General features: G+C 69.3%; 425 protein-coding genes, 7 tRNA genes, 2 other RNA genes, 1 pseudogene and 5 riboswitches (1 of these 440 only partly in view). Of the genes and pseudogenes, 195 read left to right on the top strand and 240 right to left on the bottom strand.

Going from position 1 to position 448907, the window contains the following annotated elements; all coding sequences use genetic code 11:
* The 4 genes in view from WD026_RS03270 to WD026_RS03255 are tightly spaced (at most 20 nt apart) and all read right to left on the bottom strand, a layout consistent with a single transcriptional unit that may run on beyond the window.
* On the bottom strand, window positions 1–27 hold the beginning of the coding sequence (locus WD026_RS03270; protein WP_425722218.1) for a pilus assembly PilX family protein. The gene continues 462 nt to the left of window position 1, outside the view; 27 of the gene's 489 nt are visible here — the first part of the coding sequence; its start codon is at window positions 25–27; the stop codon falls past the left edge of the window.
* 17 nt (window positions 28–44) lie between these two features.
* A complete protein-coding gene (locus tag WD026_RS03265) occupies window positions 45–1034 on the bottom strand; it encodes a PilW family protein (RefSeq protein ID WP_425722217.1) in 990 nt (329 codons plus the stop codon).
* 20 nt (window positions 1035–1054) lie between these two features.
* Window positions 1055–1678, bottom strand: a complete 624-nt coding sequence (gene pilV / locus WD026_RS03260) for a type IV pilus modification protein PilV (protein WP_425722216.1) — start codon at window positions 1676–1678, stop codon at window positions 1055–1057.
* A 13-nt stretch (window positions 1679–1691) separates the two neighbouring features.
* On the bottom strand, window positions 1692–2261 hold the full coding sequence (locus WD026_RS03255) for a GspH/FimT family pseudopilin (RefSeq protein WP_425722215.1): 570 nt from the start codon (window positions 2259–2261) through the stop codon (window positions 1692–1694).
* Window positions 2262–2457: 196 nt separating this feature from the next.
* On the opposite strand from WD026_RS03255, the gene WD026_RS03250 reads away from it, so the two are divergent.
* The 4 genes from WD026_RS03250 to WD026_RS03235 all read left to right on the top strand — a co-directional run bounded on the left by WD026_RS03250 (window position 2458) and on the right by WD026_RS03235 (window position 5214).
* Complete coding sequence (locus WD026_RS03250; protein ID WP_425722214.1) at window positions 2458–2835, top strand: VanZ family protein; 378 nt, start codon at window positions 2458–2460, stop codon at window positions 2833–2835.
* Between the two features lie 13 nt (window positions 2836–2848).
* Window positions 2849–3619, top strand: coding sequence for a leucyl/phenylalanyl-tRNA--protein transferase (gene aat / locus WD026_RS03245; protein WP_425722213.1), 771 nt, complete (start codon window positions 2849–2851; stop codon window positions 3617–3619).
* A complete protein-coding gene (locus WD026_RS03240) occupies window positions 3616–4353 on the top strand; it encodes an arginyltransferase (RefSeq protein WP_425722212.1) in 738 nt (245 codons plus the stop codon). The genes aat and WD026_RS03240 overlap by 4 nt, the downstream gene beginning before the upstream one ends.
* Window positions 4354–4416: 63 nt before the next feature.
* Window positions 4417–5214 (top strand): IclR family transcriptional regulator, encoded by a 798-nt coding sequence (locus WD026_RS03235; protein ID WP_425722211.1) that lies wholly within the window; start codon window positions 4417–4419, stop codon window positions 5212–5214.
* Here WD026_RS03235 and WD026_RS03230 read toward each other — a convergent pair whose 3' ends face one another.
* From WD026_RS03230 to WD026_RS03205, 6 genes are all read right to left on the bottom strand, one after another.
* Window positions 5215–6408, bottom strand: coding sequence for a serine hydrolase (locus WD026_RS03230; RefSeq protein ID WP_425722210.1), 1194 nt, complete (start codon window positions 6406–6408; stop codon window positions 5215–5217). It abuts the gene before it with no gap.
* Between the two features lie 178 nt (window positions 6409–6586).
* On the bottom strand, window positions 6587–8128 hold the full coding sequence (locus WD026_RS03225) for a 2-isopropylmalate synthase (RefSeq protein ID WP_425722209.1): 1542 nt from the start codon (window positions 8126–8128) through the stop codon (window positions 6587–6589).
* 229 nt (window positions 8129–8357) lie between these two features.
* Window positions 8358–9167: a CDP-diacylglycerol--serine O-phosphatidyltransferase gene (pssA, locus tag WD026_RS03220; protein WP_425722208.1), complete on the bottom strand. Its 810-nt coding sequence runs from the start codon at window positions 9165–9167 to the stop codon at window positions 8358–8360.
* Window positions 9168–9282: 115 nt separating this feature from the next.
* The gene (ilvC, locus tag WD026_RS03215) at window positions 9283–10299 is read right to left on the bottom strand and encodes a ketol-acid reductoisomerase (protein WP_425722207.1); all 1017 of its coding nucleotides are present in this window, start codon (window positions 10297–10299) and stop codon (window positions 9283–9285) included.
* 21 nt (window positions 10300–10320) lie between these two features.
* Entirely contained in the window at window positions 10321–10812 is a 492-nt protein-coding gene (ilvN, locus tag WD026_RS03210; RefSeq protein ID WP_086120809.1) for an acetolactate synthase small subunit, read from the bottom strand.
* 113 nt (window positions 10813–10925) lie between these two features.
* Window positions 10926–12701, bottom strand: a complete 1776-nt coding sequence (locus WD026_RS03205) for an acetolactate synthase 3 catalytic subunit (RefSeq protein ID WP_425722206.1) — start codon at window positions 12699–12701, stop codon at window positions 10926–10928.
* Between the two features lie 267 nt (window positions 12702–12968).
* Between WD026_RS03205 and WD026_RS03200 the strand changes: the two genes are divergently transcribed.
* From WD026_RS03200 to WD026_RS03190, 3 genes are read left to right on the top strand one after another with little or no spacing between them, the layout of a single operon-like run.
* Window positions 12969–13550, top strand: a complete 582-nt coding sequence (locus WD026_RS03200) for an RDD family protein (protein WP_425722205.1) — start codon at window positions 12969–12971, stop codon at window positions 13548–13550.
* 4 nt (window positions 13551–13554) lie between these two features.
* Window positions 13555–13959, top strand: coding sequence for a diacylglycerol kinase (locus WD026_RS03195; protein ID WP_425722204.1), 405 nt, complete (start codon window positions 13555–13557; stop codon window positions 13957–13959).
* Entirely contained in the window at window positions 13956–14543 is a 588-nt protein-coding gene (locus WD026_RS03190) for a TIGR00730 family Rossman fold protein (RefSeq protein WP_425722203.1), read from the top strand. Before WD026_RS03195 ends, WD026_RS03190 begins: the two co-directional genes overlap by 4 nt.
* 6 nt (window positions 14544–14549) lie before the next feature.
* Here WD026_RS03190 and WD026_RS03185 read toward each other — a convergent pair whose 3' ends face one another.
* The gene (locus tag WD026_RS03185; protein WP_425722202.1) at window positions 14550–14888 is read right to left on the bottom strand and encodes a P-II family nitrogen regulator; all 339 of its coding nucleotides are present in this window, start codon (window positions 14886–14888) and stop codon (window positions 14550–14552) included.
* A gap of 93 nt (window positions 14889–14981) precedes the next feature.
* Window positions 14982–16670, bottom strand: coding sequence for an NAD+ synthase (locus WD026_RS03180; RefSeq protein WP_425722201.1), 1689 nt, complete (start codon window positions 16668–16670; stop codon window positions 14982–14984).
* A gap of 40 nt (window positions 16671–16710) precedes the next feature.
* Here WD026_RS03180 and WD026_RS03175 point away from each other — a divergent pair, with 40 nt between their 5' ends.
* The gene (locus WD026_RS03175; RefSeq protein ID WP_425722200.1) at window positions 16711–17883 is read left to right on the top strand and encodes a GNAT family N-acetyltransferase; all 1173 of its coding nucleotides are present in this window, start codon (window positions 16711–16713) and stop codon (window positions 17881–17883) included.
* A gap of 40 nt (window positions 17884–17923) precedes the next feature.
* On the opposite strand, the gene ppa is transcribed toward WD026_RS03175, so the two are convergent.
* A complete protein-coding gene (gene ppa, locus WD026_RS03170) occupies window positions 17924–18463 on the bottom strand; it encodes an inorganic diphosphatase (protein WP_425722199.1) in 540 nt (179 codons plus the stop codon).
* 232 nt (window positions 18464–18695) lie between these two features.
* Here ppa and WD026_RS03165 point away from each other — a divergent pair, with 232 nt between their 5' ends.
* From WD026_RS03165 to glp, 5 genes are all read left to right on the top strand, one after another.
* Window positions 18696–20756: a sodium-translocating pyrophosphatase gene (locus WD026_RS03165; protein ID WP_425722198.1), complete on the top strand. Its 2061-nt coding sequence runs from the start codon at window positions 18696–18698 to the stop codon at window positions 20754–20756.
* Between the two features lie 17 nt (window positions 20757–20773).
* The gene (locus WD026_RS03160; protein ID WP_425722197.1) at window positions 20774–21613 is read left to right on the top strand and encodes a metal-dependent hydrolase; all 840 of its coding nucleotides are present in this window, start codon (window positions 20774–20776) and stop codon (window positions 21611–21613) included.
* A gap of 75 nt (window positions 21614–21688) precedes the next feature.
* A complete protein-coding gene (moaA, locus tag WD026_RS03155; protein WP_425722196.1) occupies window positions 21689–22804 on the top strand; it encodes a GTP 3',8-cyclase MoaA in 1116 nt (371 codons plus the stop codon).
* Between the two features lie 11 nt (window positions 22805–22815).
* Entirely contained in the window at window positions 22816–23436 is a 621-nt protein-coding gene (gene mobA, locus WD026_RS03150; protein ID WP_425722195.1) for a molybdenum cofactor guanylyltransferase MobA, read from the top strand.
* A gap of 3 nt (window positions 23437–23439) precedes the next feature.
* Entirely contained in the window at window positions 23440–24711 is a 1272-nt protein-coding gene (gene glp / locus WD026_RS03145) for a gephyrin-like molybdotransferase Glp (RefSeq protein WP_425722194.1), read from the top strand.
* A gap of 18 nt (window positions 24712–24729) precedes the next feature.
* Here glp and WD026_RS03140 read toward each other — a convergent pair whose 3' ends face one another.
* The 4 genes from WD026_RS03140 to WD026_RS03125 all read right to left on the bottom strand — a co-directional run bounded on the left by WD026_RS03140 (window position 24730) and on the right by WD026_RS03125 (window position 30399).
* The gene (locus tag WD026_RS03140) at window positions 24730–27804 is read right to left on the bottom strand and encodes an efflux RND transporter permease subunit (protein ID WP_425722193.1); all 3075 of its coding nucleotides are present in this window, start codon (window positions 27802–27804) and stop codon (window positions 24730–24732) included.
* Between the two features lie 21 nt (window positions 27805–27825).
* Window positions 27826–29007: an efflux RND transporter periplasmic adaptor subunit gene (locus tag WD026_RS03135; protein WP_425722192.1), complete on the bottom strand. Its 1182-nt coding sequence runs from the start codon at window positions 29005–29007 to the stop codon at window positions 27826–27828.
* Between the two features lie 145 nt (window positions 29008–29152).
* A complete protein-coding gene (gene rnhA / locus WD026_RS03130) occupies window positions 29153–29587 on the bottom strand; it encodes a ribonuclease HI (protein ID WP_425722191.1) in 435 nt (144 codons plus the stop codon).
* Between the two features lie 41 nt (window positions 29588–29628).
* Window positions 29629–30399: a class I SAM-dependent methyltransferase gene (locus WD026_RS03125; RefSeq protein WP_425722190.1), complete on the bottom strand. Its 771-nt coding sequence runs from the start codon at window positions 30397–30399 to the stop codon at window positions 29629–29631.
* Window positions 30400–30500: 101 nt separating this feature from the next.
* On the opposite strand from WD026_RS03125, the gene gloB reads away from it, so the two are divergent.
* Window positions 30501–31271, top strand: a complete 771-nt coding sequence (gene gloB, locus WD026_RS03120) for a hydroxyacylglutathione hydrolase (protein WP_425722189.1) — start codon at window positions 30501–30503, stop codon at window positions 31269–31271.
* Between the two features lie 50 nt (window positions 31272–31321).
* Window positions 31322–32848, top strand: a complete 1527-nt coding sequence (locus WD026_RS03115; RefSeq protein WP_425723194.1) for a transglycosylase SLT domain-containing protein — start codon at window positions 31322–31324, stop codon at window positions 32846–32848.
* Between the two features lie 24 nt (window positions 32849–32872).
* Here WD026_RS03115 and WD026_RS03110 read toward each other — a convergent pair whose 3' ends face one another.
* The 5 genes from WD026_RS03110 to dnaX form a co-directional block, all read right to left on the bottom strand.
* Window positions 32873–33844, bottom strand: a complete 972-nt coding sequence (locus tag WD026_RS03110; RefSeq protein ID WP_425722188.1) for an ABC transporter substrate-binding protein — start codon at window positions 33842–33844, stop codon at window positions 32873–32875.
* Window positions 33845–34034: 190 nt separating this feature from the next.
* Window positions 34035–34436, bottom strand: a complete 402-nt coding sequence (locus WD026_RS03105; protein WP_425722187.1) for an MAPEG family protein — start codon at window positions 34434–34436, stop codon at window positions 34035–34037.
* Between the two features lie 27 nt (window positions 34437–34463).
* On the bottom strand, window positions 34464–35063 hold the full coding sequence (recR, locus tag WD026_RS03100) for a recombination mediator RecR (RefSeq protein WP_425722186.1): 600 nt from the start codon (window positions 35061–35063) through the stop codon (window positions 34464–34466).
* A gap of 13 nt (window positions 35064–35076) precedes the next feature.
* Window positions 35077–35409 carry a YbaB/EbfC family nucleoid-associated protein gene (locus WD026_RS03095; RefSeq protein ID WP_425722185.1) on the bottom strand — a complete coding sequence of 111 codons (333 nt, stop codon included), beginning with the start codon at window positions 35407–35409 and terminating at the stop codon, window positions 35077–35079.
* A gap of 40 nt (window positions 35410–35449) precedes the next feature.
* Complete coding sequence (gene dnaX, locus WD026_RS03090; protein ID WP_425722184.1) at window positions 35450–37324, bottom strand: DNA polymerase III subunit gamma/tau; 1875 nt, start codon at window positions 37322–37324, stop codon at window positions 35450–35452.
* Between the two features lie 65 nt (window positions 37325–37389).
* On the opposite strand from dnaX, the gene ffs reads away from it, so the two are divergent.
* An RNA gene (ffs, locus tag WD026_RS03085) (signal recognition particle sRNA small type) lies at window positions 37390–37486 on the top strand.
* A gap of 4 nt (window positions 37487–37490) precedes the next feature.
* Here ffs and WD026_RS03080 read toward each other — a convergent pair.
* From WD026_RS03080 to WD026_RS03070, 3 genes are read right to left on the bottom strand one after another with little or no spacing between them, the layout of a single operon-like run.
* Window positions 37491–38810, bottom strand: coding sequence for a TIGR03862 family flavoprotein (locus tag WD026_RS03080; protein ID WP_425722183.1), 1320 nt, complete (start codon window positions 38808–38810; stop codon window positions 37491–37493).
* Window positions 38803–42168 (bottom strand): UvrD-helicase domain-containing protein, encoded by a 3366-nt coding sequence (locus WD026_RS03075; protein WP_425722182.1) that lies wholly within the window; start codon window positions 42166–42168, stop codon window positions 38803–38805. Before WD026_RS03075 ends, WD026_RS03080 begins: the two co-directional genes overlap by 8 nt.
* Entirely contained in the window at window positions 42165–44825 is a 2661-nt protein-coding gene (locus WD026_RS03070; RefSeq protein WP_425722181.1) for a PD-(D/E)XK nuclease family protein, read from the bottom strand. The genes WD026_RS03075 and WD026_RS03070 overlap by 4 nt, the downstream gene beginning before the upstream one ends.
* 122 nt (window positions 44826–44947) lie before the next feature.
* Between WD026_RS03070 and trxA the strand changes: the two genes are divergently transcribed.
* The 4 genes from trxA (at window position 44948) to WD026_RS03050 (ending at window position 48826) form a co-directional block, all read left to right on the top strand.
* Window positions 44948–45280 carry a thioredoxin TrxA gene (trxA, locus tag WD026_RS03065; protein WP_425722180.1) on the top strand — a complete coding sequence of 111 codons (333 nt, stop codon included), beginning with the start codon at window positions 44948–44950 and terminating at the stop codon, window positions 45278–45280.
* A 184-nt stretch (window positions 45281–45464) separates the two neighbouring features.
* On the top strand, window positions 45465–46727 hold the full coding sequence (rho, locus tag WD026_RS03060; RefSeq protein WP_425722179.1) for a transcription termination factor Rho: 1263 nt from the start codon (window positions 45465–45467) through the stop codon (window positions 46725–46727).
* A 101-nt stretch (window positions 46728–46828) separates the two neighbouring features.
* Window positions 46829–47083 (top strand): type B 50S ribosomal protein L31, encoded by a 255-nt coding sequence (locus tag WD026_RS03055; protein WP_425722178.1) that lies wholly within the window; start codon window positions 46829–46831, stop codon window positions 47081–47083.
* Between the two features lie 72 nt (window positions 47084–47155).
* Complete coding sequence (locus WD026_RS03050) at window positions 47156–48826, top strand: hypothetical protein (RefSeq protein WP_425722177.1); 1671 nt, start codon at window positions 47156–47158, stop codon at window positions 48824–48826.
* A gap of 12 nt (window positions 48827–48838) precedes the next feature.
* On the opposite strand, the gene phoR is transcribed toward WD026_RS03050, so the two are convergent.
* From phoR to pstS (WD026_RS03015), 7 genes are all read right to left on the bottom strand, one after another.
* Window positions 48839–50158: a phosphate regulon sensor histidine kinase PhoR gene (phoR, locus tag WD026_RS03045; protein WP_425722176.1), complete on the bottom strand. Its 1320-nt coding sequence runs from the start codon at window positions 50156–50158 to the stop codon at window positions 48839–48841.
* The gene (gene phoB / locus WD026_RS03040) at window positions 50155–50886 is read right to left on the bottom strand and encodes a phosphate regulon transcriptional regulator PhoB (RefSeq protein WP_425722175.1); all 732 of its coding nucleotides are present in this window, start codon (window positions 50884–50886) and stop codon (window positions 50155–50157) included. The genes phoR and phoB overlap by 4 nt, the downstream gene beginning before the upstream one ends.
* A complete protein-coding gene (gene phoU, locus WD026_RS03035; RefSeq protein WP_425722174.1) occupies window positions 50883–51584 on the bottom strand; it encodes a phosphate signaling complex protein PhoU in 702 nt (233 codons plus the stop codon). The genes phoB and phoU overlap by 4 nt, the downstream gene beginning before the upstream one ends.
* Window positions 51585–51609: 25 nt before the next feature.
* Complete coding sequence (gene pstB / locus WD026_RS03030; protein WP_425723193.1) at window positions 51610–52419, bottom strand: phosphate ABC transporter ATP-binding protein PstB; 810 nt, start codon at window positions 52417–52419, stop codon at window positions 51610–51612.
* A 66-nt stretch (window positions 52420–52485) separates the two neighbouring features.
* Window positions 52486–53340 carry a phosphate ABC transporter permease PstA gene (pstA, locus tag WD026_RS03025; RefSeq protein ID WP_425722173.1) on the bottom strand — a complete coding sequence of 285 codons (855 nt, stop codon included), beginning with the start codon at window positions 53338–53340 and terminating at the stop codon, window positions 52486–52488.
* Window positions 53341–53359: 19 nt separating this feature from the next.
* Window positions 53360–54355 carry a phosphate ABC transporter permease subunit PstC gene (gene pstC / locus WD026_RS03020; protein WP_425723192.1) on the bottom strand — a complete coding sequence of 332 codons (996 nt, stop codon included), beginning with the start codon at window positions 54353–54355 and terminating at the stop codon, window positions 53360–53362.
* A gap of 129 nt (window positions 54356–54484) precedes the next feature.
* Window positions 54485–55516 (bottom strand): phosphate ABC transporter substrate-binding protein PstS, encoded by a 1032-nt coding sequence (pstS, locus tag WD026_RS03015; RefSeq protein ID WP_425722172.1) that lies wholly within the window; start codon window positions 55514–55516, stop codon window positions 54485–54487.
* Between the two features lie 199 nt (window positions 55517–55715).
* Here pstS (WD026_RS03015) and ppx point away from each other — a divergent pair, with 199 nt between their 5' ends.
* Both ppx and WD026_RS03005 read left to right on the top strand, forming a co-directional pair.
* Complete coding sequence (gene ppx, locus WD026_RS03010) at window positions 55716–57200, top strand: exopolyphosphatase (protein WP_425722171.1); 1485 nt, start codon at window positions 55716–55718, stop codon at window positions 57198–57200.
* A 96-nt stretch (window positions 57201–57296) separates the two neighbouring features.
* Window positions 57297–57740, top strand: a complete 444-nt coding sequence (locus tag WD026_RS03005; protein WP_425722170.1) for a hypothetical protein — start codon at window positions 57297–57299, stop codon at window positions 57738–57740.
* On the opposite strand, the gene WD026_RS03000 is transcribed toward WD026_RS03005, so the two are convergent.
* From WD026_RS03000 to WD026_RS02985, 4 genes are all read right to left on the bottom strand, one after another.
* Entirely contained in the window at window positions 57646–58128 is a 483-nt protein-coding gene (locus WD026_RS03000; RefSeq protein ID WP_425722169.1) for a SixA phosphatase family protein, read from the bottom strand. The genes WD026_RS03005 and WD026_RS03000 overlap by 95 nt on opposite strands.
* A gap of 14 nt (window positions 58129–58142) precedes the next feature.
* Window positions 58143–60224, bottom strand: coding sequence for a polyphosphate kinase 1 (gene ppk1 / locus WD026_RS02995; protein ID WP_425722168.1), 2082 nt, complete (start codon window positions 60222–60224; stop codon window positions 58143–58145).
* Window positions 60225–60285: 61 nt separating this feature from the next.
* Window positions 60286–61347, bottom strand: a complete 1062-nt coding sequence (locus WD026_RS02990) for a glycosyltransferase (RefSeq protein ID WP_425722167.1) — start codon at window positions 61345–61347, stop codon at window positions 60286–60288.
* 4 nt (window positions 61348–61351) lie between these two features.
* Window positions 61352–62188: a GNAT family N-acetyltransferase gene (locus WD026_RS02985; RefSeq protein ID WP_425723191.1), complete on the bottom strand. Its 837-nt coding sequence runs from the start codon at window positions 62186–62188 to the stop codon at window positions 61352–61354.
* A 152-nt stretch (window positions 62189–62340) separates the two neighbouring features.
* Between WD026_RS02985 and WD026_RS02980 the strand changes: the two genes are divergently transcribed.
* Window positions 62341–62892 (top strand): DOMON-like domain-containing protein, encoded by a 552-nt coding sequence (locus tag WD026_RS02980; RefSeq protein ID WP_425722166.1) that lies wholly within the window; start codon window positions 62341–62343, stop codon window positions 62890–62892.
* Between the two features lie 11 nt (window positions 62893–62903).
* The gene (locus WD026_RS02975; RefSeq protein WP_425722165.1) at window positions 62904–64124 is read left to right on the top strand and encodes an exo-beta-N-acetylmuramidase NamZ family protein; all 1221 of its coding nucleotides are present in this window, start codon (window positions 62904–62906) and stop codon (window positions 64122–64124) included.
* Here the strand turns inward: WD026_RS02975 and WD026_RS02970 are convergent.
* From WD026_RS02970 to WD026_RS02950, 5 genes are all read right to left on the bottom strand, one after another.
* Window positions 64118–64615: a GNAT family N-acetyltransferase gene (locus WD026_RS02970; RefSeq protein ID WP_425722164.1), complete on the bottom strand. Its 498-nt coding sequence runs from the start codon at window positions 64613–64615 to the stop codon at window positions 64118–64120. The genes WD026_RS02975 and WD026_RS02970 overlap by 7 nt on opposite strands.
* A 3-nt stretch (window positions 64616–64618) precedes the next feature.
* Complete coding sequence (gene glmM, locus WD026_RS02965; RefSeq protein ID WP_425722163.1) at window positions 64619–65956, bottom strand: phosphoglucosamine mutase; 1338 nt, start codon at window positions 65954–65956, stop codon at window positions 64619–64621.
* 26 nt (window positions 65957–65982) lie between these two features.
* Window positions 65983–66819 carry a dihydropteroate synthase gene (gene folP, locus WD026_RS02960; RefSeq protein ID WP_425722162.1) on the bottom strand — a complete coding sequence of 279 codons (837 nt, stop codon included), beginning with the start codon at window positions 66817–66819 and terminating at the stop codon, window positions 65983–65985.
* Window positions 66820–66882: 63 nt separating this feature from the next.
* Window positions 66883–68796 (bottom strand): ATP-dependent zinc metalloprotease FtsH, encoded by a 1914-nt coding sequence (gene ftsH / locus WD026_RS02955; protein ID WP_425722161.1) that lies wholly within the window; start codon window positions 68794–68796, stop codon window positions 66883–66885.
* A gap of 134 nt (window positions 68797–68930) precedes the next feature.
* Window positions 68931–69599: an RlmE family RNA methyltransferase gene (locus tag WD026_RS02950; protein ID WP_425723190.1), complete on the bottom strand. Its 669-nt coding sequence runs from the start codon at window positions 69597–69599 to the stop codon at window positions 68931–68933.
* 44 nt (window positions 69600–69643) lie between these two features.
* Here WD026_RS02950 and WD026_RS02945 point away from each other — a divergent pair, with 44 nt between their 5' ends.
* The 3 genes from WD026_RS02945 to WD026_RS02935 are packed head-to-tail and all read left to right on the top strand — an operon-like array spanning window position 69644 to window position 72962.
* A complete protein-coding gene (locus WD026_RS02945; RefSeq protein WP_425722160.1) occupies window positions 69644–70114 on the top strand; it encodes a YhbY family RNA-binding protein in 471 nt (156 codons plus the stop codon).
* A 52-nt stretch (window positions 70115–70166) separates the two neighbouring features.
* The gene (locus WD026_RS02940) at window positions 70167–72242 is read left to right on the top strand and encodes a M3 family metallopeptidase (RefSeq protein WP_425722159.1); all 2076 of its coding nucleotides are present in this window, start codon (window positions 70167–70169) and stop codon (window positions 72240–72242) included.
* Window positions 72243–72278: 36 nt separating this feature from the next.
* Entirely contained in the window at window positions 72279–72962 is a 684-nt protein-coding gene (locus WD026_RS02935) for a glutaredoxin domain-containing protein (protein ID WP_425722158.1), read from the top strand.
* A 28-nt stretch (window positions 72963–72990) separates the two neighbouring features.
* Here the strand turns inward: WD026_RS02935 and rpiA are convergent, their stop codons facing one another.
* Window positions 72991–73662: a ribose-5-phosphate isomerase RpiA gene (gene rpiA, locus WD026_RS02930; RefSeq protein WP_425722157.1), complete on the bottom strand. Its 672-nt coding sequence runs from the start codon at window positions 73660–73662 to the stop codon at window positions 72991–72993.
* A 41-nt stretch (window positions 73663–73703) separates the two neighbouring features.
* On the opposite strand from rpiA, the gene WD026_RS02925 reads away from it, so the two are divergent.
* A complete protein-coding gene (locus WD026_RS02925; protein ID WP_425722156.1) occupies window positions 73704–74789 on the top strand; it encodes a quinone-dependent dihydroorotate dehydrogenase in 1086 nt (361 codons plus the stop codon).
* A 10-nt stretch (window positions 74790–74799) separates the two neighbouring features.
* On the opposite strand, the gene WD026_RS02920 is transcribed toward WD026_RS02925, so the two are convergent.
* Entirely contained in the window at window positions 74800–75933 is a 1134-nt protein-coding gene (locus WD026_RS02920) for an NAD(P)/FAD-dependent oxidoreductase (protein WP_425722155.1), read from the bottom strand.
* Window positions 75934–76027: 94 nt separating this feature from the next.
* On the opposite strand from WD026_RS02920, the gene WD026_RS02915 reads away from it, so the two are divergent.
* The 3 genes from WD026_RS02915 to rsxB all read left to right on the top strand — a co-directional run bounded on the left by WD026_RS02915 (window position 76028) and on the right by rsxB (window position 79385).
* Window positions 76028–77224: an amino acid aminotransferase gene (locus tag WD026_RS02915; RefSeq protein ID WP_425722154.1), complete on the top strand. Its 1197-nt coding sequence runs from the start codon at window positions 76028–76030 to the stop codon at window positions 77222–77224.
* A gap of 139 nt (window positions 77225–77363) precedes the next feature.
* Window positions 77364–78725: a polyhydroxyalkanoate depolymerase gene (locus WD026_RS02910; RefSeq protein ID WP_425722153.1), complete on the top strand. Its 1362-nt coding sequence runs from the start codon at window positions 77364–77366 to the stop codon at window positions 78723–78725.
* A gap of 3 nt (window positions 78726–78728) precedes the next feature.
* Window positions 78729–79385, top strand: coding sequence for an electron transport complex subunit RsxB (gene rsxB / locus WD026_RS02905; protein ID WP_425722152.1), 657 nt, complete (start codon window positions 78729–78731; stop codon window positions 79383–79385).
* 9 nt (window positions 79386–79394) lie between these two features.
* On the opposite strand, the gene WD026_RS02900 is transcribed toward rsxB, so the two are convergent.
* Complete coding sequence (locus WD026_RS02900; protein WP_425722151.1) at window positions 79395–80897, bottom strand: methyl-accepting chemotaxis protein; 1503 nt, start codon at window positions 80895–80897, stop codon at window positions 79395–79397.
* Window positions 80898–80914: 17 nt separating this feature from the next.
* Window positions 80915–81199 (bottom strand): hypothetical protein, encoded by a 285-nt coding sequence (locus WD026_RS02895; protein ID WP_425722150.1) that lies wholly within the window; start codon window positions 81197–81199, stop codon window positions 80915–80917.
* A 196-nt stretch (window positions 81200–81395) separates the two neighbouring features.
* Between WD026_RS02895 and WD026_RS02890 the strand changes: the two genes are divergently transcribed.
* A complete protein-coding gene (locus WD026_RS02890) occupies window positions 81396–81767 on the top strand; it encodes a cupin domain-containing protein (protein WP_425722149.1) in 372 nt (123 codons plus the stop codon).
* Here WD026_RS02890 and WD026_RS02885 read toward each other — a convergent pair.
* From WD026_RS02885 to scpA, 5 genes are all read right to left on the bottom strand, one after another.
* Window positions 81749–82303, bottom strand: coding sequence for a VOC family protein (locus tag WD026_RS02885; RefSeq protein WP_425722148.1), 555 nt, complete (start codon window positions 82301–82303; stop codon window positions 81749–81751). The two genes, WD026_RS02890 and WD026_RS02885, sit on opposite strands and share 19 nt — an antisense overlap.
* Window positions 82300–84354 carry an acetyl-CoA carboxylase biotin carboxylase subunit gene (locus WD026_RS02880; protein ID WP_425722147.1) on the bottom strand — a complete coding sequence of 685 codons (2055 nt, stop codon included), beginning with the start codon at window positions 84352–84354 and terminating at the stop codon, window positions 82300–82302. The genes WD026_RS02885 and WD026_RS02880 overlap by 4 nt, the downstream gene beginning before the upstream one ends.
* 316 nt (window positions 84355–84670) lie before the next feature.
* Window positions 84671–86203, bottom strand: coding sequence for an acyl-CoA carboxylase subunit beta (locus WD026_RS02875; protein ID WP_425722146.1), 1533 nt, complete (start codon window positions 86201–86203; stop codon window positions 84671–84673).
* 18 nt (window positions 86204–86221) lie between these two features.
* Window positions 86222–87181: a methylmalonyl Co-A mutase-associated GTPase MeaB gene (meaB, locus tag WD026_RS02870; protein ID WP_425723189.1), complete on the bottom strand. Its 960-nt coding sequence runs from the start codon at window positions 87179–87181 to the stop codon at window positions 86222–86224.
* Window positions 87182–87235: 54 nt separating this feature from the next.
* Window positions 87236–89392, bottom strand: a complete 2157-nt coding sequence (scpA, locus tag WD026_RS02865) for a methylmalonyl-CoA mutase (protein WP_425722145.1) — start codon at window positions 89390–89392, stop codon at window positions 87236–87238.
* 144 nt (window positions 89393–89536) lie between these two features.
* On the opposite strand from scpA, the gene WD026_RS02860 reads away from it, so the two are divergent.
* A complete protein-coding gene (locus WD026_RS02860; RefSeq protein WP_425722144.1) occupies window positions 89537–90172 on the top strand; it encodes a GntR family transcriptional regulator in 636 nt (211 codons plus the stop codon).
* Window positions 90173–90185: 13 nt separating this feature from the next.
* Here WD026_RS02860 and WD026_RS02855 read toward each other — a convergent pair whose 3' ends face one another.
* From WD026_RS02855 to phaC, 10 genes are all read right to left on the bottom strand, one after another.
* Window positions 90186–91079, bottom strand: a complete 894-nt coding sequence (locus WD026_RS02855; protein ID WP_425722143.1) for an alpha/beta fold hydrolase — start codon at window positions 91077–91079, stop codon at window positions 90186–90188.
* Window positions 91076–92125 (bottom strand): tRNA dihydrouridine(20/20a) synthase DusA, encoded by a 1050-nt coding sequence (gene dusA, locus WD026_RS02850; protein ID WP_425722142.1) that lies wholly within the window; start codon window positions 92123–92125, stop codon window positions 91076–91078. Before dusA ends, WD026_RS02855 begins: the two co-directional genes overlap by 4 nt.
* A gap of 51 nt (window positions 92126–92176) precedes the next feature.
* Window positions 92177–93103, bottom strand: coding sequence for a nucleotidyl transferase AbiEii/AbiGii toxin family protein (locus WD026_RS02845; RefSeq protein WP_425722141.1), 927 nt, complete (start codon window positions 93101–93103; stop codon window positions 92177–92179).
* Entirely contained in the window at window positions 93096–93854 is a 759-nt protein-coding gene (locus tag WD026_RS02840; protein WP_425722140.1) for a type IV toxin-antitoxin system AbiEi family antitoxin domain-containing protein, read from the bottom strand. The genes WD026_RS02845 and WD026_RS02840 overlap by 8 nt, the downstream gene beginning before the upstream one ends.
* Window positions 93855–93956: 102 nt before the next feature.
* Window positions 93957–94268 carry a hypothetical protein gene (locus tag WD026_RS02835; protein WP_425722139.1) on the bottom strand — a complete coding sequence of 104 codons (312 nt, stop codon included), beginning with the start codon at window positions 94266–94268 and terminating at the stop codon, window positions 93957–93959.
* Window positions 94269–94559: 291 nt separating this feature from the next.
* Window positions 94560–95798: a DUF1501 domain-containing protein gene (locus tag WD026_RS02830; protein WP_425722138.1), complete on the bottom strand. Its 1239-nt coding sequence runs from the start codon at window positions 95796–95798 to the stop codon at window positions 94560–94562.
* Between the two features lie 9 nt (window positions 95799–95807).
* Entirely contained in the window at window positions 95808–97619 is a 1812-nt protein-coding gene (locus WD026_RS02825; RefSeq protein WP_425722137.1) for a DUF1800 domain-containing protein, read from the bottom strand.
* Window positions 97620–97623: 4 nt separating this feature from the next.
* On the bottom strand, window positions 97624–98361 hold the full coding sequence (phbB, locus tag WD026_RS02820) for an acetoacetyl-CoA reductase (RefSeq protein ID WP_425722136.1): 738 nt from the start codon (window positions 98359–98361) through the stop codon (window positions 97624–97626).
* A 66-nt stretch (window positions 98362–98427) separates the two neighbouring features.
* Window positions 98428–99606 carry an acetyl-CoA C-acetyltransferase gene (locus WD026_RS02815; protein ID WP_425722135.1) on the bottom strand — a complete coding sequence of 393 codons (1179 nt, stop codon included), beginning with the start codon at window positions 99604–99606 and terminating at the stop codon, window positions 98428–98430.
* A 25-nt stretch (window positions 99607–99631) separates the two neighbouring features.
* Window positions 99632–101407: a class I poly(R)-hydroxyalkanoic acid synthase gene (gene phaC, locus WD026_RS02810; protein WP_425722134.1), complete on the bottom strand. Its 1776-nt coding sequence runs from the start codon at window positions 101405–101407 to the stop codon at window positions 99632–99634.
* Between the two features lie 140 nt (window positions 101408–101547).
* On the opposite strand from phaC, the gene WD026_RS02805 reads away from it, so the two are divergent.
* Window positions 101548–101841: a hypothetical protein gene (locus WD026_RS02805; RefSeq protein WP_425722133.1), complete on the top strand. Its 294-nt coding sequence runs from the start codon at window positions 101548–101550 to the stop codon at window positions 101839–101841.
* On the opposite strand, the gene pgeF is transcribed toward WD026_RS02805, so the two are convergent.
* The gene (gene pgeF / locus WD026_RS02800; RefSeq protein WP_425722132.1) at window positions 101761–102549 is read right to left on the bottom strand and encodes a peptidoglycan editing factor PgeF; all 789 of its coding nucleotides are present in this window, start codon (window positions 102547–102549) and stop codon (window positions 101761–101763) included. The genes WD026_RS02805 and pgeF overlap by 81 nt on opposite strands.
* Entirely contained in the window at window positions 102549–103190 is a 642-nt protein-coding gene (gene maiA / locus WD026_RS02795; protein WP_425722131.1) for a maleylacetoacetate isomerase, read from the bottom strand. Before maiA ends, pgeF begins: the two co-directional genes overlap by 1 nt.
* An 83-nt stretch (window positions 103191–103273) precedes the next feature.
* On the opposite strand from maiA, the gene WD026_RS02790 reads away from it, so the two are divergent.
* On the top strand, window positions 103274–103828 hold the full coding sequence (locus tag WD026_RS02790; protein ID WP_425722130.1) for a hypothetical protein: 555 nt from the start codon (window positions 103274–103276) through the stop codon (window positions 103826–103828).
* A gap of 17 nt (window positions 103829–103845) precedes the next feature.
* Complete coding sequence (locus WD026_RS02785) at window positions 103846–104436, top strand: hypothetical protein (protein WP_425722129.1); 591 nt, start codon at window positions 103846–103848, stop codon at window positions 104434–104436.
* A gap of 13 nt (window positions 104437–104449) precedes the next feature.
* Here the strand turns inward: WD026_RS02785 and WD026_RS02780 are convergent, their stop codons facing one another.
* The gene (locus tag WD026_RS02780) at window positions 104450–105550 is read right to left on the bottom strand and encodes an alkene reductase (RefSeq protein WP_425722128.1); all 1101 of its coding nucleotides are present in this window, start codon (window positions 105548–105550) and stop codon (window positions 104450–104452) included.
* 186 nt (window positions 105551–105736) lie between these two features.
* Here WD026_RS02780 and WD026_RS02775 point away from each other — a divergent pair, with 186 nt between their 5' ends.
* The 5 genes from WD026_RS02775 to WD026_RS02755 all read left to right on the top strand — a co-directional run bounded on the left by WD026_RS02775 (window position 105737) and on the right by WD026_RS02755 (window position 109737).
* The gene (locus WD026_RS02775) at window positions 105737–106060 is read left to right on the top strand and encodes a 2Fe-2S iron-sulfur cluster-binding protein (RefSeq protein WP_425722127.1); all 324 of its coding nucleotides are present in this window, start codon (window positions 105737–105739) and stop codon (window positions 106058–106060) included.
* Window positions 106061–106114: 54 nt separating this feature from the next.
* Window positions 106115–106831, top strand: a complete 717-nt coding sequence (locus WD026_RS02770; RefSeq protein WP_425722126.1) for a fumarylacetoacetate hydrolase family protein — start codon at window positions 106115–106117, stop codon at window positions 106829–106831.
* Between the two features lie 41 nt (window positions 106832–106872).
* Window positions 106873–107919, top strand: a complete 1047-nt coding sequence (locus tag WD026_RS02765) for a TRAP transporter substrate-binding protein (RefSeq protein ID WP_425722125.1) — start codon at window positions 106873–106875, stop codon at window positions 107917–107919.
* A gap of 44 nt (window positions 107920–107963) precedes the next feature.
* Window positions 107964–108518: an NUDIX hydrolase gene (locus tag WD026_RS02760; RefSeq protein ID WP_425722124.1), complete on the top strand. Its 555-nt coding sequence runs from the start codon at window positions 107964–107966 to the stop codon at window positions 108516–108518.
* Between the two features lie 61 nt (window positions 108519–108579).
* Window positions 108580–109737 (top strand): MFS transporter, encoded by a 1158-nt coding sequence (locus tag WD026_RS02755; protein ID WP_425723188.1) that lies wholly within the window; start codon window positions 108580–108582, stop codon window positions 109735–109737.
* On the opposite strand, the gene WD026_RS02750 is transcribed toward WD026_RS02755, so the two are convergent.
* Entirely contained in the window at window positions 109706–109999 is a 294-nt protein-coding gene (locus WD026_RS02750; protein WP_425722123.1) for an ATPase with chaperone activity, read from the bottom strand. The genes WD026_RS02755 and WD026_RS02750 overlap by 32 nt on opposite strands.
* A 67-nt stretch (window positions 110000–110066) precedes the next feature.
* Between WD026_RS02750 and WD026_RS02745 the strand changes: the two genes are divergently transcribed.
* Complete coding sequence (locus WD026_RS02745; RefSeq protein WP_425722122.1) at window positions 110067–110246, top strand: hypothetical protein; 180 nt, start codon at window positions 110067–110069, stop codon at window positions 110244–110246.
* Between the two features lie 24 nt (window positions 110247–110270).
* On the opposite strand, the gene WD026_RS02740 is transcribed toward WD026_RS02745, so the two are convergent.
* Genes WD026_RS02740 through imuA form a run of 3 tightly spaced genes read right to left on the bottom strand, consistent with a single transcriptional unit; the run spans window position 110271 to window position 115476 of the window.
* Window positions 110271–113402, bottom strand: a complete 3132-nt coding sequence (locus WD026_RS02740) for an error-prone DNA polymerase (RefSeq protein WP_425722121.1) — start codon at window positions 113400–113402, stop codon at window positions 110271–110273.
* A gap of 9 nt (window positions 113403–113411) precedes the next feature.
* The gene (locus tag WD026_RS02735) at window positions 113412–114737 is read right to left on the bottom strand and encodes a DNA polymerase Y family protein (RefSeq protein ID WP_425722120.1); all 1326 of its coding nucleotides are present in this window, start codon (window positions 114735–114737) and stop codon (window positions 113412–113414) included.
* Window positions 114706–115476 carry a translesion DNA synthesis-associated protein ImuA gene (gene imuA, locus WD026_RS02730; RefSeq protein ID WP_425722119.1) on the bottom strand — a complete coding sequence of 257 codons (771 nt, stop codon included), beginning with the start codon at window positions 115474–115476 and terminating at the stop codon, window positions 114706–114708. Before imuA ends, WD026_RS02735 begins: the two co-directional genes overlap by 32 nt.
* 96 nt (window positions 115477–115572) lie before the next feature.
* Between imuA and WD026_RS02725 the strand changes: the two genes are divergently transcribed.
* Window positions 115573–116163 carry a pyridoxamine 5'-phosphate oxidase family protein gene (locus WD026_RS02725; RefSeq protein WP_425722118.1) on the top strand — a complete coding sequence of 197 codons (591 nt, stop codon included), beginning with the start codon at window positions 115573–115575 and terminating at the stop codon, window positions 116161–116163.
* A gap of 72 nt (window positions 116164–116235) precedes the next feature.
* Here WD026_RS02725 and WD026_RS02720 read toward each other — a convergent pair.
* The 9 genes from WD026_RS02720 to thrS form a co-directional block, all read right to left on the bottom strand.
* Window positions 116236–116312: transfer RNA gene (locus WD026_RS02720), tRNA-Pro, on the bottom strand.
* A gap of 36 nt (window positions 116313–116348) precedes the next feature.
* Complete coding sequence (locus tag WD026_RS02715; protein ID WP_425722117.1) at window positions 116349–116798, bottom strand: MerR family transcriptional regulator; 450 nt, start codon at window positions 116796–116798, stop codon at window positions 116349–116351.
* 139 nt (window positions 116799–116937) lie between these two features.
* Entirely contained in the window at window positions 116938–117264 is a 327-nt protein-coding gene (locus WD026_RS02710; RefSeq protein WP_425722116.1) for an integration host factor subunit alpha, read from the bottom strand.
* 19 nt (window positions 117265–117283) lie between these two features.
* A complete protein-coding gene (pheT, locus tag WD026_RS02705; RefSeq protein WP_425722115.1) occupies window positions 117284–119704 on the bottom strand; it encodes a phenylalanine--tRNA ligase subunit beta in 2421 nt (806 codons plus the stop codon).
* A 20-nt stretch (window positions 119705–119724) separates the two neighbouring features.
* Complete coding sequence (gene pheS, locus WD026_RS02700) at window positions 119725–120777, bottom strand: phenylalanine--tRNA ligase subunit alpha (protein WP_425722114.1); 1053 nt, start codon at window positions 120775–120777, stop codon at window positions 119725–119727.
* A 108-nt stretch (window positions 120778–120885) separates the two neighbouring features.
* Complete coding sequence (gene rplT, locus WD026_RS02695; protein ID WP_086120609.1) at window positions 120886–121245, bottom strand: 50S ribosomal protein L20; 360 nt, start codon at window positions 121243–121245, stop codon at window positions 120886–120888.
* A 24-nt stretch (window positions 121246–121269) separates the two neighbouring features.
* Window positions 121270–121473 (bottom strand): 50S ribosomal protein L35, encoded by a 204-nt coding sequence (gene rpmI, locus WD026_RS02690; RefSeq protein ID WP_066151481.1) that lies wholly within the window; start codon window positions 121471–121473, stop codon window positions 121270–121272.
* Window positions 121474–121651: 178 nt separating this feature from the next.
* A complete protein-coding gene (infC, locus tag WD026_RS02685) occupies window positions 121652–122257 on the bottom strand; it encodes a translation initiation factor IF-3 (protein WP_425723187.1) in 606 nt (201 codons plus the stop codon).
* A 105-nt stretch (window positions 122258–122362) separates the two neighbouring features.
* Complete coding sequence (thrS, locus tag WD026_RS02680; RefSeq protein ID WP_425722113.1) at window positions 122363–124270, bottom strand: threonine--tRNA ligase; 1908 nt, start codon at window positions 124268–124270, stop codon at window positions 122363–122365.
* 191 nt (window positions 124271–124461) lie between these two features.
* On the opposite strand from thrS, the gene WD026_RS02675 reads away from it, so the two are divergent.
* Entirely contained in the window at window positions 124462–125484 is a 1023-nt protein-coding gene (locus WD026_RS02675) for a formylglycine-generating enzyme family protein (RefSeq protein WP_425722112.1), read from the top strand.
* A gap of 67 nt (window positions 125485–125551) precedes the next feature.
* Here WD026_RS02675 and aceA read toward each other — a convergent pair whose 3' ends face one another.
* Window positions 125552–126883 carry an isocitrate lyase gene (gene aceA, locus WD026_RS02670; RefSeq protein WP_425722111.1) on the bottom strand — a complete coding sequence of 444 codons (1332 nt, stop codon included), beginning with the start codon at window positions 126881–126883 and terminating at the stop codon, window positions 125552–125554.
* 332 nt (window positions 126884–127215) lie between these two features.
* Between aceA and WD026_RS02665 the strand changes: the two genes are divergently transcribed.
* Window positions 127216–128124, top strand: a complete 909-nt coding sequence (locus tag WD026_RS02665; RefSeq protein WP_425722110.1) for a DMT family transporter — start codon at window positions 127216–127218, stop codon at window positions 128122–128124.
* Between the two features lie 3 nt (window positions 128125–128127).
* Here the strand turns inward: WD026_RS02665 and WD026_RS02660 are convergent, their stop codons facing one another.
* Both WD026_RS02660 and hemN read right to left on the bottom strand, forming a co-directional pair.
* Entirely contained in the window at window positions 128128–128799 is a 672-nt protein-coding gene (locus tag WD026_RS02660) for a sulfite exporter TauE/SafE family protein (RefSeq protein ID WP_425722109.1), read from the bottom strand.
* A 25-nt stretch (window positions 128800–128824) separates the two neighbouring features.
* Window positions 128825–130210 carry an oxygen-independent coproporphyrinogen III oxidase gene (gene hemN / locus WD026_RS02655; RefSeq protein WP_425722108.1) on the bottom strand — a complete coding sequence of 462 codons (1386 nt, stop codon included), beginning with the start codon at window positions 130208–130210 and terminating at the stop codon, window positions 128825–128827.
* Window positions 130211–130390: 180 nt separating this feature from the next.
* On the opposite strand from hemN, the gene fnr reads away from it, so the two are divergent.
* On the top strand, window positions 130391–131110 hold the full coding sequence (fnr, locus tag WD026_RS02650; protein WP_425722107.1) for a fumarate/nitrate reduction transcriptional regulator Fnr: 720 nt from the start codon (window positions 130391–130393) through the stop codon (window positions 131108–131110).
* 12 nt (window positions 131111–131122) lie between these two features.
* Here fnr and WD026_RS02645 read toward each other — a convergent pair whose 3' ends face one another.
* The 9 genes from WD026_RS02645 to WD026_RS02605 form a co-directional block, all read right to left on the bottom strand.
* A complete protein-coding gene (locus WD026_RS02645) occupies window positions 131123–131380 on the bottom strand; it encodes a hypothetical protein (RefSeq protein ID WP_425722106.1) in 258 nt (85 codons plus the stop codon).
* A gap of 14 nt (window positions 131381–131394) precedes the next feature.
* Window positions 131395–131685, bottom strand: coding sequence for a nitrogen fixation protein FixH (locus WD026_RS02640; RefSeq protein WP_425722105.1), 291 nt, complete (start codon window positions 131683–131685; stop codon window positions 131395–131397).
* 20 nt (window positions 131686–131705) lie between these two features.
* Window positions 131706–133085, bottom strand: coding sequence for a cytochrome c oxidase accessory protein CcoG (gene ccoG / locus WD026_RS02635; RefSeq protein WP_425723186.1), 1380 nt, complete (start codon window positions 133083–133085; stop codon window positions 131706–131708).
* A gap of 114 nt (window positions 133086–133199) precedes the next feature.
* On the bottom strand, window positions 133200–134111 hold the full coding sequence (gene ccoP, locus WD026_RS02630) for a cytochrome-c oxidase, cbb3-type subunit III (RefSeq protein WP_425722104.1): 912 nt from the start codon (window positions 134109–134111) through the stop codon (window positions 133200–133202).
* A 25-nt stretch (window positions 134112–134136) separates the two neighbouring features.
* Entirely contained in the window at window positions 134137–134274 is a 138-nt protein-coding gene (locus WD026_RS02625) for a cbb3-type cytochrome oxidase subunit 3 (protein WP_425722103.1), read from the bottom strand.
* 11 nt (window positions 134275–134285) lie between these two features.
* On the bottom strand, window positions 134286–134912 hold the full coding sequence (ccoO, locus tag WD026_RS02620) for a cytochrome-c oxidase, cbb3-type subunit II (protein ID WP_425722102.1): 627 nt from the start codon (window positions 134910–134912) through the stop codon (window positions 134286–134288).
* Between the two features lie 19 nt (window positions 134913–134931).
* Complete coding sequence (ccoN, locus tag WD026_RS02615) at window positions 134932–136374, bottom strand: cytochrome-c oxidase, cbb3-type subunit I (RefSeq protein WP_425722101.1); 1443 nt, start codon at window positions 136372–136374, stop codon at window positions 134932–134934.
* A gap of 101 nt (window positions 136375–136475) precedes the next feature.
* Window positions 136476–136613 carry a cbb3-type cytochrome oxidase assembly protein CcoS gene (gene ccoS, locus WD026_RS02610; protein WP_086120581.1) on the bottom strand — a complete coding sequence of 46 codons (138 nt, stop codon included), beginning with the start codon at window positions 136611–136613 and terminating at the stop codon, window positions 136476–136478.
* A gap of 17 nt (window positions 136614–136630) precedes the next feature.
* Window positions 136631–138925: a heavy metal translocating P-type ATPase gene (locus WD026_RS02605; RefSeq protein ID WP_425722100.1), complete on the bottom strand. Its 2295-nt coding sequence runs from the start codon at window positions 138923–138925 to the stop codon at window positions 136631–136633.
* A gap of 108 nt (window positions 138926–139033) precedes the next feature.
* Here WD026_RS02605 and WD026_RS02600 point away from each other — a divergent pair, with 108 nt between their 5' ends.
* The gene (locus tag WD026_RS02600) at window positions 139034–139477 is read left to right on the top strand and encodes a universal stress protein (RefSeq protein ID WP_425722099.1); all 444 of its coding nucleotides are present in this window, start codon (window positions 139034–139036) and stop codon (window positions 139475–139477) included.
* Between the two features lie 25 nt (window positions 139478–139502).
* A complete protein-coding gene (locus WD026_RS02595; RefSeq protein ID WP_425722098.1) occupies window positions 139503–140882 on the top strand; it encodes an MATE family efflux transporter in 1380 nt (459 codons plus the stop codon).
* Between the two features lie 6 nt (window positions 140883–140888).
* Here WD026_RS02595 and WD026_RS02590 read toward each other — a convergent pair whose 3' ends face one another.
* The 8 genes from WD026_RS02590 to WD026_RS02555 form a co-directional block, all read right to left on the bottom strand.
* Window positions 140889–142442 carry a malonate--CoA ligase gene (locus tag WD026_RS02590; protein WP_425722097.1) on the bottom strand — a complete coding sequence of 518 codons (1554 nt, stop codon included), beginning with the start codon at window positions 142440–142442 and terminating at the stop codon, window positions 140889–140891.
* Window positions 142443–142468: 26 nt separating this feature from the next.
* Window positions 142469–143263 carry an enoyl-CoA hydratase/isomerase family protein gene (locus WD026_RS02585; RefSeq protein WP_425722096.1) on the bottom strand — a complete coding sequence of 265 codons (795 nt, stop codon included), beginning with the start codon at window positions 143261–143263 and terminating at the stop codon, window positions 142469–142471.
* Complete coding sequence (locus WD026_RS02580; protein ID WP_425722095.1) at window positions 143263–144246, bottom strand: Bug family tripartite tricarboxylate transporter substrate binding protein; 984 nt, start codon at window positions 144244–144246, stop codon at window positions 143263–143265. Before WD026_RS02580 ends, WD026_RS02585 begins: the two co-directional genes overlap by 1 nt.
* A 40-nt stretch (window positions 144247–144286) precedes the next feature.
* Window positions 144287–145612 carry a malonyl-CoA decarboxylase domain-containing protein gene (locus WD026_RS02575; protein WP_425722094.1) on the bottom strand — a complete coding sequence of 442 codons (1326 nt, stop codon included), beginning with the start codon at window positions 145610–145612 and terminating at the stop codon, window positions 144287–144289.
* Entirely contained in the window at window positions 145609–146277 is a 669-nt protein-coding gene (locus WD026_RS02570; protein WP_425722093.1) for a GntR family transcriptional regulator, read from the bottom strand. Before WD026_RS02570 ends, WD026_RS02575 begins: the two co-directional genes overlap by 4 nt.
* A 119-nt stretch (window positions 146278–146396) precedes the next feature.
* Window positions 146397–147194, bottom strand: coding sequence for a prolipoprotein diacylglyceryl transferase (gene lgt, locus WD026_RS02565; protein ID WP_425722092.1), 798 nt, complete (start codon window positions 147192–147194; stop codon window positions 146397–146399).
* The gene (gene ilvD / locus WD026_RS02560) at window positions 147194–149053 is read right to left on the bottom strand and encodes a dihydroxy-acid dehydratase (protein WP_425722091.1); all 1860 of its coding nucleotides are present in this window, start codon (window positions 149051–149053) and stop codon (window positions 147194–147196) included. The genes lgt and ilvD overlap by 1 nt, the downstream gene beginning before the upstream one ends.
* A gap of 78 nt (window positions 149054–149131) precedes the next feature.
* Window positions 149132–149371, bottom strand: coding sequence for a TIGR04438 family Trp-rich protein (locus tag WD026_RS02555; RefSeq protein WP_425722090.1), 240 nt, complete (start codon window positions 149369–149371; stop codon window positions 149132–149134).
* 132 nt (window positions 149372–149503) lie between these two features.
* On the opposite strand from WD026_RS02555, the gene WD026_RS02550 reads away from it, so the two are divergent.
* Window positions 149504–149809 carry a c-type cytochrome gene (locus WD026_RS02550; protein ID WP_425722089.1) on the top strand — a complete coding sequence of 102 codons (306 nt, stop codon included), beginning with the start codon at window positions 149504–149506 and terminating at the stop codon, window positions 149807–149809.
* A 61-nt stretch (window positions 149810–149870) separates the two neighbouring features.
* Here WD026_RS02550 and acs read toward each other — a convergent pair whose 3' ends face one another.
* On the bottom strand, window positions 149871–151865 hold the full coding sequence (gene acs / locus WD026_RS02545; protein WP_425722088.1) for an acetate--CoA ligase: 1995 nt from the start codon (window positions 151863–151865) through the stop codon (window positions 149871–149873).
* A gap of 155 nt (window positions 151866–152020) precedes the next feature.
* On the opposite strand from acs, the gene WD026_RS02540 reads away from it, so the two are divergent.
* Genes WD026_RS02540 through murI form a run of 3 tightly spaced genes read left to right on the top strand, consistent with a single transcriptional unit; the run spans window position 152021 to window position 155029 of the window.
* Window positions 152021–152617, top strand: coding sequence for a YqhA family protein (locus WD026_RS02540; RefSeq protein ID WP_425722087.1), 597 nt, complete (start codon window positions 152021–152023; stop codon window positions 152615–152617).
* 43 nt (window positions 152618–152660) lie between these two features.
* The gene (locus WD026_RS02535; protein ID WP_425722086.1) at window positions 152661–154211 is read left to right on the top strand and encodes a fumarate hydratase; all 1551 of its coding nucleotides are present in this window, start codon (window positions 152661–152663) and stop codon (window positions 154209–154211) included.
* Complete coding sequence (gene murI, locus WD026_RS02530) at window positions 154208–155029, top strand: glutamate racemase (protein ID WP_425722085.1); 822 nt, start codon at window positions 154208–154210, stop codon at window positions 155027–155029. Before WD026_RS02535 ends, murI begins: the two co-directional genes overlap by 4 nt.
* Here murI and WD026_RS02525 read toward each other — a convergent pair.
* From WD026_RS02525 to WD026_RS02510, 4 genes are all read right to left on the bottom strand, one after another.
* On the bottom strand, window positions 155026–156342 hold the full coding sequence (locus WD026_RS02525; protein ID WP_425722084.1) for an MFS transporter: 1317 nt from the start codon (window positions 156340–156342) through the stop codon (window positions 155026–155028). The genes murI and WD026_RS02525 overlap by 4 nt on opposite strands.
* Before the next feature lie 28 nt (window positions 156343–156370).
* Window positions 156371–156991, bottom strand: coding sequence for a DUF6806 family protein (locus tag WD026_RS02520; RefSeq protein WP_425722083.1), 621 nt, complete (start codon window positions 156989–156991; stop codon window positions 156371–156373).
* A 60-nt stretch (window positions 156992–157051) separates the two neighbouring features.
* Window positions 157052–157140, bottom strand: a tRNA-Leu gene (locus WD026_RS02515).
* A 40-nt stretch (window positions 157141–157180) separates the two neighbouring features.
* On the bottom strand, window positions 157181–157882 hold the full coding sequence (locus WD026_RS02510; RefSeq protein ID WP_425722082.1) for a cupin domain-containing protein: 702 nt from the start codon (window positions 157880–157882) through the stop codon (window positions 157181–157183).
* Between the two features lie 111 nt (window positions 157883–157993).
* On the opposite strand from WD026_RS02510, the gene WD026_RS02505 reads away from it, so the two are divergent.
* Complete coding sequence (locus tag WD026_RS02505) at window positions 157994–158437, top strand: PACE efflux transporter (protein ID WP_425722081.1); 444 nt, start codon at window positions 157994–157996, stop codon at window positions 158435–158437.
* On the opposite strand, the gene WD026_RS02500 is transcribed toward WD026_RS02505, so the two are convergent.
* Window positions 158422–159357, bottom strand: coding sequence for a LysR family transcriptional regulator (locus tag WD026_RS02500; protein ID WP_425722080.1), 936 nt, complete (start codon window positions 159355–159357; stop codon window positions 158422–158424). The two genes, WD026_RS02505 and WD026_RS02500, sit on opposite strands and share 16 nt — an antisense overlap.
* Window positions 159358–159487: 130 nt before the next feature.
* On the opposite strand from WD026_RS02500, the gene WD026_RS02495 reads away from it, so the two are divergent.
* The 4 genes from WD026_RS02495 to WD026_RS02480 are packed head-to-tail and all read left to right on the top strand — an operon-like array spanning window position 159488 to window position 163376.
* The gene (locus tag WD026_RS02495) at window positions 159488–160444 is read left to right on the top strand and encodes a Bug family tripartite tricarboxylate transporter substrate binding protein (RefSeq protein WP_425723185.1); all 957 of its coding nucleotides are present in this window, start codon (window positions 159488–159490) and stop codon (window positions 160442–160444) included.
* A gap of 16 nt (window positions 160445–160460) precedes the next feature.
* On the top strand, window positions 160461–161216 hold the full coding sequence (locus tag WD026_RS02490; RefSeq protein ID WP_425722079.1) for a maleate cis-trans isomerase family protein: 756 nt from the start codon (window positions 160461–160463) through the stop codon (window positions 161214–161216).
* 10 nt (window positions 161217–161226) lie between these two features.
* Window positions 161227–162447, top strand: coding sequence for a CaiB/BaiF CoA transferase family protein (locus WD026_RS02485; RefSeq protein ID WP_425722078.1), 1221 nt, complete (start codon window positions 161227–161229; stop codon window positions 162445–162447).
* Window positions 162444–163376, top strand: coding sequence for a hydroxymethylglutaryl-CoA lyase (locus WD026_RS02480; protein ID WP_425722077.1), 933 nt, complete (start codon window positions 162444–162446; stop codon window positions 163374–163376). The genes WD026_RS02485 and WD026_RS02480 overlap by 4 nt, the downstream gene beginning before the upstream one ends.
* 19 nt (window positions 163377–163395) lie before the next feature.
* Here the strand turns inward: WD026_RS02480 and WD026_RS02475 are convergent, their stop codons facing one another.
* The gene (locus WD026_RS02475; protein ID WP_425722076.1) at window positions 163396–164025 is read right to left on the bottom strand and encodes a TetR/AcrR family transcriptional regulator; all 630 of its coding nucleotides are present in this window, start codon (window positions 164023–164025) and stop codon (window positions 163396–163398) included.
* Window positions 164026–164195: 170 nt separating this feature from the next.
* Between WD026_RS02475 and WD026_RS02470 the strand changes: the two genes are divergently transcribed.
* Genes WD026_RS02470 through WD026_RS02460 form a run of 3 tightly spaced genes read left to right on the top strand, consistent with a single transcriptional unit; the run spans window position 164196 to window position 170123 of the window.
* Entirely contained in the window at window positions 164196–165401 is a 1206-nt protein-coding gene (locus WD026_RS02470) for an efflux RND transporter periplasmic adaptor subunit (protein ID WP_425722075.1), read from the top strand.
* A gap of 14 nt (window positions 165402–165415) precedes the next feature.
* Window positions 165416–168670 (top strand): efflux RND transporter permease subunit, encoded by a 3255-nt coding sequence (locus WD026_RS02465; protein WP_425722074.1) that lies wholly within the window; start codon window positions 165416–165418, stop codon window positions 168668–168670.
* Window positions 168663–170123, top strand: coding sequence for an efflux transporter outer membrane subunit (locus WD026_RS02460; protein WP_425722073.1), 1461 nt, complete (start codon window positions 168663–168665; stop codon window positions 170121–170123). The genes WD026_RS02465 and WD026_RS02460 overlap by 8 nt, the downstream gene beginning before the upstream one ends.
* Window positions 170124–170154: 31 nt before the next feature.
* On the opposite strand, the gene WD026_RS02455 is transcribed toward WD026_RS02460, so the two are convergent.
* Genes WD026_RS02455 through WD026_RS02445 form a run of 3 tightly spaced genes read right to left on the bottom strand, consistent with a single transcriptional unit; the run spans window position 170155 to window position 172845 of the window.
* Entirely contained in the window at window positions 170155–171222 is a 1068-nt protein-coding gene (locus WD026_RS02455) for a maleylacetate reductase (RefSeq protein WP_425722072.1), read from the bottom strand.
* Window positions 171219–172076, bottom strand: a complete 858-nt coding sequence (locus tag WD026_RS02450; RefSeq protein ID WP_425722071.1) for an intradiol ring-cleavage dioxygenase — start codon at window positions 172074–172076, stop codon at window positions 171219–171221. The genes WD026_RS02455 and WD026_RS02450 overlap by 4 nt, the downstream gene beginning before the upstream one ends.
* 7 nt (window positions 172077–172083) lie before the next feature.
* Entirely contained in the window at window positions 172084–172845 is a 762-nt protein-coding gene (locus tag WD026_RS02445) for an SDR family oxidoreductase (RefSeq protein ID WP_425722070.1), read from the bottom strand.
* 211 nt (window positions 172846–173056) lie between these two features.
* Between WD026_RS02445 and WD026_RS02440 the strand changes: the two genes are divergently transcribed.
* Both WD026_RS02440 and WD026_RS02435 read left to right on the top strand, forming a co-directional pair.
* Entirely contained in the window at window positions 173057–173971 is a 915-nt protein-coding gene (locus tag WD026_RS02440; RefSeq protein WP_425722069.1) for a LysR family transcriptional regulator, read from the top strand.
* A gap of 61 nt (window positions 173972–174032) precedes the next feature.
* On the top strand, window positions 174033–174869 hold the full coding sequence (locus WD026_RS02435) for an HpcH/HpaI aldolase/citrate lyase family protein (protein WP_425722068.1): 837 nt from the start codon (window positions 174033–174035) through the stop codon (window positions 174867–174869).
* 29 nt (window positions 174870–174898) lie between these two features.
* On the opposite strand, the gene WD026_RS02430 is transcribed toward WD026_RS02435, so the two are convergent.
* The 11 genes from WD026_RS02430 to WD026_RS02380 form a co-directional block, all read right to left on the bottom strand.
* Window positions 174899–175504 carry a glutathione S-transferase N-terminal domain-containing protein gene (locus tag WD026_RS02430; RefSeq protein ID WP_425722067.1) on the bottom strand — a complete coding sequence of 202 codons (606 nt, stop codon included), beginning with the start codon at window positions 175502–175504 and terminating at the stop codon, window positions 174899–174901.
* A 31-nt stretch (window positions 175505–175535) separates the two neighbouring features.
* Complete coding sequence (locus WD026_RS02425) at window positions 175536–176474, bottom strand: glutathione S-transferase family protein (RefSeq protein ID WP_425722066.1); 939 nt, start codon at window positions 176472–176474, stop codon at window positions 175536–175538.
* 18 nt (window positions 176475–176492) lie between these two features.
* Window positions 176493–177251, bottom strand: coding sequence for an SDR family NAD(P)-dependent oxidoreductase (locus WD026_RS02420; protein WP_425722065.1), 759 nt, complete (start codon window positions 177249–177251; stop codon window positions 176493–176495).
* Between the two features lie 38 nt (window positions 177252–177289).
* A complete protein-coding gene (locus WD026_RS02415; protein ID WP_425722064.1) occupies window positions 177290–177703 on the bottom strand; it encodes a FixH family protein in 414 nt (137 codons plus the stop codon).
* Entirely contained in the window at window positions 177700–178608 is a 909-nt protein-coding gene (locus WD026_RS02410) for a branched-chain amino acid ABC transporter permease (RefSeq protein ID WP_425722063.1), read from the bottom strand. The genes WD026_RS02415 and WD026_RS02410 overlap by 4 nt, the downstream gene beginning before the upstream one ends.
* Window positions 178598–179545 carry a branched-chain amino acid ABC transporter permease gene (locus tag WD026_RS02405; RefSeq protein WP_425722062.1) on the bottom strand — a complete coding sequence of 316 codons (948 nt, stop codon included), beginning with the start codon at window positions 179543–179545 and terminating at the stop codon, window positions 178598–178600. Before WD026_RS02405 ends, WD026_RS02410 begins: the two co-directional genes overlap by 11 nt.
* Before the next feature lie 16 nt (window positions 179546–179561).
* The gene (locus WD026_RS02400) at window positions 179562–180278 is read right to left on the bottom strand and encodes an ABC transporter ATP-binding protein (protein WP_425722061.1); all 717 of its coding nucleotides are present in this window, start codon (window positions 180276–180278) and stop codon (window positions 179562–179564) included.
* A 12-nt stretch (window positions 180279–180290) separates the two neighbouring features.
* Window positions 180291–181052 (bottom strand): ABC transporter ATP-binding protein, encoded by a 762-nt coding sequence (locus tag WD026_RS02395; RefSeq protein WP_425722060.1) that lies wholly within the window; start codon window positions 181050–181052, stop codon window positions 180291–180293.
* Window positions 181045–181983, bottom strand: a complete 939-nt coding sequence (locus WD026_RS02390) for a branched-chain amino acid ABC transporter permease (RefSeq protein WP_425722059.1) — start codon at window positions 181981–181983, stop codon at window positions 181045–181047. Before WD026_RS02390 ends, WD026_RS02395 begins: the two co-directional genes overlap by 8 nt.
* 13 nt (window positions 181984–181996) lie before the next feature.
* Window positions 181997–182881 carry a branched-chain amino acid ABC transporter permease gene (locus tag WD026_RS02385; RefSeq protein WP_425722058.1) on the bottom strand — a complete coding sequence of 295 codons (885 nt, stop codon included), beginning with the start codon at window positions 182879–182881 and terminating at the stop codon, window positions 181997–181999.
* A 76-nt stretch (window positions 182882–182957) separates the two neighbouring features.
* Window positions 182958–184154 carry an ABC transporter substrate-binding protein gene (locus WD026_RS02380; protein ID WP_425722057.1) on the bottom strand — a complete coding sequence of 399 codons (1197 nt, stop codon included), beginning with the start codon at window positions 184152–184154 and terminating at the stop codon, window positions 182958–182960.
* A gap of 227 nt (window positions 184155–184381) precedes the next feature.
* Here WD026_RS02380 and WD026_RS02375 point away from each other — a divergent pair, with 227 nt between their 5' ends.
* Genes WD026_RS02375 through WD026_RS02360 form a run of 4 tightly spaced genes read left to right on the top strand, consistent with a single transcriptional unit; the run spans window position 184382 to window position 188517 of the window.
* Entirely contained in the window at window positions 184382–185890 is a 1509-nt protein-coding gene (locus WD026_RS02375; protein ID WP_425722056.1) for an aldehyde dehydrogenase family protein, read from the top strand.
* A 15-nt stretch (window positions 185891–185905) separates the two neighbouring features.
* A complete protein-coding gene (locus WD026_RS02370; RefSeq protein WP_425722055.1) occupies window positions 185906–187087 on the top strand; it encodes a CaiB/BaiF CoA transferase family protein in 1182 nt (393 codons plus the stop codon).
* A 40-nt stretch (window positions 187088–187127) separates the two neighbouring features.
* Window positions 187128–187865 carry a hypothetical protein gene (locus WD026_RS02365; protein WP_425722054.1) on the top strand — a complete coding sequence of 246 codons (738 nt, stop codon included), beginning with the start codon at window positions 187128–187130 and terminating at the stop codon, window positions 187863–187865.
* Between the two features lie 25 nt (window positions 187866–187890).
* Window positions 187891–188517: a LysE family translocator gene (locus tag WD026_RS02360; RefSeq protein WP_425722053.1), complete on the top strand. Its 627-nt coding sequence runs from the start codon at window positions 187891–187893 to the stop codon at window positions 188515–188517.
* Here WD026_RS02360 and WD026_RS02355 read toward each other — a convergent pair.
* The 6 genes from WD026_RS02355 to asd all read right to left on the bottom strand — a co-directional run bounded on the left by WD026_RS02355 (window position 188509) and on the right by asd (window position 195921).
* Window positions 188509–190173: a long-chain-fatty-acid--CoA ligase gene (locus WD026_RS02355; protein WP_425722052.1), complete on the bottom strand. Its 1665-nt coding sequence runs from the start codon at window positions 190171–190173 to the stop codon at window positions 188509–188511. The genes WD026_RS02360 and WD026_RS02355 overlap by 9 nt on opposite strands.
* Before the next feature lie 97 nt (window positions 190174–190270).
* On the bottom strand, window positions 190271–191491 hold the full coding sequence (locus WD026_RS02350) for a cation:proton antiporter (protein WP_425722051.1): 1221 nt from the start codon (window positions 191489–191491) through the stop codon (window positions 190271–190273).
* Between the two features lie 7 nt (window positions 191492–191498).
* On the bottom strand, window positions 191499–192389 hold the full coding sequence (locus tag WD026_RS02345; protein ID WP_425722050.1) for a LysR substrate-binding domain-containing protein: 891 nt from the start codon (window positions 192387–192389) through the stop codon (window positions 191499–191501).
* 40 nt (window positions 192390–192429) lie between these two features.
* Window positions 192430–193296, bottom strand: coding sequence for a class II aldolase/adducin family protein (locus tag WD026_RS02340; protein ID WP_425722049.1), 867 nt, complete (start codon window positions 193294–193296; stop codon window positions 192430–192432).
* 94 nt (window positions 193297–193390) lie between these two features.
* Complete coding sequence (locus WD026_RS02335) at window positions 193391–194944, bottom strand: methyl-accepting chemotaxis protein (RefSeq protein WP_425722048.1); 1554 nt, start codon at window positions 194942–194944, stop codon at window positions 193391–193393.
* A gap of 92 nt (window positions 194945–195036) precedes the next feature.
* On the bottom strand, window positions 195037–195921 hold the full coding sequence (asd, locus tag WD026_RS02330; RefSeq protein WP_425722047.1) for an archaetidylserine decarboxylase: 885 nt from the start codon (window positions 195919–195921) through the stop codon (window positions 195037–195039).
* A 59-nt stretch (window positions 195922–195980) separates the two neighbouring features.
* On the opposite strand from asd, the gene WD026_RS02325 reads away from it, so the two are divergent.
* Window positions 195981–197621 carry an aminotransferase class III-fold pyridoxal phosphate-dependent enzyme gene (locus WD026_RS02325; RefSeq protein ID WP_425722046.1) on the top strand — a complete coding sequence of 547 codons (1641 nt, stop codon included), beginning with the start codon at window positions 195981–195983 and terminating at the stop codon, window positions 197619–197621.
* Here the strand turns inward: WD026_RS02325 and WD026_RS02320 are convergent, their stop codons facing one another.
* Entirely contained in the window at window positions 197622–198236 is a 615-nt protein-coding gene (locus WD026_RS02320; RefSeq protein WP_425722045.1) for a hypothetical protein, read from the bottom strand.
* A gap of 137 nt (window positions 198237–198373) precedes the next feature.
* On the opposite strand from WD026_RS02320, the gene WD026_RS02315 reads away from it, so the two are divergent.
* A complete protein-coding gene (locus WD026_RS02315; RefSeq protein ID WP_425722044.1) occupies window positions 198374–199603 on the top strand; it encodes a glycosyltransferase family 4 protein in 1230 nt (409 codons plus the stop codon).
* 12 nt (window positions 199604–199615) lie between these two features.
* On the opposite strand, the gene WD026_RS02310 is transcribed toward WD026_RS02315, so the two are convergent.
* Complete coding sequence (locus tag WD026_RS02310) at window positions 199616–201076, bottom strand: UDP-glucose dehydrogenase family protein (RefSeq protein WP_425722043.1); 1461 nt, start codon at window positions 201074–201076, stop codon at window positions 199616–199618.
* Between the two features lie 206 nt (window positions 201077–201282).
* On the opposite strand from WD026_RS02310, the gene WD026_RS02305 reads away from it, so the two are divergent.
* Window positions 201283–202113 (top strand): UDP-2,3-diacylglucosamine diphosphatase, encoded by an 831-nt coding sequence (locus WD026_RS02305; RefSeq protein ID WP_425722042.1) that lies wholly within the window; start codon window positions 201283–201285, stop codon window positions 202111–202113.
* Between the two features lie 11 nt (window positions 202114–202124).
* Window positions 202125–203213, top strand: a complete 1089-nt coding sequence (pstS, locus tag WD026_RS02300) for a phosphate ABC transporter substrate-binding protein PstS (RefSeq protein WP_425722041.1) — start codon at window positions 202125–202127, stop codon at window positions 203211–203213.
* Window positions 203214–203294: 81 nt separating this feature from the next.
* Here pstS (WD026_RS02300) and WD026_RS02295 read toward each other — a convergent pair.
* From WD026_RS02295 to WD026_RS02255, 9 genes are all read right to left on the bottom strand, one after another.
* Window positions 203295–203368 (bottom strand) — tRNA-Cys (locus WD026_RS02295).
* A gap of 52 nt (window positions 203369–203420) precedes the next feature.
* A tRNA-Gly gene (locus tag WD026_RS02290) sits at window positions 203421–203496 on the bottom strand.
* Between the two features lie 97 nt (window positions 203497–203593).
* On the bottom strand, window positions 203594–206026 hold the full coding sequence (gene lon, locus WD026_RS02285) for an endopeptidase La (protein ID WP_425722040.1): 2433 nt from the start codon (window positions 206024–206026) through the stop codon (window positions 203594–203596).
* Window positions 206027–206114: 88 nt separating this feature from the next.
* Window positions 206115–207380, bottom strand: coding sequence for an ATP-dependent Clp protease ATP-binding subunit ClpX (gene clpX / locus WD026_RS02280; RefSeq protein ID WP_425722039.1), 1266 nt, complete (start codon window positions 207378–207380; stop codon window positions 206115–206117).
* Between the two features lie 116 nt (window positions 207381–207496).
* Window positions 207497–208114 (bottom strand): ATP-dependent Clp endopeptidase proteolytic subunit ClpP, encoded by a 618-nt coding sequence (clpP, locus tag WD026_RS02275; RefSeq protein ID WP_425722038.1) that lies wholly within the window; start codon window positions 208112–208114, stop codon window positions 207497–207499.
* Between the two features lie 162 nt (window positions 208115–208276).
* Window positions 208277–209587, bottom strand: a complete 1311-nt coding sequence (tig, locus tag WD026_RS02270) for a trigger factor (protein WP_425722037.1) — start codon at window positions 209585–209587, stop codon at window positions 208277–208279.
* A gap of 55 nt (window positions 209588–209642) precedes the next feature.
* Window positions 209643–209729: transfer RNA gene (locus WD026_RS02265), tRNA-Leu, on the bottom strand.
* A gap of 87 nt (window positions 209730–209816) precedes the next feature.
* Window positions 209817–212996 carry an efflux RND transporter permease subunit gene (locus tag WD026_RS02260; RefSeq protein WP_425722036.1) on the bottom strand — a complete coding sequence of 1060 codons (3180 nt, stop codon included), beginning with the start codon at window positions 212994–212996 and terminating at the stop codon, window positions 209817–209819.
* Window positions 212997–213003: 7 nt separating this feature from the next.
* Entirely contained in the window at window positions 213004–214095 is a 1092-nt protein-coding gene (locus WD026_RS02255) for an efflux RND transporter periplasmic adaptor subunit (RefSeq protein WP_425722035.1), read from the bottom strand.
* Window positions 214096–214205: 110 nt separating this feature from the next.
* On the opposite strand from WD026_RS02255, the gene hpnC reads away from it, so the two are divergent.
* Entirely contained in the window at window positions 214206–215069 is an 864-nt protein-coding gene (gene hpnC, locus WD026_RS02250) for a squalene synthase HpnC (RefSeq protein ID WP_425722034.1), read from the top strand.
* Between the two features lie 12 nt (window positions 215070–215081).
* Here hpnC and WD026_RS02245 read toward each other — a convergent pair whose 3' ends face one another.
* The 3 genes from WD026_RS02245 to WD026_RS02235 form a co-directional block, all read right to left on the bottom strand.
* Window positions 215082–216386 carry an O-acetylhomoserine aminocarboxypropyltransferase/cysteine synthase family protein gene (locus WD026_RS02245; protein WP_425722033.1) on the bottom strand — a complete coding sequence of 435 codons (1305 nt, stop codon included), beginning with the start codon at window positions 216384–216386 and terminating at the stop codon, window positions 215082–215084.
* Entirely contained in the window at window positions 216386–216847 is a 462-nt protein-coding gene (locus WD026_RS02240; RefSeq protein WP_425722032.1) for a CoA-binding protein, read from the bottom strand. Before WD026_RS02240 ends, WD026_RS02245 begins: the two co-directional genes overlap by 1 nt.
* A 250-nt stretch (window positions 216848–217097) precedes the next feature.
* Complete coding sequence (locus tag WD026_RS02235) at window positions 217098–217250, bottom strand: hypothetical protein (RefSeq protein ID WP_425722031.1); 153 nt, start codon at window positions 217248–217250, stop codon at window positions 217098–217100.
* A gap of 238 nt (window positions 217251–217488) precedes the next feature.
* On the opposite strand from WD026_RS02235, the gene WD026_RS02230 reads away from it, so the two are divergent.
* From WD026_RS02230 to WD026_RS02215, 4 genes are read left to right on the top strand one after another with little or no spacing between them, the layout of a single operon-like run.
* Window positions 217489–218601, top strand: coding sequence for a tetratricopeptide repeat protein (locus WD026_RS02230; protein WP_425722030.1), 1113 nt, complete (start codon window positions 217489–217491; stop codon window positions 218599–218601).
* A gap of 11 nt (window positions 218602–218612) precedes the next feature.
* Entirely contained in the window at window positions 218613–219764 is a 1152-nt protein-coding gene (locus WD026_RS02225; protein ID WP_425722029.1) for a HupE/UreJ family protein, read from the top strand.
* Window positions 219765–219801: 37 nt separating this feature from the next.
* Complete coding sequence (locus WD026_RS02220) at window positions 219802–220413, top strand: HupE/UreJ family protein (protein ID WP_425722028.1); 612 nt, start codon at window positions 219802–219804, stop codon at window positions 220411–220413.
* Complete coding sequence (locus WD026_RS02215) at window positions 220410–221033, top strand: HupE/UreJ family protein (RefSeq protein ID WP_425722027.1); 624 nt, start codon at window positions 220410–220412, stop codon at window positions 221031–221033. Before WD026_RS02220 ends, WD026_RS02215 begins: the two co-directional genes overlap by 4 nt.
* Window positions 221034–221043: 10 nt before the next feature.
* Here WD026_RS02215 and WD026_RS02210 read toward each other — a convergent pair whose 3' ends face one another.
* Both WD026_RS02210 and WD026_RS02205 read right to left on the bottom strand, forming a co-directional pair.
* Window positions 221044–222453 carry an HlyD family type I secretion periplasmic adaptor subunit gene (locus tag WD026_RS02210; RefSeq protein WP_425722026.1) on the bottom strand — a complete coding sequence of 470 codons (1410 nt, stop codon included), beginning with the start codon at window positions 222451–222453 and terminating at the stop codon, window positions 221044–221046.
* Window positions 222446–223183: pseudogene (locus tag WD026_RS02205) on the bottom strand (peptidase domain-containing ABC transporter); the annotation flags it as partial. The gene WD026_RS02210 and the pseudogene WD026_RS02205, both read right to left, overlap by 8 nt.
* A 570-nt stretch (window positions 223184–223753) precedes the next feature.
* Between WD026_RS02205 and WD026_RS02200 the strand changes: the two are divergent.
* The 5 genes from WD026_RS02200 (at window position 223754) to WD026_RS02180 (ending at window position 228534) form a co-directional block, all read left to right on the top strand.
* Complete coding sequence (locus WD026_RS02200; RefSeq protein ID WP_425722025.1) at window positions 223754–224380, top strand: exopolysaccharide biosynthesis protein; 627 nt, start codon at window positions 223754–223756, stop codon at window positions 224378–224380.
* An 18-nt stretch (window positions 224381–224398) separates the two neighbouring features.
* Window positions 224399–225742, top strand: coding sequence for a chromate efflux transporter (gene chrA / locus WD026_RS02195; protein ID WP_425722024.1), 1344 nt, complete (start codon window positions 224399–224401; stop codon window positions 225740–225742).
* A gap of 8 nt (window positions 225743–225750) precedes the next feature.
* Window positions 225751–226488 (top strand): YoaK family protein, encoded by a 738-nt coding sequence (locus WD026_RS02190; RefSeq protein WP_425722023.1) that lies wholly within the window; start codon window positions 225751–225753, stop codon window positions 226486–226488.
* 175 nt (window positions 226489–226663) lie between these two features.
* Window positions 226664–227938, top strand: coding sequence for a PQQ-dependent sugar dehydrogenase (locus WD026_RS02185; RefSeq protein ID WP_425722022.1), 1275 nt, complete (start codon window positions 226664–226666; stop codon window positions 227936–227938).
* Window positions 227938–228534, top strand: coding sequence for a c-type cytochrome (locus tag WD026_RS02180; protein ID WP_425722021.1), 597 nt, complete (start codon window positions 227938–227940; stop codon window positions 228532–228534). Before WD026_RS02185 ends, WD026_RS02180 begins: the two co-directional genes overlap by 1 nt.
* Window positions 228535–228569: 35 nt before the next feature.
* On the opposite strand, the gene WD026_RS02175 is transcribed toward WD026_RS02180, so the two are convergent.
* A complete protein-coding gene (locus tag WD026_RS02175; protein WP_425722020.1) occupies window positions 228570–229382 on the bottom strand; it encodes an alpha/beta hydrolase in 813 nt (270 codons plus the stop codon).
* Window positions 229383–229493: 111 nt separating this feature from the next.
* Between WD026_RS02175 and WD026_RS02170 the strand changes: the two genes are divergently transcribed.
* Window positions 229494–231413: a sigma-54-dependent Fis family transcriptional regulator gene (locus tag WD026_RS02170; RefSeq protein WP_425722019.1), complete on the top strand. Its 1920-nt coding sequence runs from the start codon at window positions 229494–229496 to the stop codon at window positions 231411–231413.
* 26 nt (window positions 231414–231439) lie between these two features.
* On the top strand, window positions 231440–232060 hold the full coding sequence (locus WD026_RS02165) for a LysE/ArgO family amino acid transporter (RefSeq protein ID WP_425722018.1): 621 nt from the start codon (window positions 231440–231442) through the stop codon (window positions 232058–232060).
* A gap of 12 nt (window positions 232061–232072) precedes the next feature.
* Here WD026_RS02165 and WD026_RS02160 read toward each other — a convergent pair whose 3' ends face one another.
* The 3 genes from WD026_RS02160 to WD026_RS02150 are packed head-to-tail and all read right to left on the bottom strand — an operon-like array spanning window position 232073 to window position 234359.
* On the bottom strand, window positions 232073–233374 hold the full coding sequence (locus WD026_RS02160) for a sensor histidine kinase (RefSeq protein WP_425722017.1): 1302 nt from the start codon (window positions 233372–233374) through the stop codon (window positions 232073–232075).
* Entirely contained in the window at window positions 233371–234039 is a 669-nt protein-coding gene (locus WD026_RS02155) for a response regulator (RefSeq protein WP_425722016.1), read from the bottom strand. The genes WD026_RS02160 and WD026_RS02155 overlap by 4 nt, the downstream gene beginning before the upstream one ends.
* A complete protein-coding gene (locus tag WD026_RS02150; RefSeq protein WP_425722015.1) occupies window positions 234036–234359 on the bottom strand; it encodes a hypothetical protein in 324 nt (107 codons plus the stop codon). Before WD026_RS02150 ends, WD026_RS02155 begins: the two co-directional genes overlap by 4 nt.
* Before the next feature lie 210 nt (window positions 234360–234569).
* Here WD026_RS02150 and WD026_RS02145 point away from each other — a divergent pair, with 210 nt between their 5' ends.
* Window positions 234570–235292, top strand: a complete 723-nt coding sequence (locus WD026_RS02145) for a hypothetical protein (protein ID WP_425722014.1) — start codon at window positions 234570–234572, stop codon at window positions 235290–235292.
* 12 nt (window positions 235293–235304) lie between these two features.
* On the opposite strand, the gene WD026_RS02140 is transcribed toward WD026_RS02145, so the two are convergent.
* Genes WD026_RS02140 through WD026_RS02130 form a run of 3 tightly spaced genes read right to left on the bottom strand, consistent with a single transcriptional unit; the run spans window position 235305 to window position 237684 of the window.
* The gene (locus tag WD026_RS02140; protein WP_425722013.1) at window positions 235305–236105 is read right to left on the bottom strand and encodes an amino acid ABC transporter permease; all 801 of its coding nucleotides are present in this window, start codon (window positions 236103–236105) and stop codon (window positions 235305–235307) included.
* Window positions 236102–236764, bottom strand: coding sequence for an amino acid ABC transporter permease (locus WD026_RS02135; RefSeq protein WP_425722012.1), 663 nt, complete (start codon window positions 236762–236764; stop codon window positions 236102–236104). The genes WD026_RS02140 and WD026_RS02135 overlap by 4 nt, the downstream gene beginning before the upstream one ends.
* Before the next feature lie 17 nt (window positions 236765–236781).
* Entirely contained in the window at window positions 236782–237684 is a 903-nt protein-coding gene (locus WD026_RS02130) for a glutamate ABC transporter substrate-binding protein (protein ID WP_425722011.1), read from the bottom strand.
* Between the two features lie 131 nt (window positions 237685–237815).
* Here WD026_RS02130 and WD026_RS02125 point away from each other — a divergent pair, with 131 nt between their 5' ends.
* On the top strand, window positions 237816–239033 hold the full coding sequence (locus tag WD026_RS02125; protein ID WP_425722010.1) for a hypothetical protein: 1218 nt from the start codon (window positions 237816–237818) through the stop codon (window positions 239031–239033).
* A 23-nt stretch (window positions 239034–239056) separates the two neighbouring features.
* Here the strand turns inward: WD026_RS02125 and WD026_RS02120 are convergent, their stop codons facing one another.
* Together WD026_RS02120 and WD026_RS02115 are read right to left on the bottom strand one after the other, a co-directional pair.
* On the bottom strand, window positions 239057–239419 hold the full coding sequence (locus WD026_RS02120) for a DUF805 domain-containing protein (protein ID WP_425722009.1): 363 nt from the start codon (window positions 239417–239419) through the stop codon (window positions 239057–239059).
* Between the two features lie 75 nt (window positions 239420–239494).
* Window positions 239495–239791, bottom strand: coding sequence for a hypothetical protein (locus WD026_RS02115; RefSeq protein ID WP_425722008.1), 297 nt, complete (start codon window positions 239789–239791; stop codon window positions 239495–239497).
* Between the two features lie 268 nt (window positions 239792–240059).
* Here WD026_RS02115 and WD026_RS02110 point away from each other — a divergent pair, with 268 nt between their 5' ends.
* Window positions 240060–240362 (top strand): GIY-YIG nuclease family protein, encoded by a 303-nt coding sequence (locus tag WD026_RS02110; protein WP_425722007.1) that lies wholly within the window; start codon window positions 240060–240062, stop codon window positions 240360–240362.
* A gap of 168 nt (window positions 240363–240530) precedes the next feature.
* On the opposite strand, the gene WD026_RS02105 is transcribed toward WD026_RS02110, so the two are convergent.
* The 9 genes from WD026_RS02105 to WD026_RS02065 form a co-directional block, all read right to left on the bottom strand.
* A complete protein-coding gene (locus tag WD026_RS02105) occupies window positions 240531–241325 on the bottom strand; it encodes an SIR2 family protein (protein ID WP_425722006.1) in 795 nt (264 codons plus the stop codon).
* On the bottom strand, window positions 241322–241867 hold the full coding sequence (locus tag WD026_RS02100; protein ID WP_425722005.1) for a non-canonical purine NTP pyrophosphatase: 546 nt from the start codon (window positions 241865–241867) through the stop codon (window positions 241322–241324). The genes WD026_RS02105 and WD026_RS02100 overlap by 4 nt, the downstream gene beginning before the upstream one ends.
* Before the next feature lie 11 nt (window positions 241868–241878).
* Window positions 241879–242877 carry an adenosine deaminase gene (locus tag WD026_RS02095; protein WP_425722004.1) on the bottom strand — a complete coding sequence of 333 codons (999 nt, stop codon included), beginning with the start codon at window positions 242875–242877 and terminating at the stop codon, window positions 241879–241881.
* 329 nt (window positions 242878–243206) lie between these two features.
* Window positions 243207–244361, bottom strand: coding sequence for a hypothetical protein (locus tag WD026_RS02090; RefSeq protein WP_425722003.1), 1155 nt, complete (start codon window positions 244359–244361; stop codon window positions 243207–243209).
* A gap of 9 nt (window positions 244362–244370) precedes the next feature.
* Window positions 244371–245213: a serine/threonine-protein kinase gene (locus WD026_RS02085; protein WP_425722002.1), complete on the bottom strand. Its 843-nt coding sequence runs from the start codon at window positions 245211–245213 to the stop codon at window positions 244371–244373.
* 848 nt (window positions 245214–246061) lie between these two features.
* Complete coding sequence (locus WD026_RS02080; RefSeq protein WP_425722001.1) at window positions 246062–247027, bottom strand: c-type cytochrome domain-containing protein; 966 nt, start codon at window positions 247025–247027, stop codon at window positions 246062–246064.
* 12 nt (window positions 247028–247039) lie between these two features.
* Window positions 247040–247855: a GSU2403 family nucleotidyltransferase fold protein gene (locus tag WD026_RS02075; RefSeq protein ID WP_425722000.1), complete on the bottom strand. Its 816-nt coding sequence runs from the start codon at window positions 247853–247855 to the stop codon at window positions 247040–247042.
* Entirely contained in the window at window positions 247852–249042 is a 1191-nt protein-coding gene (locus WD026_RS02070; protein WP_425721999.1) for an RpiR family transcriptional regulator, read from the bottom strand. Before WD026_RS02070 ends, WD026_RS02075 begins: the two co-directional genes overlap by 4 nt.
* 84 nt (window positions 249043–249126) lie before the next feature.
* Entirely contained in the window at window positions 249127–250587 is a 1461-nt protein-coding gene (locus tag WD026_RS02065) for a hypothetical protein (protein WP_425721998.1), read from the bottom strand.
* A gap of 165 nt (window positions 250588–250752) precedes the next feature.
* Here WD026_RS02065 and WD026_RS02060 point away from each other — a divergent pair, with 165 nt between their 5' ends.
* From WD026_RS02060 to WD026_RS02030, 7 genes are all read left to right on the top strand, one after another.
* The gene (locus tag WD026_RS02060) at window positions 250753–251928 is read left to right on the top strand and encodes a M20 family metallopeptidase (protein ID WP_425721997.1); all 1176 of its coding nucleotides are present in this window, start codon (window positions 250753–250755) and stop codon (window positions 251926–251928) included.
* Window positions 251918–252676 (top strand): aldolase, encoded by a 759-nt coding sequence (locus tag WD026_RS02055; RefSeq protein ID WP_425721996.1) that lies wholly within the window; start codon window positions 251918–251920, stop codon window positions 252674–252676. The genes WD026_RS02060 and WD026_RS02055 overlap by 11 nt, the downstream gene beginning before the upstream one ends.
* Before the next feature lie 11 nt (window positions 252677–252687).
* Complete coding sequence (locus tag WD026_RS02050) at window positions 252688–253440, top strand: hypothetical protein (protein ID WP_425721995.1); 753 nt, start codon at window positions 252688–252690, stop codon at window positions 253438–253440.
* Window positions 253441–253569: 129 nt separating this feature from the next.
* Window positions 253570–255105 (top strand): Rieske 2Fe-2S domain-containing protein, encoded by a 1536-nt coding sequence (locus tag WD026_RS02045; protein WP_425721994.1) that lies wholly within the window; start codon window positions 253570–253572, stop codon window positions 255103–255105.
* Window positions 255102–256055 carry a PDR/VanB family oxidoreductase gene (locus tag WD026_RS02040; protein ID WP_425721993.1) on the top strand — a complete coding sequence of 318 codons (954 nt, stop codon included), beginning with the start codon at window positions 255102–255104 and terminating at the stop codon, window positions 256053–256055. Before WD026_RS02045 ends, WD026_RS02040 begins: the two co-directional genes overlap by 4 nt.
* Before the next feature lie 37 nt (window positions 256056–256092).
* A complete protein-coding gene (locus WD026_RS02035) occupies window positions 256093–256767 on the top strand; it encodes a GntR family transcriptional regulator (RefSeq protein ID WP_425721992.1) in 675 nt (224 codons plus the stop codon).
* A gap of 11 nt (window positions 256768–256778) precedes the next feature.
* Window positions 256779–257399, top strand: a complete 621-nt coding sequence (locus WD026_RS02030) for a hypothetical protein (protein WP_425721991.1) — start codon at window positions 256779–256781, stop codon at window positions 257397–257399.
* Here WD026_RS02030 and WD026_RS02025 read toward each other — a convergent pair.
* Window positions 257332–257898: a glycine zipper 2TM domain-containing protein gene (locus WD026_RS02025; RefSeq protein ID WP_425721990.1), complete on the bottom strand. Its 567-nt coding sequence runs from the start codon at window positions 257896–257898 to the stop codon at window positions 257332–257334. The genes WD026_RS02030 and WD026_RS02025 overlap by 68 nt on opposite strands.
* 340 nt (window positions 257899–258238) lie before the next feature.
* On the opposite strand from WD026_RS02025, the gene WD026_RS02020 reads away from it, so the two are divergent.
* Window positions 258239–260047 (top strand): NAD(P)-binding domain-containing protein, encoded by a 1809-nt coding sequence (locus tag WD026_RS02020; protein WP_425721989.1) that lies wholly within the window; start codon window positions 258239–258241, stop codon window positions 260045–260047.
* A gap of 41 nt (window positions 260048–260088) precedes the next feature.
* Here WD026_RS02020 and WD026_RS02015 read toward each other — a convergent pair whose 3' ends face one another.
* On the bottom strand, window positions 260089–262716 hold the full coding sequence (locus tag WD026_RS02015; protein ID WP_425721988.1) for an ATP-binding protein: 2628 nt from the start codon (window positions 262714–262716) through the stop codon (window positions 260089–260091).
* Complete coding sequence (locus WD026_RS02010; RefSeq protein WP_425721987.1) at window positions 262716–263912, bottom strand: ABC transporter substrate-binding protein; 1197 nt, start codon at window positions 263910–263912, stop codon at window positions 262716–262718. Before WD026_RS02010 ends, WD026_RS02015 begins: the two co-directional genes overlap by 1 nt.
* A gap of 116 nt (window positions 263913–264028) precedes the next feature.
* On the opposite strand from WD026_RS02010, the gene WD026_RS02005 reads away from it, so the two are divergent.
* Window positions 264029–265246, top strand: a complete 1218-nt coding sequence (locus WD026_RS02005; protein WP_425721986.1) for a CynX/NimT family MFS transporter — start codon at window positions 264029–264031, stop codon at window positions 265244–265246.
* Here the strand turns inward: WD026_RS02005 and WD026_RS02000 are convergent.
* Both WD026_RS02000 and WD026_RS01995 read right to left on the bottom strand, forming a co-directional pair.
* Entirely contained in the window at window positions 265236–266195 is a 960-nt protein-coding gene (locus tag WD026_RS02000) for a PQQ-dependent catabolism-associated beta-propeller protein (protein WP_425721985.1), read from the bottom strand. The genes WD026_RS02005 and WD026_RS02000 overlap by 11 nt on opposite strands.
* 145 nt (window positions 266196–266340) lie before the next feature.
* Window positions 266341–267270 carry a LysR family transcriptional regulator gene (locus WD026_RS01995; RefSeq protein ID WP_425721984.1) on the bottom strand — a complete coding sequence of 310 codons (930 nt, stop codon included), beginning with the start codon at window positions 267268–267270 and terminating at the stop codon, window positions 266341–266343.
* Between WD026_RS01995 and WD026_RS01990 the strand changes: the two genes are divergently transcribed.
* Window positions 267262–267780: a DoxX family protein gene (locus WD026_RS01990; RefSeq protein WP_425721983.1), complete on the top strand. Its 519-nt coding sequence runs from the start codon at window positions 267262–267264 to the stop codon at window positions 267778–267780. The genes WD026_RS01995 and WD026_RS01990 overlap by 9 nt on opposite strands.
* A 15-nt stretch (window positions 267781–267795) precedes the next feature.
* On the opposite strand, the gene WD026_RS01985 is transcribed toward WD026_RS01990, so the two are convergent.
* Window positions 267796–269412 (bottom strand): PAS domain-containing protein, encoded by a 1617-nt coding sequence (locus tag WD026_RS01985; protein WP_425721982.1) that lies wholly within the window; start codon window positions 269410–269412, stop codon window positions 267796–267798.
* Between the two features lie 61 nt (window positions 269413–269473).
* On the opposite strand from WD026_RS01985, the gene hpnD reads away from it, so the two are divergent.
* A complete protein-coding gene (gene hpnD / locus WD026_RS01980; protein WP_425721981.1) occupies window positions 269474–270340 on the top strand; it encodes a presqualene diphosphate synthase HpnD in 867 nt (288 codons plus the stop codon).
* Window positions 270337–271722, top strand: coding sequence for a hydroxysqualene dehydroxylase HpnE (gene hpnE, locus WD026_RS01975; protein ID WP_425721980.1), 1386 nt, complete (start codon window positions 270337–270339; stop codon window positions 271720–271722). The genes hpnD and hpnE overlap by 4 nt, the downstream gene beginning before the upstream one ends.
* Window position 271723: 1 nt before the next feature.
* On the opposite strand, the gene WD026_RS01970 is transcribed toward hpnE, so the two are convergent.
* Together WD026_RS01970 and WD026_RS01965 are read right to left on the bottom strand one after the other, a co-directional pair.
* Window positions 271724–272374, bottom strand: a complete 651-nt coding sequence (locus tag WD026_RS01970) for a glutathione S-transferase family protein (protein WP_425721979.1) — start codon at window positions 272372–272374, stop codon at window positions 271724–271726.
* 34 nt (window positions 272375–272408) lie between these two features.
* Window positions 272409–273134: an HAD family hydrolase gene (locus WD026_RS01965; RefSeq protein ID WP_425721978.1), complete on the bottom strand. Its 726-nt coding sequence runs from the start codon at window positions 273132–273134 to the stop codon at window positions 272409–272411.
* Window positions 273135–273153: 19 nt separating this feature from the next.
* Here WD026_RS01965 and hemH point away from each other — a divergent pair, with 19 nt between their 5' ends.
* Together hemH and WD026_RS01955 are read left to right on the top strand one after the other, a co-directional pair.
* A complete protein-coding gene (hemH, locus tag WD026_RS01960; protein ID WP_425721977.1) occupies window positions 273154–274245 on the top strand; it encodes a ferrochelatase in 1092 nt (363 codons plus the stop codon).
* A gap of 16 nt (window positions 274246–274261) precedes the next feature.
* Complete coding sequence (locus tag WD026_RS01955; RefSeq protein ID WP_425721976.1) at window positions 274262–274690, top strand: RNA-binding S4 domain-containing protein; 429 nt, start codon at window positions 274262–274264, stop codon at window positions 274688–274690.
* Between the two features lie 12 nt (window positions 274691–274702).
* Here WD026_RS01955 and WD026_RS01950 read toward each other — a convergent pair whose 3' ends face one another.
* Window positions 274703–275596, bottom strand: coding sequence for a DMT family transporter (locus tag WD026_RS01950; RefSeq protein ID WP_425721975.1), 894 nt, complete (start codon window positions 275594–275596; stop codon window positions 274703–274705).
* Between the two features lie 75 nt (window positions 275597–275671).
* On the opposite strand from WD026_RS01950, the gene WD026_RS01945 reads away from it, so the two are divergent.
* From WD026_RS01945 to WD026_RS01935, 3 genes are all read left to right on the top strand, one after another.
* Complete coding sequence (locus tag WD026_RS01945) at window positions 275672–277750, top strand: PAS domain S-box protein (RefSeq protein WP_425721974.1); 2079 nt, start codon at window positions 275672–275674, stop codon at window positions 277748–277750.
* Window positions 277751–277758: 8 nt separating this feature from the next.
* Window positions 277759–278400, top strand: a complete 642-nt coding sequence (locus tag WD026_RS01940) for a response regulator (RefSeq protein ID WP_425721973.1) — start codon at window positions 277759–277761, stop codon at window positions 278398–278400.
* Between the two features lie 73 nt (window positions 278401–278473).
* The gene (locus WD026_RS01935; RefSeq protein WP_425721972.1) at window positions 278474–278878 is read left to right on the top strand and encodes a hypothetical protein; all 405 of its coding nucleotides are present in this window, start codon (window positions 278474–278476) and stop codon (window positions 278876–278878) included.
* A gap of 17 nt (window positions 278879–278895) precedes the next feature.
* Here WD026_RS01935 and WD026_RS01930 read toward each other — a convergent pair whose 3' ends face one another.
* From WD026_RS01930 to eat, 7 genes are read right to left on the bottom strand one after another with little or no spacing between them, the layout of a single operon-like run.
* Window positions 278896–279381, bottom strand: a complete 486-nt coding sequence (locus WD026_RS01930; protein ID WP_425721971.1) for a Csu type fimbrial protein — start codon at window positions 279379–279381, stop codon at window positions 278896–278898.
* Window positions 279378–281717, bottom strand: a complete 2340-nt coding sequence (locus tag WD026_RS01925; RefSeq protein WP_425721970.1) for a fimbria/pilus outer membrane usher protein — start codon at window positions 281715–281717, stop codon at window positions 279378–279380. The genes WD026_RS01930 and WD026_RS01925 overlap by 4 nt, the downstream gene beginning before the upstream one ends.
* Window positions 281698–282390 (bottom strand): fimbrial biogenesis chaperone, encoded by a 693-nt coding sequence (locus WD026_RS01920; protein WP_425721969.1) that lies wholly within the window; start codon window positions 282388–282390, stop codon window positions 281698–281700. The genes WD026_RS01925 and WD026_RS01920 overlap by 20 nt, the downstream gene beginning before the upstream one ends.
* 7 nt (window positions 282391–282397) lie before the next feature.
* A complete protein-coding gene (locus tag WD026_RS01915; RefSeq protein ID WP_425721968.1) occupies window positions 282398–282928 on the bottom strand; it encodes a Csu type fimbrial protein in 531 nt (176 codons plus the stop codon).
* Window positions 282929–282980: 52 nt separating this feature from the next.
* Window positions 282981–283838, bottom strand: a complete 858-nt coding sequence (gene eutC / locus WD026_RS01910) for an ethanolamine ammonia-lyase subunit EutC (protein WP_425721967.1) — start codon at window positions 283836–283838, stop codon at window positions 282981–282983.
* A gap of 5 nt (window positions 283839–283843) precedes the next feature.
* Entirely contained in the window at window positions 283844–285172 is a 1329-nt protein-coding gene (locus tag WD026_RS01905) for an ethanolamine ammonia-lyase subunit EutB (RefSeq protein WP_425723184.1), read from the bottom strand.
* 56 nt (window positions 285173–285228) lie between these two features.
* Window positions 285229–286620 carry an ethanolamine permease gene (eat, locus tag WD026_RS01900; protein WP_425721966.1) on the bottom strand — a complete coding sequence of 464 codons (1392 nt, stop codon included), beginning with the start codon at window positions 286618–286620 and terminating at the stop codon, window positions 285229–285231.
* A 222-nt stretch (window positions 286621–286842) separates the two neighbouring features.
* On the opposite strand from eat, the gene WD026_RS01895 reads away from it, so the two are divergent.
* On the top strand, window positions 286843–287853 hold the full coding sequence (locus WD026_RS01895) for a helix-turn-helix domain-containing protein (RefSeq protein ID WP_425721965.1): 1011 nt from the start codon (window positions 286843–286845) through the stop codon (window positions 287851–287853).
* Between the two features lie 24 nt (window positions 287854–287877).
* Here the strand turns inward: WD026_RS01895 and WD026_RS01890 are convergent, their stop codons facing one another.
* The 7 genes from WD026_RS01890 to cysS all read right to left on the bottom strand — a co-directional run bounded on the left by WD026_RS01890 (window position 287878) and on the right by cysS (window position 294179).
* Window positions 287878–288132 carry a hypothetical protein gene (locus tag WD026_RS01890; protein ID WP_425721964.1) on the bottom strand — a complete coding sequence of 85 codons (255 nt, stop codon included), beginning with the start codon at window positions 288130–288132 and terminating at the stop codon, window positions 287878–287880.
* Between the two features lie 505 nt (window positions 288133–288637).
* Window positions 288638–288730: transfer RNA gene (locus WD026_RS01885), tRNA-Ser, on the bottom strand.
* Window positions 288731–288776: 46 nt separating this feature from the next.
* Window positions 288777–290057: an aspartate kinase gene (locus WD026_RS01880; protein ID WP_425721963.1), complete on the bottom strand. Its 1281-nt coding sequence runs from the start codon at window positions 290055–290057 to the stop codon at window positions 288777–288779.
* Window positions 290058–290126: 69 nt separating this feature from the next.
* The gene (gene tilS / locus WD026_RS01875; RefSeq protein WP_425721962.1) at window positions 290127–291059 is read right to left on the bottom strand and encodes a tRNA lysidine(34) synthetase TilS; all 933 of its coding nucleotides are present in this window, start codon (window positions 291057–291059) and stop codon (window positions 290127–290129) included.
* 55 nt (window positions 291060–291114) lie between these two features.
* On the bottom strand, window positions 291115–292101 hold the full coding sequence (locus WD026_RS01870; RefSeq protein WP_086120313.1) for an acetyl-CoA carboxylase carboxyltransferase subunit alpha: 987 nt from the start codon (window positions 292099–292101) through the stop codon (window positions 291115–291117).
* Between the two features lie 33 nt (window positions 292102–292134).
* Window positions 292135–292797 carry a DNA-3-methyladenine glycosylase family protein gene (locus tag WD026_RS01865; RefSeq protein WP_425721961.1) on the bottom strand — a complete coding sequence of 221 codons (663 nt, stop codon included), beginning with the start codon at window positions 292795–292797 and terminating at the stop codon, window positions 292135–292137.
* The gene (gene cysS, locus WD026_RS01860; RefSeq protein ID WP_425721960.1) at window positions 292797–294179 is read right to left on the bottom strand and encodes a cysteine--tRNA ligase; all 1383 of its coding nucleotides are present in this window, start codon (window positions 294177–294179) and stop codon (window positions 292797–292799) included. The genes WD026_RS01865 and cysS overlap by 1 nt, the downstream gene beginning before the upstream one ends.
* Window positions 294180–294362: 183 nt before the next feature.
* Here cysS and WD026_RS01855 point away from each other — a divergent pair, with 183 nt between their 5' ends.
* The 5 genes from WD026_RS01855 to WD026_RS01835 are packed head-to-tail and all read left to right on the top strand — an operon-like array spanning window position 294363 to window position 297790.
* The gene (locus WD026_RS01855) at window positions 294363–294896 is read left to right on the top strand and encodes a tetratricopeptide repeat protein (RefSeq protein ID WP_425721959.1); all 534 of its coding nucleotides are present in this window, start codon (window positions 294363–294365) and stop codon (window positions 294894–294896) included.
* 8 nt (window positions 294897–294904) lie between these two features.
* Window positions 294905–295600 (top strand): peptidylprolyl isomerase, encoded by a 696-nt coding sequence (locus tag WD026_RS01850; protein WP_425721958.1) that lies wholly within the window; start codon window positions 294905–294907, stop codon window positions 295598–295600.
* A 2-nt stretch (window positions 295601–295602) separates the two neighbouring features.
* On the top strand, window positions 295603–296109 hold the full coding sequence (locus WD026_RS01845; RefSeq protein ID WP_425721957.1) for a peptidylprolyl isomerase: 507 nt from the start codon (window positions 295603–295605) through the stop codon (window positions 296107–296109).
* Between the two features lie 29 nt (window positions 296110–296138).
* Window positions 296139–296939: a UDP-2,3-diacylglucosamine diphosphatase gene (locus WD026_RS01840; RefSeq protein WP_425721956.1), complete on the top strand. Its 801-nt coding sequence runs from the start codon at window positions 296139–296141 to the stop codon at window positions 296937–296939.
* Entirely contained in the window at window positions 296936–297790 is an 855-nt protein-coding gene (locus tag WD026_RS01835; protein ID WP_425721955.1) for a zinc-dependent peptidase, read from the top strand. Before WD026_RS01840 ends, WD026_RS01835 begins: the two co-directional genes overlap by 4 nt.
* Here the strand turns inward: WD026_RS01835 and WD026_RS01830 are convergent.
* Both WD026_RS01830 and WD026_RS01825 read right to left on the bottom strand, forming a co-directional pair.
* Entirely contained in the window at window positions 297780–300404 is a 2625-nt protein-coding gene (locus WD026_RS01830; RefSeq protein WP_425721954.1) for a DUF349 domain-containing protein, read from the bottom strand. The genes WD026_RS01835 and WD026_RS01830 overlap by 11 nt on opposite strands.
* A gap of 84 nt (window positions 300405–300488) precedes the next feature.
* Entirely contained in the window at window positions 300489–304259 is a 3771-nt protein-coding gene (locus WD026_RS01825) for a DUF748 domain-containing protein (RefSeq protein WP_425721953.1), read from the bottom strand.
* 694 nt (window positions 304260–304953) lie between these two features.
* On the opposite strand from WD026_RS01825, the gene WD026_RS01820 reads away from it, so the two are divergent.
* From WD026_RS01820 to tolA, 14 genes are all read left to right on the top strand, one after another.
* Window positions 304954–305844, top strand: coding sequence for a transglycosylase SLT domain-containing protein (locus WD026_RS01820; protein WP_425721952.1), 891 nt, complete (start codon window positions 304954–304956; stop codon window positions 305842–305844).
* A gap of 32 nt (window positions 305845–305876) precedes the next feature.
* Window positions 305877–306021: riboswitch (ZMP/ZTP riboswitch) on the top strand.
* 51 nt (window positions 306022–306072) lie between these two features.
* Entirely contained in the window at window positions 306073–307317 is a 1245-nt protein-coding gene (gene glyA / locus WD026_RS01815; protein WP_425721951.1) for a serine hydroxymethyltransferase, read from the top strand.
* 115 nt (window positions 307318–307432) lie between these two features.
* Complete coding sequence (nrdR, locus tag WD026_RS01810; protein WP_086120290.1) at window positions 307433–307882, top strand: transcriptional regulator NrdR; 450 nt, start codon at window positions 307433–307435, stop codon at window positions 307880–307882.
* A 4-nt stretch (window positions 307883–307886) separates the two neighbouring features.
* Entirely contained in the window at window positions 307887–309011 is a 1125-nt protein-coding gene (gene ribD / locus WD026_RS01805; protein WP_425721950.1) for a bifunctional diaminohydroxyphosphoribosylaminopyrimidine deaminase/5-amino-6-(5-phosphoribosylamino)uracil reductase RibD, read from the top strand.
* Between the two features lie 109 nt (window positions 309012–309120).
* A complete protein-coding gene (locus WD026_RS01800; RefSeq protein WP_425721949.1) occupies window positions 309121–309450 on the top strand; it encodes a pilus assembly FimT family protein in 330 nt (109 codons plus the stop codon).
* Between the two features lie 53 nt (window positions 309451–309503).
* Window positions 309504–310148: a riboflavin synthase gene (locus tag WD026_RS01795; protein ID WP_425721948.1), complete on the top strand. Its 645-nt coding sequence runs from the start codon at window positions 309504–309506 to the stop codon at window positions 310146–310148.
* Window positions 310145–311278: a bifunctional 3,4-dihydroxy-2-butanone-4-phosphate synthase/GTP cyclohydrolase II gene (gene ribBA / locus WD026_RS01790; RefSeq protein ID WP_425721947.1), complete on the top strand. Its 1134-nt coding sequence runs from the start codon at window positions 310145–310147 to the stop codon at window positions 311276–311278. The genes WD026_RS01795 and ribBA overlap by 4 nt, the downstream gene beginning before the upstream one ends.
* A 19-nt stretch (window positions 311279–311297) precedes the next feature.
* Complete coding sequence (gene ribH / locus WD026_RS01785) at window positions 311298–311762, top strand: 6,7-dimethyl-8-ribityllumazine synthase (RefSeq protein WP_425721946.1); 465 nt, start codon at window positions 311298–311300, stop codon at window positions 311760–311762.
* A gap of 3 nt (window positions 311763–311765) precedes the next feature.
* Window positions 311766–312269, top strand: a complete 504-nt coding sequence (gene nusB / locus WD026_RS01780) for a transcription antitermination factor NusB (protein WP_425721945.1) — start codon at window positions 311766–311768, stop codon at window positions 312267–312269.
* A gap of 10 nt (window positions 312270–312279) precedes the next feature.
* On the top strand, window positions 312280–313500 hold the full coding sequence (locus tag WD026_RS01775; protein ID WP_425723183.1) for a pyridoxal phosphate-dependent aminotransferase: 1221 nt from the start codon (window positions 312280–312282) through the stop codon (window positions 313498–313500).
* Window positions 313497–313946 carry a tol-pal system-associated acyl-CoA thioesterase gene (ybgC, locus tag WD026_RS01770; protein ID WP_425721944.1) on the top strand — a complete coding sequence of 150 codons (450 nt, stop codon included), beginning with the start codon at window positions 313497–313499 and terminating at the stop codon, window positions 313944–313946. The genes WD026_RS01775 and ybgC overlap by 4 nt, the downstream gene beginning before the upstream one ends.
* A gap of 31 nt (window positions 313947–313977) precedes the next feature.
* A complete protein-coding gene (tolQ, locus tag WD026_RS01765; RefSeq protein WP_425721943.1) occupies window positions 313978–314676 on the top strand; it encodes a protein TolQ in 699 nt (232 codons plus the stop codon).
* 1 nt (window position 314677) lies between these two features.
* Window positions 314678–315130, top strand: coding sequence for an ExbD/TolR family protein (locus tag WD026_RS01760; RefSeq protein ID WP_425721942.1), 453 nt, complete (start codon window positions 314678–314680; stop codon window positions 315128–315130).
* A gap of 31 nt (window positions 315131–315161) precedes the next feature.
* Window positions 315162–316019 carry a cell envelope integrity protein TolA gene (gene tolA, locus WD026_RS01755; protein ID WP_425721941.1) on the top strand — a complete coding sequence of 286 codons (858 nt, stop codon included), beginning with the start codon at window positions 315162–315164 and terminating at the stop codon, window positions 316017–316019.
* Window positions 316020–316025: 6 nt separating this feature from the next.
* On the opposite strand, the gene dnaE is transcribed toward tolA, so the two are convergent.
* The 5 genes from dnaE to WD026_RS01730 form a co-directional block, all read right to left on the bottom strand.
* Window positions 316026–319592 (bottom strand): DNA polymerase III subunit alpha, encoded by a 3567-nt coding sequence (dnaE, locus tag WD026_RS01750; protein ID WP_425721940.1) that lies wholly within the window; start codon window positions 319590–319592, stop codon window positions 316026–316028.
* 34 nt (window positions 319593–319626) lie between these two features.
* Window positions 319627–320322: a DUF599 domain-containing protein gene (locus WD026_RS01745; RefSeq protein WP_425721939.1), complete on the bottom strand. Its 696-nt coding sequence runs from the start codon at window positions 320320–320322 to the stop codon at window positions 319627–319629.
* Window positions 320323–320400: 78 nt separating this feature from the next.
* Window positions 320401–320955, bottom strand: a complete 555-nt coding sequence (locus tag WD026_RS01740; protein ID WP_425721938.1) for a flavodoxin family protein — start codon at window positions 320953–320955, stop codon at window positions 320401–320403.
* A 56-nt stretch (window positions 320956–321011) separates the two neighbouring features.
* Complete coding sequence (locus WD026_RS01735) at window positions 321012–321905, bottom strand: pirin family protein (protein WP_425721937.1); 894 nt, start codon at window positions 321903–321905, stop codon at window positions 321012–321014.
* A 14-nt stretch (window positions 321906–321919) separates the two neighbouring features.
* Complete coding sequence (locus tag WD026_RS01730; protein ID WP_425721936.1) at window positions 321920–322621, bottom strand: pirin family protein; 702 nt, start codon at window positions 322619–322621, stop codon at window positions 321920–321922.
* Window positions 322622–322752: 131 nt separating this feature from the next.
* On the opposite strand from WD026_RS01730, the gene WD026_RS01725 reads away from it, so the two are divergent.
* The 5 genes from WD026_RS01725 to WD026_RS01705 are packed head-to-tail and all read left to right on the top strand — an operon-like array spanning window position 322753 to window position 327474.
* On the top strand, window positions 322753–323703 hold the full coding sequence (locus tag WD026_RS01725) for a LysR family transcriptional regulator (protein WP_425721935.1): 951 nt from the start codon (window positions 322753–322755) through the stop codon (window positions 323701–323703).
* Window positions 323704–323753: 50 nt separating this feature from the next.
* A complete protein-coding gene (locus WD026_RS01720; RefSeq protein WP_425721934.1) occupies window positions 323754–324872 on the top strand; it encodes an NAD(P)/FAD-dependent oxidoreductase in 1119 nt (372 codons plus the stop codon).
* Window positions 324869–325759, top strand: a complete 891-nt coding sequence (gluQRS, locus tag WD026_RS01715; RefSeq protein WP_425721933.1) for a tRNA glutamyl-Q(34) synthetase GluQRS — start codon at window positions 324869–324871, stop codon at window positions 325757–325759. Before WD026_RS01720 ends, gluQRS begins: the two co-directional genes overlap by 4 nt.
* Window positions 325760–325783: 24 nt before the next feature.
* A complete protein-coding gene (gene trmB / locus WD026_RS01710; RefSeq protein WP_425721932.1) occupies window positions 325784–326512 on the top strand; it encodes a tRNA (guanosine(46)-N7)-methyltransferase TrmB in 729 nt (242 codons plus the stop codon).
* Between the two features lie 23 nt (window positions 326513–326535).
* On the top strand, window positions 326536–327474 hold the full coding sequence (locus tag WD026_RS01705) for a pseudouridine synthase (protein WP_425721931.1): 939 nt from the start codon (window positions 326536–326538) through the stop codon (window positions 327472–327474).
* Window positions 327475–327496: 22 nt separating this feature from the next.
* Here the strand turns inward: WD026_RS01705 and alaS are convergent, their stop codons facing one another.
* Window positions 327497–330145, bottom strand: coding sequence for an alanine--tRNA ligase (gene alaS, locus WD026_RS01700; RefSeq protein ID WP_425721930.1), 2649 nt, complete (start codon window positions 330143–330145; stop codon window positions 327497–327499).
* A 224-nt stretch (window positions 330146–330369) separates the two neighbouring features.
* Between alaS and WD026_RS01695 the strand changes: the two genes are divergently transcribed.
* Window positions 330370–331848 (top strand): NAD-dependent succinate-semialdehyde dehydrogenase, encoded by a 1479-nt coding sequence (locus WD026_RS01695; RefSeq protein WP_425721929.1) that lies wholly within the window; start codon window positions 330370–330372, stop codon window positions 331846–331848.
* 4 nt (window positions 331849–331852) lie between these two features.
* A complete protein-coding gene (locus WD026_RS01690; RefSeq protein ID WP_425721928.1) occupies window positions 331853–333457 on the top strand; it encodes a gamma-glutamyltransferase family protein in 1605 nt (534 codons plus the stop codon).
* Between the two features lie 7 nt (window positions 333458–333464).
* Here the strand turns inward: WD026_RS01690 and WD026_RS01685 are convergent, their stop codons facing one another.
* On the bottom strand, window positions 333465–334769 hold the full coding sequence (locus WD026_RS01685; protein ID WP_425721927.1) for an Hsp70 family protein: 1305 nt from the start codon (window positions 334767–334769) through the stop codon (window positions 333465–333467).
* A gap of 37 nt (window positions 334770–334806) precedes the next feature.
* Here WD026_RS01685 and WD026_RS01680 point away from each other — a divergent pair.
* Together WD026_RS01680 and WD026_RS01675 are read left to right on the top strand one after the other, a co-directional pair.
* A tRNA-Gly gene (locus WD026_RS01680) sits at window positions 334807–334880 on the top strand.
* Between the two features lie 18 nt (window positions 334881–334898).
* On the top strand, window positions 334899–335066 hold the full coding sequence (locus WD026_RS01675) for a hypothetical protein (protein ID WP_425721926.1): 168 nt from the start codon (window positions 334899–334901) through the stop codon (window positions 335064–335066).
* 9 nt (window positions 335067–335075) lie between these two features.
* Here the strand turns inward: WD026_RS01675 and WD026_RS01670 are convergent, their stop codons facing one another.
* From WD026_RS01670 to WD026_RS01660, 3 genes are all read right to left on the bottom strand, one after another.
* Window positions 335076–335642, bottom strand: coding sequence for a TMEM165/GDT1 family protein (locus WD026_RS01670; RefSeq protein WP_425721925.1), 567 nt, complete (start codon window positions 335640–335642; stop codon window positions 335076–335078).
* Between the two features lie 63 nt (window positions 335643–335705).
* Entirely contained in the window at window positions 335706–336344 is a 639-nt protein-coding gene (locus WD026_RS01665) for a CoA transferase subunit B (RefSeq protein ID WP_425721924.1), read from the bottom strand.
* Window positions 336345–336346: 2 nt separating this feature from the next.
* The gene (locus WD026_RS01660; protein ID WP_425721923.1) at window positions 336347–337054 is read right to left on the bottom strand and encodes a CoA transferase subunit A; all 708 of its coding nucleotides are present in this window, start codon (window positions 337052–337054) and stop codon (window positions 336347–336349) included.
* Between the two features lie 102 nt (window positions 337055–337156).
* Here WD026_RS01660 and WD026_RS01655 point away from each other — a divergent pair, with 102 nt between their 5' ends.
* Entirely contained in the window at window positions 337157–337711 is a 555-nt protein-coding gene (locus WD026_RS01655; protein ID WP_425723182.1) for a LuxR C-terminal-related transcriptional regulator, read from the top strand.
* Window positions 337712–337724: 13 nt separating this feature from the next.
* On the opposite strand, the gene WD026_RS01650 is transcribed toward WD026_RS01655, so the two are convergent.
* Together WD026_RS01650 and WD026_RS01645 are read right to left on the bottom strand one after the other, a co-directional pair.
* Entirely contained in the window at window positions 337725–338699 is a 975-nt protein-coding gene (locus WD026_RS01650; protein WP_425721922.1) for a Bug family tripartite tricarboxylate transporter substrate binding protein, read from the bottom strand.
* A 16-nt stretch (window positions 338700–338715) separates the two neighbouring features.
* Entirely contained in the window at window positions 338716–339117 is a 402-nt protein-coding gene (locus WD026_RS01645) for a carboxymuconolactone decarboxylase family protein (protein ID WP_425721921.1), read from the bottom strand.
* A 140-nt stretch (window positions 339118–339257) separates the two neighbouring features.
* On the opposite strand from WD026_RS01645, the gene WD026_RS01640 reads away from it, so the two are divergent.
* Window positions 339258–339842: a peroxidase-related enzyme gene (locus WD026_RS01640; protein ID WP_425721920.1), complete on the top strand. Its 585-nt coding sequence runs from the start codon at window positions 339258–339260 to the stop codon at window positions 339840–339842.
* Between the two features lie 31 nt (window positions 339843–339873).
* Window positions 339874–340632 (top strand): transglutaminase-like domain-containing protein, encoded by a 759-nt coding sequence (locus WD026_RS01635; protein ID WP_425721919.1) that lies wholly within the window; start codon window positions 339874–339876, stop codon window positions 340630–340632.
* Window positions 340633–340648: 16 nt separating this feature from the next.
* Here the strand turns inward: WD026_RS01635 and WD026_RS01630 are convergent, their stop codons facing one another.
* Genes WD026_RS01630 through WD026_RS01620 form a run of 3 tightly spaced genes read right to left on the bottom strand, consistent with a single transcriptional unit; the run spans window position 340649 to window position 342828 of the window.
* Window positions 340649–341071: an acyl-CoA thioesterase gene (locus WD026_RS01630; protein ID WP_425721918.1), complete on the bottom strand. Its 423-nt coding sequence runs from the start codon at window positions 341069–341071 to the stop codon at window positions 340649–340651.
* 22 nt (window positions 341072–341093) lie between these two features.
* Window positions 341094–341999 carry a DMT family transporter gene (locus WD026_RS01625; RefSeq protein ID WP_425723181.1) on the bottom strand — a complete coding sequence of 302 codons (906 nt, stop codon included), beginning with the start codon at window positions 341997–341999 and terminating at the stop codon, window positions 341094–341096.
* A 46-nt stretch (window positions 342000–342045) separates the two neighbouring features.
* Window positions 342046–342828, bottom strand: a complete 783-nt coding sequence (locus WD026_RS01620; protein WP_425721917.1) for an SDR family oxidoreductase — start codon at window positions 342826–342828, stop codon at window positions 342046–342048.
* A gap of 150 nt (window positions 342829–342978) precedes the next feature.
* Between WD026_RS01620 and WD026_RS01615 the strand changes: the two genes are divergently transcribed.
* The 8 genes from WD026_RS01615 to WD026_RS01580 all read left to right on the top strand — a co-directional run bounded on the left by WD026_RS01615 (window position 342979) and on the right by WD026_RS01580 (window position 355198).
* Window positions 342979–344664, top strand: coding sequence for an electron transfer flavoprotein-ubiquinone oxidoreductase (locus WD026_RS01615; protein ID WP_425721916.1), 1686 nt, complete (start codon window positions 342979–342981; stop codon window positions 344662–344664).
* A 9-nt stretch (window positions 344665–344673) separates the two neighbouring features.
* A riboswitch (glycine riboswitch) is annotated at window positions 344674–344783 on the top strand.
* A gap of 12 nt (window positions 344784–344795) precedes the next feature.
* Window positions 344796–344899, top strand: a riboswitch (glycine riboswitch).
* 64 nt (window positions 344900–344963) lie between these two features.
* Window positions 344964–346112 carry a glycine cleavage system aminomethyltransferase GcvT gene (gcvT, locus tag WD026_RS01610; RefSeq protein ID WP_425721915.1) on the top strand — a complete coding sequence of 383 codons (1149 nt, stop codon included), beginning with the start codon at window positions 344964–344966 and terminating at the stop codon, window positions 346110–346112.
* A gap of 44 nt (window positions 346113–346156) precedes the next feature.
* Window positions 346157–346528 (top strand): glycine cleavage system protein GcvH, encoded by a 372-nt coding sequence (gene gcvH / locus WD026_RS01605; protein WP_425721914.1) that lies wholly within the window; start codon window positions 346157–346159, stop codon window positions 346526–346528.
* Between the two features lie 37 nt (window positions 346529–346565).
* On the top strand, window positions 346566–349457 hold the full coding sequence (gcvP, locus tag WD026_RS01600; protein ID WP_425721913.1) for an aminomethyl-transferring glycine dehydrogenase: 2892 nt from the start codon (window positions 346566–346568) through the stop codon (window positions 349455–349457).
* 21 nt (window positions 349458–349478) lie between these two features.
* Window positions 349479–349552: riboswitch (glycine riboswitch) on the top strand.
* A gap of 3 nt (window positions 349553–349555) precedes the next feature.
* Window positions 349556–349660: riboswitch (glycine riboswitch) on the top strand.
* Window positions 349661–349718: 58 nt separating this feature from the next.
* Entirely contained in the window at window positions 349719–350984 is a 1266-nt protein-coding gene (locus tag WD026_RS01595; protein WP_425721912.1) for a D-amino acid dehydrogenase, read from the top strand.
* A 91-nt stretch (window positions 350985–351075) separates the two neighbouring features.
* Window positions 351076–353007, top strand: coding sequence for a B12-binding domain-containing radical SAM protein (locus WD026_RS01590; RefSeq protein ID WP_425721911.1), 1932 nt, complete (start codon window positions 351076–351078; stop codon window positions 353005–353007).
* Window positions 353004–354755, top strand: coding sequence for a tetratricopeptide repeat protein (locus WD026_RS01585; protein WP_425721910.1), 1752 nt, complete (start codon window positions 353004–353006; stop codon window positions 354753–354755). Before WD026_RS01590 ends, WD026_RS01585 begins: the two co-directional genes overlap by 4 nt.
* A gap of 38 nt (window positions 354756–354793) precedes the next feature.
* Entirely contained in the window at window positions 354794–355198 is a 405-nt protein-coding gene (locus tag WD026_RS01580) for a hypothetical protein (protein ID WP_425721909.1), read from the top strand.
* 43 nt (window positions 355199–355241) lie between these two features.
* On the opposite strand, the gene WD026_RS01575 is transcribed toward WD026_RS01580, so the two are convergent.
* Window positions 355242–355898, bottom strand: coding sequence for a DsbA family oxidoreductase (locus tag WD026_RS01575; protein ID WP_425721908.1), 657 nt, complete (start codon window positions 355896–355898; stop codon window positions 355242–355244).
* Between the two features lie 71 nt (window positions 355899–355969).
* Here WD026_RS01575 and aroE point away from each other — a divergent pair, with 71 nt between their 5' ends.
* Together aroE and aroQ are read left to right on the top strand one after the other, a co-directional pair.
* On the top strand, window positions 355970–356791 hold the full coding sequence (aroE, locus tag WD026_RS01570; RefSeq protein ID WP_425721907.1) for a shikimate dehydrogenase: 822 nt from the start codon (window positions 355970–355972) through the stop codon (window positions 356789–356791).
* A 24-nt stretch (window positions 356792–356815) separates the two neighbouring features.
* Window positions 356816–357274 carry a type II 3-dehydroquinate dehydratase gene (gene aroQ / locus WD026_RS01565; protein WP_425721906.1) on the top strand — a complete coding sequence of 153 codons (459 nt, stop codon included), beginning with the start codon at window positions 356816–356818 and terminating at the stop codon, window positions 357272–357274.
* 4 nt (window positions 357275–357278) lie between these two features.
* Here aroQ and WD026_RS01560 read toward each other — a convergent pair whose 3' ends face one another.
* From WD026_RS01560 to WD026_RS01550, 3 genes are read right to left on the bottom strand one after another with little or no spacing between them, the layout of a single operon-like run.
* A complete protein-coding gene (locus tag WD026_RS01560; RefSeq protein WP_425721905.1) occupies window positions 357279–358445 on the bottom strand; it encodes an MFS transporter in 1167 nt (388 codons plus the stop codon).
* A 1-nt stretch (window position 358446) separates the two neighbouring features.
* Entirely contained in the window at window positions 358447–359547 is a 1101-nt protein-coding gene (aroC, locus tag WD026_RS01555) for a chorismate synthase (RefSeq protein WP_425721904.1), read from the bottom strand.
* A gap of 9 nt (window positions 359548–359556) precedes the next feature.
* Window positions 359557–360042, bottom strand: a complete 486-nt coding sequence (locus WD026_RS01550) for a CBS domain-containing protein (protein ID WP_425721903.1) — start codon at window positions 360040–360042, stop codon at window positions 359557–359559.
* A 97-nt stretch (window positions 360043–360139) separates the two neighbouring features.
* Between WD026_RS01550 and WD026_RS01545 the strand changes: the two genes are divergently transcribed.
* On the top strand, window positions 360140–361459 hold the full coding sequence (locus WD026_RS01545; protein WP_425721902.1) for an O-acetylhomoserine aminocarboxypropyltransferase: 1320 nt from the start codon (window positions 360140–360142) through the stop codon (window positions 361457–361459).
* A gap of 2 nt (window positions 361460–361461) precedes the next feature.
* Complete coding sequence (locus tag WD026_RS01540) at window positions 361462–362298, top strand: alpha/beta fold hydrolase (protein ID WP_425721901.1); 837 nt, start codon at window positions 361462–361464, stop codon at window positions 362296–362298.
* On the opposite strand, the gene WD026_RS01535 is transcribed toward WD026_RS01540, so the two are convergent.
* Window positions 362299–363567 (bottom strand): YihY family inner membrane protein, encoded by a 1269-nt coding sequence (locus WD026_RS01535; protein ID WP_425721900.1) that lies wholly within the window; start codon window positions 363565–363567, stop codon window positions 362299–362301.
* A 72-nt stretch (window positions 363568–363639) separates the two neighbouring features.
* Here WD026_RS01535 and WD026_RS01530 point away from each other — a divergent pair, with 72 nt between their 5' ends.
* From WD026_RS01530 to xth, 8 genes are read left to right on the top strand one after another with little or no spacing between them, the layout of a single operon-like run.
* The gene (locus tag WD026_RS01530; RefSeq protein WP_425721899.1) at window positions 363640–364104 is read left to right on the top strand and encodes a DUF2069 domain-containing protein; all 465 of its coding nucleotides are present in this window, start codon (window positions 363640–363642) and stop codon (window positions 364102–364104) included.
* Window positions 364101–365522, top strand: coding sequence for an FAD-binding oxidoreductase (locus tag WD026_RS01525; protein ID WP_425721898.1), 1422 nt, complete (start codon window positions 364101–364103; stop codon window positions 365520–365522). The genes WD026_RS01530 and WD026_RS01525 overlap by 4 nt, the downstream gene beginning before the upstream one ends.
* Before the next feature lie 57 nt (window positions 365523–365579).
* Window positions 365580–366422 carry a thymidylate synthase gene (locus WD026_RS01520; protein ID WP_425721897.1) on the top strand — a complete coding sequence of 281 codons (843 nt, stop codon included), beginning with the start codon at window positions 365580–365582 and terminating at the stop codon, window positions 366420–366422.
* Window positions 366422–367348, top strand: coding sequence for a DMT family transporter (locus WD026_RS01515; protein ID WP_425721896.1), 927 nt, complete (start codon window positions 366422–366424; stop codon window positions 367346–367348). Before WD026_RS01520 ends, WD026_RS01515 begins: the two co-directional genes overlap by 1 nt.
* A 3-nt stretch (window positions 367349–367351) precedes the next feature.
* Window positions 367352–367852: a dihydrofolate reductase gene (locus WD026_RS01510; protein WP_425721895.1), complete on the top strand. Its 501-nt coding sequence runs from the start codon at window positions 367352–367354 to the stop codon at window positions 367850–367852.
* Complete coding sequence (gene queE, locus WD026_RS01505) at window positions 367849–368490, top strand: 7-carboxy-7-deazaguanine synthase (protein WP_425721894.1); 642 nt, start codon at window positions 367849–367851, stop codon at window positions 368488–368490. The genes WD026_RS01510 and queE overlap by 4 nt, the downstream gene beginning before the upstream one ends.
* A complete protein-coding gene (locus WD026_RS01500; RefSeq protein ID WP_425721893.1) occupies window positions 368487–368873 on the top strand; it encodes a 6-carboxytetrahydropterin synthase in 387 nt (128 codons plus the stop codon). The genes queE and WD026_RS01500 overlap by 4 nt, the downstream gene beginning before the upstream one ends.
* A gap of 20 nt (window positions 368874–368893) precedes the next feature.
* Window positions 368894–369658: an exodeoxyribonuclease III gene (gene xth / locus WD026_RS01495; protein ID WP_425721892.1), complete on the top strand. Its 765-nt coding sequence runs from the start codon at window positions 368894–368896 to the stop codon at window positions 369656–369658.
* Window positions 369659–369661: 3 nt separating this feature from the next.
* On the opposite strand, the gene ntrC is transcribed toward xth, so the two are convergent.
* From ntrC to WD026_RS01465, 6 genes are all read right to left on the bottom strand, one after another.
* A complete protein-coding gene (ntrC, locus tag WD026_RS01490) occupies window positions 369662–371197 on the bottom strand; it encodes a nitrogen regulation protein NR(I) (RefSeq protein WP_425721891.1) in 1536 nt (511 codons plus the stop codon).
* A 38-nt stretch (window positions 371198–371235) separates the two neighbouring features.
* Entirely contained in the window at window positions 371236–372321 is a 1086-nt protein-coding gene (glnL, locus tag WD026_RS01485) for a nitrogen regulation protein NR(II) (protein ID WP_425721890.1), read from the bottom strand.
* Window positions 372318–372776, bottom strand: a complete 459-nt coding sequence (locus WD026_RS01480; RefSeq protein WP_425723180.1) for a hypothetical protein — start codon at window positions 372774–372776, stop codon at window positions 372318–372320. The genes glnL and WD026_RS01480 overlap by 4 nt, the downstream gene beginning before the upstream one ends.
* Window positions 372777–373009: 233 nt before the next feature.
* Window positions 373010–374425 carry a type I glutamate--ammonia ligase gene (glnA, locus tag WD026_RS01475; RefSeq protein WP_425721889.1) on the bottom strand — a complete coding sequence of 472 codons (1416 nt, stop codon included), beginning with the start codon at window positions 374423–374425 and terminating at the stop codon, window positions 373010–373012.
* A gap of 210 nt (window positions 374426–374635) precedes the next feature.
* Window positions 374636–375463: a competence/damage-inducible protein A gene (locus WD026_RS01470; protein ID WP_425721888.1), complete on the bottom strand. Its 828-nt coding sequence runs from the start codon at window positions 375461–375463 to the stop codon at window positions 374636–374638.
* 19 nt (window positions 375464–375482) lie between these two features.
* Window positions 375483–376364, bottom strand: a complete 882-nt coding sequence (locus WD026_RS01465) for an EI24 domain-containing protein (protein WP_425721887.1) — start codon at window positions 376362–376364, stop codon at window positions 375483–375485.
* 75 nt (window positions 376365–376439) lie between these two features.
* Here WD026_RS01465 and WD026_RS01460 point away from each other — a divergent pair, with 75 nt between their 5' ends.
* Together WD026_RS01460 and WD026_RS01455 are read left to right on the top strand one after the other, a co-directional pair.
* Window positions 376440–377243, top strand: a complete 804-nt coding sequence (locus WD026_RS01460) for an alpha/beta fold hydrolase (RefSeq protein WP_425721886.1) — start codon at window positions 376440–376442, stop codon at window positions 377241–377243.
* Window positions 377244–377375: 132 nt separating this feature from the next.
* Window positions 377376–378110: a hypothetical protein gene (locus tag WD026_RS01455; RefSeq protein WP_425721885.1), complete on the top strand. Its 735-nt coding sequence runs from the start codon at window positions 377376–377378 to the stop codon at window positions 378108–378110.
* A gap of 18 nt (window positions 378111–378128) precedes the next feature.
* On the opposite strand, the gene WD026_RS01450 is transcribed toward WD026_RS01455, so the two are convergent.
* Window positions 378129–378860 carry a 16S rRNA pseudouridine(516) synthase gene (locus WD026_RS01450; RefSeq protein ID WP_425723179.1) on the bottom strand — a complete coding sequence of 244 codons (732 nt, stop codon included), beginning with the start codon at window positions 378858–378860 and terminating at the stop codon, window positions 378129–378131.
* 153 nt (window positions 378861–379013) lie between these two features.
* Between WD026_RS01450 and WD026_RS01445 the strand changes: the two genes are divergently transcribed.
* Genes WD026_RS01445 through WD026_RS01430 form a run of 4 tightly spaced genes read left to right on the top strand, consistent with a single transcriptional unit; the run spans window position 379014 to window position 381827 of the window.
* Entirely contained in the window at window positions 379014–379418 is a 405-nt protein-coding gene (locus WD026_RS01445) for a DUF2306 domain-containing protein (protein WP_425721884.1), read from the top strand.
* A gap of 34 nt (window positions 379419–379452) precedes the next feature.
* Window positions 379453–380529, top strand: coding sequence for a sensor histidine kinase (locus WD026_RS01440; protein WP_425721883.1), 1077 nt, complete (start codon window positions 379453–379455; stop codon window positions 380527–380529).
* On the top strand, window positions 380526–381356 hold the full coding sequence (locus tag WD026_RS01435; RefSeq protein ID WP_425721882.1) for a LytR/AlgR family response regulator transcription factor: 831 nt from the start codon (window positions 380526–380528) through the stop codon (window positions 381354–381356). Before WD026_RS01440 ends, WD026_RS01435 begins: the two co-directional genes overlap by 4 nt.
* A gap of 24 nt (window positions 381357–381380) precedes the next feature.
* Window positions 381381–381827 (top strand): SRPBCC family protein, encoded by a 447-nt coding sequence (locus WD026_RS01430; RefSeq protein ID WP_425721881.1) that lies wholly within the window; start codon window positions 381381–381383, stop codon window positions 381825–381827.
* Window positions 381828–382112: 285 nt separating this feature from the next.
* Here the strand turns inward: WD026_RS01430 and WD026_RS01425 are convergent, their stop codons facing one another.
* The 7 genes from WD026_RS01425 to ompA all read right to left on the bottom strand — a co-directional run bounded on the left by WD026_RS01425 (window position 382113) and on the right by ompA (window position 387942).
* The gene (locus WD026_RS01425; protein ID WP_425721880.1) at window positions 382113–382619 is read right to left on the bottom strand and encodes a cupin domain-containing protein; all 507 of its coding nucleotides are present in this window, start codon (window positions 382617–382619) and stop codon (window positions 382113–382115) included.
* A gap of 69 nt (window positions 382620–382688) precedes the next feature.
* Window positions 382689–383372, bottom strand: coding sequence for an SOS response-associated peptidase (locus tag WD026_RS01420; RefSeq protein ID WP_425721879.1), 684 nt, complete (start codon window positions 383370–383372; stop codon window positions 382689–382691).
* A 35-nt stretch (window positions 383373–383407) separates the two neighbouring features.
* Window positions 383408–385336 (bottom strand): methyl-accepting chemotaxis protein, encoded by a 1929-nt coding sequence (locus WD026_RS01415; protein WP_425721878.1) that lies wholly within the window; start codon window positions 385334–385336, stop codon window positions 383408–383410.
* Window positions 385337–385467: 131 nt separating this feature from the next.
* Window positions 385468–385843, bottom strand: a transfer-messenger RNA (tmRNA) gene (ssrA, locus tag WD026_RS01410).
* Between the two features lie 13 nt (window positions 385844–385856).
* Window positions 385857–386528: an HAD family hydrolase gene (locus WD026_RS01405; protein WP_425721877.1), complete on the bottom strand. Its 672-nt coding sequence runs from the start codon at window positions 386526–386528 to the stop codon at window positions 385857–385859.
* On the bottom strand, window positions 386525–387232 hold the full coding sequence (gene ubiG / locus WD026_RS01400) for a bifunctional 2-polyprenyl-6-hydroxyphenol methylase/3-demethylubiquinol 3-O-methyltransferase UbiG (protein ID WP_425721876.1): 708 nt from the start codon (window positions 387230–387232) through the stop codon (window positions 386525–386527). Before ubiG ends, WD026_RS01405 begins: the two co-directional genes overlap by 4 nt.
* A gap of 71 nt (window positions 387233–387303) precedes the next feature.
* Window positions 387304–387942, bottom strand: coding sequence for an outer membrane protein OmpA (gene ompA / locus WD026_RS01395; RefSeq protein ID WP_425721875.1), 639 nt, complete (start codon window positions 387940–387942; stop codon window positions 387304–387306).
* Window positions 387943–388206: 264 nt separating this feature from the next.
* Between ompA and gyrA the strand changes: the two genes are divergently transcribed.
* From gyrA to lapB, 9 genes are all read left to right on the top strand, one after another.
* Window positions 388207–390858: a DNA gyrase subunit A gene (gene gyrA, locus WD026_RS01390; protein WP_425721874.1), complete on the top strand. Its 2652-nt coding sequence runs from the start codon at window positions 388207–388209 to the stop codon at window positions 390856–390858.
* On the top strand, window positions 390858–391949 hold the full coding sequence (gene serC, locus WD026_RS01385; protein WP_425721873.1) for a 3-phosphoserine/phosphohydroxythreonine transaminase: 1092 nt from the start codon (window positions 390858–390860) through the stop codon (window positions 391947–391949). Before gyrA ends, serC begins: the two co-directional genes overlap by 1 nt.
* A gap of 25 nt (window positions 391950–391974) precedes the next feature.
* Window positions 391975–393072, top strand: coding sequence for a prephenate dehydratase (gene pheA, locus WD026_RS01380; RefSeq protein WP_425721872.1), 1098 nt, complete (start codon window positions 391975–391977; stop codon window positions 393070–393072).
* Complete coding sequence (locus WD026_RS01375; RefSeq protein ID WP_425721871.1) at window positions 393072–393950, top strand: prephenate dehydrogenase; 879 nt, start codon at window positions 393072–393074, stop codon at window positions 393948–393950. Before pheA ends, WD026_RS01375 begins: the two co-directional genes overlap by 1 nt.
* Window positions 393951–393967: 17 nt before the next feature.
* Entirely contained in the window at window positions 393968–396022 is a 2055-nt protein-coding gene (locus tag WD026_RS01370; protein WP_425721870.1) for a bifunctional 3-phosphoshikimate 1-carboxyvinyltransferase/cytidylate kinase, read from the top strand.
* A 179-nt stretch (window positions 396023–396201) separates the two neighbouring features.
* Window positions 396202–397881 (top strand): 30S ribosomal protein S1, encoded by a 1680-nt coding sequence (gene rpsA / locus WD026_RS01365; RefSeq protein WP_425721869.1) that lies wholly within the window; start codon window positions 396202–396204, stop codon window positions 397879–397881.
* Between the two features lie 25 nt (window positions 397882–397906).
* Entirely contained in the window at window positions 397907–398227 is a 321-nt protein-coding gene (locus WD026_RS01360; protein WP_425721868.1) for an integration host factor subunit beta, read from the top strand.
* A 42-nt stretch (window positions 398228–398269) separates the two neighbouring features.
* Window positions 398270–398581 (top strand): LapA family protein, encoded by a 312-nt coding sequence (locus WD026_RS01355; protein ID WP_425721867.1) that lies wholly within the window; start codon window positions 398270–398272, stop codon window positions 398579–398581.
* Window positions 398571–399716, top strand: a complete 1146-nt coding sequence (lapB, locus tag WD026_RS01350) for a lipopolysaccharide assembly protein LapB (protein WP_425721866.1) — start codon at window positions 398571–398573, stop codon at window positions 399714–399716. Before WD026_RS01355 ends, lapB begins: the two co-directional genes overlap by 11 nt.
* 21 nt (window positions 399717–399737) lie before the next feature.
* Here the strand turns inward: lapB and WD026_RS01345 are convergent, their stop codons facing one another.
* On the bottom strand, window positions 399738–403331 hold the full coding sequence (locus WD026_RS01345; RefSeq protein ID WP_425721865.1) for a hydantoinase B/oxoprolinase family protein: 3594 nt from the start codon (window positions 403329–403331) through the stop codon (window positions 399738–399740).
* A 4-nt stretch (window positions 403332–403335) separates the two neighbouring features.
* Window positions 403336–403902 carry a winged helix DNA-binding protein gene (locus WD026_RS01340; RefSeq protein WP_425721864.1) on the bottom strand — a complete coding sequence of 189 codons (567 nt, stop codon included), beginning with the start codon at window positions 403900–403902 and terminating at the stop codon, window positions 403336–403338.
* A gap of 177 nt (window positions 403903–404079) precedes the next feature.
* Here WD026_RS01340 and WD026_RS01335 point away from each other — a divergent pair, with 177 nt between their 5' ends.
* From WD026_RS01335 to crcB, 5 genes are all read left to right on the top strand, one after another.
* Complete coding sequence (locus WD026_RS01335) at window positions 404080–405054, top strand: TRAP transporter substrate-binding protein (protein ID WP_425721863.1); 975 nt, start codon at window positions 404080–404082, stop codon at window positions 405052–405054.
* Between the two features lie 36 nt (window positions 405055–405090).
* Window positions 405091–405594, top strand: coding sequence for a TRAP transporter small permease (locus WD026_RS01330; RefSeq protein WP_425721862.1), 504 nt, complete (start codon window positions 405091–405093; stop codon window positions 405592–405594).
* On the top strand, window positions 405587–406882 hold the full coding sequence (locus WD026_RS01325) for a TRAP transporter large permease (RefSeq protein WP_425721861.1): 1296 nt from the start codon (window positions 405587–405589) through the stop codon (window positions 406880–406882). The genes WD026_RS01330 and WD026_RS01325 overlap by 8 nt, the downstream gene beginning before the upstream one ends.
* Before the next feature lie 74 nt (window positions 406883–406956).
* Window positions 406957–407952 carry a recombination-associated protein RdgC gene (locus WD026_RS01320; RefSeq protein WP_425721860.1) on the top strand — a complete coding sequence of 332 codons (996 nt, stop codon included), beginning with the start codon at window positions 406957–406959 and terminating at the stop codon, window positions 407950–407952.
* A gap of 2 nt (window positions 407953–407954) precedes the next feature.
* Complete coding sequence (crcB, locus tag WD026_RS01315) at window positions 407955–408320, top strand: fluoride efflux transporter CrcB (protein ID WP_425721859.1); 366 nt, start codon at window positions 407955–407957, stop codon at window positions 408318–408320.
* Between the two features lie 18 nt (window positions 408321–408338).
* Here crcB and WD026_RS01310 read toward each other — a convergent pair whose 3' ends face one another.
* The 5 genes from WD026_RS01310 to WD026_RS01290 all read right to left on the bottom strand — a co-directional run bounded on the left by WD026_RS01310 (window position 408339) and on the right by WD026_RS01290 (window position 412697).
* Entirely contained in the window at window positions 408339–408638 is a 300-nt protein-coding gene (locus WD026_RS01310) for a hypothetical protein (RefSeq protein ID WP_425721858.1), read from the bottom strand.
* 6 nt (window positions 408639–408644) lie between these two features.
* Window positions 408645–408899 (bottom strand): sulfur carrier protein ThiS, encoded by a 255-nt coding sequence (gene thiS, locus WD026_RS01305; RefSeq protein ID WP_425721857.1) that lies wholly within the window; start codon window positions 408897–408899, stop codon window positions 408645–408647.
* Between the two features lie 2 nt (window positions 408900–408901).
* On the bottom strand, window positions 408902–410263 hold the full coding sequence (locus WD026_RS01300) for an NAD(P)/FAD-dependent oxidoreductase (protein WP_425721856.1): 1362 nt from the start codon (window positions 410261–410263) through the stop codon (window positions 408902–408904).
* Between the two features lie 82 nt (window positions 410264–410345).
* Window positions 410346–412193, bottom strand: coding sequence for an aldehyde ferredoxin oxidoreductase family protein (locus tag WD026_RS01295; protein ID WP_425721855.1), 1848 nt, complete (start codon window positions 412191–412193; stop codon window positions 410346–410348).
* 27 nt (window positions 412194–412220) lie between these two features.
* The gene (locus tag WD026_RS01290; protein ID WP_425721854.1) at window positions 412221–412697 is read right to left on the bottom strand and encodes a 4Fe-4S dicluster domain-containing protein; all 477 of its coding nucleotides are present in this window, start codon (window positions 412695–412697) and stop codon (window positions 412221–412223) included.
* 415 nt (window positions 412698–413112) lie between these two features.
* Between WD026_RS01290 and WD026_RS01285 the strand changes: the two genes are divergently transcribed.
* The 8 genes from WD026_RS01285 to WD026_RS01250 all read left to right on the top strand — a co-directional run bounded on the left by WD026_RS01285 (window position 413113) and on the right by WD026_RS01250 (window position 421923).
* Window positions 413113–413580 carry a (2Fe-2S)-binding protein gene (locus WD026_RS01285; RefSeq protein WP_302174388.1) on the top strand — a complete coding sequence of 156 codons (468 nt, stop codon included), beginning with the start codon at window positions 413113–413115 and terminating at the stop codon, window positions 413578–413580.
* A 13-nt stretch (window positions 413581–413593) separates the two neighbouring features.
* The gene (locus WD026_RS01280; protein ID WP_425721853.1) at window positions 413594–415975 is read left to right on the top strand and encodes a xanthine dehydrogenase family protein molybdopterin-binding subunit; all 2382 of its coding nucleotides are present in this window, start codon (window positions 413594–413596) and stop codon (window positions 415973–415975) included.
* 13 nt (window positions 415976–415988) lie between these two features.
* Window positions 415989–416783, top strand: a complete 795-nt coding sequence (locus WD026_RS01275; RefSeq protein ID WP_425721852.1) for an FAD binding domain-containing protein — start codon at window positions 415989–415991, stop codon at window positions 416781–416783.
* A 2-nt stretch (window positions 416784–416785) separates the two neighbouring features.
* The gene (locus tag WD026_RS01270; RefSeq protein WP_425721851.1) at window positions 416786–417775 is read left to right on the top strand and encodes an AAA family ATPase; all 990 of its coding nucleotides are present in this window, start codon (window positions 416786–416788) and stop codon (window positions 417773–417775) included.
* A gap of 2 nt (window positions 417776–417777) precedes the next feature.
* Window positions 417778–418956, top strand: a complete 1179-nt coding sequence (locus WD026_RS01265) for a vWA domain-containing protein (RefSeq protein ID WP_425721850.1) — start codon at window positions 417778–417780, stop codon at window positions 418954–418956.
* A gap of 47 nt (window positions 418957–419003) precedes the next feature.
* The gene (locus WD026_RS01260) at window positions 419004–419573 is read left to right on the top strand and encodes a CoxG family protein (protein WP_425721849.1); all 570 of its coding nucleotides are present in this window, start codon (window positions 419004–419006) and stop codon (window positions 419571–419573) included.
* Window positions 419574–419581: 8 nt separating this feature from the next.
* A complete protein-coding gene (locus WD026_RS01255; protein WP_425721848.1) occupies window positions 419582–420661 on the top strand; it encodes an XdhC family protein in 1080 nt (359 codons plus the stop codon).
* Between the two features lie 140 nt (window positions 420662–420801).
* A complete protein-coding gene (locus WD026_RS01250; RefSeq protein WP_425721847.1) occupies window positions 420802–421923 on the top strand; it encodes a helix-turn-helix domain-containing protein in 1122 nt (373 codons plus the stop codon).
* Between the two features lie 12 nt (window positions 421924–421935).
* On the opposite strand, the gene WD026_RS01245 is transcribed toward WD026_RS01250, so the two are convergent.
* Window positions 421936–422829 carry an ABC transporter permease gene (locus WD026_RS01245; RefSeq protein ID WP_425721846.1) on the bottom strand — a complete coding sequence of 298 codons (894 nt, stop codon included), beginning with the start codon at window positions 422827–422829 and terminating at the stop codon, window positions 421936–421938.
* Window positions 422830–422844: 15 nt separating this feature from the next.
* A complete protein-coding gene (gene pedF, locus WD026_RS01240; RefSeq protein WP_425723178.1) occupies window positions 422845–423288 on the bottom strand; it encodes a cytochrome c-550 PedF in 444 nt (147 codons plus the stop codon).
* Window positions 423289–423725: 437 nt separating this feature from the next.
* Between pedF and WD026_RS01235 the strand changes: the two genes are divergently transcribed.
* On the top strand, window positions 423726–425852 hold the full coding sequence (locus WD026_RS01235) for a sigma-54-dependent Fis family transcriptional regulator (RefSeq protein ID WP_425721845.1): 2127 nt from the start codon (window positions 423726–423728) through the stop codon (window positions 425850–425852).
* Here WD026_RS01235 and WD026_RS01230 read toward each other — a convergent pair.
* Both WD026_RS01230 and WD026_RS01225 read right to left on the bottom strand, forming a co-directional pair.
* On the bottom strand, window positions 425829–426824 hold the full coding sequence (locus WD026_RS01230; protein WP_425721844.1) for an MBL fold metallo-hydrolase: 996 nt from the start codon (window positions 426822–426824) through the stop codon (window positions 425829–425831). The two genes, WD026_RS01235 and WD026_RS01230, sit on opposite strands and share 24 nt — an antisense overlap.
* Window positions 426821–427846: an alpha/beta fold hydrolase gene (locus WD026_RS01225; RefSeq protein ID WP_425721843.1), complete on the bottom strand. Its 1026-nt coding sequence runs from the start codon at window positions 427844–427846 to the stop codon at window positions 426821–426823. The genes WD026_RS01230 and WD026_RS01225 overlap by 4 nt, the downstream gene beginning before the upstream one ends.
* A 145-nt stretch (window positions 427847–427991) precedes the next feature.
* Here WD026_RS01225 and pqqA point away from each other — a divergent pair, with 145 nt between their 5' ends.
* The 9 genes from pqqA to WD026_RS01180 all read left to right on the top strand — a co-directional run bounded on the left by pqqA (window position 427992) and on the right by WD026_RS01180 (window position 433868).
* Window positions 427992–428066: a pyrroloquinoline quinone precursor peptide PqqA gene (pqqA, locus tag WD026_RS01220; RefSeq protein ID WP_086121059.1), complete on the top strand. Its 75-nt coding sequence runs from the start codon at window positions 427992–427994 to the stop codon at window positions 428064–428066.
* A 108-nt stretch (window positions 428067–428174) separates the two neighbouring features.
* On the top strand, window positions 428175–429092 hold the full coding sequence (pqqB, locus tag WD026_RS01215; protein ID WP_425721842.1) for a pyrroloquinoline quinone biosynthesis protein PqqB: 918 nt from the start codon (window positions 428175–428177) through the stop codon (window positions 429090–429092).
* A gap of 12 nt (window positions 429093–429104) precedes the next feature.
* Window positions 429105–429836: a pyrroloquinoline-quinone synthase PqqC gene (gene pqqC / locus WD026_RS01210; protein ID WP_425721841.1), complete on the top strand. Its 732-nt coding sequence runs from the start codon at window positions 429105–429107 to the stop codon at window positions 429834–429836.
* A gap of 2 nt (window positions 429837–429838) precedes the next feature.
* Window positions 429839–430129, top strand: a complete 291-nt coding sequence (gene pqqD / locus WD026_RS01205; RefSeq protein WP_425721840.1) for a pyrroloquinoline quinone biosynthesis peptide chaperone PqqD — start codon at window positions 429839–429841, stop codon at window positions 430127–430129.
* Entirely contained in the window at window positions 430095–431264 is a 1170-nt protein-coding gene (gene pqqE / locus WD026_RS01200; protein ID WP_425721839.1) for a pyrroloquinoline quinone biosynthesis protein PqqE, read from the top strand. Before pqqD ends, pqqE begins: the two co-directional genes overlap by 35 nt.
* Window positions 431261–432028 carry a hypothetical protein gene (locus WD026_RS01195; RefSeq protein ID WP_425721838.1) on the top strand — a complete coding sequence of 256 codons (768 nt, stop codon included), beginning with the start codon at window positions 431261–431263 and terminating at the stop codon, window positions 432026–432028. Before pqqE ends, WD026_RS01195 begins: the two co-directional genes overlap by 4 nt.
* Entirely contained in the window at window positions 432003–432614 is a 612-nt protein-coding gene (locus WD026_RS01190) for a hypothetical protein (RefSeq protein ID WP_425721837.1), read from the top strand. Before WD026_RS01195 ends, WD026_RS01190 begins: the two co-directional genes overlap by 26 nt.
* 28 nt (window positions 432615–432642) lie before the next feature.
* Window positions 432643–433167, top strand: a complete 525-nt coding sequence (locus WD026_RS01185) for a hypothetical protein (protein WP_425721836.1) — start codon at window positions 432643–432645, stop codon at window positions 433165–433167.
* The gene (locus tag WD026_RS01180; RefSeq protein ID WP_425721835.1) at window positions 433167–433868 is read left to right on the top strand and encodes a hypothetical protein; all 702 of its coding nucleotides are present in this window, start codon (window positions 433167–433169) and stop codon (window positions 433866–433868) included. Before WD026_RS01185 ends, WD026_RS01180 begins: the two co-directional genes overlap by 1 nt.
* Before the next feature lie 6 nt (window positions 433869–433874).
* Here WD026_RS01180 and WD026_RS01175 read toward each other — a convergent pair whose 3' ends face one another.
* The 7 genes from WD026_RS01175 to WD026_RS01145 form a co-directional block, all read right to left on the bottom strand.
* Window positions 433875–434444: a hypothetical protein gene (locus tag WD026_RS01175; protein WP_425721834.1), complete on the bottom strand. Its 570-nt coding sequence runs from the start codon at window positions 434442–434444 to the stop codon at window positions 433875–433877.
* Complete coding sequence (locus WD026_RS01170) at window positions 434441–434773, bottom strand: c-type cytochrome (RefSeq protein WP_425721833.1); 333 nt, start codon at window positions 434771–434773, stop codon at window positions 434441–434443. The genes WD026_RS01175 and WD026_RS01170 overlap by 4 nt, the downstream gene beginning before the upstream one ends.
* 60 nt (window positions 434774–434833) lie before the next feature.
* The gene (locus WD026_RS01165) at window positions 434834–436528 is read right to left on the bottom strand and encodes a PQQ-dependent methanol/ethanol family dehydrogenase (RefSeq protein ID WP_425723177.1); all 1695 of its coding nucleotides are present in this window, start codon (window positions 436526–436528) and stop codon (window positions 434834–434836) included.
* A 345-nt stretch (window positions 436529–436873) separates the two neighbouring features.
* Window positions 436874–437824, bottom strand: a complete 951-nt coding sequence (locus WD026_RS01160; protein ID WP_425721832.1) for a quinoprotein relay system zinc metallohydrolase 1 — start codon at window positions 437822–437824, stop codon at window positions 436874–436876.
* An 8-nt stretch (window positions 437825–437832) separates the two neighbouring features.
* On the bottom strand, window positions 437833–438630 hold the full coding sequence (locus WD026_RS01155) for a quinoprotein dehydrogenase-associated SoxYZ-like carrier (protein ID WP_425721831.1): 798 nt from the start codon (window positions 438628–438630) through the stop codon (window positions 437833–437835).
* A 9-nt stretch (window positions 438631–438639) separates the two neighbouring features.
* Window positions 438640–439491 carry an ABC transporter permease gene (locus WD026_RS01150; RefSeq protein ID WP_425721830.1) on the bottom strand — a complete coding sequence of 284 codons (852 nt, stop codon included), beginning with the start codon at window positions 439489–439491 and terminating at the stop codon, window positions 438640–438642.
* Window positions 439476–440702 (bottom strand): branched-chain amino acid ABC transporter substrate-binding protein, encoded by a 1227-nt coding sequence (locus tag WD026_RS01145; protein ID WP_425721829.1) that lies wholly within the window; start codon window positions 440700–440702, stop codon window positions 439476–439478. The genes WD026_RS01150 and WD026_RS01145 overlap by 16 nt, the downstream gene beginning before the upstream one ends.
* Window positions 440703–440834: 132 nt before the next feature.
* Here WD026_RS01145 and WD026_RS01140 point away from each other — a divergent pair, with 132 nt between their 5' ends.
* From WD026_RS01140 to WD026_RS01130, 3 genes are read left to right on the top strand one after another with little or no spacing between them, the layout of a single operon-like run.
* Window positions 440835–441860, top strand: a complete 1026-nt coding sequence (locus WD026_RS01140) for a tripartite tricarboxylate transporter substrate binding protein (protein WP_425721828.1) — start codon at window positions 440835–440837, stop codon at window positions 441858–441860.
* Entirely contained in the window at window positions 441857–442615 is a 759-nt protein-coding gene (locus WD026_RS01135; protein WP_425721827.1) for an ATP-binding cassette domain-containing protein, read from the top strand. The genes WD026_RS01140 and WD026_RS01135 overlap by 4 nt, the downstream gene beginning before the upstream one ends.
* A gap of 1 nt (window position 442616) precedes the next feature.
* Window positions 442617–443000, top strand: coding sequence for a nuclear transport factor 2 family protein (locus WD026_RS01130; RefSeq protein WP_425721826.1), 384 nt, complete (start codon window positions 442617–442619; stop codon window positions 442998–443000).
* A gap of 24 nt (window positions 443001–443024) precedes the next feature.
* Here WD026_RS01130 and WD026_RS01125 read toward each other — a convergent pair whose 3' ends face one another.
* The 6 genes from WD026_RS01125 to WD026_RS01100 all read right to left on the bottom strand — a co-directional run bounded on the left by WD026_RS01125 (window position 443025) and on the right by WD026_RS01100 (window position 448787).
* Window positions 443025–444548, bottom strand: a complete 1524-nt coding sequence (locus tag WD026_RS01125; protein ID WP_425721825.1) for a class I adenylate-forming enzyme family protein — start codon at window positions 444546–444548, stop codon at window positions 443025–443027.
* A 66-nt stretch (window positions 444549–444614) separates the two neighbouring features.
* Window positions 444615–445013, bottom strand: coding sequence for a GreA/GreB family elongation factor (locus WD026_RS01120; protein ID WP_425721824.1), 399 nt, complete (start codon window positions 445011–445013; stop codon window positions 444615–444617).
* Between the two features lie 195 nt (window positions 445014–445208).
* The gene (locus tag WD026_RS01115) at window positions 445209–445973 is read right to left on the bottom strand and encodes an ABC transporter ATP-binding protein (RefSeq protein WP_425721823.1); all 765 of its coding nucleotides are present in this window, start codon (window positions 445971–445973) and stop codon (window positions 445209–445211) included.
* Between the two features lies 1 nt (window position 445974).
* Entirely contained in the window at window positions 445975–446985 is a 1011-nt protein-coding gene (locus WD026_RS01110; RefSeq protein ID WP_425721822.1) for a FecCD family ABC transporter permease, read from the bottom strand.
* Between the two features lies 1 nt (window position 446986).
* The gene (locus WD026_RS01105; RefSeq protein WP_425721821.1) at window positions 446987–448069 is read right to left on the bottom strand and encodes an iron ABC transporter substrate-binding protein; all 1083 of its coding nucleotides are present in this window, start codon (window positions 448067–448069) and stop codon (window positions 446987–446989) included.
* On the bottom strand, window positions 448050–448787 hold the full coding sequence (locus WD026_RS01100) for a molybdate ABC transporter substrate-binding protein (protein WP_425721820.1): 738 nt from the start codon (window positions 448785–448787) through the stop codon (window positions 448050–448052). The genes WD026_RS01105 and WD026_RS01100 overlap by 20 nt, the downstream gene beginning before the upstream one ends.
* Window positions 448788–448907: the final 120 nt, after the last annotated feature.

Raw genomic sequence — 448907 nt, 5'->3', positions numbered from 1 at the left:
GGGCGCACTGCGGCGGGGACGGTACATGGGAAGCGTCGTCATGGTCAGAATCCCGAGCGGACGATGAAAATGGAGTTGCGCATCGACACCGTCTCGGAAATGACGATCCGGCGGAACGCCCCACCCGGGGCGAAGTTGGCGCCGGCCAGCACATAGGTACGGTCGTCCACATAACCGGGTTCGGGCTCCAGGCTGCGCAGCAGCAGATTGGGCTGCGCCGAGAGCACCCGCGTCCAGTCGACCACCTGCGTGGCATCCACCAGCACATCGACGTTGCCGTCCAGGGTGCGGTCTTCACCCAGCTGCACCCGCATCTGCTCCACGCCCTCCACCAGGTCCTCGGTGAGGATGGCCAGACGGTTGTTCGTGGCATCCCATCCCAGGGTCTTGCGGCTGAGCGTGGGCACGTTGCCGGCCCGCACGTAATACACGAACACCTGGTACTGCCACGCCTCGCCCTGGGGCACGTCACCACCGGCCAGCAGGGTGGGCGGCGTGCCGTCCGCTCCGCGGAACAGTACACCCCGATCGGTGTTGGCCAGGATGTACACACGCTGGTTGTTGATCGCTTCGGGCGTGTCGATCACGCCGTCGTCATCGGTACGGTTGTCTCGAGCGCCATCGGTCAGAGGCACGGCCCGGACCGACTTGATGATGATCACGTCCGAATCGGGCACGGCGTCGGTCACACACCCCACCGCCTGGCCGGTGCCGCTGGCCCGAACCACCTGGAAGTAGTTCGCATAGCCGTACGCATCGGCCGGCGCCGTGCAGTCGCCACTGACCGCGCCGGTGTCCGGGTCGGTCGTCAGGTTGACCAGTCCGGCCGCACCGAAAAAGCCGGCCTGGCGCAGATCGCGACCCAGCGTGACCAGCGCAAAACGCCCCGATTCGGCCACCCGGGCGAAACGGTCGGTCTCGGTGTAGGAGCGTTTGGACGCCAGGAACAGCGATATGACCCCACCCACCAGAAAGATGCCGATGGCCAGAGCCACCAGCAGTTCCAGCAGCGTGAGGCCGCGAGAGCGGCGCAAGGATGCGTGCGGCACAGACCTCATGGCGCGAAATCTCCCGCATTGACGACGTATCCGTTGAGAACGACCTGCTGGCGCCCGGCGTCGCTTCCGGTGGCCACGGCACCGCAGGTCAGTGCGGCTGTGGTGGCCGCATCGGTGGTGTCGGTCAGGCTGCGCCAGCTCACGATGATGCGCACCTGCCCCGAATTGGGAGACCCGGCCCCGTCCGGCGTGAACACCACGCAGCCGCGGGCCTCCAGCAGACCCGAGGCATCGTTGGCATTGGCGTCCTGAATGCCGGCGCCATCCAGGCGGCGCTCCCAGTTCCACAGATCCCAGGCGGCCAGCTCGGCCGGCGTGCAGGCACCGGCGATCTGGGTGCAGTCCTTGCCCACAGCGCCCAGGCTGCCACGACCCAGCCCGGTGTTGAGGCCGGTGTTGTAAGCCGCAGCCTGCGAAGCATTCAGATTGATGCGCTCCATCATCTCGTTGGCCACGGTCAGGGCCAGCGTGCGCTGGTAGGAGGTGTTGCCGCCACGCTTGGTGGCCAGCTGCAGGCCGGCCAGACTGATCAGCCCGAAGGTGATGACCAGCACCGTGACCATCACCTCGATCAGCGCAAAACCCCGCTGACCGCGGCCGGCGGCCGGTGGTCGCGGCATGGACGCCACCGCGTCAGGGGCAGGTGATGTTGGCATTCGTGTGGTCATTCACCACTCCATCGGCAGGTACGTTGCTGTCCACAGCGGCAATCAGGCGGCCCGTGGGCGACATCACCCAGGCACGGGCGAAACGGGCTCCACGGCCATCACAGAAACGGATGGTTCCCCGAGCGGGGTTGAGCAGGAAACCCTGGGTGTTGAAACCGAAACGGTTGTTGTTGAAACCCGCAACCGCCGTGGTCACGCCCGGGCTGCCGTTTTCGATGTCGGACAACAGCCGGTCCGAACAGGCCGGCGCGGGAACCGCCGCATCCAGCGTGCCGTTGCCGTTGCAGTCCACGAAACTGATGACGCGCGTGGACCAGGCTGCCGCGTCGTTGCTGCATGCGGTGCCGTTGAGACTGCCGCAGACCGACACCGGACGGCGCTGGGCCGTGGCTTCTGCACGCGCCTGGTTGGCCACCTGGAGCACCGCGCTGGAGCGCGACTCCACCCGGGTGTTCTGGACAAATGCAGCGAAGGAAGGGCCACCCAGCGCCACAATCACGCCCAGCACGAGAACCGCGGTGAGCGCCTCGATCAAGGTCAGCCCTGCCTGGCGGCGGAACGGGCTGACAGGGGCTGTGACACAGGGATGGTTCATTCCATGAGGTGGGGCACAACCCGGGAAGGGATACCCCTATGTGTAAAAAACTATGACAGGATGGTACCGGTCGGGGGTACGGTACATTCAACCGTACAACCCATCGTTTTGACCGCGCGTCGAGGTCACGCTCGCCATGACCCTGCTCACTTTCCGCCCGGCCTGGAAACTGGCATTCGTGCTCAGCTTTCTGCTGATCACCATCGGCTCCCTGCTGCCGACACAGCGCTTGCCCGATCTGGCATTCGACATCTGGGACAAGGCGCAACACGCCACCGGCTTCGGCTGGCTGATGCTGTGCGGCCTGATGGCCCACCGCTGGCGAGATGGGGGCCTGCGGCTGGCGGTGGCGCTGGCCGTGTGGGGCGCCGTCATCGAGCTGCTCCAGGCCTGGAGCGGCTGGCGCCGGGGCGATCTGGCGGACTTTCTGGCGGATCTGATCGGCATCACCGTGGTGCTGCTGGCGTGGATGGGGGCCCATTCCGGCAGAACGTCGGCCTCCCGCGGGCCCTGACCGGCCAGCCGCCATGACACAGACGCCCCCGACCCGCGCCCTGCCCTGGCTGGAGCCCGGTCAGCCCTTTCCCGCGGTGGAGGAAGCCTGGGGGCCGGCGGATCCGGCGCCGGGCCTGCTGGCCGCCGGGGGCACGCTGGACGTTCCCACGCTGGTGGCGGCCTACACCCGGGGCATCTTTCCCTGGTACAGCGCGGGCCAGCCCATCCTGTGGTGGAGCACCGACCCCCGCATGGTGCTGAACACCGCCGAGTTCCGGCTGCACCGGTCCCTGCGCAAGACCGTGCAGAAACTGATTTCGCAGGACCGGCTGGAAATCCGGGTCGACCACGATTTCGACCGGGTCATACGGGCCTGCGCGCATACCCCCCGGTCTGGTCAGGACGGCACCTGGATACTCCCCGCCATGGCCCAGGCCTACGGTCGCCTGCACCGTGCCGGTCTGGCCCACAGCGTGGAAACCTGGATCGACGGCGATCTGGTGGGGGGTCTGTACTGCGTCAATCTGGGGGCCATGGTGTATGGCGAATCCATGTTCAGCCGGGTGCCCGATGCTTCCAAGATCGCCCTGGCCGCCCTGGTGGCGTTCTGCCGGGTCCACCGGGTGCCCCTGATCGATTGCCAGCAGAACACCGCCCACCTCGCGTCGCTGGGTGGCAAGGTCATGCCCCGCAGCGACTTCATCCAGCATGTGCAGATGGCCTTGCCGCTGGCCGCCCCGACCTGGGAATTCCGCCCCGTATACTGGGACGCACTGTTCCACCACGCCCGCCGTCCCGCGTGACCCACCCCAAAGAACTCCCGCTACAGGCGCTGCAGTTTTACGCGACAGCGCCCTACCCGTGCAGTTATCTGGACGGCCAGATGGCCCGCTCCCAGGTGGCCACCCCCAGCCACCTCATCCACAACGACGCCTACTCCGACCTGGTCACCCACGGATTCCGGCGCAGCGGCATGTTCACCTACCGGCCGTACTGCGACGGCTGTCAGGCCTGCATACCGCTGCGGTTGCCGGTGGCGCGCTTCCAGCCGAGCCGTAGCCAGCGAAGGGCCGAGAAGCAGCATGCCGGTCTGGTCACCCGGGTGCTGAAACTGGGTTTCGTGCCCGCCCATTACGACCTCTACCTGCGTTACCAGAACAGCCGCCATGCCGGTGGCGGCATGGACCAGGACAGCGTGGACCAGTACGCCCAGTTCCTGCTGCAGAGCCGGGTCAACTCTCGGCTGGTCGAGTTCCATGAGGCCGATGCCAGCGGTGCGCCGGTGCGGCTCAAGATGGTGTCCATCGTGGACGTGCTCAACGACGGCCTGTCGGCGGTCTACACCTTCTACGAGCCGGACGATCGCGCCAGCTACGGCACCTACAGCATCCTGTGGCAGATACGTCAGGCCCGCGCCCTGGACCTGCCCCATGTATACCTGGGTTACTGGATCCGTCAGAGCCCGAAGATGAACTACAAGGCGGCTTTCGTCCCGCACGAACTGCTGCTGGACGGCCGCTGGACCGAGCAGGACTGAGCCTGGGGTCGCTCCCGTGCTTCGGGCTGTGCATTTCATCTCGTAAGATCAGGCCATCACGCCATGACGAAACGAAACGAATCCGCACCGACCGCGCCCACCGTGCAGGTGATCGAACGCATGTTCAACCTGCTGGAGGTGCTGGCATCCCGAGAAGAGCCGGTATCGCTGAAGGAAATCAGCGAAAAGACCGGGCTGCACCCCTCCACCGCCCACCGCATCCTCAACGATCTCACCATCGGCCGCTTTGTCGACCGCCCCGAGGCCGGCAGTTACCGGCTGGGCATGCGCCTGCTGGAGCTGGGCAACCTGGTCAAGGCACGGCTGAGCGTGCGCGACGCCGCCTTGCTGCCCATGCGGGAACTGCACCGCCAGATCCAGCAGCCGGTGAACCTGAGCGTGCGCCAGGGCGACGAGATCGTCTATGTGGAACGCGCCTACAGCGAGCGCTCGGGCATGCAGGTGGTGCGGGCCATTGGCGGTCGGGCCCCGCTGCACCTCACCTCGGTCGGCAAGCTGTTCCTGGCCGACGAAGAGCCCCAGCGGCTGCGGGCCTATGCCACCCGCACCGGGCTGGCAGGCAACACCCGCAACAGCCTCACCCAGTTGCCCGCGCTCGAACGCGAGCTGGCCCAATGCCGCCAGCTCGGCGTGGCCAGGGACAACGAAGAACTGGAGCTGGGTGTGCGCTGCATGGCCGCCGGCATCTACGACGACCAGCACAAGCTGGTGGCAGGATTGTCGATCTCGGCACCCGCCGACCGCATCGACGAGAGCTGGCTGCCCAAGCTCAGGGCCACCGCCGCCGAGATTTCAAGCGCTCTGGGCTGCCCCCATCCCGACCAGCTCAGAGCCCGCTGATCAGCCCTGGGGGCGGGCGGCCATCGGCTGGTTGCCGGTCTTGTGTTCCACCCATTTGCGGACCCGCTCGGCGTCCTGCAGGCGACTGAGTTTTCCGGTCGCGTCCAGGAACACCATGATCAGCTTGCGACCGGCCACCTGGGCCTGCATGACCAGGCAACGTCCGGCCTCCGAGATGTAGCCCGTCTTCTGCAGGCCGATGTCCCATTCCGGGTTCTTCACCAGGCGGTTGGAGTTGTTGAACTGCAGGGTGCGGCGCCCGACATCGACCTCGTAACCGGGCGACGTGGACAGGTCACGCAGGATCGGGCGCTCGTAAGCCACCGACACCAGCGTGGCCAGGTCGCGGGCGCTGGAGCGGTTGTCGCTCGACAGGCCGGTGGGTTCCACATAGCGGGTGTCGCTCATGCCGAGTTCCCGCGCCTTGAGGTTCATGAGGCGGACGAATTCGGTCAGTCCGCCCGGATAAGTCCTGCCCAGCGCATGGGCGGCCCGGTTCTCGCTGGACATGAGGGCCAGGTGCATCAGCTCGCCACGCGTGAGACGGGTCCCCACGGCCAGGCGCGACCGGCTGCCTTTGTAGGTGTCGACATCGTCCTGGGTGATGGTGATCATCTCGTTCATGTCGAGATGGGCGTCCGCCACGATCAGCCCGGTCATCAGCTTGGTGAGGGAGGCAATCGGCAGAACCGCGTGGTCGTTCTTGCTGAACAGCACCTCGTTGGTTTCCTGATCGACCACCAGGGCCACGCTGGAATTGAGGTCCAGCGGATCGTCCTTGGCGCGAAGGCCCAGCTGCTCACCCACTGACGCGCGGGCCGGCGCGGTCATGCGGACCGGGGTCATGTCCACGGCGGGGGCCGATGCACGGATCTCCGTCTTCACCCGGCGGGTGGATGCCTGGGCCTTGGCGGCCGAAGCGTTCCGGCGCGGGGCAGCCGCCACGGCTTTGGAGCTGCGGGTGGATTTCTTGCCCGCCTTCTGCACCGCCACCGGCTTCTTGGCCGCGACTTTTCGGGCCGAGGGTTGAGCGGCCGCCTTCTTCTTGGAGGCAGAGGCCTTCTTGGCCGCCTGGGTCTTGCCTTCGGCGGCGTGTGCAGCGGGCGCGCCGGACAGACCCGCACCGGCAGACAGGATGAGCGAGAGGCCCACCAGGGAAACGGCACGACGCCAACTGCTGACCGCGATCTTCATGCCGGAACTCCTGCCTCAGTGCTGCTATGGAGCGGGATTGTAGAGACAGGCAAAAAAACTAGCAATATCAAAAACTTGAGCGGTAGTCTTCACCGATCGATGGAACAGATGCTACTTTTGGTATCTATTCGACGGATGGCGCCAATTCACCGCTCAAGTGGTTGATTTAATTCAATTTTCAGCCTTGGGCCGCCACACGGTCGGCTTTGCTGTGCAGCTTGTTCAGCGCGCTCAGGTAAGCCTTGGCCGAGGCCACCACGATGTCCGGGTCGGCGCCCACGCCGTTGACCACGCGACCGCCGTGCTGCAGCCGCACCGTGACCTCGCCCTGGCTCTCGGTGGAGCCGCTGGTGATGGCATTGACCGAATACAGCACCATCTCGGCGCCGCTCTTGACGTTCTTCTCGATGGCCTTGAGCGACGCGTCGACCGGGCCGTTGCCGTCCGAGTCGCTCTGCACCTCGCGACCGTCCACGGTGAACACCACATTGGCATGCGGGCGCTCGCCGGTCTCGCTGCGCTGGGCCAGCGACACCAGGCTGTACTGCTCCTTTTCGGTGGTGACGCTGTCGTCGCTCACCAGGGCCAGGATGTCCTCGTCGAAGATCTCGGCCTTGCGATCGGCCAGTTCCTTGAACTTGGCGAACGCCGCGTTGATTTCGGTCTCCGAGTCGAGCTCGATGCCGAGCTCCTGGAGGCGCTGCTTGAAGGCATTGCGACCGCTGAGCTTGCCCAGCACGATCTTGTTGGCGCTCCAGCCCACATCTTCGGCTCGCATGATCTCGTAGGTGTCGCGGGCCTTGAGCACGCCGTCCTGGTGGATGCCGCTGGCGTGGGCGAAGGCATTGGCCCCCACCACCGCCTTGTTGGGCTGCACCACGAAACCGGTGGTCTGGCTGACCATGCGGCTGGCCGGCACGATCTGGCTGGCGTCGATGCCCACGTCCAGGCCGAAGTGATCACGGCGGGTGCGCACCGCCATCACCACCTCTTCCAGCGAGCAGTTGCCGGCCCGTTCGCCCAGGCCGTTGATGGTGCACTCCACCTGGCGCGCACCGCCGATCTTCACGCCGGCCAGCGAGTTGGCCACGGCCATGCCCAGATCGTTGTGGCAATGCACCGACCAGATGGCCTTGTCGGCATTGGGCACCTTCTCGCGCAGGGTGCGGATGAAGTTGCCATACAGCTCGGGGATGGCATAACCCACGGTGTCGGGGATGTTGATGGTGGTGGCGCCTTCGGCGATCACGGCCTCCACCACACGGGCCAGGAAGTCCATCTCGGAACGGTAGCCGTCCTCGGCGCTGAACTCGATGTCCTCGCACAGGTTGCGCGCAAACCGCACCGACTGTTTGGCCTGCTCGAGCACCTGCTCCGGGCTCATGCGCAGCTTCTTCTCCATGTGCAGCGCACTGGTGGCGATGAAGGTGTGGATGCGGGCCCGGTTGGCACCCTTGAGGGCTTCTGCCGCACGGGAGATGTCGCGGTCGTTGGCACGCGCCAGCGAACAGACGGTGGAGTCCTTGATGACGTCGGCGATGGCCTTGACCGATTCGAAATCGCCATTGGAGCTGGCGGCAAAGCCGGCTTCGATCACGTCGACCTTCAGGCGCTCCAGCTGGCGGGCAATGCGCAGCTTCTCGTCGCGCGTCATGGAAGCGCCGGGCGACTGTTCGCCGTCGCGCAAGGTGGTGTCGAAAATGATCAGCTTGTCAGTCATCGCATTGCTCCGGTGGGGCACAAAGGCCTGGATCTCGAAAACCCGCAGTTCCAAAACAAACGGCCCGCTGCGGGTGCATACGGGCCGTGGGATGTGTTCGCTCGCGCGCTACCGGACGTGCCCGTGGTGGACAGACAGGGGTAGCAGCAGGGCGATCTGGAACATACGGGTCAATGTATCACAAAGAATTTGAAGAACCGATAGGGGTTTGCAATCGGGCCCATCGGTGTCAGTCGTGCAGACCGCGCTCGTCCGGTTCGTCGGTGGAGGTGCTGATCACGCTGGTGGGGCGCCCCTTGGACTTGCGCCAGATGTAGATCACGTAGCCCGAGAGGCCATACAGCACGAACAGCCCGAACAGCACGGTGGGCGGGTGGATGTTGATGACCGCAATGCCCAGGGCCACCAGCACGATGGCCGCAAACGGCACGCTGCGCTTGAGGCTCAGGTCCTTGAAGCTGTAGAACGGCACGTTGGTGACCATGGTCAGGCCGGTGTAGAGCGTGATGGCGAACATGAACCAGGTCACGTCCTGCGCCGGCACCTCGGTTTCGGTCATCAGCCAGATGAAGCCGGCCACCAGGGCCGCCGCGGCCGGTGACGGCAGGCCCTGGAAGTAGCGCTTGTCCACCACACCGGTGTTCACGTTGAAGCGGGCCAGTCGCAGGGCGGCGCAGGCGCAGTAGACAAATGCCGCAATCCAGCCCCAGCGCCCGATGTCGCGCAACACCCATTCGTAGGCGATGAGCGCCGGCGCCGCACCGAAGGACACCATGTCGGAGAGCGAATCCATCTGTTCGCCGAAAGCGCTCTGGGTGTTGGTCAGACGGGCCACGCGACCGTCCAGGCTGTCGAGCACCATGGCCACGAAGATGCCGACGGTGGCCAGGTCGAACCGGTCGTTCATGGCCATGACGATGGCGTAGAAGCCGCCGAACAGCGCGGCCAGGGTGATCATGTTGGGCAGCATGTAGATGCCCTTGGCCCGCTTGGGCGCGTCGACCGGGGTCGGGATCTGGGTGTCGTTTCCGTCGTGCATGGCAAGGCTTGGGCGCGGCGGGCGGCCGCGGAAGGCGCAGTGTACGGCAGTGGCGCCGCATCAACGACAAAGGGCCACCGAAGTGGCCCTTTGCGCGGGACGGGTGCGAGCCCGATCAGTTGCGGGTCTGGTCGACCAGCTTGTTCTTGGCGATCCAGGGCATCATGGCGCGCAGCTGGGCACCCACCACCTCGATCTGGTGATCGGCGGTGTTGCGGCGGCGGGCCGTCATGCTGGGGTAGCCGGTGCGGCCTTCCAGGATGAACATCTTGGCGTAGTCGCCGTTCTGGATGCGCTTGAGCGCGTTGCGCATGGCCTTGCGCGACTCTTCGTTGATGACCTCGGGGCCGGTCACGTACTCGCCGAACTCCGCGTTGTTGGAGATCGAGTAGTTCATGTTGGCAATGCCGCCTTCGTAGATCAGGTCGACGATGAGCTTGAGCTCGTGCAGGCACTCGAAGTAGGCCATCTCGGGGGCGTAGCCGGCCTCGACCAGGGTCTCGTAACCCATCTTGATCAGCTCGACGGCGCCACCGCACAGCACGGCCTGCTCGCCGAACAGGTCGGTCTCGGTCTCTTCCTTGAAGTTGGTCTCGATGATGCCGGCCTTGCCGCCACCGTTGGCCATGGCGTAGCTCAGGGCCAGGTCACGGGCCTTGCCGGACTTGTCCTGGTGCACGGCCACCAGGTGGGGCACGCCGCCGCCCTGGGTGTAGGTGTTGCGCACGGTGTGGCCGGGGGCCTTGGGGGCCACCATCCAGACGTCCAGATCGGCGCGCGGCACGACCTGGTTGTAGTGAACGTTGAAGCCGTGGGCGAACGCCAGCGAGGCGCCCTGCTTGATGTTCGGCTCGACGTTGTTGCGGTAGACCTCGGCGATCTGCTCGTCGGGCAGCAGGATCATGACCACGTCGGCGGCCTTGACCGCGTCGTTCACTTCCATCACGGTCAGACCGGCCTTGCCGACCTTGTCCCAGGAGGCGCCGCCCTTGCGCAGGCCGACCACCACCTTCACGCCGCTGTCGTTGAGGTTCTGCGCGTGTGCATGGCCCTGGCTGCCGTAGCCGATGATGGCCACCGTCTTGCCCTTGATCAGGCTCAGGTCACAGTCCTTGTCGTAGAAAACTTTCATGGTTGCTCCGTTGGAATGAAATTAAACGCGCAGGATTCTCTCACCGCGGCCGATGCCGCTGGCACCGGTGCGGACCGTCTCGAGGATGGCGGTTCGGTCGATGGCTTCCAGGAAGGCGTCGTTCTTGCTCTGGTCGCCGGTGAGTTCGATGGTGTAGCTCTTCTCGGTCACGTCGATGATGCGGCCACGGAAGATGTCGGCCATGCGCTTCATCTCCTCGCGTTCCTTGCCCACCGCACGCACCTTCACCATCATGAGCTCGCGCTCGGTGTAGGCACCTTCGGTGAGGTCGACCACCTTGACCACCTCGATGAGGCGGTTGAGGTGCTTGGTGATCTGTTCGATGACGTCGTCCGACCCGGTGGTCTGGATGGTCATGCGGGAGAGGCTGGGGTCTTCGGTGGGGGCCACCGTCAGCGACTCGATGTTGTAGCCACGGGCCGAGAACAGGCCCACGACGCGTGAGAGTGCACCGGGCTCGTTCTCGAGCAGCACGGCAATGATGTGCTTCATGCGAAGTTTCCTCTTTTCGCCGCCCTCCCCCGCGCACGGTAATGCGCGGGCTTGGCGGGCAATAGATTCGACTGGAGGGAATGGGCCGGCGCCTGCCGGCCCGCGAGGGGTGATTACAGGTCTTCCGAACCCAGCAGCATCTCGGTGATGCCCTTGCCGGCCTGCACCATCGGGAACACGTTCTCCGACGGGTCGGTGCGGAAGTCCATGAACACGGTGCGGTCCTTGAGCTTGCGGGCCTCGCGCAGGGCGGGCTCCACATCCTGCGGACGCTCGATCAGCATGCCCACGTGGCCATAGGCCTCGGCCAGCTTCACGAAGTTCGGCAGCGCATCCATGTAGCTGTGGCTGTAGCGGCCGGAGTACTCGATCTCCTGCCACTGGCGCACCATGCCCAGGTAGCGGTTGTTCAGCGAGATCACCTTGATCGGGGTGTTGTACTGCAGGCAGGTGGAGAGTTCCTGGATGCACATCTGCACCGAACCTTCACCGGTGATGCAGTACACCTCGCTCTCGGGCTTGGCCAGCTTGATGCCCATGGCGTACGGAATGCCCACGCCCATGGTGCCCAGACCACCGGAGTTGATCCAGCGGCGCGGCTCGTTGAACTTGTAGAACTGGGCCGCCCACATCTGGTGCTGGCCGACGTCGGACGTGATGTAGGTGTCGACGTCCTTGGTCATGTTCCACAGGGTCTCGACCACGTACTGCGGCTTGATGACGTCCTTGTTGCCGCGGTCGTACTTCAGGCAGTCGCGCGAGCGCCAGCCTTCGATGGTCTTCCACCAGTCGGCCATCGCCTTCTCGTCGGCGCGGGTGGTGGTCTCGCGGACCATGTGGATCAGCTCGGTGAGCACGTCCTTCACGTCGCCCACGATCGGCACGTCCACCTTCACCCGCTTGGAGATGCTGGAGGGGTCGATGTCGATGTGGATGATCTTGCGTTCGTTCTGCGCGAAGTGCTTGGGGTTGCCGATCACGCGGTCGTCGAAGCGCGCGCCCACGGCCAGCAGCACGTCGCAGTTCTGCATGGCGTTGTTGGCTTCAATGGTGCCGTGCATGCCCAGCATGCCCAGGAAGCGGCGGTCGGTGGCCGGGAAGGCGCCCAGACCCATCAGGGTGTTGGTGACCGGGTAGTTCAGCAGGTCGACCAGGGTGCGCAGCTCGGCCGTGGCATCGCCCAGCAGCACGCCGCCGCCGGTGTAGATGTAGGGGCGCTTGGCGTTGAGCAGCAGCTGCAGCGCCTTGCGGATCTGGCCACCGTGGCCCTTGCGCACCGGGTTGTAGGAGCGCATTTCCACCGTCTCGGGGTAGCCGGCGTAGGGGGTCTTGTTGAAGGACACGTCCTTGGGGATGTCCACCACCACCGGGCCGGGACGGCCGCTGCGGGCGATGTGGAAGGCCTTCTTCATCACGTCGGCCATCTGGCGCACGTCCTTCACCAGGAAGTTGTGCTTGACGATGGGACGGGTGATGCCGACGGTGTCGCACTCCTGGAAGGCGTCCAGGCCGATGGCGGCCGTGGGCACCTGCCCGGTGATGATCACCATGGGGATGCTGTCCATGTAGGCCGTGGCGATGCCGGTGATGGCATTGGTCACGCCGGGGCCGGAGGTGACCAGGGCCACGCCCACGTCACCGGTGGCGCGGGCATAGCCGTCGGCGGCGTGCACGGCGGCCTGTTCGTGGCGCACCAGCACGTGCTGGATGGTGTCCTGCTTGTAGAACGCGTCGTAGATGTGCAGCACCGCGCCGCCGGGATAGCCCCAGACGTACTTCACGTTCTCGGCCTGAAGGGCCTTGACGAGGATTTCTGCACCACGGAGTTCGGGGATGGCTGCGCCGGATGCGGCGGCCGCCGAAGCGAGTTCGGCCTTGGAGATTTCCATGATCAACCTTTCGAGAATTTCTCTGACGAAAAACCTTGGGTGCCCCTCCACCCACCCTTGTGGGGCGGTATCGGGACTTGAGACCCATGGCCATGAGCGGACACATACCCCGCCGGACCCGGATCCGTTTGCCTTGTTTTGAATTGCAACGCGCATTATCGCACCGCAACACGGGCGGTTTTCACCGCACCCCGGCCGGAACAGCCCGGAAAGCCGCCGTTTTCATGCCGGATGCGACAATTCCGGTTTTTCCGGACCCCTGCATCCATGTCGGCCGACACCGCGTCTTCCCCCTCCCCTTCGCCTGCCCAGCCCGTGTCGCTGCAGGCCCCCTCGCTCAAACGCCGGATGGCCTGCTGGCTCTACGAAGGCACCCTGTTGTTCGGCGTGATTTTCCTGGTCGGGGTGCTGTTCACCACCAGCTACGCGCTGTCATCGTTCGTTGATGCGGGCAATGCACTGGACAACCGTTATCTGCTGCAAGCCCTGGTGTTCGTGGCGTTCGGCATCTACTTCGGCTGGTTCTGGGCCAAGGGCCAGACACTGGCCATGAAGACCTGGCACATCCGCGTGGTCGACCGACACGGCAACGCCTTGACGCAGGGCCGTGCGCTCTGGCGCTATGTGCTGTCGTGGGTGTGGCTGCTGCCGCCACTGGCCGTGGGGGGCATCATGCACCTCCCGGGGCCGCAGTTGACGGTGCTGTTCGTGGGCTGGGTCGTGATCTGGGCGCTGCTCTCACGCTTTCATGTCCAGGGGCAGTTCCTGCACGACGCACTGGCGGGCACTCGCCTGATCCACTTCAAGCCGGTGGAAGACCCCAACAAGCCACGGCGCTGGTGGAGTTGAAACCATGAACCAGCAACCCGATCGGGAAGCCGTCAACGCGCAGAAGCTGCGCACGGGTCTGTCTCGCATGCAGCATGCCTTCGGCTACTCCCTGGCCGGCCTGCGCTCCGGCTGGGGCGAGACCGCGTTCCGCCAGGAAATCATCGCCGCCATCGTCCTGGTGCCGGCCGCCTTCTGGCTCGGACAGACCTGGGTGGAAACCGCCCTGCTGGCGGGCTCGGTCATGCTGGTGCTGATGGTCGAACTGCTCAACACCGGCATCGAATCGGCCATCGATCGCATCGGCCCGGAATGGCACGACCTGTCCAAGCGGGCCAAGGACATGGGCAGCGCGGCCGTGTTGCTGAGCCTGTTGCTGTGCCTGGGCATCTGGGGCGCGGCCATCTGGTCACGCTGGGGTGGCGCATGAGCGAGCCGGCCTTCTCGCTGTGTGTGTACTGCGGTTCCCGGCCGGGCACCGACCCGGCGTTTGCACAGGTCGCCGCCGACACCGGCGCCTGGATCGGCCGCCACGGCGGGCGCCTGGTGTACGGGGGCGGACGCAACGGGCTGATGGGCATCGTGGCCGACGCCACGCTGGCCCATGGCGGTCAGGTGCTGGGCATCATCCCGCACGCCCTGGTGGAACGCGAATGGGCGCACACCGCCTGCACCGAGCTGGTGGTGGTGGACACCATGCACGAACGCAAGCGGCTGATGGCGGACAACGCCGATGCCTTCGTGGCGCTGCCGGGCGGCATCGGCACCTTTGAAGAACTGTTCGAGGTGTGGGCCTGGCGGCAGCTGGGCTACCACGACAAACCCATCGGCCTGCTCAACACCGCCGGCTACTACGACGCGCTGAACCGCTTCCTGCAGCAGGGCGTGCAGGCGGGCTTCATGAGTGCCGAACAGATGGCCCTGGTGCAGGTGGATGCCGACCCTGGCCGGCTGCTGCCGGCGCTGGTGCAGGACAGCGGCCTGGCGCCGCGCTTTCGCACCGAACTGATCTGAACCGCGTCAGACCGCGGATTCGTCCTGTTCGCCGGTGCGGATGCGCACCACGCGCTCGACCGAGGTGACGAAGATCTTGCCGTCGCCGATCTTGCCGGTGCGCGCAGCGCGGATGACGGCGTCCACGCAGCGGTCCACGTCGCCGTCGTTGACCACCACCTCCACCTTCACCTTGGGCAGGAAGTCCACCACGTACTCGGCGCCGCGGTAGAGCTCGGTGTGGCCCTTCTGGCGGCCGAAACCCTTGACCTCGGTCACCGTCAGGCCGGTCACACCCTGTTCGGCCAGTGCTTCGCGCACTTCTTCGAGCTTGAAGGGTTTGATGACGGCGGTGATCTGCTTCATGCGGGGGCTCCGGTTCGGTCTCGGGAAAGTGTCAAAAATGTATCACGCACCCATCACCGCCGCAGGCGGGTCGGGCAGTGGCACCGCAGGCCGTCAGGCGCGCCAGCGGCTGGTGATGGGGTAGCGCCAGTCCTTGCCGAAGCTGCGGTGCGTCACGCGGATGCCCACCGGCGCCTGGCGGCGCTTGTACTCGTTGATGCGGATGAGCCGCACCACCTTGTCCACATCGGCCTGGGCAAAGCCCTCGGCCACGATGCTGCCGGGGCTGCGGTCGTTCTCCATGTAGCGCTCGATGATGGCGTCCAGCACCTCGTAAGGGGGCAGGCTGTCCTGGTCCACCTGGTCGGGCCGCAGCTCGGCGCTCGGCGGGCGGGTGATGATGCGCTCGGGAATGGGGTTGGCGCCGGTGCCATACGGGTCGTGGGCATTGCGCCAGCGCGCCAGGCGGAACACCGCCGTCTTGGCCACGTCCTTGATGACCGCAAAGCCGCCGGCCATGTCGCCGTAGAGCGTGCAGTAGCCGGTGGCCATCTCGCTCTTGTTGCCGGTGGTCAGCACGATGCTGCCGAACTTGTTGGACAGGGCCATGAGCAGCGTGCCGCGGATGCGGGCCTGCAGGTTCTCCTCGGTGGTGTCCTCGGGCCGGCCTTCGAACAAGGGCAGCAGTGACGCCTTGAAAGCCTCGAACTCGGGTGCGATGGCGATCTCGTCGTAGCGCACGCCCATGCGGGCGGCCATGTCACGGGCGTCGATCCAGGAGATGTCGGCGGTGTAGGGCGAGGGCATCATGACCGCCCGCACGCGGTCGGGCCCCAGCGCATCCACCGCAATGGCCAGCACCAGGGCGGAATCGATGCCGCCCGACAGACCCAGCAGCGCGCCCGGAAAACCGTTCTTGCCGATGTAGTCGCGCACGCCCAGCACCAGGGCGTGCCAGAGATCGGCCTCGGCGCTGTGGGCGCGGTCGGTGTCGGCCGTGATCTGCCAGCCCGCTTCCGTGCGCTCGAAGCGCATGTCGAAGGCCGCCTCCTCGAAGCTCACCGCCCGGCCGGCCAGCGCCCCGGCCGCATCCAGCACGAAGCTGCGGCCTTCAAAGACGATCTCGTCCTGCCCGCCCACCAGGTGGGCATAGATCAGCGGCAGGCCGGTGGACGCCGCGCGCTGGCGCATGGTGTCTTCGCGCTCGCCCCCCTTGCCGGCATGGAACGGGGAGGCATTGATGACGGCCAGCACCTCGGCGCCGGCGGCCTTGCAGTCGGCGGCGGGGGCTTCGAACCAGGCGTCCTCGCAGATCAGCAATCCCACCTTGACCGTGCGGCCGGCGGCATCGGGCACCGCGAACACGCAGGCTTCATGCCCCGGCACGAAGTAGCGGCGCTCGTCGAACACCTGGTAGTTGGGCAGTTCGCGCTTGGCATGGCGGGCCACGACCCGGCCTTCGCTGATGACGCTGGCGGCGTTGTACAGGCCGGCCACGGCCACGCTGCGGCCACGCAGGGCCATGTCGGTCTGGCGGGCCGGATGTCCCACCACCAGGTGCAGGCCTTTGAGGTGGGCGGTGCCGCGCACGATCTCGTTCAGGGCATGATCACAGGCATCGATGAAGGCGGGCCGCAGGAACAGGTCTTCGGCCGCGTAGCCGCACAACGCCAGCTCCGGCGTCAGCAGCAGCTGCACCCCGCGCGCATGGGCCTGCACCGCCGCGTCGATGATGCGCCGGGCATTGCCGGCCATGTCGCCCACCACGAAGTTGAGCTGGGCCACGGAAACGGAAAACGTCATGGAGCAGAAGTGAAAACAGGTGGTCGTTGGGGGCAGGCGCGTGGCTGAAAACGATTATGTCACCCGGGTCTCGCAGTCCCTGGCCGACATCGGCATGTCCCGCTGGGACGATCTGCTGGCCCGGCAGCCCGAGCCGTCGCCCTTCCTGAGGTCGGCCTATCTGGACGCCCTGCACGCCAGCGGCAGTGCCGTGGGGGAGACCGGCTGGACCCCGCAGTACCTGAGCCTGTGGCGGGGCGACGAGCTGGTGGCGGCCTGCCCGCTCTACCTCAAGCAGCACTCGTACGGCGAATACGTGTTCGACTGGTCCTGGGCGCAGGCGCACGAGCAGCACGGCATCCGCTACTACCCCAAGGGTCTGGTGGCCGTGCCCTTCACGCCGGTGCCCGGCCCACGCCTGCTGGCCCGGGACGACGCCGCCCGGGCGGCCCTGGTGCGTGCGCTGGTGGCCCAGGTGCGGAACTGGCGGCTGTCCTCGCTGCACCTGCTGTTCCTCACACCCCAGGATGTGGCGGCCTGCGAAGCCGCCGGCCTGATGCTGCGCCACACGGTGCAGTTCCACTGGCAGAACCAGGGCCCGGACGGGCAGCTTTGGGCGGACTTCGACCAGTTTCTCGGCTCACTGCAGCAGGAAAAACGCAAGAAGATCCGCCAGGAGCGGCGCAAGGTGTTTGAGGCCGGCGTCACATTCCGCCATGCCGAGGGTGCCGCCATCAGCGCGGCCGACTGGGACTTCTTCCACCGCTGCTACCAGCAGACCTACTACGAGCACGGCAACGCGCCCTACCTGCAGCCCGGCTTCTTCGACCGCATGCAGCGCGACATGGCGGCGAACTGGCTGCTGTTCATCGCCGAGCGCGACGGCCGGCCCATCGCCAGCAGCCTGATCGGCATCGACCGGTCGCAGGGCGTGGCTTGTGGCCGCTACTGGGGGGCACTGGAGCGGGTGGACTGCCTGCACTTCGAGGCCTGCTACTACCAGCCGCTGGAATGGTGCCTGGCCCAGGGCTTCCGGCGCTTTGAAGGCGGCGCCCAGGGCGAGCACAAGATGGCGCGCGCCCTGCTGCCGGTGCGCACCACCAGCGCCCACTGGCTGGCCCATCCGGCCTTTGCCGACGCGGTGGACCGTTTCCTGGACCGCGAGGGCCAGGGCATCGATCAATACCTGGAGCACCTGCAGGCCCGCAGCCCGCTGCGCCGCGAGGCCCCATGAAAAACGGGGGCCGAAGCCCCCGCTGTGTGATCCGGCCGGATCAGGCCTGGTTGGCCTTCTCGTAGTTGGCGATGCCGTCCAGGATCTCCTTGTGGGCGGCGTCCTTGCCCTCCCAACCCAGCACCTTGACCCACTTGCCCGGCTCCAGGTCCTTGTAGTGCTCGAAGAAGTGCTGGATGGTCTTCAGGCGCATCGGGTTCAGGTCTTCGGGTTTCTGCCACTGGGTGTAGATGGACAGGATCTTGTCCACCGGCACGGCCAGCACCTTGCCGTCTTCGCCGGCCTCGTCCTGCATCTTCAGGATGCCGATGGCACGGCAGGGCACGACCACGCCAGGGATCAGGGGCACCGGGGTGATGACCAGCACGTCCACCGGGTCGCCGTCGCCGGCAATGGTCTTGGGCACGTAGCCGTAGTTGGTGGGGTAGTGCATCGCGGTGCTCATGAAGCGGTCCACGAAGATCGCGCCGGTTTCCTTGTCCACCTCGTACTTGATCGGATCGGCGTTCATCGGGATTTCGATGATCACGTTGAACGCTTCGGGGACTTTGCTGCCGGGGGTGACGTTGTCGAGAGCCATGATGGGTCTGTGATGGTTGTGAAAAACGGTCGGGATTTACCCTGATTTTACTGATCCGGACCTGACGCCCCCGGTGGCAAGCGAGCGCAATGCCGCTAAATTGCAGGCGTTGGCCAATCGCCCTGCCCCGCTGCACCGCAGCGAAGGTACCGAGCGAGGAAGCAACGCAGCGGGGGCAGCCCCGGAGGCGTTGCCCCCTCCAAGTCGTACAAAACAGAGCAGGAGTAACTTCATGGTTGGACAAAGTGCGCTGGTGTTTGCGCTGGTGTGTGGCCTGATCGCCGTGGTCTACGGGTTCTGGTCGCGCAGCTGGATCCTCTCCCAGGACGCGGGCAATGCCCGCATGCAGGAAATCGCAGGGGCCATCCAGACCGGGGCGGCCGCCTACCTCGCCCGTCAGTACAAGACCATCGGCCTGGTGGGCGTGGTGCTGGCCATCCTCATCGGCGTGTTCCTGGACGGCCCCTCGGCCGTGGGCTTCGTGCTGGGCGCGGTGCTCTCGGGCGCCTGCGGCTTCATCGGCATGAACATCTCGGTGCGGGCCAACGTGCGCACCGCACAGGCCGCCACCAAGGGCATCGGCCCGGCGCTCGACGTGGCCTTCCGCGGCGGCGCCATCACCGGCATGCTGGTGGTGGGCCTGGGCCTGCTGGGGGTGGCCGGCTTCTTCTGGTTCCTGGTGGGCAACGGCAACACCAACGCCACCTCCAACCTGGCCAAGATGCTCAACCCGCTGATCGGCTTTGCCTTCGGCTCCTCGCTGATCTCGATCTTTGCGCGCCTGGGTGGCGGCATCTTCACCAAGGGCGCCGACGTGGGCGCCGACCTGGTGGGCAAGGTGGAGGCCGGCATTCCGGAAGACGACCCGCGCAACCCGGCCGTGATCGCCGACAACGTGGGTGACAACGTGGGCGACTGCGCCGGCATGGCCGCCGACCTGTTCGAGACCTATGCCGTCACGCTGATCGCCACCATGGTGCTGGGCGCCCTGATGGTGGCGGCCGCCCCGATGCAGGCGGTGCTCTACCCGCTGGTGCTGGGGGGCGTGTCCATCATTGCCTCCATCATCGGCTGCTTCTTCGTCAAGGCCAGCCCGGGCATGAAGAACGTGATGCCGGCGCTCTACAAGGGCCTGGCGATTGCCGGCGTGCTCTCGCTGATCGCGTTCTGGTTCGTGACCGCCTGGATCATTCCGGACAACGCCCTGGGTGCCGCCGGCAGCCAGCTCAAGCTGTTCGGCGCCTGCGCCGTGGGCCTGGTGCTGACCGCCGCCCTGGTGTGGATCACCGAGTTCTACACCGGCACGCAGTACAGCCCGGTCAAGCACATCGCCCAGGCTTCCACCACCGGCCACGGCACCAACATCATTGCCGGCCTGGGTGTCTCCATGCGCTCCACCGCCTGGCCGGTGCTGTTCGTGTGCGCCGCCATCGTGGCGGCCTATGCGCTGGCCGGCCTGTACGGCATTGCCGTGGCCGCCACGTCCATGCTGAGCATGGCCGGCATCGTGGTCGCGCTGGACGCCTACGGCCCCATCACCGACAACGCCGGCGGCATTGCCGAGATGGCCGAGCTGCCCAGCAGCGTGCGCGACATCACCGACCCGCTGGACGCCGTGGGCAACACCACCAAGGCCGTCACCAAGGGCTATGCCATCGGCTCGGCCGGCCTGGCCTCGCTGGTGCTGTTCGCCGACTACACCCACAAGCTCGAAACCTACGGCGCCAAGGTCAGCTTCGACCTGAGCGACCCGATGGTCATCATCGGCCTGTTCATCGGCGGCATGATCCCCTACCTGTTCGGGGCCATGGCCATGGAGGCCGTGGGCCGTGCGGCCGGCTCGGTGGTGGTGGAGGTGCGCCGCCAGTTCAAGGAGATCGCCGGCATCATGGAAGGCACGGCCAAGCCCGAGTACGGCCGCGCCGTGGACATGCTGACCAGCGCGGCCATCAAGGAAATGATCGTCCCCAGCCTGCTGCCGGTGGTGGTGCCCATCCTCGTGGGCGTGTTCCTGGGTCCCAAGGCCCTGGGCGGCCTGCTCATGGGCACCATCGTGACGGGTCTGTTCGTGGCGATCTCCATGTGCACCGGCGGCGGTGCCTGGGACAATGCCAAGAAGTACATCGAAGACGGCCACCACGGCGGCAAGGGTTCGGAGGCGCACAAGGCCGCCGTCACCGGCGACACCGTGGGCGATCCCTACAAGGACACCGCCGGCCCGGCCGTGAACCCGCTGATCAAGATCATCAACATCGTGGCCCTGCTGATCGTGCCGCTGCTGCCCCTGACCTGACCCGTGTTGCCCGCCCCATGACCCAGCTCACCGTCCGCCGACTGCTCATCGACCTGGAAGCCCCGGTGCCGCGCCACTGGTGCGGCGGCGACGCCTTCCTCACCGCCTGGTTCAACGCCCTGTCGATGAGCTTTCCGGTGGGCGAGCAGTTCTTTCTGGACAGCGTGCGCCGGGGCTTCAAGGCCCTGCCGCCTGAGCAGCAGGCGCGGTGGGACGCGGAGGTCAAGGGCTTCGTGGGCCAGGAGGCCACGCACCGGCGCATCCACGCCCTGTTCAATGCCCACCTGGAGCGGCAGGGGCTGGTCAATGGCTGGGAGGGCCGCATCACGGCCCGCCTGGCGCCGCTGGAGCAGGCCGACCCGCGCCACGCGCTGGCCATCACCGCGGCCAACGAGCACTTCACCGCGCTCTTTGCCGACTGGCTGCTGGCCCGGCCGCAGGTGCTGGCCGGGGCCGAGCCCCGGCTGCAGACCCTGTGGCTGTGGCACAGCGCCGAAGAGTCGGAGCACAAGTGCACCGCCTTCGACCTGTACCAGGCCCTGGGCGGCAGCCACGCCTGGCGGGTGACCTGGATGCGGCGGGTGGCGTTGCTGTTCATGCTCGACGTGCTGCGCCAGACCGCCGCCAACCTGCGGCGCGACGGCACGCTGTGGCGCTGGAGCACCTGGCGCAGCGGCCTGCGCCACCTGCTGGGGCGCGACGGCCTGCTGCGGGTGAGCTTTGCCCCGTGGAAGGCCTACTTCCGGCCCGACTTCCATCCCGCCCAGCACCACAACGAGCTGTCCGAGCGCTGGCTGCAGGACCACGCCGATGTGCTGGCTCCGGTGGGTACAGCCAGCGTCGCGCCCGCGACCTGAGACCCCGCTGCCGCCGGGGGCGCCCGCCCTGCGGCGACCGCATGCCCCAGGGGGCATGTCGGATAATCGTCGGCTATGTCCGAACGCGTCATTCCCCTGATCGACCAACGCCTGCGCAACACCGCGGTGCGCATCCCCGACCGGCCGATCGCCGCCACCGGCCTGCTGGGCGACCAGCTGGGCCGCCCGCTGCGAGACCTGCGCATCAGCGTGACCGACCGATGCAATTTCCGCTGCAGTTACTGCATGCCCAAGGAAATCTTCGACAAGGACTACGCCTACCTGCCGCACAGCAGCCTGCTGACCTTCGAGGAGATCACCCGGGTGGCGCGCCAGTTCGTGGCCCACGGCGTGCAGAAGCTGCGCCTGACCGGGGGCGAGCCGCTGCTGCGCAAGAACCTGGAAATCCTGATCGGCCAGCTCGCCGCCCTGCGCACGCCCGAAGGCCAGCCGCTGGACATCACCCTCACCACCAACGGCTCGCTGCTGGCCCGCAAGGCCAAGGCACTGAAGGACGCCGGCCTGCAGCGCGTGACCGTGAGCCTGGACGGCCTGGATGATGCGGTCTTCCGCGCCATGAACGATGTGGACTTTCCGGTGGCCGATGTGCTGGAAGGCATCGAAGCGGCCCGCGCGGCCGGCCTGGGCCCGATCAAGGTCAACATGGTGGTCAAGCGCGGCACCAACGACGACCAGATCCTGCCCATGGCGCGCCACTTCAAGGGCAGCGGCATCGTGCTGCGCTTCATCGAATACATGGACGTGGGTGCCACCAACGGCTGGCGCATGGACGAGGTGCTGCCCAGTGCCGAGGTGGTGCAGCGCATCCATGCCGAGCTGCCGCTGGTGCAGCTGGACCCGTCGGCCCCGGGCGAGACGGCCGAACGCTGGGGCTATGCCGACGGCTCGGGCGAGATCGGCGTGATCAGCAGCGTCACTCAGGCCTTCTGCGGCGACTGCAACCGCGCCCGCCTGTCCACCGAAGGCCAGCTCTACCTGTGCCTGTTCGCCACCCAGGGCCACGACCTGCGCCCCCTCATCCGCGGCGGCGCCAGCGACGACGAGCTGGCCAGCGCCATTGCCGCCATCTGGCAAGGGCGCGACGACCGTTATTCCCAACTCCGCGCCACCCTGCCGCCCGACGCCACCCAGGGCCAGCGGCGGGTGGAGATGTCCTACATCGGCGGCTGAACTTCACACCCATGATCGAACAGAACCAGATCACCGGCATGGTGCTGGCCGGCGGGCGCGGCTCCCGCATGGGCGGCACCGACAAGGGCCTGCAGAACTTCAACGGCACGCCGCTGGCGCTGCACGCGCTGCTGCGCCTGCAGATGCAGGACGGCGGCCTGGTCGGCGACCAGATGATCAATGCCAACCGCAACCTGGCGGCCTACGAGGCCTTCGGCGTGCCGGTCTGGCCCGACGGCATCAGCGACTTTCCCGGCCCGCTGGGCGGCTTCCTGACCGGGCTGGAGCGCTGCGAGACGCCCTACCTGCTCACGGTGCCTTGCGACGTACCGCGTTTTCCGCTCGACCTGGCACGCCGGCTGGCCGCCGCCTTCGACGACCCGGCCACCGAGATCGCCATGGTGTCCGCCCCCGAAGACGGCCAGCTGCGCACCCAGCCGGTGTTCTGTCTCATGCGCATCGAGCTGCTGGAAAGCCTGACGCTGTTCACCCAGGCCGGCGGCCGCAAGATCGACGCCTGGACCGCGCAGCACCGCACCGTGGAGGTGCCGTTCAACCAGCCCGGTGACGACCCGAGCGCCTTCCGCAATGCCAACACCCTGGCCGAACTGCACGCGCTGGAGCGCTCCTGAGCCATGAAGACCATCGAGCAGATCGCCGCCGAGCTGCAGGGCTACGACCCGCAGGCCCTGAGCGCGGCGCAGGTGAACGATTTCCTGGCCCGGCTGGTGACGCCGGTGACCGGCACCGAGGATGTGGGCGTGTTCGATGCCCTGGGCCGGGTGCTGGCCGACGACGTGATCTCCCCCATCAGCGTGCCGCCGCACGACAACTCCGCCATGGACGGCTTCGCCTTCGATGGCGGCCAGCTGGGTGACGCACCGCTGAGCCTGCAGGTGGTGGGCACGGCGTTGGCCGGCAAGGCCTGGGCCGGCAGCGTGGCGCCGGGTCAGTGCGTGAAGATCATGACCGGCGCCATCATGCCGGCCGGCCTGGACACGGTGGTGCCGCTGGAGTTCGTGAAGGTCGAGGGCGACCGGATAACGCTGCCGCCCGGCATCCTGAAGGCCGGCGACAACCGCCGCTTCAAGGGCGAAGACCTGATGGAAGGCCGCCCTGCCCTGCGCCGTGGCCAGACGCTGGGCCCGGCCGCGCTCGGCCTGATCGCCAGCCTGGGGCTGCCCACGGTCAAGGTGATGCGGCGCATCCAGGTGGCCTACTTCTCCACCGGCGACGAAATCCTCAGCCTGGGCGAGGCCCCGCGCGAAGGTGCGGTGTACGACAGCAACCGCTACACGGTGTACGGCCTGCTGCGCCGCATGGGCATCGACGTGATCGACATGGGCGTGGTGGGCGACGACCCCGCCAGCCTGGAGGCCGCCTTCCGCCAGGCCGCCGGGCAGGCCGACGCCATCATCACCAGCGGCGGCGTGAGCATGGGCGAGGCCGACCACACCAAGGCGCTGATGAAGCAGCTGGGCGACGTGGCCTTCTGGCGCATCGCCATGCGCCCGGGCCGGCCCATGGCGGTGGGCCGCATGGCCGATGGGCGCCGGCCGGTCCTGTTCGGGTTGCCCGGCAACCCGGTGGCCGTCATGGTGACCTTCCTTGCTTTTGTGCGTCCGGCCCTGCAGCAGCTCATGGGCGCCGAGGTCAGCCAGCCCGTGCTGCTGCAGGCGCGCAGCGGCGAGGCCATGCGCAAGAAGCCGGGCCGCACCGAGTACCAGCGCGGCACCGTCACCCGCGAGGCCGACGGCACGCTGGTGGCCCGCACCACCGGCAACCAGGGATCGGGCGTGCTGAGCTCGATGGTGCAGGCCAACGGCCTGATCGTGCTGCGGCACGACCAGGGCAACGTGGCCGTGGGCGACACCGTCGAGGTGATGGTGTTCGACGGCGCCATCTGACGCCGCCGACCTTTCACGTCACTTGGCCGGGATGAAGCCGGCGTCGGACGCCGGCGGCTGCGGCTGGTGCGCCTTGTCGCGCGAGAGCAGCGTGTACATGGTGGGCACCACGAAGACGGTAAGCAGCGTGCCCAGCGACATGCCGCCCACGATCACCCAGCCGATCTGCTGACGGCTCTCGGCACCGGCACCGGTGGCCAGGGCCAGCGGAATGGCGCCCAGCACCATGGCGCCGGTGGTCATGAGGATGGGGCGCAGGCGCATGGCGGCGGCGCGGCGCACCGCCTCGACACGTTCCACGCCTTCCTCGCGCAGCTGGTTGGCAAATTCCACGATCAGGATGCCGTGCTTGGTGATCAGGCCCACCAGCGTGATGAGCCCGATCTGGCTGAACACATTGAGCGTGCCTCCCGCCAGCTTGAGCGCCAGCAACGCCCCCAGCATGGACAGCGGCACGCTGAGCATGATGATGAAGGGGTCCACGAAGCTCTCGAACTGGGCCGCCAGCACCAGGTAGATGAAGACCAGCGACAGCACGAAGACCAGCGCCAGCGAGCCCGAGGCGCTGCGGAATTCACGGCTCTGGCCGTTGAGGTCGGTGGTGTAGCCCGCAGGCAGGATCTCGGCCGAGATCTGGTCCAGGTAGGCCAGCGCCTCGCCCAGCGAGTAGTCGGGCGACAGGTTGGAGGTGATGGTGGCGCTGCGGCGCTGGGCAAAGTGGTTGAGCTCGCGCGGCACCACCACCTCGGAGGTCTTGACCAGCGAGGCCAGCGGGATCATGGCGTCGCCCCGGCCCCGCACGAACAGGCGGTCGATGTCCTCGGGCGTGGTGCGGCTGGCAGACACGGTCTGCACCACCACGTCGTATTGCTCGCCGTCGCGCTTGTAGCGGGTGACGGTGCGGCCGCCCAGCATGGTCTCCACCGTGCGGGCGATGGCGTCCACGCTCACGCCCATGTCGGCGGCGCGTTCGCGGTCCACGTCCAGGCGGATCTCGGGCTTGTTCAGGCGCAGGTCGGTGTCCACCTGCACGAAGCCCGGGTTCTGGGCCAGCCTGTCCTGGAACTGCCGCACCACGCCAGAGAGGTTCTCGTACGAGTCGTTGGTGATGATGACGAAGTTGACCGGGCGCTCGCGAAAGCCCTGGCCCAGCGAGGGCGGCGTGATCGGGAAGGCGCTGATGCCCGGCAGGGCCGCCACCTTGGGCGAAAGGTCGCGGGCGATCTCCATGGTGGTGCGGGTGCGGTCTTCCCAGGCGGCGCCGCGCATGATCACGCTGCCCTGGGCCACCGACGGATTGCCCACGATGGTGAAGATGCGGTCGAACTCCGGGTAGGTCTGGGCCATGCCCTCGATGGCCTGGGCGTACTTCTGGGTGTAGGCCAGCGTGGCGCCATCGGGTCCGTTGATGGAGGCCAGCACCACGCCCCGGTCTTCCATGGGCGAGAGCTCCTGCCGGGTGGACTGCAGCAGCAGCCAGCTGCCGGCGGCACTGACCAGCATGATGGCCACCATCAGCCAGCGCACCTTGAGCGTGGCGCCCAGCAGGCGCTCGTAGCCGTCGCTCAGGCGGGTGAGCTGGCGCTCCATGTAGCGGTCGAAACGGCCCGGCTTGGGGTTGTGCCTGAGCAGCTTGGAGCACAGCATGGGCGAGAGCGTGAGCGCCACGAAGCCCGAGACGATCACCGCGCCGGCCAGCGCCAGCGCGAACTCGGCAAACAGCTTGCCGGTGCGGCCCGGCGTGAACATGAGGGGCGCGTACACGGCGGCGAGCGTCAGCGTCATGGCCACCACCGCAAAGCCGATCTCCCTGGAACCCTTGATCGCGGCCTCGAACGGCTTCATGCCGTCCTCGATGTGGCGGTAGATGTTCTCCAGCACCACGATGGCGTCGTCCACCACCAGGCCGATGGCCAGCACCAGCGCCAGCAGCGTGAGCGTGTTGATGGAAAAGCCGAACAGCGCCATCAGCGCGAAGGCGCCGATCAGGCTGACCGGAATGGTCACCAGCGGAATGATGGACGCCCGCAGCGTGCGCAGGAACACGAAGATGACCAGGGCCACCAGCACCACGGCTTCGGCGATGGTGGTGTAGACCGCCTTGATGGAACGGTCGATGAAGATGGAGTTGTCGTTGGCCACCTCCACCTTCACCGTGTCGGGCAGGTCCTCGCGGATCTGCGGCAGCATGGCCTGCACCGCCGCCGACAGGTCCAGCGGGTTGGCCGTGGCCTGGCGGATCACGCCGAGCGAGATGCCTTCGCGGCCGTTGTAGCGCACCGTGGTGCGTTCGTCCTGCGGGGCCTGCTCCACCCGGGCCACGTCGCCGATGCGGATGGTCTGGCCGTTGACGGTGCGGATGGGAATGCCGGCGAACTGCGCAGGGGTCTGCAGGTCGGTGGCGGCGGTCACGTTGAACTCGCGCTGCTGGCTCTCGATGCGGCCGGCCGGCACTTCCAGGTTGGAGCGGCGCAGCGCGTCTTCGGCGTCCTGCACCGTCAGGTTGTAGGCGGCCAGGCGATCCGGGTCGAGCCAGATGCGCATGGAGTAGCGGCGCTCGCCGAAGATGCGCACGTCGGCCGCGCCGGGCGCCGTCTGCAGGCGCGGCTTGGCGATGCGGTTGGCCAGGTCGCTGAGCTCCAGCGCCGGCATGGATTCGGAGGTGAGGGCCAGCCAGATCACCGGCGAGGCATCGGCCTCGACCTTGGCAATGACCGGTTCGTCCACTTCCTCGGGCAGGCGCTGGCGCACGCGGCTGACCTTGTCGCGCACATCGGCGGCGGCCGAGTCGGGGTCGCGGCTGAGCTTGAAGCGCACCGTGATCTGGCTCTGCTCCTGGCGGCTGATGGAGGTGATGATGTCCACCCCCTCGATGCCGGCCAGGGAGTCTTCGAGCACCTTGGTGACCTGGGTCTCGATGACCTCGCTGGACGCACCGCCGAAGGTGGTGGTGACGGTGACGGTGGGCTCGTCGATGTTGGGGTACTCGCGCACCGTGAGGCCCTTGAAGGCCACCATGCCCACCAGCAGCACCAGCAGGGACAGCACGGTGGCAAACACCGGGCGGCGGACGGATATTTCAGGCAGCTGCATGCGTGTGCTCCGGGTTCGGCGTCAGCGGGCGGGTGCGGACGCCGGCGCGGTGGTCGCCGCATTGGCCACGGCCTTGGCCATGTCGACCACCTTCACCACCGTGCCGTCGCGCTGCAGGCGCTGCTGACCGGCCACCACCACGGTCTCGTTGCCCTGCAGGCCCTTGACGATCTGCACCTCGGCGCCCCGGCGCACGCCGGTCTGCACCTCGATGCGGCGCGAGACACGCTTGCGCGCATCGCCCTCGCCCTGCTCGTCCAGCACGTACACGAACTGCCGCCCTGCCTGCGGCACCAGCGCCTCCTCGGGCACCACCATGGCGGTGTCGTCCACCGAGAACACGGTCAGCACGCGGGCGAACATGCCGGGGCGCAGCTCCTTGCGCGGGTCGGCCGGCATGGTGGCGCGCACCGCGATCGAGCGGCCGTTGGCGTCCAGCAGCGGGTCCACCGCCAGCACCTTGGCTTCCCAGCTGCGGCCGGGCAGCGCATCGAGCTGCACCTGCACCGCCAGACCCGGCGCGATGCGGGTCTGGTAGCGCTCGGGCAGGCGGAAGTCCACGGTCAGCACCGAGGTGTCTTCCAGGTTGACCAGGTCCTGGCCTTCCTGCACGTACTGACCCAGGTTGATGCTGCGCAGGCCCACGGTGCCGTCAAAGGGCGCGGTGATGCGCATGCGCTGCTGGCGGGCCTGGGCCAGGGTCACCTGGGCCTGGGCCACCTGCAGGGCGGCACGGCTTTCGTCCAGCACGCGCTGGGCCACGAAGTTCTGCGCCACCAGTTCCTGGTTGCGGTTGAAGTTGGCCTGGGCGATGGAGAGCTGGGCCTGCGCCTGGCTGAGCTCGGCCGCCTGCAGCGTGTCGTCCAGCTGCACCAGCAGCTGACCGCGCCGCACCTGGGCGCCGTCGGCAAACGCGATGCGCTGTACCCGGCCGGCCACCTCGGGCTTGAGGGTCACGCTCTGGCGCGAGCGCAGCGTGCCCACGGCCTGGGCGTCGTCCTGCAGCCGCGCACGGCGCACGCTGGTCACCTCCACGCTGGGGGGGCCTGCCGGCGCACGGGCGCCGGGTGCGGCGGCACCACCGGCAGCAGCAGCAGCAGCCGGGCCGGTGGCCGGTGTGCGGTGCTGCCACCACCACGCGGCGCCGGACGCCACACCGATGCCGGCCACAGCGACCAGCACATGAATCAGTTTTTTGGCCATGGTGTCCCGTCAATGGGGGATAGGGGGACCCGCGCCAGCGGCACGCGCTGCGGGGTCATCGGGCAATGTAGCAGTCCAGAGCGGATGGGCAGGCACGAAGTTCCCACGACCCCGCAGGCTGGTCGGGGTCGTGCGGCGCCGGGGATCAGCCCGGCACGCCCCGGTTGGCCAGCGCGTCGGCGCGCTCGTTGCCCGGGTCGCCGGCATGGCCCTTGACCCAGTGCCATTCGATCTGGTGCGGACCGTTGTGCACCAGCTGGTCCAGGCGCTGCCACAGCTCGGCGTTCTTCACCGGCTGTTTGGCGGCCGTGACCCAGCCTTTCTTCTTCCACCCGTGAATCCACTCGGTGATGCCTTTGCGCACGTATTCGCTGTCGAGGAAGAGCGATACCCGGCACGGGCGCTTGAGCGCCGCCAGTGCCTCGATCACCGCTGTGAGTTCCATGCGGTTGTTGGTGGTGCTGCGTTCGCCGCCCCACAGTTCCTTTTCGTGTCCGTCGGACTTCAGGTAGACGCCCCAGCCGCCCGGGCCGGGATTGCCCTTGCAGGCGCCGTCGGTGTAGATCACCACATGGTTCAAGAGAGGATGCTCCAGGAATGTGAAGGAAAGATAAACAGGCCTCAGTGCCGGCTGGTCACCGGCACCGGTGCCGCCGCCCGCGCCCGCCGTGGCTTCCAGGCCGGGCCCAGCACGCGCATGCCGCGCACCCGCTTGACCGCCACCGCAAAGTAGACCGCCCCGAAGACCGGCCACCAGCGGGCGCCGGCCCGGTCCATCCAGGCCATGCGCTGCAGCCATTTTTCGGTGCGCACCGCCGGCCGGTAGCAGCCATAACGGTCGGACTCGATCTCGAAGCTCAGCAGGCGCAGCCAGTCGCGCAGGCGCCAGGGACCGATGAACTCGCCGGCATCGGGCAGGTACAGGCCGCTGCCGTCGTCCATGCCGGTGCGCTCCCACAACCGGGCCCGGCCCTGGCGGAAGCCCCACCAGCTGGCCGGGTTGAAGCCGCTGATGACCACGCGGCCCTCGGGCACCAGCACGCGCTCGACCTCGCGCAGCACATGGTGCGGGTCCGCACTGAGCTCCAGCGTGTGCGGCAGCACCAGCAGGTCCAGGCTGGCGGCCGGGAACGGCAGGGCCGCGGCATCGGTGACCAGGGCCACCGAGCGGGCCTGCGCCGCCGCGGGCTCGAGCGGCTCGGGCAGGGCCAGCCAGCGGTGCGGCATGCGGTTGCTGCGCAGCGCATCGAGTTCCGGCAGGCCCAGCTGCAGCGCGTTGAATCCGAACAGGTCGGCCACCGCCAGGTCGAACTGCGCCTGCTCCCAGGCCAGCAGGTACTGGCCGGGGGGCGTGGCGAACCACTCGGTCAACCCTATAATTTTTTCGGTCATGGCGCAGGGGATGGACCCAGGGCGGTTGCCCTCTGCGACACTGCAGAAGGGTGTCCGCCCGGACAGCCCCGCACTCTACACGGCCCCAGGCCTCGCACGGCATGCAGCTTCATCCCCTACCCGCCTTCTCCGACAACTACATCTGGATCCTGCACGACGGCCAGCGCGCCCTGGCCGTGGACCCCGGCGAATCCGCCGGGCTGCTGCAATGGCTGGCACAGCACCGCATCCAGCTCGACACCATCCTCATCACCCACCACCATGCCGACCACACCGGCGGCGTGGCCGAGCTGCGCGAAGCCACCGGCGCCCGCGTCATCGGACCGGCCTTCGAGACCATGCCCGAGCCGCTGCAACGGGTGTCCGGCGGCGAGTCGGTCGAAGCCCTGGGCATCCGCTTCGAGGTGATCGACGTGCCGGGCCACACCGCCGGCCACATTGCCTTCTTCGCGCCCGATGCCCCCGGCGGCCCGCTGGTGTTCTGCGGTGACACGCTGTTCTCCGGCGGCTGCGGCCGCCTGTTCGAAGGCACCCCGGCGCAGATGCACGAATCGCTCTCGGCCCTGGCCGCGCTGCCGGGCAGCACCCGCGTGTGCTGCACCCACGAGTACACGCTGTCCAACCTGCGTTTTGCCGTGGCCGTGGAGCCCGACAACGCCGACCTGCTGGGCTACCAGTCGCGCTGCGAGCAGCTGCGGGCGCAGAACGTGCCCACCCTGCCCAGCTCCATCGAACTGGAGCGGCGCATCAATCCCTTCCTGCGCACCGGCGTGCCCGGCGTGGCCGCGGCCGCCCGGCGCCATGCCCCCGACACCGGCACGGATGCCGTGTCGGTGCTGGCCGCCCTGCGCGAATGGAAGAACGTCTTCTGATGCGGGCCGCCACCCGCCTTCAACGCGGCCTGGGCGTGGCCCTGGCCTTCATGGCCCTGCTGGTGGCCGGCTGCGCGTCGGTGCCCGCAGACAGCAGCACCGCACCGGCATCCACCAGCCCGCGTGCCGCCAGCGGCATGCAGCCGGTGGTGCCCAGCGGTCCCCTGAGCCAGATCGGCACCGCCAGCACCCCCGGCATCGGCGTGGCCAGCCTGGCCGCACCGGTCGATCTGTGGGAACGCATCCGCCGGGGCCTGTCCATGCCCGACCTGGACAACGATCTGGTGCGCGACCACGAACGCTGGTACCTGAGCCGGCCAGACTACATCCAGCGCATGACCGAGCGCTCCAGCCGCTACCTGTTCCACATCGTCGAGGAGATCGAGCGGCGCAACCTGCCCATGGAGCTGGCCCTGCTGCCCTTCATCGAGAGCGCCTTCAATCCGCAGGCGGTGTCCTCGGCCCGCGCGGCCGGCATGTGGCAGTTCATGCCCGCCACCGGCGCCTCGTTCGACCTCAAGCAGAACGTGTTCCGCGACGACCGCCGCGACGTGCTGGCCTCCACCCGCGCCGCGCTGGACTACCTGCAGCAGCTGCACGCCCGCTTCGGCGACTGGCACCTGGCCCTGGCCGCCTACAACTGGGGGCAAGGCAACGTCAACCGGGCCATCACCCGCAACACACGGGCCGGCCTGCCGGCCAGCTACATCGACCTCAACATGCCGGCAGAGACGCGCAACTATGTGCCCAAGCTGCAGGCGGTGAAGAACATCGTGGCGCGGCCCCAGGCCTTCGGCGCCACCCTGCCCGCCATCGGCAACCACCCGTTCTTCGACACGGTCACCATCGAGCGCGACATGGACGTGGCCGTGATCGCCCGCCTGGCCGGCATCAGCGAGGCCGACTTCCGCGCCCTCAACCCCTCGCTCAAGCAGCCGGTGGTCATGGCCGCCGGCACGCCCACCGTGCTGCTGCCCTGGGACAACGCGGTCATCTTCCAGCAGAACCTGGCCCGCCACGACGGCCCGCTGGCCACCTGGACCGCCTGGGTCGTGCCCAGCACCATGTCGGTCTCGGCGGCCGCCAGCAAGCTGGGCATGAGCGAGTCGGAGCTGCGTTCGGTCAACAACATTCCGCCGCGCATGCAGGTGCGGGCCGGCTCCAGCCTGCTGGTGCACCGCACCGGCGCGCGCGACCGCGACGTGCCCGAGCATGTGGCCGACAACGCCATGCTGGCCCTGCAGCCCGACGTGGTGCTGCGCCGCACCACGGTGAAGGCCCGCAAGGGCGAGACGGTGGCCAGCCTGGCGCGCCGCTACAAGGTGTCGGCGTCCAGCGTGGCCGAGTGGAACAAGCTGTCGGCCGGCGCCCCGCTCAAGGCCGGCCAGAGCATCACCCTGATGCTGCCCCAGCGTGCGGCCGCCACGCAGAGCGCCTCCACCCGCAAGCAGGCGGCCACGCGCACCGCACGCAGCCAGGCCAAGGGCAAGACCACCACCGCCAGCCGCAAGGCCGCACCCGCCCGCAAGACGGCCAGCACCAGCAGCCGCACCCGGGTGGCCACCGGCAAGCCCTGAGCAAGCCCAGAACGCGGCCGGGCCTCAGGCCCGGAAACGCAGCTTGGACTTGCGGGCGAAGTCGTTGGTGTAGCTGCGCTGCAGCTCACCCACCTCGGGCAGCGGCACCTCGTCCCCCATGGCCATGGCGCGCAGCGCCGTGAGCGGCCCCTCGGCGGGCATCAGGCCGTCGGGCGTCCAGCTCTCGCGCATGCGCTCGAAGGCGGCCAGATAGAGGGCCCGGTCGCCCTGGAAGTGCGATTCGGGCACGGCGCGGATGATGTCGGTCACGCCGGCGGTCTGCAGCCACTTCAGGGCATGCACCATGGCATCGGCCGCCGCCTGGCACAGGCGCGGGAACTGGGCAATGAAATCGATCGGGGCCCCCAGACAGACCGAGGGCATGGGCCCGCCGAACACATCGGTGGAGCCGCGCAGCGTGCGGGTGTCGGCCACCACGCGCAGCTCGCCCAGCAGCTCCAGCTGGGTGATCACCGGGTCCGAGAAACTGATGGCGTCCACCGCCCCGTTGCGGAACGCCTGCACCGCCGCGAACGGGTTGGCCAGGGCCACCAGCTCGACCTGACCCAGGTCGAGCCCGGCTTTTTCGAACACGCGCCGCGCCACCGCCTTGCCGGCCGCCTGGCCGGCCTGCACGCCGATGCGCTTGCCGGCCAGATCGATCACCTCGCGGTAGGCCGGCATGGTCTTGCGCGACACGCCCAGCACGATCTGCGGCGTGCGCGACTGCAGCACGAAGGAGCGCAGGCGGGAAGCCGTGAGCAGCTGGCTGAAAGGGCCGCACACCAGGTGGGAGGCCTGGGTCTGCACCGCCCGCAGGGCGCTGCCCGGCTCGATGAGGTCACGCACTTCCACGTTCAGGCCTTCGGCCTCGAAGAAGCCCAGGCGCTGGGCCACAGTGAGCGGCAGGTAAGCCAGCGCGCCGCGCTGTTCCACCGCAATGACCAGCCGGGTGGTGGTCAGGCGCGGGGCAGTCTGCGCGCGCGCAGGGACCATCCCGGCACCGAGCGCCAGCCCGGCGCCCAGCCTGATCCACCGACGACGATCGCAGTTGTTCACTGCTGCCTCCCGGCCGCTGCCAAGAGCAGCCTGTACCCCACCTACCGTAGCCGTGGGGCCGGGGCACCGCATCGGGACCAATCCCGAGCGGGAAACTACCGAGCCGGCCGGCCCGGAAGGAGCATCCTCAGGCGAACAGGATGGCGATGTTGAGCACCAGGGCCAGCACCCACACCAGCGAGCGGGCGGTGGCCTGGTCGGCCACATACATCAGCACGTAGAGCACGCGCAGGAACACCCACAGGAAGGCCATGACGTCCAGCCGCATCTGGTAGGCGCTGGACTGGTGGGCAATGATGACGGCCGCAAAGAAGAAGGGCAGCGCCTCGAAGGTGTTGGCCTGGGCGGCGTTGGCGCGGGCGCGCCAGTCGGTCTGGCGGGCCAGCCAGGCGCGCGGGTTGTGGTTGTCGTAGCCCCCTTCCTTGCGCGGCTTGCCGAAGGTGCCCCACTTGGCCAGGCCGGCGCAGAAGATGGGCAGCAGGGCAGCGATCAGCAAGGCCCAGTAGGCCACGGTGAGTCCGGATTTCATGGGCGGGGGCTCCAGTTCGGGGATGAATCAGCGCCGGTCCACCAGCGCGTGGGCAATGGTGCCCAGATCGACGTATTCCAGCTCGCTGCCCACCGGCACGCCGCGTGCCAGCCGGGTGACCTTGATGTCGCGGTCGCGCAGGGCCTGGGTGATGACATGGGCCGTGGTCTCGCCCTCGGCCGTGAAGTTGGTGGCCAGGATCACCTCGCGCAGCGACGGCGCGTCGGTGTCCATGATGCGGTCGAGCAGCTTGTCCAGCCCGATGTCGCGCGGACCCACCCCGTCCAGCGGGCTGAGCTTGCCCATGAGCACGAAGTACAGGCCCTTGTAGGCGCCGGTGCGCTCCATGGCGGCCTGGTCGGCCGGGGTTTCCACCACGCACAGCAGGCTGCGGTCACGCGCCGGGTCGGCACAGGTGGGGCAGATCTCGGCTTCGGTGAAGGTGTGGCACTGGGTGCAGTGGCGCACCGAGCCGGCGGCGTCCTGCAGCGCATCGGCCAGCACGCGGGCGCCGTCGCGGTCGTGCTGCAGCAGGTGGAAGGCCATGCGCTGCGCCGACTTCACGCCCACGCCGGGCAGGCGGCGCAGCGCCTGCACCAGGCGCTCCAGCGAGAGGTTGTCGGCCACGCAGTGCGCCGGATCAGAACGGGAACTTCATGCCGCCGGGCAGGCCCGGCATGCCGGCGGTGAGCTTGCCCATCTTCTCGGTGGAGGTGGCCTCGGCCTTGCGAACGGCGTCGTTGAAGGCAGCCGCCACCAGGTCTTCGAGCATGTCCTTGTCGTCGGCCAGCAGGCTGGGGTCGATGGTGACGCGCTTGACGTCGTGCTTGCAGGTCATGAGCACCTTGACCATGCCGGCGCCGGACTCGCCGGTGACCTCGATGAAGGCCAGTTCTTCCTGGGCCTTCTTGAGGTTGTCCTGCATGGCCTGGGCCTGCTTCATGAGGCCGGCGAGTTGTCCTTTGTTGAACATGGCAATCCTTGTGGTCTGAAGAAGAAAAACGGGTGTGTGATCAGCGGCCGGAGGTGTCGACGGCCTTGATCGAGCCGGGCACGATTCTGCCGCCAAAGTCGCGCATCATCGCCTGCACAAACGGGTCGGCCATGATCTGCGCCTCGGCCTGCTGCTGGCGCTCGCGGGCCTGGGCCGCCAGCCGCCGCGCAGGGGCATCGACCACCGGGCCGATCTCCACCACCAGCCGCACCGGGTGGCCGGCGGCCTGCAGCGCGGCCGACAGGCGCTCACGCGTGTTGCCCTGGTTGAGCGATTCGCGCTCCACCCGCAGCAGCCACTGCCCTTCGTCACGCGCCACCAGCTGCGACTGCAGCGCCAGTTCGCGCACCAGGGCCGAGATGGCCTCGGCCCGCACCAGCTGCATCACCACCTCGAACCACACATCGCCCTCGGGCGTGATCTGCAGCGGCGCCTCGGGCGCGGCGGCGCGCGGCTGGTCCAGCCGGCCGGGCTCGCCCGGGTCGCGCACCGGGATGCGCATGATCGGCGGGCGGGCCGGGGCCGGCGCCGCCTCGGGCTCGGGGTCCCAGGGCGGGCCGTCGTCGTCGGGCTCGGGCCAGGGCGCGTCGTCGGGCGGCGGGCCATCGTCGGACCGGGTGGCCACAGGTGCGGGGGCCGGTGCAAGGGGCGGCGGTGGAGGCGAAGGGGGTAGCGAAGGCGGTGACGTCCGCACGGGGGCGGGCACCGGGGCCGGCGTCGGGGCCGGTGCGACCACAGGTGAGGCCACCGGCGCGGGCGCCTCAGCTGTTTTCAGGCTTTTTTTTTCCGCCGTGCCCGAGGGCTTGAAGGCCAGCAGGCGCAGCAGGATCATGGTCAGCGCCGCGTACTCGTCGGGCGCCAGGCCCAGCTCGGCGCGGCCGTGCAGGCACAGGCTGTAGAGCAGATGGGTCTCGTCCGGCGCCAGGGCCTGCGCCAGGCGGGCCACCTCGGGGGCATCGGGGTCGTCGGAGGCCGGCGCATCGGGCACGGCCTGCAGCACCGCCATGCGCTGCAGCACGGCGGTCATGTCTTCCAGCGTGCCGGCCGCGCTCAGGCCCTGGGTGCGCAGGGCGTTGACGGTGTCCACCACCGCCGCGCCGTCGGCACGGGCCAGGGCATCGATGAGGCCCAGCACCGGGGCGCTGTCCACCGCGCCCAGCATCTGGCGCACACCGGCTTCCTGCAGGCTGCCGCCGCCAAACGCGATGGCCTGGTCGGTGAGCGAGAGCGCGTCGCGCATGGAGCCGCGCGCCGCGCGGGCCAGCAGCCGCAGCGAGGCGGCATCGGCCGCCACCGATTCGGCCTGCAGCACCTGCTGCAGGTGAGAGGCCACGGTTTCGGGTGCCATGGGCCGCAGGTTGAACTGCAGGCAGCGCGACAGCACGGTCACCGGCACCTTCTGCGGGTCGGTCGTGGCCAGCACGAACTTGAGGTACTCGGGCGGCTCCTCCAGCGTCTTCAACATGGCGTTGAACGCCGTGTTGGTGAGCATGTGGACCTCGTCGATCATGAAGACCTTGAAGCGGCCCTGCACCGGCTTGTAGACCGCCTGCTCCAGCAGGCCCTGCACCTCGTCCACGCCCCGGTTGGAGGCAGCGTCGAGCTCGGTGTAATCCACGAAGCGGCCGGCATCGATGTCGGTGCAGGCCTGGCACACGCCGCAGGGCTCGGCCGTCACACCGCCCTGCCCGTCGGCCCCCAGGCAGTTGAGCGACTTGGCCAGGATGCGCGAGACCGTGGTCTTGCCCACGCCGCGCGTGCCGGTGAACAGGTAGGCGTGGTGCAGGCGTCCGGTGGTCAGGGCATTGGTCAGCGCCTGCACCACATGGCCCTGCCCGACCATCTCGGCAAAGGAGCGTGGGCGGTACTTGCGGGCCAGGACGACATAGGACATCCGCCGAATTCTAAAGGGGGGTGATGCCCGGACCGGTACCCGTGCCATCGCCTACAATCGACCCCGACGGGCCTTCCCGCATGGTGAAGCGGCCAACCGGGTCAGGTGGGGAACCAAGCAGCCCTAACTGTGAATCCAGTGCCGGGGTCAAGGCTCGTCACCCCCCTTACAGCGCCCCGGGCACTCCTGAGCCCAGCCACCGCGCCGCACCCTCCCCCACCGCCACGCCGCTGGCCATGGTGGCCGTGAGCAGGTAGCCCCCGGTGGGCGCTTCCCAGTCCAGCATCTCGCCGGCCACGAACAGACCCGGGTGCCGGCGCACCATGAGGTGATCGTCCAGCGCTTCGAAACGCACGCCGCCGGCGCTGCTGATGGCCTCGTCGATGGGGCGGCAGCGCAGCAGCGTGAGCGGCAGGGCCTTGATGGCGCGCGCCAGCTGCTCGGGGTGGTGCAGCGCGGCCTTGTCCAGCAACTCGCTCAGCATGGCCAGCTTCAGGCCGTCCAGGTTGAGGCGGCTCTTGAGGTGGCTGGAGAGGCTGCGCGAGCCGCGCGGGTGGCGCACCTGCTCCAGCACCCAGTCGGCGCTGCGGTGGGGCAGCAGGTCGATCTCCAGCGTGGCGCGGCCCGCGGCCGCGATGCGTTCGCGCAGCAGGCGGGAGGCCGCATACACCAGGCTGCCTTCGATGCCGGTGGCGGTGAGCACGAATTCGCCCTGGCGGTCGAACACCTCGCCGTCGACGCCGGTGCAGCGCAGCCGCACCGACTTGAAGGGCTGGCCCGCCCAGCGCTGGCTCAAGAGGGGCGTCCAGCCCTCGGCCAGGCCATGCACCGCCGAGCCGGCCACATCGAAGCCACAGTTGGCCGGCACCAGCGGGCGCAGCTCGATGCCGGCCTGCTGCAGCCAGGGCTGCCAGGTACCGTCCGATCCCAGGCGGGCCCAGCTGGCGCCGCCCAGGGCCAGCACCGTGGCTCGGGCCTGCACGCTGCGCCTGCCCTGCGGGGTGTCGAACACCAGCGGGCTGCTCGGATCACCGCTCTGCTGCCAGCCCTGCCAGCGGTGCCGCATGTGGAACTGCACCGCCACGCCGGGTGCGGCTGGATGGCGCAGGCGCTGCAGCCAGGCCCGCAGCAGCGGGGCGGCCTTCATGTCGGTGGGGAACACGCGCTGCGAGGTGCCCACGAAGGTGCCGATGCCCAGGCCCTCGGCCCAGGCGCGCACGGCGTCAGGGCCGAAGGCCTGCAGCAGCGGAGCCAGCGTGCCGGCGCGCTCGGCATAACGGCCGGTGAAGGCCTCCAGGGCTTCGGCATGGGTGAGGTTGAGTCCGCCCTTGCCGGCCAGCAGGAACTTGCGGCCCACCGAGGGCATGGCATCGAACAGGTGCACCGCCAGGCCTCGCGCCTGCAGGCGTTCGGCGGCCATGAGGCCGGCGGGGCCGCCACCGATGACGGCCACATCGACCGGGAGAACAGGGGGAGCGTCAGTCATGAATGTCGGTCTCGGCCGGCGGCTCGATGAGCCGCCCGGCCATGTTGATGAAAGCGGTGCGCACCGGCTCGCCGGGGCGGGCAGCGCGCACGGCGTCGCCGTAGCGGCGCAGCTGGGCGCGCAGCTCGGGGTCGAGCTCGGGCCGCAGGGCGCTCTTGTGGTCCAGCACCCACCAGGTGCCGGTGGCGGTCTCGCGCACCAGCCGGTCCAGCCGCAGGAGCTGGCCCTGGTGGAACAGGTCGATCTCGTTGCGGGCCGAGTCCACCCGGCTGGCGTCCCAGGCCCAGGCGGCTTCGCCCCGCACGATGCGGCGGGCCGCGGCCAGGGCCTCGGTGGCCTGGGCCGGGCTCAGCTCGAACTCGCGCGCCACGGCGCTGGCATGGCCGGCGTGCCAGTCGAACCCGGCCAGCGGCGTGGGGCACCACTGCAGCAGGCGGTGCAGGGCCATGCCCAGGCGGGCGGCGGTGTCGTCTTCGTCGGGCGGGGCCGCAACGGCCTGGCCAGCGGGTCGGCGGGCGCCGGTCCACGCGGGCAGATCGGGCAGTTCGGCGGCCTGCGGTGCGGGGACTTCAAGCCCGGCGGCACCGGCGAGCTGAGCCGGCGCATCGACCGGCGTGGCATGCGGGGCCAGGCGGTCGAACCAGCTGCGCGCATCGCTGCGGCGCGCCGGCTCGAAGCTGGACACCACCAGGCGGTGCTCGGCGCGGGTCATGGCCACGTACAGGGCATTGAGCTCTTCCAGGGAACGGGCCTGGCGCTCGACCTCCAGCGCGGTGGCGGCACAGGCCGGCGGCTGCTTCTCGCTCACCAGGAACACCATCCGCCGGGGCACCGGCGCCTCGCCGGGCCAGTCCACCAGCACGCCCATGCTTTCGGGCTTGCCGCCGCCGGAGCGGGTGTCCAGCAGCATGACCACCGAGGCCTCCAGGCCCTTGGCGCCGTGGATGGTGAGCAGGCGCACCGCGCCGGCACCGTCCGTGGCGGTGGTCTGCGGCGCCGGCAGCTGGCCGGCCTTGAGGGCGCGCACCCAGCGGTACGGCGTGAGGAAGCGGCCGCCCTCGATGTCCAGCGACAGCAGCAGCAGTTCACGCAGCTGCGCCAGCACGCCGCTGCGCTGGGCCGGCGGCACGCTGGCGGCGTAACGCCCGGGCAGCTCGGCGTCGGCATAGATGGCCGAGAGCGCATCGTGCGGCGGCAAGGTCTGCACCAGCGACTGCCAGCGCGCCAGCCAGCGGGCGGTGTCGCGCCAGCGGGCAGTGCCGGCCTCGTCCAGACCGGCGTCGGCCGATGGGCCGGCCTGCAGCACGTCCCACCACGACACGGCCTCGGTGGCCCGGCGGCAGGCCCGGGCGACGGTGGCCAGATCGGCGTCGGACCAGCCCAGGATGGGCGAACGCAGGGCGCGGGCCAGCGACAGGTTGTGGTCGGGCGAGACCAGGGCATCGAGCAGGGCCACCACGTCCTGCACGGCGGGGGCGTCGGCCAGGTCGAGTTTTTCCGGCTGCTCGGCCGGTATGCCGCGTTCGCGCAGGGCCTCGAACAGCCAGCCCAGGCGCTCGCGCTTGCGGGCCAGCACCATCACGTCGCCCGGGCGGAGCTGCCCCCGGGCCAGCTCGGCGGCGATCCAGTCGGCGGCCTGGCGGGCTTCGAGCGCCGGGCGTTTTTCCTCCGGCGTGTGGCGCGGCTGGGTGAGGCTGTCGCGCCAGGGGTCGGCTTCGGCGGCGGATTCGGGGGTGGATTCGGTAACAGGTGCGTCCGGGTCGTCCCCGTCGGCCGGCACGGCCGAGGGCAACAGCAGCACCGCCCCCGTGGCGTCGCTGCCGGTGGTGTGGGCCCGGAAGGCGGCGCCGACCGCTTCGCCGTATTCGCCAGCGCTCTCGGCGTCCTGCATGACCGCATTGAGGGTCTGCACCACCGCCGGTGCGCAGCGCCGGGTGTGGTCGCAGCTGAGCAGCGCACCGCCCAGCCCCTGCACCACAAAGGCCTGGGCGGCGCGGAACACCTGCGGCTCGGCCCGCCGGAAACGGTAGATGGACTGTTTGGGGTCGCCCACCAGGAACACGCTGGGCGCCTCGCCCGGGCCGGCCCCGGCGTAACCCGAGAGCCAGCCGTACAGGGCCTGCCACTGCAGCGGGTTGGTGTCCTGGAACTCGTCGATCAGCACATGGCGCAGGCGCGCATCCAGCCGCTGCTGCAGCCAGCCCGAGAGTTCGGCGTCGCCCAGCAGGCGGCGGGCCGCGCCTTCGACATCGTTCATGTCGACCCAGCCCTGCTCGCGCTTGAAGTCGGCAAAGCAGGCCAGCAGCAGGCGCACCAGCCGGGCCATGCGCTGGTGGTGCGCCCAGGCTTCGTGCTGGCGCACGGCGGCGCACAGCAGCTGCAGTTCCACCTCGGCCTGCTGGGCCTCGGGCAGCTCGGTCAGGTGCTGGGTGAGGCGGTCGGCGTCTTTCACGAAGAAGCCGCTGCGCAGCTTGGCCAGCCGGCGGTCCATGGCCTCGGGCTCATCGGGCAGCAGGAAGGCATCGACGATGGCCTGCGCAGCCTTTTGCGGTGTCTTGTTCTTGTGCTGGCCCAGGGTGGATGCCCAGGCCTGCCAGCGCTGCCGGGCGGCAGGGGCCAGCAGCGCATGCTCGGGCCGCTCCAGCCCTTGCAGGGACGGAAAGGCTTCACCGAAGGTCTGCACCGAACGGTCCACCACACCGGCGGCATCGGCCAGCGCAAACTCGACGCGGCGTGCCAGGGCCTGCACCAGCGCCTTGCGGGTCTGGCTGCGGCCATGGCGCGCCACCTGGTCGAAGAAGTCGGCCTTCTCCACCGGCCGCTCGGCCAGCGCGGCATGGAAACGCGGCCAGAGCCGCTCGATGGCGGGCTGGTCGTCTTCCAGCAGTTCGTAGCGCGGCGGCAGGTCCAGCTCCTGCAGCACCGACAGCGGCGCGCCGCGCAGCAGGGCCGCGAACCAGCTGTGGAAGGTGCGCACCTGCACCGTGCGCCCGGCGCTCAGCAGGCGCGCATGCAGGGTGGCCAGATCGGGCTCCAGCCGCTGCGCGTCGGCCAGCGACAGGCCACGCTGGCACAGCGCTTCGATGCGCTGCGGGGGGCTCATGGCCGCGCACTCGCGCAGCAGCCGGTCCAGCCGCTCACGCATTTCGCCGGCGGCCTTCTTGGTGAAGGTGATGGCCAGGATGTCCTGCGGCGGGCAGCCGTCCAGCAAGGCCCGCAGCATGCGCGAGACCAGCATCCAGGTCTTGCCGGCGCCGGCACAGGCCTCCACCGCCACGCTGCGGGCGGGGTTGCAGGCCACGGCATAAAAGGCCTGCGGGGCGACGTTCGCGCCATTGATGTGGAAGGCGGCGGTCATGACCAGAAATCCTTGCGGCACAGGCCGCGGGCCTCGCAGTGGTCGCACACCGGCCTTTCGCCCAGGGCCGGCAGCGGTGCACCGGCGGCGATGCGGTCCAGATCGTTCCGGATACCCTGCAGCAGCCGGTCGGCGGCGGTCGCCACGTCGGGGTGTTCCAGCATCCAGGTGGCGGCCTTCTCCCCGACGCCACGCTGGTCGGTGATGCTGAGGTAGGCCGCGCGCACCGGCCGGTCGGGCAGCAGGGCGGCGTAGAAGGCCAGCTGCACGTCCTCGTCGATCTGCTTCTTGCGGTCGATGGTCTTCTGCCGACCTTCGGTCTTGTAGTCGATGACGAAGGCCTGCCCGCCCTGGGATGCCGGCAGCCGGTCGATGCGGTCGAGCTGGCCGATCAGGGTCCAGCGGCCCAGGCTGTGCTGACGGTCGATCTCGGCGGCTTGGAAGCGCGGCCCGTCGGCGTCGGGCCCGGCCTCGAAACCGTGGAGCCATTCAAGGTAGCCCTCGCGCAGCTGCGGCCACTGGGCCTCATACGGCAGGAAGCCCGCCCCGCCCTCCCCCGCGTTCAGGCCCATGGCATCGGCCTCGTCGCGGGCCAGCGCGTTCAGGTGCTCGCGGTCGGCGTCGCGGCCCGGTCGGTGGTCGCGGCGGTCTTCATGAAAACGGCGCAGCACGCGGTGCAGCCAGTTGCCCAGGTCGCGGGCATCGGGTTCGTCGTCCAGCTCGGCCGCGTCCGACAGGCGCAGCTGCCGCAGCGCAAAGAAGCGGTACGGGCACTGGCGCAGCTGGGTGTAGGCGCTGGCGGACAGGCGCTGCGGCACCAGATCGGCCGCCACCGGCTGCGGGCGCTCCACCGGCGACAAGGCCCAGCGGCGCATGGGGCGTGGGTCGATGGCGGCGGCCAGCGGCTGCTGCAGCAACCAGGGCGACGGCAGGCGGGCTTCGCCCCGGTCGTCCTGGCGCCACAGCACGTCGGCACGGGGCTGGTCGAGCAGCAGCTGCCAGGCCTGGCGGGCGGCCTGGGTCAGCGCGTCGCGCGGCATCAGGCCCAGGTGTTCGCGCTGCGCGGCCGTCCAGGGGCCGGGCAGTTCGGGGCTGACCGGCAGGTGCAGCTCGTCGCAGCCCGGGGCCACCACGGCAACGAACGGCCGGCCCAGCAGCTGCGGCAGCGGCAGCACCACCACCGCCGCCACCACACCGGTGTGCGGATGGAACACGGCGGACTCGAGCACGTCGCGCACCCAGGCGCTGAAGGTGGCCAGCGACATGCGGCGCCGGGCACCCCGGGGTGCGGCGGCGGAGTCCTCGGCCTCGGACCCGGCCTCGGCACCCAGGGTGGCCAGCTCGGCAGCGCCGCCCTCCGACAGCCGCAGCACCGCCATGACCTGCTGGCCGGCGGTGTCGGTGGCCATGGGCTCGGCCATGCCGGCCTGCTCCAGCGCGGCGCGCAGATCGGTGAGCCAGCGCACCAGCGGACGCGGTGCGGCCAGCGACGACAGCCATTCGGCCGCACCGGGCGGCACCACCTCGGTCAGGGCCGGCATCGACAGGGCTGCCGACCAGCGCGCCACGCCACGTTCGCGGGCGCGCTGCTCCAGCGAGCGCAGCAGGACGGCGTGGGGGCCGGTGCAGAACAGCGGGGCCTGGCGCAGGGCGTCCAGCGCCTCGTCCATCGAGGCACCCACCCGGGCAGCCCGCAGCACCGCCATGAGCGCGGCGGCACTGCGGGTGGTGGAGAGCTTCCAGCCGGTCTCGTCGCGCACCGGCACGCCCTGCTGAGCCAGCAGGGCGCTCACGCGCCGGGTCAGCAGGCGGTCGTTGGCCACCAGGGCCACCGGCTCACGGCCCTGGCTGAGGTGCTGCAGCACACAAGCGGCGGCGCGCTGGGCTTCGTCTTCGGCGTCGGTGCAGGCGTGCACCTGCAGCCGGGTGGATGTCTGCGGGTCGGCGCCTTCGTCAGCGGACAACAGCGGCAGGCGCCAGCAGCGGCCCGCCCAGTGCTGCGCCAGCGCTTCGGTCAGCGGATCGGCCTGCAACCCCTCCAGCACGATCAGGGCATCGGCGTCCTGCCCGGGCGCGGCACGCGGGCTCCACAACGCGTCGGTGGCATAGGCCGAGGTACCGGCCCAGGCCAGGGCCAGGCGCGCGATCAGGCTTTCCCAGCGCAAGGCGCCCAGGGGCGGCACCAGGCCTTCGCTGCGCTCCTGCGACCAGGCGGTGCGCTCGGCCGGCGGCCGGGCTGCCGCCACCGGCGCCAGCTGGCGCGCCGCCTCGATCAGCCGCGTCACCAGTTCGGCCCGCAGGGGCGAGGCCAACCGTTCGGGCATCACCTGCTCCAGCAGGCTGGCGGCGATCAGGGAATCGCGGGCCATGTCGATGCCCAGATCGGTCGGCCCCGGCAGGAAGGGTTCCAGAGCCGAGGCCCAGTTGCGGGTGGACTCGAAGCGCGGGGGGAAGCCGTCGCCCATCAGGCCGACCCAGGCCCGGCGGGCCGTCTCCATGAGCTGGGCATAGGGCACCAGCACCACCACGCGCTCGGGCGACAGGCCTTCGCGCTGCAGGGTCTGGCGCAGCGCCGTCAGCACGGGCGCCCAGAAGTCCGGCGCGGGGGACGGCTGGCCATGCGCCGGGGCGTCCGGGCTTGGGCTGACTGACGTCATGGGAAGGAGCTTTCTGTCACAATGCGGCCGTCTTGTCGGGGCATGAACGGCCGTGAATCCACGGGCCGCCCGGCGCGCAGACTTTAACCTCCCGCTCATCGACATCTCCAGAGGACCCCAGCATGGCCAGCGACCTGATCAAACACGTTTCCGATGCCAGTTTCCAGACCGACGTGCTGGAATCCAAGGCCCCGGTGCTGGTGGATTTCTGGGCCGAGTGGTGCGGCCCCTGCAAGATGATCGCCCCCATCCTGGACGAGGTGGCCGGCGCCTACAGCGGCAAGCTGCAGGTGGCCAAGCTCAATGTGGACGAGAACCGTGACGTGCCGGCCAAGTTCGGCATCCGCGGCATCCCCACGCTGATGCTGTTCAAGGACGGCCAGCTGGCCGCCACCAAGGTCGGCGCCCTCAGCAAGGCCCAGCTCACCCAGTTCATCGACCAGCAGCTGGTCTGACCCCGTGGCCCGGGCGGCACCGCCCGGGCTGTCGGCACCGTCGGTTGACCGTCGCCGTTTCCTGTCATAATTTCGCGCAGCAGGCCCGACCCAGGCACGTGCCCCTCCCGCGCAGCGTCCACCTCAGGACCCCCGCGCCCCTCCCCCCGGTTCCCCGAAGCAACTCCCCCACGGAGTGAATTCCATGCACCTCAACGAACTCAAGGCACTGCACGTGTCTGAAGTCCTCAAGCAGGCAGATGCCCTTGAGATCGAGAACACCGGCCGCATGCGCAAGCAAGAGCTCATGTTCGCCATCATCAAGAAGCGGGCCAAGGGTGGCGAGCTGGTGTACGCCGACGGCGTGCTGGAGGTGCTGCCGGACGGCTTCGGCTTCCTGCGGGCGCCGGACACCAGCTACACGGCCAGCACCGACGACATCTACATCTCGCCCAGCCAGATCCGCCGCTTCAACCTGCACACCGGCGACATGATCGAGGGCGAGGTCCGCATCCCCAAGGACGGCGAACGCTACTTCGCACTCAACAAGCTCGACAAGATCAACGGCCTGCCCCCCGAGGACAACAAGCACAAGATCATGTTCGAGAACCTCACGCCGCTGTTCCCCAAGGAACAGATGCGTCTGGAACGCGACATCAAGAGCGACGAGAACATCACCGGCCGCATCATCGACATCATTGCGCCCATCGGTCGCGGCCAGCGCGCCCTGATCGTGGCCCCGCCCAAGAGCGGCAAGACGGTCATGATGCAGCACATCTGCCACGCCATCACCACCAACCACCCCGACGTGGAACTCATGGTGCTGCTGGTGGACGAGCGCCCCGAGGAAGTGACCGAGATGCAGCGCACCGTGCGCGGCGAGGTGATCGCCTCCACCTTCGACGAGCCGGCCGCCCGCCATGTGCACGTGGCCGAGATGGTGATCGAGCGCGCCAAGCGCCTGGTCGAGCTCAAGAAGGACGTGGTGATCATGCTCGACTCCATCACCCGTCTGGCCCGCGCCTACAACAACGTGCTGCCGTCGTCCGGCAAGGTGCTCACCGGCGGTGTGGACGCCAACGCCCTGCAGCGCCCCAAGCGCTTCTTCGGTGCGGCCCGCAAGGTCGAGGAAGGCGGCTCGCTGACCATCATCGCCACCGCGCTGGTCGACACCGGCTCGCGCATGGACGAGGTGATCTTTGAAGAGTTCAAGGGCACCGGCAACTGCGAGATCCACCTCGACCGCCGCCTCTACGAGAAGCGCGTGTTCCCCTCCATCCAGCTCAACCGCAGCGGCACCCGCCGCGAAGAGCTGCTGCTGCAGCCCGAGATCCTGCAGAAGACCCGGATCCTGCGCCAGTTCATGTACAACATGGACGAGATCGAGGCCATGGAGATGGTGCTCAAGAGCATGAAGGCCACCAAGAACAACTCCGAATTCTTCGACATGATGCGCCGCGGCGGCTGACGCCCGGCAGCACTGGTATACTCACAGGCTTTGCTTGAGCGGCAAGTACAGCGGAAACGGGTTTCGCTGCGGCTGCCGCCACTGAACCCCAAGGAATCTCCATGAAAGAGGGCATCCACCCCGATTACCGAGAAGTCGTGTTCGTCGACATGTCGAACAACTTCCAGTTCGTGACCCGTTCGTGCGTCACCACCAAGGAAAAGATCAAGCTCGACGACGGCCGTGAACTGCCGCTGGTCAAGCTGGAAACCACCAGCGAATCGCACCCCTTCTACACGGGCACCCAGAAGACCGTGGACAACATGGGTGGTCGCGTGGAGAAGTTCCGCAACAAGTTCAAGCGCACCGCCGCGTAATTGCGAGGTCACGCTTCACAAGAAGGCAGCTGCAGGTCAGCTGCCTTTTTTTCGCCGGTATAGTCCAACGCCGTGAACCAGCCCACGCCCGCCATCGTCACCCAGGCCGCCGTCCGGCGCCTGCCGCGCTGGGCCCTGCTGCTGTTCTGCGCCGCCTACGTGCTGCCGGGTTTCCTGGGCAGGGAGCCCTGGAAGCTGGCGGACGTGGCGGCCTTTGGCGCCATGCTGGAGATGGCCACCGGCATCGGCCAGTGGCTGCAACCGGCCGTGCTGGGACAACCGCTGGCCGACCCCGCGCTGCTGCCCTACTGGCTGGGGGCCGCCGCCATCCGGGCCCTGCCCTTCCTCGAGCCGGCACTGGCGGCCCGCCTGCCCTTCATCGGCCTGCTCGGCGTCACGCTGGCGGCCACCTGGTACACGGTCTACCACCTGGCGCGGCAACCGGCGGCGCTGCCCGTGGCGTTTGCCTTCGGGGGCGAGGCCCACCCGACCGACTATGCGCGGGCCCTGGCCGACGCGGGGTTGCTGGCGCTGGTGGCCTGCCTGGGTCTGGCCCAGCTCTCGCACGAAACCACACCCGACCTGGTCCGCCTGACCGGCGTGGCCCTGCTGCTGCTGGGTGCGGCCCGCCTGCTCTCGCCCGACGCACCCCGCCCCTGGCGCAGCCTGCTCATCTGGGCCGCCGGCTGCGCCGTGCTGGCCCTGAGCGACGCAGTGCTGCCGCTGGCGGCACTGGGTCTGGTCTGGATGCTCACGCTCTCGACCCGGCGCTCGCACCCCGGCTGGATGGCCGGCCTGATCTGGCTGCTGGCCCTGGCCCTGGGCGAATGGCTCAGCGGCGGCCTGGCCCCGTCGAGCTGGACCCCCCGCACCGACGATGCCGACAGCTTTGCCCGCCTGCTGCTGTGGTTCACCTGGCCGGCCTGGCCGCTGGCCCTGTGGACGCTGTGGCGCTGGCGGCGCCAGTGGCTGGCGCCCCATGTGGCGCTGCCGCTGTGGCTGGTGGCGGTGGGCGTGCTGACCAGCGCACTGGCCGACGAGCGCGACCGGGCCCTGCTCACCGCGCTGCCCGGCCTGGCGGCCCTGGCGGCCTTTGCGCTGCCCACGCTCAAGCGCAGCGTGTCGGCCCTGATCGACTGGTTCACCCTGCTGTTCTTCTCCGGCTGCGCGCTCATCATCTGGGTGATCTGGGTGGCCATGATGACCGGCGTGCCGGCCAAGCCGGCCGCCAATGTGGCCAAGCTGGCCCCGGGCTTCGTGCCCGAGTTCGCCTTTCTGCCCTTCCTGCTCGGGCTGCTGGCCACGCTGGCCTGGGTCTGGCTGGTGAGCTGGCGCGTGGGCCGCCACCGGCAGGCCCTGTGGAAGAGCCTGGTGCTGCCCTCGGCCGGCGCCATCCTGTGCTGGCTGCTGCTCATGACCCTGTGGCTGCCGCTGCTGGACTTCGGCCGCAGCTACGGCCCCTTGTCGCGCCGTATCGCCACCCTGGTGCCACCGGGCAGCTGCGTGATGGCCGATGGCCTGAACGCGGGACAGATCACCGCGCTGCGCTACCACGGCGGGCTCACGGTGGTGCCCTCGGTGTCGCCGGGCGAGGCCCGCTGCCGCGTGATGGTGGTGTCGCCGGCCTCCCAGCCCACCCTGGACCAGCGGGTGGCGCTGACCGACTGGGCCTACCAGGCCGCGGTGAGCCGCCTGGGCGACAGCAAGGAAACGCTGCTGGTGTACCGACGCATCGGGCGCTGAGCCCGGCCCGCATCAGGACGGTGCGTAGCGGCGCACGCGGTTGGCCGGCAGCGCGATCATGAAGCTCGAGCCCTCGCCCTGCACGCTCTGCACATCCAGCTGTCCGCCATGGCGCTGGGCCACGTGCTTGACGATGGCCAGCCCCAGGCCCGTGCCGCCGGTCTCGCGGGAGCGGCTGCGGTCCACGCGGTAGAAGCGCTCGGTCAGGCGCGGCAGGTGCTCCGCCGCGATGCCGGGGCCGTTGTCCTTGACGAAGAATTCGGCCGATCCGTCCTCGTGCAGCCGCCAGCCGGGCTCGATCAGGCCGCCACCCGGCGTGTACCGCACCGCGTTGCTCAGCAGGTTGGACATGGCGCTGAGCAGTTCGCTCTTGCTGCCGGCAATCCAGAAGCGTTCCCCGCCCACCGGCTCGATGCGGTGCGGGGTGGTGGCAATCGCCATGCTCAGGCCGCGCGCCTCCTGCACCACATGACCCAGCAGCTCCTCGGCGTCGGACCACTCGGCCAGACCCGGTGCCGGGCTGCCCTCCAGGCGGGAGAGCGTGAGCAGGTCGCTCACCAGCGTCTGCATGCGCTGGGCCTGCTGGCTCATGAGTTCGAGGTAGCGGGCCCGCTCGGCATCGTCCAGCGGCAGGCTCTGCATGGTTTCCACGAAGCCGCTGAGCACGGTGAGCGGGGTGCGGATCTCGTGCGAGACGTTGGCCACGAAGTCGCGCCGCATGGTCTCGGCCAGCTGCACCGCCGTCACGTCGCGGGTGAGCATGAGCTTGCGCTTCTTGCCGTAGGGGTGGATCTGCAGCGAGATGCGGCTGGGCTGCGAGGGACGCGGCCCGATGCCGTCGACCTGGATCTCGTGGCTGAAGTCGCCCTCGGCCAGGTAGGTGGAAAACGCCGGGTTGCGCACCATGTTGCGCACGTACTGGCCCAGGTCGCGCTGGGGGTCGAAGCCCAGATGGCTCGATGCCGTCAGGTTGGCCCATTCGATGCGGCCGCTGGCGTCCAGCAGCACCACGCCATTGGGCGAGGCCTGGATGGCCGACAGGAAGTCTTCCAGCCGGGCATCGCTGCTCTGGGCCTTCTTCTCGAGCTTCTTCACCAGACGGCGGCAGCGGTCGAGCACCTCGCCCCAGGTGCCGGTCATGTCGGGGGCGCGGGACACGTCGGCCTTGTTGAGCCACTTGAGCACGCGGTTGGCCCGCAGGCTGTCGATGACGGCCCAGACCAGGGCGCCCACCAGGGCACCGCCCACCGCCATGGGGGCGGAGTCGCGCGACCAGCCCCACACCGCTGCCAGTGCCACCAGCAGCAGCAGTTCGATCACCCGCCGGGTCATGCGGCGGAAGCGGAGGTTCCCTGGGCCGGACGGATGCCGCTGCCCTGTGCGGTCAGGCGGTAGCCGGCACCCCGCACGGTCTCGATCATGCTGGCCGCCTGGCCCAGCGACTCCCTCAGGCGTTTGACGTGCACGTCCACGGTCCGCTCCTCGATGAACACATGGTCTCCCCAGACCTTGTCGAGCAGCGTACCACGCGAGTGCACGCGCTCGGCGTGCTTCATGAGGTAGTGCAGCAGCTTGAACTCGGTCGGCCCGACCTTGAGCTCGCTGCCCCGGAAGCTCACCCGGTAGGTGGCGGCATCCAGCGTGAGTTCACCCACCTGCACCGAGTCGTTGACCACCTCGGGCGCGCGGCGGCGCAGCACGGCGCGGATGCGGGCCATGAGCTCCTGGGTGGAGAACGGCTTGGTGATGTAGTCGTCGGCGCCGGCGTCCAGGCCCTGCACCTTGTCGGACTCGTCGCTGCGGGCCGTGAGCATGAGGATGGGCACCGTCTTGGTCCGCTCCTGCTTGCGCCACTGGCGCGCCAGCGAGGCACCGCTTTCGCCGGGCAGCATCCAGTCCAGCAGGATGACGTCGGGCAGCACGGCGTCCACCTCGCGCTGGGCAGCAGCCCCGTCGAACACGACGGTGGGCGCAAAGCCGTTGTGGCGCAGGTTGACGGCGATCAGTTCGGCGATCGAGGGTTCGTCCTCGACCACCAGCACGCGGGGCAGCTTTCTCATCCGACCACCGAAGCCACCTTGTCCACCGGGACATGGCGGATGTCTTCGCCCTTGACGATGAAGATGATCTGCTCGGCGATGTTCTTGGCGTGGTCGCCGACCCGCTCGATGGACTTGGCCAGGAACAGCAGGTCCAGGCTGGGCGAGATGGTGCGCGGGTCTTCCATCATGTAGGTGATGAGCTTGCGCAGGAAGCCGTTGTACTCGCGGTCGATGTCGTCGTCGCCCTTGATGATGGCCAGTGCCATGGTGGTGTCCAGGCGGGCAAACGAATCCAGCGTCTTGCGCAGCATGGAGGCGGCCAGGTCGGAGGCCACGCGCAGCTCGGAGCTGGGCAGGTTGCGCGGCGTGCCGTTCTCGATGATGGACTTGACCATGCGGGCGATGCGGGCGACCTCGTCACCGGCGCGCTCCAGGTTCTGCGTGGTGCGCGAGATGGCCATTAGGAAGCGCAGGTCGCGCGCGGTGGGCTGGCGCCGGCCGATGGTGGAGATGATCTCGTGGTCGATCTGCAGCTCCATCTGGTTGATGCGGGCCTCGTTCTCGATCACCTGGTGGGCGGTCTCCAGGCTCATGTGGACCAGGGCATAGACCGCCTGGTGGAGCTGGGCTTCGACCATGCCGCCCATCTCCAGCACGTGGGTGGAGATGGAGTTGAGTTCGGCGTCGAACTGGCTGGAGAGGTGTTTGTCGCTCATGGGGTCTCCTGTGGGATGCGCCGGATCAGCCGAAACGGCCGGTGATGTAGTCCTCGGTGGCCGACTTGGCCGGCTTGAAGAAGATCTGCTCGGTGGCGCCGAACTCGATCAGCTCGCCCAGGTACATGTAGGCGGTGTAGTCGCTGCAGCGGGCGGCCTGCTGCATGTTGTGGGTCACGATGGCGATCGTGTAGTCCTGCTTGAGCTCGTGCACCAGCTCCTCCACCTTGCCGGTGGAGATGGGGTCCAGCGCCGAGGTGGGCTCGTCGAGCAGCAGCACCGAGGGCTTGACCGCCACGCTGCGCGCGATGCACAGGCGCTGCTGCTGGCCACCGGAGAGCGACAGGCCGCTCTGGCCCAGCTTGTCCTTCACTTCCTTCCACAGGGCGGCCTTGGTCAGGGCCCATTCCACCCGCTCGTCCATGTCGCTGCGCGAGAGGTTCTCGTAGAGCTTCACGCCGAAGGCGATGTTGTCGTAGATGGACATGGGGAACGGCGTGGGCTTCTGGAACACCATGCCGATGCGGGCGCGCAGCAGGTTGATGTCCTGCTTGGGGTCGAGGATGTTCTCGCCGTAGAAGCTGATGGAGCCCTCGGCGCGCTGGCCGGGGTAGAGGCTGTACATGCGGTTGAGCGTGCGCAGCAGCGTGGACTTGCCGCAGCCCGAGGGGCCGATGAAGGCGGTCACGCGCTTTTCCTGGATGTCCAGGTTGATGTCCTTGAGACCCTGGAACTTGCCGTAGAAGAAGTTCAGGTTGCGGACCTCGATGGCATTGCGCACCGGCTCGCCGGAGGCGGCCACGGGGCGGGCCAGGTTCTCGCGGTTGATGACCATGGCGGTGTCGGACATGTCGTTTTCCTCAGAGATGGGGTTCGGTTCGGCAGGCGGCGGATCGGGGCGTCAGACCTTGGTCTTTTCGCGGAACACCACGCGGGCCAGGATGTTGAGCACCAGCACGGTCAGGGTGATGATCAGCGCCCCGCTCCAGGCCAGGCGGATCCAGTTGTCGTACGGGCTGAGCGCGAACTGGAAGATCACCACCGGCAGGTTGGCCATGGGGCCGCCCATGTCGGTGCTGAAGAACTGGTTGTTCAGGGCGGTGAACAGCAGCGGCGCGGTCTCGCCGCTGATGCGGGCCACGGCCAGCAGCAGGCCGGTGATCACGCCGCTCTTGGCCGCGCGCAGCGTGACCATGGTGGCCACCTTCCAGCGCGGCGCGCCCAGGGCGAAGGCGGCTTCGCGCAGGCTGCCGGGCACCAGGCGCAGCATGTTCTCGGTGGTGCGCACCACCACCGGGATGGCGATCAGCGACAGCGCCAGGCTGCCGGCATACCCCGAGAAGTTGCCCACCGTGGCCACCGCAATGGCGTACACGAACAGGCCCAGCACGATGGAGGGCGCCGACAGCATGATGTCGGTGACGAAGCGGGTGAGCTCGGCGGTCTTGCTGGTGTCGCCGTACTCGGCCAGGTACACGCCAGCCAGGATGCCCACCGGCGTGGAGACCAGCACCGACAGGCCCACGATCATCAGGCTGCCCAGCAGGGCATTGCGCAGACCACCGCCTTCCGAACCCGGGGCCGGGGTGTCGGCGGTGAAGATGTTGGCGTCCAGCCCGGCAATGCCGTTGGAGAACAGCACCCACAGGATCCAGAGCAGCACGAACAGGCCCAGGGCCATGGCCGACATGGACAGCGTCAGGCCGATCCAGTTGGCGCGGCGGCGGCGGGCGTAGAGGGAGGCGTTGATTTCCATGGGGAATCCTGGTTCCGGCTCAGAAGCCCTTGGCCTTTTCGGCGCGGATGATCATCCACTTGGCCGCCGCCAGCACCAGGAAGGTGATGCAGAACAGCAGGAAGCCCAGTGCAAACAGGGTGTTGAAGTGCAGCTCGGCGGCTTCGCCGAACTCGTTGGCCAGCACCGACGCGATCGAGGTGCCGGGCGAGAACAGCGTGCCCGGCATGCGGTTGGCGTTGCCGATGACGAAGGTCACCGCCATGGTCTCGCCCAGGGCACGGCCCAGGCCGAGCATGATGCCGCCGATGACGCCCTTCTGGGTGTACGGCAGCACCACCTTGCGCACCACCTCCCAGGTGGTGCAGCCCAGGCCATAGGCCGACTCGCGCAGGATGGGCGGGGTGATCTCGAACACGTCGCGCATCACGGCGGCGATGAAGGGCAGGATCATGAAGGCCAGGATCACGCCGGCGGCCATGATGCCCAGGCCGTTGGTGGCGCCACCGAACAGCCAGCCCACCAGCGGCATGCCGCCCAGCAGGGTCTGCAGCGGCATCTGCATGTAGTCGGCAAAGATGGGCGCGAACACGAACAGGCCGAACATGCCGTAGATGATGGAGGGCACGGCCGCCAGCAGCTCGATGGCCGTGCCCAGCGGGCGGCGCAGCCACACGGGGCAGGTTTCGGTCAGGAACAGGGCGATGCCGAAGGCCAGCGGCACCGCGATCACCATGGCGATGCTGGCGCTCAGCAGGGTGCCGACGATGGCGATGGCCGCGCCGAATTCCTCGTTGACGATGTCCCACTCCACCGTCCACAGGAACTTCAGGCCGAATTTCTGGAAGGTGGGCCAGGCGTTGTAGAACAGGGAAGCGATGATGCCCACCAGGGCCACCAGCACCAGCAACGAGAAGGCCTGGGTGAGCCGGTGGAAGATGGCGTCCTGCAGGCGCTGGCGGCGTGCGATGGCCTGCATCTGCTCGGCGTCGCGCTCCTCCTGGCGACGGAACGTGGAATCGATGGGGCTTGCCATGGGGCTGTCTGCTGTAGTGGTGTTGGTGTTCATGACCCCCTCCGGGTCGTCGTCACAGACTGTAAACCGCAAACCCGCCGACCGATCGGGATCGGGCGGCGGGTGGAAGCGGGACGATTCGACCCAGGATTACTTGGCGATCTGCGACCAGACGCGCTGGCGGATCTGGGCCGTCACGGCGTCGGGCATGGGCACGTAGTCCAGGTCCAGGGCGGCCTGCTTGCCGTTCTTGAAGGACCAGTCGAAGAACTTCAGCACTTCGGCCGATGCCGCCTTGTCGGCCGGGTCCTTGTACATGAGGATGAAGGAGGCGGTGCTCACCGGCCAGGCGTTCTTGCCCTTGGCGTTGACCATGGACACGCCCATGCCCGGCACGCTGAACCAGTCCACGCCGGCAGCGGCAGCGGCGAAGGTGGTGTCGTCCGGCTCCACGAAGTTGCCGTCGGCGTTCTGCAGCTGCATGTGGGGGATCTTGTTCTTCTTGGCGTAGGCGTATTCCACGTAGCCGATGGAGCCGCGGGTGCGGGTCACGTTGGCGGCCACGCCCTCGTTGCCACGGCCACCGACCGAGCTGGCGGCGGGCCACTTGACGGCAGCACCCTTGCCCACGGTGTCGGCCCAGTCCTTGCTCACCACGCTGAGGTAGTCGGTCCAGTTGAAGGTGGTGCCGGAGCCGTCGGCGCGGTGCACCACGGTGATGGCCTGGTTGGGGAAGGTCTTGCCCGGGTTCAGGGCGGCGATCTTGGGGTCGTTCCAGTTGGCGATCTTGCCCAGGAACATGTCGGCCAGCACAGCACCGGTGATGCGGACTTCACCCGGCTTGAAACCGTCGAGGTTGAAGACCGGCACGGTGCCGCCGATGATGGCGGGGAACTGCACCATGCCGTCCTTGTCCAGGTCGGCGCCCGACACCGGGGCGTCGGTGGCACCGAAGGCCACGGTCTTGGCGCGGATCTGGCGGATGCCGCCCGACGAACCGATGGACTGGTAGTTCAGGCCCACGCCGGTCTGGGCCTTGTACATCTCGGCCCACTTGGCATAGATCGGGAACGGGAACGTGGCGCCGGCGCCGGTGATGTCGGCGGCATGGGCCGAACCCAGCGCGAGGGTGGCCAGAGCGGCGGCGGCCACGGACTTGAGGAGGGTGCGTTTGGTGTTCATGCGGGTCCTTGCGGTAGGTGATGGGGGACAGGCGGGACTTTAGGCAGCGTTTGTGACATTGACGTGACACACAAACCGCTGTCACACAGCCGGACCGGACCGCCGGCATGCGTCACAATCCGGGCTCGCGCACCCGCCCCCGGGCCGCACCACGGCCCTACCCCGCTGCACCGGCCCGACCCTGGCCCGCCATCCCGCAATGCAAAACGGAACCCTCCTCGCCGCCATCGACCTCGGCTCCAACAGCTTCCGGCTGGAGATCGGTCGCTACCACTCCGGGCACATCGAGCGGATCGAGTACCTCAAGGAGACGGTCCGCCAGGGCAGCGGTCTGGACGACGACAAGGTGCTCAGCCAGGCCGCCATGCAGCGCGGCTGGGAATGCCTGGCCCGGTTCGCCGAGCGCCTGCACGGCTTCAAGAAGCAGCAGGTGCGGGCCGTGGCCACCCAGACCCTGCGCGAGGCCCGCAACCGCGAGGAATTCCTGCGCCACGCCCAGGCCATCCTGGGGTTCGCCATCGAGGTGGTGTCCGGCCACGAGGAAGCCCGGTTGATCTACCAGGGCGTGTCGCGGCTGCTGCCGCACTCCGACGAAAAACGGCTGGTGGTCGACATCGGCGGCCGTTCCACCGAAATGATCCTGGGCCAGGGCTACACCGCCCACGCCATGGAGTCGTACCGGCTGGGCAGCGTGGCCTGGTCGGGGCGGTACTTCGAGCGCGGCGTGGTCACCGCGGCCGCCTTCAAGACCGCCGAGGTGGCGGCCAAGGCCGTGCTCGACGAGGCGCTGGACACCTTCCCCCCCACCGAATGGAACGTTGCCTATGGCTCCTCGGGCACGGTGAGTGCCGTGGCCGAGATGCTGGGTGCCAACGGCTGGGCCACCGGCCTGGTCACCCGCAGCGGCCTGGACTGGCTGACCGAGCGCCTGGTGCGCGCCGGCAATGTCGACGCGCTCAAGCTCGACGGCCTCAAGGACGACCGCCGCCCGGTGATTGCCGGCGGTGTGGCAGTGCTGCGCGCCATCTTCGACCTGTTCGACATCCAGCAGATGCTGCCGGCGCAAGGCGCGCTGCGCCACGGTGCCCTGTACGACCTGATCGACCGCGAGACCGACGGCGGCGACGTGCGCGAGCGCACCGTCAACTGGCTCAGCCAGCGCTTCTCCATCGACACCGCCCAGGCCCGGCGCGTGGGCGAGGTGGCCATGGCCCTGTTCGCGCAGGTGGCCGCGCAGGACGACCAGAACCAGCGCTATTCGCAGAAGCTGGCCTGGGCCGCCCGGCTGCACGAGATCGGCACCCACATTTCCCACGACCGCGCCCACCACCACGGCGCCTATGTGCTGGACCATGTGGACGCACCCGGCTTCTCCATCCCCGAGCTGCACCGCATGAGCCTGCTGGTGCTGGGACAGCGCGGCAAGCTGCGCAAGCTCGAAGAGGCGCTGCAGGACGAGCTGTTCGCCAAGCAGCTGCTGTGCCTGCGGCTGGCGGTGATGCTGTGCCACGCCCGCCAGATGCCGGAACACTCGGCCGTGCGGCTGAGCTACAAGGCCGGCGCCTTCCGGCTCACCACCCAGCCCGGCTGGGCACGGCGCTACCCGCAGTCGGCCTGGCTGCTGAGCGAGGAAGTGCTGGCCTGGCAGAAGACGGCCTGGAAGTTCACCGCCGACATCCGCTGAACCGGTCGGGCTCAAGGCGGAAGGCACATGGTGTAAACCGTATATACGATTTACACTGAATCCCTTTGTCCTTCAGGACGTTCACAGGGAGATCCCATGGCCGACAGCAAACCCGACAGCAAATCCGCCACCCGCAAGCCCAAGCTGGTGCGCGACAGCTTCACCATCCCCAAGACCGAGTACGCGGCCATCGACGCGCTCAAGACCCGGGCCATTGCGCTGGGCACGTCGGTCAAGAAGAGCGAACTGCTGCGCGCCGGCCTGATGGCCCTGGTGGGCATGAGCGACGCCGCCTTCAAGGCCGCCGTGGCGGCCGTGCCCACGCTCAAGCCCGGACGCCCTCAGGCGGAACCGGTGCCGACGCAGGCCCCCAAGGCCGCACCCGCGAAAAAGGCACCCGCGAAAAAAGCGGCCGCAACAAAGACCGCAGCCCGCAAGCCGGCCGTCAAAGCAGCTCGGGCGTCTGCACCGCAAGGATCACCGTCTGGTGCTCCCCGGCGCGCTCGCGGTGGCGCAGCCACCACACGGCGCCCTTCTTGACGGCGCACTCATCGCGCTGCATGCCCACGGTCTGGCTGATGACCCAGCCCAGCGTGGGCTGATGCCCCACCACCAGCACCGGCGACTTGCCCTCGGGCCAGTGCACCAGGTCGAGCAAGGCGCCCGAGGAAGCCTCGGGCAGGATGGTGGCGCTGGTGCGGTACTTGCGGCCCAGCGCCATCACCGTCTGTTCGCAGCGGGTGGCCGGGCTGCACCAGATGCGCGTGCCTTCGGGCAGCTGGCGGTCCAGCCAGCTGGCCATGCGGGCCGCCTGCTTCTCGCCGCGCGGCGTGAGCCGGCGGGCCAGATCGGCCTCGTCGCCCGGTTGCCCCTCCAGGGGATCGGGGTGCTCATGGGCTTCGGCGTGGCGCCACAGGATCAGGTCCATGCGCAGACTCCGGTTCAGCCCTTGGTGCCGTACAGCGCCATCAGACTGGACTGCGCCGAGTGCAGCACCGCCTTGCCGCGACGGCTGCCACCGCCCTGCGAGGCCGGCACATAGGTGCCGTCGGGCTGCAGCAGCCAGGCGTCGCGCGTGTCGTGCAGGTAGGCCAGCAGGCATTCGTCGACGATGCGGTTGCGCAGCACCGGATCGGTCACCGGCCAGGCCAGCTCGATGCGGCGCAGCATGTTCCGGTTCATCCAGTCGGCGCTGGAGAGCCACAGCTCTTCCTGACCGTCGATGCGGAACTGGAACACCCTGGAGTGCTCCAGCAGCCGGCCGATCACCGAACGCACCCGCACGTTGTCGGTGAAGCCGGGCACCTGGGCCGGCAGCACGCAGGCGCCGCGCACGATCAGGTCGATCTTCACGCCCTGCTGCGAGGCATGGGCCAGTGCACGGGCCATGGGCTCGTCGGTGAGCGAATTCATCTTGAGCACGATGCTGGCCGGCTTGCCGGCCGCCGCGGCTGCACCGGCCGCCTCCACCTTCTCCAGCATGGCCTTGTGCAGGTGGAACGGCGCCATCAGCGCCTTGTTCAGCCGGGGCAGCCGGTTCTGGCTGGCCAGGTGCAGGAAGATCTGGTCCAGGTCGGCGGTGAGCAGCGGGTCGGCGGTGAGGTAGCTCAGGTCGGTGTAGAGCCGCGCCGTGCCCGGGTTGTAGTTGCCGGTGGACATGTGCGCGTAGCGGCGCAGGCCGCCCTCCTCGCGCCGGGTCACCAGCAACATCTTGGCGTGGGTCTTCAGGCCCACCACGCCGTACACCACCTGGGCACCCACCGACTCCAGCCGCTCGGCGTAGTTGATGTTGGCCTCTTCGTCGAAGCGGGCCTTGAGCTCCACCACGGCGGTCACTTCCTTGCCCCGGCGCACCGCCTCGCGCAGCAGCTCCATCAGCTCGGACTTGGCGCCGGTGCGGTAGATGGTCTGCTTGATGGCCAGCACATCCGGGTCCTGCACGGCTTCGCGCAGGAAGCCCAGCACCGCATCGAAGCTCTCGTAGGGCTGGTGGATCAGCACGTCACCCTGCTGCAGCCGCTCGAAGTACGACTGGCCCGGCGTGAGCTGCACCGGCCAGCCGGCGTTGTAGCTCTCGAAGCGCAGGGCCGGCGCGTCCACCTTGTCGATCAGCTGGTTCAGGCGCACCAGGTTCACCGGGCCGGGCACGCGGTAGAGCGCCGCCTCGGGCAGGCCGAACTGCTCCAGCAGGAAGCCCGAGAGGAATTCCGAACAACCGGCCGACACCTCCAGCCGCAGGGCCTGACCGTAGTGGCGCTGCTGCAGCCCCTTGCGCAGGGCGGTGCGCAGGTTCTTCACCTCTTCCTCGTCCACCGCCAGGTCGGAGTGGCGGGTGACGCGGAACTGCGAGAACTCGGTCACCTGCCGGCCCGGGAACAGGTCGCCCAGGTGCGAGCGGATCAGGCTGGAGATGGAGACGAACAGCGCCTGCCGCGAACCCTTGGGCTGCGGCATGCGCACGAAGCGCGGCAGGATGCGCGGCACCTTGACGATGGCGATCTCGTTCTCGCGGCCGAAGGCGTCCTTGCCCGAGAGCCGCACGATGAAGTTGAGCGACTTGTTGGCCACCTGCGGAAACGGGTGCGCCGGGTCCAGGCCCACGGGCATGAGCAGCGGCTGCACCTCGGCCACGAAGAAGTCTTTGACCCAGCGCCGCTGCGACGTGGTGCGTTCACCGTGCGAGACCAGCTTGATGCCCTTCTTCTCCAGCAGGGGCAGCAGCTCGTCGTTGTAGATGGCGTACTGCTGGGCCACCAGCTGGTGCACCTTGTCGGACAGGCGTTCGTAGGTCTGGGCGGTGTAGAGGCCGCGCTGCTCGTTGGCCTTGGCCGCCGTGATGTGCGGCGCCACACGCACCTCGAAGAACTCGTCGAGGTTGCTGGAGACGATGCTCAGGTAGCGCAGGCGCTCCAGCAGCGGTACATCGGGGCGGCGGGCCCAGTCCATCACCCGCTCGTTGAAGGCAAGGATGCTGTGGTCGCGGTCAAGAAGGGAATGCCGGTTGCCGGGGGAAGGAATGCTCATGGACCTGGGGGATGGCGGCGTTGCGTCTGGGAGTGGCGCCGGGGTTGTCGGATTCATTATTTCACCGGGAGACCATGCTGGGGAGGGTGGGCTGCACGTGGCGGCTGCGGCGGTGCGCCGGTATGGTCGGCAGCCGCGCCACGAACTCGCCGGCCGCACGCGACCAGGCAAACGACTGCGCGTGGGCATGCACCTGGTGGCGCGGCTGGCGCAGTGCCGCATGCCAGGCCACCAGAAGATCGTCGTCCAGTGCCCCGCCCTGGTCGGCCACCCGCTGCAGCGGTCCATCGACCGGGCGGGCCGCCACCGGCGTGCCGCAGGCCATGGCCTCCAGCACCACGCGCCCGGCCCCGTCCTGTCGGCCCGGGTAGACCAGCACATCGGCGGCCTGGTAGACGCGGGCCAGGTCGTGCCGGGGCAACACGCCCAGCCAGTGCACATTGGGGTGGCGCTGGCGCAGGGTGCGGGCCTGGGGGCCATCACCGCACACCAGCTTGCTGCCGGGCACGTCGAGTTCGAGGAAGGCCTCCACGTCACGCTCGTGGCTGATGGGGCCGACGTACAGACTGACCGGGCGGGCCAGCGGCCCGAGCGCGCGGTCGGCCAGCGGCGGATCGGCCAGCCGGAACAGGCGCGTGTCGACACCGGGGGACGCGTCGTGCAGGCGTTCCCAGCCCAGCGACTGCAGCCGGTTCAGCAGCGCCGGGCTGCTCACCAGCACCGCGCTGCTGGGTCGGTGAAACCGCTGCAGCAGCGCATCGGCCCAGCGCAGCGGCATGACACCGCGTGCGACCAGCCAGGCGGCCACATCGCTGTGGCAGGCACTGGAGAACGGCCAGCGCCGGCGCAGGCAATGGCGCCGGGCGGCCCAGCCCAGCGGGCCCTGGGTGGCGATGTGCACCGCGTCCGGCCGGGCTTCGTCCATCAGGCGGCGCAGGCGTTCACCGGGCCAGGCCACCCAGCGCGGCGCGCCGTTGCCCAGCGGCAGGCAGGCAAAGGCGCCGGGCTGCACCACCGTCACCGCATGGCCGATCTGCTGCAGCTCGCGGGTGAGCTCCACCAGCAGGTGACCCACGCCGTGGTCGTGGGTCTGCCAGATGTCGGTGACGATGAGGATGCGCAAGGCCTCAGCTTCCCAGGAAGTGCCGCCGGTAGCGGGATGGCAGGTCGGCGATCCGCATGAACATGGGCAGGTCGGCGGCGTTGAAATCGGGATCCCAGGCCGGCGGACCCAGCACCTTGGCGCCCAGGCGCAGATAACCCTTGATGAGCGCCGGCGGCTCCACCACCAGGGTGTCGTCGAGCTGCTCCACCGGCAGCGGCAGGCGCGGACGCACATGGAAATCGATCGGGGCCAGATGCGTCTGGCTGACCTGGCGCCAGATGCTGGCGGCCGCATGGCCCCCGCCCACCCGGCCGTGCGGGCCTTCGTGGTGCATGGGGATGCTGGCGCAGCCGATCATCATGTCCAGCCGGTTGTTCACCATGAAGCCGGCCAGCGCGCCCCACAGGGCCATGATCACGCCACCGTGGCGGTGGTCGGCATGCACGCAGCTGCGGCCCAGCTCCACCATGCGCTCGCGCACGCCGCGCAGGCGGGTGAGGTCGAATTCGGTGTCGCTGTAGGTGCTGCCCACGCGGCGCGCCTGGGCCGGGGTGAGCACGCGGTAGGTGCCGATGACGGCGCGGCTGGCGGCATCGCGCACCAGCAGGTGTTCGCAGTAGTCGTCGAACAGGTCGATGTCGTGGCCCGGCACGCTGGCCGGCAGGCGGGCGCCCATTTCCTGGGCGAACACCTGGTACCTCAGGCGCTGCGCTTCACGAACCTCGTCCAGATGCCGCGCCCAGGCCACCTCGATGCCGGCCACTTCGCCCGCAGCCGCTGCCAGCGGGCGGGGATGAAGCGACCCCCGGGGCCAGGCGGCTGGCGACAGGTCGAGCGTGGGGGTGGGCAGTTCCTTCATGGCGTGCTCCTCGGCGGGATTCGTGGTCTGGGGCATGCGCTGCAGTCTGCGGGCGCTGCGTGACCTTCTCGTGGCAGTCACATGACTTTCATGTGACGCCAGGACCACCCGCGAAGCCAGGGCACTGTGGCGCTGCTGCCAGAATGGCGGGCATGACGCCGCTTGACCTGCACTGCCATCCCGCCAGCCCGTGCCCGGTGCCGCTGACGTTGCGGGTCGGTCTGCAGCGCAGCACCTCGGAGCTGGTGCTGGTGTGGCGGCTGCAGGCCGATCCGGCGGCCATCGTCTGGCCGGAGCCCCGACCGGCCGGTCCGGCCGACGGCCTGTGGCAACACACCTGTTTCGAGGCCTTCGTGCGCCGCGACGATGGCTCGCCGGCCTACACCGAGTTCAATCTCGCACCGTCCGGCCAATGGGCCTGCTACCGCTTCCGGGCCGAGCGGGAACGCGACGACCACGCCACCGCCGCAGCCCCGCCGCTGCTGCAGGTGCAGCGCCTGATCGACGGGATGCAGCTCACGGCGCGCATCGAGCTGCCGCAGGCCGCGCAGGCCGACGACGACGGCATCGGCTGGCGCATCGGCCTGAGCGCCGTGATCGAGACCACCGGCGGCCACCTGAGCTACTGGGCGCTGCACCACCCGGCGGACCGCCCCGACTTCCACCACCCCGCCGGCCATGTGCTGCACTGGCCGGCCGAATGAACACCGACCCCATGTCCCCTGCTCCCCTGCGCTTCGGCATCGAACGCCTGATCGACGAACCCGCCCTGCGCGAGCCTTTGCGCGGCCGGCGCGTGGCACTGCTGGCACACCCCGCCTCGGTGCTGCGCGACCTGACCCACAGCCTGGACGCCCTGGCCGCCCTGCCCGACATCCGCCTGAGCGCGGCCTTCGGCCCGCAGCACGGGCTGCGCGGCGACAAGCAGGACAACATGGTCGAGTCGCCCGATTTCACCGACCCGCGCCTGGGCATCCCGGTGTTCAGCCTGTACGGCGAGGTGCGCCGCCCCACCGACGCCATGATGGACAGCTTCGATGTGCTGCTGGTCGATCTGCAGGACCTGGGCTGCCGCATCTACACCTTCATCACCACCCTGCGTTATGTGCTGGAGGCGGCGGCGCAGCACGGCAAGGCGGTGTGGGTGCTGGACCGGCCCAACCCCGCCGGCCGGCCGGTGGAGGGCAAACTGCTGCAGCCGGGCTGGGAGAGCTTTGTGGGCGCCGGCCCCATGCCCATGCGGCACGGCATGACCATGGGCGAGCTGGGCCACTGGTTCATCGCCCAGCTGGGCCTGAAGCTGGACTACCGTGTGATCGCCATGACCGGCTGGCAGCCGGATGCCGGCCCCGGCTTCGGCTGGCCGCTGGGCGAGCGCAGCTGGGTCAACCCCAGCCCCAACGCGCCCAATCTGTCGATGGCGCGGGCCTACGCCGGCACTGTCATGCTGGAAGGCACCACGCTGAGCGAAGGGCGCGGCACCACGCGGCCGCTGGAGCTGTTCGGCGCACCCGACATCGACACCCACCGCCTGCTGGCCGACATGCGCCGCATTGCCCCGCACTGGCTGCAGGGTTGCGTGCTGCGCGCCTGCTGGTTCGAGCCCACCTTCCACAAGCACGTGGGCCAGCTGTGCGCCGGTGTGCAGATCCATGTGGAAGACCCGACCCACTACGACCATGCCGCCTTCCGCCCCTGGCGCCTGCAGGCCCTGGCCTTCCGGGCCATCCGCCTGCAGAAGCCGGACTACCCGCTGTGGCGCGACTTTGCCTACGAGTACGAGCACGACCGCCTGGCCATCGACCTCATCAACGGCGGCCCGCTGCTGCGCGAGTGGGTGGACGATGTGACCGCCTCACCCGATGTGCTGGATGCCGCTGCCGGCCGTGACGAGGCGGCGTGGCTGGAAACCCGCCGCCCCTTCCTGCTTTACTGACCGGGCGCCAGCCACTTCTGCATGAAGCCGGCCGTGCCCATGGTCGGGTCCAGCTGGTAGCCGGCGTAGCCCAGGCGCCGGTACAGTGCCAGCGCCGAGGCGTTGCCGGAGAGCACCTCCAGCGTCATCTTCACCGCCCCGCGTTCGCGGGCCACGTCCTCGGCCTTGAGCAGCATCTGTCGGGCCACGCCCCGGCCCCGGTGGCTGGCCAGCACGGCCACGTCGTGCACGTTCACCAGGGGCTTGCACTGGAAGGTGGAGAAGCCCTCGATGCCATTGACCAGGCCCACCGCCTGGTCGCCGTCGAAGGCCAGGATGCTGAAGGCCTGCGGGCGGGCGGCCAGTTCGGCCACCAGGTGCTTGCGGGCGTAGGCGCTCAGCGGTTCGCCGCCGCCCGCCGGGTCGCGGGCATAGGCATCCAGCAGATCGACCACGGCGCGGGCGTCGGATGCGCTGGCGTAATCCGCCAGCCGCACGGTGCATCCGGCCATGGTTCAGGCCCCGGACTGCACCGCCGCCACCAGGCGTTCGGCACAGGTGCGGGCCTGGGTGGCGTCGCGCGCCTCCACCATCACCCGCAGCAGCGGCTCGGTGCCGCTGGCGCGGATCAGCACACGGCCGGCATCGCCCAGCTCGGCCTCCACGGCGGCGGTCTCGTCCTTCAGGCGCTGGCTGGTCTTCCAGTCCTGGCCGGGCTGCAGCCGCACATTGATCAGGGTCTGGGGGAACAGCGTCACGTCGCTCAGCAGCTCGGCCATGGTGCGGCCGCTGTCCACGCAGGCGTGCAGCACCTGCAGGGCCGACACCAGGCCGTCGCCGGTGGTGTGGCGGTCCAGCACCAGCAGGTGGCCCGAGCCTTCACCGCCCAGGATCCAGCCCTGACGCTCCAGCTCTTCCAGCACGTAGCGGTCGCCGACCTTGGCCCGCACGAACTTCACGTCACGCGCCTTCAGCGCCACCTCCACCGCCATGTTGGTCATGAGCGTGCCCACCACGCCGGGCACGTCCTCGTCGCGGGCGATGCGGTCGGCGGTCATCAGGTAGAGCAGTTCGTCGCCATTGAACAGGCGCCCCTCCCGGTCCACCATCTGCAGCCGGTCGGCATCGCCGTCCAGGGCCACGCCGTAATCGGCGTTGTGGGCCCGCACCGCCGCCACCATGGCCTCGGGGTGGGTGGCACCCACCCCGGCGTTGATGTTCAGGCCGTCCGGGCTGCAGCCGATCTTCACCACCTCGGCCCCGAGTTCATGGAACACCGCGGGTGCGATGTGATAGGCCGCGCCGTGGGCGCCATCGACCACGATCTTCAAGCCCTTGAGGCTCAGGCTGTTGGGCACCGTGCTCTTGCAGAACTCGATGTATCGGCCGGCGGCATCGTCCAGCCGGCGCGACTTGCCCAGCTCGGCCGCGGCCACCCACACCGGGGGCTCCTGCAGCGCGGCTTCCACGTCCAGCTCCCAGGCGTCGGGCAGCTTGGTGCCCTGGGCGCTGAAGAACTTGATGCCGTTGTCGGCAAACGGGTTGTGGCTGGCCGAGATCACCACGCCCAGGCTGGCGCGTTGCGCCCGGGTCAGGTAGGCCACGGCCGGCGTGGGCACCGGCCCGAGCAGCACCACGTCCACACCGGCGGAGTTGAAGCCGGACTCCAGCGCGGCCTCCAGCATGTAGCCGGAGATGCGGGTGTCCTTGCCGATGAGCACCGTGGGGTGTTTTTCGGTGCGGCGCAGCACGCGGCCCACCGCATGGGCCAGCCGCAGCACGAAATCGGGCGTGATCGGGGCCTGTCCCACCGTGCCGCGAATGCCGTCGGTACCGAAATAGGTGCGTGCCATGGGCGTATCTCCTCGTTGTTCTGGGGTCAACCGCGCATTATCGCGGCCTGCCACACCCGCAAGGCATCGACCGTGGCGCGCACATCGTGCACCCGCACCACCCGGGCGCCCCGGTCCACCGCCAGCACCGCCGCCGCCACGCTGGCAGCGACCCGGTCGGCCGGCACCTCCTGCCCGGTGACCGCGCCCAGCGACGATTTGCGCGACCAGCCCGCCAGCACCGCAAAGCCGGCGTCCAGCAGCGGCCGCTGCCCCTCGATGAGGCTGAAGTTCTGCGCCACCGTCTTGCCGAAGCCCACCCCGGGATCCAGCACGATGCGCTCGCGGGCCACGCCCAGCGCGGTGAGCGCGGTCGCCCGTTCCTGCAGGAAGTCGGCCACCGCCGGCACCACATCGCCCTCCATGGGCGCGGTCTGCATGGTCTGCGGATCGCGGTGCATGTGCATCAGGCACGCGCCGGCACGCGGGTGCGCGGCCACCACCTGCAGGGCGTCGCCGCGGCGCAGCGCCCAGATGTCGTTGACGATGTCGGCCCCGGCGTCCAGCACCGCGCGCATCACCTCGGGCTTGTAGGTGTCCACCGACACCGGCACACCCAGCTTCACCGCCCCCTGCACCACCGGCAGCACCCGGGCCAGCTCCTCGTCCAGCGGCACGGCCGGGCTGCCGGGCCGGGTGGATTCGCCGCCGATGTCCAGGATGTCGGCGCCCTGGGCCAGCAGCTGCTCGCAGTGGGCCAGTGCCGCAGCGGTACCGGCGTGGCGGCCGCCGTCCGAGAACGAATCGGGGGTGACATTGACGATGCCCATCACGCGGGGGGCGGAGAGGTCTATGTCGAAGCGGGCGGTGATCCAGCGGTTCATGGGCGTGGCAAGGAGAAAAAGAAAACGGGGCCGAAGCCCCGTTGTCGTGTGCCGGCAGGTCGGTCAGGCCGCCGAAGGCGAAGGATCGGTGGACACCGCCGGGGTGCCGCCGTCGCCGCCACCCACCGAGGGGTTGCGCGGCGTCCAGTCCTTGGGCGGACGGGGCGGCTTGCCGGCCATGATGTCGTCGATCTGCTCGGCGTCGATGGTTTCCCACTCCAGCAGGGCCTTGGCCATGGCGTGCATCTTGTCGGCGTGTTCCTCGATGAGGTCGCGGGCCAGCTTGTACTGGGTGTCGATGATGCGGCGCACCTCGGCATCCACCTTCTGCATGGTCTGCTCGCTCATGTTGGTGGTCTTGGTGACCGAACGGCCCAGGAACACCTCGCCTTCGTTCTCGGCGTACACCATGGGGCCCAGGGCGTCGGTCATGCCGTAGCGCATGACCATGTCGCGGGCGATGGTGGTGGCGCGCTCGAAGTCGTTGCTGGCGCCGGTGGTCATCTGGTTCATGAACACTTCTTCGGCGATGCGGCCACCGAACAGCATGCTGATCTGGTTCAGCATGTATTCCTTGTCGTAGCTGTAGCGGTCCTGGGACGGCAGGCTCATGGTCACGCCCAGCGCACGGCCGCGCGGGATGATGGTGACCTTGTGCACCGGATCGCACTTGGGCAGCAGCTTGCCGATGAGGGCGTGGCCGGCCTCGTGGTAGGCGGTGTTGCGGCGCTCTTCCTCGGGCATGACCATGCTCTTGCGCTCGGGGCCCATGAAGATCTTGTCCTTGGCCTTCTCGAAGTCCTGCATCTCCACCACGCGGGCGTTGCGGCGGGCGGCCATCAGGGCGGCTTCGTTGCAGAGGTTGGCCAGGTCGGCACCACTCATGCCGGGCGTGCCCCGGGCAATGATGGAGGCGTTCACGTCGGTGCCCAGGGGCACCTTGCGCATGTGCACGTTGAGGATCTGCTCGCGACCCCGGATGTCCGGCAGGGTCACATAGACCTGGCGGTCGAAACGGCCCGGGCGCAGCAGGGCGGCATCCAGGATGTCGGGGCGGTTGGTGGCGGCCACCACGATCACGCCCAGGTTGGTCTCGAAGCCGTCCATCTCGACCAGCATCTGGTTGAGGGTCTGCTCGCGCTCGTCGTTGCCGCCGCCCAGGCCGGCGCCACGCTGGCGGCCCACCGCGTCGATCTCGTCGATGAAGATGATGCAGGGCGCGTTCTTCTTGGCGTTCTCGAACATGTCGCGCACACGGGCCGCGCCCACGCCGACGAACATCTCGACAAAGTCGGAGCCCGAGATGCTGAAGAACGGCACCTTGGCTTCACCGGCGATGCCCTTGGCCAGCAGGGTCTTGCCGGTGCCCGGGGGGCCGACCAGCAGCAGGCCGCGCGGAATGCGGCCGCCCAGCTTCTGGAACTTCTGCGGATCTTTCAGGAAGTCGACGACCTCCTTGACCTCTTCCTTGGCTTCGTCACAGCCGGCCACGTCGGCAAAGGTCACGGTGTTGTTGTTCTCGTCCAGCATGCGGGCCTTGCTCTTGCCGAAGCTGAAGGCCCCGCCCTTGCCGCCGCCCTGCATCTGGCGCATGAAGTAGATCCACACGCCGATCAGCAGCAGCATCGGACCCCAGCTCACCAGCAGGGTCATGAGCAGCGAGCCTTCTTCGCGCGGACGCACGTCGAACTTGACATTGTTGTTGATCAGGTCGCCCACCAGGCCCCGGTCGAGGTAGGTGGCCGTGGTGCGCACACGACGGTCATCCTGGGTGATGGCGACGATCTCGGTGCCGCCGTTGCCTTCCTGGATGGTCGCGCTCTTGATGCGCTGGGCCTTCACCTCGTCAAGGAATTCGGAGTAGCCCATGTAGCCCGCGCCTGCGGTGCTGCGGCTGTCGAACTGCTTGAAGACGGTGAAAAGCACCATGGCGATGACCATCCACACGGCGATTTTCGAGAACCACTGGTTGTTCAAAGGCAGCTCCTGTTGGGCCGGAAAGCCCGGGTATCACATTTGGGACTCATTCTAGGTGTTTCAAGGCTGCGTGCCTGCCACCGACCCTGAGGCTTTGTCAATCATGGGGTTAGGTTTTTTTCTGGTCAGGCGGCTCAGACGGCTTTCAGACCGATGCCCACCAGAAAGGTTTCCGACGATTTGTCCCGGCTGGCCTTGGGCTTGACCGGCTTGACCACCCGGAAGGTCTGGCGGAACAGGGCCACCATGGGCTCGTAGGCGCCCCCGTGGAACAGCTTGACCACCAGCGCCCCCTCGGGCCGCAGCCACTGGCGCGAAAAATCGACCGCCAGTTCGATCAGGTCGGCAATGCGGGCCGCGTCGGTGTCGCCGATGCCCGACAGGTTGGGCGCCATGTCGGACACCACCACATCCACCTTGTTCACGCCGCGCTCGGACAGGGCGCCCTCCAGGGCCTGCAGCACCTCGGCCTCGCGGAAATCGCCCTGGATGAAGTGCACGCCCTCCACCGCCTCCATGGGCAGCATGTCCAGCGCCACGATGGTGCCCTGCAGTTCGCCCACCGCCGCCCCGTTGGGGCTGAGCCGGCGGCGCAGGTACTGGCTCCAGGCGCCGGGTGCACTGCCCAGGTCCACCACCACCTGCCCGGGCCGGATGAGGCCGAACTGCTCGTCGATCTCCTTGAGCTTGTAGGCGGCTCGGGCGCGGTAGCCTTCCTTGCCGGCCAGCTTGACGTAGGGGTCGTTGACGTGCTGGTTCAGCCAGGCCTTGTTGACCTTCTTGCTCTGGGTTTTGACTTTGATGCCCATGGGGATCGCGCGGCGGCGTGGTAAACGATAATTGTCCCATGCCCCAGATCCAGCTCACCCCCGCGCAGCGCAAGGCCCACCGGTCGGACGCCCATCACCTCGACCCCGTGGTCCACATCGGCAACGACGGCCTGACCGCCGCCGTCCGCAAGGAAACCGACGCCGCCCTCAAGGCCCACGGCCTCATCAAGATCCGGGTGCTCAACGATGACCGTGCCGCCCGCGAGGCCATGCTGGCCACGCTGGCCGACGAGCTCGACGCCGCGCCCATCCAGCACATCGGCAAGCTGCTGGTGCTCTGGCGCCCCGTGCCGGAGAAAGCCCGGGCGGTCGACGAAGACCGCATGCCCGGCCCGAAAGACGTGAAGGTGCTGAAATTCAGCAAGCGCGGCGGCCAGCGGCCCGAGGTCAAGGTGGTGCGGGTGCTGGGCAACCAGCGCCTGACCCCCGGCGGCCAGATCAAGCGGGCCAAGGTCCGCAAGAAGAGCGTCAAGAAGACCCAGGGGTGACGACCCGGTGAGGTCGCTTGAACTTGACGCCCCCCAGCCCATCTGAGAGTCCATGAACGATCGCACTGTCCCCCTCGCTACCGACAACCCGCTGCTCGACGCATCGGGCCTGCCGCTGTTCGACGCCATCCGGCCGGAGCACGTGGCCCCGGCCATGGATGTGCTGCTGGCCCGGGCCGACGCCGCCCTGGAACAGGTCACAGCCCCCGACTTCCCGGCCGACTGGAAGGCCATGGCCGCCACCCTGGACGTGGCCACCGAGCGCCTGTACAGCGCCTGGGGCGCCGTGAGCCACCTCAACAGCGTGGCCGACACCCCGGCCCTGCGCGCCGCCTACAACGACAGTCTGCCCAGGGTCACCGAGTTCGGCACCCGGCTCGGATCGGACGAGCGCCTGTATGCCAAGTACAAGGCCATGGACCCGGCCCGCCTCACCCCCGAGCAGGTCCGTGCCCGCCACAACGCGCTGCAGGGCTTCGTGCTGGGCGGCGCCGAACTGCAGGGCGAGGCCAAGGCCCGTTTTGCCGCCATCCAGGAACGCCAGGCCGAACTGGCCCAGAAGTTCAGCGAAAACGCCCTGGACGCCACCGACGCCTTCGCCCTCTACCTGCCCACCGCCGACCTGGACGGCGTGCCCGACGACGTGCTGCAGGCCACCGCTGCTGCCGCCCAGGCCGACGGCCGTGACGGCCACAAGCTCACGCTGAAGATGCCGGTGTACCTGCCGGTGATGCAGTTCGCCCGCCGCAGCGAGGTGCGCGAGCAGCTCTACCGCGCCTACGTCACCCGCGCCAGCGACCAGGCCCAGGGCGATGCCGCCCGCTTCGACAACACCGCCGTCATGACCGAGCTCCTGGCCCTGCGCCAGGAGGAAGCCACCCTGCTGGGCCACCGCCACTTCGCCGACGTGTCGCTGGTGCCCAAGATGGCCCGCTCGCCCGAGCAGGTGATCGATTTCCTGCGCGACCTGGCCCGCCGCGCCCGCCCCTACGCCGAACAGGACCTGGCCGACCTGCGGGCCTTCGCCCGGGACCATCTGGGCATCAGCGATCCGCAGCCCTGGGACTGGCCCTTCATTGGCGAGCGCCTGAAGGAAGCCCGCTACGCCTTCAGCGAGCAGGAGGTCAAGACCTACTTCACCGCGCCCAAGGTGCTGGCCGGCCTGTTCCAGATCGTCGAGACGCTGTTCGAAGTGGCCATCCGCCCCGACTCCGCGCCGGTGTGGCACCCGGGGGTTTCGTTCTTCCGCATCGAGCGCCAGGGCCAGCTGGTGGGCCAGTTCTACCTGGACCCCGGCGCCCGCACCGGCAAGCGCGGTGGCGCCTGGATGGACGATGTGCGGGCCCGCTGGCTGCGCCCGGACACCGGCACCCTGCAGACCCCGGTGGCCCACCTGGTGTGCAACTTTGCCGAGGGCGTGGGCGGCAAGCCGGCCCTGCTCACGCACGACGACGTCATCACCCTCTTCCACGAATTCGGCCACGGCCTGCACCACATGCTCACCCAGGTCAACGAACGCGATGTCTCGGGCATCAGCGGCGTGGAATGGGATGCGGTGGAGCTGCCGAGCCAGTTCATGGAGAACTTCTGCTGGGAGTGGGATGTGCTCAAGCACATGACCGCCCATGTCGATACCGGTGCATCACTGCCCCGCGATCTGTTCGACAAGATGCTCGCTGCCAAGAACTACCAGAGCGGTCTTCAGACTCTGCGCCAGGTCGAGTTCGCCCTGTTCGACATGCTGCTGCACAGCCAGACCACCCCGCCGGCCAGCGGCGATGCGGTCATGGCGCTGCTGAACCAGGTGCGGGCCGAGGTGGCCGTGATGCAGGCCCCGGCCTACAGCCGCACGCCGCACACCTTCAGCCACATCTTTGCCGGCGGCTATTCAGCCGGGTACTACAGCTACAAATGGGCCGAGGTGCTGTCGGCCGACGCCTATGCCGCCTTCGAGGAAGCGGCTGCCCGCAGCGGTCGCGGCACGGTGGACGCCGAGACCGGGCGCCGGTACCGTGAGGCGGTGCTGGAGGCCGGTGGCAGCCGCCCGGCCATCGAATCGTTCAAGGCCTTCCGGGGCCGCGAACCGCAGATCGACGCCCTGCTCAAGCACCAGGGCATGGCCGGCTGATCACCGGGCGACCGGACCAGATTTCAGGGAGAACGCATGAAACATGCACCACACCGTCGCGCCAGCGCTGCGCTGGTCGCCTTCACCATGGGCAGCCTGCTGTGCGGGCTGGCGGCCGCACAGGGCGTCTACCGCATCGTCGGGCCGGACGGCAAGGTCACCTTCTCCGATCAGCCCCCGCCGGCCGCCCAGGCCAGGCCCGTGGCCGGTGCGTCGGGTGCATCCGGCGGCACGGCGCCGGCCGGTGGCAACGCGGCCCTGCCCTTCGAGCTGCGCCGCGTGGCCGGTCAGTTCCCGGTGACGCTGTACACCGGCAAGGACTGCTCGCCGTGCAACAGCGGGCGCAACCTGCTGAACTCGCGCGGCATTCCCTATGTGGAGCGCACCGTGACCACGCCCGAGGACGCCGCCGCGCTCACGCGCCTGACGGGTGAGCCGACGGTGCCGGTGCTGACCATCGGCGCCCAGCAGATCAAGGGGTATTCGGACGTGCAGTGGGGCCAGTACCTGGACGCCGCCGGCTATCCCAAGCAGTCGCAGCTGCCGTCCATCTACCGCCGCCCGCAGCCGGAGCCGCTGGTGGCGGTGCAGTCCGCCTTGCAGCCGGCAGCGCCGAACGGGGCGGCCCAGGCCTCCCCGCCGTCGGCCAGCCAGGGCCCGGCAGCGTCCAGCCGCCCGGCCGAGATCCCGGTCCAGCCGCCCTCCGGCATCCGCTTCTGAGGCCGCCGGCCCGTGCGGCCGGCCCCGCTCAGAACGTGAGGGTGCGCACGCCCTGTGCCGTGCCCAGCAGGCAGACCGAGGCCTTCTGGTGGGCGAACACACCCACCGTCACCACGCCCGGCCACTGGTTCACCTGGCTCTCGAAGCCCAGCGGATCGGTGATCTGCAGGCCGGTCACGTCCAGGATGTGCTGCCCGTTGTCGGTGACCAGGGGCGCGCCGTCCTTCAGGCGCAGCCGGGTCGTGCCCCCCATGGACGTGAAGCGGCGGCCGATGTGGGCCGCCGCCATGGGGATCACCTCCACCGGCAGCGGGAAGGCGCCCAGGGTGCGCACGAGCTTGGATTCGTCGGCGATGCACACGAAGCGGCGCGACTGGGCCGCCACGATCTTCTCGCGGGTGAGCGCAGCGCCGCCGCCCTTGACCATGTGGCCCTGGCCGTCGATCTCGTCGGCCCCGTCGATGTAGACCGACAGCTCGCCGGCGTCCTGCGCGGCGATCACCGGAATGCCCAGGGCCTGCAGGCGGGCGGTGGAGGCTTCCGAACTGGACACCGCGCCGGGCACCCGGTCCTTGATGGTGGCCAGCGCCTCGATGAACTTGTTGACCGTGGAGCCGGTGCCCACGCCGACGATCTGGCCGGGTTCGACGTATTGCAGGGCGGCCTGGCCCACCAGGGCTTTGAGTTCGTCTTGGGTCATTTGAGAGAATTCGGGGTTTGTCTGAACCGGCGGATTATCCGATGTCACTCCTCCCCTACGGCGCCGCGCGCCCCTTCCTGTTCGGCATGGACCCGGAGCAGGCCCACGAGCTCACGCTGGGCGCCATCGCCCGGCTGCAGCATTCGCCGCTGACCTGCCTGTACAGCGAGCGCCGGGTGGACGACCCCGTCACCGTGGCCGGCCTGCACTTCCCCAACCGGGTGGGTCTGGCGGCCGGGCTGGACAAGAACGCCCGCTGCATCGACGGCCTGGCCGCCATGGGCTTCGGCTTCGTGGAGGTGGGCACCGTCACGCCGCTGGGCCAGAGCGGCAACCCCAAGCCGCGCATGTTCCGCCTGCCGGCGAAGCAGGCGCTGATCAACCGGCTGGGCTTCAACAACGAGGGGCTGGAGGCCTTCCTGCGCAACGTGCAGCAGGCGCGCTTTCGCCGCCAGGGCCAGCACGCCGGTGCCCCCATGCTGCTGGGCCTGAACATCGGCAAGAACGCGGCCACGCCCATCGAGCGCGCCACCGACGACTACCTCACCTGCCTGGACGGCGTGTACCCGCACGCCGATTACGTGACGGTGAACATCTCCAGCCCCAACACCAAAAACCTGCGCAGCCTGCAGTCCGACGAGGCCCTGGACGCGCTGATCGGCGCGGTGATGGAACGGCGCGAGCAGCTGGCCGCCCGCCACAGCCGGCGCATTCCGGTGTTCATCAAGATCGCGCCCGATCTGGACGACACCCAGATCGGCCTGATCGCCGCCACCCTGCGCCGCCATGGCTGCGGCAGCGACGGCCTGCCCACGCAGGCACTGGGTGTGATCGCCACCAACACCACGCTCAGCCGCGAGGCCGTGGCCGGCCTGCCCCATGCAGACGAGGCGGGTGGCCTGTCGGGCGCGCCGGTGCTGGAGGCCAGCAACCGCGTCATCCGGCAGCTGCGCCAGGCGCTGGGCCAGGGCTTTCCCATCATCGGAGTGGGCGGCGTGCTGAGCGGAGCGGATGCCGTGAGCAAGGTCAAGGCCGGGGCCGACGTGGTGCAGATCTACACCGGGCTGATCTACCGCGGACCGGCGCTGGTGCGCGAGGCGGCGCAGGCCCTGGCGGCGCTGCGCTGAACCGGCGCGCTCAGGCCAGCAGGTCGGCCACGGCCTGCCCGATGGCCAGGCTGCTGGTGAGTCCTGGCGACTCGATGCCGAACAGGTTGACCAGCCCCGGCACGCCATGCACCGCCGGTCCCTGCAGCACGAAGTCGGCCGCCGGCTCGCCAGGGCCGCTGATCTTGGGCCGCATGCCGGCATAGCCCGGCAGCAGGCTGCCGTCGGGCAGATCGGGCCAGTAACGGCGCACCTCGGCATAGAAGGCGTCGCCCCGGGCGGGGTCGACCTGCAGATCGTCCGCCCGCTCCACCCACTGCACATCGGGGCCGAACTTGGCCTGACCGCCCAGATCGAGCGTGAGGTGCACGCCCAGGCCGGCCAGGTGCTTGTCGGGCTCGGGCGCGGGGTAGATGAGGTGCTGGAACGGCGCGCGACCGGCCAGGGTGAAGTAGCTGCCCTTGGCGTAATGCGGTGTGGGCACATGGCGCGGGTCCAGGCCGTCAATGCACCGGGCGAGGTCGCAGGCGTGCAGGCCGGCCGCGTTCACCAGGGTGCGGGCCAGCAGGCGCGTGCCGTCCCCGGTGGTGACCAGCAGGCCGTCGGGCTGCACGGCCACATGGGCCACCGCGCTGTGGCAGGCCACCAGCCCACCCGCGTGCTCCAGATCGCCCTGCAGCGCCAGCATGAGGCCGTGGCTGTCCACGATGCCGGTGGACGGCGAATGCACCGCGCCCAGGCATTCCAGGGCCGGCTCCAGGGCCCGGGCCTGGTCGCGGTCGAGCAGCACCAGATCGTCCACCCCGTTGGCGCGCGCCCGTTCGATGATGGCGGGCAAGGCGGCCAGCTGGCTGGGCGTGTGGGCCACGATGAGCTTGCCGCAGCGCCGGAAAGCCACGCCGCGCTCGGCACAGTAGGCGTAGAGCATCTGCTTGCCCTGCACGCACAGTTGTGCCTTGAGCGAACCCGCCGGGTAATAGATGCCGGCGTGGATGACTTCGCTGTTGCGTGAACTGGTGCCGGTGCCGATGGACGCCTCGCGCTCCAGCACCATCACCTCGCGGCCCTGCAGCGCCAGCGCGCGGGCCACGGCCAGGCCGACCACGCCAGCGCCCACGACCAGGACATCGCAAGGCTCGGCAGGGGACATGGCGGTGGGGTTCATGGTGTCAGCGGTGATCTGGGCGGGAAGGCTAAAATTCTAGGTTGCCCGGCCGACGCGGCCGCAGGCCTCCCACATTCCACCCCAAGGACGCTCCATGTCTCTCTTCACCGCCGTTGAAATGGCCCCGCGCGACCCGATCCTGGGTCTGAACGAGCAATTTGCCGCCGACACCAACCCCAGCAAGGTCAACCTGGGCGTGGGCGTGTATTTCGACGACAACGGCAAGCTGCCGCTGCTGCAGTGCGTGCAGGCCGCCGAGAAGGCGCTGATGGACAAGCCCACCGCGCGCGGCTACCTGCCCATCGACGGCATCGCCGCCTACGACGCGGCCGTCAAGGGCCTGGTGTTCGGCGCCGACAGCGAGCCGGTGAAGAGCGGCCGCGTGGCCACGGTGCAGGCCATCGGCGGCACCGGCGGCCTGAAGATCGGCGCCGACTTCCTCAAACGCCTGAGCCCGAACGCCACCGTGCTCATCTCCGACCCGAGCTGGGAAAACCACCGCGCCCTGTTCACCAACGCCGGCTTCACCGTGGGCACCTACGCCTACTACGACGCCGACAAGCGCGGCGTCAATTTCGACGGCATGCTGGCCAGCCTGAATGCCGCTGCACCCGGCACCATCGTCGTGCTGCACGCCTGCTGCCACAACCCCACCGGCTACGACATCACCCCGGCCCAGTGGGACCAGGTGATTGCCGCCGTGAAGGCACGTGGCCTGACCCCGTTCCTGGACATGGCCTACCAGGGCTTCGGCCACGGCATCGCCGAAGACGGCGCCGTGATCGCCAAGTTCGTCGCTGCCGGCCTGGACTTCTTCGTTTCGACTTCGTTCTCCAAGAGCTTCAGCCTGTACGGCGAGCGCGTGGGTGCGCTGTCGGTGCTGTGCGCCAGCAAGGAAGAAGCCGACCGCGTGCTGAGCCAGCTCAAGATCGTGATCCGCACCAACTACTCCAACCCGCCCACCCACGGTGGCGCCGTGGTGGCCGCCGTGCTCAACAACCCCGAGCTGCGCGCCCTGTGGGAAAAAGAGCTGGGCGAGATGCGCGTGCGCATCAAGGCCATGCGCCAGACGCTGGTCGACGGCCTGAAGGCCGCCGGCGTGCAGCAGGACATGTCCTTCATCACCACCCAGATCGGCATGTTCAGCTACTCCGGCCTGAGCAAGGACCAGATGGTGCGCCTGCGCAGCGAGTTCGGCGTGTACGGCACCGACACCGGCCGCATGTGCGTGGCCGCGCTCAACAGCAAGAACATCGACTACGTCTGCCGGGCCATCGCCGCCGTGGTCTGACACCCCGCAGCACCCGCCCCTGACAACGGCCGGACTGGCGCCTGAGCGACAGTCCGGCCGTTTTTCACTGGTTTTTCCCCGCACCGAAAACAGTACATACTGTTATATTGCACTGCAACATAACGCGGAGTCTTGGCCCATGCTGTACCAGTTCTACGAAACCCAGCGCTCCATCATGGAGCCCTTTGCCGATCTGGCCGACGTGGCATCGCGCATGTTCACCAACCCGGCGCTGCCCTTCGCCCAGCTGCCCGGTGCCCAGCGCATCTCGGCCGGCTACGACCTGCTGCACCGCCTGGGCAAGGACTACGAGAAACCCGCCTTCGGCATCCGCACGGTCGATGTGGACGGCGTGGAAGTGGCCATCCACGAGCGCGTGGAAGTGGACAAGCCGTTCTGCGAGCTGCGCCGCTTCAAGCGCTTCTCGGACGACACCGCCACCCTGGCCACGCTGAAGGCCCAGCCGGTGGTGCTGGTGGTGGCACCGCTGTCCGGCCACTACGCCACCCTGCTGCGCGACACGGTGCGCACCCTGCTCAAGGACCACAAGGTCTACATCACCGACTGGAAGAACGCCCGCCTGGTGCCGCTGGCCGACGGCGAGTTCCACCTCGACGACTACGTCAACTATGTGCAGGAGTTCATCCGCTACCTGCAGGGCCAGTACGGCAACTGCCATGTGATGAGCGTGTGCCAGCCCACCGTGCCGGTGCTGGCGGCCGTGTCGCTCATGGCCAGCCGCGGCGAGACCACCCCGCTGTCCATGACCATGATGGGTGGCCCCATCGACGCCCGCCGCTCCCCCACCGCCGTCAACAACCTGGCCACGCAGCGCAGCCACGCCTGGTTCGAGAACAATGTCATCTACCGGGTGCCCGACAAGTTCCCCGGTGCCGGCCGCCGCGTCTACCCCGGCTTCCTGCAGCACTCCGGCTTCGTGGCCATGAACCCGGACCGCCACGCCAACAGCCACTACGACTACTTCCAGAACCTGGTGAAGGGCGACAACGAGAGCGCCGAAGCCCACCGCCAGTTCTACGACGAATACAACGCCGTGCTCGACATGGACGCCGACTACTACCTGGAAACCATCCAGACGGTGTTCCAGGAGTTCAAGCTGGTCAACGGCACCTGGGACGTGAAGACCGAAGCCGGCAAGGCCGAGCGCGTGCGCCCGGCCGACATCCGCCACACCGGCCTGCTGACGGTCGAAGGCGAGCTCGACGACATCTCCGGATCCGGCCAGACCGCGGCCGCGCACGACCTGTGCACCGGCATCGACCAGAAGCACCGCATGCACTACGAGGCCAAAGGTGCCGGCCACTACGGCATCTTCAGCGGCCGCCGCTGGCGCGAGATGGTGTACCCGGTGGTCAAGCAGTTCATCCTGGCGCACCAGCAAGGCATCTCCAGCGCACGGGCGGCAGCGCAGCCCAAGGTGACGGCCAAGGCGCCCGCTGCGAAGAAGACCGCTGCCCGTACCCGCAAGGCCACCGCCTGAGGCATGGACGAGCTGGCGCGGCGCATCGATGCCGCCTTGCCCCAGACGCAGTGCCAGCGCTGCAGCTACGCCGACTGCGCGGCCTACGCGCAGGCGATTGCGGCCGGTGAGGCCGGCATCCGCCAGTGCCCGCCCGGCGGGACCGAGGGCATAGAACGGCTGGCGGCCATCACCGGTCTGCCGGCAGGGCCACTGGACACAGACTTCGGCGTGGAAGGCCCGGTGACGGTGGCCATCATCGACGAGGCCTGGTGCATCGGCTGCACCCTGTGCATCAAGGCCTGCCCCACCGATGCCATCGTCGGCATCCACAAGCGCATGCACACCGTGGTGGAGCCGCACTGCACCGGCTGCGAGCTGTGCATTCCGGTGTGCCCGGTGGACTGCATCTCGCTCGAGCCGGTGAGTGGCGAACGCACCGGCTGGGCCGCCTGGACGCCGGCGCAGGCGCAGGCCGCCAAAGACCGCTATGAGGCCCGCAAGGCCCGGCTGGCACGCGAGAAGGCGGCCCAGGCAACGAAGCAGGCCGAGCAGCTCCAGGCCAAGCTGGCCGACCTGCCGGCCCATTCGGCCATCACCGACCCGAGCGAACTCGACCGCAAGCGCGCCGTGGTGGAGGCGGCGCTGGCGCGTGCGCGGGCCCGCCGCGAGAACCGCTGAGCCGCCCGATCAGGCAGCCACGCGGGCGGCCGCGGTCTTGTAGACGCCGCAGCCCACATACAGGTCGTCGACCTTCACCACATACGACATCTTGGCCTGCACCGTGCCGGTGGCCGGGTTGACGATGTCGTACTCCACCCAGCCCGGGCCGTGCTCGGCCTGCTCGATGATGGAAGCCAGCAGCGCGTTGCCGTCGATGCCGGCAATGTCCTGCACCCGGCTGCCCACCTTCTCGGGCTTGCCGCCGAAGGCGCGGTACACGCCCGACGCGTCGAGCGCGAAGATGTACATGTCGCGGTCGTGGAAGCCGCGCGAGGGCTCGGTCAGTTCGCGCACGAAGGCCTCGCGGCCCACCTGCTGACGGAAACCCACCGCCCGCTCCACCAGGTGCAGCGCCTCTTCGGCCGTGCCCTGCTGCAGCATGAAGCTGGCCACCGCGCGGGCCAGGTGCGCCGCGCGCTGCTCCAGCCGGTTGGCCTCGTTCACCGCCAGATCGACCATCTGGGCGTTGCTCTGGGTGATCTGGTCGAGCTGGGCCACGGCCGATGCGATCTCGCTGAGGGCCCCGCTCTGCTCGGCACTCGACGCCGAGATCAACGACATGTTGGCCGCCACACCGCGCACACCGGCCACGATCTCGGCCATGTTGGTGCCGGCATTGCGGATCAGGCCCACGCTGGACTCGACCTGGCTGCGCGAGGACTGGATGAGTTCGCGGATCTCGCGGGCCGATGCGGCCGAACGCTGGGCCAGCGAGCGCACCTCGTTGGCCACCACGGCAAAGCCGCGGCCCTGTTCACCGGCCCGGGCCGCTTCCACGGCGGCGTTGAGGGCCAGGATGTTGGTCTGGAAGGCCAGGCTGTCGATCACGCCGATGATCTCGTTCATCTGCTGCGCGCTCTTCTGGATGCCTTCGACGGACTCCACCGCGCGGACCATGGACTGCGAGCCGGCCTCGGCCATGTCGCGCACGCGCGCAGCCTGCTGGTCGGAGTCGCCGGCGGTGCTGGCGTTCTGGGCCACGGTGCCGGTGAGTTCCTGCACGCTGGCGGCCGTCTGCTCCAGGTTGGCGGCCTGCTGTTCGGTGCGGTCGGCCAGATCGCGGTTGCCCGAAGCCAGGCTCTGGCCGGCATGGGCCACCAGGGCGGAGTTGCTGCGCACCTCGGCCACCATGGCCGAGAGGCTGCCGATCATGCGGTCCAGCAGGCGAGTCAGGTCGGCCAGCTCGTCGCGGCCGCGCACGCGCAGGCTGGCGCGCAGGTTGCCGGAGGTGGTCTGCTCCATCACCTCGATGATCTGGCGCAGGTCGCCGCGAAAGCTGGCGTCCAGGCCGACCAGCAGCCAGACCAGGATCGCGGCGGCCACCGGTGCCACCACCAGCGACAGCTCGGGGTGCAGCCACAACAGCGGCAGCGGCCACAGCGCGGCCAGGGCCACCACGGCCAGCTTGGAACGCAGGGGCAGGCGGCGCATCAGCGCAGCCACCGGACGGATCAGGAGGTTGTGTTGCATGGCAGTTGAAGGCGGTGTCAGTGCAGATGTCCGAAGACCGAGGGATCCGAGTCGAACTGGCGCATGAGTTCCAGGGCCATCAGCACCAGCAGCGGGTCGTCGAAGCTGTGGGCATGGGCCGCCTGCTGGCGGGCATAGGCCGGGTCGGCCAGCATCATGCGGCGGCTCACGCACATGCCGTGGCGGGCCATGCGCAGGCTGAAGGCCTCGATCAGATCGGTGGCCCCGCCCAGCAGAGCCACCTGGGGCTCCTGCGGCTCGTGCGCGGAAAAACTGAATCCCGAATCGGGCACCGGTGTCATGAAGGTTCTCCTGGCTTCAAGGCCTTTGCAGGCCCTGGAAACTGTAGGGGACCCGGGCGGTGGCCGATGGCCGGAACAGCGCCGGGAATGCCGTTCACATCGGCCCGTGGCGGCGGTTTCTGAAGGCAGGTTTGCGAGAATCGGGGCTCTTTACATCGGCCCGTCGCGCGATCGGGCGACAAGCAACCCCCTGCCCATGACCAGCCCCGCCCTGCTCCTCAAGCTCACGGCCCATCCGGCCGATACCCCCACGTTGGACCATCCGAAACCGGAACGGCTGATCCGGGGGAACCCGCTGCGCGAGACCTGGAACCGGGTGGACGAAGCCCTGCCGGCCGGCCGCGTGTATTGCGGCGTGTGGCGCTGCGAGCCGGGCCACTGGCGCATTGCCATGGGGCCGACCGAGCGTGAGCTGTTCACCGTGGTCAGCGGCCGCTGCCGGGTGCACGATGCCCGGGGCGGCTATCAGGAGGCCGGGCCGGGCGAGGCGCTGTACCTGCCGCCCGGCTTTGTCGGCGAGTTCGAGGTGCTGGAGCACCTCACCAAGACTTACATGATCGCCGAGTAAGCCGCGATCACTTCAGGGGGCGCCTGCACCAGCTCGATCAGCACGCCCTCGCCCGCGATCGGGAACTCGTCGTTCGACTTGGGGTGCAGGAAGGTGATGTCGTAGCCCGCTGCGCCCTTGCGGATGCCGCCCGGTGCAAAGCGCACACCCTGGGCGGTGAGCCATTCCACGGCGCGCGGCAGGTCGTCGATCCACAGGCCGATGTGGTTGAGCGGTGTGGTGTGCACCGCGGGCTTCTTCTCGGGGTCCAGCGGCTGCATCAGATCGACCTCGACCTTGAACGGGCCGCTGCCCATGGCGCAGATGTCCTCGTCCACGTTCTCGCGCTCGCTGCGGAAGGTGCCGGTGACCTCCAGGCCCAGCATCTCCACCCACAGCGTCTGCAGGCGCTGCTTGTCGGGCCCGCCGATGGCGACCTGCTGGATGCCCAGCACCTTGAAGGGGCGACGGCGATCCGGCGCCGGGCCGCCCCCAGCCGGATCAGCCCCCTCGGGGGGCAGCGACCCGCGCAGCGGTGGAGCGTGGGGGCCGGTCATTGCTCGAACTCCACGATGGGCTGGTCGACCACCAGCGATTCACCTTGCGACGCGAGCACCTTGGCCACCACGCCGTCGGCGGCCGCGAACAGCACGTTCTCCATCTTCATGGCCTCGATCACGGCCACGCGTTCGCCGGCCTGCACCTTCTGGCCAGGCTGCACCGCCACCTGCACCAGCAGGCCGGGCATGGGCGAGAGCACGAAGCGGCTCATGTCGGCCGGGGCCTTGAAGGGCATGAGCGCGTGCAGCTCGGCCATGCGCGGCGACACCACCATGGCCTCGATGCGGGTGCCGTTGTGCTGCACCACCAGCGCCAGCGGGTTGCGCGGCGTGCCGCGCTCGATCTGGGCGGTGAAGGGCTTGTCGTTGCAGGTGCCGCTGATGCAGATGTCGTTCAGGCGGGACGGGCTCTGGATGGCATAGCGCTTGTCGCCCACGGTCACCACGGCTGCGCCGATCTGGCCCACCACCTCGTCCACATGCACGGCCGAGTAGGTGTGCTGGCCACCCTGACCGTCCAGCGTGATGACGCGGTAGTCGTGCCCCACCTTCACGCCGTAGCCCGGCAGCTGGCCGCTGAGGCCGGCCGCGCGCTCGCGGCTCTTGCGGCGCACGAAGGCCGCCAGTGCCACCAGGAAATCGGGGGCGTCGTGCGGCACGTCCTCGGCCCGGAAACCGTGGCCGTAGTGCTCGGCAATGAAGCCGGTGTTGAACTCGCCGGTGACGAACTTCGGGTGCGCCAGCAGCGCCGCCTGGAACGGGATGTTGCTCTGCACGCCCCGGATGATGAAGCCGTTGAGGGCCTCGCGCATCTTCGCGATGGCGTCGTTGCGGTCCTTGCCGTGCACGATGAGCTTGGCGATCATCGAGTCGTAGAACATCGGGATCTCGCCACCGTCCAGCACACCCGTGTCCACCCGCACGCCAAACCGGTCGGCGGTGTTGGCCTGCCACATGCTCTGGGCCGGCGGTGCAAAGCGCACCAGGCGGCCGGTGGAGGGCAGGAAGTTGCGGAACGGGTCTTCGGCGTTGATGCGGCACTCGATGGCCCAGCCCTCGCGCTTCACGTCGGCCTGGGTCAGCGGCAGCTTCTCGCCGGCGGCCACGCGGATCATCAGCTCCACCAGGTCCAGGCCGGTGATGCATTCGGTCACCGGGTGCTCGACCTGCAGGCGGGTGTTCATCTCCAGGAAGTAGAAGTCCTGGTCCTTGCCGACCACGAACTCCACCGTGCCGGCGCTCTGGTACCTGACCGCCTTGGCCAGGGCCACGGCCTGCTCGCCCATGGCCTTGCGGGTGGCCTCGGAAATGAAGGGCGACGGCGCCTCCTCGATCACCTTCTGGTGGCGGCGCTGGATCGAGCATTCGCGCTCGTTCAGGTAGATCACGTTGCCGTGCGAATCGCCCAGCACCTGGATCTCGATGTGGCGCGGCTCCTGGACGAACTTCTCCATGAACACGCGGTCATCGCCGAAGCTGTTGCGCGCCTCGTTGCGGCAGCTGCTGAAGCCCTCGAAGCATTCCTTGTCGTTGAAGGCCACGCGCAGGCCCTTGCCACCGCCGCCAGCGCTGGCCTTGATCATGACCGGGTAGCCGATCTTCTGCGCGATGCCCACCGCCTCTTCCGGCGACTGGATGGGCTCGTTGTGGCCCGGGATGGTGCTGACCTTGGCTTCATTGGCCAGCTTCTTGGAGGCGATCTTGTCGCCCATGGCCGCAATGCTGTAGTGCTTGGGGCCGATGAACACCAGCCCGGCTTCCTCGACCTTGCGGGCGAAGTCCTCGTTCTCGGACAGGAAGCCGTAGCCGGGGTGGATGGCCTGGGCACCGGTGGCCTGCGCGGCGGCAATGATGGCGTCGCCCAGCAGGTAGCTCTCGCGCGAGGGCGGCGGGCCCAGGCGCACCGCCTCGTCGGCCAGCTGCACATGGCGGGCTTCCTTGTCGGCGTCGGAATACACCGCCACGGTGGCGATGCCCATTTTCTTGGCGGTGGCGATCACGCGGCAGGCGATCTCGCCGCGGTTGGCAATCAGGATCTTCTTGAACATGGCGTTCTCCGGTGCAAAAGTCATTGGCTGCGGCTGGCCGTGGTGTCTGTGCCCGCAAGGATCGTGGCGGGTGTGCCTCCGCTCATGTCCCCCGCCGGCCTGGGGCCGGCTCCTCCTTTACTTCGCTGCGACACACCCGCCACGCTCCTTGCTGCGAAGGGGGTGACGTGAAAGCCCGGGGAACGCAGACCCTTGAGGATCGGGGTGCCCGGGCGTTTTGCGCAGGTAAAGGAGGAGGCCGAAGGCCGGGGGACACGGAGCAAAACGTCCGGGCACCCCGAGCCGACTCGGCGCGAAAAGATGACGGAGAAGCCCATCACAGCGGAATGTTGCCGTGCTTGCGCCACGGGTTCTCGAGCTTCTTGTCCTTGAGCATCACCAGCGAACGGCAGATGCGCTTGCGCGTCTCGTGCGGCAGGATCACGTCGTCGATGAAGCCGCGCGCGCCGGCCACGAAGGGGTTGGCAAAGCGGGCCTTGTACTCGGCCTCGCGCTCGGCCAGCTTGGCCGGGTCCTTCTTCTCTTCGCGGAAGATGATCTCCACCGCGCCCTTGGCGCCCATCACCGCGATCTCGGCATTGGGCCAGGCAAAGTTCACGTCACCACGCAGGTGCTTGGAGGCCATCACGTCGTAGGCGCCGCCGTAGGCCTTGCGGGTGATCACGGTGATCTTGGGCACCGTGCACTCGGCGTACGCGTACAGCAGCTTGGCGCCGTGCTTGATGATGCCGCCGTACTCCTGGCTGGTGCCGGGCATGAAGCCGGGCACATCCACGAAGGTCACCACCGGGATGTTGAAGCAGTCGCAGAAGCGCACGAAGCGCGCGGCCTTGATGCTGCTCTTGATGTCCAGGCAGCCCGCCAGCACCAGCGGCTGGTTGGCCACGATGCCCACGGTCTGGCCGTCCATGCGGGCAAAGCCGATCAGGATGTTCTTGGCGTACTCGGGCTGCAGCTCGAAGAAGTCGCCGTCGTCCACGATCTTGAGGATCAGCTCCTTCATGTCGTAGGGCTTGTTCGGGTTCTCCGGCACCAGCGTGTCCAGGCTGAGCTCCATGCGGTCGATGGGGTCGCCGCTGGGCCGCACCGGGGCCTTCTCGCGGTTGTTCAGCGGCAGGTAGTTGTAGAGGCGGCGCAGCATGAGCAGCGCCTCCACATCGTTCTCGAAGGCCAGGTCGGCCACGCCGCTCTTGGTGGTGTGGGTGATGGCGCCGCCCAGTTCCTCGGCGGTCACTTCCTCGTGGGTCACCGTCTTCACCACCTCAGGGCCGGTCACGAACATGTAGGAGCTGTCCTTGACCATGAAGATGAAGTCGGTCATGGCCGGCGAATACACCGCGCCACCGGCCGACGGGCCCATGATCATGCTGATCTGCGGCACCACGCCGCTGGCCAGCACGTTGCGCTGGAACACGTCGGCATAGCCGCCCAGCGAGGCCACGCCTTCCTGGATGCGGGCGCCGCCCGAATCGTTCAGGCCGATCACCGGGGCACCGACCTTCATGGCCTGGTCCATGATCTTGCAGATCTTCTCGGCATGGGCTTCGGACAACGCACCACCGAACACGGTGAAGTCCTGGCTGAAGACGAACACCAGGCGGCCGTTGATCATGCCGTAGCCGGTGACCACGCCGTCGCCCGGCACCTTGTTGTCCTGCATGCCGAAGTCGGTGCAGCGGTGCTCGACGAACATGTCCCACTCTTCAAAGGTGCCCTCGTCCAGCAGCACCTCCAGCCGCTCGCGCGCGGTGAGCTTGCCCTTGGCGTGCTGGGCCGCAATGCGCTTCTCGCCGCCACCCAGGCGGGCTGCGGCGCGTTTGTCCTCGAGTTGTCGAAGGATGTCCTGCATGTGTCTTCTCCAGAAAAATCAGTCGAACAGCGCCAGCAGCGAACGGGCTGCCGTGCTGGCGGGCAGCGTGCCGTCCAGCACGCGGCGGGTGGTGTCGTCCAGCGCCGCCTGCACGGCGGGATGGGTGCGGAAACGTTGCTTCAATCCGGCCTCGATGCGCTCCCACATCCAGGCCCGGGCCTGCTGCTGGCGGCGCTGCGCCAGCTGGCCGTTGGCGGTCTGCAGCGTGCGGAAGCGGCTCACGGCTTCCCAGAACGCGTCCACGCCCTGGCCCAGCAGAGCGCTGAGCTGGATCGCCTGCGGGTGCCAGATGGATTCGTCGTGGTGCGCGTGTTCGGGCCGGCCCTGCTGGCCCAGCAGCCGCAAGGACGAGGTGATCTGCGCCCGTGCGCGGGTGGCGGCATCGGGGTCGATGTCGGCCTTGTTGATGACCACCAGGTCGGCCAGCTCCATCACACCCTTCTTGATGGCCTGCAGGTCGTCGCCGGCATTGGGCAGCTGCAGCAGGCAGAACATGTCGGTCATGCCGGCCACGGCGGTCTCGCTCTGGCCCACGCCCACGGTCTCGACGATGACCACATCGAAGCCGGCGGCCTCGCACACCAGCATGGCCTCGCGGGTTTTCTCGGCCACGCCGCCCAGCGTGCCGCTGCTCGGGCTGGGACGGATGTAGGCCCGGTCGTGCACCGAGAGGCGCTCCATGCGCGTCTTGTCGCCGAGGATGGAGCCGCCGGAGACCGTGCTGGACGGGTCGATGGTCAGCACCGCCACCCGGTGGCCCAGGCCGATGAGGTACAGGCCCAGGGCCTCGATGAAGGTGCTCTTGCCCACGCCCGGCACGCCGCTGATGCCCAGCCGGAAGGCCTGGCCGGTGCGCGGCAGCAGGTCGGTGAGCAGCGCGTCGGCCTGCTGGCGGTGGTCGGCCCGGGTCGACTCCAGCAGCGTGATGGCCTTGGCCATGGCGCGGCGCTGGGCCATGCCCTGGCTGAGCGCGATGCCGTCAAAGAGCGCTTGCGGCGTCACGTCGCGCCTTCAGGCCACGGCTTTGCGGATCTGTTCCAGCACGTCCTTGGCGCTGGCGGGAATCGGGGTGCCGGGGCCGTAGATGCCCTTCACACCCGCCTCGTACAGGAACTCGTAGTCCTGGCGCGGAATGACGCCGCCCACGAACACGATGATGTCGTCGGCCCCCTGCTTCTTGAGCTCGGCAATGATGGCCGGCACCAGGGTCTTGTGGCCGGCGGCCAGGGTGCTCACGCCCACGGCGTGCACATCGTTCTCGATGGCCTGGCGGGCGCATTCTTCCGGGGTCTGGAACAGCGGGCCCATGTCCACGTCGAAGCCCAGGTCGGCGAAGGCCGTGGCCACCACCTTGGCGCCGCGGTCGTGGCCGTCCTGGCCGAGCTTGCTGATCATCACGCGCGGGCGGCGACCGTGTTCGTCACCGAAGGCGGCAATCTCCTGCTGCAGCTGGGCCCAGCCCTCGGCGCTGTCGTAGGCGGCGGCGTACACGCCGGTCACCTTCTGGGTGTCGGCGCGGTGGCGACCGAACACCTTCTCCAGCGCATCACTCACCTCGCCCACGGTGGCGCGCAGGCGGATGGCTTTGATGGACAGGTCCAGCAGGTTGCCCTGGCCGCTTTCGGCGGCAGCGGTGAGCGCATCGAGCGCGGCCTGCACGGCGGCGCTGTCGCGGCTGGCGCGGATCTTCTGCAGACGGGCGATCTGGCCGTCGCGCACGGCCATGTTGTCGATGTCGCGGGCTTCCACCGGCGGCTCGTCCTTCAGGCGGTACTTGTTGACGCCGACGATCACGTCCTTGCCGGAGTCGATGCGGGCCTGCTTCTCGGCAGCGGCCGCCTCGATCTTGAGCTTGGCCCAGCCGCTGTCCACGGCGCGGGTCATGCCGCCCATGGCGTCGACCTCTTCGATGATGGCCCAGGCGGCATCGGCCATGTCCTGGGTGAGCTTTTCCATCATGTAGCTGCCGGCCCAGGGGTCGATGACGTTGGTGATGTGGGTCTCTTCCTGGATGATCAGCTGCGTGTTGCGCGCGATGCGGGCGCTGAACTCGGTGGGCAGCGCAATGGCTTCGTCGAAGCTGTTGGTGTGCAGGCTCTGGGTGCCGCCGAACACCGCCGCCATGGCCTCGATGGTGGTGCGCACGATGTTGTTGTAGGGGTCCTGCTCGGTCAGGCTCCAGCCCGAGGTCTGGCAGTGGGTGCGCAGCATCAGGCTCTTGGGGTTCTTCGCGCCGAAGCCCTTCATGATGCGCGTCCACAGCAGGCGGGCCGCGCGCATCTTGGCAATCTCCAGATAGAAGTTCATGCCGATGGCCCAGAAGAAGCTCAGGCGCCCGGCAAAGTCGTCCACGTCCATGCCCTTGGCCAGGGCGGTCTTCACATACTCCTTGCCGTCGGCCAGCGTGAAGGCCAGCTCCAGCGCCTGGTTGGCCCCGGCTTCCTGCATGTGGTAGCCGGAGATGCTGATCGAGTTGAACTTCGGCATGTTCCTGGCCGTGTACTCGATGATGTCGCCGATGATCTTCATCGACGGCTCCGGTGGATAGATGTAGGTGTTGCGGACCATGAACTCCTTGAGGATGTCGTTCTGGATGGTCCCGGCCAGCTGGTCCTGGCGCACGCCCTGCTCTTCGGCGGCCACCACGTAGCCGGCCAGCACCGGCAGCACGGCGCCGTTCATGGTCATGGAGACCGACACCTTGTCCAGCGGAATGCCGTCGAACAGGATCTTCATGTCCTCCACGCTGTCGATGGCCACACCGGCCTTGCCCACGTCGCCGGTCACGCGCGGGTGGTCGCTGTCGTAACCGCGGTGGGTGGCCAGGTCGAAAGCCACCGACACGCCCTGCCCGCCGGCGGCCAGCGCCTTGCGGTAGAAGGCATTCGATTCTTCAGCGGTGGAGAAGCCGGCGTACTGCCGGATGGTCCAGGGCCGCACCGCGTACATGGTGGCCTGCGGGCCGCGGATGAAGGGCTCCAGGCCCGGCAGCGTGTGGGTGTGGGGCAGGTCGGCCACGTCGGCCGCGGTGTACAGCGGCTTGACCACGATGCCGTCCGGCGTGGTCCAGTTCAGCGCTTCCAGCTGCCCGCCGGGGGCCGATTTCTGGGCGGCCTTGAGCCAGGCTTCATAGGACGGGGGGGTGAATTCGGGGTTCGAAGAGCTCATGGCGGAACGTGTGTGAAGGCGCTGTTCTGGCGGGTCGCAGGGCCGGCGTCGCGAGAAAGTCCGAAGGCCCGGAGTTTACATCATTCATAATTATTGATGCAGAATACCGACTCCTTCCTGACGTTCCCGCCCGGTCCCTCGCCCATGTCCGCCACCGCCCTCGCCCCCCGCGCCCTGTACGAAGAAGTCGCCGAGCGGCTGCGTCAGCGCATTTTCCACCGCGAGCTGGAGCCGGGCAGCTGGATCGACGAGCTCAAGATCGCCGAAGAACTGGGCATCAGCCGCACGCCCCTGCGCGAAGCCCTCAAGGTGCTGGCCGCCGAAGGCCTGGTGACCATGAAGGTGCGGCGCGGCGCCTACGTGACCGAGGTGTCCGAGAAGGACCTGGCCGACGTCTACCACCTGCTGGCCCTGCTCGAATCCGACGCCGCTGGTGTGGTGGCCAGCCGCGCCACCGACGCCGAACTTCAAAGCCTGCAGGCCCTGCACGCCGAACTGGAAGCCGCCACCACCGACCGCGACCGCTTCTTTGCCATCAACGAACAGTTCCACATGCGGCTGCTGGAGATTGCCGACAACCGCTGGCGCGACCAGATGGTGGCCGACCTGCGCAAGGTCATGAAGCTCAACCGCCACCACTCGCTGTTCAAGACCGGGCGCATCGACGAATCGCTGACCGAGCACCGCGCCATCGTGCAAGCCCTGGTGCAGCGCGATCCGCCACTGGCCGCGCAGCGCATGCGCGAACACTTCCGCAACGGGCTGGAAGCCGCGGTCTGATCCCGGACCGGCTTCAGCCGCGCCAGAAGGCGTCGAGCCGCTGCGCAAACCCCGGCAGGTCCTCAAAGTACGGCAGCGCGCCACCCGGCACCGCCTCGAAGCGCCAGTTCGGCCGGTCGTCCACCGTGCGGCGGCCCTGGTAATCGGTGAAGTCACCACGCGTGGCCATGCTCACCCACACCGGGCACTGCATGGCCTCGTACAAGGTGTTGATGTCGGCACTGAAAAGGCCGGCCGACACAAAACACAGCGGTGCATGGCGAGCGCCCGGCTGGCGCGTGGTGGCCACCGCAAAGGCCCACAGGGCCTCGTCGATCTGCGGCCGGCCGAAGGTGCGCTTGAGGAAGTAGCGGATGACCCCCGGCCGCGTGAGCCAGCCAAAGATGCGTTCGCCCCAGCCCGGCCGGGTGAGCAGGCGGTACAGCCAGGGCAGCATGAGCGTGGAGCCCGGCGGGCCGTGGCGCCGCTTGCTGCGCGAGAAGCCGGTGGGGCTGACCAGCGCCACGCGGCGGATGCGCCCCGGCTGCTCCTGCTGCGCCCTCACCACGAACTCGCAGCCCAGCGACACGCCCAGCGCGTCCACCGCGCTGGCGCCGGTCTGCTGCAGCGCCCACGCGATGGCGGCATGCACCGCATCGGTCATGAGGCGCGGGGTGTAGGGGCGGTCGCTGCGGTCGCTGTGGCCGAAACCCGGCAGGTCCAGCGCCACCACGGTGCGGTGGCTGCGAGCCTGCTCGAACAGCGGCGCCACTTCGGCGGCCGACGCAGCCGCGTTCACGCTGTGCACCAGCAGCAGGGGCGGCAGGTCGGACGGCGTGGCGGGGTGCGCGATGTAGACCGCCACCGGGCCGGCGGGGGTGTGAATGATCTGCGGTGGCACGCTCAGGGGGGACGGCAAGGTGCTCATGCGGCAGCCCCCTGCGCCAGGGTGTCCGGTGCCACAAAGCCGTTGTCCACCTCGTCGCTCACATGCGCCTGCGCCAGCGCCCACACCTCACGCGGGGGCAGCGGCTTCAATCGGTGGTCGCTCCACACCTGGCGCCACTTGCGGGCGCCCCGCAGGCCGTGGCGCAGGCCCAGCATGTGGCGGGCAATGGCGTACCAGGGGCAGCCGTCCTCGGCATGGGCGCGCTCCATGTAACGCACCATCTGGTCTTCCACTTCGTTGCGGTCGGGCTCGGGCGTGTCTGCGCCGAAGAACGTGCGGTCCCAGGACGTGAGCAGCCAGGGGTGGTGGTAGGCCTCGCGCCCCACCATCACGCCATCCACCTGCTGCAGGTGCTCGGCGATCTGCGCGTTGGTGGTGATGCCGCCGTTGACCGCAATGGTCAGCTGCGGAAAGTCCTGCTTGAGGCGGTGCACCAGTTCGTAGCGCAGCGGCGGGATCTCGCGGTTTTCCTTCGGGCTCAGGCCCTGCAGCCAGGCGTTGCGGGCATGGACGATGAACACCTCGCAACCGGCATCGGCCACCGTGCCCACGAAGTCGCGCACGAAGTCGTAGCTCTCGGTGCGGTCGATGCCGATGCGGTGCTTCACCGTCACCGGAATGTCCACCACGTCGCGCATGGCCTTCACCCCGTCGGCCACCGTCTGCGGCTCGGCCATCAGGCAGGCCCCGAAGGCGCCGCGCTGCACCCGCTCGCTGGGGCAGCCGCAATTCAGGTTGATCTCGTCATAGCCCCACGCCTGTCCCATGCGGGCGGCGCGCGCCAGCTCGTCCGGCTCGCTGCCGCCCAGCTGCAGCGCCACCGGGTGCTCCTCGGCATTGAAGCGCAGGTGCCGCTGCACGCTGCCATGCATCAGCGCACCGGTGGTCACCATCTCGGTGTAGAGCAGCGTGTGCCGGCTCAGCAGCCGGTGCAGGTAACGGCAGTGGCGATCGGTCCAGTCCATCATGGGCGCGACGGACAGGCGCCAGGGGCTGAACGAGGGGGAGACGGAGGGGGTGGTCATGGCGGGGACTGAGGTAACGCCGTATTGTCCCTGCTCATGCCTGTTCGCGGGTCAGCGCGTGGTTCGAGCAAAGCCCGCATTGAGGGCTTCAGCCTGCGCAACGAAGTCGGCAGGGCGACGCTGGCGAAACGCCTCCAGGTTGGAGAGCTTCCACCGGAGCGCTGGCAGCTGGGCGGCATGGGGGCAGCTCACCAGGGACCAGTCTGGCGCTGCGCGCACCAGTCCACCCAGAAACTGCCGGTGCGCCGGGGTCAGCCGGCGCGGCAAGAGCTGCCGCAACCGGGCCCGTGCCTCCAGCAAGGTATCCAGCGAACATTCCACTTCGGTCATGCCGACAAAGGCTTGCTCGAACTCCGCCGCAATGTCCTTGTCGTGTCCGAACAGCACTTCGTGGGCCGGCCGGTTATGCCCGGCCAGATAGAGAACGAAACACTCGACCATGCCGTCGGTGATGCCACCCGATTCGAACAGCTGCCAGACGTCGAACAGGTCACGCGGGTGTTGTCGATCCAGGGCAGCCACCAGCTTGCCGGCGTACAGCTCGTCATGGGCGAGGATCGGAGCGTCGAACTCGACCCCGAAGAGATCGCTGGTCCTGCGGCTCAGCGGTCTGCGCTCCACCGGCATCACCGTGCCCCGGAAAACCACATTCACCTCGATCTTGACCTGGCTGGTCGCGTTCTCCACGATGAGCTTGGTGTCGGCCTGATCCTTGCTGCGAACCAGTCGGGACTGCACACCCCATGGACGGACCCGGTGTGCAATGCTGGACAGCTCCTCATGGATGGCCAGCAGCGCCGCATCGCGCGGCACATCCCAGGGGCAGAACACCACATCGATGTCGACCGACAGGCGTGGCATGTCCTGCACGAACAGGTTGATGGCGGTTCCGCCCTTCATCGCGAAGATCCGATTGGCGAAAACCTCGGGCGTCACGGCGAGCAGCAGCCGCACCGTGTCGGCGTAGCTTTTATCCATGCGGCTTCAGGCTCAGCAGGGTGCCGTCGGCGAGCCGGCCCATCCAGCGCTTGTCGCTGCCCGTCCGCAACGGATGCCGAGCCATCAGGTCGTCCACATCCACCACCCCGGTATCCCGCGCCCAGGCAAGAAACAGCCGCACCGCCTTCACGCTGGTGCAGCAGGAGAGCAACTGACCCAGCAGCTCCTTGCGCGGCGAGCGCAAGCCATCGAACACGTTGCGGGCCTCTTCCAGGCTCTGCCGGGTACCGACCTCGTACAGCATCTCCAGCGCGGCGCGCTCGGGCGACGACACCCTCAATCCATGGGGTACGCCGGGGGGCGTGCCCTGCGTCCTGGTGTTGAGCAAGGCGTCCGGCCAGTCGAACAGGGTGGCATGAACATAACGAGCCGGAACGCGGGACGTGAACCACTCCGGCAGGGTGTACCTGGACTCACCCCAGAGCACCACCGTCTCGCGGCTGCCCAGGTTGTGCCGCACACCCTGCAGAGCCAGCGCACTCTTGCCGCCCACGTGCAGACCCGGCACGCGCTGCTGCAGAAACTTCAGCGATCCGTACAGACCATGGTCTTCGTTCGGAAACGCATAAACACCCTGCGCCAGGCGCACCAGCCAGCCCGCCTCCACATAGTGGGCTGCCAGCTGGGGCGACACACCCAGCGCGGCCAGCGCGGCCAGATCGAACGGGGCCCCTCGGGGCAGCTCGGTCTGAACCCGCCTGATCAAATCGTGTCTTGAAGTTGTACCCATGTTTGAAAAATAGCACAGAAACCAATCAAACAGAGATCCGATTGATTGGATTCAACAAAAATATTCAAACCAAGTGCTATTTCTCAAACCAGATTGAAGCCTTCAGCCGCCGGACAGGGCAACGGCATCCATCAAGCCCCGGTCCACCACCACCCCATCATCCAGCCCCGACATCACCGCCCCCGCCAGATCACCCAGCCGGCGTGCCACGCCGCGCACCTGCAGGGGCAGCGCATCGTCGTCGCGCAGGGCCAGGTCGGGCAGCAGGCGGGCCAGGGCTTCGATTTCCCAGGCGGCTTCCAGGCAGGCGCGGTGGCGGGCGGGGCTCAGGCTCACGGCGCCGGACTCGTGGCGGTGCAGGCCCACCGTGTCGGGGTGGGTGGAGAAGGAAATGGGGAGAGCGTTGTGGCTCATGCGGGGGCTCCTGATCGAGACTGGAAACCACCCGACACGTTTTCAAGCGCATGGGGTGGGCAAGATGTTGAAAACACGGGATCAGCCGTGCGGCCAGCCTCACGGTGTGGCCCATCTTGCCCGCAACCGACGCGACAAGACCGAGCCTCGCCGCTTGAATGGGGACATGACGAAACCCCGCTTGAAGGTGGGGGCTGCAACCTCTGATCAACCGGTGTTTTCACGCACCAAGCCTTGCGGCCTGGCGCGATTATGCGGGCGCGACCGGACGCTGCGGGCCGCCCTGCCCCGTCACCCGAACAACGGCAACGTCTCGTACCTGCCGTACAGCAATAACGCGCTGTCGGCATGCCCCAGCCAGCCTTCGATGAGGCTGGCGTACACGCGGCGGAAGTCGGTGGTGTGGCGCTGGTTGCCGGTCTCGTCGAGCTGGGTCAGGGACGGCACCTCGCCGAAGTGGCCGCCCTTCACGCGGGTGCCCACCACGTACATGTGGTTGGCGGTGCCGTGGTCGGTGCCCAGGCTGGTGTTCTCGGCCGGGCGGCGGCCAAATTCGGAGTAGACGAGCACGGCCACGTCGTCAGCCCGGCCGATGCGTTGCAGGTCTTTCACGAAGCCGGCCACGGCGTCGGACACATAGGTGAGCAGGCGCTGGTGCAGGTCGGCCTGCTGCACATGGGTATCGAAGGCGTTGTGGCGGTAGGCCACGTGGTACAGGCGCGTGGGCATGCCGGCGCTGATCATGCTGGCGACCTTGGGCAGGTCCATGGAAATGATGCCGTAGTCCACCGGGGTGCTGTAGCCCTCCCAGGCGGCGCGCACCTGGGCCGAGGCTTCGCGGGCGCTGCGGGCCACGTCGTCCAGGTAACGGGCGGTGGCGCCCTGCCCGGCCACCGGCGGCAGCGCGCCATCGAGCAAGGGGCGGCTGGCGTGCAGGCCCTTGCGGGCAAAACGGTCCGGGTCGTTGAAGACCACCGGCACATGGCGGCGAGCCCGCACCGCGAGCGACTGGCGCTCGTCGATGTTGACCATGAAGTTGGGCGTGAGGCCGGGGTCGATGGCGTCGGCCACGCGGCCCAGCCAGCCGTGCGGCTCGCCGCCGTTGGGCACGCCGGTGTGCCAGTAGGCCGCCGAGGTGAAGTGCGAGAACGACGGTTGCGGGTAACCACAGCCGTGCACGATGGCCATCTGCCCGTCCTTGTAGAGCCGCTCGAAGCCGGCCATGCCGGGGTTGAAGCCGAAGCGGTCGTCGATGCGGCGCACGCGCCGGGCCGGCACCGCGATCTGCGGGCGCAGGCGGTAGTAGGCGTCGTCGGTGTAGGGCACCAGGGTGTTGAGGCCGTCATTCGCCCCGGTGAGCTCCACCACCACCAGGATGCGGCCCGGGCGGCCGCCGGCAGCCTCGCTCCGAGCGGCAGCGCGGGCTGACGCGGGCCACGCCGCCACCAGCCCGGCACCGGCCAGGGTGCGGAGCATGTCGCGGCGGCTGGGCGCACGGTGAGCGGCGTGGGGATGGTCGTGGTGCGTCATGCGGAGCCTTCAGCTGGCCTGGTAGCCGGGCAGCGAGAGGATGACGTGCAGCACCTGGCGCAGCGCGTCTTCCATGTAGGTGTCGGCGCGGGCCAGGTCGGTGGTGCCGAGTTCGGCCTGCAGCAGGGCCGTGATGCGGCCGCGGGTGTCGGCATCGACCGGCACGCTCATGAAGCGCAGCAGCAGATGGTCGACCGCGTCCTGCGCGGTGCGGCAGCCGGCCTGCCGCACCAGGGCCGACAGGTCGAGCCGGGCCGGGTCGCGCGGGATGGGCTGCACCTTCTCGATGGCCTTGCGCCAGGCGTGGTAGCTGGCCAGGCGGGTGTTGAAGTCTTCGTCGCGGTCGCCCTGGTTGGACATGGAGGTGACCTCCTTGCCCTCGGGCCGGGTGGCGCTGGTGACGTCCTGGCCCAGGGCCAGCCGGTCGGCCACCGAGATGATCTGGTAGAGCGAGGCCGGCACCCGGTCGTTGGGCACGAAGTCGATCGGCGGGAACACGGTGTCGTACACGAAGTTGCCGCGCACCAGCAGCAGGCCCGGCGTGATCCAGCTGCGCCCGCCGGCCCAGCCGGCCACGTTGGGCGGGAACAGCAGCTTCTGGCCCATGGCCTCGGTGGTGTCGTTGAAGTCCGGAATGCCGGGCACGCGCTGCAGCCCCATGCGGCGGTAGGTGGACACCACCAGCTCTACCGGGCTCTTGATGTGCGCCCCCACGGAAGCGCTGCTGTAGAAGTCGCGCGAGAGGAACAGCGTGTTGAGGAACGGGGCGATGCGGTAGCCGTGGCTGCGCAGCAGGTCGCCCAGCGATTTCTGCAGGGCCGGCGACACCTCGTCGCGCACGAAGAAGCGGTAGAGCTTGCTCGCCACGAATTCGGCGGCGGCGGGCTGGGCCAGCAGGATGTCGATCACCTGTTCGCCAGTCCACGGGCCGGTGCGGCCGAGCACGGTCTTGGCATCGGTGTCGTGGCGGCTGCGGTCCAGCACGAACTGCGTGCCCCGGTAGTTCCAGCCGGTGAAGGCACGGGCGGCCTCGCGGATGTCCTGTTCGCTGTAGTGGCCCACACCCAGCGTGAACAGCTCCATGATCTCGCGGGCGAAGTTCTCGTTGGGCGCGCCCTTGATGTTCACGCCGGCGTCCAGGTAGGCCAGCATGGCCGGGTCGCGGGCCACGGCCAGCAGCAGCTCGCGGAACGGGCCGTCGGCATGGCGGCGCAGGGTCTCGTTCTGCACCAGCATCTTGCGGTAGTCGCGCACCTTCTCTTCGCTGGTGGCGAAGTGGCCGTGCCAGAACAGCGTGAGCTTCTCCTGCAGCGGTCGTTGCGTGGTGAGCATGCGGTTGGCCCACCAGTAGCCCACGCGCTGGCTTTCCAGCTTGCTGGCGCGCAGCCAGTAGAGGTAGCGGTCGGCCACCTGCTGCATGCGGCGGTTGCCCTCGGGCTTGACCTTCACGCCCAGGGCCTCGCCGCTGGCGCGCGCCTTGTCGGTGGCGGCCGGGCGAGACGGCTCGAACGGGTCCAGCCCTTCGTCGAAGGCGCCGGAATGCACAAAGGCGGGTTGCGGATCGGGCGTCTGGCGGTAGTTCACCAGACGCTGTACCACGCGCTGCGGCGTGTCGCGGGCGGCGCGGTCGATTTCGGCGGGCAAGGGGCCGAAGCCGGTGCGCTCCAGCAGATGGGCCGCGCGTTCGCGGCTCCAGTCGGACCGGGCGATGGGACGCAGATCGTCCTGCCAGGGGTCCGGGGTGGCCGCGTGCAGGGTTGCGCAAAAACCCAGCAGCGCGGCCAGCGCGGCGGCCGCCAGGGTGGGCAGCCGTCGCGCCACGGCGTCAGCCCATGTGCAGGCCGCCGTTGACCGAGAAGTCGGCCCCGGTGGCATAGCCGCCTTCGTCGCTGGCCAGCCAGGCAATGATGGAGGCGATCTCGCTGGGTTCACCCAGGCGCTTGACCGGCACGGTGGCCACGATCTTCTCCAGCACATCCGGGCGGATGGCCTTGACCATGTCGGTGCCGATGTAGCCCGGGCTCACGGTGTTGACGGTGACGCCCTTGGTGGCCAGCTCCTGCGCCAGCGCCATCGAGAAGCCGTGCATGCCGGCCTTGGCGGCCGAGTAGTTGGTCTGACCGGCCTGGCCCTTCTCGCCGTTGACCGAGCTGATGTTGATGATGCGGCCCCAGCCCTTCTCGACCATGTCGCCCACCACCTGCTTGGTGACGTTGAACATGGAGTCCAGGTTGGTGTTCATCACGGCCTGCCAGTCCTCGCGGCTCATCTTGAGGAACATGCGGTCGCGGGTGATGCCGGCGTTGTTCACCAGCACGTCGATGGAGCCGTGCTCGGCCTTGGTCTTGCTGAAGGCTTCCACCGTGGAGTCCCAGTCGCCCACGTTGCCCACGGAGGCGTAGAACGTGAAGCCCAGGGCCTTCTGCTCGTCCAGCCACTTCTGGTAGTCGCGGGTGGGGCCGCAGCCGGCGATGACCTTGAAACCTTCCTTGTGCAGGCGCTGGCAGATGGCGGTACCGATGCCACCCATGCCGCCGGTGACATACGCAACTTTCTGACTCATGTGTACCTTTCGCGTTGATGCGTTGTTGTGTGTCGCTGAATTGACAGGTCGATCGTATCGACCGGCTCAGCGTTCGACAGCAAGGGAAACCCCCATGCCGCCACCGATGCACAGGGCCGCCAGGCCCTTCTTCGCACTACGTTTCTGCATCTCGTGCAGCAAGGTCACCAGCACACGGCAGCCCGAGGCGCCGATGGGGTGGCCGATGGCGATGGCACCGCCGTTGACGTTCACGCGGGCCGGGTCGATGTCGAGGGCCTTGTTGACCGCGCAGGCCTGGGCCGCAAAGGCTTCGTTCAGCTCGAACAGGTCCACGTCGGCGGCTTTCCAGCCGGCGCGGGCCAGCGCCTTCTGCGAGGCCGGCACCGGGCCCATGCCCATGGTGGCGGGGTCCAGGCCGCTGGTGCCGAAGCTGGCGATGCGCGCCAGCGGGGTCAGGCCCAGGGCCGCGGCCTTCTTCGCGGTCATGACCATGACGGCGGCCGCGCCGTCGTTGATGCCGGAGGCATTGCCGGCAGTGACCGAGCCGGCCTTGTCGAAAGCCGGGCGCAGGCCGGCCAGGGCTTCGGCGCTGGTCTTCTTGTTGATGAACTCGTCGGTGTCGAACACCAGCGGATCGCCCTTCTTCTGCGGAATGGTCACGCCGACGATCTCGTCCTTGAAGCGGCCGGCGTCCTGCGCGGCAGCGGCCTTCTGCTGGCTGGCCAGGGCCAAGGCGTCCTGCATGTCGCGGGTGATGCCGTGGGCCTTGGCCACGTTCTCGGCGGTGATGCCCATGTGGTACTGGTTGTACACGTCCCACAGGCCGTCCACGATCATGGTGTCGACCATCTTCCAGTCGCCCATGCGCTGGCCGTCGCGGCTGCCGGGCACCACGTGCGGGCTGGCGCTCATGTTTTCCTGGCCGCCGGCAATCACGATCTCGCTGTCGCCCCAGGCCACGGCCTGGGCGGCCAGCATCACGGCCTTCAGGCCGGAGCCGCACACCGCGTTGATGGTGAGCGCCGGGGTTTCCTTGGCCACGCCGGCCTTCATCATGGCCTGGCGGGCCGGGTTCTGGCCGGCGCCTGCGGCCAGCACCTGGCCCATGATCACCTCGCCCACCGCATCGGCGGGCAGGCCGGTGCGCTCCAGCAGCGCCTGGATGACGATGCTGCCCAGCTCGGTGGCCGGGGTCTTGGCGAGCGTGCCGCCGAACTTGCCGACGGCGGTGCGTGCGGCGGAAACGATGACGATGTCTTCCATGGCTCTCACTCCTCTTTGAATCGGGTCAGGCTTTCGCCTTCACATAGCGGCCCGGTGCGGGCTCGATGGCGGTGTAGGTCTTGCCCCGGCCGTAGGCCTTGGGCGCTGCGATCTGCTTGCCGGCCAGCGGCTTGAGCCAGGCGGCCCAGTCGGTCCACCAGCTTCCGGGGTGTTCGGTGGCGCCGGCGATCCAGTCTTCGGCCTTCTCGGGGAAGCGGTTGGCCGGGCCGGTCCAGTGGCTGCGCTTGCCCTTGCTGGCCGGGTTGATCACGCCGGCAATGTGGCCCGAGGCGCCCATGACGAACCGCTTCTTGCCCGGGAACAGCTGGGTGCTGGCATAGGCGCCGCCGATGGGGACGATGTGGTCTTCGCGCGAGCCGTAGATGTAGACCGGCAGCTTGACCTGGCGGAAGTCGATGGCCTGCCCGCACACGGTGGTGCTGCCCGGGCGGGTGTAGCGGTTTTCCAGGTACAGGTTGCGCAGGTACCAGGCGTAGTACGGGCCGGGCAGGTTGGTGCTGTCGGAGTTCCAGTACAGCAGGTCGAAGGGCGGCGGGGTCTCGCCCTTGAGGTAGTTGCCCACCACGTAGTTCCAGACCAGGTCGTTGGGCCGCAGGAAGCTGAAGGTGGTGGCCAGGTCGCGCCCGGGCATCAGGCCGCCCTCGGCGAACTGCATCTCGCGGAACTTGACGAAGTTCTCGTCGATGAAGACATCGAGGATGCCGGTGTCGCGGAAGTCCAGCAGCGTGGTGAGGAAGGTGGCGCTGTGCACCGGCTCCTCGCCGCGGCCGGCCAGCACCGCCAGCGCGGTGCCCAGCATGGTGCCGCCCACGCAGAAGCCCAGGGCGTTGATCTGCTCGGCACCGGTGATGTCCTGCGTCACGCCGATGGCGCGGATGACCGCGTCTTCGATGTAGTGGTCCCAGGTCTTGTTTGCCAGCGATTCATCCGGGTTGCGCCAGCTCACCACGAAGGTGCGGTGGCCCTGCTCCACGCAGTAGCGGATGAAGGAGTTCTCGGGCTGCAGGTCGAGGATGTAGAACTTGTTGATGCACGGCGGCACCAGCAGGAACGGGCGCTCGTACACCTTGGGCGTCAGCGGCTTGTATTCGATGAGCTGGAACAGCTCGTTCTCGAACACCACGGCGCCTTCGGTGGTGGCCACGTTCCTGCCGACCTCGAACACGCTCTCGTCGGTCATGGAGACGTGGCCCTGCTTCATGTCGTGCAGCAGGTTGGCCACGCCCTTGGCAATGCTCTCGCCCTGGGTCTCGATGGCCTTCTTCTGGGCCTCGGCATTGAAGGCCAGGAAGTTGCTGGGCGCGCTGGCGTCGATCCACTGCTGCACCGCAAAGCGCACCCGGGTGCGGGTCTTGTCGTCGCCCTCCACCGCGTCGGCCATGGCCATGAGGGTGCGGGCATTGAGCAGGTACACGGCGGCGGTGAAGCCGGCCACCGGGTTGCTGGCCCAGGCATCGCCGGCAAAGCGGCGGTCGCCTTGCGGGCGGGCCGTGGCGCCCTGGTTCCACAGGGCCACCGCGTCCTGCAGGTAGCTTTTCTGGATCTCGATGAGCTTGGCCGGATCGATCTTCACCGCCGGGCCGGTGGCCTGGCTGAACAGCTGGTCGATGCCCGGCATGCCGAAGGGCGATGCCGTGAAAGGAGACGGGCCGGACGGCATGGCCTGGGCCATCTGCGTCCACTGCCCCATCAGGTTCTGCTGGAAAGCCTGGATGTGCTGCGTGGCCTGCTGCCACGGGTCGGTCGGCCCGCTGCCGCCCGCCGTCTTGCCCGATGCCATGTTCGTCTCCTCTGGAATTGGCCTGCGCCTATTATGGGAGGCTCTGGGGCAGTTATACCCGGCCCTGCACCAGTATCGGCCGCGTGCCTTCCGCCCGGCTGACGCCATCCCGCTCCCCATGCCGGCCCCTGGAAGCAGCTGTGTACCTGGTCGTGATCGCGTGGATGTATGTGGTGCTGATGATGGCGGTGGCCGAGGCCTCCAACACCACCGGCACGGTGCTCGGGGCCATCATCACCTTCCTGCTGTACGGCGTGCTGCCCATGACCATCGTGGTCTATGTGATGCGCACGCCCGCGCGGCGCAAGGAACGCAAGGCACGGGAAGCCGCCGAGGTGGCTGCTGCGCAGGCTTCAGCCGAACCAGATGCAGGCGGCCATGCGACCGGTGCTGCCGAGGCGGGCAGCGTCGCGCCGGTGCGAGAAAAAGACTGAGTCCTGCGTGACGGTGCACCAGCCCGGTGTGCCGTCGTTGCCGTGCAGGTCGGTCACGCCGGCCTGCACCAGCCTCAAGCGGGCCAGGGCCGGCAGGTCGGCCAGCCATTTGCCGGGGCCGTGCGCCACAAAACAGGCGCGGGCATCGGCGGTGGCGCCGAACGCCTCCCGCACCTCGTCCCCCACTTCAAAGGCCGACGGGCCGATGCAGGGACCCAGCCAGGCGCTGATGGCGCCCTGCCCGGCCGCGTCGGCCAGCGCCTGCACTGTGGCCTCCAGCACCCCGCCGGCCAGCCCGCGCCAGCCGGCATGGGCCGCCGCCACCGCACGGCCCGACGCGTGAGCGAACAGCACCGGCAGGCAGTCGGCCACCATGATGGTGCAGGCCACGCCGGGCTCGGTGGCAAGGCAGGCGTCGGCCTGCGCACCCTGGCTGGCCGCCATGTGCAGGGGATCGGCCTGCAACCGCAGCACACGGGTGCCGTGCACCTGCTGCAGGAACACCGGTGTGGCCGGGGCGGTCAGGCCCGCCAGCCGCGCACGGTTGGCCGCCACATGGACCGGGTCGTCCCGCACATGGTCGCCCAGGTTGAAGCTGTCGAACGGCGGAGCCGACACGCCACCGGCACGGGTGGTGCACAGGGCGCGCACGCCCGCCGGCAGGGGCCAGTCGGGCGTCAGCAGGCCCGGCATCGGCAGCCCGGCCATCAGGCCTCGAAGTCGGGGCAGGCCTTGGGTTCGGCGGCCTGGAAGGCCGGGTGCGCCATGCAGGCGTCGAACACCCGCATGGTGTGGGTCAGGCCATCGAAGCTGACGTTGAAACGCTGGCCGTTGAAGATCTGCGGCACCAGCACGCAGTCGGCCAGGGTGGGGGTGTCGCCATGGCAGAAACGGCCGGTGGGGCCGGCGGCCAGCTGCTTCTCGAAGGCTTCCAGACCGGTGCGCACCCAGTGGCGGTACCAGGTGTTCTTGGGCTCTTCCTCCACCTTGAGTTCACGCACCAGGTACTTGAGCACGCGCAGGTTGTTGATGGGGTGGATCTCGCAGGCCACGATCTGCGACAGCGCCCGCACCCGGGCACGGCCCAGCGCGTCGGCCGGCAGCAGGGCCGGCTCGGGATGGGTCTCGTCCAGGTACTCGATGATGGCCATCGACTGGGTCAGGCGGGTACCGTCGTCCAGCTCCAGCAGTGGCACCAGGCCCTCGGCGGCGATGTCGGCAAAGGTCGGCAGCTTGTGGTCGCCGCGCGCCAGGTGCACCGGCACGTACTCGTACGGGAGGCCCTTGAGGGCCATGGCAATGCGCACCCGGAACGAGGCGGAAGAGCGGAAGTAGTTGTAGAGCTTCATGCGGGCAAGCATAACTTCTGACCGGCCGCCACTCACTTACGATGCAGGCTCCGACAACGACATGAGGAGGAGCGATGATACGCATGAGATGGGTCGTCCCGGCCCTTGCGGCCGGCCTGCTGGCCGGTTGTGGCACCTTTCCGGTACCTGGCTACAGCCCGGACTATCCCAGCCTGGATCGGCTCAAGACTCAGTCTCTGTCGCCGGTCGATGTGACGGCATTCGAACCCCGCGATGCCAGCGCGCCAGTGAACCAGCTCACCCTGCGGGGAGCGCCATTTGCCCCAGCCGGCGGAAGCTTCGCGAGCTACATAGAGGCCGCTCTGCGCAGCGACCTGACCGAGTTGCGAAGGCTCGATCCACGCTCGGACACACGCATTGCCGGTGAGCTGCTGCTCAATCGCTTCGACATATCAGGCTTCTCCACCGGTGAGGGCGAGTTGAGGCTGCGCCTGCGCGTGACGAGGGCCGGACAGTTGACCCTGGACAAGACCTACCAGGCCAACACCACCTTCCCGATCCACCTGGCTGCCAACGTGGCGGTCCCCCGTGCCCAGGCCGAATACCCACGCCTGGTGCAACGGCTGCTGCAGAACATCTACACCGATCCGGCCTTCCAGGCCGCACTCAAACCCTGACGAAAAGGATGCTCCCCATGTTCATGTTCAAACGCGCTGCCACATGGCTGGCTGCTGCCATGGTGGCCGTCCTGGCCGGTTGTGCCCACCCCATCGGCATAGGCCCCATCGATACACCGGTACGCGATGAGGCCCGACTGAGCCCCAAGAAGGCGGCTTACGTGATGAGCGACGCGGAACGGTCACGCGAAGTGATCACGCCCGGCGGCGGCGGGGACAAGGTGAGCTACTTCCCCTACCGCGATCTCGAGAAGGCGTTGCGGGATGCGCTGCGTGCGGTGTACAGCGATGTGTTTGTCGTACCGTCGAGCGCCGACACCGCCATGTTGCAGTCCCTGGGCGCCACGGTGGTGTACAGACCGGTCATCACCACGCAATCGTCGTCGCCGTCCCTGTTCACCTGGCCACCGACCGAGTTCACCATCGACCTGCGCTGCGAGGTGACCGACATCGAAGGACGACCACTGGATCAGCTGACCATCCAGTCGCGCGGAACCGCCGAGTTTGCGGAGTTCAAGAGCGACTTCGGCCTGGCCGGGCGGCGGGCAGCCACCCGCCTTTCAGAAGAGCTGAAACAGTCCATCCTGACCCGGCCTGGCCTGCGTTGACGGCAGCGCGGTTTCAGCCCAGCACGGGATAGTCGGTGTAGCCCTTGGCGCCGCCGCCGTAGAAGGTGTTGCGGTCCGGCTCGTTGAACGGGCCGCCCACCCGCAGGCGCTGCACCAGGTCGGGGTTGCTGATGAAGGGGCGGCCGAAGGCCACCACGTCGGCGCCATCGGCCACGGCCTGGTGGGCCAGCGCCAGGTCGTAGCCGTTGTTCACCATCCAGGCCGCTTTGCCGCCGGCGGCGCGGTAGGCGGCCTTGAGGGCGGCGTAGTCGAAGGGGCGGTCGGCCAGCTCGCGCGGGCCGCCGGTGGCGCCTTCGATCAGGTGCACATAGGCCAGGCCATGAGGCGCGAGCTGCTGCACCACATGGGTGAACAGCGGCTGCGGGTCGGCGTCGATGATGTCGTTGGCCGGCGTCACCGGCGAGAGGCGGATGCCGGTGCGGCCGCCGCCGATGGCGCCCACCACCGCAGCCACCACTTCCATCAGCAGGCGGGCGCGGTTGTCGATGCTGCCGCCGTAGGCGTCGGTGCGCTGGTTGCTGCCGGTCTTGAGGAACTGGTCGAGCAGGTAGCCGTTGGCGGCGTGGATCTCCACGCCGTCAAAGCCGGCCTCGATGGCGGCCAGGGCGGCGCGGCGGTAGTCCTCCACGATGCCGGGCAGCTCGGTGATGTCGAGCGCGCGCGGCTCGGAGGTGTCCACGAACACCGGGGCACCGTCTTTCAGCAGCACGGTCTTGGTGTGGGCACGGATGGCCGAGGGCGCCACCGGGGCACCGTTGCCCGGCTGCAGCTCGGTGTGCGAGACGCGGCCCACGTGCCACAGCTGGGTGACGATGCGGCCACCGGCCTGGTGCACGGCGGCGGTCACGCCCTTCCAGCCGGCGATCTGCTCGGGCGCATACAGGCCGGGCACGTCGGCGTAGCCCTGGCCCTGGTGGCTGATGGCGGTGGCCTCGGTGATCAGCAGACCGGCGGTGGCGCGCTGGGCGTAGTAGGTGGCCATGAGCGGGGTGGGCACGGCGTTCGGGGCGCGGTTGCGGGTGAGCGGCGCCATTGCGATGCGGTTGGACAGGGGGATGTCGCCGACGGTGATCGGGTCGAACAGGGTGGTCATGGTGTTTCCTTCCAGTGGGTCCAAAAAGCAAAAGCGACCCGGAGGTCGCCAGCACCGCGCCATTGTGGGCAGCCGCTGCGGGCCTCGCCGGTGCATCGGTGAAAGCCCTGCTTCGCCCAAGGACGAAAACTGCGGCGGTTGACGCCACAATCCGCAGGCTCTCCACCGAACCGCCGCACCCCGCCCATGATCCGACTCCTGCTGCACAGCTTTGACGGCACCCCCCACCCGCTGCAGGGCCTGGAGGGCCAGAGCGTGCTGGACGTGGCGGTGCAGGCCGGCGTGGCCGGCATCGACGGCGACTGCGGCGGCCAGCTCACCTGCGCCACCTGCCACGTGATCGTCGACCCCGAATGGCGCGACCGCCTGCCGCCCCCGGTGCCCGACGAGACCGACATGCTGGACTTTGCCGCCAGCCCGGCCGGCCCGGGCAGCCGGCTGGCCTGCCAGCTGCGCCTGAGCACCCTGCTCGACGGCCTGTCGCTGCGGCTTCCACGTAGCCAGTATTGAGTCCGCCGCATGGCACACTGACCCGGCTCCTTCTTCATCCACAGCAACCCACCCATGAGCGAGACAAACACTTCCCCCGCTTTCACCTTCACCCCGCCCGCCACCGTCAGCGTTCCCGTGGTCGGCACCAGCGCCCGCTTCCCGGTCCACCGCGTCTATTGCGTGGGCCGCAACTACGAGGACCATGCCAAGGAGATGGGCCACAGCGGTCGCGAGCCGCCGTTCTTCTTCCTCAAGCCGGCCGACACGGTGGTGGTGGCCGAGGCCGGCCAGACCGCCACCATCCCCTACCCCGACCTGACCAGCAACTTCCACCACGAGATCGAGCTGGTGGTGGCCATCGGCAAAGGCGGGCGCAACATCGCCGCGGCCGATGCCTTCGACCACATCTTCGGCTACGCCACCGGCCTGGACATGACACGGCGCGACCTGCAGTCCGACATGAAGAAGACCGGCAAGCCCTGGTGCATCGGCAAGGCCTTCGACCATGCCTCGCCCATCGGCCCCATCACCCCGGCAGCGCAGGCCGGCGACATCACGAAGGCCGCCATCTGGCTGCAGGTCAACGGCGCTGACCGCCAGCGCAGCAACGTGGCCAAGCTGATCTGGAACATTGCCGAGACCATCGAGCAGCTCAGCAAGGGCTGGGAGCTGCAGCCCGGCGACCTGATCTACACCGGCACGCCCGAAGGCGTGAACGCGGTGGTGCGCGGCGACGTGCTGCACGGCCATGTGGACGGCCTGACCGACATCCGCTTCCAGGTGGTCTGAGCCACCCTGCCCGAGTCCTTCACCCCCACGGAGACCCCACCATGATCCAGCGCCGTACCCTGTTGCAATCGACCGCCGCCGTGGCCCTGGGCGCGCCCGCGCTCGGCGCGCTGGCCCAGTCCAGCGTGACGCTGAAGTTCCACACCTTCATGGCACCGCAGTCCAACGTCTGGCTCAACATGCACAAGGCCTGGATGGACAAGGTGGAGAAGGAATCGGGCGGGCGCATCCGCTTCGAGGGCTACCCGGCCATGCAGCTGGGTGGCTCGCCGGCGCAGCTGTTCGACCAGGCCCGCGACGGCGTGGTCGACATCGTCTGGACGTTGCCGGGCAACACGCCGGGCCGCTTCCCGCGCACCGAGGTGTTCGAGCTGCCGTTCATGATGAACAACGCCGAAGCCACCTCCAGGGCATTCTGGGAATACATCACCACCATGGCGCCCGACGAGTACAAGGACGTGCACCCGCTGGCCCTGCAGGTGCACGGCCCGGGCATGTTCCACATGCGCAGCAAGCAGATCTTCCGGGTGGACGATCTGCGTGGCTCCAAGGTGCGCGGCCCGACCCGCCAGATCACCAAGATGCTGGGCTACCTGGGCGCCACGCCGGTGGGCATGCCGCTGCCGCAGATTCCGGACGCGCTGTCCAAGGGCGTGATCGACGGCTGCGCCATTCCCTGGGAGGTGGTGCCTGCCGTCAAGGTGCACGAGCTGGCCAAGTTCCACAGCGAGTTCGAACCCGCCGGTGGCGCGCTCTACACCACCACCTTCGTGATGGCCATGAACAAGGCGAAATACGCCAGCCTGCCGCCCGACCTCAAGGCCGTGATCGACCGCAACACCGGCATGGAAACCTCGGCCTGGCTGGGCAAGGCGCAGCAGGCCGGTGACGTGCCAGGCCGCGAGGCCGCCGTGCGCCAGGGCAACAGCATCCACACCATTCCGGCGGCCGAGGCGCAGGAGTTCAAGCGCAAGGCCCGGCTGGTGGAGGTGGAGTGGGTGCAGGACATGGACAAGCGTGGCTACAACGGCCGCCAGCTGCTGGACACCGCCCGCGCGCTGATCGCCAAGCACGGCCGCAAGGCCTGACCCCACGGGGCCGGCGCGTCACCGGCCACCGCTACACTGATCCGATGCTGCGAACCCCTGCCCGTTTCTGCCGCGACTGCGGCACCGCCGTCCAGCTGCGCTTGCCCGATGACGGCGACACCCGCCAGCGCGCGGTGTGCCCGGCCTGCGGCCTGGTGCATTACGACAACCCGCTCAATGTGGTGGGCACGGTGCCGGTGTGGGGCGACAGCGGGCAGTTCGTGCTGCTGTGCAAGCGCAACATCGAACCCCGGCGCGGCAAATGGACGCTGCCGGCCGGCTTCATGGAGCTGGGCGAGACCACGGCCGAAGGCGCCGCCCGCGAGACCGACGAGGAAGCCGGCGCCCAGATCGAGATGGGTGACCTGTTCACCCTCATGAACGTGCCACGCGTGGGCCAGGTGCACCTGTACTACCGCGCCCGGCTGCTGAGCGACCGCTTCAACCCCGGCCACGAAACGCAGGAAGCGCGCCTGTTCACCGAGGCCGAGATCCCGTGGGACGAGATCGCCTTCCGCACCGTCAAGGAAACGCTGGAGCACTACTTTGCCGACCGCAAGGCCGGCCGCTTCGGCATCCACACGCTCGACATCACCTGAGCCCGTGATCGCCCGGCCCGCCCGCTCCACCGGACTGGTCGTGCGCCTGGGCACCGCCCAGATGCTGGGCTGGGGCTCGACCTACTACCTGCCTGCCCTGCTGGCCCAGCCCATGGCACGCGAACTCGGCCTGCCCGTGACGCAGGCCTGGGCCGCGTTCAGCGCCGCGCTGCTGCTCTCGGCCCTGCTGGGGCCGGCAGCGGGTCGGGCCATCGACCGGCACGGTGGTCGGGGCGTGCTGGCCCTCACCAGCCTGGTATTTGCCGCCGGGCTGGCGGCGCTGTCGCAGGCGCAGGGGCTGGTGTCGATGGTGCTGGCCTGGCTGCTGATCGGCATGGCCATGGGCAGCGGCCTGTACGAAGCGGCTTTTTCCACCCTGGTGCGGCTGCAGGGCCAGGGGGCGCGCAACGCCATCACCGGCATCACGCTGCTGGGCGGCCTGGCCAGCACCGTGGGCTGGCCGCTGACCGGCTGGATGGAGGCCGAATGGGGCTGGCGCGGCGCCTGTCTGGGCTGGGCCGGCCTGCACCTGCTGCTGGGCCTGCCGCTGAACCTGTCGGTGCCGCGCGCCGGGCCGGTGGCGGTGAGCTGGAGCGAACCGCCGGCCCAACCGCAGGCCGATACACCGGCCGCCGCAGCGACCCCGAGCGCATCCCCCGCCCCGCCCCGCCACGTGGCCTGGGCGCTGGCCTATGTGTTTGCCGCCACCTGGTTCATCAGCACCGCCATGGCAGCCCACCTGCCGCAGCTGCTGGTGGCCAGCGGCATGACGCTGGCCGGTGCGGTGGCCGTGGGGGCGCTGGTGGGGCCGGCGCAGGTGGCCGGGCGGCTGCTGGAATTCGGCTGGCTGCGCCGGCTGCATCCGTTGCTGTCGGCGCGCTGCGCGGCTGCCGCCCACCCGCTGGGCGCGCTGGCCTGGATGCTGGCCGGGCCGGTGGCCGCGCCGGCCTTTGCGGTGCTGCACGGCGCGGGCAACGGCATCCTGACGATTGCCAAGGGCACGCTGCCGCTGGTGTTCTTCGGGCCGCAGGGCTATGGCCTGCGGCAGGGCTGGATCATGGCGCCGTCGCGCGTGGCGCAGGCTTTTGCGCCGCTGGCCTTCGGCGCGCTGATCGAGGGCTTCGGCGCGGGGGCGCTGGTGTTTTCGGCGCTGCTGTCGGCCACGGCACTGGCCACGCTGCTGTGGCTCAGGAGCCCAGCAGCTCGGCCAGGCGGGTGACCACCCAGCCGGCCTCGGCCTCGGTCACCACCGCGTCCTCGCCCTGCAGGCCCTGGGCCACGCGCTGCAGCACGTCGGCCTGGGTGATGCCCAGGCTGAATTCCAGGGTGCGGGCGGTGTCCACCAGCATCTGCGCCATGTCCTCGCACAGCTCGTAGCGCTGGGCGAGCTCGCTGCGCGGCAGGGTGGGCTTGATGCGCCCCGGCGGCACGTACAGGGCCACGAAAGACGGGGGGATCTCGATCTGGGATTCGTCAGACATCGTCCGACTGTATTGCAGGCCCATGCCGGCTGCGGCAGCATGGGCCATTCCTGAAGGAGCGGTGCACATGGCGATCTGGTTCGAGCTGGGCATTTTTGTGGTGGTGCTGGTCTTCGGCCTGTGGCAGATCAACGATGTGAAGAAGGCCCGCCAGGCCACGCAGAGCCGGCGCGAGGCCGAGGCCCGGCTGGCGGCGCAGCGCGAAGCCGCTGCATCGAGCGACACGCCGCCGCTTCCGCCGGCCTGAAGCCTGCACCGCTCCGCCACGCCCTCACCGGAAATCCCGGCTGCCCACGGCCAGCGACCCCAGCAGCGGCGTGAGGTCTTCCAGGTGGCCGGCGATCAGGCTGCAGACCTCGCCTTCGCGCTGCCACACCCCGTACACCGCCAGCAGGCGCGACTGCATGAGCGCGCGCCGGTAACGCTCCCGCAGGCGGCGCCAGACGATGGCCTGCACCACGCCGGTCTCGTCTTCCAGGGTCACGAACATCACGCCGCCGGCGGTCTCGGGCTGCTGGCGCAGTGTGACCAGGCCGGCGTGGCGCACCAGACGGCGGTCCGGCGCCTGGGCCAGTTCGGCGGCGGTCGACAGGCGCCGGCCCTGCAGCTGCGGGCGCAACAGTGCCAGCGGATGGCGCCGCAGGCTCAGGCCGGTGGCGCGGTGATCCCAGACGATGGCCTCGCCCTCGGGCGCGGGCGGCAGCTCCACCACCGGCTCGGCAATCGGCGCGCCCTGCAGCAGGGCCGGCGGCGTGTGGCGGGCCACGGCGTCCCACATCTGCTGGCGGCGGTGGCCGCTCAGGCTGGACAGGGCGTCGGCGGCGGCCAGCAGGCTGAGTTCGTGCGAGCCCAGGCCGGCGCGCTGGCCCAGGTCGGCCACATCGCGCCAGGGCGCGCGGGCGCGGGCCTGCAGCAGCCGCTGCGCCGCCACCGGCCCCAGGCCGTTGACCAGCCGCAGCCCCAGGCGCACGGCCGGCGGTGCACCCGGCGGTGAGTCAGGCCGATCGTGCAGGGAGCAGTCCCAGTCGCTGTGGCTCACGTCCACCGGCAGCACCACCACGCCATGGCGCTGGGCATCGGCCACCAGCTGGCGCGGGGTGTAGAAGCCCAGCGGCTGGCTGTTGATCATGGCGGCCAGGAACTCGGCCGGGTGGTGGCACTTGATCCAGCAGCTGGCGTACACCAGCAGGGCAAAGCTGGCGGCATGGCTTTCCGGGAAGCCGTAGCTGGAGAAGCCCTTCACCTGCTCGACCACCGCGTCGGCAAAGGCCGGGGTGTAGCCGTTGGCCAGCAGGCCGTCCACCAGCCGCTGGCCGTAGTGCCCCAGGCCGCCGCGCCGCTTCCAGGCGCCCATGGCGCGGCGCAGGCCGTCGGCCTCGCCGGGGGTGAAGCCGGCGGCCAGGATGGCGATCTGCATGCACTGTTCCTGGAACACCGGTACACCCAGGGTGCGGCCCAGCGCCTGTTCGAGCGCCGGGCTGGGGTAGCTCACCAGGGCCTTGCCCTGGCGCCGGTCCAGGTACGGGTGCACCGCGCCGCCCTGGATGGGGCCGGGGCGCACCAGGGCGATCTCGATCACCAGGTCGTAGAAGGTGCGCGGCCGCAGGCGCGGCAGCATGGCCATCTGGGCGCGGCTCTCGATCTGGAACACGCCCACGGTGTCGGCGGCGCACACCATGTCGTAGGTGGGTTCGTCACCGTCCGGGATGTCCTGCAGCGCCATGGGCCGGCCACGCCGCTGGCCGATGAGTTCGAGCGACTTGCGCAGCGCGGTCAGCATGCCCAGGGCCAGCACATCGACCTTGAGCAGGCCCATGGTGTCCAGGTCGTCCTTGTCCCATTCGATGACGGTGCGCCCGGCCATGCGGGCGTTCTGCACCGGCACCAGGTCGGTCAGCGGCCCGCGCGTGAGCACGAAGCCCCCGGTGTGCTGGGACAGGTGCCGCGGCATGCCCACCAGCTGGCCGGCCAGTTCCAGCAGCAGGGTGACCTGCCGGTCGCCGGGGTCGAGCCCGGCTTCCTGCAGACGCTCGGGCGGCACCTGGGTGCCGTCCCACCAGCCCAGGCTGCGGGTCAGCCGCGCCAGCGCATCGGCCTCGATGCCCAGGGCCTGCCCCACGTCGCGCAGGGCGCTGCGCGGCCGGTAGCAGATGACCGCCGCCGTGAGCGCGGCCCGCTCGCGGCCGTAGCGGCGGTAGAGGTACTGGATGACCTCTTCGCGGCGCTCGTGCTCGAAGTCCACGTCGATGTCGGGCGGCTCGTTGCGCTCTTTCGAGATGAAGCGCTCGAACAGCACCGAGAGCCGCGCCGGGTCGACCTCGGTGATGCCCAGGCAGAAGCAGACCACGCTGTTGGCCGCCGAACCGCGCCCCTGGCACAGGATGCCCTGGCTGCGCGCGAAGGCCACGATGTCGTGCACGGTCAGAAAGTAGTGCTCGTAGCGCAGTTCGCCGATCAGGCCCAGCTCGTGCTCGATCTGCCGCTGCACCGCCGCCGGCGTGCCCTGCGGCCAGCGCCAGCGCGCGCCACGGTCCACCAGCTGCCGCAGCCAGCTGGCCGGGGTGTGGCCGGCGGGCACCACCTCGTCGGGGTACTGGTAACGCAGCTCGTCCAGCGAAAAGTGGCAGCGCGCCGCCACATCGAGCGTGGCGGCCAGCAGATCGGGCGGGAAACAGCGGCCCAGCACCAGGCGCGAACGCAGGTGGCGCTCGGCATTGGGCTGCAGCGCCAGGCCGCACTCGGACAGCGGCCGACCCAGGCGGGTGGCGGTCATCACGTCGTGCAGCGGCTTGCGTGAACGCACATGCATCTGCACATCGCCCACCGCCACCAGCGGCACCGCCGTGAGCGCGCTGCTCTGGCGCAGACGGTGCAGCCAGAGCTCGTCGTCCAGCGCCCGCTGCTGCTCCACCCCCAGCCAGCAACGGCCCACAAAGCGCTGCAGCAGCCAGCCGGCCAGGGCATCGAGCTGGTCCTGCGAACTCTCGCGGGCGGGCACGGCGATCAGCACGCAGTCATCGAGCTCGCCCTGCCGGGCCAGAGCATCGAGCCGGGCGGCATCGAGCCGGTAGCGGCCCTTGGGAGCGCTGCGCCGCAGACCGGTGATGCAGCGGCACAGGCGGCTGTAGCCGGCGGCGTTCACCGCCAGCACCAGCAGGGTGAAGCCGGGGCCGCCGTCGTCCACCCGGAACTGGCTGCCCACCAGCAGCGTCAGGCCGCACTCGCGCGCCGCCCCATGGGCCCGCACGATGCCGGCCAGCGTGCACTCGTCGGTCAGGGCCAGGGCGCTGTAGCCCAGGGCATGGGCGCGGCGCACCAGCTCGTCGGGCTGGCTGGCGCCGCGCAGGAAGCTGAAGGCACTCAGACACATGAGCTCGGCATACGCCGGCAACGCGGTTCCCATGCACAGGCCTCAGGCGAAGTGGCCGTGCAGGTACCAGGCCGGTTCCTGCTGCTGCGCCACCGGACGGGTGCAGAACACCCACAGCAGCCCGGCACGCGGCGAATGGGCGACCCAGTAATCGCGCGCGGCGGGGATCGGGTTGGCGCCGGGTTGGGCCGCTGCACCGTCCCACCAGCCGCCTTCGATGCGCTGCGGCCCGGCCAGCAGCTGCAGCTCGCCGTGGTAGTGCGGCCGGTGCCGGCGCACCACCAGCCGCAAGGGCGGCGAGCGCAGGAAGCCCGGCTGCGGCCCCACGGCGGGCAGGGGCCGGCGCGGGTGGCCGGCGGATGGCGCAACGGCCGCCTCGGTGGCGGGACACCAGCGCACCATGACCTCGGGCCGGTGGTCTTCGCAGGGCACCGGGCGCAGCACGCGCTGCGGCCCCAGCCGGGCCGAGAGGCGCTCCAGCACCGGCATCAGGCCCTCGGCCTGGGTGGTGGCGGCATCGGCCCACCAGTCGGTGGCCTGTGGCTGCAATGGCTGCACCTCCAGGGCATCCAGCACCAGCTCGCCCACCGGGGCCTGCAGGGTCACGTGGGCCAGGTGCTCGGCCAGCAGGCGCTGCAGGTGGTCGATGTCGCGCGTGGGCGTGGCGGTGCGCCACACCAGCTCGCCACCGGGACCGGCATCGCGCGGGCGCAGGCCGTCGTGCAGCCAGCGCAGGCGGCAGGCCCGCACGCCGGCCTGCCGGGCCGTGAGCCAACCCTGCAGCGGCAGCAGCAGGCGGCGGGCGCCCTCGCCCAGCGCCTCGGCCTGCTCCACCCGCCAGGGCAGTTCCAGCCGGGCCTCGAAGCGCTCGGGCACCGTCACCCAGGCATGCACCGACGGGCGCAGGCCATAGGCCTGATCCAGCCCTTCCAGCAGGGCGGCCCCGAAGCGGCGGGCCACGGCGCCGCGCGGGCGCCGGCGCAGGTCGCCCAGGGTGTGGCAGCCGGTCTGGGCCAGCAGCGCGGCATGCGGCACGGCGGCGTCCAGCACGGTCAGGGGCAGCGGGTCCAGCACATCGGGGGGCAGATCCGGCGCCCCGGGCAGGCCGGCGCGGGCCAGGGCCAGCGCCGCCAGTGCCTGGGGTGCCCAGGCCGGCGGGGCCAGACCCAGCTCGCGGCCCTGCACCTCCACCCGCGCCCGCAGGGCCGGCCAGCCGCCGAACAGGCGCAGGCTGCTGTGCACCTCCATGAGCACGGCGTCGCCCTGGCAGGTCACCCGGGGCGTGAAGCCCAATGCCCAGTGGGTGATGGCCTGCGGCCAGGGCCGGGGCCGCGCATCAGGCGGCGGGAGCCAGGCGGCCCAGAGCATGGTTCACCTCGTTGGCGGCGGCCTGTTCCGGCAACGCCATCGGCAAGGGCATGGCCTCCACAGGGTGCAGCAGCCCATCCGGCAGGGCCTGGCCCAGCCGCTGCTGGCGCGGCGACAGCACGGCCGACAAGCCGCCCGGCACCGACGGCAGCACCAGCGGCTGCAACAACGGCGGCCCCCGCCGCTTGAGCAGCTCCACCTGCAGGCTCCAGCCGCTGACCGAGGCCAGCCGCAGGCGCAGCGGCGCCGGCGACGACACCGCCGCGGCCGACCACGGCCGGCACACGAACACCGGCCGGCCCGCACCGGCGGCCAGCACCTGCAGGCGGCGCAAGGCGCCCGGCGGCACCCGGTCCAGCCAGAGCAGCACGGCCGCGGCCTGGCCCCGCACCAGCTGCTCGGCCGCCCACAGGCGCTCGCGCAGGGCATCGGCCTGCACCCAGACCAGCCGTGAGGGCAGCAGCCCAGCACGCCACCAGCCGGGCGGGTGTGGCGGCTCGGGCGCACCCACCAGTACCACCGGCGTGTCGGCGCCGGCCAGGGCCGGCATCAGCAGCCGCGCTTCCAGTGCACCGGGGCATTCGCACAGCAGCTCGGTCAGGCCTTCGGCCGGCCAGCCACCCCCGGGCAGTTCGGCATCCAGCGCCGGCCAGCCGGTGGGCCAGACGGGAACGGCGGGGCGCTCCAGGCGGTCGGCCCGCCAGACCGTTGCACCGCCCTCCGATACCCAGGAATCCATGATCAGCTCATCACTCAATACTGTTTTTATATACAGTACACAAACGTGATTGACCTGTCCAGCGACGATTTCATACCCCCCGGACTACGATGGGACATGACCCGCCCGCTCCCCACCGACCGCATCACACCGGCCGAACTGCCCGGCCGCATCTGGCAGGAACTGCAACGCGCCACCGTCGACCGGCACCACGAATGGCGGACCCCGGTGCTGGCCAGCGTGGATGCCGACGGCCTGCCCCAGGCCCGCACCGTGGTGCTGCGCCGCGCCGATGCCGAAGCCCGCACCCTCACCTGCTTCACCGATGCCCGCAGCCCCAAGTGCGCCGACCTGCAGGCCCGGCCCCGGGCCGCGCTGGTGTTCTGGAGTCAGCGCCTGGGCTGGCAGCTGCGCATCACGGCAGACGCCCGCGTGGCCACCGACGGCCCGGCCGTGCAGGCCGCCTGGGAACGGGTGCGGCCATCCGCTGCCGCCACCGACTACCTGATGCCCCGGGCGCCGGGGGCGCCGCTGGACACCACCACCACAGGCCCGGCCGGCGAACGGCACCACCTGGCCATCGTGCAGCTGGAGGTGCGCGCCATCGACTGGCTGGAACTGCACCGCGACGGGCATCGGCGCGGACGCTGGGATGGCGGACCGGCGCAGGGCGGCGAGCCGGCCGGCTGGGTCTGGCTGACGCCCTGAGGGCCTGACGCTGCACGCCGCCCGGAAATGAAAAAACCCGCTGCTCTTTCGAACAGCGGGTTTCCCGTGTGATGGTCGGCGTGGCGGGATTCGAACTCGCGACCCCTTGCACCCCATGCAAGTGCGCTACCAGGCTGCGCTACACGCCGACAAGCCTCGCATTATAGCCGGCGAAAAGGCCCCTCTCAGGGGGTGATGCGAAGAAGTTCGCGGATTTCCAGCAGCTCGCGGCGCACATCGGTCCACACCCCGGTCGGGGCGCTCACCACCGGAGCGGTGACGACCTCGTCATCGAGCTCGTCGTCGTGGATGACGCTGTCGAGTTCGACCACATCGATGACCTCGTCATCACCCTGGCGGCGGTGTTCGCGCTCGGCCTGGGCGATTTCCTGCAGCTTGTTGCGCGCACCGCTGATGGTGAAGCCTTGGTCGTACAGCAGCTCGCGGATGCGCCGGATCATCAGCACCTCGTGGTGCTGGTAGTAGCGGCGGTTGCCCCGCCGCTTCATGGGACGCAGCTGGGTGAACTCCTGCTCCCAGTACCGCAGCACGTGAGGCTTGACGCCGCACAGCTCCCCGACCTCACCGATGGTGAAGTAGCGCTTGGCCGGGATGGGAGGGAGCGTTTTTTCCATTGAAAATCAAGGCGGTACGGACCGAACCTTGAAATTTACTCTAACACGCTGGCAGTGCCTACCGGCGTGTGGATCTGTGGGGGAAACATGACGAAAAAGCCCGGCACCGCCCGGGTGCCGGCCGCCCGACGGTCACCGATCAGGTACCGACGGCAGCCGCCTGCACCTGCTCCTTGAGCTTGGGGCTGGCGTGGAAGGTGACCACGCGGCGGGCTTCGATGGCCACCGGCTCGCCGGTGCGCGGGTTGCGTCCGGGGCGCGGGGCCTTGGTGCGGATCTGGAAATTGCCGAAGCCGGAGATCTTGACGTCGGTGCCGTCGACCAGGCTGTCGGTGATGAGGTCGAAGAAGGCGTCGATCATGTCCTTCGACTCCCGCTTGTTCAGACCGATCTGGTCGAACAGCAGTTCGGCCAGCTGCGCCTTGGTCAGTGCCGGGGTCTCCAGGCTTTCCACTGCGAGTTCCATGCGGTGTTCCCTTGCGTGTTCAGGCGCGCAGGCGGGCGCCGACCCGCTGCTGCAGTGATTCGAGCGAGGCCTTGACGATGGCCTCGATGTCGTCTTCGGTCAGTGTAGCGTCGTCGCGGTTGAGCACCAGACGAACGGCAAGACTGCGCTCGTCCGGGGCGAGACCGCCGCCGCTGGTGCCGGCTTTCGGGCGGTAGACGTCGAACAGGCGGGCCTCGCGCAGCCAGGGGTTGCCCGGCGCGTGGATGGCGGCCATGACCGCATCGTGCGTGACCGCCTCGCCCACCACGATGGCCAGATCGCGCTCCACCGGCTGGTGGCGGCTGACCGGCTGGTAGGCCGGCACCGGGCGCTGCAGCACGGCGTCCAGATCGAGCTCGAACAGGACGGGTGCGGCGCTCAGCTCGTAGCCCTGGCGCCAGCGCGGGTGCAGTTCACCCACGTGACCGATGCAGCGCTCGCCCAGCCACACGCTGGCGCAGCGGCCCGGGTGCAGCGCCGGGTGTTCGGCAGCGCGGAAGACCGGCTTGTACGGCGCCAGCAGCGCCTCGACATCGGCCTTCACGTCGAAGAAATCCACCGCGCGCGGAGCCTGGCCCCATTGCAGCGGGGCCACCGGGCCGAAGGCCAGGCCGGCCACCCGGCGCGGCTGATCGAAGCCGGCCACGGTGGTGTCGGAATCGGCCACCGAGGCGTCCTTGCGGAACACGCGGCCCAGCTCGAACAGCCGCACCCGGTCGGCGCGTCGGTCCAGGTTGAACTTGAGCACCTGCAGCAGGCTGCCCAGCAGCGACGAGCGCATCACGCTCATCTGGCTGGCAATGGGGTTGAGCAGGCGGATCGGGTCGGTGTTGCCGGCCAGTTCACGCTCCCAGCGCTCTTCCACAAAGCTGAAGTTGATGGTTTCCTGGTAGCCCAGGCCGGCCAGCTGGCGGCGCACCGCAAAGCTGCCGCGCTGCGCCTCGGGCCGGATCTTGGCCGTGATGGGCGCCAGCGGCGGGGTCTGGGGCAGCCGGTCGAAGCCGATGATGCGCACCACCTCCTCGATCAGGTCTTCCTCGATCTGCAGGTCGAAGCGCCACGACGGCGGCACCACGGTCACCGTGCCCTCGCCTTCGCTCACGTCCAGGCCGAGGCGGCGCAGCGCACCGGCGCACTGGGCCTGGCTCAGCGGCATGCCGACCACGCGGTTGGCGCGGGCCACGCGCAGCGTCACCGGTCGGGATTCGGGCAGCTTGACCACCTGGTCGTCGATCGGGCCGGCCTGGCCGCCGCAGATCTCCAGCACCAGCTGGGTGATGCGCTCGATGTGCTGCACCGTGGTGGCCGGGTCCACACCGCGCTCGAAGCGGTGGCCGGCATCGGTGCTGAAGTTGTAGCGGCGCGAACGCCCGGCCACGGCCTTGGGCCACCAGAAGGCGGCCTCTATGTAGATGTTCTGCGTGTCGTCCGACACCGCCGTGGCATCGCCACCCATGATGCCGGCGAGCGACTCCACCGCCTGGTCGTCGGCGATCACACCGACCTCGGCATCGACCGTGATGGTGTTGCCATTGAGCAGCTTGAGCTGTTCGCCGGCGCGACCCCAGCGCACCTGCAGGCCGCCGTGGATCTTGTCGAGGTCGAAGATGTGCGAGGGGCGACCCAGCTCGAACATCACGTAGTTGGAGATGTCCACCAGCACCGACACGCTGCGCTGGCCGCACCGGGCCAGCCGCTCGACCATCCAGGCCGGCGTGGCCACACGGGTGTTCACGCCGCGCACGATGCGGCCGCTGAAACGGCCACACAGGTCGGGCGCCTGCACCTGCACCGGCAGGCGGTCCTGCAGGGTCACCGGCGCGGCGGGGAATTCGGGCTGCACCAGCGGAGCACCGGTCAGGGCCGACACCTCGCGGGCGATGCCCTGGATGCTCAGGCAGTGCGCCAGGTTGGGCGTGAGCTTGAGCGTGAACAGCATGTCGTCCAGGCCCAGCTGCTCGCGGATGTCGCGGCCCACCGGGGCATCGGCCGGCAGCTCCAGCAGGCCACCGTGGTCTTCCGACAGCTTGAGTTCGCGGGCCGAGCACAGCATGCCCTGGCTCTCCACACCACGCAGCTTGCCCAGCTTGATGGCGAACGGCTTGCCGTCCTCGCCCGGGGGCAGCTCGGCGCCCACCAGGGCGCACGGCACCTTGATGCCGGCGCGCGCATTGGGCGCACCGCACACGATGTTGAGCAGGCTGCCCTGCCCCACGTCCACCTGGCACACGCGCAGGCGATCGGCGTTGGGGTGCTGGACCGCCTCCTTGATTTCGCCCACCACCACGCGGGTGAAGGGCGGCGCCACCGGTTGCAGCTCTTCGACTTCCAGACCGGCCATGGTCAGGGTGTCGGCCAGCTGCTGGCTGGTCAGGTCGGGGTTGCAGAAGGCGCGAAGCCAGGATTCGGGGAATTGCATGGGTTCAGCTCAACAAGACTTCAACGGAACTGCGAGAGGAAGCGGATGTCGCCGTCGAAGAACAGGCGCAGGTCGTTGACGCCGTAACGCAGCATGGTCAGGCGGTCCGGTCCCATGCCGAAGGCAAAGCCGATGTATTTCTCGGGGTCCAGCCCCATGTTGCGCACCACGTTCGGGTGCACCTGGCCGGAGCCGGCCACCTCCAGCCAGCGGCCGGCCAGCGGGCCGCTCTGGAACTGGATGTCGATCTCGGCGCTGGGCTCGGTGAAGGGGAAGAAGCTGGGGCGGAAACGCAGCACCAGATCGTCGCTCTCGAAGAAGGTGCGGCAGAAATCGGTGAAGACGAACTTCAGGTCCTTGAAGCTCACGTTCTCGCCGATCCACAGGCCTTCGCACTGGTGGAACATGGGCGAGTGGGTGGCGTCGCTGTCCACCCGGTAGGTGCGGCCCGGGGCGATCACGCGGATCTCGGGCATGGGCTGGCCGGCATCCAGCGCAGCACGGTGGCGCTTGACGTGCTGCACCGCATGGCGGATCTGCATCGGGCTGGTGTGGGTGCGCAGCAGGTTGGGCGCCTTGGCCGAGCCGCCTTCCACATAGAAGGTGTCGTGCATGGAACGCGCCGGGTGGTCCTCGGGCGTGTTCAGCGCGGTGAAGTTGAACCAGTCGGATTCGATCTCGGGGCCGTCGGCCACCTCGAAACCCATGGAGCCGAAGATGGCCTCGATGCGCTCCAGCGTCAGGCTCACCGGGTGCAGACCGCCTGCGCTCTGGCCACGGCCGGGCAGCGTGACGTCCAGCGCCTCGGCCTTGAGCTGGGCCTGCAGTTCGGCATCGGCCAGGGCCTGGCGGCGTTCGGTGAGCGCGGCCTCGATGGCCTGCTTGGCCAGGTTGATGGCGGCACCGCGGGTCTTCTTCTCGTCGACCGACAGGGCGGCCATGCCCTTCATCAGTTCGGTGATGCGGCCGGACTTGCCCAGGTACTGCGCCTTGGCGTTTTCCAGATCGGCCGGGGCGGTGGCCTGCGCAAACGCGGCGCGGGCGCTGTCGACCAGTGCGTCCAACTCGTTCATGTGTGGGGCTGTGTGCGATACCAAAGAAAAAAGGGATTGAAGCCGCGAGGTGTTCCCTCAAGCCCCAACCCCTTTGAGCGGCGGGCGGCCGGGCCGCCCGTCCGTGAATCAAGCGGCCAGCTTGGCTTTGACTTGCTCCACGATGCTGCCGAAAGCCGCCGGATCGTTGACGGCCAGATCGGCCAGGACCTTGCGGTCAATCTCGATCTGGGCCTTCTTCAGGCCGTTGGCGAACTGGCTGTACGTCAGGCCGCAAGCACGGGCACCGGCGTTGATACGCGCGATCCAGAGCTGGCGGAACACGCGCTTCTTGGTGCGGCGGTCACGGTAGGCGTATTGCCCGGCCTTCATCACCGCCTGCTTGGCGATGCGGAAGACATTGCCGCGGCGGCCGCGGAAACCTTTGGCCAGAGCCAGGACTTTCTTGTGTCGGGCGCGAGCCGTGACACCACGTTTGACGCGAGGCATGTGTGTTCTCCTGTTCGTCGTTGATCAAATGCCCATGCCGGGCAGCATCTGTGCCATGTGACCCATGTTGGTCTCATGCACGGTGACTGCTCCACGCAGGTGGCGCTTGTTCTTGGTGGTCTTCTTGGTCAGGATGTGACGCTTGAAGGCTTGACCGCGCTTGACGGTGCCACCGGGACGAACGCGAAAACGCTTCTTCGCGCTGCTCTTGGTCTTCATTTTGGGCATCTTCATGCTCCTTCTTGATTTGTGCTCGTGAGGCGCCGCGAACCTTCCGCGGACTTGCTGGCCCCGAGCCACTTTTGTTCGGCCACCTTGCGGTGGCCGTTCGGGTCAGGACACAAGGCCCTGCCCCGGTACCGCGCGGGGGACCAACCCCGCACAGACCGTTTGTTGCCGACAGCCCTCAGGCCGTCTGGCTGGCCGAGGGCGTTGCCGCCTCGGCCGGTTTGCTGGTTGCGCCCGGCTTCTTGCGACCCGGGGCAATCATCATGATCATCTGGCGACCTTCGAGCTTGGGGAACTGCTCCACCACGATCGTGTCACCGAGGTCGTCACGGATGCGGTTGAGCAGGGCCAGCCCCAGTTCCTGGTGCGTGATTTCCCGGCCGCGGAACCGCAGCGTGATCTTGCATTTGTCGCCGTCGTCCAGAAAACGACGGATGTTGCGCATCTTGATGTTGTAGTCGCCGTCATCGGTACCCGGGCGGAACTTGATCTCCTTGATCTCGATGACGGTCTGCTTGGCTTTGGCTTCCGCCGCCTTCTTCTGCTCCTGGTACTTGAACTTGCCGTAATCCATCAGCCGGCAAACCGGGGGGTTTGCGGTGGCTGCGATCTCGACCAGATCCACATCCAGTTCACCGGCCATGCGCAGCGCTTCCTGAAGACTGACGATGCCCAGCGGCTCGTTCTCGGGGCCGTTGAGGCGGACCTCAGGGGCCATGATTTCCCGGTTCAGGCGGTGTGCGCGCTCTTCACGCTGGCGGCGGTCGCGAAAGTTGGTAGCGATGGTTTGTTCCTTGCGTGGGCAGAAGTTGAAAAGGTGGCTTTCATGCCACCATCAGCCCGCGCCATGGGCGTCGCGGCTGACGAGGGCTTGGTCGTACGAAGGGAATCAGGCCCGGGTGGCAACGTCGGTTGCGACCCGCTGGGCAAAGGCTTCCAGCGACATGACCCCGAGATCCTGGTTGCCTCGGGCCCGCACAGCCACGGCGCCGGCGGCCATTTCCTTGTCACCCACGACGACAATGAAAGGCAGCTTCTGCAACGCGTGCTCCCGTATTTTATACGTGATTTTCTCGTTGCGCAGGTCGGTCACCACCCTAAGCCCTTGATTCTGCAGCGTTTTCGCCACCTGCCGCACGTAATCGGCCTGGGCATCGGTGATGTTGAGCACCGCCACCTGGGTGGGCGCCAGCCAGGTGGGCAGTGCGCCGGCGTGCTGCTCGATCAGGATGCCGATGAAGCGCTCCAGGCTGCCCACGATGGCGCGGTGCAGCATGACGGGGCGGTGGCGCACGCCGTCCTCGCCCACGAATTCGGCGTCCAGCCGCTCCGGCAGGTTGGGATCGACCTGGATGGTGCCGCACTGCCACTGGCGACCCAGCGCGTCCTTGAGCGTGTATTCGATCTTGGGGCCGTAGAAGGCGCCCTCGCCCGGCAAGTACTCGAACTCGCAGCCCGACGCCTTGAGGCCGGCGGCCAGGGCGGCCTCGGCCTTGTCCCAGCTTTCCTCGGTGCCGATGCGCTTTTCAGGCCGGGTGGACAGCTTGTAGAGGATCTCGGTGAAGCCGAAATCCTTGTAGACCTTCTGCAGCAGCGTGGTGAAGGCGGTCACCTCGCCCTGGATCTGGTCTTCGGTGCAGAAGATGTGGCCATCGTCCTGGGTGAAGCCACGCACCCGCATGATGCCGTGCAGGCCGCCGGTGGGCTCGTTGCGGTGGCACTGACCGAACTCGCCGTAGCGCAGCGGCAGGTCGCGGTAGCTCTTGATGCCCTGCTTGTAGATGAGGATGTGGCCCGGGCAGTTCATCGGCTTGAGCGCGTAGTCGCGCTTTTCCGATTCGGTGGTGAACATGTTCTCGCGGTACTTGTCCCAGTGGCCGGTCTTCTCCCACAGGGCCTTGTCCAGGATCTGCGGGCCCTTGACCTCCTGGTAGCCGTTCTCGCGGTAGACGCGGCGCATGTACTGCTCGACCTCCTGCCATAGGGTCCAGCCCTTGGGGTGCCAGAACACGGTGCCGGGCGAATGCTCGTCCAGGTGGAACAGGTCGAGCTCGCGGCCGAGCTTGCGGTGGTCGCGCTTTTCCGCCTCCTCCAGCATGGTGAGGTACTGCTGCAGGTCTTCCTTGCTGGCCCAGGCCGTGCCGTAGACGCGCTGCAGCATCTCGTTGCGGTGGTCACCACGCCAGTAGGCGCCGGCGACCTTCATGAGCTTGAAGTGCTTGAGCTTGCCGGTGCTGGGCACGTGGGGGCCACGGCACAGGTCCTCGAAACCGCCTTCGCGGTAGAGGCTCACGTCTTCGCCGGCCGGGATGCTGGCAATGATCTCGGCCTTGTAGTGCTCGCCCATGGCCTTGAAGTGCGCCACGGCCTCGTCGCGGGGCAGCACGCGGCGCTCGACCTTCTCGTCCTTGGCGGCGAGCTCGGTCATGCGCTTTTCGATGGCGGCCAGGTCTTCCGGCGTGAAGGGGCGCTTGTACGAGAAGTCGTAATAGAAGCCGTTGTCGATGACCGGGCCGATGGTGACCTGGGCATCGGGATACAGCTCCTTGACCGCGTAGGCCAGCAGGTGGGCGGTGGAGTGGCGGATCATCTCCAGGCCGTCGGCGTCCTTGGCGGTGACGATGGACAGCGACACGTCGCGGTCGATGGTGAAGCTGGTGTCCACCAGACGGCCATCCACCTTGCCGCCCAGAGCCGCCTTGGCCAGGCCGGTGCCGATGGAGGCGGCCACATCGGCCACCGTCACCGGTGCGGGAAAGCTGCGTTGAGAACCGTCGGGAAGCGTGATCTGGGGCATGGCGGAATCCAAAAACAAAAAAGCGCGGCAGGGGCCGCGCTTGGAACAGGAGGGGAACGGATGGGCAGGCGCGAACTGCGGGCCTCAAGGGGCCAGGGAGGACAAAGCCTGAGTTCGCGGTGTCATAACCGTTGCGCCTTTCTCGTTCTTGCTGATTGAACAGGTCTTGGATTGTCCCACAAACTCCCGCCATGCCTGCGCGCCACGCCCTGCCCGCCCCTGCCCGGTCGCTGTTGCGTCTGCTCTGGATGTGCCTGCTGGCGGCCGGGCCCGCAGCCCATGCGCAGACACCGGCAGGCGTGAACGCCCTGGGCATGGACTTCGTGCGCCTGCCCGCGGGCGAGTTCAGCATGGGCAGCAGCGAAGCGCCGGACGAACTGGCCCGCGCCTTCCCGACCCTGGAACGCGAGCGCCTGGAAGGACTGACCGACGAAGCCCCGGTGCACCGGGTGCGCATCACCCGGCCCTTCGAGATGGCGCGCCACGAAGTCACCGTGGGCCAGTTCCGGGCATTCCTGCAGCGCTCGGGCCACGTGCCCGAGTCGGTGGCCGACGGCACCGGCGGCTACGGCTGGCGGGCCGACTACGACCCGGACACCAGCGAGCGCGGCGATGCCTTCGAGGGGCGGCTGCCACGCTATTCGTGGCAGGACCCGGGCTTTGCCCAGACCGACGACCACCCGGTCACCAACGTCACCTGGAACGATGCCGTGGCCCTGGCCCGCTGGCTGAGCCAGCAGGAAGGCCGCACCTACCGGCTGCCGACCGAGGCCGAATGGGAATACGCCTGCCGCGCAGGAACCACCACCCGCTACCAGCACGGGGACGACCCCGCCGGCCTGCCCCGCAGCGGCAACACCTTCGATGCCGCCACCGCCGCCCTCTGGCCCGCCTGGCGCGACCGGGCCACCCCCGGCCACGACGGCCACACCTTCACCGCGCCCGTGGGCTCGTTCGAGCCCAACGCCTTCGGCCTGCACGACCTGCACGGCAACGTCTGGGAATGGGTGTCCGACTGGTACGACGAAGACGGGTACGCCCGATCTCCGCAGGACGACCCGACCGGACCGCCGGACGGCAACGTCAAGGTCCGCCGGGGCGGCTCCTGGCACACCTGGCCGCTGTATGCGCGCTGCTCGTTCCGCAACTGGAACTCGGTGCAGACGCGTTATCCGCTGGTGGGCATACGGCTGGTGCGTGAGACCATGCCTTGAACGCAAAAAAGCCCGGGACCAGCCCGGGCTTTTGCGTCTCCTCCTCCGCTCTGTGGCGGATCCGGGATCAGTGGAACTGCTCTTCTTCGGTCGAGCCGGTCAGGGCCTTCACGCTGGAGGAGCCGCCCTGGATGACGGTGGTCACGTCGTCGAAGTAGCCGGCGCCGACTTCCTGCTGGTGCGACACGAAGGTGTAACCCTGCTCGCGGGCCTTGAACTCGGGCTCCTGCACCATGTTCACGTAGTGCTTCATGCCTTCGCCGCGGGCATAGGCGTGGGCGAACTGGAAGGTGTTGAACCAGTTGATGTGGATGCCGGCCAGGGTGATGAACTGGTACTTGTAGCCCAGTGCGGACAGCTCTTCCTGGAAGGCGGCGATGGTCTTGTCGTCCAGGTTCTTCTTCCAGTTGAAGGACGGCGAGCAGTTGTAGCTCAGCAGCTTGCCCGGGCAGGCTGCGTGCACGGCCTGGGCGAACTCGCGGGCAAAGCCCAGGTCGGGCGTGCCGGTCTCGCACCACACCAGGTCGGCGTAGGGGGCGTAGGCCACGCCACGGCTGATGGCCTGCTCCAGACCGTTCCTGACGCGGTAGAAGCCTTCCTGGGTGCGCTCGCCGGTGAGGAAAGGCTTGTCGTTGGCGTCGTGGTCGGAGGTGATCAGGTTGGCGGCCTCGGCGTCGGTGCGGGCCAGGATCAGGGTGGGCACGCCCATGGTGTCGGCAGCGAAGCGGGCCGAGATCAGCTTCTCGATGGCTTCCTGCGTGGGCACCAGCACCTTGCCGCCCATGTGGCCGCACTTCTTCACGGCGGCCAGCTGGTCTTCGAAGTGCACGCCGGCGGCACCGGCGGCGATCATGTTCTTCATGAGTTCGAAGGCGTTGAGCACGCCGCCGAAACCGGCTTCAGCGTCGGCCACGATGGGCAGGAAGTAGTCGATGAACTCGGCCGAACCCGGCTCGATGCCACGGCTCCACTGGATCTCGTCGGCGCGCTTGAAGGTGTTGTTGATGCGGCGGACCATGGTGGGCACCGAGTCGTAGGCGTAGAGCGACTGGTCGGGGTACATGGTCTCGGAGGTGTTGCCGTCGGCGGCCACCTGCCAGCCCGACAGGTACACGGCCTCCAGACCGGCCTTGGCCTGCTGCATGGCCTGGCCGGCGGTGATGGCGCCGAAGGCGTTCACATAGCCCTTCTTGGCGCCGCCGTTGACCTTGTCCCACAGCTTCTCGGCACCGCGCTGGGCCAGGGTGTATTCGATCGGCTGGCTGCCACGCAGGCGCACCACGTCGGCGGCGCTGTAGCCACGCTTGACACCCTTCCAGCGGGGGTTGGTGGCCCAGTCTTTTTCCAGGGCCTCGATCTGTTGGGCGCGGCTGAGTTGCTGATTCAGGGATTGCGGCATGGTGGTGCTCCTTCAGGGTTTGAAATCGGACGGGCTGTCCGGCATCGGTCGGCATCGTGGGTGTGACCGTGTCGGTGCCGTTGGACAGACTTTAAGTCTTATAGAAGACCTGTGGAAGCTCTTATGTCTTATATAAGAGAAAATATTTTCTACAATAAAATCAATGAACTTCGGATCGAATTTCTCGATGCGGAAAAGCTTTTCTTGGATTGAGAAAAAATCGTGCGGCGCAGCATGCCGGAATTCCGCATGACGGAAAGCAAATCCTCCATGCTGAAAACCCCACGCAGGCCTGAGGCATCATCCGGCGACCGCCGCTTCCGGACCGTTTCATGACCGACCGCTCCCTACCCCGCTGGATGGCCTACGGCTGCCTGGCCCTCAGCATGGCCCTGGTGGGCAGCTATGTGGCGCTGTCCAAGCCGCTGGTGCTGGTGTTTCCGGTGTTCCTGCTGGCCTGGCTGCGCTTCGGTGTGGGGGCGCTGGCCATGGCCCGCTGGCTGCGCAAGCCGGCCGACGAGCCGCCGATGACGCCGCGCACCCGCTGGCTGCTGTTCCTGGAGTCGTTCCTGGGCAACTTCCTGTTCTCCATCTGCATGCTCTATGGCGTGAGCCTGACCACCGCCGTGGCGGCCGGCGTGGTGATGTCGTCCATCCCGGCGGTGGTGGCGGTGCTGAGCTGGATCTTCCTGCGCGAACGCATCGGTGGCCGCAGCCTGGCCGGCATTGCGTGCGCGGCGGTGGGCATCGGCCTGTTCTCGCTGCAGAAGCCGGCCACGCCCGAGGCCGCCGGCTCGATGGCCTGGCTGGGCAACCTGCTGGTGTTTGCCGCCGTGGTGTGCGAGGCCTCGTATGTGGTGATCGGCAAACGCCTGACCGACGGCCTGGGGCCGCGCCGCATCTCGGCCCTCATCAACCTGGTGGGGCTGGCCCTGGTCACGCCCATGGGCCTGTGGGCCGCGCTGTCGTTCGACTTCGGCGCCGTGCAGGCGCCGATCTGGCTGCTGCTGGTGTTCTACGGGCTGGCGGCCAGCGTGTGGACCGTGTGGCTGTGGATGACCGGGCTGCGCACGGTGCCGGCGTCCCAGGCGGGCGTGTTCACCGTCATGCTGCCCATCAGCGCGGCGGCCATCGGCGTGCTGTTCATGGGCGAGGTGCTCACGCCGGTGCAGCTGCTGGCCTTCGGCATCGCGCTGCTGGGCCTGGTGCTGGCCACCCTGCCCCAGCGATCGCCGGCTTGAGCTTCAGAGGCACCACAGCCCGGTGGGCTGCGTGAGGCCCATCCACAGCGCCCAGCCCGACGTCACCAGCAGGGCCAGCCCGGCCAGCCGGATGCCCCAGGCGCCGGAGCGGGCGTTGTTCAGGCGCAGCATCAGCCAGGGCCCCGCCACCAGCGACACCGAGGTGCCCAGGCAGAACAGGGCCATGACCGCAGCGCCCTCCAGCGCGTTGGCGGTGAGCGAGGCCACCAGCAAGGCCGAGTACAGCAGGCCGCAGGGCATCAGGGCCCAGCCCACGCCCAGCACCACCGGAGCGCGTGGCCCCAGGCGGGCCATGACCGGCCGGGCGCGGCGCCAGAGGGTCTGGCCCAGCCCGTCGATCCAGGCCGGCTGACGCGCCCGCCACAGCAGCACCAGCCCCAGCAGCAGCGCCGCCACATGAAAGCTGGTCCACACCGGTCGCAGCACGGCGGTGTGGGTGCCCAGCCAGGCCAGACCCTGCACCGAGCCGGCCGCAAAAGCGCCGAACAGCGCATAGCCCAGCATGCGGCTGGCCTGAAAGGTGAGCAGCGCCCGGGTGCCGGAACTGCCGGCGGCGCGCGCAATGCCGGTGCAGGCGGCACCGCACATGGCCACGCAGTGCGGGCCACCCACCAGGCCCATGAACAAGGCCGTCACGGCCATCGAGGTCTGCATGACTGGACTGTAGCCTCGGGCGGGTTCAGATGATCTTGGAGAAACGGGCCCGGTCCTGGTCGGTCTGCAGGTAGCGGTCGAACACCATGGCGATGGCCCGCACCAGGTACCAGCCCCGTGCCGTGACCTGCAGGCCGCTGTCGTTGATCTGCACCAGGCCGGCTTCCACCAGCGGCTGCAGGGCCACGAACTCCCGCGCAAAGTAGGTGCGACTGTCGATCAGGTGCCCCAGGTCGATGGACTCGAACGACAGCTCGCCCTGGCACATGATGGACATGATGACCGCGCGGCGCAGCAGGTCGTCGCGGTTCAGCGCCAGACCGCGCACGATGGGCAGGCGGCCCTGGTCGAGCAGGTCGTAGTACTCCTCCAGCGTCTTGGCGTTCTGGCTGTAGGTGGCGCCGATGCGGCCGATGGCCGACACACCGAGTGCGATCAGGTCGCAGTCGGGCCGGGTGCTGTAGCCCTGGAAGTTGCGGTGCAGCCGGCCCTGCCGCTTGGCCACGGCCAGGGCATCGTCGGGCAGGGCAAAGTGGTCCATGCCCACGTACACATAGCCGGCATCGCCCAGCGCATCGAGCGAGGCCGACAGCATGGCCAGCTTGTCGCCGGGGCTGGGCAGCTCGGCGCTCAGGATGCGGCGTTGCGGCTTGAAGCGGCTGGGCAGGTGGGCATAGGCGTACAGCGCAATGCGGTCCGGGCGCAGCAGCGACACCTGGGCCAGCGTGTGCGCAAACGACTCCGGCGTCTGCAGCGGCAGGCCGTAGATCAGGTCCACATTGACCGACTCGAAGCCGATCTCGCGCGCAGCGGCCACCAGCGCAAACACCTGCTCGGCCGGCTGCACCCGGTGCACCGCCTTCTGCACCGTGGGGTCGAAGTCCTGCACGCCGAAGCTCAGCCGGTTGAAGCCCAGCCGGTGCAGCACCTCGAGGCGCTCGCGGCTGACGGTGCGGGGATCGACCTCCACCGAGTACTCACCACCCGGCACCAGGGTGAAGTGGCGGCGGATCATGTGCATCAGGTCGGACAGCTCCTCGTCCGACAGGAAGGTGGGCGTGCCACCCCCCAGGTGAAGCTGCGACACCGACTGCCCCGCGCCCAGGTGCTGCACCTGCAGCTCCATCTCGCGCGAGAGGTAACGCAGGTACTCGGCCGCCTTGCCGTGGTGCTTGGTGATCACCTTGTTGCAGGCGCAGTAGTAGCAGACCGATTCGCAGAATGGAATGTGCACATAGATGGAGAGCGGCAGCGCCATGGAGCCGGCGCGGCGCTGCTCCAGGGCCTGGGTGTAGTCGGCTTCGGTGAAGGCTTCGACGAAACGGTCGGCCGTGGGGTAAGAGGTGTAGCGCGGACCCGGCACATCGAAGCGCTGCAGCAGGTCGTCGGGGATGGCATGGCTCACGGGCATTGCTCCTGGTTTCTTCCTCGGGTTCTCCCCGTATGGGCGTACTGTGACGCCGACCGCCCACGGCCGTATTGACACGGATCAAGGGCCGGCGCCGAAGCCTGAATCCGCACTGCTGTGGTGCACTTGCATCGACACCCCCCGGTGCATCGGGTAACCTCTTGCAAAAATCACGACCCGCTTATGGACGCCCAAGCCATCAAGGTCGCCTGCTCCAGCTGCAATCTGCGCGAACTCTGTCTGCCCATGGGGCTGAACGAGGCAGAGATGGACAAGCTCGACCACATCATCTCCACCCGCCGTCGCATCAAGCGGGGCACCGCCCTGTTCAGTGCCGGCGACCGGTTCACCTCGCTGTACGCGGTGCGCTCGGGCTTCTTCAAGACCTGCGTGACCACGCCGGACGGCCGCGATCAGGTGACCGGCTTCCAGATGACGGGCGAGATCATCGGCCTGGACGGCATCGTCAACGACCGCCATTCCTGCGACGCCATCGCGCTGGAAGACGCCGAGGTCTGCGTGATGCCGTTCAACGAGGTGGAACAGCTCTCGCGCGAATTCACCACGCTGCAGCACCATGTGCACAAGATCATGAGCCGCGAGATCGTGCGCGACCACAGCGTCATGCTGCTGCTGGGCAGCATGCGGGCCGAAGAACGCCTGGCGGCCTTCCTGCTCAACCTGGTGCAGCGCCTGCACGCCCGGGGTTTCTCGCAGTCCGAGGTGATCCTGCGCATGACGCGCGAGGAGATCGGCAGCTACCTCGGCATGAAGCTGGAGACGGTCAGCCGCACCTTCTCCAAGTTCGTCGAGGACGGCGTCATCGACGTCAAGCAGCGCTACGTGCACATCAAGGACACCGACGCGCTCAAGCAGATCGTCAACTCGCGCAGCTGCCTCTGAGGTCGCCCGGCTTCAGACCGGCCGGTTGATGTCCTCGGCCGGTCGGGCCAGCATCAGCGTCAGGGCGCCGGCCACCGCGGTGGCCGCCCAGAACACGAAGAACGCCAGCGTGTAGACGGCCTGGGGCGACAGATGGATGCGGCCGCCGCCGAAGGTGTGCAGGTCGCCCGGGTCGACCATGGCGAACACCACCATCTCCAGCACACCGGCCACCAGAAAGGCCGGCCAGCCCACGATCAGCCAGGTGCGTGCGTTCAGGCGTGCGGTCATGTGCCCTCCCCGCCTCAACGGTCCTGCGGCACCACCGGCGAGGCCGCGTGGTTGCGCGCCTGGTGGGCCGGCTGCAGCTTGATCAGCGCAGCCTCGCGCTCGGCGCCATCCAGCGATCGGGCCGCGGCCAGGTCGCGTTCGTAGGCGGCCTTGTCCAGCACCGGATCGGGGTGGCGGATGGCCAGGGTGATGGTGGCGATGCAGCCCAGCACCACCACCAGCGGTCCGCCCACCACCAGCCACATGGCCTTGACCCGCCACCAGGGTTCGGGGGTGGTGGCGGCCGTCGGTTCGTTCGTGTTCATGGCAGGTCTCCGGGGCCGCGTCAGCGCGGCACGATGAAGGTGGAATGCTCGACCACGCCCAGGCCGGCCTGGTCGGTGGAGCGGATGTCGAATTCGATCGGGTGCGAGCCGGTGGCGGCGGAGCCGGGCGGGATCTGCACGCTCACGCCCACCGCACGCACCTCGGTGGGCTTGACCTCCACCACCACGTCGGGGCTGGGCGCCAGGGCGATGCCCTCCAGCCCCTTGACCGTGACGCGGTAATGCTGGGTGGCTTCGGTGGCGTTCATGATCTGCAGCCGGTACACGTTCTCGATGCGGCCCTGCTCGACCATCCGCGCCAGCGCGCCGCGATCGCGGATCACGTCGACCTTGAGCGGCGTGCGCAGGAACAGGCTGCCCAGCACCGCCAGCGTGATGGCCCCCAGGATGGCGGTGTAGACCAGCACGCGCGGCCGCAGGGCACGCCGGAGCATCTGCTGGCGGCTCCAGCCCTGCTCCATGCCGTTCTGGGTGGCGTAACGGATCAGGCCGCGCGGATAACCCACCTTGTCCATGACGTCGTTGCACACGTCGATGCAGGCGCCACAACCGATGCATTCGTACTGCAGGCCCTTGCGGATGTCGATGCCGGTGGGGCAGACCTGCACGCACAGGGTGCAGTCGACGCAGCTGCCCAGACCGAGGGCCGCCGGGTCGGCCTTCTTGCTGCGCGCACCACGCGGCTCGCCGCGTCGCTCGTCGTAGGTGACGATCATGGTGTCGCGGTCGAACATGGCGCTCTGGAAGCGCGCATAGGGGCACATGTACTTGCAGACCTGCTCGCGCAGGAAGCCGGCGTTGCCGTAGGTGGCCACGCCATAGAACAGGATCCAGAAGGTCTGCCACGGGCCGAGCGACAGGCTGGCCACCAGGCCGGCGAGCTCCTGGATGGGCGTGAAGTAGCCCACGAAGGTGAAGCCGGTCCAGACCGACAGCGCCAGCCACAGGCCGTGCTTGGCCGACTTCCGGCCCAGCTTCTTCAGGCTCATGGGCGACTGGTCCAGCCGCTGGCGGGCCGAGCGGTCGCCTTCCACCTGCTTCTCGATCCACAGGAACATCTCGGTGTAGACCGTCTGCGGGCAGGCGTAGCCGCACCACAGGCGCCCCGCCACCGCCGTGAACAGGAACAGCGCGAGTGCCGAGATCACCAGCAGGCCGGTGAGGTAGATGAAGTCCTGCGGGTACAGGACGAAGTTGAAGAGGAAGAAGCGCCGCGCCTCCAGGTCGAACAGCACCGCCTGGCGGTCGTTCCAGCTGAGCCAGGGCAGGCCGTAGAACACCAGCTGGGTCAGCCAGACCAGGGCCCAGCGCCAGCGCGAGAGGAAGCCCGAGACCGAGCGCGGGTAGATCTTCTGCCGCGAGGCATACAGCGAGACCATCACCTCGTCGTCGCCAACGGCGGCGGCAGCGGGTGCGGGAACGATGGGGATGACGGTCTTGCGTTCGGTCACGGAGCGTCTCGGGTCTCGGCCGGAAGGATCAGTGGAAAAAGATCAACGGGCGGCGGGCTTGTTCGACAGGCCCCAGACGTAGGCGGTCAGCACATGGATCTGGTCGGCATTGAGCTTGGCCGCCTGCGCCGGCATCTGGTTGCTGAAGCCGTTGGTGATGGCCTTGACCACCGCCTCCTCGCCCCAGCCGTGCAGCCAGGTGTTGTCGGTCAGGTTGGGCGCGCCCATCGCGGTGTTGCCCTTGCCGTCCATGCCGTGGCAGGCGGCGCAGGCGCCGAACTTGCTCTTGCCCACCGTGGCCTTGACCGAGTCGTGCGGGCTGCCCGAGAGGCTCAGCACGTAATGCGCCAGGTTGCGCACGTCTTCGGCCGAACCCACGGCAGCGGCCATGGGCGGCATCATGCCGTTGCGGCCTTCCATGAGCGTGGTCTTGATGTCGGCCGGGGTGCCGCCATACAGCCAGTCGCCGTCGGTGAGGTTGGGGAAGCTGCGGGCACCGCGCGCATCGGAGCCGTGGCACTGGGCGCAGTTGTTCTGGAACAGCCGCTCGCCCACGGCCATGGCCTGTGCGTCGCCGGCCAGCTGCTCGGGGGCCTGGCTGCGGAAGGCGGCATAGATGGGCGCAATGGCCTCCTGCATCTTCTTGACCTCGGCCGTGTGCTGACCCTGCGAGGACCAGCCGAGCACGCCCTTGTACTGGCCGAACATGGGGTACAGCAGGCCGTAGGCCAGCGCAAAGATCACGGTGATGATGAACAGGTACACCCACCACTTGGGCAGCGGGTTGTTGAGTTCCTGCAGGTCGCCGTCCCACACGTGGCCGGTGGTGTTGTCGGCGTGGGCCTTGACCTTGGTGGTGCCGCTGATCCACAGCAGGATGGCGCACGCGATGATGCTGACCAGGGTCAGCCCGGCCACGTACCAGGACCAGAAGTCGTTGGTGAAGTCGCTCATGATGGTTCTCGGTTCGGTTGTCGGGTCACTCGTCCTGGAAGGGCAGGCGGGCGGCTTCCTCGAAGCCGGCCTGGTTGCGGCGGGACCAGGCCCACACCACGATGCCCAGGAAGGTGAACAGGCTCACCACGGTGACGATGCTGCGCAGGTCGTTGATGTCCATGGCCGCACTCCTTACTTGATGGCGGTGCCCAGCACCTGCAGGTAGGCGATCAGGGCTTCCATTTCGGTCTTGCCCTTGACGGCCTCCACCGAGCCCTTGACCTCTTCGTCGCTGTAGGGCGCGCCCAGGGTGCGCAGCACCTCCATGCGGCGCGGCAGGCCTTCGGCCTTGACGGTGCGCTTCTCCAGCCACGGGTAGGCCGGCATGTTGGACTCGGGCACCAGGTCACGCGGGTTGTTCAGGTGCACGCGGTGCCACTCGTCGCTGTAGCGGCCACCCACGCGGGCCAGGTCGGGGCCGGTGCGCTTGCTGCCCCACTGGAAAGGACGGTCGTACACGAACTCGCCGGCCACCGAGTAGTGGCCGTAGCGCAGGGTCTCGGCCTGGAAGGGGCGGATCATCTGCGAGTGGCAGTTGTAGCAACCTTCGCGCACATAGATGTCGCGACCGGCCACCTGCAGCGCGGTGTAGGGCTTGAGGCCCTCCACCGGCTGGGTGGTGGATTTCTGGAAGAACAGCGGGACGATCTCGACCAGTCCGCCGACCGCGATCACCAGGACGATGAGCACGATCATCAGGAAGTTGTTGGTCTCGATCCGCTCGTGGGTGAAACCGGTGGGTTTGTCAGCTTGTGCCATGGGTTGATTCCTCCGGTTCTCAGGCGTGGGCGGGCTGGGGTGCGGGCACCCGGACCTCTTCGACCCGGCCGCTGCGGGCCGTCATGACCACGTTCCAGAGCATCACGATCATTCCGCCCAGGTACAGCAGACCCCCGGCCAGACGGATCACATAGAACGGGAAGCTGGCCTTGACCGATTCCACGAAGGTGTAGGTGAGGCTGCCGTCGGGGTTGACCGAGCGCCACATCAGGCCCTGCATGACACCGGCGATCCACATGGCGGCGATGTAGAGCACGATGCCGATGGTGGCCACCCAGAAGTGCAGTTCGATGGCGGGCACCGAGTACATCTGCTTGCGGCCGTACAGGCGCGGGATCAGGTAGTACATGGAGCCCATGGTCACCAGACCCACCCAGCCCAGGGCACCGCTGTGCACGTGGCCGATGGTCCAGTCGGTGTAGTGGCTCAGGGCGTTGACGGTCTTGATGGACATCATCGGGCCCTCGAAGGTGCTCATGCCGTAGAACGACAGGGACACGATCAGGAAACGCAGGATGGGGTCGTCACGCAGCTTGTGCCAGGCACCGCTGAGGGTCATGATGCCGTTGATCATGCCGCCCCAGCTCGGGGCCAGCAGGATGAGCGAGAACACCATGCCGACCGACTGGGTCCAGTCCGGCAGCGCGGTGTAGTGCAGGTGGTGCGGGCCGGCCCACATGTAGGTGAAGATCAGCGCCCAGAAGTGCACGATCGACAGGCGATAGCTGTAGACCGGGCGCTCGGCCTGCTTGGGGATGAAGTAATACATCATTCCCAGGAAGCCGGCGGTGAGGAAGAAGCCCACCGCGTTGTGGCCGTACCACCACTGGACCATGGCGTCCTGCACGCCGGCATAGGCCGAGTAGCTCTTGAACAGGTCCACCGGCACGGCCGCGCTGTTGACCAGGTGCAGCACCGCCACCGCCAGGATGAAGGCGCCGAAGAACCAGTTGGCCACATAGATGTGGCGCACCTTGCGCATGCCCACGGTGCCGAAGAACACCACCGCATAGGCCACCCACACCAGGGTGATCAGCACGTCGATGGGCCACTCCAGCTCGGCGTATTCCTTGCCCGAGGTCATGCCCAGCGGCAGCGTGATGGCCGCCAGCACGATGACCGCCTGCCAGCCCCAGAAGGTGAAGGCCGCCAGCGGGCCGGCGAACAGCCGGGTGTGGCAGGTGCGCTGCACCACGTAGTAGCTGGCCGCGAACAGGCCGCAACCGCCGAAGGCGAAGATCACCGCGTTGGTGTGCAGCGGGCGCAGGCGGCCATAGGTCAGCCACTCGATGCCGAAGTTCAGGGCGGGCCAGGTGAGCTGGGCGGCGATGATCACGCCGACCAGCATCCCGACCACACCCCAGACCACGGTCATGAGGGCGAACTGCCTCACCACCTTGTCGTTGTAGACCGCGTTGGCGGCCGATGGGCTGACGGACATGGGAAAACTCCTCTCTCTCTGTAGTTGTGTGTAGTGTCTGCAAACCGGGGGCGCCCGGGCTTGACGTACGTCAAGCCGCGCACGGATCGACCCGCCCTGGATCAGTCATTGCGCAGGATGCGCTCGCCCTCGCGCTCGATGTTGTCGAACTGGCCCCCCTGCAAGGCCCACCAGAACAGGGCGATGACGCCGAACACCACCAGGATGGACAGCGGGATGAGCAGGTAGAGGACGTCCATGGGAACTCCGTTGAAGGTCAGGGGCGTGACAGGCGCAAGGCATTGCCGATGACCAGCAGCGAACTCGCTGCCATGCCCACACCGGCCAGCCAGGGCGGCATCCAGCCCACCAGGGCCAGCGGCACGCACACCGCGTTGTACACGGCCGCCCATACCAGGTTCTGACGCACGGTGCGCAGCGTGGCCCGCGCCAGCACCAGGGTGTGCACCACGTCCATCAGGCGGCCGCTCTGGATCACGTAATCGGACTGCGCCTGGGCCAGCGGCGCCGCATGGCCCAGTGCGAACGAGGTGTCGGCGCGCGCCAGCACCGGGCCGTCGTTCAGGCCGTCGCCCACCATGGCCATGCGGTGGCCGGCGCGCTGCCATCCGCCCAGTTCGTCGAGCTTGCGCTCCGGCGAGGCCTGGGCCACCACCCGGTCGATGCCCAGATGCCCGGCCACCTGCCGGGCGGCCGCATGGCGATCACCCGACAGCAGCCAGCAGCGCACCCCCAGGGCCTGCAGCGCCTGCACGGCGGCCAGGGCGTCGTCGCGCAGGACCTCGGTCAGCACCAGCGTGGCCAGCCAGCCCTGGGCATCGGCCAGCCAGACGCGCGGGGCTTCCGGCGGCTGACCATCGTCCGGCGCGGGGGTGCCCGTCAGCGCAAAGGCGGCCGAGCCCAGCCGCACCGTGCTGCCGTCTTCCAGGCGGGCCTGCATGCCCTGCCCGGCGATCTCGCGGCGGTCGCTCAGTGCCGGCAGCGGCAGGGCCATGGCCGGTGCATCGGCCTCGCGGGCGGCCACCACCGCGCGCGACGACGGGTGCAGCGAACCCTGGGCCAGCGCAGCGGCCAGGTTCAGCACCTGGCTGCGGTCGGCGCCGGGCCGCAGCCGCAGCGCCTGCAGGCCCAGCCGGTCCAGCGTGAGGGTGCCGGTCTTGTCGAACACCACGGTGTCGATGCCGGCCAGCGTCTCGAAGGCCTGCAGCCGGCGCACCAGCACGCCGCCCCGGGCCAGCCGACCCGCCGCCGCCAGCATGGCCGCCGGGGTGGCCAGCGACAGGGCGCAGGGGCAGGTGACGATCAGCACCGCCACCGCCACCGCCAGGGCACGCGCCGGCTCCACCTGCCACCAGGCCACGCCGGCCGCCGCAGCGGCCAGCAGCACCAGCACCAGGAAGGGCGCGGCAATGCGGTCGGCCAGCAGGGCCAGCCGGGGTTTTTCGGTGGAGGCCTGCTCCATCAGCCGCACGATCTGGCCGAAGCGCGTGTCCGGCCCCAGGCCGGTCAGGCGCATGCGCACCGGGCCGCCCAGGTTGAAGCTGCCGGCCACCACCGCATCACCCGCCCGGTGCTCCACCGGACGCGACTCGCCGGTGAGCAGGGCCTCGTCCACCGTGGCCTGCTCGCTCAGCAGCACGCCGTCGCCCGGAAAGGCCTGCCCGGCCGGCAGCAGCACCACATCGCCCACCGCCAGCCGGCGCACCGACACGCGCTCCAGGCGGCCGTCGGATTGCTCGCGCTCGCAGGTCTCGGGCAGGCGGTTCATGAGCGCGTCCAGCGCGCCGGCCGTGCGGTCGCGGGCCTTGAACTCCAGGTAGCGCCCGCCCAGCAGGAAGAACACGAACATGGTCAGCGAGTCGAACCACACCTCGTGGCCCCAGGGGCCGGTGGGGTCGAAGGTGGCAGCGCTGCTGGCCAGGAAGGTGACGAGGATGCCGATGGACACCGGCGTGTCCATGCCCACGCGACCGCGTTTCAGGTCGGTCCAGGCGTTGCGGAAGAAGGGGCCGCTGGCAAAGAACACCACCGGCAGGCTGAGCACCCAGCTGGCCCAGCGCAGCAGCTGGTCGATGTCGGCCGGAATGTCCCCCGGTTCGGCGACATACGCCGGCCATGCGTACATCATGACCTGCATCATGCAGAAGCCGGCCACGAACAGGCGCCACAGCGCCTGGCGGGTTTCCTTCAGGCGGGCATCGACCGACAGGGCCTGGGCCATGGGCAGCAGCCGGTAACCGGCCTCGCCCACCGCACGGGCCAGGCTGGACAGGCGCGTGGCCTGCGGGTCCCAGCGCAGCACCAGGCGGCGCGTGGCGGCGTGCACGCGGGCCTCCTGCACGCCCGGCAGCGGGGCCAGGGCCGATTCCACGGCATCGGCGCAGGCCGCGCAGTACATGCCCTGCACCATCAGCACCGATTCGCAGCCGCCCTCGCCCGGCTCGGCGGGCCGGGTGAAGACCTGCTGCTCGGCGGGATCGTCGAGCACCAGGAAGTCGTCGGTGACGGTCAGTGGCCCCCGGTGTCCGGGCGACCACGTGGTCGAAGTCATGGGCGCAGCTTAAGGCCGGCCATCTGCACCGGGGTTGATGCAGGTCAACCCGCAGGCGGATGGGAGCGCTACGCTGTCTCCATCGACAGACACAAAGGAGGAGAAACCATGTACCGACGCATCCTGGTGGCCACCGACGGCTCCAAGCTCTCCCAGAAGGCGGTGCAGCACGCGCTGGACCTGGCCGACATCACCGGCGCCGACGTGGTGGCGCTCAAGGTGGTGCCGCGCTACCCGCAGTCGTACTTCGAAGGCGGCGTGGCCCTGGCCGCCGCCGAGGTGGCCCGCATCGAAAAGCAGTGGCAGACCGAAGCCCAGGCTGCGGTGGAGTCGGTGCGCTCGGCCGGCCAGCTGCGCGGCATCAAGGTCAAGCCGGTGACCGCCAAGTCGGACCTGGTGTCCGACGCCATCATCGCCACCGCCAAACGCCAGAAGTGCGACCTGATCGTCATGGCCTCGCACGGCCGGCGCGGCATCAAGCGGCTGCTGCTGGGCAGCGAGACCCAGCAGGTGCTCACCCACGCCAATATCCCGGTGCTGGTGCTGCGCTGAGCGGCGGGCGCAGAATGCGCCCCGCATGTCCGCTCCACCCGCTCCATCCGGCCGTTCCGGCCGCACCACCCCCGCCTCGGCGGGCCGTTTCCTGACCGGCTCCACCCTGGGGCATGTCACGTCCATGACGGCCGCCGGCTCGGTCGGCCTGCTCGCGCTGTTCGCGGTGGACGTGCTCAACCTGTTCTACATCGCGCGGCTGGGCCGGCCCGAGCTCACCGCCGCAGCGGGCTATGCGGCCACCCTGCTGTTCTTCCTGACCTCGCTGTCCATCGGACTGGCGATTGCCGCCACCGCCCTGACCTCGCGCGCCCTGGGCGCGGGTGAGGCATCGCAGGCCCGGCAGATGGCCGGCGCCTCGCTGGCCTACATGGGGCTGTCGATGGCGGGCTGTGCGCTGCTCATGGCGCCCTTCGTGCCCTGGATGCTGCAGGCCCTGGGCGCACAGGGCGAGGCGGCCCGCGCCGCCGAACGCTTCATGTGGATCGTGCTGCCCTCGGCGCCCCTGCTGGGCCTGGCCATGGGGCTGGGTGCGCTGCTGCGCGCCGTGGGCGATGCCCGCCGCGCCATGGGCGTGACCCTGTGCGGCGCGGCGGTGGTGGCCTGCCTGGACCCGCTGGCCATCCTCACGCTGGGCTGGGGCCTGGACGGCGCGGCCCTGGTCACGGTGCTGGCACGGGGCGTGATGGTGGCCTTCGGCCTGCATGCCCTGGTGCGGCGCCACCACCTGTGGGCCTGGCCCACCCGAGGGTCGCTGCAGCGGCACTGGAGGCCCTACATGGCCATCGGCGTGCCGGCGGTGCTGACGCAGCTGGCCACGCCGGTGGGCAATGCCATGGTGACCGCCGTGATGGCGCCCTTCGGCGATGCGGCCGTGGCGGCCTGGGCGGTCATCGTGCGCCTCATCCCCCTGGCCTTCGTGGCGCTGTTCGCGCTCTCGGGCGCCGTCGGGCCCATCATGGGACAGAACCTGGGCGCGCAGCGGCACGACCGCCTGCGCAGCACACTGGACGACAGCCTCAAGCTGGTGGTGGTCTATGTGCTGGCGGTGTGGCTGCTGCTGGCGCTGGCCCGGGGCTGGATCGCCCAGGCCTTCGGCGCCACCGGGCAGGCGGCCGAACTCATCGAGTTCTTCTGCCTGTTCGTGGCCGGCAGCTACCTGTTCAATGGCGCGCTGTTCGTGGCCAATGCGGCCTTCAACAACCTGGGCTTCGCCTTCTATTCCACCGCGCTGAACTGGGGCCGCGCCACCCTGGGCGTGGCCCCGTTCATTGCCCTGGGCGGCCAGTGGTACGGCGCCCTGGGCGTGCTGGCCGGCTACGGCCTGGGCGTGGTGGGCTTCGGCGTGGCCGGCCTGTGGCTGTGCCGGCGGGTCATCCACCGGCTGGAGGCCCGCGCCGGCTGAGCCGCCTCAGGCGAACAGGCCCTTGTGCTGGTCGCGCAGCAGGTTCTTCTGCACCTTGCCCATGGTGTTGCGGGGCAGCTCGGCCACCACGAAGCAGCGCTTGGGGATCTTGTAGTTGGCCAGCCGGGCCTTGAGCGCATTGATGAGCGCCTGCGGGTCGGGCTCGGTGCCGGGCCGGGCGATCACCACCGCCACGCCCACCTCGCCGAAGTCGGGGTGCGGCACGCCCACCACGGCGCTCTCGGCCACGCCGGGCATCTGGTTGAGCTCGCTCTCCACCTCGGCCGGGTAGACGTTGTAGCCGCCGGAGATGATGAGGTCCTTGCTGCGGCCCACGATGGTCACATAGCCGCGCTCGTCCACCTTGCCCACGTCGCCGGTCTTGAAGAAGCCGTCGCTGGTGAACTCCTCGGCGGTCTTTTCGGGCATGCGCCAGTAGCCGCTGAACACGTTGGGGCCACGCACCTGGATGCCGCCGATCTCGCCGGTTTCCACCGGGCGGCCGGCATCGTCCACCACACGCAGCTGCACGCCGGGCAACGGAAAGCCCACGGTGCCGCCACGGCGCTCGGTCTGGCCGGGGTGGCGCGGGTCTTCGCGGTAGGGGTTGGAGGTCAGCATGATGGTCTCGCTCATGCCGTAGCGCTCCAGGATGGTGTGGCCGGTGCGCTCCTGCCAGGCCTGGAAGGTCTCGATCAGCAGCGGTGCCGAACCCGACACGAACAGCCGCATGCGCGACGCGGCCTCGGGGGTGAGGCCGGGCTCGGCCAGCAGGCGGGTGTAGAGCGTGGGCACGCCCATGAACACGGTGGCGCGCGACATGAGCCCCAGCACGGCCCTGGGCTCGAACTTGTTGAGCCACAGCATCGGGCTGCCGTTGATGAGGGCACCGTGGATGGCCACGAACAGGCCGTGCACGTGGAAGATGGGCAGCGCGTGGATGAGCACGTCGTCGGCCTGCCAGCCCCAGTAGTCGCGCAGCACGCGGGCGTTGCTCAGCATGTTGCCGTGCGAGAGCATGGCGCCCTTGCTGCGGCCGGTGGTGCCGCTGGTGTAGATGATGACGGCCAGCTCGTCGGCCGCGCAGGTGGCCGGGGTGTGCACGTCACTGTGGTGGGCAGCGCGCTCCAGCAGGCTGCCGGTGCGGTCGTCGCCCAGGGTGAACACATGGCGGGTGCCGGCCTGGAAGGCGATCTTGGACACCCAGCCGAAGTTGCCCGGGCTGCACACCACCATGGCCGGCTCGGCATTGCCCACGAAGTACTCGATCTCGCCGGCCTGGTAGGCGGTGTTGAGCGGCAGGAACACATGGCCGGCGCGCAGCGTGGCCAGGTACAGGATGAGCGCCTCGACCGACTTCTCCACCTGCACCGCGATGCGCGAGCGCGGCGGCAGCTTCAGCGAATCGATCAGGTTGGCCACCATGGCGGTGGCGCGGTCCAGGTCGCGCCAGGAGTAGCGCAGGCCGGACTGGGTGCCGCCCACGGTCTCCACGGCGGTGGCGTCCAGATCGGCGGGGAAGGCGTCGCGCAGGGCGACAAACAGGTTGTGGTTGCTCATGGCTGGCAGGGGTGGTGCAGAAAGGGTCAGGCGGCCCCGAACACCGGGGCGCGCTTGTGCAGGAATGCGGTGATGCCTTCGCGGTGTTCGGCGCTGTCGGCGTAGTCGTAGGCGCGGGCCAGCAGGCCGGCGTCGGGCGGGGGCGGCAGCAGCGCACGCAGCGTCTGCTTGTTGAGGCGGGCGGCTTCGGGGGCCAGGGCCGCGATGCGGCGGGCGCGCTCCAGGGCCTCGGCCGGCACGGCACCGTCATCGACGACGGCGTTCAGGAAGCCGCGCTGCAGCAGCGTGGGGGCGTCGAGCACGGCGGCCTGCAGCAGCATTTCGCGGGCGGTGGCCAGACCGGCCTCGCGGGCCACCAGCTGGGCCTCGCGCGGGGCCATGGGAAAACCCAGGCGCGCAATCGGCGCACCGAAGCGGGCGCCCTGCCCGGCCACGCGGATGTCGCAGCAGCTGGCGATCTCCATGCCGGCGCCCATGCAGTTGCCCTCGATGGCAGCAACGAGCGGCAGGTCGCAGGCCAGCATGGCCGAGAGGCCGCCCCACACATCGTTCTCGTGGAAGTCGCGCAGCCCCTCGGGGTGGAAACGGAAGTCCGGGTACTCGGCGATGTCGCCGCCGGCACAGAAGTGACCGCCCTCCCCGGCCACCAGCACGGCGCGCACGCCGGCCAGGTCGCCCTGGCCTTGTTGCAGCCGCACAAAGAGGTCGGCCAGCTCGCGCCACATCGCGCGCGACATGGCATTGAGCCGGCCGGGGTGGCACAGCGTCACGCGGGCCAGCGCCCCTTCGATGCCGAAGCGGATGTGGCCCACGCTGCGCATCAGTCCAGCTTGGCGCCCGAGGCCTTGACCACCTGGGCCCACTTGCGGATCTCGCCCTTGACGAAGCTGTCGAAGGCGTTGCCGGACAGGTCGGGGAACTCGGCGCCCTGGTTGGCCCACACGGCCTTGGCCTCGTCGGTGCTGGCCGCCTTGCGGATCTCGTCGATGGCGGCCTTCTGGGCATCCGCCGGCGTGCCCTTGGGCGCCCACACGCCGTACCAGGTGGTGACGTTGTAGTCCGGCAGGCCGAGTTCGGCCGCGCAGGGCACGTCCGGGAAGGCCGGGTTGCGCTTGGCACCGGCCACCATGAGCGCCTTGATGCGGCCGCCCTTGATGTGCGCGGCCGACGAACCCAGGCCGTCGAACATCATGTCCACGTTGCCGGCGATCAGGTCGTTGAGGGCCGGACCGGCGCCCCGGTACGGGATGTGGGTGATGAAGGTCTTGGTCTGCTGCTTGAACAGCTCGCCGGCCAGGTGGTGCGAGGTGCCGCCGCCGGCCGAGCCGTAGTTGAGCTTGCCGGGGTTGGACTTGACCTGCTTGAGGAAGTCCTGGAAGTTGCCCTGGATGCGCTTGGGGCTGACCACCAGCACCTGCGGCACGCTGGCCACCAGGATCAGCGGGATCAGGTCCTTCTCGATGTCGTAATCGAGCTTGGGGTACATGGCCGGCGCGATCGAGTGGTGCACCGCGCCCATGAACAGGGTGTAGCCGTCGGGCTGGGCCTTGGCCGCGATGCTGGCACCCAGCGTGCCGCCGGCGCCGCCCCGGTTGTCGATGACCAGCGACTTGCCCGAGAGCCGGGTGAAGGCCGCCGAGAGCGGGCGGGCGAAGGCATCGGTGCCGCCGCCAGCGGGGAACGGCACGATCATGGTGACCGGCTTGGATGGCCAGCCGGACTGGGCGAAGGCGCCGACGTGGTGAAGGGCCGTGCCGGCCAGTGCAGCGCCCAGCAGATGGCGGCGCGGAATCGATGCTTGCATGGTGTTGTCTCCGGGTCTTTGTGGTTGTGGGGGAAAGCGGTCAAAGGTACAGGTCTTCCACGGCGCCGGACATCGGTACTTTTCCGGCTGCCAGCTGGGCGCGGTGGCGGTCCAGGCGCTTGAGGTCGTAGAGGTAGTTCACCATCAGGCCATAGGACTGCTTCACCCCTTTGGCCGAGGGGTCGGCGCCCCAGTTCAGGCGCTCGATGCGCGCGCCGTTGCCCAGGTGGAACCGGGCCACCGGGTCCAGCGGCTTGCCCTCGGTCAACTCGCGGCCCAGGTAGCGCGCGGCCCAGCCCAGCAGGGCGCGGCGCGGGGTGTCGTGCTCGCCCAGCTCGTCCCAGCGCTCCCAGGCGGCCAGCAGCTCGGCCGGCGCGTTGCGCTGCAGCCAGGGCCGCAGGCCCGGTATGGGCGAGAGCGTGGCAAACACCTTGAGGCGCGGAAACTCGGCCTTGAGCGTTTCCACCACATGCTTGATCAGCGAGTCGCCAAAACTCACGCCGCGCAGCCCGGTCTGGGTGTTGCTGATGGAGTAGAAGATGGCGGTGGTGGCGCGGGTCAGGTCGTCCGGCGCGGCCGATTCGTCCAGCAGCGGCGTGATGCTCTCGGCGATGTGGTTCATCAGCGCCACTTCCACGAAGATCAGGGGCTCGCCCGGCAGGCGCGGGTGGAAGAAGCCGTAGCAGCGCCGGTCGCTGTCGAGCCGGTTCTTCACGTCGGCCCAGCTGCGGATGTCGTGCACCGCCTCGTACTTGATGAGCTTCTCCACCAGCGAGGCCGGCGAGTCCCAGCTGATGCGGCGCAGCTCCAGGAAGCCCACATCGAACCAGGTGGAGAACATGTACTCCATCTCCACGTCCAGCGCCTGCAGCGCCGGCTCGCCCTTGAGCTGCGGCTGGAGTTCGGCCCGCAGGTCCACCAGGAAACGGATGCCTTCGGGGTGGGCGCTGATGCGCTGCAGCACCCGGCGCCGGGGCGAGACCGTGGCGCGGCGGAAACGCACCTCGGCCGCCGCCTCGTCGGGCGTGCCGGCGGCGGCGGCCAGATCGGCCTGCGCCTTGCGCACCTTCTCGGGATCGGCCTTGAACTGCTCGCACAGCAGCCGCCACACATCGCGGCGCTCCTCCAGCGGGGCAGCGGCGTACCAGTCCATCAGCACCTGGGCGCGGCGGCCGCCTTCCACCTCGCTGACCATGGGGTCCACCACGGCCTGGATCTCGTCGAACCGCTGGCGCAGGGCTCGCGGCGACAAGGCCTCGTCGCCCTGGCGCAGCCGGGCCTTCATGCGTTCGGCCACGCTGCGCCGTGCGGGTGCTGCGGCGCGCAGCTTGCCCACCTTTTCGGTGATCCAGGTCGATGCGTTCATGCCGAAATCCTCGAGGTGCGTTGGCGGGCCAGTTCACGCAGCGCCTCGCGCTGGCGGGTCAGGTGGGTGCGCATGGCGGCCTCGGCGCCTTCGGCATCGCGGGCCTTGAGTGCGGCGTACACCGCCATGTGTTCGGCCAGGCTCTGTGTCAGGCGGCCGGGGGCATGCAGCTGCTGCAGCCGGGCCAGCCGCAGGATCTTGCGCAGATCACCGATCACCTGGGCCAGCCAGCGGTTGTCGGCCAGGGTGATGATGGCCTCGTGGATGGCGTGGTTGGTCTCGTAGTACTCGGTGATGCGCCGCGCCTGCGCATGGCGGTTCAGACGCTCGTGCAGCACGTCGAGCGCGGCCAGGTCGGCGTCGGTGGCGTTGCGCGCGGCTTCAAAAGCGCAGCGCCCTTCCAGCAGCGCGATCACCGGAAAGATCTCGTCCAGGTCCCGCTCGGTGATCTGGTTGACGAAGCAGCCCCGGCGCGGCTCGTGCCGCAGCAGACCCTCGGCCGTGAGCACCTTCAGCGCCTCGCGCAGCGGCGTGCGCGAAATGCCCATCTGCTCGCACAGGGCCGGCTCGTCGATGAAGCTGCCCGGCACCAGGCTGCCGTCAAAGATCAGCCCCCGCAGCCGGTCGGCGACGTCGTCGTGCAGGGAGCTGGGGACCAGGCGCATGGCGGCGGTATGAAAAGGTGTTGGGCGAAAAATTATCTGTAATTACACGTAATGCTATCCCCTCAGACAGAAAAATGGGCAGGTGATTACCCTGCCCCTGGCGGTTCAGACCGATGGGTTCAGCGCGGCCGGCTGTACCAGCCCAGAGCAATGCCGCCCAGGATCATGGGCACGCACAGCCACTGGCCCATGCTCATGCCCAGCGACAGCAGGCCCAGGTGGGCGTCGGGTTCGCGGAAGAACTCGGCCACGAAGCGGAACACGCCGTAGCCCAGCAGGAACATGGCCGACACCTGGCCGGTGGCCCGGGGCTTGCGCGCATACAGCCACAGCAGCACGAACAGCAGCAGCCCCTCCAGCAGGAACTGGTACACCTGCGAGGGGTGGCGCGGCAGGTCGCCCGCGCCGCGGAACACCATGCCCCAGGGCAGCGACGGATCGGCCACGCGGCCCCACAGCTCGCCGTTGAGGAAGTTGCCCGCCCGGCCCGCCGCCAGGCCGGTGGGCACGCAGGGCGCCACAAAGTCCATCACCTGCAGCCATGGCCGACCCCGGCTGCGCGCGAACCAGACCATGGCCAGCAGCACGCCGATCAGCCCGCCATGGAAGCTCATGCCGCCCTGCCACACCGCGAACACCTCCAGCGGGTGCTGCAGGTAGTAGCCCGGCTGGTAGAACACGCAGTAGCCGATGCGGCCACCCGCCACCACGCCCAGCACGCCGAGGAAGAGGATGTCCTCCACGTCGCGCGAGGTCCAGGCCGGATCGCGCAGGCTGGCAAAGGGCTCGTGCTTAAGGCGCTGGCGCCCCAGCAGCACGAACAGCACGAAGGCGGCGAGATACGTCAGGCCGTACCAGTGGATGGCCAACGGACCCAGCTGCAGCGCCACCGGGTCGATGGCGGGATGGACCAGCATCAGCCTTCCAGCCTGGACAGGTCGCGCACCGCGCCCTTGTCGGCCGAGGTGGCCAGCAGCGCGTAGGCACGCAGCGCGGCCGACACCTGGCGCGGGCGCGGCTGCTCGGGTTTCCAGCCCTTGGCGTCCTGCTCGGCGCGGCGGCGGGCGAGTTCTTCGTCGCTCACCAGCACATTGATGCTGCGGTTGGGGATGTCGATGCGGATGCGGTCACCGTTGCGCACCAGGCCGATGGCGCCACCGGCGGCGGCCTCGGGCGAGCAGTGGCCGATGGACAGGCCCGAGGTGCCACCCGAGAAGCGGCCGTCGGTCAGCAGGGCGCAGGCCTTGCCCAGGCCCTTGGACTTGATGTAGCTCGTGGGGTAGAGCATTTCCTGCATGCCGGGGCCGCCCTTGGGGCCCTCGTAGCGCACCACCACCACGTCGCCGGCCTTGACCTTGTCGTCCAGGATGTTCTGCACCGCGTCGTCCTGGCTTTCCACCACATGGGCCGGGCCTTCGAACACCATCAGGCTGTCGTCCACGCCGGCGGTCTTGACCACGCAGCCGTCCAGGGCGATGTTGCCGCGCAGCACGGCCAGACCGCCCTCTTTCGAGAAGGCGTGCTCGTAGGACCGGATGCAGCCTTCGGCACGGTCCAGGTCGAGGCTGGGCCAGCGGGTGTTCTGGCTGAAGGCCACCTGGGTGGGAATGCCGGCCGGACCGGCCATGTAGAAGGTCTTGACGGCCTCGGAGGGGTTGCGGGCCACGTCCCACTCGTCCAGCGCGTGCTTGAGCGTGGGAGCGTGCACCGTGGGCACGTCGGTGTGCAGCTTGCCGGCGCGGTCGAGCTCGCCCAGGATGGCCATGATGCCGCCGGCACGGTGCACGTCCTCGATGTGGTACTTGTTGGTGTTGGGTGCCACCTTGCACAGCTGCGGCACGTCGCGCGAGATGCGGTCGATGTCGATCATGTCGAACTCGATGCCGGCTTCCTGGGCCGCGGCCAGGATGTGCAGGATGGTGTTGGTGGAGCCGCCCATGGCGATGTCCAGCGTCATGGCGTTCTCGAACGCCTTCTTGCCGATGGCACGCGGCAGCACCGAGGCGTCTTCCTGCTCGTAGTAGCGGCGGCACAGCTCCACCACGGTGCGGCCGGCGCGCTTGAACAGCTCCTCGCGGTCGGCGTGGGTGGCCACCACCGTGCCGTTGCCCGGCAGCGAGAGGCCCAGGGCCTCGGTCAGGCAGTTCATGGAGTTGGCGGTGAACATGCCCGAGCACGATCCGCAGGTGGGGCAGGCCGAACGCTCCACCTCGGCCAGGTCGGCATCCGACACCTTGTCGTCGGCGGCCATGACCATGGCGTCGATCAGGTCGAGCTTCTTGATCTGGATGGTGGAGGTGCCCGGCACGGCCAGGCGCACCTTGCCGGCCTCCATGGGGCCGCCCGAGACGAACACCACAGGGATGTTCAGGCGCATGGCGGCCATGAGCATGCCGGGGGTGATCTTGTCGCAGTTGGAGATGCACACCAGCGCATCGGCGCAGTGGGCATTGACCATGTACTCCACCGAGTCGGCAATGATGTCGCGGCTGGGCAGCGAATACAGCATGCCGTCGTGGCCCATGGCGATGCCGTCGTCCACCGCGATGGTGTTGAACTCCTTGGCCACGCCGCCCACCGCCTCGATCTCGCGGGCCACCAGCTGGCCCAGGTCCTTGAGGTGCACATGGCCCGGCACGAACTGGGTGAACGAGTTGGCGATGGCGATGATGGGCTTGCTGAAGTCGCCGTCCTTCATGCCGGTGGCGCGCCACAGGGCGCGGGCTCCGGCCATGTTGCGGCCGGCGGTGGAGGTCTTGGAACGGTATTGCGGCATGGTGTCTCGGGGGTCGTTATGAAAGATCGGGCGACCGCAGCGCGGTCAACCCCGGATTATCGGTGGGGTGCAATGACCTCAGCGGCGGTGCCGGTCCAGGCCCAGGGCCTTGCGCTGCTTCTCGATGCGGTCGGCCTTGCGCTGGTCCATCTTCTCCATCTGCTTGCGGCGGGTGTAGCCCGAGCTGTCGGCCCAGGCCCACCAGAACACGGCCAGGCCGAAGGGTGCCAGCACCACCCACCAGGACCAGCCGGCCACCGGGCCCACCTCCAGGTACTTGAGCAGCAGCAACACCACGCCGGCAGACAGGAAATACATGGAAACCTCCGGTGAAGCGCGGGTGAATACCCGGCAAAAAGCTGTGAATCCGTGGCGTCTCGGGGCATTGAACCAACGGGCTCTGGCTAGAATCCCATTGCTTACTGCAACCACCCCAGAGGACACAACCCCATGAAACGCACCCTGATGATTATGGCCTCGCTGGCCGTGCTGTCGGCCCCCGCCCTGGCCGACGAAGCCCTGGCCAAGAGCAAGAACTGCCTGGCCTGCCACGCCGTCGACAAGAAGCTGGTCGGCCCGTCCTACAAGGACATCGCCAAGAAGTACGCCGGCGACGCCAAGGCCGCCGACATGCTGGCCACCAAGATCCAGAAGGGTGGCGCCGGTGTCTGGGGTGCCATCCCCATGCCCGCCAACCCGCAGGTCAACGACGCCGAAGCCAAGAAGCTGGCTACCTGGATCCTGGGCCAGAAGTGACCCGGTCCCGACCATGAAAAAACCCGCCACTCAGGCGGGTTTTTTGTTGGGCGCTGCGGCTTCAGTTGTTCTGCGCGAGCTGCTCCAGGATGGCCGGGTTTTCCAGGGTGGAGGTGTCCTGGGTGATGGCCTCGCCCTTGGCGATGGAGCGCAGCAGGCGGCGCATGATCTTGCCGGAGCGGGTCTTGGGCAGGTTGTCGCCGAAGCGGATGTCCTTGGGCTTGGCGATCGGGCCGATCTCCTTGCCCACCCAGTCGCGCAGCTCCTTGGCAATCGCCTTGGCCTCGTCGCCGGTGGGGCGCGAGCGCTTGAGCACCACGAAGGCCACGATGGCCTCGCCGGTCAGGTCGTCCGGGCGGCCCACCACGGCGGCTTCTGCCACCAGGTCGGTCTTGCCCACCAGGGCCGATTCGATCTCCATGGTGCCCATGCGGTGGCCCGAGACGTTGAGCACGTCGTCAATGCGGCCGGTGATGCGGAAGTAGCCGCGGTCGGCGCTGCGCACGGCACCGTCACCGGCCAGGTAGAAGCCGCGCAGCTCGTCGGGGAAGTAGCTCTTCTTGAAGCGCTCCGGGTCGCCCCAGATGGTGCGGATCATGGACGGCCAGGGCTTCTTGACCACCAGGATGCCGCCGGCGCCGTTGGCCACGTCGTTGCCGGTCTCGTCCACGATGGCCGCAGCAATGCCCGGCAGGGGCAGCGTGCACGAACCCGGCACCAGGGGCGTGGCGCCCGGCAGCGGGGTGATCATGTGGCCGCCGGTCTCGGTCTGCCAGAAGGTGTCGACGATGGGGCAGCGCTCGCCGCCCACATGCTTGTAGTACCACATCCAGGCTTCGGGGTTGATGGGTTCACCCACCGAGCCCAGCAGGCGCAGGCTGGACAGGTCGGAGCGGGCCGGGTGCACCTTCTCGTCGCCTTCGGCCGCCTTGATGAGCGAGCGGATGGCCGTGGGCGCGGTGTAGAAGATGGTGCACTTGTGCTTCTCGATCATCTGCCAGAAGCGGCCGGCATTCGGGTAGGTGGGCACGCCCTCGAACACGATCTGGGTGGCGCCGGCGGCCAGCGGGCCGTAGGCCACGTAGCTGTGGCCGGTGATCCAGCCGATGTCGGCGGTGCACCAGAAGATGTCGTCGGCCTTCAGGTCGAAGGTCCAGTTCATGGTGAGGTTGGCCCACAGCAGGTAGCCGCCGGTGCTGTGCTGCACGCCCTTGGGCTTGCCGGTGGAGCCGGAGGTGTAGAGCACGAACAGCGGGTGTTCGGCGCCCACCATCTCGGCCGGGCAGGTGGTGCTCTGGCCGGCCATGTCCTCGTGCATGAAGGTGTCGCGGCCGGCCACCATGTGGCAGGCGGTGGGGGTGCGCTGGAACACGATGACGTTCCTGATCGTCTCGCAGCCGCCCATGGCGATGCCTTCGTCCACGATGGACTTCAGCGGCAGTTCCTTGCCGCCGCGCAGCTGGTAGTTGGCGGTGATGACGGCCACGGCGCCGGCGTCCTGGATGCGCTCCTGCAGCGCCTTGGCCGAGAAGCCGCCGAACACCACCGAGTGGGTGGCGCCGATGCGGGCGCAGGCCTGCATGGCCACCACGCCTTCGATGGTCATGGGCATGTAGATGACGACGCGGTCGCCCTTCTTGACGCCCTTGGCCTTGAGAACATTCGCAAATTGCGACACTTTGGCCAGCAGTTCGCGGTAGGTGACGCGGGTCACTTCGCCGCCGTCGGCCTCGAAGATGATGGCCGTCTTGTTCTCTACCGGGGTGCCCATGTGGCGGTCCAGGCAGTTGAACGAGGCATTGAGCTCACCGTCCTGGAACCACTTGTAGAACGGTGCCTGGGAGGCGTCCAGCGTCTGGGTGAAGGGCTTGTGCCAGGTCAGGGTCTCGCGCGCCAGCCGGGCCCAGAACCCCTCGTGATCCCGTTCGGCCTCGGCGCACAGGGCCTGGTAGGCGTTCATGCCCGAGATGCGGGCGGCCTGGACGGTGGCGGCAGAGGGTTCGAAGACCCGGTTTTCGACCAGGGTGGATTCGATCGACGACGAGGGTGCGGACATGCGCAAGTCTCCTGAGATGTTGTTGAAAACCGGAACGCCGGGCACTGTGCGCAGGCGCTCTTACAAGCCACTGACACAGAGGCGACACCTACAATAGCAGGCTGCCCGCCGGGTGGGTACAACCCCGCCCGAACCACCCCACATTTTCCCTGCCCATGAGCGATCCCGTCAAAACCGGCCCCATCCGGCCCCTGCCCAACCTGATCTTCGCCAGCCGCTGGCTGCAGTTGCCGCTGTACCTCGGCCTGATCGCGGCACAGGGCATCTATGTGTTCCATTTCTGGGTCGAGCTGGTGCACCTGATCGAGGCCGCCTTCGGCAACGACGCCGCGCTGCAGAAGCTCATCACCAGCATCGGCTACAAGAGCGACGTGGCGCTGACCGGCCTGAACGAGACCATCATCATGCTGGTGGTGCTGGCCCTGATCGACGTGGTCATGATCAGCAACCTGCTCATCATGGTGATCGTGGGCGGCTACGAGACCTTCGTGAGCCGCATGAACCTGGAGAGCCACCCCGACCAGCCCGAATGGCTCAGCCATGTGAACGCGTCGGTGCTCAAGGTGAAGCTGGCCACCGCCATCATCGGCATCAGCTCCATCCACCTGCTCAAGACCTTCATCAACGCGGCCAACTACGACGAGAAGGTGCTGATGTGGCAGACCATCATCCACGTGGCCTTCCTGTTCAGCGCCATGGCCATTGCCCTGGCCGACCGCCTGATGCACGTGCCGGACGCCGGCAAGCACTGAGCGCCCCGCCCCCTACCCTCTTCCCCACCCACCCGTCGAGACCATGAGCACCATCCGCCAGGAAGACCTGATCGAATCCATCGCCGGCGCGCTGCAGTACATCAGCTACTACCACCCGGCCGACTACATCGCCCACCTGGCCCGCGCCTACCAGCGCGAGCAGAGCGCGGCCGCCAAGGACGCCATCGCGCAGATCCTGACCAACAGCAAGATGAGCGCCGTGGGCCACCGCCCCATCTGCCAGGACACCGGCATCGTCAACGTGTTCCTCAAGGTCGGCATGAACGTGCGCTGGGAAGGCTTCACCGGCGGGCTGGAAGATGCGGTCAACGAAGGCGTGCGCCGGGGCTACAACCACCCGGACAACCAGCTGCGCGCCAGCGTGGTGGCCGACCCGCAGTTCCTGCGCAAGAACACCAAGGACAACACGCCGGCGGTCATCTTCACCGAGATCGTGCCGGGCGACACGGTGGAAGTGACCGTGGCCGCCAAGGGCGGCGGCAGCGAGAACAAGAGCAAGATGATCATGCTCAACCCCGGCGACTCGGTGGTCGACTGGGTGCTGAAAACCGTGCCCACCATGGGCGCCGGCTGGTGCCCGCCGGGCATGCTGGGCATCGGCATCGGCGGCACGGCCGAGAAGGCGGTGCTGATGGCCAAGGAGTCGCTCATGGACGACCTGGACATGTACCAGCTGCAGGAAAAAGCGTCCAAGGGCGAGAAGCTCAGCCAGGTGGAAGAGCTGCGCCTGGAGCTCTACGAGAAGGTCAATGCCCTGGGCATCGGCGCGCAGGGCCTGGGCGGCCTGACCACCGTGCTGGACGTCAAGATCAAGATGTACCCGACCCACGCGGCCAGCAAGCCGGTGGCCATGATCCCCAACTGCGCCGCCACCCGCCACGCCCACTTCGTGCTGGACGGCAGCGGCCCGGTCTACCTGGACGCGCCCAGCCTCGACCTGTGGCCCGACGTCAACTGGGTGCCCGACACCCAGAAGAGCACCCGCGTCGACCTGAACACCCTGACCAAGGCCGAGGTGGCCTCGTGGAAGCCGGGCCAGACCCTGCTGCTCAACGGCAAGATGCTGACCGGCCGCGACGCCGCGCACAAGCGCATCCAGGGCATGCTGGCCAAGGGCGAGAAGCTGCCGGTGGACTTCACCAACCGGGTCATCTACTACGTGGGTCCGGTGGACCCGGTGCGCGACGAGGCCGTGGGCCCCGCCGGCCCCACCACCGCCACCCGCATGGACGGCTTCACCGAGATGATGCTCGCCCAGACCGGCCTGATCGCCATGGTGGGCAAGGCCGAGCGCGGCCCGGTGGCCATCGAGGCCATCCAGAAGCACCAGAGCGCCTACCTCATGGCCGTGGGCGGCGCGGCCTACCTGGTGTCCAAGGCCATCAAGTCGGCCCGCGTGGTCGGCTTCGAGGACCTGGGCATGGAAGCCATCTACGAGTTCGACGTGGTCGACATGCCGGTGACCGTGGCGGTGGATGCCGGCGGCACCAGCGCCCACATCACCGGCCCGGCCGAGTGGCAGAAGCGCATTGCCAGCGGCGAGTTCAAGGGCATCACCGTCGCATCGGCTTGAAGCCCAGCGCTCGCCATGTCGGCGTGTTCGACAGCGGGGTCGGCGGCCTGAGCGTGCTGCGCGCCCTGCGGGCCGAGCTGCCCGGCGTGCGCTTCACCTACCTGGCCGACAGTCTGCACGCGCCCTACGGTGAGCGCGGCGCCGACTGGGTGGCCCGGCGCTCGCAGGCCATCGTGCAGTGGCTGCGGCAGACCCAGGGCATCGACGCGCTGGTGGTGGCCTGCAACACCGCCACGGCCCTGGCCATCGACGGTCTGCGGACCCGCCATGCCGATCTGCCCATCGTGGGGGTGGAGCCGGCCGTCAAGCCGGCCATCGAGCTCAGCGCCAGCGGCCATGTGGGCGTGCTGGCCACCCGGGGCACCCTGGGCAGCGAGCGTTATGCCGCCCTGCGCCGGCGGCTGGAGGCGGCAGCGCCGCGAGCGCTGCACATACACGACCAGCCCTGCGACGGGCTGGCCGGCGCCATCGAACGCGACGACACCGACACCATCCAGACCCTGGGCCAGCGCTATGTGGACGCCGTGCGGCAGGCCGCACCCGGCCTGGATACCCTGGTGCTCGGTTGCACCCACTACCCCTTTGCGGCCGCGGTGCTGCAGCAGGCCGCCGGCCCCGGCGTGCGGCTGGTCGACACCGGCGAGGCCGTGGCCCGGCGCACCCGCCATGTGCTGCAGATGGACGCGGCCGACCCGGATCAGCCGCTGCACGCCGAGTCGACGCTGATGACCACCGGTGATGCCGGCGCACTGACCGCCGCTGCGCACCGCTGGCTGGGCTGGCACCGCCCCGCGCAGCAGGTGGTGGTGCCCGACTAGCCGGCGTTGCGGCCCGGCGGGGCGGCCAGCGCGGCACGCCGGCCGCGCTCCATGTCCACCGGCACCAGCAGCAGCAGACCCAGCGCAAACAGCAGCGCGGTGCTGCCGATGGCCAGCCGGTGGTTGCCGTCGGTGAGCCAGGTGATGGCGCCGTAGGTCAGCGGCCCGACGATGCTGGCCACCCGGGTGGCAAAGGTCCACAGACCGAAGAACTCCGCCAGCTGGGCCGGCGGCGCCAGCACACCCGCCATGGCCCGCCCGGCCGACTGGCTGGAGCCCATGCACAGCCCGGCAATGGCCGCTGCCCACCAGAACACCGCCTGCGTGGTGGTGAGCGCGGCCAGCACGCAGGTGGCCATCCAGCCCAGCAGGGTGAGGGCCAGGGCCTTCTTGTGGCCCAGGCGGTCCTGCCCGTAGCCGAAGGCGAAGGCCCCGGCCATGGCGGCGATGTTGAGCACGAAGATCAGCACCATGGTCTGCTGCGGCTGGAAGCCCACCACCTGCTCGGCGTAAATGGCGGCCAGGGCAATGGCCACCGCCACCCCGCCCTGGTAGGCCGCCGCACAGGCCAGCAGCCACATGAAGTCGCGGTAGTGCCGGGCCTGGCGCAGCGTGGTGCCCAGCTGGCGCCAGGCCGCGCCCAGCCCGGCATCCGGACCGGCCGGTCGGGGGGTGGCGTGTTCACGCAGCAGCAGCAGCGAGGCGGTGCCGGCCACGGCAAACAGGCCGGCGGTGATCAGCATGGTCACCGGCACGAAGGCCGAGGCGGGCTGGCCAGCCGCCTGCGCCTGCAGCACCCAGGCCAGGCTCAGCCCCAGGGCCAGCATGCCGCCCACATAACCCAGGCTCCAGCCCCAGCCGCTCACCCGGCCCATGGCCTGCGGTCGGGCCAGCTCGGGCAGGAAGGCCGCCGCCAGCGACTCGCCCCAGGCAAAGAAGGTGTTGGACACCACGACCAGCAGCACGCCCAGCGCCACTGCCCCCGGCCCCACCAGGGCCAGTGCGGCCGTGCTCAGCACGCAACCCAGGGTGCACAAGGCCAGCAGGCGGCGCTTGGCCGCATGCTGGTCGGCCCAGGCGCCGATGCCGGGCATGGTGAGCATCACCAGCAGGTGGGAGGCGCTGAGCGCCGCCGTCCAGGCCAGGGTGGCCCAGCTCTCGCCCCCGGCCACCGCGCCCACGAAGTAGGCCGCGAACACCGCCGTGAGCACCACGGTGGTGTAGCCGGAGTTGGCAAAGTCGTACAGGGCCCAGCCCAGCACCTCGCGGGCTCGCACGCCCGGGTTGAGCGCGTCGGCAGAAAACAGCGGCATGGGTGGGTGTCCTCAGGCCGCCGGGGTGTCAGTGCAGGTGGCGCGGCTTGCGCGGGCCGCCGTGGCCCGATCCACCATGGCCGCGCGGCGGGCGGCCCAGCTGCATGGAGTTCACCAGGGCATCGAAGCGCTGGGTGAAGAGCTGGTCGATGGCGCCCACCACGTCGCCGAGTTCGGAGGCATCGAAGTGGCGTTCCATCACGTGCACCACGTCCTGCACCAGCAGGTCGCGCTGGGTCTGCATGATGGCCGCCGGCGTGGGACCGACGAAGAACATCACGAAGTCGTCGCGGGCTTCTTCGCCCTCGGCCGGGTCTTCCTCGTCGTACTCGGTGTCGTAGAAGGAGACTTCCAGCGGCGCACCGGCCGCGCTGATCTCGTTGAGGCCCATGCAGGCCTCTTCCATGGTCTGGCGGAAGTCCTCGTCGCCAGCCACGGTCCAGCAGATCTGCAGCACATGGGCTTCCTGGTCGACCCGGATGCCGGGCTCGTCCTCGTAGCTGCTGGCCGCCGCTGCCGCCAGCGAACGGGCACCCGCGTACTGCCACAGGGGTTTGAGCGCCTCCTGGATCTGCTCGTAGGCGACGTCCTCGCGCAGGGGCAGGTCGCCGTGCACATGGATTTCGAAGGGGGCGTTGAATTGGCTCATGAAAACTCGCTGATCCGGTGGTGTCCGGAAGGGTGGCCGGTGATGGTGTCCGGCCGTGGCTGGTGCCCCGAACCGGAATCGAACCGGTACGCCCTGTTGGGGGCGGCGGATTTTAAGTCCGCTGTGTCTACCAATTTCACCATCGAGGCAGACCCGGCATTGTCGCAGGTCCGGCCCGGGAAGCGATTTTCAGGCGCCGGCGCGGGCGTAGCCCACCCCGGCCGGCATCGGGGCATCGCTCAGCAGGTGCCCGGTCTTCACGAAGATGAGACAGCCCTCGCGCGAGAACGGCTGGTGCTGGCTCAGGTGCGGGCTGCGCAGCCAGCTGCCCGCCGGGTAGTCGCCGTGCTCGTCGGAGAACACGCCCTCGACCACAAAGATCTCTTCGCCGCCGTAATGCCGGTGGGGGTTGAAGTACGTGCCCGGCGCCCAGCGCACCAGCGCCGTGTGGCTGGTGCCGAAGGACGAGAGCGGCAGCACCGACAGGCCCGGCACCAGGCCGGGGCGCCAGTCGGCCCGGCGGGTGTCGATGGCCAGCTGCGCCTGGTCCTGCGGGTCCTGGTAACGCAGCTTGACGAAGAGGGTGCAGCCCGGCTCCGAGAACGGCGCATGCCGCGAACCCGGCGGGTTCTTGAGGTAGGTGCCGGGGCCGTAGTCGCCGGTCTCGTCGCTGAACACGCCATCCAGCACCAGGATCTCCTCGCCCAGCTCGTGGTCGTGGGCGTCGAAGCGGGCACCGGGTGCATACCGCACCACCGAGGTGGCGCGGGCCACCTCTTCGCCGTCGCGCTCGAGCATGCGGCGCTTCACCAGGCGGGAAGGCGACGGCACCCAGGGCAGGTCGTGGCTGTGGACCACACAACGTTCGGACCAGTCGGCTCGCAGTTTCATGGGTCGGGATTGTGCCGCCGCCCCACATACCCTGTGGGGTGCAGGTTCATGCCGGTCATGGCGTGCAGGTACAGTCGGCGGTCCTGTCGATACCCCGAACCCGTTCTCCCCATGCAAGGCATCCGGCGCAAGCTCGTCTACGTCACGCTCTACGAGCTCATCGCCATCAGCGCCTCCACCGCGCTGCTCAAGCTGTTCTCCGGCAGCGATCTGGAGCGCGCCGGCGTGGCCGCCGTGGGCGCGGCGGTGGTGGCCGTGGTCTGGAACCTGGCCTACAACACCGCTTTCGAATGGTGGGAAGCCCGCCAGGCCACACGCGGGCGCAGCGTATGGCGCCGCGTGGCCCACGCGGTGGGTTTCGAGACCGGGCTGGTGATCACGCTGGTTCCGGCCTTTGCCTGGTGGCTGGACCTCACGCTGTGGGAAGCCTTCGTGATGGACATCGGCCTGATCGTGTTCTTCCTGATCTACACCTTCGTCTTCAACTGGGTCTTCGACCGGGTGTTCGGCCTGCCGGCCTCGGCGCTGCCCCGGTCCGATCAGGTCGCTGGCTGAGCCGACGCCTCCACCAGCTCCACAAAGGCCCGTGCCGGCGGCGAGAGCTGCTGCCGGTCCCGCATGGCCAGCAGCAGGCGGCGACGGGTCCACAGGCCATCGAGCCGGCGCAGCACCAGGCCCAGGGCGGGCGCCAGCGGCAGCGCACTGGCGCGCGGCAGTATGGCCAGGCCCAGACCGGCGCTGACCATGCGGCACATGGCGTCAAAACTGCGCACCTGCACCCGCGTGTGCATCACCCGGCCGCAGGCGCCGGCCGCTGCAGCAATGTGCCGCATGAGCGAGGTGGAGCGGTTCATGCCCACGAAGTCGTGGTCGAGTGCGTCGGTGAAGGCCACCGTCTCGCGCACCGCCAGCGCATGGCCGGCGGGCACCAGCAGCACCAGTTCGTCGGTCTCGCAGGGCAGCGTGTGCAGGCCTTCGGTGGGGGTGTTGTCGCCGATGACGGCCAGCTCGGCCACGCCGGTGGTCACGGCGCGGGCGGCCTCTTCGCTCAGCACGTCTTCCAGGTCGACCTTGATGCCCGGGTGACGGGCCGAGAAGATGGCCAGGGTGGTGGGCAGGAAATGCCCGAAGGCCGAGGTGTTGGCCCAGATGCGCAGGTGCCCCTGGGTGCCGTGCCGGAAATCGCTGAGTGCCAGCGCCATCTGCTCCAGCTGCGCCACCAGCTCGATGGCATGGCGCTGCAGCGTCTGCCCGGCCGGGGTGGGCACCACGCCGCGCTTGCTGCGCTCCAGCAGCGGGTGGCCCACATGGGCTTCGAGCTCGGCCATGCGCTTGCTGGCAGCGGCCAGCGAGATGCCGTAGCGGTCGGCCCCGGCGGTCAGGCTGCCGGCGTCCACCGTCATCAGGAAGAGGCGCAGCGAGCCGAGGTCGAAACGGCCGAGGTTGATGGGCGCGGAAGACTGGGGGGTGTTCATGGCCCGATCCTCAACCACAGGTTGAGGATGTGTCAATCAAACACGAACCGAAAACCCGCCCGCGTCTCCAGAATCCGCGCGCTCACCCCTGCGAATCCACCCACAACATCCTCCCGGAGACATTCCCATGCTGAACCGACGCACCCTCCTGTCCTGCCTGCTGGCCCTCTCGGGCACCGCCATGGCCCAGGGCTTCCCGAACAAGCCCATCACCTTCGTGGTGCCCAACCCGCCGGGCGGCGTGGTGGACACCTCGGCCCGCCTGATCAGCGACGGCGTGGCCAAGGTGCTGAACGGCTCGGTGATCGTGGAGAACAAGGGCGGCGCCAGCGGCAACATCGCCTACAGCCAGGTGGCCCGCGCGCCCAAGGACGGCTACACGCTGCTGATCTCGTACTCGGCCTACCACGTGGGCAACCCGTCCATGTTCGCCAAGCTGCCCTGGGACCAGAAGGACCTGGTGCCGGTGGCGCTGATCGCGGCGGCCACCAACGTGATCACCACCCACCCCTCGGTGCCGGCGAAGAACCTCAACGAGCTGCTGGCCTACCTGCGCGCCAACGCCGGCAAGGTGAACTTTGCGTCGCAGGGCGTGGGTTCGCTCTCGCACGTGGGCACCGCGCTGTTCGAGCAGAACACCAAAACCAGCATGACCCATGTGCCCTACAAGGGTTCGGGTGCCGCCATTGCCGACGTGCTGGCCGGCCAGGTGCAGTTCTTCATGACCACCCCGCCCTCGGTGCTGGGCCACATCCAGCAGGGCAAGCTGCGCCCCTACGCCGTGACCAGCAAGACCCGCCACCCCATGCTGCCCGACGTGCCCACCACCGCCGAGGCCGGCCTGCCCGGCTTCGAGCTGGAAGCCTGGGTCGGCCTGTTCGCCCCGGCCGGCACCCCGGCCCCGGTGATCGCCCAGCTGAGCGAGGCGGTGAAGAAGGTGCTGGACGCTCCCGAGACCAAGGCCCGCGCGCTGCAGCAGGGCGTGGAGCCGCGTTACCTCGACCCCAAGGGCCTGGGCGACCTGGTGACCCGCGAGACCGAGTACTGGGGCCAGATCATCAAGAGCCGCAACATCACCGCCGAGTGACCGGACCCGCACCGACATGACCCGCACCCATTTCCGCATCGGGCAGATCGTGCCCAGCTCCAACACCACCATGGAGACCGAGATCCCGGCCATGCTGCGCGCCCGCGAGGGCGTGGCGCCGGAGCGCTTCACCTTCCACTCCTCGCGCATGCGCATGAAGAAGGTGACGAAGGAAGAGCTGGCCGCCATGGACGCCGATTCCGACCGCTGCGCGCTCGAACTCTCGGACGCCCGGGTGGACGTGCTGGGCTACGCGTGTCTGGTGGCCATCATGAGCATGGGCCTGGGCTACCACCGACAGTCCGAGCAGCGCCTGCACCAGCGCACGGTGGACAACGGCGCCCCCGCGCCGGTGGTCACCAGCGCCGGCGCCCTCATCCAGGGCCTGCAGCGCATCGGCGCGAAGAAGATCGCGGTGCTCACGCCCTACATGAAGCCGCTGACCCAGCTGGTGGTGGACTACATCCAGCACGAGGGCATCGAGGTGCAGGATGCCGTGTCGCTGGAGATCTCCGACAACCTGCAGGTGGGCGCGCAGGACCCGCGTGCGCCCATCGAGCTGTCGCGCCGGCTGGTCACCGCCAACTGCGACGCGGTGGTGCTGTCGGCCTGCGTGCAGATGCCCTCGCTGCCCTCCATCCAGCCGGTGGAAGACCGCCTCGGCCTGCCGGTGCTATCGGCCGCCGTGTGCACCACCCACGCCATGCTGAGCGCGCTGAACCTGCCGGCCCACGTGCCGGGCTGCGGCGCCCTGCTCTCGGGCCGGTACTGAGGTCATCGGCATGAGCACCGCGGCCGCGGCCCCCGGCACCACCCCGCCCCAGGCCCTGGCCGGGGTGCGGGTGCTTGAACTCGGCTCGCTGATCGCCGGGCCGTATGCGGCGTCGCTGCTGGCGCAGTTCGGCGCCGAGGTCATCAAGATCGAATCGCCTGAGGGCGGTGACCCGTTGCGCCAGTGGCGCAAGCTGCACGAGGGCACCTCGTTGTGGTGGTACTCGCAGAGCCGCAACAAAAAGTCGGTCACGCTGGACCTGCGCCAGCCCGAAGGCGCCGAGCTGGCCCGGCAACTGGCCGCCACCGCCGACATCGTGATCGAGAACTTCCGCCCCGGCACGCTGGAAAAGTGGGGCCTGGGCTGGGAGGCCCTGCACGCCCTCAACCCGAACCTGATCATGGTGCGGGTGTCGGGCTACGGGCAGACCGGCCCCTACAGCCAGCGCCCGGGCTTTGCCGCCATTGCGGAATGCATGGGCGGGCTGCGCTACACCTCGGGTTTTCCGGACCGGCCGCCGGTGCGGGTGGGTGTGAGCCTGGGCGACACGCTGGCCTCGCTGTACGGCACCATCGGCGCGCTGCTGGCGCTGCAGCACCGCCGCAACGGCGGCGGCGGGCAGTTCATCGACGTGGCGCTGTACGAATCGGTGTTCGCCATCATGGAAAGCCTGGTGCCCGAGTTCAGCGTGCAGGGCTTTGTGCGCGAGCGCAGCGGCGCCAGCCTGCCGGGCATCGCCCCGTCCAACACCTACCTGTGCGGCGACGGCCTGTACGTGGCCATTGCCGGCAATGGCGACGCCATCTTCCGCCGGCTCATGACTGCCATCGGCCGCACCGACATGGCCGACGACCCCGACCTGGCGGGCAACGCCGGCCGCGTGGCCCAGGTGCAGCGCATCGACGAGGCCATCGGCCAGTGGACCGGCCAGCACACGCTGGACCAGGTGCTCGATGTGCTGGAAGCCGCCGCCGTGCCGGCCGGCCGCATCTACACCGCCGCCGACATCGTGGCCGATCCGCACTACCAGGCGCGCGGCATGATCGAGTCGCACACCCTGCCCGACGGGCAACCCATGTCGCTGCCCGGCGTGGTGCCGCAACTCAGTGCCACGCCCGGCGCCACCCGCTGGATCGGCCCGGCCCTGGGCGAACACACCGACGAGGTGCTGGGCTCGCTGGGCCTGAGCGCCGAACGCATGGCCGAACTGCGCCGGAAGGGCATTGCATGAAGCGCGGCGCCGATCGCATCCACATCCACGACGTGGCGCTGCGCGATGGCCTGCAGATCGAACCGGTCTTCGTGCCCACGGCCGACAAGGTGCGGCTGTGCAATGCGCTCTCGCGCACCGGCCTGGACAAGATCGAAGTGACCTCCTTCACCTCGCCCAAGGCCATCCCGGCGCTGGCCGATGCGGCCGAGGTGATGCAGCGCATCGAGCGCGTGCCCGGCGTGAGCTACGCCGCCCTGGTGCCCAACACCCGCGGTGCCGAGCGGGCCCTGATCTGCGGCGTGGACGAGATCAACCTGGTCATGTCGGCCAGCGAGAGCCACAGCCAGGCCAACCTGCGCATGAGCCCCGAGCGTTCCTTGCAACAGTTCGAGGACGTGGTGGCGCAGGTAGCCCAGACGCCGGAGGCCAAGGTGGCCTTCAACGCCTCGCTGTCCACCGCCTTCGGCTGCCCGTTCGATGGCGACGTGCCGGCGCAGCAGGTGTTCGACCTGATCGGGCGCATCACGGCACTCGGCATTGACCGCATCACCCTGTGCGACACCACCGGCATGGCCCACCCGGCGCAGGTGGAACGGCTGTGCAGCGAGGTGCTGGACCGCTGGCCACACACCAGCTTCACCGCGCACTTCCACAACACGCGCGGCATGGGCCTGGCCAACGCACTGGTGGCCTGGCAGGCCGGCATCACCCGTTTCGATGCCTCGCTGGGTGGCCTGGGCGGCTGCCCGTTCGCACCCGGCGCCAGCGGCAATGTGAGCACCGAGGACCTGGTGCACATGTTCCAGGCCATGGGCGTGGACACCGGCGTCGATCTGGCCGCGCTGCTGGCCGTGGCGGCCGAGCTGCCGCCGCTGGTGGGCCATGCCCTGTCGGGCCAGGTGCTGCAGGCGGGGCCGTCGTCGCGGCGGCATGCGGTGCCGGGCTGAGGCGCCGGCCGGTCCGGGCTCAGGCCGCGCTGCCCTTGAGGAACAGCGCCTCCACCATGGCAGCCACACCCGCCCGGGCCACGCGGCCGCGGCGTTCGGCGTCCACCAGACCGGTGAGCAAGGACATCAGGGCCTCGGCCTGTGCCTGGGCGGCGATGTCGATGCGGAACACGCCCTCGCGCTGGCCGCGCAGGATGAAGGCGTCCAGCGCCTCCATGTAGGCGTCGCAGCTGGTGCGGCCGCGTTCGTCCTGGATGTTTTCCGGCTGCCAGTGGAACACCAGGAAGGCTGCCATCTCGCGCTGCTCCAGCTGGCCGGTGACGAAGCGGGACAGGGCCTCCAGCGCCGGGCCTTCCTCCAGCCGGGCCTCGTCCATGGCGCGCTGCATGCAGCCGGTGGCGTGCTGCATCAGGCGGTCGATCAGCTCTTCGCGGGTGCGCGAGAAGCGGTAGAGCGTGGCCCGGCTCACGCCCACCGCCTGCGCCAGCTCCTGCAACGTCGCACGCGGGTGATCCACCAGGGCCAGGGCCAGGCGGGCCAGCAGGGCTTCGTCGTCGGTGCGGCCGGACACCGTCGGTTCGGTGCCGGCGTCCAGGGTGGTCGGATGGGCTTCCGGGCTCATGTCAGGCTGATCGTGGGATGTGCTCATGGTTCCATGATGTTTGCATGCGGGTTGTATTTTCACCCATTTAATTTCAGGTGAATCACAAAAGTTTCACATGAGTCGATAGAATTTCGGCTTTTCGCCGATCCACCGCCCTCCCAGCGGACCGGAGGCCCCACCCGGGCCCCACGTTCCCTGGCTTTCTGGAGTACCCCATGCCAGCCCATTCCCTGGATGCACGGCGCATCCGTCACCTGCTCGCCCTGTCCCTGCTGACCGTCGGCGCAGCCACCTTCCTCTCGGCCTGCGGCGGCCGTGCCGACGCCCAGGGCGGACCACCGCCGGCCATGCCGGTGAGCGTGTCGCCCGCCGTGCAGCGCACCGTGACCGACACCGAGACCTTCAGCGGCCGCATCGAGGCGGCCGAATTCGTCGAACTGCGGCCCCGCGTGGCCGGCACGGTGGACAAGGTGCACTTTGCCGACGGCGCCACCGTGGCGCGCGGCCAGCTGCTGTTCACCATCGACCCGCGCCCCTTCGAGGCCGAGGTGGCCCGCGCCACCTCGCAGGTGGCCGCTGCCCGCGCCCGCGCCGAACTGGCCACGGCCGAACTGGCCCGCGCCGAGAAGCTGCTGCAGAGCAAGGCCATCTCGAAGCAGGAGGCCGACCAGCTGGCCGCCGGCAACCGCACCAGCCAGGCCGACATCGAAGCCGCCGAGGCGGCGCTCAAGGTGGCGCGCCTGAACCTCTCGCACACCGCCGTGCGGGCCCCGATCGCCGGCCGCATCTCGCGGGCCAACGTGACCGCCGGCAACCTGGTGAGCGAGCAGGTGGTGCTGACCACGATCGCCGCCAGCAACAAGGTGCACGCCTACTTCGACGGCAGCGAACAGACCTTCCTGCGGGTGCGCGCAGCCGGCAGCAAGCCGCCGGTGGTGCGCCTGGGCCTGGCCAACGAGACCGGCTACCCGCACCAGGGGCAGCTCGATTTCGTGGACAACCGCCTGAACCCGCAGACCGGTGCCATCCGCCTGCGCGCCAGCTTCGACAACAAGGACGGGCGCTTCGTGCCCGGCCTGGCCGCCCGCATCAGCATGACCACCAGCGCCCCCTACACCGCCACCCTGGTGCCCGAGCGCGCCGTGGGCACCGACCAGGACCGCAAGGTGGTGGTCGTGGTCGGCCAGGACGGCCAGCCGCAGTTCCGCGCGGTGCGCCTGGGCGCGCTGCAGGACGGCATGCGCGTGGTGCTGGGTGACGGCATCAAGCCCGGCGAGAACGTGGTGGTGGAAGGCCTGCAGCGCATCATGCCCGGCGTGCCGGTGCAGCCGCAGGTGCTGAAGGTGGACGAGCGCGGCATGCCGGTGTTCCCGGCCGCCGGCCAGCCCGGTGCCGCCCCCGCTGCCCCTGCCGGCAACTGACCCGGAGCCCCGCCATGGACATCTCCCGGTTCTTCATCGACCGGCCGCGTTTTGCGGCCGTGCTCTCCATCTTCATCTTCCTGGTCGGTGCGCTGGCCATCTTCCAGCTGCCGCTCTCGGAGTACCCGGAAGTCTCGCCGCCCCAGATCGTGGTGCGTGCGCAGTTCCCCGGTGCCAACCCGCGCGTGATCTCCGAGACGGTGGCCACGCCGCTGGAGGAGCAGATCAGCGGCATCGAGAACCTGCTGTACTTCGACTCGCAGGCCACGGCCGACGGCGGCATGACGCTGACCGTGACCTTCAAGATCGGCACCAGCCCCGAGGCCGCCGAGACGGCGGTGCAGAACCGCATCAACCGCGCCCTGCCCCGCCTGCCCGAGATCGTGCGCCAGATCGGTGTGACCACCGAGAAGAGCAGCCCGAACCTGACCATGGTGGTGCACCTGGTCAGCCCGGACAACAGCCGCGACGCGCTGTACCTGCGCAACTACGGCCAGCTCAATGTGCGCGACGATCTGCTGCGCATCCCGGGCATGGGCTCGGTGCAGATGTTCGGCGCCGGCGACTACGCCATGCGCATCTGGCTCGACCCGAACAAGCTCTCGGCCCGCAACCTGACCACCGCCGAGGTGGTGGGTGCCATCCGTGAGCAGAACGCCCAGGTGGCTGCCGGTACCGTGGGCGCACCGCCCGCACCGGCCGGCACCGAGTTCCAGCTCGCGGTCAACACGCAGGGCCGCCTGAGCACCGAGGAAGAGTTCGCCGACATCATCGTGCGGGCCGATCCGGCCACCGGTGGCCTGATCCGCATCCGCGATGTGGGCCGTGTCGAGCTGTCGGCCGGCAGCTATGCGCTGCGCAGCCTGCTCAACAACAAGGAAGCCGCCGCCATCGCGGTGTTCCAGGCCCCCGGCTCGAACGCGCTGGCGCTGTCCGGCAGCGTGCGCGAGACCATGGACCGGCTGGCCAAGAACTTCCCGCCCGGCGTGAGCTACGACATCGTCTACGACCCCACGCGCTTCGTGCAGACCTCCATCGAGAAGGTGGTGGTCACGCTGCTGGAAGCCATTGCGCTGGTGGTGATCGTGGTGATCGTGTTCCTGCAGACCTGGCGCGCCTCGCTGATTCCGCTGCTGGCGGTGCCGGTGTCGGTGGTGGGCACCTTCGCCTTCCTGCTGCTGCTGGGCTACTCCATCAACACGCTCACGCTGTTCGGCCTGGTGCTGGCCATCGGCATCGTGGTGGACGACGCCATCGTGGTGGTGGAGAACGTGGAGCGCAACATCGAGGAAGGGCTCAGCGCCCGCGAGGCCACCATCAAGGCCATGCGCGAGGTCTCGGGCCCCATCATCGCCATTGCGCTGGTGCTGTGCGCGGTGTTCGTGCCCCTGGCCTTCGTGCCCGGCCTCACCGGCCAGTTCTACAAGCAGTTCGCCGTGACCATTGCCATCAGCACGGTGATCTCGGCCTTCAACTCGCTCACGCTGAGCCCCGCCCTCTCGGCCCTGCTGCTGCAGCCGCACGACGCCCCCAAGGACCGCCTCACCCGGGGCATCGACAAGGTGCTCGGCCCGTTCTTCGGCTGGTTCAACCGCGTCTTCGGCCGCGCCAGCACCCGCTACGGCCACCAGGTCGGCGGGCTGGTGCGCCGCAAGTCGGTGGCGCTGGTGGTGTACGCCGTGCTGCTGGGCGCCACCGCCCTGCTGTTCGCGCGCCTGCCGGGCGGCTTCGTGCCGGCGCCGGACAAGCAGTACCTGATCGGCATTGCGCAGCTGCCGGCCGGCGCGTCCATCGACCGCACCGAGGCCGTCATCCGCGAGATGAGCGACATCGCGCTCAAGGTGCCGGGCATCGTCGACTCGGTGGCCTTCCCCGGCCTGTCGATCGCCGGCTTCTCGGCCGCGCCCAACGAAGGCATCGTGTTCTTCGGTCTGGCGCCATTCGAGGAGCGCACCACGCCCGACCTGAGCAAGAACGCCATCCTGGGCCAGGTCAATGGCGCCATCCAGAGCATCCAGGGCGCGCGCATGTTCGTGGTGCCGCCGCCCGCGGTGGACGGCCTGGGCAATGCCGGCGGCTTCAAGATCCAGGTGCAGGACCGTGGCGGCCTGGGCGAACAGGCGCTGTACGGCGCGGTGTGGGGCACGCTGGGCCAGGTGTACGGCAACCCGAAGTCGAGCATCGGCACGCCCTATTCGGGCTACGACATCAATGTGCCGCAGCTCTTTGCCGACGTGGACCGCACCAAGGCCAAGCAGATGGGCATTGCCCTGGGCGACATCTACGACACCATGCAGGTCAACCTGGGTTCGCTCTACGTGAACGACTTCAGCCGCTTCGGCAAGACCTACCAGGTGGTGGTGCAGGCCGATGCGCCGTTCCGGGGTGACGCCTCGGCCATCACCGCGCTCAAGACGCGCAATGCCGCCGGCGAGATGGTGCCGCTCGGTTCGCTCATGACGGTGGAGCCCACCTTCGGCCCGACCCGCGTGACCCGCTACAACGGCTTCCCCTCGGCCGACATCAACGGCGCGCCCAACCCCGGCTTCTCGTCCAGCCAGGCCGAGGCCGAGATCGAGACGCTGCTGCAGCGCACGCTGCCGCGCGGCATGAGCTACGAGTGGACCGAACTGGCCTACCAGGACCGGCTCACCCGCGACATCACCGTGCCGGGCACCACCATCAAGCTGCCGGTGCTGGCCGCCGTGCTGGCCATCTCGGTGCTGCTGGTGATCCTGGTGCTGGCTGCGCAGTACGAGAGCTGGAGCCTGCCGCTGGTGATCGTGCTGATCGTGCCCATGGGCATCCTCTCGGCGCTCTTTGGCGTGTGGCTCTCCAGCTTCCCGCCCTTCATGCAGCCGGGGGACCTGAACATCTTCACGCAGATCGCGCTGGTGGTGCTGGTGGGCCTGGCCTGCAAGAACGCCATCCTGATCGTGGAGTTCGCCAAGGAACTGGAAGACCGGGGCGAAGCCCTGCTGGACGCCATCGTGCACGCCTGCCGCATGCGGCTGCGCCCCATCCTCATGACCTCCATCGCCTTCTGTGCCGGCGTGGTGCCGCTGATCATCGGCAGCGGTGCCGGCAGCGAGATGCGCCAGGCCATGGGCATTGCGGTGTTCTCCGGCATGCTGGGCGTGACCGCCTTCGGCATCTTCCTCACCCCGGTGTTCTATGTGCTGCTGCGTTCGCGCCGCGCACGGCGGCTGGCCGCCGGCTCGGCCACCCCACCGGCCAACGCTTCGACCGAAGGAGGCCAGCATGTCTGAAGCCCTCATGTCCATCCGTGTGATGCCCCGCCTTTCCGCCCTGGCCGCCGCCCTGGTGCTGGCCGGCTGTGCCGCGGTCGGTCCCGACCACCAGACGCCGCCGCTGGCGCTGGATGCGTCCTTCATCCAGCCCGGCAGTGAGCGGCCCGACAGCCGCCCGGCCACGCCCGACATCGTGGCCTTCTGGCGCGGCTTCAACGACGCGCAGCTCACCGCGCTGATCGAGCGCGCCGTGGCCGCCAACGGCGATGTGCGCATCGCCCAGGCCCGCCTGCAGGAAGCCCGCGCCGGCTTCGACGAGGCCGACTCGGCCAGCCGACCCTCGGCCGGCTTCAGCGGCAGTGCCGAACGCGCGGTGCAGCCCATCACCCAGCGCCCCGGCACCACCCGCAGCGAACGCACCGGCAACACGTTTGACGCCAGCTTCATTGCCAACTGGGAGATCGACCTGTTCGGCGGCGTGCAGCGGGGCCGCGAGGCGGCTGCCGCCCGCGTGAGCGCCAGCGAGGCCGGCATCTCGGCGGCCCACACCACTGTTGCCGCCGAGGTGGCGCGCAACTACCTGGAGCTGCGCGGCCTGCAGCAGCGCCGCCAGGTGACCGACCAGGCCCTGGGCAACCAGCGCGAGTCGCTGCGCATCACCCAGGCCCGGGTGGACGCCGGCCGCGCCAGCGAGCTCGACCTGGCCCGGGCCAAGACCCTGGTGGCCAGCACCGAGGCGGCGCTGCCCGCCCTGGACAACGCCATCGACCGCACCGTGCTGCGCCTGGCCACGCTGACCGCGCAGCCCCCGCGTCCGCTGATGGTCTCGCTGTCGGCGCCCATGCCCCTGCCCAGCCTGCCGGTGACCGACCTGTCGACCCTGCCGGTGGGCACGCCGCAGGGCTGGCTGCAGCGCCGGCCGGACCTGATCGTGGCCGAACGCGAGCTGGCCGCGGCCACCGCCGACATCGGCGTGGCGAAGTCGGCGCTGTACCCGCGCCTGTCGCTCTCGGGCCTGCTGGGCTTCAATGCGGCACGCGGCAGCGACCTGTTCGACGCCGCGTCGGGCCGCTGGGCCCTGGGTGCCGGCATCACCTGGACCCCGCTGGACGGGGGCGCCCTGCGCGCCCGCGTGCGGGCCAGCGAAGCCCGCGCCCAGCAGAGCGTGGCCCGCTTCGAGCAGACGGTGGCCCTGGCGCTGGAAGAGACCGAAGGCGCCTTCAGCAGCTTCAACCGCGAGTCGCAACGCGCAGCGCGGCTGGACGAAGCCGCCCGCCAGGCCGAGACGGCGGCACAGCTGGCCCGCGTGCGGTTTGAAGCCGGCGTGACCGACTTCCTGGCCGTGCTGGACGCCGAGCGTGAAGCCCTGAGCCAGCGCGATGCGCTGGTGCAGGCCCAGGTGGGCACGGCCGGCGCGCTGGTGGCGGTCTACCGCAGCCTGGGCGGCGGCTGGACGCCACCGCAGCGCTGAAGCCGCGCCGGCCCGGCGTCATGGGTCCGCGTCAGTCGGGTCGGGTGCCGTCCCAGGCGCGCTGCAGCAGTTCGCGCAGCGCGTCGCGCTGGTCCGGGCCGACCGGGCGCGGGTTCCAGTAGGGCTGGGCAGCGGCCAGATCGGCCGCCCGGTCCAGATCCGCTGCGGCCATGCCCAGGCTGCGCAGCGACACCGGCGCGCCGTTGTCACGCGCCAGGTCAAAGAGGCCCTGCGCCGCATGGCCCACCCCCAGGGCACGGGCCACCCGGGCCATGGCCTGGGGCGCGGCCGATGCATTGAAGGCCGTGGCCTGCGGCAGCACCACGGTGTGCACCTCGGCATGTGGCAGGTTGAAGCTGCCGCCCAGCACGTGGCAGAGCTTGTGGTGCAGCGCCATGCCCACCTGCCCCAGCACCGCGCCACACAGCCAGGCGCCATACAGCGCGTCGCTGCGGGCGGCCTCGTCGCGCGGCAGGTGGCGCAGCACCGGCAGCGCCTGGGCCAGGGCACGGATGCCCTCCTCGGCCATCAGGTCGGTCATGGGCGTGCTGTCGCTGGCGTACAGCGCTTCCACCGCATGGGCCATGGCATTCATGCCGCTGGTCACGCTGATGCCCACCGGCAGGTCGCGGCTGAGGTCGGGGTCGTAGATGACGGTGCGCGGCAGCACCCGGGGGTCGCGCCCGGTGCGCTTGATGCCGCCGTCGGTGATGCCGTGGATGGGCGTCATCTCGCTGCCGGCGTAGGTGGTGGGCACGGCCACGATGGGCAGGCCGGTCTCCAGCGCAATGGCCTTGGCCAGGCCGATGGTGGAGCCGCCGCCCAGGGCCAGGGTGCCGTCGGCCCGCTGGCTGCGGGCCGCCTCCACGCCCTCGATGGCCACGCCCAGCGGCACATGCATCACGGCCCGGTCGAACACGCCGGCGCACAGCGGGCCCAGGCGCTCGCCCAGGGCACGGGCAGCGGCGGCCTGCCCGGGCGTGCTGAGCACCAGCACCCGGCGCAGGCCGAGCCGATCGAGTTCGCGCTCCAGATGCGCCAGGCTGCCGGCGCCGAACACCACCCGGGTGGCCGGGGCCTGGTGCACGAAGGATCTCATGGGGTGCCGGGCGCTGCGGCGCGGTCGTGGTCGCGGTCCAGCACGATGTCCACCGCCACCGCATGGCTGCCGTCGGCCTGCTGCGGCCAGTCGGTCACCAGCGAGGGCCGCACGCCGAACACGGCGTCGCTGTCCAGGTAAGGATCGTCGCGGCGGAACACATGCGTGATGAGCGTGCGCCAGCCCGGCGCCTGCACCCGGAAATGCAGGTGCGCGGGACGCCACGGGTGGCGCCCGGTGGCCTTGAGCAGGTCGCCCACCGGGCCGTCGTCGGGGATGGCATAGGGCACCGGCAGCACGGTGCGGAAATGGAAACGCCCCTGCGCGTCGGCGCGCAGCACGGCACGCGCCTGGTGCTGCTCCAGACCGTCGCGCTGCACGTCGTACAGGCCCTCGGCGTCGGCCTGCCACACATCGATGACGGCACCCGCCACCGGCGTGCCGTCGGCGCCGCGCACGGTGCCGGTCACGGCGCAGGGAATGCCTTGCGCCCCCTGGGCCACGTCGGCCCCCAGCGGCAGCTCGGGCGCGCCCTCCACATGGAAGGGGCCGAACACGGTGGCCTCGGTGCAGCCCGGCGTGCGGTCGTGGTTGAGCGCCACGGTGAGCATAGACAGGCCCAGCGTGTCGGACAGCAATATGAACTCCTGCCGCCATTCGTTGGTGGCGTGGCCGGTGCGGGTGAGGAACTCGATGCCGGCAAACCATTCGGCTTCGGTCAGCTGCACATCGCGGGCGAAGGCATGCAGGTGCTCGACCAGGCTGGTCATGACGCGGCGCAGGCGCGGATCGGGCGTGGCTTCCAGCCGCGCCAGCACGGCGCGGGTGATGTCGTGGGGCGGCGGCAGGCTCATGCGGGCCTCACACGGTGCGTGCGCCATCCACCGGGAACTCGACCCCGGAGATGAAGGCCGACTCGTCGCTGGCCAGGAACACCGCCGCGGCGGCCACGTCGTCGGGCCGCGACAGGCGCCCCATGGGGATGGTGGCAATGAACTTCGCCCGGTTCTCCGGCGTGTCGGGCACGCCCATGAAAGCCTCCAGCAGCGCGGTCTCGCCGATCACCGGGCAGATGGCATTGACGCGGATGCGGTCGGGCCCGAGCTCCACCGCCATCGACTTGGACAGCAGGTTCACCGCGCCCTTGCTGGCGTTGTACCAGGTGAGTCCCGGGCGCGGCCGGATGCCGGCGGTGGACCCCACGTTCAGGATCACCCCGCCGCCCTGCTGGCGCATCAGGGGCACCACCGCGTGGGTCATGTGGAAGATGGACTTGACGTTGATGTCGAACACGCGGTCGAAGGTCTCCTCGTCCACCTCCAGCATGGGGCGGTTGCGGTGGGTCCAGCCGGCGTTGTTGACCACCACGTCCAGCCGGCCGAAACGTTCGCGCACCAGCTGCACCGCAGCGTCGATGTCAGCGCGGCGCGTCACGTCGCAGCGCACGCCCACGCTCAGGCCGCCGCAGTCGCGCGCCACCGAACGGGCGCCCTCTTCGTTGAGGTCGGCCAGCACCACGGTGGCGCCTTCGCGGGCATAGGCGCGGGCAATGCCGGCGCCAAAGCCGCTGGCCGCCCCGGTGACGAGTGTGATCTTGCCGGCGAGCCTCGAATGGTTCGGCATGGGGTGGGTCTCCTTCCCTCGTGTGTGGTGGTGTGCGCAGTGTCCGGATGCGCAGCCGGCTGCGCCATTGCCGAATGGGTAAGGCTGCGTTTCGCTGCGTGCAGCGAAGCGCACCACCGGCCCGGCGCCACCCGGGTTTTCACCGATCCGGGGGTGACAGCGGGGTACCCGCGGGGGTTACATACTTGAAGGAACACCCAAGCCCGCCCCGATGCTGCCCGACCTCGACTCCCTGGCCCTGTTCGTCAAGGCCGCCGAAACCCGCAACCTGACCCGGGCGGCCGAGTCCAGCTTCATCACCGTGCCGGCGGCCAGCCGGCGACTGTCGCTGCTGGAACACCAGTTCAAGGCGCAGCTGTTCGAGCGCCACTCGCGCGGGCTGGAGCTCACTGCCGCCGGCGAACGCCTGCTGCTGCTGGCCCGCGAGGTGCTGGCCGCGGTGCACCACATGCGCGCGGAAATGACCAACTACGGCGCCGGCCACACCGCCGTGCTGCGCATCCACGGCAACACCTCGGCCATGGCGCAGTTCCTGCCGGCCGACATCGCCAGCTTCCAGCCGCAGCACCCGGACATCCGCCTGGTGCTGGAGGAATGCTGGAGTGCCGATGCCATCCGCAAGCTGCGCAGCGGCGACATCGACCTGGGCGTGGTGGTCGAAGGCGTGGACACCAGCGGCCTGGCCTGCCTGCCCTACCGGCACGACCAGCTGGCCGCCGTGGCGCCGCCGGGGCTGGACCTGCCGGCCACCGTGTCCTTCACCGACCTGCTGGAGCACGACCTGGTGGGGCTGGAGGGCGGCAGCACCCTCACCCGCCTGCTCGAATCGCACGCCACCGAGCTGCTCAAGCCCATGGCGCTGCGGGTGCAGGTGCGCAGCTTCGAGGCCGTGTGCCGGGCGGTGGAAGCCGGTCTGGGCATCGGCGTGCTGCCCATGCAGGCCGCGCGCGGCACGGCGCAGTCCATGAACCTGCGGGTGCTGCCCATCAGCGACAGCTGGGCCTCGCGCCAGATGCTGCTGTGCACCCGCACACCGGCCGCCGACGACTCGCCCCTGGGCGCCCTGCTGGCCCATCTGCAGCGCTGCGCCCGCCGGGCCGAAGCCGAGGCCGGGGTTACGGCCTGATCAAGGCAGGCTTTCGCAGCCGGCAATGGCCGGTCCGCCGCGCTCTGGCCATGATGGCCGCATGACGGACACCGCTTCCCCCCAGGCCCTGCCCCGCAGCTACCTGTTCGTGCCGGCCAGCCGGCCCGAACGCATCGCCAAGGCGCGGCAGAGCGGCGCCGACGCGGTGATCGTGGACCTGGAAGACGCGGTGCCGGCCGACGCCAAGGCCGCCGCACGCGCCGCACTGGCCCAGGCGGCCGACGCGCTGGGCGGTGCGGCCGACGGCACGCTGTGGCTGCGCACCAATGCCCTGGACACCCCGCATGCCGCCGACGACCTGGCCCTGCTGGCGCGGCTGCGCGCCGGGGGGGTGCGCATCGGCGCCATGGTGCCCAAGGCGGGCGACATCATGGCCCTGCAGACCCTGCCGCCCGATCTGCCGGTGCTGGCCCTGATCGAGACCGCCCTGGGCCTGGGCCAGGCGCACCGGCTGGGCGCGGTGCCGGCGGTGCAGCGGCTGGCCTTCGGCAGCATCGACTACGCGCTCGACCTGGGCGGCATCGACCCGGCCGACCACGAGGCCCTGCGGCACGCCCGTTCCACCCTGGTGTGGGCCTCGCGCTGCGCCGATCTGCCGCCACCGGTGGATGGCGTCACCCCGGCCATCGACGACGAAGCCGCGCTGGCCGCCGACAACGCCGAGGCGCGCCGCCTGGGCTTTGCCGCCCGGCTGTGCATCCACCCGCGCCAGGTGGGCGCCGTGCATGCCGCGCTGGCCCCCACGCCACAGGAAAAGGCCTGGGCCGAGCGGGTGGTGGCAGCCGCCGGCGATGGCGGCGCGGTGCAGCTGGACGGCCGCATGATCGACCGGCCGGTGCTGCTGCGGGCGCAGCGGCTGCTGGCCGCTGCCCGCTGACGCCACACGCCGACGCCGGGCCGGCGCGGTCAGTGCGGCCGGGTGGTGTTCACCGAAGGCCGCTCGGCCAGGGACGCAGCCAGCGCCCGCAGGGCCGGCATGGCCGGCAGCCAGGGTGCTGCGGTGAAGCGGAAGTCCAGGTAGTCCAGCGCGTCGATGGCAGCCAGCACGTCCAGCGTGGGCGTGGCATCGGCTTTGAGCGCACCCGATGCGGCCAGGGCCTCCAGGCGCTCCATGCCCTCGGCCATGGAACGGCGGCGCCGCAGGCCCACCGGGGTCTCGTCGAACAGCACCGGCGCCGTCACCTTGCGGATGATGATGGTGTGCACCGCCGCGTCGATCACGCCCAGCGCCACACCGGTGCGGGCCAGCACGCCGGCCGGGTCGCTGCCCAGCAGGCTGGGGGCCTGCGGCCGGGTGGCTTCGAGCCACTGCACGATGAGCAGGCTCTCGGTCAGCGGCGTGCCGTCGTCCAGCACCAGCGTGGGCACGCGGGTGGCGGCGTTGGCCGCGCGCAGGCGGGCGTCGTCGGCCCAGGGATCGACGATGGTGGGCTCGACCTGCACGCCCTTCTCGATCAGGGCCATGCGCGCCAGGCGCACATAGGGCGAGGTGGTGTTGGCCAGGAGTTGCATGGGGTTCCTCTGCGCGATGGGTTGAAACGGATCAGGCCGGCATGACGTCGAAGCCCAGCCGGGGGAAATGCAGGTGCAGGTCGCCGGCCTGCGGGTCGTGCCGGTGGATCACCACCAGGCCCGCGCTGGCCGCCACCAGCGTGCCGTGCACCGGCACGCGGGCATTGTCGTCGGGGGTCACCGTGACCGGGGTGCCGGGCTGCAGGCCGCCGGGGTCGCCGTCGGGGCGCAGGTGGGTCACCGGCACCGGGCGGGCGGCCTGGGCCGCTGCCAGGGCTTCTTCGGGCGTCATGGGGGTGTGCCGGCCGTGGCCGATGGCGGCGATGCGGCCGTACCAGGCCTCCAGCCCCTGCAGGCCGGCCAGCGCATCCACCTCGGGCGGGGCGTTCTTGCGCAGCAGCGAGGTGGTCTGCCAGCAGGCCAGGTCCAGCACCGAGGGCGTGCTGCCGAACAGGAAGTCGTGCCCGCGCGAGGCCGCTGCGTCCAGCGCCTGCCGGAGCCAGGCGTACTGGGCCTGCAGCACCTGGCGGTGGTGGGCCAGGTCGGGTGCCATCGCGGCCTTGCTGATGTCGATGCCCAGGTAGCCTTCCTTGCGGTCCTTGATGAACTCCGGCGGCAGGGCGTCGCCGATGTAGTGCACCAGCACGCCGATGGTGGGAATCCACACCTGCCGCTCCCAGGCAAAGGCCATGCCGCGCGCCAGGCCTTCGCAGCCGTTGGGGTACAGCGTGGGGCTGGGCTGCAGGCGCTCAAGCGCCGGCAGGATGGCGTTGGTGTCGCAGTAGATGTCGGCGCCGACCTGCAGCACCGGTATGCGGCGGTAGCCGCCGGTGAGGGCTGCCAGCAGCGGGCGCGGCGGCAGCGGTGCCACGTCGACCGAGTGCCAGGCCAGGCGCTTGAGGCCCAGCGTGGTGCGGACCTTCTCCGAAAACGGCGAGAGCGGGTAGTGGTGCAGGATGATGTCGGTCATGGGGCGTTCCTGGCGGGTTCAGTACATGATGTGGCCACCGTCCACCACCACCGTCTGGCCCGAGACGAACCCGGCCAGATCGGACAGCATGTAGACCGCCGTGCCCACCAGATCGTCCGGCTTCTGTTCGCGGCCGATGGCGCGCGCCTTGAGGAAGCTCTGCTGCCATTCCACCGGCCGGTTGCGCGTGGCATCGGTGATGACGAAGCCCGGTGCGATGCAGTTCACCCGCACGCCGTGCTGGCCCACCTCCTTGGCCAGGCCCTTGGTCATGGACAGCACCGCGCCCTTGGTGGCCACGTAGTGCAGATACCCCGGCTGGCCGGCCACCGCCACCACCGAGGCGATGTTGACGATGGCGCCGCTTTTCTGCTGCCGCATGGCCGGCATGACCGCCTTGCAGCACTGCCACACGCCCTTGACGTTGACCGCGAAGATGCGCTCCCAGATGGCGGGGTCGATGGCCTCGAAATCGGTCAGCTTGACCTCGCGGAAGTACGCCGCGTTGTTGATCAGCCCGTCGATGCGGCCGAAACGGTGCAGCGCCGCCGCGGCCATGCCCTGGGTGGAATCGTTGTCGGCCACATCGGTCTTCACATAGACCGCCTGCCCGCCCTGGCGGGCGATCAGGTCCATGGTCTCGTCGGCCGGGCCCATGTCGGCCACCACGATGTTGGCGCCCTGGGCGCTGCAGGCCAGGGCGAAGGCCTGGCCGATGCCGGTGGCGGCACCGGTGACGATGACGGTGCGGCCGTCGAGCAAGGGGGGAAGGGACATGGTGATCTCCGTGCAGGTGAATGAAAAAGGAGGGGCGTTCAGCGACGGGCCGGCGGGGCCGGGCAGCGCCCGTCGCCCTCGCACTCTTCGGCCTGCAGCACGCGCACCACGCGGTCGCGCACCGGGCCGGCCAGATCGATCTCGATGGCCCAGGCCCCGCTCATCTCCAGCGTGAGCTGGCCCCGGTACTCACCCGGTGTGGCCGTGGGCTGCGCCTTCACCGGCTTGACGGTGTGGGCCATGGGCATGGAGGGCATGGTGGCGCCCAGGGTCACGGCAGCACCGGTCAGGGGTTTACCGTCGGGGGCGCGCAGGCGCACGGTGCAGTCCAGCAGCGGGCCCATGCCATGGGCCTCGCAGGCCAGGTCGACCTGGGGCCGGCGCGACTGCGCCGCAGCAGGGAACAGCGTGGACAGCAGGGCCGCCAGCAGCATGGTGGAGCGAAGGTTCATGGCAATCTCCGGAAATGGCGCCAGGCCGCGCCGATGCGGTGCACGGTGGCCTCGTCCAGCAGGCCGCGCGGACGGAAGCGCAGGAACAGCGCCACCAGCCCGCCGAACACCACCATGCGCCAGCCGGCGAACACCTTGGTGGCCTCCAGCAGGCCGATGTCGAACATCACCCCCAGCAGCGGGCCCAGCGCGGTGCCCAGCCCGCCGATGAGGGCATAGCCCACCGCGTGCACGCCCAGCATGGGGTCGAACAGCGCCGGCTCGATGTAGGTGGCGCGGTGCGCATACAGACCGCCGCCGATGGCCGCCAGCGCCCCGGCCGCTGCCACCGCCAGCAGCTGCAGCCGCAGCACCGGCAGGCCCTGGCTGGCGGCCAGCACCTCGTCATGCCCCACCTGGCGCAGCGCCAGGCCCAGGCGGCGCGGGCGCAGCCAGGCCAGCAGCAGCAGCGCCCCGCCCAGCACGGCCAGGCACAGCAGCAGGAACTGGCCGGGCGACACATCGTTCTCCAGCAGCCAGCGGATGTCGCGAAAGCCCTCGGTGCCCTGCGGGCCCACCACCTCGCCGTCCACCTCGCGGGTGATGTGCAGGCGCATCAGGGCGATGCGCATCATCTCGGCCAGGGCCAGCGTGGCCACGGCGTAGTTCAGGCCCGACAGGCGCAGCGTGGGCCAGGCCAGCAATGCAGAGGCCAGCGCGCCCACCAGCGCCCCCAGCAGCAGCGAGGGTGCCAGCGCCCAGCCCGCCAGGGTGGAGGCCATGCCGCTGGCATAGGCGCCCAGCGCAAAGTAGGCCTGCTGGCCGAACGAGATGCGCCCCACCAGCAGCACCAGGTAGGCCGAGAGCGCCAGCAGCGACAGGATGGCGATGTCGGTGGCCAGGCCCACCGCCTGCTCAAGCGGCATGGCGCCACCCTCCCCCACCGGTCAGGCTGGCGCGGCCGGCCGGGCCGACCACCAGCACCAGGAACAGCAGCGCGTAGGTGGCGAATTCGCGCCCCACCGCGCCGAAGGCGGCCTGCGCATGCGCCTCCACGATGCCCAGCAGCCAGCCACCGATCAGCACGCCGCGCACGCTGCCCAGCCCGCCCAGCATGGCCGCCACCAGGCCCTTGGTCAGCATCCACATGCCCAGCATGGGCGTGACCTGGCCTTCGAGTGACAGCACCGCAAACGCCGCCACGCCCGAGAGCGCACAGGCCACCAGGAAGGCCGTGGCCTGCACCTGCCCCACGCGGATGCCCACCAGCCCGGCCGCCGTGCGCTGCGTGGCCGCCGCCCGCCATGCCAGACCGCCCCAGGTGCGCAGCAGCCACTGGCCCAGTGCCAGCGTGATGACCACCGCCAGCGCCGCAATGGCCAGCCGGTCGGGCCGCAGGTACAGCCCGGCCACGCTCCACTCGGTCTGCGCGGCCAGGTTGGGGAAGGGGTTGAGGTGGCGCGGCAGCAGGTTCACCGCCAGCTGCTCCAGCTGCATCCACAGGGCAAAGCTGGAGGCCAGGGCCACCACCTCGGCGCCGTCGAAGCCGCCGCCCACACGCTGGGCGCTGCCCCGGCCCTCGTGGTTGGCCGGGGTGCTGCCGATGGCGCCGAAGCACAGCCGCTCCACATACAGGCCGATCAACGCGGCCAGACCCACCACCACCAGGGCCACGCCCCAGGCCGGGAAGGCATGGCGGGCAAACAGCCAGGCGCCCACATAGGCGGCCAGCATGGCGGTGGCACCATAGGCCAGGTTGAGGCGGCGCAGGGTGCCGAAGGTCAGCGTCAGGCCCAGCCCGACCAGGGCGTAGGCCGAACCCTCCAGCCAGCCATCGAGCGTGCGCTGCAGGAACTCGAGCACCGCCGCTCCTGCCGGGTCAGGCGGCGCGCCGCTGGCCCAGGTAGGCGCGCTGGATCACGTCGTCGCTGCTCATCTCGCCGGGCGTGCCCGAGAAGGTCACGCGGCCCTGCTCCATCAGGTAGAACTGCTGCGCCACCTTCAGGGCCATGTGGGCGTTCTGCTCCACCAGGAAGATGCTCACGCCCTCGCTGTGGAGCTGGCGGATGATCTGGAAGATCTCGGCCACCACCAGCGGGGCCAGGCCCACCGAGGGTTCGTCCATCAGCAGCAGGCGTGGGCGCGACATGAGCGCGCGGGCCACGGCCAGCATCTGCTGCTCGCCGCCCGAGAGCGTGCCGGCCATCTGGTCGACGCGCTCGCGCAGGCGCGGGAAGCGGTCGAACATGCGGTCGATGTCGTCGCGGATGGCGGCGCGGTCCTTGCGGCGGAAGGCGCCGGCCTGCAGGTTCTCGCGCACGGTGAGTGCCGGGAACACCAGCCGGTTCTCCGGCACCAGGGCCAGGCCACGCGCCACGATGTCGGCACTCGACTTGCCCACCAGTTCCTCGCCCTCGAAGCGGATGGAGCCGGCCTTGGGCTTGAGGATGCCGGCCACGGTCATCATCAGCGTGGTCTTGCCGGCGCCGTTGGGCCCGAGCAGGCAGGTGACCTGCCCGGCCTGCGCCGACAGGCTCACGCCCTTCAGGGCCTCGATCTTGCCGTAGGCGGTGGCCAGTCCTTCGATCTGCAGCATGCTGTGGTCTCCTCAGGCCGCCTGGGCCACGGTGTCGTCCGAACCCAGGTAGGCGGCGCGCACCGCCGCGTTGTCCTGCACCTCGGCGGGTGTGCCCTCGGCGATCTTGCGGCCGAAGTTCAGCACCGCCACGCGGTCGCAGACCTCCATCACCAGCTCCATGTGGTGCTCGATCAGCAGGATGGTGTGGCCCCGGTCGCGCAGGGCGCGGATGCGCTGGTCGAGCTCCTCGATCTCTTCGGCGTTCATGCCGGCGGCGGGCTCGTCCAGCAGCAGCAGCTCGGCACCCGAGGCGGCCGCACGGGCCAGCTCCAGCCGGCGCTGCTCGCCGAAGCTCAGGTTGCCGGCCAGGGTGTCGGCCTTGTCGGCCAGGTTGCTGAAGGCCAGCAGCTGGCGCACCTCTTCACGGGCCTGGCCACCCGAGGCCAGCCAGCGCGACTTCACGCCGGCCCAGCCGCTCTCGCGCACCACGCGGGCGGCCCACACGTTCTGCCACACGCTCAGGTTGCCGAACAGGCGGATGTTCTGGAAGGTGCGCGCAATGCCGAGCTCGGCCCGGGTGTGCACCGGCAGGGCACCGATGTCCTGACCCTTGAAGCGCAGGCTGCCGGCGCTGGGCTGGTAGAGCCCGGCGATCAGGTTGACCGTGGTGCTCTTGCCCGAACCGTTGGGGCCGATGAGGCCCAGGATCTCGCCCTTGTTGACCGTGAGGTCGAGCTGGTCGAGCGCCTTGACGCCGCCGAAATGCCGGCTGAGTTGCTGCAGTTCAAGCATGGGCCTTCTCCTTGGCAGCGGCCTGCGGGGCCGCACCTTCGGGCTCGCGGCCGCCGCGCAGCAGCCGGCCCAGCGGCGAGGTGATCATGCCGCTGGGGCGCACCAGCATCATCAGCAGGATGAGCGCACCGAACAGCAGGCTGCGCCAGTCACCCAGGAAACGCAGACCCTCGATCAGGATGCCCTGGATGAACACCACCGCCAGCACCGTGCCCAGCAGGCTGGAGAGCCCGCCCAGGATGGGGTACGCAATGGCAAAGGTGGCCAGCAGGATGGTGAAGTTGGAATGCTCGATGTGCGTGGTGTAGTGCGCGAACACGCTGCCGGCGATGCCCGCAATGGCGCCCCCGATGCCGAAGGCCGAGACCTTGGCGGCGGTGAGGTTGATGCCCACGCTCTGCGCGGCCACCTCGTCCTCACCCACGGCGCGCCACAGCGTGCCCACCCGCGAGCGGTCCAGCCAGGCCAGCACCAGCATCACCAGCGCGACCATGCCCCAGATGAGGGTGACGATTTCGCCCGAGGTCCAGCCGTTGCTGGGGAAGTAGCGGATGCCGCCGAAACCCAGGCTGCCGTCCGGGCCGACCAGGTTGCCGTCGGCACCGGGCACGCGCCAGGTGAGGTTGAAGAAGAACAGCCGCACGATCTCGGCGAACGCCGTGGTGGCCACCACCAGCATCAGGCCCTTGACCCGCAGCGCCGGGAAGCCCACGGCAATGGCCACGATGGCCGAGATGAGTGCCGCCGCGGGAATGGCCAGCCACAGCGGCCAGCCGGCCATGGCGGTGAGCATGCCCGAGGCATAGGCACCGACCGCAAAGAAACCGCCCTGTGCAAGCGAGACCTGACCGGTCTGCAGCACGCACCAGGCCGAGAGACCCAGCAGCGTGTGCACGCCGATCACCTGGGCCAGTCCGAGGTAGAAATCCATGTTTCGTGTCCTTTCAGTCGCGGCCGGCGGGAGGGGCGAACAGGCCACCGGGTCGGAACACCAGGAAGGCGAACAGCAGCAGCATCACGTAGATGTCGCGCTCGCTCACGCCACGCCAGTACTGGAAGAGGTTCTCGAAGCCGCCCACCAGCAGGCCGGCCACGATGGCGCCCGGGATGCTGCCCAGGCCGCCGATCACGGTGACCACCAGGCCCTTGACGGTGAGGGGCAGCGTCAGCAGCGGCGACAGCACGCCGATGGCCGCGCCCGCCATGGCACCGGCGGTGCCGCCCAGCAGGCCCGCGATCACGAAGGTGCTGAGGTTGGTGGTGGTGATGTTCATGCCGCACAGGCGGGCCGCCGTGCCCTGCTGCGACACCGCGCGCGTGGCCAGGCCGAGCCGGGTGCGCTTGAGCAGCAGGGTGAGGCCCACCATGGCGGCGCAGCCCAGCGCAAAGACGAACAGCAGGTCGCCGCGCAGCGAAAGCGGGCCGATGTCGATGTTGGAGCCCACGAACATGGCCGGGTAGTTCTGCGGCATGCCGGCGGTGGCATGCACGATGGCTTCCTCGATCAGCAGCAGCATGCCCACGGTGGACATGAGCGTGGCCAGCGGCTTGTTCAGCGGCAGGAAGCGGAAGCAGATCACGTACACCAGGGCGCCCAGCACGCCTCCCACGAGGGCGGCGGCCACGAACACCAGGGCCGGCGGTGCGGTCTGCACGATGAGCAGGCTCAGGTAGGCCGCCCCCACCGACGCAGCGGCATAGGACAGGTTGATCTTGTGCATCACGCCGAAGATGAGCGTGAAGCCGATGCCAATCAGTGCATAGATGGTGCCGAACAGCACACCATCGATCACCGACTGGACGAGGTCCAGCAGGTCGAGGTAGGTCATGGGAGCGGTGCGGGTGGGAAGGGGGAGAGGCGCCCCGCGCGGGGCGCCTCCTCAGGCCGTCATGCCGGCAGCGGCATCAGGGCTTGTGGGCCACGGTCCAGGCACCGCCCTTGGCCTGCACGAACAGGTAGGGCTTGATGGCCTCGCGGTCGGCCGCACGGTCCACCGGGCCCAGCAGACCCTGGGTCTGCTTGAGGGCTGCCAGGCCGTCGCGCATCTTCTTGCGGTCGGCGGCCAGGGTTTCCGGCTTGCCCATGATCTTCTGGTCCTCGATCACCTTCTTGAGGGTGAAGACGTTCTCCCAGGCCGCAGCGTTGTGCAGGTCCATGTTGGACTTCTTGGCCGCCACCGCCTCGGCCGCCGCCTTGGCCTCGGCCGTCACCGGGGCAAAGCTGGTCGGGATGATGATGCCTTCGGCCTGCTGGGCGCAGCCCTGCAGCGTCTCCATGCTCGACGAGCTGGTCAGGCCGATCATGAGCTTGGGCTTCACACCCTGGCGCTGCATTTCCTTGAGCACGCCGCAGGTGGTGAACGGGTGGGCCGAGATGGCCACCACATCGGCATTGGCGCGCTTCATCTCGCGCACCTGGGTGCTGAAGCTGGTGTCGGCCAGCAGCCACTCGCTCTGGCCCAGCACTTCCAGGCCCGCCTTGCCGGCGTTGTCCTTCATGACGTTGAAGGTGGCATTGCTGTGCGCAAAGTCCTTCTCGACGCCGCCCCAGAAGGTCTTGAGGTCCTTGCGGGTGGAGGCCACCCACTCGAACACCGACTTGTACATGGCGGCTTCGCTCGGCACGTTGCGGAACGACCATTCGGAGATGCCGGCCAGGCCACCCTTGGCGGCCACGTCGGTGTAGATCGGGAACTGGATGCCGGAGTCACCGGCATCGCCCACCTTCTTCTGTAGGATGCCGAACACCGGCTCGGCCACGTTGCTGCAGGTGGGGCCGATGGCGACGATGGCATCGGGCTGGGCGGCGATGCGGCGCAGCGCGTTGATGCCCTCTTCCGCGTTGCAGCGGTCATCCAGGTAGTCGATCACGATCTTGGCCTTGGCACCGTCGCCCAGCGTCACGCCACCGGCGGCGTTGATCTTGTCGGCCGCGGCCTGCATGGCGGCCTCGCTCTGGATGCCGAAGATGCGCACCACGCCGCTCTTGGCGCCGAAGCCGTAGATCTTGATGGTGCGTTCGCCCGACTGGGCCTGCGCGGGGGTCGAGGCCAGTGCCATGGCGCAGGCCACGGCCGAGAAGATGGCGGTGAATCGAAGCATGTCTTGTCTCCTGGGTTGGTGATCGCCAGTCGAGTCGGGATGCTGGCGTGGCCGCAGTGTGGGGTGGATGCCGCCGCATGCCCATTGAGAAGTGGGCAAAGCAGCGTTAAGCCCTGAGCAACGGACGTGTTGCGGCGCGGGCAATGCACGCTTCGAACAAAAGCAATTCCAAGCCTCGGCGGTGCGTACCCACAATGCGCCCCACCCCGAACACTGGAGACATTGCCATGACCACCACCGCCGCCATGAACGCCGTGCCCGGCCGCCTGAGCTTTTCCGAGACCGGCACCGTGGCGGCCCTGACCCACCGCCACTTCATCAACGGTGCCTGGGTCGAGTCGGCCGACGGCCGCACCGTGCCCACGCTGGCGCCGGCCACCGGCCAGCTCATTGCCCACCTGGCACGCGGTGGCCAGGCCGAGGTGGACGCAGCCGTGGCCGCCGCCCGCGCCGCACTCGACGGCCCCTGGGGCCGCATGACCCCGACCGAGCGCGGCCGCCTGCTCATGAAGCTCTCGGCCCGCATCAGTGAGGAAGCCGAGCGCCTGGCCTGGATCGAGGCCCACGACACCGGCAAGCCCATCACCGTGGCGCGCAACGATCTGCAGGCGCTGGTGCGCTACTTCGAGTTCTACGGCGGCGCGGCCGACAAGATCCACGGCCACACCATCCCCTTCCTGGCCGGCTACGACGTGAAGCTGGTGCGTGAACCGCACGGCGTGACCGGGCACATCATTCCCTGGAACTACCCGGCCCAGATGTTCGGCCGCACCCTGGCGCCGGCCCTGGCCATGGGCAATGCCACGGTGCTCAAGCCCTCGGAAGAAGCCTGCCTGAGCTGCCTGGAGGTGGCGCAGCTGGCGCACGAGGTGGGCTTCCCGCCGGGCAGCATCAACATCGTCACCGGCATCGGGCCGGAGGCCGGTGCCGCCCTCTCGGGCCACCGGGGCATCGACTTCATCACCTTCACCGGCTCGCCCCAGGCCGGCGAGATGGTGCAGGCCGCCGCTGCCAAGAACTATGTGCCGGTGGTGCTGGAACTGGGCGGCAAGTCGCCCCAGGTGGTGTTTGCCGACGCCGACCTCGACAAGGCCGCCATCACCGTGGTCAAGGCCATCACCCAGAACACCGGCCAGACCTGTTCGGCCGGCAGCCGGGTGCTGGTGCAGCGCAGCATCTTCGACAGTTTCATGGCCAAGGTGAACGCGGCCTTCCTGGCGCTGCGCGTGGGCACCCCGCAGCAGGACCCGGACCTGGGCCCGGTCATCAATGCCCGCCAGCGCGAACGCGTGCTGCGCTACATCCAGGAAAACCGCGAGGCGGGTGTGCCGGTCATGGCCAGCACGCCGCTGCCCGAGAGCCTGCCGCGCGAGGGGCAGTTCGTGCCGCCCACGGTGTTCGGCCCGGTCGATCCGCAATCGCGCCTGGCGCAGGAGGAGGTGTTCGGCCCGGTGCTGGCCGCCATCCCGTTCGACGACGAGGAAGACGCGGTGACCATTGCCAACGGCACCGACTACGGCCTGGTGGCCAGCGTGTGGACGCGCGACGGCGACCGCCAGGCCCGCATGGCCAAACGCATCCGCAGCGGCCAGCTGTTCATCAACTGCTACGGCGCCGGTGGCGGCATCGAGCTGCCCTTCGGCGGCACCAAGCGCAGCGGCCACGGCCGCGAGAAGGGCTTCATTGCCCTGGAAGAGATGAGCACCGTCAAGACCGTCGTGCACCACCACGGCTGAACACCGGGAGACGCCATGAGCGCCCAACACAGCCCCAAGCCGCTGGACGGCATGCTGGTGGTGGCCCTGGAGCAGGCGGTGGCCGCTCCCTGGTGCACCAGCCGCCTGGCCGATGCCGGTGCGCGGGTCATCAAGATCGAGCGGCCCGAAGGCGACTTTGCCCGTGGCTACGACCGCGCGGTGCACGGCGAGTCGTCCTACTTCGTGTGGATCAACCGCGGCAAGGAATCCATCGCGCTGGACCTGAAGCAGCCCGACGACCTGGCCCTGCTGGAGCGCATGCTGTCCCGCGCCGACGTGTTCATCCAGAACCTGGCACCGGGCGCCACCGGGCGGCTGGGCATCGGATCGGAAGCCCTGCGCCAGCGCCACCCGCGCCTGGTGACGTGCGACATCAGCGGCTATGGCGACCACGGCAGCCTGCAGCTCATGAAGGCCTACGACCTGCTGATCCAGGCCGAGAGCGGGCTGATCTCCATCAGCGGCGCGCCGGGCGAATGGGGCCGCATCGGCGTGTCGCTGTGCGACATCACCGCCGGCATGAACGCGCTCATCGGCATCCAGCAGGCGCTGTTCCAGCGCTACCGCACCGGGCGGGGCTCGGGCATCCAGGTGTCGCTGTTCGACTCGGCCTCCGAGCTCATGGGCGTGCCCTACCTGCAGACCCGCCATGGCGGCAAGGCCCCCGAGCGCGTGGGCCTGAAGCACCCCACCATCGCGCCCTACGGCGCCTTCACCTGCGCCGATGGCCGCGACATCCTGGTGTCGATCCAGAACGAGCGCGAATGGGCCGACTTCTGCCGCGACGTGCTGCGCCGGCCCGACCTGCTCAGCCACCCGCAGTTCGCCAGCAACGCGGTGCGGGTGGAGAACCGGCCGCTGGTGGACGGCACCGTGGCCCAGGTGTTTGCCGAACTCACCTCGGCCGAGGTGATCGACCGCCTCACCACCGCCCGCACCGCGTTCGGCAGCGTCAATTCGGTGCAGGACCTCATCACCCACCCGCAGCTGCGCACCCGGCGCATGAAGGTCAACGGCCATGTGGCCGAGGTGCCCGCCCTGCCCTGGATCACCGAGTGGGACGACGAGACCTACCGCGAGATCCCGGCGGTCAACGCACAGGGCGATGCGCTGCGGCGCGAGTTCGCGGCCAGCCCGCAGGCCGCCAGCAGCCCGGCCGACGCCATGGCCAAGTGAGCGGTCGGTCGGGGCAGGCGGGCCGATAATCCGCCCCGCCATGCACCGACTCGACACCGAACGCCAGCGCCTGTTCCACCTGCCCGAGGGCGGCCTCGGCCCGCACCAGGGCCGGGTGCGCTGCCTGTGGATCGAACTGTCCCGCCCGGCCGACTGGCCCCCGCTGCGCGCGGTGTGGCAGGCGTTGCAAACCGAACTCGACCTGCCCGCGCCGGCCATCGCGGTGTCGGGCCAGGGTGGCCTGCAGCTGTGGCTGCCGCTGGCGCAGCCGGTGGCCCTGGCCGAGGCCGCGGCCTTTCTGGACGCGCTGTGCCGCCACCACCTGCCCGGACTGACCGACTTGAAGCCGGGTCGGCTGCGCTGCTGGCCCGATGCCCAGGGCACCCTGCCGGCACCGGCCGCCGTGCCGGCGCCGGTGACTGGCGGTGACGAGCCGCGCTGGTCGGCCTTCGTCACGCCCGACCTGCCCGCCGTGTTCGGCGAAGACGCCTGGCTGGACCTGCCCCCCGGCGACGACGCGCAGGCCGACCTGCTCTCGCGCATCCAGCCCGTCACCCCGGCGGCCTGGGCCGTTGCCCGGCAGCGGCTGGGCCTGAACCGCCCTGCCGTGCCCGAGCCGGCAGCGGACACACCTGCTGCTGCGTTCGCCGCAGCGACGGGCGCCACCACGCCGGTGGCCTTCCTGCGTTCGGTCATGAACGATCCGCAGGCCCCGCTGGCCCTGCGCGTGGAAGCCGCGCGTGCCCTGCTGGCGGCGGGCCTGGGCGACACGGCCTGAGCGGCCCGCCGCCTATCATCGAGCCATGCTTTCACCCGAACAGTTCTTCGGCTTCCTGCTGGCGGCCGTGCTCATCACCGCCTCGCCCGGCCCCGACAACCTGCTGGTGCTGAGCACCGGCATGTCCCGTGGCCGCCGCCACGGCATCGCCTTCGGCCTGGGCTGCGCCGCCGGCTGCCTGAGCCACACCGCGCTGGCCCTGGCCGGGGTGAGTGCGCTGGTGGCGGCGTCGCCCACGGCCTTCACCGCCCTGCGCTGGGCCGGTGGCCTCTACCTGGTGTGGCTGGGCGTGCAGGCCCTGCGCCATGCGGGCCAGAGCAGCCTGGGCAGCGCCACCGCCAGCAGCGAGACCCCGGGCCGGCTGTTCGCCAAGGGCCTGGTGGCCAATGCCATCAACCCCAAGGTGGTGCTGTTCTTCCTGTCGTTCCTGCCGCAGTTCGTGCAGCCCGCTCAAGGCAGCGTGGGCCTGCAGATCGGCCTGCTGGGCCTGCTGTTCACGCTGCAGGCCGCCGTGCTGTTCGGCCTGCTGGGCTTTTTTGCCGGCAGCGTGGGCAGCTGGCTGCAGCGCCGCCCCGGCGCCGGCCTGTGGCTGGACCGGGTGGCCGGCGTGCTGTTCGTGGGCCTGGGCCTGCGGCTGATCCTGTCACGCTGAGCGCGCGCGTTCGCGCAGCGCGAACTTCTGGATCTTGCCGGTGGCCGTGGTGGGCAGCGGCCCGAACACCACCTTGCGCGGCACCTTGTAATGGGCCAGGTGGTCGCGGCACCACTGGATGATCTCGGCCTCGGTGGCCTGCATGTCGGGCTTGAGCTGCACGAAGGCGCAGGGCGTCTCGCCCCACTTCTCGTCGGGCCTGGCCACCACCGCCGCGAGCTGCGTGGCCGGGTGGCGGTAGAGCGCGATCTCCACCTCGACGCTGGAGATGTTTTCGCCGCCGGAGATGATGATGTCCTTCTTGCGGTCCTTGATCTCGATGTAGTGGTCGGCGTGCCAGACCGCCAGGTCGCCGGTGTGCATCCAGCCGCCCTTGAAGGCCTCGGAGGTGGCGGCTTCGTCGTCCAGGTAGCCCAGCATCACGGTGTTGGAGCGGATCAGGATCTCGCCCATGCTCTCGCCGTCCTGCGGCATGGGCTCGCAGGTGTCGGGGTGGCCCACGCGCTGCTCCTCCACCACCGGGTAACGCACACCCTGGCGGGCCATGAAGTTGGCCCGCTCCTCCAGCGGCAACTCAGCCCAGCCGGCCTGCACCGCGGCATAGGTGCTGGGGCCCTGCAGCTCGGTCATGCCGTAGATCTGCAGCACCTGGAAGCCGATCTCCTCCATGGCCTTGATGACCTTGGCCGGCGGCGGCGAGCCCCCGGTCTGGATGTGCACCGTGTGCCGGTAGGTGCGCGTCTGCGCGGCCGGCGACGAGGTCAGCATGGACAGCACGGTGGGCGCGCCGCACATGTGGGTGACGCCGTGCTCGCCGATCAGCTTGAAGATCAGTTCGGGGTCGACGGCGCGCAGGCAGACCTGGGTGCCGCCCATGGCCACCGTGCTCCAGGCAAAGCACCAGCCGTTGCAGTGGAACAGGGGCAGCGTCCACAGGTACACCAGGTGCAGCGGCAGCGGCCAGGCCGAGATGTTGCCCATGGCCTCCAGGAAGGTGCCCCGGTGGTGGTAGACCACGCCCTTGGGCCGGCCGGTGGTGCCGGAGGTGTAGTTGAGTGCGATGGGCGCGTACTCGTCGGTGGGCGGCGTCCAGCGGAAGGCCGGGTCGCCCTCGGCCAGGAAGTCTTCGTACAGGCACTGGCCGATGCGTTCACCCGGGCCCTGGTAGAGCGCATCGTCGTTGTCGATCACCAGCACCTTGTGGTCGGTGCGCTGCAGCGCGGTGGCCACCACGGGCGCGAACTGGCGGTCGACCACCAGCACGCGGGCCTGCGAGTGCGCCAGGATGTAGGCCACGGTATCGGCATCGAGCCGGGTGTTGATGGTGCACAGCACGGCACCGGCCATGGGCACGCCGAAGTGCGCATCGATCATGGCCGGCACATTGGGCAGCATGACGGCCACCACGTCGCCGGCCTGCACGCCGCGCCGCTGCAGGGCCGAGGCCAGACGGCAGGCCCGCTGGTGCAGTTCGGCATAGCGGATGCGCTGCTCGCCATGCACCACGGCCAGGCGGTCCGGAAAGATCTCGGCCGAGCGCTGCAGGAAGCCCACCGGCGTGAGCGGCACCCGGTTGGCCGGCCCGGGCACCAGCCGGGTCCAGCGGTCCTGCAACCGGGATGGCGTGGGGTGGGTCGACGACGGGCCTGCGCTCATGGTTCCTCCTGGGGATGGCTGAAAAAGCCAGTGTCGGCGCGGGTGGCACCGCCGTCCATGGGAAGAAACACGGAGGCCCCGCAGGCCCCGGGGCGGATCAGGCCTGGCCGGTCTCGCGGTAGCGGCGGCGGCGCGCGTCGTCCAGCACCGCATTGAAGGTGACCGGTGCCAGCATGGTGGTGACCACGCCCATGAGCACCAGCACCGAGAACATCTCGCGGCCGATGAAGCCGCGCTCGAACGCGATGCTGGCCACCACCAGCTCCATGGCGCCACGGCCATTGAGGATGAAGCCCAGGCCCAGCGCCTCGCGGCCCGACATGCCGATCAGCCGCCCGCCCCACCAGCCGGCCAGCACCTTGGACGCAATGGCCGCACCCAGCACCGCCGCCACGAAGCCCAGATCGGTCAGGGCCTCCACATGGAACTCCAGGCCCAGGTAGGCAAAGAACACCGGGGCCAGAAAGCCGCCGGTGATGGACCCCAGGGTGCGCTTGAGGTCGTCGTAGCGGGCCGCCACGAAATGGCGCTGGTCGAGCAGCAAGGCGCCGAAGAAGGCGCCGATGACGAAGTGGAAGCCCAGCCCCTCGCTCAGCGATCCGAAGGCCAGCACGAACACCACCACGATGCCGAACAGCGCCTCCGGGCCGAACAGCGCGGCCAGCCTCTCCGGCCCGGCCGACACATTGATGCCGCGCTTCTCCAGCCAGCCCAGCAGCAGGTTCAGCCCCACCACCGCCGAGACCAGCACCAGCAGCTTGACCATGACCACCGAGCCGGTGGACACCACCTGCCCCCAGGTGGTCTGCTCGGGCAGGGCCAGCAGGATGCCCAGGATGAACAGGGCCAGCACGTCGTTGATGATGGCGGTGGAGATGGCGTGGTGGCCGATGGGGGTGTCGAGCATGCCCAGCTCGTCCAGCATCTTCACCGCCACCGGCAGCGCGGTGATGGAGATGCACAGCCCCAGGAAGATGGTGCGCATGAGGTCCAGCTCGAAGGCCCAGGCCACCAGCAGGCCCGAACCGAAGGGCAGCACGAAGGCGATCAGTGCGACCACCAGGCCACGGCCGCGCATGGCCCGGGCGATCTCGTGAAAGCTCATCTCCAGGCCGGCGGCCAGGATCACCAGGAAGATGGCCAGCGAGGCAATGCCCGAGAGCGCTGCACTCGGGTGCACCAGCCCCAGCACCGACGGCCCGAGCAGGATGCCGGCCAGCATTTCCCCCACGATGGCCGGCTGACCCCAGCGCGCGAACAGGTGGCCCAGCACGCGGGCCAGGACGATGAGGACAAGAAGGCTGGTGAGGATCTGCATGAACCGCTCAGTGTGCCTGAGCCGTGCCGCGTTGCAGCCACTCGATGAAGGCCGCCACCTCGGGCCGCAGGCGGTCGCGGCTGCGGCGGTGCAGGAAGTGCATGGGGCGGCTGAGGTGCTGGTGGCGCTGACCCCCCCAGACCTTGAGCTCGCCGCTGTGCAGCTCGCGTTCGGCCAGCCGGGCGCTCTCCAGGGCCATGCCCATGCCGTCCACCGCCGCCGAGATGGCCAGCGCGGCGCGGTCGAACGACAGCTTGGGCGTGCGCGTGGGCGGCCAGCCGTTCAGGCGGAACCACTCGGCCCAGGTCACGTCGCTGAGCTGCGATTCGATCAGCGTGAGCGCATCGAGCGGGGGTGGCTTGCGCGGGTTGGGCATGAGCTGCGGCGCAATCAGCGGCACGATGCGCTCCTCGCCCAGGTCGGTCACCTCGATGTCCGGGGCCTGCCGGGGTCGGCCATAGGCGATCCACAGGTCGATGTCGCGGGCGGCGGCCAGGTCCACCGGATCGGAGCCGGTGGTCAGGCGGATGCTGATGTCGGGGTGCTGGCGGCGGAAGTCCGCCAGGCGCGGCCCCAGCCACTTGACGGCAAAGCTCGGCGCGCAGTGCAGCGAGAGCACCTGCTCGGCATCGGGCAGGGCCACCTCGCGGCAGGCCATGTCGAGCGCATCGAACAGGCGGTTGAGCTGGTCGAAGAGGCGCTGTCCGCTGGGGGTGAGTTCGATGCGGCGGTGGTGGCGCTCGAACAGCCCGCGCCCGAAGTGGGCTTCGAGGTGGCGGATCTGGTGGCTGACCGCCGAGGGGGTGATGTGCAGTTCGTCGGCCGCCAGCATGAAGCTGCGGTGACGGGCCACGGCCTCGAAGGTCCGCAGCTGCATGAGGTGGGGCAAGCGGCGCATCGCTGCGCAGTGTAGCGGCGCGCCGCTGCCCCGGCCTGGCTCAGTCGAACATGTCGGGCTCGGTGCGCACCAGGTCGTTCCAGATGGTCTGGAAGTGCAGCCAGCCGATGTATTCGCTGCCCACGTGTTCGCGGCTGTAACGGGCGCGGTCGGCCGGCACCAGGCGCGGCGTGGCACCGGTGGCCATCACGGCCAGCTGCTGCTGGCAGCAACGCTCCAGGGCAATGAACCAGAAGGCCGCCGCCTCGATGCTGTGGCGGCTGGCGGTGAACAGGCCATGGTTCTGGTGGATGGCGGCCTTCACGCCCTTGAACCAGTCGGCCACCTTCAGGCCGGCCTTCACTTCCACTGCCACCTGGCCGGCCTCGTCGCCGATGACCACATGGTCTTCAAAGAAGGCCGCGGCGTCCTGCGAGATGGGGTCCAGCGGCTTGCCCAGCGAGGCAAAGGCGGTGCCGTACACCGTGTGGGCATGGCACATGGCCACGATGTCGGGATGCGCCTCGTGCACGGCGGCGTGCAGCACGAAACCGGCGCGGTTGACCGCGTGCTGGCCTTCCACCACCTTGCCCTGGTGGTCCACCAGGATCAGGTTGGACACCTTGACCTGCGCGAAGTGCACCGCCATGGGGTTGGTCCAGTACAGGTGCGGGTGCTCCGGATCGCGGATGGTCAGGTGGCCGGCAAAGCCGTAGTCGAAGCCCTGGCGCGCAAAGGCGCGGCAGGCGCCCACCAGACGCTCCTTGAGGTACTGGCGGGTGCGGGCCACGTCGTCGAACGCCGGAATGCCCGGAAAGATCAGGCCGGGCTGGTCGGGCTGGTAGATCGAGACCTTCTTGTGCACCAGCGGGTCGTGGCGGTATTCCTTCTGGCCGAGGGCTTCGAGTTTTTCAAGCAGGGCGGACATGGTGTCTCCAGGGGTGGTGTGTGAACGTTCTGGATGATGGCCCTGCCCTGGCCTGCCGACAAACGATGGTTTTTCAGCTTGACATGAAATCAACTCATGCCAGGATGAACCGGGCCACCACCCCGTTGAGCCGCTGCGCCTGGTCCTTCAGGCTCTCGGCCGCGGCTGCGCTCTCTTCCACCAGCGCCGCGTTCTGCTGCGTCATCTGGTCGAGCTGGACTACTGCCGTGTTCACCTGGCCGATGCCGTCGCTCTGCTCGCCCGCGGCTGCCGTGATCTCGCCGATGATGTCGCTCACCCGCTGCACCGAGCCCACGATCTCGCTCATGGTGTTGCCCGCATCGGCCACCAGCTTGCTGCCCGCCTCCACGCGGTCCACGCTCGCGCCGATCAGGCCCTTGATCTCCTTGGCCGCCTGCGCGCTGCGCTGCGCCAGGTTGCGCACCTCGCCGGCCACCACCGCAAAGCCACGGCCCTGCTCACCCGCGCGGGCGGCTTCCACCGCGGCATTGAGCGCCAGGATGTTGGTCTGGAAGGCGATGCCGTCGATCACGCCGATGATGTCGTTGATCTTCTTGCTGCTGTGGTTGATCTCGTCCATGGTCGTGACCACCTGGGCCACCACCTCGCCACCACGGGCGGCGATCTCGGCCGCGCTGGCGGCGAGCTGGTTGGCCTGGCGGGCCGCATCGGCGCTCTGGCGCACGGTGCTGGTGAGCTCCTCCATCGAGGCCGCGGTTTCTTCCAGGTTGCTCGCGGTCTGCTCGGTGCGGCTGGAGAGGTCCTGGTTGCCCCGGGCGAGTTCCTCGCTGCTGTGACCGATCGCCTGCGCCGACTGGCGGATGCCCACCACCACCGCAGCGAGCTGCTGCTGCATGCGCTGCAGGCCACCGAGCACCTGACCGGGCTCGTCGCGACCCGACACCACGATGGCATTGCCCAGATGGCCTTCGGCCATGCGGTCGATCACCTCGGTGGCCTGTTGCAGCGGGCGCGCAATGCGGCTGGCCATGAGGGTGCCCAGGGCGAGCGCCAGCAGCACCGCAGCCACGCTGCTGCCCACGGTGATCCACCAGGCGCGGCGCTGTATGGCGGCCAGGTCGGCCACGGTGGCGTCCACCCGCTGCGTCACCGCGTCGCTGATCTGCACGAAAGCCTGGTCGGCGGCACGGATGCCGGCCTTGGACGGCTCCATCGCCTTGTTGGCCGCCCAGGGATCGTTGATCTCGCCGATGGTGATGCGGCGGTTGATGTCGTTGACCACGGTCTGATAGGCCGTGATCGAGGTGACCATGGTCTGCAGCGCCTCCTGTTCGGCCCCACCCAGCTGCGGCTGGAGCCCGCGCAGCATGTCCAGGGTGGAGGCCACCTGGGCCTGCCAGGCCTTGTGGTAACGCTCCAGCTCGGCCTCGAAGGCCAGGTTGAGGAACATGTCCTTCTCGAAGCGGCGCATGTTGCCGATGGCCGAACGGGCATCGCCCAGGGTGCGGACCGCCGCCACCTCGGTGGTGGCCAGGCGCTGCCCGGCGTCCACGGCGCGGCTCAGGCTCCACAACGAAAGCAGACCCACCGCCAGGATGGCCAGGGCCATCAGGCCGACGAGGCCGGCCAGCTTGGTCCGTACCGGCATGTTGGAAAGAATGGACATGTCGACTCCCTGAATGTCACTGAACTGCCACAAATCTGCTGCGGTGCAGCACGTCACTTCTATCGGCGGCGCGGCCGCGCTCTGGAGGGGTTTCAGCTCCCGTCCGGCCCGGCGGTGCGGAACAGGGCCTGACCCGCCTTCACCCGGGCACCGTCCTGCACCACCGGCAACGGCGCCAGACCGGGTGGCAACAGCACGATGATGGTGGAGCCGTGCTCGAACCAGCCCATCTCCTGGCCCCTGGCCAGCGCGGCGGGCTGCTCGATCACGTTGGGGCCGGGCCAGCGCAGGTGCAGGCGCACGTCCAGCCAGTGCAGGCGGATGCTGGCCACCAGCACGGCGGCCACCGGCACCAGCACCAGCGGGGCATCGCCCCAGCCCGGCAGCCGGCATTCGATGACGGCGCGCTCGTTGCGGCAGAACAGCCGCTGCACGCGCTGGAGCGCGATCGGGTTGACGTTCCAGGTGTCGCCGCTGATGTAGGTCACGCGGTCGGCCTGCAGATCGGCCGGCGCATGGAAGCGGTGGTACATGCTCGATGTGAGCCGCAGCGTGAGGTAGTGGCCGCCCTGCATGCGGGCCGCCAGTTCGGGGGAACGCAGCAGTTCGGACAGCGGGTACGGCGAGCCCTTGGCCTGCAGCACCTGGGTGCCGTCGATGCGGCCATGGGCGCCCACGATGCCGTCGCACGGGCTGCACAGCACGGCGGGATCGGGGTCGAACGGCCGCAGGCCGGGGCGCAGCTCGCGGGTGAAGCATTCCTGCAGGCTCTGGTAGCGCCGGGGCACCGCCTCGCTCAGGTCCAGATCGGTGAACAGGCGCCAGACCGCGATGGACCCACGCGTGAGCAGCGGGCTGCGGATGCGGCTGAACCAGCCCATGAACCGGGTGGCCGCGATGCGCGGAATGCGGTTGGTCAGCAGGAAGTTGAGGTCTTCGTTGAGCAGCAGGCGGTCGCGCCAGTGGGCCAGGTTCATGGTTCTGTCAAAGCGGTGGTCTACAACTCTGGCATCTCCACTTTGCAGGCTTGTGTCAGATGAACCTGGGCCACCTGTCTCCCACCGACCAGCTGCTCTCGGCCCTGCCGCTGGTGGGTCCGCGCCTGCTGCTGTCGCGGGCCAAGCACCGCTCGCTGGCCGGCCATTCGCGCATGGCCAAAAGGCTGGCGCGCTGGATACCGGGCTACACCCACCAGGGCGACGCCTTCTTCACCGCCGATGGCGCCAGCGCGGCCACCGTGGCCCGGCGCCAGGCCGGCTTTGCCGAGCTGTCCCAGCAGCTCAGGAGCATGGCACCGCGCAGCCTGGCGGCCACGGCCGAGGCGCGTGCGGGCCTGCCCGATCTGCAGCTCACCAGCCAGTACCGCGTGCCCTACCCGTTCAGCGAGATGGCCCGCACCCATCTGCCGGTGCCCTCGTTCTGGGCCCAGGCCGAAGGGGTGTCGCTGATCGATCTGGACGGCAACCGCTTCCACGATCTGACCGGCTCCTACGGCGTCAACCTGTTCGGCGTCGACTTCTACCGCCAGACCATGGCCGAAGGTGCCCGCCTGGGCGACGCGCTCGGACCGGTGCTGGGCGGCTACCACCCCTGCGTGCTGGACAACGTGCAGCGCCTGCAGGCGATCTCGGGGCAGGAAGCGGTGTCCTTCCACATGTCGGGCACCGAAGCGGTGATGCAGGCGGTGCGCCTGGCGCGTTACCACACCGGTCGGCGCAAGCTGGTGCGCTTCTGCGGGGCCTACCACGGCTGGTGGGACGATGTGCAGCCCGGCCCGGGCAATCCCATGCCGCCCGGCCATGTCTACACCCTGCGCGACATGGACGAACGCAGCCTGCAGGTGCTGCGCCGGCGGCGCGACATCGCCTGCGTGCTGGTCAACCCGATCCAGGCCATGCACCCCAACCGCAATGCGCCCGGCGACACCGCCCTGGTCACCGGGCGGCACCACACCGCCGTGCCACGTGAGGCCTATGCGGCCTGGCTGCAGCGCCTGCGCGAGGTGTGCACCGAATGCGGCATTGCGCTCATCTTCGACGAGGTCTTCCTGGGCTTCCGCCTGGCCCCGGGCGGCGCACAGGCCTACTACGGCGTGCAGGCCGATCTGGTGACCTACGGCAAGACGCTGGGCGGCGGCTTCCCGGTGGGCGTGGTCTGCGGTGCAGCGCGCTGGATGCAGCGCTACCGCAGCGAGCGCCCGGCCGACATCTGCTTTGCCCGCGGCACCTTCAATGCGCATCCGCATGTGATGGGTGCCATGAACGCCTTCCTGCGCCGGCTCGATTCGCCCGAGGTGCAGCGCCTGTACGAGGGCATGAACGAACGCTGGCAGGCCGAGCGCGATCGCTTCAACCAGGCCCTGACCGAAGCCGGGGTGCCGGTGCGGCTGGACGGGCTGAGCACCGTGTGGACGGTGAACTTCCTCTGCCCCTCGCGCTACCACTGGATGCTGCAGTACTACCTGCGGCGCCACCACCTGGCCCTGAGCTGGGTCGGCAGCGGCCGCCTGGTGTTCGGGCTGCAGTTCACACCGGCCGATCTGGCCCGGGTGCGGACCGCCTTCGTGCAGGCCTGCCGGGACATGCAGCGCGATGGCTGGTGGGACGCGCTGCCCGACGCGGGTCGCAGCATGCGCCGGCGCATCGCCTCCGAAATCTGGGAGGCCCTGCGGCGTTGATCAGGCGCGGCGGGCGCCCGGCTCCAGCCACTCGCCCCGCAGCAGGTGCAGGGGGGCGCGCCAGTAGAGCTGGATGTCGTGGAACGGGTCGGTGACGATCTTGATGGCCCACACCAGGCCGGTGCGCAGGCTCTGCGTGGCCCACAGCTGCAGCACGCGCAGCACCAGACCGCCCACACCCAGCCACAGCCACATCCAGCCCAGCTGGTGCAGGAAGCTGCCGGTGTCGGTGTGCGGCTCGAAGGCACCCCACAGACCGGGCTGCAGCCACAGCAGCACCGGGGTGCCGGCCCAGGCCAGCATCAGCACCACCTTGCGGCGCAGGTTGTAGCCCACCTTCACGGCTTCCTTGTATTCATGCGTGACCTGGTTGATCTCGTCGAAGCCCTTGGGCTCGAAGAAGAAGTGCCCGGCCTGGCGGCTGACCATCGACACCGTCCAGGCCAGCAGGGCGGCCCAGGCAGGGTCCACCGCCAGCAGCCCGTAGGCCACCAGAAAGCTGATGGCGCTGAGCAGGTGCAGGCTCTGGTTGATGCGGCTGTGGTGGTAGTAGCGGTGGTCGTCCCAGCGCTGCGCAGCGAGGTCCAGGGAGAGGCGGTTCAGGGTCGGGGTCACGGCGGGGTCTCCATGCAACAAGGATGCGCGCATGCTGGCGACCGACCATGTAAGAGCGTTGACAGAGCGGTGCATCCGCCGTGACAGCCTGCCTGACCTGTCATGGCGCTGTTACGCGCCGGCCCCAGCATGCAGCCATGCACCCGACCCTGAACACCGACGACGAGCTGCTCATCGAACACCTGCCGGTGGACCGCCCCAGCCTGCGGGTGGCCGTGGTGACCGAGACCTATCCGCCGGAGGTCAATGGCGTGGCACTGACCCTGCAGCAACTGCTGCAGCGCCTGCAGGCCCGCAACCACCAGATCCGGCTGGTGCGCCCGCGCCAGCCCGCACACGACGGTCCCTGGAACGCTCCGGGCAGCCTGGAGCAGGCCGAGCTGCTGGTGCGCAGCCTGCCGGTACCGCGCTACCCGCAGCTGCGCATGGGCCTGCCCATGAAGCGGGCGCTGCTGGCCCAGTGGACGCGCCAGCGGCCCGACCTGGTGCACGTGGCCACCGAGGGGCCGCTGGGCTGGTCGGCGGTGCAGGCCGCACGCAAGCTGCGCCTGCCGGTCAGCACCGACTTCCGCACCAACTTCCATGCCTACACCCAGCACTACGGCCTGGGCTGGCTGCGCAAGCCCATGGCCGCCTACCTGCGCCGCTTCCACAACCTGGCCGACTGCACCATGGTGCCCTCGGCGGACCTGCGGGACGAGCTGTCGGCCCAGGGCTTCGAGCGGCTGCTGCTGGTGGGGCGCGGCATCGACACGGTGCGCTTCGATCCGGCCCGCCGCAGCGAGGCCCTGAGAGCCCCCTGGGGCGTGGCGCCGGACCAGCCGGTGCTGCTGTGGGTGGGCCGGCTGGCCCGCGAGAAAAACCCCGAGCTGTTCATCCGCTGCTGGGCCGCCATGCGCATGGCCCGCCCCGACCTGCGCCTGGTGGTGGTGGGCGACGGTCCGGCGCGCGAGGTACTGGCCCAGGCCTGCCCCGACGCGGTGATGGCGGGCGCCCGCCACGGGGACGATCTGGCCGCCCACTACGCCAGCGCCGACCTGTTCGTCTTCCCCAGCGTGACCGAGACCTACGGCAACGTCACGCCCGAGGCCCTGGCCAGCGGGCTGGCGGTGCTGGCCTTCGGCTACGCCGCCGCGGCCGAGCGCATCCGCCACGAAGACAACGGCCTGCTGGTGCCCCGCGGGGACGATGCCGCCTTCATCGAGCAGGCGGTGCGCCTGGCCAGAGACCCCGCGCTGGTGGCGTCCCTGCGCCGCCGGGCGCGAACCACCACGCTGACCTGCGGCTGGGACACGGTGGCCGCGCAGGTGGAGGGCATCTGGCAGGGGCTGGCCGCGCAGCCGCGCGGCCAGCTGCGGCCGCTCTGAGCGGCCGCATCGTCACACCGGCAGGGGCCGGCGGTCCACACCCGTGCCCACGTCGATCAGACGCACCCCGCCGCGCCGGCCGATGCCGTGGTACTCGATGCCCAGCTCGTCCATCAGGGCGGGCTCGTACAGGTTGCGGCCATCGAACACCAGCGGCTGGCGCATGGCGGATGCCACGCGGGCCCAGTCCGGGTTGTGGAAGCACTTCCATTCGGTGACCACCAGCAGGGCATCGGCATCGGCCACGGCGGCCAGCGGCGAATCGACCAGCGCCAGACTGCCCGGCACCCGCTGCACGCAGGCCTCCTTCGGGCTGTGGAAGGCAGCGGGCTGCCCGGCCGCCGCGCGGTCGGCGCTGATGGCGCGCCGAGCCTCGGCCATGGCCACCGGGTCGTGGGCCCGCACCTCGGCACCGCGCGCCAGCAAGGCGGCCACGATGCTGCGGCTGGGGGCATCGCGCATGTCGTCGGTGTTGGGCTTGAAGGCCAGCCCCCACAGGCCGATGCGGCGCCCGCGCAGATCGGCCCCCAGGCGATCGACCAGGCGGCGCGCCAGCAGATCCTTCTGCTGGTGATTCACCTCCTCGGTGGCCTCCACCACCCGCATGCGGAGGCCGTGCAGCGATGCGCTGTGCACCAGGGCACGGGTGTCCTTGGGGAAACAGCTGCCGCCGTAGCCGGTGCCGGCGTACAGGAAGCTGTGGCCGATGCGGCTGTCCGAGCCGATGCCGCGCCGCACCGCATCCACATCGGCCCCCAGCGCGTCGGCCAGCCGGGCCACATCGTTCATGAACGAGATGCGCGTGGCCAGCATGGCGTTGGCGGCGTACTTGGTCAGTTCGGCGCTCGCCGTGTCCATCCACAAGGTGCGCTCGTGGTGGCGGTTGAACGGGGCGTACAGGCGCTGGAGCAGCGTGCGGGCCTGCTGGCCGTCTTCACCCGGAGGCAGGCCGATGACGATGCGGTCGGGGCGCATGAAGTCGTCGATGGCCGCGCCCTCTTTCAGGAACTCGGGGTTGGACACCACGGCGAAGCGCGTGTCGCTGTTGCCGCACTCGGCCAGCCGCTCGCGCAGCACCCGGGCCACCCGGTCGGCCGTGCCCACCGGCACGGTGGACTTGTTGATGACCACCTTGAAACCGTTCATGTGGCGGCCGATCTGGTCGGCCACCGCCAGCACATGCTGCAGGTCGGCCGAACCGTCTTCCTGCGGCGGTGTGCCCACGGCAATGAAGATCAGCTCGGCGGCCTGCACCGCGGATGCGATCTGGGTGGAAAAGTGCAGCCGGCCGGCGTCCAGGTTGCGCCGCAGCCAGTCGTCCAGACCGGGCTCGTAGATCGGCACGCCACCGGCCTGCAGCACCGTCACCCGGCCGTGGTCGCGGTCCACGCAGACCACATCGTTGCCCAGCTCGGCCAGGCAGGTTGCCGTGACCAGACCCACATAACCCGCACCCACCACTGCAATCTTCATGGAGCACCTCCGGTGTTGTGGGTGCCATGGTTCGCGTGCGGTGTGACAAGCCCTTGGCGGGCGCATGACAAGGCCATGAATCGGTGGCGGCCGGCCCGGCACGGCCCGGTGTCATGCAGCGGTCATGTGAATGCCACTGCCGCGTCACGGGCCACCTTCAGCATGCCGGCATGCACGAGCCTGCCTGACCACCCACCGGGAACCCCATGTTCAAACCCTACCTGGACGACGACATGCCCCGCCCCGGCTGCCAGTACCGTGCGGTGTTCATCTCCGACCTGCACCTGGGCACGCCCGGCTGCCAGGCCCAGGCCCTGCTGGCCTTCCTGCGCTCGCACCAGAGCGAGCACCTGTACCTGGTGGGCGACATCATCGACGGCTGGCAGCTGCGCCGCCGCTGGTTCTGGCCGCAGGCCCACAACGATGTCATCCAGAAGATCCTCAAGCGCGCCCGCAAGGGCTGCCGCGTGGTCTTCGTGCCCGGCAACCACGACGAGTTCGCCCGGCACTTCGTGGGACATCACTTCGGCGGCGTGGTGGTGGAACAGGAAGCGGTGCATACCACCGCCGACGGCAAGCGCCTGTGGGTGGTGCACGGCGACCACTTCGACGGCGTCATCCAGTGCGCGCGCTGGCTGGCCTACCTGGGCGACAACCTGTACGAACTCGCGCTGCGCCTGAACCGGCACCTCAACGCCTGGCGGGCCCGCCTGGGCCTGCCGTACTGGTCGCTCTCGCAGTACCTCAAGCTCAAGGTGAAGTCGGCGCTCAACTACGTCACCCAGTTCGAGGCCGCCGTGGCCGCCGAGGCGCGGCGCCGGGGTCTGGATGGCGTGGTGTGTGGCCACATCCACCGCGCCGAGATGCGCATGATCGACGGCACCCTGTACTGCAACGATGGCGACTGGGTCGAGAGCCTCACCGCGCTGGTGGAGCACATGGATGGCCGGCTGGAGATCGTGCAATGGGCGCAGGCCCACGACGCCGGTCCCGCGCCCGCCACCCCCGAGCCCGAACAGCTCGCCCCCGTCACCTGAATCCGTTCCCGATGCCCGTTTCCCTGCCCTGCGCCCTGCGGCGCGTTGTCCTGCTGTCCGCCCTGACCCTGCTGTCTTCGCCCGCGTTGGCCGAAGAACCCATCACCGGCACCGGTGCCACCTTTCCCGCCAAGGTCTACCTGCAATGGGCCGAAGACCACACGCGCCTGACGCAGCAGGCGGTGAAGTACCTGCCGGCCGGCTCGTCGGCCGGCGTGAAGGCGGTGTCGGAAGGCACGGTGGATTTCGGCGCCAGCGATGTGCCGCTGTCGGCCGCCGAACTGGACAGGCGCGGCCTGTTCCAGTTCCCCACCCTGGTGGGCGGCATCGTGCCCTTCGTGAACCTGCCCGGCCTGGCCAGCGGCGAGCTCCGGCTGGACGCACCCACCCTGGCCCGCATCTGGGCCGGCAGCATCACCCGCTGGAACGACAGCGCCATCCGCGCACTCAACCCGGACCTCGACCTGCCCGCGCTGCCCATCCAGCGCGTGGTGCGCAGCGACGGCTCGGGCACCACCACCGTGTTCGTGCAGTACCTGCGCCAGGCCGCGCCCGAACAGGCCAGAGCCATCGAGCCCGATGGCGGGCGGGCGCGCTGGCCAGGCAACACCACCGGTGCCGACGGGTCCAGCAAGCTGGTGGCCGCCGTCAAGGCCACGCCGGGCGCCATCGGCTACGCCTCCAGCGACTACACCCTGCGCGACCGCCTCACCGCCGTGAGCCTGCGCAACCCGCGTGGCGAATTCGTGCAGCCCGACCTGCCGGCCTTCCGGGCGGCCATCGTGGCCGGCGGGTTGTTCAAGAACGGGCTGGCACCCACGCCGCTGCTGGGCACCCAGGGAGCCGGCGCCTGGCCCATCGTCACCGCCACCTATGTGCTGGTGCCCAGCCGGCCGGCCTCGGTCGAGCGTGCGGCCCGCACCCTGCAGTTCTTCTACCGCTCGTTCCTGCTGGGCGACAAGGCCGTGGCCGGCACCGGCTTTGCACCGCTGCCGGTGGCCACCCAGGCGCGCATCGTGGCGCTGCTGACCGGCTTCCGCACCCGCGACGGCGTGCTGGTGCCCGTGATCGGCCTGGCCGATCCGGCGGTGGCCCGCTGAAGCACGGCCCGGACATGAAAAAACCCGCCAGCGGCGGGTTCATCGAATGGCCTGGGGGCCGGGAGCACGGGGCCCGTTGTCTGGAGGCGCGATCCGGAGTCGAACCGGACTAGACGGATTTGCAATCCGTTGCATAACCGCTTTGCTATCGCGCCGTGTCGGTTGCTGCAAAAAAGGGAAGCAGCGCTTCCCTTTTTTGTGGATGTCTGGAGCGGGAAACGAGGTTCGAACTCGCGACCTCAACCTTGGCAAGGTTGCGCTCTACCAACTGAGCTATTCCCGCATGTTCCGGTGATCGTTTGCACGCTCGCCGAAAACCAGAATTATAGCCCAGAAAATCGCCCTCCCTCAAGGGTCGGTGGATTTTCCGGGGGGCCGGTTCAGTGCTTGGTGGCGTCGGCACTGCCGGTGGCCGGACGGGCCGAGGCGGCCGCGATCTGCGCCGCCACTTCCTCGTCGGTCAGCGGCACCGGCTGGCGTTCCAGCGCAATGGTCAGCACCTTGTCGATCCACTTCACCGGGACGATCTCCAGACCTTCCTTGACGTTGTCCGGAATGTCGGCCAGGTCCTTCACGTTCTCTTCGGGAATGATGACCGTCTTGATGCCGCCACGCAGCGCTGCGAGCATCTTTTCCTTCAGGCCGCCGATGGCCGTGACCTCGCCGCGCAACGTGATCTCGCCGGTCATGGCCACGTCGGCCCGCACCGGAATGCCGGTGAGTGCCGACACCAGGGCGGTCGTCATGGCGATGCCGGCGCTCGGGCCGTCCTTGGGCGTGGCGCCGTCGGGCACGTGGATGTGCAGGTCGCGCTTGTCGAACTGCTCGTCCTTGATGCCCAGCACGCGGGCGCGGCTGCGCACCACGGTGCGAGCGGCCTCGACCGATTCCTTCATCACGTCGCCCAGCGAACCGGTGCGGGTGATCACGCCCTTGCCCGGCATGGTGGCCACCTCGATGGTCAGCAGATCGCCGCCCACCTCGGTCCAGGCCAGACCGACCACCTGGCCCACCTGGTTCTGCTGCTCGGCGCGGCCGTAGGTGTACTTGCGCACACCCAGGAACTCGCTGAGGTTCTCGGCCGTGACCTGCACGGTGGGCTGGTACTTCTTGAGCAGCAGGCCCTTGACCACCTTGCGGCAGATCTTGGAGAGCTCGCGCTCCAGCGAACGCACGCCGGCCTCGCGGGTGTAGTAGCGCACGATGTCGCGCACCGCGTCTTCCTGCACCGCCATCTCGCCGTCGCGGATGCCGTTGTTCTTGATCTGCTTGGGCAGCAGGTAGCGCATGGCGATGTTGGTCTTCTCGTCCTCGGTGTAGCCCGAGAGGCGGATGACCTCCATGCGGTCCAGCAGCGCCGGCGGGATGTTCATGGAGTTGGAGGTGGCCACGAACATCACGTCCGACAGGTCGAAGTCGACCTCCACATAGTGGTCGCCGAAGGTGTGGTTCTGCTCCGGGTCCAGCACTTCCAGCAACGCGCTGGACGGATCACCGCGGAAATCGGTGCCAAGCTTGTCGATCTCGTCCAGCAGGAACAGCGGGTTGCGCGTGCCCACCTTCGAGAGGCTCTGCAGCACCTTGCCCGGCATGGCGCCGATGTAGGTGCGGCGGTGCCCGCGGATCTCGGCCTCGTCGCGCATGCCGCCCAGGGCCATGCGCACGTACTTGCGGCCGGTGGCCTTCGCAATGGATTGCCCCAGCGAGGTCTTGCCCACGCCCGGCGGGCCGACCAGGCACAGGATGGGTGCCTTCACCTTGTCCACGCGCTGCTGCACCGCGAGGTATTCGAGGATGCGGTCCTTGACCTTCTCCAGGCCGTAGTGGTCTTCGTTGAGCACACCCTCGGCGTGCGAGAGGTCGTGCTTGATCTTGGTCTTCTTGCTCCAGGGCAGGGCCACCAGCGCATCGATGTAGTTGCGCACCACGGTGGCCTCGGCCGACATGGGCGACATCAGCTTGAGCTTCTTGAACTCGGCCTCGGCCTTCTTGCGCGCCTCGGCGGGCATGCGGGCGGCCTTGATCTTCTTCTCGATCTCTTCGATGTCGGCGCCCTCTTCGCCTTCGCCGAGCTCCTTCTGGATGGCCTTGACCTGCTCGTTGAGGTAGAAGTCGCGCTGGTTCTTCTCCATCTGGCGCTTCACGCGGCCCCGGATCTTCTTGTCGACATTGAGGATGTCGACCTCGCGCTCGAGCTGCTCGAAGAGGTTTTCCAGGCGCTTGACCACCGGGTCGAGATCGAGCACCACCTGCTTGGACTCGAGCTTGAGCGGCAGGTGCGCCGCAATGGTGTCGGCCAGGCGACCCGGGTCGTCGATGCTGGAGATGGACGTGAGGATCTCGGACGGGATCTTCTTGTTGAGCTTCACGTACTGGTCGAACTGCTGCATGACCGCACGGCGCAGCGCTTCGAGCTCGTTGGCCTGGGTGTCCACGCGCTCCTGGGCCGGGTCGACCGGCGCCACGTTGGCCACGAAGTGGGCCTCGCCGTCGGTGATGGACAGCACCTTGGCGCGCTGCACGCCTTCCACCAGCACCTTCACCGTGCCGTCGGGCAGTTTGAGCATCTGCAGGATGGTGGCCACGCAGCCCATCTCGAACATGTCCTCGGTGGACGGTTCGTCCTTGGCGGCGGCCTTCTGGGCCACCAGCATGATGCGGCGCTCGGACTCCATGGCCGATTCCAGGGCCTTGATGCTCTTGGGCCGTCCCACGAACAGGGGAATGACCATGTGCGGGAAGACCACCACATCGCGCAAGGGCAGCAGGGGCAGGTCGACCGGCGTGCTGGGCAGGGGGGTTTGACCGGACATTTCAACCTCGACAAAAGGGCCAGATGGGGCTGGCGGGCGTGGCATCAACCACGCCGGTGATGGGGTTGTCCAACGGGGGCGTCAGGCCTCAGGCCTGCTTGGCCGCCTCCCGGTAGACCAGCAGGGGGGGCTTGTTCTCGTCGATGGTGGACTCGTCCACCACCACCTTCTCGACATTGCTCATGCCCGGCAGCTCGAACATGGTGTCGATGAGGGCGTTCTCCAGGATGGAGCGCAGACCACGGGCGCCGGTCTTGCGGACCAGGGCCTTGCGGGCAATCGCCTTGAGGGCGGCCGGCCGCACCTCCAGCTCGGCGCCTTCCATGGACAGCAGGCGGGCGAACTGCTTGACCACCGCGTTCTTCGGCTCGGTCAGGATCTGCACCAGCGCGTCCTCGCTCAGCTCGGCCAGCGCGGCGATCACCGGCACGCGGCCCACCAGCTCGGGAATCAGGCCGAACTTGATCAGGTCCTCGGGTTCGATTTCCTGGAAGGCCTCGGTGATGGACCGGGCCTGCTTGCTCTTGACCGTGGCGCCGAAACCGATGCCGGAGGCCTCGGTGCGGTTCTCGATGATCTTTTCCAGACCGGCAAAGGCACCGCCGCAGATGAACAGGATGTTGGTGGTGTCGACCTGCAGGAAGTCCTGGTTGGGGTGCTTGCGGCCACCCTGCGGCGGCACGCTGGCCATGGTGCCTTCCACCAGCTTGAGCAGGGCCTGCTGCACGCCCTCGCCCGACACGTCGCGGGTGATGGAGGGGTTGTCGGACTTGCGGGTGATCTTGTCGATCTCGTCGATGTAGACGATGCCCTGCTGGGCGCGCTCCACGTCGTAGTTGCAGCTCTGCAGCAGCTTGGCGACGATGTTCTCCACGTCCTCGCCCACGTAGCCGGCTTCGGTCAGGGTGGTGGCGTCGGCCATCACGAAGGGCACGTTGAGCATGCGGGCCATGGTCTGGGCCAGCAGGGTCTTGCCCGAACCGGTGGGACCGATCAGCAGGATGTTGCTCTTGGCCAGCTCCACGTCGTCCTTGCGGGCGGTCTGCTTGTGGCGCAGGCGCTTGTAATGGTTGTACACGGCCACGGCCAGCGCGCGCTTGGCGGCGTCCTGACCGATGACGTAGTTGTCCAGGTTGGCCTTGAGCTGGGCCGGGGTGGGCAGGTCGTCACCCGAGGCCTTGACCGACTCCACACCGGGCAGCTCGTCCCGGATGATGTCGTTGCACAGGTCGATGCATTCGTCGCAGATGAACACCGAAGGACCAGCGATGAGCTTCTTGACCTCGTGCTGGCTCTTGCCGCAGAAGGAGCAATACAGGGCTTTTTCGCTGGAGGCGGCTTTTTTGTCGGCCATGAAGTCGTGTTCCGGAATCGTGATGTCAATGATAGTTCAATGACCTGGCCGCCGAAGCCGGCAGAAACGGGCACAACAGGCCCCGTTTCTGCCGGTATTGATGCCCCGAAACGGGGTCAGGCAGCCGAGGGGCGCTTGTCGATGACCTTGTCGATCAGGCCGTATTCGGCCGATTCGGCAGCGCTGAGGTAGTAGTCGCGCTCGGTGTCGCGCTCGATCTTTTCCAGCGGCTGGCCGGTGCGCTCGGCCAGGATGCGGTTGAGCTGCTCGCGGGTCTTGAGGATCTCGCGGGCGTGGATCTCGATTTCCGTGGCCTGGCCCTGGGTGCCGCCCAGGGGCTGGTGGATCATGACCTTGGAGTTGGGCAGTGCAAAACGCTTGCCCTTGGCACCAGCGGCCAGCAGGAAGGCGCCCATGCTGGCGGCCATGCCGATGCACAGCGTCGACACGTCGGGCTTGATGAAGTTCATGGTGTCGAAGATGGCCATGCCGGCGCTGACCGAACCGCCCGGGGAGTTGATGTAGAACGAGATATCCTTGTCCGGGTTCTCGCTTTCCAGGAACAGCAGCTGGGCCACCACCAGGTTGGCAGACTGGTCGTTGACCGGTCCCACCAGGAAGATCACCCGCTCGCGCAGCAGGCGGGAATAGATGTCGTAGGCGCGTTCACCGCGGCCCGACTGCTCGATGACCATGGGCACCATGCCCAGACCTTGGATGTCCATTGCGCTCATGTTTTTCTCCGTAGATGGATGCGTTGGCATGGGGTTACTGTAACCAACCCGTCACCGTCATTTTCCCCTCAGGGATTTCACGGCCGGGAATCGGGCACTTGGGGGCGGCACAGGCGAAAAAAAGGGCGGCAACGCCGCCCTTTCTCAGGACCGTCCGGGGGATCAGGACTGCTGCATCAGCTCGTCGAAGGCCACGGCCTTGTCGGTGACCTGGGCCTTGGCCAGCACGAACTCGGTGACATTGTTCTCGACCACGATGGCCTCGACTTCGGCCATGCGGCGGTTGTCGCTCTGGTACCAGCGCACCACGTCGGCCGGGCGCTCGTAGGAGGCGGCCAGCTCGTTGATGTGGGCTTCGATCTGCTCGGGCTTGGCGAACAGTTCGTTGGCACGCACCAGCTCGGCCACGATCAGGCCCAGACGCACGCGGCGCTCGGCCTGGGGGCGGAACAGTTCTTCGGGGATCGGGGCCTTGTCGGCGTCCTTGATGCCACGCTGCTTCAGGTCGGCACGGGCGCCTTCGACCATGCGGTCGAGTTCGGCCTGCACCACCGACTTGGGCAGATCCAGCTCGGAAGCGGCGATCAGGGCGTCCATCACGGCGGCCTTGTTGCGGGCCTGCAGGCGGAACTTGGTCTCGCGCTCCAGGTTCTTGCGGATGTCGGCGCGCAGGGCGTCGACGGTGCCCTCGGCGATGCCCAGCGAACGGGCCAGCTCGTCGTTGACTTCGGGCAGGTTGGCGGCTTCCACCTTCTTGACCGTCACCAGGAAGTCGGCGGTCTTGCCGGCCACGTCCTTGCCGTGGTAGTCGGCCGGGAAGGCCAGCGGGAAGGTCTTGCTCTCGCCGGTCTTCATGCCGCGCACGGCGTCTTCGAATTCCTTGAGCATCTGGCCGTCGCCGACGATGAACTGGAAGCCCTCGGCCTTGCCGCCTTCGAAGGGTTCGCCGTCGATCTTGCCTTCGAAGTCGATGGTGACGCGGTCACCGTCCACGGCCGCGTCGGCCTGGGCGCGCTGGGCGAAGGTGCGGCGCTGCTTGCGCAGGATGTCCAGGGTGCGGTCGATGGCGGCATCGTCCACGGCGGTGGACAGCTTCTCGACGGTGGCGGCGCCCAGGTCGCCGATCTTGACTTCGGGGTAGACCTCGAAGACGGCGTCGAAGGACAGCTGGCCCTCGGGCGCGCCTTCCTTCTCGGTGATGCGGGGCTGGCCGGCCACGCGCAGCTGGGCTTCGTTGGCGGCAGACGCAAAGGCCTCGCCGACCTTGTCGTTCATGACCTCGTAGTGCACCGAATAGCCGTAGCGCTGGGCGACCACGTTCATGGGCACCTTGCCCGGACGGAAACCGTCCATCTTGACGGTGCGGGCCAGGCGCTTGAGGCGGCTGGCGACTTCGTTCTGGATCACGTCGGCCGGCAGCGTCAGGGTGATCTTGCGCTCCAGCTTCTCCAGGGTCTCAACGGTCACGGGCATGGTGTTCTCCAAGGGATTTCGGGGTCATTCGGGCCGAGTGGGAACGGAGTTGGTGTGGTGCGCGGGGGGGGACTCGAACCCCCACACCATTGCTGGCGTCAGGACCTAAACCTGGTGCGTCTACCAATTTCGCCACCCGCGCGCCGGCTTGTGCCACGGCCGGTGGCCCACTTCTCACGGCAACCCACGATTGTAGCCGCAGCGTCCCGGGCGCCCCCGGGACCCGGGCTCAGGTCGGGCGGCGCACCCGGAACCAGGCGGCATACATGGCCGGCAGGGCCAGCAGGGTCAGCACGGTGGCCACGATCAGGCCGCCCATGATGGCCACCGCCATCGGGCCCCAGAACACGCTGCGCGAGAGCGGGATCATGGCCAGCACGGCGGCCGCAGCGGTCAGCACGATGGGCCGCATGCGGCGCACGGCGGCCTCCACGATGGCGTCCCAGGCCGGCACGCCGTTGGCCCGGTCCTGCTCGATCTGGTCGATCAGGATCACCGAGTTGCGCTGGATCATGCCCATGAGCGCGATCACGCCCAGCAGCGCCACGAAGCCGAACGGCCGGCCCAGCAGCAGCAGCGCACCGGCCACCCCGGCCATGCCCAGCGGGCCGGTCAGGAACACCAGCAGCGAGCGGCTGAAGCTCTGGAGCTGCAGCATGAGCAGGGTGAAGGTGATGAACAGCATCAGCGGCACGCCGGCCGCGATCGATGCCGAGCCCTTGCTGCTCTCCTCCACCGCGCCGGCCACCCGGATCCGGTAGGCGCCCTGGCCCTCGGCCGCCCAGCGCGATTCCAGCTGGCGCAGCACCGGCAGCAGCTCGGCGGTGACGGTGGCGCCCTGCAGGCCCTCGCGCACGTCGCTCTGGACCGTGATGGCGTATTCGCGGTTCTCGCGCCACAGCACGCCCGGCTCCCAGGCGAACACCGGCTGGGCGATCTGCAGCAGCGGGATCACCGTGCCCTGCGCCGTGGGCAGGTAGGCGTTGGCCAGGTCGGTCATGGCGTCGCGCTCGCTCAGGGGCTGGCGCAGCACGATGTCGATGAGTTCGTCGCCCTCGCGGTACTGGCCCACGGTGGTGCCGGACAGCAGGGTGCGCGAGGCCCGGGCGATGGACTGGCTGGTCACACCCAGGGCACGGGCCTTGTCCTGGTCGATCTGCAGCCGCAGCTGTTTGACCGACTCGTTCCAGTTGTCGTTCACCCCCCGGGTGTTGGGGCTCTCGCGCATGGCCTGCCGGACCTGATCGGCGAGACCACGGAGGGTTGCAGGGTCGGGCCCTTCCACGCGGAACTGCACCGGATACGGCACCGGCGGCCCGTTGGGCAGCAGCTTGACGCGGCCCCGCACCTCGGGGAACTCGGTGGCCATCAGCGCCGGCAGTGCCTGGCGCAGCCGCTCGCGGGCCTTGAGGTCGGTCGGCATGACGATGAGCTGCGACACATTGGTCTGCGGAAAGATCTGGTCCAGCGGCAGATAGAAGCGCGGCACGCCGGAGCCCACCCAGGTGGTCACGCCGGTCACGTCGGCCTCTTTCTGCAGGCGCTGCTCGAAGCGGCGCGTGACCTCGTCCATGGCGCGGATGCTGGCGCCCTCGGGCAGCCAGATGTCCACCAGGATTTCCGGGCGGCTGGAGTCGGGGAAGAACTGCTGCTGCACTTTGCCCATGCCGGCGATGCCCAGCACGAAGGTCAGCACCGTGGCGCCGATGGTGATCCAGCGGTGCTCCACGCACCAGTCCACCAGGGCGCGGAAGCGCACATAGAACGGGCCGTCGAACACCTCGGCATGCTCGGCATGCTCGGCGTGATGGGCCTCGCCTGCAGCGGCACCGGGCCGGCGCAGCAGCAGCATGCCCAGGTAGGGCACGAACATGACAGCCACCACCCACGAGATCACCAGCGCCACCACGGTCACGCCGAAGATGGCAAAGGTGTATTCGCCGGTGGTGGACTTGGCCAGGCCGATGGGCAGGAAGCCGGCCGCCGTGATCAGCGTGCCGGTGAGCATGGGCATGGCGGTGGCGTCCCAGGTGAAGGTGGCCGCCTTCACGATGTCGTAGCCCTCTTCCAGCTTGCGCACCATCATCTCGACCGCAATGATGGCGTCGTCCACCAGCAGGCCCAGGGCGATGATGAGGGAGCCCAGCGAGATCTTGTGCAGGCCGATGCCCCAGTAGTGCATGGCCAGGAAGGTGATGGCCAGCACCAGCGGGATGGTGATGAACACCACCAGGCCGGGCCGCACGTCCAGCACGTAACGGCGCCAGCCGGTGCCGCCCGGGCGGCGGTGCAGGCCGAGTGCCAGGAAGCTCACCGCCAGCACGATCACCACCGCCTCGATCAGCACCTTCACGAACTCGTTGACCGAGGTGGCCACCGCCTTGGGCTGGTCCTGCACCTGCACCAGCCGCATGCCGGCCGGCAGGGTGCGCTCGATGTCGGCCACCGACAGCTTGAGGGCCTTGCCCAGCGCGATGATGTCGCCGCCCTTGGCCATGGAGATGCCCAGGGCGATGCTGTCCACGCCGTCGTGCCGCACCAGCACGCCCGGCGGGTCCTGGTAGGCGCGCACGATGTCGGCCACGTCGCCCAGCCGCAGCTGGCGGCCGTTGGCCGCCCGGATGGGCATGGCCCGCAGCTGTTCCACCGACTGAAAGGCCCCGCCCACGCGCACCTGCACCACATCGGCCGGCGACTGCACCGTGCCGGCCGACTCCACCGCGTTCTGCTGGCCCAGCTGGTCCAGCACCTGGGTCAGGTCCAGGCCCAGCACCGCCAGCCGCTGCTGGGAGATTTCGATGAAGAGCTTTTCCGGTTGCACGCCGAACAGCTCGACCTTGCTCACGTCCTTCACGCGCAGCAGCTGCTGGCGCACGTCGTCGGCCACCGCCTTGCGTTCGGCCGGGGTGAATCCCTCGCCCTGCAGGGCGTAGATCACGCCGTACACGTCACCGAACTCGTCGTTGAAGAACGGCCCTACCACGCCGGCCGGCAGCTGGCCGCGCAGGTCGCCCACCTTCTTGCGCACCGTGTACCAGATCTGCGGCACCTCGGCCGGCGGAGACGAGTCGCGCAGCTGGAAGATGATGAGCGCCTCGCCCGGCTTGGCGTAGCTGCGGATCTTGTCGGCGTGCGGCACTTCCTGCAGCGTGCGTTCGATGCGGTCCACCACCTGCTCGGCCACCTCCTGCGCGGTGGCGCCCGGCCAGTAGACCTGCACCACCATGGCCCGGAAGGTGAAGGGCGGGTCCTCGTCCTGCCCCAGCTGGAAGTACGAGGCCACGCCCAGCACCATCAGCACGATCATCAGGTAGCGGGTGAAGGCCGGGTGGTCCAGCGCCCACTGCGACAGGTTCATGCGCGATATCCAGCCGCGCTCGGCCGGTGCGGGGTTCACGGGGTCGTGCATCGCAGCCTCACTGAGCGGGGTTGAAGCGGACCACCTTCTGGCCCGGCGTGAGCACATGCACGCCGGCGGCCACCACCTCGTCGCCCGGCTTGAGGCCGCTGGCAATCACCAGGTCGTTGCCGTCGGCAGTGGCCACGGTCACATCGCGCGGCTGCACCGTGCCGGCGGCGGCGTCGAACACCCACACCTGGCTGCCCTTGCCGGCACCGGCCGCCATGACGGCGCTGGTGGGCAGGCGCAGCACCTGCGGCGCCGCCATGCCCGGGGGCATGTCCAGCACCACGCGGGCGGTGGCGCCCAGCGGCGCCGCGGCATCGGCCGGCAAGGCCAGCCGCACCTGGTAGGTGCGGGTGGAGGGGTCGGCACTGGCGGCCACCTCACGCACCACGGCGGCCATGGCCGGCCCGCCCGTGCCGGCGCTCCACAGCCGCACGGTGGCGCCCAGGCCGGGGCGCACGGCGGCCAGCCGGTCTTCGGGCACCGCAAACACCACATCGCGCGGGCCGTCGCGGGCCACCCGCACCACCGGCGTGCCGGCCGCCACCACCTGTCCCGGCTCGGCCAGCACCGCCACCACCACGCCGGCCGCATCGGCCTGCAGGCGGGCATACGCCGCCTGGTTGCCCTGCACCGCGCGCTGGGCCTGGGCCTGCTGCAGCGTGGCCTCGGCCGATCGCAGCGTGGCCTGACGGCGGTCGATCTCGGCCTGGCTCACGAAGCCCTGGGCCAGCAGATCCTGGAAACGCTTGAGGTCGGCCGCCGCCAGATCGCGCTGGGTGCGGGCCGCCGCTTCGGCCGCCTGCGCGGCCTGGCTGGACAGCGCCAGGTCCTGGGCGTCCAGCCGGGCCAGCAGCTGCCCGGGCTGGACCCGCTGCCCCACGTCGGCCGGCCGCTCCACCAGCTTGCCGCCCACGCGGAAACCCATGGCCGACTCGGTGCGGGCGCGCACGTCGCCTGCGTACTCGGCGGTGGCCGACAGGCTGTCGGCGCCCACCTTGATCAGTTTGACCGAACGCACCGGTTCCGGCGGGGGCTCGGGGCGGGAGCAGGCGGCCAGCGCGACACTGGCGCAGATCAGGACACAATGCACGGCTTTCATGGCGAAACCCTCGTTTTGGCGACCGATATCGGCCGGCCGAATTAATGACTGACCGGTTAGTAAGCGAAATTGTAGTGGCAAACCAACCTTCTGTCGGCAACGGCCCGGCCATGCCGCTGGGCGGAAACGTCGGTCATTACGAGAACTTCCCGGTGGCCTCCTGGCTGTGCCCGGCGCCCCTGCGGCCGGCCGTGGCGGCCATCTACCACTTCGCCCGCACCGCCGACGACGTGGCCGACGAAGGAACGGCCGACGCCCCGGCCCGGCTGGCCGATCTGGCCGCCCTGGGCGAACACCTCGACCTCGCCCTGCAGGGCGGCGAGACGGTGCGATGGCCTGGCCTGTGGCCGCCCCTGGTGGCCGCCGTGCAGCGCCACCGCCTGGACCCCGCGCTGCTGCACGACCTGCTGAGCGCCTTTGCACAGGACGTGCGCCACACCGCCAGCGGCCACACCTATGCCGACATGCCCGAGCTGCTGGACTACTGCCGCCGCTCGGCCAACCCGATCGGGCGGCTGCTGCTGCAGCTCTATGGCGTGAGCGGCGACCCGGCGCTGCGCCAGAGCGACGCGGTGTGCAGCGCGCTGCAGCTCATCAACTTCTGGCAGGACCTTTCGCGCGATCTGCCCAACCGCCGCAGCTACCTGCCGCAGGACCTGCTGGACCGGCACGGCCTGTCGGTGGACGACTTCCACCACCGCCCGGACGATCCGGCGCGCGAGGCCCGGCTCGACGCGCCGCGCCGCGCCATGGTCCAGGCCCTGTGCGAGCACGCACGCAGCCTGATGCTCGAAGGCGCCCCGCTGGTGCACCGCCTGCCCGGGCGTGGCGGCTGGGAGCTGCGCGCCGTGGTGCAGGGCGGCCTGCGGGTGCTGGACCACATCGCCGCCATCGACCACCGCAGCTGGGCCACGCGGGTCACGGTGGGGCGGCGGGACCTGCCGATGGTGGCCTGGCGCTGCCTGTGGATGTGAGGCACGGCCGCCTCAGGCGCTGACCGCCCGCGCCAGCGCCTGGTCGATGTCCCAGAGGATGTCGTCGATGTGCTCCAGCCCGACCGAGATGCGCACCATGTCGGGCAGCACGCCGGCCTTGATCTGCTGCGCTTCATCCAGCTGTCTGTGGGTGGTGCTGGCCGGGTGGCTGATGAGGGTGCGGGTGTCGCCGATGTTGACCAGGTGGCTCATGAACTGCGCGCTCTCGATGAAGCGCACGCCGGCGGCCAGCCCGCTCCCCTCGCTGGCCGACGGCTTGACACCGAAGGCCAGCAGGCCCGAGGCGCCACGCATCTGCCGGCGCATCAGCCCGTGCTGCGGGTGATCCGGCAGGCCGGGGTAACTGACCCAGGCCACACGCGGGTCGTCGCGCAGGAACTGCGCCACGGCCAGGGCGTTGCTGCAGTGGCGGTCCATGCGCAGGGGCAGCGTCTCGACCCCCTGCAATATCTGCCAGGCGCTTTGCGGTGACAGCGAGGCGCCCCACACCCGCAGACCTTCCATGCGGCAGCGCATGGTGAAGGCGAAGTCGCCGAAGGTCTCGAAGAACTTGACGCCGTGGTAACCCGGGGAAGGCTCGGTCATGCCGGGGAAGCGGCCATTGGCCCAGTTGAAGCGCCCGCCCTCCACCACCACGCCACCCAGCGTGGTGCCGTGGCCGGCCAGGTATTTGGTGGCGCTGTGCACCACCACGTCGGCCCCCAGGGCCACCGGGTTGCACAGGTACGGGCTGGGCACCGTGTTGTCCACGATCAGCGGCAGGCCGTGGGCATGGGCCACGTCGGCCACGGCGGCGATGTCCAGCACCACCATGCTGGGGTTGCCCAGGGTCTCGGCATAGATGGCACGGGTCTCGGGCCGGATGGCGGCGGCAAACGCCGCCGGGTCGGTGGCGTCCACAAAGGTGGTCTCGATGCCGAACTTGCGCAGGTTCACCGCCAGCAGCGTCACCGTGCCGCCATACAGTGAGCCGCCGGCCACCACATGGTCGCCGGCCTGCAGCAGCGTGGTGAGGGCCAGCGTTTCGGCCGCCATGCCGCTGGCGCAGGCCACCGCAGCACGCGCGCCTTCGAGGGCGGCCACCCGCTCCTCCAGCGCCGCCACCGTGGGGTTGGACAGGCGCGAATACACATTGCCGAAGGTCTGCAGGTTGAACAGGCTGGCGGCGTGTTCGGCGCTGTCGAACACGAAGCTGGTGGTCTGGTAGATGGGCAGCGCGCGGGCGCCGGTGGCGGCGTCGGGTATCTGGCCGGCGTGGATGGCCAAGGTCTCGGGGCGGAACTGTCGGTCGGCCATCAGACGGGCCTCCGTGCGGAAATCACCCGCGTGTTCACGCCCACCCAGTTCAGGCCGCCGAACAGCCGGGCATGCTCGATCTTCACGCAGCGGTCCCACACGCTGTCCAGTCCGGCGGCGGTGGCAATGGCGTCGGCCTCGGCGCTGCGCAGGCCCAGCTGCTGCCACAGGCAACGCGCACCGATGGCCACCGCGCTGCGGGCCACTGCGGGCAGCTCGTCTTCCTTGCGGAACACGTCGACCATGTCCACCGGAAACGGAATGTCTTCGAGCCGGGCGTAACTGGTCTCGCCCAGGATCTCGGGGTAACGGGGGTTGACCGGCACGATGCGGTAGCCGTGCGACTGCATGTACTTGGCCGCGAAGTGACTGGGGCGGTGCCATTCGGCCGAAAGGCCGACGACGGCGATGGTGCGGCAGCTGCCCAACAGGCGCCGCAGGGTGGGGATGTCGTCCTGCATGCCGGGCATTGTCGCCCTGCCAACGACCCTGGGCATCCGGCCCATCCCTCGGGCCCGTCGCAGGGGCCTGTTTCGGGTCAATTAATTAACATCGAATTAAATTGACAGGCATACGCCCCAGCGCCCGGATTGGATTCAGCCAATATCGGGGAAATGGTTACCAGATGATTCCGGGCCGGGTGGTGTGACCCTGTAATGAAAAGAAAAAAGCCCGCGGGTGCGGGCCTTCTTCAGGAACGTCGGGAGACGATCACTTCTTCTTGCAGGCGTCCTTGTCGGCGTTTTCCTTCTTGGAGCAATCGACCTTCTCGTCCATCTTGCCACCAGCGTGGGCTGCGGCGAAAGCGGCGGGAGCGGTGGCCAGAACGAAGGCCGACACGAGCGCGGAAATGAACAGTTTCATGTGATTCACCGTAAGGTTGTTGGTTTGTCCGGGAAAGCGCAGACAGGGCGAACTCCCGAATCTGCGAGTGCTATTCTGGCGTATCTCCGAACAGATTTGTTCATCTTTGCGGTTAACCATGAAACCAACTGTGGAAATGGCCGGATGCAGGGGTAAACCCTATGGTCGCGTTGTGACCGTACTGTTTACCGCGCTAACTGCTGCGGTCAGCATGCCCCTGTGGGCGCAGGCGCGATTCGTGCCGGAACCCGATCGGGTGGTGGTGCCGGTGTCGGTGCAGGCCACCGGCGGGAGCGGCTCCGCCCTGCGCGAGGCCGAACGCGCCTGGCGCGCCGACCCCCAGCGGCAAGACACCGCATTCCGCTATGCCCGCGAGGTGTTCGTGCTGGGCCTGCGCGAGGGCGACCTGCGCTGGTACGGCGCCGCGCGCGCCGCCCTGCTGCCCTGGTGGAACGCGCAAAAGCTGCCGGCCGAGGGGCACTTCATGCGGGCGCTGGTGCGCCAGGGTTTCCACGACTTTGAAGGCGGCATCGCCGACCTCACCGCCACCATCGCGCAGGAGCCGCAGCGGGCCGAGGCCTGGTCGTGGCGCTTCTCGCTCTACCTGCTGACCTCGCGCCTGGACGAGGCACGCACCGACTGCACCGAACTCGGCCAGCGTTTCGGCGCGGTGGAAGGCCAGGCCTGCCAGGCCACCCTGCAGTACCGCACCGGCCAGGCCGCCGCCGCCGTGCCCACCTTCGAGCGCCTGGTGCAGCAAGCCGATCTGCAGGGCCCGCTGGCGCAGGACTGGCTGCGTTACCACCAGGGCATGGCGCTGGTGGCAGCCGGCCGGCCCAGGGAGGCCGCCCAGGTGTGGCAGCAGCACCTGCAGCGCCACCCAGGCTCGCACCTGGTGCGGCTGTCGCTGGCCGAGACCCTCAATGCCACCGGGCAGCACGCGCAGGCGCTGCAGGCCAGCCTGGCCACGGTGCAGCCCACCGATGCGCTGCTGGTGCAGGCGCTGCTGGCCGCCAGCGCCCTGCGCGATCCGCGCGCGGCCGATCTGCAGACCCAGGTGTCGCAACGCATGGACGCACAGGCCCAGCGCAACGAGGCCCTGATCGAGCGGCCGCAGATGATGTACTACATCCGCCACAAGGCCGATCTGCCACGCGGCCTCCAACTGGCGCGTGACAGCTGGGCCGAACAGCAGGAGCCGGCCGACGCCGCCCTGCTGATCGAAGCCGCCCTGGCCACCAACCGTCCGGAAGACGCCCGAGCGGTGCTCACCTGGATGCAGCGCACCGGCTACACCGACCCGACCCTGGCCGCCCTGGCCCGGACCCTGCAGACCCGCCTGGGCCGATGAGGAGCCATGCCTTGACCTTCATCGCCTCCTGGCTGCGGCCCCTGCTGCTGATCGCCGCCCTGGCCGGTGCGCCGGGCTGGGCGCTGGCCCACTCCAGCAGCAACAGCTACCTGCTGCTGGAACAGCGCGGCAATGCACTGGTGCTGCGCGCCGACATGAACCTGCGCGATGTCGATCTGCTGTTCGACCTCGACCAGAACCGCGACGGCCGCGTCACCTGGGCCGAGACCGCTGCACGCAGCAGCGAGCTGCAGGCCTGGCTGAGCCAGGGCCTGCTGCTGCGCAGCAACCGGGGCAGCTGCTCGCTCGTGCCCACGCCGCTGATGGCCAGCGAGCGCGCCGACGGCTTCTACCTGAGTGCCGAATCCACCGTGGCCTGCGCCGGTGGCTCCACCGAAGGCCTGACCCTGCGTTACCAGCTCATCTTCGAGCGGGACAACCTGCACCGCGGCCTCATCCGCATCCAGACCGAGACCCTGCAGACCAGCGCCGTGCTCAGCCCCGACCAGCCCGAGGTGGTGCTGGTGCCCGAGGCCGGTGCCAGCGGCACCGGCAGCACCTTCTGGCGCTACATCACCGAAGGCATCTGGCACATCTGGATCGGGCTCGACCACATCCTCTTCCTGCTCAGCCTGCTGCTGCTGGCCCCGCTGCAGCGCCAGCGCGGCTGGCTGCTGCACTGGCCGGCGCGCGATGCGCTGCGCAGCTCGCTGATGGACGTGGTGGCGGTGGTGACCGCCTTCACCGTGGCCCACAGCATCACGCTGGCGCTGGCGCTCACCCGGGTGGTGGAGCCGCCGCGCGCCATCGTGGAGACGCTGGTGGCGCTGTCGGTGGTGCTGGCCGCGCTCAACAACCTCATGGGCTGGTTCGCGCTGGAACGCTGGCGCATGGCCTTCGTGTTCGGCCTCATCCACGGCTTCGGCTTTGCCACCGCACTCATCGACCTCAACCTGCCCGGCAGCCAGCTAGCGGTGGCGCTGGGCGGCTTCAACCTGGGCGTGGAGATCGGGCAGCTGGCCATCGTGGCCGCCTTCTTCCCCCTGGCCTGGTGGCTGCGCATGACCGGCTTCTACCGCGCGGTGGTGGTGGCCGGGGGCTCGCTCATCATCGCCGGCATCGGCACACTCTGGGTGCTGCAGCGCCTGGGCCTGGTCACCTGAAACCCCTGCCCCTTCGACATTTCCCTCAAGGAGTCCCATGACACACCACCACACCCTCCTCGTGCGCGGCGCCCGCTGGGCCGCCTTCCTGGGCCTGCTCGCCCTGGCCCAGGGCGCCCACGCCCACGCCGGGGCCGACAACCTGGCCGGCGGCTTCGCCACCGGCTTCATGCACCCCATCCTCGGCTGGGACCATGTGGTGGCCATGGTGGCCGTGGGCCTGTGGGGCGCCTTCATGGGCGAACGCGCGGTCTGGACGCTGCCGGTGGTGTTCCCGGCCGTCATGGCCCTGGGTGGCGTGCTCGGCCTGCTGGGCGTGCCGGTGCCGCTGGTGGAGGAAGGCATTGCCGCCTCGGCCATCGTGATCGGCGCCATGGTCGCGCTGGGCAGCCGCCCGCCGCTGTGGCTGGCCGCGGTGGTGGTGGGCGCGTTCGCCATCTTCCACGGCTATGCCCACGGCGCCGAACTGCCCGAGGCCACCAGCCCGCTCATGTACACCGCCGGCTTCATGGTGGCCACCGGTCTGCTGCACCTGGGCGGCATCGTGCTGGGCATGGCGGTGCGCTGGCCGCAGGGCGTGAAAGTGGTGCGCGGCTGCGGTGTGGTCATCTCGGCCCTCGGCGTGGGCTTTCTGGCCGGGTGGCTGTGAAGCAGCGTCGCGCCGCACTGGCTGGCGCCCTCGCCCTGCTGCCGCTGGGGGCGCTGGCCCACGGCGCCATACCGGGTGCCACGCCGTTCTATGTGGGCCTGCTGCACCCGCTGCTGGCGCCGGCGCATGTGCTCATGCTGCTGGCCCTGGGCCTGTACCTGGGCCGGGTGGACGAACCCCGCAAGGCGGTCGCCATCTGGGCGCTCGCCCTGGGCCTGGTGCTGGGCGGCCTGCTCACCCTGCCCCTGTCCGACCCCGACACCGACCGGGGCCTGCTGCCCCTGGCCCTGACCTGCGCCGTGCTGGTGGCCGCCGGACGCACCGGCCCTGCGGGCCTGGTGGCCACCGTGTGTGCGCTGGCCGGCCTGCTGGTGGGGCTGGGCTCGGGCGATCCGGGTTTTGGGCCCTGGCAACGCTTCCTCACCATCGGCGGCAGCGTGGTCGGCGCATTGCTCATCACCGGCCAGCTGGCCTTCTGGGGCGAGCTGCTGGGCCGCCAGCCCCGGCTGGCCCACGGCACCGCCATCGGTCAACGCATCCTGGGCGGCTGGCTGGTGGCCATCAGCCTGCTGATGCTGGTGCTGGGGTGGTTGGGGCCGTTGACGCGATCGGGTGGCTGAGATCCAGCCTTTAGCGCTCGCGCAGGCTTTCCTGGGCGTGCTGCACCAGCGGGGACAGGAAGTAGCTGATCACCCGGCGGGTGCCGGTGAGCACCTCGGCCGACACCGCCATGCCGGGTGACAGGGTGACCCGGCGCCCGTCCACATCGAGCTGGCTGCGGTGCAGGCGGATGCGCACGGCATAGACCGAGCCCAGCTGCTCGTCCGGCACCGCATCGGCCGAGACGCTGACCACCTCGCCCGGCAGGGTGCCGTAGCGGGTGAAGGCAAAGGTCTCCACCTTGACCACTGCGGGTTGACCGGCCTGCACGAAGCCACTGTCGCGGTTGGCCAGGCGGGCCTCCACCTCCACCACACCATCGTCCGGCACCACGGCCAGCAGCGGCTGTGCGGCGGTGACCACGCCGCCCGCGGTGTGCACCGCCAGCTGCTGCACCACACCGTCCACCGGTGAGCGCAGGTCCATCTGGGTGCGCCGCCGGCGTGCCTTGGCCAGCTCCTGGGCCAGCGCCTCCTGCTGGCGGGATGCGGTCTGCGCGGCTTCCAGCGCAGCACGGCGGGCCTCGGCCAGCAGGGCCCTGTCCTGTGCTTGCGCAGCGCTCAAGGTGGCGGTCAGTTCGGCATCGCGGCTGCGCAGGCTCTGCAGGTCGGCTTCCATGCCGATGCGGGTCTGCGTTTCCTGCCACCAGGCATGGCGGGACACGAAGGCCTCCTGCGCGAGGCGCTGGAAGTCCTCCTCGCGTTGCCGCACCAGCGGCAAGGTGGCTTCGAGCTTTCGGATCTGCGCCCGGCCGGCGTCGCGCTCGGCGCTGCGGCGCTCCACCTCGGCCCGCAGCGCCGCGCGCCGGCTGCGGTGTTCGGCGTACTGGCTGGCCAGGGTCTGCGCGGCTTGCTGCCAGGCGGAATGGGCCACGTCCGGCAAGGGTGGCAGGCGCGGGTCGGCATCCGCGAGCAGCGCGGTCTGCAGGGCCGTGGCCCGAGCCTGGTCCAGGCGGGCGGCATCGTGCTCGGCCTGCAGGCGCTGCAGATCGGCCGAGGCCGGCTGCGGGTCGAGCTCGAGCAGCAGATCGCCAGCGCGCACCCGGTCACCATCGCGCACATGGATGGCCCGCACAGCGGCCAGTTCCAGCGCCTGAACCACCTGGGTGCGGTCCCCGGGCACCACACGGCCAGCGGCCACCGCCACCACATCGACCTGTCCCAGGCAGGCCCAGGCCAGCACGGCACCCAGCATCGCGACCAGCGTCCACAACACGGCCCGAGGCAGCGGCGATGGTGGCGTTTCCTGCAAGGCCAGTGCGGCGGGCAGGAACTCGGTCTCGTGGCCGGGACGAGCAGCCGCATCGGACGCTCGCTCGACCCAGGCCTGCCGCCACGCTCGGCGATGCCGTTGCCACCAGCCCGCCGCAGGCTCACGCATGCTGCACCCGCTGCAACGCGGCATATCGGCCCTGCGGATGGCCCATGAGCTCGTCGTGGGTGCCACTTTCCACCACCTGCCCCTGGTCCATCACGAAGATGCGATCGGCATGGCGCACGGCACTCAGCCGGTGCGCCACGATGATCACGGTGCGGCCTTTGGCCATGGCCTGCAGGTTGTCCTGGATGATGCGTTCGCTCTCGTAGTCCAGGGCGCTGGTGGCCTCGTCCAGGATGAGGATGCGCGGCTGGCCGATCAGGGCTCGGGCGATGGCAATGCGCTGGCGCTGGCCCCCTGAGAGGGAACAGCCCTGTTCGCCCACCGGCGTGTCGTAGCCCTGGGGCAGGCGGGTGATGAAATCGTGCGCGCCGGCCAGCCGGGCCGCCTCGATCACCCGTTCGATGGACGCGGCCGGCATGGCCAGGGCGATGTTGTCGCGGATGCTGCGGGCAAAGAGCAGGTTGTCCTGCAGCACCACACCGATCTGCCGACGCAGCGAGGCCGGATCGACCGTGGCCAGGTCGATTCCGTCCACCAGCACCCGGCCCTCGGCGGGCATGTGCATGCGCTGGATCAGCTGCGTCAATGTGCTCTTGCCCGAACCCGAACGGCCCACCACCCCCACCACCTGCCCAGGTGCGATGTCCAGCGACACGCCGCTCAACACCCAGGGCGCATCGGGGGTGTAGCGGAAGCGCACGTCCTCCAACCCCCTGTCGCCATCCAGCTGACCCAACAGGTCGTCACCCTCATCCAACCCCTCCAGCTCGATCCCCAGCGCCCGGGCCGGCGAGGTCCAGCGGTGCAGCCAGCCCAGCACGGTGAGGTGGCAGCACAGGTCGGGCTGCAGGCCTTCGACCAGCAGGTCGCCCTGCTCCGTGAGGCGGTAGCACCAGCGCCGGTCGTGGCTGTGCCAGATGCCCGGGGCCACCGGATGGCCGCCGCGCAGCAGGTAGCCGTCGATCACGATGCAGCCCTTGCCGGGGGCGTCGAGCACCATGTCGTGGCCGTGGCGGCTGGTGAAGGCGTGGATGTGGAAATCGATCTGCGCCGGTTCGGCGCTGGTCAGGCATGCCGGTGTGCAACCTGGGGCGGGCTGGTTCATGGGGATGCTCCATTCAGGACCCTGGCACCGGCGCATCCTCCGGTTGAGGGATGCGTGAGATGCGGGGGTGGCGCATTACGCGCGTGCCGCCTCCGGGAAGTCATGACGAAAAGCTCTTGATTGCATCCCGTCGGTCGAACGGCAAAGCCGTCCGGTCACGGCCGGTTCGCGCAGGCTTCCTATACTTCCCCCGGCATGACCCTTCCTCCGCTTCCCTCGCCCGGTGCCGCACCGCTGTCGGTGGTGCTGTTCCACCTGGCGAACGACGACACCCGTGACCGCGTGGCCATCGGCGATCTGCTGGCAGCCCTGGGCGACCGTGCGCTCGGCGCGCTGATGTTCGTGTTCGCGGCGCCCAACATCTTTCCGGTGCCGCCGGGCGTGTCCACGGTGCTGGGGGCGCCTTTGCTGTTCCTGTCGCTGCAGCTGATGCTGGGGCTCAAGCCCTGGCTGCCTCGCGTGGTGGCCCGGCGTTCCATTGCGCGGGACGATCTGGCCGCCCTGGTGCGGCGGGTGCTGCCCTGGCTGCAGAAGGCCGAGCGGCTGCTGCGGCCGCGCTGGCGTTTCATGGTGCGCCCGCCGCTGGAGAACGTGGCCGGCCTGGTGTGCCTGTTGCTGGCCGTGGTGCTGATGCTGCCGGTGCCGCTGGGCAACACGCTGCCGGCACTCGCCATTGCGCTGATGGCACTGGGCGTGCTGGAGCGCGACGGCCTGTGGATGCTGGCGGGCTGGCTGGGTGCGGCCGTGGCCTCGGCGGTGGTGTCCGGCGTGGTGTGGGCCATGATCCAGGCCGGGCTGGCGCTGCTGGCCCGCATGACCTGAACCACCATCAACCCGCGCATGAACCCCGCCCCCATCAGCCGCCGAGAAGCCTTCCTGTTCTGGCTCAAGCTGGGCTTCGTGAGCTTTGGCGGGCCGGCCGGGCAGATCGCCATCATGCATGCCGAGCTGGTGGAGCGGCGCCGCTGGATCAGCGAGAACCGTTTTCTGCATGCCCTCAACTACTGCATGCTGCTGCCCGGCCCCGAAGCCCAGCAGCTGGCCACCTACATCGGCTGGCTGATGCACCGCACCTGGGGCGGGCTGGTGGCGGGTGCACTGTTCGTGCTGCCGTCGCTGTTCATCCTGATGGCACTCAGCTGGGTGTACCTGCGCTTCGGTCACACACCGCTGGTGGCCGGCCTGTTCTACGGCATCAAGCCGGCGGTGGTGGCCATCGTGCTGCACGCGGCGCACCGCATCGGCACGCGGGCCCTGAAGAACCGCTGGATGGTGCTGATTGCCGCGCTGGCCTTTGCGGCGCTGACCTTTCTGGACACGCCCTTCCCTGCCATCGTGGCGGCAGCCGCCCTGGCCGGCTGGGTGGGCTCGCGGTTGGCGCCCGGCGTGTTCACGCCGTCGGCCGCGGGCCATGCGGCCAGCGGGGAGCCGCACGCGCCAGCCGTGATCGACGACCACACCCCCACGCCGTCCCACGCGCGCTTCAGCCGCGCCGGCCTGATGCGGGTGCTGGCCTGGGGCCTGGGGCTGTGGGTGCTGGTGATGGGAGCCCTGGTGGCCACCCAGGGCTGGCAGGCCACGCTGGCCCAGATGGGGCTGTTCTTCAGCAAGGCCGCGCTGCTCACCTTCGGCGGCGCCTATGCGGTGCTGCCCTATGTGTACCAGGGCGCGGTGGAGCACTTCGGCTGGCTCACCGGCCCGCAGATGATCGACGGCCTGGCGCTGGGCGAGACCACGCCGGGCCCGCTGATCATGGTGGTGGCCTTCGTGGGCTTCGTGGGCGGCTGGCAGCAGGCGGTGCTGGGGCCGGACGCGCTGCTGGCCGGCGCCATGCTGGCCGCCTGCGTGGTGACCTTCTTCACTTTCCTGCCGTCGTTCGTGTTCATCCTGGCCGGTGGCCCGCTGGTGGAGGCCACGCACGGCAAGCTGGGCTTCACCGCGCCGCTGAGCGCCATCACCGCGGCGGTGGTGGGCGTCGTCCTCAACCTGGCGGTGTTCTTCGCACAGCATGTGGTGTGGCCCCGGGGCTGGAGCGGCCCGGTGGACGCCGTGGCCGGCGCGCTGGTGCTGCTGGCGGCACTCGCCCTGTTCCGCTTCAAGACCGGCGTGATGACGCTGATCGCCACCAGCGCCGTGGCCGGCCTGCTGATCACCCAGGCCCTGCCCGGTCTGATCGGACACTGAGGCCCGCCATGCCCGCCAACTACGCCCGCTTCCTGCTCAACCGCGAACGCACCCACGCGGCCAACCGGCAGCTGGGCTGGGCGCTGGCCTTCGTGGCCGGGGCCATGAACGCGGGCGGCTTCCTGGCGGTGCAGCAGTACACCTCGCACGTCACCGGCAGCCTGTCCATGCTGGCCGACCAGCTGGCCCTGGGGCAGATGGGGCTGGTGGTGGACGCCACGGTGAGCGTGCTGGCGTTCCTGGTGGGGGCCGTGGTCAGTTCGGTGCTGATCCTGGAAGCCCGTCGCCGCCGGCTGGCCAGCGAGTACGCGCTGCCGCTGCTGCTGGAGGCTGCGCTCATCCTGCTGTTCGGTCTGGCCGGCTCGCAGCTGTCGCGGTACGAGGGCCTGCTGGTGCCCTTCACCGTGGTGCTGCTGTGCTTCATGATGGGCCTGCAGAACGCGGTGGTCACCAAGCTGTCGGGCGCGGTCATCCGCACCACGCACATGACCGGCGTGGTCACCGATCTGGGCATCGAGATCGGGCGTGCCCTGCAGAGCCGGCGCACCCCCGCCGAGGGCGAAGTGCCGGTGCGCACCGACCGCCAGCGCATGGTGGTGCTGGGCGGGTTGCTGCTGGCCTTCATGGCCGGTGCGGTGGCCGGGGCCTTCGGCTTCAAGTCGGTGGGCTATGTGTTCACCGTGCCGCTGGCCCTGGTGCTGGCCGCGCTGGCTGCGGTGCCCGCGCTGGACGATCTGCGGCGCTGACCCGCGTGGTGCCGGCGGGCGCCATGTCACCAAGGTGATGCATCGGCCCGGGTGGGCCGGGTCTTCCCGCTTGGCAGACTCCGTAAGCATGCACACAATGCGCGGCGTGTCATGGCACCCACCCACCGGTCGGGGTCATGGCATGCCCCATCCATAACGACACCGGAGACACGCCATGCATTCCTCCTTTGCCCGCCGCCCGGCCCTGCTGGCCGCCGCTGCTGCCCTGGCCCTGGCCGGCTGCGCCCAGACCACCGTGGCGCCCCAGGCCGCCACCCCTGCTGCCGCCCCCGCCGCACCCGCCGCTGCCGCGCCGGCCCCGCAACCTGCCTGGAAGCAGGGCATGCCCGCCAGCATGGCCAGCTCCACCCTGGCCCCGCTGGCCGGCAAGCTCACCGTCACGCCGGCCGACCAGATTCCGCTGGACCGCGCCAAGCTGCCCCCGGGCTTCAAGGCCGAGATCTGGGCCACCGGCCTGCCCGGCGGCCGTGCCATGGCCATGGCCGACAACGGCAAGATCTATGTGGGCACGCGCGGGATCGGCCGCGTGTACGAAGTCACCGACAACGGCAGCTCGCGCAGCGTGCGTGTGGTGGTCGACAAGCTCAACCAGCCCGCCGGCGTGGCCTGGAACAAGGGCTCGCTGTACGTGATGGCCATCGACAAGGTGCTGCGCTATGACGGCATCACCACCAACCCGGCTGCTGCCCCGGTGGACATGACCGCCGCCTTCAAGCTGCCCAAGGAACAGCACCACAACTGGAAGTACATCGCCTTCGGTCCAGACGGCAAGCTGTATGTGCCCTTCGGCGCGCCCTGCAACATCTGCGAACTGCCCAGCCCCGAGTACGCCCAGATCCGCCGCTACAACCCCGACGGCAGCGGCATGGAAGTGGTGGCCACCGGCGTGCGCAACACGGTCGGCTTCGACTGGCACCCCACCACCAAGGAACTGTGGTTCAGCAACCATGGCCGCGACTGGATGGGCGACGACATGCCCAACGACACCCTGCACCGCATGCAGAAGGTCGGCCTGAACTACGGTTTCCCTTACTGCCATGAGGGCAAGCTGCCCGACACCGACGTGAAGAAGGCCAACGCCTGCACCGGCGTGGAGCAGCCCGTGGCGCTGATGGGCCCGCACGCCGCCAGCATGGGCGTGATGTTCTACACCGGCACCATGTTCCCGCCCGAGTACCGTGGCGCGCTGTTCAACGCCCGCAAGGGATCGTGGAACCGCACCACCAAGACCGGCTTCGACGTGGTGGTGGTCAAGGCCGGTGCCGATGGCCGCAACGCCAAGGTCGAGCCCTTCATGACCGGCTTCATGAACCCGGCCGACCAGACCTTCTGGGGCCGCCCGGCGTACCTGGCGCAAATGAAGGACGGCTCGGTGCTGGTGTCGGACGAACAGCTCGGCGCCATCTACCGCATCAGCTACAGCAAGTGATGGCGCTCCTGTCCTCGCTGACGCGCACGCTGGCCACCCTGGCGGTGGCCGGCACCGTGTCCGCTGCCCATGCGCAGACGCTCTCGCCCGACCTGCAGGCCCGCCTGCAGACCTGCGCCGCCTGCCATGGCGCGGGCGGGCAGTCGGTGCTGCCCAACATCCCCTCGCTGGCCGGACAGCCGCGCGTCTTCCTGGAGAACCAGCTGGTGGTCATCCGCGAAGGCCTGCGCGACATCCCGGCCATGAAGGGCCTGCTGGATGGCGTGAGCGATGCCGACCTGACCGCCATGGCTGGCTACTTCGCATCCACCCCCGTCAAGCCGGTGCCCGGTGCGAAGGACGCAGCCCGCTTCGCGCGGGGCCAGCAGGTGGCCGACGGCAGCCGCTGCGCCAGCTGCCACCTGCCCAGCTACGCCGGGCGCGAACAGATGCCGCGCCTGGCCGGCCAGCGCGAGGACTACCTGCTGCACTCCATGCGGCAGTTCCAGCGCAACCAGGCCGTGGGGCGCGACACCATCATGGCCGCCTCGCTCTATGGCATTGCCGACGAGGACGTGGCCGCCATGGCGCACTACTTTGCGCACCTGGCGCCCTGACCAGCGTGACCGCCGTGCTCGCTGAGGCACCCGCCTCAGCGCAGCACCCAGGCCGCCGCGGCCTCCACCACCGCGGCATCCAGACCCGCAAAACCATGGTGACCTGCTGCCTCGCAGGGGTCGCCCCGGTTGATGCCACCGTCGAACCACAGCAGCTCGCTGCGCGGGGCCGAGCCCAGCGCCGCCAGCAAGGCGGGTGCGCGCTCGGGTGCGCAGTGCGAGCAGCCGTCCTGCCGGTGGTGCACCAGCAGCACCGGTACTTTCAACCGATCGAGCGGCATGGCCGGCACGGCGCGGCCCTGCGGGTCGGTGAGGATGGTGGCCGTCAGCACCAGACCGTCCGGCCCGCGCGGCGGCGGCAGCTCGGTGCCCACATACCCGGCCGACTGCGTGCCCCGGCTGGTGCCCACCAGCCACACCGGGCCGGGTGACCGTGCCCGCAGCCAGGCCACCAGCGCCTCGATGTCGGCCAGGTGCTCCGGCTTCTGCCGCTGCCCCGACAGGAAGGGCGGCGACTGCCGGTCCGACGGCGCGTCGGGCACCAGCACATTCAGCCCCGCTGCCGCCCAGCGCGCCCGCGTACGCACCACAAAGTTGCCACCGCCCCAGCCGATGCGGCCGTCGCTGCCCAGCTGCAGACCGCCATGCCCGCCGGCCAGCAGGATGACCGAGGCACGTGCCTCGGGGCTGGCCAGGTGCAGGGCCCGCACCGTCACGCCCGGCCGCGTGGGCACGTCCACCACCGCCTCGGTGGGCTGCGCCAGCGCGGCCCCGGCCAGCACCAGGCCCGACACCATTCCCAGCGCCACCCGCCAGGGGCGCCATCCCGTTGTTCGCAGCGTGTTCATGCATGCCCTCCTGCGGGGGATTGTGGTGCCGGCCCCGCCTGAGGTTTCCCCGGTTGACACGGCAGCCCCCTGCCGCAAAGGTGGCGGATGGCCCAACCCCGGGAGACAACCATGCATGCCAGCCAGCGCCAGCACATCGCCACCGTCATGGAAGTGGCGGCCGACGGCGCCGGTGCGCGGGCGGCCGCACGGCACGAACAGGTCATCCGCGACTCGTGGCTGCGTTGCGTGCACGAGCACCGGCTCGACCCCACCCGCATGCAGGAGGCCGTCATCCTGCCGCAGGCCCGGCTGCGCGAGCACCAGGACCAGATGGAGGCCTTCCTGCACATCGCCCGCCACGGCCTGCAGACCCTCTACAGCACCGTGGCCGGCCTGGGCTATGTGGTGCTGCTGACCGACGCGCGCGGCATCACGGTGGACTTTCTGGGCGATCTGGTGTTCGAGCCCAGCCTGCGCAAGGCCGGCCTGTACCTGGGCGCCGACTGGAGCGAACAGCACGCCGGCACCTGCGGCGTGGGCACCTGCATCAGCACCGGGCAGGCCCTCACGGTGCACCTGGACGACCACTTCGACGCCACCCACATCCCGCTCACCTGCACCACCGCCCCGGTGTTCGACAGCGAAGGCCGGCTGAGCGCCGTGCTCGACATCTCGCAGCTCAGCTCCAGCCAGCCCAAGGAGAGCCAGCACCTGGCCCTGCAGCTGGTGAAGAGCGTGGCGCACGACATCGAGAACGCCGCCTTCCTGCACCGCCACCGCCCGCACTGGGTGCTGCGCCTGTCCAGCGCGCCGCAGTTCCTGGACGTGCAGCCCGAGTACCTGCTGGCGCTGGACGACAACGGCCGCGTGGTGGGCCACAACCGCCGCGCCCAGCTCGCCCTGCAACGGCCCGACGGCAGCGCGCTGCTGGGCCGGCATTTCGACAGCCTGTTCGACCTGGGCTTCGACCAGATCGGCCGCTTCGTGCCGGGCCGCCCCGGCGACCAGCGCGCCGTCATGCGCAGCGGCGGCAGCGAACTGCTGTTCCTCTCGGCCACACCGCCGCCGCCCCGCCCCGGCCCCAGTGCCGAGCGGTCCGCCGCCAGCGTGCCCGCGCCCCTGGCGGCCCTCAGCGGTGGCGACGCCGTGCTCGACCGCCAGATCGAGCGCGTGGCCAAGCTGGTCAACACGCCCATCAGCCTGCTCATCACCGGCGAGACCGGTTCGGGCAAGGAGTACTTTGCCAAGGCGGTGCATGCCGCCAGCGAACGCCGCCACCGGCCCTTCGTGGCGGTGAACTGCGCCGCCATCCCCGAAAGCCTGATCGAGAGCGAACTGTTCGGCCACCTGCCCGGCAGCTTCTCGGGTGCCGGCCCCAAGGGCAAGCGCGGGCTCATCCAGGAGGCCGATGGCGGCACCCTGTTCCTGGACGAGATCGGCGACATGCCGCTGCCCCTGCAGGCCCGGCTGCTGCGCGTGCTGTCCGAACGCGAGGTGCTGCCGGTGGGTGCCACGCGCGCGGTGCCGGTGAACATCCGCGTCATGGCCGCCACGCATGCGCCGCTGGAGGCCCTGGTGCGCGCCGGGCGCTTCCGCGACGACCTGTACTACCGGCTCAATGGCGCGCACATTGCCCTGCCCCCACTGCGCGAGCGCAGCGACCTCGGCCCCATGATCGACCGGCTGCTGGGCGACATGCCCGGCCGTGCGTCCCGCCGCTGCAGCCTGGATGCCCAGGCCCGCGCCCGCCTGCTGGCCCACCCCTGGCCGGGCAACCTGCGCGAACTGCGCAACGTGCTCGACTACGCCGCCAGCGTCTGCGCCGACGGCCGCATCGGCCTGGACGACCTGCCCGAACTGCGCAGCGCCGACGCCCCCACCCGCCCGGCATCCAGCCTGCCCGCGGGCGCCGAGCCCGACTGGCTGCAGGCCCTGCGCGAGCACCACTGGAACGTGAGCGAAGTGGCACGCCAGCTCGGCCTCTCACGCATGACGCTGTACCGCCGCATGCAGCGCGCCGGCGTGGTGCCCCCCAACCGGGCCGGCTGACACCCCATGCACGTCCCGACCCGCACGTGACCGGCGCCTACCTGCAAGGACTGGCCCTGAGCCTGGGCCTGATCGTGGCCATCGGCGCGCAGAACGCCTTCGTGCTGCGGCAAGGCCTCAAGCGCGAACACGTGGGCAGCGTGGTGCTGCTGTGCGCCGTGTGCGATGCGGTGCTGATCGCGGCCGGCGTGTTCGGCATGGCCCAGGCCCTGGGCAACAGCCCCGGCCTGGCGCGCGCCCTGGCCGGCGTGGGCGCCGCGTTCCTGGCCTGGTACGGCTGGCGCGCCTGGGCCCGTGTGTGGCAGCCCGATGCCTTGCGGGCCGGTAGCGACACCACCGGCAGCAGCCGCAGCGCCGTGCTGGCCCAGGCCGCCGCCTTCACCCTGCTCAACCCGCATGTCTACCTGGACACGGTGCTGCTGGTGGGCAGCATCGGCGCGCAGCAGCCCGCCGCCCTGCGCGGCTGGTTCGTGGCCGGCGCCTGCACCGCCAGTGCGGTGTGGTTCGGTGCGCTGGGCTTTGGCGCGCGCTGGCTGGCACCGCGGTTCGAGCACCCGCGTGCCTGGCAATGGCTGGACGCCATCATCGGCACCACCATGTGGGTGCTGGCGGGCTTGATGCTGCGGCAGGCGGTGGCGGGCTGGTAAGCCGCGCCTGGCTCAGTCGGCGGCCGGCAAGCGCACCTGCACCCTCAGGCCGCTGGGGAATGCGGGTGCGTCCTCCAGCCGCAGCTCACCCCCATAGAGCCCCACCAGATCGGCCACGATGGCCAGCCCCAGACCGCTGCCGGGCACCGATTCATCCAGCCGTGCGCCCCGCGCCAGCAGGGCCTGGCGGGCGTGCGGCGGTATGCCGGGCCCGTCGTCGGTGATGGTCAGCCACAGGTCGCGGCCTTCGCGGCGTGCCTCCAGCCGCACCACGGTGGTGGCCCACTGCAGCGCGTTGTCCAGCAGGTTGCCCAACAGGTCGGTCAGGTCTTCGGGCTCGCCGGCAAACACCAGGCCCTCGGGTGCGGCCAGCTCCAGTGCCAGGCCCCGGCGCAGCGCCTGGGGCCGCAGCACCAGACCCAGATCGTCCAGCACCGCCCCCACCGCCACCCGGCGCAAACCCGGCGTGGCCGGGCCGGCCGCCCGTGCCCGTTGCAAGTGCCAGCGCACCGAACGGTCCATGCGCTCCAGCAGCGGCGCGTCGGCCGGGGAGGCCCGGTTGCGCAGCACCGCCAGCGGCGTCTTGAGGGCATGGGCCAGGTTGCCCACATGCGCCCGGGCCCGCTGCACCGTGCGCTGGTTGGTCTCGATCAGGCCGTTCACCTCGTCGGCCACCGGCTCCAGTTCGCGCACCGCCGGGCGCGGCAGCGACCCGGTCTGACCGGCCGACAGCCGGGCCAGATCCGCCTGCAAGGCGCGCAGGCCCCGCAGCCCCCAGCCCACCCCCAGCCACTGGCCTGCCAGCAGCACCAGCCCCAGGACCGCCAGCGCCAGCGCCAGCGGGCGGGTGGCGGTGCGGGCGGCGTCCACCTGTTCCTGCGCCGGCATGGCCACCGTCACCAGCAGTTCGCGGCCGTCGCCCGGCGCAGTGAAGTCCAGCGCCAGCCGGTCCAGCACGCGGCCCTGCGCGTCGGCACCGCGCCCTTGCGGCCCCAGATCGGCCGACAGCAGCGAGGGCGACCGCGCCAGCACCGACGTGCCGTCGCTCACCTGCCAGCTCCAGGCCGAGCCGGGTCGCTCGAAACGCGGATCGGCCGGGGCCGGGTCGATGGTGAAACGGCCCGTGGCGTCGAACCCGGCACCGGCCATCACCGCCTGCGCGATGGCGGTTTTTTCAGCGTCGAAACGCTGCTCGACAAAGCGCTCCAGAATGCCGGCGATCAACCACCAGGCCAGCAGCAGTGCCGTCAGCGTGAGCGCTGCCGTGCCGGCCAGCAGCCGGGCGCGCAGGGAAGCCAGGGCCGGCCGCTTCATGGGGCACCGCCATCGAGCAGACGGTAACCCTCGCCGCGCACCGTCTCGATGCGGCCTTCGCCCAGCTTGCGGCGCAGCCGGCCCATCACCACCTCCAGCGAGCGGAAGCCGCGGTCGGCATCGCCGTCGTACATCTGCTCGACCATGTCGGTGCGGGACACCGTGCGTCCCTTGTGCAGCAGCAGCAAGCGCAGCAGGCGCGACTCGAACGCGGTCAGCCGCAGCGCCAGGCCGTCGAGCGTGATGACGCCGGTGGCCGTGTCCAGCACCAGCGGGCCGGCCCGCACCTCACCGCCCGCGTGGCCGGCAGCGCGGCGGATCAGCACCTGCAGCCGCAGCACCAGCTCTTCGAGCCGGAACGGCTTGGTGAGGTAATCGTCCGCACCGGCCTTGAAGGCCGCCACCTTGTCGCCCCAGGCGTCGCGGGCCGTGAGGATGAGCACCGGGTGGTTGTGGCCGGCGGCACGCCAGCGCTGCAGCACCTCCACCCCGCCCAGGCCCGGCAGGCCCAGGTCCAGCACCACGGCGGCATACCGCTCGGTGCTGCCCAGAAACTCGCCCTGCGTGCCGTCGTGTGCCCGGTCCACCACAAAGCCGGCCTGCTCCAGCGTGGCCGACACCTGGGCGCAGAGTTCGGCGTCGTCCTCGACCACCAGCAGCTTCATCGGGTGCCCCCGGCCGGTTTGAGCGCGGCCTCCTGGCCCACACCGTGCACCTCGTCGAACTGGCAGCCTGGCGCCAGCTTGATGCGCAGCACCGCCCGCGCCGGCGTGAGCCAGCGCACCTCCCACAACCGCTCGCGGGCCAGCCACTGCACCGCCAGGGCCTCGCCCTGGTAGCGCGCGGCCACACAGGCCAGCGCGGCCTCGGGCGTGGACGGGGCGGCGGAGGAAGCGGCGCGGGAGCCCGGCTGGGCCAGTGCTGCGCCGGCCCACAACGCAGCCGCCAGCAGCCAGGCCCCCCGGAACAGAGGTGGTGCATGCATGCGCGCGACTCTACCCGCCGCACCGCAACGGAAACGCAATGGCCCGTGGCAACGCCATTGCGGTGTGCGCCGCCACAGTGCGGGCCGTGGACAGCGCCCAGGGCCCCGAGCCCGCAGCAAAGCCCACGGCCGTTGAGGCCCGGTTGAGCCGGGCCGATGCACAGTACCCACCACGCAGCCACCGGCTGCACCCGATCCGGAGATCGCCACATGACCCCCAAACGCCACCGCCTCACCACCCTTGCCCTGGCCGCCAGCCTGGCTGCGGCCCTGGGCGCCGTGACCCTGGCCCAGGCCCAGCCCGCCAGCCCGGCCACGCCGTCCACCCCGGTGACCGCAGCGACCGCGCCCTACGCCCCCGCCGCCATGCTGCCCGCCGCCCTGCAGGGGCTGGGCCTGACCGAGCTGCACCAGCGCACCGACCGCAAGGACGGCGACACCGTCTGGTCGGCCCGCACCCGCGAAGGCAACTGGCTGCGCATCGAGACCGACAGCGCTGGCCGCCTGGAAGACATCAAGGCCAGCGAAGGCCAGAGCCTCAGCCCTGCCCTGCTGACGCGCCTGCTGCCCCCGGCCGTGGCCCAGTCCAGCCGCCGCAGCGAACTGGCCCAGGTCACGGAGCTCGACTTCGACGACGACGGCGAGGTCGAGCTCAAGGGCCGCGACGCGCAAGGCACGCACACCCAGCTCGAATTCGGCGCCGACGGCCTCATGACCGAACTCAAGCGCGAGCGGTGGGAAACCCGGCGCTGGGCCGCCCCTGCCGTGCAGGAACGCCTGCAGCAGGCCGGCTACCGCGACATCGGCTGGCTGCACCTGGGCGGCAAGCACGCCGAAGCCGAAGCCACCAACCGGTTCGGCGAACGCGTGTCGGTGCGCCTGAACGACCGTGGGCAGATCGACCGCGAGCGGCGCCTGGTGGCCGTGAACTGAGGGTCGACACCCTCAGTGCGCCGGCCGGGCCAGCCGCCGGCTGGCGCGCGAGATGGCGTAGTTGACCGCGCAGTACAGCACGGCCACCACCAGGTACACCGGCACCAGGGTGTTGTGGTTGGCCACCAGCACGCGGGCGTTCTGCAGCAGCTCGCCGTAGGTGACCACATAGCCGAAGGTGGTGTCCTTCACCACGATCACCAGCTGCGCCACCAGCGCCGGCACGATGAAGCGCAGCGCCTGCGGGAACACGATGTGCCGGAACACCTGGACCTGCGTCATGCCCAGGCTGCGCGCCGCGTCGGCCTGGCCGCGCGGCACGGCCAGCACACCGGCGCGGTACACCTCGGCCACCACGGCCGCGGTGCTCAGGCCCACCGGCAGGGTCAGCATCCAGTAGGTGCTGAGGCGGATGCCCAGCTGCGGCAGCACCAGAAAACACACATAGATGAGCAGCAGCGTGGGCGTGCCGCGCAGCAGCTCGATGACGGCCACCGTGGGCCAGCGCACCACGCGGGGCTGCGCCATGCGGCCCAGCAGCAGCACCAGGCCCAGGCCCAGCGCAATGACCGCCGCCATGGCCGCCGAGGCCAGCGTGCCCAGCAGACCCTGGGCCAGAAACGCCCAGGTGCTGCCCTGGGTGAACAGCTGCCACAGCCGCGCATCCAGCTGCCCCGCCTGCTGGAACCCCGCCACCACCCCGGCCGCCAGCACCACCAGGGCCACGGCGGCGAGTGCACTCAGCACGCGCGCCGTGGTGCGCGCCTGCGGGCTGGGCGCACCGAACAGAACGTCTTCGAGCGGGCGGTTCATCGCAGGATCCGCAGGCGTTTGTCCAGCGTGGCGCCGGCCCATGCAATCAACAGGCCGCTGGCCACGTACAGCGCGGCGGCCACGCCGAAGGCCGCCATGCCGGCGGCCGAGTCGGTGGCGATCTTGGACACCAGCGCGGTCAGCTCACGCCCCGGCAGCGGCACCTGCGAGGCCAGCGAGGTGGACAGCATCAACGCGATCAGCAGCGAGGTGAGCGGCTGCACCACCGAACGCAGCGCCTGCGGCAGCACCACCGCCAGCACCACCTGCGCCGGCCGCATGCCCAGGCTGAGCGCGGCCTGCGCCTGGCCACCCGGCACGGTGTTGATGCCGGTGCGCACATAGTCGGCCGTGAAGGCCGAACACACCAGCATGAGCGTGAGCACCACGCTGGGCTCGTAATCGATCAGCACGTTCAGGTCGGGCAGCGCAAACACGATGAACACCAGCAGCGCCACGCTGGGGATGTTGCGGAACACCTCCACATACAGCGTGAGAGCGGCCCGCAGCGGCGGCAGCGGCAACAGCCGCAGCAGCGCCACCACCGTGCCCAGCAGCACGCCGGGCACAAAGGCCATGAAGGTGAGCTTCCAGGTCAGGCCCAGCGCCTGCACAAAGGCAGGGCCGTGCTCGGCCAGCAGCGGCGCCAGTTCGGTCACGGGTCAGGGGACCGTGGTCAGGGAATGGCCGGCGGCGTGGGCACGGCCGTGCTGCCGGTGCGCTGGCCGATGGTCAGCGTCCAGAGCTTGGCCCAGGTGCCGTCGGCCTGCACCTTCTTCAAAAAGGCGTTCACAAAGGCCACCCCGTCCGACCCCTTGGGCAGCCCGATGCCGTAGGCGTCCTGCGCGCCAAAGGGCGCACCGGCCAGCCGGGCCTCGGCGCCGCCCAGGCTCAGGGTGTTGAGCAGCAGGGTGTGATCGGTGACGTAGGCCTCCACCCGGCCCTGGCGCAGGGCGTTCAGGGCCTCCTGGTGGGTCTGGAATTCCTGCACGGTGGCCTTGGGTGCGAACTGCGCCAGGATGGCCGGGCCGGTGGAGCCCGCCTGCGTGGCCACCCGCTTGCCCGCCAGATCGGTGGTCGACTGGATGGCCGTGTTGCTGGCCTTCACCAGCACCCCCGCCTGCGAACTGAAGTACGGCCCGGCAAACGACACCTTCTCGGCCCGGGCCGGGGTGATGGAGTAGGTGGCCAGCACCACGTCCACCTGGTTGTTGATGAGCACCTGCTCCCGCGTGGACGACGTCACCTGCGTGAACTGCACCTTGGCCGCATCGCCCAGGATGTAGCGGGCCAGCATCTGCGCCAGCCCCGCGTCAAAGCCGCGCAGACGGCCGTCTTTTTCGTTCAGCAGCGAGAACAGGTTGGACGTCTGCGTGCCCCCCAGCCGCAGCGTGCCGGCCTGCCGGATCTTGCTGGCCCAGGGGCTGGCGGCGATGGTGGCTGCATCGGCCACCGGGCCCTGGGCCACCAGGGCATCGAAGGCCGGGGCGTTGAGGGGTGCGCCCTGGGCAAAGACCGGGGCAGCCGCCACCAGGGCGAATGCGAGGGCGGCAGATTGGAAGAGGGAGGAGATCGGCATGGGAAGGCCCTGAGACAGACGGCGGAGCTCGATATATAGCAGTTCACCGTCGAGCGGATGAACGCGAGACATTCATCACCAAATTGTGACGAAAGCGCGGTATCCCCATCCTCCACTGTGCCCGCCTTCGCATGAACGCCCTCCGCTCTGTCGCCACCGCACTCACCCCCGCCAGGACCCTGGCCCACCGCATGGGCACGGCCTTGCGCTCGATGCCCCGACCCCGGATCGACACCCGCCTGGCGGCAGAAGCGCTGGGCCAGATCAAGACCGGCATCCGCACCGCGGTCAGCCAGGTCACCCGGGCCGGCACGCCACCGGCGGCACCCACGCCCACCGACGCCAGCGCCTCGCCCACAGCACGGCTGAATGCCTACCGTGCACTCGCCCGACTGGCCGGAGAACCGCTGCACAGCCACGGGCTGCCCCCCGCGCTGCAGATTCCGTCTGCGAAGGAACTGGCCGACAACCTGTGGAACTCCGGCGTCACCCGGCTCGCCCGAACCGGCCGCTTGCTCGACCAACTGCTGCAACTCTCCCAACAACTGGCCCACGCACTCGATGAGCCCGAGGTACAGACCGGACTGACACCCGCCCAGGCGATGGGCTTCATCCAGCAGGTGCGACACATCGTGGCGGTCGCTCAGACCATCAACACCGAGAACGCTGACACCTGGTACGGCTACAGCACGCACCTTCGGCTGTGGATGGACCGGCTGATTGACAGCGGAAACACCCTGATGGCCGAAACCAGGCAGAACAGGCAACTGCAGTTCCAGCCGACCAACGAGGAACGGCAGTTCGAAGAGGACCGCTCCTCCCGCGATGTGGCAACGCGAACCACCCAACGGACCCGCTCGAAAGCCGCGCCCCAGCACGACCGTCGCGCCCGTTTCGCCCAGACCCGTACCAAGAAGCAGGACCTGTCCATCTCGTCCACCTCGTCTTCCTCGGAGTCGGAGGGCCTGCTCGATTTCTCCGGCATCAAGCAGTGCGAGGGGCCCCACACGTCCAGGACGATCTACGACTTCATCGAGGCCTTCAACCCGATCATCAATACCATCGACGAGCAGGAGTCACAGGCCTTCGACAACAGCCCCGGATCCAAGGACTGGTGCGATGCGGTGGCTGCCGTCATCCAGGAGCTGCATGCGCTGAGACGGTTGCTGACCGAGCATGGCCGGCGCCATGCGAAGAGCGCCCACCCTGACGACGCCCTGCTTGGCTGGTTCGATCAAAAGATCGACGACGTTCTCGCCGCAGGCCGATCGTGGGTGGCCCAGGCCCAACGGCATGCCCAGGAGATGCAGGCAGCGGGCTACCACTTCAAGCAACCGGTCTCGACCTGACCACCCGCGCCGTCCGACCGGCATCAGGCCTTCGGGTCGGGCCCGTAGCTGTTGCTGCCGGTGTCGCCGGCGCGGACCATCCACACCAGCAGCACCAGCGGGCCAATGAGCGGCACAAAGTTCAGCAACTGCCACCAGCCCGACTTGTCCCGGTCGTGCAGGCGGCGGGTGGTGACCGCCAGGTAGGGCAGCAAGGTGCCCAGGATGTACAGCCCGGTGAGCAGCCCCATGCCGGCATCGGCCGACCAGAAACCCAAGGCCCGGTCGACCACGGTGAGCGCCACCAGCGCCACCAGATAGAACAGCACGAACCACCAGTACTCGGCCCGCCGGGCGCGGCCCGAGAAGGTGGCGTACTGCTTCAATACATGAATGAACCACTGCATGGAATCTCCCTGAGGTTGTTGTGATGCGGGAGGGATGATGCCGCAGCCTATGCGCGGGGCTGTGACATGGGCGCGTCAGCAGCCCACCCCCTGCGCCCGCAACCGCCGCACCCGGCACGGCGCCTCCGGCACATCCACACCCGCATCAGCCGCCTGCTGCGCCACCAGCGCAGCGGTGTTGTCGGCCACCAGGGCCATGGCGTGCAGGGCCTGGTCCAGCAGCTCGGGGTTGCGCAGAAAGTCGGGCGACTCGCGCGCCTGGCGCACCAGGGTGCACAGCGCCGACACACAGTCCAGCCCCTCCTGCGACAACGCGGCCAGACTGGCCACCACGGCGGCATGCGGGATGGGCGGGGGAACGGGGGTGGACATGGGAACAACTCCAAAAGGCAACAAAGGCCCCACACCGGCGAGGTAGCCGGGCATCGAAGGGGGTCAGGGGGTGGCCTTTTGCGAGCCGAGGGGATTGTGGGACTGGCTGCGGGGCAAGTCTTGATGAGACCGTGACGACTTGGCGGCTCAGGGGCATAAGTAATCACTGAACGTCTCAGATCGAGTGATCTGCCCGGTAGGCATTGCAAGCAACAGCGAACTGTGTCGACGAAGGCTTCCCGAATGTGCGGACGGTATCCTCACGTACATGAGTAGCGCCCAGGTTTTTGATGCCGTCGTTTACCGGATCACCTATCCCAACGGAAAGATCTATGTCGGACAGGACCGGACCAACAGCATCAACTACTTTGGCAGCGCATCCTCTGCATTGATCGCTGCCGATTTCCCCCCCGAACAGCGACAGAGCTTCACGGTCACGCGAGACATCCTCTGGCACTCACCGGCGGCGACTCGGGCAGAGATCAACCGCATGGAGGTTCACTTCATTCTTGCCCTCCGGGCGAATGATCCGGTGGTGGGCTACAACCGATGGCCCGTGTTTGCGGGCTAAGGCACTTGCGGGGTTACCCGTTTTAAGTTTGTCTTGGCAATCCGGGCGGCCGCTTCAGGCTGAGTGCAGTCATTCGCGTTCGACGGGCTGAGCGACTGCTTCGGTCATGACCAGGCAATCGACGAATGTCTCGTCATTGGTTCATGGTACGAGCCTGACCCCACCTCCTTAGGTCACGAGTTCCTGGAGGAAGTCCGTGAGCGCAGTCTTCGGATCGTCCTCATCGGACACGATCATTTCAATTCCCCAGTGCCTGAGAACTTCTTCGGCCGCCGGGTTCGGGCGGTTGGTGAAGACGTATGACTTGGGTCTTACAGAGGCCAGTGGCGACTTTCCCCACATCTCGGTCAAGCGATAGAACAGTAGCCGGATATTGAAGTCCGTAAGGCTGTAGCCGATGAAGAGGACGGAGTTGCTCAGCACGTCGTTGCGGAGCTTGATGTCCAGCGGCGTGTCGAAGTTCAGCCGCTGGTAGTAGCTGGTCTCGTCGAGGACGATTGACTCGTCGGCTGCGAAGTCACCATGGAACTTGATGATCTGCCGGTGACCATCCCTAACAGCGACCATGTCCGCTACGCTGGCAATCCTGTCGTACTTCACGCCAAATTCGGCGTGGGCTATCTCAACCCACCGGTCGTAATTTGTGGTGTAGATCCGCGAGAAGTTGCCCATGGCGATCAGCCGGTGAATATCTGACGCCTTGATATCCGTGGAGGGCTTGTGCCATTCGCGGTCCATCCAACTCCGCAGCTCGCCGAGTCCACCTCTCTTCTTCTTGTAGAACTCAGCTAGGGTCTGATAGTTTCCGTAGGTGGCAAACACCGCCGGATCGTAGCCCAGCTCCTTAGCAATCTGCGCAATCAGTTGGCTCCAACTCGGCAAACCAAGGTTTGCGGACACTCCGGCACCGACAAACAGCATCAGCTTTCCGCTGCTATAGGCTTCGAGAAGTTCAGTTCTCATGCCGGGACTTTCAAAGTATTGAGGTGAGCGGCAAACCTGTCCAGCGCTAGGCGGCGCATGGATATGTCGTCCTTTTGAGTACCCATTTCGGCAAAAGTCTTTGTGTAGCCATCAGGGATGAACACGCAGTCCCACTGGAAGTCCTCCGGCCCAACAGGTGCGCGCGGAACAGTACCCTTGATTGCACCTTCGAAAAGGTGCATCTGGCGACCGTCGCAGTACCCAAGTACAGTCTTTGCGGTGACCTTGTCGTCACCCAGAGCGGCTACGAGGTCGGCGAAGCGCCTGGCTTCCAATCGGTCCCAAAAGATCTGGGTCAGTCCTGCGGGAAGGTCGTTCAGTCCACTGAGATACAGACCTGTGTGTTCGACGAACAGAGGGCGGCCGATCTCGTGGAACGCCTTGATCAGCTTGTCCCGCACAAGTGCGTGAACGTCCTGTGTCTGCAGTTCCTCAATCTTTCTGGATACCGGCACGATGTCCACGCCGACCGGGCCGAGGATGCGCTGTACTTCTTTGATCTTGTGCTCGTTGCCGGACATGAATCGAATCTTCAATTCAGACACTCCATGAATGAAAAGTGCTTGGCGATTTCGTACTGCTGCTGCATGTCGCAGATAGACAGGCCTTCGGCCATGGCGGCAGCTTGGTCGTCGGCCAGGCCGTGTTGGTGGATCGCTGGGTTGTCGGAGCAGATCACGAACGGCACACCTCGGCGCCGGAACTCCTGCAGTGGATGGGCCTCATCGCGGGGAACGGCCCCCGTCAGCCGATTGCTGATTGGGCACACTTCGACGCAGATTTCCTCGGCAGCCAGCAGGTCCATCAAATCTGGGTCTTTGCCGGCGGCCGTGCCGTGGCCGATCCGATCAGCATGGAAGAGCTTTACTGCCGCTCGTACGTTCTCCACGCGACCAGTCTCTCCAGCGTGGATCGTGATGCCGAAGCCGTACCGGTCCTTAGCCTCACGAATCATCGCGGGCAGTTCAGCCGAGTAGGGCGTCTCTTCATCCCCCGCAAGGTCGAGCCCCACAACATCCTTGGGCCGTCCGATGTCCTCGTAGGCCTGCAAGAGGGTGCAGAGATTGGAGGCGCCGTAGTCGCCCCGTGTCACGGTGAGGATCAAGCCCCGTCGGATACCGTATTGCTGAGCCGCCCTGCCTGTCGACTCGATAAGGCGTTCCAATGCCTGCGCCGGCGTGCAGTTCTGAAGTCCGGTCAAGTACAGGACGCTGCTGCGGAGCTCCACGAAACGAACGGAGTTCTCTGCCAGGCTCATAAAAACAGCATGGGCGAGGCGGTCAAGGTTCGCACGCTTCTTAGGGAACAGCCGCAGCAACTGCCACGGCGTGAGGTACTCAGAGAGTGATTTGCACGGGGTAAGGCGGGTAATGTCCCGCTCGAGATCGAACCCGGCCGGAAACGAGGTTGCTTCGTCGGCAATGATCTCCTGAATGGTCGACAGCGGAACAGCGCCGTTCAAATGTACGTGTAGTTCCCCCCGATCAAGCACGTGTGCTTGCGCTCCGCCGTCATCGAGGTCGTCGGCCACGCCCAAGAGGCCGGGTAGATCAAGTTGCCGCTGATTCAATCTCTGTCCCTGAAGGTTGGCTTAGGTCTCGTCTATTTGTGATGCTAGCGCGATACCCGCAGTACGCGTCTTCTCAGAGACCCGCAATGGCACTCGCGATCCATTCGAGTTCGTTCGGTCTGAACCATCGCAAGCGTGCGGCTGGGGGCCGCCCGAAACCTTGGAGCTAGAAAACTGATGACCTGCAAGCCACTTAATACTCAGCGGTGCGTTCGGAGAAAAAGCCGGTCTAGGGTGACGGCGTCCGTTGCGGCGTTGTGCTCGATGTGCCTGGAGCTGCGCGCGCCCAGCTATCTAGCGCTGCCCTCACGCAATGCGTTCAACCAAGCGCGGACGTGGTCCCCGTTATTGAACCTATCCTGGAACAGGACGCGTCTGCGGTCGACAACCTCGGCCCAACTACGATCTGCAGCGTCCAGTGATGCTTCAGCTGCGGCCGGGCTGCCGTGCCAAACGGCTTCCATGTTGCTCGCCCATCTCAGGTATTGCATCCAAGACAACTTTAGCCAAGGTGTGCCGGCACCGCCGCGGATGATCTGTAGTATGCGTGCCTCGGAGGGGTTGTCGGACATGTCCCGACCTTCGAACCATCCGTGCCGCAGCAACAACGCGACGTCCGCTTCGCGCAATCGAGCCATCAGCGGCCCTTCGTTCCAGTACGCGACCTGGCGTCCCCCGGGTTCTTCCTCCTGCCATCGCCCAGGAGAGAAGCGCCGCAGGTTCATGAACTTGCCAGTCGAGATGTCGGTCGCACCGGCGTGCTTCCAAAGGACCAGGTCATGGCTCACAAAGGCGACGTGCACCCGCATCTCCGCGGAGAGAAGGCGAATCAGGTGTACAGCTGTTGGTATGCCTGCGCCATCTCTGAGCGGCTCTCGAGGCTGCACGTCCTCATTGAGGAACGTTAAGTAGATTCGCTCGCAGGAGCTGCGCGAGAGGATCGAAGCAATGGCCATCGCTCGGGCGGGGTTCGCGAGGTCGCGAAGGCTCACGATGGCTGTCAGCATCGTTTCGACGCCATGCCCGTCTGCGTGGCGCTTGGTGGCATCGGCGACCTCAACCATCAGGGAGTAGTAGTCGTCCGTAAAGGCTCTTGGGAACAGAGCCGGGGAGCAGACCACGTCCACGCTAAGTTGAGCACCTTGCTCAACAACCTCCCGACCACGCTGACTCCACCACCCCGCGTCAGCGTGATCGGCTGTTGCAAAGTCAGCCGAGAAGTAGGCCCATTGGTCCATCTTGCCTTTGTCGACCGCTGGGTTGTACATCTGCGGGTCAAGGATGACCTCGAGCTCATCGCGCAGATCGCCAAGGCGCGCGAGACGCGCTTGGACGTCTGTCGGCCCGTCGTTGACAGGGCTGAGGACCAGCCCCGCGTACGAGCCGATGTCCCGTTCCTCAAGGAGATTCCACGAATCGTGACCGAACTGCAGGTAGGACGCCATTGGTTCCTCTCAGGGTTGCTTCAGGGACTCGATGAACTCGGAAGGCCGGCGATATCGGGCGATGGGCCACGGCTTCAGCGCTTTAATGAGACAGCCGAAGCCAAGGACCTCAAGCCGGCGAGCATTGGCAGCTGGCATCTCCTGCTTCGCCGCCACGCTCATGATCGCGTCGTGGATCGTCTTGCCAGACTCGACGAACGGATGGTGGCCGAGGAGGCATTCGGCCAGCACGATGGCCAGGTCGAACTGGTCTGTGCGCCAGTCGATTAGGGCCTTATCGTTCGTAAGCTGCTCTGGCGCCGCGTACGCAGGCGTGCCAGGCCCCATGTTGAGAAACGCCTGGGTGAGCGTGGGTTGGTCCAGCATCCGCACGATCCCGAAGTCCGTGAGGACTGGTGCCCCATCTTCCCGGAACATGATGTTGGCGGGCTTGATGTCTCGATGCACAAGTTTCTTGGCGTTCAGGTGCTCAAGCACCTCGGCGAGGGTTACAGCAATAGTTCGAAGAACCGCGAACGTGGGCAGGCCACCCGTTAGTCTGGCTTCGAGCGTGCCGCCGGCAAGGTACTCCTCGCAGACCACCCACAGTTGCATGCTGCCGTAGGCGTGCGGGAAGGCGTCGAAGAGCGTCGCGATCGCCGGGTGGGAACACCCCTGCAGCGCCATGGCCTCACGGATCAAGCGCTCAGGGCTGCCCGTTACTGCGGCCAGCTTTAGCGCAAATAGCGTCGGGCCGCTCTTTGCAAGATATGCGCTCTTGAACGCCCCCTTCCCGAGCTCCCCATGAAACTCAAAGCCGCGCTTCTGGCAGAGGTCTGCTGCTGCTGCGCTTAGGTCTAGCGCGGTGCTCATTGGATAGCGCGTCGAAATGCTCGTGCGCTTGCTCCCGTAGCCACCTGAGCAGGGCATCCTGCTCCGTAGCCTCTATGAGCACCTGCACGGCTGAGCCATTGAATGAACATAGTCCCACTCCCCTAAACGTGAACTCTTCTCTGTCCCGCATGGCTCTGCTGGCTACGTGTTCGGGAACGATGACGTAAGACTTGTTGGCGTACGCGGTATTTCGATACGCTTGATAGAACGCGCGCCTCCAGTTCTCGAGCTTAGCCTCGAAGGCCACGAGAGTCTTGCGACGGTGGCGTGCAAGTACGTCGACAACGCCGGACCTATGGTCCCACTCAGTGGTGATTTGTACGCGCCCGAATGCAGTCCGGCCTTTGGCCAAGCGGTTGACGAAGCTCTCCACAAAGTCCGCTTCAGTAGCGAATTCGGCATGACCTCCAGGCCGTGTTTTCTCTTGATTCATTGGTGCGCTGTTCTCAAGCTGCTTCTAAACAAGTTTAGCAAGAGGCATCTGCCGCCCCATATCACCATGGCAATTGGTTGGCAGTTGCTGCAGCAATAGAAGAAACTCTTATTAGGTCTCGAGCTAGCCAAGTGGTCAAGCATAGGGGGCGGGGCACATTGTTCGTGAGCATCTCTGGCGATGACACCTTCTTTTGACCTTCTAATGCCCTCGACCGCTTGCAGATGCGACTCCATACCGCCCTGGCGGGTGTTGACAGTGACGTCCATGGTGGCTCCTGCTGGAGCAGCAATGCGGCTTACCGCAGCCGTTCATGGTGGCGCCGTAAACGACTGCAATCGCTGCAAAGCAGTCAATCAACTCAAATCGATTGCTAGAGGATCAGAGCAGCGCATCAATCCCGCCGCACCCTCTCCACCTCCACCCGTCCCCCCTCCCCCACCCGTCCCCGCACCTGCGCCGCCTCCCCCGCCCGGGGCATCTTGTCCAGGCGCGCGCCGGGGGCCATGTGCAGGGGCAGGCCGTCCAGCCGGCCCTGCGCGTCCAGCGTTCCACCCAGGCGCACCTTGGCGCCCACGGGCACCGGGGCGGGCTGGCCTTGGGCGTTGCGGGCGCCTTGGGCGATCCAGTCGGCAATGAGTTGTGTGTCTTCCGCGCTGAGCCAGGGCGGGCCGTTGTAGGGCATGCGGGGGCGGGAGTGGCCTTGCACGCGGCGCAGCAGTTCGCTGGCGCCGGGCTGGCCGGGGACCACACGCACGCGGTCGGCCACTGCCAGCGCGGCCTCGTAGCTGGTGAGGCGGTAGCCCTCGGGCGGGGGGCCCATGGCGCCGTTGTCGGTGTGGCACTGGGCGCAGCGGGTGGCCAGCAGCGGGGCCACGTGCACCCAGGTCACGGGTTGGCCGGGGGCGGGGCGGGTGGCGACGGGCAGTGGTGTTGCGCTGGGTGTCTTGGCCGCTGATGCGGGCGTGCCTTCGGGCAGGCCGGCGCTGATCCAGCGTTCCAGCCGGGCCACGTCGGCATCGGCCAGCCAGGGCGGGCCGGTCATGGGCATGCGGGGCTGGCTGGTGCCTTTGACGCGGCGGATGATTTCGCTGCTGGCGGGCTGGCCGGGCTGCACCACGGGGCCACGTGTGCTGCCTTTCTTTACCCCTTCCAGGCTGTCGAGCCGCAGGCCGGCGGCGGCAGCGCTGGCGTTGTGACACATCACGCAGCGCTCGGCCAGCAGGGGGGCCAGGGTGGCCCAGGTGTCGGCGGGTGGGGTGGTCTGGGCGTGGGCCAGGGGGCTGGTGATGGCAGCGCCGGCCAGCAGGGTGGCAGCCAGGGTGCAGGCCAGGGTGAATGCGGTGGAGTGGCGGGGCATGGGCGTGCTTCGTCAAAAGGCCAGTATCTGACCGAGCGCGTACCGGCAGGTGGCCCGCAGTTCTTCGGGGTCCACCTGGCGGTCTTGCGGGATGCGGGCTGCGTCGCGAATGGCGTCGGTCAGGGTGTCGAACGAGGCGGCGCATTCCTGCACCACGGTGTGGCGCGCCCCTGGGTCGAGCGAGGGGGCGATCACGCTCTGCCAGTCGGTGGCGAACTGCTCCAGCAGGTGTCCGAAGAGCTGCACGGTGTCGAACACATACAGCAGGTCTTGCCGGTGTTTGTCGGGCGTGCGCTGTTTCTTGATGAGGAACTTCTGCACCATGAAGCACACCGGGTGGGCCACCCGCAGGTCCACCGGCGCCGGCAGCGGCACGCCCTGGGCAGGGCCCACCGGCATGACCCAGGGCGCGGTGAGCAGCACATCGAGGTGGCGGATTTTCTGGGCCGAGATGCCGCCGGCCAGCAGGGTGGCGTCGGTCTGGCCGTTGCGTTTGTAGCCGCTGCCGGCCAGTGGCGTGAGGAACTCTGCGTAGAAGCCATCGGCTTCGTTGCCCAGGGTGTAGTGGGCCACGGGCGGGCGCGTGTCGCCGGAGAGTTGTTCCTCAAAGCCTTGTCTCACCAGGGCGGCCTTGATGTCGCCCTCCAGCGGCACCTGGTGGTGAAACGCCAGATCGGTGTCTTTGGTGAACACGGGCTGAAAGCCCAACGGGTTGGCCTGCGGGTGCAGGGTGTGCAGCCGGTGCGACCAGCCGCCGATGAAGACCAGCTGACCCCGCCATGGGTCCAGCGCCTGCACCAGCCGGGCGAAGGCGTCCAGGTCGTTCATACGTTGCCTTGGTCCACCAGCGGCTGCAGCACCGTGGCATAGATGTGGTCGGCCTGCTCCTGGCCCCGCGCCGGGTGGCTGGACACGTCCAGCCAGACCTGAATGGCATCGGCACACAGGGCGCCGCCCTGGTTGACCGCGCCTTTGAAGGTGGCCTGGGGAGCCAGGGGCTGGCGCAGGATGAAGTCGGGAGGCCCGTCGGGGTGGCGGGATGTCTGGGCCCAGGCCGGGTTGTTCCAGTCTTGTGCCAGCACGGGCAGCTGGGGCACGTACACGTAAGGGGGAACGCCGCTCACATGCCCCACGCCCAGGGCGTCGGCCGCTGCAAACAGGCCCAGGCAGGTCTGCACCTGGTCGGACTGCAGCAGGGCCTTCAGTTGCTGCGCGACGGCTGCGCGCACGTTGAAGCGCATGGGCATGTCGAGCGGCCTGCGCAGGGCTGCGGCAAGCCAGCGCCTGAACAGTTCCTGGCGCCGCACCAGGCGCAGGCCGGCGCTGTATTCGTCCAGAAATCCTTCCTGCCGCAGGTGCTGCAGCAGTCGCGATGCGCTCATCTGGGAGCAGCCAGCGGCCTGGGCAAGCTCGGTGCCGGAGCGGTAGGTGTGCCGGGGGGCGTTGAGCCACTCGGCGCGGATCTCGGGGGCGAGCAGCACCTTGAGCATCCACTGGTTCAGGTCGGAGAAGGGGTTGAACGCATTGAGGGCCGTGGCGCGAATGGCGCCCAGGCGCCTCGCCCCGGCGCGCAAGCCGGAGGATGCGGGGGCCGCGATGTCGCAGGGTCCGTCTTCGTTCCAGCGCACCAGGCGCACGCCGTCAGGGGTGACGATGGCCACGGCGGCCTTGGGTCGGTAGGCGTCCAGAAACGCCACCACCCGGGCAAACAAGGCCTCCGGGGCCTGTTCGATCCACAACACGGCCATGGGCCGGGTGCCTTTCTGGTCGGCTGCGTGCCGTTGCGCCTGAAGGATGGCCTGTGACAGCAGGGGAATCACACGGTCTGCACGCCCCTGGGTGGAGGTCTTGACCTCCACCGCGTAGCGCATGCCGTCTCGCAGCAGCTCGCCGTCGGCAGCGGGTCCGGCACCCGAGGGTTCCGCCTCGGTGTATCGGGCGCCGAGCGCCGCAAAGTGGTCGGCCAGGCTGGCCACCACAGCGCTCTCCCGGTCGCGATCAAGTTGAATGGGCATGTGCAAGCTCCTGCAAACACGGCCATGTTATCAAACATGCGCATGATAGAAAACATGAACATGTTTGAAATGCCTGCATGCCCCTCAGCGCCCTGCCAGGCGCTGGGCCACGGCCTGGTTGATGCTGGCCAGGCCCTGGTAAGACAGGCGGGCCAGGGCGGGGCCGTCCACGTCCACCTCTTTCTCGACCTTGAGGACCTTGTTGGCGCCCTGCCCCATGAGGTTCTGCAGGGTGCCCACCACGCGGCTGGTGGTGTCCTTGTCGCTGTCGAAGGTCTTGACGGTGCGGAAGTTGGCAAACGCGCCGGGCACGGGCAGGGGCTGGGTCATGCGCAGCAGGCCGCCGCCCACGTGGGTCTGCACCAGGAAGTCGCCGGGGGCCAGGCCCACGGTGAGGCTGGACGATGCCTCGGCCGACGAGCCGCGCCGCCAGATGGACGAGCCCGAACCGGAGCTTTCCAGCTCGGCGATGTTGACCGTCTGCGTGACCGACAGGCCTTCCCAGTTCTTGCCGCCCCATTCGATGCGCTTGCCGATGTTGCCGGCGCCGATGCCGGCGAACCCGCGCGACACGAAGCGGGTGCCGGTGGGGGTGAGCACCAGCAGGCGGCGCTTGACCTGGCCCACGTTCTGGTCGATCCACACCGGGGCGCCGGGGGCGCTGCCGGCTTCGGTGGCGCTGTACACGCCGCCGCCTTCGGGCTCGGTGGTCTGCACGCTCAGGCCGGCGGCGGCCAGGCGGTCCTTGAAGTCGGCGTAGGCGCGGTCGGTGATGGCCTGCAGGGCGGCGATGTCGGGCTCGGGCACCTTGTAGGTGACGGTGGCGCGGGTGGCGCCGTAGTCGGTGCCCAGCAGGTAGCCTCCGCGGGTGTTGGCGCTGACCTCGCCGCTCATGTCGAACAGCACGCGGTATTCGGTGAGGAAGACGGTCTTGCCGGCCAGCGCCACCTTGCCATCGAGCAGGTTGTCGGCGGGCAGCAGGCTGGGGGCGGCGGCCAGGGCCGGGGCCACGCTGGCGGCGCTCAGGGGGGTGATGGCCAGGGTGCCGGCCGGGGGTGCGGCGGCCAGTTGCTCGAAGGCCTGCGCACTGAGCGGCTTGCCGCCGCCGTTGGCGCAGTCCCGGGCGTCGGCCAGGCGGGCCAGGAATTCGTGGCGGGCGGTAGCGCGGGTGGCGGCTTCGCGGGCCGCGTCGGTGGGGCCCAGGGCGGTTTCGGTCTGGGCCTGGGCGGTGGCGCCGGCCAGCTTGGCCGCGATGCCCCCCAGGGAGCCGAACAGCCCGGCCGCCACCTGCCCGGTGGCCACCTGGGTGCCCACGTTGGCGGCGGTGCCGGCCGCTGCGGTGCCCAGGGTGCGTTCGCCCTGGCCGGCGTCCATGAGGCCCTTCATGCGCTGCTGTTCGGCGGCGATGCCGGCGCAGTCGAGCTGGGCGTCGGTGGGCTGCACCCGCTCCTGGGCGTGGGCCGGGCCCAGGGCGGCCAGCAGGGCCAGGGTGGTGCTGGCCAGCAGCGCGGTGGGCTTGGGGTGGCGGGCCTGGGTGCCGGGCATGTCTCTTCCTCCTGAATGTTTGTGGGCATGTTAGGCGGGGATGGCGGGCAGATCAATACAAAAGCAAGCGTTTTCTGGCCTGTCGCTCGGGCAACTGTGGCGGTTTGACGCCAGCCGGGGGCCGTGCAAACCTCCGGGGCTTACGGACGCTTTCAGGACACTGCCTTGACCTCATCCACCCGCTCCACCCTCCCCGACCCGGTCGACCTCACCCGCACCCTGGTGCGCATCAACACCCTGCCCCCGGGCGGGCTGGAATCGCGCTGCATCGAGCCGCTGGCCGACTTGCTCTCGGCCGCCGGTTACCAGTGCCGGGTGGTGGACATGGCGCCAGGGCGCGGCACGCTGGTAGCGCGCATCGGCGGCCGGCCCGACCGGGCGCCCATGGCCTTTACCGGCCATGTGGACGTGGTGCCGCTGGGTTCGGCCGGGTGGACGCAGGACCCGTGGGGCGCCGATATCGTGGACGGGCGCCTGTACGGCCGGGGTTCGTCGGACATGAAGAGCGGCGTGGCCGCCTTCACCGTGGCGGCGCTGGCCTGTGCCGACATGGCGCGCGACGGCGCGGGCATCACGCTCATCATCACGGCCGGGGAAGAGACCGGTTGCGACGGCGCCTTCCACCTGGCGCGCCAGCCCGAGGCGCGGCAGTGGGTGGGCCAGGCCGGCGCGCTGGTGGTGGCCGAGCCCACCGCCAATGCGCCGCTGCGCGGCCACAAGGGCGCCTTCTGGCTCAAGGCGCTGGCGCAGGGCAAGACGGCCCACGGCTCCATGCCGCACCTGGGCGACAACGCCATCTACAAGCTGGCCCGCGCCGCACTCGCCCTGGAAAAGCACGACTTCGACACCCCGCCCCACCCGGAGATGGGTTCGCCCTCGCTGACGGTGAGCACCATCCAGGGCGGCATCAACATCAATTCGGTGCCGGATGCGGCGGAGATGACGGTGGACATCCGCACCGTGGCCGGCATGCCGCATGCGCAGGTGCTGCGCTGCCTGTGCGCCACCGCCGGGGGCGAGGTGCGGCTGGAGCCGCTGCTGGACCTGGAGGCCGTCTACACCGGCCCGCAGGACCCGTGGATGCAGCGGGTGCAGGCGCTCACCCTGGACACCTCGGCACGGCACCCGGCCCTGCCCATCGAACCCGCCCGCGCCGCCGTGGCCAGCTACTTCACCGACGCGGCCGCCCTGCGCCCGCTGCTGGGCATGCCGCCCACCGTCATCCTGGGGCCGGGGGAGCCGTCGCAGGCGCACCAGACCGACGAGTACTGCGTGGTGGACCGCATTCCGCAGGCGCAGCAGCTGTTCGAGGCGCTGGTGGCCGACTGGCATGCCGCCTGACATCAATCCCGATGGAATTGCCATGAATCAACACGAGAGTGATTACCGCAGCCCCACGGTGGCCCAGGCCCGGGCCGATCTGGCGCTGGCCCTGCGGGCGGCGGCGCACTTTGGCCTGTCGGAAGGCGTGTGCAACCACTTCAGCGTGGAGCTGCCGGACGGCTCGGGCCGTTTTCTGCTGAACCCGCGCGGCCTGCTGTGGAGCGAGGTGCAGGCCGACGACATCGTGATGGTCGACCTGCAGGGCCAGCCGCTGGCCGGCCGCCACCCGGTGGAATCGACCGCCATGCACATCCACAGCGGCATCCACCGCATTGCCCGCAAGGCGGTGGTGCTGCACACCCACATGCCCTATGCCACGGCGCTCACGCTCACGCAGCAGCGCGCGCTGGACACCGCGCTGTCGCAGAACGCCATGCGCTTCCATGGGCGGCTGGCGGTGGACGCGCTCTACAACGGCCTGGCGCTGGACACGTCGGAGGGCGACCGCATTGCGCACGCCATGCAGGGGGCGGACGTGGCCTTTCTGGGCAACCACGGCGTGGTGGTGTGCGGCCCGCGCATCGACCATGCGTTTGACGACCTGTACTACCTGGAGCGTGCCTGCCAGGCCCAGGTGCTGGCGGCGTCCACCGGCAGCCCGCTGCAACCGGTGGACGCGGCGCTGGCCGCCCGGGTGGCGGCGCAGATGCAGGGCGAGCGGCTGCAGTCGGAACTCTTTTTCGAGGCCTTGCGTCGTACGTTGTGACGAGGTACGCCATGTCTGAACACACCCCCACTCATACCCACTCCCGCCGCCGCCTGCTGCTGGGCGCCGCTGCCCTGCCCCTGCTGGCCACCACCGGCTGCGCGCTGGTGCCGTTTGAAGCCCTGCCCCCGCTGGCCCGCAGCCCCCTGCCCGGCCCGGGGCCGGATGCGCGCATGCGGGCCCCGGCCGTGGGCCAGCGCTGGACCTATGCGTTGCTCAACCAGTTCAACAGCGCGCAGCTGGACACGGTGACGGAATCGGTGGCATCGGTGGGCGACACCGTGGTGGTGGCCCGCCGCTCGGCCAGCGGGCGCGATCTGCCCGAAGAGCGGCACGGCCGCTGGGGCCAGCTGCTGCGCGACGCGGCGTGGGACTACCCGCTCAACCTCGACGAGCCGGTGCCCCTGTGGCCCGCCGCGTGGGTGCCGGGCAGCCGGCAGTCGCTGTTCACCCGCTACCGCATGGACGGCGGCTCGTTCCGCTTTGCCATCCAGGTGCAGGCCGACTCCATGGGCTGGGAGCGCATCACGGTGAAGGCCGGCAGCTTCAGCGCGCTGCGGGTGGAACGGCTGATCCGCCTGCAGCACGAGGACTTCACCCGCCTGGACACCGTACGCCGCGACCGCCTGTGGCTGGCGCCCGAGGTGGGCCGCTTTGTGGCCCGCGAGACATCGGGCCGCTACCTGATGTCGGGCAACGGCTGGGATTCGCAGGCGGAGTCGCTGGAGGACCATTTCCGGTGGGAGCTGACGGGCTGGGCGTGAGGGCGGCCCTCTCCAAGGGTTAACCCGGTTCAGCCGGGTTTTGTTTTGCCCGTATTCTTTGTATACAGAGCTTTGTATACAGAATACACAAGGCCACCAACCACCCCACCACCCGAGGAGAGACGCCCCGTGAACACCCGCGACAAGAACACCCTGGCCGAGCCGACCGAGAAGAAGCTGATCCCCTACGGCGGCTACTTCACCAACAAGGTGCCGGGCCACGACCCGGAGCTCACCGAGGTGGGCCCGGGCACGCCCACCGGCGAGTACATGCGCCGCTTCTGGCACCCGGTGTGCATGGCCATGGAGCTGACCGACACGCCGCGCTTCCTGAAGATCCTGGGCGAGGAGCTGGTGTGCTTCCGTGACGGCAGCGGCCGCATCGGCCTGCTGCATGCGCACTGCGTGCACCGCGGTGCCTCGCTGGAGTACGGAAAGATCGAAGAAAAGGGCATTTCGTGCTGCTACCACGGCATGGTGTTCGACATCGACGGCACCTGCCTGCGCGTGCCCTTTCCGCAGGGCGAGGAAGAAGAAGGCGAGCGCTACCGCTGCAGCATCCGCCAGGGCGCGTACAAGGCCTTCGAGCGGCACGGCCTGATCTTTGCCTACATGGGCCCGCCGGAAGAGGAGCCGCCCTTCCCCGAGTGGGAAGGCAACTTCACCGTGGCCGACGGCGACGAGCTGGTGCCCTACAGCAACTTCCAGCACGCCAACTGGCTGCAGGTGCAGGACAACGCGGCCGACAACTTCCACACCATGGCGCTGCACGCCAAGCGCCAGGTGACCGGCGAGCACTACCAGGGCACCACGTTCGACGAAGTGGGTGCCGCCAGCATGGAGGTGCCGCCGGACATGCACTTCGTGCCGATCCATGGCGGGCGCGGCCTGGCCTGCTCGGGCGCTCGCCGCTCGGACGACGACCACATGTTCATCCGGGTGCAGCACCAGGTGCTGCCCAACCTGAGCCTGCACGCCTACACCTCCGAAGACGGCAAGGCCAAGAAGCTGTTCAGCCGCTTCCACATGATCCGCTGGACCGTGCCGGTGGACGACCAGAACAGCAAGATGATCGGCTGGCGCGTGATGGGCCCGGGCATCGACACGCGCGGCGTGGGCGACAAGAGCCTGGTGGGCTACGAGACCATCGACTTCCTGGAAGGCCAGGTGGCCATGCGCCGCCCGGAGCGCTTCGGCCAGTACAAGCTGGAAGACATGCCGCCGATCCCGAGCGACCACCGCGCCCGCGCCAACTACAAGGACTGCCAGTACGCCCCGGGCGACTACGAGGCCATCATCAGCCAGCGGCCGATTGCGGTGCATGCGCTGGAGAACCCGACCAAGTTCGACGCCGGCCTCTACATGTTCCGCAAGCTGCTGCGCGATGCGGTGCGCGGCACCAACCCCAAGGCCACGCCGCAGGAGTTTGCCAACTGGCTGCGCGAGAACGGCGGCGCGCCCAACAGCTACTGCTCGGGCAACGTGTTCGACCTGCCAGTGGGCCGCACCCGCGAAGAAGAGGTGACGCTGCGCCGCCACCTGGCGCGCGAGGTGGTGGCCATCATCACCCAGGCCGAGACCCTCAAGGGCCAGGAGCGGGCCGACTTCGTGAAGACGAAGATGGAAGCCCTGCAGCAGGACGTGCTGGCGCGGAGGGCCGCTTGAGCACGCTGAACCTGCGGGTGCAGGCCATCCGCCGCCAGGCCGAGGGCATCCATGCCTTCGAGCTGGTGCGGCCCGACGGCGGCGAGCTGCCCGAGGTGCAGGCCGGCGCGCATGTGGACGTGCACCTGCCCGGCGCGCTGGTGCGCTCGTACTCGCTGGCCGGCGACCCGGCCGACCGCCGCCGCTGGACGCTGGGCGTGCTGCGCGAGAAGGCCGGGCGCGGCGGCTCGGCCGCCCTGCACGACAAGGTGAAGGTGAGCGACGGGCTGGCCGTGGGCGAGCCGCGCAATGCCTTTGCGCTGGCCCAGGGTGCGCGCCACAGCGTGCTGCTGGGCGGGGGCATCGGCATCACGCCGCTCAAGGCCATGGCGCACACGCTGCACGCGCGGGGCGAGTCGTTCGAGCTGCACTACTGCGCCCGCACGCCCGACCATGCGGCCTTTCTGGACGAGCTGCAGGACCTGGTGCCACCCGGCCGGCTGCACCTGCACTTTGACCAGGGCGACCCGGCCCGGGGGCTGGACATCGCGGCCCTGCTGCGGGTGCCGGCCGAGGGCACGCACCTGTACTACTGCGGCCCGGGCGGCTTCATGCAGGCCTGTGCCGACGCCAGCGCGCACTGGCCGGCGGGCACGGTGCATTGCGAGCACTTCAAGCCGCCGGTGAGCACGGCTTCTGCCCTGCCGGCCGGCGCGTTCGAGGTGCGGCTGAGCCGCCAGGGCATCACGGTGCCGGTGACGCCTTCGCAGTCCATCGTGCAGGCGCTGGAGGCGGCCGGGCATGGTGTGCCCACGTCGTGCCTGTCAGGGCTGTGCGGTGCCTGCAAGGTGGGTTATCTCGAAGGCGAGGTGGAACACAATGACTACATACTTGGCGACGACGAGAAGGCCCACTGCCTGACGCTGTGCGTGTCGCGCGCACGCAGCCCGGTGCTGGTGCTCGATCTCTGAACCGCCCCTCTGCCACCCAACCCGATCACACCTTGACATGAACCTGGCCCGGATCAGCAGCCGAACCGACTATGTGGACGAGGTCTACAAGACCTTGCTGGACGCCATCAGCGCCGGCACGCTGGCGCCGGGCGAACGCATCACCCAGGAAGACCTGGCCGAGCAGCTCAATGTGTCGCGTTCGCCGGTGCTGCAGGCGCTGCGCCTGCTCAAGAAGGACGGGCTGCTGCAGGAGGCCCCCGGGCGCGGGCTGGTGGTGGCCCGGCTGGAGCCCGAGCGCATCGGCCACCTGTACCGGGTGCGCGGTGCGCTGGACGGCCTGGCCGCGCGGCTGGCGGCCGAGCGCGGCGAGCGCATCGATCTGGCCCTGATCGAGGCAGGGCGTGCCGCCGCCGCCGGGCAGGACGTGAAGGCCATGATCGAGGCCGACACCGCCTTCCACAGCGCCATCTACGAAGCCTCGGGCAACCCGCTGCTGATCGAGAACGCCTCGCTGCAATGGGTGCACCTGCGCCGGGTCATGGGCGCGGTGCTGCAGCACAGCAGCGGGCGCAGCATCATCTGGGACGAGCACGAAGCCATCGTGCAGGCCATCCACGACCGCGATGCCGACCGCGCAGCCCACCTGGCCGAACACCATGCCAGCCTGGCCGGGCGCAACCTGGTGGAACACCTGCAGACCCTGCAGTCCACCGCGCCGCTGGCGGCATAAGGACACGCCCGGTGAGCGCGGCTCCGTCCACCGACCGCTTCGATCTGGACATGGACGGGCCGGAGCCGTTCGACGGCCATCCGCGACTGTGGCGGCTGCTGCTGGCGGGTGCCTGCCTGCTGGGTGCCCTGCTGCTGCCGGTGACCGACCGGGTGTGGGCCTGGTGGAACGTGGACACCATGGGCCACATGGCGGTGGCCGCCGGCCTGCTGGGACTGGGGGGGTTTCTGGTGGGCTTCCGGGCGCTGAGCAGCGACCTGTTCCGGCTGCACGCGGCCCGCATCGACCCGCGGGGCGTGTGGCTGCACTGGAGCCATGCGCCCACGCTGCTGGGCCCGGCCCTGAGCGAGGAACGTTTTGTGCCCTGGAGCGAGCTGCGCCGCGTGGAGTGGCGCGAAGGCCACCAGGAGCACGAGTTCCGGCAGCTGCTCGACCTGGAATTTGCCGCGCCGCTGGAGGGCAGCCGCCTGCGCATCTCGCTGCCGGTGAGCGAGGGCCGGCAGGTGGAGCGCTGTCAGCACCTGCTGCGCCAGCTGCCCGAGGGCGCAGTGCTGCCGGACTGGATCAGGAACGGTCCTGCGACAGGGCCTGCGCCTGGGCCGGCGGGGTGGTATCGATCTGCCCGTTCCTGACCGGCAGGGTGTCGCCCGGCTTCCACGAGGTGCGCACCACGCCCTGCTTGCCGTCCAGGGTGAAGGTCACGTCGTAACCCACCAGCTGCTGCGTCTTCTCCTGCACCATGCGGCAGCGGCGTTCGTTGGTGACGACCACATCGTTCTGCTGCATGTTCTTCTGCACCTGGTTGCCGGCATAGCCGCCGCCCACGGCACCGGCCACGGTGGCCAGGGTCTTGCCGCTGCCGTTGCCCACCGCGCTGCCCAGCAGGCCGCCGGCAATGGCGCCCACGGCGGTGCCGGCGATGCGGTTCTGGTCCTGCACCGGGGCCTGGCGGCGCACGGCCACGTCTTCACACACTTCGCGCGGGGTGGAGACGGTCTTGGTCACTTCCTTCACGCCCACCACCTGGGCCACTTCGGGCTGCAGGTAGCGGTAGCCGCCCACGGCGCCGGCACCCAGCACCACCATGGACAGACCGCCCACAACCAGGCCCTTCATCATCGATTGATCCATAACGTACCTCCTGTGTGCCGGCACCGGCCGGCGTCCTGGGGCGCAATCTAGCGGGGGTGCAGCGGGGGCCTGTTACCGCAGGTATCGCCATCGGGCTGGACGCTTACACCTGGCTGCAACTCTTTACCGCCCGGGGGCACCGGTACAGCCGTCGTTCATGCGCGCCGCGGGGGTGACACCTGTCACGCCAGGGGGGTGACAACTGCCACCCTGTGACAGGCCCGGTGCGGGGCCGGATGCCTTGCAGATCAAGCACTTGGCGCTGGCGCGGTGCTGGCACGCGTCTTGAGAACACCAGCGCACCGGCCCGTGTCGAGGCCGGCCAACGGAGACACAACACATGCAACCCAAGACGCCCTCCCAACGGGCCGCCGACTGGCTGTCCGATTTCCAGACCGCGCTCGGCGCCGGCGACATCGCGGCCGCCACCGCCCTGTTCGATGCCGACTGCTACTGGCGCGACCTGGTGGCCTTCACCTGGAACATCCGCACCCAGGAAGGCCAGCAGGCCATCGCCGACATGCTGCGCGAGCGCCTGGCCGACACCGCGCCCGGCGCCTTTGCCCTGGAGGGCGAGGCCACCGAGGCCGACGGCGTGGTGGACGCCTGGTTCACCTTCGAGACGAAGGTAGCGCGCGGACGCGGCCATCTGCGGCTGAAGGCCACGGCCGAGGGCGACAAGGCCTGGACCTTCCTGACCACCATGACCGAGCTCAAGGGCTTCGAGGAGAAGCGCGGGGAGCGCCGCATCAAGGGCGCCGAGCACGGCGTGCACCCGGGCCGCAAGAGCTGGCTGGAACAACGCCAGGACGAAGAGGCCCGCCTGGGCTACGAGGAACAGCCGTATGTGGTGATCATCGGCGGCGGCCAGGGCGGCATCATGCTGGCGGCCCGGCTGCGCAAGCTGGGCGTGCCGGCCATCGTGGTGGAGAAGAACCCGCGTGCCGGCGACAGCTGGCGCAACCGCTACAAGAGCCTGCACCTGCACGACCCGGTCTGGTACGACCACCTGCCCTACCTGCCCTTCCCGGACGACTGGCCGGTGTTCGCGCCCAAGGACAAGGTGGGCGACTGGCTGGAGATGTACACCAAGGTCATGGAGATCAACTACTGGGGCAGCACGGTGGCCAAAAAGGCCACCTTCCATGAAGACACCGGCGAGTGGGAAGTGCTGGTGGAACGCAACGGCGAGCCGGTGACCCTGCGACCGAAGCAGCTGGTGTTTGCACTCGGCGTGTCGGGCTATGCCAACGTGCCGAAGATCGAGGGCGCCGACACGTTCGAGGGCGAGCAGCACCACAGCAGCAAGCACCCGGGGCCCGAGGGCTACATCGGCAAGAAGGTGGTGGTGCTGGGCTCCAACAACTCGGCGCACGACATCTGTGCCGCGCTGGTGGAGCACGGCGTGGACGTGACCATGGTCCAGCGCAGCAGCACGCACATTGCGCCCAGCAACTCGCTCATGGAGCTGGCCCTGGGCGGGCTCTACAGCGAAGAGGCGGTGAAGAACGGCATCGACCACCACAAGGCCGACCTGATCTTTGCCAGCGTGCCCTACAAGATCATGCACACCTTCCACATCCCCGTGTACGAGGAGATGAAGAAGCGCGACGCCGACCTGTACGGCCGCCTGGAGAAGGCCGGCTTCATGCTGGACTTCGGCGACGACGGCTCGGGCCTGTTCATGAAGTACCTGCGCCGCGGCTCGGGCTATTACATCGACGTGGGGGCCAGCGAGCTGGTGGCCAACGGCCAGATCAAGCTGCGCAGCGGCGTGAACTTCCAGAAGATCAAACCGAAGAGCGTGGTGCTCACCGACGGCACCGAGCTGCCGGCCGACGTGATCGTCTATGCCACCGGCTACGGCAGCATGAACCACTGGCTGGCCGACCTGGTGTCGCCCGAGGTGGCCGACCGCGTGGGCAAGGTGTGGGGCCTGGGGTCGAGCACCACCAAGGACCCGGGGCCCTGGGAAGGCGAGCTGCGCAACATGTGGAAGCCCACCAACCAGAAGCAGCTGTGGATCCACGGCGGCAACCTGCACCAGAGCCGGCACTATTCGCAGTTCCTGTCGCTGCAGCTCAAGGCCCGCTACGAGGGCCTGGACACGCCGGTGTACGGGCAGGCGGCGGTGCACCACCTGCGCTGAAGAGCGTTGACCTGGACTTGGGCAGCGCCCGGCCGCCGGCCTCACATCAGGCTGGCGGCGGGCAGCAGGCGCTCCAGCGTCTCGCGCAGGCGCTGGGGCACGATGGGCTTGGCCAGGAAGGCGTCCATGCCGGCCTCGTGGGTGCGCAGGCGGGCCTCGTCGAAGGCATCGGCGGTGAGCGCCACCACCGGCAGGCGCGGGCGGCCCTGCTCGGCCTCCCAGGCGCGGATGCGGCGGGTGGCTTCCAGCCCGTCCATGTTGGGCATCTGCAGGTCCATGAGCACGGCATCCACGGCAGAGCCTGCAAACAGCAGGTTCAGGGCCTGCTGGCCGTCTTCGGCCACGCGCACCTCCAGGCCCATCTTGCCCAGCAGGATCTCGACGAACTTGCGGTTGATGGGGTGGTCGTCCACCACCAGCACGGTGCCCTTGAGCGGCGGGCCGTTGTCCATGCGGGCCGGCGGCAGGGCACCGGGTTCGGTCATGCCGGCCGGCTGGCGCACCACCCGCGCGGGGATGCGCAGCCAGAAGCGCGAGCCCTTGCCCTGCTCGCTCTGCACGCCGGTGCGCCCGCCCAGCAGCTCGGCCAGGCCCTTGACGATGGACAGGCCCAGGCCGGTGCCGCCGAACTGGCGGGTGATGGAGCCGTCCACCTGCGAGAAGGGCTTGAACAGCAGGGCCACCTGCTCCGGCGCGATGCCGATGCCGGTGTCGGTGACGGTGAACTCCAGCACCGCGCGTTCGTCCTCGCACGACACCTCGCGCCCCTCCAGCCGCACCTGGCCGGTCTGGGTGAACTTGATGGCGTTGTTCAGCAGGTTCAGCAGGATCTGGCGCAGCCGGCTGGCATCGGTCACATAGCGGCGGCCGGACGGGCCGTTCCAGGCCGCGGTGAACCGCAGGCCCTTCTGCTCGGCCACCTGGCGGAACAGCTCGGCGGACTCGTGCACCACATCGAAGGGCACGGTGGGGCCGAGGTCGAGCTCGACGTTGCCGGACTCGATCTTGGAGAAGTCCAGGATGTCGTTGAGCAGGCGCAGCAGCGCCTCGCCGGAGCCCAGGATGGTCTGGGCGTACTCCAGCCGTTCGTCTTCGGTCAGGTCGGGCAGCAGCAGCAGCTGGGCCATGCCCAGCACGCCGTTCATGGGGGTGCGCAGTTCGTGGCTCATGGTGGCCAGGAAACGGCTCTTGGCCTGGTTGGCGCCCTCGGCCTGCTGGCGCGCCTGCACCAGCTCGGTGATGTCCACCCGCAGACCCACCACGTAGCCGCTGGGCGTGGGGTGCTCGATGTCGCGCACCCAGCGCTCGCCGATCTGCTGCACCGTGGTGTGGCCGTGGCGGTGTTCGGCCATGCGCCGCTCCAGCCAGCGCTGCAGCTCCTGGGCGGTGCCCTCGGGGTTCTGGTGGCGCCACCAGGCCTGGGCCAGGTCGGCAAAGCTGCGGCCGGGCTGCACGCCACCGGGCAGGCCGGCATAGGACTGGCGGAAACGCTCGTTGGCGTACACCACGCGGTCCTGCGGGTCGTAGATGACGAAGGCCTCCTCGATGGCGTCGATGGCGCTGCGGAAGCGCTCCTCGCTCTGGCTGAGTTCGGCGGTGCGCTCGATCACCCAGGCTTCCAGCCGGGCATTGATGTCGTCATAGGCAGTCAGCGCCTGGCGCAGGGTGCGGGCCAGCAGGCCGATCTCGTCCTGGCGGGTGTCGTCGGACACGGTGCGCGAGCTGCCGTCGGCCACGGCCCGGCAGTCCTCCACCAGGCGGTTGAGCCGCGCGGTGATGCGCCGGGCCATCACGCCCGAGAGGTGCCAGGTCAGGCCGCACAGCAGCACCGCCAGCAGGCCGGCCAGCGCCAGCCGGGTCATGATGGGTCCGTACCACGGGCTCTCCATGCCGTAGAGGCGGATGCCCAGGGCGCCGTTGCTCACCGGGGGCTCCAGCGGCATCTGCACCGTGACCGGGAAGTGGCGGCGCACGTCTTCCGGCAGGGCCAGGGCCTGGCCGGACGCAGGGGCGTGCGGGCCGCTGCCGGCCACGATGCTCTCCAGCGCCTTGTCGCCCAGCATCAGGTCCACGCCCAGGCCCTCGCCCAGGCCGGCGGCACGGCGGTGGAACTGGGCGTCCAGGTCGACCACGCCGACCATGGCGCCGATGGCATCGCGGGTGTAGGGGTACACCACCGGAAACACCATCACCAGGCTGGGCCGCCCGCCCGGGGTGACCACGGTGAGGTGGGGTTTGCGGTCGCGCATGGCAGTGGTCACCGCCGGCTGCCATTCGGCCACGGCCAGCGAGCCGGGCAGCGCACCGGCCATGGGCCGGCCCTGGTAGTCCACCAGCAGCAGGGGCATGGCATCGGGGCTGCGCGAGGAGCCTTCCAGGAAGGGCCTGAGGTAGGCGTCGCGCCCGGCGGAGTCGGTCAGGCTGGTCCAGACCAGGGTGCTCTGGCTCAGGTCGCGCAGGCTGCGCAGGTGAAAGCTGATGTCGCTGGACATGGCGTCGCCCAGCACGCGGGCGGCGCCGTCGTGGGCGCGCTCTTCGTTGGCGGGCACCTCCATCACGGTAATGACCAGCGAGCCGGCCACCAGCGTGGCCACGATGAGGGCCGACATGGCGAACGCGATGCGCTGGATGCGGCGGGCCAGCGGCGGCGGGGTGTTGAGCAGGGGCATCACGGGCGGCGGTGCACCGACGGTGTCATGGGGATGAGTTCGTCGTTGGCGGTGTAGCGCGCAAAGAAGATGCGCTCAGGCCCCAGGGCGTCGTGCCGGGCGGGCGTGAACGGGCGGGCATAGCGCTGCACCAGGCCGTCGTACGGCCCCAGCTGCTCCAGCGCGGCCCGCACCGCGCGGCGGTCGGAGCTGCCGGCCTTGTCGATGGCGCGCGCCAGCAGGTGCATCAGGTCGTAGGCATGGGCCACCCCCACCGGGCTGGGCACCTGCTCGGGCGTGGCGTAGCCCCAGCCCCGCTGCAGGGCGGCCAGCACCCGTTGGGCCTTGGGCGACTGCGCGCCCACGAAGCTGTACGACTGCACCACCGCCAGATCGATGGCGTCCAGCGCCGGGCCGGCCATGCGGGCAAATTCCCCGCCGGTGATGCCCCAGTGGCTGATGACCGGCAGGCGCTGGTCCTTGGGCAGGCCGGCCATCTCGCGGACCAGCAGCGAGCCTTCGGTCTCGTTGGCCACCAGCACGATGACCTGGGCACCGGCCTCCCGCAGGGCCTGGTAGCTGGCCAGCAACGAGGCATCGCCCCAGTTGTACCAGCGGTGGGCCACCAGCTTCATGTCGGGTGTGGCACCCACGGCCGCTTCCAGGGCGGCCTTGTTGCTGCGGCCCCAGGCGGTGTTGGGCACCAGCAGCCCCAGCCGTGCGGCCCGGTGGTGTTCACGGGCAAAACGCACGAAGGCCGGACCGACCCAGGCGTCCTTGATGGACAGGCGGAAGGTGTAGCTGGGCTGGTGCGGGTGGTCGGTGATGCCGTCGGCCGAACCCCAGGGGTCCAGCAGGGGCAGCCCGAGTTCGTGCACCAGCGGCAGGGCCTCGATGTAGATGGGGCTGAACTTGCCGCCGAAGACGGCCACCAGATCGGGCTGGGCGGCCAGCTTGCGCAGGTTGTCCAGGCCCACCGCGGTGACGGAGCGGTTGTCCGACGTCACCAGCGAGAGCTTGCGCCCGCCCAGCACGCCGCCGGCCTGGTTGATCTCGGCCATGGCGATCTCGATGCCCTGCTGGATGGCCTGGGCCGAGGTGCTGGTGCGGTGTCCGAACTCGGCGTCCAGGCCCACGTACACCGGCGCGGGCTGCGCCTGCAGCACACCCATGGCACTGGCCCAGAAGAACAGCAATCCAACCAGCCATCGACGCATTGCGGCAAGCCTCAGGAAAGAAGACCCCCCTATTCTGGCGGCGTGCACCGTGCCTGAACCGTGGAAAAGCACCGCAGATTGACACGCATCAAACCCACGGCTGCGATGATCCAGGCATGACCGCCCGCCCCAGCCCTCCTGCCCACCACCCCGCCGGCGCCACCCTGGTGCTGGTGAGCGGCCTGGTGGCCGCGCTGCACATCGGCAAGATGCCGCCCTCCTTGCCGGTGCTCGCCGAGGGCCTGGGCGTGACGCTGCTGCAGGCCGGCTTCCTGCTGTCGGTGGTGCAGCTGGCCGGCATGCTGGGCGGTCTGCTGGTGGGCCTGCTGGCCGATGGCGCCGGCCTGCGCCGCAGCGTGGTCACCGGGCAGGCCGTGCTGGCGCTGGCCAGCCTGGGCGGGCTGCTGGCGCAGGGACCCACCGCGCTGCTGGCGCTGCGGGCGCTGGAAGGCCTGGGTTTCCTGCTGGCCTGCCTGCCGGCGCCCAGCCTGATCCGCCGGCTGGTGGCGCCCGAGCGGCTGTCGCTGCACCTGGGCCTGTGGGGCACCTACATGCCCACCGGCACCGCCGTGGCCCTGCTGCTGGCGCCGCCGGTGCTGCACCTGGCGGGCTGGCGGGGGCTGTGGAGCCTGCTGGCCCTGGCCTCGGCCGCCATGGCGGTGTGGCTGTGGCGGGCATTACCGGCCGACCCGGCCCGCACCGCCGAAGCCGGCACCGGCGGCCTGCGGGCCTGGGCCGCCCCCTTGCGCGCCACGCTGGCAGCCGGCGGTCCGTGGGCGGTGGCACTGGCCTTTGCCATGTACTCCAGCCAGTGGATGGCGGTCATCGGCTTCCTGCCCACGGTGTATGCGCAGGCCGGCATTGCCGGCACGGCGGCGGGCGCGCTCACCGCGCTGGCTTCGCTGGTGAACGTGGCGGGCAATGTGAGCGCCGGGCGCCTGCTGCACGCGGGCTGGCCGGCGCAGCGGCTGCTGCTGATCGGTTTTGTGGCCATGGGCAGCCTGGCGGTGCTGGCCTTCGGACAGCTGCCCGACGGCAGCGGCCTGCCGCCGCTGGCGCGCTTTGCGGCGGTGCTGGGTTTTTCGATGGTGGGCGGGCTGGTGCCGGCCACGCTGTTCTCGCTGGCGGTGCGCGTGGCACCGGGCGAGCGGGCGGTGTCGACCACCGTGGGCTGGGTGCAGCAGTGGTCGTCGGCCGGGCAGTTTGCCGGCCCGCCGCTGGTGGCCTGGGTGGCGGCCCAGACCGGCGGCTGGCAGTTCACCTGGGTGGTGACCACCAGCGCGGCGGTGCTGGGTGTGCTGCTGGCGCTGGGGCTGGAACGCCTCAGGGCTTGACCAGGATGCTGTGCGGCACCCGGCCCACCGCCACGGTGCGGATGGCCTTGGCCGATGCGGTGTCCACCAGGGTCATGTCGTCGGACAGGCCGTTGCTCACGTAAAGCGTCTTCCCATCGGGGTGCAGCGTGAGGCCCCAGGCCCGCTTGCCCACCAGCACCTGGCGGCCCGGCTTCTTGCTGGCCACGTCCACCTCGGTCACATGGTTGGCCTTGCCCAGGCCGACCCACATGGTCTTGCCGTCGGGGCTGAGCGTCATGCCCACCGGGGTGATGTCGGCCTCGCGCAGGCCCTGCACCGCGAACTTGATGGTGGACTTGACCGACTGGTCGCGGGTGTTGACCACGCTGACCGAGGCGTCGAGCTCGTTGGTGACCCACAGCTCGTTGCCGCCGTCGGCCAGCACGAAGCGGCGCGGCCGCTTGCCGACCTTGATGTTCTTGACCACCTTGCGGGAGCCGAGGTCGATGTAGTGCACCACGTTGGCCACCTCGGAGGTGACGTAGGCGAACTTGCCGTCGGGCGTGACCAGCACGCCCTCGGGCTCGCCACCGGTCTTCACCGTGAACAGCGGCTTGCGGGTGGCCAGGTCGTAGGCGGCCATGACGTTCTCGTCCTCGATGGACACATACACCGTCTTGCCATCGGGGCTGAGGTCGAAGATCTCGGGGCTGTCGCCCAGCGGCACGGTACCGGTCATCTTGCCGCTGGCCACGTCCACCACGCCGAGCTGGTTGCTGTCGCCGCAGCACACGTAGAGCGTGCTCTTGTCGGCGTTGAACATCATGTGGCGCGGGCGCTTGCAGGTGTCGATGGCCGAGGTGGCCTTGCCCTGGGTGTCGAACACGTAGATCTTGTTGTCCTTCTCGCTGGACACGAAGACCTGGGCGCTGGCGGCGGTGGCCAGCAGGGTCAGGCTGGCCAGGGCGATACGGGTGAGCTGCAGCATGGGGTTTGTCTCCTCGGTGTTGTGGGTGTGCCGGACTGTGACAGACCGGCGTGAGCGGGGCAGCAATTCCGGTGCCAGGGCAGCTGGCTAAACAGGCCATGAACGGCGCCGCGTGACTGTGCCAATCTGGCACAGAGTGTGTTGCTCAGGCCCCGTCGGACTCGAACGCGGCACGCACCATGTCGATGAACACCCGGGTCTTGGGCGGCATGAGCTTGCGGCCCGGAAACACCACCGCCGCCGGCTCGGGCGGCAGGGACCAGTCGGGCAGCACCCGCACCAGCGGGCTGCGCTGGGACTCGGCCCGGGCCAGCAGGTCGGGCACGGCGGCCACGCCGGCGCCCAGCGCGGCCAGGCGGATCATCATCTCCGGCGAGTTGGCCGACACCCGGGCCGGCGGCAGGCCTTCCCAGCGCTCGGTGCCGCGCAGCAGCACCCAGGGCGCGGTGGCACCGCGCGGCCCCAGCAGGCCCACGGCGCTCTGGCCCAGCAGGTCGTCCGGGTGCTGCGGCATGCCGTGGCGGCGCACATGCTCGGGCGAGGCGTACAGCCCGCTGCGCAGCGGCCGCAGGCCGTGGGCGGCCAGCAGCCCGTCGTCCTGCAGCGGGCCGATGCGCACGGCGGCATCGAAGCCCTCGCCCAGCAGGTCCACGCGGCGCGGCGACAGATCGATGTCCAGCGCGATGTCGGGGTAGCGGGCCATGAAGGCGGCCATGGGCGCGGCCAGCAGCAGCGTGGCCAGGTCGCTGGGCATGGACACGCGCAGGCGGCCGCTGGGCACGGCGCTGCGCTGGGCACTGAGTGCGGCCACGGCCTGCACCTCGGCCGCGACCTGGCGGGCATGGTCGAGCAGCAGGTGGCCGAACTCGGTGAGCGTCTGGCGCCGGGTGGTGCGCCACAGCAGGCGTTCGCCCAGGCCCTGCTCCAGCGCGCTCAGGCGCCGCGACACGGTGGACTTGGGCAGACCCAGCCGGTCGGCCGCGCGGCTGAAGCTGCCCAGCTCGGCCACCTGGGCAAAGATGAGCAGGTCGTTGGGATCGGGGGTGAAGCCGGGTGCCGGGCGGTATTGGTCCATGATTGGAACAATCTTATCCGTGCAGAGGTATTTTTTCTATTGAAGGATCAATCTACAGTCCCGTCACCGATCCACTTTGTTCAGGAGTTCCCCATGAATGCCAGCACCCCCTCCACCGCCCACAACGCCTTCCTGCTCGCCGCGCGCGCGCTGATGGCCCTCATGTTCGTGCCGGCGGGCATCAGCAAGATCACCGGCTTCGAAGGCACGGTGGGTTACATCGCCTCGGTCGGCCTGCCCATGGCAGCCGCCGGTGCGGTGGCCGCCATCGTGGTCGAGGTGCTGGGTGGCCTGGCCCTGCTGGCCGGCGCGGGCACCCGCGTGGCCGCCGTGGTGCTGGCGGTGTTCACCCTGGCCGCCAGTGTGTTCTTCCACGCCTTCTGGGCGGTGCCGGCCGATCAGGCTTTCGTGCAGCAGCTGATGTTCTTCAAGAACCTGGCCATCGTCGGCGGTCTGCTGGGCCTGGCGGCCGCCGGTGCCGGTGGCTGGAGCGTGGACGGCCGTCGCTGAAGACGGCGGGGCCGCTCAGGCCCCGGCCAGCGGCAGCTGCAGGACCAGCCGGGGTGCCCCATCGGGTTCCCCGGCCCGCGCCAGCACACCGCCGTGCAGCCGCGCCAGGTGGCGCACGGTGGACAGGCCCAGGTCGTCCGCTTCGGCAGGGCTGACCTGATCGGCCATCAGGGCCACGGTGGCCACGGTCAGCGCCGGTCCGCCCGGCGCGGTGCCCACATCGATCTGCACCTGGCCCTCCACCGCACGGGCCGACACCCGCAGGGGCACGCCGGCGTCGCGGTGGTGGCGATGCACCTGCATCAGCAGGATGCGCAGGGCCAGTTCCAGCAGGGCCGGCTCCACCTGCACCCGCAGGTCGGCCAGCAGGTCGATCTGCACCGATCGTGCCTGCGGCCCCTGGCCCAGTTCTTCTCCCAGCCGGGCCAGCGCACGGCCGATGCGTTCGGCCAGCGGCGTGGCCTCGGTGGCGAGTTCGCGCAGGTCCTGCCCGCCCACCAGCTGCAGGTCTTCCAGCAGCAGCGACAGGCGCCGCCCGCTGCGCCGCACCGCGTCCAGCCCCTGGCGGGCCGGCGCGGCATCCGGCGGCAGGCCGGCGGCCACGGCGGGCACGGCCTGGTTGATGGCGTCCACCGGCTGGCGCAGGTCCTGCGAGACGGCCTGCAGGAACTTCAGCTGCAGGCGGCGCTTGCCCTCCAGGGCCTCCACGGCACGGGCCAGCTCGCGCGCCTGGCGGCGCAGTTCGGTGATGTCGCGGTAACGCTCCACCACGCCGATGACCTGGCCGTCGTCGTCGCGGGCCGGGCCGTAGCGCACCTCCATGTGGCGCAGCCCCAGGCCGGGGTACACATGGTCGATCTCGATCTGCACCTCCTCGCCGGCCATGGCGCGGTGGATGGCTGCCCGCAGGTGCTGGCGGTACAGGGTCGGGCCCACCAGGTCGGGCAGCAGCATGCCCATGATCTCGTCGCGCCGTTCCACCCAGTACAGCTCGAAGGCCGGGTTGACCAGCCGGTAACGGTGGTCGCGGTCCAGGAAGGCGGCCATCTCGCGGCCCTGGTCGAGCACATGGCGGATCACCGCCTCGCTGCGCTGCACCTGGTCGAGCGTCTGCACCGCTTCCTCGCGGCGCAGCGCCTCGTGCTGGATCAGGCTCAGCGTGAGGCCGGCCAGGTGGGTGAGCATGGCCTGCTGGTGCTCGCTCAGGCCGCGCTGCTGGCTGTCGAGCACGCAGACCGCGCCCAGCGCATGGCCCTCGGGCGTGACGATGGGCGCGCCGGCATAGAAGGTCACCTCGCCCGCGCGCACCTTCTCCAGCTGCGCAAAGCGGTTGTCCTGCGTGGCATCGGACACCACCAGCACCCGGTCGTTGTCGAGCACGGTGTGGGTGCAGAAGCTCTGGTCGCGCGGCGTCTCGACGATCTCCATGCCCAGCCGGGCCTTGACCCACTGGCGGTGCTCGTCGATGAGGGTGATGAGCGCCATGGGCGCACCGCAGATGTCGGCGGCCAGCGCGGTGATGTGGTTGAACACCTCCTGCGGGAGGGTGTCCAGGATGCGCATGCGGTGCAGCGTGGCGAGGCGGTCGGTCTCGTTGGCGGGCAGGGGGCAGGAGGCAGCAGGCTGGGTCATCGGAGGGTCGGGAATGTGGCGGGGCGGCCTCTGCGTACACTTCGCCAACCCCGCGCCTGTCATGACCCCACAAGAATACGTCCAGCAAAAGGCCGCTGCATCGGGCAGCAGTTTTTATTACGCTTTTCTCTTTCTGCCACCGGTGCGGCGCGCGGCCATCACGGCCTTCTATGCTTTCTGCCGCGAGGTGGACGATGTGGTCGACGAGGTGACCGACCCCGGCGTGGCCCAGACCAAGCTGGCCTGGTGGCGGCGCGAGGTGGCCCAGGCCTATGCCGGCCAGCCCAGCCACCCGGTGATGCAGGCGCTCATGCCGCTGGCGGCCGGGCACGGCATCGAGGCCCGCCACCTCGATGCGGTGATCGAAGGCTGCCAGATGGACCTGGAGCAGAACCGTTATCTGGACTTCGCCAACCTGCAGCGCTACTGCCACTTGGTGGCCGGCGTGGTGGGCGAGGTGGCCGCCCGCATCTTCGGCCAGACGCAGGACGGCACCACCGCCTACGCCCACCGGCTGGGCCTGGCCTTCCAGCTGACCAACATCATCCGCGACGTGGGCGAGGACGCCACGCGCGGCCGCATCTACCTGCCCATCGAGGAGCTGCAGCGCTTCGATGTGAAGGCCCACGAGCTGCTGCGCCGGGGCCCGGCGCCCGGGACCGACGCCGCCGATTTCGAGCGCCGCTTCCGCGCCCTCATGGCCTTCCAGTGCGAGCGCGCGCTGGCCACCTACGCCGATGCACTGGCCCTGCTGCCGGCCGCCGACCGGCGCGCCCAGAAGCCCGGCCTGATGATGGCCAGCATCTACCGCACCCTGCTGCACGAGATCGCCGAAGACCCGATGCTGGTGCTGCACCAGCGCGTGAGCCTGACGCCGCTGCGCAAGTTCTGGCTGGCCTGGAAGGTCCAGGCACTGGGCCGGCTGTGAACGCAGCCCCGCACACGCCCGCGCCGGGCCACGGCCTGTCGGTGGCGGTGGTGGGTGCCGGCTGGGCCGGCCTGGCCGCAGCGGTGACGGCCGCGCGCCAGGGGGCCCAGGTGACCGTGTTCGAGGCCACCCGCGAGCCCGGTGGCCGCGCCCGCGCCCTCGACGTGGCCGGCCCGGCCGGACCGCTGCGGCTGGACAACGGCCAGCACATCCTGATCGGCGCCTACGCCACCACGCTGGACCTGATGGAACAGGTGGGGCTGGAGCCGCACCGCGAGCTGCTGGCCCTGCCCCTGGGCATGCCGCACGCCGATGGCACCGGCCTGACGACCCCGGCCTGGGCGGCCGGCTGGCCGGCACCGGCCGCGCTGCTGGCCGCCGTGCTGTGCGGCACACGCGGCTGGACCTGGGCCGAGCGCCTGGGCCTGCTGCGCACCTCGCTGCGCTGGCAGCGCCAGGGCTTTGTCTGCGCCGCGCACCTGAGCGTGGCCGACGTGTCGGTCGGCCTGCCGAAGCGGGCCATGGACGAGCTGATCGGGCCGCTGTGCGTGTCGGCCCTGAACGTGCCGCCCGGGCAGGCCAGCGCGGCCGTGTTCCTGCGGGTGCTGCGCGATGCCCTGTTCGGCCCCGGCCATGGCGGCTGGGCCGCCTCGCAGCTGCTGCTGCCGCGCACCGACCTGGGGGCGCTGTGGCCCGATGCGGCACTGCGCTGGCTGGCCACCGAAGCCCCGGTGCCGGCGGTGGTGCACCGTGCGTGCCGCGTGCAGGCGGTTCAGCGGGTGCAACAGGTGCAGCGGCAAGGCGGAGGTTGGTCGCTGGCAGCGGCCACCCCGGACGGCACCCGCAGCGCCGTGTTCGACCGGGTGATCTGGGCCACCCAGCCCACGGTGGCGGCCGCCGCACTCGCCGAGGTGAACCCCGGCTGGGCCACCACCTGCGGGCAGCTGCAGCACACCGCCATCACCACGGTGTACCTGCACGCCGCCGGCCAGCGCCTGCCCTCACCCATGCTGGCGCTGCGCAGCGCTCCGGCGCAGTTCGTGTTCGACCGGGGCTGGCTGCGGCCGGACGATGTGCAGGCCCAGGGCGTGCTGGCCTTCGTCATCAGCGCCAGCCAGGGCGAGCGCGACGCGCTGCAACAGGCGGTGCTGCAGCAGGCCCGCGACGAACTGGGTCTGCCGGTGGGTGTGCTGCAGCCCCTGCAGACGGTGACCGAAAAACGCGCCACCTTTGCCTGCACGCCGGGTGTGCAGCGGCCCGGCCAGGCCGTGGCGCCAGGCCTGTGGGCGGCCGGCGACTACACCGAAGGCCCCTACCCCGCCACGCTGGAGGCGGCGGTGCGCAGCGGTGTGGCCGCTGCACAGGCGGCCCTGGGTCGCTGAATCAGGCCATGCCGCGGGCCTGGGCGAAGCCCGGGCGCGCCACGCAACGGCCCAGCCATTCGGCCGTGACCGGGTGGGCCTGCATCAGCGGGCCCGACATGCGCGCCCAGCCCAGCACGGTGGCCACCAGCAGGTCGGCCACGGTGAAGCGGTCGGCCGCCAGCCAGGCATGGCCGCGGGCCTGGGCGGCGGTGAGTTCGGCTTCGATCACGCGGAAGGGCACGGCCAGGCGGCGCTCGGCGGCGTCGGCTAGTTCGGGCTTGCGCTGATCGGCCGGCATGACCATGCGGTGCATCAGCACGGTCAGGGCGTCGGCCTCGGCCTCGCTGGCGGCCCAGAAGGACCAGCGCAGCGCCTGCGCGTCTTCATACGGCGTGGCCGGGGCGATGCTCACGCCGTCGGCCTTGCCGTGGTGGCGCGCCAGGTACAGCGCACAGGCCATGCTTTCCCACACCACCACGCGGCCCTCGGGGCGCTCGTCCACCACGGCCGGGATGTGGCCGTTGGGGTTGATGGCCAGGTACTCCGGCGTGCGGGTGGCGCCACCGGCATAGGGGGTGGGCACATGCTGGAACGACAGGCCGAGCTCCAGCGCGGTCCAGAGGGGGCGGGATGCGCGCGATGCGCCGATGCCGTAGATGGTGAGGCTCATGGTGAACAGGGGTTGGGTCGGGGGAAAGAAGGATTCAGGCCAGCAGCCGGCACAGGCTGAGCAGGTCGGACACGGTCACATGCGGTGCCGGTGCGTCGGCAGGCCAGGGATGATCATGCCGGTTCACCCAGGCCACCTGCAGGCCGGCGCGCAATCCACCCACGCCATCCAGGTGGATGTCGTCGCCCACATGCAGGATGTGCTGCGGCTCGGCGCCGGCGGCCTGCGCCCCGGCGTGGAAGATGCGCTCGTCGGGCTTGCCCACGCCGAACTCGCGGGCGCTGAGTGCCGCCCGGAAATGCCGGCCCAGGCCCACCCGGTGCACGTCGGCATTGCCGTTGGACAGGGCCACCACCGGGTAGCGCGCGGCCAGCCATTCCAGTGCGGGCAGTGCATCGTCGAACAGCTCGACCCGCTGGCGTTCGGCAAAGAAGACCTCGAAGGCCGGCTCGGCCAGGGCGGGGTTGTCGCCGGCCCGCTCCAGCACCAGGCGGATGGACTCGCGGCGCAGCGCGCTCAGGTCGTGATGCAGGTCGGGGCGGGTGGTCTGGATGTGGTTGCGCACCTCGCGCAGGGCAGCCGGCGAACCCGCCAGTGCCGCAGCGGCCGGGGCGTGTTCGGCCAGCCAGGCCGCCAGCACCCGCTCGGCCCGCTCGATGGTGGGCCAGATGGGCCACAGGGTGTCGTCCAGATCGATGGTGATGCCCCGCACCCGCTCGGGATCGAAGGCGGCCGGGGAGCGGATCTCGGGGGTATTCATGGCTGCGGGAGAATAGCGCATGTCCTTCTCTGCCGAACCCCCGTATTCCCATGGCCAGGCGTCCCGCACGGCGGTCCTGCTGTGCAACCTGGGCACCCCCGACGAACCCACCGCGCCCGCCCTGCGCCGCTACCTCGGCGAGTTCCTGGGCGACCCCCGGGTGGTCGAGATCCCGCGCCTGGTCTGGATGGCCATCCTGCACGGCATCATCCTGCGGGTGCGGCCGGCCAAGTCGGCCGCCAAGTACGCCGGCATCTGGACCACTGAGGGCTCGCCGCTGAAGGTCTGGACCGAGCGCCAGGCCACCGAACTGGGCCAGGCCCTGCAGCAACGCGGCCACCACGTCACCGTGCGCTACGCCATGCGTTACGGCAACCCGTCCATGGCCTCGGTGCTGGACGAACTCAAGGCCGCCGGCGCGACCCGGGTGCTGGTGCTGCCGGCCTACCCGCAGTACAGCGGCACCACCACCGCCAGCGTGATCGACGCCGCCATGCAGTGGGCTGCCCAGGTGCGCAACCTGCCCGAGTTCCGCTTCATCAACCGCTACCACGACCACCCGGGCTACATCGAGGCGCTGGCCCGCAGCATCCGCGCCCACTGGACGGCCCATGGCCGGGGCGACCACCTGATGATGAGCTTTCATGGCGTGCCCGAACGCACCCTGCACCTGGGCGACCCCTACCACTGCGAATGCCACAAGACCGCCCGCCTGGTGGCCCAGGCACTGGACATCCCGCGCGAGCAGGTGACCGTGACCTTCCAGTCCCGCTTCGGCAAGGCCAAGTGGCTGGAGCCCTACACCGAGCCCACCCTCATCAAGATGGCCGGCGAAGGCCTGAAGAAGGTGGACGTGGTCTGCCCCGGCTTCACCAGCGACTGTCTGGAAACGCTGGAGGAGATCAACATGGAAGCGCGCGAGGCCTTCCTGCACGCCGGCGGCGAGCGGTTCAGCTACATCCCCTGCCTGAACGCCGATGCGCCGTGGGTGCAGGCACTGGCCGACCTGACCGAGCAGCACCTGCAGGGCTGGCCCACGCGCAGCCAGGAGCCGGCGGCCGAGCTGCAGGCCGCCCGCGAACGCGCACTGGCCCTGGGCGCCACCAACTGACCAGCCCCCTGACGGCATGAAGCGTCCCGCCGACGAGGCCTCCAGCCCCCGCATCCGCCTGGACAAGTGGCTCTGGGCCGCGCGTTTCTACAAGACCCGCGCCCTGAGCATAGAGGCCATCGAACGCGGCCGGGTGCAGGTGAACGGCCAGCCGGCCAAGCCCTCGCGCGAGGTGCGCTGCGGCGACACCATCGTGCTGCGGGCCGGCTTCGATGACCGCACGGTGCAGGTGCTGGCGCTCAGCGATGTGCGCGGCTCGGCCAGCGTGGCCGCCCTGCTCTACCGCGAGACCGAAGAATCCATCGCCCGGCGCGCCGCTGCCGCCGAACAGCGCCGCCTGGCCCCGGAGCCGGCACTGGCGCAGACCCAGGGCCGCCCCACCAAGCGCGACCGCCGCCAGCTCGGCGACTGGGGTTCGCGCTGGAGCGCCTCGGTCGACAGCTGACCCGGCGCCGGCTCAGCGCCGCCAGCCCAGCCACACCACGGTGCCCACCACCATCAGGCCACCGAGCACCTGCACCGGTGCGATGGCCTGGCCCAGCAGCGCCCAGGCCAGCACCAGCGCAAAGATGGGCTCCACGTTCATGATGGCCGAGTTGCCCACCACGCCCAGGCGCGGCAGCACGGTGAACATGAGCGTGAACGCGCTGCCATACAGCGTGACCAGCGCCGCCAGCCCCCACCAGCCCGGCGCGGCCTGCGGCCAGTGCGGGCCGCCCTGCCCGGCCACGGCGAGCGCCGCCAGCAAGGCCACCATGCCCAGCGTGGCGCCGGTGCGCAGCCGCCCGTCCAGCCCGGCCGTGCCGTGCTGGGTGAGCACCAGCGCCAGCCCGAAGGTGGCCGCCGCCGTGAAGGCAAAGGCCACGCCCGCACCGATGCGCGCCCAGTGACTGGCCGCCGCCACACCCGATGCCGCCCCCGACACGTCCAGCGCCAGGGCCAGGCCCAGCAGCATCACCGGCATGGCCTTGAGCAGCCGGGGCGGCGTGCGCTCGCCGTACACCACCCGGGCCCACAGCGCGGTCCACAGCGGATAGGTGTTGAAGGCCAGCAAGGCCAGTGCCACCGGCATGCGGGCCACCGCCGCATAGATGCACAGGCTCTGCACCGCGATCAGCAGGCCGATGCGGGGCAGCATGCGGCGCTGCCCGGGCGTGACCTGCCACTGCACGCCCTGCAGGCGCAGCAGCACCACCAGCACCAGCGCGGTCACGCCGCTGCGGCACAGCACGGCGGTGGCCACGTCCAGGCCGTGGTCGAACGCCAGCCGGGCGCCCACATGGTTGGCACCCATCATGCAGGCGATGAGCAGCAGGGTGAGGAAGGCGGTGCGGGATATGGCGGTGGTCATGGGCGGTGGTCATGGGCCGTGGCAGGCCGGGCGCGGGGTTGATCCGGCCGGGCCGGATGGGATTGAATGTCGATCATGACCGATCACCCCGTACAAGCTCCCCGCCCGGCCCGCGAACGGGTGCTGACCTGGGCCCTGCCCCTGCTGCCGGCCATTGCCGGCCTGCTGCTGCTGGCCCTGGTGCTGGCGGCCACCGAACGCAGCGTGGGCACCGAGCTGCGCGCCCGCGCGGCCTACCGGGTGGAGCGCTTTGCCGACGCCTACGCCGGCCAGATCGCCAACGTGCTGGCCCGCAAGGCCGGCGAGATCGAGCTGCTCGCGGCCATGGCCACCGGGCCGATGCCGCTGCCGGCCCTGCGCGAACAGATGCAGCTGCAGAAGCAGCGGTCCAGCGCGTATGTGTGGATCGGCCTGACCGATGCCGAGGGCCAGGTGGTGGCGGCCAGCGACGGGCTGCTGGAGGGCCGCTCCATCGCCAACCGGGGCGTGTACGTCAATGGCCGCCAGGGCCTGTGGTTCGGCACGCTGCACCCGCCCGTGGCCCTGCGCCAGCCGCTGCTGGACTACGGCATGACGGTGCCGGACGAACTCGCCGACATCGCACTGCCGGTCAAGGACGCACAGGGCGGCCTGCGCGGCGTGATGGCCACCCACCTCAATGCGCGCTACCTGGACGAACTGCGCAGCGCCCTGGTGGGCGGGGCCGGTACCGACCTGGCGCTCACCCTCACCCTGGTGGACGCCGACGGGCGCGTGCTGCTGGGGCCGCGCACCGGCTGGCGCGAAGGCGAATGGGCCGGGCTGATGGCGCTGCCGGCCGGGCGTGCCCTGCGCCGCCAGGACGATGAAGGCCGCGAGCTGCTGATCGCCCGCGCGCCGGTGCTGCCGGGCGATTCCGATCTGCGCACCGGCTGGCAGGTGGTGGCGGCCCAGCCGGTGGCCACCGCCCTGGCGTCGGTGAATGCCCTCGAACGCGACCTGCTCCTGTGGGGCGGCGGCGCCACCCTGCTGCTGGGCCTGACCGGTTTTGCGGTGGCCCGCCGCCTGGCGCGCCCCTTCAGCGATGCCGAGCGGCGCCTGCGCGAGCAGGGCGAGGTGCTCAGCGCGGTGGTGGATGCGGCCAGCGACGCCATCATCGGCGTGGACGAGCGTGGCCGGGTCACGCTGTCCAACCCGGCGGCGGCCCGCATCTTCGGGTTGTCGGCCGGGCAGATGCTGGACCAGCCGCTGGAGCGGCTGCTGCCCGCTGCCGCCGGCCGCCCGCTGGCCGAATGGCTGGCACCGCAGGCCGACCCCGACACGCACGAACGCGGGGTGCGGCGGGTGGGCGGCCTGCGCGCCGACGGCACCGCGCTGGAGCTGGAGGCCTCGGTGTCGGAGGTGCGGGTGCGCGGCCGGTGGCTGGTCACCGCCATCCTGCGCGATGTGACCGAACGCAGCCGGGCCGAACGGGCCTTGCGGCGCTACCGCAGCGAACTCTCCGAGCTGACCCAGCGCCTGCTCGACCAGGAAAAGGTCACCACCCGCCGCCTGGCCCAGACCCTGCACGACCAGCTGGGCCAGACGCTGGGCGCCATCCGGCTGTCCTTCGATGCCCTGTGCGGGCTGCGGCCGGCCGACGCCGACGCCCGCTGGCTGGAGCGCGAACGCAAGCTGGGCGAGCTGGTGGACACCGCCATCGCCGAAGTGCGCCAGGCCCTGGTGATCCTGCGCCCGCCGCTGCTGGAGAGCGCCGGCCTGCAGGCCGCGCTGGACAACGAGCTGCACAGCCGCCGCACCGATGCGGGCGACGTGGCGCTGGTGCTGGCGGTGCAGCCCGGTGCACAGGACTGCCGGTGGCCGGCCGATGTGGAGTACGCCGCCTTCATGGTGGCGCGCGAGGCCCTGTCCAATGCCCTGCTGCACGCGCGGGCCAGCCAGGTGCGGGTGGAGATTCACGGCGATGCCGAGCGGCTGCAGCTGTCGGTGCAGGACGACGGCATCGGCCTGAGCGACGGGCTGGCCCAGGGGCGACCCGGCCACCTGGGCATGGTGGGCATGCGGGAGCGGGCACTGGCCATCGGGGCCCGGCTGACGGTGGCCGGCGGACCCGACGGCGGCACGCATGTCACCCTGGTGTGGGACGCCCTGACCGAGGGTGCTGGGCTATCCTGAGCACCACCATGAGCGACATCTACCTGGTTGACGACCACGCCATGATGCGGGACGGGCTGCGGGCGGTGCTGGAGGGCGCCGGTCACCGCGTGGTGGGCGAGTCCGACCAGCCCACCCAGGCCCTGGCCGACCTGGCCCGGCTGCAGCCGGGCGTGGTGCTGCTGGACCTGCACATCGGCCTGCATTCCGGGCTGGAGCTGCTGGAACAGATCCAGCGCCGCTCGCTGCCGGTGCACACCATCATGCTGACCATGTCGGCCCAGCCGCGCCACGTGGCCGAGGCCATGCGCCTGGGCGCCCGGGGCTATGTGCTCAAGGGCTCGCCCTCGCGCGAGGTGCTGGCCGCCGTGGAGGCGGTGGCCCAGGGCCGCATCCACCTGGGCGGTGCGGTGGCCGAGCTGGCGGTGCAGGGCATGATGAACACCGGCCCGGCCACCGGTCTGGCGGCGTTGTCGGCGCGCGAGCAGCAGGTCATCCTGATGGTGGTGCGCGGCCACACCAGCGCGGCCATCGGCGAGGCGCTGCACCTCTCGCCCAAGACGGTGGAGTCCTACCGCAGCCGACTCATGGCCAAGCTGGGGGTGAGCGACCTGCCCGCCCTGGTGCGCCTGGCCATCCGCGAAGGCCTGATCAGCGCCGACGAGAACTGACCGGGTCTCCGGCAGGGCACTGTCCAGGTTTCCCGGCAGCGCGGCCCCCGGGGCACGCGGCACATTGAGGGCCATGAGTTCCGACACCGCCCCTGCCCCGCTGATGCCCCACCCCGCCGTCGAGGCGCTGGAGGTGTGGCTCATCTGCCGGCGCGGCGAGCAGCAGGTGCGTGCCCGCCAGACCCTGATCGACCTGCTGCAGCCCTGGAGCGAGCGCCTGCGCCTGCAGTGGATGCCCGACGGCCAGGCACTCATGCAGGACATGCCGCACCGGCCGGTCTCGCTGGCGGTGGTGGATGCGCGGGCCGACCGGGCCTGCCAGGGCCACCTGCTGCCCGCCCTGGAGCAGCAGCACATCGACACCCTGTGCATGGACGAGCTGGCCGACATGGGCACAGCGGCCGCCCGCAGCTGGTGCTGGAGCGAGCTGCCGCGCGCGCTGCAGCTCTGGATGCGCCGCCACCGGCTGGGCGCCTGAGGCCCGGCCGGTGATGCTCAGTAGGTGATCGTCAGCACCAGCTGGTCCTGGTACACGCCCACCGGCACGTTCTGGGCCGCCGGCACCCGCCCGTACACCGTGTGGTTGCGGCCGCCCTGCAGGCAGACCAGCCCCAGCAGCCCGGTGCTGATGCTGCCCCCCACCACCGAACCCGACGCCCCGCCATCGCCCCAGGGCTGGGTGCGGGCGGCATCGCTGAACAGGTCGTAGCGCAGCCGGCCGGTGCCGGCCGAGAGCTGGCGCACGCCGCCACCGGGCGTCTGGCCCACCGACAGCGACAGGGTGTAGGCCACCTCGCAGGCCAGCAGCAGGTAGGTGGGCGTGCAGCGCACCTGCACCGTGGCACTGCTGTCCACCCGCGGGCCCTGCGGCGACACATAGCTGCCGAAGGCCAGCGGCGTGGCGCTGACGGTGCAGCTGTGGGCCTGGGCGGCCGAGGCCCAGAGCGCCAGCAGCGCAGCGAACCACCAGCGCGCGCTCATGGCAGCTGCTCCCGGCAGGTGAAGGGCCCCAGCGTGGGCTGCACGCCGGCATCTGTCGGCAGGTCGAATTCCACCACGCACACCCCGGCACGACCCTCCACCAGCAGGCGGTTGCGGTCCTGCAGATCGCCCAGGAACACCTCGCCGTCCAGACCGAAGGGCACACCCATGCCCGGGCCATCGGCGTCGAGCCGGGCGCGGGCACCCGGGGCCACCGGCCGGCCATCGCTGTGCCGCACCCGCAGCAGGGCCGCCCGGCTGCGCCGGGTGGGGAAACGGGCCGACACCACCGTGTCGCCCGGCGGGCGGATGCGCACCTCGTGCAGGCCCACCAGCATGTCCATGGGCAGCCGCTCGGGCGAGATGCCGATGATGTTGTCCTCCCAGGGCTGCAGGCCGTGCACCCAGGCCCGACCCTGGGCATCGGTCACGGCCACTTCGCGCCGGTTGAGCTGCACCCCCACGCCGGGCAGACCGGCCACCTCGATGCGGGCCACCACCGCATCGCCCAGCGCGCGGCCGGCCACCGGGCGGTCGCCCAGCCAGATCAGCCCGCCCTGCCAGGTCAGGCGCTCGGCGGTGTCGCCGCTGGCGGTGCGTGCGGCCTGCAGCTCCAGCCGGCCCTGGTCGCCCAGCCAGCTCCAGCCGGCCACGGCGCGGCTGGCACCGCTGCCGCCCTGCAGCCGCCAGCCGGCACCACCGGTCTCGGGTTCGTGGCGCTGCACCTGCACCGCCGTGCCGGCCTCGGCCCCGCCCTGCACCCGCATGGCCAGGCTGGTGTCGCGCTCCAGCGCCCGGGTGAACATGACCGCCATGCTCCAGCGCTGTTCGCGGCGCAGCGCGCTCAGGCCCATCTGCCAGTCGCCACCGATGCGTTGCTGCACCGAGGCACTGAACACGCGCTGCGCCGCGCCGCTGGCGCTGCGCTGCCAGACCTGCCCCACCGAGGTGCTGGCCCGGCCCCAGGTCCAGCCACCGAACAGGCTGGCGCGGCGGGCCGGCGGCAGGCTGCCGTCGATCTGGCGCACGCCGCTGTCGGCGGTCTCGACGCGCGCGCTCAGGTGGTAACGCGGGGTCACCCGCTCCAGCCCCAGGCGCAGGGCCTGGCCCTGCTGGCCGGTGGAGCGGCTGGCGGTCCACTGCAGGCTCACCACGCCCAACTGCGCCGGCACCCAGTGCGCCGCCAGGTGCAGGTTGCGCACCGCGCCGCCGGTCTCCACCCGGGCCAGACCGGTCAGGGTGTCGGTCAGGCCTTCGCGCCAGGCCAGTGCGGCCAGCGAGCCCTGGTAGCGGTCGCCGGGCAGGCCGTAGTTCAGGCGCAGCCGGCCGGCCTCGGCGCACTGTTCGCGCAGGCCCGGGCGCAGCAGGCGGGGGCTGGCATAGAAGGGCACGGTGCGCACCTGCTCGATGCCCTGCACATCGCGCTGCACCAGCCGCACCTCGCCGGCCCCGGTGACGGCGGGCAGGTTGTCCAGCAAAAAGCGCCCAGGGCCGACCGACAGGCTGCCGGCCGGCTGGTCGTTGATCAGCAGGTCCACCCCGCTGGGCACCTGGGCCGAACCCTGCACCAGCGGCAGCGGGTACTGCGCGCGGTCGGGCTGCAGGCCGAAGTCGGTGCGCAACTGCACACCGGCCATGCGCACCGTGGGGGCCAGCTCGCCGCCGCAGCTCAGGGTGTCGCCCACCGAGGTGCGCCACAGGCCCTCAGGGTCGGCGTGGCGCAGCGAGGTGTCCAGCCGCTGCATGCGGGGCTGGCCGGGCAGCGTGCTGCCCTGGCGCCACAGCGTGGTCTGGTGCAGCACCGTCTGCGGCCACAGGCCGAAGGCGCGCAGGTCGGTCAGGGTGCTGGCCTGGCTGCCGGCGCGGTCGCGGTCGAGGTTGAAGCTGTAGTCCAGCGACAGCCCCGGGGCGGCGTGGGTCTCCAGCACCGGGCTGTCGATGCGTCCGGCCTGCCACGGCAGCCGGCGCGACACGAAGCCTTCGGCCGGCACGCTGAGCAGCAGGGTCTGGGTGGCGGCCTGCAGCCGGGGCTGCCAGGCGCTCAGGCTGTGGTGGGGGCGGCCGTCTATGAGTCGGGGTTCGTCCTGCGGCGCCAGCTGCCAGGCGGCCAGGCTCTCGACCGGGGCCAGGAACTGCCCGCCGATCTCCACCACCGGCGCGGCCTCGTCCAGGGCATGGCCATTGATGCGCACATCGAGCCAGCGCACCAGCGGCAACGGGGTCTGGCCGGCGGCGTCCACGGCCAGCAACATGCCGACCACCAGCACCAGCCAGGCCAGCAGGGTGCTGCCCGGCGCGCGCTGCAGGTCAGGCCCCTCAGGGCGATGCGGGACCATCGAACTGCGCCCGCAGGCGGCCGGCATCGCTGTCGGCCTCCAGCCGCAGGGGCCGGCCCTGCCACTCGCGCGGCAGGGTCCAGCGGCAGCCGCCGCCCGGCAGGGCGTAACACGGGCCCAGGGCCTGTGGTGGCAGACCGTCGGACTGCAGCCGCAGCTCCCGCACATGCACATGGCGCCCGCCGTCGTTGGCCAGCGCCACGCTGGTCCCGGCGTCCTGGCGCTGCCAGCGCGGGGCCGGGTCCGGCAGGCCGTCGCCGGCACCGAACACCGGCAGGCTCACGCGCAGCAGCATCTGCACGCCGCCATCGCCCGGGGTGGCCGGTGTGGCCACCTGGGACAGCCACAGCCGCCAGCTCTGCTCGCGCCCGGGCGCCAGCGGCTGGCGCAGACCCACCCGCACCACCTGCTGGGCGCCGGGGGCGAGTTCGAAGATGGGGGGATTGACGATGAGGTCGCTGGCCGGCTCCAGCCGGTCCAGCGTGGCCTCCTGCGACCACGACCAGACCTGGGCCTGCACCAGCAGGGGCCGATCGGTCGGGTTGCTGACCACCAGCTGCGCGGCGGCCTGGCGCGGGCCCAGGTCCACCCGCACCGGCCGCACCTGGAAGGCGTGGGACGGCAGGGCCAGCAGCGCAGACAGCGCGGCGGTGATCAACCAACGCAGGCTCATGACCGCCTCAGTAGGTGGCCGTCACCGTGATGGTGTCGGTGTAGCTGCCCACCGGGGCCACGGCGCTCGACGGCACCCGGCCGTACACGGTGAAGGTCTGGACCAGGCCGGTGCCGGTGCTGCTGCGCACGCTGGTGCCGGCGGTGCCGTCGCCCCACAGGGTGGTGCGACCGGCGTCCTGGTAGAGGGTGTAGTCCAGCGTGTCGCTGCCGCTGGTCATGCGGCGGCTGGCCACCGAAGCGCCCGAGCCGGTGCCGGCGTCCAGCGCCAGGGTGTAGGGCGTGCCCAGGGTGCAGGTGGCGGTGACGGTGACGCTGCCGTCACGCTGCACGCCCGGCGTCACCACACCGAAGGCCAGCGGCACACCGCCCACCACGGTGCAGGCCGGCAGCACGGTGGCCGTGACGCTGAAGGTGGCGGTGCTGGTCTGGGCCCGGGCCGGCAGGGCGGCGGCCAGGCACAGGGCCAGCAGGCCGAGGGGGAGGCAAAGGCCGCCGGAGCGGACCGAGGAGAGACGGGAATGGCGGTTCGGTTGCATGGATGCGCTCCTTTTCGGAAATCACATCCGCCATATCGGCAGCCGAACCGGGTTACTTTGTGGGGAAACCTGGATCGTTGGTGCCGGATTTCATGCTTTCCCCGGACAGATCGGTCCCCATGAGCGGCAGACCGCTGTGGTCCTTCAGCCCCACGCCGGTCAGGCCCAGGCGCCGGCCCTCGCTCACCAGCCAGGCCAGACGCCGCGCGGCGGTGACCGGGTCCTGCCCGGCCGGGCGCACATTGGAGATGCAGTTGCGCTGCGCGTCGCTGCAGCCCACGCGCGGGCTGTGGGTGAGGTAGATGCCCACGCTGTCGGGCGAGCTCAGGCCCGGGCGTTCGCCCACCAGCATGGCCACCATGCCGGCGCGCAGGCGTTCGCCCACCTCGTCGCCCACGGCCACGCGGGCTTCGCGCACCACCACCAGCGGCCCCAGGCGCAGCGCCGGGTCCAGCGCCTCGCGCAGCGCGGCCAGCAGGGCCGGGGCGTGGCGCTGAATGCCCAGGGGCGACAGGCCGTCGCCCACCACCAGCACCAGGTCGGGGGCGGCTTCGGGCGCCTGCAGCCGCTCGGCATCGGCCGGGTCCAGGCGGCGGCCCAGGTCGGGCCGCAGCAGGTATTCGTGCCGGCTGCGGGCGCGGCTGCTGACCACCCGCACATCAGGCCAGCCCTGGGCCTGCACCTGGGCCACCAGGGCATCGGCGTCCAGCGGCAGGTGGATGGCGTCGCGCGCCTGCGCATGGGCCAGCGAGAAAGCCAGCACCTCGCGGGTGGTGGCGCTCACGCCACTGCGGCCCAGGCCGATGCGGGCCGGCGTGAAGCGGCGCAGGTGCGCCCAGGGGTCGTCGCCGGTGGCGGGCGGGTCGGCCGGGTCCAGGCGCTGGGGGGGAAGCTCGGGCAGGTCGCTCATGCCGGTCATGCTGCTGGCAGGCTCAGGTGTTCGCCGGCCGAGCGCCAGGCCTGCGCAGCGGGCAGCAGGCGGCCGGTGGCATCGGTGATGTCCATGGACTGCAGCCAGGCCTCGAACTCGGGCGCGCGCTTCAGACCCAGCAGCTCGCGCAGCACCAGCGCGTCGTGGAAGGAGGTGCTCTGGTAGTTCAGCATCACGTCGTCCGCACCGGGCACGCCGATCAGGAAGTTCAGGCCCGCCGTGGCCAGCAGCACCATGAGGTTGTCCATGTCGTTCTGGTCGGCCTCGGCATGGTTGGTGTAGCAGATGTCGCAGCCCATGGGCAGGCCCAGCAGCTTGCCGCAGAAGTGGTCTTCCAGCCCGGCACGGGTGATCTGCTTGCCGTCGAACAGGTACTCCGGCCCGATGAAGCCCACCACCGTGTTCACCAGCAGCGGCTGGTAGCGCCGGGCCACCGCGTAGGCGCGGGCCTCGCAGGTCTGCTGGTCCACGCCATGGTGGGCATTGGCCGACAGCGCACTGCCCTGCCCGGTCTCGAAATACATCACGTTCGATCCCACCGTGCCCCGGCCCAGCGATTGCGCCATGGCGTGCGCCTCGTCCAGCAGGGCCAGGTCGATGCCGAAGCTGCGGTTGGTGCCTTCGGTGCCGGCGATCGACTGGAACACCAGGTCCACCGGCGCGCCCAGCTCGATGGCCCGCATGGTGTTGGTGACGTGGGTGAGCACGCAGCTCTGGGTGGGAATGCCCCGCCCGATCACATCCGCCAGCACATGGTTCAGGCGCACCAGGTCGGGCACGCTGTCGGACACCGGGTTGATGCCCACCACCGCGTCGCCGGCCCCGTGCATCAGCCCGTCGATCAGGCTGGCCACGATGCCGGCCGGGTCGTCGGTGGGGTGGTTGGGCTGCAGCCGCACGCTCAGGTGGCCGCGCAGGCCCTGGGTGTTGCGAAAGCGCGTGACCACCTCGCAGCGCCGCGCCACCAGCATCAGGTCCTGGTTGCGCATGAGCTTGCTCACGGCGGCCACCATCTCGGGCGTGAGGCCCGGGGCCAGGGCCTGCAGCACCGGCCCGGTGGCCTGGGCCGAGAGCAGCCAGTCCCGAAAGCCCCCCACGGTGAGGTGGGCCACCGGCGCGAAGGCCGCTGCGTCGTGGCTGTCGATGATCAGCCGGGTGACCTCGTCGTCCTCGTAGGGCACCAGCGCATCGGTCAGGAAGCGCTTGAGCGGCACATCGGCCAGCGCCCAGCGGGCCGCAATGCGCTCCTGCTCGGTGCTGGCAGCCAGGCCGGCCAGCGCGTCGCCCGAACGCAGCGGCGTGGCCTTGGCCATCAGCTCCCGCAGCGAACCGAAGCGGTAGCGCAGCGGCCCCAGGGTGACGTCGAAGCTCACTTGGCAGTTCCCAGCATCTCGTCGGCCGGGGCGGCGTCGCGCTGGCCCGAGGTGAGCGCGAAGTACACCCAGGCCACGGCCATCAGGCCCAGGAACATGGCGGTGATGACCGGGTTGAAGTACACCAGCGCGCCCAGGCACACCAGGCCGAACACCAGCGCGATGGCCGGCAGCACCGGGTAGAACGGCGCCTTGTAGGGGCGCTGCAGGCCGGGCTCGGCGGCGCGCAGCTTGAACAGCGAAGCCATGGACATGATGTACATCACCAGCGCGCCCAGCACCGCCATGGTCACGATGTTGGCCGTGAGCGGCTGGCCGCCGATGGTGATGAACTGGTCGGAGAACACCGCCAGCACGCCCACCACACCGCCACCCACCAGCGCACGCACCGGGGTCTTGAAGCGCGGGTGCACGGCGGCAAAGTACGCGGGCAGGTAGCCGGCGCGGGCCAGCGCATACATCTGGCGCGAGTAGCCCAGGATGATGCCGTGGAAGGACGCCACCAGACCGAACAGGCCGATCCACACCAGCATGTGCAGCCAGCCGCTGTTCTCGCCCACCACCACCTTCATGGCCTGGGGCAGCGGGTCGTTGATGTTGGAGAGCTGGCGCCAGTCGCCCACGCCGCCGGCCATGATCATCACCAGGAAGGCCAGCGCCACCAGCGTCAGGATGCCGGTGATGTAGGCGATAGGGATGGTGCGCCTGGGGTCCTTGGCTTCTTCGGCCGCCATGGCCGCGCCCTCGATGGCCAGGAAGAACCAGATGGCGAACGGGATGGAGGCAAAGATGCCCGCCCAGGTGGCCATGGTGAAGCTGCTTTCACCGGCCCAGCCGTTGGCCACGAAGTTGGCCATGGACCAGCCCGGCGCCACCACGCCGGCAAACACCAGCAGCTCGCCCACCGCCAGCAGCGTGACCACCAGCTCGAACATGGCCGCAATGCCCACGCCCAGCGCATTGAGGGTGATGAAGATCACATAGGCACCGAGTGCCGCCACCTTGGGGTCGAGCGCCGGGTACTGCACGTTCAGGTAGGCGCCAATCGCCAGCGAGATGGCCGGCGGCGCAAACACGAACTCCACCAGCGTGGCATAGCCCGCAATGAAGCCGCCCGTGGGCCCGAAGGCCCGCCGCGCATAGGCAAACGGCCCGCCCGCGTGCGGGATGGAGGTGGACAGCTCGGTGAAGCTGAAGATGAAGCTGGTGTACATGACCGCCACGAACGTGGTGGCCACCAGAAAGCCCAGCGTGCCGGCGCTGGCCCAGCCATACGACCAGCCGAAGTACTCGCCGGAAATCACCAGGCCGACGGCAATGCCCCAGAGAGAGAAAGCGCCCAGGACCGGCTTGAGGTCGCGGGACACCTGTTGGGTGTGGTTTGACATGGAAATGCTCGTGGTGCACCTGAAACGGCTCAGGCAGCCTGCGACGCATGGTGCGGCCAGGCCGGGCGGTGGCGGTATCCGGATTCGGCAACACCACTGTGGTGCCGCGTTTTTTTCCGAAACGGGATACGGCGACCCGGGTTTTCCGTAGGTCGGGGTTCTGGCACGGAACTTGATACTTCTGCCCTCACCCGCGGCCCGCCGCCGGAACACCCCAATTCCATGCCCTTCCCGTCCAACCTGGTGCACCACCACCCCGACGCCGCCGACGACGGCGCCCGGTACCGCATCAAGCGCTCCCGTGAGGTGCATGTGCACGCGGACAACCTGGACGCCTGGGAACAGCGCTACGAACAGACCTCGCACGGGCTGTTCAGCGGCCAGGTGCGCGAGCTGATGGACGCCGACATCCAGGTGTTCGAGGAAGAAGCCAGCTGCGCCACCAGCCAGCACTGCCGCCCCTGGGACGGCGGCGTGTGGCTCGGCCTGGCCGTGCCCGAAGCGCCCGAAGGCCTGCGCTTCATGGGCCGCCCGGTGGACGGGCAGCAGCTCATGCTCTCCAGCAACGGCCACCCGTTCGACCTGCAGGTGCCCGCCGGCTGCGGCCTGTACGGCGTGGTGCTGCACCGCGACCGCGTCATCCGCCACCTGCAGGACGTGCACCACCGCGACTGGCCCCAGGCCGCCCACCTGGCCCCCAGCGTGCAGCCGCTGACCGTGCTGCAGCGCCTGCGGCTGGTGGGCATGCTGCGCGAGGTGCTTCGGTCACTGCAGGCCGAACCTGGCGTGCTGCGCTTTGACGCCAGCCGCCAGGCCCTGCGCGACACCCTGCTCACCGTGCTGGCCGACACCCTGGCGCCCGACGCCGTGTGCGACGCCGCCCCGCCCGCCCTGCGCCGGCGGCAGGACATCGTGGACCGCGCCCGCGAACTCGTCATGGCCCACCCCGACCAGCCGCCCCGCGTGGAACAGCTGTGCGTGCAGCTGCACCTCACCCGCCGCACCCTGCAGAACTGCTTTCAGGACGTGCTGGGCATGAGCCCCGCCCACTACCTGCGCACCGTGCGCCTCAATGCCGTGCGCCGCGAACTCTGCGACGCCGCCCGGGACACCACCATCGCCGACATTGCCGCCCGCTGGGGCTTCTGGCACATGGGCCACTTCTCGCAGGAATACAAGGCCCTGTTCGGAGAAACGCCGTCGCAGACGCGGCAGCATGAAGCGGTGTGCTGAAGCGGCGTGACGGCCTGATTCATCTCAACGGGTAGGCAACTGCAGCAGGCGCTGCAGGTCCGCATCGGCCACCGCCGCATCGTCCAGCCCCGACATCACCACCCCCGCGAGCTGCGCCAGCCGCGCCGCCAAGCCCCGCAACTGCAGTGCTGCCGCCGGCTCCTCGGTCAGGTCGAGCTTGGGCAACAAGGAAGCCAGCGCCTCGATCTCCCAGGCCGCTTCCAGGCAGGCGCCGCGGCGAGTGGGGGACAGGGTGATGGGGGTGTCGGTGTTGAGCATGGTTTCTTGCTCCTGTTAGGGACCTGAAACCACCCTGTGCGTTCTTACGCGCAAAGGGTGGGCGGGATGTTAAGAACACGGCTAACAGTCCGTGCGACCATCCTTGCGGGTAGGCCCATCCCGCCCATAACCGGTAGGCCTGCAAGCAGACCAATGGACGCGCAGATGGAGCGCATCCGCAGGCCTCCCGAGAGGGAAGCCCGCCGTGTTGGGGCATGACGAAACCTCACTGACGGGGAGGTTGCACCGCTATTAGCTTGTTGGTGTTCTTAAGCACCGGGCCTTTCGGCTTGGCGGCGATTATGCGGGGGCCGCGCGGAGGTGTCGATGCGGGTATCGAGCCTGAGGAGACCAGCGGATGCAGAGGTGGGGATGGGGATAGTCACACGGATCAAGCCGTGCCGCCGTCCTTGCGGATGGGCGCTCCCATCCCCGAAAACATGAGGGCCATCCACGCCATGGCCAACAAAAAAGCCCTGCAGCGAACTGCAGGGCTTTTTCAATGTGGCGGAGTGAGAGGGATTCGAACCCTCGATGAGGCTCTACACCCCATACTCCCTTAGCAGGGGAGCACCTTCGGCCACTCGGTCATCACTCCGGAAGCCCCGCATTATGCCTCAATTCGGCAGCAGGGCCGGGCGCTCTCAGCGGCCGATGGTGTCGGCGGTCTGGTCCAGATCGAACTCGCGGTGCAGGGCGCGCACGGCCAGTTCCATGTACTTCTCGTCGATGACCACCGAGGTCTTGATCTCGGAGGTGGAGATCATCTGGATATTGATGCCTTCGGTGCTCAGGCAGCGGAACATGCGGCTGGCCACGCCCACGTGGCTGCGCATGCCGATGCCCACGATGCTGACCTTGCAGATGCGGGCGTCGCCCAGCACTTCGGTGGCGCCCATGGCCGGGGCCACCTTGCTCTTGAGCAGGTCGATGGTCTTCTGGAACTCGTTGCGGTGAACGGTGAAGCTGAAGTCGGTCTTGCCGTCCTTGCTCACGTTCTGGATGATCACATCGACTTCGATGTTGGCATCGGCCACGGCACCCAGGATCTGGGCGGCGATGCCGGGGGTGTCGGGCACGCCGAGAACCGAAATCTTGGCCTCGTCGCGGTTGAAGGCGATGCCGGAAACGACGGCTTGTTCCATGTTGTCTTCTTCCTCGAAAGTGATCAGGGTGCCGGAGGCGGCTTCTTCGTTCAGGTCGATGTCCCAGGGGGTGAAACTGGAGAGCACGCGCAGCGGCACGCGGTACTTGCCGGCGAACTCCACCGAGCGGATCTGCAGCACCTTGGAGCCCATGCTGGCCATCTCCAGCATCTCTTCAAAGCTCACGCGGTTCAGGCGGCGGGCTTCGGGCACCACGCGCGGGTCGGTGGTGTAGACGCCGTCCACGTCGGTGTAGATCAGGCATTCAGCGGCCTTGAGGGCTGCGGCCACGGCCACGGCCGAGGTGTCGCTGCCGCCACGGCCCAGCGTGGTGATGTTGCCCTCGGGGTCCACGCCCTGGAAGCCGGTGACGATGACCACCTTGCCGGCCGCCAGGTCGGCGCGCACGCGCTCGTCGTCGATGCTTTCGATGCGGGCCTTGGTGTAGGCGTCGTTGGTCTTGATGGGCACTTGCCAGCCGGCGTAGCTCACGGCTTCCAGGCCTTCGGCCTGCAGCGCGATGGCCAGCAGCGCAGAAGACGCCTGCTCGCCGGTGGAGGCCAGCATGTCCAGTTCACGGCCGTAGGCGCGGCCCGGCTTCTCGGGGGAGAGTTCCTTGGCCAGGGCCAGCAGGCGGTTGGTCTCGCCGCTCATGGCGCTGGGCACCACCACCATCTGGTGACCGGCCTTGTGCCACTTGGCGACACGGCGGGCGACGTTGCGGATGCGCTCGGTGGAACCCATGGAGGTGCCGCCGTACTTGTGAACGATCAAGGCCATCGGGATGTTGTGCAAAGGGGGATCAAGAGGCGCCGAAGCGGCAGGCCGCCGCCGGGCAAAACCTCGGGATTATACCGAGGGGGTGTAGTGCAGCGCCCCGCCCTGGCGCACCACCAGGCCGGCGGCCACGCGCAGTTCGATGCGGTGCCCGCGCGTGGTGCAGGCGGCCACCTGCAGCAGCAAGGCGTCCATCTGCGCGGCGCTGGGCGCCACGCCGTGGTGCTCCCGCAGCCAGTGGCGCAGCAGGTTCGCCTGGCGGTCGGGGCTGAGGGTCTGCAGCGCCGCAATGGCCGGCGGCAGGCCCGCTTGCTGCGCATCGATCGCGGCCAGTTCGTCCAGCAGGCGCTGGGCCTGGGCCGCATGCCGGGCGGTGCGGGCCAGCGCGGGCACGGCGCCGGCAAAGGTGTCGCGCAGCGCCGGCATGAGCCGGTGGCGGATGCGGTTGCGCGTGTACTGCGGGTCGGTGTTGGTGGGGTCTTCGACCCAGGTGTGGCCGGCGGCCTGCAGCTCGTCCCGCAGGGTGGATCCCGGCACCTGCAGCAGGGGCCGGCCGAACAGCACGCCGTGGCGCTCGAAGCGCTCGGGCATGGCGGCCAGGCCCGGCAGGCCGGCGCCCCGGCTCAGGGCCAGCAGCAGGGTTTCGGCCTGGTCGTCGGCATGCTGGCCCAGCAGCACGACCGATGCAGCCGGCGTTTCGGAAGCCAGCCGAGCCAGGGCCTGGTAACGCGACCGGCGCGCGGCGTCTTCCGGGCTCTGGCCAGGTTCGGGCCGGGCGTCCACCCGGGCCAGGCGCAGGGGCACGTTCAGCGATTGCGCGGTGTGGGCGGCATGCGCGGCAAAGTGGTCGGCCGCGGCCTGCAGGCCGTGGTGCACATGCAGGGCCACCACGCGGCCGGGCCACAGCTGGGCGGCGGCATGCAGGAGGGCAGTGGAATCGGCGCCGCCGCTGTAGGCCACGCCGATGGGGCCAGCAGGCAGGTCAGCCGACAGACCAGCCGACATTTCGGCCTGATGGCGCTGCCACCAGGCTTGCAGTGCCAGCCGGGTGGCCGGCAGCTCAGCGGCGTTCGCGGGCTTCGGCCTTGGTGTCGGTGAAGCGGCCATAACCGTCCAGGCGGGCGTGGCGGCGCTCCAGCAGTTCCTTGACCTTCAGGTCAGACACCTGGCGCCAGGCGTCGGTGAGGGCCCGCTTGAGGAAGGCGGACATCTGCTTGTGGTCGCGGTGGGCGCCGCCCACCGGTTCGTTCACGATCTTGTCCACCAGGCCCAGGGCCTTGAGGCGGTGGGCGGTGATGCCCAGGGCCTCGGCCGCGTCGCTGGCGCGCTCGCTGGTCTTCCAGAGAATGGAGGCGCAGCCCTCGGGGCTGATGACCGAGTACACCGAGTACTGCAGCATGAGCACCTGGTCGGCCACCGAGATGGCCAGGGCGCCACCGGAGCCGCCCTCGCCGATGATGGTGGAGATGATGGGCACTTCCAGCTGCGCCATCTCGAAGATGTTGCGGCCGATGGCTTCGGACTGGCCGCGTTCCTCGGCGTCGATGCCGGGGTAGGCACCGGGCGTGTCCACGAAGGTGAAGACCGGCAGCTTGAATTTTTCGGCCAGCTTCATGAGGCGCAGGGCCTTGCGGTAGCCCTCGGGCTTGGTCATGCCGAAGTTGCGCAGACCACGTTCCTTGGTGTCGCGGCCCTTTTGATGGCCGATCACCATGCAGGGCTGGCCATTGAAGCGGGCCATGCCGCCGACGATGGAGAGGTCGTCGGCGAAATGCCGGTCACCGTGCAGCTCGACAAAGTGCGTGAAGATGTCGCGCACATAGTCCAGCGTGTAGGGCCGGTCGGCGTGGCGGGCGATCTTGGTGATCTGCCACGGCGTGAGGTTGCTGTAGATGTCCTTGGTGAGCTGCAGGCTCTTGCCGGCGAGCTGTTCGATCTCTTCGGAGATGTCGACCGCGGATTCGGTCTGCACGTAGCGCAGTTCCTCGATCTTGCTCTCGAGCTCTGCGATGGGCTGCTCGAAGTCGAGAAAATTCTTTTTGGCCAAGATGGGCTCCTGTCTTGCCTGTGGGGGTGGGGGTCAGTAGCTGACCGGCACCGGATCCAGCGATCGCCAAATATACCAAGTGGCCACGCTGCAATACGGTGCCCACGACGTGGCCACCTCGCGGATCTCGGAGCGGCTCACCGGCTCGCCCGAGAAGTAGCAGCGGCTGATGCCGTTCTGCAGCCCGATGTCGTCCAGCGGCAGCACGTTGGGACGCATCAGGTGGAAGATGAGGAACATCTCGGCGGTCCAGCGGCCGATGCCGCGGATGGCCACCAGCTCGGCAATGATGGCCTCGTCGTCCATGTCGGCCCACTGCTTCTCGTGCACCTGGCCGTTGGCAAAGTGCAGGGCCAGGTCGACCAGGTATTCCACCTTGCGGGCCGACAGGCCGGCGGCGCGCATGTCGTCCACCTTGAGCTTGAGCACCTGGGCCGGCGTCATGCGGCGCGAGAGCGCCGAGAAGCGCTCCCACACCGACTGCGCGGCCTTCACCGAGATCTGCTGGCCCACGATGCTGCGCGCCAGCGTGACGAAGGCATCGCCCCGCGACTGCAGGCACACGCCCGGGTGCTGCGGAATGAGCTTCTTCATGACGCGGTCGCGCTTCATGAGGTGGCGGCAGGCCTCGACCCAGTAGTCGGGTGCCTCGGGGCCGACGTCGGGCAGCACGGAAGACGACACGGAGGGCGACATCAGGCGCGTTCCCAGGTGGTGCCGGACGGGCCGTCCTTGAGCACGATGCCCTCGGCCAGCAGTTCCTGGCGGATGCGGTCGGCCTCGGCGAAGTCGCGATTCTTCTTGGCAGCGGCGCGGGCCTCGATGCGGGCCAGGATGGCGGCCTCGTCGGTGGCCTGGGCCGCACCGCCACCCTGCAGGTAGGCGGCCGGATCGGCCTGCAGCAGGCCCAGCACGCCACCCAGGGCGCGCAGCAGGCCGGCGCGTTGTGGGTCGCGGCTGCGGTTCACCTCGGACGCCAGGTCGAACAGCACGGCCAGGGCTTCGGGCGTGTTGAAGTCTTCGTCCATGGCGGCCTTGAAGCGCGCGGCCAGCGGATCGGCCCAGTCGATGGCGACCGGGGCCGGCGCCACCTGCTGCAGCGCGGTGTACAGGCGCTTGAGCGCAGCACGGGCGTCGTCCAGGTGGGCATCGCTGTGGTTGAGCGCGCTGCGGTAGTGGGCGCGCAGCATGAAGAAGCGCACCGTCTCGGCGTCGAACTTCGCCAGCACGTCGCGGATGGTGAAGAAGTTGCCCAGGCTCTTGGACATCTTCTCGTTGTCCACCCGCACAAAGCCGTTGTGCATCCAGAAGCGGGCCAGCGGCACGCCGGTGGCGCCTTCGCTCTGGGCGATCTCGTTCTCGTGGTGGGGGAACTGCAGGTCGGCACCGCCACCGTGGATGTCGAAGCTCTCTCCCAGCATCTCGCAGCTCATGGCCGAGCATTCGATGTGCCAGCCGGGGCGGCCACTGCCGTAGTCGCTGTTCCACTGGGCGTCGGCCGGCTCGTCGGCCTTGGCGGCCTTCCACAGCACGAAGTCCAGCGGATCGGCCTTGCCGTCGTTCACCGCCACACGCTCGCCGGCCCGCAGCTCGTCCAGCGACTTGCCCGAGAGCTTGCCGTAACCGGCGAACTTGCGCACCGCAAAGTTCACGTCGCCGCCTTCAGCGCGGTAGGCCAGGCCGCGCTCTTCCAGGCGGCGGATGATGCCCAGCATCTGCGGCACGTAGTCGGTGGCGCGGGGCTCGTGCGTGGGGCGCTCGATGCCCAGGGCATCGGCGTCCTGGTGCAGGGCCTCGATCATGCGGTCGGTGAGCGACTGGATGCTCTCGCCGTTCTTGAGCGCGCGCGTAATGATCTTGTCGTCGATGTCGGTGACGTTGCGCACATAGGTCACCTTCATGCCGCTGGCCTTGAGCCAGCGCTGCACGATGTCGAAGGCCAGCATCGAACGGGCATGGCCCAGGTGGCACAGGTCGTACACCGTCATGCCGCAGACGTACATGCGCACATGGCCCGGCTCCAGAGGCTCGAACGGCTCCAGACGCCGGGTCAGGCTGTTGTGGATTTTCAGGGTCATGGGAAGGCGGGCGGGGCGCGGCAGACGGCAGTGCGGGCGTACCCCTCAGATACAATCCGCCAGTATATCCAGCCCCCTCCGGCGCCCGCACAGGCCGCCGGTTTCCAGCCCTCGAAGGCCCTTGTGCCATCGACTGTTTTCCGAGGTCCCATGCTCCATCTCGCGAAATCTCCCCTCCCCGTCGTGCGTTCCGCCCTGCTGGCCTGTCTGGCCGCCGGCCTCATGGCCAGCGGTGCAGCCCATGCCCAGCAGGCCGAACATGCCGAGGTGAACCGCCTGCTGCGCGCCGGCCAGCACACCGAGGCCCTGGCCAAGGCCGACCAGCACCTCGCCGCCAACCCCAAGGATGTGCAGATGCGCTTCCTCAAGGGCGTGGTGCAGAGCGAGAGCGGCAAGGTGGCCGACGCCATGGCCACCTTCACCGACCTCACCAAAGAATTCCCCGAGCTGCCCGAGCCCTACAACAACCTGGCGGTGCTGCAGGCCAACCAGGGCCAGTTCGACAAGGCCCGTGTGGCGCTGGAGATGGCGGTGCGCACCAATCCCGCGTACGTCACGGCCCACGAGAACCTGGGCGATGTGTATGCCAAGCTGGCCGCACAGTCGTACGCCAAGGTGCAGCAGCTCGACCCGGCCAACACCACCGTCGGCCCCAAGCTCACCATGGCCCGCAACATCTTCACCCCGCCCAAGGCCGCCGGCTCGCAGCGCAAGTGATCGCACCCATGTCCACCCTCCTCCTCACCCGCCGCCGGCTCCAGCGCGTCCTGGCCACTGCCCTGCTGCTGCCCGCATTCGCCCTGCCCGCCCTGGCCCAGGACAAGGCACCCCGCGTCAAGCTGGCCACCAGCCAGGGCGACATCGTGCTGGAGCTCTACCCCGACAAGGCACCGCGCACGGTCGAGAACTTCCTGCAGTACGTGCGCGACGGCCACTACGACGGCACGGTGTTCCACCGCGTCATCAGCAACTTCATGATCCAGGGCGGCGGGTTCGACGCCAGGCTGCAGCAGAAGCCCACGCGCCCACCGGTGCCGCACGAAGGCCAGGAAGCCCTGGCCAAGGGTGGCCCGCGCAACGTGACCGGCACCATCGCGATGGCCCGCACCAACGATCCGCAGTCGGCCACCGCGCAGTTCTTCATCAACGTCAAGGACAACGCCTTCCTCGACCCCACGCCCATTCCGCCGGGCGACCCGGTGCCCAAGTTCGAGTACCGCGGCCGCACCTACGAAAACGTGCCACGCGCCAACCTGCTGGGTGCGCCCGAGCTCTACGGCTACACCGTGTTCGGCCGCGTGGTCGCCGGCATGGACGTGGTCAACAAGATCAAGGACCTGCCCACCGGTGCCGCCGGCCCCTTCGGCTCGGACGTGCCCCGCACCACCGTCACCATCAACAAAGCCACCCTGGAGAAATGAACATGGCCAATCCGAAAGTTGAACTGCACATCGCCGGCATGGGCGTCATCACGCTGGAGCTCGACGCCGAAAAAGCGCCCCTGTGCACCACCAACTTCCTGTCGTACGTGAACAAGGGCCACTACAACAACACGGTGTTCCACCGCGTGATCCCCGGCTTCATGATCCAGGGCGGCGGCTTCGAGCCGGGCATGAACCAGAAGCCCACCGATGCCCCCATCAACAACGAAGCCAACAACGGCCTGAAGAACGACACCTACACCATCGCCATGGCACGCACCAGCGATCCGCACTCGGCCACGGCGCAGTTCTTCATCAACGTGGCCAACAACGGCTTCCTCAACCACACCGCGCCCAGCGCCCAGGGCTGGGGCTACGCCGTGTTCGGGAAGGTGGTCTCGGGTGCCGAGATCGTCAAGCAGATCGAGGGCGTGCCCACCGGCCGCCGTGGCTACCACGACGATGTGCCCAAGACCGACGTGGTGATCGAAAAGGCCGTGGCCCTCTGATCCCCCGCCCGGTGGTGCGCCCGACGTCGATGGATCGGCCCGAACTGCAGGCGCCGGCGGGCTGGCGCACCGTCGACATCGTTTCCGACCTGCACCTGCAGGTGGGCGATCCGGCCACCCACCGGGCCTGGCAGAGTTACCTGGCCCGGGCCGAGCGGGCCGATGCCCTGTTCATCCTGGGCGACTTCTTCGAGGTCTGGGTCGGCGACGACCTGATCACCGCCCCGGCGGACGGCACCGACACCGCCGACCGGGCCTTCTGGCGCCAGTGCGCCACCGAGCTGCGGGCCTTCGCGCAGCGCACCCCCACCTTCTTCATCAGCGGCAACCGCGATTTCCTGCTGGGCACCGCCGGTCTGGCGGCCTGCGGGCTGATCGGCCTGAACGACCCCACGGTACTGGTGTTCGGCGGCCGGCGCTGGCTGCTCAGCCATGGCGATGCGCTGTGCCTGGCCGACACCGACTACATGGCCTTCCGGACCGAGGTGCGCAGCCCCGCGTGGCAACAGGCCTTCCTGGCCCGCCCGCTGGCCGAGCGCGAAGCCACGGCACGCCAGCTGCGCGCGCAGAGCGAGGCCCGCAAGCGCAGCCTGGGCACCGACCCGGCGCTGTGGGCCGATGTGGATGCCGATGCCGCGCGCCAGTGGCTGCAGCAGGGCCGTGCCGAGGTGCTGGTGCACGGACACACCCACCGCCCGGGCGAGCACGACCTGGGCCAGGGCCTGCGGCGCGTGGTGCTGTCCGACTGGGACGCCGCCGCCACGCCACCCCGGGCCGAGGTGCTGCGCATCGGCAGCACCGGCTGGGAGCGCCAGCGCATCTGCCCATGAGCCTGCTGCAGCGCTGGGCCCGGCGCTGGCGCCGCCCGCCCGACATTCCCCATGCACTCTGGCACTCGGTGCTGGCCACCCTGCCCTTTGCAGCGGAGCGCAGCGCGGCCGAACACGAGCGCCTGCGTGGCCTGTGCGCGCACTTTCTGGCCGAGAAGGAGTTCCATGGCGCACACGGGCTGGCGGTGACCGACGCCATGGCCCTGTCGATCGCGGTGCAGGCCTGCCTGCCGCTGCTGCACATGGGCTTGCCCGACGGCCGCGTGCCGCGCCAGCCTGCCGATCTGCTGGACTGGTACGCCGACTTCGTGGGCATCGTGGTGCAGCCCGGCGCGGTGCTGGCCCGGCGCGAGGTGAAGGACGCCACCGGCGTGGTGCACCAGTACACCGAGACCCTGGCCGGCGAGGCCATGGACGGTGGCCCGCTGATGCTGAGCTGGGAAGACGTGGCCGCCGCCGGCGAAGGCGCGGCACACGGCCACAACGTGGTCATCCACGAGTTCGTGCACAAGATCGACATGCACGACATCGCCCTGGGCGAACAGCCCGGTGGCAGCCCGCCCCTGCCCCGGGGTTTTCTGGGCCATGCCCGGCCCGCCGACGCAAAGGCCCACTGGCAGCGGGTGATGAAGTCGGCCTTCGACCGCTTCACCGAAGCGGTGAGCCTGGCCGAGCGGTTCGGCGGCGAGCCGCCCTGGCTGGACGACTATGCCGCCACCAGCCCGGCCGAGTTCTTTGCGGTGACCTGCGAGGCCTACTTCGTCAACCGCGATCGTTTTGCGACCGAGTTTCCGGAGCTGATGCCGCTCTACGACGGCCTGTTCCGGGTCAGCTCCAGCGTCAACGCTTGAGCAGGGCCTTGAGCACCGTCTGAAGGCGGCGCGCGGCGGCACCGTCGTGCGCGCTGGCCAGCACGGCCGCCACGTCCTTGGCCCAGGTCTCGGCCGGGGCCGGTGCGTTGCGGCGCGTGAGCAGGGTGAGCTGCAGCAGGCGGCGGTCGCTCAGGTGTTCGGCCGGGGTGGGCACCTCGGCCGCCATTTCCAGGCGCAGCAGGGTTTCGCCGGACAGCGCGGCCGGGCTCTGGCCCAGCGCGGCCACCCAGGCGGCACGGTCGCCGGCCGACACGGCCTTGCCCAGGGTCTGGGCGCTCGGCAGGGCCGAGGCGTCGCGCGACTGCCAGGCCTGCAGGATCTGGGTCAGCACCTCGCCGTGGGCCTGCTCGGCCAGACGGCGCAGCGCCATCTGCGCGGCATCCTGGGCCTGGCGCTGGGCGCGGAAGGCGGCATCGCCCAGGCGCGGTCCGCGCGGGGCGCGGTCGTCGCGGTCGAAGCGGCCGGGGCGCGCATCGCGGAAGCCGTCGCGGCCACCCTCACGTCCGCCATCACGGCGTCCATCGCGCCGGTCGTCCCGACGCCCTTGCGGGGCGGCCGGTGCGTCGCTGCGGCGCGCGCCGGGTCGGTCGTCGCCGCGCATGGCCACGAGCTTGCGCGGGGGCGCTGCCGGGGCGGCGGGAGCAGCAGCCTCGCCGTCGGCGGGCGCGGCGGCATCGGCCACCTCAGCGGCAGCAGCAGCGGGGGCAGCCACCGGTGCCGGTGCCTCGTCGGCCGGGGCAGCCAGTGCGGCGTCCAGCGCGGCCATGGCGGCGCGGATGGCCTGGGCATCGCCCGAGGCGCTGGCAGCCTCCAGGGCACGCGAGGCGTCCAGCACGCGCTGGTCGTGGGCGCTCAGCGCAGCGGCCTGGGCCTGGCGGTCGCCCGACTTGCGGGCAAAGGCGGCATCGATGGGTTCGCGGAAGGCTTCCCAGAGTTTCTGTTCCTGCTTGCGCTCCAGCGGCACGGCATGGGCTTCGGCCTGCCAGCGCTGCTGCAGGGCCTTGACGGCATCCAGGCGCAGGCTGGGCGCCGCACCAAGGGCAGCGGCTTCTTCGATGAGGGCCTTGCGGCGGGCCACGCTCTCGGCCTGGGCGGCCTCCAGGCGCGCATGGGCCTCGTGCATGGCGGCCTTCCACTGGGGCTGGATCTCGGCAAAGGCCTTCTCGCTCAGGTGGCCGGCTTCGCGCCAGCGCTCGGAGAAGGCATGCAGTTCGCGGATCTGGGCTTTCCAGTCGGTGCTCTGGGCATGGTCGGTGGTCCACTGGCGCACGGCGTCGATGATGGCCATGCGCTGGCTGCGGCTGGCATCGGCCTGGGCACGCACCTGGGTCAGCCAGGCCTCGACCACCTTGTAGGCCTGGTTGCAGGCCTCGTCGAAGCGCTTCCACAGCGCATGGTTGGGCTGGCCGCCCTGATCGGTGGCCTTCCACTGTTCGCGCAGGGCGCGCAGGGTTTCCTGCATCTTGCGGCCGCCCGGGCGCTGGCCTTCGGGTGCCTGCATCAGGGCCTCGGCCTTGGCCACCAGCTCTTCGCGGATCTGGTCGGCGCGCCAGCGCTGCCAGCCTTCGAGTTCGCCGGCCTGGGCCAGCACGGCCTGCACGCGGGCCTCCAGTTCCGGGCCGATGTGGCGGCCCTGGGCCTTGAGCGTGGCGCGCAGGTCGGCGGCCGCCTTGGGCGTGGCCTTGCCATGGCCCTGGGCCACTTCGGCTTCCAGCACGGCCAGGGCTTTTTCGACCTCGGCGGCAGCGCGCTGGCGGCGCTCCTGCTGCACCTGCGGATCGACCGGGGGCTTCTCGGCACGGCGCTCGGCGGCGGCCTGCGGCTCCTCGCCGCGGGCCACCCGGATCTCGTCGGCCCACACCGGCACGGCGGGCAGGGGCGCCTGGGGGTCGGCGTCGGCCGCCACGGTCAGGGCCAGTGCGGCCTGGAAGGCGTCCCACACCAGTTGCAGCTGCTGGCGCGATGCCTCCAGCATGGGCGGGAAACGGCCTTCGACGCTGGGCCACTGGGCGTGGGTCATGAGGCCATCGATCTGCTGCTGCCACTGGGCCACGTCGGCCTGCAGGGCGGCGGCGGCGGCCTGGGCTTCGCGCCAGGGCTTGGTGGACAGCACCTCGATGCGCTGGGCGATCAGCACCGCCGCTTCACGCTCGACCTGGGCGGCGTGCTGCAGGTCTTCGATGGCCTTGACGCGTTCGGCCAGCTGCTGGCGCAGGGTGGCCAGCGGCTCGCGCGACAGCGGTGCGCCGGCGCGGGCGGCATCGCGCTGCCAGGCCAGGGCGTCGGCCAGGTTCAGGCGCGACTGCTCCAGCAGCGTGCGGGCTTTCTGGGTCCATTCCTCGGCCATCTGTTCCTGGGTCTTCTGGCGGCGGATGTCGTCCAGCCGCTCCTTGACCGGCTTGGCCGCACCGCGGTCGCGGTGGGAGAGCTCGCGGAACACTTCCTGCATCTGCTCGGCAGACGGGTCGGTGGCCAGCCATTCGCGCACGCGGGCGGTGCGCTCGCCCGAGGTGGGGGCCGAGAAGGCGCCACCGGTGAGGGTGTCGAGCGGATGGGGCGTGTTGGCAGACTTGGGCGAGGCAGGCGTGTTCACGGCAGATCGGGGCGAAGGACAGACAGAGGGAGGGCCGCGCGGGCGCGCGACCAAACGCGTATTGTCGCCGCGATCACGCAGGCATCAACGCGGCGCGAGCTGCAGTTCGGCCTGCGGCTTCCAGCCCTCGCCGGCCGCCTTGAGGCGCGGTGCGCCCAGGAACAGCCGGTCTTCGGGCACCGAACGGGTGGACAGGAAATCCTTGACCGCCACCGCGCGGGCCACGGCGAGTTCGCGCATGGCGTCCTCGTTCACTGGCACCGCGGCCATGAGCAGCTTCTCCATGTCGGCCACCGGAATGTCCTTGGCCAGGCCCACCAGGTTGCGCGGCTTGGCCACGTCGGCGCGGCGGTAGACCTCCTTGAGCAGATCGGGGTACTCCTGCGCGCTCACCGTCACCGTGGCCGGCACGGCAGCCCCGCCGCGCGCCAGCTGGCGGCGCTTCTCGGCCTGCACCTGGGCATCGAGCCGGGCCCGCTGGTAACCGGTGCGCTCGGCCTCGAGATCGCTGTGGCCCATGACGGTGAGCTGCAGCGCCGGGCGGCTGGCCAGCGCCTTGGCCACCGATTCGAGCTGGCGCTGCCCTTCGTCGGCCAGCGCGGCGGAGCCCGGCGCAAAGGCGACCTGGCTCATGTCGGGACCGTCGCTGCCGAAGGCACCGGCGATCAGCGCAAAGGGCGAGGTGATGGCCTTGCCGATGAGGTTGAGGATGACCTTGACGATGATGGGCCCGAGCCGGAACTGCGGGTCGTTGAGCGAGCCGCTGATGGGCAGGTTGATGTCGATCACGCCGTTGCGGTCGGCCAGCAGGGCCACGGCCAGCTTGACCGGCAGGTTGGGCGCGGTGCTGCCTTCGATGCGTTCACCGAAGCTGAGCTGGTTGAGCACGATCTGGTTGCTGGCGCTGAGCTGGCCGTCGGGGTCCACCCGGTAGGCCAGGTCCACGCTGAGCTTGCCGCGCTCGATGCCGTAGCCGGCGTACTTGGCGCTGTAGGGTGAGAGCGGCGGCAGCTCCAGGTCGCGCACCTTGGCCTGCACGTCGAGTGCCAGCGGCTGGGCCAGCGGGTTGATGCGGCCACCGATGTCGAGCGCGGCCGTGCCCTCGGCCCGGCCCTTGAGCGACAGATCGGCCAGCGCCAGCGGCTCCCCCGGCGAGGCCGGCCGGCTGGCAAAGGCGCTCAGCGTGCCGGTGAGCTCGCTCAGGTTGGCGGTGTAGTTGGGCCGGATGAAGCGGTCGGAGAACAGCACCCGCCCGTTGACCAGGCTGACCGGGCCGAAGCGGATGTCGGGCGCCGGGGCCGGCGCTGCCGCCGCAGTCGGGGCGGCGGTCGTGGCCGTGTCCGTGGCCGGAGTCGATGGGGCCTCGGGTGCCGGCTTGACCAGTCCACGCAGGTTGATGCGGCCTTCGGGGTCGATGACGATGCGGGCGTAGTAATCGCTGAGCACGGTCTCGGCCACGGCCAGCTGCAAGGCCTGGCCCGGCGCGGTCTGCAGGCGCACGCCGCGCACCTGGAGCGATTTCCAGGTGAGCAGCTCTTCGGCCGGCTCCACGCTGTGGGCGCGCAGGTCCTCCAGGGCGGCATCGGCCGCCAGCTGGATGCGCGGTCCGTCGGCCGTCAGTTCCAGATCGAGCTGACCGCGCAGGCTGGCATCGGCCCGCAGCAGCTCGATGGCCAGGCGGTCGCCGAAGTACGGCTCCAGCCCGTGCAGGGGCAGCCGCTCCAGCTGCAGCCGGGTGCGGGCGCGCAGGCCGGCGTCGGGCGCCGGCAGCCGCAGCTGCCCGTTGACCGAGAGGCGTCCGGCATCGGCACCCCGGTCGGCCTGGGCCAGACGGGCCTGCAGCGCCAGGGGCATGTCGGGCTGCACCGCCGCCAGCGGGGCCAGGTTCTGCAGCCGCAGGTCCAGGCCCGAGACCACCAGGTCGACCGGCCGGGCCAGGGCGCGGTCGGTCCAGCGCAGGCCGCCGCGCTCGATGCGCACCTCTCCCACCGTCACCTGCCAGGCGGGTGCGGCGGAGGCAGGGCCGGCATCGGCGGCTTTCGTCGTGTCTGGCGTGGAAGGCGTGGAAGGCGCCGCAGAGGCCTCAGAGGCCGCAGAGGCCGCCCTCGCGGGCCGCTCGCGCAGCCAGGTCTGGAACATCCAGCGGCGGTCGCCATCGCGCCCGGCCTGCACCCGGGGTTCTTCCAGACGCACGGTGCCCAGGGCCACGCGGGCAGCCGGCCAGGCGAGGTCCACATCGGTCAGCTCCAGTGCCTTCCATTGCGCCAGCGGCTGGCGGGCCGGGCCGAGCCGCAGCCCGTCCAGCGCCAGGCGGCTGGCCTTGACCCGCACGGCCATGGGCTGGCTGTTGCGGGCGGCGTCCCATTCCAGCGCCGCATCCAGGCTCAGGGCCCCGGCCACCTCAGGCACCAGCACCTGCTGCATATAAGAAGCAGCGGACGCCAGGGGCCAGCCCTGCAGCCCCAGCTGCAGGCGTGCCCGGGTGTCGCTCACCTCGCCGCGCAGATCCAGCGGCACATCGGCCAGCCGGGCACTCACCTCCAGCGGGGCCGGCGGCATGTCCGGCCAGGCCACCGCGCCCAGGCGCAGCTGCAGGTCGGAGAGGCTCAGGGCGGCTGCCGGCCGGGTGGAAGCATCCGCCCAGTCGACCCGGCTGCCCCTCAGCTCGAAGGACGCCATGCGGAACTGCCAGGGCGACGGTGCCGCGGCGGCCGGCCCGGTGGCTGGCGCAGGCGTGGACGCAGCAGCCTGTGCGGGGGCCGCAGCCGGACGGGCCGCCAGCCGCGCGACCATGCGCTGCAGGTTGGTCTGGCCGGCAGCATCGCGGGCCAGGCGCAGGTGCAGGCCGTCCAGCGCCACCGGCCCCAGGGCCACACGCCGCTCCAGGGGCTGCACCGACTCCAGGGCCACCTGCAGCCGGTCCCAGGCCAGCCAGGGGGCATCGGCCGGGGCGGCCGTTTCCGCCAGGCGCAACCCGGCCACGCCCACAGCACCGGACAGGCGCACCTGCGGCTGGGTCTTCTGTTCGAAATCGAGCGTGAGGTCGACATCCAGCACCCCGGCCAGCGGACGCACCGGCAAGGCCGAGGGCCAGTACGGCAGGTACGGCGCCAGATCGAAGTCGGGCATGCGCAGACGTGCCTGGGTGGCATGGCTGTCGGCGAACGGGGTGGTGCGGGCGGTGGAATCGAACCCGCTGCCGTTGAGCCGGAAGGCCAGGCGGGGCTGGGTCACCACGTCGCGCCGCGAGGCCAGGTTGCTCAGGAAGGGCACGCCCAGCTCGATGCCCTCCACCCGATGCACCACGCCCACCGGCCGGTCGTCCAGCGTGACCGAGCCACCCCGGATCTCCAGGTTGAACAGGGCAAACCGGGCCGGTTCGCCCGGGGGGCTGTCGGGCGGGCTGGCCTCGCGCAGGCGCTGGAGGATGTCGTCCACGCTGTACTGGCCCTCGCCCAGGTGGGCCAGGTGCACCACCGGCTGCTCGATGTGCAGCGCGTCGATCACCGGCGCCAGCCGCAGCAGCGACTGCAGTTCGGCGTCCACATGCAGGCGGGCCACGGTCAGCAGCGGCTCGGCATCGGCGGGCGCACCGGCCACCCGCAGGCCCAGCAGATCGACCTCCAGCGCCCAGGGCCGCACGGCCACCGACTGCAGCGTGACGGCACGCCCCAGCGCGGCGCTGGCCCGGGACTCGATCTGGGCCTTCAGCAGCGGCGGCAGGCCCAGCCAGCCCAGCAGCCACAGCACCAGCAGACCGGCCAGCCCCCGCACCAGCCAGCGGCGCCAGCGCACCGGGGCGTGCCAGCTGCGGTGCCAGAGGTTCGGGGCGCGGGAGGTGTCGTCGACGGTCATGTCCGGGAGTGTCGCGCAAGCCGATGAACGGCCACAACCGGGAACATCCCCGCCAGAAACAAGAAACCCCGACAGGCGCGGCCTGTCGGGGTTGACGGCGGGCAACATGCACTTGCCGTCGGTGGGGCACGGCGGGAGGGTGTGGTCCCGTCGGCCAGGGAGCAAGAGATTGCTCCCGGAGGGGTCCGGTCAGCGGCTGTACCGCTTCGGCCGGCTCATGCGTTCCGTGCCGGAACGCAGGGCCAATGTACCCCCCTCCCGCATCCGGTTCAAGGGGCATGCAGCCGATCCGTCATGGGGATTTTTTATGGGGGTCCGGCACCCCATTCGGCGATCCTGGAACCCGGTTTCAGGACGCGAAAGGTCGAGAAAAGCCGATAGACGGTCATCAAAGCGACACAGGGACCGACCCGTCGGCAGGCCGCGCCGGGCCTGGGATCGGCGCTCGAAGGGCGGAAGCAGGCCGGCTTTCATATAACTCATAAATCTATGAAATCATGTTTAAAACATTGACTCGATATGATCGCCTCCCTACCATCCGCGAACTTTGCCCTTAGGGGTAATCCCGGACCGCTGCCGCCCACCCCGGCGGAGTCGGCCCCCGGCGCACCGAAGCGCCGGACCCGATGGCGTCCCCCGTCCTACGAGACCGACATTCCCAGGAATGCCGGTCTCGCCGCGAAAGGAGCGACACATGAACAACCTGAACCGACAGACCTCGGCTTACGGCCGGCTGCTGGCCTCCAGCAAGACCGCCCTGGCCGATGCCTACCGCGGCTTCTACGACATCACGCACAACAGCCTGGCGCTGCTGGGCACCGTGCTGGCCGTGGCCGTGGTGGTGCTGGGCTTCCGCGCCGACCTGCGCGCCAGCGCCGAAGAACAGCTGCTGGGCTGGCTGCTGCAGCGCCAGGAAGCCGCTGCCACCGAGCTGGTGGTGGAAGCCGAACCCACCGCAGTGGACCGCGTGACCGCCGCCGACCTCTCGGCCCTGCCGGAACAGCAGGCCAAGGTCACGCAGTGGCTCAGCCGCAAGTACCGCGTGGCCCCGGAGCCGCTGGCCGCCCTGGTGACCGAGGCCTATGCCGTGGGCGAGAAGGCCCGGCTGGACCCGACCCTGATCCTGGCCGTGATGGCGGTGGAATCGCGCTTCAACCCCTTTGCCCAGAGCCCGGTGGGCGCCCAGGGCCTGATGCAGGTGCTGACCAAGGTCCACACCGACAAGTACGAGGATTTCGGTGGCCATCTGGCGGCCTTCGATCCGGTGTCCAACCTGCGGGTGGGTGCCCAGGTGCTGCAGGACGCGATCCGCCGTGCCGGCTCGGTCGAGGGCGGTCTTCGCCTGTACGTGGGCGCCGTGACCACCGACGGCGGCTGGTACATCGACCGGGTGCTGGCCGAACATGCACGCATCCAGGGCGTGGCCCTGGGTCGCCCGGTGCCGCGCAGCGCTCCGGCCGCTGCCGCCCAGCCCATCCCGGTCAAGCAGACCGAAGGCCAGCCGGCCCGCCCGCTGCCGGCCGCCGACATCGAGGCCGTGGTGCCGACCGGGTCTCCTTCGCCAGCGGCGGTCATCCCGTCCTGAGCCTGCGCCGGGCCTGGGGGCTCGGCTAGAATCCGCGCGTGCGCAACTGGCGATAGGCGATCACCTTTGCAGGTCGACCGCTGACGTGGCCCCCCGGCCTGCCCGGGACAACCACTGGGAAGCGCACCGCCCGGACCCGATGGTGCGTGCGATCAGCCGTTCGCCTGGGCAGCCCTTGTCAGTGCACAAGGATCCAACCCTTCACAGGACTGCCTCCTCAGGATTGCCATGTACGACCGCAACATCCTCATCGAACAAACCGACCCCGAGCTGTTTGCCGCCATCCAGGCCGAGAACGCCCGCCAGGAACACCACATCGAGCTGATCGCCAGCGAGAACTACGCCTCCCCGGCCGTCATGGCCGCCCAGGGCACCCAGCTGACCAACAAGTACGCCGAGGGCTACCCCGGCAAGCGCTACTACGGCGGCTGCGAATACGTGGACGTGGCCGAGCAACTGGCCATCGACCGCGTCAAGCAGCTCTTCGGCGCCGATGCCGCCAACGTGCAGCCGCACTGCGGCGCATCCGCCAACGAGGCCGTCTTCCTGGCCTTCCTCAAGCCCGGCGACACCATCATGGGCATGAGCCTGGCCGAAGGCGGCCACCTGACCCACGGCATGCCGCTGAACATGTCGGGCAAGTGGTTCAACGTCGTGTCCTACGGTCTGAACGCCCAGGAAGAGATCGACTACGAGGCCATGGAAGCCAAGGCCCGCGAGACCCGCCCCAAGCTGATCATTGCCGGCGCGTCGGCCTACAGCCTGCGCATCGATTTCGAGCGGTTTGCGCGCATCGCCAAGGAAGTCGGCGCCATCTTCATGGTGGACATGGCCCACTACGCCGGCCTGATCGCCGCAGGCGTCTACCCCAACCCGGTGCCGCATGCCGACGTGGTGACCTCCACCACCCACAAGAGCCTGCGTGGTCCGCGCGGCGGCATCATCCTGATGAAGGCCCAGCACGAGAAGGCCATCAACAGCGCCATCTTCCCCGGCCTGCAGGGCGGCCCGCTGATGCACGTGATCGCGGCCAAGGCCGTGGCCTTCAAGGAGGCGCTGACCCCCGAGTTCAAGGCCTACCAGCAGCAGGTGATCCGCAACGCCCAGGTGGTGGCCGAGACGCTGACCCAGCGCGGCCTGCGCATCGTGAGTGGCCGCACCGAGAGCCACGTGATGCTGGTCGACCTGCGGGCCAAGGGCATCACCGGCAAGGAAGCCGAGGCCGTGCTGGGCAGCGCCCACATGACCATCAACAAGAACGCCATCCCCAACGACCCCGAGAAGCCGATGGTCACCAGCGGCGTGCGCATCGGCACCCCGGCCATGACCACCCGCGGCTTCAAGGACGAGGAGGCCCGTGCCACCGCGCACCTGATCGCCGACGTGCTCGACAACCCGCGCGACGCGGCCAACATCGAAGCCGTGCGCGCCAAGGTGAACTCCCTGACCGCCCGCTTCCCCGTCTACAAGTGAAGAGGCCCCCACGCTCCACCGCTGCGCGGGTCGCTGCCCCCCGAGGGGGCGCGAATCCGGCTTGGGGCGGCCCGGCGCCGGATTCCATTCGCACCGCTCTGAGCGTCACTGACCGATGAAGTGCCCCTTTTGCGGCCACCTCGAAACCCAGGTCGTGGAGACCCGGGTGTCGGAGGACGCGGACTTCATCCGCCGCCGCCGCCAGTGCGGCCATTGCGAGAAACGCTTCACCACCTACGAGCGTCCTGAGGTGAGCTTTCCGGCCGTGGTCAAGAAGGACGGCCGGCGGGTGGACTATGTACCGGCCAAGCTGCGCGGCTCGTTCGCGCTGGCCCTGCGCAAGCGGCCGGTGAGCACCGAGCAGGTGGACGCGGCGATCGAGCGCATCGAGGAAAAGCTGCTCAACCTGGGCGCTCGCGAGGTACCGGCGGCCCGCCTGGGCGAGATGGTCATGCGCGAGCTCAAGAAGCTCGACAAGGTGGCGTACATCCGGTTTGCCAGCGTCTACCGCAGCTTCGAGGACATCGACGAATTCCGGGCGCTGGTCGACGAGGTCAAGCGCTGATCCCGTGTCGGACACCGACCTGATCCACCTGCAGAGCGCGCTGGATGCCAGCCGGCTCTCGCTCACCCTCTCCAACCCCAACCCGTGTGTCGGCTGCGTGCTCGCAGCACCCGATGGCCGTGTCATCGGCATCGGCCATACCCAGCAGGCCGGCGGCCCGCATGCCGAGGTCATGGCGCTGCGCGATGCAGCGGCCCGCGGCGAGCCGGTGGTGGGCGCCACGGCCCATGTCACGCTGGAACCCTGCTCCCACTTCGGTCGCACCCCGCCCTGCTGCAACGCCCTGATCGAGGCCCGCGTGGCGCGGGTGGTGGTGGCCTGCACCGACCCCAACCCGCTGGTGGCCGGCCGTGGCCTGGACCGTCTGCGCGAGGCCGGCATCACGGTCGATGTGCTGCCACCCGACCATGCCATCGCCCTGGCGGTGCGCGATCTCAACGTCGGCTTCTTCAGCCGCATGGAGCGGGGTCGGCCGTGGGTCCGCATGAAGATGGCGGCGTCGCTGGATGGCATCACGGCGCTGGACAACGGCCAGAGCCAGTGGATCACCGGCCCCGAGGCGCGCGCCGACGGCCACGCCTGGCGCGCGCGCGCCTGCGCGGTGCTGACCGGCATCGGCACCGTGGCCGAAGACAACCCCCGGCTCGATGTGCGCGAGGTGCCGGTGACGCGCCAGCCCGACCTGGTGGTGATCGACTCGCACCTGCGCACCCCGACCGATGCCCGCCTGTTCGAGACGCCCCACGGTGGCCTGCAACGGCGCATCCACCTGTTTCATGCGGTGCGCGACGCAGCGGCCGAAGCCGCACTGCAGTCGCGCGGCGCCCGGCTGCAGTGCCTGCCCGGCGACGGCGGCAAGGTGGATCTGCCCGCCATGATCGATGCGCTGGGCCGGCTGGAGATCAACGAGCTGCACGTGGAAGCCGGCTACAAGCTCAATGGCTCGCTGCTGCGCGCCGGGCTGGTGGACGAGCTGCTGGTGTACCTGGCGCCCCGCCTGCTCGGACAAGGCTCGGGGCTGGCCCACCTGGGGGCGCTGGAGCGCCTGGCCGATGGCGTGAACCTGCGCTGGATCGACACGGTGCCGGTGGGCGATGACCTCCGTCTGCGGGCCCAAGTGGTCCGCTGATCTCACCTGCGCCGAATAACACCCGAGCATTCATCCGCCTGTCGATGGGTCTCATGCATCCATCGAAATGGATACTTTGTAGTTAATACGCGCACCTACAGTGGCGGGCATGAAACAGCCCACCACCCCGCTCCGTTTCGCCTGCGCCCGAGGACTCTCGCTCATCGAGACCATGGTGGCTGTTGCCATCCTGGGCAGTATGGTGGCCATGGCAGCCCCCAGCTTCGCCCGCATCGGCGAGCGCTACCGGGTCAGCGGGGTGCAGTCCGATCTGGAAGCCACCCTGCATGCCGCGCGGGTCGAAGCCGTCACCCCGTCGGGACGGCAGGCGGCCGATGCCTGCGGCACCTTCTGGCTCGACCACACCGGCGCACGCAGCCAGGTGCAGGTGGTCGGGCAGGCGGTGCCCGCCAGCGCCGACGAATGCTGGAGCCGCTGAGCCTGCGGCCCTGATCCGGGCAGGGGGGTCACAAACCCTGCGAAAATACCCGGATGTTTACCGGCATCATCACCGGCGTGGGGCGTATCGCCGACCTCCACGCGCTGGGCAGTTCTTTGGACCACGGCAAGCGACTGAGCATCGAGGCGCCCGCGGGCTACCTGGATGACGTCGGTCTGGGCGACAGCATCGCGCTCAACGGCGCCTGCATGACGGTCACCTCGCTGGACCTGGCCACCCGGCGCTTCACCATCGACATATCGGCCGAATCCCTGGCCCGCACCACCGGTCTGGGCCAGGCCGGCACCCCGGTCAATCTGGAAAAGGCGCTGCGCCCGCAGGACCGGCTGGGCGGGCACATCGTCTCCGGGCATGTGGACGGCATCGGCCGGGTCACGCACTTCGGCCAAGTGGGCGAGAGCTGGGAGCTGCGGGTGATGGCCCCGCCCGAGCTGGGCAGGTACCTGGCCTACAAGGGCTCGATCACGGTCAACGGCGTGAGCCTGACCGTCAACCGGGTAGCCGACAGCGCAGCAGGCTGCGAGTTCAGCATCAACCTCATCCCGCACACGGTGGAGAACACCACCCTGGGCACCCTGGCGGCCGGATCGGCCGTCAACCTCGAGATCGACACCGTGGCCCGCTATGTGGAGCGCATGCTCGCGGCCGGCGCCACCTTCACCAAGGACCCCGCATGAACGCCCCCCAGACGCTGGCACCCGTGGCCATTTCCCCGGTCGAGGACATCGTGGCCGACATGAAGGCCGGCCGCATGGTGATCCTGGTGGACGAGGAAGACCGCGAGAACGAAGGCGATCTGGTGCTCGCCGCCGACCATGTGACGCCGGAAGCCATCAACTTCATGGCCCGCTTCGGCCGGGGCCTGATCTGCCTGACCCTCACCCGTGAACGCTGCGAGCGCCTCAAGCTGCCGCCCATGGTGCCGCGCAACGGCACCAAGATGGGCACGGCCTTCACCGTGTCGATCGAGGCCGCCGAGGGCGTGACCACCGGCATCTCGGCCGCCGACCGTGCGCGCACCGTGCAGGTGGCCGTGGCCCCCAATGCGCAGGCGACCGATCTGGTGCAGCCCGGTCACATCTTCCCGCTGCAGGCGGTGGAAGGCGGCGTGCTCATGCGCGCCGGCCACACCGAAGCCGGCTGCGACCTGGCGGCCATGGCCGGCTGCTCGCCGTCGGCCGTCATCTGCGAGATCATGAAGGACGACGGCACCATGGCCCGTCTGCCCGACCTGCAGCTCTTTGCCGCCGAGCACGGCCTGAAGATCGGCACCATCGCCGACCTGATCGAGCACCGCAGCCGCACCGAGTCGCTGGTGCAGAAGCTGGGCAGCCGCCCGCTCAACACCGCCTTCGGTGAATTCACCGCCCATGCCTTCCGCGATCAGCCCAGCGGTGCCCTGCACCTCGCTCTGGTCAAGGGCACATGGCAGGCGCAGGACGAAGTGCCGGTGCGGGTGCACGAGCCGCTGTCGGTGCTGGACGCACTCGAAGTGGGCCGCTCCATGCACAGCTGGAGCCTGGAGGCCAGCCTGCGCCACCTGCAGGACACCGGCCGGGGCGTGGCGGTGCTGCTCAATTGCGGCGAGGACGCCACCCAGCTGCTGGCCCAGTTCGAAGGCACGGCCCGCTCGGCCCAGGCGCCGGAGCGCGGCCGCATGGATCTGCGCACCTACGGCGTGGGCGCGCAGATCCTGCGCGAATGCGGCGTGCAGCGCATGCGCCTGATGGGCAACCCCCGCCGCATGCCCAGCATGACGGGCTACGGACTGGAAATCACCGGCTTCATCGGCCGCAACAACACCTGACCCCCAAGGACACCATCCCATGTTCGGAGCAGACAAAGGCAACGCAGGCCCGCTGGACGGCCGCAAACTCCGCATCGGCATCGTGCAGGCGCGCTGGAACGAGGGCGTGACCGATGCCCTGTTCAAGGCCTGCCATGCCGAGCTGATCGCCCTGGGCGTGCCGGAAAAAAGCATCGCCCACGTGAAGGTGCCCGGCGCGCTGGAAGTGCCGGTGGCCCTGCAGGCCATGGCCGAAAGCGACGACTTCGACGCCCTCATCGCCCTGGGCTGCATCATCCGCGGCGAGACCTACCACTTCGAGCTGGTGGCCAACGAGTCCGGCGCCGGCGTCACGCGCGTCTCGCTGGACTACCGGCTGCCGATCGCCAACGCCATCCTGACCGTCGAGAACGACGAACAGGCCCGCGCCCGCCAGACCGACAAGGGCGTCGACGCCGCCCGTGTGGCGGTGGAAATGGCCCACGTCATCGACTCCATCGGCTGATCCATGAACACCCCTGACTCCGACAAGAACGCGGCCCGCACCGGCGCGCCCCGCAAGGCCTCCGACAAGTCGGCCCGCACCCGCGCCCGCGAGTTCGCGCTGCAGGCCCTCTACCAGCACCTGGTGGGCCGCAACGACGCCGCCGACATCGACGCCTTCACCCGCGATCTGGCCGGCTTCCACAAAGCCGACAGCGTGCACTTCGATGCCCTGGTGCATGGCTGCATCGAACAGGCCGCCGCGCTCGACGCACTCATCACGCCGCGCCTGGACCGGTCGCTGGCCGAGATCTCGCCCATCGAGCACGGCGTGCTGTGGATCGGCGCCTACGAATTCCAGCACTGCCCCGATGTGCCCTGGCGCGTGGTGCTCAACGAGTGCATCGAACTGGCCAAGGCCTTCGGCGGCACCGACGGCCACAAGTTCGTCAACGGCGTGCTGCACCCGCTGGCAGCCCAGCTGCGACCGGTGGAGGTGGCGGCCCAGCCCACCCCCCGGGCCCGTTGACGCCATGGCCCTGAAGATCGCCGGGCGTGCGACCCGGATCGAACCGTTTTACGTGATGGAGCTGGCCAAGGCTGCGGCGCGGCAGGCCGCGCAGGCGGACCCGGGCAGCCGGCCCATGATCTACCTCAACATCGGCGAGCCGGACTTCACCGCGCCACCGCTGGTGCAGGAGGCCGCCACCCGCGCCATCGCCGATGGCCGCAGCCAGTACACCCAGGCCCTGGGCCTGCCGGCGCTGCGCGAGGCCATCTCCGGCTGGTACGCCAGCCGCTTCGGGGTGGATGTGGACCCGGGCCGCATCGTCATCACCGCCGGTGCATCGGCCGCGCTGCAGCTGGCCTGCCTGGCCCTGATCGATGCCGGCGACGAGGTGCTCATGCCGGACCCGAGCTACCCCTGCAACCGGCAGTTCGTGCAGGCCGCCGAGGGGCGTGCGGTCATGATCCCCGCCGGCCCCGAGCAGCGCTTCCAGCTGAGCGCCGAGCAGGTCCGCCAGCACTGGGGTGCGGCCACCCGCGGCGTGCTGCTGGCCTCGCCCTCCAACCCCACCGGCACCTCGATTGCCCGCCAGACGCTGTCCGACATCGCCGCCCATGTGCGCGAGCGCGGCGGCGTGACCCTGGTGGACGAGATCTACCTCGGCCTGAGCCACGACCCGGCGTACGGCCACACCGCCCTGGGCCTGCCCGACGGCCTGGGCGACCAGGTGATCAGCATCAACAGCTTCAGCAAGTACTTCAACATGACCGGCTGGCGCCTGGGCTGGCTGGTGCTGCCCACCGAGCTGGTGCCGGTGGTGGAGCGCATCGCGCAGAACCTGTTCATCTGCGCCAGCACCATCGCCCAGCATGCGGCCCTGGCCTGCTTCCACCCGGACAGCCTGGCCGAGTACGAGCGCCGGCGTGCGGCCTTCAAGGCCCGGCGCGATTACTTCATTCCGCAGCTGAACCGCCTGGGGCTGACGGTGCCGGTCATGCCCGACGGCGCCTTCTATGCCTGGTCCGACGTGACCGATCTGTGCGGGCGCTGGGACATTCCCATGACCGGCCACGGCGACCACCCCGGCGGCAGCTGGGCACTGGCTTTCGAGCTGATGCAGCGCTGCCAGCTGGCCACCACGCCGGGGCGGGATTTCGGGTCGGCCGACCCGGGCCGCTACCTGCGCTTCTCCACCGCCAACTCGATGGAGCAGCTGCAGGAAGCCGTGGCCCGGCTGGAGGCCGCCCTGTGAGCCAGGCCCCGGCCGCCCTGGCACAGGCCGCCTTCCGGTGGCCGGTGCGGGTGTACTGGGAAGACACCGATGCCGGCGGCATCGTGTTCTATGCCAACTACCTCAAGTTCTTCGAGCGGGCGCGCACCGAATGGCTGCGCTCGCTGGGCATCGAGCAGCAGCGCCTGCGCGAGACCAGCGGCGGCATGTTCGTGGTGAGTGCCACCGAGCTGCAGTACCACCGTCCTGCCCGGCTGGATGATTTGCTCACGGTTACAGCCTCGGCCCGGGAAACCGGCCGGGCGTCGCTCACAATCGCGCAGACCGCCTGGCGGCTGCCGGCAGGCGGCGACAGCGCTGCGGAACTGCTGTGCGAAGGCAGCATCCGTATCGGCTGGGTCGACGCCACCTCCCTGCGACCCGCCCGCATGCCGCCCGCCGTGCTGCAGGCCCTGGCGGCGCCCTGAAACCTTCCGGCGATTTTTTCCTCCGACGCACATGACCCCAGATCTTTCCATCGTCCAGCTCATGCTCAATGCGAGCTGGGTTGTCCAGGCCGTGGTGCTGCTGCTGATCCTGATGTCGGTCATCAGCTGGGCCGCCATCTTCCGCAAGCTGGCCACCCTCAAGCAGGTGCGCGCCAAGAACGAGGACTTCGAGCGCGAGTTCTGGTCCGGCACCAGCCTGAACGACCTGTATGCGGCCGCCACCCAGAACGCCCGCCAGGGCGGCCCGATGGAGCGCATCTTTGCCAGCGGCATGCGCGAGTACCAGAAACTGCGCGAGCGCCGCATCACCGACAACGGCGCCCTGCTCGACGGCGCCCGCCGAGCCATGCGCGCGAGCTTCCAGCGCGAACTGGACGTGCTGGAGTCCAACCTGAGCTTCCTGGGCACGGTGGGTTCGGTGGCGCCCTATGTGGGCCTGTTCGGCACGGTGTGGGGCATCATGCATGCGTTCACCGGCCTGGCCGCCCTGGCCCAGGTGACGCTGGCCACCGTGGCGCCGGGCATCGCCGAGGCGCTGGTGGCCACCGCCATCGGCCTGTTTGCCGCCATCCCGGCGGTGGTGGGCTACAACCGTTTTGCCCACGACATCGACCGGGTGGCCAACGGCATGGAGACCTTCATGGAAGAGTTCTCCAACATCCTGCAGCGCAACCTGGGCACCCAGACGGGCACCCCTTCGGGTCACTGACATGGCCAAGCTCGCCGCCCGCGGCCGGGGCCGCCGCACCATCAACGAGATCAACATGGTGCCCTTCATCGACGTGATGCTGGTGCTGCTGATCATCTTCATGGTGACCGCCCCCCTCATCACGCCGAGCCAGATCGCCCTGCCCAGCGTGGGCCAGGCCGCGCGCCAGCCCGACCGCTTCGTGCAGGTGGTGATCGACAAGGACGAGCAGCTGCAGGTGCGCGACGGCAACCAGGGCGGCGACTCGCCCCCGGTGCCCATGGGCCAGCTGGTGGCCCGCGTGAAGCAGCTGCAGGCCACCGACCCGGCCTCCGGCGAAGCGCCGCAAGGCGGCGTGCCGGTCATCATCAGCGCCGACAAGTCGGTCAAGTACGAAGCCGTGGTGCGGGTCATGGACACCCTGCAGCGCGCCGGCATCGCCCGCGTGGGGCTGGCGGTGCAGACCAGCCGCTGACCCCGCAGTCTCTGAACCTGTCCCTGTCGTCATGCCCTCGACAAGCACCTTCGCCCACAGCACGCTGGACCGCAGCAGCCTGGCGCCGCCGCGCGCCGACCGCTGGGGTCCGCCGGTGGCCAAGGCCGTGGTGGTGCATGGCCTGCTCATCATCGCCCTGACCTGGGGGGTGCAATGGAACAAGGACGTGGAGCTGGCCACGGTGGAAGCCGAGCTGTGGTCGCGCGTGCCGCAGCAGGCCGCACCGCGGGCGGTGGAACCGCCACCTCCCCCGCCGGCCCCCCCGGCACCGCAGCCCCGGCCTGAGCCGCGTCCCGCGCCGCCGCCCCCGGGCCCGACCGAGGCCGAGATCGCCACCGCCAAGGCCCGCGAGAAGGCCGAGGCCGACAAGCGCGAGGCCGAGCGCCGTGCCGCCGAAAAGCGGGAGGCCGAACGCAAGGCCGCCGCCGAGAAGGAACGCCAGCAGAAACTGGCCGAGGACAAGAAACGCGCCGAAGCCGAAAAGCGCGAAGCCCAGCTCAAGGAACAGCTGCGCCAGGACCAGCTGCGCCGCATGATGGGACAGGCCGGCGCCACCGGTGGCCCGCAGAGCAGCGGCACCGCACAGCAGTCCAGCGGCCCCACGCCGGGCTATGGCGCCAAGGTGGCCGCGCGCATCAAGCCCAACGTGGTCTTCACCGATGTGGCGCCGGGCAACCCGCGCGCCGAGGTGGAGGTGCGAACCCTGCCCGACGGCACCATCACCGGCCGCAAGCTCATCAAGAGCAGCGGCAACGCCGCCTGGGACGAAGCCGTGCTGCGCGCCATCGACCGCACCGGCAGCCTGCCCCGCGACACCGACGGCCGCGTGCCGCCGTCCCTGGTGATCGGCCTGCGCCCGCTCGACTGAGCGGGGTCAGTCGAACACGATCTCGGCGCGCTGCTCGTGCGCCTGGGCCATCCAGCTGGCCAGCGCGGCGTCGGTGGGGAAGAACAGCGAACGATCGTCCAGCTGCAGTTCGCACTGCGCGCCCTCGCGCAGCAGCGACAGCCGCACCGGCAGGCCGCGCACCAGTTCGCCCTGCTCGGTGATCTCGCGCCGGGGCGGGAATTCGCGCACCAGCTGCGCCACCGCCGGGGCGTGGCCATTGACGGCCACGCGCAGGTACTTGCCGAAGCGGCAGCGCGCGGCGGCCAGGTCCCACACCTGCTGGATCTTCAGCCGCAGGCCGCCCGAGAAGCGGTCGGGCTGGGCCAGGGCCTGCACCACGATCAGCTCGTCTTCCTTCAGCGTGTTGCGGTGCGCATTGATCAGACCCTCGTCCGCGCTCACCTCCATGACTGCGGTCTTGTCGTCGAGCTTGAACAGCGCGAGCTTGCCGCGCTGGCCATTGATGACCCGGAAGTCGGTGACGATGCCGGCCAGGATCACCGGGTCGCGGCTGTCCTTCACGGCCTCCAGCGGCGTGCGGGCAAAACGCCGCACCTCGCGCTCGACCTCGTCGAACAGGTGGCCCGACAGGTAGAAGCCGATCGCGCTTTTCTCGTGCGTGAGGCGTTCCTTCACGCCCCAGGGCAGCGTGGCCACCAGATCGGGCTCCTGCGTGCTGGAGCCGTGGTCGTCGCCGCCCAGCATGTCGAACAGGCCGCCCTGGTGGGCATTGGCCTGGGTGGTGGCCGCGTAGTCGAAGGCCAGGTCCACCGAGGCCAGCAGCTCGGCCCGGTTGAGGTGAATGTTGTCGAAGGCACCGGCCTTGATCAGCGCCTCCACCGTGCGCTTGTTGATGCGGGTGCGGTCCACGCGCAGGCAGAAGTCGAACAGGCTCTTGAAGGGGCCACGCTCGTGGCCGTTGGGGCCTTCGCCACGCCCTTCGCGCGCGGCCACGATGGCCTCGATGGCCTGCTGGCCCGTGCCCTTGATGGCGCCCAGGCCGTAGCGGATGGACCGGTCGGTGACCGGCTCGAAGCGGTGCACGCCGCGGTTCACGTCGGGGGCCTCGAAGCTCAGGCCCATCTTCACCGCGTCCTCGAACAGCACCTTGAGCTTGTCGGTGTCGTCCATCTCCACCGTCATGTTGGCGCAGAAGAACTCGGCGGTGTAGTGCACCTTGAGCCAGCCGGTGTGGTAGGCCAGCAGCGAGTAGGCGGCGGCGTGCGACTTGTTGAAGCCGTAGCCGGCGAACTTCTCCATCAGGTCGAAGACCTCGTCGGCCTTCTCCTGGCCGATGCCCTTCTCGGCCGCGCCCTTGCGGAAGATCAGGCGGTGCTCGGCCATCTCTTCGGGCTTCTTCTTGCCCATGGCGCGGCGCAGCAGGTCGGCGCCACCGAGTGAATAGCCGCCCAGGATCTGGGCCGACTGCATCACCTGCTCCTGGTAGACCATGATGCCGTAGGTCTCCGCCAGCACCGGCTCCAGCAGCGGGTGCGGGTACTCCACCACCTCGCGCCCGTGCTTGCGGGCCACGAAGCTGGGAATCAGGTCCATCGGGCCCGGGCGGTACAGGGCGTTCAGCGCAATCAGGTCTTCCAGCCGGGTGGGCTTGGCGTCGCGCAGCATGCCCTGCATGCCCCGGCTTTCAAACTGGAACACCGCTTCGGTCTGACCGCGCGAGAACAGGGCATACACCTTGGGGTCGTCCAGCGGCACATCTTCGAAGCGGAAGTTTTCCTGCCCCTTGTGGCGCTGCATGATGAATTCGCGCGCGATCTCCAGGATGGTGAGCGTGGCCAGGCCCAGGAAGTCGAACTTCACCAGGCCGATGGCCTCCACGTCGTCCTTGTCGTACTGGCTCACCGCCGAGTCGCTGCCGGGCTGGGCATAGAGGGGGCAGAAGTCGGTCAGCTTGCCCGGCGCGATCAGCACGCCACCGGCGTGCATGCCGATGTTGCGGGTCATGCCTTCGAGCTTCTGCGCCAGCTCGATCAGCGTGCGCACATCGTCTTCCTTCTGCAGGCGCTCGGCCAGCAGCGGCTCCATCTCGATGGCGTAGTTGTTCTTGTCGCCGTCTTTCTTGGGGCTGGGCGGGTACTGCAGGGTCACGCTCATGCCCGGCTTGTTGGGGATGAGCTTGGAGATGCCGTCGCAGAAGCCGTAGGAGAAGTCGAGCACACGGCCCACGTCGCGGATGGCAGCACGTGCGGCCATGGTGCCGAAGGTGGCGATCTGGCTCACCGCGTCCTTGCCGTACTTCTCCTTGACGTAGTCGATGACGCGGTCGCGGTTGCTCTGGCAGAAGTCGATGTCGAAGTCGGGCATGGACACCCGCTCCGGGTTCAGGAAGCGCTCGAACAGCAGGTTGTACTGCAGAGGGTCGAGGTCGGTGATCTTGAGCGCATAGGCCACCAGCGAGCCAGCACCCGAACCCCGGCCCGGGCCCACCGGGCAGCCATTGTTCTTGGCCCAGTTGATGAAGTCGCCCACGATGAGGAAGTAGCCCGGGAACCCCATCTTGAGGATGGTGTTGATCTCGAACTCCAGCCGCTCCACGTAACGCGGCCGCTGCCGGTCGCGCTCGGCCGCATCGGGGTACAGGTGCAGCAGCCGCTCCTCCAGCCCCTCGAACGAGGACTGGCGGAAGAAGTCCTCCATGGGCATGGGCACGCCATTGACCAGGGGCGTGGGAAAGTTGGGCAGCTGCGGCTTGCCCAGCACCAGGGTCAGGTTGCAGCGGCGCGCAATCTCGAGCGTGTTGGCCACGGCCGAAGGCACGTCGGCGAACAGCGCTGTCATGTCGGCCGCGCTCTTGAAATACTGCTCGCGGGTGAAGCGGCGCACCCGGCGGCTGTTGCCCAGGATCTCGCCTTCGGAGATGCACACGCGGGCCTCGTGCGCCTCGTAGTCGTCGGCCTCCAGGAACTGCACCGGGTGGGTGGCCACCACCGGCAGGCGCAGCCGGGCGGCCAGCTGCACCGTGGCGGTGACGTGGCGCTCGTCGTCGGTGCGGCCGGCGCGTTGCAGCTCCAGGTAGAAGCGGTGGGTGAACAGGCTGGAGAGCTGCAGGGCGACATCGGCCGCCTTGCGGGCATCACCCGCCATGAGCGCCTGGCCCACCGGGCCGGCCTGTGCACCCGAGAGCAGGATCAGCCCGCCGTTGAGTTCTTCCAGCCAGGCGCGCTGGATGACGGCCTGACCCCGGCCGTCGTTGCGGGTCCAGGCGCGGGCCAGCAGCTCGGACAGGTTGAGGTAACCCTGGTGGTCCTGCACCAGCAGGATGGCCCGCGGCAGGGCCGGCTGGTGGGCGCCGGGCATGGCGCCGGGGGTTTCGTCGGTGAAGCCCTGCAGCATGACCTCGGCGCCGATCAGGGGCTTGACCCCGGCGCCGCGCGCGGCCTTGTAGAACTTGATGGCCCCGAACAGGTTGTTCAGGTCGGTGATGGCCAGGGCGGGCTGGCGGTCGGTGGCGGCAGCGGCCACGACATCGTCGATGCGGTTGGTGCCATCGACGACGGAGAACTCGGTGTGCAGGCGCAGATGGACAAACATGCGCCCGATTTTAGGGACTGGGGACAGGCCCCGATCAGTCCTTCAGGATGGACAGGACTTCCGAGCGGAATTCGCGGTTGTAGAGGATGGCCACCACGATCAGCGTCGCCCCCACCATGGCCACCGGCGAGACGAACCAGGCCAGCAGCGCGAACGAGAAGTAGTAGGCGCGCAGGCCGTCGTTGAAGGTCTCGGCCGCCGAGCCCACCATGGCGGCGGCCCGGTCGGCGAACTGCTGGCGGTCGAACTGGCCGCTCTCGAAGGATTCGGGCGGCGGCATGGAGCCGATGACCAGCGCCACGAAGGTGTACTGCCGCATGCACCACGAGAAGCGGAAGAACGAGTACACGAAGATCGAGACCAGCACCACGATCTTGAACTCGAAGACGATGAGCGTGGTGGCCTGGGCGAACGGGATCTCGCTCATCAGCTCGGCCGCCTTGTCGGTGGTGCCCAGCAGCGCAAACAGCGCACCGATGACCAGGATGGAGGTGGACGAGAAGAAGGCCGGCGTGTTGGACAGGGTCTGGGTGATCAGGCCGTCCAGCATGCGGGGATCGCGCGCGGTGGTCTGCTGCATCCAGTAGCGCCGGTAGCGGTTGGTGGTGTCCAGCAGCGAGGGACGGCGGCGCGACCAGACCTTGGCAAACCGGGCGTAGCCCACCCACAGGGCAAAGAAGCAGACCAGGGCCAGCCAGTCGGCCCAGGGGATGAGGCTGATGATCTTCATGGGATCGGCGGGGCAAGCGGTGCAATCGACTGACGGCGACTGTGCCACAAGCCGGGGCCGATCCCGGCCCGGGCAGGGTCAGCCCTTGAAGCGCTTGGCCACGGCGGCCACGCGCTCGCCGAACTGGCGGGCGGTGTCCACGTCGCCCTGCGGGATCTTGTCGGCACCGGCGTCCGACGGGGCCTGCACCAGCAGACCGACCGAGCCACCGAGGTTGTTGACGTCGGCGCGGGTGGAGGCCAGCTTGTTGGACGGTGCCATGCCCAGGCTCACCCACAGGCCGCCGTGCTGGGCCGACAGGGTGGACAGGTAGGACAGGGTGGAGCCCTTGTCGCCGTTGAGGCTGGCGCTCACGGTGAAGCCGGCAAAGAACTTGTCCTGCCAGGCGCGGGTGAACCAGGCCTTGGACGACGCGTCGGCGAACTTCTTGAACTGCCAGCTCGGACCGCCCATGTAGGTGGGCGTGCCCATGATGATGGCGTCGGCGGCGGCCAGGGCGTCCCAGGCGCCTTCGGGCAGGTTGCCGTCGGCGTCGACAGCGATCAGGTCGGCGCCGGCGCCCTGGGCCACCGCCTGGGCGATGAACTGGGTGTGGCCGTAGCCGGAGTGGTAGACAACAACAACTTTTGCCATGGTTTGCTTTCAGGGTTGTGCGCCGGTCGGCGCGGGTGGGAACGAAAGGGGAATGGTCAGCGGGTGAAGGAAGGCTCCAGCAGGCCCATGTCGCCGCGCTGGAAGGCCTGGGCATAGGCCGCAATGTCCTGCCGGCTGTTGCCCACGAAGGGGCCGTAGGGCACCACCGGCTCGCGCAGCGGCACACCGGCCAGCAGCACCGCATGTGCGCCCGATGCGCCGGTTTGCAAGGTCAGCGCGGAGCGGCCGGCAGCGTCGGCCGGGGCGGGCGCCAGCACCACGGTCTGGTCGGCGCGGGCCGGTTCGTCGTTGGCCATCATCTCGCCGGCGGTGACGATGAGGAAGCCGTTGGCCGCGTTGTCCACCGGCAGGTCGATCCGGGCGTTCGGCGCCAGGGTGATGGCCAGCAGGTCCACCCGGGTGGCCCAGCGCGGGTCCTGGCCGATGGGCGAGCTCAGCCCGGCAAACGACCCTGCCGCCACCTTGACCTGCACGCCCTCGCCCTGCCACACCGGCATGTCGGCGCGGTTCACCTTGAACACGGCGGCCGGGTCCTGCTTGTGGCGGCGCGCCATGTTCACGAAGATCTGCAGGCCGATGGCGGCGCGGCCCGGCTGGCTGGGGGTTTCCTCGTGCACGATGCCGCTGCCTGCCTGCGTCCAGTGCAGGTCACCGGGCTGGATGGTGCTGTGGTCGCCCAGCGAGTCGCGGTTGACCACGCCGCCGGGCGAATCGTCCAGCAGCAGGGTCACCGCGCTCATGCCGCCGTGCGGGTGCGGCAGAAAGAAGTTCTGCGGCATGTGGAACAGGTCGACCCCGATGAAGGGATCGATCAGGCCCAGGTGCTCCGGATGGAACATGCGGGCATGGGTCCGCGCATCGAAGGCGTGGTGGGGCATGTCCACCACCTGGTGCAGGGCGCGCCGGGTCAGGAGTTCGGAGCCGCACATGGTGGGTGCTCCGCTCAGGCGGCCAGGTCGAAGACCAGGACTTCGGCGTCGCGGCCCTGGTCGAGCACCAGCTCGGACTCCTCGCGCACCGCCACCGCATCACCGGTCTTCAGCGCATGGCCGTTCACCGACAGTTCGCCGCGGATCAGGTGCACATAGGCCTTGCGCGCCGGGTTCAGGGCCAGGCGGGCCGACTCGGCACCGTCGAACAGGCCGGCGTAGATGGTCGCGTCGGCATGCAGCTTCACGGCGCCGTCGGCCGCATCCTTCGAGGCCACCCGGCGCAGCTGGCCACGCTTCTCGGCCTCGGCAAAGGCCTTCTGCTCGTAGCTCGGCGGAATGCCGCGCACATCGGGCTCGATCCAGATCTGCAGGAAGTGCGTCTCGCTGTTGGGCGCGTGGTTGAACTCGCTGTGCATGACGCCGGTGCCGGCGCTCATGCGCTGCACCTCGCCGGGCGGGATGCCTTCCACATTGCCCATGCTGTCCTTGTGGGCCAGATTGCCCTGCAGCACGTAGCTCACGATCTCCATGTCGCGGTGCCCGTGGGTGCCGAAGCCGGTGCCGGGGGCGATGCGGTCTTCGTTGATGACGCGCAGGTTGCCCCAGCCCATCCACTGCGGGTCGAAGTAATCGGCAAACGAGAACGAATGCTGGCTGCGCAGCCAGCCGTGGTCGGCATGGCCTCGGGCTTCGGAACGGCGGACGATCAGCATGGTGCTACTCCTTCTGCGGCCCGGGGACGATTCCCCGGTGTCGATGGGCTCCATTCTGAAGAGCCGAATACCCAAATCGGCTGCATGATTTTGATGGCATCATTCAAATCGTTTGAACACAAGGAGCTGCCATGCCCGCCCCCGCCTCGCCCCGGTCGGCCCTGTCGGCCGAGAACCTGGCCCTGCTGGAAGCCGTGTCCCGCCTGGGCAGCATGGCCGCTGCGGCGCGCGAACTCGGCATGGTGCCCAGCGCACTCACCTACCGCATCCGCCAGATCGAGGACGCCCTGGACGTGCTGCTGTTCGACCGCAGCGCCCGCCGCGCCGTGCTCACGCCCGCCGGGGCCGAGCTGCTGCGGTCGGGCGAGCACCTGCTGCAGGAGCTCGATGCCGTGGCCCAGCGGGTGCGCCGGGTGGCCACCGGCTGGGAGCCGCAGCTCTCGATCGCGGCCGATGCCCTGATCGCGCGCGGCACGCTGTTCGAGCTGTGCGAGGCCTTCTACGCCACCGGTGCCCCGACCCGCCTGCGCCTGCGGGCCGAAACGCTCTCGGGCACGCTGGAGGCACTGCAGAGCGGCGCGGCCGACCTGGCCCTGGGCGTGTCGGTGGAACTGGCCATACCGGGCATCCAGGTGGCGCCGCTGGGCAGCGTGCCCTTCGTGTACGCCGTGGCACCGCACCACCCGCTGGCCGCGGTGGCCCATGCGCTGTCGGACGACGAGCTGCGCCGCCACCGCGCGGTGGCGGTGGCCGACAGCACGCTGCGCGGACGCGGCGTGACCCACAACCTGCAGCCCGGACAGGATGTGCTGACCGTGCCCACCATGCAGCACAAGCTCGAGGCCCAGCTGCGCGGGCTGGGCGTGGGCTTCCTGCCGCAGCCGCTGGCCCAGCCCTACATCGATGCCGGCCGGCTGGTGGTCAAGCCGCTGCAGCGCACCTCGCGCACCCAGCGTGCCGCCTATGCGTGGCGGCAGGACACCGGCCCCCAAGGGGCGGGTCGTGCGCTGCAATGGTGGCTGGAGCGGCTGCAGCACCCCAAAACCCGCCACGCCCTGCTGCACAACCACCACCAGAGCTGAAAGCCGCTGCTACATTCGGCTCACCCCCTGAACACATCCCCCACGCCACCATGACCACTCGCAGGCCCACCCGCGCTCCCCAGCCCTCCCCGGCCCCCGCCGCCGCGCCCTTGCGGCATGTCGCCGTGATTGGCGGCGGCATGGCCGGCGTGACCTGCGCCCGCACCCTGCTGCAGGCCGGTCACCGCGTCACCCTGATCGAGAAGAGCCGGGGTTTCGGGGGTCGCATGTCGACCCGGCGCAGCGAGTTCGGCGGTTTCGACCACGGCGCCCAGTACTTCACCGTGCGCGATGCGCGCTTCGAGCAGGTGCTGCGGCTGACCGCCACCTCGGTGGTGCGGCCCTGGAGCGCGAGCACGGTGCGGGTGCTCGACGAGTTCGGCCATGTGCTGGCCAGCGCGCCGCCGCCCACCGAACCGCACTTCGTGGCCACCCCGGGCATGAACGCCCTGGTGGGGCTGTGGGCCCAGCCCATCGTCCGCCCCGAGCAGCACGGCCAGCTGCCGGCGCAGGCCCTGGTGCAGGTGCGTGTGACCCAGATCGAGCGCGACGCCCTGCACCCGCACCAGTGGCAGCTGCGGGTTGAAGACGCCGAGGGCGGCCAGCGCGTGCTGGGCGGCTTCGACCAGGTGGTGCTGGCCATTCCGCACCCCCAGGCCCACGACCTTCTGCTGGCCTCCGGCCTGGCGCCCGAGCTGCGCAAGGCCCTGGCGCCGGTGCATGTGGCGCCCTGCTGGACCCTCATGGTGGCCTACCCGCAGGCCATGCAGCCCGGCCTGCCGCACCTGGGCCCGCAGTGGAACGCCGCCCGCAGCACCCACCACCGCATCAGCTGGCTGGCCCGCGAATCGAGCAAGCCGGCGCGCGACCCCATCGAGCGCTGGACGGTGCAGGCCAGCCCCGAGTGGTCGACCCGCCACCTGGAAGACGATGACGAGCGCGTCAAGGCCAAGCTGCTCAAGGGCTTTGCCGAGATCACCGGCATCCGCGCCACGCCCACCCACGCGGTGGTGCACCGCTGGCGCTACGCCCAGACCCGTACGCCGCTGGGCCGCTCGCACCTGATGGATCCGGCACTGGGCATCGGCCTGTGCGGCGACTGGTGCCTGGGCCACCGGGTGGAAGACGCCTTCGTCTCGGGCCTGGAACTGGCCCTGGCCATGGCGTGAAGCCGCGCGGCCGGTTCGCGCCCTCGCCCACCGGCCCGCTGCACGCCGGCTCGCTGGTGGCCGCGCTGGCCAGCTGGCTCGATGCCCGCGCCCGCGGCGGCGAATGGTGGGTGCGCATCGAGGACGTGGACACCCCGCGCTGCGTGGCCGGCGCCGATGCCTTCATCCTGCAGCAGCTCGCTGCCTGCGGCATGAGCAGCGACGCGCCGGTGGTGTGGCAATCGAAACGCAGTGCGCTGTACCAGGCCGCGCTGGACCGTCTGCTGACCACCGGACAGGCCTACCCCTGTGCCTGTTCGCGCAGCGACATCGAGGCCGCCCTGGCCGCCGCCGGACGCCAGCGTGAACGCCACCAGGCCGCCGTCTACCCCGGCACCTGCCGCCAGGGCCTGCACGGGCGGCCCGCCCGCGCGTGGCGGCTGCGCCTGCCCGAGGCAGCCACGGTGCACTGGCACGATGCCCGGCTGGGCGAACAGGTGCAGGACGTGGCGGCCGAGGTGGGCGACTTCGTGCTGCGCCGCGCCGACGGCCTGTGGGCGTACCAACTGGCCGTGGTGGTGGACGACGCCGATCAGGGCATCACCCATGTGGTGCGCGGCGCCGACCTGGCCGACAACACGCCGCGCCAGATCCTGCTGCAACGCGCCCTGGGCCTTCCCGCACCGGCCTACCACCATGTGCCCCTGGTGCTGGGCGCCAACGGCGAGAAGCTGAGCAAACAGAACGGTGCAGCAGCGCTGGACCTGACCGAGCCACTGGCCGCATTGCAGGCCGCGGCGGCAGTGCTGGGCCTGCCCCCGGCCGGCGGCAGCGTGGCCGAGGCGCTGGCGCTGTGGGTGCAGGCATGGCGCCGCCAGTGGCAGGCCGGTGCCGGCGCGGCCACCTAAAATCGCAGGCTTTGCCCGCCCGCCATGACCGACCCCCGACACGCCCTGCCCCGCCCCGCCCCCACCGACGTGGAGCACCTGCGCGTGGTCAAGAGCTACGTGCTGCGGGCCGGCCGCACCACCGCCGGGCAGGCCAAGGCCTACGAGGTGTTCGGACCACGCTTCCTGGTGCCGTACGCGCCGCAGCCGCTGGATCTGCCCGCCACCTTCGGGCGTCAGGCGCCCACGGTGCTGGAGATCGGCTTCGGCATGGGCGGCGCCACCGCCCACATCGCCGGCGTGCGGCCGCAGGACAACTTTTTGTGCTGCGAGGTGCACGAGCCCGGCGTGGGTGCCCTGCTCAAGCTCTGTGGCGACAACGGCCTGGAGAACATCCGCATCGTGCGGCACGACGCGGTGGAGGTGATGGACCACATGCTGGCCGACGGCAGCCTGGACGGCGTGCACATCTTCTTCCCCGACCCCTGGCACAAGACCAAGCACCACAAGCGCCGGCTCATCCAGGGGCCGTTCGTGAACCGGCTGGCCCGCAAGCTCAGGCCCGGCGGCTATGTGCACCTGGCCACCGACTGGCAGCCCTACGCCGAGCAGATGGTCGAGGTGCTGGCCGCCGAGCCGCTGCTGCGCAACACGGCCGACCCGGCCCTGGGCGGCTACGCCCCCAAGCCCGACTACCGACCCCTCACCAAGTTCGAGAACCGCGGCCTCAAGCTCGGCCACGGCGTGTGGGACCTGGTCTGGTCCCGCGTCTGACCTGCTGATCCCGACGGCCCGGCATGGCGCACCGGCCCAAGAATCCGCTGATACCGGTGCGCGACGGCGTCTCGCCGAGCTGCGTGGCCGTGCCGCACGACAAGCCCTGCCCCTGGCCCAGCGTGCTCGACTTCCTGAGCGACCGGCTGCCCGCCGTCGACCGCGCCGGCTGGGCCGCCCGCCTGCACGCCGGCGAGGTGCTCGACGACAGCGGTCAGCCCCGCGCACCCGACAGCCCCTGCACCCCCGGCGAACGCCTGTACTACTACCGGCGGCTGGAGGCCGAGCAGCCCATCCCGTTCGAAGAGGCGGTGCTGTTCCAGGACGAACACCTGCTCGTCATGGACAAGCCGCACTTCCTGCCGGTGGTGCCGACCGGCCGTTATGTGCAGCAGAGCCTGCTGGTGCGGGCCAAGCGGCGCACCGGCATCGACACCCTGAGCCCGCTGCACCGCATCGACCGCGAAACCGCCGGCGTGGTGGTGTTCAGCATCCGCCCGCAGGACCGCAACGCTTACCAGGCCCTGTTCCGCGACCGTGCGGTGGACAAGTGTTACGAAGCCATCGCCGCCTGCCCGGGCGACTCACCCGCACTGCAGGGCCATGTGCGGCGCAGCCGCATCGAGGAAGACCCGGCCGGCTTCTTTCGCATGCACGAGGTGGATGGTGAACCCAACAGCGAGACCCGCATCAGCGAACAGGAACGTCGGGGCGGTTGGGCAAAGTTCGCGCTGGAGCCGGTCACCGGCAAGCGCCACCAGCTGCGGGTGCACATGGCCGCCCTGGGGCTGCCCTTGGTGGGCGATCAGTTCTATCCAGCGGTACGGCGCGGCCCCGACGAGCCGGAAGATTTTGCCGAGCCGCTGCGCCTGCTGGCCCGGGCCATTGCCTTCACAGATCCGGTGACCGGGCAGGCCCGGCGCTTCGAGAGCGGCCGGGCGCTGGACTGGCCGGCCGGCTGAACGCCGACCGCCCTGACCTGGGTCAGACCCGCTCGGCCACCCAGCCCTGCACCGATTTCAGCGCGGCGTCCAGGCCGGACGCGTCGGTGCCGCCAGCCATGGCCATGTCGGGCTTGCCGCCGCCCTTGCCGCCGACCTGCTGGGCCACGAAGTTGACCAGCTCGCCGGCCTTGACCTTGGCCGTGCTGTCGGCGGTGACGCCTGCGGCCAGCTGCACCTTGCCGCCGTCCACGGCCGCCAGCACGATGGCCGCGGTCTTGAGCTTGTCCTTGAGCTTGTCCAGCGTGTCGCGCAGCACCTTGGCATCGGCACCCTGCAGGGTGGCGGCCAGCACCTTGATGCCCTTCACGTCGATGGCCTGGGCCATCAGCTCGTCGCCCTGGCTGGAGGCCAGCTTGCCCTTGAGCGCGGCCACTTCCTTCTCCAGGGCGCGCACCTGCTCCAGGGTCTGGCCGATGCGGGCCTGCAGTTCGGCCGGCGAGGCCTTGAGCGTGCCGGCGGCCTGGGCCACGGTGGATTCCAGCGACTGCAGGTAGCTCAGCGCGTTGACGCCGGTGACCGCCTCGATGCGGCGCACGCCGGCGGCCACGCCGCCTTCGGCCACCACCTTGAACAGGCCGATGTCGCCGGTGCGGCCCACGTGGGTGCCGCCGCACAGTTCGCGGCTGCTGCCGATGTCGAGCACGCGCACAGTGTCGCCGTACTTCTCGCCGAACAGCATCATGGCGCCGGTGGCCTTGGCGGCCTCGATCTCCATCACGCGGGCCTGGGTGGCGGCGTTGGCCAGGATCTCGGCATTCACGATGGCCTCGATCTGGCGGATCTGCGCATCCGTCACCGGGGCGTTGTGCGCAAAGTCGAAACGGGTGCGCTCGGCGTTCACCAGCGAGCCCTTCTGCTGCACATGCTCGCCCAGCACCTCGCGCAGGGCCTTGTGCATCAGGTGGGTGGCGCTGTGGTTGCGCACGGTGGCCGCACGCAGCGTGGTGTTGACGCGGGCGGTGACGGCATCGCCCACGGCCAGGGTGCCCTGGGCCACGCTGCCGTGGTGGCCGAACACGTCGGCGCGGATCTTCTGGGTGTCTTCCACCACGAAGCGGGCCGAGCCGGCCACGAGTTCGCCTTCGTCACCGACCTGACCGCCGCTCTCGGCGTAGAACGGGGTGGTGTCGAGCACCACCACACCCTGCTGACCGGCCTGGAGTGCGGCCACCGGGGTGCCGTCGAGGTAGAGCGCCACCACCTTGGCCGGGGCTTCGAGGTGCTCGTAGCCCACGAAGGTGTTGCCGGCGCCGGTGTACTCCAGCGCCCTGTCCATCTTGAACTTGCCGGCGGCACGGCCCTTGGCCTTCTGGGCCTCCATGGCGGCGTGGAAGCCGGCCTCGTCCACCGTCAGGCCCCGTTCACGGCACACATCGCCAGAGAGGTCGAGCGGGAAGCCGTAGGTGTCGTGCAGCTTGAAGGCCACGTCGCCGGGCAGCACCTTGGCGCCGTCGGCCAGGGCGGCGTCCAGGATCTCCATGCCGTTGGCCAGCGTTTCGTAAAAGCGCTCTTCCTCGGCCTTGAGCACCTCGGTGATGCGCTGGGCCTGGTTGGCCAGGTTGGGGTAGGCATCGCCCATCATCTTCACCAGGTCGGGCACCAGCTTGTGGAAGAACGGGGTCTTCTGGCCGAGCTTGTAGCCGTGGCGGATGGCGCGGCGCACGATGCGGCGCTGCACATAGCCGCGGCCTTCGTTGCTGGGGATCACGCCGTCGCTGATGAGGAAGGCGGTAGCGCGGATGTGGTCGGCAATCACCTTGAGCGAAGGGTTGCCCAGGTCGGTGGTGCCGGTCTCGCGGGCGGCGGCCTTGATCAGCACGTCGAAGATGTCGATCTCGTAGTTGCTGTGCACATGCTGCAGGATGGCGGCCAGGCGCTCCAGGCCCATGCCGGTGTCCACGCAGGGCGCCGGCAGCGGCACGACCGAGCCGTCTTCCTTCATGTCGAACTGCATGAACACGTTGTTCCAGATCTCGATGAAGCGGTCGCCGTCTTCATCGGGGCTGCCCGGGGGGCCGCCGGGGATGTGCGGGCCGTGGTCGTAAAAGATCTCGCTGCAGGGGCCGCAGGGGCCGGTGTCGGCCATCATCCAGAAGTTGTCGCTCTTGTAGCGGCCGCCCTTGTTGTCGCCGATGCGGATGATGCGACCCTCCGCCTTGACGCGCTCCGGGGTCCAGCCGGCCTTCACGAAGATGTCTTCCCAGATGGCATGGGCCTCGTCGTCTTCCTGGTAGACCGTGGCGTACAGCTTGTCGGCTGGAAGCTTGTAGACCTGGGTCAGCAGCTCCCAGGCCCAGTTCAGGCTTTCCTTCTTGAAGTAGTCGCCGAAGCTCCAGTTGCCCAGCATCTCGAAGAAGGTGTGGTGGCGCGCGGTGTAGCCCACGTTCTCCAGGTCGTTGTGCTTGCCGCCGGCGCGCAGGCAGGCCTGGACCGAGGCAGCGCGCACATAGCTGCGCTTGTCGGTGCCCAGGAACACGTCCTTGAACTGCACCATGCCGGAGTTGGTGAACATCAGCGTGGGGTCGTTGCCCGGCACCAGAGGGCTGGAGGCCACCACGGTGTGGCCCTTGGAGGCGAAGAAATCCAGGAAGGTTTTGCGGATGTCGGCGACTGAGGCGGGACGGGTCATGGTGGCCTTGCGGTGGAGCGGTGGATGGCGGGTGCCCCGGGGGTATCCCCGGCAGCGCCAAAGCCCCCTATTTTCCAACACTTTTGCACTCCGGCAGGGCGGTCGGGAGTGGCCCGGCGCAGCCGGTCACCACCGGTACTGCAAGGTCGTCCGGCCCGGGCTATCCTGCCGGATTCCGCGCTGGCGCCTGGCCAGCTTGCGCCACCCACCGACCGGAGACACCCATGGACATGAAGACTTCCCCCCTGGCCCTGCTGAAAGACCCCAGCCTGCTCAAGACCGACGGCCTCATCAACGGCCGGTGGGTCAAGGGCAGCAGCCGCTTCGACGTGCTCGACCCCGCCACCGGCCTGAAGCTGGCCGACGTGGCCAACCTGGGTCCGGCCGATGCGCAGGCCGCCATCGACGCGGCCAACGCCGCCTGGGCCGGCTGGCGCAACAAGACCGCCAAGGAGCGCTCCAACGTCCTGCGCGCCTGGTTCAACCTGCTCATGGCCAACCAGGACGACCTGGCCCGCATCCTGACCGCCGAACAGGGCAAGCCCTACCCCGAGGCCAAGGGCGAGATCGCCTACGGCTCCAGCTTCGTGGAGTGGTTTGCCGAGGAAGCCAAGCGGGTCAACGGCGAGACCCTGCCCACCTTCGACAACAACCGCCGCCTGCTGGTGCTCAAGCAGCCCATCGGCGTGTGCGCGGCCATCACGCCCTGGAACTTCCCGCTCGCCATGATCACCCGCAAGGTGGCACCGGCCCTGGCCGCCGGCTGCCCGGTGATCATCAAGCCGGCCGAGCTCACGCCGCTGACCGCGCTGGCCGCCGCCGAGCTGGCCGTGCGCGCCGGCATCCCGGCCGGTGTCATCAACATCCTGAGTGCCGACAGCGAGCAGAGCATCGCCATCGGCAAGGTGCTGTGCGCCAGCGACGTGGTGCGCCACCTCTCCTTCACCGGCTCCACCGAAGTCGGCCGCATCCTCATGGCGCAGAGCGCGCCCACGGTGAAGAAGCTCAGCCTGGAGCTGGGCGGCAACGCGCCCTTCATCGTGTTCGACGACGCCGACATCGACTCCGCCGTCGAAGGCGCCATTGCCAGCAAGTACCGCAACGCCGGCCAGACCTGCGTGTGCGCCAACCGCCTGTATGTGCAGGCCGGCGTGTACGACGCCTTCGTGGAAAAGTTCGCTGCGCGCGTGGCCGCATTCAAGGTGGGCAACGGTTTTGACGACGGCGTGGTGCAGGGTCCGCTGATCGAGGACGCCGCCGTGGACAAGGTGCAACGCCACGTGAGCGATGCCGTGGCCAAGGGCGGCCGCGTGGTCACCGGCGGCCAGAAGCTGCCGGGGCAGTTCTTCCAGCCCACCGTCATTGCCGACGCCAAGGGCGACATGCTGTGCGCCCGCGAAGAAACCTTCGGCCCGCTGGCGCCGGTGTTCAAGTTCCACACCGAGCAGGAAGCGATTGATGCGGCCAACAACACCGAGTTCGGTCTGGCCAGCTACTTCTACAGCCGCGACGTGGGCCGCATCTTCCGCGTGAGCGAGGCGCTGGAGTACGGCATGGTCGGCATCAACGTGGGCATCCTGGCCACCGAGCACGTGCCCTTCGGCGGCGTGAAGCAGTCGGGCCTGGGCCGCGAGGGTTCGCACCACGGCATGGACGACTATGTGGAGATCAAGTACCTCTGCGTCGGCGACGTGATGAAGTGATCGCATGAACTTCCAGTGGAATAACCCGTACCCGGTCTCGCGCGCGCCGCTGCTGGCGCGCAACGTGGTGGCCACCTCGCAGCCGCTGGCTGCGCAGGCCGGCCTGCGCATGATGCTCAAGGGCGGCAACGCGATCGACGCCGCCATTGCCGCCGCCGCCGCGCTCACCGTGGTGGAGCCCTGCTCCAACGGTCTGGGCAGCGACAACTTCGCCATCGTCTGGGACGGGCAGCGGCTGCATGGCCTGAACTCCAGCGGCGTGGCCCCGGCCACCTGGACGCCGGATTACTTCCGCAACAAGCACGGCAAGATCCCGCTGCGCGGCTTTGACGCGGTCACCGTGCCCGGCGCGGTGGCCGGCTGGGTGGCGCTCTCGGAACGCTTCGGTGCCCTGCCCTTTGCCGACCTGATGGAACCCGCCATCGAGCTGGCCGAGGCCGGCTATGCGGTGGGCCCGGTGGTGGCCGACAAATGGGCCCGCGCCGTGCCGCAGCTGCACGACCAGCCCGGCTTTGCCCAGGCCTTCATGCCGCGCGGCCGCGCACCCCAGGTGGGCGAACGTTTTGCCTTCCCCGATGCCGGTCGCACGCTGCGCGCCATTGCCGCCACCAAGGGCGAGGCCTTCTACCGCGGCGAGGTGGCTCAGGCCATCGACGCCTTCGCGCGCGAGCACGGCGCGCAGATACGCGCGTCCGATCTGGCCGCCCACCAGGTGCAGTGGGTGGACACCATCCACACCGACTTTGCCGGTCACACGGTGCACGAGCTGCCGCCCAATGGCCAGGGCATTGCCGCCCTCATGGCGCTGGGCATGCTGGAGCAGCTGGAGATCGGCCGCTTCGGACCCGACAGCGTGGAGAGCGCCCACCTGCAGATCGAGGCCATCAAGCTGGCCTTTGCCGACACCTACCGCTGGGTGGCCGACGAGCGCTTCATGACCGAGGTGCGCGCCGCCGACCTGCTGGACCCGGCCTACCTGCGCGAACGCGCCCGGCTCATCGACCCGAAACGCGCCATCGACCCCGGTGCCGGCCACCCACCGCGCGGCGGCACGGTGTACCTGAACGCCGCCGACGCACAGGGCCGCATGGTGAGCTTCATCCAGAGCAACTACCTGGGCTTCGGCAGCGGCGTGGTGGTGCCGGGCTGGGGCGTGAGCCTGCAGAACCGGGGCCACGGCTTCACCCTGCAGGACGGCCACCCCAACCAGGTGGCGCCGGGCAAGCGGCCGTTCCACACCATCATCCCCGGCTTCCTCAGCCGCGACGGTCAACCGGTGATGGCCTTTGGCGTGATGGGCGCCAACATGCAGCCGCAGGGCCATGTGCAGACGCTGGTGCGCATGCTGGTGCACGGCCAGCAGCCGCAGGCCGCCTGCGACGCCCCGCGCTGGAAGTGGGGCCAGGGCCTGGATGTGGACTTCGAGCCCACCATGGCGCCCGAGCTGCGCGAAGGCCTCAAGGCCCTGGGCCACCGCTTCGAGCCGGCGGCCGATGCCTACCTCGACTTCGGCAGCGGCCAGTTCATTGCCCGCCTGAGCGACGACCTGCAGGATGGCTACGTGGCCGCCAGCGACTCGCGCCGCGACGGCCAGGCCGTGGGTTACTGAAGCCGCTTCACCGGAACAGCCGACGGGCGTGCACGCCCAGGCCCACCGCCACGCTGGCATGGCGGTCGCCGTGCACCGCCCGGGCCGACGGCAGGCGCGCCGCAATGCGCTGCGTCAGTGGCCCGAAGCCGGTGGAGCCACCGGTGAAGTACACCGTGTCCACCGCGTCGGCCGCCACGCCGGCCAGCTGCAGCGTGGTGTCCACGGCCTGCACGATGCGGTCCAGATCGGCATCCAGCGCCTGCAGCGCCTGTGCCGCATCGAAGGGCACCTGCAGCGCCGGCTCCAGCAGCCCCAGGTCGATGGTGGTGCAGCCACCCTCGGCCACGGCGATCTTGGCGTCCTCGGCCCGCGCCAGCAGGGCATGGCCCAGGCGCTCATCCACCACCCGCATGAGGCGCCGGTACTGAACCGGGTCGCCATAGAAGCTGGCCATGCGGCGCAGCTCGGCCACGCGGGGCGCGGTGTAGACCGTGTTGATCAGGTGCCAGGTGGCCAGATCGAAGTACACCCGGCTGGGCACCTCGCGCGGCGGGCTGCCGTCGGCGCGGGCCGGACCCAGACCGCGGTAACCGCAGGCCGGCAGGATGGCGGCCAGCTCGACCTGGCGGTCGAAGTCGGTGCCGGCAATGTGCACGCCGTGGTTGGCCAGGATGTCGTCCTGCCGGTCCAGCCGCTGCCGGCGCTGCGGCCCCACCCGCACCAGCGAGAAGTCGGAGGTGCCGCCGCCGATGTCGGCCACCAGCACCAGCGCCTCGTGGTCCAGGTGCTGCTCGTGATCGAGCGCAGCGGCGATCGGCTCGTACTGGAAGCTGATGTCGCGCAGACCGCAGGCCCGCGCGGCCTCTTCCAGCGCCTGCTGGGCCCGGGCATCGCGCACCGGATCGCCATCGACGAAGAACACCGGCCGGCCCAGCACCGCGCGTTCCAGCGCCACGCCGGTGCGGCGTTCGGCCGCGGTCTTGAGCTGCTGCAGGTAGCCGGTGATGACGTCGCGGTACCGCACCGCACGGCCCTCGCCCACGTCGGTGCTCTGCTCGGCCAGGGTGGAGCCCAGGATGCTCTTCATGGAGCGCATCAGCCGGCCCTCCTGCCCCTCCAGGTAGGCCGCCAGCGCGGCCCGGCCGTAGAGGCGCTCCGGCGGCTCGTGGCCCGAGAGGCCTTCGACCCGGTAGAACACCGCCGTGGGCATGGTCACCTGCGAGGCCTCCAGCTCGACCAGCGCCATGCCTGCCGGGCCGGCCGGCACCGCAATGGCCGAGTTGGAGGTGCCGAAGTCGACGGCGCAGAAGGCATCAGGGGTGGACGGCATGAGGGCGCGGATTCTAGCCGCTAGAATTTGCGGCGCTGCGGGTGTAGTTCAATGGCAGAACGGCAGCTTCCCAAGCTTCATACGAGGGTTCGATTCCCTTCACCCGCTCCACTTTCTGAAGGCCAGGCCATGGAAGACCCCCGCTGCTGCGGCACCGGCACCTGCATCATCAACGCCGACGGTTACTGCTGGTGCGGCCAGCGCTGGGACGGCGAGAAGATGTGCTTCCCGGAGCCGGCATCCCGGGCCGACGAGGACGGCGCCGACACCGACGCCTCGCCGGCACCCGACCACTGAGGCAACGCCTCAGCTGCCCACGCCCAGCAGGGCCAGCACGCCCAGCACCGCAAAGATCAGCGCCGCCACCGCGTGCACCGCACGGATGGGCACCTTGCGGGTGATGGCATCGCCGAAGAACACCACCGGCGCGTTGGCCAGCATCATGCCCAGCGTGGTGCCCACCACCACCGCCACCAGCGGCTCGTACTGGGCCCCCAGCGCCACCGTGGCGATCTGCGTCTTGTCGCCCATCTCGGCCAGGAAGAAGGCCCAGGTGGTGGCGGCAAACACACCGAAGTGGCTGCGCGACGGTGCATCGTCGTCGTCGAGCTTGTCGGGGATGAGCATCCACACCGCCATGGCGATGAACGAGACGCCCAGCACCCAGCGCATCACGTCCGGACCGATGGCGGCCATCAGCCAGGCACCGGCCGCGCCGGCCAGGGCATGGTTGAGCACGGTGGCCACGAAGATGCCGGCGACGATGGGCCAGGGGCGCTTGAAGCGGGCGGCCAGCACCAGCGAGAGCAGCTGGGTCTTGTCGCCCATTTCGGCGAGGGCCACGATGCCGGTGGACAGGAGGAAGGCTTCCAAGGTGGGGACTCTGCAAAAGAAAACGCCCGCACAGGGCGGGCGACGGGCGGGATTTTACCGACCTCAGATCAGCGTCACGCCGGTCTTGGACTGGATGAATTCGCGGGTCACGCCGGGCGCCAGTTCCACCAGCTTGAGGCCCTGCGGCGTCACGTCCATGACGCCCAGGTCGGTGATGATGCGGTCGACCACGCCCACGCCGGTGAGCGGCAGGGTGCACTTCGGCAGGATCTTGAGGTCTTCGGTGCCGTCCTTCTTGCGGGCCACGTGCTCCATGAGCACGATGACGCGCTTGACGCCGGCCACCAGGTCCATGGCGCCACCCATGCCCTTGACCATCTTGCCCGGGATCATCCAGTTGGCCAGGTCGCCGTGCTCGCTGACCTGCATGGCGCCCAGGATGGACAGGTTGATCTTGCCGCCACGGATCATGGCAAAGCTCTGTTCGCTGCCGAAGATGCTGCTGCCGGCGATCGTGGTCACGGTCTGCTTGCCGGCGTTGATGAGGTCGGCGTCCACCTCGTCCTCGGTCGGGAAGGGGCCGATGCCCAGCATGCCGTTCTCGCTCTGCAGCCAGACTTCCTTGGTGGAGGGCACATGGTTGGCCACCAGCGTGGGGATGCCGATGCCCAGGTTGACGTAGAAACCGTCTTCGAGTTCGTGGGCCGCGCGGGCGGCCATCTGGTCTTGGGTCCAGGCCATGGTCAGACTCCTGCCTTTTCGGTGATGGTGCGTTTCTCGATGCGCTTCTCGGGGGTCGGGTTGTGCACGATGCGGTGCACATAGACGCCCGGCAGGTGCACCTGGTCGGGGTGGATGGCGCCGGTCTCGACGATCTCCTCGACCTCGACCACGCAGATGCGACCGGCCATGGCGGCGGCCGGGTTGAAGTTGCGGGCGGTGTAGCGGAACTGCAGGTTGCCGCTGCGGTCGGCGCGGTGCGCCTTGACCAGCGACACATCCGGCACCAGCGAGCGCTCCATCACATAGGTCTCGCCGTCGAATTCACGCAGCTCCTTGCCCTCGGCCACGATGGTGCCCACACCGGTCTTGGTGAAGAAGGCCGGGATGCCCGCACCACCGGCGCGCAGCTTCTCGGCCAGCGTGCCCTGGGGCGTGAACTCCAGCTCCAGCTCGCCGGCCAGGTACTGGCGCTCGAACTCCTTGTTCTCGCCCACGTAGCTGGAAATCATGCGCTTGATCTGGCGCGTCTCCAGCAGCTTGCCCAGGCCGAAACCATCGACACCGGCGTTGTTGGAGATGACGGTCAGACCCTTGACGCCGGAATCGCGCAGGGCGTCGATCAGGGCCTCGGGAATGCCGCACAGGCCGAAGCCGCCCACGGCCATGAGCTGGCCATCGGCGACGATGTCTTTCAGCGCCTCGGCAGCGCTCGGGAAAATCTTGTTCAAGGACGGGCTCCTGTGAAACGGATGAAGGGGCAACCCTGCACGATACTACGTAAAGCGCTACGTAGTATTTCGTAAAGAACAACCCAGGTGAGCACCCCGACCATGACCATCGATTACCGACTCGCCTTCGACCTGGCGCCGGTGGGCCTGGCGCTCTCGCGCGAACGCACCATGGTCGACTGCAACCAGGCCCTGTGCGACATGTTCGGTGCCAGCCGGGAGCAGCTGGTGGGCCAGAGCTTCCAGATCCTCTACCCCAGCGCGGACGAATACGAGCGCCTGGGCGCCCGCATGGCGCCGCTGCTGGGCCGCAGCGGCACCTATGGCGACGACCGCATCATGAAGCGGGTGGGCGGCCCCCAGGCCGGCGAGACCTTCTGGTGCCACGTGACCGGCCGCGCGGTGGACCGCAGCGCGCCGCACGCGGCCGGCATCTGGAGCTTCGAAGACCTGTCCGAACGCCGGCCGGTGAAGGCCGAGCTGACCGCCCGGGAACGCGAGGTGGCAGCCCTGCTCATGGACGGCCTGACCAGCAAGGAGATCGGCAAGCTGCTGGGCATCAGCCACCGCACGGTGGAGGTGCACCGGGCGCGGCTGATGCGCAAGTACCGGGCCCACAGCACGCCGGATCTGGTGCACCGGCTGCTGGGGGGCTGAGGACCTCGGTGGCTTACTGCGGCTGGTAGCCGCTGTCCTTGATGATGCGCGCCCAGGCCTGGCGGTAGGCGGCCTCGCGCCCGGCCAGTGCCTCGCCGCTGCTGTGGCCCACGGTCAGGCCCATGGCGGTGAGGCGGTCGCGCACGTCGGGCTGCGCCAGGGTCTTCTGCAGGGCGCTGCTGAGGCGATCGAGCGCGGCGCGCGGTGTGCCGGCCGGTGCAAACAGGCCGTAGTACGGCACGTCCTCGAAGCCCTTGATGCCCAGTTCGGTGAAGGTGGGCACATCGGGCAGCTGCGCCTGGCGCTGGGTACCCATGACCGCCACGATGCGCAGCTTGCCGGCCTTGTGGTTCTCGATGAAGTCGGGCACCGAACCCACGCCGGCCGGGATGGTGTTGCCCAGCATGTCGGCCATCATGGGCGCGCTGCCCCGGTAGGGCGCGGCCACCAGGTCCAGCCCGTTCTGCTGCCCCAGCACCTGCACCGCGAACTGCGGGGTGGAGGCCGGTGCCGGGATGCCCACGGTGCTCTTGCCGCCCGCCGCCTTGACCAAGGCCAGCCAGCCCTTCAGATCGCTCGCCGGGGTGCCACCCGACAGGGCCACGGCATTGACGAAGGTGGCAAAGCCGGCCACCGGCACGAAGTCGCGCGCCGGATCGAAGCCCGGGTTCTTCATGGTCAGCGGCAGGATGGTCACGCTGTGGTCGTGGCTCAGGAACACGGTGTTGCCGTCCGGGGCGGCGGCCTTCAGGGCCTGGGCGGCCAGCTGGCCACCGGCGCCGGGCTTGTTCTCCACCACCACCGGCTGGCCCAGCTCGTCCTTCAGGCGCTCGGCCAGGATGCGGGCGATGGCGTCCGTTCCGCCCCCGGGCGGAAAGCCCACCAGCACCCGCAGCGGGGTCTGGGCCTGGGCCAGGCCGGAAGCGGCCAGGGTGAGGCCGGCGGCCAGGGTGGCGAGGTGGGTGCGGCGGTTCTGGAACAGGGACATGGTCATCCTCCGGGGTTCAACGGGACTCGCCTTCCACCACGCCGGCGGCGGTGCGGAAAGCCTCGACGGCGGTGGGCACGCCGCAGTACACGGCGGCCTGCAGCAGCACTTCCTGCAGCTCCTCGGGCGTGGCGCCGTTGTTCAGCGCGCCGCGCACATGGCCCTTGAGCTCGTTCTGGCGGCCCAGCGCGGTGAGCATGGCCACGGTGACCAGGCTGCGGGTCTTGAGGTCGAGCGTGCCGCGCTGCCAGACATCGCCCCAGGCCTTGCGGGTGATGTGCTGCTGGATGGGTTCGGTGAAGGGCGTCATGCCGGCGAAGGCGGCCTCGACGAAGGCGTCGCCCATGACCTGGCGGCGCATGGCCAGACCGCGTTCGAATTCGGGATCGGAGCCGGCGGGGATTGGGGGAATGGACATGGGGGTGGGGTGGAGGCAGGGTGGTGTCAGGATCGTCGGCAACGATAACGCACGCGACCGCCCCGGCCAACCGCCGAAGGCAGAATCGCGACACCACCGGGACGTCGCCCGACGTCTTCCCACACACCACAGGAGACACCATGAGCCGCTACCCCGCCCCCGACATCAACGACCTGCCCGAGGACATCAAGGCCCGCGTGCTGGAAGTGCAGGAGAAGGCCGGTTTCGTGCCCAACGTGTTCCTGTCCCTGGCCCGGCGCCCGGCCGAGTGGCGCGCCTTCTTTGCCTACCACGACGCCCTCATGACACCCGAGACGGTGGGCCGCACCAGCGGCCTGACCAAGGGCGAACGCGAGATGATCGTCACCGCCACCAGCGCGGCCAACCAGTGTCTGTACTGCGTGGTGGCCCACGGCGCCATCCTGCGCATCTACGAGAAGAAGCCGCTGGTGGCCGACCAGGTGGCCATCAACCACCGCAAGGCCGACATCAGCCCGCGCCAGCGCGCCATGCTGGACTTCGCGATGAAGGTCTGCCAGCAGTCGCACGCCATCGAGGACGCCGACATCGACGCCCTGCAGGCCCACGGCTTCACCGACGAAGATGCCTGGGACATTGCGGCCATCACGGCCTTTTTCGGGCTGTCCAACCGCATGGCCAGCTTCAGCGGCATGATGCCCAACCCGGAGTTCTATCTGATGGGCCGCCAGCCCAAGGTCAAGTGACCCTGCGCTGAGGCCCGCCTCTGCACTTGCCATGCCGCAAAGCCGCGCCCTTGATGACGATCCCCGCCAGTGGCTGGGCAACACGCCCCAGCTGGAGTGGCGGCATCCGCGCCTGCGTCTGCTGGCGGTGCGCCTCACCCAGCTGAGCTACCGGCCGCACGACAAGGCGCTGGCGCTGTTCCGCCATGTGCGGCAGATGCCCTTCGGCTGCGTGGGCGACGGCACCGGCGTGCCGGCGCTCACCGTGCTGCGCCTGAACCGGGGCGACTGCCACACCAAGTCCACCCTGCTGGTGGCGCTGCTGCGGGCCATCGGCCTGCCGGCGCGGCTGCGGCTGGTGTCGCTCAAGCCGGACTTCCTGCAGGGCATCATCGACCTGGGCCAGAACCCGGTGGAGCACTGCCAGGTGGAGGTCTGGCTGGAAGACCGCTGGGTGCGTTTCGACAGCCACGTGATGGACCCGCCGCTGGTGGAAGCCTGCCGCACCCAGCTCACGCTGGAAGGCCGCACGCTGGGCTATGGCCTGCACCTGGACGGTGCCACCGACTGGGACGGCCAGACCGAAGCGCTGTCGCCCACGGTGGCCGCCGACGAACGCAGCCTGCCGGTGCGCGACTGGGGTTGTTACGACGACCCCTACAGCTTCTACAGCTCCACCGACGAAGTGCGCAGCAAGCTGGGCTGGAGCAGCCGCATGGTGTGGATGCTGGGTGCCCGCCGGGTCAACCAGCGGGTGCATGTGCTGCGCACCATGGCCCGCGAGCCGGTGGAGATCCAGCGCAGCCTCTGACCCGGTCGGGCAGCGTTCAGCCGCCCAGGTGCTGGCGCATGCGCTCGGGCAGCGGGGCTGATTTCTGGTTCGGGAAGTCCACCCACACCGTGGTGGCACCGCCGCTGGCATAGACCGTGTCCGGGTCGTCGGTTCGCGAGAGGGTGCACCAGCTCTCGAAACTGCTGCGGCCGGGGTCGCTGACCGACATCACCGCCAGCACGTCGCCCGGGAATTCGAGCTGCCGGTGGAAGTTGCAGAAGGCATTGACGATCACCGGGCCCTCGCCGCGCGGGTCGGGCTCGCAGCCGATGCTGCGCATCCATTCGATGCGCACCGTCTCCAGGTAGCGGAAGTACACCGTGTTGTTCACATGCCCCATGGCGTCCATGTCGCCCCAGCGGATGGGGATGACCATGCGGAAGACCTCAATGCGGTGGGCAGGCAGTTCGAGTTTCATGGCGGAAAGCGGCAGGTGAGGGTCAGCGGTGGGCCTGGATGGACGCCAGGATGCCCAGCACGAAGAGCACGCAGGCCGCCCACTGCACCGGGGCCGGCCAGGCGGCGTCCCAGGCAAAGGCATAGATCAGGCCGAACACCGTTTCGCTGACGATGAGCTGGCCGGCCAGGCTGGCGCTCAGGCGCCGGCTGGCCATGTTCCACAGCACCGAGGCGATCCAGGCGGCGCCGATGCCGGTGACCGCACACACCAGCACGAAGGTGCCGAAGCCGGGCCGGGCCACCAGCTCGGCCAGCGGGGTGCCGGCCACGGCCCAGATCAGCAGCGCGCCCACACCGGCAGCCACGCCCAGCCAGTTGGCCCAGACGGTGGAGTTCACCTCGGGGTGGCGGGCCAGCCAGCGGGCATTGAGCAGCACGAAGGCGGTCCAGCTGGCCATGGCCAGGGCCGCCAGGAACACACCCCAGGCCAGCGAACCCTGCGCGGTGGCCGAGCCGTCCATGCCATGGGCGGTGGCGCGCATCATCAGCACCAGACCGGCCGCGGTGAGCAGCAGCCCCGGCAGCAGGGTGCGCCAGCGCAGGCCCTGGGGCTTGCCCAGCAGCATCACCGCCAGCGGGATGGTGCCGATGATGAGCACCGGCAGCGCTGCACCGGCGGCCTGGATGGCCAGCACCAGCAGCACGTAGTAGCCGGTGTAGCCCAGCACGCTGAGCCACAGCGCCGCGCCGGCCTGCGACCAGGTGGGCTTGTGCAGGGTGCCTCGCAGCGCCGTCCAGGCCAGCAGCAGCACCGACAGCAGGCCGCAGGCCAGGTAACGGCCCACGGTGAGGTCGATGGAGCTGAAGCCGGGTGCGATCAGCGGGGCCACGAAGGTGGTGCCCCAGAAGGCACCGGCGCCCAGGCCGGCCGCGATGCCGGCCAGCATGCCTGGCGGCCAGCCGGCGGGGCGGTGGAGGACGGAGGTCGTCACGTCAGACCGCAAAGCCGTCGTCGGCCGCGATCACCGCGCCATTGATGAAATGGCTCTCGGCCGAGCACAGCATGACCAGCAGCGCGTCCAGATCGGCCGGGGCGCCCACGCGCTTGCGCGGCAGCATGGCGATCAGCTTCTGCCCCTGCTCGGTCTGCCAGTGGTGGTGGTTGATCTCGGTGTCGATGTAGCCCGGGCAGATGGCGTTCACATTGATGCCGAAGCGGCCCCACTCGGTGGCCATGGCGCGGGTCATGTGCACCACGGCGGCCTTGCTCATGCAGTACACGCCGATCTGCGGCAGCACCTTCAGCCCGGCCATGGAGGCGATGTTGACGATGCGCCCGCCCACGAAGGTGCCGGGTGCCGCGCCCTTGGCCCGGGCCAGCATGCGCTTGCCCACCTCCTGCGCCACGAAGAAGGCACCCCGGGTGTTGGTGTTGAAGACGAAGTCGTAGTCTTCCTCGGTCACGTCCTGCAGGCGCTGGGTGGTGCTCACGCCGGAGTTGTTGATGAGGATGTCGATCGGGCCGACCTCGGTCTCGGCATGGGCCACCGCCGCCTTGATGGAGGCCAGGTCGGTCACGTCCATGGCGACCACGTGGGCGTCGCCGCCCTCGGCCTCGATGTGGGCACGCAGGTTCATCAGCCGGTCGGTGCGGCGGCTGGCCAGCACCACGGCAGCGCCCGCTTTGGCCAGGGTCTTGGCGAACTGCTCGCCCAGGCCGCCGGAGGCGCCGGTGATCAGGGCCACGCGGCCGGAAAGGTCAAGGGTGTAGGCCATGGGAAGGTCTCCAGAAGCGGGGGCTGAGGGGGAAAATTAGAACGACCGTTCGATTTTGTGCGGGCGCCGCATAGAATGCGGTCCGGCCGGTGACAGGGGCATACGCCCGCCGGTTTCCGATCAACCCCCTTATTCTCTGCGAGATCCCCCATGACGCACGACGAGATCCTGGCCCAGTTCGGTCCCCGGGAGGCCATGGAATACGACGTGGTGGTGGTCGGTGGCGGCCCGGCCGGCCTGTCCACCGCCATCCGCCTCAAGCAGCTCGCCGCCGAGCGTGGCAACGAGGTGAACGTCTGCGTGCTCGAAAAAGGCTCCGAGCCGGGCGCCCACATCCTCTCGGGCGCGGTCATGGACCCGCGCGCCATCACCGAGCTGTTCCCCGACTGGAAGGAACGCGGCGCCCCGCTGAACCAGCCGGTGACCGGCGACGACGTGCTCTTCCTCAAGGAAACCTCGGCCACCCGCACCCCCGACTGGCTGGTGCCCGGCTGCTTCCACAACGATGGCAACTACGTCATCAGCCTGGGCGCCGTGACCAAGTGGCTGGGTGAGCAGGCCGAAGCCCTGGGCGTGGAAATCTTCCCCGGCTTCACCGCCGCCGAGGTGCTGTACGCCGAGGACGGTTCGGTGCGCGGCGTGGCCACCGGCCACCAGGGCCTGGGCAAGGACGGCGAGCCCACCGACAGCTTCCAGCTCGGCATGGAGCTGCTGGCCAAGTACACCGTGTTCGCCGAAGGCGCGCGCGGCCACCTGGGCAAGCAGCTGATCGCCCGCTTCCAGCTCGATGCCGGCAAGGACCCTCAGAGCTACGCCATCGGCATCAAGGAACTCTGGGAAGTGCCGCCCGAGAAGGCCCAGCCCGGCCGCGTGGTGCACACCGCCGGCTGGCCCATGGACAACAGCACCTATGGCGGCGGCTTCCTCTACCACCTGGAGGGCAACAAGGTCACGCTGGGCTTCGTCACCGGCCTGGACTACCAGAACCCCTGGCTCAGCCCGTTCGAGGAAATGCAGCGCTGGAAGACCCACCCGGCCATCCGAGCCCACATCGAGGGCGGCAAGCGCCTGGGTTATGGCGCCCGCGCCATCACCGCCGGCGGCATCCTGAGCCTGCCGCGCACCGTGTTCCCGGGCGGCGCCCTGGTGGGCTGTGACGCCGGCTACCTGAACGCCGCCCGCATCAAGGGCAGCCACGCCGCCATCAAGACCGGCATGCTGTGCGCCGAGGCCGCCTTCGACGCGCTGGTGGCCGGCCGCAGCGGCGACGAGCTCGACGCCTACCCCGCCGCCTTCGAGCAGAGCTGGCTCAAGGAAGAACTCGAAGGCTCGCGCAACTTCAAGCAGTGGTTCAAGAAGGGCAACACCGTGGGTGCCCTCATGACCGGCATCGAGCAGTGGCTGCTGCCCAAGCTGGGCATGAAGAGCCCGCCCTGGACCATCCACCGCACCGAGGCCGACCACACCCGCCTGCGCCCGGCGGCCGAGATGCCGCAGATCAGCTACCCCAAGCCCGACGGCCAGCTCACCTTCGACCGGCTCTCGAGTGTGTTCGTGTCCAACACCAACCACGAAGAGAACCAGCCGGCCCACCTGACGCTGAAGAACACCACCGTGCCGGTGCAGATCAACCTGGCCAAGTACGCCGGGCCCGAGAGCCGCTACTGCCCGGCCGGCGTGTACGAGTACGTCAAGACCGACGAGGGCGCCGACCGCCTGCAGATCAACGCCCAGAACTGCGTGCACTGCAAGACCTGCGACATCAAGGACCCGACCCAGAACATCGTCTGGGTGACCCCTGAAGGGGGCGGCGGACCCAACTACGCCGGCATGTGAACTAGAATTCGCAGCTTGTCAGGAGAGAGCCCCGCCCGTCGGGGCCGCCGAAGGCGCAGGAGGCCGGTTCCGCAGGGATCGGGCCCCGAACGCTCAGGCAAAAGGACTGGCAGCCAGCCGCTGAGAAGCGGCTGTTCCCCCCTGGAGAGAGGCCGCACCCGATGCGGTCCACCGAAGGAGCAAGCGCGGCATCGCCCGGGCGAATCTCTCAGGTAGAGCGGACAGCGGGGCAGCACACGGCAACACCTGGGGTGTTCCGTGTTTCGCCCGTCAGGGCCTGCCCGCCTGGAACCCGCCCCGTGTCCCACACCTCTTCCGACGCAGCCCTGCTCCACACCCCGCTGCACGCGCTGCACCTCGAACTCGGCGCCCGCATGGTGCCGTTTGCCGGCTACAGCATGCCGGTGCAATACCCCGCCGGCCTGATGGCCGAACACCTGCACACCCGCTCGGGCGCCGGCCTGTTCGATGTGTCGCACATGGGGCAGATCTCCATCCGCGGTGCCGATGCTGCCGCGGCCCTCGAATCCCTCATGCCGGTGGACGTGGCCGGCCTGGGCGTCAACCGCCAGCGTTACGGCCTGCTGCTCAACGACCAGGGCGGCATCCTGGACGACCTGATGTTCGTCCACCGCGACATCGCCGGTGGCGGCGACCTGTTCCTGGTGGTCAACGGCGCCTGCAAGCACGCCGACCTCGCCCACCTGCAGGCCCGCATCGGCCAGCGCTGCCAGATCACGCCGCAGTTCGACCGGGGCCTGCTGGCGCTGCAGGGCCCGCAGGCGGTGACCGCGCTGCAGCGCCTGCTGCCGGGCGTTCAAGCGCTGGTGTTCATGACCGGTGCCGCCTTTGTCTGGAACGGCGCCGACCTGTTCGTCACCCGCAGCGGCTACACCGGCGAGGACGGCTTCGAGATCTCACTGCCGGCCGACGCCACCGAGGCCTTTGCCCGTGCCCTGCTGGCGCAGCCCGAGGTCAAGCCGGTCGGCCTGGGCGCCCGCAACTCGCTGCGCCTGGAAGCCGGCCTGTGCCTGCACGGCAACGACATCGACGCCACCATCACCCCCATCGAAGCCGGCCTGAACTGGGCGCTGCAGAAGGTGCGCCGCACCGGCGGTGCCCGGGCCGGCGGATTCCCCGGTGCCGATGTGGTGCTGGGCCAGCTGGACGGCACCGTGCCCCTGACCCGGGTGCGCGTGGGCCTGGTGGCCGAAGAACGCGTGCCGGTGCGTGAACACACCCCCCTGCAGGACGAAGCCGGCCAGGCGCTGGGCGAAGTCACCAGCGGCCTGCTCGGCCCCAGCACCCAGACCCCCATTGCCATGGGCATGGTGCCGCCCTCGCACGCCACCATCGGCACCCGGGTGCTGGCCATCGTGCGCGGCAAGCCGGTGCCCATGCGCGTGAGCGCCATGCCTTTCGTGCCCAACCGTTATTACCGCGGCTGACAGCCCCCTTTTCTGCTTTTCCCTTTCTTCACCAGGAGCCCGACATGACCACCAAGTACACCGAAGACCACGAATGGATCACCGTGGATGGCGACATCGCCATCGTGGGCATCACCCACCATGCGCAGGACGCGCTGGGCGACGTGGTGTTCGTCGACCTGCCCGAAGTGGGCCGCAGCTTCAACCAGAAGGACGTGGCCGGTGTGGTCGAGTCGGTCAAGGCCGCCGCCGATGTGTACATGCCCGTGAGCGGCGAGGTGGTGGAAGTCAACGAGGCCCTGCGCGGCGACCCGTCGCTGGCCAACAGCGACCCGCTGGCCGCCGGCTGGTTCTTCAAGGTGCGCCTGTCGCAGCCGTCGCAGCTGGATGCCCTGCTCGACAAGACCGCCTACGACGCCTTCTCGGCCAACGCCTGATCCTCCTTCGCCACTTCCCACCCCGCAGGACACCGCCATGCTGATGCCCTCCGTCAAGCCCCTGGGCGACCTTGAGAACCCCAGCGAATTCATCGCCCGCCACATCGGCATCGGCCCGGCCGACGAGGCCCACATGCTGTCGGTCATCGGCGAGGCCTCGCGCCGCGCCCTGATCGAGGCCATCGTGCCGCGCAGCATCGCCCGCAGCGCCGGCATGCAGCTGCCGCCGGCGGTGACCGAGGCCGCCGCGCTGGCCGAGCTCAAGGCCGTGGCGCAGCAGAACCGCCTGCTCAAGAGCTTCATCGGCCAGGGCTACCACGGCACCCATACGCCCGGCGTGATCCTGCGCAACATCCTGGAGAACCCGGCCTGGTACACCGCCTACACGCCCTACCAGGCCGAGATCTCGCAGGGCCGCATGGAAGCCCTGGTGAACTTCCAGACCATGGTGACCGACCTCACCGGCATGGCGATTGCCAACGCCTCCATGCTGGACGAAGCCACCGCCGCCGCCGAGGCCATGACCCTGGCCAAACGCTCGGTCAAGGCCAAGGGCAATGTGTTCATCGTCAGCGGTGACTGCCACCCGCAGACCATCGAGGTGGTGCGCACCCGCGCCGAGCCGCTGGGCATCACCCTGGTGGTGACCGACTCGCCGGATGCCTGGCAAGCCGCCCTGGCCCGCGACGACTACTTCGGCGTGCTGGCCCAGTACCCGGGCACCGGCGGCCACATCGCCGATCTGCGCGCCCATGTGGAGGTGGTGCACGCCCGCCAGGCCGCCTTCGTGGTGGCCGCCGACCTGCTGGCCCTGACGCTGCTGGTGCCGCCGGGTGAATGGGGTGCCGACATCGTGGTGGGCACCACCCAGCGCTTCGGCATGCCCATGGGTGCGGGCGGCCCGCACGCCGCCTACATGGCCTGCCGGGACGAATACAAGCGTTCGCTGCCCGGCCGTCTGGTGGGTGTGAGCGTGGACCGCCACGGCCACCCGGCCTACCGCCTGGCACTGCAGACCCGCGAACAGCACATCCGCCGCGAGAAGGCCACCAGCAACATCTGCACCGCCCAGGTGCTGCCGGCCGTGGTGGCCAGCATGTACGCCGTCTACCACGGCCCGCAGGGCCTCAAGCGCATCGCGCAGCGCGTGGCCGCCTTCACCGCCGTGCTGGCCCGGGGCCTGGAGCAACTGGGCTGGTCGCTGGCGCACCAGAGCGCCTTCGACACGCTCACCGTGGTCAGTGGCGGCCAGACCGCCGCCCTGCTGCAGCGTGCGGTGGACGCGGGCATGAACCTGCGCCGCATCGACAGCGGCCACATCGGCATCACGCTGGACGAGACCACCACCCGCGACGACATCGCCGCCCTGTGGCGCGTGTTCGCCAGCGGCGGGCAGGCACTGCCGAACTTCGACGGCTTCGAGAAAGGCATCGAGCCGCGCATTCCGTCCGAGCTGCGCCGCAGCAGCGACTTCCTGACCCACCCGGTGTTCGACCGCCACCACTCCGAGACCGGCATGCTGCGCTACATCCGCAGCCTGTCGGACAAGGACCTGGCGCTGGACCGCAGCATGATCCCGCTGGGTTCGTGCACCATGAAGCTCAATGCCACCAGCGAGATGATCCCCATCACCTGGCCGGAGTTTGCGAACGTGCACCCCTTCGCCCCGGCCGACCAGCTGAAGGGCTACCGCCTGCTCGACCAGCAGCTGCGCGACTGGCTGTGCCAGGCCACCGGTTATGCCGGCATCAGCCTGCAGCCCAACGCCGGTTCGCAGGGCGAATACGCCGGCCTGCTGGTGATCCAGGCCTGGCACCGCTCGCGCGGTGAAGGCCACCGCAACATCTGCCTGATCCCCAGCAGCGCCCACGGCACCAACCCGGCCAGCGCCCAGATGGTGGGCATGCAGGTGGTGGTGACCCAGTGCGACGAGAACGGCAACGTCGACATGGCCGACCTCAAGGCCAAGTGCGAGCAGCACAGCGCCAACCTCGCCGCCGTGATGATCACCTACCCCAGCACCCACGGCGTGTTCGAGACCCAGGTCAAGGACCTCTGCGCCCTGGTGCACCAGCACGGCGGCCGCGTGTACGTGGACGGCGCCAACATGAACGCCCTGGTGGGCGTGGCCGCCCCGGGCGAGTTCGGCGGCGACGTGAGCCACCTCAACCTGCACAAGACCTTCTGCATCCCGCACGGCGGCGGCGGACCGGGCGTGGGCCCGGTGTGCGTGGTGGAAGACCTGGTGCCCTTCCTGCCGGGCCATGCCACGGGTGGCGTGCCGGTCAACGGCGTGGGCGCTGTGTCGGCCGCCCCGCTGGGCAACGCGGCGGTGCTGCCCATCTCGTGGATGTACATCCGCATGATGGGTGCCGAGGGCCTGAAGGGCGCGACCGAGGTCGCCATCCTGTCGGCCAACTACATCAGCCAGCGCCTGAAAGACCACTTCCCCACGCTGTACGCCAGCGAGAACGGCCACGTGGCCCACGAGTGCATCCTGGACCTGCGCCACTTCAAGGACAGCTGCGGCGTGATGGCCGAGGACGTGGCCAAGCGCCTGATGGACTACGGCTTCCACGCCCCCACACTCAGCTTCCCGGTGGCCAACACCCTGATGGTCGAGCCCACCGAGAGCGAGACGCTGGAAGAGCTGGACCGCTTCATCGACGCCATGATCGCCATCCGCGAGGAGATCCGGCTGGTCGAGAACGGCACCTGGCCGCAGGACGACAACCCGCTGAAGAACGCGCCCCACACCGCCGCCAGCCTCATGGCCTCCGACTGGACGCACCCCTACAGCCGCGAGGTGGCCTCCACCCTCAAGGCCGACCGCCCGATGACCAAGTACTGGCCCTCGGTGGGCCGCGTGGACAACGTGTATGGCGACCGCAACCTGTTCTGCAGCTGCGTGCCGCTGAGCGAGTACTGATTTCCCCACCACCACCGCCGCATCGGGAGAGCCCGGCCAGCAGGCCGGCGCCGAAGGAGCAACCGCCCCGGAAACTCTCAGGCCCCAGGACCGATCGGCGGCCACACTCTGAAGAGCGGTCCGTTTCGTCAACGGACCCACCGCAGGAGCAAGTGGCGCATCGCGCGCCATGAATCTCTCAGGTTCCAAACAGAGGGGGCGTCCGCCAGGCCATCCGGGTCGGGCGGGCCCATTCCCCCCGACGTTTCTGGAGCCTGATCCATGCCTTCGATCGCCATCATCGGCGGCGGCATCACCGGTGTCACCACCGCCTATGCCCTGACCCGCCGCGGTTTCTCCGTCACCCTGTTCGAGCGCCACCGCTACCCCGCGATGGAGACCTCGTTCGCCAACGGCGGCCAGCTTTCGGCCAGCAACGCCGAAACCTGGACCCACCCCTCCACCCTGTGGAAGGGCCTGAAGTGGATGTTCCGTCCCGATGCACCGCTGCTGGTCAACCCGCGCCCGAGCTGGCACAAGCTGAGCTGGTTCGCCGAGTTCGCGGCCAGCATTCCGCGCTACCGGCAGAACACCGTGGCCACCGCGAAGCTGGCCATTGCCGCGCGCGAGCACCTGTTCGGCTGGGCCGAGGCCGAGGGCATCGACTTCGACCTCAAGAAGGCCGGCATCCTGCACATCTACCGCCACCGCGACGGCTTCGAGCACGCCGCCCGGGTGAGCGAGCTGCTGGCCGAAGGCGGGCTGCCGCGCCGTGCCGTGACCCCCGAAGAAATGAAGGCCATCGAGCCCACGCTGGCCGGCACCTACTTCGGTGGTTTCTACACCGAGAGCGATGCCACCGGCGACATCCACCGCTACACCAACGGCCTGGCCCAGGCCGCCGAGAAGCGCGGCGCCAAGATGGTGTGCGGCGTGGAGGTGAAGAAGGTGCAGAGCGACGGCGAGAAGGCCCAGGTGTGGATCGCCGGTGAAGAGGGTCCGCGCAGCTTCGACGGCATCGTGGTCTGTGCCGGCGTGGCCAGCCGCGACGTGGCGGCCCAGCTTGGCGACCGGGTCAACATCTACCCGGTCAAGGGCTACAGCATCACCGTGAACCTGCTGGACGAGGCCAGCCAGCAGGCCGCGCCCACGGTGAGCCTGCTGGACGACGAGACCAAGCTGGTGACCAGCCGCCTGGGCGATGGCCGCTTCCGCGTGGCCGGCACCGCCGAGTTCAACGGCGTGAACCGCGACATCCGCGCCGATCGCATTGCACCGCTGGTGCGCTGGGTGAACCAGTGCTTCCCCGGCGTGAGCACGCGGCAGGTCGTGCCCTGGGCCGGCCTGCGACCCATGATGCCGGACATGATGCCCCGCGTGGGCCCCGGCCGCCGCGCCAACGTGTTCTACAACACCGGCCACGGCCACCTGGGCTGGACGCTGTCGGCCGCCACGGCGGACGCCGTGGCCGAGACGGTGCAGCAGTGGGACGAGGCGCGCCAGCCGCGCCTGCACGGCGGCCTGGTGCTGCCCGCCAGCGCCCGCTGAGCCAGGCCCCGAGTCAGACCTCGACCCTGCCCCTGCGGCCCGTGGGGCGCAGGGGGCGCCGGTACACTGCCGGCTTCCCTCCTGCCGCCCCATGTCCACCGAACCGCTGCGCGTGCTGTCTGTCATCCCGCCGATGACGCAGCTCAACACGCCTTACCCCTCCACCGCCTACCTCACCGGCTTCCTGCGTTCGCGCGGTGTGGACGCACACCAGACCGACCTGGCGCTGGCCCTGGTGCTGGAGCTGTTCCAGCCCGGCGGGCTGGACGCCATCCGCGACCGGGCCGAGGCCCTGCCGGTGAAGCAGCGCAGCGCCAGCGTGCAGCACTTTCTGGCCGAGTTCGCGCGCTACCGCCGCACCATCGCCCCCACCATCGCCTTCCTGCAGGGCCGCGACAGCACCCTGGCCCACCGCATTGCCGCCCGCGAGCTGCTGCCCGAGGGCCCACGCTTTGCCGCGCTGGAACAGTACGAGGACGACGGCTCGGGCGACCCATTGGCCTGGGCCTTCGGCGCCCTGGGCGTGCAGGACAAGGCCCGCCACATCGCCACCCTGTACCTGGACGATCTGGCCGACGTGATCCGCGACGCGGTGGACGATCGCTTTGCCTTCGTGCGCTACGCCGAATCGCTGGCCAGCAGCCAGCCCAGCTTCGAGCCGCTGGCCCAGGCCCTGGCCGCGCCGCCCACCCTCATCGACGAAATCCTGCAGCGCCTCACGCTGCAGGCCGTGGAGGCGCACCGGCCCACGATGGTGCTGCTCTCCGTCCCCTTCCCCGGCGCGGTGTACGCGGCCCTGCGCATCGCCCAGACCCTCAAGGCGCGGCACCCGGAGGTGCGCATCGCCCTGGGCGGCGGCTATGTGAACACCGAGCTGCGCGAGCTGCGCGAGCCGCGCCTGTTCGACTTCGTGGACTTCGTGACGCTGGACGCCGGGGAACGCCCGCTGCTGGCCCTGCTGGAACATCTGCAAAACAAACGCGGCCGCCAGCGCCTGGTACGCACCTTCCTGCGCAACGAGGCCGGCGAGGTGCAGTACACCCACCTCGCCGAGCCCGACGTGCCCTTCGAGGACGTAGGCACCCCCACCTGGGACGGCCTGCCGCTGGACCGCTACCTCAGCCTGGTGGACATGCTCAACCCCATGCACCGGCTCTGGAGCGACGGCCGCTGGAACAAGCTCACCGTGGCCCACGGCTGCTACTGGAAGAAGTGCAGCTTCTGCGACGTGAGCCTGGACTACATCGGCCGCTACGAGACCGCCACCGCCCAGACCCTGGCCGACCGCATCGAGCGAATCGTGGAGGAAACCGGCCAGACCGGCTTCCACTTTGTGGACGAAGCCGCGCCGCCCAAGGCACTCAAGGCGCTGGCCGAAGAGCTGCTGCGGCGCGGCCTGCCCATCAGCTGGTGGGGCAACATCCGCTTCGAGAAGACCTTCACCCCCGAGCTGGCCCAGCTGCTGGCCGACAGCGGCTGCATCGCCATGAGCGGTGGCCTGGAAGTGGCCAGCGACCGGCTGCTCAACCTGATGAAGAAGGGCGTGTCGGTGGAACAGGTGGCGCGGGTCACCAAGGGCTTCAGCGACGCCGGCATCCTGGTGCACGCCTACCTCATGTACGGCTTTCCCACCCAGACGGTGCAGGACACGGTGGACGCGCTGGAGTACGTGCGCCAGCTGTTCGAGAACGGCTGCATCCAGAGCGGCTTCTTCCACCGCTTCAGCTGCACCGTGCATTCACCGGTGGGGCTGAACCCGCAGGACTACGGCATCGAGCTCATCCCGCTGCCCCCGGTCACGTTTGCCCGCAACGACATCGGCTTCATCGACCCCACCGGGGTCGACCACGATGCGCTGGGCGTGGGCCTGCGCAAAGCGCTCTACAACTACATGCATGGCGTGGGCCTGGACGAAGACGTGCGCGCCTGGTTCAGCCACTTGCCCCACCCGGTGCCCCGGCCCACGGTGAAGAAGCACCGGATCGCGCGGGCGCTGCAGGCCGCCACCGGGTCCACGCCGTGAGTCCCATCGACCGGATCATGCAGGGTGCCCTGCAGGCCCATCAGGCCGGGCAGCTGGACGCCGCGGTCCAGGGTTACCGGCTGGCCCTGTCGATGCTGCCGGATCACCCGGTCATCCTGAACCAGTGCGGTGTGGCCGAACTGCAGCGGGGCCGCATGGCCGATGCGCAGCAGCTGTTCGAGAGGTCGCTGTCCCGCGAGCCATCGCAGCCCGAAGTGCTGAGCAACCTGGCCTATGTGCTGAACCAGCTCGGAGATCACGCACGGGCGGTCGAGGTGTGTGACCGTTCGCTGGCACTGCGCCGGCCCAATCCGGATGCGCTGACCAACCAGGGCGAAGCCTTGCGCGCGCTGGGCAGACCCGAGGAAGCCCTGGCCCGCTTCGAAGCGGCACTGGCTGCCCGGCCGGACCGGGCGGAGTATCTCTACAACCGCGCCAACGCACTGCTGGACCTGCATCGCCTGGACGACGCCATCCGCGATTTCAGGTCGGCGCTGGAGCGGGCACCAGCGGTCCGTCAGATCCGCATCAATCTGGCCGCTGCGCACATCCGCAACCATCAGGTCACTGCCGCCATCGAGCTGCTCGAAGAAGCGCGGCGGATGGACGAGCACGATCCGCTGGTGTGGATGAACCTGGGCGCAGCCTACGACACGCAGCGGCGTTCGTCACAGGCCGTGGCGTGTTTCCGCCGGGTCATCGAACTGGGGCCGGACGACGCCCTGGGCCATGCCAACCTGGCGCAGGTGCTCGACGGGACCGGCCAGCATGCCGAAGCCATCCACCACTACACGCAGGCGCTGTGGCTGAACCCGGCGCTGCAGGAATGCATCGGTGGTCGGCTGATGGCGCGACGCCACATCAACGATCTGACCGATCACGAAACCGAGACCGCCTGGCTGCAGCAATCCCTGGACCAGGGGGGGCCAGCGGTGACGCCCTTCCACGCCATCGCGCTGCTCGACGATCCACAGGCCGTGACCACCGCCATCTGCCGCCATGTGCGGCAACACATGGCGCTCGCGGCCAGCGACGGGGCACCGGTCAGTGCCGGCGATGCATCCACCAGCGGGAAGATCCGCGTCGGGTACTTCTCGGCCGACTTTGGCGAGCACCCGGTGACCCATCTGCTGCTGCCCGTGCTGCAGCGGCACGACCGTCAGCAGATCGAAGTGCACGCCTTCCTGACCCATCCGCAGCCGCCGTCGGCCGCCTTGGAAGGGGTGCAGTCAGCCGTCGACCGGTTCCATGACGTCACCGGCCAGTCCGTGACCGACATCCAGCGGCTGGCGCAGTCGGCGGGAATTCACATCGCGGTCGACCTCGGTGGCCACACGCTGAACAACCGGCCGGAACTGTTTGCAGCGCGCGTCGCACCGGTCCAGGTCAGCTACCTGGGTTTTCCAGGCCCCAGCGGCATGCCGGCCATGGACTATCTGCTGGCAGACGACGCCCTCATCCCACCGCCGCTGCGGCAGCACTATCCCGAGCGGGTGGCCTATCTCGATGCCTACCAGGCCAATGACTTCGTGTCGGCAACCCCGTCAACGGCGGGAGCTCCGCAGCGGGCGGACCACGGTCTGCCCGCTGCGGCCTTCGTGTTCTGCTGCTTCAGCAACAGCTACAAATTCAGCCCGGCCACCCTCGGCATGTGGGTCCGGATCCTGAAGGCCACGCCATCGAGCGTGCTGTGGCTGTACGCGGACAACGCCCACAGCCGGGCCAACCTGGCGGGGCACTTCAAGTAGAGGGCATTGATCCAGCCCGGCTCCACTTTGCAGACCGGGTGAAGCGAGAGGACTACCTGCAGCGCATGACGCTGGCCGATCTCTACCTGGACACCACGCCCTACAGCGCGGGCACCACGGCCAGCGACTCGCTGCGTGCCGGCCTGCCCATCCTCACACTGTCCGGCCGGACCTTCTCCGCCCGCATGTGCACCAGCGTCCTGCGCAGCGCGGGTCTCGACGAACTGGCTGTCGACAGTACCGACGCCTATGTGGACAAGGCCGTGCAGCTGTGCAGCAACCCGGCTGCTCTGCAAGGCGTGCGGCAGCGCCTGATGGAGCAACGGGCCGACAGCCGTCTGTTCAACCCGGCAGCAACCGCCATGCAGCTGGAGTCCCTGTACCGGCAGATGCACCAGCGGCAGCGTTCGGGCCAGCCACCCGCCGACCTGCGCGTGGGCTGAAGCTCACCGCCGCCGACACAGTTCAGCGGTCACCCATGACGCATCACACCTCGCCGGCTGCGATCCGGCGCAGGGCCTGCTCGAACACCGCCGCCGGCTGACCGCCGGAGATGAGGTGGCGCTGGTTGACGATGACGGCCGGCACCGAATGGATGCCGTGCCCGGTGTAGAAGGCCTGGCGTTCACGCACCTCCTGGGTGAACTCGTCGCTGGCCAGCAGGGCGCGGGCACGGTCCTGATCCAGACCCGCCTCGGCCACGCAGGCCAGCAGCACGTCGTGGTGGCCCATGGCTTCGCTGCGGGTGTGGCAGGCCGCCAGCAGGGCTTTCTTCAGGGCCATCTGCTGCCCCGGCGCACCGTCTTCGGCGGCCCAGTGCAGCAGGCGGTGGGCGTCGAAGGTGTTCCAGATGCGGCCGCGGCCACCGGGGTTGAAGCTGAAGCCGACCTCGGCACCCCGGGCCCGGATGGTCTCGCGGATCTGGGCCTGCTGCTCGGGCGTGCTGCCGTACTTTTCGGTCAGGTGCTCGCCGATGTCCTGACCTTCAGGCCCCATGTGCGGGTTGAGCTCGAAGGGCTGGAAGGTGATGTCGGCCGCCACGCTGCCGTGCAGCCGTTGCAGCGCCTGTTCCAGCGCGCCCAGGCCCACGGCGCACCAGGGGCATGACACGTCGGAGACGAAATCGATGTGCAGGGTGTTCATGGACTGCATGGTAGGCCGGGTGGCTGCGAGACAATCCCCGGCTGTTGCATGACCCTGCCACCATCCCTCCCATGACCGACCGTTACGCCGTCATCGGCCACCCGATTGCCCACAGCAAGTCGCCGCAGATCCACGCCGCCTTTGCGCAGGCCACCGCGCAGGACCTGAGCTACACCGCCATCGAGGCGCCGCTGGATGGCTTCGCCGCCACGGTGTCGGCGTTCCGCGCGGCCGGTGGCCGGGGTGTGAACGTCACCCTGCCCTTCAAGCTGGAAGCCTGTTCCTCCGCCACCGACCCCAGCGAAGCCGCGCGGCTGGCCGGGGCGGCCAATGCCCTCAGGTTCGAGGGCGACCGGGTGTGGGCGGAAAACTTCGACGGGGTGGGCCTGGTGAACGACATCCAGGTCAACCTGGGCCATGCGCTGCGCGGGCGGCGGGTGCTGGTGCTGGGCGCCGGTGGCGCCACGCGCGGCGCATTGCTGCCGCTGTCGGCACAAGGCCCGGCGGTGCTGGCGGTGGCCAACCGCAGCGCCGACAAGGCCCACGCCCTGCGGGACGACTTTGCCGCCCATGCGGCCTTGCAGACCGGGGGCTATGCCGATCTGGCCGGCGAGTCGTTCGACGTGGTCATCAATGCCACCTCGGCCGGGCTGAGCGGCGAGGCACTGCCGCTTCCCCCCGGCCTGTTTGCGCCCGGTGCGCTGGCCTACGACATGGTCTACGGCAAGGGCCTCACCCCCTTCCTGCGCCAGGCGCAACGGGCCGGCGTGACCGCGCTGGCCGATGGTGTGGGCATGCTGGTGGAGCAGGCGGCCGAGGCCTTCGTGTGGTGGCGCGGCGTGCGGCCGACCACGGCCGAGGTGATCCGCCGCCTCTCGGTGCCGCTGGTTTAAAGTGACCGCATTCCGGAGAACCCCATGCCCGCCATCCTGCTGCTCAACGGCCCCAACCTGAACCTGCTCGGCACCCGCGAGCCGGGCGTCTACGGCGCCACCACGCTGGCCGATGTGGAAGCCCGCTGCCGCGCCACGGCCGAGCGCCTGGGCTTCACGCTGGAGGCCCTGCAGAGCAACCACGAAGGCACCCTCATCGACGCCATCCACCAGGCCGGTGCGCGCCACCGTGCGGGCGAGCTGGCCGGTGTGGTGTTCAACCCGGGCGCCTTCACCCACACCTCGGTGGCGCTGTTCGACGCCATCAGCGGGGTGAAGCCGCTGCCGGTGTTCGAGGTGCACATCTCCAACGTGCACGCCCGCGAGAGCTTCCGCCACCACTCGTACGTGTCGCCGGCGGCCGCCGGCATCGTGGTGGGCTTCGGGGTCGATGGCTACGAACTGGCCATCGAAGGGCTGGCGCGGCGGCTGCGCGCGGCCTGACGCTTCAGGCGCTGCGCCGCAGCCACCACACCCGCAGGGCGCACAGCGCTGCAGCCGCACCGCAGGCCGACGACAGCCAGAACACGCTGGCCAGCCCGAAGGCCGAGCTCAACATGCCGCCCACCAGGCCGCCCACGACGCCCGGAAGGCCGTAGCCCAGCACCGCGTACAGCGCCTGGCCGCGTCCACGCAGCCGGCCCGGAAAGTGTTCGCTGATCCAGGCAATGCACACCGTGTGGTGCGCGGCAAAGGTGATGGCATGCAGCGCCTGTGCCAGCACCAGCACCGCCAGCGAAGCCGCCAGGCTGGCGGTGATGCCCATGCGCAGCGCCATGAGCACGGCGGCCAGCACCAGCCAGGCCGGCAGGCTCATGCGCGGCAGCCAGCGCCCCTGGGTGAAGAACCAGCCCACCTCGATGGCCACCGACAGCGCCCACAACAGGCCGATCACCGTCTTGCTGTAGCCCAGCGAATCGAGGTACAGCGACAGGAAGATGTAGATGAAGATGTGCGCCAGCACATGGAAGAACACGGCCGCAAAGAACCAGGCCACGGCTGGCTGGCGCAGCACCGGCCAGATGCGTGGCCGGGTCTGCTCGACATGCACCGGCTCGCGCGCGTCCGGCAACCGCCAGGTGCTGATGGCCACCGCCGCCAGCGTGGCCAGCGTCCAGGCCGGAAAGCTCTGCATGCCGGCATGTTCGAACCAGGCACCGGCCACCACCACCGTCACCAGAAAACCGATGGAGCCCCACACCCGCACCCGGCCGTAGCGGCGGGCGTCAAACCCGCCGTCGCGGCTGACCAGGTGGGCCAGTGCGGCCTCGCTCATGGGCATCATGCCGCTGGTGTGGGTGAACATCAGCAGCAGCACCACGAAGAGGCCGGTGGTGCCCAGGTCGAACCACAAGCCCGTTGACGCCAGCAGCGCCACCGTGGCGCCGTAGCGCAGCAGCCTCACACGTTCGCCGGTGTGGTCGCTCAGCCAGCCCCAGCCGTAGGGCGCGAACAGGCGCGTGGCCGACTGCACCGAGGTCAGCACGCTGATGGCCAGCAGGCCGTAGCCCAGCTCCTTGAGCCACAGCGGCAGGTAGGGGTTGAAGAAGCCGATGTGCGCAAAATAGCTGGCGCTCAGCCAGGAGAACGGCCGCACCGCCTGGGCACCGGCCATGTCAGCTCCGCTGGCGCTCGGCGATGTCGGGGGTGACGGTGCTCACATCACCGCACTGCGCGCGGTGGCGCAGCACATGGTCCATGACCACCAGGGCCAGCAGGGCCTCGGCAATGGGCGTGGCGCGGATGCCCACGCAGGGGTCGTGGCGGCCCTTGGTGATGAGCTCGGTGGGCTCGCCGTTCACATCGATGCTCTGGCGCGGGATCAGGATGGAGCTGGTCGGCTTGATGGCGATCGACACCTCCAGGTCCTGACCGGTGCTGATGCCGCCCAGCACGCCGCCGGCCTTGTTGGCCGCAAAGCCCTCGGGCGTGAGGCTGTCGCCGTGGGTGCTGCCCTTGTCGGCCACGCAGGCAAAACCGGCGCCGATCTCCACGCCCTTGACGGCGTTCAGGCCCATCATGGCGTGGGCGATGTCGGCGTCCAGCCGGTCGTACAGCGGCTCGCCCAGGCCCACCGGCATGCCACTCGCGGTGACGCGGATGCGCGCGCCGCACGAATCGCCGCTCTTGCGCAGGGCCATCATGTAGGTCTCCAGCGCCGACACGTCGGCCACCGGGGCAAAGAACGGGTTGTTCCGCACATGCTCCCAGCTCTCGAAGGGGATGGCCACTTCGCCGATCTGGGTCATGCAGCCCCGGAACTCGATGCCGTGGCGCTCGCGCAGCCACTTGCGGGCCACCGCGCCAGCGGCCACCGTGGGGGCGGTCAGGCGGGCCGAGCTGCGACCGCCACCACGCGGGTCGCGGATGCCGTATTTCTGCCAGTAGGTGTAGTCAGCATGGCCGGGGCGGAAGGTCTGGAGGATGTCGCCGTAGTCCTTGCTGCGCTGGTCGGTGTTGCGGATCAGCAGGGCGATGGGGGCGCCGGTGGTCTGTCCCTGGTACACGCCGGAGAGGATCTCCACCGCATCGGGCTCGTTGCGCTGGGTGACGAAGGGGCTGGTGCCAGGGCGGCGGCGGTCGAGGTCGGCCTGGATGTCGGCGGCATCGAGTGCCATGCCCGGGGGGCACCCGTCGATCACGCAGCCGATGGCCGGGCCGTGGGACTCACCGAAGTTGGTGACGCAAAACAGGGTGCCTAGGGTGTTGCCGCTCATGCGGCCCGATTATCCCCGAGCGGCACCGGAGGCCTCGCCGCCGGCGGCTTCGCCTTCTTCGTCCTGGGGCCAGTCGCGGATGTAGGCCTTGAGCATGCGGTTCTCGAAGTTCTGGCTGTCCACCACCGCCTTGGCCACGTCGTAGAAGCTGATCACGCCCATGAGCATCTTGCTGTCCATGACCGGCATGTAGCGGGTGTGCTTCTCCAGCATCATGGGGCGCACCTGGTCGAGTTCGGTCTCGGGGGTGCAGCTCATGGGGTGGTCGTCCATCACGGTGCGCACCACCTTGCCGCCCAGGGTGCCGCCATTGCGGGCCAGGGTGTGGATGACCTCGCGGAAGGTCAGCATGCCCACCAGCTCGCCGTGTTCCATGACGGCCAGCGAGCCGATGTCGTACTGGGCCATGGTGTCCACCGCGCGCTGCAGGGAGTCCTCGGGGGAGATGGTGTAGAGCGTGCCGCCCTTGACGCGCAGGATGTCGCTGACTTTCATGGCCGTTCTCCTCGTGATTCTGGTGTCGTCCACCCGACCGGGCGGTGAGCCAATATAGCCCACAATACCCCGCGAAACCACATCAGGAGACACCCCCATGGCCGGTCATTCCGACCCCGGGTTCGACACGCTGGCGCTGCACGCCGGTGCCCAGCCCGACCCCGCCACCGGCGCACGCGCCGTGCCCATCCACCTCAGCACCTCGTTCGTCTTCGAGTCGAGCGACCATGCCGCCGCGCTGTTCAATCTGGAGCGCGCAGGCCACGTCTACAGCCGCATCAGCAACCCCACCAACGCGGTGTTCGAGCAGCGCATGGCCGCACTCGAAGGCGGTGTGGGCGCCATTGCCACGGCCAGCGGCCAGGCCGCGCTGCACCTGGCGGTGGCCACGCTCATGGGCGCAGGCTCGCACATCGTGGCCAGCACCGCCCTGTACGGCGGCAGCCAGAACCTGCTGCACTACACCATGCGGCGCTTCGGCATCGAGACCACCTTCGTCAAGCCCGGCGACATCGACGGCTGGAAGGCCGCCGTGCGGTCCAACACCCGCCTGTTCTTCGGCGAGACCGTGGGCAACCCCGGTCTGGACGTGCTGGATGTACCCACCATCGGCCAGATCGCCCGCGAGGCCGGCGTGCCGCTGCTGGTCGACTCCACGCTGACCACGCCCTACCTGGTGCGTCCGCTGGAGCTGGGCGCCGATCTGGTCTACCACTCGGCCACCAAGTTCCTCAGCGGCCATGGCACCGTGATCGGTGGCGTGCTGGTGGACGGCGGCAGCTTCGACTGGGACGCCGCCCATGCGCGGGACGGCCGTTTCGCCGAATTCAGCGAGTCCTACGATGGCTTCCACAACATGGTGTTCACCGAAGAGTCCACCGTGGGCGCCTTCCTGCTGCGGGCCCGCCGCGAGGGCCTGCGCGACTTCGGCGCCTGCATGAGCCCGCACACCGCCTGGCTGATCCTGCAGGGCATCGAAACCCTGTCGCTGCGCATGGACCGCCACATGGCCAACACCGAGAAGGTGGTGCAGTTCCTGGCCAGCCATCCGCTGGTCTCGCGCGTGGGGCACCCCTTGCTCGAATCGCACCCCAGCCACCAACTGGCCGAACGCATCCTGCGCTTCGGCGCGCGGGGCGCGGGTTCGGTGTTCAGCTTCGACATCGCCGGCAGCCGCGCCCAGGGCAAGGCCTTCATCGAAGCGCTCAAGATCTTCAGCCACCTGGCCAACGTGGGCGACTGCCGCTCGCTGGTGATCCACCCGGCCAGCACCACCCACTTCCGCATGAGCGACGAGGCCCTGGCCGGTGCGGGCATCGGCCCCGGCACCATCCGCCTGTCCATCGGCCTGGAAGACGCCGACGACCTGATCGACGACCTCAAGCGCGCCCTCAAGGCGGCAGAAAAGGCGGCCTGACCATGATGCTCAACGTCAACGGCGCCGCCACCTACGCCTACACCGGCGGCAAGCCCTTCGATGCCGCCAAGCCCACCGTGGTGATGATCCACGGCGTGCTCAACGACCACAGCGTCTGGGCCCTGCAGAGCCGCTACCTGGCCAACCACGGCTTCAATGTGCTGGCCATCGACCTGCCCGGCCACTGCCGCAGCCAGGGCGAGGCACCGGCCTCGGTGGAAGCCGCAGCCGATTTCATCGGCGCCCTGCTGGATGCGGCCGGCGTGCAGCAGGCCGCGCTGGTGGGCCACAGCTGGGGTTCGCTGATCGCCATGGAGGCCGCCGCCCGGTTCCCGGATCGCATCAGCCATCTGGTGCTGGTGGGCACGGCCTTCCCCATGAAGGTGTCGCCGGCCCTCATCCAGGCCTCGCTGGAAGAACCCGAGAAGGCGCTGCGCATGGTCAATGTGTTCTCGCGCAGCACGCTGGCGGCACCGCCCTCGGCCCTGGGCCCGGGCACCTGGGTGTATGGCGCCGGCATGGCGCTGGGCCGCCGCGTGCTGCGCAGCAACCCGGCGGTGAACGTGTTCCACCGCGGGTTTGTCGCCTGCGACAGCTATGCCGGCGGGGTGGTGGCCATGCAGAACGGGCGCTGCCCGGTGCTGTTCGTGCTGGGTGCGGCCGACCAGATGACGCCGCCCAAGGCCGCGCAAGGCCTGGTGGATGCGGCCCGCGCCGCCGGCCGCACGGTGGAGGTGACCCGGGTGCCGGTGGGCCACCACCAGATGACCGAAGCGCCTGACGCCACGCTGTTCGCCCTGCGCGACTTCCTGCAGCGGCGCGCGCCGCAGCCGGCCTGATCAGGCGTTGATGACCGGGGCAGCGCCCGGGGGCAGCACCCCGGGCGTGAGCGCCTCGGCCAGCGTCAGGTCGGCCCAGCGGCTCTGGTCCCAGAAGCGCAGGGTGCTGGCCTGGCGGGTCAGCAGCAGGCGTTCGGCCAGGGCCGCCATGGGCGTGCTGGCGGGGTCGACGAGCACCACGTAACGTTCACCCTCTTCGTTCAGGCGGCCCAGCCAGTCCAGCGCCACCAGCGCGGCGACCGGCTCTTCCAGCTGCAGCGGATCCACCCGCAGCGCCTGGGCCAGGGCCTCCAGGCTCAGGCCGCGTGGCTGGCCGTCGCGCACCGCCAGCAGCCGCTCCATCACCTCCAGCGCCAGCTGGAAGCTCCAGCCCGGCGCGTCGCCGCGCCGGGCCACGCCGGTCAGCAGGCTGGGCAGGTAGGCCGTGACGACCGCCCCCAGCAGCACGATGACCCACGCCACATAGAACCAGATGAGCAGGATGGGCAGCGTGGCAAAGGTGCCGTAGAGCACCGAATACGTGGGCACCGCCTTGAGGTACCAGCCCAGCGCCTGCTTGGCCAGCTCCAGCGCGGTGGCCGCAAACAGGCCCCCGGTGAGCGCGTGCGACCAGCGCACCCGGGTATGCGGCACGTAGTGGTAGAGCGCCGCCAGCCCGCCGGTGACCAGCACCACCTGCAGCGAATCCAGCAGCAGCCGCACCGTGCCGGTGAGGCTGCCCGGCACGCCCCTTGAGTAGGCAATGGCGTACGAGGTGACGGTGACGCTGCCGGCCAGCAGCAGCGGCCCCAGGGTCAGCACCGCCCAATAGACGAGCACCCGCTGGGTCAGCGAACGCGGCTGGCGCACCCGCCAGATGTCGTTGAGCTTGCGGTCGATGGTGAGGATGAGCGCCAGCGCGGTGAACAGCAGGAACAGCGCGCCGGCCCAGCCCATCTGCGAGGCCTTGCTGGAGAACTGGTTGAGGTAGATCAGCACCTGGCGGGCGATGTTGTCCGGCACCAGGCTCTGCACCAGCCAGCGCTGCAGGGTGACCTGCAGGCGGTCGAACATGGGGAAGGCGCTGAACACCGCCAGAGCCACCGTGAACAAGGGCACCAGCGAGATGGTGGTGGTGAAGGTCAGGCTGCTGGCGGTCACGCCCAGGCGGTCTTCCCGGAAGCGCTCGCGCAGGGTCACGGCCGTGTTGCGCCACGGAAAACTGCGGGCGTTGCGCCACAGGGTGCGCAGCAGGGATTCGGCGGCGGCCAGCCGGTCGGACAGGGTCATCCCGGTATCATGCCAGCCCGCCCCGATGCCTCGGGGCGCCCCCTTTTTCACTGCCCTTCCGGACACCCCGACATGACCGCATCCACCCCCCGCTCCGCCATCCAGACCACCCGCTGGCTGGCGGTGGGCAGCCTGATCGGCCTGATCGCGGTCGGCCTGGCCTGGGAAATGGTGGTGGCCCCCTTGCGGCCGGGTGGCTCGTGGTGGGCGCTCAAGGTGCTGCCGCTGGCGCTGCCCCTGGCAGGCCTGCTGAAGAACCGCATGTACACCTACCGCTGGGTCAGCCTGCTGGTGTGGCTGTACTTCACCGAGGGCGTGGTGCGGGCCACCAGCGGCGAAGCCGGCGCCTCCACCCTCATGGCCGTGCTGCAGACGGCGCTGTGCCTGGTGCTGTTCGTGGCCTGCGCCATGCATGTGCGCATCCGTCTGAAGGCCGCCGGCAAGGAAGCCGTGGCAGCCGACGCCGCTGCTGCCGCCGCCGCGGCCGAAGCCCGGGTGCAGCCCGCTGCCCCGCGCAACCCGGAGGCCCTGCCATGACCGCCCCGTCCTTGATCGATGCCTTGAGGGCCGCCGTGGGCGACGCCCACGTGCTCACCGCCGACCACCACGACCTCACCGCCTACGAGCAGGACTGGCGCAAGCGCGCCCGGGGCCGTGCCCTGGCCGTGGTGCGGCCGGGCAGCACCACCGAGGTGGCGGCGGTGGTGAAGGCCTGCGTGGCCGCTGGCGTGGCGCTGGTGCCGCAGGGCGGCAACACCGGCCTGGTGGTCGGCTCCACGCCCGATGACTCGGGCCGGCAGGTGGTGCTGAACCTGGGCCGCATGACCGCGGTGCGCAGCATCGACGCCGCCAACCTGACCATGACGGTGGAAGCCGGCTGCGTGCTGCAGTCGGTGCAGGAAGCGGCCGAGCAGGCCGGCCTGCTGTTCCCCCTGAGCCTGGCCGCCGAAGGCAGCTGCACCATCGGCGGCAACCTGGCCACCAACGCCGGCGGCACCCAGGTGGTGCGCTACGGCAACGCCCGCGATCTGTGCCTGGGCCTGGAAGTGGTCACCGCGCAAGGCGAGGTCTGGAACGGCCTGGGCGGCCTGCGCAAGGACAACACCGGCTACGACCTGCGCGACCTGTTCGTGGGCAGCGAAGGCACGCTGGGCATCATCACCGCCGCCACGCTCAAGCTGTATCCGCAACCGGCGGCGCAGCTCACCGCCTGGGCCGCCGTGCCGTCCATGGAGGCCGCCGTGGCCCTGCTGGCCCTGGCCCACCGCCACCTGGGGCCGGGCCTGACCGGCTTCGAGGTGATGGGTCAGTTCGCCCTGGGCCTGGTGGACCGCCACTTCCCCCAGCTGCGGGTGCCGCTGTGGCAGGACAGCCCGTACTGCGTGCTGCTGGAGAACAGCGACAGCGAAAGCGAGGAACACGCCCGCGCCCAGTTCGAACGCCTGCTGGAAACCGCGCTCGATGCCGGCCACGTGACCGACGCGGTGGTAGCCGAGAGCCTCGCCCAGGCCCACGCCCTGTGGCACATCCGCGAGAGCATTCCGCTGGCGCAGGCCGAAGAAGGCCTGAACATCAAGCACGACATCAGCATCCCGGTCTCGCGCATCCCGGCCTTCTGTGCCGAGACCGACGCCCTGCTGGCCCGCGAGATCCCGGGTGTGCGGCTGGTCAACTTCGGGCACCTGGGCGACGGCAACCTGCACTACAACGTGCAGGCCCCGGTGGATGGCGACCCGGTGCGTTTCCTGGCCGAGCAGGAGGCGCGGGTCAACACCCTGGTGTTCGACGCCGTGGCCCGGCACGGCGGCTCCATCAGCGCCGAGCACGGCGTGGGCAGCCTCAAGGCCGCCTGCCTGCCGCATTACAAGGATCCGGTGGCCCTGGGCCTGATGCGGTCCATCAAGACCGCGCTGGACCCGCAGGACCTCATGAACCCGGGTCGCGTGCTGGCCTGAGGCCCGCCGGACCGATTCGGGGGAAAATCCCCCTTTGCCTCCAATACCCCAGCCACCATGTCTGCTGCCAGCCCCCGCCCCGTGCGTTCCCAGTACGAAGACTTCATGCGCCACGTCTACACGACCGGCGTGCAGAAGACCGACCGCACCGGCACCGGCACCACCAGCGTGTTCGGCCACCAGATGCGCTTCGACCTCAACGAAGGCTTCCCGCTGGTGACGACCAAAAAGGTGTTCCTGAAGGCCCTCATCGTGGAGCTGCTGTGGTTCCTGCGCGGCGACAGCAACGTGCGGTGGCTGCAGGAGCGCGGCTGCACCATCTGGGACGAGTGGGCCCGTGAAGACGGCGACCTGGGCCCGGTGTACGGCGTGCAATGGCGCAGCTGGCCCACGCCGGACGGCGGCCACATCGACCAGATCAGCGAGGTGGTGAAGCAGCTGCGCACCAACCCGGATTCGCGCCGCATCATCGTGAGCGCCTGGAACGTGGCCGACCTGAACAAGATGGCGCTCATGCCCTGCCACGCCTTCTTCCAGTTCTATGTGGCGCCGCCCCAGGCACCGGGCGAACGTGGCAAGCTCAGCTGCCAGCTCTACCAGCGCAGCGCCGACATCTTTCTGGGCGTGCCGTTCAACATCGCCAGCTACGCGCTGCTCACCCACATGCTGGCGCAGCAGTGCGACCTGGACGTGGGCGACTTCATCTGGACCGGGGGCGACTGCCACATCTACAGCAACCACCACGAGCAGGTGGAGCTGCAGCTCTCGCGCCAGCCCTTCCCCTACCCCACGCTGAACATCCGCCGCAAGCCCGACTCGATCTTCGACTACCAGTACGAGGACTTCGAGGTGCTCGACTACCAGCACCACCCGGCCATCAAGGCGCCGGTGGCCGTCTGATGCCGGCTGCCATGCTCAGCCGCCGCCAGCTGTGGGGCCTGCTGGCCCTCACGCTGATGTGGGGGGTCAACTGGCCCATGATGAAGCTGTCGCTGCAGGAGATGCCACCGCTGTACTTCCGGGCCAGCACCATGTGCCTGGGCGCGGCCTGGCTGTTCGTGTATGTGCGCGGCCAGGGTGAACGCATGTGGCCGCGCCGGGACGAGTGGGCCACCATCGCCTGGCTGGGCCTGCCCAATGTGCTGGGCTGGCACACGCTGTCCATCTTCGGCGTGCAGGCGCTGGCCTCGGGGCGCGCCGCCATCCTGGGCTTCACCATGCCCATCTTCACCGTGCTGCTGGGCGCGCTGTTCTTCCAGGAGCGCATCACGCCGCGCGTGCGGGTGGCGGTGCTGAGCGCCGGCATCGCCATCGGCCTGCTGCTGTGGCACGAACTGCAGAGCCTCAGCGGCCGGCCGGTGGGTATCGCCTGGATGCTGGGCGCCGCCATCTGCTGGGGCCTGGGCACGCTGCTGTTCCGCCGCTCCAGCTTCACTCTTTCGCCCATGGTGGTGACGGTGTGGATGCTGCTGCTGGGCAGCGCCGTGGTGTGGGCCCTGGCGATTGCCTTCGAGCCGGTGCCCGATGTATCCAGCTTCAGCGGTGCCATGTGGCTGAGCCTGCTGTACGGGGTGCTCATCAACTACGGCGTGGCGCAGCTCATCTGGTTCGGTCTGGCGCGCCACCTGCCGCCGGCCACGAGTGCCATGAGCGTCATGGCCATTCCGCTGGTGGGCACACTCAGCGCCACCTTCATCGTGGGCGAGATCCCGCACTGGCAGGACTGGCTGGCCATCGGCTTCGTCATGATGGCCATCGCCAGCGTGCTGCTGCCCGCCCCGGGCCGCGCCACCGCCACCCCTCCCGCTGCCGGACGCCGCACCTGAACCATGGCCACCCTGCCCCGCCTCCACCTCATCCTGGCCCGCGCCGCCAACGGCGTGATCGGCCTGGACAACCGCATGCCCTGGCACCTGCCGGAAGACCTGGCCCACTTCAAGCGCACCACCCTGGGCTGCCCGGTGGTGATGGGCCGCAAGACCTGGGACTCGCTGCCGCCGCGCTTCCGGCCGCTGCCGGGCCGCGCCAACATCGTGCTCAGCCGCGACGCCACCTGGCAGGCTGAAGGCGCGCAGCGCGCCGCCTCGCTCGACGAGGCCCTGACCCTGTGCGCCGGCCAGCCCGATGTGTGGGTGATCGGTGGTGCGCAGATCTACGCGCAGGCGCTGCCGCGTGCCCACAGCGCCGTGGTCACCGAGATCGACCGCGCGTTTGAAGGCGATGCCTTTGCCCCCACCTTCGGCCCGGAGTGGGTGGAAACGCACCGCGAGGCCCATGTGTCGGCCGACGGCCTGCCCTTTGCCTTCGTGACGCTGGAGCGCCGGCCATGAGCTATGCGGTGAAGGAAGTCTTCTACACGCTGCAGGGCGAAGGCCTGCGCGCCGGCCGCCCGGCCGTGTTCTGCCGCATGGCTGGCTGCAACCTCTGGAACGGCCGCGAGGAAGACCGCGAGACCGCCGTCTGCCGGTTCTGCGACACCGACTTCGTGGGCACCGACGGCGTGCGCGGCGGCAAGTTCGCGCAGGCAGCCGATCTGGCCGCGCTGGTGGCCTCGCTCTGGCCCGAAGGCCAGGGCCACCGCTACATCGTCATCACCGGCGGCGAGCCCATGCTGCAGATCGACCAGGCGCTGATCGACGCGCTGCACGCCCAGGGCTTCGAGATCGCGGTGGAAACCAACGGCACCCTGCCGGTGCCCGAGGGCATCGACTGGATCTGCGTGAGCCCCAAGGCCGGTGCCGACTGGGTGCAGCGGCGCGGCCACGAACTCAAGCTGGTGTACCCGCAGCCCGGGCTGATGCCCGAGGCGGTGGACGCCATGACCGACCTGCACTTCGACCACTGGCTGCTGCAGCCCATGGACGGCCTGCTGCGCCAGCAGAACACCCGCCGCGCCATCGACCTGTGCCAGGCCCGCCCGCGCTGGCGCCTGTCCCTGCAGACCCACAAGATCCTGGACATCCCATGAGCACGAGCCCGCAACCCGCCGTGGCGCTGCACGAACTCTCGCAGCGCTTCTACTTTGAATCCGCCCACACCCTGCGCCGCACCATCGAGGCCGAAGGCAGCCGCCGTGTCCACGGCCACACCTACGAGGCCGAAGTGACGGTGCGCGGCACGCCGGATGCCGGCGGCATGGTGATCGACCTGGCCTACCTGCGCCGCACCATCGCCACCCTGCGCGAGAAGCTGGACCATCACTTCCTCGACGAGGTGGAAGGCATCGGCATTCCCACGCTGGAAAACCTCTGCAGCTACATCCGCCGCGAACTCGAGCCGCAGGTGCCCGGCCTGTGTGCGGTGAGCGTGTGGCGCCAGGCCAGCGGCGACCGCTGCGCGCTGCGCTGGTGAACCTCCGAGGAATCGAACCCATGCAACTCGCCACCTGGAACGTCAACTCCCTCTCCGTCCGCCTGCCGCAGGTGCTGGACTGGCTCGCCGCCCACCCGGTGGACGTGCTGGCGCTGCAGGAACTCAAGCTCACCGACGACAAGTTCCCGGCCCAGGCCTTTGCCGACGCCGGTTACCAGGCCCAGTGGTTCGGCCAGAAGACCTACAACGGCGTGGCCCTGATCAGCCGCGCACCGGCCGCCGACGTGGTGAAGAACATCCCCGGCTTCCCGGACGAGCAGTCGCGGGTGCTGTGCGCCACCATCGACGGCGTGCGGGTGATCGGCGCCTACTTCCCCAACGGCCAGGCGCCGGGCAGCGACAAGTTCGCCTACAAGATGGCCTGGCTGACCGCGCTGCGCGAATGGGTGAAGGCCGAGATGGCCGCGCACCCGCAGCTGGTGCTCATGGGCGACTACAACATCACCTTCGACGACGCCGATGTGTGGGACCCGGACGGCCTGCGCGAGACCATCCACTGCACCACGGAAGAGCGCGCCCACCTGCAGGCCCTGATCGGCCTGGGCCTGCACGATGCGCACCGCCTGTTCGAGCAGCCCCCCAAGAGCTTCAGCTGGTGGGACTACCGCATGCTGGGCTTCCAGAAGAACCGGGGGCTGCGCATCGACCACATCCTGATCACCGATGCGCTCAAGGCCCGCGCCACGGCCTGCACCATCGACCGCGCCCCGCGCAAGAACACCCAGCCCAGCGACCACGCGCCGGTGGTGCTCACGCTGGGCTGAGGCTCACTCCAGGTCCAGTTCCTGGATCTTGCGGGTGATGGTGTTGCGGCCGATGCCCAGCTTGTGGGCGGCCTCGATGCGACGGCCGCGCGTGTTGGCCAGCGCGGTCTGGATCAGGCGGGTCTCGAAGCGGCGGGTCAGCACATCCCACACGTCGGTGCGGCCGGTCTCCAGCAGCGCCAGGGCCTCGGCCTGCAGGCCCTGCTCCCAGGTGATGCCGCCGACGTCCGGGGCCGTCGAACCATTGAGGGTCGACGGCGCAACGGTCAGGGGCGCAGCCGCCGTGCCGGCGACGGCCGTCGGGGCGATGCCGGCCACGGGCGACGGCAGCGCAGCCCCCACCGGGTCGTCGGCGCCGGTCTGCGCCGTGGCCACACTGCCCAGCACCTCCGGCGGCAGGTCCTTGACCTCGATCACCTGGGCCGGCGCCATCACGGTGAGCCAGTGGCACAGGTTCTCCAGCTGGCGCACGTTGCCGGGAAAGTCGAAATTGCCCAGCAGCTTGATCGCCGGCTCGGAAATGCGCTTGGGCTCCACACCCAGCTGACGCGCACTCTGCTGCAGGAAGAAGCGGGTGAGCATGGGCACGTCCTCGCGCCGCTCGCGCAGCGCCGGCAGGCGCAGGCGGATCACGTTGAGGCGGTGGAACAGGTCCTCGCGGAACACGCCTTCCTTGACGCGCTGCTCCAGGTTCTGGTGCGTGGCCGCGATCACGCGCACATTGGCGCGCACCGCGCTGTGGCCACCCACGCGGTAGAAGTGCCCGTCGGACAGCACCCGCAGCAAGCGGGTCTGCAGATCGAACGGCATGTCGCCGATTTCGTCCAGGAAGAGCGTGCCGCCGTCGGCCTGCTCGAAGCGGCCACGGCGCATGGTCTGGGCACCGGTGAAGGCGCCCCGTTCGTGGCCGAACAGCTCGCTTTCCAGCAGGTCCTTCGGAATGGCGGCGGTGTTGATGGCCACGAAGGGGCCATTGGCGCGCGGCGAATGCTTGTGCAGGGCGCGGGCCACCAGTTCCTTGCCGGAGCCCGACTCGCCGGTGATCAGCACCGTGACCTGGCTCTGCGAGAGCCGGCCGATGGCGCGGAACACGTCCTGCATGGCGGGCGCCTGGCCCAGCATCTCGGGCACGGCACTCATGCGCTCCTCGGCCACCTCCTCGCGCTGGCTTTCCTCCACCGCGCGGCGGATCAGCTCCACGGCCTTGGGCAGGTCGAAGGGCTTGGGCAGGTATTCGAAGGCACCACCCTGGAAGGCGCTGACGGCGCTGTCCAGGTCGGAGAAGGCGGTCATGATGATCACCGGCAGGCCCGGCAGACGCTCCTTGACCTTCTCCAGCAGTTCCAGACCGGAGCCCCCCGGCATGCGGATGTCGCTCACCAGGATCTGCGGTCCCTCGGCGTCGGGGGTGTCGGTCAGGGCCCGCAGCACGTCCTGCGGGTGGGTGAAGCTGCGGGTGGGCAGGTTCTCGCGCAGCAGCGCTTTTTCGAGCACGAAGCGGATCGATTGGTCGTCATCCACTATCCAGATCGGCTTCATGTGTCGGTGGTCCTTTGCGGGCGCTTGTGTGATGTGTCCTAGGGCAGCGGGATCAGGATCTTGAAGTCCGTGTGTCCCGGTGTGCTCTCGCACTCGATCAGGCCATGGTGTTGCTGCACGAAGGTTTGCGCCAGCGTCAGCCCCAGGCCGGACCCTCCATCGCGCCCCGATACCAGGGGAAAGAAGATGCGGTCCTTGATCGAGTCCGGCACGCCGGGCCCGTTGTCCATCACATGCAATTCCAGTGCCAGCCGGTAGCGCTGCTTGCCGAAAGTCACCTGCCGTCCCACCCGGGTGCGGAAGGTGATGCGTGCATCACCGGCCGCAATGCGTTCGGACAGGGCCTGCGCCGCGTTGTGGGCGATGTTGAGCACCGCCTGGATGAGCTGCTCTCGGTCGCCGCGGAACTCGGGGATGGAGATGTCGTAGTCGCGCACCACCTTGAGGCCGCGCGGGAACTCGGCCAGGATCAGCGAGCGCACCCGTTCGCACACCTCGTGGATGTTCACGTCGCCCACCACATGCGGGCGGCGGTGCGGCGCCAGCAGCCGGTCCACCAGCGACTGCAGGCGGTCGGCCTCGTGGATGATGACCTGGGTGTATTCGATCAGCTCCTTGGAATCCAGCTCCATCTGCAGCAGCTGGGCTGCGCCGCGGATGCCCCCCAGCGGGTTCTTGATCTCGTGGGCCAGGTTGCGGATGAGCTCCTTGTTGGCCTGGGCCTGGTCGATCAGCCGCTCCTCCCGCTCCTGGCGGGTCTGCTGCTCCAGCGGCAGCAGCTCCACCACCACCTCGGTCGAGTTCTCGGTCTGGGCCACCACCACGTGCACCGGCAAGGGGTCGTGGGCGGCGCGGCGCAGGAAGGCGTCGTAACGCAGGGCCGCGAATTCGTTGCCCCGGGCGCCTGAGAGCGCGTTGTCCAGCAGCAGGGGGTCGGTGAAGCAGTCCTGCATGCGCGCGCCGGTGATGCTGCGGCGCGACATGCCCAGCGCGTCCTCCAGCGCTGCATTGGCGTACAGCACATGGCCCTGCAGGTCGACCACCGCCACCAGGGTGGCCAGCAGGTCCAGCGACTGGAATCGGCCGGCGACGCCCGAGGCGCCGGGAGCGGCAGCGGCGCTCACCGTCCGCCCGGCTGGCCGCCCAGGCGACCCAGCTCACGCTGCAGGCCGGCCACATCGGCCTCGGCCCGGGTCACGGCGGCCTTGAGCTCGGCCACGCGGTCCAGGTAGCGCTGGTGGTTGCGGCCTTCGATGCCCTGCTTCTCGGGCTCGCCGTTGGCATAGGCCGCGCGGGCTTCGGCCAGACGTGCCTCGGCACGGCGCAGCTCCCCTTCGAGGATGGCACGGGCATCGCTGTCGCGGGCGCGCTGCGAGGCGCTGTCGATGCGTTCGCCGCCGCTGCGCTCGGACGCGCCGCTGCCGCTGCTGCCGGCGGGGCGGTTGGGGGTGGCGGCCGGGCGGGGGCCTTCGATCACGGTGATGTTGCCGCCATCGATCACGGTGCAGTTGCGGGACTTGGCCACCGCCGCGTTGTTGGTGTATTCGTTGCCGCAGCGGTAGATGCGGTCCTGGGCCATGGCGGGCAGCAGGCCGAAGGTGCCCAGCAGGGTCAGGCTGGCCAGGCGGCCGGGGGAGAGGAACAGGTTCTGGGCAGGCACGGTGGCGGCTCCATGGGGTCTGACGTCAGGTCGGGCAGTATGACCGAATCGATCGGGCAAAGTGCCCTGTGCACCAGCGAAGCGGAAGGTCTGGCCGGACGTCAGGCAAAAAAAAGGACGGCCGAAGCCGTCCTTTCTGTCCGACCCGAGGATCAGAGCGAGTAGTACATGTCGTACTCGACCGGGTGCGGAGCCATGCGGAAGCGGGTGACTTCCTGCATCTTCAGTTCGATGTAGGCGTCCAGCATGGAGTCGGTGAACACGCCGCCCTTGGTCAGGAAGGCACGGTCCTTGTCCAGGTACTCCAGGGCCTGGTCCAGGCTGTGGCAGACGGTGGGGACCAGCTTGTCCTCTTCCGGGGGCAGGTGGTAGAGGTCCTTGGTGGCGGCCTCGCCCGGGTGGATCTTGTTCTCCACGCCGTCCAGACCGGCCATCATCAGGGCCGAGAAGCACAGGTACGGGTTGGCCGAGGGATCCGGGAAACGGGCCTCGATGCGGCGACCCTTGGGGTTGGCCACGTACGGGATGCGGATGGAAGCCGAGCGGTTGCGGGCCGAGTAGGCCAGCTTCACCGGGGCTTCGAAGCCGGGCACCAGGCGCTTGTAGCTGTTGGTGCCGGGGTTGGTGATGGCGTTCAGGGCACGGGCGTGCTTGATGATGCCGCCGATGTAGTACAGGGCGAACTCGCTCAGGCCGGCATAGCCGTCGCCAGCGAACAGGTTCTTGCCATCTTTCCAGATCGACTGGTGCACGTGCATGCCGGAGCCGTTGTCGCCGGCGTAGGGCTTGGGCATGAAGGTGGCGGTCTTGCCGTAGGCATTGGCCACGTTCCAGACCACATACTTCAGGACCTGGGTCCAGTCGGCGCGCTCCACCAGGGTGGAGAACTTGGTGCCGATCTCGTTCTGGCCGGCGCCGGCCACTTCGTGGTGGAACACCTCGACCGGGATGCCCAGCGATTCGAGGATCAGCACCATCTCGGCGCGCATGTCCTGGGTGCTGTCGACCGGGGGCACCGGGAAGTAGCCGCCCTTGGTGGTGGGACGGTGGCCGCGGTTGCCGCCTTCGAGCTGCTTGCCGCTGTTCCAGGGGGCTTCGTATTCGTCGATGGCGAACATCACGTTGCCGGGCTCGTTGCTCCAGCGCACGCCGTCGAAGATGAAGAATTCGGGCTCCGGTCCGAAGTAGGCGGTGTCACCCAGGCCGGAGGCCTTCAGGTAGGCCTCGGCGCGCTTGGCGATCGAGCGCGGGTCGCGGTCGTAGGCCTTGCCGTCGCTGGGCTCGACCACGTCGCACTGCAGGAACAGGGTGGTCTCTTCGAAGAAGGGGTCGATGTTGGCGGTGCTCGGGTCGGGCATGAGCTGCATGTCCGAGGCTTCGATGCCTTTCCAGCCGGCGATGGACGAACCGTCGAAGGCATGGCCCGAGGTGAACTTGTCTTCGCCGAAGGCGGAGATCGGCACGGTCACGTGCTGTTCCTTGCCACGGGTGTCGGTGAAGCGGAAGTCAACGAACTTGACTTCGTTGTCTTTCACCATCTGCATCACGTCTGCGACGGTCTTGGCCATCAAATGCTCCTGTACGGGTTGGAAGGGAAAAATCGGTACGGCCTTGGGATAGCAGCTTTCATGCCACCGCAACCGTCAATCAGGCGGCGTGCACCGTTCGGGCAACACAGGCACCAGCACGGGATTATCCCCCAGGGCCGCAGCCCCAGGGCGCTGCGAACGGGGCATCAAGGCCCGGTGAATGCACCTTGTTGGTGCAAAATGGATGCCTTAATTTGGTGCAACCGCTTTTCGCACCATTTCGGGGCCCAGATGGGCACCCGCTTCGCGCAGACCGGCCTGCAGCGCCAGGTAGGCCGCCTCCACCGCCGCCGCCGCGCCCTTGACGCCCAGCTCGATGTGCCGCCCCCACTGCGGGTGGTCCACGCTGGGCAGGCTGAACACCTTGACCGCATGGTCGGCCTCGATGCGCTCCATCAGCGGCGTGAGTGCGGCCTCCATGGCGCCCATGACGATCACCGACTTCTCCAGCCCGGCATCGGTGGTGTGCAGATGGGGGTACAGCTCGTCCAGCACCCACTCGATCATGGGCCAGGCCATGACCGGGAAACCCGGCACGAAGTGCACCGTGCCGCCGCCGGGGCCGTCCAGGCTGAAGCCGGGGATCTTGTTGTAGGGGTTGGGAATGATGCGTGCGCCGGTGGGGAACACGCCCATGTTGTAGCGGTGCACGTTGTCGGGCCGGGCGGGATCGAAGGGCACGCCCTGCTCGGCCGCGATGTCGCGCATGCGGGACTCGATCAGGTCGCGCGCCTGCGGGTGCAACTCCAGTTCGCGGCCGAGTGCAGCGCCGGCGCACTGGCGGGTGTGGTCGTCGGGCGTGGCCCCGATGCCGCCGCACGAGAACACGGTGTCGCCGCTCTGGAACGCCTGGGCCAGCGCCGCCGTGATGCGCTGGCGGTCGTCGCCCACCAGCTGGCACCAGGCCAGCGACAGGCCACGCGCCTGCAGCAGCTGGATGACCTGGGTCATGTGTTTGTCCTGGCGTTTGCCGGACAGGATTTCGTCGCCAATGATGATCAGGCCGAAAGAAGACATGGGTTGAAAGGGGAAACGGTCAGAGCGGGGGCGGCAGGGGGGGCGGTTCGGACGCGGACGCGGGGGCGGCAGCGGGGGCATCGACCACCTCCACCGGCGCCACGATGGGCTCCTGGCGCAGCCGCTCCAGCGCCGCCAGGCAATAGTGGGCAAACCACAGCGACGCAAACGCGAACACCAGCGTGTAGACCCAGATGGCAATGGGCACCAGCAGCGGGGCCAGCGCGATGAACATGGCACCCGACGCCCACAGCAGGCTGGGCGCGGCGCCCACGTAGCCGCTGAGCACGCCCATGACCAGCAGCGAACTGCGGTGGCGGCGCATGAGGGTGCGGCGCTCTTCGGCGGTGGCGTGCTCGGACAGCGCGTCGTAGGTGAACACGCGGTAGGTGAGCCAGCCCCAGATCAGGGGCGGCAGGATCAGCACCAGCGGCGGAATGAACCAGGCCGGCACCGACAGCACCAGCGCCACCAGGGCCAGGGCGGTGGAGCCGGTGGACCACAGCACGCTGGCCAGCAGCGAGCCCCCCTGGCGGCGCTCCAGGGCACCGAAGCGGCGGCGGGCCACCAGGTCGACCATGGCCGGCGTCATGAACAGCGACACCAGCAGCAGGCACAGCACCACGATGGCCGGGGTGGCCAGCACCAGCACCACCAGCGGGGCAAACACGGTGCGCAGCGTGCCCAGGCCCACCCGGTCCAGCCACGACAGGAAGGCCTGCACCAGCTCGAAGGCCTCGAACCAGGCGGTGACGCCGGCCACCGCCGGCTCCCAGAAGAAATAACCCAGGCCGAAGGACAGCACCACCATCATCACCAGCGGGAGGATGGACAGGCCGATCACACGGGGGTGCACGCAGTAAGCCACTGCGCGCCAGAAGGCATCGAACATCAACGACATGGCGCCAAGAATACAACGCGCCCCTTCAACGCAGGCGACAGCGCGGCGGGCACCCCGGCGCCTAGCATGGGCGGCATGCAACGCATCGACATTCATGGGGTGGGCCTGGAGGTGGAGCACATTCCCGGACCGCCCGACCGTGCCCCGCTGGTGTTCCTGCACGAAGGCCTGGGCAGCGTGTCGCTCTGGCGCCAGCGCGGGCGCTCCTGGCCGGCCGAGCTGTGCGCGGCCACCGGCCGCAGCGGCTGGGTGTATTCGCGCCGGGGCTACGGCCAGTCGGACCCGGTGGCCGACGTGCGTGGACCGGGCCGGATGGCCGGCTTCTGGCATGTGGGCCGGCACGACCCCGACTACATGCACCGCGAGGCGCTCGATGTGCTGCCGGCCCTGCTGCAGGCGCTGGGGGTGCAGCGGCCGGTGCTGATCGGCCATTCCGACGGCGCCACCATCGCCCTGCTGCATGCGGCGCACCACGCGGTGACCGCCACCGTGGTGATGGCGCCCCATGTGTTCGTGGAAGACGTGGCGATCCAGGCCATCGCCGCGGCCCGCGACGCCTACGACCAGGGCCTGCGTGAACGCCTGGCCCGCCACCATGCCGATGTGGACAACGCCTTCCGGCAATGGAACGACGTGTGGCTGAGCGAGGCCTTCCGCCGTTTCGACATCCGCACCGAATGCAGCCGCATCACCACCCCGCTGATGCTGGTGCAGGGACGCCAGGACGAATACGGCACGCTGGAGCAGCTGCGGGCCATCGAGCGGGCCGTGCCGCAGGCCGCGACGCTGGAGCTGGACGACTGTGGCCACAGCCCCCACAAGGACCAACCCGAATCGCTCACGGCGGCGGTGACCGGATTCCTGGCGGCGTTCCCGTAAAGCGTCACCCGGGTCCGGTTTTTCAACAAAATTCACACATTTGCATGCTTTTTGGCTCAAGTCGGGCCAGGCTTGCGGTGGCGACGGGCGGTTCTCAATACACTTTGATACAGATAGACCGCCCACCACCCCATGAACACCCTTTCCTGGACCTCGCCATGGCTGCTCGCCGTGCTGCTGCCCGTCGTGGCGGTGGTCGGCGCGTGGCTGCAGCGGGTCTGGACGGCCCGCAGCGCCCGGGCCAAGCGCAAGCTGCCGGATCACTGGCCGCTGGCCATGCGCTCCATCGTCAACAGCGAGGAGGCCCGGGTGTGGCACTGGCTGGCCCGCGCCTTCTATGACCACCACGTCATGATCAAGATGCCGGTCACCCGCTTCACCCTGCCCCGGGAGAAGCAGGAAGGCATGGACTGGTACCGGCTGCTGGGCGGCGTGTACTGCACCTTCACCATCTGCCGGGCCGATGGTCGCGTGGTGGGGTGTGTGGACGTGCCCGGCTCGGCCGGCATCCCGCGCAGCACGCGGGCGGTCAAGCACTCGCTGCTGAGCCAGTGCCATGTGCCTTACTGGGTGGTGCGCTCCAACAGCCTGCCCACGGTGGCCGAGATCCGGGGCGAGTTCCTGGGCGAGACGCCCATGAGCCAGGCCATGCGGGAACGCGAGATGGAAGAGCGCGCCATCATTGCGGCCCAGAACAACCTGCGCACCGCCATCCACCGCCAGCGCAGCACCCGCCACAGCGACTTCGGACCGCTGAGCAACTGGCCCAGCAGCCAGACCGGCGAGCCCCGCAGCGACCTGCCCTCGCAGTGGCAGGACAACTCCTTCCTGGCCCCGCTGGACAGCCGTCGCGGCGACCTGCTCTGAGGGGGCCGCCGGGCCGGCTCAGGCCTTGGCGATGAGCGAAGCCACTTCGTCGGCCGTGAGCCAGCGCCACTGACCAGGCTGCAGGTCCGCCGGCAGATCGATGCGGCCGATGCGCGAGCGGTGCAGCCCCTCCACCCGGTTGCCGGCGGCCGCCACCATGCGCTTGACCTGGTGGTACTTGCCCTCGGTGAGCGTGAGCTGCAGATGGGTCGGTGCCAGCAGCGTGCAGGCCGCCGCCTTCACCGGCTTCGAGTCGTCGTCCAGCACCACGCCGGCGAGCAGGCGGTCCACCAGGGCCGTGTCACCGTCGTGCTTGAGGGTCACTTCGTACACCTTGGGCACATGGTGGCGGGGCGAGGTCATGCGGTGGATGAACTTGCCGTCGTCCGACAGCAGCAGCAGGCCGGTGGTGTCATGGTCGAGCCGGCCCACGGCCTGCACCCCTGCCGACGCACCGCCCCCCCGCTCGCGCAGCGGGCCGGGCAGCAGGGTGTAGACGCCGGGATGGGCACCCGGCTTGTGCGAACACTCGTAGCCGGCCGGCTTGTGCAGCATCAGGTAGGCCCGCTCGTGAAACGCCCAGGCCTGCCCCTGCACCCAGAACCGAAGGCCCTCGGTGTCGAAACGCTGCAGCGGATCGGTGCACACCGCCCCCGGCTCGCCCACCGCCACATGGCCCATCTGCACCAGCCCGAAACAGACCCGGCGGGTGCCGAATCCCTGCGAAAAAAGAATGTCCTGCAACGCCATCATGGTGGGCGGCATTGTGCCTGCGCGCCGGCAACGGCTGCGTCTGGCGACGGCCCGTGTCGTTTCGCTCCCGGCCCCGGTCGTCCCGTCGCATCCCGCTGGGCAGGCGCCGGCCCGGTCGCGACAGTACCCCCATTTCCAGGAGGTCCTGCCATGTCGTTCACACCCTTCGTTGCCATCCACACCGCCGCCGCGCTGGCGGCGGTGGTCATCGGCCCGCTGGCCCTGTGGTCCCGCCGCAGCGGCCATGTGCGCACCCGCCTGCACCGGGGCGCCGGGTATGCCTGGGTCACGGTGATGGTGGTCACCGCTCTGTCGGCCCTGTTCATCCCGGCGGCGCGGCTGCCCCACATCGCCGGCTTCGGGCCGATCCACCTGCTGGTGCCCTTCGTGCTGGTGATGCTGGTGGTGGCCATGCGCCACATGCTGCAGGGCCGGCTGCAGGCCCACCGCCAGACCATGCTGCAGCTCTACATCGGGGCCTGCCTGGTGGCCGGCGCCTTCACCCTGCTGCCGGGGCGGCTGCTGGGGCAATGGGTGCGCTCGCTGCTGGCCTGAGCCGGGCACCGACGGTTTCGCACCATACTGCCGCATGGCCACCCATCTGCCCGACGCCGACCGCCCGCGACCCGACGCCCGCCGCATCGCCCGGCGGCTGCTGTTCACCCTGGTGGTGAACACGGTGGTCGCGCTGTTCCTGGCGCTGCCGGGCCGCGAGGGCCTGTGGGTGAACTGGGTGTACTCGCAGTGCATCGGCCTGCTGATCTGGCTGTGCATCGACGGTGGGCGCTTCGTGTTTCATCCGCAGGGGCGGCTCATGGGCTGGCGCATGGCACTGCTGGTGATGGCCGGCGTGGTGGGCGGCTACAGCGCCGGCTGCCTGCTGGCCAACGCCCTGCTGAGTCGCCCGGTGCTGCTGGGCCTGCACGGGCTGCCCACCAGCACGCTGCAGATCATGGTGGTGTCACTCGTGGCCGCCGGCATCACCACCTATGTGTTCACCAGCCGCGAGCAACTCACCCTGGCCCGCCAGGCCTCGGAGGCGGCGGAGCGCCAGGCCACCGAGGCGCGGCTGCGATTGCTCGAATCGCAGCTGGAGCCGCACATGCTGTTCAACACGCTGGCCAACCTGCGCGCCCTGATCGCCACCGACCCGCCGCGTGCCCTGGCCATGCTGGACCGGCTCGACGGTTTCCTGCGGGCCACACTGCAGGCCAGCCGCAGCGGCCCGGGCCACCACACCCTGGCGGCCGAGTTCGACCGCCTGGCCGACTACCTGGCGCTCATGGCCGTGCGCATGGGCCCGCGACTGACCCATTCGCTGGACCTGCCTGCGGCCCTGCAGCACCACCCGGTGCCCGCGCTGCTGCTGCAGCCCCTGGTGGAGAACGCCATCCGCCACGGGCTGGAGCCTTCGGTGGCCGGCGGCCATGTGGCCGTGTCGGCCCGCGAGGTCGACGGCACGCTGCAGCTGGAGGTGCTGGACAACGGCATCGGCTGCGACAAAGCGCCTGACAGCGCGAGCGATGGCAGCGGCTTCGGCCTGGCCCAGGTGCGCGAGCGGCTGGCCAGCGCCCACGGTACTGCGGCACACTGCCAGTGGCACAGCCGCCCCGGCGAAGGCACCCGCGTCACCTTGCGCCTGCCCTTGTTCACCGACACCGCATGAGACCCACCGCCCTGATTGCCGAAGACGAGCCCCTGCTGGCGCAGGCGCTGTGCGCCGAGCTGCAGCGCAGCTGGCCGGCCCTGACGCTGCTGCCGGTGGTGGCCGATGGCCACAGCGCAGTGCAGGTGGCGCTGCAGGCACGGCCGCAGGTGCTGTTTCTGGACATCCGCATGCCCGGCCAGAGCGGCCTGGAAGCGGCTGCCGAGATCGCCGAACACTGGCCCGCAGGCCTGCCCTTCCCCGCTCTGGTGTTCGTGACCGCGTACGACCAGTACGCGGTGCAGGCCTTCGAGACTCAGGCCATCGACTACCTGCTCAAGCCGGTGCGGCCCGAGCGGCTGGAACGCACGCTGGAGCGCATCCGCCAGCACCTGGACCGACCCGCGACCACCACCCAGCCCACGAGCGACGAACAGCGGCTGCAGGCCTTGCTGGGCCGGCTGCACCAGCTGCTGGAACCTGCCAGTCCCACGCTGCCCGGCAACGCATCCATACCGACCGAACCCCTGCGCCTCGTCACCGCCAGCGTGGGGGCGACCGTGCGGGTGGTGCCCGTCGAGCAGGTGCTGGTATTCGAGGCCGCCGACAAATACGTGCGCGTGCTCACGGCCGACGCCGAACTGCTGCTGCGCACGCCGCTGAAGGAACTGCTGCCCCGGCTGGACCCCGCCGAGTTCTGGCAGGTGCACCGGGGCACCGTGGTGCGCGCCAGCGCCATCCTGGATGCCGTGCGCGGCGACAACGGCAAACTCAGCCTGAGCCTGCGCGGACGCCCGGAACGCTGGCCGGTGAGCCGGCTGCACGAATACCGCCTGCGGCCGCTGTGACGGCTTTCAACCGAGGAGAGCAACATGCCCTACACCCTGCGTTTCCAGCGCGTGCTGCGCGCCCCGCCCGAGCGGGTGTTCCGCGCCTTCATCGACCCGGCTGCCCTGGCCAAGTGGAACGCCCCCGACGGCTTCACCGCCACGGTGCACGAGATGGACGCCCGGCCCGGCGGCCGCTTCCGCATGTCGTTCACCAACTTCAGCGCCGGCCAGACCCACAGCTTTGGCGGCGAGTTCAGGGAGCTGGTGCCGAATGAAAAGATCGTGGCCACCGACCGCTTCGACAGCCCGCACCTGCCCGGCGAACTGGTGACCACCACCCTGTTCAAGGCCGTGGGCAGCGGCACCGAACTGAACATCGAACAAGCCAACCTGCCCGATGCCCTGCCCCCGGACGGCTGCATGCTGGGCTGGCAGCAGTCGCTGGAGTTGCTGGCGCGGCTGGTGGAGCCGGAGATACCGGGGGAGTGAAGTCGATGAAGTGTGGGTAGAGCTTGGGCCGCAGACGCCTGAGCGCTGAAGAGATGGTTTTCAACGGTTGCCAGGGCCCCCATGCATAAAAACTGAGATCAGACCGACCCCTCACGTTCGATCACCGGTATCCGAGCCACACCCATCGGATGTGCGCCGTATTGGCACCCGACACCAGCGAAGAACACGTGCCGGCATGGAGCATGGTGCGATGCTCCAGGTTGCGGACGCGGTCATGCCGGCGATATCAAAGGCAACCCGGGCACGCTCTGCCTCCTGGAGAGGTCAGTAGGGCCGGCCGTCTTTGTGTGCGAAGAGCCAACGTCCTTCGGACAACACGGCCACCAGATCGTCGTCCGGGTAGCTGACGGTATCGCCGGGGCTTCGATCACCGATTTCGAGGTAGACCACCGGCTCGTTGCCCGGGTTGACCAGCTGGTGGGCGTTACCGGAGCCCGCCTGAAAGCCGGCGCACATGCCGGGTGCGAGCAACGTCTCACCAACGTCCGTGCGCAAGACCGGATGCCCTCGCAGCACATAGATGAACTCATCCTGAGCGGTGTGTGCATGGCGCAGTGACGACACAGCGCCGGGTGCCAGCTCGGTCAGATTCACACCGAAATTACCCAGACCAAACACCGCACCCAAAGCGCGCTTGGTGCGACCGTTCATGCGCGAGGCAAATGGCTCAGGGTAGTTGGATGCCACCGTGCGCGGCGCCATGTCGGTGGCCAGGACTGCCACGGGTCGTGCGGTATTGCTCAAGGTGCTGACTCCTGGGGTGGTGGGCATGGGAATGTGATCACGGAACGTCGATCAGGACAAGCTGGGCTGGTCGGGACAACGCGGCGGCCCAGCCTCTCAGCCTCCCGCCCGCTTCTTCTCGATCGGATTCGCCGTCAACCCCTCGGCCGGGTACGCCCGCATGAACTCGCGCGCCTTCTCCGGCTGGGCCGCATTCAGCCAGGCGCCGTAGGCGCCTTCGTTCAGTATGGCCGGCATGCGTTTCTCGCTGCCGGGCGGGCCGTAGCGGCGCATGAGGGCGTGGCTGTTGGCGTTGACCGTGAGCAGGCAGAAGCTGACGATGACATCGCCGTCTGCACCGGCCCAGCGCTCCCACAGGCCGGCAACGCCCATGGCTTGTCCGTCCACCCGGGCCACGCGGGTGGGCAGGGCCTTGCCGTTGCGCCAGTCGTCCACCTGAAAGGCCATCATGGGCACGATGCAGCGCTGTGCACCCAGCCAGGCAGCGCGGAAATTGTTCGAGGTGCTGGCGGTGTCGGCAAAGGCGTTGACCAGCTTGGTGGAGCGCAGCTTGGCGTCGGAGGCGGACTTCACCCAGGGCGGCACCAGGCCGAACTGCCCTACCACCAGCTCGCGCCCGATGCCGTTTCCAGCCGCCGTCGTTTCCGGTGCGTTGCGGATGAAGACGCCGGGGCGGCGGGGCCAGACCTGCGGGCCCAGGGTGGGGTCTGTGGGCGCATCCACGCCGAACACATCGCGGTACAGCGAAGCGGGGCGCAGGCATTCGTATTGAGAACTCATGGGCCGGATGGTAGGCCCTGCGCTGCGGTGCCTGGTCAGCGGTGCAGCCGGAACGCACCCACCAGATCGGCCAGCTGTTGCGACTGGTTGCGCAGGCTGTCGGCGGCGGCAGCGCCCTCCTCCACCAGCGCGGCATTCTGCTGGGTGACCTGGTCAAGCTGGGCCACGGCGTGACCCACCTGGCCGATGCCGTCGGCCTGCTCCTGGCTGGCCAGGGTGATGCCTTCGATGAGCTGGGACACGCGGGCCACCTGCTCGACGATCTGCCCCACGCTCTGGCCGGCCTGGGCCACCAGCCCGGTGCCCGACTCCACCCGCTCGACGCTCTCGCCGATGAGGCCCTTGATCTCCTTGGCGGCTTCGGCACTGCGCTGGGCCAGGTTGCGCACCTCGCCGGCCACCACCGCAAAACCCCGCCCTTGCTCACCGGCCCGGGCCGCTTCCACCGCTGCATTGAGCGCCAGGATGTTGGTCTGAAACGCGATGCCATCGATCACACCGATGATGTCGCTGATGCGGCGGCTGCTGTCGTTGATGCCCTGCATGGTCTGCACCACGCGGCCGACCACCTGACCGCCCTCCTCGGCGGCCAGCTTGGCCTCGCGGGCGATGCGCGCGGCCTCGCGCGAGGTCTCGGCGTTCTGCTGCACGGTCGAGGTGAGCTCCTCCATGCTGGCGGCGGTCTGTTCCAGGTTGCTGGCCTGCATTTCGGTGCGGGAGGAGAGATCGGCATTGCCGGTGGCGATCTGCGCACTGCCGGTGGCAATGGTCTCGCTGCTCTGTCGAACCGACGACACCATGGTCACCAGACTCTGGTTCATGGTCTTCAACGCGGTCAGCAGCTGCCCGGTCTCGTCGGTGCTGCGGATCTCGATCTGCGAGGTCAGGTCGCCGGCGGCCACCGTCTCGGCCACGGTCACGGCCTTCGCGATGGCGCGGGTGGTCTGGCGCGCAATCGCCAGCATCAGGAGCGTGCCCAGCAGCACCATCAGACCGATGCCCAGGCTCAGCTGCACCAGCCTTCGCATGGCACCGGCCGCCTCGTCGTCGAGTTCCTTGGCCAGCACCTTGAAGGCCTCTTCGATCAGCGCGAACTGGGCATCGATCTGCGCCGTGGTGGCGGCAAAGAACGCATTGGGCGCCATGGACAACTGTTCGGCTTTCAGGATCTCCTTGTCGACCAGGCCCACAGCGGCATCGGCCGCGGTCCAGGCTGCGCCGGCCTTGACGCCGACGGCCGCACCCAGCACAGGGTCGGCTGCGAGTGCCTTGTCCAGGCTGCGCCGCGCCTGTGCCATGTGCGAGCGGGAGATGTTCGCCAGCGCGGACAGGTTGGAGCGCTGGTCGGCACCCAGCTCACCCCGCGTCAGCACCAGCGAGCCCTGGGCACGCGCCTGCCCCAGCGACTCGGTCAGGCGGGGCATGTGCACCAGCACCGACTGGATCAGGAAATAGGTGTGGGCATTCGGATCCAGGCTCATGCCCGAGGCGTCGTTGATCTCCTCGATCAGCGCCAGCTGGCCGGCGATCAGCGCGGTGTGCCGCGCAAAGCTCTGCGGACCCGGCACCGCCTTGGCCGACACATCGGCGGCCAGGGCTTTCCATTGCTCGACGAGCTCGCGGTTGCGGGCAGCCAGCTCCGGGGCTTCCAGGGCGCCCAGGGCATCGGCCAGTCGTGCGAAAGCGGCATCCACATCGGACTGGCGCTGCGAGCGGGCGTCCTTGACCGACTCGTTGCCCCCCAGGAAGTTGGCCGACAGTCCCCGGTGCTGCTGCGTGACTTGCAGCAGCTTCAGGGCCGCGCCGGCTGCCGGGATGCCACGGGTCTCGCCGTTGGCCGCTCGCCAGACCGTCAGATCGGCCCTCACGGCCATCGCCGTGGGCAACGCAGTCATGACCAGCGCAATCACGCCGATCAGGAGGAATTTGCGCGCCAGGCGCAGATTGCCAAGCCAGTTCTGCATGAGAAAACCCTCTTCCGTCCGTTGTTCCTGAGGGGTATATCGGTCAATATCCCTACGAGTTGAGAGGGAAAGAGCCGGGGCGCAAGGACGAAAAAAATCCCGACCGGGTGAGGGTCGGGATTTCGGGTGATTGGTGGAGCTGGGGGGATTCGAACCCCCGTCCGCAAGCCTTCTTCGCGCAGTTCTACATGTGTAGCCGTCTGGTTTGATCTCGCCGGTTCCACCGCGCAGCGGCACGCTGAGGAATCGACCAGCCCCCTTGGATCTCGACCTGCATCAAGGTGCCCGATGCAGGTCCAGCCGATGAAAATTACCTCACAGCCTGGATGTCTTGCGACACCCTTGCCCAGCCCATCGGCCTGCTGTTGTGAAGCTCACCGGTGTTTAAGCGGCGAGTGCGAAACGTTCGTCGTTTGCAGTTGGTTTTTTTCTGCTGATTAACGAGGTGACAGAACCTCGACATGCCCTGCTGCGTGTCCGAACCCACGTCGAAACCGGTGCAGCCCCAGGACTCAACAGTTTAAGGCAGACCCAGCCATTTCAAGAGCTGCAGCGGAGAAAGAATGTGGCCATCGGCCGGCCAGTGCTCCACCGTGGCCTGCGGGCCGAGGTAGCCGTAGCCGGCCGCAATGGTGCGCATGCCGGCGCTGCGGCCGGCCAGCATGTCGCGCTCGTCATCGCCCACGTAGATGCAGCGCTGCGGCTCCAGGCCCAGGCGCCGGGCGGCCTCGAACAAGGGCTCGGGGTGGGGCTTGGCGTGCGGGGTGGTGTCGCCGCACACCACGGTGGCGGCGCGAGCCAGCAGCGGCAGGGCCGCCACCAGCGGGTCGGCAAAGCGGTGCGCCTTGTTGGTGACCACGCCCCAGGCCAGCCCGTGGCGCTCCAGCGCGTCGATGAGGGCCGGCACTTCGTCAAAGGGACGGGTGTGGCGGGTCAGGCGGGCCTCGTAGGCGCCATAGAACTCCTCGCGCAGGACCTCGTAGTCGGCGTGTTCGGGCGTCACGTCGAAGGCCACCCGCAGCATGCCCCGCGCACCCGATCCGGCATGGGGCCGGTAGGCGTCCATGGGCAGCGAGGCCCAGCCGCGGCGCAGGCGCATCTCGTCGGCTGCCCCGCCGAGATCCGGCGCGCTGTCGATCAGGGTGCCGTCCAGGTCGAACAGCACCGCCTGCACATCGGCCAGCCCCGTCATGCCTTGCGGGTGGCGAACAGGTAGTTCACGCTGGTGTCTTCGCTGAGCCAGTAGCGCCGGGTCAGCGGGTTGTACTCCATGCCCTTGGTGTGCTGCAGGTCCAGTCCGGCCTGGCGGGCGTAGCCGGCCAGCTCGCTGGGCCGGATGAACTTGGCGTACTCGTGCGTGCCCTTGGGCAGCAGGTTGAGCACGTATTCAGCGCCCACGATGGCGAACAGGAACGACTTGAGGTTGCGGTTGAGGGTGGAGAAGAACACCCAGCCGCCCGGCTTCACCAGCGTCGAACAGGCCTGGACGATGGACGCCGGGTCCGGCACATGCTCCAGCATCTCCATGCAGGTCACCACATCGAAAGCGCCCGGCTGCTCGGCCGCCAGGTCTTCGGTGCTGATCTCGCGGTATTCCACGCGCGGGGTCGACGCCTCCAGGGCATGCAGCTGGGCCACCTTCAGCGCCTTGACCGACAGGTCGATGCCCAGCACGTCGGCTCCCTGGCGGGCCATGGCATCGGCCAGGATGCCGCCACCACAGCCCACATCGAGCACGCGCTTGCCGGACAGCCCCACCAGGGCATCGATCCAGCCCAGCCGCAGCGGGTTGATCTGGTGCAGGGGACGGAACTCGCTCTCGGGGTCCCACCAGCGGTGGGCCAGTTCGGAGAATTTGGCCAGTTCGGCCGGGTCGGCATTGGTGTGGGTGGTCATGGGTGGATTATCGGCAGGGGCATAAAAAAACCGCGCCGTAGCGCGGTTTTCTTGATCAGACCGAGGGTCGATCAGTTCTTGCGGGTGCCGACCACTTCGACTTCCACGCGACGGTTCTTGGCGCGGCCTTCGCGGGTGGCGTTGTCGGCCACCGGCTGGGTCAGGCCCTTGCCTTCGGTGTAGATGCGGTTGCTTTCGATGCCCTTGCTCACCAGGTAGGCCTTGACGGCTTCAGCGCGGCGAACCGACAGGGACTGGTTGTACTTGGCAGCGCCGGTGGAGTCGGTGTGACCCACAGCGATCACGACTTCCAGGTTGATGCCGCCGACCTTGCTGGCCAGATCGTCCAGCTTGGCCTTGCCTTCGGGCTTCAGGACAGCCTTGTCGAAATCAAAGAAGGCGTCGGCAGCGTAGGTCACCTTGGTGGCGGCCGGAGCGGGTGCCGGAGCGGCAGCAGCCGGCTTCGGTGCAGCGGCGGGAGCCGGTGCCGGAGCAGCAGCCGGGGCGGCGGCCGGGACGATGGCGCCGTCGCAGCCCTGGGCGGCGGTGGCGGGGGTCCAGTTGGCATCGCGCCAGCAGAGTTCGTTGGTGCCGTTCTTCCAGACCAGTTCGCCGGTGCCGTTGCGCCAGTTGTCGACGGTCTGAGCGCCAGCGGCCGTTGCCATGGCGGCGGTTGCGATCAGCATTGCCACTTTGTTGAGTTTTTTCATGGTTTTCCTCTTGGTAAGCCGCAGACGGACTGCGATGACGTAATGGACGTTTCGGACGGACGGTTGCCCGAACGCTCAAAAGATTGTGCCACAAGCGGCATCGGGCTAACCCTGAGCGGTCGTGACAGCGGGAAAGCCGGCTTCCGGCACCCATGAGAGACGGCGGCATCGTTGTCCTGATGCAACAGGCACAAGCGGAAAGCCGGTCCGGACGCGACCCTTAAAATCGCCGATTGCCTTCAACCTCCGAGAGACTGACCGCCCATGTCCCAGTTCGCCAAAGAGACCCTGCCCATCAGTCTTGAAGAGGAAATGCGGCGCAGTTACCTGGATTACGCGATGAGCGTGATCGTGGGCCGGGCCCTGCCCGATGCGCGGGACGGCCTCAAGCCGGTGCACCGGCGCGTGCTGTACGCCATGCACGAGCTCAACAACGACTGGAACCGGCCCTACAAGAAGTCGGCCCGTATCGTGGGCGACGTGATCGGCAAATACCACCCGCACGGCGACTCGGCGGTGTACGACACCATCGTGCGCATGGCGCAGGACTTCTCGCTGCGGCACATGCTGGTGGACGGCCAGGGCAACTTCGGCTCGGTGGACGGCGACAACGCCGCCGCCATGCGCTACACCGAAATCCGCCTGTCGAAGATCGCCCACGAGATGCTGGCCGACATCGACAAGGAAACCGTCAATTTCGGCCCCAACTACGACGGCTCCGAAAAAGAGCCGCTGGTGCTGCCCAGCCGCCTGCCCAACCTGCTGGTCAACGGTTCGGCCGGCATTGCGGTGGGCATGGCCACCAACATCCCGCCGCACAACCTCAACGAGGTGGTCGACGCCTGCCTGCACCTGCTGAAGAACCCGGAAGCCTCCATCGACGAGCTGATGGAAATCATCCCGGCGCCCGACTTCCCCACCGCCGGCATCATCTACGGCATCTCGGGCGTGAAGGACGGTTACCGCACCGGCCGAGGCCGCGTGGTCATGCGCGCCAAGTGCCATTTCGAGGACATCGACCGCGGCCAGCGCCAGGCCATCATCGTGGACGAGCTGCCCTACCAGGTGAACAAGAAGACCCTGCAGGAGCGCATTGCCGAGCTGGTGCACGAGAAGAAGATCGAAGGCATCAGCCACATCCAGGACGAATCCGACAAGTCGGGCATGCGCCTGGTGATCGAGCTCAAGCGCGGCGAAGTGCCCGAGGTGGTGCTCAACAACCTCTACAAGCAGACCCAGCTGCAGGACACCTTCGGCATCAACATGGTGGCGCTGGTGGACGGCCAGCCCCGCCTGTGCAACCTGAAGGACCTGATCCAGGTGTTCCTGGAGCACCGCCGCGAGGTGGTGACCCGCCGCACGGTGTTCAACCTGCGCAAGGCCCGCGAACGCGGCCATGTGCTGGAAGGCCTGGCGGTCGCGCTGGCCAACATCGACGAGTTCATCCGCATCATCCGCGAGAGCCCCACCCCGCCGGTGGCCAAGGCCGAGCTGATGACCCGCAGCTGGGACAGCCAGCTGGTGCGCGAGATGCTCACCCGCGCCAAGGCCGACGGCGGCACGGTGAACGCCGACGACTACCGCCCCGAGGGCCTGGAACGCGAATTCGGCATGCAGGGCGACGGCCTGTACCGACTGTCCGAGACGCAGGCCCAGGAAATCCTGCAGATGCGCCTGCAGCGCCTGACCGGCCTGGAGCAGGACAAGATCGTGGCCGAGTACAAGGACGTGATGGCCGAGATCGACGACCTGCTCGACATCCTGGCCCGTCCCGAGCGCGTGTCCACCATCATCGGTGACGAGCTGAGCGCGGTGAAGCAGGAATTCGGTCAGACAAAGCTGGGCGCCCGACGCAGCGAGATCGAGCACAACGCCCAGGACCTGGCCACCGAAGACCTGATCACGCCCACCGACATGGTGGTCACGCTCAGCCACAGCGGCTACATCAAGAGCCAGCCGCTGTCGGAGTACCGGGCGCAGAAGCGTGGCGGGCGCGGCAAGCAGGCCACCGCCACCAAGGAAGACGACTGGATCGACCAGCTCTTCATCGCCAACACGCACGACTACATCCTGTGCTTCTCCAACCGGGGCCGCCTGTACTGGCTCAAGGTGTGGGAGGTGCCGGCCGGCTCGCGGGGTTCGCGCGGCCGCCCCATCGTCAACATGTTCCCGCTGCAGGACGGCGAGAAGATCAACGTGGTGCTGCCGCTCACCGGCGAAGCCCGCACCTTCCCGTCCGACCGCTATGTGTTCATGGCCACGTCCATGGGCACGGTCAAGAAGACGGCGCTGGACGAGTTCAGCAACCCGCGCAAGGCCGGCATCATCGCTGTCGACCTCGATGAGGGCGATTTCCTGATCGGCGCCGCACTCACCGACGGCCAGCACGACGTGATGCTGTTCTCCGACGGCGGCAAGGCGGTGCGCTTCGACGAGAACGATGTGCGCCCCATGGGCCGCAATGCGCGCGGCGTGCGCGGCATGTCGCTGGAAGACGGCCAGAGCGTGATCGCCATGCTGGTGGCCGAGGACGAGCAGCAGAGCGTGCTGACCGCCACCGTCAACGGCTACGGCAAGCGCACCCCCATCGGCGAGTACACCCGCCACGGCAGGGGCACCAAGGGCATGATCGCCATCCAGCAGAGCGAGCGCAACGGCAAGGTGGTGGCCGCCACGCTGGTGCATGCCGACGACGAGATCATGCTGATCACCGACAAGGGCGTGCTGGTGCGCACCCGCGTCTCCGAGATCCGCGAGATGGGCCGCGCCACCCAGGGCGTCACCCTGATCTCGCTGGACGAAGGCTCGGTGCTCTCGGGCATGCAGCGCATCGTGGAGAACGACGCCAATGCGCCCGACGTGACCGAGGAAGCCGACGCGCCCGACGCCACCGACACCCCTGACGGCACCGCGTGATGGCCCGGCCCTTCAACTTCTCGGCCGGCCCGGCCGTCATGCCCGAAGAGGTGCTGGCGCAGGCCGCGCGCGAGATGCTCGACTGGCAGGGCACCGGCATGGGCGTGATGGAGATGAGCCATCGCGGCAAGGCCTTCATGTCGATCTGCGAGCAGGCCGAGGCCGATCTGCGTGAACTGCTGGCGGTGCCCGAGAGCCACCACATCCTGTTCATGCAGGGCGGCGGTCTGGCCGAGAACGCCATCGTGCCGCTGAACCTCTCGCGCGGCGGCGCGGTGGACGTGGTGGTCACCGGCAGCTGGAGCCAGAAGTCCCTGAAGGAAGCGAAGCGCTACGCCGACGCCCGCGCGGCGGCCAGCAACGAGTCCGACGGCCACACCTCCATCCCGGCACCCTCGACCTGGCAGCTGCGTGCCGACGCCCGCTATGTGCACCTGTGCAGCAACGAGACCATCCATGGCGTCGAATTCCATGAGCTGCCCGACCTCAAGGCCCTGGGCTGCGACGCGCCGCTGGTGATCGACTTCTCGTCCCACGTGGCCTCGCGCCCGGTGGACTGGAGCCGGGTGGGCCTGGCCTTCGGCGGTGCCCAGAAGAACCTGGGCCCGGCCGGCCTGACGCTGGTGGTGGTGCGCGACGACCTGCTCGGCCACGCGCTGGACATCTGCCCCAGTGCGTTCAACTACCGCACGGTGGCCGACAACCGCTCCATGTACAACACGCCGCCGACCTACAGCATCTACATGGCCGGTCTCACTTTCCAGTGGCTCAAGCGCCAGGGTGGCGTGGCGGCCATGGAGCAGCGCAACATCGCCAAGGCCAAGCTGCTGTACGACTTCATCGACGCCTCGCAGCTGTATGTGAACCGGGTCGATCCGGCCGCGCGTTCGCGCATGAACATTCCCTTCTTCCTGCGCGACGAATCGCGCAACGATGCCTTCCTGGCCGGCGCGCAGGCGCGTGGCCTGCTGCAGCTCAAGGGCCACAAGTCGGTCGGCGGCATGCGCGCCAGCCTGTACAACGCCATGCCCCTGGAGGGCGTGCAGGCGCTGGTGGACTACCTGCGCACATTCGAACAACAAGCGGCCTGAGACCCGCCGCCCGAGACAAGCCCCCATGACCCAACCCCAGCAATCCCAGGCCCTGGCCGAACTGCGCGTGAAGATCGACGCGCTCGACCAGCAGCTGCTGTCGCTGCTCAACCAGCGTGCCCGCGTGGCCGAAGAGGTGGGCGAGATCAAGCGCCGCGAGGGTTCGCCCTTCTTCCGCCCGGACCGGGTGGCCCAGGTGATCGAGAAGATCCAGGGCGCCAACCAGGGCCCGCTGCTCAACCAGCATGTGGCCGCCATCTGGCGCGAGATCATGTCGGCCTGCCTGGCGCTGGAAACGCCGCAGCGCGTGGCCGTGCTCGGCCCGCAGGGCACCTTCTGCGAACAGGCGGCCATCGAGTTCTTCGGCAGCGCCGCCAACCTGATCTACTGCGCCAACTTCGACGAGGTGTTCCATGCCACCGCGGCCGGCACGGCCCAGTTCGGCGTGGTGGGCATGGAGAACTCCACCGAGGGCGTGGTGGCCCGCTCGCTGGATCTGTTCCTGCGCTCGCCGGTGCATGTGGTGGGCGAGGTCAGCCTGCTGGTGCGCCACAACCTGCTGCGCCAGACCAATTCGCTGGACGACATCCAGGTGGTCATGGCCCATCCGCAGGCGCTGGCGCAATGCCAGAACTGGCTGACCCAGCACCTGCCGCATGCCGAGCGCCGTGCGGTGTCCAGCAACGCCGAAGGTGCCCGCCTGGCCGCCACCGACCCGACCTGGGCGGCCATCGCCAGCGAACGCGCGGCCTCGCAGTTCGGCCTGCACATCGTCTCGCACGCCATCCAGGACGAGGCCTACAACCGCACCCGCTTTGCGGTCATCAGCCTGCCGCAGACCATGGCCATGCCGCCGGCCTCCGGCCGCGACTGCACCAGCATCGTGGTGTCGGTGCCCAACCGGCCCGGCGCGGTGCACGACCTGCTGGTGCCGCTCAAGCAGCACGGCGTGTCCATGACCCGTTTCGAGTCGCGCCCGGCCAAGTCCGGCCAGTGGGAGTACTACTTCTACATCGACATCGCGGGTCACCCGTCGCAGCCGGCCGTGGCGGCGGCCCTCGAAGAACTCCAGCGTCTGTGCGCCTACTACAAGGTGCTGGGCGCTTACCCGGTGAGCGAATGATGTTCGAACAACTCGGATTGATCGGCTGCGGACTCATGGGCGGCTCGTTCGCCCTGGCACTCAAGCAGGCCGGTCTGGTCAAGCGCGTGGTGGGCTACAGCAAGTCGCCCTCCACCACCGAACGCGCCCGGCAGATGGGTGTGATCGACATCGAGGCGCCGTCGGCCCTGCTGGCGGTCTCGGGCTCCGACGTGGTGCTGCTGGCCGTGCCGGTGGCCGCCACCGAGGCCACCTTCAAGGCCATCCGCCACCTGATCCACAAGGACATGCTGCTGATGGACGTGGGATCGACCAAGCGCGACGTGGTGGACGCGGCCCGCCGTGTGCTGCGCGACCAGGTCGGCGTGTTCGTGCCGGCCCACCCCATTGCCGGCAAGGAGCTGGCCGGCGTGGAACACGCCGATGCCGACCTCTACCACGGCCGGCAGGTCATCCTCACGCCCATCGAGCGCACCCAGACCGCACAGATCGAACGCGCCACCCAGCTCTGGAAAGCCCTGGGCTGCCATGTGCGCCAGATGTCGCCCGAGTCGCACGACGCCGCCTACGCCGCGGTGAGCCACCTGCCGCACCTGCTGGCGTTCGCGCTGATGAACGCCATCCAGAACCAGAAACAGGGCGCGGATTTCCTGGCCCTGGCCGGCCCGGGCTTCCGTGACTTCACCCGCATTGCGGCCAGCGACCCGGCCATCTGGCGCGACATCCTGATGGCCAACCGCGAAGAGCTGCTGGGCCAGACGCAACGCTTCCGCCAGGCCCTGGAAGCACTGGAAAACGCGGTCAAGGGCGAGAACCCCGACGCCCTGGAAACCCTGATCGAACAGGCCAGCATTGCCCGCGCCCAATGGCGCATGAACGCCATCCGCCCGCAGGGCTGAGGCGCCACCACCGACCCATGTTCTCCACCGCCTTTCTCGACCTCCCGCCGCTGCAGGCGGCTGGCGGCACGGTCCGCCTGCCTGGCTCCAAGAGCATCTCCAACCGGGTGCTGCTGCTGGCGGCACTCAGCGCCGGTCACACCGACGTGGTCGACCTGCTCGACTCCGACGACACCCAGGTCATGCTGCAGGCGCTGCGCCAGCTGGGCTGCCGCATCGAGCCGCAGGCCGACGGGGCGCTGCGGGTGCACGGACTGGGCGGCGAACTGCCGGTGCGCGAAGCCGCGCTCTTCATGGGCAACGCCGGCACGGCCATGCGCCCGCTCACGGCAGCCCTGGCCCTGCTGGCGGCGCGCCACGGCGGGCGTTTCGAGCTCAGCGGCGTGCCGCGCATGCACGAGCGCCCCATCGGTGATCTGGTGGACGCCCTGCGCCAGCTGGGCTGCCCGGTGGACTGCCTGGGCCAGCCGGGTTACCCGCCGCTGCGGCTGGGCAACGGTGCGGTGCAGGCCCTGAAGCTGGACGAGGCCATCCGGGTGCGTGGCGATGTGTCGAGCCAGTTCCTCACGGCCCTGCTGCTGGCGCTGCCGCTGGTGGCGCAGACGCAGGCCATCACCATCGAGGTGGTGGGCGAACTCATTTCCCGGCCCTACATCGAGATCACGCTGAACCTGCTGGAGCGCTTCGGCGTGCGGGTGCAGCGCGACGGCTGGCAGCGCTTCACCATCCCGGCCGGCAGCCGCTATGTGTCGCCGGGCCGCATGCCGGTGGAAGGCGATGCCTCGTCGGCCAGTTACTTCATCGCGCTGGGCGCCATCGCACCGGCCGCGCCGGGCACCGACGGCATCACCATCGAAGGCGTGGGCCTGGCCTCCATCCAGGGCGACATCCGCTTCGTCGAGGCCGCGCGCGCCATGGGCGCCGACGTGCAGGGCGAGGCCAATGCGCTGCGCATCCGCCGCGGTGCCTGGCCGCTGAAGGCCATCGACCTGGACTGCAACCACATTCCCGACGCCGCCATGACGCTGGCCGTGATGGCGCTGTTCGCCGACGGCACCACCACGCTGCGCAACATCGCCAGCTGGCGGGTGAAGGAAACCGACCGCATCGCGGCCATGGCCATCGAGTGCCGCAAGCTCGGTGCCACGGTGGAGGAAGGGGCCGACTTCATCCGCATCACGCCGCCGACCGGATGGCAGGCGGCCAGCATCCACACCTACGACGACCACCGCGTGGCCATGTGCTTCTCGCTGGCGGCCTTCAACCCGGCCGGGCTGCCGGTGCGCATCCTGGACCCGCGCTGCGTGGGCAAGACCTTCCCCGACTACTTCGAGTCCCTGTTCGGGGTGTGCGTGGCCGACCCGCAACACATCCCGGTGATCTGCGTGGACGGCCCCACCGCCTCCGGCAAGGGCACGCTTTCCAGCGAGCTGGCCGCCCGCCTGGGTTACCACTGGCTGGATTCGGGCGCGCTCTACCGCCTGGTCGGCCTGGCGGCCACCCGCCTGGGACTGGCGCTGGACGAAGCCGCCCTGCAGCAACCCGGGCAGGCGCAGCGCCTGGGCGAGCTGGCTGCGGGGCTGAACCTGCGGTTTGCCGACCACCGCATCTGGCTCGATGGCCAGGATGTGAGCGAGGACTTGCGAACTGAAGCCGCCGGCATGGCCGCCTCCCGGGTGTCGGTGGTGCCCCAGGTGCGCCAGGCCCTGCTGGAGCTGCAGCGGGGCATGCGCCGCCTGCCCGGCCTGGTGGCCGACGGACGCGACATGGGCACCGTGATATTCCCTGATGCACCGCTCAAGGTGTACCTGACGGCCAGCGCCGAACAGCGGGCCGAACGCCGCCATAAGCAATTGATTTCAAAGGGAATCCCTGCTAGACTCGACGACCTTCTGGCGGACCTCAAGGCACGCGACGAACGGGACTCCAACCGGTCCCACGCGCCCCTGAAGCCCGCCGAAGACGCCCTGATGCTGGACAACTCCTCGCTCGACATCGAATCCTCGGTGCAGCAGGTGTTGAACTGGTGGCAGGGCAAGGTGCCGTTCGCGGAAGGCCGCGAGCAGCACTGACCGGCCCAGACGGCCCCGCCGGGCGATCCCAGCCCGCAGGCCCGATGGTTCTTTTCAACCAACCCCGTGGTGCCACGCACCACAACAGCAACGCCGCCCAACCGTCGTATCCCGCCACCCGATGCAGGTTCTTCTGCGCCCGTGGTGCACGCCGACGCTGAGCGGTCTTAGGAAACTCCATGTCTGAATCTTTTGCCGCCCTGTTCGAAGAGTCCCTGAAACGCGCTGAAATGCGCTCGGGCGAAGTCATCACCGCCGAGGTGGTGCGCATCGAACACAACCATGTGGTGGTCAACGCCGGCCTCAAGTCGGAAGCCTTCGTCCCCCTGGCCGAGTTCAAGAACGACCAGGGCGAGCTCGAAGTCCAGGTCGGCGACTTCGTGTCGGTCGCCATCGACTCCGTCGAGAACGGCTTCGGCGACACCCTGCTGTCGCGCGACAAGGCCAAGCGCCTGGCTTCCTGGATGGCCCTGGAAAAGGCCCTGGAATCCGGCGAGTTCGTCACCGGCACCACCGGCGCCAAGGTCAAGGGCGGTCTGAAGGTCATGGTCAACGGCATCAGCGCCTTCCTGCCGGGCTCGCTGGTCGACAGCCGTCCGACCAAGGACCTGACCCCGTACGAGAACAAGACCCTGGAATTCAAGGTCATCAAGCTCGACCGCAAGCGCAACAACGTGGTGCTGAGCCGCCGCGCCGTGGTGGAAGCCTCCATGGGCGAAGAGCGCGCCAAGCTGATGGAAACCCTGAAGGAAGGCGCCATCGTGCAGGGCGTGGTCAAGAACATCACCGAGTACGGTGCGTTCGTCGACCTCGGCGGCATCGACGGTCTGCTGCACATCACCGACATGGCATGGCGCCGTGTCCGCCACCCGAGCGAAGTGGTGCAGCCGGGCCAGGAAATCACCGCCAAGATCCTCAAGTTCGACACCGAGAAGAACCGCGTGTCCCTTGGTCTGAAGCAGATGGGCGACGACCCGTGGATGGGCGTGTCGCGCCGCTACCCGCAGGGCACCCGCATGTTCGGCAAGATCACCAACATCGCCGACTACGGCGCGTTCGTGGAACTCGAGCCGGGCATCGAAGGCCTGGTGCACGTCTCCGAAATGGACTGGACCAACAAGAACGTGGCCCCCAGCAAGCTGGTGTCGCTGGGTGACGAGGTCGAGGTCATGGTGCTCGACATCGACGAGGACAAGCGCCGCATCTCCCTGGGCATGAAGCAGTGCCGTGCCAACCCCTGGCACGAGTTCGCCGAGGCCACCAAGCGCGGCGACCGCGTCAAGGGCCCGATCAAGTCGATCACCGACTTCGGCGTGTTCGTGGGCCTGGCTGCCGGCATCGACGGCCTGGTGCACCTGTCCGACCTGTCCTGGAACGAAGCCGGCGAGACCGCCGTGCGCAACTACAAGAAGGGCCAGGAAGTCGAAGCCATCGTGCTGGCCATCGACGTGGAGCGCGAGCGCATCAGCCTGGGCATCAAGCAGCTCGACGGCGACCCGTTCACCACCTTCGTGTCGGTCAACGACAAGGGTTCCGTGGTGACCGGCAAGGTCAAGACCGTGGATGCCAAGGGCGCCGAGATCGATCTGGGCGAAGACGTGCTGGGCTACCTGCGCGCTTCCGAGATCAGCCGTGACCGCGTGGAAGATGCCCGCAACGTGCTGAAGGAGGGCGACGAAGTCACCGCCGTGGTGGTCAACGTGGATCGCAAGACCCGCAACATCCAGCTGTCCATCAAGGCCAAGGACATGGCCGACCAGAACGAAGCCATGGCCAGCCTGAACCAGAACACCGGCAACGCCGGCACCACCAGCCTGGGCGCCCTGCTGCGCGCCAAGCTGGACAACAGCAACAACTGATCGGCACCGGCACCCTCTTCTTCTCATGACCCGAAGCGACCTCGTCGAAGCCCTGGCCAGCCGTTTCAGCCAGCTCACCCACCGCGATGCGGAGTTCGCCGTCAAGGCGATCCTCGATGCGATGGGCGATGCCCTGGTGCGCGGCCACCGGATCGAGATCCGGGGCTTCGGCAGTTTCTCGGTGAACCGCCGTTCACCCCGCGTCGGGCGCAATCCGCGCTCGGGCGAGAGCGTCATGATCCCGGAGAAGCGGGTGCCCCACTTCAAGCCCGGCAAGGCCCTGCGCGAGCAGGTCGATGCCCGCACGGCCGAGATGCTCGGCCGCGAAGGCAAGCCGGGCTCCTGAAGACCGCTGGCTACAATCGGCTCCCACCACAGAGGGGATGCCGTGAAGTACCTCATGTGGCTGCTCAATGCAGCCCTTTTTTTTGTCCTTTTCGCCTTCGCGCTGAACAACCAGGACAGGGTCACGCTGCACCTGTTCTTCGGCGCGCGCTGGCAGGCACCGCTGGTGGTGGTCGTCCTGCTGTCCATGCTGATCGGCGTCTTCCTGGGCGTGGTGGCCATGGTGCCGCTGTGGCTCAAGGCCAAGAAGGCGCGCCGCCGCGCCGGCACCTCCGGCAACCACCCCACCACCGCCTTTGGCGGCGACACCACCCTGCTGCCTTCCGACCCGATCGAACGACGCCATGGACTTTGACCTGACCTGGCTGCTCTGGGGCCTGCCCCTGGCCTTTGCCCTGGGCTGGGCGGCCTCCCGCCTGGACCTGCGCCAGTGGCGCATGGAGGGCCGGCAGGCGCCCAAGGCCTACTTCCGCGGCCTGAACCACCTGCTCAACGAACAGCAGGACCAGGCCATCGATGCCTTCATCGAGGCGGTGCAGGGCGACCCCGACACCACCGAGCTGCACTTTGCACTCGGCAACCTGTTCCGCCGCCGGGGCGACTACGACCGCGCGGTGCGGGTGCACGAGCACCTGCTGTCGCGGGCCGATGTGAGCGGAAAGGACCGCGACCGCGCCCAGCACGCGCTGGCGCTGGACTTCCTCAAGGCCGGCCTGCTGGACCGGGCCGAGGCCGCTTTGCAGAAGCTGCAGGGCACCTCGTTTGCCGGCGAGGCCATGCTGGCCCTGCTGGGCATCTATGAGCGCTCGCGCGACTGGCCCAAGGCCCAGGAAGTGGCCCGCCAGCTCGACGCCCAGGCCCAGGGCAGCTTTGCCTCGCGCCTGGCCCATTACCGCTGCGAAGAAGCCGAACTGGCGCTGCGCCAGGGTGACCGCAGCCGCGCCCGCGAGCAGCTGGATGCGGCCGTGCGCGAGGCGCCGCAGGTGGCCCGGGGCTGGGTGGCGCAGAGCATGCTGCGCCAGCAGGAAGGCGATGCCGCCGGCGCGCTGGACGCCCTGCTCCACCTGGCCCGTGAGGCCCCCCAGGCCCTGCCGCTGGTGGCCGGTCTCATGACCGACCTGGGCCGCCAGACCGGCCGCGTGGACGCGGTGGCCGGGGTGCTGCGCACCGCCGACGAGCGCAGCCCCTCGATCGACATCACCGAAGCCCTGGCCACGCTGGAGGCCGATCCGGTGGCCGCCCGGGCGCGTTACCTGCAGCACCTGGAGCGCGAGCCCTCGCTGGTGATCGGCGCCCGCTGGCTGGCTGGCGAAACGCTGTCGGACCCGCTGGCCCAGACCCCTGTGCAGCGCACGCTGGAGCAGGCCAGTGCGCCGCTCAAGCGCTACCGGTGTGCGGCCTGCGGCTTCGAGGCGCGCCAGCACTTCTGGCAGTGCCCGGGCTGCCAGGCCTGGGACAGCTACCCGGCCCGGCGCGTCGAGGAACTCTGAGGCGCCCCCGCCGAGGCTGGGTCAGGCGCTGCCGTAGCCCCCGCCGCCGGGGGTGTGGATCTCGAACACGTCACCGGGCTGCATCTCGGCCTGGCCGATGTGGCCCAGCAGCTCCACCGACCCATCGGCCCGCACCACGCGGTTGATGCCGGGTGCGCCCGGCTGCCCGCCGGCCATGCCGAAAGCCGGGTGCACCCGCCCGTTGGACAGGATGCTGGCGGTCATGGGCTCCAGGAAGCGGATGCGGCGCACGCCGCCATCGCCACCGCGCCACTGCCCGGCCCCGCCGGAGCCACGGCGGATCTCGTAGCTCTCCAGCCGCACCGGGAACCGGAATTCGAGGATCTCCGGATCGGTCAGGCGCGAGTTGGTCATGTGGGTCTGCACCACGGCCGTGCCATCAAAACCGTCGCCGGCACCGCTGCCGCCCGAGATGGTCTCGTAGTACTGGTAGGTGGCGTTGCCGAAGGTGAAGTTGTTCATGGTGGGCTGGCTGCCCGCCATCACGCCGAGCGCGCCATACAGCGCGTTGGTGATGCAGGTCGAGGTCTCGACGTTGCCTGCCACCACCGAGGCCGGCGGGTTGGGGTTGAGCATGCAGCCCGGCGGGATGATCACCTCCAGCGGCTTGAGGCAGCCGGCGTTGAGCGGGATGTCGTCGTCCACCAGCGTGCGGAACACGTACAGCACGGCCGCCATGCACACCGCGCGCGGTGCGTTGAAGTTGTTGGTCTGCTGCGGGCTGGTGCCGCTGAAGTCGATGACGGCACTGCGCCGTGCCGCATCCACCCGCACCGCCACCCGGATCTGCGCGCCGTTGTCCAGCGGCAGGGTGAAGGCACCGTCCTTGAGGCGGGTGATGACGCGGCGCACCGACTCTTCGGCGTTGTCCTGCACATGGCGCATGTAGGCCTGCACCACGTCCAGCCCGAACTGCTCGACCATGCGGCGCAGTTCCTGCACGCCCTTCTCGTTGGCCGCGATCTGGGCCTTGAGGTCGGCCATGTTCTGCTGCGGGTTGCGGCTGGGGAACTCGCCGCTCTGCAGCAGCGCGATCATCTCGGCCTCGCGCAGCACGCCGCCGGCCACCAGCTTGACGTTGTCGATCTGAACGCCCTCTTCCTCGATGCGGGTGGAGAACGGCGGCATGGAGCCGGGGGTGGTGCCGCCGATGTCGGCATGGTGTCCGCGCGATCCCACATAGAAGGTGGGCTCTGCCGCGTCGCCCACATACACCGGCGTGATCACGGTCACGTCGGGCAAATGCGTGCCGCCGCGGTAGGGATCGTTGAGCACGTACACGTCGCCGGGCTGCATGCGGCCGGCGTTCTCGCGGATGACGGTCTTGATGCTCTCGCCCATGGAGCCCAGGTGCACCGGCATGTGGGGGGCGTTGGCGATCAGGTTGCCCTGGGCATCGAACAGCGCGCAGGAGAAGTCCAGCCGCTCCTTGATGTTGACCGAGTAGGCGGTGTTCTGCAGCTGCAGCCCCATCTGCTCGGCGATGTTCATGAACAGGTTGTTGAACACCTCCAGCAGCACCGGATCGACCGTGGTGCCGGCCGCATGGCGCACGGTGCGGGGCACGCGGCGCTCCATCTCGATATGGTCGAGCGCCGTGATGCGGGCCTCCCAGCCCGGCTCGATCACGGTGGTGGCGTTCTTCTCGGCAATGATGGCCGGGCCGGGCACCACATCGCCCGGGCGCAGGTCTTCGCGCACCACCAGCGCGGCGTCGCGCCACTGGCCGTCGGCATACATGCGCACCGTCTCGCGGCGCGGCACCTCGCGCGGCTCGTGCAGGGCGTGCCGGGCTTCGGTGGGCGCATCACCGGCCACCACGGCCTCCACCGACACCGCCTCCACCATCAGCCGCTTGCCCGGCATGAGGAAGGCAAAGCGCTGCCGGTAGGCGGCCTCGAACGCGGCCTCGATGGCGTCGCGCGGGCCATGGGGCACCACCAGGGCGGCATCGCTGCCCTCGTAGCGCACATGCACGCGGCGGTGCACCGTGACATCGCCCGCGCTCACCTGCTGCTGCCGCAGCGCCAGGCCGGCCTGCTGCGCCAGCTGGTCCAGCGCGTCGTGCACCGTGGCCAGTGCCGCATCGTTCAGGGGCAGTTCGATGGCACGCTCGCGGATCACGTTCTGGTCGGCCAGCCCCATGCCGTAGGCGCTCAGCACGCCGGCCAGCGGGTGCACGAAGACCCGGGTCATGCCCAGCTCGTCGGCCACCAGGCAGGCGTGCTGGCCGCCAGCACCGCCGAAGCACTGCAGCGTGTAGCGGGTGACGTCGTAGCCCCGCGCCACCGAGATCTTCTTGATGGCATTGGCCATCTGCTGCACCGCGATGCGCAGGAAGCCTTCGGCCACCTCTTCGGCCGGGCGGCCGGTCTGCCGGGCCAGGGCGTCGAACCGCTCGCGCACCGCCTCCAGGCTCAGCGGCTCGTCGGCGCGCGGGCCGAACACCCGCGGAAAGTGGGCCGGCTGGATCTTGCCCAGCAGCACGTTGGCATCGGTCACCGCCAGCGGACCGCCGCGGCGGTAGCTGGCCGGACCGGGGTTGGCACCGGCGCTCTCGGGGCCGACGCGGAACCGCGAGCCGTCGAAGCTGAGCAGCGAACCACCGCCAGCGGCCACGGTGTGGATGCTCATCATGGGCGCACGCATGCGCACGCCGGCCACCTGGGTCTCGAACTCGCGCTCGAAGGCGCCGGCGTAATGCGACACGTCGGTCGAGGTGCCACCCATGTCGAAACCGATCACCTGCTGGTGGCCGCCCAGGGTGGCCGTGCGGGCCATGCCCACGATGCCGCCAGCCGGGCCGGAGAGGATGGCGTCCTTGCCCTGGAAGCGGTGGGCGTCGGTCAGGCCGCCGCTGGACTGCATGAAGAACAGCGGCACGCCCGGCATTTCGCTGGCCACCTGCTCCACATAGCGGCGCAGGATGGGCGAGAGGTAGGCATCGACCACGGTGGTGTCACCCCGGCTGACGAACTTCATCATGGGGCTGGTCTCGTGCGAGGTGCTGATCTGGGTGAAGCCGGCCTCGCGCGCCAGCCGGGCGGCCGCCACCTCGTGGGCGGTGTGGCGGTAACCGTGCATGAACACGATGGCCACGCTGCGCAGGCCGGCGTCGAAGGCGGCCCACAGGCGTTCGCGCAGGTGGGCTTCGTCCAGGGCCTGCACCACCGAACCGTCGGCCGCCATGCGTTCCTGGGCCTCGATGACGCGGCTGTACAGCAGCTCGGGCAGCAGGATGCGGCGGTCGAACAGGCGCGGGCGGTTCTGGTACGCAATGCGCAGCGCATCGCGGAAGCCCCGGGTGGTGACCAGCAGCGTGGGCTCGCCCTTGCGTTCCAGCAGCGCATTGGTGGCCACCGTGGTGCCCATCTTCACGCAGGCCACCTGCTGCGGCGTGACCGCCTCGCCCGGGGCCAGGCCCAGCAGGTGGCGAATGCCGGCCACCGCCGCGTCGCGGTACTGCTCGGGGTTGTCCGACAGCAGCTTGTGCGTGACCAGGGTGCCGTCGGGCCGCTTGGCCACGATGTCGGTGAAGGTGCCGCCCCGGTCGATCCAGAACTGCCAGCGGGGGTCGGTGGGATTCGTGTTCATGGCGTCACAGGGATGCGGCCGAGCGGGCGGCCTGGTCGTAGATGCCGGAGAGCACGCGCAGCAGCCGCGCGAGTTCGCCGATGTCGTGGTTGAGGGCGTCGTCGGCCTTGAGCGCATTGATCAGGCAGCCCTCGCGGATCTCGCGGTAGCGGGTGACGAAGGCCTTGCCCTCCTCGGTGGGGCCGTAGGTGACCTCCTTGCCGTTCTTGCTGGAGACCACCACGCCCAGGCCCTGCAGCTTCTTGAGGGAGTAGTTGATGAGGTGGGTGTCCTCCACGTTCATGATGAAGGCGATGTCGGCCAGGCGCTTGTCGCGCGCCCGGTGGGTGACGTGGTGCAGCACCAGCACGTCGAGCGCGGTCAGGTCCTTCAGGCCGGCCGCGCTCATGCAGTGCACGATCCAGCGGTAGAAGGCGTTGCCGGCCACGATGAGACCGAACTCGAACTCGCTCATCTCGGCGCTGTGGGGCGACACCAGGTGCGCCGACGACACGATGCGTTGCCCCACGGCACCCTGGGTCGGGCCGGTGGTGGGTGTGGCGGCGCTGGAGCCGGGTTTGCCTCGGGCCATGCAGGTCTCCTCGGAAATCAGGGTGGGGAATCAGGACAGGAACGGGAGCGCAGTGTAGGCCTCGTTTTGACGATTTGCCAACGTTTTGTCGACATTACTGGAAAACCCTGATCTCATTTTGTCGGCACGTCGATAGAGTCCGCTCACCCCTTCCGCCCCCAACCAGGAGACCTCCCCATGAAACGCCGCCTGTTCAGCCTGACCCTGGCCGCCAGCGCCCTGGCCTGCTCCCTGCCCGCCGCCGCCCAGACCGCCTGGGACCTGCCCTCGGCCTACCCGGCCACCAACTTCCACACCGTCAACCTCAACGCGTTCGCCAGCGATGTGGAGAAGGCCACCGGCGGCAAGCTCAAGATCACGGTGCATGCCAACGCGGCGCTGTTCAAGGCACCCGAGATCAAGCGGGCGGTGCAGGGCGGACAGGCCCAGATCGGCGAGATCATCCTGGCGGCCTACCAGAACGAATGGGCCATGTTCGGCGCCGACGGCATTCCGTTCCTGGCCACCAGCTACGACGAGTCGCGCAAGCTGTATGCCGCGCAGAAACCCATCCTGCAGAAGAAGCTGGGCGAGCAGGGCCTGATGCTGCTGTACTCGGTGGCCTGGCCGCCGCAGGGCATCTACAGCAAGAAGCCGCTGGCCAGCGCCGCCGACCTCAAGGGCAGCAAATGGCGCGCCTACAGCCCAGCCACCTCGCGCATCGCGCAGCTGGTGGGCGCCCAGCCGGTCACGGTGCAGGCCGCCGAGCTGTCGCAGGCCCTGGCCACCGGCGTGGTGGAAACCAACATGACCTCGGGTGCCACCGGCGTGGACAGCAAGCTGTTCGAGCACCTGAAGTTCTATTACGACGTGCAGGCCTGGCTGCCCAAGAACGCGGTCATCGTCAACAAGCGCGCCTTCGACGCGCTCGACAAGGCCAGCCAGGACGCGCTGCTCAAGGCCGCGGCCGACGCCGAGACCCGTGGCTGGGCCGCCTCGCAGAAGGTCAACACCGACTCGCTGGCCACGCTGCGCAGCAACGGCATGACGGTGGAGCCCGGCAGTGCGGCGCTGAAGGCCGACATGCAGAAGGTGGGCGCCACCATGCTGCAGGAATGGCTGGGCCAGGCCGGCGCCGAAGGCCAGCAGATGCTGGACGCCTACCGCAAGTAAGCGCCAGGCCCACCGCTGACGCCGACGGACCGAACGATGCGAAAGACCCTCGACCTCCTCTACCTCGGCGCCGGCTGGCTGGCCGCCCTGTTCATGGTCGGCGTGCTGGTGATGGTGCTGGTCTCCATCCTCAGCCGCCTGGCCGGCATCTATGTGGCCGGCACCGATGCCTACGCCGGCTACGCCATGGCCGGTGCCGGCTTCCTGGCACTGGCCCACACGCTCAAGCACGGCGAACACATCCGGGTCACGCTCATCATCGGCCGCCTGTCCGGTGGTGCGCGGCGGGCCATGGAGCTGTGGTCGCTGGCGGTGGGCACGCTGCTGGCCGGCCTGCTGTGTGTGTACAGCTGGCGGCTGGTCTACCAGTCGCGGCTGTTCCACGACATCTCCACCGGCACCGATGCCACACCGCTGTGGATACCGCAGCTGCTCATGGGCCTGGGCTGCACGGTGCTGCTGGTCGCCCTGATCGACGAAACCGTGCTGCAGTGGCGCGGCCAGCGCCAGCAGCACGCCGGAGACACCCGCCATGAATGACCTGCTCATCACCGGTCTGCTGATCGTCTCGCTGTTCCTGCTGCTGGGCAGCGGGGTGTGGATCGGCCTGACGCTCACCGGCGTGGCCTGGATCGGCATGGAGCTGTTCTCCAGCCGGCCGGCCGGCGACGCCATGGCCCTGACCATCTGGGGCTCGGCCAGCAGCTGGACGCTGACCGCCCTGCCGCTGTTCATCTGGATGGGCGAGATCCTGTTCCGCACCCGGCTGTCGGAGAGCATGTTCCGGGGCCTGGCGCCGTGGGTGAACGCCCTGCCCGGCCGGCTGCTGCACACCAACATCATCGGCAGCACCATCTTTGCCGCCGTCTCGGGCTCGTCGGCCGCGACCTGCGCCACCATCGGCAAGATGACCATCCCCGAGCTCACCCGCCGGGGCTACCCGCCGGAGAAGATCGTGGGTTCGCTGGGGGGCGCCAGCACGCTGGGCCTGCTGATCCCGCCCTCGATCATCATGATCGTCTATGGCGTGGCGGCCGAGGTGTCGATCGCCAAGCTGTTCGTGGCCGGTGTCATCCCCGGGCTCATGCTGGCCATGCTGTTCAGCGGCGCCATCGTGGTGTGGGCCCTGCTCAACCCCCAGGCCGTGCCGCGGAGCGACGACAGCCTGAGCTTCATGGACAAGCTGCGCGAGAGCCGGCACCTGATACCGGTGGTGCTGCTGATCGGCGGCGTCATCGGCACCATCTACAGCGGCATCGCCACCGCCACCGAAGCGGCCGCCGTGGGCGTGGTGGGAGCACTCATCCTGTCGGCCTCACAGGGTTCGCTGACCTGGCAGAGCTTTCGCGACGCGCTGCTGGGCGCCACCCGGCTGTACTGCATGATCGCGCTCATCCTGGCCGGCGCGGCCTTCCTCACGCTGGCCATGGGCTACATCGGCCTGCCGCGTCACCTGGCCGAGTTCGTGACCAGCCTGAACCTCTCGCCCGGCGTGTTGCTGATCGCGCTCGCCCTGTTCTACATCCTGCTGGGCTGCTTCCTGGACGGCATCTCCATGATCGTGCTGACCATGGGCGTGATCCTGCCCACGGTGCAGGCGGCCGGCATCGACCTGGTGTGGTTCGGCATCTTCATCGTCATCGTGGTGGAGATGGCGCAGATCACGCCACCGGTGGGCTTCAACCTCTTCGTGCTGCAGGGCATGACGCGGCGCGACATCGGCTGGATCGCCAAGGTCTGCCTGCCCTATTTCTGCCTGATGGTGCTGGCCATCCTGCTGCTGTACTGGTTCCCTGGCCTGGTGAACTGGCTGCCGTCCCGCATGTGAGGGGCCACGCTGCCCGCGGCTAAGATCACGACCCCGCCCCGAGCGGGGTTTGTGTCGTCTGGAGTTGCCTTTTCGTGTTCAAGAACCTCACCCTCTACCGCATCGCCCCGGGCTGGAACCCCTCGCTCACCGAGATGGAGTCCGCGCTCGACGACCACCGCTTCGTACCCTGCAGCGCCTCGCAGGACAAGGCCGTGGGCTGGATCGAGCCGCGCGGCGAAGCCCACGGGCCGCTGGTGGAATCGGTGGACCAGCAGCGCATCCTCAAGCTGCAGATCGAGACCAAGGCCGTGCCCGGTGCGGTGGTCCGCAAGAAGGCCCAGGAGGCCGCCGACCAGATCGAGGCCACCACCGGCCGCAAGCCCGGCAAGAAAGAGACCAAGGCCCTGCGCGAGGACGCCCGCCAGGCCCTGCTGCCCATGGCCTTTGCGCGCCAGCAGAACGTGTGGGTCTGGATCGACCCCGAGCGTGGCTGGCTGGTGACCGATGCCAGCAGCCAGGGCAAGAACGACGAGGTCATCACCGCCCTGGTGAACGCCTTCCCGGGTCTGGCGGTGTCGCTGCTCAACACCCAGATGACGCCGCAGTCGTGCATGGCCCGCTGGCTCAGCGCGGAAGACGCCGAGGAATGGCCCGAGGGCCTGGCGGTGGAGCGCGAATGCGAACTGCGCTCCACCGACGAGGAACGCTCGGTGGTGCGTTTCACCCGCCACCACCTGCTCACCGACGAGGTGCGCCGCCATGTGGCCGAGGGCAAGCTGCCCACCCGCCTGGCCATGAGCTGGGAAGGCCGCGTGGGCTTCGTGCTGACCGAGAGCATGGCGCTGCGCAAGATCGCGTTTCTGGAGGGCGTGTTCGAGGATCGCCCGGCCAACGAGGAAGAGACCTTCGACAGCAATGTGGCCATTGGCACCGGCGAGCTGCGCCAGGTGCTCGATGCACTGATCGAGGCCCTGGGCGGCGAGCTGCTGCCGGGTCAGGTGCCGACGCTGCCCGCCATCGATGCAGCACCGGCATCCCCATCTGATGCCGCATCGGCCACCCCGGCCGATGACGGCCCGCCGTTCTGACCATGGGCAGCGTGCTCGCCCTGTGTGCCGGTGCCTGCGTGGGCGCGGTGCTGCGCTGGCGCCTGGGCCTGTGGCTCAACACCCCCGGCGCCATCCTGCCCTGGGGCACGCTGGCGGCCAACTGGATCGGGGCGTATGCCATCGGCCTGTGCATGGCCTTCTTCCAGGCCCAGCCGCAGCTCGACCCGGTGTGGAAGCTGGCCATCGTGACCGGTCTGCTGGGTGCGCTCACCACCTTCTCCACCTTCTCCATCGAGGTGGTCACCCTGCTGCAGCAAGGGCGGCTGGCCCTGGCCGGCGGCGTGGCCGCGCTGCACCTGAGCGGCTCGCTGCTGCTGACCTGGCTGGGCTTGAAGACGCTGGGGTGAGCAGCGTGCAGCGGGGCGTCAGCCCCCGCCGCGCTGCATGTACAGGTCGAATCGCTTCATGAAGGCGTGGCGCTGCGCCGCGTCCAGGCCCTCGAAGGCAAAGCCCACCCGCAGCACCGGCATGCGCATGAGCGCGATCACGCGGGGCGGGCGCGGCTCCCACTGCAGCTGCAGGCGCCCGGGCGGAATGTCGACCTGCACCGATGCGCCCTGACGCTGCCAGGCGCACTCGCCGATGGCCGCCGGCAGCCAGCCCAGCCACTCGGCTTCGGTGCAGCCCATGTCGCGCACGAAGCGCTCTTCGTAGCTCGACTGCATGGCGCCTCAGCCGCCGGCAATGGGCGGCCAGATGGCCAGCACATCGCCCTCCTGCAGCGTGGTCGTCAGGCGTTGCTCGGGGTGGATGTACTTGCCGTTGACCAGCACCAGGTGCACCAGCTTGTGCGGCATGCCGAAGGGCTCGATGACCTGGCTGATGGGGGTGGCCGGGTCGATGTCGAGCTCGATCTGGTTGCTGCGGCGGGCTTCCGGCGGCAGGTAGTCGGTGAGGGTGGCGAACAGCTTGAAGGTGATCTTCATGGTCAACGTCGGCGCGCGTCGTCGGCGCCGGCCCATTGTCCCTGCGCCTGGGCTGCCGCCAGGTAGGCGTCCATGAGCCTGGTGGGGTCCTCCATGAGGCGGTGCTTCCACTCGCCCAGGCGCACCTGGCCTTCGACCAGACCACGCATGACGCCCACGTGCTCGGTCCAGCCGACCGAGTTGCAGCCCACCATCACGTCGTCCTTGAACTGCAGGCTCAGGTGGCGGCCGGCCGCCTTGTCGGTGAGCTCCACATGCTCGCCGCCGGGCACACCTTCCCAGTTGCCGAAGCTGGTGGAGATCATGCCCAGGGTGTCGAGCACGTTGATCTGGGTCACGCCCTTCAGATCGGCTTTCTGGCCCACCATGTTGAGCGCGGCCACACGGGCCTGCTCGGCCGCGTTGGGCTGGATGGCGCTCACGATGGTCTTGCCGCTGACCTTGTCGAAGGCCTCGGCGCAGTCGCCGGCAGCGTAGATGCCAGGCACGTTGGTCTGCAGGTGCTCGTCGGTCAGCACGCCCTGCAGGCAGGTGATGCCGGAGTCCTTGAGGAAGCCGATGGCGGGGCGCACGCCGGTCGCGCTGATCACCAGATCGGCCTCCACGGTCTGGCCATTGCCCAGCTTCACGCGCAGGCCGCGGCCGCTGCCTTGCGGGGCGCTGCCGCCCATGCCGAGTGCGCTGGCTAGTCTGCTGATGACACCGCCGCTGCTGGCCGGTGCGCTGGCTGCCGATTCGATGGCCTCGACCTTGGTGCCGGTGTAGACCTTCACGCCCTTGGTCTCGCACCAGTCCTTGATCATGCCGCCGGCGGTCGGGCCCATCATGCGGGGCACCATGCGGTCACCCATCTCCACCACCGACAGCTCCACGCCGCGCTGCTTGAGGGCTTCCATGATGATGCAGCCGATGAAGCCGGCGCCCATCTGCAGCACCTTCGCGCCGGGCTGGGCCAGCTTCATGATGGCGCGCGCGTCTTCCAGGGTCCAGCAGGGGTGCACGCCGGGCAGGTCCATGCCGGGGATGGGCGGGCGCACCGGGTGCGAGCCGGTGGCGATCAGCAGGCGGTCGAAGCTCAGCGTCTGGCCGTTGTCCAGCGCCACGGTGCGGGCCGCGGCGTCCACCTTCAGGGCCTTGGCGCCCACCTGGGTGATGCGCAGGTTGGCAAAGTGCGCGGCGCTCTTACGCAGGTAGGTGCCCGCTTCCTGGATGTTGCCGATCAGCAGGTAGGGAATGGCCATGCGCGAGTACGGCGGCTCGGGCTCGTCGCCCACCAGGGTGATGGTGTCGGCCGGGGCGTGCTTGCGGATGGTTTCGGCGGCAATGATGCCGGCCGGGCCGGCGCCGAGGATGACGTGGTGCATGGAGGTCTCCGGAAATGACGAAGGGGGCAGCACATGGACTGCCCCCTCGGGGTTCAGACGGAACGCGTGAGGGCGACCGCCCTCACAGGCTCAGGCGCTGCTTGGTCTCGGCCGTGGGGCGGCCTTCGGCGTCCCAGCCGCGTGCGGCGTAGTACTTGGGCAGCATCTCCGGCAGCTTGCTGACCATGCCCTTGGAGGCACCGGTCTTGGCGGCTTCGGTCAGCAGGCGCTTGGGCAGCGAGTCGTCGGCCTTGGTGAAGCCGGCGGCGTTGTTGAACTCGCGCTCCATGTTCCAGATGCGCTCGCCGATCTTCTCCAGCTCTTCGGTGGTGAACTCTTCGTTGCAGGCGGCCTGCAGCTGGGGCGCCAGGTCGGCCACACCCCAGGCGAAGGTGGTGAACACGCACAGGCCCGACGAGTCGAAGGCGGCGGTGGCGTCCTGGAAGGCCTTCACCAGCTCCGGCTTGCCCTCGCTCTCGACCGGGTCGGTCTTGACCGGGATGCCCAGCACTTCCGAGGCGATGGTGTAGCCGCGCAGGTGGCAGGCGCCGCGGTTGGAGGTGGCGTAAGCCAGGCCGATGCCCTGGATGGCGCGACCGTCGTAGGCCGGGAATTCCTGGCCCTTGACGCTCATCGACAGGTCGGGGTGACCGTACTTCTTCGTCAGGCGGGCCGAGCCCAGGCCGATCTCCTTGCCGAAGCCCTGGCCGGTGCCGACCATCTCGGCAAAGGCGGCCAGCGCAGCAGCGGAACCGAACGGGGCTTCCACGCCGATCTGCTCCTTGGTCAGCACGCCCATCTCGTAGAGCTCCATCACGGCACCCACGGTGGCACCGAAGCTGATGGGGTCCATGCCGTACTCGTTGCACAGCATGTTGGCGTACTGCAGGGCTTCCAGGTCGTTCACGCCGTTGGCCGCACCCAGGGCCCAGGCCGCTTCGTACTCCAGACCGCCGGACGCGCCCCAGTACTGGGGCTTGTTCTGCACGGTGAAGTGGTTCTCGTCCATCTTGCTGATGCGGCCGCAGGCGATCGTGCAGCCGAAGCAGGCCTGATTGGTCACCAGGTGCTTCTTGCCGTCGCTCTCGCGCGGGGTGGCCATGGCTTCGGCCGAGATGTCCTTGGCGCCCTCGAACTGCACGTCACGGTGGTTGCGGGTGGGCAGTGCACCGATCTCGTTGATCACGTTCATCAGCACCTGGGTGCCATAGGTGGGCAGGCCCTGACCGGTCACGGCGTTCTCGGCCAGGATCTTCTTCTTCTCGAAGGTGGCCTTCATGAAGGCCTTGGGGTCGCGGATGTTGCCCACGCCCTTGGTGCCGCGCACGGCAATGGCCTTGAGGTTCTTGCTGCCCATCACGGCGCCCACGCCCGAGCGGCCGGCCGCACGGTGCAGGTCGTTCACGATGGCCGCGTACAGCACCTGGTTCTCGCCGGCCTGGCCGATGGACGACACGCGCACCAGCGGGTCCTGCAGCGAGGTCTTGATGATCTCTTCGGTCTTCCAGACGGTCTGGCCCCACAGGTGGGATGCGTCGCGCAGCTCGGCCACGTCGTCATTGATGTAGAGGTAGACCGGCTTGGCAGACTTGCCCTCGACGATGACCATGTCCCAGCCGGCCATCTTGAGCTCGGCGCCCCAGTAGCCGCCCGAGTTGGAGCAGGCAATGGCGCCGGTCAGCGGGCCCTTGGTGATGACGGTGTAGCGGCCACCGGTGGAGGCCATGGTGCCGGTCAGCGGGCCGGTGGCCCAGATCAGCTTGTTCTCGGCCGACAGCGGATCGACCTTGGGGTCGACCTCGCTGATCAGGTACTTGCTGCCCAGACCGCGCGAGCCCAGGTAGGCGCGGGCCCATTCCTTGTTCAGCGGTTCGGTGGTGACGGTGCCGGCGGTCAGGTTGACGCGGAGGATTTTTCCAGCCCAAGACATATGGTGCTCCTAGTGTTTGACTGGTGATCAGGCGGCGCTGGGCTGATTGCCCAGCTTGTCGGCCCACTGCTTCATCTTGTCCATGCCGGTCCAGTTGGCGTCGATGAAGGTGATGGCGCTGGTCGGGCAGGCTTCGGCACAGGCCGGCTCGCCGCCGCACAGGTCGCACTTCTGGACCTTGCCGGTTTCCTGGACGTAGTTGATGGTGCCGAACGGGCAGGCGATGGTGCAGACCTTGCAACCCACGCAGGTGGTCTCGTTGACCACCTTGGCGCCGGTGGCCTTGTCCACCGTGATGGCCTCCACCGGGCAGGCGTGCAGGCACCAGGCCTCGTCGCACTGGGTGCAGGTGTAGGGCACCTTCTTGCCGGTGTGGTGGAAGTCGAACACCTTGATGCGCGACTTGGACGTGGCGTAGGTGCCGTAGTTCTCGAACGAACACGCCATCTCGCACTGCAGGCAGCCGGTGCACTTGTCGGGGTTGATGTGAAGGATTTTTTGCATCTGTGTCTCCAGAGTGGGGCAGAGACCGCCCTGGGCGGCTGCTTATGCGGATCTCTTCATACGATTGTTCGGGGACAAGGCCCTTTCCACGTCAGGGTTTACCCCGAATACCCCGGGGGCCATCCAAAAAGTCTCACTTTGAGACAGGCCCACTAGCACCAACAGCCGCGCATGAGGACCTTCAGGCTCGTCGCTGGCCGACACCGATGCGACGTATGCAATTTACCCATACTCAATTTGATTTCAATGGAATTCCACGTATGGATTCAATGCAGAAGTCAATTCCCGGGCTGTCTGTAGCAAATTGAGAATGAATCGAGATGGAGCCTTGAATTGAGGGTTAGCACGTAATTCCGATGGCGGTCGGCGTGCTTCACTCGCGGCTGTCGACAACCCGGACACACAGGAGACAGCCATGCCCGTCCAGATGACCGTCAACGGCAAAGCCGTGACGATTGATGCCGCCCCCAACACCCTGCTGGTGCAGGCCCTGCGCGAACACCTCAAGCTCACCGGCACCCATGTGGGCTGCGACACCGCCCAGTGCGGTGCCTGCACCGTGCTGGTGGACGGACGCGCCGTGAAATCGTGCAACGTGCTGGTCGGCCAGATGGCCGGCGCCAGCATCTCCACCATCGAAGGCCTGGCCGCCCCCGACGGCACCATGCACCCGATGCAGGCCGCCTTCAAGGAGTGCCACGGCCTGCAGTGCGGCTTCTGCACCCCCGGCATGGTCATGAGCGCAGTGCACCTGTGCAAGACCCACCCCGGCGCCACCGAAGCCCAGATCCGCGAAGGCCTGGAAGGCAACATCTGCCGCTGCACCGGCTACCAGAACATCGTGCGCGCCGTGCAGCAGGGCGCCGCCAACATGACCGCCTGAAGGAGACACGACCATGGGAGCCATCGACTTCGCCAAGCTGCCCCACATCGGGGAGCCGCTGCGCCGCAAGGAGGACTACCGTTTCCTCACCGGCGCCGGTCAGTACACCGACGACATCACCCTGGCCAACATGCGCCATGCGGTGTTCGTGCGTTCGCCGCACGCCCACGCCGCCATCCGCTCCATCAACAAGACCGCTGCCCTGGCCGCCCAGGGCGTGGTGGGCGTGTTCGACGGCCAGGACCTGGCCAAGGACAACATCGCCGGCCTGCCCTGCGGCTGGCTGATCACCGACACCAACGGCCAGCCCATGAAGGAGCCGCCGCACCCGGTGCTGGCCCAGGGCAAGGTGCGCTACGTGGGTGACCATGTGGCCATCGTGATTGCCGACACGCTGGAGAACGCCCGCAACGCTGCCGAGCTGGTCGAGGTGGACTACGAGCCCCTGGCTGCGGTGGTGGACGTGCGCGACGCCATGAAGGCCGGCGCACCCGCCCTGCACGACGCCGCCCCCGACAACCACTGCTACAAGTGGGCCATCGGCGACAAGGCCGCTACCGACGCGACCTTCGCCAATGCCGCGCACGTGACGAAGATCGACCTGGTCAACAACCGCCTGGCCCCCAACCCGATCGAGCCGCGCTCGGCCATCGGTGCCTACAACCGCGCCAACGACGAGTACACGCTCTACGTGGCCAACCAGAACCCGCACGTCGAGCGCCTGCTCATGACCGCCTTCGTGATGGGCCTGCCCGAGCACAAGGTGCGCGTGATCGCGCCCGACGTGGGCGGCGGCTTCGGCGCCAAGATCTACCTGTATGCCGAAGACGTGGCCGTGACCTGGGCCGCCCGCAAGCTCAACTGCGCCGTCAAGTGGACCTGCGAACGCAGCGAAGCCTTCCTGTGCGACGCCCACGGCCGCGACCATGTGAGCCATGCCGAACTCGCCATGGACAAGGACGGCAAGTTCCTGGGCCTGCGCGTGCACACCGACGCCAACCTGGGCGCCTACCTGTCCACCTTCGCCACCGCCGTGCCGACCATCCTGTACGCCACGCTGCTGGCCGGTCAGTACAGCACGCCGCAGGTGTACGTGGAAGTGGACGCCTGGTTCACCAACACCGCGCCGGTGGACGCCTACCGCGGCGCCGGCCGGCCCGAGGCCACCTACCTGCTGGAGCGCATCGTCAGCCGCGCCGCCTGGGAGCTGGGCCTGAGCCAGGACGAGATCCGCCGCCGCAACTTCATCACCCAGTTCCCGTACCAGACCCCGGTGGCCCTGCAGTACGACACGGGTGACTTCCACGCCTGCCTGAACAAGGCCAACGAGATGGCCGACCTGGCCGGCTTCCCGGCCCGCCGCGAGGCCAGCAAGGCCAAAGGCCTGCTGCGTGGCGTGGGCTACAGCAGCTACATCGAGGCCTGCGGCCTGGCCCCCTCCAACATCGCCGGTGCACTGGGTGCCCGCGCGGGTCTGTTCGAGTGCGGCGAGGTGCGGGTGCACCCCACCGGCAGCGTGACCGTGTTCACCGGCTCGCACAGCCACGGCCAGGGCCACGAGACCACCTTCGCACAGGTGGTGGCCTCGCGCCTGGGCCTGGACCCGCAGCAGGTCGACATCGTGCACGGCGACACCGGCCGCGTGCCCTTCGGCATGGGTACCTACGGCTCGCGTTCCATCTCGGTGGGCGGCGCGGCCATCATGCGGGCGCTGGACAAGATCGAGGCCAAGGCCAAGAAGATCGCCGCCCACCTGATGGAGGCCAGCGATGCCGACGTGGAATTCGCCAACGGCGAGTTCACCGTCAAGGGCACCGACAAGAAGGTGACCTTCGGCCAGGTGGCACTCACCGCCTACGTGCCGCACAACTACCCGCTGGACAAGCTGGAGCCGGGCCTGAACGAGACCGCGTTCTACGATCCGACCAACTTCACCTATCCGGCCGGCACCTACATCTGCGAGGTGGAGATCGACCCGAACACCGGCGTGGTGCGCGTGGACCGCTTCACCGCCGTGGACGACTTCGGCACCATCATCAACCCCATGATCGTGGAAGGCCAGGTGCACGGCGGTCTGGTGCAGGGCATCGGCCAGGCGCTGCTGGAGCACTGCGTGTACGACCGCGAGACCGGCCAGCTGGTCACCGGCTCGTTCATGGACTACACCATGCCGCGCGCCGACGACGTGCCCAACTTCACCATCGGCCACGTGTGCACCCCCTGCACCACCAACCCGCTGGGTACCAAGGGCTGCGGCGAGGCCGGCGCCATCGGCTCGCCCCCGGCCGTCATCAACGCCGTGCTGGATGCCCTGGCACCGGTCGGCGTGAAGGACCTCGACATGCCCGCCACGCCCAACCGCGTGTGGCAGGCCATCCAGAAAGCCCGCGGCTGAACAGGAGACACACATGTACGCATTCACGCTGGAACAACCCCAGACCCTCTCTGACGCCAAGCGCCTGGTGGGCGCCGGTGCCCAGGCCCTGGCCGGCGGCCAGACCCTGATCGCCTCGCTCAAGCAGCGCCTGGCCCAGCCCGGCGCCCTGGTCGACCTGCGCGCCGTGCCCGAGCTGCGCGGCGTGCGCCGCGAAGGCAACGCGCTGGTGATCGGTGCCATGACCCGCCACGAAGAGGTGGCCGGCCACGCCGACGTCAAGGCCTCCATCCCCGGTCTGGCGGCCCTGGCCGGCCAGATCGGCGACCGCCAGGTCCGTGCCATGGGCACGATGGGCGGATCGGTGGCCAACAACGACCCGGCGGCCTGCTACCCCAGCGCCGTGCTGGCCCTGGGCGCCACCATCGTCACCGACCGGCGCGAGATCGCGGCCGATGCCTTCTTCCAGGGCATGTACGCCACCGCGCTGGAGCCGGGCGAGCTCATCACCGCCATCCGCTTCCCCATCCCGAAGAAGGCCGCCTACGCCAAGTTCCGCCAGCCGGCCTCGCGCTTCGCGCTGGTGGGCGTGTTCGTGGCCCAGACCGATGCCGGCGCCCGCGTGGCCGTCACCGGTGCAGGCAACGGCGTGTTCCGCCACGCCGGCCTGGAGGCCGCGCTGAGCAAGAGCTTCACGCCTGAGGCCGTGGCCGGTGTGACCGTGGATGCCGGCGAGTGCAACGGCGACCTGCACGCCAGCGCCGAGTACCGCGCCCACCTGGTGCGCGTGCAGACCCAGCGCGCCGTGGCGATGGCCAACGGGCACTGAGGATGACCGTCGAGCGTTCCCCTGCCGGGTCGATCGACGCGCTGGCCCACGCCCTGCAGGGCGTGGGCTACCACGCGCCGCGTTCGCTGGTCACCGCCGTCTTCCTGGCCCTGAAGCTGCAGCGCCCGCTGCTGCTCGAGGGCGAGCCGGGCGTGGGCAAGACCGAACTGGCCAAGGCCCTGTCGGCCGTGCTGTCGCGCCCGCTGCTGCGCCTGCAGTGCTACGACGGCATGGAGCAGCGGGAAGCCCTGTACGAGTGGAACCACACGGCCCAGCTGCTGCACATGAGCGCAGCAAGGATGAGGGCCCCCACGTTCGGCACTGACGTGTCCTCACTGCCCCCCGAGGGGGCGCCCGCCACCTTGGGGCGGCCCGGCGGTGACGGCTCCAGCATGGCCGACCAGATCGAGCGTGAGGTCTACCAGGAGCGTTACCTGATCCGCCGCCCGCTGCTGCAGGCCCTGCAGGCCCCGGCCCCGGGTGCGGTGCTGCTCATCGACGAGGTGGACCGGGCCGACGAACCCTTCGAGGCCTTCCTGCTGGAATACCTGGGCGAATACCAGGTGACCATTCCCGAACTCGGCACCATCCGTGCCGAGGCCGCACCGCTGACCCTGCTCACCAGCAACCGCACCCGCGACCTGAACGACGCGGTCAAGCGGCGCTGCCTGTACCAGTGGCTGGATTACCCCGACCGCGACCGCGAGCTCGCCATCGTGCGCAGCCAGGTGCCACAGGCCTCGGCCGCGCTCACCGAGCAGGTCACGCAGTTCGTCTCGCGGCTGCGCAACCAGCCGTTTGCCAACGCATTCCAGCGCAGCCCCGGCATTGCCGAGAGCGTGGAATGGGCCAAGGCACTGGTGGCCCTGGACACCCTGGTGCTCGACCCCGAGGTCATCCAGGACACCGCCGGCATCCTGTTCAAGCAACGCGAGGATGTGGCCGCCCTGCTGCCCATGCTCGACCAGCTGCTGGCTCCCGAAGCGGCCTGACCATGTGGCTGGGTGACGCGCGCAGCGGCAAGCTGCCCGACCACATCACCGCCTTCGGGCGCGCACTGCGCCGATCCGGCGTGCCCATGGACAGCCAGCGCATGGCCACCGCCATCCAGGCCGCGCAGCTGTGCGGCCTGGGCCGGCGCGACGACCTGCGTGCCGCGCTGCAGACCGTCATGGTCAGCCGCCAGAGCGACATCGCGGTGTTCGACGAAATGTTCGACGCCTTCTTCCGCAACCCCGAAATCGCGCAGCAGCTGCTCAGCCAGATGCTGCCCAAGGCCGCCAAGGCCAACCCGGTGCGCCGCAAGGCCCGGGTGCAGGAGGCCCTGAGCGTACCGCGCCCGCGCCCCGCCGACCCGCAGGCCGGGCGCGAGAGCGAACTCAAGTTCGACGCTGCCATGACCGCCAGCGACCAGCAGCGCCTGCGCCACGCCGACTTTGCCGGCCTCTCGGCCAGCGAGTTCCGGCTGGTCGAGCAGCTGGTGCGCCAGATTCCCCTGCCCCTGCCACCCGTGGCCTCGCGCCGCACCCGCATCGGCTCACGGGGTGCACAGCCGCACTGGTCGCGTGCGCTGCACGAGGCCCGCCGCCACGGTGGCGAACTGCTCACCCTGCCGCGCCGCCAGCGCCGCGAACAGCCCCTGCCGTTGCTGGTGCTGGTGGACGTGTCGGGCTCCATGGAGCGCTACGCCCGCCTGCTCATGGCCTTCCTGCACCAGGCCACGCGCGGCACGCAGCGCCACGCCTTTGCCTTCGGCACCCAGCTGACCGACCTGCGCGGCGCCTTCCGCCACAGCGACACCGACCGCATGCTGGACGACGCCAACCGCTGCATCGACGATTTTGCCGGCGGCACGCGGCTGGGCCACTCGCTGGCCGAGCTGCGGCAGCAGCACCCGCGCTGCCTGGTGGGCCGGCGCACCGTGGTGCTGCTGATCACCGACGGTCTGGACACCGGCGAGCCGGCCGCGCTCGATGCCGAGCTGCAATGGCTGCGCCGCCACAGCCGCCGTGTGCTGTGGCTCAACCCGCTGCTGCGCTTTGACGGCTACCAGCCGCTGGCCCAGGGCGCCAGCCTGCTGCACCGCCATGCCCACGCCATGCTGGCGGTGCACAACCTCAGCCACCTGCAGGACCTGGCCCGCTCCATGGCCGCCCTGCTGCAGAAGGCCTGAACCTTTCTTTTTCTTCTTTTCCTTTTTCTTCTTCAAGGACACACACCATGGAAATGACCGGCAGCCGCGCCCTCGCACAGCCCCAGCAGATCGTCTGGGACGCTTTGAACAATGCCGAGATCCTCAAGGCCTGCATCCCCGGCTGCGAAAAGTTCGAGCTGACCGAGCCCAACACCTATGCCGTGGGCACCGCCATCAAGATCGGCCCGGTGGCCGCACGCTTCCAGGGCAAGGTGACGCTCACCGACATCGTGGCGCCCAGCTCCTACCAGCTGCAGTTCGACGCCCAGGGCGGCGTGGCCGGCTTCGGCAAGGGCAGCTCCAGGGTCGAGCTCAAGCCGGCCGGCGCAGGCTGCGAACTGCACTACACCGTCAGTTCCACCGTGGGTGGCAAGATCGCCCAGCTGGGCCAACGCCTCATTGACGGTGCGGCCAAATCGCTGGCCGAGGATTTCTTCCGCCGGTTTGAGGAAGAATTGCAGAAACGACACCCTGCTGCGGCCCAGGCGCCTGCAGCCCCTGCCACGGCCGAGCCCGCCAGCTCCGGCGGCCTGCCCACCTGGGTCTGGGTGGCCATTGCTGCGGCGGTGGCCCTGGGCCTGGTCATCCTCCGCTGATACCGATCATGGAAAACCTCGACGTCACCGTACTGAGAACCCTGCTGGACTGGCGCCGCCGGGGCCGGCGCGCCCTGCTGGCCACCGTCGTGCGCACCTGGGGCTCATCCCCGCGCCCGGTGGGCTCCACCATGGCCCTTTGCGAGGACGGTGCGGTGGTCGGCTCGGTCTCGGGCGGCTGCATCGAGGACGACCTGATCTACCGCTACAGCCGCGCCCACACTGCACCGGGTGGTGCGGCGGTGGCCGGCGTGACACACGACATTCCCCAGGGCCCGCCGCAGCGCGTGAAGTACGGCGTGTCGGCCGACGAGGCCCACCGCTTCGGCCTGCCCTGCGGCGGCACGCTGGAACTGGTGCTCGAATTCGACCCCGACACCACCCTGCTGGCCACCCTGGTCGACGAACTCGCGCGCGGCCACCTGGTGGAGCGCGCCACCGACCTGGCCACCGGCCAGGTCACGCTGCACGCGGCGCTGGCCCCCGCCCCGCTGCTGGACGACGGCCAGACGCTGCGCAACACCTTCGGGCCCGAGTACCGCATGCTGCTGATCGGCGCCGGCCAGCTCACCGAGTACCTGGCCACCATGGCCCTGTTCAGCGGCTTTGCCGTGACGGTGTGCGACCCGCGCGAGGAATACCGTGGCGGCTGGAACGTGCCCGGCGTGACGCTGACCAGCGACATGCCCGACGACGTGGTGCGGGGCTTCGGCCTGGACCGCCGCAGCTGCGTGATCGCCCTCACCCACGACCCCAAGCTGGACGACCTGGCCCTGCTGGAAGCCCTGGGGTCGGATGCGTTCTATGTGGGCGCCATCGGCTCGCGCCGCAACAACGAGGCGCGCCGCGCCCGGCTGATCGAGCATTTCGGCCAGACCGAGGCCAGCCTGGAGCCGCTGCGCGGCCCCATCGGCATCTACATCGGCAGCAAGACGCCGCCGGAGATCGCGGTCAGCGTCATGGCCGAGGTGCTGGCGGTCAAGAACGGCGTGCCGCTGCCGCGCGACATGCAGGTGGGGTCGGCCAAGGACGCCATCGAGCCGGCCAGCGGCCCGGTGTGTTCCACCCTGCAACAACCCGGCGCGTAACAGGCCTGGCACAGGCCTTGCCTCGGGAGTGGCACAACCCCGAGTGCGCTGCAGGGCCACCGCTGCGGGGAAGGCGGTGCCGGCTGGTGTAATGTCCGGTGGCACCACAGACCACGAGCGAGACAACCGGGACCAGCACCGTGAGCCTGAACACCCCCTTGCAGACCGGCGCGGCACCGCGCCTGAGCCAGATCGAACAGGCCCGCCTGGCCGCGCTGCACGCCGGCGAATTGCAGGGCGCCAGCCACCTGGCGCCCTGGGTCCAGCGCTCCTGGCAGCGCTGCCTGTCCATGGGCATGGACCCGGCCCGCAGCATCAGCTTCGAGGCGGTCAGCCAGTCGCGCATACGGCACCTGCAGGAAGCCAACCAGCCACTGCTCAAGGCGGCGGCGCCCGTGATCCGCTCGCTCTCGCGGGCCATGGCCAACACCCGTTACTTCGCCATCCTCACCGACGCCCAGGGCGTGGTGATCGACGTGAACGGCCCGGTGGACCGGCAGGACCCGCGCGCTGCCGACATCGCCCGGGTGGGCGTGGACCTGTCGGAGCGGGCCGTGGGCACCACCGCCATCGGCGCCACCCTGACCGAGCTGCAGCCGGTCTGGCTGCACCGGGGCGAACACTTCTTTGAATCGAACAGCGTCTACAGCTGCGCGGGTGCGCCCATCTGGGGGCCGGACGGCCGCTGCGTGGGCATGCTCGACCTGACCGGCATCCATGTGCCCGAACAACCCGCCCTCAAGCACCTGGTGGCCCAGTCGGCGCGCAGCATCGAGAACGCTTTGACGCTTTCCATGCCGCATGCGCTCATGCTGCGCATGAACTGGCCGGGCCGGGTGCTGGGCGACGACAACGACGGCCTGCTGTGCCTGGACGAGGACGGCCTGATCACCGCACTCAACCGCCCGGCCGCCGACATGCTGGACATCCCGCCCGGGGTGGAACCCGGCCACTGCACCCAGCACTTTGCGGTGCCCATGCAGGCCCTGTTCGATGCCGGACGCCACCAGGCGCCCGCCACCGAGATTCCGCTGTGGTCGGGCCTGCGGCTGCAGGTGCTGGCGCAGGGCGACCGGCCTGCCCGCTCCACCGCCCGTTCGGCCACCGGCGCGCACGCGGTGCCGCTCAAGGACATCGAGACCGCCCTGATCCGCAAGGCGGTGGACGATGCCCGGGGCAATGTGATGGACGCGGCCCGGGCGCTGGGCATCAGCCGCGCCACGGTCTACCGCAAGCTGGGGGCCGGGCGCGCCAGGCGCTGAACCCGGACCCGCTCAGGGCGCGGTGAGCGTGAGCCCGTGCTTCTGGAAGATGGCCAGCAGCTCGCCGCTGCTGCGCAGCTGGGCCAGGGCGCCTTCCAGGGCCAGACCCAGTTCCTTGTGTTCGGCCTTGATGGCCATGCCCACGGTCCAGCCGGTGTCGGGCACGCCCGGCAGCGACAGCGGCGAGAGGCGGATGTTGCCGGGCTTGATGCCGGCGGCGAACAGCGCCGATTCGGCCTGGGCGCGGGTCACGTAGGCGGCGGCCGCCTTGCCTTCGATCACGGCCTTCACCGCGTCCTGCCCGGTGGCGTGGATGCCCACCTGCGAGCGCAGCAGACCACCGCCGTAGCCCATGAGGGCGCTGGCCGCACCGGCGCCACGCTCGGCCGCCAGCACCTGGCCCTTGAGGTCGTCGGCCGACTGCACATCGGCGATCTTGCGGGTGTCGTGGGCCAGCACCAGCTGCTGGCGCATGTAGGGCGCCAGCACGATGACCTGGCGGTTGCGCTGCATCAGGTAGCGGTCCACCGGCACCTGCATCATCACGTCGGCCGGGCCGTAGCCCAGGTAGTGCCCGCGCCACACCATGTTGCGCAGGTCGTCGTTCATGTTCTCGCCCGCATCGAAGGGCAGCAGCGCCAGGCGCAGGCCCATCTTCGCAGCCAGGGCCTCGGCGATCGACACGTCCAGGCCGGTCACGGCATTGGCCGGGCCGTCGGAGAACGGGGCGTTGTCCTTGTAGACCGCCACCTTGAGCGCGCCACTGGCCTTGATGCGGGCCAGGTCGGTCAGCTCGGTCTGGGCGGCAGCGGTACCCAGGGTGCCGGCCAGGCCGGTGGCCACGAACGCGCCGACGGCCGCCAGTGCGGTGCGCCGGCTCGGGGCTGCAGGGGGAATGCGGTTCATGCGGGTGTCTCCGGCTCAGGGCTCGCGGCGGGTCTCGATGTAGGTGCGGATGGCCCAGATGGCTTCCTGGGTCAGCGTGCCCTCGAAGGGCGGCATGTAGACACGACCGTCGCGCACGCGGCCCCGGCGCACGGTGGCCATGTAGAAGTCGTCCATCTCCTTGAAGCAGGCGGCCTTCTTGGCGGCATCGGCCAGGCCGGTGCAGTCGCCGTCGAACTTGCGCAGGTCCGGCGCGATACCGCCCGAGATGGCTTCCAGGCCATGGCAGCGGGCGCAGTTCTGGTTGTAGGCCGAGGTGCCGATGCGCAGGGCTTCCTTCTGGGCCGGGCCGGTGCTGTAGGGGTTGGCGTCCAGCCACTTGGTGCCGAGCTGCGGCAGGGTGCTGGTGTCCACGGCCTGCGGGGTCACGTCGCCGTGGGCCCATGCGGCATGCACGGCCAGACCCAGGACGGCGGCCATCAGGCCACGCAGCAGGCGGGAAGAAACAGGGGTGTTCATGGGGCAAGGTCTCCGGGTGTTCTGAAGAGAGAGAAGAAAACGTTCTGCCGGCCCGGTCTGCAAGAAGCAGGCCACCGTCAGGGCGTCTCAGGCTGGTTCAGATAGGCGCCGGCACCCGCCACCCAGTGTTCCAAATTGAACCACCTCGCCAGCGCGAACACCGCACGGCAGCGTGGCCGGCTCCTTGCTACGCCCGTGGCACGAGGGAAAAGGCATCAAAACGTGACAGCCTGCTCCATACCGGGATTGCCCGTGTTGATGGCTGGCACACATATGAAGAGAATCTCATGAACGATAGCGACCACCAGCCCCGGGACAGGGGCGCTGCCACACCGGCAGACGACGAGCGCTGGGTGGGGGACTACTGGGGTGGTCTGCCACCGGAACCAGGAGACCACATGAGCGCAGCCATCTACCCGCACTCAGGGAACCGTGCGGCCGGATCGGGGGAGGCAATCTCCCCGGTGCGGGCGAGCGTGGGCGCCGCAGCACCTCAGGAGGCGGCCGAACTCATCCACCAGTCGCACCGGCGGTCGCAGGCCTTCGGCATCGCGGCCAACGACGAACCCGACTTCTCCAGCCCGCGCAAGGGCGAGTTCAGCGATGTGCTGGCCGAGAACCGCTTCCTGTTCCAGCACGCGGCACCGGTCATGGAGACGCTCTACGACCAGATCGTCAACACCCACAGCATGGTGCTGCTGACCTCGGCCAAGGGCCTGGTGCTGCATTCGCTGGGCGACACCGACTTTCTGGAGAAGGCCTCGCGCGTGGCGCTCATGCCCGGCATGGACTGGTCGGAGCGCACCAAGGGGACCAACGCCATCGGCACCGCACTCACCGAGGAAGAAGCCCTCACGGTGCACGGCAACCAGCACTACCTGGACGCCAACAAGTTCCTCACCTGCTCGGCCTCGCCGATCTTCGATCCGTACGGCCAGGTGATCGGTGCCCTGGACGTGACCGGTGACCAGCGCAGCTACCACCAGCACACGCTGGCGCTGGTGCGCATGTCGGCCCAGATGATCGAGAACCACATGTTCGCCGACATCTTTCCGCAGGCCATCCGCATCCACTTCCACACCCGCTCCGAGTTCCTGGGCACGCTGGTCGAAGGCATTGCGGTGTTCTCGCAGGAGGGGCGTTTCCTCTCGGCCAACCGCAGCGCGCAGTTCCAGTTCGGCCTGCCGTTCTCGGCGCTCAAGGCGCACACCTTCTCGTCGCTGTTCGGCATTCCGGTGTCCTCGCTGATCGACCTCTTCAGCGGCGCCATGACCAACCCCAAGCAGCTGGTCATGCACAACGGCGTGTCGGTGTGGTGTCGGGCCCGCATCAAGGCCGCGCACCCGTGGTCGGCCAGCGCCACCGGCGCACCGGCGCAGGACGCGCCCGTCTCGGCGCAGCCCGAGGCCGCCAGCGCAACGGCGGCCCCGGTGCAACCGGCACCCGCTGCGGCGCCGCGCAAACCCAACTTCTCGTCGCTGCAGTACCTCAACACCGGCGACCCGCAGGTGGCCTCGGTCATCCACAAGCTGCGCATGGTGTCGGGCCGCGACATCCCGGTGATGATCCTGGGCGAGACCGGCACCGGCAAGGACCTGCTGGCCCAGGCCATCCACGGCGATTCGCCGCGCCATGCCCAGCCCTTCGTGTCGGTGAACTGCGCCTCCATCCCCGAAACCCTGATCGAGTCCGAACTCTTCGGCTACGAGGAAGGCGCCTTCACCGGTGCGCGCAAGAAGGGCGCCATCGGCAAGATCCAGCAGGCCCACGGCGGCACGCTGTTCCTGGACGAGATCGGCGACATGCCCAAGCACCTGCAGGCCCGCCTGCTGCGCGTGCTGCAGGAGCGCAAGGTGAGCCCGCTGGGTGCCGGCAAGGAAGTGGACGTGGACGTGGCGGTGGTGTGCGCCACGCACAAGAACCTCAAGGACATGATCGCGCGCGGTGACTTCCGCGAAGACCTGTACTACCGCCTCAATGGCCTGGTGGTGCGGCTGCCTGCGCTGCGCGAGCGGACCGACTTCGAGCTGGTGGTGCGCAAGATCCTGGGCACCCTGTGCGAGAACGGCCGCGAGATCGGCATTGCACCCGACGTGATGGCGCTGTTCCAGCGCTACCCCTGGCCGGGCAACTTCCGCCAGCTGCACAACCTGCTGCGCACCGCCGTGGTGATGGTGGGCTGCGACGGCGTGATCACCCGCGACCACCTGCCGGACGACTTTGTCGAGGAGCTGGCGCAGATCGACGCGGCCACGCCGGCTGGCGGCCCGACCACGGTCACCGCCGCAGCAACACCGGCCACCCCGGCGTCTTCGCAGGCCGCGCCCGACGTGCCACCGGCAGCGGTGGCCGAACCGGCCGCAGCCCCCGAAGTGCACAGCCTGCAGGACGTGGCCCTGCAGGCCATGGCCCAGATGCTGCGGCTGCACAAGGGCAATGTGTCGGCGGCCGCCAAGGCGCTGGGCGTGTCGCGCAACACCATCTACCGCAAGAAGGACCTGCTACCGCCCGACCTGCTCCAGTGAGCCGGACGGCGCCGGCACACGGTCCATCCACACCGGCTCCAGCTCGCGCCAGGCACGCTGGGTGTTGAAGCCCTGGCGCGACTGGAAACCGGCCCAGCCGGCCCATTCGTCCATGCGCACCGCCTGCAGCTCGCCGGCGTGGCGGCCGGCGTCCATGGCGGCCAGCACGCGGTCGTGCAGGGCCTGCAGGTAGCGGCGGGTGGACGCCAGCATCCGCACATCGCCCACCCGGGAGGCCACCACCCAGCGCGGCTGGCGTTGCTGCAGGCGATCCAGCGCCTGCAGCCACTGCAGCACGCTGCCCTGGGCCAGCTCGGGCAATCGACCGTCGTAGGCCAGGCCGCCGGCCCACAGCACGCGCTGCTCGGGCAGCCACAGCACCAGATCGCTGGCGGTGTGGCCCTGCTCGGTGCCCAGCACCTGCAGCTGCAGGCGACCCACGGAAATCAGGTCGCCGTCGCTCAGCACCCGCTGCGGCCACACGATGGTGGTGCCGGCCATGGCCTCTGCACCGGCGCGCTCGGTGAGCGAGGCCAGGCAGTCGGGGCAGCGGGCCACCATGGCCTCGCGTGTGCCGGCGTTGGCCGCAACGGACCGGTCGGCAAAGGCGGCGTTGGCCAGCACGTTCTCGGCATGCGCATGGGTGTTGACCACGCCGACCACCGTGGCCTGAAAGCGGCAGGCCACCGAGGCCCGCACCCGCAGGCCATGCAGCAGTCCGGGGCCGGGGTCGATGACCAGTGCCTCGTTGCCATCCACCACCAGCGAGGTCGGCGCCACATGACCGCCATTGAACCGGGAGACCTCCTGGTTGGCGCCCTCCCACACCCACACACCCGGGGCCAGCGCGCGCCAGGGCACCGGATCGGCCTGCGCGCAGGGCGGCTGGGCTGCGGGCTCCGCCCGGGCCGGTGCGGCCAGCAGGCACAGCAGGCACAGCAGGCACAGCAGCACCGGCCGCCAGACGTTCATGGGCGCACCACCCGCTGCAAGGCAGCACGGGTGGCCGGCTCGTGCCCCAGGTGGCCGGCCAGCGTGAGGTGCAGCTGCACCGCACCACCGTGCCGCATACCCAGGGCGGCCCAGCGACGGCTGTTGTCGGGCGGGCAGACCGCATCGAAGGCGCCGTGCACCCAGGTCACCGGCACCCCGCGCTGCGCCAGCTGCACCACGGCACGGTCCAGCGCGGCGGGCCGCACACCGGCACGCCCTTGCAGCACCGCCGTCTGCACCCGGAATCTCTGCCAGGCCGCACGGTCGCTGCGCGAGCGTTGCGGGCGCTCCAGCAGTGCGGTAGCGCGCCGCCAGCGGCGCTGCAGGGCGGCCGCTTCGCGCGCCACCGCGGGCGCATGGGGGGCCTGTGCCCGGCGCGCATGCAGCAGGCTGCGGCGCATGCCCTGCCAGGCCAGGGCCTGTTCGCGCAGACCCCAGCGTCGCAGTGCGCGCAGCGATGCAACAGACGGTGTTGCAGATTGAAGCAGCCGGTTCAGCTGGGACAGCGCCTGCACCGTGGACACGCCCTGCGGCAGCGGCGCGGCGTTGTGCGCCGACCTCGGGGTTTTCCCGGGGCGGCAGTGCGGGATGAACACGTTGTCGAGTTCGCGCCGGGTGAGTGCGAAGGCGCCGCGCAGCACCAGGCGCTGCACACGGTCGGTGTAAGTAGCCGCATACAGCAGGGCCAGCACCGTGCCCCACGACCCCGCCAGCACCGACCAGCGCTGCACCCCCAGGTGGCGGCGCAGGTCTTCGAGCTCGGACACCAGCGTGGCTGCGGTCTGCGCGGCGGTGGTGCCACGCGGGCGCGAGGCGCCGCTGCCGCGCTGATCGGGCATGAAGGCCCGTTGCCGGGCCGGATCGATGGCCTGCCACAGGCCGGCGTTGCCGCCGGTGCCGGGGCCGCCATGGATGACCAGCCAGGCCTCGCCCTCAGGGTTTCCCCGCGCCTTCCAGGCCATGCGGCCGCCGCGCCGCAACGGCAGGGGGCGCGGGTTCAACCCCACAGCGGGGTCGGACGTCACCGGCGCGACCGGCTGCGCGCTTGAGGTGGCATCAATATTGCGGTACATGTTCGGGTCTGGCAGCAATTCGGTTGCCGGATCAGCAGACATGTTTCATGCCAACCCACTCAGGAGACTGAAGATGCAATGGACGACCCCCGCCTTCACCGACATGCGTTTCGGTTTTGAAATCACGATGTACATCGCCAACCGCTGATAGCGGGCGTTGTGATCGCAAGCGCACGGGTGCAAACGCGTGCGCTTTTTTATTGCCTGAGCGGGTCCCTTTCATGGACCCATTCTGACCGTTGTTGTGACTGCTGACATGCGCATCCGGGTTCTGGGTTCTTCGGCCGGCGGGGGCTTCCCCCAATGGAACTGCAACTGTGCCAACTGCGCCGGTGTCCGCGCCGGCACCCTGAATGCGAAGCCGCGCACGCAGTCGTCGATTGCGGTGAGCGCCAACGGAACCGACTGGCTGCTGGTGAATGCCTCGCCCGACGTGCTCCAGCAGATCCGCGACAACCCCGAGCTGCAACCGGCCCGCGCGGTGCGCGACACCGGCATTGCCGCCGTGCTGCTGATGGACGCCCAGATCGACCACGTGACCGGCCTGCTGATGCTGCGCGAGCGCAGCACGCCGCTGCCGCTGCTGGCCACGCCCGAGGTGTTCTCCGACATCTCCAACGGCTTCCCCATCACCCGCATCCTGTCGCACTACTGCGGCGTGGCCACCACCGAGCTGCCCATCGACGGCTCGGCCCTGCCGGTGCCGGGCCTGCCGGGCGTGGAGGTGCAGACCGTGGCGCTGGCCTCGCAGCCGCCGCCGTATTCGCCCTTCCGCGGCAAGCCGCGCCCCGGCGACAACGTGGGCCTGCTGCTGAACAACCCGGCCACCGGCGCACGGGTGTTCTATGCCCCGGGCCTGGGCGCCATCTCTGACGAGCTGCTGGCCCTCATGGCGGGCTGCAGCGTGGTGCTGGTGGACGGCACCTTCTGGACCGAGGACGAGATGATCCGCAACGGCCTGTCGAAGAAGCCGGCGGCCGAGATGGGCCACCTGCCACAGAGCGGCCCGGGCGGCATGATCGAGGTGCTGGACCGGCTGCCGCGCAGCGTGCGCAAGGTGCTCATCCACATCAACAACACCAACCCCATGCTGGTGGAAGACTCGCCCGAACGCGCCCTGCTCACGCAGCACGGCATCGAGGTGGCCTTCGACGGCATGGACATCGCGTTCTGATCTTTCCTCGACATGGACATTGCCCGCACCCCCCTGCCCGACCCGTCGCTGCCCGCCTGGAGCCGCGAGGAGTTCGAGGCCCAGCTGCGTGCCAAGGGCCGCGCGTACCACATCCACCACCCGTTCAATGTGCGCATGAATGCGGGCGGCTGCACGCCCGACGAGCTGCGCTGCTGGGTGGCCAACCGCTTCTATTACCAGATCTGCATCCCGCGCAAGGACGCCGCCATCCTGGCCAACATGCCGGACCGCGAGCACCGCCGCCTGTGGGTGGAGCGCATCCTCGACCACGACGGCCACGGCGACTTTGAAGGATCGAGTGCCGGCGGCATCGAGGCCTGGACCCGCCTGGGCGAGGCCGTGGGCATCTCGCGCGAGCAGCTGTGGTCGCTGCAGGGCGTGGTGCCGGCGGTGCGCTTCGCCTGCGATGCGTATGTGAACTTCGCCGCCACTGCACCGTGGCAGGAAGCGGTGTGCTCGTCGCTGACCGAGATGTTCGCGCCCCAGATCCACAAGGACCGCCTGGCCACCTGGCCCACGCACTACCCCTGGATCAACGAGGAAGGCCTGAGCTATTTCCGCAAGCGCATCCCGCTGGCCGGGCGCGACGTGGACCACGGCCTGCGTGTCACGCTGGACCACTTCACCACGCGTGCGGCCCAGCACCGCGCGCTCGACATCCTGCAATTCAAGCTCGACATCCTGTGGACCATGCTCGACGCCATCGAAAAGGCGTGCCAGTGACCATGAACGATCAGACCGCCGATCAACAACAGACCGACCTGCCCGAGCGCCCGCGCCTCTCTCGCCGCTTCCGCCTGCAGTACGAAGAAGCGCAGCTGCGCCACGTGCTGCTCTACCCCGAGGGCATGGTGCAGCTCAACGACACCGCCGCCGAGATCCTCAAGCGCTGCAAGGGCGAACACACGCTCGACGAGATCGTGGCCGACCTGGAAGCCGCCTTCCGCGTGCAGGGCATCGGCCCGCAGGTGCGCAACCTGCTTGAAGAAGGCATGCGCCGTGGCTGGATCGAGTGACGTGGTGAAGCTGGCCGAGCGGCCGGTGGGACAGCCGCTGTGGCTGCTGGCCGAGCTCACCTACAAGTGCCCGCTGCACTGCGTGTTCTGCTACAACCCCACGCAGCACGCGCAGGTGAACAACGAGCTCACCACCGCGCAGTGGGTGGACGTGATGCAGCAGGCGCGCAAGCTGGGCGCGGCCCAGCTGGGCTTCTCGGGCGGCGAGCCGCTGCTGCGCGACGACCTGGAAGACCTGGTGGCCGAGGCCCACCGCCTGGGTTACTACACCAACCTCATCACCTCGGGCGTGGGCCTGACCGAAGCGCGGGCCCAGCGCCTGAAGGACGCCGGTCTGGACCATGTGCAGCTCTCGTTCCAGGACAGCACGCGCGAGCTCAACGACTTCCTGAGCCACACCAGGACCTTCGAGCTCAAGCAGAAGGTGGCGCGCATCATCAAGCAGCACGACTGGCCCATGGTGCTCAACTGCGTGCTGCACCGGCACAACCTGCCGCATGTGGACAAGATCATCGAGATGGCACTGGCGCTGGATGCCGAGTACCTGGAACTGGCCAACACCCAGTACTACGGCTGGGCCTGGGTCAACCGCGACCAGCTCATGCCCACCCGCGAACAGCTGCAGGAGGCCGAGGCGGTGGTCAACCGCTACCGCGAGCAGATCGGCAACCGCTGCCGCCTGCTCTTTGTGGTGCCCGACTATTTCGAGGAACGGCCCAAGGCCTGCATGAACGGCTGGGGTGCGGTGTTCCTGTCGGTGGCACCCGACGGCCTGGCCATGCCCTGCCACAACGCGCGCAACCTGCCCGGCCTGGCCCTGCCCAACGTGACCACCACGCCGCTGGCCGAGATCTGGCACAAGAGCCAGGCCTTCAATGCCTACCGCGGCGAAGACTGGATGCAGGAGCCCTGCCGCAGCTGCGACGAGCGCCACAAGGACTTCGGCGGCTGCCGCTGCCAGGCCTTCCAGATCGTGGGCGATGCCGCCGCCACCGACCCGGTGTGCAGCAAGAGCCCGCACCACGACAAGGTGGTGAACCTGGTCCGCCAGGCACCCAGCCGGCGCGAGATCCCCATCGTGTTCCGCAGCGACGCGAACTCGCGCGCGCTGCACCCTTCGGCAGACACCCGGTGAGCAGCACCGCCCACCATCGCATGCTGGGCGCAGCGGTGGTGCACCGGCTGCCGGGCCTGCGGCGCAGCCCCTTTGCGCTGGAGCGGGCCGAGAACGGCCTGTTCCTGCTCTGGCTGGCGTACATGGGCCTGCTGCTGCTGGCCAGCTACCTGCTGTGGCGCGCCGGCGCCTGGCACCGGCTGGTGGCGGCCGACCCCACCTTCCTCACCGTGGCCATCACGCTGCTGTTCTTCGGCTGTTCGATCTGGGCCGGGCGGCGGGCCTGGGTGCTGGGGCAGCAACGTCAGCAGCTCGATGTGTGGATCGCCCAGGGCGCGCCCAGCGGCGCCGGCCCGGACTGGGCCGAGGAATACCGGCACGGCTGCTCGGCCCCCGGCGCGGACCGCGGCACCTGGATGCAGGTGCTGGGCGAACGCGCCCATGGCCCGCACGAGATGGCCTGGTGGCTCAACGGCATCCAGCTCAAGCTGGGCCTGCTGGGCAAGGTGATCGGCTTCTCCATCCTGGCGCTGCAGCTGGGCGACATGCAGAGCTTCGACGCCAGCCAGTCGAGCCAGCTGCTCAAGAGCCTCACCGGCGGCCTGGGCATTGCCCTGCTGACCACCGTGACGGGGCTGACCGGCAACATCCTGCTGGGCCTGCAGCTCATGCGGCTGGACCGTTTTGCCGATGCGCTGGTGGCCGACACGCTGGCCAGCGCCGAACTGCATCCGTCTTCCACCGACACCGGAGCGAGTCATGGCCATCGGCCGCCCGGTGCGTGACACCGAGACCGATCCGTTCTACGACATGTTGTTCAACATGTTGATCGCGTTCGTCTTCTGCTTCGTCATCGCCCTGCTGGCCTTCAACCCCAAGTCGCGCAAGGCCGGCGACATACCGGCCAAGGCCGAATTCATCATCACCATCAGCTGGCCCGACGGCAACCCGAACGACATCGACGCCTGGGTCAACGAGCCCAGCGGCAAGACCCTGTGGTTCCGCCAGCGCGACGCCGGCCTGCTCCACCTGGACCGCGATGACCGGGGCGAGAAGAACAGCAGCGTGCTGGTGAACGGCCGCGTGGTGAGCAGCCCCATCCGCCAGGAGATCGTCACCGTGCGCGGCGTGGCGCCGGGCGAGTACGTGGTGAATGCCCATTACTACGACAGCCGCGACCAGCAGCCGGTGGACGTGTCGGTGAGCGTGGTGAAGGTCAACCCCGAAGCCCAGATCGTCTTCACCGGCACGCAGCAGATTCCCCGCAAGGGCGACGAACGCACCCTGGTGCGCTTCACGCTGGACGACAGCGGCAGCGTGACCGACATCAACACCCGTCCGCTGACCATCGTGCAGCGCACCGGCCTCTGACCATGACACCTGACACGGGCGCCACGCCATGATCCCTGCCGTTTCCTCCCAGCTGTTGATGCTGGTCATCGTCTATGCGCTGCTGGCCTTTCTGCTGCTGGTGCTGTGCCTGGCCACGCGCTGGCGCTGGTGGGTCAAGGCCGGCGGCGTGGTGCTGGTCAGCGGCTTCTATCTGCTGGCCCATGGCACGCTGCAGGGCATTGCCGGCTGGCCCAGCGACGACCGCCTGCCCGAGAAGTTCGTGCTGCTGGCCGCCGTGTTCGACGAGCCCAGCCCGGCGCGCGGGCACGCGGGCGCCATCTACATCTGGGTCAACCCCATGAAGGACAACCAGCCCCTGGCCATGCCCCGGGTGCACCGCCTGCCCTACGAGAAGGACCTGCACCGCATCCTGGGCGACGGCATCAAGAAGGCGCGCGACGGCAACACCCAGATGGGCAGCACCGAACCCATCCGCGGCCAGGGCAGCTTCTCGTGGCTGCGCCCGCCGGGCAACGACAAACTGCAGATCAAGCTGAGCGATCTGCCCCGCGCCCAGCTGCCCGAAAAATGATGGCCCGCCGTCCCGCTGCACGCGCAGCATGCCTGCTGCTCACCACACTTCTCGCCGCCTGCGGCAAGGCCGACCTGGGGCCGGTGTGGTTTCCGCTGAAGGAAGGCACGGCCATCACCTACGCCGTCACCCAGACCGGCGAGGACGCACCCGGACCGCAGGAGTGGACGCTGAGCGTGACCGCGCCCGCCACGCTCGACCAGGTGACCATGGCCGTGCGCCACCACTCGCTGGGCGTGAGCTACTACCTGCGGCACGACGAGCAGGGCGTGCGCCGCATGGCCACGCGCATGGACATCGACGAAGAACCCACGCCCGAGAAGGAACCGCTGTGGGTGCTCAAGGCGCCTTACACCGTGGGCACCGAATGGACCACGCCCACCGTGCCCTACCTGATCCTGCGCAAGAACGAGCACCCGCGCGAGTTGCGCTACAGCCACCGCGCGCTCATGCAGTGGCGCATCGAGGCGGTGGACGACACCGTCACCACGCCCAGCGGCACGCACCAGCCCTGCCTGCGCGTGGCCGGCCGGGCCGAACTCAACCTCTACACCGACCCGGTGAACGGCTTCACCAACGTGCCCCTGATCAGCCGCGAGTGGTACTGCCAGGGTGTGGGGCTGGTGAAGTTCGAGCGCGAGGAGAAGGTGCCACCGGGGTTCCTGAGCGGGGGCACGCTCAGGGCGGAGGCGGTGCGCTGAAGCGGGTCAAGGTTTTTGCGTCGGCTCGATCCGTAGCTGCACCACCCACCGCGCCCCCGGCGCAAAGTCATCCCGGTCGGCTGCTCCGTACAGCGGCACATCCAGCCGCTCCGGCGGCACGCCCAGGCGGTTCAGATCGATGGCCTGGGGTTCGCCCACCAGGGCGTTGCCCTCTTCCCGCAGCTTGAACACCATGCCGTTCCAGAGCTTGGCGCCGTAGTCGCGCGGCTGCTTGAAGAAGAACAGCAGGTGGTGCTCCAGCCAGGCGAGGTCGCCGGGCTTCACTCGGGCCGGGCTGGCGTAGGGGTAGGGCACGAAGCAGGTGATTTCCACCTCGGCCGGCAGGCACTTGAACTCGCGCATGGAGAGGAAGTGGTCGCGCATCACTGCCGGGTCGATGCCGACCTTGAAGCCGGCACCGCCTTGCGGATGGGGAGCGAACTCCACCCGGCCGATGGCGGTGCGCACGCCATCGCGGGTCACGGCCACCACGCTGTGGGTGCCCGTGTAATCGAAGGCCTGCACCGTGCCCGCCGCCCCGAGCAGGGCGGTGGCCAGGAGCAGGCGAAGCCTCATGGCTTGATGGTGAGCACCCAGGCCGACAGCAGCTTGAGGTCGGCCGGGCTCAGGCTGGCGTGCGGCGGCATGGGGATGCGGCCGTACTTGCCCTTGGAGCCGTTCTGGATGGACTGCGCCAGGGTGGCGGCGGCGTCTTTGTCGCCGGCGTACTTCTCGGCCACGGTGGCAAAGGCCGGCCCGACCACCTTCTCGGCGTTGGCATGGCACGAATAGCAGCCGCTGGCCTTGGCCAGATCGACGGCGGCCGCCAGGTCCTGGGCCTGCACCGGGGCAGCCAGCAGGGCGCCCAGGGTCAGGGCAGCGGTCAGGGAAAGGGGGAAACGCATGTGATTCATCCGAAAAAAAGGGTGGCGGGCTTGCGCCGCGCCACCCCTCACCCACACAACTTACTTCATGAGCTTGAAGGTCCAGACGGAACCGCCCTGCTCCAGGAAATTCACCTTCTTGGCGACTTCACCGCCCCACAGGGGAACGGCGCCACCCCAGCCGGAGACCACGCTGATGTACTGCTCGCCGTCCTGCATCCAGGTGATGGGCGGGGCCACCACACCGGAGCCGGTCTGGAACTGCCACACCACCTTGCCGGTCTTGGCATCGGCGGCCTTCAGGAAGCCCTCGGGCGTGCCCCAGAACACCAGGTCGCCGGCGGTCATCACGCCACCCCACAGCGGAGCGGTGTTCTTGACTTCCCAGGCCACCTTGCCGGTCTTCGGGTCGATGGCGCGCAGCGAACCGATGTGGTCGTCGAACAGCGGCTTGATGGTGAAGCCGGCACCCAGGTAGGCCGCGCCCTTCTTGTAGGTGATGGGCTCGTTCCAGATCTCCATGCCCCATTCGTTGGTGGGCACGTAGAACAGGCCGGTCTTGGGGCTGTAGGCCATGGGCATCTGGTTCTTGCCGCCCAGGAAGCCCGGTGCGGAGAACACAGCCTTGCCCTTGGCGCCGTCGCCGCCGGCTGCCGTCGGATCGCCAGGACGGTTGTCGTCCACAAAGTTGGGGCGGCCGGTCTTGAGGTCGATGCCGGTGGCCCAGGTCACCTTCTTCACGAACGGGAAGGCGTTGACCAGCTTGCCGGTGGTGGCGTCGTTCACATAGAAGAAGCCGTTGCGGTCGGCCTTGGCACCCATGCGCTTGCCGTCCATGTCGAAGGTGACGAACTCGTTCACGCCGTCATAGTCCCAGCCGTCGTTCGGGGTGTTCTGGTAGTGCCAGACGATCTTGCCGGTCTTCACGTCGATGGCCACGGTGGAGGCCGAGTACAGGTTGTCGCCCTTGCGCACGTGGCTGTTCCACGGACCGGGGTTGCCGGTGCCGAAGTAGGCCAGGCCGGTCTTGGGATCGTAGGTGCCGCCCAGCCAGGTGGCTGCGCCGCCGGTTTTCCAGGTCTCGCCCGGCCAGGTGGCGTTGGTGGTGCCGGAGATGCCGTTTTCCTTGCCGTCCTTGTAGCCCATGTGGCCTTCGACCACCGGACGGGTCCAGACCATCTTGCCGGTCTTGGGATCGCGGGCTTCCACGCGGCCGACCACACCGAACTCGCCACCGGACACGCCGGTCAGCAGCAGGCCTTCGGCGATCAGCGGGGCAGCGGTGTAGCTGTAGCCGGCAGAGTAGTCGTCGATCTTCTCGCGCCACACCACCTTGCCGGTGTTCTGGTCCAGGGCCACCAGCTGGGCGTCCAGGGTGCCGAAGATCACCAGGTTGTCATAGAGGGCAGCGCCGCGGTTGATCACGTCGCAGCAGGGCATGATGCCTTCGGGCAGGCGGTGCTCGTACTTCCACAGCTTCTGGCCGGTCTTGGCGTCCACCGCGTAGATGCGCGAGTAGGAGGCGGTGACGAACATCTTGCCGTTGTGCACCAGCGGCTGGCTCTGCTGGCCACGCTGCTTCTCGCCGCCGAACGACATGGACCACACCGGCACCAGCTTGTTGATGCTCTTGGCGTTGATGTTGTTCAGGCTCGAATGACGCTGGCCCTGGGTGCCCATGCCCCAGCTCAGCACGTTGTCGGGGGTGTTCGCGTCGTTGGCGATCATGGCGTCGGTCACGCCCTGGGCGCTCACATGCGCGGTGGCGGCCAGCATCAACAGGCTCAATAGGGTGCGTTTCACGGTTGGTCTCCTGCTCTTGGGGTTGATGGCGGCGACCGCACCCATGCGCGGCCGCTGGTGACACCCCGACCCCTCCGGTCTTTGGGTTGCACACCGCATCAAGGGCAACATCTGTGCCAGGGCCTGCCACCCGAAAAACCTTCGTGTAAACCCCTAGAAAAACCACCCGCCAGGCACTTCGATCGACCCGGCGTTGCCGTGTCACGGCCGTTCACTGTTCATGGAGTGTTCATGCGTGTTCAGAAATGAATCACCCCCGCATGCAACAGTCCTGAACGGAGCGGTTCAGGACTGCTCCGGCGGTACCCCAGGGGCGTGTCAGCGCCCTTGCAGCGCCTGCTGCTCGAAGCGCGGATACCACTGGGTCAGGCTGCGGTGCAGCTCGGCCGGCTGGGCGGCCCAGGCGGCAAAACGCGGCGGCACCGGGGTGCGCAGCAGCTCGCTCAGATCCACCCCGCGCTCGGCGCTGTCGCGCATGAGGGCGGTCATCCAGCGCAGCCAGTCGCGGGTCTGCTGCAGGCCGGCCAGGCCGGTGTGCACCGGGCCGTGGCTGGGCACCACCGTGCGGAACTTGCCCTGGGCGTGCCAGCGCTCCAGCACATCCAGGCTGGCCTGCCAGGCCGCGAAGTCGGCGTGCGGCGTGGTGGGCACCCGGTCGGCAAAGATCAGCCCGCCGGCATACAGCACGCCGGTGGTGGTGTCGATCAGCACCAGGTCGTCGGCGGTGTGGCCGCTCAGGCGGTGCAGCTCCAGCGTGTGGCCGCCCAGGCGCAAGGTCTGCGGCAGCCGGGCCGGGTCGATGGGCTCGGTGGACGGGGTGGACTCGGTGCCCTTCATCCAGTCGCCGCACAGGCGGTACAGGTTGTCGGCATAGGCGCGGCCCTCGGCCTGCATGCCGGCGATGCTGCCGGCCAATGCCGCCGTGGGCACGCCGGCCCAGGCCTGGTGGCCGAAGAAATAGTCGGGGTGCAGGTTCAGGCTCAGCACGCGCTTCACCGGCTGCGGCGTGGCACGGGCTACGGCGGCGCGTTGCTGCTCTCCGTAAAGACGGGAGGGCCCGGTGTTGATCACCCAGGTGCCCTCGGGCGTGGCGATGAAGGCGGTGTTGATGATGTTGCAGCCGTTGGCCCGGCTGAAGTCCTCCACCGCGCCTTCGATGACCCAGGTGTCGGCCGCGAGCGGTCGCGGCTGCAGGCGGTAGTCGGGCAGCTTGAGGCTGGTCTGAGCCTGGGCCGCGCCGAGCAGCCCACAGGCCAGCACTGTGGCCATGCACAGCCTCATGCCGCCACCTCGGCCCGGATGCGGTTGCCGTTGTTGTCGCGCCCGTGCAGCAGCCAGGTGCCGGCGGCCTCGCGCGGCAGCTCCAGCGTGAGCAGCGGGTTCTCCGACACCGGTTCGTGCAGCGCCAGCCGCAGCCAGGGCTGACCGGCCGCGTCATCCAGCTGCAGCCGCTCGATGTAGAAGGCCGGCACGCCCGCCACCAGACCGGTGTCCATGGGGTGCATCACCCGCAGGCGCAGGCGCCGGCTGCCCTCGACGGCATTGGGGAACACACGGGCCTGCACCTGGTTGAGCGTGCGGCTCCAGGAGCCGTCGGCCCGGGTGGCACCGGGCACGGTGCAGCCACCGCCGGCGGCCTGCACCCAGGTGCTGCCCACATGCCACTGGCCGTCGCGTGTCTTCACCAGCGCCCGCACGGGCGAGGCCTGTTCCATGCGGATGCGGAAGGCCAGCACCGGCAGCGCCCGCAGCGGCTCGTAGGTCAGCACCTCGCGCACCGGGTTGCGGTCCACCACCACCTGGATGGACTCCACCCCGCCGCCGGTGGCTGCCAGCGCACGCGCATCCACCTGCAAGGGCACGTTCATGGCGTCGTCGGCGAAGGTGGGGCCGCGCACCAGCACCTCCGGCGCAAAGCGCATGGGCGCGTTGCCGATGTACTGCTTGCGCAGCGTGGGCCACTGCATGGAGCCCAGCGGATCGCCGCCGGTGAGGTCGTCGCTGGCCTGCACGCCGGTGGCGGCCAGGGCGCCGGCCAGCAGGACGTGACGACGGTTCAGGTGGATGGTCGACATGGATGTTCCTCAGCCCCCGCCCTTCTGGCGGATGAAGCCACGCTGCGGGTCGTAGCCCCACAGCGCCAGCACGAAGAACGCAGCGCCACAGCCCAGCACCACCGCCCACGACAGGGCATTGAGCTGGCCGTACATGGCAAAGCGCATGGCCTCCACCGCATGGGTGAAGGGGTTGAATTCGGCCAGGCGCAGCAACCAGACCGCGCCCGATTCCTCCAGCTTCCACAGCGGGTAGAGCGCCGGGCTGATGAAGAACATGGGGAAGATGACGAAGTTCATGGTGCCGGCGAAGTTCTCCAGCTGCTTCACATACACCGAGAGCATCAGGCCGAGTGCCGCCAGCAGGGCCGCGCCCGCCGTCATGGCCAGCAGCAGGCCGGGCAGGTACAGCAGCGGGATGTCCACGCCGAAGGCCCAGGCGATCAGCAGGAACACCGCCATCTGCAACACCGACAGCGCCGTGCTGGCCAGCAGCTTGAAGCCCAGCAGCCAGCCCCGCGCCAGCGGTGCGGTGAGCAGCAGCCGCATCACGCCCATCTCGCGGTCGTACACCATGGACAGCGAGCTCTGCATGCCGTTGAACAGCGCCACCATGCCCAGCAGGCCCGGCACCATGTAGACCTTGTATTCGATGTAGGTCTCGTAGGGCGGGATGATGGCCACGCCGAACACGTTGTGAAAGCCGGCCGAGAACACCACGAACCACAGCAGCGGCCGCACCAGGGCCGAGCCCAGGCGCGAGGGCTGGCGCACGAAGCGGCCGATCTCGCGGCCCACCACGGCGCGCAAGGCGCGCAGCAGGTGCAGGCCCAGCGGCGGGCGCGGCAGGGTCAGGTCGGCGGGGGTCATCGTGCCTTGCATGCGGTCTCCGCTTCGTCCACGCCCAGGGTGTCGAGCACGTCCTTGGGGTGCAGCACCCCGTCCAGCGGCGCCAGGCCCACCACGCCGTCGCCATGGGCCAGGAAGATGGGCTGGCGCAGCTGGCCGTCCCAGGCGCGGAAGCTCAGGCGCGGGCCCTTGAAGCCGTCGATGTAGCTCTGGCCGGTGCGCAGGCGCTGGATGTGCTGCGCCACCGGCGCGCGGGGCGCGTCCACCAGCGCGGCGGCCACGGCCTTGGCCGCCGCCCAGGCGGCCCAGTCGTGGCCGAGCAGGGGCCGGTTCTCCTGCTTCGCAAAACGCCGGCTGAGCTGCGGGCCGCCATTGCGCTCCCACTGCGGGTGCCAGGGCTGGGCCGTCAGGCCGTTGGCGCCCACCACCGGGCGCGGCCACTGGGTGGCATAGGGCAGCAGGCGGGCGAACTCGCCGTTGGCGTCCATGACCGCCACCACTTCGTGTTCGCGCTCGCCGGTGAGCAGCCGGGTGTTGGCCAGGTCGCGGTCGCGCGGATCGCCAGTGAGCTTGAAGGGCTTCTGCTGCGTCACCTTCAGGCCGTAGCGGCGGGCACTGCGCTGGAAGGCCTCGGTCTGCAGCGCATCGGCCGCGTCGGGCCCGGCGAGCAGCAGCACCTTGCGCCAGTTGCGCGCGGCCAGGTACTGGGCGAGTGCGTCTGAGAGCATGGCGCGGCTGGGGTAGGTGTGCAGCAGGTGCGGCGCACATTGCGCGCCGCGCAGGCTGTCGTGGTCCAGCCCGGCGTTGACGATGAGCGCGCCGCCCAGCGCGGCCGGGGCGGTCTGCACCAGCTGGCGCAGCAGCGGCTCGGGCAGGTCGGCCACGATGTGCTGCACCTTGGCCGCCTTGAGCTCGGCCAGGGCCTTGGGCAGGCCGGCCGCATCGTTGATGAGCACTTCGCGCACCGGCATTTCCACGCCGGCCGCCTCCAGCTCGAAGGCCGAGTCCTCGGCGCCGAGCTTCACGCCATCGATGGCCCGACCGGCCGGGTGACCGGGGTAGGCCCGCTCCATGCGGCGGCTGGCGTAACGCGGGTCGTCGGACAGGCCGATGACCGCCAGCGGCACCGTCACCGGCCTGGCTACGGCCTGGGCGGCCGCCGGCGCGGGAGCGAGGGAAAGGACCGCGGACAGGATCGCGAACAAGGTCGCAAAGAAGGGGGACAGGCGAGGGAACAAGGGCATCGACATGATGGTCATGGGCGGGTGGGCAGCAAATTCGGTGCCAGCGAAACAGGAACGGAAATTGCAGCGACATGGTCAGCGTGCCAGCGAGCGCCGCATCTCCCTGTAAACCCTGAGACAAGATCCGCCGGCATGACACACCCCCACCCCACCCGCCGCCGCTGCCTGAGCTGGGCCCTGGCCACGGCCGCTGCCGGCCTGGGCACGGCGCACCCGTCGGTGGCAGCGGCACGCGCCCAGGCGCCCTTCCCCAGCCGGCCCATCCAGCTCATCGTGCCCTGGCCACCGGGCGGCGCCACCGACCTGGCGCTGCGGGTGCTGTGCGAGGAGGTACAACCCCTGCTGGGCCAGCCGGTGGTGGTCATCAACAAGCCCGGCGCGGCCGGCACCCAGGTGGCGCCCCTGCTCAAGATGGCCGAGCCCGACGGCCATACCATCGGCCAGGTGCCGGTCACGGTGTACCGGCACGCGCTCATGAACCATGTGCCGTGGGAACCGCTGCACGACCTCAGTCCCATCCTGCAGGTCTCGGGCGTCACCTTCGGCGTGCTGGTGCCCGCCGGCAGTGCGCTGCGGAGCTGGTCCGACCTGATCGACTGGGCGCTGGCCCACCCGGGCGAGCTCATCGTGGGCAGCACCGGCATCGGCACCACCGCCCACCTGGCCATGGAAGACGCGCTGGCGCGCCACGGCATCCGCTATGTGCACGTGCCCTACCGGGGCACCGCCGACCAGATGCTGGCCGTGGCCGGCAGCCAGGTGATGGTGGGCGTGAACAGCACCGGCTTCGTGCCCTGGCTCGACCAGGGCAAGGTGCGGCTGCTGGCCACCTTCAATGCGGCGCGCAACCCGCGCTGGCCCGACGTGCCCACCCTGCGCGAGCTGGGCTACCCGAACGCGGTGCACAGCTCGCCCTGGGGCCTGGCCGCGCCACGCGGCACGCCGGCCGAGGTGGTGCAGCGGCTGCACGACAGCTTTGCCAAGGCCATGTTCAGCGAGCGCCACCAGCGCGAGCTGGCCCGTTACGATCAGACGCTGGAATACCTCAACACCCGGGACTACCGGCAGGCCCTGATCGAGACGGTGGAGCGCGAGAAGCGCCTGCTGGCGCGCATGAACCTGCTGGCCCGCCCCACCGCTGCGCCCACAGGTTCATGACCGCCCCTGCCGATCCGTCTCCGACCCCGCTGCTGCAGACCCAGGGCCTGCGCAAGTCCTACGGCAGCAAGCCGGCCCTCAAGGGGGTGGACATGGCCCTCTTTCCCGGCCAGATGGTGGCCCTGCTCGGCCCCAACGGCGCCGGCAAGAGCACGCTGCTCTCGCTGCTGACCGGCCTGTTCACGCCCGACGAAGGCAGCATCCAGGTGCTGGGCCACGACATGCGCCGCAGCCCCAGCCTGGCCCTGGCCGGCCTGGGCGTGGTGTTCCAGCAAAGCGCGCTCGACCTCGACCTGTCGGTCATGGCCAACCTGCGGTTCCACACCGACCTGCACGGCATGCCCCGCGGCCTGGCGAAGGAGCGCATCGACCACGGCCTGGCCCTGCTGGGCCTGCAGGCGCAGGCGAATGCCGTGGTGCGCAGCCTCTCGGGCGGCAACCGGCGCAAGGTGGAGCTGGTGCGTTCGCTGCTGCACCGACCGCGCGTGCTGCTCATGGACGAAGCCACCGTGGGCCTGGACCCGGCCTCGCGCCAGCAGCTGCTGGATGCCGTGCGCGAGCTGTGCAGCCGCGAAGGCATGGCCGTGCTGTGGGCCACCCACCTGATCGAGGAAGCCCGTGCTGCCGACCGCCTGCTGCTGCTGCACCAGGGCCAGGTGCGGTTCGACGGCAGCACCACCGAATTCATGGCGGCTGCCCAGGGCAGCGACTTCCAGGCCGAGGTGCTGCGGCAGCTCGGCCGCACCGGAGACTGATGTGAACACCCCCCGATCCGTAGCCCTGCCCGGCGACATGACCCTGGCCTGGATGGAGGCCTTCAACGCCGGCTCGGTGTCCGGCATCACCGGCCTGTACGACCCCTCGGCCGTGCTGTGGGGCACCACCGCCACCGACCTCATCGACACCCCGGCCGGCGTGATCGCGTACTTCGAACGCGTGCTGACGCTGCAGCCGGCGCCGCGCGTCAAGCTGGGGCCGAACCGTCTGCGCGTGCTGGACGACATGGCCCTGGTCAGCGGCCACTACGAACTGCAGCTGGGCCACCAGCGCCTGCCGGCGCGCTACAGCATGGCGCTCAAGCGCAGCAACGGACGCTGGCTGATCGTCGACCACCACTCCTCGCTGCTGCCGGCCACCTGAGGGCGGCCGCAGGGCGCGGGCCGCTCAGACCCGCTGGCGCAGCTCGGTCTTGAGCACCTTGCCGTAGTGGTTCTTGGGCAGGGCATCGAGCACCACATAACGCTTGGGGCGCTTGAAGCGGGCCATCTGGTCCAGGCAATGCGCATCGAGCGCGGCCACGTCCAGCGCGGTGCCCGGCTCGCCCACCACGAAGGCCACCACCACCTCGCCCCATTCGGGATCGGGCGCGCCCACCACCGCCACCTCGGCCACGCCGGGCGCGGTCAGCAGCACCTCTTCCACCTCACGCGGGTAGATGTTGCTGCCGCCGCTGATGATGAGGTCCTTGCTGCGGTCCTTGAGGGTGAGGAAGCCGTCGGCATCCAGCACGCCCATGTCGCCGGTGAACAGCCAGCCCTCGCGCACCGTGGCGGCGGTGGCCTCGGCGTTGCGCCAGTAACCGGCCATGACGGTGTCGCCCCTGACCAGCACCTCGCCGAGTTCGCCGGCCGGCAGCGGCCGGCCCTGCGCGTCGGCCACGCGCACCTGCACCGGGGTCTGGGCCACGCCCACCGAGGCGATGCGCTCGGCCCAGCGCGGATGGCCCACATCGGCCAGCATGCCGCGCGAGAGCGCCGTGATGGTCATGGGTGTCTCGCCCTGACCGTAGATCTGCACGAAGCGCGGGCCCATCACGTCCAGCGCGCGGCGGATGTCGGCCGCGTACATGGGCGCGCCGCCATACACGATGGTCTTGAAGCTGCGCGCCGCATCGTCGGGCGTGAGCCCCTCGGCCTGCGCCTGCTCCACCAGGCGGCGCACGATGGTGGGCGCGGCAAAGGTGGTCAGCGGGCCGTGGTGGCGGCCCAGTTCGAACATCTCGGCCGGGTCCACACCGCCGGACTCGGGCACCACATGGCGCGCACCGGCCATGAGGTGCGGAATGGCGTACAGCCCCGCACCGTGCGAGAGCGGCGCCGCATACAGCATGGCGTCGTGCGCACCGACGGTGTCCACGTCGAAGGCGTAGGTCAGCCCCATGGTCATGAGGTTGCGGTGGGTCAGCATCACGCCCTTGGGCCGGCCGGTGGTGCCGCTGGTGTAGAACAGCCAGGCCAGGTGGTCGGGCGGTGCATCGAAGGGTTCGGGCCAGGGGCCTGCAGGTGGCTCGGCCAACAGGGCATCGGCCTGCGGGCTGTCCACGTCGATCTGCACCGCCACGCCGGGCAGCGCTTCGGTGACCACGTCGGCACTGGTGAAGGCCCAGCGGGCCTCGGCGTTTTCAGCGATCCAGGCCACCTCGCGCGGGTGCAGCTTGGCATTGACCGGCACGGCCGCCAGTCCGGCCCACCACAGGCCCCACAGCAGCTCCAGATAACGCGGGTGGTTGCGCATGAAGAGCAGCACCCGCTCACCCGGTTGCAGGCCGGCCTGGCGCAGGCGCGTGGCCAGCGCAGCGCTGCGGCCGGCCCATTGCGCATGGGTGGCCCAGGGCCGGGTCCCCAGAAAGATGGCCGGGGTGTCGGGGTGCAGCTGCGCCTGGCGCAGCAGGAGGTGGGCAAGGCTCATGGGGCGGCAGTGTGTCACGCAGGGCGTGCCAGCGCTGTCACCTCAGATGCCGCCGCGCCCTGCGCGTCACGTGGTGTAGTCGCCGCTGGCCTCGGGCTGGAACAGCACGGCCAGCACGCGGGCACTGCCGCCCTGCCCGCCCGGCCCGGTCCAGCGGGCGATGTCGCCCACCCGAAGGCCCAGCAGGGCCGCGCCCACCGGCGAGAGCACCGAGATGAAGCCCTGCGCCGGCTCGGCATCGTCGGGGTAGCACAGGGTGAGGCGGCGCGGGCGGTCGGCGCCAGGCTCCATCACCTCGAACTGCGAGTACATGGTGATGACGTCGGCCGGCACCTCGCGCGAGTCGACGGTGTCGGCCCAGGCCAGCAATTCGTCCAGGGTGTCGGACGGGGCACGGTCGACCAGCTTGTGCAGGCGGACGGCGTCGAGTTGGGTGAGCGTGCGCCCACCGGATGGCATGGCCATGGGGATCTCCTGGCAAGGTGGCCGGCGTCCATGGACACGAGCGGCCACAGCAGCGCGGGGCGAGGGGCCCGGCGACAGGAGATGCGCGAAATGGGGGGTGGGGAGCGTGTCGCCGGGCTCAGGAAAGTGCGGCCGGCGCGCGGCGGCGGCAACAGTTCCGTGGGGAGAGCGGGCGTTTCATACCGGGTAGTGTAGTCAACCCGGCAGGAACACAGGCGCCTCACCGGGGCCTGCGGGCACTTCGCGCACCGGCGCGCCGTACAGGGCCTGCAGGTGGGCAGCGTCCACCACCTCGCGCACCGGGCCGCTGGCCAGCACCCGGCCTTCGCGCAGCAGCACCGCGCGGTGGGCCACGCGCAGGGCCTGGTTGGGGTCGTGGGTGGTGAACAGCACGGCCAGGCCCCGCGCGGCCAGGGTGTCAATGGCGCGCAGCACCACGCCCTGGTTGCCGAAGTCCAGGCTGGCCGTGGGCTCGTCCAGCAGCACCGCCTGCGGCTGCTGGGCCAGGGCGCGTGCGATCAGCACCAGCTGGCGTTCGCCACCGCTCATGCGGTGCACCGAGCGGTCGGCTAGGTGCGCCATGCCCACCTGCTGCAGGGCATCGAGCGCGATCGTGCGGTCGCGTGCACCGGGCCGGCCCAGCAGGCCCAGGTGGGCGGTGCGGCCCAGCATGACCATCTGCAGCGCACTCAGGCCGAAGGTGCTGACCTGCCCCTGCGGCACATAGCCCAGACAGCGCGCCCGCTCGGGCAGCGGCCACTGCGACAGCTCGCGCCCCTGCAGCCGCACCTGCCCGGCCTGCGGCTCGATCAGGCCCAGCAGGGTCTTGAGCCAGGTGGTCTTGCCGCTGCCGTTGGGGCCCAGCAAGGCCAGCACCTCGCCCGGCACCACCGACAGGGTCAGCCCCTGCCCCACCGGGTGGCCCGGGTAGCCGATGGACAGGTCGAGCGCTTCCAGCATGTCAGCCCCAGCCCGCCTGCGAACGCCGCAGCAGCACGATGAAGAACGGCGAGCCCACCAGCGCGGTCAGGATGCCCAGCGGAATCTCCACCGGCGCCAGGGTGCGGGCCAGGGTGTCGATGAACAGCAGGAAGCCGCCGCCCAGGCAGGCGCAGGCCGGCAGCAGCCGCACGAACGAGGGCCCCACCAGAAAACGCGCCAGGTGCGGCACCACCAGCCCCACCCAGCCCACGATGCCGGCCGCCGCCACGCTGGCCGATGTCACCAGGGTGGCCGCCATCACGATGGCCGCGCGCAGCAGCACGGTGCGGGCGCCCAGGGCACGGGCCTCTTCGTCGGGCAGCGACATCACGTCCAGCCGCCAGCGCAGCGCCAGCAGCAGCACCGTGCCCACGCCCACCGGCACCAGCAGCGCCGGCAGGTCGGCCGCATGCGCGCCGGCCAGGCTGCCCAGCAGCCAGAAGGTCATGGCCGGCAGCTGGTTGTACGGGTCGGCCAGGCTTTTCACCAGACCGATGCCCGCGCCCAGCAGCGAGCCCACCACCACACCGGCCAGCAGCAGCACCAGCACCGGGTCGCCCTGCCGCACCCGGCTGCCCACCAGGTACACCAGGCCCACCGCCAGCAGGCCGCCGGCAAAGGCCGATGCCTGGATGGCCAGCAGGCCCACCGAGGCGTAGATGCCGAGCACCGCACCCAGCGCCGAGCCGGCCGAGGCACCCAGGATGTCGGGCGACACCAGCGGGTTGCGGAACAGCCCCTGAAACGCCGCACCGGCCAGGGCCAGCGCGGCACCCACGGCCACCGCCGCCAGCACGCGCGGGCCCCGGATCTGCCACAGCACCGTCTGCAGCGCCTCGCTGCCCTGCCCTTGCAGGCTGGCCAGCACATCGGCCGGACTGATGGGCGTGCGACCGACGCACAGGGCCAGCAGCACCATGAGCAGCAACACCAGCACGGCCCAGGCCGTGCCACCGCGCAGACCGTCGGTGCGGGGCGCCGGCAGGTTCATGTCAGTCGCGTCCGGCCAGCACGCGCTGCACCTGGGCCGGGCTCAGATCGACCTGGTAGAACAGCCGGTAGAAGTCGCGCGCGATGGTGCGCAGGTCTTCCGGAAACTGCGCCGGCAGCACCTTCTGGCCGATCCACCACAAGCCCGGCAGCCGGTTCACCCCGGGCGGAAAGTCCACCCAGCCGAACGGCAGCTTGGGCGAAAGGTGCACCCGACCGTTCTTGACGGCGCTCACGCTGCGCCACAGCGGGTTGTTGCACACCGTCTGCGCAAAGGTCTGGTCGATGGTGATGATGACCTGCGGGTCCCAGGCCAGCACCTGCTCCAGCGGCACGCGCGCCAGCCCGCCCTGCAGGCCCTGCGCCACATGGCCCAGGCCCATGGCGTCGAACATCTCCACATTGATGGAGCCGCCCAGCCCGGTCTCCAGGCCCAGCGGGCCGCGTGCAAAGTACACGCGCGGCCGCTGTTCGCGCGGCACGCGGGCCACCCGTTCACGCACGGTGCGCAGCGTGGTCTCGGCATAGCGGGCCAGGGCCTCGGCCCGGGCGGTGCGCCCGGTGAGCCGGCCCAGGATGCGATAACTCTCGGGCACGGCATCGAGCCGGCCATCCAGCAGTGCGTAGGGAATGCGGGTCTGCGCCTGCACCCGGTCGGCCAGCTCCACGAAGGTCGGCCGCACCGAACCGGTGTCGACGATCAGGTCGGGCTGCAGGCCGATCACGGTTTCCAGGTTGGCGCTGTTGCCGCGCCCGGTGAGCCGCCCGATCTCGGGCCGGCTGCCCACGCCGGGCAACAGGAACTCGATTTCTTCCGGCCGGTTGGCGCGCGGCCAGCCCAGCAGCGCGTCGGGTGCCAGCGTGTACACCGCAATGGCCGCGGGCGGGCCGGCCGGGAAGATGCGTTGCACCCGCGCCGGGGCCGGCACCGGACGGCCCGCGCTGTCGGTGACGGGTTGCGGGCGATCGGGCGATGGTTGCTGCGCCCAAGCCGGCAGCGCCTGGCCCAAGGCCAGCGCCGCGCCGGCCTGCAGCCAGCGGCGACGCGGCCACCCGGAGCGCCGTTCAGGGAGCGCCGAAGCCATACCGGGCGAACACCGCCTGGGCCGGCGGCTGCAGCAGGGCCTGGGCAAAGGCCGCAGCGGCCGGCGGCGCATCGCGCTTCACGGTCAGGCCATAGGCTGCCCCCACCTGCAGCGACGGCGGCACCGCCACCACCTTCAGGCGCGGCAGCTGGCGCTGCGCCGCCACGGCGTTGGTGCAGTAGGTCAGGAACACGTCGGCCTGGCGCTGGTCCATGACCCACTCGTAGGTGCCGCGGCCGGCCGGCGGGCGCGGCGAATCCGGGCCACCGGTGAGCTGGAGCGCCTTGCGGTCCAGCGTGGCATAGGCGCCGGGCTGCAGCGTGTCGGCACGGCGGAACAGCTCCCAGGCGTAGTCGCCCGAGGGATCGGCCTTGGGCGTGGACGTGCCCAGCTTGATGGCCGGGTCCAGCAGCGTGACCAGCAATCGGTCGGGCGAGGTGTTGACCTCGGCCTGGGTGAGCGCGCACAGGCTGTTGCGCACGAACACCTGCGGCGCCTGCCAGGCACCCCCAGCGGCCAGCCGCTGCGGATGCTGCGTGTCGGCCGAGGCAAACACCTGCGCCGCCTCGCCTTTTTCGATGCGTTCCCGCAGCAGCCCCGAGGCCGCGAACGTGACCTGCACCTTCTGACCGGTGAGCACCTCATGGTCGCGTGCGATCTCGGTCAGCACCTCACGCAGGCTGCCGGCAGCAAAGACGGCCACCGGCGTGGAAGACACGGGAGCAGGAGCAGGCGACGTCATGGCACAGCCTGTCAGGAAGAGAGGAAGCCCCATCCAGAACGCCACGGATCGGGCTCCGCCCGTCCGTCGGCGTTGCCCCCTTGAGGGGGTGACGCG

This window comes from Hydrogenophaga sp. R2, from assembly GCF_049843595.1.
GTDB lineage: Bacteria > Pseudomonadota > Gammaproteobacteria > Burkholderiales > Burkholderiaceae_C > Hydrogenophaga.
The sequence above is the reverse complement of the archived record's forward strand: the minus strand, read 5'-3'. Positions and strand labels throughout refer to the sequence as shown.

Excerpts from the sequence above, each read along its gene's own strand:
- WD026_RS03135 (WP_425722192.1), bottom strand. The coding sequence starts at position 29,007 with ATGGCCAAAAAACTGATTCATGTGCTGGTCGCTGTGGCCGGCATCGGT.
- WD026_RS01925 (WP_425721970.1), bottom strand. The coding sequence starts at position 281,717 with ATGGTCCCGCATCGCCCTGAGGGGCCTGACCTGCAGCGCGCGCCGGGC.
- WD026_RS02725 (WP_425722118.1), top strand. The coding sequence starts at position 115,573 with ATGACCCGCCCGCTCCCCACCGACCGCATCACACCGGCCGAACTGCCC.
- WD026_RS03185 (WP_425722202.1), bottom strand. The coding sequence starts at position 14,888 with ATGAAGCAGATCACCGCCGTCATCAAACCCTTCAAGCTCGAAGAAGTG.
- ilvC (WP_425722207.1), bottom strand. The coding sequence starts at position 10,299 with ATGAAAGTTTTCTACGACAAGGACTGTGACCTGAGCCTGATCAAGGGC.
- WD026_RS01335 (WP_425721863.1), top strand. The coding sequence starts at position 404,080 with ATGAAACGCCGCCTGTTCAGCCTGACCCTGGCCGCCAGCGCCCTGGCC.
- WD026_RS01135 (WP_425721827.1), top strand. The coding sequence starts at position 441,857 with ATGACCGCCCCTGCCGATCCGTCTCCGACCCCGCTGCTGCAGACCCAG.
- WD026_RS01590 (WP_425721911.1), top strand. The coding sequence starts at position 351,076 with ATGTCCACCGAACCGCTGCGCGTGCTGTCTGTCATCCCGCCGATGACG.
- WD026_RS02080 (WP_425722001.1), bottom strand. The coding sequence starts at position 247,027 with ATGCCCCGCCACTCCACCGCATTCACCCTGGCCTGCACCCTGGCTGCC.
- rpiA (WP_425722157.1), bottom strand. The coding sequence starts at position 73,662 with ATGACCCAAGACGAACTCAAAGCCCTGGTGGGCCAGGCCGCCCTGCAA.
- WD026_RS01930 (WP_425721971.1), bottom strand. The coding sequence starts at position 279,381 with ATGAGCGCGCGCTGGTGGTTCGCTGCGCTGCTGGCGCTCTGGGCCTCG.
- ubiG (WP_425721876.1), bottom strand. The coding sequence starts at position 387,232 with ATGACCACCCACACCAATGCCGACCCGGCCGAACTGGCCAAATTCTCC.
- mobA (WP_425722195.1), top strand. The coding sequence starts at position 22,816 with ATGATCGAACAGAACCAGATCACCGGCATGGTGCTGGCCGGCGGGCGC.
- WD026_RS01360 (WP_425721868.1), top strand. The coding sequence starts at position 397,907 with ATGACCCGAAGCGACCTCGTCGAAGCCCTGGCCAGCCGTTTCAGCCAG.
- WD026_RS02470 (WP_425722075.1), top strand. The coding sequence starts at position 164,196 with ATGCCAGCCCATTCCCTGGATGCACGGCGCATCCGTCACCTGCTCGCC.
- WD026_RS01665 (WP_425721924.1), bottom strand. The coding sequence starts at position 336,344 with ATGGCCTGGACCCAAGACCAGATGGCCGCCCGCGCGGCCCACGAACTC.
- WD026_RS01110 (WP_425721822.1), bottom strand. The coding sequence starts at position 446,985 with ATGAACCTGCCGGCGCCCCGCACCGACGGTCTGCGCGGTGGCACGGCC.
- WD026_RS03205 (WP_425722206.1), bottom strand. The coding sequence starts at position 12,701 with ATGGAAATCTCCAAGGCCGAACTCGCTTCGGCGGCCGCCGCATCCGGC.
- WD026_RS02335 (WP_425722048.1), bottom strand. The coding sequence starts at position 194,944 with ATGTCCATTCTTTCCAACATGCCGGTACGGACCAAGCTGGCCGGCCTC.
- WD026_RS01280 (WP_425721853.1), top strand. The coding sequence starts at position 413,594 with ATGGGAGCCATCGACTTCGCCAAGCTGCCCCACATCGGGGAGCCGCTG.
- WD026_RS01480 (WP_425723180.1), bottom strand. The coding sequence starts at position 372,776 with ATGGCCCAGGACCGCATCTACCGCTGCGGCAACGAATACACCAACAAC.
- WD026_RS02465 (WP_425722074.1), top strand. The coding sequence starts at position 165,416 with ATGGACATCTCCCGGTTCTTCATCGACCGGCCGCGTTTTGCGGCCGTG.
- aceA (WP_425722111.1), bottom strand. The coding sequence starts at position 126,883 with ATGCCGCAATCCCTGAATCAGCAACTCAGCCGCGCCCAACAGATCGAG.
- pstS (WP_425722041.1), top strand. The coding sequence starts at position 202,125 with ATGCCCGTTTCCCTGCCCTGCGCCCTGCGGCGCGTTGTCCTGCTGTCC.
- WD026_RS03070 (WP_425722181.1), bottom strand. The coding sequence starts at position 44,825 with ATGACGTCAGTCAGCCCAAGCCCGGACGCCCCGGCGCATGGCCAGCCG.
- ntrC (WP_425721891.1), bottom strand. The coding sequence starts at position 371,197 with ATGAAGCCGATCTGGATAGTGGATGACGACCAATCGATCCGCTTCGTG.
- WD026_RS01160 (WP_425721832.1), bottom strand. The coding sequence starts at position 437,824 with ATGGCCACAGTGCTGGCCTGTGGGCTGCTCGGCGCGGCCCAGGCTCAG.
- WD026_RS01675 (WP_425721926.1), top strand. The coding sequence starts at position 334,899 with ATGGAAGACCCCCGCTGCTGCGGCACCGGCACCTGCATCATCAACGCC.
- WD026_RS01945 (WP_425721974.1), top strand. The coding sequence starts at position 275,672 with ATGACCGATCACCCCGTACAAGCTCCCCGCCCGGCCCGCGAACGGGTG.
- WD026_RS02580 (WP_425722095.1), bottom strand. The coding sequence starts at position 144,246 with ATGCAAGCATCGATTCCGCGCCGCCATCTGCTGGGCGCTGCACTGGCC.
- pstB (WP_425723193.1), bottom strand. The coding sequence starts at position 52,419 with ATGGTCATCAACCGCGAGAACCTGGCCCGCCCCGTGGCCGCCTCCGGC.
- WD026_RS01345 (WP_425721865.1), bottom strand. The coding sequence starts at position 403,331 with ATGAACACGAATCCCACCGACCCCCGCTGGCAGTTCTGGATCGACCGG.
- WD026_RS02170 (WP_425722019.1), top strand. The coding sequence starts at position 229,494 with ATGCATGCCAGCCAGCGCCAGCACATCGCCACCGTCATGGAAGTGGCG.
- WD026_RS01300 (WP_425721856.1), bottom strand. The coding sequence starts at position 410,263 with ATGCACCACGTCATCCTCGGCGCCGGCCCGGCCGGCATCATTGCCGCC.
- WD026_RS02770 (WP_425722126.1), top strand. The coding sequence starts at position 106,115 with ATGAGCGAGACAAACACTTCCCCCGCTTTCACCTTCACCCCGCCCGCC.
- WD026_RS01420 (WP_425721879.1), bottom strand. The coding sequence starts at position 383,372 with ATGAGTTCTCAATACGAATGCCTGCGCCCCGCTTCGCTGTACCGCGAT.
- chrA (WP_425722024.1), top strand. The coding sequence starts at position 224,399 with ATGAACCCCGCCCCCATCAGCCGCCGAGAAGCCTTCCTGTTCTGGCTC.
- WD026_RS02735 (WP_425722120.1), bottom strand. The coding sequence starts at position 114,737 with ATGCTCTGGGCCGCCTGGCTCCCGCCGCCTGATGCGCGGCCCCGGCCC.
- WD026_RS01105 (WP_425721821.1), bottom strand. The coding sequence starts at position 448,069 with ATGGCTTCGGCGCTCCCTGAACGGCGCTCCGGGTGGCCGCGTCGCCGC.
- WD026_RS02085 (WP_425722002.1), bottom strand. The coding sequence starts at position 245,213 with ATGAGCACCGCGCTAGACCTAAGCGCAGCAGCAGCAGACCTCTGCCAG.
- WD026_RS02640 (WP_425722105.1), bottom strand. The coding sequence starts at position 131,685 with ATGAACACGAACGAACCGACGGCCGCCACCACCCCCGAACCCTGGTGG.
- ppa (WP_425722199.1), bottom strand. The coding sequence starts at position 18,463 with ATGGCTCTCGACAACGTCACCCCCGGCAGCAAAGTCCCCGAAGCGTTC.
- WD026_RS02385 (WP_425722058.1), bottom strand. The coding sequence starts at position 182,881 with ATGACCTACCTCGACCTGCTGGACCTCGTCCAGTCGGTGATCGATGGT.
- phoU (WP_425722174.1), bottom strand. The coding sequence starts at position 51,584 with ATGAGCGACAAACACCTCTCCAGCCAGTTCGACGCCGAACTCAACTCC.
- WD026_RS01560 (WP_425721905.1), bottom strand. The coding sequence starts at position 358,445 with ATGGCCGGTGCCCAGGCGGTGCGGCCGTTCTCCTGGCTGAGCGCCAGC.
- pstS (WP_425722172.1), bottom strand. The coding sequence starts at position 55,516 with ATGAACACCAAACGCACCCTCCTCAAGTCCGTGGCCGCCGCCGCTCTG.
- WD026_RS02575 (WP_425722094.1), bottom strand. The coding sequence starts at position 145,612 with ATGAACGCATCGACCTGGATCACCGAAAAGGTGGGCAAGCTGCGCGCC.
- hpnC (WP_425722034.1), top strand. The coding sequence starts at position 214,206 with ATGCCGCTGGGCGGAAACGTCGGTCATTACGAGAACTTCCCGGTGGCC.
- WD026_RS02370 (WP_425722055.1), top strand. The coding sequence starts at position 185,906 with ATGAGCGCCCAACACAGCCCCAAGCCGCTGGACGGCATGCTGGTGGTG.
- WD026_RS02150 (WP_425722015.1), bottom strand. The coding sequence starts at position 234,359 with ATGCATGCACCACCTCTGTTCCGGGGGGCCTGGCTGCTGGCGGCTGCG.
- hemN (WP_425722108.1), bottom strand. The coding sequence starts at position 130,210 with ATGCCCGTGAGCCATGCCATCCCCGACGACCTGCTGCAGCGCTTCGAT.
- glmM (WP_425722163.1), bottom strand. The coding sequence starts at position 65,956 with ATGGCACGCACCTATTTCGGTACCGACGGCATTCGCGGCACGGTGGGA.
- WD026_RS02115 (WP_425722008.1), bottom strand. The coding sequence starts at position 239,791 with ATGTCCACCCCCGTTCCCCCGCCCATCCCGCATGCCGCCGTGGTGGCC.
- WD026_RS02245 (WP_425722033.1), bottom strand. The coding sequence starts at position 216,386 with ATGGCCGACCGACAGTTCCGCCCCGAGACCTTGGCCATCCACGCCGGC.
- WD026_RS01630 (WP_425721918.1), bottom strand. The coding sequence starts at position 341,071 with ATGAAACTCGAACTGCCTGCCCACCGCATTGAGGTCTTCCGCATGGTC.
- pstA (WP_425722173.1), bottom strand. The coding sequence starts at position 53,340 with ATGGAAATCAACGCCTCCCTCTACGCCCGCCGCCGCCGCGCCAACTGG.
- WD026_RS02715 (WP_425722117.1), bottom strand. The coding sequence starts at position 116,798 with ATGGAAAAAACGCTCCCTCCCATCCCGGCCAAGCGCTACTTCACCATC.
- WD026_RS01340 (WP_425721864.1), bottom strand. The coding sequence starts at position 403,902 with ATGGCCCGAGGCAAACCCGGCTCCAGCGCCGCCACACCCACCACCGGC.
- WD026_RS02860 (WP_425722144.1), top strand. The coding sequence starts at position 89,537 with ATGTCCGCCACCGCCCTCGCCCCCCGCGCCCTGTACGAAGAAGTCGCC.
- WD026_RS01275 (WP_425721852.1), top strand. The coding sequence starts at position 415,989 with ATGTACGCATTCACGCTGGAACAACCCCAGACCCTCTCTGACGCCAAG.
- WD026_RS02440 (WP_425722069.1), top strand. The coding sequence starts at position 173,057 with ATGCTGCCCGACCTCGACTCCCTGGCCCTGTTCGTCAAGGCCGCCGAA.
- WD026_RS01865 (WP_425721961.1), bottom strand. The coding sequence starts at position 292,797 with ATGTCGCCCTCCGTGTCGTCTTCCGTGCTGCCCGACGTCGGCCCCGAG.
- WD026_RS02325 (WP_425722046.1), top strand. The coding sequence starts at position 195,981 with ATGAACCTGGGCCACCTGTCTCCCACCGACCAGCTGCTCTCGGCCCTG.
- WD026_RS01905 (WP_425723184.1), bottom strand. The coding sequence starts at position 285,172 with ATGGCCAAGGCCACGCCGCTGCGTTCGGGCGACGCGCTGGCCGGCCTG.
- pheS (WP_425722114.1), bottom strand. The coding sequence starts at position 120,777 with ATGAACGAGTTGGACGCACTGGTCGACAGCGCCCGCGCCGCGTTTGCG.
- WD026_RS02395 (WP_425722060.1), bottom strand. The coding sequence starts at position 181,052 with ATGCTTGAACTGCAGCAACTCAGCCGGCATTTCGGCGGCGTCAAGGCG.
- trmB (WP_425721932.1), top strand. The coding sequence starts at position 325,784 with ATGACCGACCCCCGACACGCCCTGCCCCGCCCCGCCCCCACCGACGTG.
- WD026_RS02130 (WP_425722011.1), bottom strand. The coding sequence starts at position 237,684 with ATGCCGATCTCCTCCCTCTTCCAATCTGCCGCCCTCGCATTCGCCCTG.
- WD026_RS02535 (WP_425722086.1), top strand. The coding sequence starts at position 152,661 with ATGAGCACCATCCGCCAGGAAGACCTGATCGAATCCATCGCCGGCGCG.
- WD026_RS01825 (WP_425721953.1), bottom strand. The coding sequence starts at position 304,259 with ATGACCGTCGACGACACCTCCCGCGCCCCGAACCTCTGGCACCGCAGC.
- WD026_RS01835 (WP_425721955.1), top strand. The coding sequence starts at position 296,936 with ATGAGCCTGCTGCAGCGCTGGGCCCGGCGCTGGCGCCGCCCGCCCGAC.
- WD026_RS02945 (WP_425722160.1), top strand. The coding sequence starts at position 69,644 with ATGCCCCAGATCCAGCTCACCCCCGCGCAGCGCAAGGCCCACCGGTCG.
- WD026_RS01465 (WP_425721887.1), bottom strand. The coding sequence starts at position 376,364 with ATGTCGTTGATGTTCGATGCCTTCTGGCGCGCAGTGGCTTACTGCGTG.
- aroE (WP_425721907.1), top strand. The coding sequence starts at position 355,970 with ATGACCGACCGTTACGCCGTCATCGGCCACCCGATTGCCCACAGCAAG.
- WD026_RS02760 (WP_425722124.1), top strand. The coding sequence starts at position 107,964 with ATGCTGCGAACCCCTGCCCGTTTCTGCCGCGACTGCGGCACCGCCGTC.
- WD026_RS01840 (WP_425721956.1), top strand. The coding sequence starts at position 296,139 with ATGGATCGGCCCGAACTGCAGGCGCCGGCGGGCTGGCGCACCGTCGAC.
- WD026_RS02845 (WP_425722141.1), bottom strand. The coding sequence starts at position 93,103 with ATGGATAAAAGCTACGCCGACACGGTGCGGCTGCTGCTCGCCGTGACG.
- WD026_RS02220 (WP_425722028.1), top strand. The coding sequence starts at position 219,802 with ATGACACACCACCACACCCTCCTCGTGCGCGGCGCCCGCTGGGCCGCC.
- rho (WP_425722179.1), top strand. The coding sequence starts at position 45,465 with ATGCACCTCAACGAACTCAAGGCACTGCACGTGTCTGAAGTCCTCAAG.
- WD026_RS02505 (WP_425722081.1), top strand. The coding sequence starts at position 157,994 with ATGCAAGGCATCCGGCGCAAGCTCGTCTACGTCACGCTCTACGAGCTC.
- WD026_RS03140 (WP_425722193.1), bottom strand. The coding sequence starts at position 27,804 with ATGCAGCTGCCTGAAATATCCGTCCGCCGCCCGGTGTTTGCCACCGTG.
- WD026_RS02595 (WP_425722098.1), top strand. The coding sequence starts at position 139,503 with ATGTCCGCTCCACCCGCTCCATCCGGCCGTTCCGGCCGCACCACCCCC.
- WD026_RS01615 (WP_425721916.1), top strand. The coding sequence starts at position 342,979 with ATGACGCACGACGAGATCCTGGCCCAGTTCGGTCCCCGGGAGGCCATG.
- WD026_RS02490 (WP_425722079.1), top strand. The coding sequence starts at position 160,461 with ATGACCCGCACCCATTTCCGCATCGGGCAGATCGTGCCCAGCTCCAAC.
- WD026_RS01325 (WP_425721861.1), top strand. The coding sequence starts at position 405,587 with ATGAATGACCTGCTCATCACCGGTCTGCTGATCGTCTCGCTGTTCCTG.
- WD026_RS01650 (WP_425721922.1), bottom strand. The coding sequence starts at position 338,699 with ATGTCCCTGTTCCAGAACCGCCGCACCCACCTCGCCACCCTGGCCGCC.
- WD026_RS02895 (WP_425722150.1), bottom strand. The coding sequence starts at position 81,199 with ATGACACCGGTGCCCGATTCGGGATTCAGTTTTTCCGCGCACGAGCCG.
- WD026_RS01995 (WP_425721984.1), bottom strand. The coding sequence starts at position 267,270 with ATGGACCAATACCGCCCGGCACCCGGCTTCACCCCCGATCCCAACGAC.
- fnr (WP_425722107.1), top strand. The coding sequence starts at position 130,391 with ATGGACGCCCAAGCCATCAAGGTCGCCTGCTCCAGCTGCAATCTGCGC.
- WD026_RS02455 (WP_425722072.1), bottom strand. The coding sequence starts at position 171,222 with ATGAGATCCTTCGTGCACCAGGCCCCGGCCACCCGGGTGGTGTTCGGC.
- crcB (WP_425721859.1), top strand. The coding sequence starts at position 407,955 with ATGGGCAGCGTGCTCGCCCTGTGTGCCGGTGCCTGCGTGGGCGCGGTG.
- WD026_RS01245 (WP_425721846.1), bottom strand. The coding sequence starts at position 422,829 with ATGAACCGCATTCCCCCTGCAGCCCCGAGCCGGCGCACCGCACTGGCG.
- phoB (WP_425722175.1), bottom strand. The coding sequence starts at position 50,886 with ATGAGAAAGCTGCCCCGCGTGCTGGTGGTCGAGGACGAACCCTCGATC.
- folP (WP_425722162.1), bottom strand. The coding sequence starts at position 66,819 with ATGAACCGCTGGATCACCGCCCGCTTCGACATAGACCTCTCCGCCCCC.
- WD026_RS01890 (WP_425721964.1), bottom strand. The coding sequence starts at position 288,132 with ATGCTCAACACCGACACCCCCATCACCCTGTCCCCCACTCGCCGCGGC.
- WD026_RS01270 (WP_425721851.1), top strand. The coding sequence starts at position 416,786 with ATGACCGTCGAGCGTTCCCCTGCCGGGTCGATCGACGCGCTGGCCCAC.
- WD026_RS03000 (WP_425722169.1), bottom strand. The coding sequence starts at position 58,128 with ATGGACCTGATCCTGTGGCGCCACGCCGAAGCCCATGAGCACCCCGAT.
- WD026_RS02180 (WP_425722021.1), top strand. The coding sequence starts at position 227,938 with ATGGCGCTCCTGTCCTCGCTGACGCGCACGCTGGCCACCCTGGCGGTG.
- WD026_RS01920 (WP_425721969.1), bottom strand. The coding sequence starts at position 282,390 with ATGAGCCTGCGTTGGTTGATCACCGCCGCGCTGTCTGCGCTGCTGGCC.
- WD026_RS01295 (WP_425721855.1), bottom strand. The coding sequence starts at position 412,193 with ATGTCTTGGGCTGGAAAAATCCTCCGCGTCAACCTGACCGCCGGCACC.
- gcvH (WP_425721914.1), top strand. The coding sequence starts at position 346,157 with ATGACCACCAAGTACACCGAAGACCACGAATGGATCACCGTGGATGGC.
- aat (WP_425722213.1), top strand. The coding sequence starts at position 2,849 with ATGACACAGACGCCCCCGACCCGCGCCCTGCCCTGGCTGGAGCCCGGT.
- ribBA (WP_425721947.1), top strand. The coding sequence starts at position 310,145 with ATGAACGCCCCCCAGACGCTGGCACCCGTGGCCATTTCCCCGGTCGAG.
- rplT (WP_086120609.1), bottom strand. The coding sequence starts at position 121,245 with ATGCCTCGCGTCAAACGTGGTGTCACGGCTCGCGCCCGACACAAGAAA.
- pstC (WP_425723192.1), bottom strand. The coding sequence starts at position 54,355 with ATGGCAAGCCCCATCGATTCCACGTTCCGTCGCCAGGAGGAGCGCGAC.
- WD026_RS02120 (WP_425722009.1), bottom strand. The coding sequence starts at position 239,419 with ATGCAGTGGTTCATTCATGTATTGAAGCAGTACGCCACCTTCTCGGGC.
- pqqC (WP_425721841.1), top strand. The coding sequence starts at position 429,105 with ATGGACATTGCCCGCACCCCCCTGCCCGACCCGTCGCTGCCCGCCTGG.
- WD026_RS01370 (WP_425721870.1), top strand. The coding sequence starts at position 393,968 with ATGTTCTCCACCGCCTTTCTCGACCTCCCGCCGCTGCAGGCGGCTGGC.
- WD026_RS03180 (WP_425722201.1), bottom strand. The coding sequence starts at position 16,670 with ATGACGTTTTCCGTTTCCGTGGCCCAGCTCAACTTCGTGGTGGGCGAC.
- WD026_RS02350 (WP_425722051.1), bottom strand. The coding sequence starts at position 191,491 with ATGCAGATCCTCACCAGCCTTCTTGTCCTCATCGTCCTGGCCCGCGTG.
- WD026_RS02750 (WP_425722123.1), bottom strand. The coding sequence starts at position 109,999 with ATGTCTGACGAATCCCAGATCGAGATCCCCCCGTCTTTCGTGGCCCTG.
- WD026_RS02035 (WP_425721992.1), top strand. The coding sequence starts at position 256,093 with ATGAACCTGGCCCGGATCAGCAGCCGAACCGACTATGTGGACGAGGTC.
- WD026_RS03005 (WP_425722170.1), top strand. The coding sequence starts at position 57,297 with ATGGCCGACAGCAAACCCGACAGCAAATCCGCCACCCGCAAGCCCAAG.
- WD026_RS02485 (WP_425722078.1), top strand. The coding sequence starts at position 161,227 with ATGAGCACCGCGGCCGCGGCCCCCGGCACCACCCCGCCCCAGGCCCTG.
- WD026_RS01425 (WP_425721880.1), bottom strand. The coding sequence starts at position 382,619 with ATGCCCACCACCCCAGGAGTCAGCACCTTGAGCAATACCGCACGACCC.
- WD026_RS02055 (WP_425721996.1), top strand. The coding sequence starts at position 251,918 with ATGCCGCCTGACATCAATCCCGATGGAATTGCCATGAATCAACACGAG.
- WD026_RS02755 (WP_425723188.1), top strand. The coding sequence starts at position 108,580 with ATGCTGGGCTGGGGCTCGACCTACTACCTGCCTGCCCTGCTGGCCCAG.
- WD026_RS01140 (WP_425721828.1), top strand. The coding sequence starts at position 440,835 with ATGACACACCCCCACCCCACCCGCCGCCGCTGCCTGAGCTGGGCCCTG.
- WD026_RS01375 (WP_425721871.1), top strand. The coding sequence starts at position 393,072 with ATGTTCGAACAACTCGGATTGATCGGCTGCGGACTCATGGGCGGCTCG.
- WD026_RS02365 (WP_425722054.1), top strand. The coding sequence starts at position 187,128 with ATGCACCGACTCGACACCGAACGCCAGCGCCTGTTCCACCTGCCCGAG.
- WD026_RS03125 (WP_425722190.1), bottom strand. The coding sequence starts at position 30,399 with ATGACCGAAAAAATTATAGGGTTGACCGAGTGGTTCGCCACGCCCCCC.
- thrS (WP_425722113.1), bottom strand. The coding sequence starts at position 124,270 with ATGCCCCAGATCACGCTTCCCGACGGTTCTCAACGCAGCTTTCCCGCA.
- WD026_RS03075 (WP_425722182.1), bottom strand. The coding sequence starts at position 42,168 with ATGACCGCCGCCTTCCACATCAATGGCGCGAACGTCGCCCCGCAGGCC.
- WD026_RS02460 (WP_425722073.1), top strand. The coding sequence starts at position 168,663 with ATGTCTGAAGCCCTCATGTCCATCCGTGTGATGCCCCGCCTTTCCGCC.
- tolA (WP_425721941.1), top strand. The coding sequence starts at position 315,162 with ATGCCCTCGACAAGCACCTTCGCCCACAGCACGCTGGACCGCAGCAGC.
- WD026_RS01595 (WP_425721912.1), top strand. The coding sequence starts at position 349,719 with ATGCCTTCGATCGCCATCATCGGCGGCGGCATCACCGGTGTCACCACC.
- pheT (WP_425722115.1), bottom strand. The coding sequence starts at position 119,704 with ATGCAATTCCCCGAATCCTGGCTTCGCGCCTTCTGCAACCCCGACCTG.
- WD026_RS01150 (WP_425721830.1), bottom strand. The coding sequence starts at position 439,491 with ATGCAAGGCACGATGACCCCCGCCGACCTGACCCTGCCGCGCCCGCCG.
- imuA (WP_425722119.1), bottom strand. The coding sequence starts at position 115,476 with ATGGATTCCTGGGTATCGGAGGGCGGTGCAACGGTCTGGCGGGCCGAC.
- WD026_RS02975 (WP_425722165.1), top strand. The coding sequence starts at position 62,904 with ATGTCCCCTGCTCCCCTGCGCTTCGGCATCGAACGCCTGATCGACGAA.
- WD026_RS02355 (WP_425722052.1), bottom strand. The coding sequence starts at position 190,173 with ATGAGCGCAGGCCCGTCGTCGACCCACCCCACGCCATCCCGGTTGCAG.
- WD026_RS01260 (WP_425721849.1), top strand. The coding sequence starts at position 419,004 with ATGGAAATGACCGGCAGCCGCGCCCTCGCACAGCCCCAGCAGATCGTC.
- WD026_RS02740 (WP_425722121.1), bottom strand. The coding sequence starts at position 113,402 with ATGGGAACCGCGTTGCCGGCGTATGCCGAGCTCATGTGTCTGAGTGCC.
- WD026_RS01530 (WP_425721899.1), top strand. The coding sequence starts at position 363,640 with ATGACCGCATCCACCCCCCGCTCCGCCATCCAGACCACCCGCTGGCTG.
- WD026_RS02145 (WP_425722014.1), top strand. The coding sequence starts at position 234,570 with ATGACCCCCAAACGCCACCGCCTCACCACCCTTGCCCTGGCCGCCAGC.
- WD026_RS02345 (WP_425722050.1), bottom strand. The coding sequence starts at position 192,389 with ATGCGCCGCTTGCCCCACCTCATGCAGCTGCGGACCTTCGAGGCCGTG.
- WD026_RS02660 (WP_425722109.1), bottom strand. The coding sequence starts at position 128,799 with ATGCAGACCTCGATGGCCGTGACGGCCTTGTTCATGGGCCTGGTGGGT.
- clpX (WP_425722039.1), bottom strand. The coding sequence starts at position 207,380 with ATGGCCGACAAAAAAGCCGCCTCCAGCGAAAAAGCCCTGTATTGCTCC.
- WD026_RS02880 (WP_425722147.1), bottom strand. The coding sequence starts at position 84,354 with ATGTTCAAGAAGATCCTGATTGCCAACCGCGGCGAGATCGCCTGCCGC.
- WD026_RS03160 (WP_425722197.1), top strand. The coding sequence starts at position 20,774 with ATGACCCAGCTCACCGTCCGCCGACTGCTCATCGACCTGGAAGCCCCG.
- WD026_RS01500 (WP_425721893.1), top strand. The coding sequence starts at position 368,487 with ATGAGCACGAGCCCGCAACCCGCCGTGGCGCTGCACGAACTCTCGCAG.
- nusB (WP_425721945.1), top strand. The coding sequence starts at position 311,766 with ATGAACACCCCTGACTCCGACAAGAACGCGGCCCGCACCGGCGCGCCC.
- WD026_RS02015 (WP_425721988.1), bottom strand. The coding sequence starts at position 262,716 with ATGCCCCTGCTCAACACCCCGCCGCCGCTGGCCCGCCGCATCCAGCGC.
- WD026_RS02005 (WP_425721986.1), top strand. The coding sequence starts at position 264,029 with ATGACCGCCCGCCCCAGCCCTCCTGCCCACCACCCCGCCGGCGCCACC.
- WD026_RS01230 (WP_425721844.1), bottom strand. The coding sequence starts at position 426,824 with ATGAACGTCTGGCGGCCGGTGCTGCTGTGCCTGCTGTGCCTGCTGTGC.
- WD026_RS01635 (WP_425721919.1), top strand. The coding sequence starts at position 339,874 with ATGCCGCAAAGCCGCGCCCTTGATGACGATCCCCGCCAGTGGCTGGGC.
- tolQ (WP_425721943.1), top strand. The coding sequence starts at position 313,978 with ATGACCCCAGATCTTTCCATCGTCCAGCTCATGCTCAATGCGAGCTGG.
- WD026_RS01460 (WP_425721886.1), top strand. The coding sequence starts at position 376,440 with ATGCAACGCATCGACATTCATGGGGTGGGCCTGGAGGTGGAGCACATT.
- asd (WP_425722047.1), bottom strand. The coding sequence starts at position 195,921 with ATGAACCTGGCCCACTGGCGCGACCGCCTGCTGCTCAACGAAGACCTC.
- WD026_RS03165 (WP_425722198.1), top strand. The coding sequence starts at position 18,696 with ATGGTTGGACAAAGTGCGCTGGTGTTTGCGCTGGTGTGTGGCCTGATC.
- WD026_RS01115 (WP_425721823.1), bottom strand. The coding sequence starts at position 445,973 with ATGCTGGAAGCGCTCGACCTGTCCATCGGCTACCCGGGCCACCCGGTG.
- ccoN (WP_425722101.1), bottom strand. The coding sequence starts at position 136,374 with ATGTCCGTCAGCCCATCGGCCGCCAACGCGGTCTACAACGACAAGGTG.
- lgt (WP_425722092.1), bottom strand. The coding sequence starts at position 147,194 with ATGCTGGTCCATCCCGCCATCGACCCGGTGGCGCTGCAGCTGGGTCCG.
- WD026_RS01310 (WP_425721858.1), bottom strand. The coding sequence starts at position 408,638 with ATGCAGTCGAGCTACGAAGAGCGCTTCGTGCGCGACATGGGCTGCACC.
- WD026_RS02020 (WP_425721989.1), top strand. The coding sequence starts at position 258,239 with ATGCAACCCAAGACGCCCTCCCAACGGGCCGCCGACTGGCTGTCCGAT.
- WD026_RS01695 (WP_425721929.1), top strand. The coding sequence starts at position 330,370 with ATGGACATGAAGACTTCCCCCCTGGCCCTGCTGAAAGACCCCAGCCTG.
- WD026_RS03110 (WP_425722188.1), bottom strand. The coding sequence starts at position 33,844 with ATGGTCCCTGCGCGCGCGCAGACTGCCCCGCGCCTGACCACCACCCGG.
- WD026_RS02830 (WP_425722138.1), bottom strand. The coding sequence starts at position 95,798 with ATGACGCACCACGACCATCCCCACGCCGCTCACCGTGCGCCCAGCCGC.
- queE (WP_425721894.1), top strand. The coding sequence starts at position 367,849 with ATGAGCTATGCGGTGAAGGAAGTCTTCTACACGCTGCAGGGCGAAGGC.
- WD026_RS02475 (WP_425722076.1), bottom strand. The coding sequence starts at position 164,025 with ATGAGCACATCCCACGATCAGCCTGACATGAGCCCGGAAGCCCATCCG.
- WD026_RS02415 (WP_425722064.1), bottom strand. The coding sequence starts at position 177,703 with ATGAACCTTCGCTCCACCATGCTGCTGGCGGCCCTGCTGTCCACGCTG.
- ribH (WP_425721946.1), top strand. The coding sequence starts at position 311,298 with ATGTTCGGAGCAGACAAAGGCAACGCAGGCCCGCTGGACGGCCGCAAA.
- WD026_RS02925 (WP_425722156.1), top strand. The coding sequence starts at position 73,704 with ATGTCACTCCTCCCCTACGGCGCCGCGCGCCCCTTCCTGTTCGGCATG.
- WD026_RS01970 (WP_425721979.1), bottom strand. The coding sequence starts at position 272,374 with ATGAGCCTCACCATCTACGGCATCGGCGCATCGCGCGCATCCCGCCCC.
- WD026_RS01535 (WP_425721900.1), bottom strand. The coding sequence starts at position 363,567 with ATGACCCTGTCCGACCGGCTGGCCGCCGCCGAATCCCTGCTGCGCACC.
- WD026_RS01510 (WP_425721895.1), top strand. The coding sequence starts at position 367,352 with ATGGCCACCCTGCCCCGCCTCCACCTCATCCTGGCCCGCGCCGCCAAC.
- WD026_RS02110 (WP_425722007.1), top strand. The coding sequence starts at position 240,060 with ATGAGTAGCGCCCAGGTTTTTGATGCCGTCGTTTACCGGATCACCTAT.
- tilS (WP_425721962.1), bottom strand. The coding sequence starts at position 291,059 with ATGTCGGCTGGTCTGTCGGCTGACCTGCCTGCTGGCCCCATCGGCGTG.
- WD026_RS02890 (WP_425722149.1), top strand. The coding sequence starts at position 81,396 with ATGACCAGCCCCGCCCTGCTCCTCAAGCTCACGGCCCATCCGGCCGAT.
- WD026_RS02175 (WP_425722020.1), bottom strand. The coding sequence starts at position 229,382 with ATGAACACGCTGCGAACAACGGGATGGCGCCCCTGGCGGGTGGCGCTG.
- WD026_RS01125 (WP_425721825.1), bottom strand. The coding sequence starts at position 444,548 with ATGAGCCTTGCCCACCTCCTGCTGCGCCAGGCGCAGCTGCACCCCGAC.
- WD026_RS01645 (WP_425721921.1), bottom strand. The coding sequence starts at position 339,117 with ATGTCCATTCCCCCAATCCCCGCCGGCTCCGATCCCGAATTCGAACGC.
- WD026_RS02340 (WP_425722049.1), bottom strand. The coding sequence starts at position 193,296 with ATGTCCGCCCTGCTTGAAAAACTCGAAGCCCTCGGCCAGAAGGAATAC.
- WD026_RS03225 (WP_425722209.1), bottom strand. The coding sequence starts at position 8,128 with ATGACTGACAAGCTGATCATTTTCGACACCACCTTGCGCGACGGCGAA.
- WD026_RS02765 (WP_425722125.1), top strand. The coding sequence starts at position 106,873 with ATGATCCAGCGCCGTACCCTGTTGCAATCGACCGCCGCCGTGGCCCTG.
- WD026_RS02400 (WP_425722061.1), bottom strand. The coding sequence starts at position 180,278 with ATGCTGCAGATCGAAGGACTGGCCACCGCCTACGGCAAGATCGAGGCC.
- alaS (WP_425721930.1), bottom strand. The coding sequence starts at position 330,145 with ATGACCCGTCCCGCCTCAGTCGCCGACATCCGCAAAACCTTCCTGGAT.
- WD026_RS02050 (WP_425721995.1), top strand. The coding sequence starts at position 252,688 with ATGTCTGAACACACCCCCACTCATACCCACTCCCGCCGCCGCCTGCTG.
- WD026_RS02935 (WP_425722158.1), top strand. The coding sequence starts at position 72,279 with ATGAAACATGCACCACACCGTCGCGCCAGCGCTGCGCTGGTCGCCTTC.
- WD026_RS01545 (WP_425721902.1), top strand. The coding sequence starts at position 360,140 with ATGGCCGGTCATTCCGACCCCGGGTTCGACACGCTGGCGCTGCACGCC.
- WD026_RS01985 (WP_425721982.1), bottom strand. The coding sequence starts at position 269,412 with ATGACCCAGCCTGCTGCCTCCTGCCCCCTGCCCGCCAACGAGACCGAC.
- rsxB (WP_425722152.1), top strand. The coding sequence starts at position 78,729 with ATGGACGAGCTGGCGCGGCGCATCGATGCCGCCTTGCCCCAGACGCAG.
- WD026_RS01290 (WP_425721854.1), bottom strand. The coding sequence starts at position 412,697 with ATGCAAAAAATCCTTCACATCAACCCCGACAAGTGCACCGGCTGCCTG.
- hemH (WP_425721977.1), top strand. The coding sequence starts at position 273,154 with ATGTCCTTCTCTGCCGAACCCCCGTATTCCCATGGCCAGGCGTCCCGC.
- WD026_RS02070 (WP_425721999.1), bottom strand. The coding sequence starts at position 249,042 with ATGCCCATTCAACTTGATCGCGACCGGGAGAGCGCTGTGGTGGCCAGC.
- WD026_RS02315 (WP_425722044.1), top strand. The coding sequence starts at position 198,374 with ATGCACCCGACCCTGAACACCGACGACGAGCTGCTCATCGAACACCTG.
- WD026_RS02260 (WP_425722036.1), bottom strand. The coding sequence starts at position 212,996 with ATGCACGACCCCGTGAACCCCGCACCGGCCGAGCGCGGCTGGATATCG.
- aroQ (WP_425721906.1), top strand. The coding sequence starts at position 356,816 with ATGCCCGCCATCCTGCTGCTCAACGGCCCCAACCTGAACCTGCTCGGC.
- WD026_RS02900 (WP_425722151.1), bottom strand. The coding sequence starts at position 80,897 with ATGCAACACAACCTCCTGATCCGTCCGGTGGCTGCGCTGATGCGCCGC.
- WD026_RS01965 (WP_425721978.1), bottom strand. The coding sequence starts at position 273,134 with ATGAATACCCCCGAGATCCGCTCCCCGGCCGCCTTCGATCCCGAGCGG.
- dnaX (WP_425722184.1), bottom strand. The coding sequence starts at position 37,324 with ATGTCCTATGTCGTCCTGGCCCGCAAGTACCGCCCACGCTCCTTTGCC.
- WD026_RS01725 (WP_425721935.1), top strand. The coding sequence starts at position 322,753 with ATGCCCGCCCCCGCCTCGCCCCGGTCGGCCCTGTCGGCCGAGAACCTG.
- ccoO (WP_425722102.1), bottom strand. The coding sequence starts at position 134,912 with ATGGCACAAGCTGACAAACCCACCGGTTTCACCCACGAGCGGATCGAG.
- WD026_RS01685 (WP_425721927.1), bottom strand. The coding sequence starts at position 334,769 with ATGCCGTCCACCCCTGATGCCTTCTGCGCCGTCGACTTCGGCACCTCC.
- ompA (WP_425721875.1), bottom strand. The coding sequence starts at position 387,942 with ATGAAAAAACTCAACAAAGTGGCAATGCTGATCGCAACCGCCGCCATG.
- meaB (WP_425723189.1), bottom strand. The coding sequence starts at position 87,181 with ATGGCCCAGCGCCGCGCCATGGCCAAGGCCATCACGCTGCTGGAGTCG.
- WD026_RS02540 (WP_425722087.1), top strand. The coding sequence starts at position 152,021 with ATGAGCGATCCCGTCAAAACCGGCCCCATCCGGCCCCTGCCCAACCTG.
- WD026_RS02305 (WP_425722042.1), top strand. The coding sequence starts at position 201,283 with ATGTTCAAACCCTACCTGGACGACGACATGCCCCGCCCCGGCTGCCAG.
- glyA (WP_425721951.1), top strand. The coding sequence starts at position 306,073 with ATGTACGACCGCAACATCCTCATCGAACAAACCGACCCCGAGCTGTTT.
- WD026_RS02665 (WP_425722110.1), top strand. The coding sequence starts at position 127,216 with ATGACCGACCGCTCCCTACCCCGCTGGATGGCCTACGGCTGCCTGGCC.
- WD026_RS01895 (WP_425721965.1), top strand. The coding sequence starts at position 286,843 with ATGCCCTTCCCGTCCAACCTGGTGCACCACCACCCCGACGCCGCCGAC.
- WD026_RS02435 (WP_425722068.1), top strand. The coding sequence starts at position 174,033 with ATGACGGACACCGCTTCCCCCCAGGCCCTGCCCCGCAGCTACCTGTTC.
- pheA (WP_425721872.1), top strand. The coding sequence starts at position 391,975 with ATGACCCAACCCCAGCAATCCCAGGCCCTGGCCGAACTGCGCGTGAAG.
- serC (WP_425721873.1), top strand. The coding sequence starts at position 390,858 with ATGGCCCGGCCCTTCAACTTCTCGGCCGGCCCGGCCGTCATGCCCGAA.
- WD026_RS02790 (WP_425722130.1), top strand. The coding sequence starts at position 103,274 with ATGAGATGGGTCGTCCCGGCCCTTGCGGCCGGCCTGCTGGCCGGTTGT.
- WD026_RS01415 (WP_425721878.1), bottom strand. The coding sequence starts at position 385,336 with ATGCAGAACTGGCTTGGCAATCTGCGCCTGGCGCGCAAATTCCTCCTG.
- phaC (WP_425722134.1), bottom strand. The coding sequence starts at position 101,407 with ATGGCATCGGGCAAGACGGCGGGCGGCAGCGGGCCGACCGACCCGTGG.
- WD026_RS01915 (WP_425721968.1), bottom strand. The coding sequence starts at position 282,928 with ATGCAACCGAACCGCCATTCCCGTCTCTCCTCGGTCCGCTCCGGCGGC.
- WD026_RS02065 (WP_425721998.1), bottom strand. The coding sequence starts at position 250,587 with ATGCCCGGCACCCAGGCCCGCCACCCCAAGCCCACCGCGCTGCTGGCC.
- WD026_RS01950 (WP_425721975.1), bottom strand. The coding sequence starts at position 275,596 with ATGACCACCGCCATATCCCGCACCGCCTTCCTCACCCTGCTGCTCATC.
- ccoS (WP_086120581.1), bottom strand. The coding sequence starts at position 136,613 with ATGGACGTCCTCTACCTGCTCATCCCGCTGTCCATCCTGGTGGTGTTC.
- WD026_RS02600 (WP_425722099.1), top strand. The coding sequence starts at position 139,034 with ATGTACCGACGCATCCTGGTGGCCACCGACGGCTCCAAGCTCTCCCAG.
- dusA (WP_425722142.1), bottom strand. The coding sequence starts at position 92,125 with ATGACCACCCCCTCCGTCTCCCCCTCGTTCAGCCCCTGGCGCCTGTCC.
- WD026_RS01285 (WP_302174388.1), top strand. The coding sequence starts at position 413,113 with ATGCCCGTCCAGATGACCGTCAACGGCAAAGCCGTGACGATTGATGCC.
- WD026_RS01690 (WP_425721928.1), top strand. The coding sequence starts at position 331,853 with ATGAACTTCCAGTGGAATAACCCGTACCCGGTCTCGCGCGCGCCGCTG.
- WD026_RS02100 (WP_425722005.1), bottom strand. The coding sequence starts at position 241,867 with ATGTCCGGCAACGAGCACAAGATCAAAGAAGTACAGCGCATCCTCGGC.
- WD026_RS01120 (WP_425721824.1), bottom strand. The coding sequence starts at position 445,013 with ATGGCCATGCCATCCGGTGGGCGCACGCTCACCCAACTCGACGCCGTC.
- WD026_RS02550 (WP_425722089.1), top strand. The coding sequence starts at position 149,504 with ATGAAACGCACCCTGATGATTATGGCCTCGCTGGCCGTGCTGTCGGCC.
- WD026_RS01265 (WP_425721850.1), top strand. The coding sequence starts at position 417,778 with ATGTGGCTGGGTGACGCGCGCAGCGGCAAGCTGCCCGACCACATCACC.
- WD026_RS01185 (WP_425721836.1), top strand. The coding sequence starts at position 432,643 with ATGATCCCTGCCGTTTCCTCCCAGCTGTTGATGCTGGTCATCGTCTAT.
- ccoP (WP_425722104.1), bottom strand. The coding sequence starts at position 134,111 with ATGAGCGACTTCACCAACGACTTCTGGTCCTGGTACGTGGCCGGGCTG.
- WD026_RS01880 (WP_425721963.1), bottom strand. The coding sequence starts at position 290,057 with ATGGCCTTGATCGTTCACAAGTACGGCGGCACCTCCATGGGTTCCACC.
- WD026_RS03080 (WP_425722183.1), bottom strand. The coding sequence starts at position 38,810 with ATGACTGACGCTCCCCCTGTTCTCCCGGTCGATGTGGCCGTCATCGGT.
- WD026_RS03055 (WP_425722178.1), top strand. The coding sequence starts at position 46,829 with ATGAAAGAGGGCATCCACCCCGATTACCGAGAAGTCGTGTTCGTCGAC.
- WD026_RS02000 (WP_425721985.1), bottom strand. The coding sequence starts at position 266,195 with ATGCTGCAGCTCACCCGTATCGCCCTGGCCAGCCTGACCCTGCTGGCC.
- WD026_RS01175 (WP_425721834.1), bottom strand. The coding sequence starts at position 434,444 with ATGAGGCTTCGCCTGCTCCTGGCCACCGCCCTGCTCGGGGCGGCGGGC.
- WD026_RS02445 (WP_425722070.1), bottom strand. The coding sequence starts at position 172,845 with ATGCCGAACCATTCGAGGCTCGCCGGCAAGATCACACTCGTCACCGGG.
- WD026_RS01625 (WP_425723181.1), bottom strand. The coding sequence starts at position 341,999 with ATGCTGGCCGGCATCGCGGCCGGCCTGGGCGCCGGTGCCTTCTGGGGC.
- WD026_RS02585 (WP_425722096.1), bottom strand. The coding sequence starts at position 143,263 with ATGCGCAGCGTGGGCCACATCCGCTTCGGCATCGAAGGGGCGCTGGCC.
- gcvP (WP_425721913.1), top strand. The coding sequence starts at position 346,566 with ATGCTGATGCCCTCCGTCAAGCCCCTGGGCGACCTTGAGAACCCCAGC.
- WD026_RS01820 (WP_425721952.1), top strand. The coding sequence starts at position 304,954 with ATGAACAACCTGAACCGACAGACCTCGGCTTACGGCCGGCTGCTGGCC.
- WD026_RS02985 (WP_425723191.1), bottom strand. The coding sequence starts at position 62,188 with ATGAAGGAACTGCCCACCCCCACGCTCGACCTGTCGCCAGCCGCCTGG.
- WD026_RS02450 (WP_425722071.1), bottom strand. The coding sequence starts at position 172,076 with ATGAGCCTGCCGCCGCCCCACGACATCACCCGCGCCGTGCTGGCGCGG.
- pqqD (WP_425721840.1), top strand. The coding sequence starts at position 429,839 with ATGAACGATCAGACCGCCGATCAACAACAGACCGACCTGCCCGAGCGC.
- aroC (WP_425721904.1), bottom strand. The coding sequence starts at position 359,547 with ATGAGCGGCAACACCCTAGGCACCCTGTTTTGCGTCACCAACTTCGGT.
- WD026_RS03190 (WP_425722203.1), top strand. The coding sequence starts at position 13,956 with ATGAGCGAGCCGGCCTTCTCGCTGTGTGTGTACTGCGGTTCCCGGCCG.
- WD026_RS01620 (WP_425721917.1), bottom strand. The coding sequence starts at position 342,828 with ATGGCCTACACCCTTGACCTTTCCGGCCGCGTGGCCCTGATCACCGGC.
- WD026_RS02480 (WP_425722077.1), top strand. The coding sequence starts at position 162,444 with ATGAAGCGCGGCGCCGATCGCATCCACATCCACGACGTGGCGCTGCGC.
- WD026_RS01170 (WP_425721833.1), bottom strand. The coding sequence starts at position 434,773 with ATGCGTTTCCCCCTTTCCCTGACCGCTGCCCTGACCCTGGGCGCCCTG.
- WD026_RS01455 (WP_425721885.1), top strand. The coding sequence starts at position 377,376 with ATGAACACCCTTTCCTGGACCTCGCCATGGCTGCTCGCCGTGCTGCTG.
- WD026_RS02420 (WP_425722065.1), bottom strand. The coding sequence starts at position 177,251 with ATGTCCCTTCCCCCCTTGCTCGACGGCCGCACCGTCATCGTCACCGGT.
- WD026_RS01540 (WP_425721901.1), top strand. The coding sequence starts at position 361,462 with ATGATGCTCAACGTCAACGGCGCCGCCACCTACGCCTACACCGGCGGC.
- WD026_RS02780 (WP_425722128.1), bottom strand. The coding sequence starts at position 105,550 with ATGACCACCCTGTTCGACCCGATCACCGTCGGCGACATCCCCCTGTCC.
- WD026_RS03195 (WP_425722204.1), top strand. The coding sequence starts at position 13,555 with ATGAACCAGCAACCCGATCGGGAAGCCGTCAACGCGCAGAAGCTGCGC.
- clpP (WP_425722038.1), bottom strand. The coding sequence starts at position 208,114 with ATGAGCGCAATGGACATCCAAGGTCTGGGCATGGTGCCCATGGTCATC.
- WD026_RS02885 (WP_425722148.1), bottom strand. The coding sequence starts at position 82,303 with ATGACCGGCCCCCACGCTCCACCGCTGCGCGGGTCGCTGCCCCCCGAG.
- dnaE (WP_425721940.1), bottom strand. The coding sequence starts at position 319,592 with ATGTTTGTCCATCTGCGCCTGCACACCGAGTTCTCCGTCGTCGATGGC.
- WD026_RS01550 (WP_425721903.1), bottom strand. The coding sequence starts at position 360,042 with ATGAAAGTCAGCGACATCCTGCGCGTCAAGGGCGGCACGCTCTACACC.
- WD026_RS01235 (WP_425721845.1), top strand. The coding sequence starts at position 423,726 with ATGAGCGCAGCCATCTACCCGCACTCAGGGAACCGTGCGGCCGGATCG.
- WD026_RS01330 (WP_425721862.1), top strand. The coding sequence starts at position 405,091 with ATGCGAAAGACCCTCGACCTCCTCTACCTCGGCGCCGGCTGGCTGGCC.
- WD026_RS02970 (WP_425722164.1), bottom strand. The coding sequence starts at position 64,615 with ATGGCCGGATGCACCGTGCGGCTGGCGGATTACGCCAGCGCATCCGAC.
- WD026_RS02645 (WP_425722106.1), bottom strand. The coding sequence starts at position 131,380 with ATGACCGCACGCCTGAACGCACGCACCTGGCTGATCGTGGGCTGGCCG.
- gyrA (WP_425721874.1), top strand. The coding sequence starts at position 388,207 with ATGTCCCAGTTCGCCAAAGAGACCCTGCCCATCAGTCTTGAAGAGGAA.
- WD026_RS02915 (WP_425722154.1), top strand. The coding sequence starts at position 76,028 with ATGTCTCTCTTCACCGCCGTTGAAATGGCCCCGCGCGACCCGATCCTG.
- WD026_RS02840 (WP_425722140.1), bottom strand. The coding sequence starts at position 93,854 with ATGGGTACAACTTCAAGACACGATTTGATCAGGCGGGTTCAGACCGAG.
- WD026_RS01730 (WP_425721936.1), bottom strand. The coding sequence starts at position 322,621 with ATGCTGATCGTCCGCCGTTCCGAAGCCCGAGGCCATGCCGACCACGGC.
- WD026_RS03200 (WP_425722205.1), top strand. The coding sequence starts at position 12,969 with ATGTCGGCCGACACCGCGTCTTCCCCCTCCCCTTCGCCTGCCCAGCCC.
- rpmI (WP_066151481.1), bottom strand. The coding sequence starts at position 121,473 with ATGCCCAAAATGAAGACCAAGAGCAGCGCGAAGAAGCGTTTTCGCGTT.
- WD026_RS02570 (WP_425722093.1), bottom strand. The coding sequence starts at position 146,277 with ATGCGCCTGGTCCCCAGCTCCCTGCACGACGACGTCGCCGACCGGCTG.
- WD026_RS01640 (WP_425721920.1), top strand. The coding sequence starts at position 339,258 with ATGAGCCGCTACCCCGCCCCCGACATCAACGACCTGCCCGAGGACATC.
- WD026_RS02235 (WP_425722031.1), bottom strand. The coding sequence starts at position 217,250 with ATGAAACTGTTCATTTCCGCGCTCGTGTCGGCCTTCGTTCTGGCCACC.
- WD026_RS02075 (WP_425722000.1), bottom strand. The coding sequence starts at position 247,855 with ATGAACGACCTGGACGCCTTCGCCCGGCTGGTGCAGGCGCTGGACCCA.
- WD026_RS02090 (WP_425722003.1), bottom strand. The coding sequence starts at position 244,361 with ATGGCGTCCTACCTGCAGTTCGGTCACGATTCGTGGAATCTCCTTGAG.
- WD026_RS01845 (WP_425721957.1), top strand. The coding sequence starts at position 295,603 with ATGGCCAATCCGAAAGTTGAACTGCACATCGCCGGCATGGGCGTCATC.
- scpA (WP_425722145.1), bottom strand. The coding sequence starts at position 89,392 with ATGAGCTCTTCGAACCCCGAATTCACCCCCCCGTCCTATGAAGCCTGG.
- nrdR (WP_086120290.1), top strand. The coding sequence starts at position 307,433 with ATGAAGTGCCCCTTTTGCGGCCACCTCGAAACCCAGGTCGTGGAGACC.
- acs (WP_425722088.1), bottom strand. The coding sequence starts at position 151,865 with ATGTCCGCACCCTCGTCGTCGATCGAATCCACCCTGGTCGAAAACCGG.
- WD026_RS03235 (WP_425722211.1), top strand. The coding sequence starts at position 4,417 with ATGACGAAACGAAACGAATCCGCACCGACCGCGCCCACCGTGCAGGTG.
- pedF (WP_425723178.1), bottom strand. The coding sequence starts at position 423,288 with ATGGCCGCCGTCCTGGGTCTGGCCGTGCATGCCGCATGGGCCCACGGC.
- WD026_RS02710 (WP_425722116.1), bottom strand. The coding sequence starts at position 117,264 with ATGGAACTCGCAGTGGAAAGCCTGGAGACCCCGGCACTGACCAAGGCG.
- ppk1 (WP_425722168.1), bottom strand. The coding sequence starts at position 60,224 with ATGAGCATTCCTTCCCCCGGCAACCGGCATTCCCTTCTTGACCGCGAC.
- WD026_RS01575 (WP_425721908.1), bottom strand. The coding sequence starts at position 355,898 with ATGAACACCCTGCACATCGATTTCGTCTCCGACGTGTCATGCCCCTGG.
- WD026_RS02555 (WP_425722090.1), bottom strand. The coding sequence starts at position 149,371 with ATGTATTTCCTGTCTGCCGGCGTGGTGTTGCTGCTGCTCAAGTACCTG.
- glp (WP_425722194.1), top strand. The coding sequence starts at position 23,440 with ATGAAGACCATCGAGCAGATCGCCGCCGAGCTGCAGGGCTACGACCCG.
- WD026_RS02105 (WP_425722006.1), bottom strand. The coding sequence starts at position 241,325 with ATGAGAACTGAACTTCTCGAAGCCTATAGCAGCGGAAAGCTGATGCTG.
- WD026_RS01180 (WP_425721835.1), top strand. The coding sequence starts at position 433,167 with ATGGCCCGCCGTCCCGCTGCACGCGCAGCATGCCTGCTGCTCACCACA.
- WD026_RS02815 (WP_425722135.1), bottom strand. The coding sequence starts at position 99,606 with ATGGAAGACATCGTCATCGTTTCCGCCGCACGCACCGCCGTCGGCAAG.
- lapB (WP_425721866.1), top strand. The coding sequence starts at position 398,571 with ATGGACTTTGACCTGACCTGGCTGCTCTGGGGCCTGCCCCTGGCCTTT.
- WD026_RS01655 (WP_425723182.1), top strand. The coding sequence starts at position 337,157 with ATGACCATCGATTACCGACTCGCCTTCGACCTGGCGCCGGTGGGCCTG.
- WD026_RS02980 (WP_425722166.1), top strand. The coding sequence starts at position 62,341 with ATGACGCCGCTTGACCTGCACTGCCATCCCGCCAGCCCGTGCCCGGTG.
- xth (WP_425721892.1), top strand. The coding sequence starts at position 368,894 with ATGCAACTCGCCACCTGGAACGTCAACTCCCTCTCCGTCCGCCTGCCG.
- WD026_RS01190 (WP_425721837.1), top strand. The coding sequence starts at position 432,003 with ATGGCCATCGGCCGCCCGGTGCGTGACACCGAGACCGATCCGTTCTAC.
- ilvN (WP_086120809.1), bottom strand. The coding sequence starts at position 10,812 with ATGAAGCACATCATTGCCGTGCTGCTCGAGAACGAGCCCGGTGCACTC.
- phbB (WP_425722136.1), bottom strand. The coding sequence starts at position 98,361 with ATGAGTCAGAAAGTTGCGTATGTCACCGGCGGCATGGGTGGCATCGGT.
- thiS (WP_425721857.1), bottom strand. The coding sequence starts at position 408,899 with ATGAAGATCACCTTCAAGCTGTTCGCCACCCTCACCGACTACCTGCCG.
- pssA (WP_425722208.1), bottom strand. The coding sequence starts at position 9,167 with ATGCACGACGGAAACGACACCCAGATCCCGACCCCGGTCGACGCGCCC.
- WD026_RS02155 (WP_425722016.1), bottom strand. The coding sequence starts at position 234,039 with ATGAAGCTGCTGGTGGTCGAGGACGACGCCGAACTCTGCGCCCAGGTG.
- ccoG (WP_425723186.1), bottom strand. The coding sequence starts at position 133,085 with ATGGTCTCGCTGTATGCCTCGCGGCAGAAGATCTACCCGCGCTCGGTC.
- WD026_RS01440 (WP_425721883.1), top strand. The coding sequence starts at position 379,453 with ATGGCCACCCATCTGCCCGACGCCGACCGCCCGCGACCCGACGCCCGC.
- WD026_RS01955 (WP_425721976.1), top strand. The coding sequence starts at position 274,262 with ATGAAGCGTCCCGCCGACGAGGCCTCCAGCCCCCGCATCCGCCTGGAC.
- WD026_RS02380 (WP_425722057.1), bottom strand. The coding sequence starts at position 184,154 with ATGCTTCGATTCACCGCCATCTTCTCGGCCGTGGCCTGCGCCATGGCA.
- WD026_RS02375 (WP_425722056.1), top strand. The coding sequence starts at position 184,382 with ATGACCACCACCGCCGCCATGAACGCCGTGCCCGGCCGCCTGAGCTTT.
- tig (WP_425722037.1), bottom strand. The coding sequence starts at position 209,587 with ATGCCCGTGACCGTTGAGACCCTGGAGAAGCTGGAGCGCAAGATCACC.
- WD026_RS02125 (WP_425722010.1), top strand. The coding sequence starts at position 237,816 with ATGAACGCCCTCCGCTCTGTCGCCACCGCACTCACCCCCGCCAGGACC.
- WD026_RS01800 (WP_425721949.1), top strand. The coding sequence starts at position 309,121 with ATGAAACAGCCCACCACCCCGCTCCGTTTCGCCTGCGCCCGAGGACTC.
- WD026_RS01525 (WP_425721898.1), top strand. The coding sequence starts at position 364,101 with ATGACCGCCCCGTCCTTGATCGATGCCTTGAGGGCCGCCGTGGGCGAC.
- WD026_RS01520 (WP_425721897.1), top strand. The coding sequence starts at position 365,580 with ATGTCTGCTGCCAGCCCCCGCCCCGTGCGTTCCCAGTACGAAGACTTC.
- WD026_RS02940 (WP_425722159.1), top strand. The coding sequence starts at position 70,167 with ATGAACGATCGCACTGTCCCCCTCGCTACCGACAACCCGCTGCTCGAC.
- WD026_RS01445 (WP_425721884.1), top strand. The coding sequence starts at position 379,014 with ATGTCGTTCACACCCTTCGTTGCCATCCACACCGCCGCCGCGCTGGCG.
- WD026_RS02140 (WP_425722013.1), bottom strand. The coding sequence starts at position 236,105 with ATGAACCGCCCGCTCGAAGACGTTCTGTTCGGTGCGCCCAGCCCGCAG.
- WD026_RS01740 (WP_425721938.1), bottom strand. The coding sequence starts at position 320,955 with ATGGCAAAAGTTGTTGTTGTCTACCACTCCGGCTACGGCCACACCCAG.
- WD026_RS02745 (WP_425722122.1), top strand. The coding sequence starts at position 110,067 with ATGGCGATCTGGTTCGAGCTGGGCATTTTTGTGGTGGTGCTGGTCTTC.
- ilvD (WP_425722091.1), bottom strand. The coding sequence starts at position 149,053 with ATGCCGCAATACCGTTCCAAGACCTCCACCGCCGGCCGCAACATGGCC.
- WD026_RS01435 (WP_425721882.1), top strand. The coding sequence starts at position 380,526 with ATGAGACCCACCGCCCTGATTGCCGAAGACGAGCCCCTGCTGGCGCAG.
- WD026_RS02910 (WP_425722153.1), top strand. The coding sequence starts at position 77,364 with ATGCTGTACCAGTTCTACGAAACCCAGCGCTCCATCATGGAGCCCTTT.
- WD026_RS02775 (WP_425722127.1), top strand. The coding sequence starts at position 105,737 with ATGATCCGACTCCTGCTGCACAGCTTTGACGGCACCCCCCACCCGCTG.
- lon (WP_425722040.1), bottom strand. The coding sequence starts at position 206,026 with ATGTCCGGTCAAACCCCCCTGCCCAGCACGCCGGTCGACCTGCCCCTG.
- maiA (WP_425722131.1), bottom strand. The coding sequence starts at position 103,190 with ATGAAGCTCTACAACTACTTCCGCTCTTCCGCCTCGTTCCGGGTGCGC.
- WD026_RS02390 (WP_425722059.1), bottom strand. The coding sequence starts at position 181,983 with ATGGATTTCTACCTCGGACTGGCCCAGGTGATCGGCGTGCACACGCTG.
- phoR (WP_425722176.1), bottom strand. The coding sequence starts at position 50,158 with ATGACCCGGCGGGTGATCGAACTGCTGCTGCTGGTGGCACTGGCAGCG.
- hpnD (WP_425721981.1), top strand. The coding sequence starts at position 269,474 with ATGACCCCACAAGAATACGTCCAGCAAAAGGCCGCTGCATCGGGCAGC.
- WD026_RS01935 (WP_425721972.1), top strand. The coding sequence starts at position 278,474 with ATGAGTTCCGACACCGCCCCTGCCCCGCTGATGCCCCACCCCGCCGTC.
- WD026_RS02590 (WP_425722097.1), bottom strand. The coding sequence starts at position 142,442 with ATGAGCAACCACAACCTGTTTGTCGCCCTGCGCGACGCCTTCCCCGCC.
- WD026_RS02200 (WP_425722025.1), top strand. The coding sequence starts at position 223,754 with ATGACCCTTCCTCCGCTTCCCTCGCCCGGTGCCGCACCGCTGTCGGTG.
- WD026_RS03115 (WP_425723194.1), top strand. The coding sequence starts at position 31,322 with ATGGCCCTGCTGGTGGCCGGCTGCGCGTCGGTGCCCGCAGACAGCAGC.
- WD026_RS01155 (WP_425721831.1), bottom strand. The coding sequence starts at position 438,630 with ATGTCGACCATCCACCTGAACCGTCGTCACGTCCTGCTGGCCGGCGCC.
- WD026_RS01795 (WP_425721948.1), top strand. The coding sequence starts at position 309,504 with ATGTTTACCGGCATCATCACCGGCGTGGGGCGTATCGCCGACCTCCAC.
- WD026_RS01470 (WP_425721888.1), bottom strand. The coding sequence starts at position 375,463 with ATGTCTTCTTTCGGCCTGATCATCATTGGCGACGAAATCCTGTCCGGC.
- WD026_RS03230 (WP_425722210.1), bottom strand. The coding sequence starts at position 6,408 with ATGAAGATCGCGGTCAGCAGTTGGCGTCGTGCCGTTTCCCTGGTGGGC.
- WD026_RS02605 (WP_425722100.1), bottom strand. The coding sequence starts at position 138,925 with ATGACTTCGACCACGTGGTCGCCCGGACACCGGGGGCCACTGACCGTC.
- WD026_RS02310 (WP_425722043.1), bottom strand. The coding sequence starts at position 201,076 with ATGAAGATTGCAGTGGTGGGTGCGGGTTATGTGGGTCTGGTCACGGCA.
- WD026_RS01940 (WP_425721973.1), top strand. The coding sequence starts at position 277,759 with ATGAGCGACATCTACCTGGTTGACGACCACGCCATGATGCGGGACGGG.
- WD026_RS02510 (WP_425722082.1), bottom strand. The coding sequence starts at position 157,882 with ATGAAACTGCGAGCCGACTGGTCCGAACGTTGTGTGGTCCACAGCCAC.
- WD026_RS02625 (WP_425722103.1), bottom strand. The coding sequence starts at position 134,274 with ATGGACATCAACGACCTGCGCAGCATCGTCACCGTGGTGAGCCTGTTC.
- WD026_RS03250 (WP_425722214.1), top strand. The coding sequence starts at position 2,458 with ATGACCCTGCTCACTTTCCGCCCGGCCTGGAAACTGGCATTCGTGCTC.
- WD026_RS02425 (WP_425722066.1), bottom strand. The coding sequence starts at position 176,474 with ATGACCGACATCATCCTGCACCACTACCCGCTCTCGCCGTTTTCGGAG.
- WD026_RS01705 (WP_425721931.1), top strand. The coding sequence starts at position 326,536 with ATGGCGCACCGGCCCAAGAATCCGCTGATACCGGTGCGCGACGGCGTC.
- WD026_RS01145 (WP_425721829.1), bottom strand. The coding sequence starts at position 440,702 with ATGCCCTTGTTCCCTCGCCTGTCCCCCTTCTTTGCGACCTTGTTCGCG.
- WD026_RS01745 (WP_425721939.1), bottom strand. The coding sequence starts at position 320,322 with ATGAAGATCATCAGCCTCATCCCCTGGGCCGACTGGCTGGCCCTGGTC.
- WD026_RS02010 (WP_425721987.1), bottom strand. The coding sequence starts at position 263,912 with ATGCGTCGATGGCTGGTTGGATTGCTGTTCTTCTGGGCCAGTGCCATG.
- WD026_RS02430 (WP_425722067.1), bottom strand. The coding sequence starts at position 175,504 with ATGCAACTCCTGGCCAACACCACCTCGCCCTATGTGCGCCTGGCGCGC.
- WD026_RS01165 (WP_425723177.1), bottom strand. The coding sequence starts at position 436,528 with ATGCTGGCCGCCACCGCGCATGTGAGCGCCCAGGGCGTGACCGACGCC.
- WD026_RS01850 (WP_425721958.1), top strand. The coding sequence starts at position 294,905 with ATGTCCACCCTCCTCCTCACCCGCCGCCGGCTCCAGCGCGTCCTGGCC.
- WD026_RS01515 (WP_425721896.1), top strand. The coding sequence starts at position 366,422 with ATGCCGGCTGCCATGCTCAGCCGCCGCCAGCTGTGGGGCCTGCTGGCC.
- WD026_RS03095 (WP_425722185.1), bottom strand. The coding sequence starts at position 35,409 with ATGTTCAACAAAGGACAACTCGCCGGCCTCATGAAGCAGGCCCAGGCC.
- moaA (WP_425722196.1), top strand. The coding sequence starts at position 21,689 with ATGTCCGAACGCGTCATTCCCCTGATCGACCAACGCCTGCGCAACACC.
- ppx (WP_425722171.1), top strand. The coding sequence starts at position 55,716 with ATGCAAAACGGAACCCTCCTCGCCGCCATCGACCTCGGCTCCAACAGC.
- cysS (WP_425721960.1), bottom strand. The coding sequence starts at position 294,179 with ATGACCCTGAAAATCCACAACAGCCTGACCCGGCGTCTGGAGCCGTTC.
- pqqB (WP_425721842.1), top strand. The coding sequence starts at position 428,175 with ATGCGCATCCGGGTTCTGGGTTCTTCGGCCGGCGGGGGCTTCCCCCAA.
- WD026_RS01735 (WP_425721937.1), bottom strand. The coding sequence starts at position 321,905 with ATGTGCGGCTCCGAACTCCTGACCCGGCGCGCCCTGCACCAGGTGGTG.
- pgeF (WP_425722132.1), bottom strand. The coding sequence starts at position 102,549 with ATGGCCGGGCTGCCGATGCCGGGCCTGCTGACGCCCGACTGGCCCCTG.
- WD026_RS02240 (WP_425722032.1), bottom strand. The coding sequence starts at position 216,847 with ATGCAGGACGACATCCCCACCCTGCGGCGCCTGTTGGGCAGCTGCCGC.
- gloB (WP_425722189.1), top strand. The coding sequence starts at position 30,501 with ATGCAGCTTCATCCCCTACCCGCCTTCTCCGACAACTACATCTGGATC.
- WD026_RS02210 (WP_425722026.1), bottom strand. The coding sequence starts at position 222,453 with ATGCGTGAGCCTGCGGCGGGCTGGTGGCAACGGCATCGCCGAGCGTGG.
- WD026_RS02520 (WP_425722083.1), bottom strand. The coding sequence starts at position 156,991 with ATGAGCCAATTCAACGCCCCCTTCGAAATCCATGTGCACGGCGACCTG.
- eat (WP_425721966.1), bottom strand. The coding sequence starts at position 286,620 with ATGTCAAACCACACCCAACAGGTGTCCCGCGACCTCAAGCCGGTCCTG.
- WD026_RS02875 (WP_425722146.1), bottom strand. The coding sequence starts at position 86,203 with ATGCAGGACATCCTTCGACAACTCGAGGACAAACGCGCCGCAGCCCGC.
- WD026_RS02410 (WP_425722063.1), bottom strand. The coding sequence starts at position 178,608 with ATGCCGCTTGAGCAGGCGGTGGGCCTGGCCACCGACATCGCCATCCTG.
- WD026_RS02360 (WP_425722053.1), top strand. The coding sequence starts at position 187,891 with ATGCTTTCACCCGAACAGTTCTTCGGCTTCCTGCTGGCGGCCGTGCTC.
- WD026_RS02920 (WP_425722155.1), bottom strand. The coding sequence starts at position 75,933 with ATGAACCCCACCGCCATGTCCCCTGCCGAGCCTTGCGATGTCCTGGTC.
- WD026_RS02255 (WP_425722035.1), bottom strand. The coding sequence starts at position 214,095 with ATGAAAGCCGTGCATTGTGTCCTGATCTGCGCCAGTGTCGCGCTGGCC.
- trxA (WP_425722180.1), top strand. The coding sequence starts at position 44,948 with ATGGCCAGCGACCTGATCAAACACGTTTCCGATGCCAGTTTCCAGACC.
- WD026_RS01405 (WP_425721877.1), bottom strand. The coding sequence starts at position 386,528 with ATGACGGGGCTGGCCGATGTGCAGGCGGTGCTGTTCGACCTGGACGGC.
- WD026_RS02025 (WP_425721990.1), bottom strand. The coding sequence starts at position 257,898 with ATGGATCAATCGATGATGAAGGGCCTGGTTGTGGGCGGTCTGTCCATG.
- pilV (WP_425722216.1), bottom strand. The coding sequence starts at position 1,678 with ATGCCGCGACCACCGGCCGCCGGCCGCGGTCAGCGGGGTTTTGCGCTG.
- WD026_RS01720 (WP_425721934.1), top strand. The coding sequence starts at position 323,754 with ATGACCACTCGCAGGCCCACCCGCGCTCCCCAGCCCTCCCCGGCCCCC.
- eutC (WP_425721967.1), bottom strand. The coding sequence starts at position 283,838 with ATGAGCGACCTGCCCGAGCTTCCCCCCCAGCGCCTGGACCCGGCCGAC.
- WD026_RS01430 (WP_425721881.1), top strand. The coding sequence starts at position 381,381 with ATGCCCTACACCCTGCGTTTCCAGCGCGTGCTGCGCGCCCCGCCCGAG.
- WD026_RS01760 (WP_425721942.1), top strand. The coding sequence starts at position 314,678 with ATGGCCAAGCTCGCCGCCCGCGGCCGGGGCCGCCGCACCATCAACGAG.
- WD026_RS02675 (WP_425722112.1), top strand. The coding sequence starts at position 124,462 with ATGCCTGCGCGCCACGCCCTGCCCGCCCCTGCCCGGTCGCTGTTGCGT.
- WD026_RS03105 (WP_425722187.1), bottom strand. The coding sequence starts at position 34,436 with ATGAAATCCGGACTCACCGTGGCCTACTGGGCCTTGCTGATCGCTGCC.
- WD026_RS02160 (WP_425722017.1), bottom strand. The coding sequence starts at position 233,374 with ATGAAGCGGCCGGCCCTGGCTTCCCTGCGCGCCCGGCTGCTGGCCGGC.
- WD026_RS02855 (WP_425722143.1), bottom strand. The coding sequence starts at position 91,079 with ATGAGCACCTTGCCGTCCCCCCTGAGCGTGCCACCGCAGATCATTCAC.
- WD026_RS02785 (WP_425722129.1), top strand. The coding sequence starts at position 103,846 with ATGTTCATGTTCAAACGCGCTGCCACATGGCTGGCTGCTGCCATGGTG.
- glnA (WP_425721889.1), bottom strand. The coding sequence starts at position 374,425 with ATGGCCAAGACCGTCGCAGACGTGATGCAGATGGTGAAAGACAACGAA.
- WD026_RS02190 (WP_425722023.1), top strand. The coding sequence starts at position 225,751 with ATGCCCGCCAACTACGCCCGCTTCCTGCTCAACCGCGAACGCACCCAC.
- WD026_RS01255 (WP_425721848.1), top strand. The coding sequence starts at position 419,582 with ATGGAAAACCTCGACGTCACCGTACTGAGAACCCTGCTGGACTGGCGC.
- WD026_RS01450 (WP_425723179.1), bottom strand. The coding sequence starts at position 378,860 with ATGGCGTTGCAGGACATTCTTTTTTCGCAGGGATTCGGCACCCGCCGG.
- WD026_RS02500 (WP_425722080.1), bottom strand. The coding sequence starts at position 159,357 with ATGAACACCCCCCAGTCTTCCGCGCCCATCAACCTCGGCCGTTTCGAC.
- rpsA (WP_425721869.1), top strand. The coding sequence starts at position 396,202 with ATGTCTGAATCTTTTGCCGCCCTGTTCGAAGAGTCCCTGAAACGCGCT.
- WD026_RS02185 (WP_425722022.1), top strand. The coding sequence starts at position 226,664 with ATGCATTCCTCCTTTGCCCGCCGCCCGGCCCTGCTGGCCGCCGCTGCT.
- WD026_RS02835 (WP_425722139.1), bottom strand. The coding sequence starts at position 94,268 with ATGAGCCACAACGCTCTCCCCATTTCCTTCTCCACCCACCCCGACACG.
- WD026_RS02525 (WP_425722084.1), bottom strand. The coding sequence starts at position 156,342 with ATGCCGCTGTTTTCTGCCGACGCGCTCAACCCGGGCGTGCGAGCCCGC.